The organism is Pseudomonas lijiangensis (genome assembly GCF_018968705.1).
Classification (GTDB): Bacteria; Pseudomonadota; Gammaproteobacteria; order Pseudomonadales; family Pseudomonadaceae; genus Aquipseudomonas; species Aquipseudomonas lijiangensis.
Genome location: NZ_CP076668.1, coordinates 4,586,513 through 5,047,885 on the forward strand (window position 1 = coordinate 4,586,513; position 461,373 = coordinate 5,047,885).

Sequence of the window (461,373 nt, forward strand, 5' to 3'; positions counted from 1 at the left end):
TGCAAGCCCTCAAGACCGACCCAAGCAAAGTGGTGATCGGCTCCGGTGGCACCGTCGGCAGCCAGGACTGGATGCAGACCGCCCTGATCGCCAAAGCAGCAGGCATCAATCCTCGCGCCCTGCGCTATGTGGCACTGGAAGGCGGCGGTGAAATCGCGACAGCCCTGCTCGGCGGCCACATTCAGGTGGGCAGTACCGACATCTCCGACTCCATGCCCCACATCCTGAGCGGTGATATGCGACTGCTGGCGGTCTTCGCCGACAAACGCATCGACGAGCCGGAAATGAAAGACATTCCGACCGCCAAGGAACAAGGCTACGACATCGTCTGGCCTGTGGTTCGTGGTTTCTATGTCGGCCCCAAAGTCAGCGACGAAGCCTATGAATGGTGGAAAACCTCGTTCGACAAAATGCTGGCTTCCCCGGAGTTCGCCAAGCTGCGCGACCAGCGCGAGCTGTTCCCCTTCGCCATGACCGGTCCGGAACTGGACGCCTACGTCAAGAAACAGGTTGCGGACTACAAGATGCTGGCCAAGGAATTCGGCCTGATTCAGTGATTGTTGAACTCAATTGACTGACGACCCGTTGCGCCTGCCCGGCAGGCGCAAAACAGGAGCTTCCCATGGTCTTGCAACGCATTTTCGCTGCTGCACTGTTACTGGTATGCGCAGGCCTGACGCTGATGGCCTGGCCGTATCAGGCCCCGTTTTCCTATGAACCTGTAGGCCCTCGCGCCTTTCCGCTGTTGATGCTCGGGCTGATGGGCCTGGCTTTGCTGTACCTGCTGTTTCGCCCGACGCCCATCGTGCACTCCGAAGACGAACCGCCTCTGGATCGCGAAACCCTGATCAAGATCGGCACCTGCATCGCACTGCTACTGGTGTTCGCCGGTCTGTTCGAACCTCTGGGTTTCATCCTCAGCAGCATCCTGATCGGCATTCCCATGGCACGCCTGTATGGCGGTCGCTGGGTGCCAGGCAGCATCGTCGTGACCTTGATGAGCATCGGTCTTTATCTGCTGTTCGATAAAGCCATGGACGTCCCCTTGCCCCTGGGCCTGCTCAGCGTTCTGGAGAATTGATATGGATACTTTCAGCTATCTGGGCCAGGGATTCGGTGTCGCCCTCACGCCTTACAACCTGGTCACGGCATTGTCCGGCACCTTGATCGGCACCGTCGTCGGCCTGCTGCCGGGCCTTGGCCCGATCAACGGCGTCGCGCTGCTGATTCCCATCGCTTTCGCTCTGGGCCTGCCGCCTGAATCGGCGCTGATTCTTCTGGCTGCGGTTTATCTGGGTTGTGAATACGGCGGCCGCATCAGCTCGATCCTGCTGAACATCCCCGGCGAAGCCTCTACCGTGATGACCACGCTGGACGGTTATCCCATGGCCCGTAAAGGGCTGGCGGGTGTCGCGCTGTCGCTGTCGGCCTGGAGTTCCTTCATCGGGGCATTCATCGCCACCTGCGGCATGGTGCTGTTTGCGCCGTTACTGGCCAAGTGGGCGATAGCCTTCGGACCGGCAGAGTATTTCGTGCTGATGGTCTTTGCGATTGTCTGCCTGGGCGGTATGGCGGGTGATCGGCCACTCAAGACCTTTATCGCCGCACTGATCGGCCTGTTCCTTTCGGCAGTCGGTATCGATGCCAACAGCGGCGTGTACCGCTTTACCGGTGACAACATTCATCTGACTGACGGCATTCAGTTCGTGGTGCTGGTGCTGGGCCTGTTTTCCATCAGCGAGATTCTGTTGCTGCTGGAAAAAACCCATCATGGCCAGGAAGCCGTGAAAGCCACCGGGCGCATGATGTTCAACCTCAAGGAAGCTTCGGCGGTGTTCATCGTGAACATTCGTTGCGGCCTGCTCGGTTTCGGCCTGGGCGTACTGCCGGGCGCCGGTGCAACACTGGCCAGCGCCGTGGCCTACATGACCGAAAAACGCATTGCCGGCCCGAGCGGCAAGTTCGGCCAGGGCGACATGCGCGGCCTCGCAGCACCGGAAACCGCCATCGGCGCAACCGCCTGCGGCGCGCTGGTGCCGATGCTGACCCTGGGTGTTCCGGGTTCCGGCACCACGGCGGTGATGATCGGCGCCCTGTCGCTGTACAACATCACACCCGGCCCGATGCTGTTCCAGCAGCAACCGGACATTGTCTGGGGCCTGATCGCCTCGTTGTTCATCGCCAACATCATGCTGGTGATCCTCAACATCCCGATGATCCGCATCTTCACCCGCATCCTTGCCGTGCCGAACTGGGCGCTGGTGCCGGTGATCGCGATCATTACCGCGATTGGCGTCTATGCCGTGCATGCCACGACCTTCGACCTGTTCCTGATGGTGGGTATCGGTATCTTCGGCTACATCCTGCGCAAGCTGGATTTCCCGCTGTCGCCGATCCTGCTGGGCTTCATTCTGGGTGGTTTGATGGAGCAGAACCTGCGCCGTGCGCTGTCAATCTCCAATGGCGCGCTGGAAATCCTGTGGGCCAGCCCGATCAGCATCGGTGTCTGGATCCTGACGATTTTCATGCTGCTGTTCCCGCTGTACCGGATCTGGCGCAAGCGTTCCAAACAGTCTCGCGCACTGGCCGATGTCTGACCGGTCCTTTCGTAGCTGGTGGGGTACCCCGCTGGTCGGCCTGCTTGGCGGATACCTCGCCAGCCAGGTCGGCTGGCCTTTGCCATGGATGGTCGGCTCGTTGCTGGCGATCATCCTGGTTCGCTGCCTGACACCTTGGCAACTGACGCAAATCCCTGGCGGTCGCAAATTCGGGCAACTGATCATCGGCATCGGGATCGGTCTGCACTTCACCCCTGTGGTCATCGAACAAGTACTGGAACACTTCGGCCTGATTGTCGTGGGCGCGCTGGTCACCAGCCTTTCCAGCGTGGTCGGCGTGTGGCTGATGCTACGCACCGGAGAAGACCGCCCTACGGCGTTTTTCTCCAGCATGCCGGGTGGTTCGGGGGAGATGGTCAACCTCGGCGCACGCAATGGCGCGACCCTGAGCAGCGTGGCTGCGGCTCAAAGTCTGCGGGTACTGGCTGTGGTGCTGTGTGTACCGGCGATCTTCAAATACCTGCTGGGCGACGGCGCTCCGGCGCTGCACTCCACAACCGTAGACTGGCGGTGGCTGCTGTTTCTGCTGCCCGCTGGCGCTTTACTGGCTTTGCTCTGGCAACGCCTCAAACAACCCAACCCCTGGCTATTCGGCCCCTTGCTGCTCAGCTCGGTGGTCAGTGTCGCCTGGGACTTGAAAATCGGACTGCCCCACGGCGCCAGCCAGCTCGGTCAACTGCTGATCGGCAGTGGCCTGGGCTGTCATTTCAATCGTGAGTTCTTCAGGCGGGCACCGTCCTTTCTCGCACGAACGCTGGTGGGCACGGCGCTGACCATGGTGATAGCCACCCTCGCCGCCCTCGGCCTGAGCACCCTCACCCATCTGGACCTGCGCTCCCTGACCCTGGGCATGATGCCCGGCGGCATCGCCGAAATGAGCCTGACGGCGGAAGTGCTTCAGCTATCAGTGCCACTGGTGACGGCGATGCAGGTCATGCGCTTGCTGTTCGTGCTGTTTCTGGCAGAGCCGTTGTTTAGGCGATGGGATAGGAGATAGGAGCTGCAAGCTGCAAGCTGCAAGCTTTTGACTTAAAGCTTAAAGCTTAAAGCTTGAGGCTTGAGGCTTGCAGCTTTGGACTCCCCTACAGCCGCCAATCAATCGGCTCCAACCCATTCTGCTCCAGATACTTGTTGGTACGCCCGAAATGGCCGTTGCCCAGGAAGCCTTTATAGGCCGACAACGGTGACGGGTGGACGGAGGTCAGTACCAGATGCTTGGTGGCGTCCACCAGTTTCTGCTTGCTCTGCGCATGGGAGCCCCACAGCAGGAAGACCAGATGCGGCTGATGGGCGCTGACGACTTCGATGACTTTGTCGGTGAAATGCTGCCAGCCTTTGCCAGCATGCGACGCCGCGTTGGCCCGCTGCACGGTCAGGGTGGTGTTGAGCATCAGCACGCCCTGATCGGCCCAGGATTGCAGGCAGCCGTGGTTGGGGATGTCGATGTTCAGGTCGCGCTTCAATTCCTTGAAGATGTTCACCAGCGAAGGTGGCGCAGGCACGCCGGGCTGTACCGAAAAGCACAGGCCATGCGCCTGACCGGGGCCGTGATACGGGTCCTGGCCAAGAATCACCACTTTCACCTTGTCCAGCGGCGTCGAGTTGAGCGCATTGAAGATCAGCGGCCCCGGCGGATAGATTTCCTTGCCTTCGGCATGCTCCTGGCGCAGGAACTCACGCAGTTGCGACATGTAAGGTTTTTCGAACTCATCGCGCAGCGCCTGCTTCCAGCTGGGCTCAAGTTTGATGCGGTCATCGCTTGTCATGGTCATACCCGGTAAAAACACTGCGCGACACTAGGAAAGCTGGCTGCCAATGTCAAATGCGCAGCAGTAAACCAGCAGTTTCCTACACTGGATGGCAGAACGTCGTTTGTAACTGCCAATGAGAGGGTCATGATGAATCTGCAATTCGAAGAGCTTCACGGGCAAGATGGCGCCCGCATCGGCATCGCCAGCCTGGATGCCGAAAAATCGCTCAATGCCCTGTCGTTGCCGATGATTCTAGCCCTTCAGGACAAGCTCGCTGCCTGGGCTGACGACCCGCAGATCGTTTGCGTTCTATTGCGCGGCAACGGACCGAAAGCCTTTTGTGCCGGCGGTGAGGTCCGTTCGCTTGCCGAAGCCTGTCGCGAGGCTCCGGGCACCGTGCCACCTCTGGCGGCCAGCTTCTTTGCGGCGGAATATCGACTGGACTACAGCCTGCACACCTACCCCAAACCCTTGATTTGCTGGGGCCACGGCTATGTGCTGGGCGGAGGCATGGGGTTGCTGCAAGGCGCCAGCATTCGCATCGTCACCCCGAGCAGCCGTCTGGCGATGCCCGAAATCAGCATCGGCCTGTATCCGGATGTGGGCGCAAGCTGGTTTCTGTCTCGCCTGCCCGGGAAACTGGGCCTGTTTCTGGGGCTGACCGGTGCTCACATCAATGGCCGTGACGCACTGGATCTGGACCTGGCCGACCGCTTCCTGCTCGACGAACAGCAAGACGTGCTGATCGAAAGCCTGCTGCAACTGAACTGGCAGGAACAGACCGACGTACAGCTCAACAGCCTGCTCAAGGCTTTGCAACAGGAAGCCCTCCCCCGCTTGCCAGCCGCCCAGTGGCTGCCGCGCAGGGAACAGATCGATGAACTGCTGGATGTCGGGAATCTGCCCGGTGCCTGGAATGCCATCGAACATCTGCAGCATCGGGACGACGCGCTGCTGGCTCGTTGTGCGAAGAATCTGCTGGAGGGCTGCCCATTGACCGCTCATCTGGTCTGGGAACAGATCATCCGGGCGCGGCATCTTTCACTGGCCCAGGTATTCCAGATGGAATACGCCATGAGCCTCAACTGCTGCAGTCATCCGGAATTCAACGAAGGTGTACGGGCGCGACTGATCGACAAGGATCACACGCCACATTGGCACTGGCAGGATGTGGCCAGGATACCGAGAGCGGTGATCGAGGCTCACTTTGCCAAGGCCTGGGAAGGAAGGCATCCGCTGGCGGATCTGTCGTAACAACAAAGCTATCGATCAATTAATGCACAAACGACACGTGTGGGAGGCAGCTTGCTGGCGAAAAAGGCGTGAAACTGGCAGATATTCTGCGTCGTACGCTGAAGTCGCCAGCAAGCTGCCTCCCACAAAGTGAATTGTTGACTTAACTGATCGCAGCATTACTAGGTAGCGAATTCATTCGCGAATCCTTAGCGGATAAATCTCACCAAGCTGGTCAGTTATCAGTAACGGCCATCACCCCGGCCGCGATCCCATGACCCGCCGCCTCCGCGGTAGTCATTGCGATAGTCGTTACGGTAGTTGTTCCGGTAACCGTCGTTGCCACGGAACCGGTTGTCACGCCATCCGTGGCCCGGTGGCCGACCGGGGTTGTAATAGCGCGGTTGCGGTGGAGGACCGTAGTAGCGCGGCTGCGGCGGTGGCGCGTAATAACGCGGTGGCTGGCTGTAGTAATAGCGTGGTTGAGGCGCTACATAAATGCGCCGCTCTTGATAATAGGAAGAGCGGTAACCGTTGTCATAAGCATACCCTCCAGCGACGACAGTCGTCGGTTGTGTGTACACCTCGGATTCGTAGTAACCAGGACCTGCATAGCAGCCTGTCATGAACAGGGCCAGAAAAGCGATGAGCAAGGGTCTTCGATACATGGCGGCCTCCTTGGACCGCGATTGGGCACAACCAGCGACGCTGGTCGGCGTCTGCACATTGGGTCAGCAGACGATTAATCAGACAGCAAAAAGGCCATCTAGTGCGGGTTTCCCCTATCCATCCGTCCCATCAGATAGTGGCAAACTGACTCGCAAGCCCTTGATAAACAAGGCCACGCGGGCCTGACACCCTTCAGTACAAAGATGCTACAAAACATTTCAACCCCGGACGCCTCATCACGGTGCACCCCCGCACCAGCACAAGGCAATCCTGGGCAGGAAAAACCTGTCCTTTTTCCGACACCCACGGAGAAACAAGGCGTGTAGCAAGTTGGCACAACTCTCGCTTAACGATTGATGTGCAGGAGTCAACACAGCTTCGCGGCACCACAATTTGCAATAGCCGACTAGGGTTCCGGCTTGCCGACAGGCAAGTGGCTGGTCCGAGAGTCGGCGACCTCCAGTAGAGGTTACACGGCGGGATAAAAGCCCGGGAGACAGGACACCAGTGGTGTCGAGTGACTCCTGGCCGCCCCTTTCACTACTGGAGGTTTATTCAGCATGCACAAGCCAAAGTCTCGCCTGTCCGGTCTGCTCGCAGCAGGCCTCATCGCTGCATTGAGCCTCTCGGCACAAGCCGCCCCCAAAGATCACTTCAACGTCTGCTGGACGATCTACGCAGGCTGGATGCCGTGGGAATACGCTGGCACCCAAGGCATCGTCGACAAATGGGCGAAGAAGTACGGCATCAAGATCGATGTCACCCAGCTCAACGACTACGTCGAATCGATCAATCAATACACCGCAGGCCAGTTCGACGGCTGCACCATGACCAACATGGATGCCCTGACCATTCCGGCTGCCGGAGGCGTTGAAAGCACAGCGCTGATCGTCAGCGACTTTTCCAATGGCAACGACGGCATCGTCATCAAGGGCGAAGGCAAGAAAGTCGCAGACCTCAAGGGCATGGACGTCAACCTGGTAGAGCTGTCGGTTTCCCACTACCTGCTAGCCCGTGCGCTGGACAGCGCAAACCTCACCGAAAAAGACCTCAAGGTGGTGAATACCTCGGACGCCGATATCTCGGCGGCCTTCAACACCAGTGCAGTGAAAGCGGTCACCACCTGGAACCCGATGCTCTCGGATATCAAAGCCAAACCCGGCGTCACCCAGGTTTTCGACTCGAGCAAGATCCCTGGCGAAATCATGGACATGATGGTGGTCAACACCCAGACCCTGAAAGACAACCCGGCCCTGGGCAAAGCCCTGACCGGCGCATGGTTTGAAGTGGTTGCCCTGATGAACGCCAAGTCGGCAGCCAGCAAGGCGGCACTGGAGCACATGGCCAAGGCGTCGGGCACCGATCTGGCGGGCTTCCAGTCGCAGCTCGACACCACCCGGCTGTTTGCCACACCACAGGAAGCCCTGGCGTTCGCCACCAGCGCACAACTGCCGGACACCATGCGCAAGGTCGCCAGCTTCTCCTTCGATCATGGCCTGTTGGGCGAAGGCGCCCGAGATGCAGGCGCCGTGGGCATGTCGTTCGCCAATGGCGTGACTGAAGGCGACAAGGCCAACCTCAAGCTGCACTTCGACCCCAGCTACGTGCAGATGGCCGTCGACAACAAGCTGTAAAACGCACCCAGTCCAAAGGTCATTGCCATGCGCTTGATAAATAGACACCCGGATCGGGCCGGTCGCCTGATTCTGGTGATCCTGCCATTCGCCCTGTTGCTGTTCGCCTACTTCACAGGCTCGGCAACACGGCTGATGGAAAACCCCAACGACAAACTGCTGCCCAGCGCGGTGCAGATGGCCGATGCGGTCAGTCGCATGGCATTCACCGAGGACACACGCACGGGCAGCTATCTGCTGTGGCAGGACACCGGCTCCAGCCTGCAACGACTGGCGATCGGACTGGGGATCAGCGCCTTGCTGGGCCTGTGCCTGGGCATTGCGTCAGGCATTCTGCCAATGTTCGGGGCTCCGCTTTCACCGCTGCTGACGGTGCTGTCGATGGTCCCGCCACTGGCGATCCTGCCGATTCTGTTCATCGTGTTCGGGCTGGGCGAGTTGTCGAAAGTGATGCTGATCGTTATCGGTATCACGCCGATTCTGGCCCGGGATCTGGAACAGCGCGCACGGGAAATCCCCGTGGAATTGCTGATCAAGGCGCAAACCCTCGGCGCCTCGACCTGGACGCTGATCCTGCGGGTGATCCTGCCGCAACTGCTGCCACGCCTGCTGATCGCCTTGCGGCTGGTACTGGGTTCGGCGTGGCTGTTCCTGATCGCGGCCGAAGCCATCGCCTCCACGGACGGGCTGGGCTACCGGATTTTCCTGGTACGCCGCTATCTGGCCATGGACGTGATCCTGCCTTACGTGATCTGGATCACCCTGCTCGCCTGGCTGATGGACTGGGGCCTCAAGGCCCTGACCCGTCGTGCATTCCCCTGGTATGAAGGAGCACGAGGATGAGCTTTATCAGTGTGCGTAATGTCTGGCAGCAGTACGACGACCAAGTGGTGCTCGAAGGCTTGAACCTGGAAGTGGCCGAGGGTGAATTCTGTACCCTGGTCGGCGCATCGGGTTGCGGCAAATCCACCTTTCTGCGCCTGCTGCTGGGCCAGGAAATCCCCAGTCGTGGCGTTATCACCCTGGACGGAAAGGCTCTGGCCAGCGAGCCGGACCCAAGCCGTGGCGTGGTCTTCCAGCGCTATTCGGTGTTCCCGCACCTGAGTGTGCTGGATAACGTGGCGCTGGGTCTGGAATTGCCGAATGCTCGCTGGATTGGCCGCTTGTTCGGTCAGGCCAAGCGCGATGCCCGGGAACAGGCGGCCGTGCTGCTGCATAAAGTCGGGCTGGGCCATGCGCTGGACAAGTATCCCACTCAACTGTCCGGTGGCATGCAGCAACGGCTGGCCATCGCTCAGGCCCTCATCATGAAGCCTCGTGTCCTGCTGCTGGACGAGCCGTTCGGCGCGCTGGACCCCGGCATTCGCAAGGACATGCACAACCTGCTGCTGGAGCTGTGGCAGGAAACGAAGCTGACCGTGTTCATGGTCACCCACGACCTGTCCGAAGGCTTCAACCTCGGTACGCGCCTGATGGTATTCGACAAGGTGCGCCACGACCCGCACGCCCCCGGCGCCTATGGCGCACGCATCACTTACGACATCCCCTTGAACAGCGACCGCCGTGCAGCTCGCGCGGCTCTCGACTCGCTGCTACCGGCTTGAAAGGAGACCGACTCATGACTGACTCAACCACCCTGTTTCCCGTGTTCGCCGAAGAACTGCTGCCCGGCGGCGCCCACCGTTCATTCGTGCTCAAGCGCGGCGAACTGCTGCGCCTGACCGATCTGAACGGCAACGCCAATGTCAGCCTGACGCTGCTCAATGCCCATGAAAAGACCGAGCGCCTGAATCTGCCCGACAGCCTCAAGTGCCAACACACCGCCAAACTCACCAGCGGTCACTGCCTGTACTCGGACATGGGTCGTGTGCTGGCGGCGATCACTGCTGACACCTGCGGCTGGAGCGACAGCCTCGGCGGCGTACTCAACGCAGCGGAAGTCGAAGAGAAATACGGCCAGGGTCGCTATCAGGAACTGCGCAATGGCTTCTTCCGCAACGGCGTCGACAACCTGCTGGTGGAACTGGGCAAATGGGGCCTGGGCCTTTCTGACCTGCTGATGACCCTGAACCTGTTCAGCCGGGTCAATGTGGACGAAACCGGTGCCCTGCATTTCGTGCCGGACAACTCAAAGGCCGGTGACTACATCGAGCTGTATGCGCCGATGGACACCCTGGTGGTCCTCACCGCCCTGCAACACCCGATGGACCCCAACCCGCAATACGCCCCGCAACCCCTGAAGCTGAGCTGGATGAAAGCCGATGCCAGTGTGGCCGAGCACTGCCGTACCTCACGCCCGGAAAACGAGCGTGGCTTCATCAATACCGACCGCCTGTTTGCCTGAGGAGCCCTTGCCATGCATTCGACTCAACATTGCTGCGACGCCACCATCCCCGCTGGCGAACCCTTCCTGGCCGAGGTCAAGGCCGGGCAAACCGTCCGCATTCTCGACCTGGAAGGCAACCAGGCCGTCGATACTCTGTTCTACAGCCTGGCCAACCCACGCGAGCGTTATGACGTGCAACGCACCCTGCGCCGCCAGAACAATGTCTACCTGACCACTGGCAGCGTGCTGTATTCCAACCTCGGCAAGCCGATGCTGACCATAGTCGACGACACCTGCGGACGTCACGACACCGTCGGCGGAGCCTGCGCCCAGGAAAGCAACACCGTGCGCTATGCCCTGGAAAAACTCCACATGCACAGCTGCCGTGACAACTACCTGCGCGCCTGTGTTCATGACGGCCGTCTGGGCAAGGGCGACATCGGCCCGAACATCAATTTTTTCATGAACGTCCCGGTAACGGCCGAAGGCGGCCTGACGTTCGAGGACGGCATTTCCGCGCCCGGCAAATACGTCGAATTGCGCGCCGAAATGGATGTGATCGTGCTGATCTCCAATTGCCCGCAATTGAACAACCCCTGCAACGGTTACAACCCGACTCCGGCCCGACTGCTGATCCGCGACTGATCCAGAAAAAACGAGCCCTCCACAACGGACGACCGTTGTGCACAACGACCCATAGCGGGACGGCCCGCTTCCCATCACGAAACCGAGCAAATCTGGGTTTCCGGGGTTTATGCCATGTTCGACAAACTGCTGATCGCCAACCGTGGCGCCATTGCCTGCCGCATCCTGCGAACCCTGCGCACCTTGAAGGTCAAGGGTATTGCGGTCTACTCCGAAGCCGATGCCGCCAGCCTGCACCTGATGCAGGCCGACGAAGCCCACAGCCTGGGAGAAGGCGGTGCTTCGGGGACTTATCTGGCGGTCGACAAGATTCTCGCCATTGCCAAAGACAGTGGCGCCAAAGCGATTCATCCCGGCTACGGTTTTCTGTCTGAAAACGCGGCGTTCGCACAGGCCTGCGAAGACGCAGGCATCGCCTTCGTCGGCCCGACGCCCGAGCAACTGCGCGTCTTCGGCCTGAAGCACACCGCTCGCGCACTGGCCAAAGAACATGGCGTGCCCATGCTCGAAGGCACCGAACTGCTCGACAGCCTTGAGTCGGCACTCACGGCGGCACGCGACATCGGTTATCCGGTGATGCTCAAAAGCACCGCTGGCGGCGGTGGCATCGGCATGCGTGTCTGCCGCAGTGCCGAAGAGCTGGCTGAGTCCTTCGAGGCCGTGAAACGCCTTGGGCAGAACAACTTCAGCGACGCAGGCGTCTTTATCGAAAAATACATTCAGCGCGCTCGCCACCTTGAAGTGCAGGTTTTCGGTGACGGCCAGGGCGAAGTGCTGGCGCTGGGTGTACGCGACTGCTCGGTACAGCGTCGCAACCAGAAAGTGCTGGAAGAAACCCCGGCGCCCAACCTGCCGGACGGCATGGCCGAAGAACTCTGCGCGGCGGCCATCAAGCTGGCCAAGGCGGTCAACTATCGCAGCGCGGGCACTGTGGAGTTTGTCTTCGACAGCGAAGATCAGCGCTTCTACTTCCTGGAAGTGAATACCCGCCTGCAGGTCGAACATGGCGTCACCGAGCAGGTATGGGGCGTCGACCTGGTTGGCTGGATGGTGCAACTGGCGGCCGGTGATCTGCCGCCGCTCAGCCAGTTGCAGGCCAACCTGCAACCGACCGGCCATGCCATTCAGGCGCGCCTGTATGCCGAAGATCCGGGACGCGACTTTCAGCCCTGCCCCGGCCTGCTGACCGCCGTCGACTTTCCGACTGCCGATGGTAAAACCCTGCGCATTGATACCTGGGTCGAAGCCGGTTGCGAGATCCCGCCGTTTTTCGATCCGATGATTGCCAAGCTCATCAGTTGGGCGCCGGATCGTCAGCAAGCCAGCGATGGATTGTCCAACGCATTGAACGACACACGCCTGTATGGCGTGGAAACCAACCGTGACTATCTGCGGCAGATCATCGTTGATGCGCCCTTTGCCAGCGGCCAGCCATGGACCCGCTGCCTGGAAGGCCTGATCTACCAGGCCGACACCTTTGAAGTGCTCAGTGGCGGCACCCAGACCACGGTGCAGGACTATCCGGGCCGTCTCGGTTACTGGGCCGTCGGCGTACCGCCTTCAGGGCCGATGGACAGCCGGGCCTTGCGCCTTGGCAACCGCCTGCTGGGCAATGCCGAAGGTTGCGCGGCACTGGAAATCACCATGAGCGGCCCACTGCTGCGCTTCAATACCGATGCGGTGGTGGCGGTGACAGGCGCGCAGATCCCGGTCACTCTGAACGGCGAGGCGCAGCCCATAAATACGGCGCTGCTGGTATCCGCCGGTTCGACTCTGGCGCTGGGCACCATTGCCGGTGCCGGGGCGCGCAGTTACCTGTGCGTACGTGGCGGGCTGGATGTGCCGGATTATCTGGGCAGCAAAAGCACCTTCACCCTCGGCCAGTTCGGCGGGCATGGTGGACGGGCATTGCGCGCGGGTGATGTGCTGCATATCACGGCCCTTGCTGATCGCAGCACCGGGCAGCGTGTGCCGGATGAGCAGATCGAGCCCCTGGCGGATGTGCGTCAGATTCGCGTGATCTACGGGCCTCACGGTGCGCCCGAGTATTTCACCGAGGGTTATATCGACACCTTCTTTGCCACTGACTGGGAAGTGCATTTCAACTCCAGCCGAACCGGCGTGCGCCTGATCGGGCCAAAGCCTGAGTGGGTGCGTGCCGATGGTGGTGAGGCGGGCCTGCATCCGTCCAATATTCATGACAATCCCTACGCCATCGGCGCGGTGGATTTTACCGGCGACATGCCCGTCATCCTCGGCCCCGACGGCCCGAGCCTGGGCGGATTCGTCTGCCCGGTGACCATCATCGAAGCGGACCTGTGGCAACTGGGGCAACTCAAGGCCGGAGATAAAGTTCGCTTCAGCCCGGTAAGCCTGGAAACAGCCCGCCCCCTAATCCGTAGGAGCGACTTCAGTCGCGAAGGCCATGGAACCCATTCGCGGATGAATCCGCTCCCACAGAGCGACGGGCTGGCATCACCTGTTGTGCTGGACATCGGCCAGGACGACAAACGTCTGGTCGCACGACTCTCGGGCGATACCCATGTGCTGCTGGAAATCGGTGCGCCCGAGCTGGACCTGGTGCTGCGCTTCCGGGGACATGCCTTGATGCAGGCGCTGGAAAGCAAGGCACTGCCGGGCGTGATCGATCTGACACCGGGCATTCGCTCCCTGCAAGTGCATTACCAACCCGAACAACTGCCTCTCAAGACACTGCTGGATATCGTCGCCGGTGAATGGGATGCCGTCTGTGCAACCCGGGATCTGCAAGTCCCGTCACGCATCGTGCATCTGCCGTTGTCCTGGGACGATCCGGCCTGCCAACTGGCCATCGAAAAATACATGACCACCGTGCGCAAGGATGCGCCCTGGTGCCCGAGCAACCTGGAGTTCATCCGCCGCATCAACGACCTGCCCAATCTGGACGAAGTGCAACGCACAGTATTCGACGCCAGCTATCTGGTCATGGGCCTGGGCGATGTCTACCTCGGCGCACCGGTGGCCACGCCACTGGACCCGCGCCATCGTCTGGTCACCACCAAATACAACCCGGCACGCACCTGGACTGCCGAAAACTCGGTGGGCATCGGCGGTGCCTACATGTGCGTGTACGGCATGGAAGGCCCCGGCGGCTATCAGTTCGTGGGCCGCACCTTGCAGATGTGGAACCGCTATCGCGAAGTCGCCGCCTTTGACGGCAAACCCTGGCTGCTGCGCTTCTTCGACCAGATCCGTTTTTATCCGGTGAGTGCCGACGAGTTGCTGCGTATCCGCCGGGACTTCCCGCTGGGTCGCTACCAGTTGGAGATCGAACACAGCACCCTGAACCTCGCCGACTATCAATCGTTTCTGGCCAAGGAAGCCGAGGGCATCGCCGCCTTCCGCGGCCAGCAGCAAGCCGCGTTCCAGGCCGAGCGCGAGCGCTGGATCGCCAGCGGGCAAGCCAATTTCGAGAGCGAGGAAAGTGCTGCGCCGCTCACTGACGAGCCCGCGCTCGAAACAGGCCAGCAAGGGGTCGATAGCCATATCGCCGGCAACCTCTGGCAAGTGCAGGTCCAGCCGGGTGAACGGGTTACGGCGGGCGATGTGCTGGTGATTCTGGAGTCCATGAAAATGGAAATCCCGCTGCTGGCTCCCGTAGACGGCATCGTTCGCGATGTACGGGTACAGCCCGGCTCGGCGGTGCGCGCCGGTCAGCGTGTGGTCGTTCTGGAAACGGACTGAAAACGTATGCCTTCAACTCTTTCGACGGAATTCGCCATGAACCACAACGTACTCCCAAGCGACCTGCAACTGGATACCGTGCGTGCCGCTTACCAGTCCGGCAGCCTGACGCCACGGCACCTGATCCTGGCCCTGCATGAAAAGGCCGCCGCGCTGAATCCTGATTTTCACCTGTTCATTCATCTGCTCAGCCCGGCCGAACTGGAGCCTTACCTCGCCGCGCTGGAAAAAAGCGAGATCAAAGACCTGCCGCTGTACGGCATACCGTTTTCGATCAAGGACAATATCGACCTTGCAGGCATTCCTACCACCGCAGCCTGCCCGGCTTACGCCTATGTACCGCAACGCTCGGCGACCATTGTCGAGCAACTGATCGCCCTGGGCGCGGTGCCCATGGGCAAGACCAACCTCGATCAGTTCGCCACCGGCCTGAACGGCAGTCGCTCGCCTTATGGCGCGTGCCCCAACAGCGTGCTCAAGGAGTATCCGTCCGGCGGTTCAAGCTCCGGCTCGTCGCTGGCCGTGGCACTGGGTGTCAGCAGCTTCTCGCTGGGCACCGATACCGCAGGCTCGGGTCGGGTACCCGCTGCGCTGAACAATCTGGTCGGCATGAAAGCCAGCAAGGGGCTGATTTCAACGGCAGGCGTGGTGCCGGCCTGTCGAACGCTGGATTGCGTCACCACCTTCACCGCCACAGCGCGGGAAGCCAGCCAGTTGCTGGGGCTTGTGGCCAGACCGGACCCGCGGGATGAATACAGCCGCAGCAATCCGCTATGGAACGACGCCTCGGCGTTCGGAGCCCCCCGCGCTTTCCGTTTCGGCGTCCCACGAGCTGAAGACCTGGAGTTCTTCGGTTGCACCGAAGGCCCGCAACTGTTTGAAGCAGCGCTCGTTCATCTCACGGCAATGGGCGGCGAAGCCGTGACACTGGATCTGTCGCCGTTCCTTGAGGCGGCGCGACTGTTGTATGAAGGCCCTTGGGTTGCCGAACGCTACAGCGTGGCCGGGCAACTGATGCAGGAAAATCCCGAAGCCGTTCTACCGGTTATCCGTGCCGTACTGGCCAAGGCACCAGCAGTGACCGGGGTCGATACGTTCAGGGCTCAATACCGTCTACAGGTACTCAAGGCGATTTGCGACAAGGCACTCGAAGGGCTGGATTTCGTGGTCACGCCCAGCATCGGGCGTCCGGTCACCTCGGCAGAACTCGAAGCCGAGCCGGTGTTGCGCAACTCGGAGCTGGGTTACTACACCAACTTCGTCAATCTGCTGGATTACGCAGCCGTTGCAGTGCCCAGTGCCGTCATGAACAACAGCCTGCCCTGGGGCGTGACGCTTTTTGGTCGGGCCTTTACCGATCAGTACCTGCTGAGCATGGCCGATGCCCTGCAACGCCAGACCGCACTGCCGCTGATTGGTGGTCGCATGCCCGACCTGCCTCAACCCAAGTCTGCCGCCCGCAATGACATGAGTCGTCTGGTGGTCTGTGGCGCCCATCTGGATGGACTGGCCCTGAACTGGCAGCTCAAGCAGCGCGGCGCACGTCTTCTGGAGGTGACGCACAGCTCGCCCGATTATCAGTTGTACGCACTGGCAGGCGGCCCGCCGTTTCGTCCGGGCATGCTGCGTGTCGCCGAACATGGCGTTGCGATAGAAGTGGAAGTCTGGGAACTGCCGAGCCATGAACTGGGCTCGTTCCTGACCGGCATTCCTGCGCCGCTGGGCCTGGGCAAGGTGCAACTGGCCGATGGCCGCTGGGAAAGCGGTTTCATCTGCGAGCCTTACGGCCTTGAAGGAGCGACCGATATCAGCCATCTGGGCGGCTGGCGTGCGTACCTGCAACAGCGATGAATACATAAATAGATAGGCAACTGCGCAGCATCGACAGTGACATAGTGAGCGACCACTCATTTCGCCAACTATGTCACTGTCATGGATGATCTCTGGAAATCCCTCTCTATTGCGTCCGATCTGGAGCTCCCCGACTTCAACCTGCTGCCGGGACCTGATTCGGAACGAAAAGACAGCCTCAACGGCTCGGGAGCGTTTTCCCTTGCCCCGCAGCAGTACTCGACCGACGAAAAACCACTGCCGGCCCCCATCGATCCAGCATCATCCTCGACCGAGCCGGACAAGCAAGACCTGCAACGACTGAAAAGACTCAGGAAAAGTCCGGGGTTCAAGCTGATCAGCGACTCCGTTCTGCTGTTGAAAACTCTGCAGCTGGACATGGACTGCCCGTCTCCACAACGGGTGTACATCCACCAACAGCTTGAAAAGCTGCTGCTGCAAAAGACCGGCAAGAAACTGGCCCCCGACAAACTGCACATCACCTTCACGACCGAAAGCCAGCCCTCGGTCGATGAGCGTGGGCGCGAGCGTTACAGCGCCCGATTGTCACTGATCGAACTGTCTCTGATCTGTGGCGATGTACAACGTCTGGCAGACCTGTTGAGCTGCACGATAACCGATGAACCGGTGGATCCGGATACCCCCTCTCTGGGCTCAAAGGCATTATTTGGCTTGATCATCGAGGCCCCGTGGATCAATGACTATGCCAGCAAGGTCAACAGCTTCTGGAGCAAGCATGAGGCGACTTACCGAAGCCTGGCGCGACTGTCCTTTCTCGATGGTCTCGCACAAAAACTCGCCAGGAAAAAAATCAGCCGCAACGGTTATTACCTGACGCTGGACGCACTGGGGTTCAAAGACTTTCCCGCCGACAGCCAGTCACTGGAGCAGCCCACTCGTGGAGACAGCTCGCAGGTTCACATGCTGTCCATCAACGGCCAACTGGTGCCCGGCATCTTTCAGGTCAGGTCGTTGAATACCTCGCATTGCTTCATTCATCTGCTGGGTCATGGAGCGGCCACCAGCGAATACATCAGCGACGATCCACGTCAGATGACCCAGAAGCTGCTCGATACCCTCAATGCTTCGGCGCAGCACCGACTCTGGCTGAACCAGTACATCCCCGCCGAGAGCACCGCGCTCGTGATCGAGCCGGTAGTGATTCAGGAGGATGTGTTCAGCCGCCTGACCGTCGCGCAGAAAACACTCGCACTCGATCTGCTGGAAAACGTGGAGGAGGCTCACGGTATCGATCTGCTCAAACCCATTGCCCGCGGGCTGACCCTAGCAGGGGCGGTAGACCTGTGGCAGACCCAGGCACCGATCCTCGGGCAAATCCCCGCACCGCTGAAAACCTCGGCACAGCTCATGGGTGAAGTCATCCGCAACCTGCATGGCGTGGCGTTGAACCCGGATCATGTATTCATTGCCTACCGCCACGGGCACTCGACAACACCGCTGGGCAGTTTCATGCGCCCCATGGTGCATGTGAACGTGCCCGATGAAAAACCTGTCAGCCTCAGTGAAGCCCTGATAAGCAATTATCGGGTGCAATACCCTGCCGGCTATATCGACCATGGCGGACGTACGGTGGTTTATCTGGACCCGACCGGCAAAGGTGACTGGTCAGCCGACAAGGAGCTTGCGATCAGCGCGCTGGCCATCGAAGAAAAGATCAAGTCCATCGACTTTCTGTTCCTGATGTCACGACGCCTCGATGAGTTCTGGGAGCAACAGGCAGACCAGATCGAGCAGACGTTTCAGGCCATGTTCATCAGTCAGGCAATCATCTGCCTCAAACAAGGCAACTTGCTGCGCAGCGGCTTCGACAGCATTGTGAGGTCATTGACGGACCCCGCCCTGCAATGGCTCACCCTGGGTTTTGAGGTACAGAGTTCCTTCGTGGAAGGTATCGAACACCAGTATTGCGCTGGCCTGCTGGTACTTGAGGAGCCCCATAAACCGCAAAAGGTGCTTTATCAGGCAGGACTGACCAAGGCGTTCATGGAGTTCAGGAACGATGAGGCCCTTCAGGAATACCTCCAGCAAGCCACCCGGGACGAGAAATGGCGTATGGCCGTGCTGAGTTACGTACCGGGACGCAATCAGGGGCGCCTGGACTATCTGTTCAGGTTATGGGGCGGCGTCCAGGCGCAAGACCCGCCCGTCTCGATACTGCGCCCCTGGACAGACGTGATCTACAACCCCGATGTGCGCAAGGCGCTGAATCACTCGCTGCATCGATACCTGCTGCCAGGCTCGCCGTTTGCCTTCATGCGCCAGACGTTGAAACAGAACACGCTGGAAGAGGCCCGGCAGCAGATCGTGACCTCGACCCAGATTTCGCTGCGCTACTGGACTCAGCGTCTGAGTCACCTGCAATGGGTACTGGCACCCATGTCTTTTCTGCTGACACCCGCCTTCATTGCCGTACTGGCCCTCGATATCGGCATTACGTCACTCAATGCCATAGCAGCCAGTCAGCCTGGCAGTGGTCGTGAGGAGAAGAAACAGGCCATCCTGTCAGCCCTGTCATTGGGATTGTTCACTCTGGCCCCTTATACACCCGGGCTGCTGGGGGCTCTCAAGAAGGTCGTCAGCCCTGCAAAAAGCATCGTCCGCGCACAGCGTGCCGCCGCATCGCGACCTTTCAATCTGGCCTCCCTCTTCGGCCGCTCGATGCAGCCGCGGCAGACGCGCCTGGAAAAATTCTTTCACACCGAAAGCAGGCTCAAGGTCTGGACCGTGCCAGGCCATCCCGTCTACGGCAACCTGCCCATTCATGCCTGGAAACTGGGGCGCAAGTTTCTGCTCTGGACGTCCAGCAAAGGACAGGCCCGTACGCTGGTGGTCAGCACCCACGGCCATCATCTGCCCTGGAGTTCAACAGTCAAAATCCCCAACGGCACCGAAATACACACCTATGCCCCCCACGGTTATCTGCTTGCCGACCCGAAACTGCACCGCGTCGTCAGCAAAAAAGTCAGCCCGTTTGCCATATCCAATACACAGGGCAATACCCTGGCGATACCACCGTCCTCATTACCCTCTCTGGTCGTGACCGACAAACTGATGGCAGGCACCTCGATTCGCGGCAGATTGAAAAACTACACATTATCCAAGTTCCAGACTGCAACCGATGAAAGCTATCAGGACATTGCCAATATTGTGCGCAATTCAAATGTCTCGCCATTCAAAGGCCAACTCCCTTCCACCCCCATGGATATATTGACGGTGCGTAACCGTTTTGCAATGTCTTCCCCCACACTGGATGATCTGTTCACGGCATTATCGACACAGGGCATTCATTACGACCGGATTCTTTTGGTGCACTGCCGATGTTCCGCGATTGAAGCCACTCTGCGCAGAAGCCCGGCCTACCTGGCCCCGTCACTTATAAACAACCCATGACTGAAAGTGGCCAGAGACTTGCTTTATATATCCTGTTATTAATGAATCCCTGATTCATCTAATATGCAAATTCTCAAGGATATTCAAGAAAGCGGATTTTTCATGCCCCATCAGTCTGCAATTACCTCTCACCGTTCATTATTGATGACCTTGGTTTTTTTGCTGGGAAGCGGTTTTCTGGCAACCACACTGTTGAGTTATTACGTATCACGAGAATCCATTCGCGACGGCATTATCAACACTGAGTTGCCATTGACGTCGGATACGGTCTATTCAGAAATCCAGAAAGATCTGATACGGCCCGTTCTCATCTCTTCGATGATGTCGCGCGACACCTTCATGCGCGACTGGGTGGTCGAAGGCGAACGCAATCCCGCGCAGATGACCCGCTATCTCAAGGAGGTCATGGATCATTACGGTGCGTACACGTCCTTCTTCATATCCGATGCCACTCATACCTATTACCAGGCCAAAGGCATCCTGAAAAAAGTCAGTGCCCTCGAGCCACGCGATGCCTGGTATTTCCGGGTGCGGGATATGAACGTGCCTTACGAAATCAGCTTTGACCCCGACATGGCCAACAAAGACAACCTGACCTTCTTCATCAATTACAAAGTCTTCGATTACAACAACCGGTTCATCGGGGTAGCCGGGGTTGGTCTTACGGTTGATGCCGTCACCCGGCTCATCGACCGTTATCGACAGCGCTATGAGCGCAACATCTACTTTGTCGACACGTTCGGGCGCATCGTGCTGACCGGAGCCGGGGGCGGACCGCAAGGCGCAACCATCGGGCAACGACTGCAAGAACTGCCCAGCATGAAGGACCTGCAGGACAAACTCCCCAAACCTCACAGTGGAACCTTTGAATACAACAACCATGGCGAAGAGCACTTTCTCAATGTGCGCTTCATTCCTGAACTCGAGTGGTACCTGATCGTCGACAAACAGGAAGACACCGCCCTGAGCGATGTCCGCCATTCGCTGTACCTGAACCTGTTCATCTGCCTGATCGTAACGCTGGTGATTGTGCTGCTCCTGCATCGAATCATCATCAGCTACCAGCGCAAGCTTGAAGCCCAGGCCACCCTCGACAGCCTGACCGGCCTGCCCACGCGCCGGGGCTTCAACCTGCTGGCCGTCAATACCCTCAAGGATACCCAGCGCGAAGCCATCCCCTTGACCGCATTGCTGCTGGACCTGGATCGCTTCAAGCGACTCAATGACACGCACGGTCATCTGGCGGGCGATGAAGTGCTGGCCGGTTTTGCCAATGACCTGAAAAGCTGCCTGCGCCAGTCAGACATCATTTGCCGCTGGGGCGGCGAAGAGTTCATCATTCTGCTCAAGGGCAGCGACACCCAGGGTGCCCAACGCATTGCCGAGAAAATCCGCGAACTGGCCGAGCAGCATGTGTATGTCTTTTCCGGCATGCCGTTGCAGATTACAGTCAGTGTCGGGCTGGCCGAACTGCAAAGCGATGATAACCTGCAAAGCCTGATCGCCCGTGCCGACCTGGCGCTCTATCGCGCCAAGCTCAACGGCCGCAATCAAGTCTGTATCGAGAAGCCGGTCCCAGCATGAACACAACAGCGACAAAACCAGACTCCAGCCTGTGCCCGGTATGCGGCCTGGGCAACACCTGCACACTGGCCGACCCGCGCACGGTCGATCAGGCATGCTGGTGCTTTTCCCAAAGCATCGACCCGGCCGTGCTCGAAGCCCTGCCCGTCGAACTGCGCAATCAGGCCTGCCTGTGCCCGAACTGCGCAGGCGTTGCAGACAGCCTGCAGGCCAAACCGCTGCGATAGGCGTACCATGCGCGCTCCTTGCCCATCGCACTTTCCTCGTCATGCGTCTTGATCGCTTCCTCAGCAACCTGCCCCGCTTCAATCGCCAGCACGTACGCCTGGCGCTGGCCAGCGGGCGAGTCAAAGTCGACGGCCAGGTGACTGGCGACCCGCATCATGAAGTGCGGGAGTTCAGCCGTGTGGAGTTCGACAACGAGTTATTGCAGGTCGGCAAGGCAGCGCGTTATTTCATGCTGCACAAGCCGCGTGGTTATGTGAGTGCAACCGTCGATGCACAACATCCCACCGTGCTCGACTTGCTGGATGAGCCTGACAAACATGAACTGCATATCGCCGGTCGACTGGATTTCAATACCACCGGCCTGATGCTCATTACCAATGATGGGCAATGGTCACGCCGACTGACACAGCCGCAAACCAAAGTACCCAAGGTGTATTACGTCGAAACAGAACAGCTGATCGACGAACGGTACATAGCAAAATTCGCCGAGGGTTTTTACTTTGCCTACGAGAACATCACCACCCAACCTGCCACGCTGACGCTACTCGGACCTCGCTGTGCGAGGCTCAGTATCGTGGAAGGCCGTTACCATCAGGTAAAACGGATGTTCGGTCATTTCGACAATAAAGTATTGATTCTGCATCGAGAAAGCATGGGGCCTCTGGCCCTGTCCCCCGAGCTAGAGCCCGGCAGCTATCAGGCCCTGAGCCACGAACAAATTCAGTCGATCTGAAAAAGTCACGACCATTCGGCGGAACGATCACATCAATTACGAACGGCACTTGCGGGTTCCCGGATCGCCTGCTTGAATCCAATCGTCAGTCCACATGTGACTGCCAAGTCAGCAACGCATTCTAAGAAACCTTTTGCCGTACCGAGCCCCCGGGCTCACGACAAATAGCCCGCCAATAACAATACCTGTCGAACAGATCGTTAGGATCGACATGGGCCTTCAAGGCTAATGCCTACCTGTCAAAAAACGTGCATTTTTTAATTTGCGCTAGCGCATACGCATATCTGTAAGTCAGGAGACATACATATGAGGCCAGAAATCGCCGTGCTTGATATACAAGGACAGTTTCGGGTTTACACGGAGTTCTACCGCGCCGATGCCGCGGAAAAAACCATCGTCATGGTGAACGGCTCACTGGCCACCACTGCTTCATTTGCCCAGACAGTTCGCAACCTTTATCCACAATTCAACGTGGTGCTTTACGATCAACCCTATGCCGGGAAATCCAAGCCACACAACCGGCATGACAAGCCTCTGACCCGGGAAATGGAAGGTCATATCCTGCTGGAGCTGATCGACCACTTCAACGCCGAACACGTCATGTCGTTTTCATGGGGCGGAGCCGCTGCCATGGTTGCCTTGTCGCACCGGCCAAAACGCATCGAGAGCGCCGTCATCAGTTCGTTCTCGCCGATCCTCAACGAACACATGCGCGACTACCTGAACCGCGGCGTGAAACACCTGGGCGACCACAACCGTTATGAAGTGGGCCACCTGATCAACAACACCATCGGCAAACATTTGCCATCGCTGTTCAAACGCTTCAACTACCGGCATGTCAGCAGTCTGGACCTGCACGAATACGACCAGATGCACTATCACATCAGCCAGGTGCTGGAGATTGATCCGAGCAACTACCTGACTGCTGCGAAAAACATCAACGTACCCGTGCTGTTCATGAACGGAGCCTGGGACGAATACACCGCAGCGGATGACGCGGTGCTCTTCGCCAAGTATGTGCAGAACTGCAGCTTCAGCACCATCGAAGCCGCCGGGCACTTCCTGGACATGGAACACAAAGCCGCTTGCCGCGACTCCAAAAAGGCACTGACGAGTTTCCTGCAACCCGCCGTAGAACCCGCTCGCCACGCCTACAGCCAGACTCAGCATCATGCCTTCGCCTTCTGAGGCCGGCGCTCGACAGAGCCGGGGAACCATTCGTCAATGCAGGGAAAGCAGCAAATGGCGAATGGTAATCCTGGAAGAAGTACAGCCACAAAGCGCGGCTGGATGAAATTAGCGCTTTAACTCGCACCGGGCATCTGGTACAAAGTCAGCCGCTCAGAGCGGGTATAGTTTAGTGGCAAAACGAAAGCTTCCCAAGCTTTAGTTGAGGGTTCGATTCCCTCTACCCGCTCCAGTTTTCTTCAGTGTTTCCGGGCTTTTTCGCCTACTTTCCCTTCCTGACTTCGCGTTTTTGCCTTTAGGGCATCATCATTCGTGCATCTCGTACTTTTCCGGTAGACACACATTCCTCGCCTCTTATTCGTCGTGCTCGAAGAAGACTCCGCAGAACGCCTGATTTCATTTTCCTCATAAATTGAAATCCTCAAAACCGGCGGGTATGCTCATTTCAAATCCAAGGAATTTTGAAATCATGATCAAGCTCCCGCCAAAGGTGAACCTCGATCCTTTCAAAGAGATCATCGAGCACCATCAGCAGCATCTGGCGGCCTATATCGAGATGAATCAGGCTTTGGACGCCAAAGGGCGTTACCTTCACTACGACAAATTACGCTTCAGGATTCCTGCCGGGCTTGACCATGGGCTGGCCTGGTCGGTTGTGAAACTGGCGAGAAGCAGGCAACTGACTCCGTTACTGAAACTCGGCGAGCCTGCGCACGTATGTAACTGCCTCTATACACCTGCGATGCACCTCGCTGTGTCGGCGTGCGACCAGCACACGACGACGGCTGCGCTTGAGTGGATGTGCTCAAAAATCGGGGAAAGCAAACACCTGCAATATTTGCTTAAAGACCTGATTGAAGACGAAGCGATCAGTAGCAGCCAGCTGGAAGGTGCGGCGACGACCACCAAGGCCGCAAAAGAGTTGCTCAAGCGCAAACGCGCGCCCAGAACACCCGATGAGAAGATGATCATCGGTAATTTCAGGATGATGAATCATGCCTGGGAATATAGAGACAAAGCGCTCTCGTTAGACCTGATCACGGGTCTGCATCAAGTGGGCGTCGAAGGAATAGACGATGACCGGTATCACCCGGGAGAATTTCGCCACGATAACGACGTTGTTGTTGAAGACGGAAATGGCGATGTCGTCCACCAACCGCCTCCCGCAGAAACGCTTGAGAAACGTTTGAATCTGGTTATCGACTGGGTCAACACGAATCACACAGACATCAATAGCAAAAACTATATTCACCCTTTGATCAAAGCCATCGTCATTCACTTCATCGTAGGCTTTGAACACCCCTTCCATGATGGCAATGGCAGGGTCGCGAGATCACTCTTCTACTGGTACTTGTTCAAAAGCGGCTTTGGCGGATTTCGCTATATCGCGATAAGCACGCTTCTGAAGGCGGCGCCTATCCAGTACGGGCAAAGCTACCTGTACACAGAAACCGACCACATGGATTTAACTTATTTCATTGACTATCAATGCCGGGTTATTGCGCGAGCCATCAGCGAATTCAAAAGCTCGTACGACTCGACGGTGGAGTCCATTAACCAATTCAATACATTCCTCTACGAGTCGGGCCTGTACGGCAAGCTTTCAGACAAGCAAAGAGTTGTATTCAACGTTGCTAAATCAGGCAGCAACCAGGAGTTCACCGTGACAAACGTCAAAGAAAACCTGGGATGCGCCTACAACACCGCCGCCACGGTTCTGAATGGGCTGGTAGAACTCAAGCTCTTCACAAAGCGCAAACAAGGTAACGAGTGGACATACGCCATGAACGACGCCAGGAAAATATTGAAAAGCTGGAAGGCTTAGGCGCGTGGCTACGTGGTAATGCCGACCAGTTAGGGCATACCTGTCACTTGTGGGAGGGGCCTTGGCCGCGACGACCAGCTTGAAGGCAACACATTTTTCAGCGCACTTCACACCGGCTGTCGCGGCCAAGGCCCCTCTCATCAAACAAGATGGAACATGCGGCATTGAGCGCGCTTGCCCTGGGCGGCACTCCGACGACCGGCTGCGTAGCAGTCGTAGATTTTGCGAGCGCTTCGCACTCGGTCGCGGGCAAGCGCGCTCCTACACCTGTTTGCTGCGCGACAGCGCGGCGCCGGGGCAGCGGGCGAACTCCCACGGATTGTGACCAAGAAGCCACCTGCTTTTTGAAATCAGCCTCTTAACTGATCGGCATTATTCCTGCGTGACGTCCTGTTTGATGAGGGTCACGTTTCAGGATTGGAGTCATGCCCGGCTTCAGCACTCCCACCGAATAACCGGTCAGCTATCTGCCGGCCTCGCTCCAGACCTTCCTCCGTCAACCAGATCGATTTATTCCTGTTCACCGGATCACTGATGAAACCGTGCTCATGCAATCGATTCATGACCTCGAAATCGAACCCTTTCCAGGCATTACCTCGGTCAAAACTGAACGTTGCCAAGAGGGCAAGCACGGCGTCTTCAATCAGTTTGTCGTCGTATTTCATGATCGTTGCTCCGCTCGTATTCGATAGTAACGTCGAGTTTGTGGTGGCACACAACCCTGCCGATTAGTATCTGAATAGAGTGCCAGGCACAAGGCACAAACGAACCGTTACAGGCCCCGGAGCCTGTCAAACGTTGCTTGATTCAGGATTACTTTTTCCGGACGCCACGCATATCACTGACGAACTTGTCGAGCTCTGGTGTGAAATTCACATTTATTGCACGCCACTCCTTCTTGCCGTTGTACATTTGGACTTTCATCCCCACGGGCTTTTGGGCGTAGTTCAGTAGATAGTCATGCTGCGCTTTCACACGGGTCTACGTAAGCCAATTCATTCGCGATCTGCACACATTCGCCACGAATAGAGGCCGACCACCCACCGGACACGCTTGAGGGCAACCTCCAACGACTTCATGTCGGCCGATCCAAGTGCCAGCCGAATCGCATGCGGGACATGGGCCGACGTGGAAAACGGTTCAGCCGTAGAAACGGATATCTGCTCTTGCATCAGCGCCATGGTGATCTGGTCGGCGCGAGCGTCTTCGGTCAGTGGCAACCACAGGAAATAAGAGGACGGGTGGCTTACGTAGCGAACGCCTTCGAGCACCGCTGCCGCGAGCGCTTGTCTCGACTGGGCATCCTGGCGTTTTTCCACTTCCAGCCTGGCAACGGTACCGTCATCCAGCCACGCCGTAACGATGGCAGTCAGAACACCTGGGGTGTTCCAGGTGGTGGCGCGAATTGTCCGCTCCAGGTTTGGAATCAGCTGCGGCGGCGCTGCTACGAAACCGACACGCAGCCCCGTCGCTACGCTTTTTGAAAACCCCGAGACATACACCGTTCGCTCAGGAGCCAGCATTGCCAACGGGGGTGGCGCGGCCTCAACCAGATAGGCATAGGCCGCATCCTCAATAATTGTCAGGTCATGCTTTCTGGCAATGGCAGCAAGGCGCTCCCGCTCGCTCAACGGCATGACCCATCCAAGGGGGTTATGCAGCGTCGGCATGGTGTAAATCGCACGAACAGGTCGACGTTTGCACAGACGCTCCAGGGCGCTGAGGTCGAGGCCGTTTTCTGATGAAGGAACAGCCACAATCTCCAGGTGCAAGGCCTCGGCAAGAACCTTGAATCCCGGATAGGTCAATGCATCGGCAGCAATGACATCGCCTGGCCGTAGTAACGCCATCAACGTCACTGCCAGACCATGCTGAGCACCATTCACCAACAGGACTTGAGGCGGCTCAACAACAAGGCCTCGCTCCAGAAGGTGGCGTGCCACGCTGGCGCGCTCGTGAAGCCTGCCCCCGTGAGGTTGATAACGCAGGAGAGACTCGAGGTCTCCAGAGAGAGCCAGTTGCCTCAGCGCGGTACGCAACAACTCGGCCTGCTCCGGTAGCGAGGGATAATTGAAATTCAGATCAATCATCCCTGCGGCGACATTCTGTTGATCGATGCCATGACTCAGCGGCAGGGATGTCTCGCGCACAAAGGTACCGCGCCCGACTTCACCACTCACGAGCCCCATTTGCTCAAGCTCAGCGTAGATCCTGCTGGCCGTCACCAACGCAACGCTCTCTCTCTTTGAAAGCTCGCGATGAGTCGGTAGACGGGTGCCAGGGGAGAGTTTTCCGGCACGGATGTCAGTAGCCAGGGCATCAACGACTGCTTTATAGCGAGAGCGAGGCATGGCGAATGTATCCATTACAATTTTTTGATTGTATTGCCAAACAGATCGTACGCTTTTCTCATTCGCACAGCGAGGTACGGGCCGTGAGCCACACACCTGATCTATCCGGTCAACTCAGCGACAAAAGCACCCGTGGATGGATCAATGGGCTCATTGGGGTGTTGATCTTCAGTGGCTCGCTGCCAGCCACCCGAGTCGCGGTCATGGAGTTCGATCCGGTGTTCCTCACTGTTGCCCGCGCGACCATCGCCGGTCTGCTGGGGTTGGCGCTCCTCCTGCTGTTCAAGGAGAAGCGTCCTTCACGTAGCCAGATTATTCCGTTGGCCGTGGTAGCGCTGGGCGTTGTTGTGGGCTTTCCGCTGCTGACGGCGATGGCCTTGCAGTACGTAACGTCAGCCCACTCGATTGTGTTCCTTGGGCTGTTGCCACTCGCCACAGCGGCCTTTGGCGTTTTGCGTGGTGGTGAGCACCCCCGCCTGGCCTTTTGGGTCTTCTCAACCTTGGGCAGTTTGTTTGTCGTCGGGTTTGCACTCTCTCAGGGCCTGACAGCCTCGCCTGAAGGAGACATTCTGATGCTACTGTCGATCGTGGCGTGCGGGCTCGGTTATGCAGAAGGAGCCAAACTGTCGAAAGTTCTTGGCGGCTGGCAGGTGATTTCCTGGGCTCTGGTTTTATCTCTTCCCGTAATGGCAGCATTGACGCTGTACAAGATGCCAGCAAGCTTCAAAGACATCTCGGCACCGGCATGGATCAGCCTCGCTTACGTCTCTCTGTTCAGCATGCTGATCGGCTTCGTTTTCTGGTATCGCGGCCTGGCTCAGGGTGGCATTGCAGCCGTTGGGCAACTGCAACTGCTCCAGCCCTTTTTCGGCCTCGCGTTAGCTGCGACGCTACTGCACGAAAGCGTGAGCCCTGGAATGCTTGGCGTGACTGTCGCCGTGATTCTGTGTGTGGCGGGAGCGAAGAAGTTCTCCAGGTAACTCTTTAAGTAAGAATGCTTTGATACCGATAACAGGTAAGGGGCCGACGAACACACCTTCAAAATCCCTCAGCGCGAAGAGCCAAGACCGATCTGTTCGCACCACTCAGCGACGCTGCTACCGCTGCTCATACCTGGCATCACCAATCCGTCCACCATGAAAGTCGGCGATACGTGGATGCCGTTCTGCCTGGAATACTTGGCCTGCCATTTTATGTCGTGCTCAAGCTCGGGCTGGGCGAAGGCTTCAGCCAACTCCAGGCCGCTGTAACCTTCAATCCTTCGAATGATGTCATTCGGCGTCGAATCAAGGTTGGGGCCGCCCGCATGATTCTCGAACTCGAACTCTTCACGGTGCTCACCGACGCAACGCATGACCGCCTTGGCATTCTCCTTTCCTCCGGGCAGCCTTGCAGCAGCCAGGATGCACCGCACGATGACTGCCGAGAACATGTGCCACGTCTGCGAATGCAGCCGGATGATGACTGTGAGTTTATCCTCCCCGGCCATGTTCAAGAGGTGATCGAGCTTCTGAAAGGCTTTGACCGAGAACGGGCAAGTAGGCTCAAGGAAAACTTCAATAATGCGGGGGCCATGCCCCCAGGAGAGTAAATTTGGCTGCATTGTTAACTCCGAATGTTGAGTTTCAGAACTGGACACCTGCGGTCAGACCACCGTCCACCAGAAGTGTCGTGCCCGTGATGAAGCTCGCGGCGGGACTTGCTAGAAACACGACTGCCGCAGCAACTTCTTCCGGGGTGGCCATTCGACCCAATGGGATTAGCCGCTAAAGCTTCGGCGAAACCCTGGGGATCATGGCGCTCAATATCCCCCAGACACACCCACTCAGCATGCCCCAGGCGGAATGCCGTCTTTGTTGAAGTCCTTCAGCCGCTCCCTTTCCTTCTCGGTCGAATGCGCGGGCGTGTCGTTCTCGGGTTTTTCCTGTTGTTTCTGCTTATCGTCACTCATGGTCTGACCTCCTTCGGCCATCAGTCCAGACAGGTTTTACGCTGGTTATTCAAAAGAGCACGGCAAGTGGCTGACAGTTCCTTCCGATTGACCCATTGCAGAGAAACCGCCGAGGTATCGGCTTTGAACTTTTCCGGAACGATGGGTTTCAGACACCTGAATTCCTGGAGAGAATCTTATGACCCAGACAGCATTGGTCGTCGGTGCCAGCGGCATCGTCGGTAGCGAAACCACTCGACTCCTGATTGAAAACGGCTGGCAGGTTGCGGCGCTTTCGCGCAATCCATCACCTGCGAAAGGCGTGATCCCGATCGCCGCTGACCTTCAGGACCCCGCATCGCTGCGCTCGGCGCTGGCAGACCTGAAACCTACTCATGTATTCATCACGACCTGGTCACGGCAAGCGACCGAAGCCGAGAACATTCGGGTCAATGCCGCCATGGTCCGCAATGTGCTGGATGCCGTTCGCCCGGCCGCAAGCGTGAAACACGTGGCGCTGGTCACGGGTTTGAAGCATTACCTCGGCCCTTTCGAGGCCTATGGCAAAGGCAGCCTTCCGCAGACGCCGTTCCGTGAGGATCAGGGTCGTCTGGACGTAGAGAATTTCTACTACGCGCAGGAGGATGAAGTGTTCGCTGCCGCCGAAAAGGACGGTTTCACCTGGAGCGTGCATCGGCCGCACACGGTCACAGGCGTCGCCGTAGGCAACGCCATGAACATGGCGACGACCCTCGCCGTCTACGCCACCATCAGCAAACATACGGGACGCCCGTTCGTGTTCCCCGGCTCACGGGTGCAGTGGGACAGTCTCACTGACATGACCGACGCCCGGCAACTTGCCCGGCAGCAGCTCTGGGCCGCCACGACACCGGCGGCTGCCAATCAGGCGTTCAATATCACCAACGGCGATGTCTTTCGCTGGAAATGGATGTGGGGCCAGATCGCCAACTACTTCGGTCTGCAGCCGGCCGACTTTCCATCAGCGCCCTCTCCACTCGAAACGCAGATGGCCAACGACCAGAGCGCCTGGAGTCAGATCGTTGCAGAACATGGTCTGCGCGAAGCCGACATCAGCCGCCTGATATCCCCATGGCACACCGATGCAGACCTCGGACGTCCCATTGAAGTGGTCACCGACATGTCGAAAAGCCGGACATTGGGGTTCAGCGCCTACAAGGCCAGTGACCAGGCTTTTTTCGATGTCTTCGACAAGTTGCGCGCTGAGCGCTTGATACCCTGACTGATCAGTTAAGGCGTACATATCACTAAGTGGGAGGGGCCTTGGCCGCGACTTTCATGCTGTCGCGGCCAAGGCCCTTCCCACTAAGGTGTAACTGCCATCCCTGCCTACATCAACTCTCAACCACCGGAAAACTCAAAACGGTCGTAACCCCGGTCGGCTCCCCCGCGCTCACAGCAAGCTCGCCACCCAACTGCGCAGCCAAAGCCTTGGTGAGTTTGCGACCCAACCCTTTGCGTTGCAGAGTGCAGTCATTGGTTTCGTCAGGCAGGCCGATGCCGTTATCCGAAACCGTCAGCACAAACTGTTGGTCGGTGCGGCAAAAGTCCACGGTGATCTTGCCTGCGCGCTCATCGGGAAATGCATGCTTCAAGGCATTGGTAATGAGTTCATTGGTGATGAGCCCGACAGACCCGGCACGGTCCAGAGGCAGTCTGAGGGGCTGCGCCTCAACGGACATTTCAATGGGCCGGGTTTCGGCCATGCTGTAATTCAACCCGGCGACCAGATCCTGGAGGTATTCATTCATGTCTACGGACATTTCACCATCGTGGTGAGCCAGGCGATCATGCATGGAAGCGACGACGTTTATCTGACCGGCCGCCTGCCTGAGGGCCGAGGCGACGTCGGGGGCCGAGTGGACGGCTTGCAGATGCAGAGTGGCGATGGTGCGCTGCATATCGTTTTTGACCCGATGCCCGAACTCGACGAGCAGCAATTGCCGTTCCCGCTCGCCTTTCTCGGCCAGGGCACGCGCCCTCTCTGCATCTTCGTGGGCGATGGCCGTCTGGCGTTGTAATTGCTCACTCTTGAGGTAGGCATTGCGCAATGCCGATCCCATTACCGTAATGACCACGCTGGTCACGATGAATAGCGTGAGGCTGAATGCGGCATTGGGTGCCGCAATACCCGGATTGCCAATCGGAGGCAGGAAGAAACAAGCAGCGATAGCTGAACTCAGGGCTGTGGCAAACAGACCGAAACGCCGTCCGAAAAACATCGCCGAGAACAGGATAGCCGGCAAGAAAAACAATATGGGCAAGGGTGGAACAGCGGTGAATACTTTGGCTCTCAATAAATACGCGCCCCATACAATCAGCAGCGTCACGGCCCATTTAAGGGGCTGGGGCAAATCCAGACGAATCAATGCGTGTACATCAAACCGGGTAACAGACATTACGTGTTCCTGAATAACCTACTGACAAAACTCCCTTTCGTGACCGCTCAAAAACAAAGACTGAGCACCGCGCCATGAAGCAAGGATCACCCTGTTTCAACCCGATTACGTCCCTGACTCTTCGCCCGATATAACAAGCGGTCCGCCTCGCTCAGACTTGCAGCATAGCTTTCACCCTCGGCCAACCGTGCAGCAACCACGCCAGCGCTGATGCTGACAGCATTCAAAGGGCTGGCCGAATGTTGAATGCCCTCGGCAAATATGGCTGATCGTATGTTTTCGGCCACATTCAATGCACCCGCCAAGTCTGTATCCGGCAGCAGGACAATAAACTCCTCACCGCCATAACGTGCGAGAAGATCGGCAGGACGACGTATGTTGGCTTGTATAAGGCGCGCAACCTGTTTCAGGCATTGGTCGCCTGCGACATGACCGTAGGTGTCGTTGTATTGCTTGAACCAGTCGATATCGAGAAGGATCAGCCCGATACTTTGTCCGCTGCGCCGGGCCTGGGCTTCTTCTTTCTGCAACGCTGCATCAAAACATCGTCTGTTGGCCACATTGGTGAGACTGTCTGTCTGTGCCAACACTTCAAGCTCGCTGCGGGCGATAGTGAGTTGTTTTTCAGCGGCCAGCAGTTTCCGAACCTGGCTGTAAAGTACAAGCCCCATCAGGGTCAGCGCTGAAATGATAAGACCGACAATCGCGAACGAGCGATAGGCATATATCCACCAGTTGGCGAATACATAATCGTATGAGAAACCGGCAGCCGCCACCATGGGCAGACCTTGCAGGCGGCGATAGGCATATATCCGCTCTATGTTATCCACCACGGAAGTCATGATGGCGGTACCGTTGTTGCTGGTGCTCAAGTATTTACTGAAGATTTCATCCTTGGAAATATTGGTCACCGTCAGGGTGCCAACTGCCGGACGACGAGCCAGCAGATCACCATTTTCAAGGGCGAGAAAAATGACGCCTGTATCGTCAACCTCCATACGCTCGAAAAAACGCTGGAAATAAGCGGCTGAAATCATGGCCACTGCAATGCCGGCAAAACGACCATCCGGGTACTCGATGCGGCGACTGACCGGAATCACCATTTCTCCGGTGGTGCGGCTTGTGATGATCGAACCGATATGAACCGAGTCGTCGCTGTGTTCACGGTGATAAATGAAATAGTCGCGATCGCTGTGATTTTTCTTGATGACGCTTGGCGAGAAGGAGTTGGCAACCCAGTTCCCCTCTTCGTCGTAGATGAAGAACCCCTGGATGCTCTTCATGACAGCTGTATCTTCGGCCATGAGCTTGTGCAGGCGCAGTTGCTGAGCCCGGTTCATGCCCTCGCTTTCTACCCTTTCAACGATATCGCGCAGCTTGTAGTCAGCCTGACGCAGGGTGTCCTGAGCCTGTTGCTCGGCCGCACTGACGATATTGGAAACCCCCATTTCGGCAGTGGCCAGGCGTTCATCGGCCGATTGCTTCATTTGCCATGCAGTGGCCAGTATCAGGGAAGTGCAGACCAAAACGATGAAACCTATGAGTGCTGCCGACAGGCCTCCAGGTGTAAGTCGTGCCGATACGAAAGGTATGGGCTTCATGGTTTCTCGTCATGTTTTTGGCACATCCGTGCTTTCTTGCACATTTCGTACCTAAGGTGATGACGAAAATCGTAGGACACGACCCTGTCGCTGGCAAGCCGCCGACCTCAGCCACTACACCTTTACCCAGCGCTCTACTTTGATTTCCGGTAAATCCTGACGGCGCATGTAAACCCGCAGCGGCTCGGTGATGTTCAGGCGGCTGTCGATGTTCTGGTCGAGGAGCAATTGCAGGCGTTCGCGGCTCAGGCTCATCCGGGCGCCGGTGTCTGCGTTCCAGACGAATTCGCTGGCAGGCGTGATGCTGTCTTCAGCGACATCCATGCCGAAAGAATCTTCGCTGAAGCGCACGATGAAATGCCGGTTTTTGTGGTGATAGCCCACAAAGCCTTCAAGTTGCTCGGCGGCGGCGCAGATGTCGCTGGAGGTGGTGCTCATGGAAATGTCCTCAAAATGCCTGACGGAAGATGCCTTCAATCTGTTCCTGAGTGGCCGGGCGCGGGTTGGTCAGGCCGCAGGCGTCTTTCAGGGCATTGGCGGCGAGCGTCGGGATGTCCTCCTCTTTCACGCCCAGAGTCAGGAGGCCTGAAGGGATTTCAACCGAAGTGGACAGCTTGCGGATCGCCGCAACTGCCGCACGCGCGCCATCCTGTGGGGACAAACCGCGAATGTCGGCGCCCATGGCGTGGGCCACGTCAGTCAGGCGAGGGGCGCTGACCGTTGCGTTGAAGCTTTGTACATGGGGCAGCAATACTGCGTTGCAGACACCATGGGGCAAATCATAGAAACCGCCCAACTGGTGCGCCATCGCATGCACGTAACCCAGCGAAGCGTTGTTGAACGCCATGCCTGCCAGGAACTGCGCATAAGCCATGTTTTCCCGGGCGACGATATCCGTACCGTCAACGACCGCCTGGTACAGATTGCCCGCGATCAGGTTCATGGCCCTGATGGCGCAGGCGTCGGTGATCGGGTTTGCAGCGGTGGAAACGTAGGCTTCGATGGCGTGGGTCAGTGCGTCCATGCCCGTGGCGGCGGTCAGTGACTTGGGCATGCCGACCATCATTTTCGGGTCGTTCACCGACAGGATCGGCGTAACGTTGCGGTCGATGATCGCCATTTTCACGTGGCGCACTTCATCGGTAATGATGCAGAAACGAGTCATCTCGCTGGCGGTACCGGCAGTGGTGTTGATCGCAATCAGCGGCAGTTGCGGCTTTTGCGAACGATCCACGCCCTCATAGTCGCTGATATGCCCGCCATTGCTGGCGCACAGGGCAATGCCCTTTGCGCAGTCATGGGGCGAGCCGCCGCCCAGAGAGATCACGAAATCGCATTGACGCTCCTGCAACAGCGCCAGGCCTTTTTCGACGTTGCCGATGGTCGGGTTGGGCTTTGCGCCGTCGTACACCACAGCATCGATGCCCTGCTCCACCAGCAAACCCGCAACCTGAGCCGCGACACCGGCCTTTGCCAGCCCGGCGTCAGTGACGATCAGGGCCTTGAGGAATCCGTATTTGCGGATGGCTTGCATGGCTTCCTCAATACAACCGGAGCCAATGATGTTCACGGCGGGAATGAAAAAGGTGCTGCTCATGGCTGATCCTCGTCTCTGGCTGGCTCAGGTGACAGGGTCCTGAGCCTTGGGTTTGCCAGTAGCTTCGGCCTTCCGGCAGACGGCAGCGTTGATCCAGCTCAATGAAGCGTAACTGCTGGTTACCGGTGGTCGCAACTGTACGGTTGAATCAGTGCATAGCTGTAGACGTACGATCAGTCCGACATGTGGCTAGATGCCCATTCTGTATACAAAAAACATCAGAAATGGATTGGGATCATGTCTTCTCGTGAAAACACCGGTATGGCTCTGGGCCTGCTGGGCGTCATCATTTTCAGCCTGACGCTGCCGATGACCCGCATCGTGGTGCAGGAACTTCACCCACTGCTCAATGGCATCGGCCGTGCGCTGCTGGCGGCGATTCCGGCGGCGGCCCTGTTGTACTGGCGTCGTGAAAAATGGCCGACCCGCCAGCAGCTCAAAGGCCTGGCCCTGGTCATCCTGGGCGTCATCATCGGTTTCCCGGTGCTGTCGGCCTGGGCCATGCAGACCTTGCCGGCCTCCCACGGCGCGCTGGTCAACGGTATACAACCGCTGTTTGTCGCGATCTATGCGGCCTGGCTTTCCCATGAGCGTCCATCCAAGGCGTTCTGGGGCTGCGCGGCATTGGGCAGCGCCCTGGTGCTCGCTTATTCCCTGATAAGTGGCGCGGGAGGTATTCAGGCAGGTGATCTGTGGATGCTGGCGGCCATCGCCGTGGGCGGGCTGGGTTATGCCGAAGGTGGCCGACTGGCCAGGGAAATGGGCGGCTGGCAGGTGATCTGCTGGGCGCTGGTGCTGTCGAGCCCCTTACTGATCGGCCCCTTTATCTATTTCGCTGCGCAACATCAGGGGCCGGTGTCCAGCGGGACCTTGTGGGCCTTTGCCTATGTGGCGTTTTTCTCGCAGTTTCTGGGCTTCTTCGCCTGGTATTCGGGGCTGGCGATGGGCGGGATTTCGCGGGTCAGTCAGGTTCAACTGCTGCAGATTTTCTTCACCATCGCCTTGTCGGCGATGTTCTTTGGCGAGCATGTCGAACCCATTACCTGGGTCTTCGCCGCTGCCGTCATTGCCACGGTGATGCTGGGGCGCAAGACCTCGGTCATTGCGCCACCGAAACCGGCCACCTCACTCAGCTGAGAAAGCCGTCTGCCTGGAGCAAGGTTTCCAGGCAGTGCTCGGTAATGCCGTAGAACGTCTTGAGTTCCTGGATGCGCGCCAGCAACTGCGCCGGGTCAACCGGCTCGGCGCGCTTGACCGCCAGGATCATCTTGTTCTTGTTGGTGTGTTCCAGCGAGATGAACTCGAACACCTTGGTTTCGTAACCACAGGCTTCAAGCAACAATGCCCGCAAGCTGTCGGTGACCATTTCGGCCTGCTGGCCCATGTGCAGACCATATTGCAGCATCGGGCGCAGCAAGGTCGGGCTCTGGATCTGCAGGCGGATCTGTTTGTGACAGCACGGCGAACACATGATGATCGACGCGCCGGAGCGAATGCCCATATGGATGGCGTAGTCGGTAGCGATATCGCAGGCGTGCAAGGCAATCATCACATCCAGGGCGCTGGGCGCCACGCTGCGAACGTCACCATGCTTGAACACCAGGCCTGAATGCTCAAGGCGCTCGGCGGCGGCATTGCACAGGTTGACCATGTCTTCGCGCAGTTCAACGCCGGTTACCTGTCCTTCGGCCTGCAAGGTGTTGCACAGGTAGTCGTGTATCGCGAACGTCAGGTAACCCTTGCCGGAACCGAAGTCCGCCACCTTGACCGGCTGATCGAGCTTGAGCGGCGATGAGGTCAAGGCATGGGAAAACACTTCGATGAACTTGTTGATCTGCTTCCACTTGCGCGACATGGACGGGATCAGCTCATGCTGCTTGTTGGTCACGCCAAGATCGGTGAGAAAAGGCCGGGTCAGCTCAAGGTAGCGTTTCTTTTCCCGGTCATGACCGGCTGATGGGGCTTCACGCTCCTGCTGGGCCTTGCTCTTGAACAGCGTGCTCTTGCCCTTCTTGCCGAACTCCAGCTGTACCTCATCGGTCAGCGACAGCAAATGGGCATTCTTGAACGACTCGGGCAGCAGGCCGGCAATGACGTCCACGGCCTCGCGCAACGGGAAGTTCTTGGTGATGTCGCGGGTTTTATAGCGATACACGAACGACAGGCAAGGCTGATCCTTGACCGTCAGCGGTTTGATGATGACTCGCTGCAACTCGGCTTCGGAGCCCACGTATCTGGCCAGAACCAGCTTGATGAGGGAGTTCTGGGAAAGGCTGGTATCCAGCAAACCCAGAAACTGCGCGCGATGATCCGGCGCGGGTTTGGAGGAAGTGACAGTGGCTGACATCGAAAACGCCTCGGGCGGCTGGAGCTGAACAGGAAGCGGGCTATTTTAGGCGGGTTGAGCGTTCAGGGCTAAGAAATATGTATGACTCATGCCGATCAACACTTGTGGGAGGCAGCTTGCTGGCGAAAAGGCCTGAAAACCGACAGAGATTCTGGGCCTATACGCTGAAGTCGCCAGCAAGCTGTCTCCCACACATGGATTTATCCGAGGACCACCAGCCGGTTGGTCAGCTCGCTGCGTTCACGGGTCACCGGTACATGATCGGCCAGCAATTCGCCGCAGGCATGAATACAGCCCAGAAAGCCCTGCAATGCCTGCCCGTCCCTGATCTGCTGGGTAAAGACATCGACCATCGCTTTCCAGGTGTCGCTGTGCAGGCGAGTGGCAATGCCGTGATCCACCAGAATTTCAACGTAGCGCTCGGCCTCGCAGACGAACACCAGAATCCCGGTGCCTCCCGTCGTCTTGTGCAGGTTCTGCTCGAGAAACAGCCGACGTGCCAGATTCCCCGCCCGCCAGCGCCGGACCGAAGTGGGAACCAGATGGCTGGTCACCGCCGGAATGCGGCACAGCAGGGCCACGAGAATGAAAGTGCTCATCTGCGCCAGCAACAGTTCGTTGGCACTCAGCATGTCGGTGAAGAAATTGATGATGCCCGGCAGCAGCAAACCGATCAGCCCGGCCCATACCAGCGGCATGTAGGCGTAGTCGTCGGCCCTGGCCGCCAGGACCGTGACCAGCTCGGCATCGGTGCGCAGTTCAAGGCGGTCGATCGCTTCTGCAACCTGCTGTTGTTCGTCTGTATTGAGTAAAGCCATTTCCAGAGTCCTGTTACCAGTTGCCCGAGGCGCCGCCGCCAAATCTGCGATTGCCGTTTGCCGAACCTTCACGCGAGCTTGCGCAGACAAGCACGGCCCGTCTCAGGCAGGCAAACACGATGAGCAACACCACAACGATCAATCCACCGGCAATCTGCCAGGCCACATCGTTGCCGGTCTGCACATCATAGGCACTGAACTCGGTGGATGGCTCGGGCTCTTCGGGAACATGCCCGCCCAGCGCCATGACCATGGCCCGGGCGCCGCGTTCGATGCCCGTGGCAAAACGGCTGCGGTTGAACTCCGGCGTGATCAGCATGTTGATGATGAGCGAAGCCTGGGCATCGGTAAGACGATCATCCAGAGCAGAACCCGCCTCGATCAGGACGCTGCGCTTGTCGCGCACGACGATCAGCAGGGCGCTGTCGTCCCGGCCATTGCTGCCCAAGCCCCAGGCGCTGCCCAGTCGTGAACCGTAATCCTCCAGGGTCGTGCCTTGCAGGTCGACCACGGTCACCAGCACGACCCGCTCCCCGGTCGCCTGCTCATGGGCCTGGAGCATTTTCGCCAGACGCACCGTGGCCTGACTGTCGAGCATCTGCGCCGAATCAACCACATTGCCGGTCATGGGCGGGAACACAAGAGCGACCTGCTCCGCCTGGGCCTTTAATACGACTCCCCATAACACCACTGCATAAAACACATGCTGTAACACAAACTTCAACACCTGACCTCCGGTGATTTTTGTTCTATTGGATGGCCACTCCTTAGCCAAAATAGAAGTTCCCCGGCATAATCCTTCGCCAACGCCCAGGCAAGTCGAATCTCACAAGATTCGATATGCTGCTGGCCACGAAACGAACAGCGTCTACCTGCGTCTATCTTTCGCGCTGTTCGCACAATAAATGCCAAAGGTCTAAAACCCAAAATATGGCTACCCGGTATTAAACGCGAGTTACTGGCAAAAGCCTTGAGAAATCATTCATGAATAAGCTGTGTTTATTAGGTCTGCTGGTCGGTCTGGCCAGTCAATCGGTAATGGCCGACACCACTTCCACTGCCGCTCCCTCCGCCCAAGCCACACTGCAAGCCAAGAATGCCTTCATCTCCAAGCTGATGAAACAGATGACCCTCGATGAGAAGATAGGTCAGCTACGTCTTATCAGCATCAGCAGCGAGATGCCTCAGCCAAAGATTCTCAAGGAAATTGCCGCTGGAAGAATCGGTGGAACGTTCAACTCCATTACACGCGCAGAAAACCGCCCATTGCAAGAGGCGGCTGTAGGTCAGAGCCGTCTGAAAATTCCGATGTTCTTCGCCTATGACGTGATTCATGGCCATCGCACGATTTTCCCGATCAGCCTGGGCATGGCGGCCAGCTGGGACATGGACGCCATCGCACTGACCGGCCGGATTTCCGCGAAGGAAGCCAGCGCCGACGGCCTGGACATGACCTTTGCACCGATGGTCGATATCTCCCGTGACCCACGCTGGGGTCGCAGTTCAGAAGGTTTTGGCGAAGATACCTATCTGGTGTCACGCATCTCCGAAGTGATGGTCAAGTCCTTCCAGGGCAAGAACGTCGCTGCCAATGACAGCATCATGGCCGCCGTCAAACACTTCGCCCTGTATGGCGCGGTCGAAGGCGGACGTGACTACAACACCGTGGACATGAGCATGACGCGCATGTACCAGGATTACCTGCCGCCTTACCGCGCAGCCACCGATGCCGGTGCCGGTGGCGTCATGGTCGCCCTCAACTCGATCAACGGAGTTCCCTCCACCTCCAACATGTGGCTGATGCAAGACCTGCTGCGCAAGGACTGGGGCTTCAAGGGCGTGACCATCAGCGACCACGGCGCCATCAAGGAATTGATCGAACACGGCGTGGCCAAGGACTATCGCGAAGCGGCCAAGCTGGCGATCAAGGCAGGCGTCGACCTGAGCATGAACGACGTTGCCTACGGCGAGCAGTTGCCGGGTCTGGTGAAGGATGGCGAGGTTTCCATGAAGGAAATCGACAACGCCGTACGCGAAGTGCTGGGCGCCAAGTACGACATGGGTCTGTTCGCCAAACCTTACGGTCGTATAGGCGTTGCTGCCGATGATCCGGCCGACACCTATTCCGATGATCGTCTGCACCGAGCAGAAGCCCGTGATGTGGCTCGCAAGACCCTGGTCCTGCTGAAAAACCAGAACGAAACCCTGCCGCTGAAGAAGCAAGGGACCATCGCCGTGATTGGCGGTCTCGCGAAAAGTCAGCTCGACATGCTGGGCAGCTGGTCCGCAGCCGGCCGGCCGAACCAGTCGGTCACCGTCTACGACGGTCTGGCCAATGCCGTCGGCGACAAGGCCAAGCTGGTTTATGCCCGTGGCGCGAACGTCAGCGACAACGAGCACATCCTCAGCTACCTGAACTTCATCGAACACGAAGTGGAAGTCGATCCGCGTCCTGCCCAGGAAATGATCGACGAGGCCGTGAAAGTGGCCGAGCAGTCCGACGTGATCGTAGCCGTTGTGGGTGAATCCCGTGGCATGTCCCACGAATCCGCAAGCCGCAGCAGCCTGAACATTCCGGGTAAGCAACGCGATCTGATCAAGGCCCTGAAAGCCACCGGCAAGCCTCTGGTGCTGGTATTGATGAATGGCCGTCCGCTGGTACTGGTCGACGAACTGGAACAGGCCGATGCCATGCTCGAAACCTGGTTCCCGGGCACCGAAGGCGGTAACGCCGTGGCTGACGTGCTGTTTGGCGACTACAACCCGTCGGGCAAACTGGCCATGTCCTTCCCGCGCTCGATTGGCCAGTTGCCGGTCTACTACGCGCACCTGAACACCGGTCGCCCCTACACGCCGGGCAAGCCGGGCAACTACACCTCGCACTATTTCGAGGAGCCAAACGGCCCGCTGTTCCCGTTCGGTTATGGCCTGAGCTACACAAGCTTCGACGTGTCCGACGTCAAGCTGTCGGACAACAAAATGGCCCGCAAAGGCAAGCTGACCGCCAGTGTCACCGTGAAGAACACCGGCAAGGTCGCTGGCACCACCATCGTGCAGTTGTACTTGCGTGATGTCGCGGCGTCGATCAGCCGTCCGGTGAAAGAGCTGAAAAACTTCGAAAAGGTCACGCTTGAGCCAGGCGAGGAAAAAGTCGTTAACTTTACCCTCAGCGAGGACGACCTGAAGTTCTACGACTCGAAGCTGAAATACGCTGCCGAGCCGGGTGAATTCAACGTCATGATCGGCCTCGACTCCGAGGCAGTGAAACAGGCGAGCTTCAACCTGCTGTAAATGCCGATAACGGCGTATTCGCGAGTGCAAGCGCTTGCGAATACGCTGGTTTTGAACCCCCAGGCAGCCCACGCGATATGATTTTCAAACATCGCAACTTGCGTATTTCCCTGTATACCCTCCTGATTCTGGCTGGCGCCGCCTTGTCTGCCGGCGTGGCCATGCTACACGCTCAGCGACATGCCCTGTCACAGGAAGCCATCCGTGCCAGCGGGCAAATGGTGCTGTACGCCAACACCCTGCATACCCTGATCGAACGCTATCGTGCCTTGCCCTCGGTGCTGGCGCTCGATGCTGAAATTCGCGCAGCCGTGAGCGGCCCGCTCACCGAAGGCGCCCGGCTTTCGCTCAACCTCAAGCTGGAAAAAATCAACGAGGCCGCCCACTCCTCCTCTCTGGAACTGCTTGATCGAAACGGGCTGGCCGTGGGTGCCAGTAACTGGCGACAACCCAACAGCTATGTCGGCCACAACTACGGGTTTCGTCCCTACTTCCAACAGGCGAAGACCCTGGGCATCGGACGTTTCTATGCCGTCGGTGTCACCACCGGTATTCCGGGCTATTTCCTGTCCAATGCCGTACGCGATAACGAAGGTAATTTCGGTGGCGCCATGGTGGTGAAGCTGGAGTTTCCCGACATTGAGCAAGAGTGGAGCCAGGGCGACGATCTGCTGCTGGTCAGCGACAACAAAGGCATTGTGTTTATCGCCAGCCGCAGCGAATGGCGCTATCGCGAGCTGGAACCCATTTCTCTCGAAAACCGTGCAGAGCTGCTGCGCACCCGGCAGTACGACAAGAAACCACTGTCACCGCTGCGCAGTCGCCTTCTCGATCAGGTCGGGCCGCAAAGCCATTTGAGCCGGGTCGACGGACCTGATGGCACGACTGATTACCTCTGGCAGTCCATGCCGCTTCCCGACGAAAACTGGACATTGCACCTGTTGCGCAAACCACAACTGGTCAATGACGACATCCGCAATGCCGCACTGGCGGGCGCCGGTATCTGGCTGACGCTGGTATTTCTGGGGCTGTTCCTCTATCAGCGCTGGCGCTTGTCGAAGCTGCGCGAACGCAGTCGCGACGAACTGGAACGTCAGGTTCAGGAACGCACCCGTGACTTGCGCACCGCCCAGGAAGGTCTGGTGCAATCAACCAAACTGGCGGCGCTGGGACAAATGTCTGCGGCACTGGCCCACGAGATCAACCAGCCACTGACGGCCCAGCGCATGCAACTGGCAACCTTGCGCCTGCTGCTCGATCAGGGCCGCATCGAGGATGCCTGCAAGTCTCTGGATCCGCTGGATCAGCAACTGACCCGCATGAGCGCACTCACGGGCCATCTGAAAACCTTCGCCCGCAAGAGCCCAAGCGGCCTGCGTGAGCGACTGGATCTGGCGACCGTGGTCGATCAGGCCTTGCTGTTGCTGGACCCTCGCATTCGCGAAGAGCGGGTCAGTTGTGTGTTGCACCTGTCCCGTCCGGCCTGGGTACGTGGTGACTCCATTCGCCTGGAACAGGTGCTGATCAACCTGCTGCGCAACGCCCTGGACGCCATGCGCGACAAACCTCTCAAGCGTCTGGAAGTACGCATCGATGCCCAGGCGCAGCACTGGCAACTGAGTGTCATCGACAGTGGCGGCGGTATTGCGCAGGAGCATCTGGGCAATATCTTCGATCCGTTCTTCACCACCAAACCGGTGGGCGATGGGCTTGGTCTCGGGCTGGCGGTGTCTTATGCGATCATTCACGAACTCGAGGGTCGCCTGACAGCAGAAAACCGGGATAACGGTGCGGTGTTCTGGTTCAGCCTGCCCAATGACCTCCTGGAGACTCAAACCCCATGCTGAACTCGGTCATCGTTGTCGACGACGAAGCGCCCATCCGACAGGCCATCGAACCCTGGCTGACGCTGTCGGGCTTTCAGGTGCAGGTCTACAGTCGCGCCGAAGAATGCCTGGAGCACTTGCCCGAACACTTTCCCGGCGTGATCCTCACCGACGTGCGCATGCCGGGCATGGGCGGCCTAGAGTTGCTGGCCCGCCTGCAAGCGCTGGACAAGGACCTGCCGGTGATCCTGCTCACCGGCCACGGCGACGTGCCCATGGCGGTCGAGGCCATGCGTGAAGGCGCTTACGACTTTCTGGAAAAACCCTTCAGCCCGCAGACCCTGCTCACCAACCTGAGCCGGGCCATGGAAAAACGCCAGTTGATCCTGGAAAACCGCCGCCTGACCGAACAGGCCGACGCCCGCACCCAACTGGATGCCACGCTGCTGGGTGTATCGCCCAGCCTTCAGGTCTTGCGACGCAATGTGCTGGAGCTGTCGCAACTGCCGGTCAACGTGATCATTCGTGGCGAAACCGGCAGCGGCAAAGAACTGGTCGCCCGCTGCCTGCATGATTTCGGGCCGCGAGCCAGCAAGCCCTTTGTTGCTCTCAACTGCGCCGCCATTCCCGAGCACTTGTTTGAAGCCGAACTGTTCGGCCACGAAAGCGGAGCCTTTACCGGCGCTCAGGGCAAGCGCATCGGCAGGCTGGAATACGCCGACGGCGGCACGCTGTTTCTCGACGAAATCGAAAGCATGCCCATGGCCCAGCAGGTCAAACTGCTGCGGGTGTTGCAGGACAAACGCCTGGAACGGCTGGGCTCGAACCGCAGCATCGAGGTGGACCTGCGGATCGTTGCAGCAACCAAACCGGACTTGCTGGAAGAGGCCCGCGCCGGACGCTTTCGCGAAGACCTGGCCTATCGCCTGAATGTCGCGCAACTGCATCTGCCGCCACTGCGTGAACGGCGCGAAGATATCGTGCAGCTCTTCAATCACTTTGCCCGCACGGCTGCGGCCCGCATGGGTCGCGAAGCGCCTGCCCTCAGCGCCTTGCAACTGGGGCAGTTGCTCAGCCATGACTGGCCGGGCAATGTTCGCGAACTGGCCAACGCTGCCGAGCGCCAGGCACTGGGGCTGGATATCGCCGAAGCGCCACAGCAGGGGCAATCCCTGGCGGCGCAACAGGAGGCGTTCGAGGCGCAATGCCTGCGCGCTTCCCTGACCCGTCACAAAGGCGATATCAAATCCGTGCTCAATGAGCTGCAACTGCCGCGTCGCACCTTCAACGAAAAAATGCAGCGTCACGGGCTGGTGCGAGAAATGTTTCTGGGGTGAAACTATTGGCCGGCGCATTGCAGGTCATGATGTGGGAGGCAGCTTGCTGGCGACAGCGCCGTTGAAGCCGATAAATATTCTTTGACCTCACTGACCCTGTCGCCAGCAAGCTGCCTCCCACAAAGAAAGTGAAACTCTTCATTGAATCGACCGATCAACCTTATCCCCCTTTAGAATCCGGACAGTGAATACGCAAGGAGAAAGCATCACATGATCGTCGGTATAGATTTGGGCACGACCAACAGTCTGGTCGCCGTCTGGCGCGATGGTAAAACCCGACTGGTTGCCAACGCACTGGGCGAAATGCTGACGCCCAGCGTGGTAGGGCTGGACGACGATGATCAGATCCTGGTGGGGAAAGCCGCACGCGAGCGCCTGCAGACTCATCCCTCCAGAACCGCGGCACTGTTCAAGCGCCATATGGGCAGCGCGCAAAAGGTCAGCCTGGGAACAAACGCTTACCGGCCCGAAGAGCTGTCGGCACTGGTCCTCAAGAGCCTCAAGGCCGATGTGGAGCGGGAGTTCGGTGAAACCGTAACCGAGGCCGTGATCAGCGTGCCCGCCTACTTCAGCGATGCCCAACGCAAGGCCACTCGGGTAGCAGGCGAACTGGCAGGCCTGAAAGTCGACAAGCTGATTAACGAACCCACCGCAGCAGCGCTCGCATACGGCTTGCATCAGAAAGAAGGCGAAACCTCGTTCCTGGTGTTCGACCTGGGTGGCGGCACTTTCGATATCTCGATTCTTGAACTGTTCGACGGCGTGATGGAAGTACGCGCCAGCGCCGGTGACAACTTTCTGGGAGGCGAAGACTTCGACCTTTCGCTGGTCGATCACTTCATTGACCTGCATCGCAACGAAACCGACTTCCCGCCCAAGGCCAGCATCGCCCCGTCTTTGCGCCGCGAAGCAGAGCGCGTACGCAAGGCGCTGGGGCAGGACAGCAGTGCCGAATTCGTGCTGCGCCATGCCGACCGTGAATGGCGCAAGACCATCACTCAGGAGCAACTGAGCGAGTTGTACGCGCCGCTGCTCTCCCGCTTGCGCGCCCCCATCGAGCGAGCCCTGCGGGACGCGAAAATCCGGGTGGCCGACCTCGACGAAATTCTGCTGGTGGGCGGCACCACGCGCATGCCCCTGATCCGCAAACTCGCGGCCGGGTTGTTCGGGCGCTTTCCGTCCATCACCCTCAACCCCGATGAAGTGGTCGCCCAAGGCGCTGCCATCCAGGCGGCGCTCAAGCAAAGGGACGCGGCGCTGGAAGAGATTGTCCTGACCGACGTGTGCCCTTACACCCTGGGCATCGAAACCTCCAATCGCTTTGGCAACTCCATCGAAGGCGGTCATTACCTGCCGATCATCGAGCGCAACAGCGTGGTCCCGGTAAGTCGCGTCAAAACCGTACAGACCCTGAGCGACAACCAGAAGCATGTGCTGGTGAAGATCTATCAGGGCGAAAGCCGTCTGGTGAAAGACAACATTGCACTGGGTGAACTGGATATTCCGATCCCGCCTGCCAAGGCCGGTGAAGTCGAACTGAATGTGCGCTTCACCTACGACAACAATGGTCTGCTGGAGGCCGATGTACAGATCCCGATGACCGGCCAGAGTCACAAGCTGGTGATCGAGAACAACCCCGGCGTGATGACCCCGGAGGAAATCCAGGAACGCCTCCAGGTGTTGGCAGCGCTCAAGGTTCATCCACGCGAGCAGCAGGTCAATACGCACCTCAGCGCCCGTCTGGAACGGCTGTATCAGGAATACCTGGGCGAAGCCCGGGAAATGATCGGCTATTGGGCCAGCCAGTTTCAGCGTGTGCTGGAAACCCAGGATGATCGCCAGATCAGCGAAATGCGCAAAAGCCTCGAAAAAGAGATCGATCGTTTCGAGCGGGGCGAGAGGTAACAGGGATGAATTGCTGGAGCGTCCTTGAACTGGACAGAAATGCCGACGAGCGCAGTATCAAGCGTCAGTACGCCAAGCTGTTGAAAGTGAACCGCCCCGATGAGGACCCGGACGCCTTTCAACGATTGCGGGACGCTTACGAGCAGGCGCTGGATCAGGCTCGCAATCGCTATGAAGCGGATGAAGACGAAGACGCGTATCAGGAAATCGATACAGGCCATGAGCCGTTCGTGCCCCTGCAACTCGTCGAGGTGGCCCCGGTTTTCGAGCCGACGGTCGTCAGCCCTCCTTCGCCTGTGGAGCAGAGCTGGTACGACGTTGCCCAGAAAACCACAGCCCAAGACCTGCACACGCAACACCAGTTGGCCAGGGATCTGGGGGCGGATGCGCAGTTTCAACAGCATCTGGTGCAGCGTTGCCTGATCGACACCGACGACAACCTGCAACTGCTCAAGGCGGCTGTAGCCCGGTTGCAATGGCTGACGCCCTGGCAAAAGGTGACGCTCAGTGCCCATCAGGAGAAACGCCTGACCCAGGCGCTGCTCGATGAAACCCTGCCCCGCCTGCAAGCCCTGCTGGAAAGCCAGCAGGAGCGCCAATTCCTGGACGAGCTCAAAGCCCTTGAACAACAGCCCTGGCTGGAAAAGCTGGAACACCGTGAGCACCTGCAACGCTGGACCATGACCCTGCTGATCAATACACGGGACTGGACACCGGCCTTGTTCGAGCGGATCTGCCAGCTCTTCGACTGGGATCAGAAGCATTACAGCCCGACCGACCCTCCGTCGCTCTGGCAGCGGCTTGTCGAACGTTGTGAGCGATACGGGTATGCCAAACGCCTGGAAGAGTTGCTGACCGAGAACAGCCATCACGGCGATGCGGCGAAGCTGCTGCTCGAACCGCCGCCACTGGACACGCAACTGCGCATGGCCAGAAACAGCGACCCGGCGGTCTGGGAAGGTTGCGAGCAACTGTCCGAAGACCTGACCTATCGCTACCCCGAAGCCCTGGAGCAGTACCCGGACGCCGATCTCACGAGCTGGCGAAAGCTTTATGATCAGGTCCACTTCAACGCTTACCTGAGAGCTTATCTGTTCGGGTTCGTATTCATCCTGATAGCCGGCATCGTTCCTACGTCCCGGGCCGGGAAATTCGACCTGTTCTATACGATTTTCACTGCACTCAGCTTGCCGGTGGTGATTCTTCTGGTGTTCTACGTGTTCATGTCGTTCTGGAAGCCGGTGTCCGGCTCCTTTGCGTCTGTGGATGAGTACCTGAGTGAACGGCTGCTGCCTCGCTGGTTGAGCTGGCCGGGGCATCAGGCATTGCTGCTGCGTCATGGCATCCCGACCGTTGTAGTCGGCATCGCCTTTGCCAATAGCGGGCCGGTTGCAGTGGTCTCCTACCTCATCCTGCTGGTGGCCTGGATAGCGCTTTCTCCTTACCAGGTTTCCAGGTTTCAAAGCCATTGCGCTGAAAAGACCGGGGGATGGCAACACGTGAAGCGCTACTGCTCGGAGAACATCGGCAAGGGTGTGATGATCATCCTCGGCCTGATGTTCGCCTTTGTGCTCGCCGTGCTGATTTTCGGGCCCGGCCACCCTCGATAAACCGGCGTTTCGCTGATATCGGCAATTTTCCGCTTATCCAGAAATGCTGGATAGGCGGATTTCCGCTCATTTCATTCCCTCCTCCCCTCTGGAACGGGCCTCTCGGGCCTGGCACAACTCCTGCTATAGCTCAGGTCAGGCTGCGTGCAGCTGCCTTCTAAAAATAATGACTTAAGGAACACCATGGATAACTCCAACACTCTCTCGAAAGAGTCGGCTGGCGCACCCGCCGCTGAAAAATCCACCTCCAGCCGTCTCAAGTCGATCTTCAGCGGCTCGGTCGGCAACATGGTCGAGTGGTATGACTGGTACGTCTATGCCGCCTTCTCGTTGTACTTCGCCAAAGTCTTCTTCCCCAAGGGCGACAGCACTGCCCAACTGCTCAACACCGCCGCGATCTTTGCCGTAGGCTTTCTGATGCGTCCGATCGGTGGCTGGCTGATGGGTCTGTACGCCGACTACAAGGGGCGCAAGGCCGCCTTGATGGCTTCGGTACTGCTGATGTGCTTCGGCTCGCTGATCATTGCCCTGACACCGGGTTATGAAACCATCGGCGTCGGCGCTCCGATCCTGCTGGTCTTTGCCCGTCTGCTGCAGGGCCTGTCGGTGGGTGGCGAATACGGCACCTCGGCAACCTATCTCAGTGAAATGGCCACCAAGGAACGTCGCGGCTTCTTCTCCAGCTTCCAGTACGTCACCCTGATTTCCGGCCAGCTAATCGCCCTGGCAGTACTGATCGTGCTGCAACAGGTACTGACCACCGAAGAGCTGCACAGCTGGGGCTGGCGTATTCCGTTCGCCATCGGCGCACTGTGTGCCGTCGTTGCGCTGTTCCTGCGTCGCGGCATGGAAGAAACCGAGTCTTTTACCCGCAAACAGAAAGACGACAAGCCCAAAGAAAGCCTGATGCGCACCCTGATGCGTCATCCCAAGGAACTGATGACCGTGGTCGGCCTGACCATGGGCGGCACCCTGGCCTTCTACACCTACACCACTTACATGCAGAAGTATCTGGTGAACACGGTAGGCATGAGCATCAGCGACTCGACCACCATTTCGGCCGCGACGCTGTTCCTGTTCATGCTGCTGCAACCGGTCGTTGGCGGGCTGTCCGACAAGATCGGTCGTCGTCCGATCCTGATCGCCTTCGGCGTTCTGGGAACCCTGTGCACTGTGCCGATCCTGACCACCCTGCACACCATCCAGACCTGGTGGGGCGCGTTCTTCCTGATCATGGCCGCACTGATCATCGTCAGCGGCTATACCTCGATCAACGCCGTGGTCAAAGCCGAACTGTTCCCGACCGAAATCCGCGCCCTGGGTGTAGGCCTGCCTTACGCACTGACCGTATCGATCTTCGGCGGCACGGCTGAATACATCGCCCTGTGGTTCAAGAGCATCGGCATGGAAACCGGCTACTACTGGTATGTCACGGCCTGTATCGCATGCTCGCTGCTGGTGTATGTGTTCATGAAAGACACCCGCAAGCATTCGCGTATCGAAACCGACTGATCTCGTGTTTCATTGATGATCAAGGGCAGCCAGCGTCATGGGCTGCCCTTTTTCATGGGCAAGCGAACATGACAAGTTGTTTCAGGCTGGTGCGTTTTTCAGCCTGATTTTGTATGCAAGCCCTTAAATCTATTTATGTTTTAATTTGTCAAGAGCCTTTATTACAAAGTTTTTCAGGAAACGCACCAAAAACACCCATTTACCGCTGAAAGGCCCGAAAACCGGGCGATGCGACTTACTATCATTTTCAGCGATGGTGGGTAGCAATCCGATTAACTTCTTAATAATCACCAGCTCCGTAACATTGCCTCCATACCGGGATGACAACTCACCCGACCCAAACTGGAGACACATCATGAAAACCACCAAACTGATTTTCGGCCTCGCTTTCTCTGTTCTGGCTTCGTCTGCTTTCGCACTGCCAGCCATCAATGCCAACGATTCGCTGAACGCCCCTGTCATTGCTGAAGGTGGTTCGAACAACACCAATATCGGCCCTAATCGTCAGACTTCCGATGGTGCCGATCGCGTTGGTGCAAATCGTCTGGCCGCTGATGGTGCTGACCGCGTCGGTGCAAATCGTCTGGCTGCTGATGGTGCTGACCGCGTCGGTGCAAACCGCCTGACTTCCGATGGTGCCGACCGCGTTGGTGCAAATCGTCTGGCCGCTGATGGTGCTGACCGTGTCGGTGCAAACCGTCGGGTGTGATAGCCCCCTGTAACACCCAAGCCCGGCCAGTGCCGGGCTTTGTTGTTTTTGGGCTCGGGTCTACTATGAGCGACTCCCCCGAAATCGTGGTTATCAGGAATCAAGCCATGTCAGACGATATTCACTCCTACGAGCCAGCCAAAGGCCATGGTCTGCCGCACGATCCGTTCAACGCTATCGTAGGTCCGCGCCCGATTGGCTGGATCTCCTCTCAGGACAGCGAGGGCAGGCTGAATCTCGCGCCATACAGCTTCTTCAACGCCTTCAACTACATTCCACCGATCATTGGTTTTTGCAGTGTCGGGCGCAAAGACAGCCTCAACAATATCGAGCAGACCGGCGAGTTCGTCTGGAACCTGTCCACACGCGCCCTGGCCGAAGCCATGAACCAGAGCTGCGCGGCCGTGCCACCGGATGTGAATGAATTCGAACTGGCCGGCCTGACGCCACTGGCCTCGAAGATCGTCGCCGTGCCTCGCGTGCTGGAGACGCCGGTATCGTTTGAATGCAAGGTCACCCAGATCGTGCAACTGCAGCGTGCCGACAAGGAGCTGGTGCCCAGCTGGCTGATCCTGGGCGAAGTGGTGGCGGTGCATATCGCCAAGTGGCTGCTCAAGGATGGCGTCTACGACACCGCAGCCGCCGAACCCATCCTGCGCGGTGGCGGCCCGGCGGACTACTTCCAGCTGGGGCCGGAAGCGCTCTTCAAGATGCACCGCCCGAAGGTCTGATCAAGCACCCGCCCATACCAGCTCACCTTCGCTATCCACGTCGGTCAGCCGCTCCAGTTCCTCAGTAGCGGCCAGATCGGCGTCATGGGCGGTCTTGAATTTCTCTCCCGGCAAGACCGGATGAAAACGGGGCGCACCGCCCGCCTCCAGAGCCTTTACCGCAATCGCCGCGCTGTAACCGCCCTCACCCGGAATCACGGCGGAAACCGCCTCATATGCATTGAATGCCTTGCGTGCCATGGATAGCTGACCTGTCTGATGGATAAATCGAAGGGGCGTATTCTAATGCCGCGGTACGTTGGAACGAATTCATTCAAATCGGGTTCGCGAATAAATTCGCTCCTACGACTTCTTGTCCTACAATTTCCTCATGCCCTTTCTGTAGTGGGAATGAGGAATGCACCATGAACGTAAAAATAAAAAAATGCATGGCTGTATTGGGTGTACTCGCAGTGGTCGGTATGTACGCGGTGGGTGCTTATCGTATTGAGATGGCTCGCCAGACGCCCAAGGTTGCGGCCTGCAGCTTTGGTCATTGTGTGCCGACCTCTGCGACGCTCAGCGCGTTGCGATGACAGCCGCGCTTAAACAAAGTCAGCTATCGATTAGCAGGCTATCGGACTAGACTGGTCAAATTTCCCTCCCGGCTTTCAGGTTTACCTTGACCAGTCTTGCGCACACTACTGTAAAGATCCGCAGCATCTTATCCGCACTGATGATGGCCGTATTTCTCAGTGCTCTGGATCAGACGATCGTGGCCGTCTCGATGCCGGCGATCTCCGCTCAATTCAAGGATATCGGCCTGCTGGCCTGGGTGATCGCTGCCTATATGGTGGCGCTGACCGTTGCCGTGCCCATCTACGGCAAGCTGGGGGACTTGTATGGACGCCGCAGGCTGATGCTGTTCGGTCTTGGGCTGTTTACCCTGGCATCGCTGTTTTGCGGGTTCGCCCAAAGCATGGAACAACTGGTGCTGGCACGGGTGCTTCAAGGGATAGGCGCTGGCGGCATGGTATCGGTCAGCCAGGCCATTGTCGCCGACATCGTCCCGCCTCGCGAACGGGGACGTTATCAGGGTTATTTCAGCAGCATGTATGCCGTGGCCAGCGTGGCCGGGCCGGTATTGGGCGGGCTGATGACCGAATACCTGTCCTGGCGGTGGGTATTTCTGATCAACCTTCCTCTGGGCCTGCTGGCACTGGTCGTGGCTTATCGCTCCCTGAATGGCCTGCCCGTGCCGCAACGCAAACCGGTCATCGATTACCTGGGGACAGTGCTGATGATCATCGGCCTGACCAGCCTGTTGCTGGGCATCACCGAAATCGGTCAGGGCCACGGCCTGGGCAATCCCCGGATTCTGATCATGCTGGGTATCGCCCTGTTCACGCTGTCACTGTTTGCCTGGTACGAACGCAAGGTGCAGGAACCGCTGCTGCCCATGCACCTGTTTGCCAATCGCAGCGCCGTGTTGTGCTGGAGCGCCGTGTTCTTTACCAGCTTCCAGGCCATCTCGCTGATCGTGCTGATGCCGATGCGTTACCAGACCGTGACCGGCGGCGGTGCCGACAGTGCAGCCCTGCACCTGCTGCCATTGGCGATGGGGATTCCCATCGGCGCCTATTGCGCAGGTCGAAGGACCGCCGTGACCGGCCAGTACAAGCCCCTGATCCTGGCCGGCGCAGTACTCATGCCCATCGCCATTCTGGGAATGGCGTTCACTCCCGCGCACTCGATCCTGCTCACCAGTCTGTTCATGGTCCTGACCGGCATTGCCAGTGGCATGCAGTTCCCCACTTCGCTGGTGGGTAGCCAAAGCGCAGTGGCAATCAAGGATATTGGCGTGGCGACCAGCACTTCCAATCTGTTCCGCTCACTGGGCGGCGCAGTGGGTGTCGCGATGATGTCGGCACTGCTGCTGGCCATGCTGCAAGACACGGGGATCGGCCAGCTCGAACCCGGTTCGCTGGGTGGCGAAGGCGGTACTGGCAATGCCTTGATCGACAGCCTCAATACCACCAGCGGCCCGGCCCTCGAAGCCTTGCGTGCAGAACTGGCGGTGACTTTCCGTCACTTGCTGATGATCAGCGCGGCGGTTTCGCTGCTGGGTCTGGTGACAGCACTGATCATGCCCAACCAGATGCTGCGCGGCGCAGAACGGAAATAAGGCTCAGTCGTCCTGCTGCGCCCAGAACCACTGGGTTCGGCTGGCCTTGATATGGGCAAATGCAGGCATGATTTCACCCTGAGTGAAAAAGCGTCGGGAACGCACCTTGGCATTGCTGAACCAGTAGCCGGATCTGGGGCAGGCATCGCCTGCATTGACCGGCGGAACAGGCTTCTCGTCGAAGCGGGCGTACCACTGCGCAGTGGTTTCCTTGGTAAACCCCACGCCCGGAACCAGATAAGGGTGAAGACAGCCGGTGTCCTGCAGGCGGATCGGCTTGATGACCTTGTTGACCTCCTTGTACACATCGGGAGCCACTCCCCGGCTGCCCAATTGCGGCACAGCGCCTGCACGAATCATCAAGCCGTTGCTGTAGGTATGGAAAACGATATCGCTGCAGCCACTCAACCTGCCACGCACTGTATCGCTACCGCCCAGCCGCTTGACGAATGACTCGCCCAATACGGTGTACCAGCCGACGCCCTTGATGTGTTCGAGCAGACGCAGGCTTTCTATATGCGGGCCAGGATCGACCATCAATCCGGGGTACTCCTGGGCAAACTGATACTCCAGCGGCAGGTAATGATGGCCGTCCCCTGGCAGCACACAGGCCAGACTGCCAAACCCGTGCTCGGCCTGGACCTCACTGCACAGGTACCTGATCCAGTCCTCATAACGCTTCAAGCCATCAGGCTCGGCCAGGTATGACCAGGGCAAAACCATTTTCAGACAGGAACGATCATTGTCGGCCTGCCCTTGGGAGGTATTCATCACAAACAGGCTGTAGGTGGCGACTTCGGCCTGGGTAGCGCTGGCGATGGACCACACGAACTGCACATCCGGCGAGCTTTGCAGAACCTGACGTCTGCAAGAAGCAAACCCCGAGGCGGTAAGACGCCGCATCCGGTTGTAGAGCTGCCATTTGAGCATCGGTTTGAAGGCGTTGTAGAAGCGCGAGAAACAGGCCTCGACGCGACGCTTGGCTTCCTGGGTATGACCCTGTTTGAAATACAGCGTAGTGACCAGACCAAGACGGACAACCGGAACGCCTTCGGAACAATCCACCGCCAGATGTTCAGATTGGGCACCAAGCCGGGCCAATAACCTCACAGGGTCAGATACGGTTTCTGACATGACCGGTCCTCCCGATGATCCTTCGGATCAGGGTGGCGTCCATGCCGTACATGCAAGGCTCTGCCGTGACCCGAGCGGCTGCTCTCCTGCCACAGCCAGAACGGGCTATTTCGATAGTGGTGAAGTTGCTGTCGACTTCAGAGCATATGGGCGCAAGATTCAATAAAAACATGCAACCTCCCTCCCGTTTGTTTGTTAAGGGACGAAGATTGAAGGGAGTTTGAGAGCGGAGCAATACACGGAAATCAGTTTGGGAAATCAGCTACATTCTTCAAGAAATGTCCTACTCGGCTCCTACAAGGCGATTGTCATCCCGAAGCATCTATATAGCGCTGGCAAGGCTTTGCCGATACCGCAAAGGTAAACGATAGGTAAACACCCTATCCAAAGCGTGAAGGATTGGCGTTAGATACTGGCCTGTACGTGCAGGTCAGGACTATATTGACCTGCCGCTTGGCCAGGCTCGCACTCAGGCCCGCAAGGCAGGGCTGTACTGCAACATATCCATGCAACTGTCGACGAGTTGCTCGGCACTCCCGGACAGCGAAAAGCTTTCGGGCACCAGCAGCCATTGATACATGACGCCATTGATATAGGAAAACAGGCTGACCGCAGCGCGTGTAACGTCCAGTGACGCAGGCAATTGCCCACGGCGAACGGCATTACTCAACGCGATGCGGATACGTTCATGACACAGAATGGTGTTGGCTTGACGCTGACGCCGAAAATCACACATTTCATCCGTGAACTCGCACTTATGAAAAAGGATTTCGTTGATGCGCCGGGTTTTCGGATCGACTGCAATGTCATGAAACAAACGAATCAGCAGTTTTCTCATACAGCCCAGAGGATCCACTTCGTTCTCATCCTCGCTGGCCTGGGCCATGTCCTCGAGCGGTTCTTTCAGGCTGTCGAGCATCGCCTGCACCAGTTCAGCCTTGTTGGTGAAGTGCCAATAGATAGCTCCGCGCGTCACGCCAGCAAGCGTCGCGATATCGGCGAGCGTCGTGCGGGCAACGCCCCGCTCGTAGAAGGCTTGTTCGGCAGCCTGCAGAATCTGGCTGCGAGTAACCTGGGCTTCCTCTTTGGTGCGGCGGACCATGGCAATAAACCTCAAAAAATTCTTCAGGGTCGTTTATCAAGACCTGAAAACGGGCCCGGGCGGCATTTGTCTGGCCTTGTCCCGAGCTTGCAATCACCGGCATCTGAGCAGGTAAGAAGATGTTTACAAACAACCGTGAATGTAAGTATATTCCTTAGCATGCTACTTATCTAGCCGAAATATTTTTTTACATTTCCAACTCCCTTGCGTAAACAGGCTCCTGCCCCGAGGATCTTCATGCAATTCAAGCCAGCTGTTACCGTTCTGGTCACTGCCGTCGCCCTGGCAACACTGCTCAGTGGCTGTAGTAAGAAGGAAGAGGCGGCACCGCCGGCTCAGATCCCTCAGGTCGGTGTCGTAACCCTCAAAGCCCAGCCTTATGCACTGACCACAGAGCTTCCTGGCCGGACCACCGCCTTCCGTGTGGCCGAAGTACGCCCACAGGTCAACGGCATCATTCTCAAGCGCCTGTTCACTGAAGGTGGCGATGTAAAAGCCGGCCAACAGCTGTACCAGATCGACCCGTCACTCTATGAAGCAACCGCCACCAGCGCCCATGCCACTTTGCAGTCGGCCAGATCCCTGGCGGATCGCTACAAGCAACTGGTGAACGAGCAAGCGGTGAGCCGTCAGGAATACGACACGGCCGTGGCCTCCAGCCAGGAAGCCCAGGCTGCTCTGCAGACCGCCCAGATCAACCTGCGCTACACCAAGGTGCTGGCGCCGATCTCCGGTCGCATCGGTCGCTCCGCAGTGACCGAAGGCGCGCTGGTCAGCAGTGCCCAGACAGAAGCCATGGCTACCATCCAGCAACTCGACCCGATCTACGTCGACGTGGTGCAGTCCTCGGCCAACATGCTCAAGCTGCGCTCCGACCTCGAAAGCGGCAAATTGCAGAAGGCAGGCGACAACGCCGCCAAGGTCAAGCTGACTCTGGAAGACTCCAGTGTCTATCCGCTGGAAGGGAAACTGGAATTCTCTGAAGTCTCGGTTGATCAGGGCACAGGTTCCGTAACCCTGCGCGCTGTCTTCCCGAACCCGGAGCATCGTCTGCTGCCAGGCATGTTCGTTCACGCCCAGTTGCAGGCCGGTGTCAGCGCCCAGGCCATTCTCGCGCCGCAACAAGGTGTGACCCGCGACCAGAAAGGCACGCCAACGGCCCTGATCGTCAACAAGGACAACAAGGTTGAACTGCGTACCCTGGTTGCCAAACGTACCGTGGGCAGCGAATGGCTGATCGAAGAAGGCCTGAACGCCGGCGACCGTGTCATCACCGAAGGCCTGCAGTACGTCAAGCCGGGCGCTGAAGTGAAAGTTGCAGAAGCGACCAACGTCAAAGGAGCAAACCCGGCGCCTGCCCCGGCCACTGAAAAAGCCGCAGGCAGCAAAGGGGAGTAACCCATGTCGAAATTCTTTATCGATCGCCCGATTTTCGCCTGGGTAATCGCTCTGGTGATCATGCTGATCGGCACCCTGTCGATCCTCAGCCTGCCGATCAACCAGTACCCAAGCATCGCGCCGCCAGCCATCGCGATCCAGGTAACCTACCCGGGTGCCTCTGCACAGACCGTGCAGGACACTGTGGTGCAGGTCATCGAGCAACAGCTCAACGGTATCGACAACCTGCGTTATGTCAGCTCGGAAAGTAACTCCGACGGCAGCATGACCATCACTGCGACGTTCAACCAGGGTACCAACCCGGATACAGCGCAGGTCCAGGTCCAGAACAAACTGAACCTGGCCACACCGCTGTTACCTCAGGAAGTGCAGCAGCAGGGTATTCGTGTCACCAAGGCAGTGAAAAACTTCCTGATGGTGATCGGTCTGGTGTCCGAAGATGGCAGCATGGGCAAGGAAGACCTGGCCAACTACATCGTGTCGAACATGCAGGACCCGATCTCCCGGACCTCCGGTGTGGGTGACTTCCAAGTGTTCGGTGCCCAGTACGCCATGCGTATCTGGCTCGATCCGGCCAAACTGAACAACTTCCAGCTCACGCCGGTTGATGTCAGCAACGCAATCACCGCCCAGAACGTTCAGGTGTCTTCCGGTCAACTGGGCGGCCTGCCCGCCATTGGCGGCCAGCAACTGAACGCCACCATCATCGGCAAGACCCGCCTGCAGACCGCCGAGCAGTTCGGCAATATTCTGCTGAAGGTCAACAGCGACGGTTCCCAGGTACGGGTCAAGGATGTCGGCACCGTAGGTCTGGGCGCGGAGAACTACAGCGTCGACTCCCAGTACAACGGCAAACCGGCTTCCGGTCTGGCGATCAAACTGGCTCCAGGTGCCAACGCCCTGGATACTGCCAAGGCAATCCGCTCGACGATTTCCTCGCTTGAGCCGTTCTTCCCGCCAGGCATGAAAGTCGTTTACCCGTATGACACCACTCCAGTGGTCAGCGAGTCGATTTCCGGGGTTGTTCACACTCTGGGCGAAGCGATTGTCCTGGTGTTCCTGGTGATGTACCTGTTCCTGCAGAACTTCCGCGCCACGGTCATCACCACACTGACCGTCCCGGTGGTATTGCTGGGTACTTTCGGCATCCTGGCGGCCTTCGGCTTCACCATCAACACCCTGACCATGTTCGGCATGATCCTGGCCATCGGCCTGTTGGTGGACGACGCCATTGTCGTGGTGGAAAACGTCGAACGGGTCATGGCAGAAGAAAAACTGTCGCCAAGGCAAGCCACCATCAAGTCCATGGAGCAGATCCAGGGCGCATTGGTGGGTATTGCACTGGTTCTGTCGGCGGTTCTGCTGCCAATGGCGTTCTTCGGTGGCTCCACCGGGGTGATCTACAAACAGTTCTCGATCACCATCGTTTCGGCGATGGCGCTCTCGGTGGTGGTAGCCCTGATCTTCACCCCTGCCCTTTGCGCCACGATGCTCAAGCCTATCGACCACGAGAAGCATGGCCAACCCAAGCGTGGCTTCTTCGGCTGGTTCAACCGCAACTTCGACCGCAGCGTCGTGAGCTACGAGCGCGGTGTGGGCAATATGCTCAAGCATAAAGCCCCCGCCTACCTGGGCTATATCCTGATCTGCGCAGGCATGATCTGGATGTTCACCCGCATTCCGGCCGCGTTCCTGCCTGAAGAAGACCAGGGCGTCATCTTCGCCCAGATCCAGACGCCTGCCGGTTCGTCGTCGGAGCGTACGCAGCAAGTCATCGACAAGATGCGCGACTACCTGCTGACCAAGGAAAGCGGGGCCGTCAGGTCGGTGTTCTCGGTCAACGGTTTCAACTTCGCCGGTCGCGGCCAGAGCTCGGCCATCGCCTTCGTGATGCTCAAGCCATGGGATGAGCGTTCGGCTGAAAACAGCGTCTTCGAACTGGCCAAGCGTGCCCAGGCACACTTCTTCAGCTTCCGCGATGCGATGGTGTTCGCCGTAGTACCTCCGTCGGTTCTGGAGCTGGGTAACGCCACCGGTTTCGACGTTTACCTGCAGGATCAGGGTGGCGTAGGCCATGAAAAACTCATGGAAGCCCGCAACCAGTTCCTGGGCATGGCGTCCCAGAGCAAGGTGCTCGCAGGCGTACGCCCCAACGGCCTGAACGATGAACCGCAATACCAGTTGCTGATCGACGACGAACGCGCCAGTGCCCTCGGCATTACGCTGTCGGACATCAACAACACCCTGTCCATCGCTCTGGGTGGTCGCTACGTCAACGACTTCATCGACCGTGGTCGTGTGAAGAAGGTGTACCTGCAAGGCGACTCGGGCGCCCGCATGACACCGGAAGACCTGAACAAATGGTATGTGCGCAACAGCGCTGGCGAGATGGTGCCGTTCTCGGCATTCGCCAGCGGCAAGTGGGTCTACGGTTCGCCTAAATTGTCGCGCTACAACGGCGTGGCGGCAGAGGAAGTCCTCGGTACACCGGCTCCGGGCTACAGTACCGGCGAGGCCATGGCCGAAGTAGAAGCACTGGCGAAGAAACTGCCACCAGGCATCGGCATCTCCTGGACAGGTCTGTCCTACGAGGAACGTCTGTCCGGGTCGCAGGCACCTGCGCTGTATGCTCTTTCCCTGCTGGTGGTCTTCCTCTGTCTGGCAGCCCTGTATGAAAGCTGGTCGATCCCGATCGCGGTCATGCTAGTGGTTCCACTGGGCGTCATCGGTGCGTTGATCGCAACCAGCATGCGCGGCCTGTCGAACGACGTGTTCTTCCAGGTAGGTTTGCTGGTGACCGTCGGTCTGGCGGCGAAAAACGCCATCCTCATCGTGGAGTTCGCCAAGGAACTCCACGAGCAGGGGAAAACCCTGACTGACGCTGCAATTGAGGCTTGCCGGATGCGCCTGCGTCCGATCATCATGACCTCCATGGCCTTCATCCTGGGTGTTGTCCCACTGACAATCTCCACGGGCGCAGGCTCGGGCAGCCAACACTCGATTGGTACAGGCGTCATTGGCGGTATGATCACCGCTGTCGTCCTGGCCATCTTCTGGGTGCCACTGTTTTTCGTATCGATATCGGCGCTCTTCAAGAGCAAGCAGAAACCTATCTCTCACGATGAGGCTGGCCAATGAGCAAGTCCCTGATTTCTCTGGCAGTTACCGCATTCATTCTCAGCGGCTGCTCCCTGATTCCCGAGTACAAGCAGCCGGAATCACCGGTTGCAGCGCAGTACCCGCAAGGTCCTGCCTACCTGCCGGCCGAAAACGCCGAAAGAGCTGCCGCCGAGCAGGGCTGGCGTCAGTTCTTCCGTGACCCGGCACTGCAACAGCTGATCCAGACGGCACTGGTCAACAACCGTGACCTGCGGGTCGCGGCACTGAACATCGACGCTTACCGTGCGCAATACCGCATCCAGCGCTCCGACCTGTTCCCGGCCGTATCGGCCAATGCCACGGGCTCACGCCAGCGTGTGCCAGCCGACATGTCCACCAGTGGTCAGGCCGGCATCACCAGCTCCTACTCGGCCAACCTGGGTATCAGCTCCTATGAGCTGGACCTGTTCGGTCGTGTGCGCAGCCTCAGCGATCAGGCCTTGCAGACTTACTTCGCCAGTGAAGAAGCGCGCCGCAGCACCCAGATCAGCCTGGTGGCCAACGTCGCCAACGCTTACCTGACCTGGCAGGCCGACAAGGAACTGCTCAAGCTGACGCAGGAAACCCTCAAGACCTACGAGGAAAGCTATCGCCTGACTTCGCGCAGCAATGAAGTGGGTGTCGCTTCGGCACTGGACCTGAGCCAGTCGCGTACCTCGGTTGAAAGTGCCAAGGCCAGACTGGCCCAGTACCAACGACTGGTTGCACAGGATCAGAACAACCTGACCCTGCTGTTGGGCTCTGCCCTGCCTGACAACCTTCCAGAAGCGCAGCCACTGTCTGCCGACCTGCTGACCGAAATGCCGGTTGGTCTGCCGTCCGACCTGCTGCAACGCCGCCCGGATATCCTGCAGGCCGAACATAACCTGATGGCAGCCAATGCCAACATCGGAGCAGCACGCGCCGCGTTCTTCCCGAGCATCACACTGACGGCCAATGCCGGTACGGCCAGCCCTGACCTGTCGGGTCTGTTCAAGGGCGGTTCGGGGACCTGGCTGTTCCAGCCAAGCATCAACCTGCCGATCTTCAACGCCGGTAACCTGCGTGCCAGCCTGGATTACTCCAAGATCCAGAAGGAAATCAACGTCGCCAACTACGAGAAGGCGATTCAGACCGCGTTCCAGGAAGTCTCCGACGGCCTGGCCTCGCGCAAGACCTATAACGAGCAGCTCCAGGCCCAGCGTGATTTCGTCACGGCCAACCAGGACTACTACCGTCTTGCCGAGCGTCGCTATCGCATCGGGATCGACAGCAACCTGACGTTCCTCGACGCACAGCGCTCGCTGTTCAGCGCGCAACAGACGCTGATCACTGATCGCCTGTCCCAGCTCACCAGCGAGGTCAACCTGTACAAGGCCCTCGGTGGCGGCTGGTACGAGCAGACCAGCAGTGCGCAACCGATTGCCAAAGAGAAACCGTCAGTCCAGTTGTTCTGATCGGCCTTCACAAAAAAACCACCGTAACAGGTGGTTTTTTTGTGCCCGAAAAACGCGATCAGTGATCGTGATGCAGATACGCAGGCTGCTTCGGCAAGCGCAGGCTGAACAGGAAAGCCACGACCATCATGGCCGTCACGTACCAATAGAAGGTGTTTTCCATGCCGTTGCTCTTCAAGCTCAGGGCAACGTATTCAGCCGAACCGCCAAACACCGCGTTGGCGACCGCATAAGCCAGACCGACACCCAGCGCCCGCACCTGTGGCGGGAACATCTCGGCTTTTACCAGACCACTGATGGAGGTGTAGAAACTGACAATCGCCAGCGCCAGGGTAATCAGCACAAAGGCAAAGAACGGGCTGGTGTTGCTCTTGAGGGTCATCAGGATCGGCACGGTACACAAGGCGCCCAGCGCGCCGAACCACAGCATCGAGTTACGCCGCCCGATCCTGTCCGCCAGCATGCCGAAGAACGGCTGCATACACATGTACAGAAACAGCGCACCGGTCATGATGTAACTGGCGGTCTTGGGCTCCATGCCGCCCGTGTTGACCAGGTACTTCTGCATGTAAGTGGTGAAGGTGTAGAAAATCAGCGAACCACCGGCGGTGTATCCCAGCACTGTAATGAAGGCCGCCTTGTGATGCTTGAACAGCGCCGCAATGCTGCCGGCGTCCTTGTCCTGGCGACTTTCGGCCGTGGTGGTTTCATCGAGGGTGCGGCGCAGCAGCAAGGCAATCACTGCGGCACAGGCACCGATCACGAACGGGATACGCCAGCCGTAATCGCGCAACTCTTCAGTGGTGAGAAATTGCTGCAGGATCACCACCGTCAGCACCGCCAGCAACTGCCCGCCAATCAGGGTCACGTATTGGAAGGATGCATAGAAACCACGCTTGCCGCGCAAGGCGACTTCGCTCATGTAAGTGGCCGTGGTGCCGTACTCACCGCCCACCGACAACCCTTGCAGCAGACGCGCCATCAGCAACAGCGCCGGAGCCCAGGCGCCAATCGACGCATAGGTCGGCAGGCAGGCAATGATCAGCGAGCCGGCGCACATCATGGTGACCGAAATCAGCATGGAGTTCTTGCGGCCATGCTTGTCGGCCACACGTCCGAACAGCCAACCGCCAATCGGGCGCATCAAGAACCCGGCCGCGAACACCCCGGCGGTATTGAGCAACTGGACTGTCGGATCATCGGAAGGAAAAAACGCCGGAGCGAAGTAAATGGCGCAGAAGGCGTAGATATAGAAGTCGAACCACTCGACAAGATTGCCGGAAGAGGCGCCCACGATGGCGAAGATACGCTTGCTGCGCTCTTCGCCGGTGTAAGGGGTGTGAGTTGTATTTGTCGTTGTCATTGTTCCCATCCTGATCAGGCGACTTAGAAACAATCTGTAACACTCAACCTCAGCAAGTACAACCACCTTGAAACACCCAGTGGGAGCGAATTCATTCGCGAAAGGGGCTGTTCGCGAATGAATTCGCTCCCACACAGCCTGCACAAAAGAGAGTGGCTACACCTCGATTGCCAATGCCAACCCCTGCCCCACTCCCACGCACATGGTCGCCAGGCCTTTGCGGCCACCGGTCTTTTCCAGGTGGTGCAAGGCCGTCAACACCAGCCTTGCGCCGCTCATGCCAAGCGGGTGGCCCAAGGCAATCGCGCCACCGTTGGGGTTGACCTGAGGCGCATCGTCGGCGAGCCCCAGCTCACGCAATACCGCAAGCCCCTGGCTGGCGAAGGCTTCGTTGAGCTCGATGACATCGAAGTCGGAAACCGCCAACCCCAGCCGCTCGACCAGTTTGCGCACCGCCGGGACCGGACCAATGCCCATCACTCGTGGTGCAACACCGGCGCTGGCCATCCCCAGAATCCGTGCCCGAGGGGTCAGGCCATGTTTCTTGACCGCTTCAGCCGAAGCCAGGATCAAGGCTGCCGCGCCGTCATTGACCCCCGATGCATTGCCAGCGGTAACGGTTTTTTCAGGGCCATTGACCGGCTTGAGCCTGCCCAGGGTTTCCAGGCTGGTATCGGCACGAGGGTGCTCATCCTTGTCGACAACGGTTTCACCCTTCTTGTGAGCGACCCGCACCGGCACGATCTCTTCCTCGAAAAAGCCCGCAGCCTGGGCAGCGGCAGTGCGCTGCTGGCTGCGCAGGGCGAAAGCGTCCTGATCGGCTCGAGAAATCTTGAAGTCATCCGCCACGTTGTCGGCGGTTTCAGGCATGGAGTCGACGCCGTACGCCGCCTTCATGGCCGGGTTGACGAAGCGCCAGCCGATGGTGGTGTCTTCCAGCTTCATGTTGCGCGAGAAAGCGGCATCGGCCTTGCCCATGACAAACGGCGCGCGGGACATCGACTCGACCCCACCGGCAATTGCCAGCTCCATTTCGCCCGCAGCAATGGCCCGGAAGGCGGTGCCAATGGCGTCCATGCCCGAAGCGCACAGGCGATTGAGGGTCACGCCGGGAATGCTCGGCGGCAGGCCGGCCAGCAGAGCGGCCATGCGCGCAACGTTGCGGTTGTCCTCCCCGGCCTGGTTGGCGCAGCCGAGGAATACTTCGTCCACTTCGTCCCAGCTCACTGACGGATTGCGCTCCATCAAGGCCTTGATCGGCACCGCCGCCAGGTCGTCGGCGCGTACCGAAGACAAGCCGCCGCCAAAACGCCCGATGGGGGTACGGATTGCATCGCAGATAAAGACGTCACGCATCATGCTTCTCCTGCAACCTGACCATGAGCCGCCGCAGTCCGTGCTTCCAGCTCACGCAGGGCGTTGAGTTCCACATCAGTGGGCTCTTCGGAGTAAACGACCTGCTCGGCAAAGCGGATTTCCCAGCCGGTGGCCGCGATGACCTGCTCACGGGTCACGCCCGGATGCAGAGCGGTCACGACAAACTCGTTGGTCCCGGCTTCCGGCTCCATGATGCACAGGTCCGTGATGATCCCCACCGGCCCGGCACCCGGCAGGCCGAGACGCTTGCGCGAGTCGCCGCCTTCGCCATGTCCGACCGAAGTCACGAAGTCGAGTTTGTTGACGAACGAACGGGCCGACTGCTTGAGGATGATCAGCACCGACTTGGCAGAACCGGCAATTTCCGGCGCACCACCGGCACCCGGCAAACGGACTTTCGGGTTGTGGTAATCGCCCACCACCGTGGTGTTGATATTGCCGAAACGGTCGACCTGAGCCGCGCCCAGAAAGCCCACATCCACACGCCCGCCTTGCAGCCAGTAGCGGAAGATTTCACTGGTCGCGACCACGGTGTCGGCGGTTTCAGCCAGCTCACCGTCGCCAATGGACAGCGGCAGTACCGTGGGTTTGGCACCAATCGGACCCGATTCGTAGATCAGAACCACATCCGGCGAAGAGGTCAGGCGCGCCAGATTCGCCGCCTTGGATGGCAGGCCGATGCCGACGAAGCAGACCGCTCCATTGCGCAAGCGACGAGCGGCGGCGATGGTCATCATTTCACTGGTGGTGTAAGTCATTATTTTGCCTCCGCAGCACTGGCCAACTTGCTCTGGAACTCACTGAAATCCGCTGTGCCATGAATGTATTCGGCAATCCACGCGCTGAAGGTTTCGCGATCCCGGGCAATCGGGTCCCAGGCCTGATAGAAAGGGTTGTCACGTTCGTAGTAGCCATGGGCGTAGGACGGATGCGCGCCGCCGGGCACCAGGCAGACCGCGCTCAAGGCCCAGGTCGGCAAGACGCAGGAGTTCATCGGCGCCTTGAGGTCGTCGACGATTTCCTCGACCGTCACGATGCAGCGCTTGGCAGCCAATGCCGCCTCTTTTTGTGCGCCGAGAATCCCCCACAGCAGCACGTTGCCCTTGCGGTCGGCTTTCTGGGCATGAATCACCGTGACATCCGGGCGCACCGAAGGCACGGCAGCCAGCACTTCACCGGTAAACGGGCAGGTCACGGTCTTGATCAGCGGGTTGACCTTGGGCAGGTCCGAGCCGGCATAGGCGCGCAGCACCGCGAACGGCAAACCCGAGGCACCGGCTACATAAGCGTTGGCCAGGTCGGCATGGCTGTGCTCTTCGATCTCAATGGAATGGGGCCACTGTTTTTCGACGGCGTCCCGCAAGCGATGCAGAGAGCCCACACCCGGATTGCCGCCCCACGAAAAAATCAGCCGTTTCGCACAACCGGCACCAATCAATTGGTCGTAGATCAGATCCGGCGTCATGCGCACCAGCGTCAGGTCTTTTTTGCCCTGACGAATGATTTCATGGCCTGCCGCCGTGGGGATCAGATGCGTGAAGCCTTCAAGTGCGACCGTATCGCCATCGTTGACCAGTTGCTTCACTGCATCGCGTAGAGAAAGAATTTCAGCCATGAGGTGCTCCCGAACCCAACATCACATTCAATGACCGGCGCGAAGAGCGCCGCAATGAAAATGAGGTTATGCCTGAGCACGAGCGCAAACAATCCGATAATCGACTAATCGTTCGATAATCGAACGCATTAAAAAGAGGCTGTTCCGCCCGTCAGGTAAACAGCTGTGTGCTCAGATCCCGACTCGCATCGAGCATGATCGGCAGGAATCGCTGCTCCAGTTCGCTGCGGGCCACGCGCCCGGCGCTGGTACTGACATTCAGCGCGGCCAGGACCTGACCCGATGCGTCATAGACAGGCACGGCAATCGAGCGCAGCCCCTGCTCCAGTTCCTGGTCAACGATGCACCAGCCTTGCTGACGAACCAGTTGCAGACACTCCAGCAACGCTTCGGTGGTGCGAATGGTGCGGCTGGTCTTGGGCTGCAAATCCACATGATCCAGATATTCACGCAGCGACACATCGTCCAGTGCCGCCAGCAGGATGCGCCCCATGGATGTGCAATAGGCCGGCAGCCGACCACCGACCGAAAGGTCGACGGAGATAAGCCGCTGAGTGGTCGCCGAGCGGGCAATATAAAGAATGTCGTCGCCTTCGAGGGTCGCCATGTTGCAGGCCTCGTGCAACATATCGCTCATACGGTCCAGATAAGGCTGGGAAGAAACCGCCAGCGGCGTCGAAGACAGATAGGCGTGCCCCAAGGTAAGAACCTTGGGTAATAAGGAATAGGTTCGACCGTCCGTCGTCGCATAACCGAGTTTGATCAGGGTGTGCAGGCAACGACGAACCGCCGCCCGGGGAATTTCAGTGCGGTGGCTGATCTGGGCAATGGTCAGATGTCGCTTGCGCTCCTGAAAGGCATGAATCACGGCCAGGCCACGTGCCAGCGAGGTCATGAAATCGGGGTCGCCTGTCAGCGCCTGGATACGCTTTGCAGGCGAAGCCACGATGGGCGGTGCCAGTGATGCAAAAGAATTACGCAGTTCATCATTCATTGCCAACACCTCTGTAACAGCTCTCAGGCCTTGTAAACCGCTGGCTTCAGCCCTTTTTAAGGATGCTTCGAGAAACCCGGCTTGTGCGATTATCGAACCAATGGCCGATAATCGCAATTGACCCATCGCAAATATACTTATACCTTTACGTCTGCCATGAAGTGACTTCTTGGAAAATCCTGGTCAGGTACCCACTAAGAAGTCCATGGCAGCGGCCTTGCCCACGAAGCAAGGCCGTTTTCATTAGGGCAATCAAAACTGCGACATTCTGACGCACCCTCCGATGATTGCCGATTAATCGCCCTGCCGAATTTCATTTGAATTTTGTCGTCAGTATTCTGTCTGTAGATGCCGGACTTTGGATGATGAAAGTTCTGTCATATTCATTACCCACCAAAACTTCGGAAGAGTCTCACAAAAAAAACATTATTCATGAAATCTCCCGGCAGCCGGACAACGCCTATAGTTGACGAGGCTGTACTTCTTGGAGATAGTATTGATCACTTGATTGGCGATACCTTGCCCTCCTGCGCAACATGCAGTTAGTTTTTCGGCGCAAGGACCAGTCAATGTCAGCCCTAGTGCTTAACCCAAAAAACGAATGTCGCTACGACAGCTGTTTTTTCTGGTGCCCGTAGCCGCGAGCAGCAACGTGTCAAAGGCCTTGTGAAAAAGCCGGAAGCCCTGCGTGGCCAGACAGCCACGAATGTATTTCGCCGGTCAGCTCACACGAGCGAACACTTTTGCGTGCTCAGCGTTATCACCAGACTCAATTGACTTAGATCAGGTAACTCAGTGACTAAAGATGAACTGCGCGCGGAACTTGAGCGCCAGGAACAACGTTACAAGGATGTCTACGGCGGGGAAGTCACCACCTACGCCGCGCAGCCCGAACCCGAACGCAAGCCCTGGCGTAAAAGAGCCAGCCTGCTGGATCAGGCTTTCAAAGAAGAGCTGCAGAAAATGGAAAAAGGCCTGAAAGAAGAAACATGACAAACTCCAGGGTCTGAACGGCCTCAACCGTTCGCACAGGCCTTGAGAATGCTGGCAGCAAAGGCGTCACCGTCCCATTTGAGCGATCAACCGGGCACCCCCGTCATGCCTTTTTTTTGACTTTAAGCGATACCAATCAGCGGCTGGCAAGTCGATCCGTATTTTTTCTGTCATAATCGCGCCCCCTTCAGACCGGGTCAGAAAACCTACATGATCGATTTATTCAGCGGGCTAGATGCTTGGGTGTTAGTGAGCCTGTTGCTCGCCCTGGCATTCGTCCTAACGTTCGAGTTCATCAACGGCTTTCATGACACCGCCAACGCGGTGGCGACAGTCATTTACACCAAGGCAATGCCGCCTCATCTGGCCGTGTTCTTCTCGGGTGTCTTCAACTTCCTAGGCGTCCTGCTGGGCGGTGTCGGCGTGGCCTATGCCATCGTCCACCTGCTTCCGGTGGAAATGCTGATCAACGTCAATACCGGACACGGGCTGGCGATGGTGTTCTCGCTGCTGGCCGCGGCGATCGCCTGGAACCTGGGTACGTGGTACTTCGGGATTCCGGCATCGAGCTCCCATACGCTGATCGGCTCGATCCTGGGTGTGGGCCTGGCCAACGCCCTGATCAACGACATCCCGTTGAGCGATGGCGTCAACTGGCAGAAAGCAATGGATATCGGCGCCTCGCTGGTGTTCTCGCCACTGGCCGGTTTCCTGATCGCAGGCCTGGTGCTCGTCGCTCTCAAATGGTGGCGCCCACTGTCCAAGATGCACAAGACGCCTGAGCAGCGCCGCAAGATCGACGACAAGAAGCACCCGCCGTTCTGGAACCGTCTGGTGCTGGTCATCTCGGCCATGGCCGTGAGCTTTGTACACGGCTCCAACGATGGCCAGAAAGGCATCGGCCTGATCATGCTGGTATTGATCGGTATCGTGCCAAGCCAGTTCGTTCTGGACCTCAACAGCACGACCTACCAGATCGAACGTACACGGGATGCAACCCTGCACCTGAGCCAGTTCTATCAGCGCAACAGCAGCACGCTGGGCGAATACCTGGCCATGGGCAAATCCCTCAAGGGTGACCTGCCGTCCAGCTCCGCCTGTAATCCGGAGCAGACCGAGCCGACCATCGACGCACTGCTCGACACCCTGAAGGGCGTTGCCGATTACCACTCGCTGTCTGCGGAACAACGCATCGAAGTGCGCCGTTACCTGCTGTGCCTGGATGACACTGCACGCAAGGTCGGCAAGCTGCCGCACCTGGGCGCTCGTGAAAAATCCGACCTGGAAAAACTGCGCAAGGACCTGACCGGTACGACCGAATACGCACCGTTCTGGGTAATCCTGGCCGTGGCACTGGCGCTGGGTATCGGCACCATGGTTGGCTGGAAGCGCGTGGTACTGACCATTGGCGAGAAGATCGGCAAGCAGGGCATGACTTACGCCCAAGGCATGTCGGCCCAGATCACCACAGCCTGCGCCATCGGTATGGCCAACATCTTCAGCCTGCCTGTTTCGACCACCCACATTCTGTCGTCGGGTGTTGCCGGAACCATGGTTGCCAACCGCAGCGGCCTGCAAGGCGGCACTGTGCGTACGATTCTGCTGGCCTGGGTTCTGACCCTGCCCGCCACTGTCGCACTGTCGGCCTGCCTGTTCTGGCTTGCGTCCAAGGCGCTGGCCTGATCCACCTGACAAAGGCGGTGCGCCCGCACCGCCTTTGACGCCGCCTTACCTGCGCTTCTTGCCCCCCAACAACGACCCCATAAAACCCCGCACCAGCTCACGCCCCAACTGAGTCGCCGCCTGACGCATGGCATTTTTCACGGCCTGCCCTGCAACGCTGCCCAGGAACTCAGTGGCCTTGTCACCAAAACTCTCCGACTCCTGCGCAGGCACATCGGCCTGACTCGCCTCGCTTGCCTTGCGGGTCACGAGTATTTCGTAGGCAGACTCCCGGTCGACAGGCTTGTCATAGCGCCCCGCAAGCGGTGACTGGTTGATCAGGCCTGCGCGCTCGGCATCGCTCAGCGGCCCGATACGTGACTGAGGAGGCGCAATCAGCACCCGCTGGACCATGGCTGGCGTACCCTTGTCTTCCAGGGTACCCACCAGCGCTTCGCCGATCCCCAGTTCAGTCAGCACACTCAACGCATCGAACTCGGGATTGGGCCTGAAACCATCGGCCACCGCCCGCAGCGACTTCTGCTCCTTGGCGGTGAACGCTCGCAGCCCGTGCTGAATACGCAGCCCCAACTGCGCCAGAATGTCGTCCGGCAAATCTCCGGGCGATTGAGTGACGAAATACACACCGACACCCTTGGAGCGAATCAGGCGCACAACCTGCTCGAGCCGCTCCTGCAAAGCCTTGGGCGTATCGGCAAACAACAGATGCGCTTCATCGAAGAACAGCGCCAGCAGCGGCTTGTCCGCATCCCCGCGCTCGGGCAATTGCTCGAAGAGTTCTGCCAGCAACCACAGCAGGAACGTGGCGTAGACCTTGGGCGCTTCGTGCACCAGACGGCTGGCATCCAGCAGATGAATGCGCCCTCGCCCGTCACTGGCGGGCCGCAGAATATCCTCCAGTTGCAAGGCCGGTTCGCCAAACAAGGCTTCTGCACCCTGCTGCTCCAGGACAGCGAGGCGCCGCTGCAGGGCCTGGCTGGAACCGGAGGTCATCAACGCGCCATCTTCACCCAGCAATTGCGGGTTATCGCGCAAATGGTTGAGCAGCGCCTTGAGGTCTTTGATATCCAGCAGCAGAAGCCCCTCGCGGTCAGCCACCTTGAAGGCTGCATACAGTGCCGATTGCTGGCTGTCGCTCAGCTCAAGCAGATTACCCAGCAGCAACGGCCCCATTTCACTCAAGGTCGTGCGCAAGGGATGGCCAGACTTGCCGTCGATATCCCATAAGGTGACCGGATAAGCCTGGGGACGATGATTGAGCCAGGGCATGCCGGCAATCCGTTCGGCAATTTTGCCCTGAGGATTTCCCGCAGCGCCGAGGCCACAGAGATCGCCTTTGATGTCGGCAGCGAAGACCGCAACGCCTGCATCGCTGAAGGCCTCAGCCAGACGCTGCAGCGTGACGGTCTTGCCGGTCCCGGTTGCACCGGCCACCAGACCATGGCGATTGGTCAGGCGTAAGGCCTGAAAGACAGGTTGGCCAGCAAGGTCGGCCCCCAATGCAATTTCCTGAGAATCGGACATTTCATCACCTGCTCAATACGTCATGCACGGCTGTGAGAAGCCGCTGACCGGCAGCCAGCAGCTCTTGTGGAATGCTTATTATTGATCAGATTCCGCAGGATGGCTGAATGCTCAGGCTTCGCTGTCGGGCTCGGGCGATTGTTCCTGCAACTGGCGCCACAATCTGGCAGCGTCGCGGAAGTCGGCTCCGTTTTCGGGGGTCAGTTCATCGGGGTCGTAACGGCTCAGGCAGCCTTCGCCCAGAGTGGGCGGTGCGGTGGAGGTAGCCTTGTCGAGGGGATCTGTCATGGGGAATCGCTCCTGCGCAGCTTTTGCAAACGGTGCAGGAGCGAATCTATTCGCGAATGGCTCGAATGATCAATCAAAAACCACGGTCTTGTTGTCGTGCACCAGCACCCGGTCTTCCAGGTGAGCGCGCAGACCACGGGCCAGGACCATTTTTTCCACGTCACGACCGAAACGCACCATGTTTTCGATGCTGTCGCGATGACTGACGCGCACCACGTCCTGCTCGATGATAGGACCGGCGTCCAGCTCTTCGGTGACATAATGACAGGTGGCACCAATCAACTTCACACCACGCAGCGAAGCCTGATGGTAAGGCTTGGCACCGACGAACGATGGCAGGAAGCTGTGGTGAATGTTGATCACCTGGTGGGCGTATTCGCTGCACAGTTGCGGCGGCAGGATCTGCATGTAGCGCGCCAGCACAACGACGTCAGCCTTGTGATGCCCTACCAGACGCGAGACTTCGGCAAATGCCGGCTCCTTGTCTTTAGGGTCCACAGGCACGTGGTAATAAGGGATGTCGTGCCACTCGACCATGCTGCGCAGGTCCTGGTGATTGGAGATCACGCAGGCGATGTCGCAGTCGAGTTCATCGCTGTGCCAGCGGTGCAGCAGGTCGGCCAGGCAATGGGATTCGCGGCTGGCCATCAGCACCACGCGCTTTTTCTGCGCGGAGTCGGTGATGCGCCAGTCCATCGAGAACTCTTCGGCGATAGGCGTAAACGCCTCGCGGAAACCATCGAGGTCAAAAGGCAATGTATCGGCACGGATCTCGTGGCGCATGAAGAACCAGCCACTGAGATTGTCCGAATGGTGGCTCGCTTCGGTAATCCAGCCATTATGGGATGCCAAAAAGTTACTGACTTTGGCAACGATGCCAACACGGTCCGGGCAAGCAATCACCAGACGAAAAGTGCGCATTTAGGGAAACTCCAGAACTTCGCAAAGGCGCTATTCTAGCGACTGTGCGGCAAAACTGCAGTATTCCCTTTGCCCTTGGCCAGAAGAAAACCGGTGTCCCGGGATTGCACCCTGCCATCATCCCGTTTTCAGCGTTCAAGCCTCAAACAAGCCCTCTATTTAGAGGGGGTTTAATAGGGACATCTTTGGTGATCACTGACCTCATCGCTAGTTCCATGAATCTCTAGAAGGGGTGCTATATTCTCAATAATTCAATAAAACTTTTATTTAATGTTTACTTGCTCAATTCCTCTGACTATTATTGCGTGACTGTCTCCCTGAAACCCATCACAACATAAGGTCCCCCTCATGTCCCTGATCAACGAATACCGCGCCACAGAAGAAGCGATCAAAGAACTGCAAGCCCGTTTGAAAAATCTGTCGCAAGACGACAAACTGCAAACCGAGCTGGAATTCGAAGGTAAACTGCGCACGCTGATGGGCGAATACCAGAAATCGCTGCGTGACATCATTGCACTTCTGGATCCAGAATCGAAAGTTAAAGCGCCTCGTGGCGGCGCAGTGAAAACTACCGGCACCAAGCGTGCTCGTAAAGTCAAGCAGTACAAAAACCCGCACAACGGCGAAGTCATCGAAACCAAAGGTGGCAACCATAAAACTCTGAAAGAGTGGAAAGCCAAGTGGGGCGGTGACGAGGTTGAAAGCTGGGCCACTCTGCTGGGCTAAGCTTCATGGGGCTGCACAACTGCACCCGTTAAAAACGCCAGCTTGCTGGCGTTTTTTATTAGTCCGATTTCCTTCAGCCTTATCCCTGTACACCCAATCGCTCACTTAAATGCTGTACATAATCCTGCCATTGACTCAACACCTCTAGCTGCTCTGCGGTGGCATTAAGGGACAACTCTAGCAACGCCTTTGTAAAACCTTGTAATGTGTTGGGAGCCCCTGCTTCAGGGCTGCGCAGCCTTGTCTGACAAAAACTGCGCCAGCGATGTTGCTCTTCGCTGTTCAAGGTTTCCGGAAAGTTGCGGGCACGATAACGAAACAGCAACTCGGGCAGACGCCCATCGTCAAAAGGCCAGGCATCATGGGCCAGTTGTTCTGGCTCGGCACAGCGTACTTGCTCACAAAGACGACGGTCACGATCACCAATAAAGCCATCATACAATTGCTGCTCGGGATCTTCAGAGGCCGTGAAATCATCCTTGCCATACAAGGCCGTCAATTTGTCCTGCCAAAGTTCACGGCTCTCGTTCAGCTGTGCCACTCGTGCCTGATAGCCCGCCATATCCAGCTGCAAGCGCTGTTGATCTTCACTGCGCAAGACAGACAGCGGCGCAATCACCGGACAGCGGTTTATATGCAGCAACTTGAGCGGCACCGGCAATTCACCGTCCGCCAGCTCCTCACGACGTGTATATAAACGCCGTTTCAAAACTTCGGCATCTTGATCCAGCAATGGTGAATGATCCAGATGCAGGTCGCACACAATCAGTGCATTGCGATTATGAGGATGCCAGGCCAGGGGTAATATGACGCCCAGATAATTACGAGCCGCCGAGAAACGTCCCGAGATATGTACCAGCGGTTGCATCAGACGAATCTGTTCCTGAACCTTCTGTTTACTGCGCAGCGCGAAGAGATAATCATAAAGCCGTGGTTGTTTATCACGCACAAGGCGCGCCAGGGCAATCGTTGCCCTTACATCCGACAATGCATCATGGGCATGACCGTGATCGATACCGTTGGCCGCCGTCAGACGCTCCAGCTTGAGCGTCACCCTTCCCTCTTCCTGTGGCCAGACAATCCCGTCGGGACGCAGCGCATAGGCCGCCCGCACCACATCGATCAGGTCCCAGCGGCTGTTACCGCCCTGCCATTCCCGGGCATAAGGGTCGAAAAAGTTGCGATACAGGCTGTAACGGGTCATTTCGTCATCGAAGCGCAACGTGTTATAGCCAGAACCGCAGGTCCCGGGCGCTGACAACTCAGCGTGTACCCGCGTCATGAAGTCTGCTTCGCAGAGCCCTTTCTCAGCCAGGCGTCCGGGCGTGATCCCGGTAATCATGCACGCGGCAGGGTGTGGCAGGATGTCGTCGGCGGGCTGGCAGTACAGGTTTACCGGCGCGGCGATTTCATTGAGGTCGAAGTCGGTACGAATGCCGGCCATCTGCAATGGGCGATCATTGCGTGGATTGATACCGGTGGTTTCATAGTCGTACCAGAAAATGCTGGAAGTCACGGGCTGATCCTGAACAAAAGACCAATAAAGTGTAGGTCTTCAGGCATGCCTGTGGCGAATGCCTTGTTGCGCACCACTGCCGTGCTCGATAGCATCACAAATCGCTTTCAGGTGCCCTGCCCCCGACAATGTCCTCGCCTCCAGCCTCGCCAAGGAATGCAGCGCCGCCCGCGCCCCTGGATACCCGCATCGGGATCGAGACCCCGGAAGGCATCGATCTGGTCATTCGTCCGGCCGGCCTCATGCCCCGCGCATTGGCCTTCGGAATCGACCTGAGCATCCGCGTGCTGGTTATCGGCGCACTCCTCCTGTTTTTTCAGCTGTTCGACAAGCTCGGTACAGGCCTGAGCTCCATCGCCATCTTTCTGGTGACCTGGTGGTACATGGTGCTGTTCGAAGTCCTGAACCAGGGCTGCACGCCGGGCAAGCGCATCATGGGGTTGCGGGTGGTTCATGACGACGGCACGCCCATCGGCTGGGGATCGTCGCTGATCCGCAACCTGCTGCGCGTGGTCGATATGCTGCCCTTTGGCTACAGCGTCGGGGCCATCAGTTGCCTGAGTCATCCCCAGTTCAAGCGCCTGGGCGATCTGGCAGCGGGAACCTGCGTGATCTATCGCGACGTACCGGTCCAGCGCCCGGTCCTGCCGCAGGCGGATCCGGTCATCGCGCCCTTTACCCTGACACTGGACGAACAGCGTGCCGTGCTGGATCTGGCAGAACGCCAGGGCGAACTCTCCGCCGCCCGCACTGCCGAACTGGCCAACATTCTCGCCGAGCCCTTGCACATCGCTCCCGACCAGGCGGTTAAACACATCAATGGCCTGGCCCGCGGCCTGCTGGGGCCGACATGAAACAGAGCCAGTTTGAAGCACGACACCAGCCACACTGGCAGCTCTTCGGCGAGCGACTGGATGCACTTGAGCGTGGCAAGCACGATCCCGAAACCGGCGAAACCTTTGCCAGCGATTACCGGCGAATCTGTCATCAGTTGGCACTGGCCAGAGAGCGTGGCTACAGCAGCCACCTGATCGACCCGTTGCAACAATTGGCAATGCGCGGCCATCAACAACTCTATCGCCATCGCAGCAACCTCGCCGCGCAGTTCCTGAGTTTCATCCTCGCCGGGTTCCCGCGTCTGGTGCGCGAGCAATGGCACTTCGTGCTGGTCGCCAGCCTGCTGTTCTTCGGCAGTCTGATAGCCATGGGCGTGCTGGTGTATTTCTTTCCGGACCTGATCTACAGCATCGTCAGCCCGGCGCAGGTCAACGACATGGAAAGCATGTACGACCCCGCCGCCCGGCGCATCGGGCAGGCACTGGAGCGAGAGTCCAGCTCGGACTGGATGATGTTCGGCTACTACATCATGAACAACATCGGCATCGCGTTTCAGACCTATGCCAGCGGGTTGCTGTTCGGCCTTGGCAGCCTGTTCTTCCTCCTGTTCAACGGCCTGATGATCGGTGCAGTTGCCGGGCACCTGACACAGATCGGCTTTGGCCAGACATTCTGGTCATTCGTGATCGGTCACGGAGCCTTTGAACTGACGGCGATTGCCCTGGCGGGTGCGGCGGGGCTGAAACTGGGTTGGGCCTTGCTGGCGCCGGGTCGCCTGACGCGCGCCGAAGCCTTGCGTCAGGCCGCACGAGTCAGTGTGCAACTGATCGGCGGTGTCATTCTGTTCCTGTTGATTGCGGCCTTTATAGAAGCCTACTGGTCATCCATGACCTGGCCCACGCCGCTGATCAAATACCTGGTGGGCGCTGCGCTCTGGGCCATGGTGATTGCCTATCTGACTCTGGCAGGACGGACAGCCCATGCGCCTGACTGACGCCAGCGTCACCATACGCCCGCGCAATCCCTGGGAAGCCATGGACCTGGGCGTGTTGCTGGCTCGCGAGCACCGGGGCCTGCTGATGAGCAGTTGGGCCATCGTCACCCTGCCGTTCTTCGCGCTGCTGACCCTGTTGCTGTGGGATTACCCTTCGCTGGTGTTCTTTGTGTTCTGGTGGCTCAAACCGGTTTATGAACGCCTGCCGCTGCTGATTCTTTCAAAGGCATTGTTCGGCCCGGCGCCCACACTCAAGCAGGCGCTCCAGGGCTGGCCTGCGACCCTCAGGAACGAGTTGCTCCCCAGCCTGGTTTCGCGGCGCCTGAGCCCGAGCCGCAGTTTCCTGCTGCCGGTGCAACAACTGGAAAACCTGTCAGGTATCGAACGAAGCCAGCGCATCGCCCTGCTCAGCCAGAAAGACATGCGCGCCGCCCGCTGCCTGACCATCCTCGGCAGCCACCTGGAATTTGCGCTATGGTTCGGCCTGATCCTGCTGTTCTATGCCTTCATTCCCCAGCAGATCGAACTCGACTGGCGCTGGTACAGCATGCTCAATGCCAACGGCAGCTGGAACTGGCTGGAACACCTGAGCAATGCGCTGTATGCCTTGATGCTGGTGTTCTGGGGGCCGATCTATGTGTCCTGCGGATTCACCCTGTACCTCAATCGCCGCACCACGCTGGAGGCCTGGGATATCGAGCTGGTTTTCAGACGCCTGCGCCAACGCCTGACCGGCAGCGCCTATGTGGTGCTGATCGCTGCCGGTCTGGCCCTGTCTGCCTTGCCCACGCCGAGCTGGGCCGACGAACCCCAGAGCTACAGTTGCCCGCTGCCGGAGCTGGAACAAGACAGCAACGCCCAACCCTCCGCCGCCCCCGATACGCCACGCCTGACGCTTCAGGCCCTGACCAGCGAAGAAGCCAGAAAAGACATCCGGGCCCTGCTGCAACAGCCGCCGTTCAAGAATCCCAGGACCGTCACCGGCTGGCGCTTCCCGGAGCACAAGGATCCGGTTTCCCAGGCAAAGGCTGGCAACGAGACCACCCTGCTCAAATGGCTGAACGGCTTGCTGAGATCGGCCGGCGTCATCGCCAACGTACTGGAAACGCTGCTCTGGGCCAGCGCCATCGCCCTGACCGGCTGGCTGATCTGGCGTTATCGCCTGTGGTTCAAGACCTTCGTCAGCCGCGGCAGCAGCAAACGCAAAACCCTGCGCGACAAACCCGAACAACTGTTCGGCCTGTCCGTCACGGCCCAGAGCCTGCCTGACGACATCGCCGCCCACGCGCAGCGACTCTGGGCCAGCCAGCCACGAGAAGCCTTAAGCCTGCTGTATCGCGGCCTGCTCAACCGCTTGCTGAGCGACTATCACCTGCCCCTCAAGAATGCCGACACCGAAGGCCAGGTGCTGGAACAGGTCGCAACACTCAACCAGCCACTGTTGAGCGAGTTCAGCCGCAGCCTGACCACCCATTGGCAAAACCTCGCTTACGGCCATCGTCTGCCGCCCGCTCATCTGCAACAGGAACTCTGCGACGGCTGGCGTAGACTGTTCGATGCCGGGGCAAAACGATGAGCCGGCGCAAGCAGATACTGATCGGCCTGCTAGTGCTCGTGGCGCTGGTGCTGGGCGGTGTTTATTCCTTTAAGCATCTTGAGCCCTATGAGGAAGTCATCGATCAGGGGCCTTCGCCGGAAGTCGCGGCCAATCCGTATCTGGCGGCCGAACACTTCCTGCGCCAGCGCGCCCCCGGGGTCAACACCACCCGCAACCTGATTGAGCTACCCGATGTCAGCCAGCAGTCACAAACGCTCTTGCTGCTCGACAGTCGCGAAAACATGACGCCTGCCCAGGTCGAACGGCTGCTGGACTGGGCCAGATCCGGCGGTCACCTGTTGTTCGTCGCCGAGCAGATATGGGATGAGAAAAAGAACCGCAGCGGCGACCTGCTGCTGGACCGGATCGAGATCCGCCAATACTTCACCCGGGACATCAAGCTGCAGGATCGCGAAGAGGAACGACTGGAAAGCGATGCGCTCCCCAAACCGCCGATTCCACTGATCGCCCCCCGAACCACCAAACCGACCATGCGCTGGCCGGAACTGACGCGCCTGTATCTGGAAAACGAAAAAGAACCGGCCTACATGAGCTTCAACCCGGCCTTCCACCTGGAAGACCCGCAGGATCATGCCCAGTCATGGGCCAACAGCGCCGACGCCACGCACATGATGCAAATGGTCTACGGCAAGGGGTTGATCACCGTGGTCACGGATTCCGACCTGTGGAAAAACCGCGCCATCACCCGCTACGACAACGCCTGGCTGCTTTGGTACCTCACTCAGGACAGCGCGGTGACCATGGTCCTGGAAACCGGCCATGACAATCTGGCGAGCCTGTTGCTGCGCAACTTCCCGCTGGCGCTGGTGACACTTGCGCTGCTGCTCGGCCTGACGCTCTGGCATGCAGGCCTGCGCGAAGGCCCGTTGCAAGCACCCGCTGCACGAGGTCGGCGTCAACTGGCCGAACACCTGCGCGCCAGTGCCGATTTTGTACGCCGACGCAGCGGCCATCAGGCCCTGATCAAAAGCCTGCAAACAGACATCCTGCGCCGCGCCCGCCAACGTCATCCCGGCTTCGAAAGACTGGGCGTGACCGACCAATGGCAAGTCCTGGCGCGCCTGACCCGCCAACCCACCAGCGCCATCAGCGACGCCCTGCGACCAAGGCCCAGCCAACGGATGTCCAGTGCCGAATTCACACGGCAGGTTGCTCATCTGCAGAGTCTCAGGAATGCCTTGTGAGCGAACGAGTCAAATTGACCTCACACACCCAAAAAGAGTCATTATGACCAAGTCATAAAGACTCCACCCCCGCCTTTCGAGCCAGTTTTACACGGTTTTTCTGCTGGCATAGCTGTTGCTATGTCAGTCACACCAACCGAATGACTGGAGTCCACATGCTCACCCCATCGCAGCGCGACATTATCAAGGCGACCGTTCCTCTCCTGGAAACGGGTGGCGAAGCACTGACCACACACTTCTACACCATCATGCTGGCCGGGCACCCGGAAGTTCGCCCTCTGTTCAATCAAGCCCATCAGGCAAACGGAACGCAGCCCAGGGCGCTGGCGAACGGCGTGCTGATGTATGCCAAAAATATTGATCGTCTGGAGAACCTGGGGCCGCTTGCTGGCCAGATCGTGAACAAACACGTGGCTCTGCAGATCCTTCCTGAACACTACCCGATCGTCGGTGCCTGTCTGTTACGCGCTATCCGGGAAGTGCTGGGTGAAGAAATCGCCACGGATGAGGTGATTGCGGCATGGGCGGCGGCCTATCAGCAACTGGCCGATATCCTGATCGATGCCGAAGAGGGAATGTACGAAAGCATCGCTTCGGCTCCTGGCGGCTGGCGAGGGGGCCGACCGTTCAAGGTGTCCGCAAAGATTCCTGAAAGCAGCGAGATCACGTCGTTCTACCTTGAACCGGTCGACGGCAAGCCTGTTGTGGCGCACAAGGCAGGCCAATACATCGGGGTTCGCCTGAACGTGGACGGCACGGAGGTTCGCAGGAACTACTCGCTCTCGGCACCTGCCAGCGGCTCAGGTCTGCGTATCAGCGTCAAACGCGAACCCGGCGGCGTTGCGTCCAACTATCTACATGATCAGGTGATTGCCGGAGCGGTACTGGAGCTGTTTCCGCCTGCGGGTAATTTCACCCTGACTGAAGGCACCAAACCCCTGGTACTGATCAGCGGCGGCGTCGGGATCACTCCGACCCTCGCCATGGCTGAAACGGCGCTGAACGCCGGTAACCGGCAGGTCGTGTTTATCCACTACGCGCGCAATGCCAAAGCACAGGCGTTCCAGAAGGTGCTGGAGGACTGGCAGGAACGCTTCCCGCTTTTCAAGGCCAATGTGGTCCACAGCGAACTGGACCCCGGAGTGGAAAAACGCCCGAGCGCCGTGGGCATGCCTTCGATCGAACACTTGCAGAAGTGGCTGCCCGCCGACAGGGACCTGGATGTGTATTTCCTGGGGCCAAAACCTTTCATGGCCTTCATGAAACGGTCCCTTCAGGAGCTGGGAGTACCACAAGACCAGATGCACTACGAATTCTTCGGCCCTGCTGAAGCCTTGGTCTAGAGCCCCCCGCAAGACGGCACATTGACCGAAAGCCAACACAACGCAGACAGGTAGGTGAAACGTGCAAAAAACAGCATTTTCGTCTCTGCTCGGTATTGAGCACCCCATTATCCAGGCACCGATGGTGGGGGTTTCCACCCCTGCATTAGCTGCCGCCGTGTCCAATGCTGGCGCATTAGGCTCCATCGGTTTGGGGGCCAGTAATGTCGATCAGGGGCGGGATCTGATCAGGCAGACAAGATCGCTGACCGACAAGCCCTTTAACGTCAATATGTTTTGCCATCGCCCGGCAACATTCGATCAGGCGAGAAACGATACCTGGCTGGCACATATAGCGACCACGTTTGCAGAGTTTGAAGCTGTGGCGCCTCAAACGCTGCGGGAGATATACAAGAGCTTCGTTGATGATCGGGCGATGCTGGAAATGCTTCTGGAGGAGCGGCCAGCCGTCGTCAGCTTTCATTTCGGCGTGCCTTCACACACATGGATCACCGAGCTCAAGGCAGCGGGAATCTTCACCATGGGATGCTCGACAACCCTGGCTGAAGCCAGAGAGCTTGAAAACGCAGGTGTTCAGGCGATTGTCGCCCAAGGCCACGAAGCGGGAGGCCATCGAGGTGTTTTTGATGATGCTCCGGGCCAGGACCATCAGATGGGGCTCTTCGCTCTCTTGCGTATCATCACTTCAGCGGTGGACCTGCCTGTGATTGCCGCTGGAGGCATCATGGACGGCGCAGGAATCAACGCAGCCATGACCCTCGGCGCTCACGCCTGCCAGCTGGGTACGGCTTTTATCCTGTGCCCCGAGTCTTCTGCGACTCAGGAACACCGAAAAATACTCAAGACAGCCAAAGCCCACGAGACACGTATTACCAGCTATATCTCGGGACGACCTGCCCGTGGCATTTCCAACCGTTTGTACCTTGAGTCTCAGGTTGAAAAAGTCCCGTTACCGGCTGAATACCCTCTCGCCTATGACGTTGCAAAGGCTTTGCACGCGGCGGCCAGCGCTAAAGGCTGCCACGAGTTTGCAGCTCAATGGGCAGGTCAAGGCGCTCCGCTGGCCAGAGAGTTACCCGCAGCGGCCCTGATACAAACACTCGTCGCAGAGATGCGTCAGGTATCACCTCTTACTGCGCAAATCTGCTGTGCCCCGTTAACCGAAACTCAACAAAACCTCTGACGAACACTCGACATCGAGAGCTATGATGGGATTGCCGTTGCGAAGGTCAGTCGTCACTTACCCTCTCCAACTCTGGAAAACTGAAAGGTCAGATAAGGTAAGCAGCTGATTTATGGACGATAAAACACATGTAACAGTCAGTAAGACAGCGGAACCCATGAGCGATCAACCGACCGAACAGCCCCACAACCTCGACAGCCTCCCGCCCACCGAAGCCTCGGTCAGCGCCGAACCTGCGCCCAGCAATCAGGCGCAGCAACGCCAGCGTGCCAGCCATCTGGCGCAGGCGCTGCGCAACGAGCTGCAAAAGGCCGTGATCGGCCAGAATGCGGTGATCGACGATGTGTTGACCGCGTTGATCGGTGGCGGGCATGTGTTGCTTGAAGGTGTTCCGGGGCTGGGCAAGACCTTGCTGGTCCGCGCTCTGGCCCGTTGCTTCGGTGGCGAGTTCGCGCGTATTCAGTTCACCCCCGACCTGATGCCCAGCGATGTCACCGGCCATGCGGTGTATGACATGCAGACCGAGCAGTTCAAGCTGCGCAAGGGGCCGCTGTTCACCAACCTGCTGCTGGCCGACGAGATCAACCGCGCTCCGGCCAAGACGCAGGCCGCGCTGCTTGAAGCCATGCAGGAACGGCAAGTCACCCTTGAAGGCCGTGCGCTGCCGATTGCCCAGCCGTTCATGGTGCTGGCCACGCAAAACCCCATCGAGCAGGAAGGCACTTATCCTCTGCCGGAAGCCGAACTGGATCGCTTCATGCTCAAGCTGCGTATGGATTATCCGGACACGCAGGAAGAACTGGCCATGGTGCGGCAAGTGACGCGCTCGCCTCGGGCCGACATCCTCGAAGTGCAACCGCTGCGGGTCATCCTGCAGGCTCGTGAAGTTCAGGCGCTGCAACGTATCGCCAGCGAGTTGCCCATGGACGAACAGGTGCTGGATTACGCCGTGCGTCTGGCGCGCAGCACCCGGACCTGGCCAGGCCTGAGCCTCGGTGCCGGGCCACGCGCCTCCATTGCCCTGGTCCGTGGTGGCCGGGCTCGTGCGCTGTTGCGCGGTGGCGAATTCGTCATACCGGACGATATCAAAGGCTGCGCACTGGCGGTGTTGCGCCATCGGGTAAGGCTTTCGGCCGAGCTGGACATCGAAGGCCTTTCGGTGGATCAGGTGCTCAAACAATTGCTCGATCAGGTTCCGGCACCGCGCCTATGAAACAGGCATTCAGGCCATCGATACGGTTGCTGTACTGGTTCGGCGGGCTCGCGGGGGTTGCCTTGTTGCATGGCAGCCTCAAGGCGCTGGGTGTCGATCTGCCTCAACAGATCACCACCCTCTTCCGGGCCGCATTACTGGGCCTGATCGGCACGAGCCTGTTCGACCTCGTTCGCCTTGCGCGTCTGCCCTCACCCAGCGTGCAGCGCCAGTTGCCGGGCAGCCTGGCACTGGGGCGCTGGAGCGAAGTGCGGCTGGATATCGAGCATTCATCTGCGAATCCTCTAGCCTTGCAGGTGTTCGATCACATACCCGACGGCCTGGAATTTGAAAACATGCCGCTGTCGGTCACCCTGGCCAGCGGCGAAAAAGTCCAGGCGGGTTATCGCCTTCGTCCTGTGAAGCGTGGGCAATTCGTCTTCGAGCACTGCGAAGTCAACCTGCCCAGCCGATTGGGCCTGTGGTCGGCACGCCGCTACCTGCCAGTGTCTGGCAGTACCCGCGTCTACCCGGATTTCGCCAGGCTGTATGGCGGGCAGTTGCTGGCTGTGGATAACTGGCTCAGCCAGATCGGCGTGCATCAACGTCAGCGTCGTGGACTGGGGCTGGAATTCAATCAATTGCGTGAATTTCGCGAAGGCGACAGCCTGCGGCAGATCGACTGGAAAGCCACTGCCCGGCAACGCACGCCCATTGCCCGTGAATATCAGGACGAGCGCGACCAGCAGATCATCCTCATGCTCGACTGCGGCCGACGCATGCGCAGCCAGGATGGCGACCTCTCGCATTTCGATCACAGCCTCAACGCCTGCCTGTTACTCAGCTACGTCGCCTTGCGCCAGGGTGACGCCGTGGGGCTGACGACCTTTGCCGGCGATCAGCAACGCTATCTGGCCCCCGTCAAAGGGCAGAGCCATTTGAATCTGCTGCTCAACACGGTTTATGACCTGCAAAGCACTCAGCATGCAGCCGACTACAGCGCGGCGGTGCGTCAGGTGCTGGCACGGCAGAAACGCCGGGCTCTGGTGATTCTGGTGACCAATCTGCGCGATGAAGACGATGAGGAATTACCGGCAGCCGTGAAGCAGCTCAGCCGTCATCATCGGGTATTGGTGGCCAGTCTGCGGGAGGAGGTACTGGATAGCCTGCGTCAATCGTCGGTACAGACCTACGATCAGGCACTGGCTTATTGCGGGACAATCGACTTCGGCAATGCAAGGGCCGGTCTCCATGAACGCCTGGCAGCCCAGGGCATACCGGTCATGGATGTGCGCCCAGCAGAACTGGGCGCACAACTGGTCACTCGCTACTTGAGCTGGAAGAAAGCCGGAACACTGTAAATTGCCTGCGTCAGGCTGAAGCTTCTACGAGGTAGAAGCAGAAATATTGGCGCAGTGCATCGGCAAGGTCACGATAGCCCTCAGGCACCGTATTCAATGTAAAACCCGAATTGTAATTTCCAGGTGTTTCATCTTCGTTACACCACAGACAAGTGGCTTTTACGTCGACTACTTTTTGCCCTTCTGCGTTAACGGGCATCTTCATGCGCAAATCGAATATGGCGCCGACCAGCAGGGGTAGATCACTGATGAGCATCAATCCCTCTTCGGATACATTGCCCAGCCAACCCATTGATCTGCCCGTGTGTCGATTCGATACTTGAAGATAATCCTGCAGTTGGTGACGTTCAATCCTTCGATTCCTTAGCATCTCAGCCGCCTTCTGAACCATTGGGCGTGATCCTGCACGCAAACAATTCAAATTCCATGGGGCTACGACCCACTCATGCCACATGGAAAGCCCTTGAAACAGGTTTAGCTCTGTACATTTCATTCCCTTGACACAGAGCCTAGCTGAGAATTTCTTCACATCCACCCGAAAAAGTGATTTTTCCCCCAATCGGGTGTAATCATTTTGAAGCAGGAAAAGGCTTGGCAGGCTGTCCGGCGAGGTTGTGACCCAGCTGGGCCAAGGTATCGAGACGTGCGCGTGCGCGGTAGGCATATTCACTTGATGGATATTTGGCAATCAGGAACTGATAGGTCTGCACCGCATCGACATACAGCTTCTGGCGCTCCAGACATTGCCCGCGCAACATCGACACCTCAGGCCACACATAAGAGCGCTCGCGGCTCTGACGCTCGACCTTGGACAAAGACAGCATCACACTGTCGCAATCGCCGCGTTCATAAGCGTGATAAGCCTCGTTGAGGTTGGCGTTCATCGCCCAACGGGTACAGCCGCTGACAGCAACCAGTAATACAAGAATCGTTAGAATGCGCATGAGAGTCTCCTGTTCTGTGCCTTGATATCGGCCTGCAGCCCCTTTTCTTCAGGGCAGATTCAATACCGATCATCAGCCGGTTGCCCTGTCGATTCCTCAAGAGGTAGTGCAAAGGAACAATGACTAAAGCCCCGGACAGGAGTAGCCTCTCGCTGCGCTTCAATTAAGGAGTTTGTGCATGACCGTTCGCCGCACCAAAATCGTTGCCACACTTGGCCCTGCCAGTAATTCGCCAGAAGTCATCGAACAACTCATTCTCTCGGGACTGGACGTTGCTCGCCTGAACTTCTCCCACGGCACCCCGGATGAGCACAAGGCACGCGCCAGGCTGATCCGCGACATCGCCGCCAGACACGGGCGCTTCGTTGCCCTGCTGGGTGACCTGCAAGGTCCGAAAATCCGCATTGCCAAGTTCGCCAACAAACGAATAGAGCTCAAGGTCGGTGACAAGTTCACCTTCTCCACCGCTCATCCACTGACCGACGGCAATCAGGAAATCGTGGGCATCGATTATCCCGATCTGGTCAAGGACTGCGGCGTGGGCGACGAGCTGCTGCTCGACGACGGTCGCGTGGTCATGCGCGTGGATACACAAACCGCGACCGAACTGCATTGCACCGTCACCATCGGTGGCCCGCTCTCGGACCACAAAGGCATCAACCGTCGCGGTGGTGGCCTGACAGCACCGGCGCTGACCGAAAAAGACAAACAGGACATCAAGCTGGCTGCAGAAATGGAGCTGGACTACCTGGCCGTTTCCTTCCCGCGCGATGCTGCGGATATGGAATACGCTCGCCAGCTGCGTGACGAAGCCGGCGGTACTGCCTGGCTGGTCGCCAAGATCGAGCGCGCCGAAGCCGTTGCCAACGATGAAGTGCTCGACGAACTGATTCGCGCCAGCGATGCCGTGATGGTTGCCCGTGGCGACCTGGGCGTTGAAATCGGTGACGCAGAGCTGGTTGCCGTGCAGAAGCGCATCATCCTGCACGCCCGTCGCCACAACAAGGCGGTGATCGTTGCCACGCAGATGATGGAGTCGATGATCTCCAGCCCGATGCCAACCCGTGCCGAAGTGTCCGACGTGGCCAACGCCGTGCTCGACTACACCGACGCCGTGATGCTCTCGGCCGAAAGTGCTGCCGGTTCCTACCCGATCGAAGCCGTACAGGCCATGGCCCGTATCTGCCTGGGCGCTGAAAAGCACCCGACAGGCAAGACCTCCAGCCACCGTATCGGTCACTCGTTCACTCGCTGTGACGAAAGCATCGCACTGGCGGCCATGTACACTGCCAACCACTTCCCGGGCGTCAAGGCGATCATCGCCCTGACCGAAAGTGGCTACACCCCGTTGATCATGTCGCGTATCCGTTCTTCGGTGCCGATCTATGCGTTCTCCCCGCACCGCGAAACCCAGGCACGCGCCGCCATGTTCCGTGGCGTCTACACCGTGCCGTTCGACCCGGCAGCCCTGCCGCCAGGTCAAGTCAGCCAGTCCGCTGTGGATGAACTGCTCAAGCGCGGCCTGATCGAACAAGGCGACTGGGTCATCCTCACCAAGGGCGACAGCTACCACACCATCGGTGGCACCAACGGCATGAAAATCCTGCACGTTGGCGACCCTCTGGTTTAAGACTGCCCTGCAAGACCAAAAGCCCCGGCTCGAAAGAGTCGGGGCTTTTTTATGGGCGCGCAACAAGGGTATCCACTGTCATTTCTATCAGTAGACAAGCCCTTTGAGGTTCGATTAATTGCACCTTGCAAATCGCAGTGCCAGGAAGGCTGGCGATCACACCATGCAAGCGTTTTTATGCCCCTCAAGGAGGAAACCATGAATACAAACACTCAACAACCCGCACTGGCACCAGGTGACCTGGACCCGGACTTTGGTGAAAACGGCGTCATATTCACAAGCTTCGGTCCTGAAACCATCAATGCCACAGCGCTGGGAGTCAACATTGCTCCCGATGGAAAATTATTGATATCCGGGTATCGCGGCCAAAATGACTATGCACTGGCCCGCCTGAACCCCGACGGCACACCAGACCAGAGCTTTGGCAATGGAGGTTTCATCGTCGGCCAATTCAAACCGGGACTCGAGTCGGCCATCGCTGCAACCTTTGTCACCTCAGACCAGAAACTGGTACTGGTCGGGAAGGTTTACATCACTGACGCTGGAGACACTGATTACCGGGCGCTGACTCGCCTCAATCGCGATGGCAGCCTTGATACCAGCTTCGGCGACCAAGGCTCTGTCATCCTGGACCTGCCACTCGGTAAAGCCGCATCTGTATCCAACCGTTTTGCTCGTGATCCCGAAACCCTTCTGGACTCTTCCAGCCAGGTCAACGCCATACTTCAGGCGGACGGCAAGATTGTCGTCAACGACACTTTCAGGGATATAGCCGTAACTTTTCGACTGACCCCGGATGGTGCTCTGGACACCTCTTTCAATGGCACAGGTTATGTAACCCAGAGCTTTCCAGACGCACGGACCTGGCTGGGTCCCCTCTATGTGGAGAACGATAAAATCATCACAGCCGGTACTTATGTTAGCCAAGCGACTGGCAATCGCCCTCTTGTGATTCGCTATAACGCAGATGGCTCGCTGGACAGCAGTTTTGGAGAAAACGGCATCTTCATCGCCCCGCCAGAAAGTACAGACTCCCATTCAAGCCAGCTTCTGGATGCATTCAGAGAGACCAACGGCAATATTCTGGGTATTGGCAGCACTAGCGTCTATCCCCTTAAAGCATTGATCATGAGTTTTGACAAAGACGGATCAATAGATCCAGCGTTCAACGGAGGCAAAGCGCTGTTGAGCGAAATCAGCCCTCAAGGCTGTCAATGGAACAATGGCATTCTGGACAACAGTTCCGGCCTGAATGTCGTATGTGGCAACACGCTGGGGAGTGAGTTGGAAGTCATCGTCGGACGCATTGATAATCAGGGCGTATGGGACACTGACTTCGGTGGCTCCCAAGGCTGGGTCAAAGTCGTACCCGGAGTTGGATATACACTTAACTATGATGTAACCGTGCAGAACGACAGCAACATCCTGGTAGTCGGCTCTTTTTTCCAGGACACGGGTTTCCTGAAAGGCTTTATCTTGCGGATATTGGGCTAAGGTTTTATGCCTGTGCCATCACGGGCTGCAAAGGCATCAGCCAATAACCGATTATGCGGCACGCCAGCCATGCAGAGCCGCTTGGCAAAAGCTTCGACAATAATCATCGCAGGAACCAGCGGCATGAAAATCCTGCACGTTGGCGATCCATGGGTTTAAGACTGCCCTGCAAGACCAAAGCCCCGACTCGAAAGAGCCGGGGCTTTTTTATGGCGTGCAACAAGGGATATCCACTGTCATTTCTATCAGTAGACAAACCCTTCGCGGTTCGATTAATTGCCTTGTAAATCGCAGTGCCAGGAAGGCTGGCGATCACACCATGCAAGCGTTTTGTACCCCCTCAAGGAGGAAACAATGAATACGAAGAATCCTCAACCCGCACTGGCACCAGGCGAACTGGACCCTGATTTCGGTGACGCAGGGATTGTGAGGCTAACATTCTCGAACGGTGTAGGGATGAGTGCAGCGGGCCTGACACTCACCACCGACGAAAAAATATATGTCGCCGGCCCCGCCTCGGGAAAACAGTACGGTCTTGCCAGGCTGAATCAGGACGGTAGCCCGGACGAAACATTCGGAACATCAGGCATCGTAACCGGAAAATTCGATACCTATGATTCCTGGGCTCTCGCGGTGCAGATACTTCCCGACACCAGACTCGTCCTGCGCGGCATGGTCGATATCAATAATGTGGACTATCCCGCATTCGCCTGTTTCAGCGCTGACGGTGTTCTGGACACCAGCTTTGGCACCAATGGCTGGGTCATCCTGATACCTCCATTTGCCACGGTAAACTGGACAGGGTCTGAACATAAAACACCGCTCCCGTCTGCAATAAGGCCAGATAGCACCTCCACCGCGGAGGCGTTCCAGATTAGCCCCAGCGGAAAAATCCTGGTCAGCGCACGAATTGACTCACGGACCGCCATTGTCAGCCTGAGCAACGATGGCTCCCTTGATACGAGTTTCGGTGGTACCGGGTATGTCATCGTGGAGCCAAGCAAGCATTACATATGGCTGGGTGCGATATATGACCTGTCCAGCAAACTGCTGGCAGCCGGATCGATAACCACAGATGATGGAGGGGTAGCCCACCCATTTCTGGTGCGCTATAACGAAAACGGAAGTATCGACAAGAATTTCGGCACCAACGGAACAGTGACGATTGACACTGAATCCGGACAGTTCACCGAACTGGCATTGACCGATCCGGGTGCGATGGTTTGCATCGGTTACACATTGGGATCCTTGAATGACAAAGCGATGCTGATGGGCAGAAATCAAGATGGCAGCCCGAATTCTGCGTTCAATAAGGGTGATCCGGTCTTCACCGTCTTGGGCGATAACGGTTGTGCATGGATCAGTGGCGCCCTTGTTCAAGGGACGCAAAAGCTTGCCGTGACCGGCATGACTTTTGGCGAGCACTCACTGGCCATCATCGGTCGCTTTGAAGAGGACGGAAGTGCGGATCTATCGTTTGGAGACTCCGGGCTGATCACTCTGGATCTAGGTGTCCACACACTGTCAGGAGCACTCGTCGTACAAAGTGACCGGAAGATCATTATTGGCGGACAAGTCCTGACAACGACATCGTCATTCGGATATGTCGCTCGCTATCTGGGCTGAAGCCGTACCCAAGGAATCGATCTGGAAACCAGTATGGTTGGCCAAAGGCCCCCGGCATGCAAAAGAAACGCTTCGCTTGCCGGGGCCTTTGACACAGATGAAACGATTACTGCGGTGATGAAACTTCTCAAGCGCGAGTGACGAACACATCTGCCAACAACTGATTACGCGGTAACCCCGACAGATATAAACGCTTGGCGAAGGTTTCAACACTCGCGGGGCTACCGCACACCAACGCCATGGCCCTGCGCGAAAGGAGCCTCAGTTCGTCCAGGGCAGTCGGCAATTGGTCAGGAGTGACGAGCCGCACCTGCAATCCGGGATGCTCGGCGGCCAGTGCTTGCAGCTCGCCAGCCAGATAGTGTTCGGCAACATCCCGAGCCAGATGCAAAAAATGAATCGGGCCTTGATGGTCCTGCCGTAATGCTTCACGCAGCACTCCCCAAAGCGGCCCCAATCCGGTGCCGGCCGCCAGCAGCAACAGCGGTCGTTCCTGCCAGTCAGGGTCGTATTGCAAGGCACCGCCACGCAGCTCGCCCAGCCTGATGGCATCCCCCGTTTGCAACTGCCGGGCAACATCGCAGAACGCTCCGGGCAGGCGGCAATCGAGATGAAACTCCAGAAAGGCGTCTTCGCCGGGCAGACTCGCCAACGAATAAGGCCGGGCAATGCCACTGCTCGTCCACAGCACCTGATGCTGTCCGGCGCGATAACGTTGCGGGCGCTCAGGCTCAAGACGCAGGCGCAGTACCGTCGGGCTCAGCCAGTCGCAACCCGACACTTTGGCAGGCAAACCGTCGCGCACGGGGTCGAACACTTCCACGCTCAGGTCTTCGACTACCCGGCACTGGCACGCCAGACGCCAGCCCTGCTGACGCTTGTCCGCAGCCAGCGCATCGGGTTTATCATCCGCTGGTTCGCCTTGCACGCAGCGCACCAGACACGCATGGCAACTGCCCGCCCGGCAACTGTAGGGCACGGCAACGCCCGCCTGATTCAGGGCATCGAGCAGATTGCTGGCCTCAGCCACCGGCCAGTGCCGGTTGCCGACATGTATCTCAGGCATCGAAAAGTTCCAGGCCCAGCGCAGAAAATATGCGCGATTGTACAGGTTGACCGACTGGGCGGGTTATACTGCCGCGCCTTTTTGCGCCCGCTACGGCTAACCTGACAACTCTGGCTCCTGCCGCTGCGCCAGATGTCCGCCGATAGCGTAATTGAATGTTCCCGTCCCAACAGAGGAGCGCGCCGCATGACCGTGATCAAGCAAGACGACCTGATTCAGAGCGTTGCAGACGCACTGCAATTCATTTCCTATTACCACCCCGTTGATTTCATCCAGGCCATGCATGAGGCCTATCTGCGTGAAGAGTCCCCTGCTGCCCGCGACTCCATCGCCCAGATCCTGATCAACTCGCGCATGTGTGCAACCGGTCATCGCCCGATCTGCCAGGACACCGGTATCGTCACCGTGTTCGTGCGTGTCGGCATGGACGTACGCTGGGATGGCGCCACCATGGGCCTGGACGACATGATCAACGAGGGCGTGCGTCGCGCCTACAACCTGCCTGAAAACGTCCTGCGCGCTTCGATCCTGGCCGACCCGGCCGGTGCTCGCAAAAACACCAAGGACAACACCCCGGCGGTCATCCACTACTCCATCGTGCCGGGTAACACCGTGGAAGTGGACGTCGCGGCCAAAGGCGGCGGCTCGGAAAACAAATCGAAGATGGCGATGCTCAACCCGTCCGACTCCATCGTCGACTGGGTACTGAAAACCGTTCCGACCATGGGCGCTGGCTGGTGCCCGCCGGGCATGCTAGGCATCGGCATCGGCGGCACCGCCGAGAAAGCTGCGGTCATGGCCAAGGAAGTGTTGATGGAGTCCATCGACATTCACGAGCTAAAGGCCCGTGGCCCGCAAAACCGTATCGAAGAAATGCGTCTTGAACTGTTCGAGAAGGTCAACCAGCTGGGCATCGGTGCTCAGGGCCTGGGCGGTCTGACCACCGTGCTCGACGTCAAGATCATGGACTACCCGACCCACGCCGCTTCGTTGCCGGTGTGCATGATCCCCAACTGCGCCGCGACCCGCCACGCGCACTTCGTTCTGGATGGTTCCGGCCCGGCTTCCCTGGAAGCGCCGCTGCTGGACGCCTACCCGGAAATCGTCTGGGAAGCAGGCCCGTCGGCCCGCCGCGTCAACCTCGACACCCTGACGCCGGAAGAAGTGCAAAGCTGGCAGCCGGGCGAAACCGTCCTGCTCAACGGCAAGATGCTCACCGGTCGCGACGCTGCGCACAAGCGCATGGTCGAGATGCTGAACAAGGGCGAAACCCTGCCGGTTGACCTTAAAGGCCGCTTCATCTACTACGTTGGCCCGGTTGATCCGGTACGCGAAGAAGTGGTTGGCCCGGCAGGCCCGACCACCGCAACGCGCATGGACAAGTTCACCCGCCAGATCCTCGAACAAACCGGCCTGCTGGGCATGATCGGAAAATCCGAGCGCGGCCCGACCGCTATCGACGCGATCAAGGACAACAAGGCCGTGTACCTGATGGCCGTCGGTGGCGCTGCCTACCTCGTGGCTCAGGCGATCAAGAAATCCCAGGTCCTGGCATTTGCCGAACTGGGGATGGAAGCGATCTACGAGTTCGAGGTCAAGGACATGCCGGTCACGGTCGCCGTCGACAGCAAAGGCGAATCCGTCCACATCACCGGCCCGCAGATCTGGCAGAAAAAGATCAGCGACAGCCTGGCGGTGGAAGTGCAGTAAGTCTGGTTGACGTACTGAAGAAACCCGGCGCAATGCCGGGTTTTCTTTTTGTGCTTTGGCTCTCTCGCGAATGAATTTGCTACACACCGTAGGAGCGAATTCATTCGCGAAGAGGCAAACGCTATCTACAGACAGGCGATCGAACGATCCACCATGGCCTTGGCCATTTCCGCCAGATGCAACACCGAGAAGGCCAGATCACGGCCTCGGCCCTGAGCGCTATCGCCGGACTCATATGCAGTGGTGATGATGCAGCGCAGCAGATCGGAAGCGTAATTGAGCGCGTCTTCCTGCTTCACGGCTTCGTTGACGATAAACAGTGTGGTGGGTGGGTCGGGGATGACTTTATCGAGCATTCTTGCAACTCCAGGCTTGTTAAAGGAGCCGCCCCTTATCGCTACCAACAATCAGGGTGGCGGCCGTACGCAAGTTGGTAGACCGGCAGCCTGGCGAACCGGTGCGTCCGAGGACGCCGAGCGCACGGCCACCATAAACACAGGCCGTAAAAACGCGCCCCGTAGAAGGTGGCGCATTGCGCCGGGCTAGCTCAGGTCTACCAAACCTGATCGCTGATTTTGCAGCGACCGGGGCAGCCTAGAGTCCTGAATGACAAGGCGCAAGAGGTTGGGATTTTCTCGGAAATGTCCTTCAAGGGAAAGAGAGGCATCCTGCCATTTAGGGCAAAAACCTGAATAACCGATGTATCAGTAAAAGCACATCTCCATAAAAGATCGGACTCTTATCGCTAATCAGGATATGCCTCTTAAAAAACGTAACCCTATGTTTTTAATTATAAAAATCAAAAACATATGGCCCACTGTCATTTCTGTCAGATGACAAAAACCTGATCCTGAAAAAAGCTGTCAGTTATCCAGCAGGGAGCACTGACATGACCGACCAACCCTTTTCTCTATTACGAAACCTCGCCAAGGCCGAAGCATCCACCACAGAACGCACCGATGGCAAAGTGGCTTTTGTCAGTGCCTTGCAAGAGATGGGGATTACCTCGGTATTCGATATCGTGCGCCGCTCCAAACCGGCCTTCGTGCGTGAACTGGCCAGGTTGAGCGATGCCAACGGTGAACTGGCGTATGAAAACGCCCGTTGCTACGCCACACAGATCGTGCGGCTGTACCGCAACCAACTGGTTTCGTCCGGGCGTACACAGACCATCACCAGCCGCACCGGTGTTCGCTCGCTGGTGGATATCGGCCCCAGCTTTCCCAACCTGTTCAAGGAGAACTGGGACCTGTTTTGCAAGGTAGGTGCGATTGAGGCCAAGGACTCACCGGCGGCGTATCTCACATCCCTGTACAGATTTGCCCTGGAAGAGCTGGAGAACAGCACTCCGGAAACGAACCGTATCAAACTTGATGACCGCCGCCCTGACCTGAAAGACCTGTTGATCGACCACCAAAACACCTTCACACCGGTGCCTACGCTACAGATCGTCAATCAGGTGCTGACCAAAGCCATCGATGCCTATGTCGACACCGTCGAGGGAGACAAGGACAAGACCATTTATCAATTGGTGGCGGAAAAGAAACACCCCTTTCTGTTCCCGTACAACTTTCACCATCAACAGATCACCCTGGGCCTTGGGGGTAAGAAGCCGAGGCTGGGCGAGCTGAGTTACCGTGTCAGCCTTGAGGTCCCTGCCACTACAGCAGGGACCAGCGCCTATGGAGCACTGCAACACAACAGCGCCATTGCCCAGGTGATGATGAGCGGGTTCAGCCCCGAGCAACAGGCAATTGTGCTGGCCCCTGCCCTGCCACTGGAACCGCCGCCAGCCAACACCGCAGACGACGTGCAGGATGATCAGGAAGACCTGCTGACCATCACCCGTTTTTTCAAAACCCATTACGGTGTCAGTTATATCCAGGGGGCGGCCAACGCTCTGGATTCGCTCAAGGTGTTCATCGAGAAAACCGGCCTGAACAGTGATGAGGTCGAAGCCGTATTGGCTGTGCACAACCATGCCCCCTATGGATCACCCAATGTCCTGTCGGCAGGGCACAACGCCATCGAGCCTCAGGCAAGCGCTGTCAAATACGGTGCCTGTTATGTCAATGGTCCGTCTGATCAGCAACCGCTGGGTTTGAGCAGAGACGACAAGGGCAATACACGACTGATCAACACCAGCGTGGACCGCTTCGACCGCCTGCAACGCATGATCCGCCTGCAACGCTGGATGGACATTCCCTTTGCAGAACTGGATACGCTGATCATGGCGGTGATTCGGTCGGAGGGAGCCGAAAATACTGCTGCCGTATTGACGCAAAACGTCTTGCGGACCCTTGGTACCTATCGTTACCTGCGCAGCCGCTACACCCTCGAGCCAGAAGAGTTTGCCGCGTTCCTCCATGGACTGAGCGCTTATGCCAATGACGGACATTTGCCGATGTTCGACAAGGTCTTCAATAACCCGTCGTTGTTCGACACGCCCCTGGTGCTCAATGGCTCAAGGTTTTATCTCAACAGTACAGATAGCAATAACAACAGAACGCTTGCCCAGATATGCGCTGGTCTGCAATTACCCCTGACTCAGGATGATCTGTGGCCAATAGCGATGGATACTCGCGATCTTATCGGTGCTGCTCCGCAAGATCTTATACGCAATTCCAGCATGATCTCTTCAATGTACCGCCAGACCCGCATCGCCTCGATGTTCGGGCTGGCAGCCAAGGACAGTCGAGCGCTGGTTGACCTGCTGGGCGGTGAGTCGTACCGGAAAAAAGTCGTGACCGGCAAGCTACGCGCAGCGGCTGACGATACAAACGTGGAACCTGACATTCTCGATATTCTGATGCAACTGGACTGGGCCGTGACCTGGCTCAAGGACACCGGGCGCGATGTAGCGACCCTGCGCCGTCAACTGGGCATCGACAGTACGCAAGCGGCCATACCGCAGAGCCTGATCGATCAACTCAACCAGTTGGCTACAGAAACCCGTGATGCCGCATTGACTGCTGCAAAGCTTGATCTGCTGAACCTGCCTGCCAAGGACAATGCCGGCACGGCCATTGATTGGTCAGGCAACGTACTGAAAACATTGATTGACGCAAGCGGACTGGTCATGGCCCAGGCATTGAGTCTGCTTGACGACCAGACGTTGGTCATTGCCGCTGCGCTGGAAGCGAAACTAAAGCCCATCAACCTGGAAGAGTCAGAAAAAGCCGAGGTGACCACGCGGTTGCTTGAGTTCATTCTCAAGGGCTATTTCGTCCAGCACCGCCTGATGGAAGGCTTGCTGCAAACCAACGCTGGCCTGCCGCTGGACCGCAGCGAAACCGTCATGCGCTGGGCAGGCAGCAGCGCCGACACGTTTCTGGGTCAGTTGTTGAGCGCCACCGCTGACGCGCCATTGAGCCTGCCATTGAGTGCGCCCGGCCTGGCGGTGATCGACGCCCTCATGACCCTGGTGCGCTACGCAGAGGCCAATCAACAACTGGGGCTAAGCGCTCAGGCGTTGCGTACTTTTCTGGTTTATCCCCAATGGCTGCACGCCACTCTCAAGACACCACTGGAGCTGTCGCCCACAAGCTTCTATCTGCTGGATCGCTATCGTGACTGGCGCGATAGCGGTGGACACCCTGAAACAGCGCTGCTCGGTTATTTAAGTCGAGCCAATGGTCTGGAAACAGCCAGGGCGAGCGAGCTGGCGCAACTGTGCGCCAACCTCCTGGCTGCGCTCTCTGGCTGGAGCGCTTCCGAGGTTCTGACTGCCAGTGCGTTCCTGACCGCTCATGGAGGTATTGCCATCTCCATGCACGAAGTGGACTGGATCAACCGGATGCACAGCACCAATGCGCTGACCGGGCTGGCAGCCAACCAGATTCTCAACGCCACGGACCTCACCTCTGATAGCGAACCTGAACTCTGGAAAAACGTCGGCATAGCCGTCATGGCGGCCAACCGCTGAACACTGAACGAATGGATTTCTATTAATTGCCAGGGAAGCTGCACATTATGTCTCGCTCCATTGAAAGCCAGCTCAACGAATCCTTTCGGGATGCACTGGTGACTTATTACCTCGGCGAAGTGGTCCCCAACTCCCCTTTATTGAGGAGCCTTGGCCTGGATCAACGCCTGAAAAACGCCAACGATTTGTATGAGTTCTTCCTGATCGACAATCAGGTGATCAACGAAGTCGAAACCAGTTACGTCGCCTCGGCCATCGGCAGTGTTCAGCAGTTCATCAACGGTGCGCTGATGGGCATGGAGCCGGGCTACAACCTGCTGCGGCCCACCGAAGCAAACTTCGTCGAATGGCGCGAGCGCAGCAGCCAGTACCCGATCTGGGCCGCCAACATGCAGTTGGCGCTCTACCCGGAAACCTTCATTTCCCCGGCACTGCGGATGAAGAAATCCGGTTACTTTGAAAATCTGGAAAACGATATCAACCAGAACAAGATCAGTATCGACACCACCCAAGAGGCCGTGAAGTCCTACCTGGCCAGTTTCGAGGAAGTGGCGAACCTGACCGTTATCAATGGCTATATCGACACGGAGCGTTTTGCTGAGGGCAAGTATTACTTTATTGGCAAGTCTCGCGCCGAGAATATCTATTACTGGCGCATGGTCGATATGAACGAGCGCGCTTATAAGGAAGGTACCGAGGGACCGAAATACGATAATCCTACACCCGGTGCCTGGTCGGACTGGAAGCGTGCAGAAATCGGGGTCAACGCCAATACGATTGAGCGCACGCTGCGGCCGGTGTTTTTCAACAACCGGCTGTTCGTGACCTGGGTGGATATGATCCCTGTCTCCGAAGAGATTGAAGTTTCTCTGCCCACAGGCAGTATCAAGCCCAACCCCGATGGCAGCATCCCCATTACCCCGGCCCCGCCACCGACCACCACGCCCAAGGTGCGTCTGCTCTTCAATATCTCGTACAAGAAATATGACGACTCCTGGAGCGCACCGCTGATTTACATGGATGTCACGTCACTCAAGACTTTTACCCGGGCAGGCAAGACGGTCAACCTTGAAAACGACCTGAACAGCATCGCCGTGTTTGACGTTTCGGCTTCCCCGGAATCACTGTTTATCGCCCTCTATGCAGGGGAAAAGCTGGTCAGTGGCGATACGGACGGGTCTACTTCGGATTATGCCCTGCTGCACACCGCGTTTATTGACAAGAACTTCAATAAGGAAAGGTCGTTCCCCCAAAAGGGTTATGTAGAAGAAAATTACAATGGAGCAGATGCCGAGCCTAATGAAAGTCGTATTCGTAAAACCTGCTGGGCGCTGGCACTCAAAAACAAAGGAAACTTTCAGTTCACCTGGAGTGTTCACATTGGCTTAAAGCCCATTATTACCAAACCCGCACTTCCCGGGTCTGCCGACTGGGACTACAACGGTTGGCAGTCCAGGATACGGGCGATGGAAGATCCGGCTATCCAACAGCCGACTCTTGACCACGCCAGCTCTACGATACGCTTAACATCCGATATCAATGCCGACATCATCCCGGAAAGCGGTGATAGTGATCCTGAACCGATGACCATTGATATAACTTTTTCCGACAGAGAGGGCCCCTTCATTCACTTACACCTGTTAGTAGGCCCAAAAGAAGGCGTTTACAACAAACTATTGCAAGGCTCACTCATTACCTTTCTGCCACCAGACATCGAACCTACAGTATTAGCTTTCCAATTCTCTGCTTATAAAAGCCATGATATCCGACTGCCTATAGAATTAATCGATTTCATAAGAAACAAAAATCACCTACCTTACGTATTCGGTCAGGAATCAAAAACGATCGATGCTACAGACGGCTATATAAATCATTACCTTACCCGTTTAGTCAGGGGTGAGACAATTTATGACATAAATGATATCAAGGCAGGGATTATTACGATGGAACTCCTAATCCCCCTCCCACTCAACGTAACCATTGAAGCATCTAATACAAACCCTGAAATTACGCTCCACCAGTACATGAGCCACCCTCAAAACATGGCCCTGCCTTATGGCCCTCAAAGAAACATCACTAAAACGCAAGACCAAGAAAGTTTGTTCACACCCACTCCCCAATCCATAGTCATCCCCTTTAATAAAGCAACCCTACTGCCAACATTACCCGCCACTTTTATGGAGGGTTCAAAAAAGTTCTACATTACCCACGGCGTCGGGATTAAAACTAAAAAAGACCAGGAATGGATTGGCTCCGCCATCAAATCCACCGAAATAGAACTCACCTGGGAATCCGAAGGCGGCGTCGACCCCATCGCCCCCAAAATCAACAAACGCACCGACCCACTGCTGGGCATTGCCGAATACATCGACTTCGCCGACTCAAGCATCAAATTCAGCGACGGCTCGACTGACGACAAGCGCGACCCGATCCGCATGAACACCCTGTTTGCCCGCGAACTGATCAACAAGGCCAATATCGCCCTGGAAGCGCTGTTGTCCTGGGGAACACAACAGCTACCGGAACCGGCGATTGGCGAAGAAACCGAACCCAGCAAGATGGACTTCAAAGGGGCCAACGGCCTGTACTTCTGGGAGTTGTTCCTGCATCTGCCGTTCATGATTTCCTACCGCCTGAATCTGGAGCAGCGCTTCAACGAAGCCGAATTCTGGCTGGGGTTCATCTTCGATCCGGGGCGCAAGGAAAACGCCAACACTGGCGCCCCCGATTACTGGAACGTAAGACCGTTGACCGAGCTGCCGGACCCCGACTATTTCATGCGCGCCCCCATCGACCCCGACGGCATCGCCGCCAGCGACCCGGTCCGTTATCAGAAGGCCGTGTATTTCCACTACATCAAGAACCTCGTCGACCGTGGCGACATGGCCTATCGGCAAGTGACACCCGACAGCCTCGGCGAAGCCAAGCTGTGGTACGTGCGCATCCTCGATCTGCTCGGCCCGCGCCCCGATGCCGTGATCACCAGCCAGTGGACACCGATCAAACTGGCGGATCTGGCCGGAGCCAGTAACCCTGGCCTGCGCGCGTTCGAGACGCAACTGATCCAACAGGAGCAGCAGGTACGCGCCAGCGCGGTGGCCAATGAAGGCAAGGCAGTGATCCGTTTCACTCAGCCGTCGTTGCGCCTGAGTACCTTCGGCAGCGACCCGACACTGGTCGAGGAAGACAACGGCCACTTTATCGTGCCCATGAATGCCGAGCTGACCAAATACTGGGACATGGTCGAATCACGCCTCTACAACCTGCGCCATAACCTGAGCCTGGATGGCAAGCCCTTGTCGCTGCCGCTGTTCGCCGCGCCACTGGACCCACGCGCTCTGCTCGCCGCCTACGCCAATGGGGCGACCGAAGGCGGCGCGGGCAGCCTGCTGGCCCAGGAAACACCGCACTACCGCTATGCGGTGATGTTCAACCGGGCGAGTGCCGCAGTGGATAACCTGATCCAGTTCGGCAATACCCTGCTATCGATCATCGAGCGCAAGGAACAGGGGCAACTGATGGAGTTGCAACAGCAGCAGGTGTGGGAATACGCGCAGTTCGCCATCGATTTGCAACTGGAAGCTCAAAAAGTCGAAATCGAAGCGCGCAAGGCGCTTGAAGCCAGCAAAGCGATAGCCGATGCCCGGGCCAGTTTCTACAGCAGGCTGGCGGAGGAGAATGTCACAGGGACAGAGATCACTGCAGCTGCAGCCCATATGAGTGCCAAGGTGTTCACCGGTGTGGCGGCCATCTCGTCATCGGCCGCCGCAGCGATGAAAGTAACTCCCAACCACGCTGGCGCTCATGCAGGCGTGATTGGCGGGATGGCGGTCGGAGCAGCCGCAGGCGCCGCTGCAGGGGGGTTTGAAATTGAGGGTATCCCCGAGATGGTCGCCATCGGCGCGCAAGCTATCGCCACACTCGAAGAGAGTGTCGGCGATGCTCTGGAAAAGGTGGAAATGTTACGCCGCCGCCAGCAGGAGTGGATCAATGCGTACGAACAGGCCCAGCTGGAATCCGAACAGATCGTGGCGCAACTGGCCGTGCATGACGCCCAGACTCGCGTCACCGCCTTGCAACTGCGTCAGGCTCAGGAAGCCAGGCAACAGGCCGAGGTCGTTTATGCATTTCTCAACAAACGCTTTACCAACAGCCAGCTTTACCAATGGCTCAACGGCCAGTTCTCGACGTTCTACTATCAGGCCTACGATGCGACGTTCTCCCTATGCCTCGCCGCACAAGCCTGCTGGCAATACGAAATTGCCGATTATTCAGCGAGTTTCATTCAGCCCGCCGCCTGGAAAGACACCTGGCGAGGCCTGACAGCCGGCGAATCGCTGAAGCTGGACCTGCTACGCATGGATGCGGCTTATCTGGCGCGCAACGATCGCAAGCTGGAGATCGTCAAGACGGTATCGGTGAGGCAATTGCCCATCTCCACAGAAGAAGATCCCAGCATCAACAGGGGCTGGGATGCTGTGGTCGCTCGCCTGGCCGATGAGAGCATCGCCGAATTTGAAATCACCCAGGCGATGCTCGATGCCGACTACCCGGGCCACTACTTGCGCCGTATCAAGCGCGTGAGTGTGTCGCTGCCGGTGACGGTCGGCCCGTATCAGGACATCCGTGCCACCCTGACGCAAACCTATAACGCGGTGCAGATGAACGGTCCGCAAGGCGCACCGAAAGAAAACATGCGCGCCAGCCAGCAGATCACCGTGTCGACCAGCGTCGACGACGACGGCCTGTTCGTTTTCAACTTCGATGACGAGCGCTACCTGCCCTTTGAAGGTACGGGGGCGATTTCCCGTTGGGCCTTGAAGTTCAGTGCCAGCCAGGAGGACATGATCGCCTCGATCACCGACATCATCGTTCACCTGCGCTATACCGCGAAAAGTGGCTGACAGGGCGTCATGGGGATCAGCCGCTGAACACTGAACGAATGGATTTCTATTAATTGCCAGGGAAGCTGCACATTATGTCTCGCTCCATTGAAAGCCAGCTCAACGAATCCTTTCGGGATGCACTGGTGACTTATTACCTCGGCGAAGTGGTCCCCAACTCTCCTTTACTGAGGAGTCTTGGCCTGGACCAACGCCTGAAAAACGCCAACGACTTGTATGAGTTCTTCCTGATCGACAATCAGGTGATCAACGAAGTCGAAACCAGTTACGTCGCCTCGGCCATCGGCAGTGTTCAGCAGTTCATCAACGGCGCATTGATGGGTATGGAGCCCGGTTATGACCTGCTGCAGCCCACCGAAGCAAATTTCGTCGAATGGCGCGAGCGCAGCAGCCAGTACCCGATCTGGGCCGCCAACATGCAGTTGGCGCTCTACCCGGAAACCTTCATTTCCCCGGCCCTGCGGATGAAGAAATCCGGTTACTTTGAAAATCTGGAAAACGATATCAACCAGAACAAGATCAGTATCGACACCACCCAGGAGGCCGTGAAGTCCTACCTGGCCAGTTTCGAGGAAGTGGCGAACCTGACCGTTATCAACGGCTATATCGACACGGAGCGTTTTGCTGAGGGCAAGTATTACTTTATTGGCAAGTCTCGCGCCGAGAATATCTATTACTGGCGCACCGTCGATATGAACGAGCGGGCCTACAAGGAAGGCACTGAAGGCCCCAAGCACGACTACCCGACGCCGGGTGCCTGGTCGGACTGGAAGCGGGCAGAAATCGGGGTCAACGCCAATACGATTGAGCGCACGCTGCGGCCGGTGTTTTTCAATAACCGGCTGTTCGTGACCTGGGTGGATATGATCCCTGTCGTCGAAGAGATTGACGTCTCTCTGCCCACAGGCAGTATCAAACCCGACCCCGATGGCAGCATCCCCATTACCCCGGCCCCGCCACCGACCGCCACGCCCAAGGTGCGTCTGCTCTTCAATGTCTCGTACAAGAAATATGACGACTCCTGGAGCGCACCGCTGATTTACATGGATGTCACATCGCTCAAAACGTTCACCTTTGCAGACAAGCCGGTAAACCTTGAAAACGACCTGAACAGCATCGCCGTGTTTGACGTTTCAGCTTCACCGGAATCACTGTTTATCGCCCTCTATGCAGGGGAAAAACTGGTCAGTGGCGATACGGACGGCTCTACTTCGGATTATGCCCTGCTGCACACCGCGCTCATTGACAAAAACTTCAATAAGGAAAGGTCGTTTCCCAAAGACGGTTTTGTATGGGACAACTATGACCCTGCAAAAGCCGAGCCTAATGAAGGCCGCATTCGTAAAACCTGCTGGGCACTGGCTTTAAAAAACAAAGGAAATTTTCAGTTCACGTGGAGTGTCTACATCGGGATTAAAAGTATAAAAACCACAGCCCCCAACAGCGATACTGACATTTGGAACATCGAAGGCTGGCAGCCAAAGATATCCGACCTGATCGCCGACAGGGCAACCATAAACCATGAAAAATCAGAGCTTACCTTAACAACAACTATAACCTCGGAAATCAATGGTGCGGGAGAAGGCCAGATACTCATAAGCATAGCCTTAGTTCCTGCACTTTGGGTCATAAGGCTCAACTACACATCTGGACCAGAAAACTATTACAGCCTGGCGAAAGATTCTCTCTTCAGTGGATATACCATACTTCCACGAAAAGGAAATCTAACCTTCAGCCTAGCAGAAGGCCGTACAGATTCACTCAGACCAGGACTTACGGATTTTCTATTAAAATCAGACCACACCCACTACTATATAGAATTTCCCGGGCTCGACAGTAACGTAGAGCTTGATCTAACCGGTGGCATTGTAAAGAAAGAGCTTATAGACACAATCGTATCAGACCCCAGCAAGCTAACCTGGGCACTGGCAGGCTTTACGCCTCCCGACCAACCTGTTATTTTTTCCCCCACTACAACATGGTTAAACCCTAACGGCCGCCCAGCCGTTATCATGAATCAATATTTTAGCCACCCGGTAAATATGAACTCGCCCTATGGCGTGCAAAGTGATATAAGCCAAACCTCACACAAAGATAAACTGACTCCTCCTAGTCATTACCAAACAACCATCCCCCTGAACAAATCAACATTATTGCCTTTGCTGCCTGCCACCTATATTGACGGGTCGAAAAAATTCTTTATAACCCATGGCGTTGGCGTTAACAGACACACGACCCATGAATGGATTGGCTCCGCCATCAAATCCACCGAAATAGAACTCACCTGGGAGTCCGAAGGCGGCGTCGACCCCATCGCCCCCAAAATCAACAAACGCACCGACCCACTGCTGGGCATTGCCGAATACATCGACTTCTCCGACTCAAGCATCAAATTCAGCGACGGCTCGACTGACGACAAACGCGACCCGATCCGCATGAACACCCTGTTCGCCCGCGAACTGATCAACAAGGCCAATATCGCCCTGGAAGCGCTGTTGTCCTGGGGAACACAACAGCTACCGGAACCGGCGATTGGCGAAGAAACCGAACCCAGCAAGATGGACTTCAAAGGGGCCAACGGCCTGTACTTCTGGGAGTTGTTCCTGCATCTGCCATTCATGATTTCCTACCGCCTGAACCTGGAGCAGCGCTTCAACGAAGCCGAATTCTGGCTGGGGTTCATCTTCGAGCCGGGGCGCAAGGAAAACTCCAGCACTGGCGCGCCCGATTACTGGAACGTAAGACCGTTGACCGAGTTGCCGGACCCCGACTATTTCATGCGCGCCCCCATCGACCCGGACGGCATCGCCGCCAGCGACCCGGTCCGTTATCAGAAGGCCGTGTATTTCCACTACATCAAGAACCTCGTCGACCGTGGCGACATGGCCTATCGGCAAGTAACCCCCGACAGCCTCGGCGAAGCCAAGCTGTGGTACGTGCGCATCCTCGATCTGCTCGGCCCGCGCCCCGATGCCGTGATCACCAGCCAGTGGACACCGATCAAACTGGCGGATCTGGCCGGAGCCAGTAACCCTGGCCTGCGCGCGTTCGAGACGCAACTGATCCAACAGGAACAGCAGGTCCGCGACAGCGCGGCGGCCAATGATGGCAAGGCAGTGATCAGTTTCACTCAGCCGTCGCTACGCCTGAGCACTTCCGGGTACGACCCGACGCTGGTCGAGGAAGATAACGGGCACTTTATCGTGCCCATGAATACCGAGCTGACCAAATACTGGGACATGGTCGAATCACGCCTCTACAACCTGCGCCATAACCTGAGCCTGGATGGCAAACCCTTGTCGCTGCCGCTGTTCGCCGCGCCACTGGACCCTCGCGCCCTGCTCGCCGCCTACGCCAATGGTGCCACCGAAGGCGGCGCGGGCAGTCTGCTGGCCCAGGAAACACCGCATTACCGTTATGCGGTGATGTTCAACCGGGCGAGTGCCGCAGTGGATAACCTGATCCAGTTCGGCAATACCCTGCTGTCGATCATCGAGCGCAAGGAACAAGGGCAACTGATGGAGTTGCAACAACAACTGGCGTGGAAGTTCGCCCAGTACGCCATCGATTTGCAACTGGAGGCTCAAAAAGTCGAAATCGAAGCGCGCAAGGCGCTGGAAGCCAGCAAAGCGATAGCCGATGCGCGGGCCAGCTTTTACGGCAAGCTGGCGGACGAAAATGTCACTCGCGTGGAGAGCGATGCGCTCGCTGCTCATATGGTAGCCAGAGTGGCAAGCGGTGGTGCATCGGTTTCAAAAGCTGTTGCCTCCGGGCTTAAACCCGTCCCAAACCATTTAGGCATTCATTCAAGCGCAACCGTAGGATATGCGAGCGGGGTAGCAACGGGTGGCGCAGGGGGAGGATTCCAGCTTGAAGGTATTCCTGAAATGGTCGCCATTGGCGCAGAGGCCATCGCCGCACTCGAAGACAGTATCGGCATCGCTCTGGAACGTACGGAAATTTTCCGCCGCCGTCTACAGGAATGGGAAAACGCTCGCGATCAGGCCCAGCTGGAATCTGAACACCTCACCGCACAACTGGCCGTCCATGATGCGCAGACCCGTATCACCGCCTTGCAACTTCGCCAGTCTCAGGAAGCCAAGAAGCAGGCTGAAGTCGTGTATGCCTTCCTCAACAAACGCTTCACCAACAGCCAGCTTTACCAGTGGCTCAACAGCCAGTTCTCGACCTTTTACTATCAGGCCTACGACGCCACCTTTTCTCTGTGCCTGGCTGCCCAGGCCTGCTGGCAATACGAAATTGCCGACTACGCAACTACCTTCATCAAGCCCGCCGCATGGAAAGACGCCTGGCGTGGCCTGACAGCCGGCGAATCGCTGAAGCTCAACCTGCTGCGCATGGATGCGGCCTACCTGGCACGCAACGACCGCAAGCAGGAGATCGTCAAGACGGTGTCGGTGAAACAATTCCCCGTATCGAACGAAGAAGATCCCAGCATCAATCTGGGCTGGGACGCCGTGCTCGCCCGCCTGGCCGATGAAAACATCGCCGAATTTGAAATCACCCAGGCCATGCTCGATGCCGATTACCCGGGCCACTACCTGCGCCGCATCAAGCGCGTGAGTGTATCGCTGCCAGTGACCCTCGGCCCGTATCAGGACATTCGCGCCACCCTGACGCAAACCTACAACGCGGTGCAGATAAACGGCCCGCAAGGCGCGCCGAAAGAAAACATGCGCGCCAGCCAGCAGATCGCCGTTTCAACCGGCGTCGACGACGACGGCCTGTTCGTTTTCAACTTCGATGATGAGCGCTACCTGCCCTTTGAAGGCACCGGGGCGATTTCCCGCTGGGCCTTGCAGTTCAGTGCAGGGCAAGAGGACATGATCGCCTCGATCACCGACATCATCCTTCACCTGCGTTACACCGCGAAAAGCAGCTGACGAGGGAGAGCCAGAACCATGGACGCTCAAGCACAATCGCAACAAGCATCGCAGCCAGCCGTCGCGACGCCTTCACTGCCCAAGGGCGGCGGGGCCATTCAAAGTATCGGCAAGGGCTGGGGTGCCGTTGGCAGCACGGGTGCGGCGTCACTGGTAATCCCCCTGCCCGTCAGCCCCGGTCGGGGTTATGACCCTGCGCTGTCGCTCAATTACCAGAGCACCATCGGCAATGGCCTGTTCGGTATTGGCTGGAACCTGAACATCGGTTGCGTGGCCCGGCGTGCCAGCAAAGGCGTGCCCTTCTACAACGACGATGATCTGATCCTCGGCCCCAATGGCGAGGCCTGGCTGCCGGAGCGCGACGCCAATGGGGCCATCCAGTTCACCAGCGCCAGCAGCTACAACGGCCATGATCTGGGCGCGACTTATCAGGTGGTTCGCTATTTCGCCAGGATCGAAGGCGCGTTCGAACGAATCGAACACTGGCGTATCGACCCGGTCGATCCGGGTTTCTGGCTGATTCACGGCGCGGACGGCAGCTTGCACTTCTACGGCAAGAAGGCTGGCTCACGCAGTACCGACCCGGCCGACTCGAACCGGGTCGCAGAGTGGCTGCTGGAAGAAAGCATGAACGCCACTGGCGAACATATCCTCTACGAGTACAAGGCCGAGGACGAAGTCGGCCTGCCTGATGATTATCCTCGTGACTTCATCGCCCAGTGTTATCTGTGGCGAGTGCGTTATGGCAACGCCCAGGCGCATCCGGTGTTGTACCTGTGGGACGAAGACTCGCTGGAAAACCTGGAATGGCACTTCGACCTGTTGTTCGACTATGGCGAACGCAGCACCGACCCGAAGGCAAAACCGACTTATGCAGAGCAGACTGAATGGCCTGTGCGTAGCGACCCGCATTCCAGCTTTGCCTATGGTTTCGAACTGGGCAATCTGCGGTTGTGCCAGCAAGTTCTGATGTTTCATCACTTCCCGGACGAACTCACAGAGTCGCCGTTGCTGGCCCAGCGCTTGCTGCTGGAGTACAAGCAGACGGGACTCAAATACAACATGCTCGCCGCTACGCATTCACAAGCCTGGGACGGGACAACCGCGCAGCAGCTCCAGCAGCAGCCTGCCCTGCAATTTACCTACAGCGAGTTCGATAGCAAAAACGACATTTACAAACCAATGGAATCCATGCCGGGGCTCAATGACGGTCAGCGCTACCAGATGGTCGACTTGTACGGCGATGGCTTGCCCGGCGTGCTTTATACAGAGGACAAGAGCTGGCGCTACAGGGAACCGGTACGCGCCGACTCAGGCGGTGCTGATGCGGTAGCGTACGGTCCGTGGCAGGAACTGCCTGCCATTCCGACTGCCGACTCAAGCGCAGCAGTGCGTCAGGCACTCACCGACATGACCGGCGACGGGCGTCTGGACTGGATCGTGGCCCAGCCAGGCATGTCAGGTTTTTTCACCCTCAACCCGGATCGTAGCTGGTCAAGCTTTGCCACCTTTGCAGCCTTCCCGCCCGAGTTCTTTCATCCTCAAGGGCAGATGGCCGATCTGATTGGCAACGGGCTTTCGGACCTCGCCTTGATCGGACCGCGCAGCGTTCGTCTTTATGCCAATCGCCGGGCTGCGGGTTTCGAGGCACCGACGGAGATAGTCCACGACGATGACCGTTTGCCACTGCTCAGCGACAGTCCGAACGAACTGGTGGCATTTGCCGACCTGCTGGGCACCGGGCAGCAACATCTGATCCGCATTCGCCACAATGAAGTCCGCTTCTGGCCAAACCTGGGACGTGGGCGTTTTGGTAAAGGCCAGTTGTTCGCCAGCTTGCCGTTCAGCTATGAAGAGTTCGATTCGAGCCGGATTCTACTGGCCGACATGGATGGCTCTGGAGCCACCGACCTGCTGTACCTTGGGTCGGACAACATTCAGGTGTTCATGAACGAAGGCGGCAATGCGTTCGCCGCGCCGTTCGAACAAGTCTGGCCCGACGGAATGCGCTATGACCGTTTCTGCCAGGTCAGTAGTGCCGACCTGCAAGGGCTGGGTTTTTCGAGCCTGATCATCACAGCACCGCATATGCAGCCCCGCCACTGGACGTTGCACTATGCCGCCAACGCCCTCGGCCTGTTGCATAAGCCCTATCTGCTCAAGACCACGGACAATCATATGGGTATGACAGGCGAAGTGACTTATCGCAGCTCGGCCCAGGAATGGCTGGATGAGAAAAAGGACTTGCTTGCATCAGGCAAGAGCGCGGTATCACATCTGCCATTTCCGGTTCATGTGGTGGTCAAGCAAACCCAGAAAGACACCGTGACCGGTAACACCCTGAGCCAGCTCTTCCGGTATCGACAAGGCTTTTACGACCCACGCGAGCGGGAGTTCCGCGGCTTCGGGCTGGTCATGCAAACCGACACCGAAACACCACCTCAGCAGCAAGAGGGCTTTACCGCGCCGGTGCTGAGCAAAACCTGGTTTCATACCGGGCGCGCCCCGCAGCAGCTTCACGACGACTACGACGCCAGCGACCCTCAAGCTGTGCCGCTGGGTGAGCATCTGTTGTCCAGCTACGACCCTGCCACCCAGACAGAGCAACTGATCAGTGAGCCTGACGAGGCTACTCGGCGGGAAATGGCCCGCGCACTCAGCGGTTCGCCATTGCGCACGGAAGTCTCAAGCACGGACGGAGTGCTGTATTCCGTCCAAGCGCAACGCTATCTGGTGCGCCAGCTTCAGCCACTCTCCCCACATCAGCCTTACGCCTTGATGATGCCGCTGACGCTGGAGTCCATCACGTATCAATACGAGGCCGAGCAGCATGATGACCCGATGTGCCAGCACCAGTTGAACCTGGCCTGGGACCATTACGGTGCCCAGACCCACGCCGTAACGGTGAGTTATGCGCGGCGCAAGAAACCGCAGGATACTCCACCGTTCGAGGATCCCTGGCAGCAACAATGGTGGCAGGCATCCCATGACGAAGCGCAGCAGAGTTTCTACCTGAACGAAGTACGCAGCGAAAGCATTCACCTGGACAGTCCGCAAAGCTGGCGTTTGGGCTTGCCCTACAGAACCCGGGGCAACGCCATGGTCGTTCCGGCAAATGCACTGGCCCCCTCACAGATCAGTTACGAGCACTTCATCGACCCACAAGGCGCATTCGCCACCCTGCCTCGCACACTCATCGGCCTTTCGGTGCAACGTTACATCGGGTGCGGCGATGGAGAAGCGACTTTCGAGGCGCTGGCCGACGCTGTCGAAAACGCAGAGCTGGACGATCACGCACTCAGCGCCTACGAGCGGGTCATGGATGCCGATCAACTGGCGATCCGGCTGGCAGAGGTGGGCTATCAACAGATGCCCTCTTTCCTGCCGGATGACGGTTTGAATCTCTGGTCGGTCAAGCAGGGGTTCTTCACCTACGCAGGGCCTGAAGACTTCTATCGCATCACCACTTTCAGGCCGACACGCAGCCATGGCTGGACCAGCGTCGAATACGACCCCTACGGTTTGTTCGTGACCAAAGTCACTGACCCGGTGGGCTGCGTCACCACAGCGACGTACAACTATCGCGTGCTGCAAGTGTTCCGGATTGTCGACCCCAACCACAACACTCAGGAGGCGGACTACGATGCATTCGGCCGGTTATGGTCGAGCAGCTTCTATGGCACAGAACTGGGTCAGGAGGTCGGCTTTGATCCGCTTGACCCCACTGTACGCATATGGGGTGGTAGCAATCAGGCAATCCTTAAGCCTGCAACCGCGCTAAAGAACTCGGCCAACGTTTATTACTACGACGGCAATGTCGCATTTGATACGGGCACTGTCCCCTTTACCAGCGCCGCCCTTCAGGCAGACCGCTATCCGGGCGATCCAGACAAACAGATCCGCATCAGCCTGGTGTCGGTGGACGGCTTCGGACGTACCTTGCAGACCCGCCAACTGGTCGAGGACGGCGATGCCTATGCGGTCGATGAATACGGCAAGCTGATTCTGGAAGGCGGCAAACCGAAAATCGTCCACGCCTCCCCGCGCTGGAGGGTCAGCGAGCGGGTGGAATACAACAACAAAGGGTTGGCAGTGCGGGTCTATCGCCCTTACTTCGCCAACAGTCACTTGTATGTGAAAGACGAATCGTTGCGTGAGCACGGTCATTTCGACCGCCAGTTCTACGACCCGCTGGGGCGCCCGACCATCACCCTCACCGCCAAGGGCTGGATGCGACGTCAGACATACCGGACCTGGTACAGCATCAGCGAGGACGAGAACGATACGGCTGAAGAAATGCTGGCATTGAAGGTGTCAGGAGAGCAGTGATGAGCAATGCACTACACGCCCGCACTCCGATTGTGACTGCTATTGACGGGCGAGGCCTGACGGTACGCGCCACCGAGTATCGCAAGCTTCAGGATCAGGACGAACCGCTCGCCCTGACATCGCGCATGGCCTATGACGTTGCCGGTCGTCTCACTGCACTCTGGGACCCGCGTCTTTGGGCACTCGCGCAGAAGGATGCGGCATCACCCGCCAATCGAACTTACCGTTACAACCTTGCTGGCGTTCCGCTACAGAGCGAGAGCGTAGACGCCGGTTGGGAGCTGATCTTGTCGGCAGAGGCCAGCAATATCGTTGAAAGCTGGGATACACGAGGCAGCACACAACAGATCAAATACGACCCCTACCTCAGACCCGTGGCGACCGTGGAGATCGACGCACAACAAAATGCCCGCACGATCATCCGCTCGGTCTATGCCGACAGCAGCGAAGAGTCGGCCGAACACAATCGGTGCGGTCAACTGGCTCGTCTGGATGACACCGCAGGCTCGCTGCACTTTCCGGATTATGGGGTTCTGGGCCAGCTTCTCAGCCAGCCCAGGCAATTCCTGAAAGCCCCGGAACTGCCTGACTGGACAGACGCAACGGACTATCTCGACCTGGTGGAAGCCGAAGCCTTTACCACGCACTGGCAGTACAACGCTGTCGCAGAGCAGACACTGCAAACCGACGCCAGAGGCAATGCCCAGCGTACGACCTACTCGGTTGCAGGCAACCTGAGCGGCGTTTATCTACAACTGAATTCACAGGACGAAACCACGCTTGTGGATGGCATGATTTACAACGCCTTCGGCCAGGTAGAAGAACAGACCGCGGGAAACGGCGTGGTCAGCCAGGCCGTTTATGAAGCATCCACCGGCCTGCTGCAAAGCCTGAGCGCAGGCCGCGCCGGCAATGAAGCCCTGCAATCGCTGCATTACGATTACGACCCGGTCGGCAACATCCTGCAGATCGAAGACAATGCCCAACCGATCCGCTTTTTCGCCAACCAGCGTATCGAGCCGATCAGCCGCTACCGTTACGACACGCTCTATCACTTGATCGAAGCCACAGGTCGTGAAGTCAAGACCGGTGCCAGCCATGGCCCCGCCTTGCCCGTCCTGCAAAACCTGCCGCCCGATCCGAATCAGGTCAGCAACTACACCCAGAGTTACGACTACGACAGCGCCGGTAATCTGTTGCAGATGCGCCATGTCGGCGCACAAACTTTTACCCGCACCATGCGCGTGGCACCGGACAGCAACCGCAGTTTGCCGGAAGGTGAAGTCGAGGTGGATTTGGCCAACGGCTTCGATGCCAATGGCAACTTACTGCAACTGGTACGCGGCCAGACGCTGGAGTGGGACTTACGCAATCAACTCCAACAAATCACCACAGTTACCCGCGCCACCGCTGCAAACGATAACGAGCAGTACGTCTACGAAGGTCAGGGTCAGCGCTGTCGCAAGATCAACAGCACTCAAACCTCCAGCCGCACGTTGAACAGTGAAGTGCGCTACCTGCCAGGACTGGAAATCCGCACCACGGCCGATGGTGAAATCCTGCATGTCATCACTCTCCAGGCAGGTCGCAGTAACGTGCGGGTTTTGCACTGGCAGGCAGGCCAGCCGAGCGGCATTGCCAACGATCAAGTGCGTTACAGCCTGGACGATCATCTGGGGTCGAGCACGCTGGAACTGGACCAGCAAGGCGGCCTGATCAGCCAGGAAGGTTACTACCCGTTTGGCGGCACGGCCTGGTGGGCGGCGCGCAGTGCTGTGGAAGCGAAGTACAAGACGGTGCGTTACTCGGGCAAGGAGCTCGATGCCAGCGGGCTGTATTACTACGGTTTTCGCTATTACGCGCCGTGGTTGCAGCGCTGGATCAATCCGGACCCGGCAGGTGATATCGACGGTTTGAATCTATATCAAATGCTGGGTAACAACCCCGTCAGCCGATTCGACCTGGATGGAAGAATGGACTCATCCGGGGCACCGGATCGAACAGAAGCCAAAAGAAAACTTATCCACAATACGGTTGTTCATCTCTCAGCGCTGAAACTTGTTAAAGAACGAGTCCGGGCAGTCAGGCAGCAGATAGAAAACTATCTGGACCATGAAGAGCGTGGTATCTCGGCTGTCAGACGCAGCGCATCCCTGATGGGCCAGACCACCGCAAAAGTGGCCGGCTCTACAGGCGGTGGCACTGCAGCGGGAGTCTTGGTTGGGGCAATCGCATGCGCAGCATGCGGCCCCGTCGGATGGGTGGCGGGCGGAGCTGCACTTGTCGGCGGGTTCGCAGCCGGGAAGCTATCAGGGTTCATAGCGGAAAAAGCCACCGACATGCTGGATTTGAACACTGCCATCAATTTGAAAATCAGCGTTCTGGACTCTGAGAAGCTATTTGAGGAAGCTGAAAAAACAGCCCATTCACTGCTTGGGACGGTGATGCATATAGTACGTGGATATACCGATATAAGGGATAAAAAAGCACGTCAGAACGTGTTGAAGTTAGCGGCTGGAACAGTATTGGAGCAAACTCCGGTTGTCGGCACTGCCATAAAACACGCTCCGGAATTCGTGGAGCTGACCTACGAAATACAGCACAGCGAAAACCAGATAGAACCTGAGAAATGGGAGTATCTGGACACCCATCTGGATGCACTGGAAACGGCTTTGCTAGAAAGGATGAACGCTCTCAAAGAGGAATTTGAAAGAACCGGCATAGAATCGGTAAAGGTCAGTGTAATACCGTTGAAATCGAGAGCATCGTTTGAATCCTTGAACAAAATGACGACAAAGGTAATCGGTATTATTAAAGAAACCCGAGATTTATCCATTGAAGCCAGGAAACCGGGTCGACAAAACTCACAGTTCAAGATGACTAGATTGTAAAAACGATAGGTGACGTGAATTCGCGAATACCTGCTGATGCTGTAAATACTGCTCGCGGCCAAGGCCCCTTCCATATTGCCTCGTGGGAGGAGCCTTGGCCGCGACAGGGTTCGATGTCAGGTGTGATATGACATACGGCCAAGTCGGCCCATGTCACTGAACTAAACTCATCTCAGACCGCAGACAGGGACGCTTGCGAATGAACATGGCGCTGCATACTCATACACCTACGCTGATCGCTATTGACCCGCGAGGTTTGGCGATGCGCAGCGTTGCGTTTTGCCGTAGCGAGCAGGATCAACCTGCCGATGAGCGGGTGAACTCTCAGACTTTTGATCTGGCAGGACGTCTGGTCAGTCAACGTGATCCACGCCTTGCACTTCCCAATCTCAACACGACTTACAGCCTCAGCAATCAGGCGCTGCTGACCGAAAGCGTCGACGCCGGCTGGCGGCTCGGGTTATTGAACGAAGCAGGCTTGCCGGTTGAAGGTTGGGACAGTCGCGGTAGCCGACGCCAGGTTGAATACGATGCTGTGCTGCGCCCTTTGGCAATCATCGAAGACGGACTGGTAAGCGAGCGGCTTGGTTACGGCGGGCCGGATGGTTTCGAGCACAATCAGTGCAATCAGCTCATTCGTCATGACGATACGGCGGGGACTCGTCATCTGCCGGATTACGGTTTGCTCGGGGCTGCACTGATCGAAGTCCGGCATTTTCTGCACTCCTTGGAAACATCGGACTGGCCGCTGGCCGAAGCCGAACGCGATGCCCTGCTGGAAAGCGACAGCCTGGAAACACAGTGGGCGTTCAATGCTCTGGGCGAACAGATTCGGCAGACCGATGTCATGGGTAATACGCAGTCCTTCAAACAGACCGTGGCCGGGCAATTGAAAGCCGTCGATCTGAAGTTATCGAACGCCACACAGACGCTGGTCAGCGATACCCATTACAACGCTTTCAATCAGGTCGAGCAGGAAACGGCGGGCAATGGTGTGATCCGACGCTCGCTCTACGATCCGCAAGATGGTCGCTTGATGGAAATTCGGGCGGGTAGCCCAGCGTTGCAGCATCTTATCTACGCTTACGATCCGGCTGGCAATATCCTGCAGATCGAAGACACTGCCCAACCGATTCGTTTCTTTGCCAACCAGCGGGTCGAGCCAATCAGCCGCTACCGCTACGACACCCTTTACCAGTTGATCGAAGCCACGGGCCGCGAGGTCAATACCGCTGCCAGTCACGGCCCTGCCCTGCCCGGCTTGCAGCCGCTGCCGCCTGATCCGAACCAGATCAGCAATTACACCCAAAACTACGATTACGACAGCGCTGGCAATTTGTTGCAGATGCGTCATGTCGGCGCTCAGTCGTTCACACGCACCATGCGTGTGGCGCAGAACAGCAATCGCAGCCTATCTGAAAGCGAGGTAGATGCAGACTTCAACGAAGCCTTCGATGCCAACGGCAACCTGCTGCAACTCATACGTGGCCAGACACTGGACTGGGACGTTCGCAACCAACTCCAGCAAATCACCACAGTCAGCCGCGCCACCGAAGCCAGCGATTACGAGCGCTATATCTACGACGGCCAAGGGCAAAGATGCCGCAAAATCAACAGCACACAAACCTCCAGCCGCTCCCTGAACAACGAGGTTCGTTACCTGCCGGGGCTGGAAATCCGCACCACGGCAGATGGTGAAATCCTGCACGTCATCACGGCTCAAAACAGTCGGGTACTGCACTGGCAGGCAGGCCAACCGAGCGGCATCGCCAACGATCAAATCCGCTACAGCCTGAGTGATCACTTGGGCTCAAGCACGCTGGAGCTGGACCATGAAGGCAAACTGATCAGCCAGGAAAGTTATTACCCGTTCGGCGGCACCTCATGGTGGGCTGCACGCAGTGCCGTGGAGGCCAAATACAAGACGGTGCGTTACTCAGGCAAGGAGCGCGATGCCAGCGGGCTGTATTACTACGGATTCAGGTATTACGCGCCGTGGTTGCAGCGGTGGATAAATCCGGACCCGGCAGGTGATGTGAACGGACTTAATCTTTTTTGTTTCGTGGGCAATAACCCCGTTCTCACCAATGATCTGGATGGCAGAATCTATATAGGTAAACAAGATGAACATGAAAAAGCCGTTTGGGAAGAATTACACATCATTTATTATCGCGGGCTAGATGAGTTTCCTACTGAGCTGAGAGAAAAATTAAAAAGCGAACTGATCACAGCGCATGCAATTTTTCAAGACGCACTGTACATGATTAAAACTCACCCTGAAGAAAGCCATGAAATCATGAAAGATTTTTTTGGCTTTTTCTATAACGATGCAAAAGACCAGATCATAGAAAATTGGGAGCAGAGCTTCTTACTAGCCGCCCTATATAGGGGCGATCTTGGAAAAGACAAAATTGTGGGCATCAAAAGGCCTCAATACTCAAAGATGCAAGGTTTTGTTAGAAGCAACGATCCTGAAGGTCGAATATGGTTGAATATCGATAATATTAACACCCCTGAACTCGCCACTCTTCTAGGCCACGAAATCACTCATGTGGGTGAGGTCAGCGGAAGCCCTGTAAAAGGAGCAAAATCACGCGATTACTATTACCTTAATGATATAAACAACGTGTTCTCCGACCTAAGCAAACCCTTGATACGCAAATACACTTCTTCAGTTATTACTGGAGGGAGCATAGTTAAGGAACATATAAAAAACAGCATAGCCTTTATAGAAAAAATCAAGCTTCTTCATCCCTATCCAGACATGGTGAAAACTCTGGACGACGCAGTCAAAGCGTTCAATGATTCCCCCCCCATGCGCCCTCATATTGCTGCTGAGAATGCAGACTCGTTGATCCACGCAGCGTATCACCTGCACACACTTTTCAAGAGGGATATCTTGCCAAACTTACAACGTCAACAAGCGAGGCATTCGCACGCACAAGCAAACCCATAGGCGACTTTTTATGTCCCACTCGATGTCAGATGAACCTGCCTGAGTCCCCGAACTCAGCTCAGGTCGCAAGCAGAGAACATTACGATGAATATGGCGCTGCATACTCACACACCTACGCTGATCGTTATCGATCCGCGAGGTTTGGCGATGCGCAGCGTTGCGTTTTGCCGTAGCGAGCAGGATCAATCTGCCGATGAGCGGGTGAACTCTCAGACTTATGATCTGGCAGGACGGCTGGTCAGTCAGCGTGATCCACGCCTTGCGCTTCCCAATCTCAACACGACTTACAGCCTCAGCAATCAGGCGTTGCTGACCGAAAGCGTCGACGCCGGCTGGCGGCTCGGGTTATTGAACGAAGCAGGCTTGCCGGTTGAAGGTTGGGACAGTCGCGGTAGCCAACGCCAGGTTCAATACGATTCGATGCTGCGCCCTTTAGCAATCACTGAAGACGGGCTGGTAACCGAGCGGCTTGGTTATGGCGAGGCGGATGGTTTTGAGCATAACCAGTGCAACCAGTTGATTCGCCATGACGATACGGCGGGGACTCGCCATCTGCCGGATTACGGTGTGCTCGGGGCTGCACTGATCGAAGCCCGGCATTTTTTGCTTGATCCAGTAACATCGGACTGGCCATTTGACGAGGTAGAGCGCGATGCCCTGCTGGAAAGCAATCGCCTGGAAACGCATTGGGCCTTTAATGCCTTGGGTGAGCCTCTTCTGCAAACCGATGCCATGGGTAATGCACAGTCCTTCAAACAGACCGTGGCCGGGCAATTGAAAGCCGTCGATCTGAAGTTATCGAACGCCACACAGACGCTGGTCAGCGATATCCAGTACAACGCTTTCAATCAGGTTGAGCAGGAAACGGCAGGCAATGGTGTGATCCGCCGCTCGCTCTACGATCCGCAAGATGGTCGTTTGATGGAAATCAGCGCGGGCAGCCCAGCGTTGCAGCATCTTATCTACGCTTACGATCCGGTCGGCAATATCCAGCAGATCGAAGATGCTGCCCAACCGATTCGTTTCTTTGCCAACCAGCGGGTCGAGCCAATCAGCCGCTACCGCTACGACACCCTTTACCAGTTGATCGAAGCCACTGGCCGCGAGGTCAATACCGCTGCCAGTCACGGTCCTGCCCTGCCCGGCTTGCAGCCGCTGCCGCCTGATCCGAACCAGATCAGCAATTACACCCAAAACTACGATTACGACAGCGCTGGCAATTTGTTGCAGATGCGCCACGTCGGCGCGCAAAACTTTACCCGCACCATGCACGTTGCAGAGGACAGCAATCGCAGCCTGCCCGAAGATGAAACTGACGCGGACTTTGATACCGGCTTCGACCCCAATGGCAACCAGCTGCAACTGATACGCGGCCAGACTCTGGCTTGGGATGTACGCAACCAGTTACAGCAAATCACCACCGTCACCCGCGCCACCGAAGCCAACGATTACGAACGCTATATCTACGACGGCCAAGGCCAACGCTGTCGCAAGATCAACAGCACCCAAACCTCCAGTCGCACGCTGAACAACGAGGTTCGTTACCTGCCGGGGCTGGAAATCCGCACCACGGCAGGCGGTGAAATCCTGCACGTCATCACGGCCCAAAACAGTCGGGTACTGCATTGGCAGGCAGGCCCACCGAGCGGCATCGCCAACGATCAAATCCGCTACAGCCTGAGTGATCACTTGGGCTCCAACACTCTGGAACTGGACCATCAAGGCAAACTGATCAGCCAGGAAAGTTACTATCCGTTTGGCGGCACGGCCTGGTGGGCTGCGCGCAGTGCCGTGGAGGCGAAGTACAAAACGGTGAGGTATTCAGGCAAGGAGCGCGATGCCAGCGGACTGTATTACTACGGTTTCAGGTATTACGCGCCGTGGTTGCAGCGGTGGATCAATCCGGACCCGGCGGGCAATGTGGACGGCCTGAATCTTTTCTGTTTTGTCGGGAACAATCCGATCGCGTCGTTCGACAGCAATGGCTCCATCACCGTATTCACCAATAATGATCAAAAATACTTTATCGATGAAGAACTTCAGGACCGGCTAAAAAACGCCCAAAAACAATCGCAGGTACAGTACGACTTCCTGAAGAACAGCTACTACCATGAATTTGAAGACACCTACACGATATCCTCAAAACTTTCCCACAAAGATTACAAATTTGAAGACTATTTTGAAAATAAATTTCTACCCCATAAATGGACATTCAAACAACTTTTCAAACACGTGCGAGCAGAGCCAGTCGTCCATGCGGACCAAGTCATTGTCGAGCAATTCATGCGAGTATCAAGTGCCGAAGGTTTCCCGAACGCGCTGCCCTCGGTGATAAAACACAGTCTGGTTATCAATCAGGGAGTCATTGAAGTGGCCCGCAAATATGCTAGCGGCTCCCCAGAGCTTCTGAACGCTTTTCTGAACGATACCCAGAATGGAAAAAGCACCCAGCGAATATTGAATACGTTAAAGATGGTAGCAACCCGCGTTGAAACCGGGCTTTCAGGCTCTTCCGATTGGGATATCTACATCCATGTCGAGCCTCAAGAACTGGCGGCAATCAAAACGGAAGAAACCGCCGTCAAGAAACTATCCAGATTCACTATCACTGCCGTCGAGCAGACTGCCAAAACCTCAAGGTTTACGGTCATTCCCGCGCAACCCGCCATTGAGGTTCGACGCAACTCAAGAACACGGAAGAGGAGCGCATGAACATGGCGCTGCACACCCTCACACCTACGCTGATCGTTATCGACCCGCGAGGTTTGGCGATACGCAACGTTGCGTTTTATCGCAGCGAGCCTGATGAGCCTGTCGATGAGCGTGTGAACTCTCAGACCTGTGATGCGGCAGGTCGACTGGTCAGCCAGCGTGATCCGCGCCTCTCTATTGAAAACCTCCGCACCACCTACAGCCTCAGCAATCAGGCGCTACTGACCGAAAGCGTCGATGCCGGCTGGCGGCTAGGGTTATTGAACGAAGCAGGCTTGCCGGTTGAAGGTTGGGACAGTCGCGGTAGCCGACGCCAGGTTGAATACGATGCTGTGTTGCGCCCTTTGGCAATCATCGAAGACGGGCTGGTAACCGAACGGCTTGGCTACGGCGGCACAGATGGTTTTGAGCATAACCAGTGCAACCAGTTGATTCGCCATGACGATACGGCGGGGACCCTGCTTTGGTCCGATTACAGCGTGATCGGCTCGGCAATAACCGAAACCCGAGACTTTCTAAAAGCGCTGGAAACGCCGGACTGGCCGCTCACTGAAACCGATCGCGATGCGCTGCTGGAAAATGACCCACTGCAAACCCGGCACACCTTCAATGCGCTGGGCGAAGCCATTGAGCAAACCGATGCCATGGGTAATATGCAGCGCTTCAGGCAGACCGTTGCCGGGCAACTGAAAAGCGTCGCACTGATTCTGGCTGGAACCACGCAAGCGCAGACGCTGGTCGGTGACATTCGCTACAACGCTTTCGATCAGGTCGAGCAGGAAACAGCAGGGAATGGCGTCGTCAGCCTGGCTGTTTATGAGGCGTCCAATGGCCTGCTACAAAGTCTGTCGGCAAGTCGTACGGGTAATGAAACGCTGCAATCGTTGCACTACTCATACGACCCGGTTGGCAATATTCTGCAAATCGAAGATACCGTACAGCCCGTACGTTTCTTCGCCAACCAGCGCATCGAGCCGGTCAGTCGTTACACCTACGACACGCTCTATCAACTGATCGAAGCCACAGGCCGCGAGGTCAATAGTGGGGCCAGTCATGGGCCTGCTCTACCGGGGCTACAACCGCTGCCGCCCGATCCGAATCAGGTCAGCAATTACACCCAGAGTTACGACTACGACCCGGCAGGCAACCTGCTACAGATGCGCCATGTCGGCGCGCAGTCTTTTACCCGCACCATGCGTGTGGCGCCGGACAGTAATCGCAGCCTGCCCGAAGGTGAGGTAGATGCAGACTTCAACGAAGCCTTCGATGCCAATGGCAACATGCAACAACTGATACGTGGCCAGACGCTGGGCTGGGACTTGCGCAATCAATTGCAGGAAATCACTACTGTCACCCGAACGACCAAAGCCAGCGATCATGAGCGCTACATCTACGACGGCCAGGGCCAGCGCTGTCGCAAGATCAACAGCGCCCAAACCTCCAGTCGCACCCTGAACAACGAGGTTCGCTACCTGCCGGGGCTGGAAATCCGCACCACTGCCGATGGCGAAATCCTGCATGTCATCACCGCCCAGAACGCTCGGGTATTACACTGGCAGGCAGGCCTGCCAAGCGGCATCGAGAACGATCAGATCCGCTACAGCCTGAGCGATCATCTGGGCTCAAGTGTTCTGGAACTGGACCAGCAAGGAAACCTGATCAGCCAGGAAAGTTATTACCCGTTCGGCGGCACATCCTGGTGGGCGGCGCGCAGTGCTGTGGATGCGAAGTACAAGACGATCAGGTATTCAGGCAAGGAGCGCGATGCCAGCGGGTTGTATTACTACGGTTTCAGGTATTACGCGCCGTGGTTGCAGCGCTGGATCAATCCGGATCCGGCGGGGGATGTGGATGGGTTGAATACCTTTGAAGCACTGCACAACAACCCCCTGAACAGCATTGATCCACAGGGCAATAAACCCGTCCCCACAAAAGCACATTACTTCTGGGAAGGCAGTGATATTGCCGAGCTGTCTCTGCAAAACATTCTGATGTTCCAGGAGGTCAATCCCGAGTATGAAATCAACCTGTGGACGTCCAGGCCTGCTCAAATACTGAACACCCTGACAGCCCTGAAAGAAAGTGCCGACCCGTCCAAGCGGGTAATCGCTAACCTGCATGGAGAATCGTTGAACCTGCGTGATCCGCATGAGTTATTCAAAGAACTTGCGCAGTTCTACCCGCAAGCCGAAAAGCTGGAATCAATATTTGCGCGGGAAAATACAGGCCCCTTCAAGAACTTGGCGGCAGGCAGCGACATCCTTGAACTGGCAGCTGTGTATACCGAAGGAGGCTTGTATATGGATGTCGACGTTGCCATAGGCGGCTCTATTGGAACACTGACGGCCGAACATGGTTTTCTCATATACATCGAAGATGATTTTGTTTCCAATGCGGTGATTGCCGCCACACCCCAGTCGGACTTCGTCAAACGACTGATGGACGAGATGGTCGACCGCTATACGGCAAACCCGGCGATGATGTTCGATAACGAGAATGCAGGCTGGAGCAAGAAGAGAAGCACAGAAGGCTCCGGGCTCATAAGTCGACTGAAACTGACGATGCATATGACCGGCCCGTCAATGATCAACAAATTTCTTCCCGCCTATCCACAGAGTGTAGAAAGCTATGCGCTGCCTCACGGTGCTTTCCACCACCGCACAGAAAGCGATGCGGCATTTTCACGGGACACCCCGCGCACCCTTCTCCACATTTTCACCCAGGGCTATACCCGAGGGCTGAATGGAGAAGGCGGCTGGGATAGGGTAAGGCCAGGAAGAAGGGCATCGCTGGCCTGAATGATGGTCAGAGATAACATCAACGTCATGACCGACTCGATGCAATGGCAATCAACCCCGCCGATCCAGCAGATTGACCACCAACCGGTCAATCCACCCCCAAAGCCTCTGCTTGACCCTGCGCCACAAAGGCCGGGCCTTCCAGTCGGCCAGGGTGATGTTGGCGCTCAAGGCAAAGTCCTTTTCAAAGCTGGCTACCACATCACGAGTCAAGGACGGGTCGATGGCTTCAAGGTTGGCCTCAAGGTTGAAGCGCAGGTTCCAGTGATCGAAATTGCAGGAGCCAATGCTGACCCAGTCATCGATCAGCACCATTTTCAGGTGCAGGAAGCGCGGTCGGTACTCGAAGATTTTCACTCCGGCCCTGAGCAGACGCGGATAGTAGCGATGCCCGGCGTAACGCACCGAAGGGTGATCGGTGCGCGGGCCGGTGAGAAGCAGGCGCACATCGACGCCCCGCAAAGCCGCCTTGCGCAGTGAGCGACGGACTTTCCAGGTGGGCAGGAAATACGGCGTCGCCAGCCAGATACGCTTCTGCCCGCTATTCAGGGCACGCACCAGAGACTGCACGATATCGCGATGCTGACGCGCATCGGCGTAGGCAACACGACCAAAACCCTGCCCGGAATCAGGGACTCTTGGCAGGTGCCTGAGGCCGAAATCTTCAATGGGACGCCAGGCCGTGCGATGGGTGTTGGCGTGGAACTGACGGTCGAACAGTGCCTGCCAGTCGATCACCAGTGGGCCGGTGATTTCCACCATCACTTCATGCCACTGGCTGGCGGTCTGTTCCGGCTCCCAGAACTCATCCGTGACGCCCGTACCGCCTACCACCGCCAACGCTTTATCCACCACCAGCACCTTGCGATGGTCACGATAGAAGTTGCGGATCCCCCGCCGCCAATGGATGGGGTTGTAGAAGCGCAGGATCACACCGGCATCGATCAGTTGCCTGCGCAAACCGGCGTCGAAAGCCTTGGAACCGAAGTCGTCAAACAGGCAGCGCACGATCACACCGCGCCGTGCGGCATTGGCCAGGGCTTGAACGATGGCATCGGCGCAGGCTCCCGCTTCCACCAGATACAACTCCAGATCGACCTGCTGCTCGGCACGGTCGATGGCGGCGATCATGCGCGGGAAGAACGTCGGGCCATCAATCAGCAGTTGAAAGTGATTGTCCGGGCGCCATGGAAAGATCGCTCCCGCCACGTCAGCGTGCCTGGAAGATCAAGACAGCGGTAGCGGGAGTGGCGCGGGCCAGCAGCTTGGGCATGAAAACTCCGAATGCTCATTCGAGGACAACCTTATCCGCCTGTCAGACCGCTGGCAAACCACTCGGTTCGTCTGTCAGGGTTCCTCAGGCAGCAAACGGCATCCTTGGCGCGAGCCCTGCCATGCTGCAACGCTGCTGCGCCCCAGGCCGCTGGCACTGACCGACCTGGCGACAGGGTCGTCCGTCAGGATGGCGGGAATGTATTGCTTCACGTAACTGCGGCAGTACTCGGCAGGGTTGTTCATCACATAACGGCACGAACAATACTCCTTGGCCGTGTAGGCACTGATGATGGTGGGGAACGCCTGCAAGGCGACACGGTACTGCCAGGCCAGCACGGCGACCACGACGAGGACCAGCAAGAGCAGGCTGGAAAAAGGACGACGCAGGATAAACATTCGGCGTGCGCTCATTGCCCGCTCTCCTTGCCGAAGGCTGCTCGCAGCAGTTTGAGCATCCGGTTGTGGTCATAGCTGCCGTCGCGGTCATCGGCGTAGCGCACGATCACCAGCCCTTCACTAGGAATCACGTACAGCGCCTGTCCCCAATGACCGAGGGCCGCGAAGGTATCCGGCGGTGCATCGGGCCACGGGCCTGCGCCGCCGTCATGGGTGCGATTGAGCCACCAATGCCCGCCTGGCACTTCAGCACTGGCCAGCACGTTTTCACCCTTGAAGGGCTTCAAGACGAAATCCACCCATGCCGAGGGCAATAACTGTTTCTGTTGCCAGCGCCCGCCACGCTGCATCAACAGGCCGATACGCGCCAGATCACGTGCAGTCATGTAGGTGTAGGAAGACCCGACGAAGGTGCCGCTGCCATCGGTTTCCCATACGGCACTGCCAATGCCCAGCGGATCGAACAGCGCGGTCCATGGGTAATCCTTGTAAGCCTGTTCGCCCACCATGCCTTTGAGTGCAGCCGACAGAACATTGCTGTCGCCGCTGGAATACCGGTAAGACGTGCCCGCCACGCTGGCAACGCCATGGCTGGCGGTGAAGTGAGCCATGTCATCACGACCGCGGGTATAGAGCATGGCTACGACCGACGAGTTGAGCGGCGCGTATTCATAGTCTTCCTGCCAGTCGAGGCCCGAGGCCCAATGCAGGAGATCCTCGAGGGTGATGTCCGGATGCGCCTTGAACGGGCTGTAGAACTTCGCGACAGGATCATTCAATTGAAAACGCCCTTCGCCGAATGCCACACCCAGCACCGTGGCCAACACGCTCTTGCTGATCGACCAGGTCAGGTGCGGTGTCTGGGCCGTGGTGACTCCGGCATAGCGTTCATAAACGACGCGACCGTCGCGAATCACCAGCAAGGCATCACTGCGAATGCCTGCGCGGGTCGTATCGTCGCGAGGCGGAAAAGCGTAGCCCTCAAGCGCCTTGAGAGCGGTTGTCGGCCTGGCAGGCTCAACGCTCCATTGCTCATTCGGCCAGTCTTCGGCAAGGGCCGGGAAGACATTCAGGCTCAGCAAACACAACAGGCACAAGCGAACAAAACGACGGGCCATGGCCAGAGTCTCTGGAGGATAACCGGGCAACATTAGCAGGGATTCATGACAGAACCGGGAAGCCCATCAGGGGTAATGCCGATTAATCAAGGTCAATAAATCACTTTGTGGGAGGCAGCTTGCTGGCGACTGACTTCACATACAGCCACAGAATATCTGTCGGCTTTCAGGCCTTTTCGCCAGCAAGCTGCCTCCTACAGGTTTTTTTGCACCTTGCCTGAACATCATCCAGCGCCCCGTCACACAACCATCACCAAAGCTTCATGCCCATGACACGACCGGTCCCTAGCCTGCACGTACAGCAAAGCGCTTGGACAATTCAGTCAACCGGCCGCACTTGCATGGCTGGCTCATGGAGACTTGGTATGACCCAGATAGCCCGCATCCGTGACAACACTTCTGACCGTCGTCTTCAGGCCGAGCGCCTGATCGGAGCACACGCCCTGCAGGAAGCTCAGGCGTTGCGTTTCAGCGTGTTCAGCGAAGAGTTCAACGCCCGCCTAAAAGGCGCTGAACAAGGACTGGATATCGATGACTACGATGTTCACTGCTCGCATATCGGTGTTCGCGATCTCAATACCGGTCGCCTGGTGGCAACCACCCGTTTGCTCGATCACAAGGCCGCCAGTTCTTTGGGCCGTTTCTACAGCGAAGAAGAATTCAGCCTGCACGGCCTGCTTCATCTGCAAGGCCCGATTCTGGAGCTGGGCCGTACCTGCGTTGACCCGGCCTATCGCAACGGCGGCACCATCGCCGTGTTGTGGAGCGAACTGGCGGAAGTCCTCAACGAAGGCGGTTACAGCTACCTGATGGGCTGCGCCAGTATTCCGATGCAGGACGGCGGCATTCAGGCTCACGCGATCATGCAGCGTTTGCGCGAACGTTATCTGTGCACCGAAAACCTGCGGGCCGAACCCAAGAACCCGCTGCCGACACTCGACATTCCGAACAACGTGATCTGCGAGATGCCTCCCCTGCTCAAGGCCTACATGCGCCTGGGTGCGAAGATCTGTGGCGAGCCTTGCTGGGATGAGGACTTCCAGGTCGCCGATGTATTCATCCTGCTCAAGCGCGACGAGCTGTGCCCGCGCTATGCCCGTCACTTCAAGGCAGCCGTGTGATGAGCCGCATGCGCAGTCATGCGCGTGTTGCCAGGGTGTTGCTGGTGATTGCTGCCGGCCTGGTGATTGCCGCAGCCTTTGCCGTGCTGGAGCGTCTGAAAGTCGGCCGTTCCATGGAGCGCCGACAACGCTGGACCCGTTGGTTCATGGCTCGCCTGACCAACGCCCTGCCCTTTCGTGTCACTGTCAGCGGCAAGCTGCCGACTCAGCCGATGCTGTGGGTCAGCAACCATGTGTCCTGGACGGATATTCCTCTGTTGGGCATGCTCGCTCCGCTGTCGTTTCTGTCCAAGGCCGAAGTACGGACCTGGCCGGTGGCGGGCTGGCTGGCGCTCAAAGCTGGCACCCTGTTCATTCGTCGCGGCTCGGGCGACAGCCGCCTGATCCAGCGGCAGATGGGCAGCCATCTGCAACACGGCACGCCATTGGTGATTTTCCCGGAAGGCACCACCACCGATGGCCGCGCCCTGCGCACCTTCCACGGTCGCCTGCTGTCCAGCGCCATCGAAACAGGTGTGGCCCTGCAGCCGGTGGCGATTGCCTACACACGTGACGGCAAGCCGGACCCGATTGCGCCTTTCATCGGCGATGACGATCTGCTTTCACACCTGCGCCGCCTGTTCGCCAACGATCAGGGCGATGTACATATTCATCTGCTGGAGCCGATCCCCACTGCCGGCCAGGAACGTGCTGCTCTCGCGTTTCGAGCGCAGCAGGCTGTTCAGGTGGCGCTGTTTGGTGAAGTCGATCAGCCGAGCGAAGCGGTGTCGCGTCCTGCCAGGGCCGCTTGAGCGAAATCCTGCAGCAGCGGATAGAACTCGTCGAAATCCGCACTCAAGGGTTGGTACAGCGCCTGCAATTCCTGCATGGCGCCGACCAATCCTTCAGGCCGTGACAGACGCCTGGAAATCCCGAGCAGCACTTGCTCCAGCACCTCGAATTCCCGATACGAACCCAGCCAGTCCTGAGCAGCCATGCGTGGCGCGATCAGGGCCAGCCGCTCGGGCAACTGGCGCTCGGCGGCCAATGCGCTGTAGACCTTGCGGGTAAAGGTTTCCAGCGGGATATCGGCATAGCGATGCCAGTCCCGGGCCAGGCAATGATCGAAAAAGACATCCAGCATGATCCCCGCATAACGCCGCCGCTGCGCCGGAAAGCGCGCTATCGCATCCTTGATCAGTGGATGGTTGTCGGTGAAAGAATCGATGCTGCGATGCAGGCGGATCGAAGCTTCAAGCTCCGCAGGAAAACGCCCCGGCAAAGGCCCTTTGACGAAATCGCCATACAGGCTGCCGAGCAATTGGGCAGGCCGCTGGCCGCCAAGATGAAGGTGTGCGAGGTAATTCATGGAGCAAAGCCTACGCCGCTTTTGGGGTGTCGGTCCACATATCGTTATAACCCGATATACCAATTCATCCTGTGCTTAGTGCAATTTCATATTTGTATATCGCGAAATACGGATATAAGGTTCGTTCCATCGCGATATACCGTTAATTGAGAACGACATGACCATCGACCTCGACGAAATAATAAAAGCCCTGGCGCACCCCTTGCGCCGCGAGATCCTGACCTGGCTCAAGGATCCACGCGCCTGCTTTCCGAATCAGGAACACTCCATCGAGCACGGCGTATGCGCCGGTCAGATCGATCAACGTGCGGGCCTGTCGCAATCCACGGTTTCAGCCCACCTTGCCACCCTGCAACGCGCAGGCCTGATCAGCAGCAAAAAGGTCGGGCAATGGCATTTCTTCAGACGCAATGAAGAAGTCATCGAAGCCTTCGTTAAAGCCCTGGTGCAAGAACTGAACAACCAGCCTTGACGCCCCATTCCCAGAGGAGACGCCGCGTGCCCTTTCCCTTACTTATTCTGGCCCTGAGCGCCTTTGCCATCGGCACCACCGAATTCGTCATCATGGGCCTGCTGCCCAATGTCGCCGCCGATCTGGGTGTTTCGATCCCCGGTGCCGGCTGGCTGGTGACCGGTTATGCCCTCGGGGTCGCCATCGGTGCTCCCTTCATGGCTCTGGCCACTGCCAAATTGCCGCGCAAGGCCGCACTGGTCACGCTGATGGGGATTTTCATCATCGGTAACCTGCTCTGTGCCCTGGCCAGCGACTACAACGTGCTGATGTTCGCTCGTGTGGTCACTGCACTGTGCCATGGCGCATTCTTCGGGATTGGTTCAGTGGTTGCTGCGGGACTGGTTCCGGCCAACCGCCGCGCTTCTGCAGTGGCCCTGATGTTTACCGGCCTGACCCTGGCCAACGTGCTGGGCGTGCCACTGGGTACTGCGCTGGGTCAGTACGCCGGCTGGCGTTCGACCTTCTGGGCGGTGACCGTGATCGGCATCATTGCCTTCATCGGCCTGGTGCGCTTCCTGCCGGGTAACCGCGAGGAAGAAAAACTCGATATGCGTGCCGAACTGGCCGCACTCAAGGGCGCCGGTATCTGGCTGTCGTTGAGCATGACCGCGATGTTCTCCGCGTCGGTATTCACACTATTCACTTACGTCGCGCCGTTGCTGGGCGAGGTTACTGGCGTGTCGCCAAACGGCGTGACCTGGACCTTGCTGTTGATCGGCCTGGGCCTGACAGCGGGCAACGTCCTGGGCGGCAAGATGGCTGACCGCAGCATCCCGACCACGCTGATTGGCGTGTTCATCGCCATGGCTGTGATTTCCACCATCCTGAGCTGGAGCAGCGCGGTGCTGATCCCGGCTGAAATCACCCTCTTCCTCTGGGCGGTAGCTGCCTTTGCCGCAGTGCCTGCCTTGCAGATCAATGTCGTGACCTTCGGCAAGGCCGCACCGAATCTGGTGTCGACCCTGAATATCGGCGCCTTCAACGTCGGCAATGCGCTGGGCGCGTGGGTCGGCGGCAGTGTCATCGCTCATGGCCTTGGCCTGACCAGCGTGCCACTGGCCGCAGCCGCGCTGGCCGTGATTGCACTGCTGGTCACCCTGATTACTTTCCGCCAGACCGCCAATCCCGATCTGGCTCCTGCTACCAACTGATCATTTAAGAGGGTTCGACGCATGACAACTATCTTTGACCCGATCACCGTGGGCGATCTGCAACTGCCTAACCGCATCATCATGGCGCCACTGACGCGCTGCCGCGCCGACGAAGGCCGTGTACCGAATGCGATGATGGCCGAGTACTACGTACAGCGCGCCTCGGCAGGCCTGATCATCAGCGAAGCCACTTCGGTCACGCCGATGGGCGTTGGCTACCCGGATACACCGGGTATCTGGTCCAACGATCAGGTTCGCGGCTGGAGCAATATCACCAAGGCGGTACATGGCGCCGGTGGCCGCATTGTCATGCAACTGTGGCACGTAGGGCGTATTTCCCACCCTTCGTACCTGAACGACGAAACACCTGTAGCACCGAGCGCAATCAAGCCAGCCGGCCATGTGAGCCTGCTGCGTCCAAAGTCCGACTTCGTGACACCCCGCGCGCTGGAGCTGGCGGAAATCGGTGATGTGATCGAGGCCTATCGGACCGGCGCAGAAAACGCCAAGGCAGCCGGTTTCGATGGCGTGGAGCTGCATGCTGCCAACGGTTACCTGATCGATCAGTTCCTGCAGACCAGCACCAACCAGCGCAACGACCAATACGGCGGCACTCTGGAAAACCGTGCCCGTCTGTTGCTGGAAGTCACCGACGCAATCATCGAAATCTGGGGCCCGGGCCGTGTCGGTGTGCACCTGGCACCACGCGCCGACCTGCATGACATGGGCGACGACAACCTGGCCGAAACCTTTGGCTATGTAGCGACTGAACTGGGCAAGCGCGGCATCGCATTCCTGTGCTCCCGGGAGAAAGACGCGGACGACAGCCTCGGGCCGCAACTGAAGAAAGCCTTTGGCGGCGTTTACATCGCCAACGAGAGATTCACCAAGGCCAGCGGCAATGCTTGGCTTGCAGCGGGCAAGGCCGATGCCATCGCTTTCGGCGTGCCTTATATCGCCAACCCGGATCTGGTGGAACGCCTGGAAAAGGATGCACCGCTGAACCCGGCCAATCCTGAAACCTTCTACAGCAAGAGCCCGGTCGGTTATATCGACTATCCGCGTCTTTAACAGCAACAAGCGCCATAACCCCTGACCCGAAAGTGTCAGGGGTTATGCATTAATGCAGATTAATCACTTACCAACTTCAGCGGTACCCTGCACATTCCCCTCTGCATCAGTGATCGTGCCATCGGCCAACATCCATCGACCATCCGGGTACTTCACCGAACCATCCTTTAACAACCACGTACCATCTGCATATAGATAACTGCCATCCGGATATTGGATAGTTCCATCGGCATGCACGATAGTACCGTCCACCTTGTGCACGGTGCCGTCAGGCTGAGTGACGGTCTGCTCCTGCTCATTGGCAATATCACCATTGGGATAAGTAACGGTCCCGTTGGAATTGAATACGCTATTGAGCGGATGAACCAGTTGCAGAACCCCTGTTGCCGTATTGGTGACGCTCAATACTGTTTCCAGACGCGATGGCCGTGAAGGCGCTGGAGGCAGGGCTGGAACACCCATGGTCGGTGCCGAGCCACTCGCCACAGGTTTGGGCGGTACGGGAGGACCTGCAGGCCTTTCAGGTTTCGGTTTGACAGGCAGCACAGGCTTGACCGGTGGCTTCGGTGGTTGCACCGGTTTGACCGGAGGTTTGGGTGGCTGCACCGGCTTGACGGGTGGCTTGGCCGGAGGTTGTTGCGCCTTTGACGGAAACTTGGGAGGCTTGGCAGGCGGTTTGACACTTTTGGGTTGCTTTACTCCAACCGAAGATTTTAGCTCCAGACTTGCCAGTCTGGCAGGATTCGTCTTTACATCAAGAACTTCACTGTAACTTTCGGCACTGTCCTCGACAGCAGGAACGGCTTCATCTTCTACGTTTTTCATACTTTATGATTCCTTTCATGATTGAAAATCCTTTTAAAACCACACCTCCACAGTAATAGTTGTAAACAGATATTTGCTATATTTATTTATTGCGTTAGATATTTTTTCACTTGAATTCAGCACATTAAAAAACGTGCACAGCACGATGCCATTCGCCTGTTCAAGCGAATGTCTCTGTATCAAGGTAACGGAGTTGACCAGACCCGCGACGAAGTTGTCGCGGGCCTGTGGATGTTATCGGCTGGCGTTGATCTGCTGCGACAGCGTCTGGATCTGGCTGGTCAGCGTGTTGATATTGCGGGTCACCTGAGCACGAAAGGCATCGAACTCGGCGGTGTTGCCGCTGGCAGAAGGTGCCGGGCGGTTTTCCTGTTCGCTCTTGAGCACAACAAGGTCCTGTTCAAGACGCTCGATGGCCGCAGAAGGGTTGCCCTGTTTTTTCAGGGTCGCCACATCGGCACTCAGGCTCTTGAGCTGAGCATCCAGCCTGGCCTGATCGCTCTGGGCGGCTTTCAGGTCCGGCAATGCAGTCTTGATGGCAGTCAGTTCAATGGCAACGTTCTTGAGCTGTTCCTGCAACTGCGCATTGTCATGCTGTTGCTGCGCAGCCTGTGTGGATATCTGCTCCAGACGCTTGTCCAGGCTGGTTTGCTGCCCTTCGACACCTGCGCGTTGCTTGTCCTGATCTTCCAGTTGCGCCTCAAGAAGCTTGATGCGCTGCTTGAGGGCTTCGCCATCGCTGCTCAGGGATTCGGTCGCGACCACCTTGCCGGAAATATCCTGCAGGCGACCAGCTGCTTCCTCGCTGATGCGGGCAAAGCTTTCCTGGGTGGCGACCAGTTGCTGTTCCATCAGGGAAACCTGCTGGAAGCTCCACCAGCCCAGACCACAGAACGCAATGAACAAGGCGCCCACCAAAGCCCAGAGCGGACCGGTGCTCGGCCCTTTGACCTTGACCACCGGCGTGGTGCGCGAGTGCACGGTCGTGCGTTCACGAGCGCCCTTGGTCGGGACGAAATCATCGTCATCGTCGTCCTTGGCGCTGAGGTTCGGAACGTCATCGACGTCGTCGTATGGATCGTTACGCATGGGTAACCCTTTAAAAGAAACGGTTGAAACCAAAGTTGCGCAGTATAACCGGGCTCTGTTGCCGTTTCAGCGCGAACCACCCTGCTGGGCCGACCACCAGCCACAGAACTCATCCAGAGCAGTCCAGAGGCTGACTCTGGGCTGGTAGTCCAGATAATGCCTGGCCCGGCTGATATCAAGCGTGAAATCCTTGTTCATGACCTGCATGCCCAACCTCGACAGCGTGGGTTCAGGTCGACCCGGCCACAACAGGCATGCAGCTTCGTTGATGGCCGCGGCGGTATACGCCAACCGGTATGAGCGATAGCGCGTGACCTGCGGCAACTGCATCTGACGCATCACATAGTTGATGGCATCCCACAGCGGGACCGGCGCACCATTGCTGATGTTGTAAGCCTTGCCCAATGCTGCACCGCTCGCCAACAGACTGCTCAGCATTGCCTCGTTGAGGTTCTGCATGCTGGTGAAGTCCACCACGTTCAACCCGTTGCCCACGATTGCCAGACGCTTCTTGCGCTGCATGTGCAGCAGGCGCGGGAAAATGCTGGTGTCGCCCGCACCCGTGACAAAACGGGGCCGCAAGGCGATGACTTCAAGCCCGAACTCTTCGGCGCCAAATACCTTTTGCTCGGCCAGGTACTTGGTGCTGGCGTAGTGATTGTGCAAGCGCCGGGGCACTTGCTCTTCCTTGATGTCGCGGTGCGAACGTCCGTCGAAATAGATCGACGGCGACGAAAGATGGACAAGCCTTCGCACTCTTTGTTTCAGGCAGGCCTCGACAATGTTTTCGGTGAGCTGCACGTTGCCCTGGACGAAATCCTGGCGAGTGCCCCACAAACCGACCGCACCGGCGCAATGCACAACGGCCTCCACGTCATGACACAAGGCCTTGACCAGCTCCGGGTCCGACAGATCACCCTGGATGAACTCGGCCCCGCGCCGTACCAGATGCTCGACACCTGTGGCCCGACGGCCATTGATACGCACGCTCATGCCCTGCTCAAGAGCAAAACGCGCAAAGCGTCCGCCGATGAAGCCGCTTGCGCCGGTGACCAGAATCTTCATTTACCGCTCCCACATTTCATATGTCTGCACTGACGCTCACTTGTCGTTCAGGGGCACCAGCCACTTGCTCGCCTGCCGCACCAGATTCTCAGTGAGGCGGGTCAACAATTGACCGCCATTGCGCCAGTGGTGCCAATACAAGGGCACATCGATGTAGCGTTCAGGCACGAGTTCGCGCAGCGAGCCTTGCTGCAATTGCGTCTGCACCTGCAACTCGGGCACCAGCCCCCAGCCGACGCCAGCCTCTATCATCCGCACAAACCCTTCGGACGAAGGGCACAGATGATGCTCGAAACCGCCCTCGCACCCAAGCAGGGCAAGGTAGCGATGCTGTAGAAAGTCATCGGGGCCAAACACCAGGGCCGCTGAACGCATCAGCTTTTCAGGGCTGACGCCTTCGGCGAAATACCGTTCGATGAACGCCGGGCTGGCCAGCGCACGATAGCGCATGGCACCCAGCAACTGGCTACGGGCGCCGGCTACCGGTCGCTCGCTGCCACACAGGCAGGCGGCCACTTCACCGGCACGCATGCGCTTGAGACCCACGTCCTGATCCTCGACCACCAGATCCAGCAACAGCCGCTGCTCGGCACAGAAGGCCCCTACCGTCGGCGCCCACCAGGTTGCCAGGCTGTCGGCATTGATCGCGATGCGCAGCCGTTCAGGCAGGCCATTTTCGTCCAGCGCAGGCACCAGGCCTTGCAGGTCACGCTCCAGCAGACGCACCTGTTGAACGTGGTTGAGCAGGCGCCTGCCGATATCGGTAGGCGTGGGTGGCGTGGCCCGCACCAGCACCGGCTGGCCAATGCGCGCTTCAAGCAACTTGATGCGTTGCGAGACGGCCGACTGGGACAACCCCAATACCTGAGCGGCACGCTCAAAACCGGCCTGTTCAATGACAGCCGCCAGGGCTGACAGTAACTTGTAATCGAACATCAGTTTTCCTAATGAGGAATCAGGAATATTGGTTTTTCTTATACACCCCAAGGCCAGACAATCGCTACCTCTTCTCGGCATTGCGGAATTCATTTCATGTGGCAAAGTTATTTCAACGGCCTGTTGGTCGCGGGCGGCCTGATCATGGCCATCGGTGCACAGAATGCTTTTGTCCTGGCACAAGGGCTGAGACGCGAACACCACGTGCCGGTGGCGATGCTGTGTATTCTCTGCGATGCGATTCTCGTCGCTGTAGGGGTTTTCGGCCTGGCCAATGTCCTGGTGCAGAACCCGACCCTGCTGGCAGTCGCACGCTGGGGCGGCGTGATCTTCCTGACCTGGTACGGCATACAGGCACTGCGTCGCGCCTGCTCGCGCCAAAGCCTTGAGCAAGACGCAACCGCTGGCCAGAGGTCACGCCGCGCGGTATTGCTCAGTGCTCTGGCTGTCACGCTGCTCAATCCCCATGTCTATCTCGACACGGTGCTGCTGATCGGCTCGCTGGGCGCGCAGCAAAGCGCACCGGGCGCCTATGTCGCCGGTGCCGCCAGCGCTTCGTTTCTGTGGTTCTCGACCCTTGCAATCGGCGCGGCCTGGCTCGCCCCATGGCTGGCACGCCCGGCTACGTGGCGAATGCTCGACCTGATGGTGGCCGTGATGATGTTCAGTGTGGCGGCACAATTGCTCAGGGCTGACTGAAAGGCTTTTGCTTTTACGTGATAAATGGACGCAACGGCTCTGGAACCTTTATCCCACACACTTGTTGCGTGGTTATGCCGAAAGGCCGGTGCTATGATCCGGGGTCTGCGCCGCAAAAGAGTAAAAACTCCCGGTGCATGCTGTATACGGCCGCCCGTGATCGGCCTTGCGATTCCCGCAATCGACTTGATAAGGAGATGAACCATGGCTTTTGAATTGCCACCTCTGCCCTATGCAAAAGACGCTCTGGTGCCACACCTTACTGCTGAGACACTGGAATACCACCACGACAAGCACCACAACACCTATGTCGTGAACCTGAACAACCTGGTGCCAGGCACCGAGTTCGAAGGCAAGACTCTGGAAGAAATCATCAAGACTTCTTCGGGCGGTATCTTCAACAACGCCGCTCAGGTCTGGAACCACACTTTCTACTGGGAATGCCTGTCGCCAAACGGCGGCGGCGAACCAACCGGCGCTCTGGCCGATGCCATCACCGCTGCATTCGGTTCCTTCGAGAAATTCAAGGAAGAGTTCAGCAAAACCGCCATCGGCACTTTCGGTTCCGGCTGGGGCTGGCTGGTGAAGAAAGCTGACGGCTCCCTGGCTCTGGCCAGCACCATCGGTGCAGGCAACCCGCTGACCAGCGGCGACACCCCGCTGCTGACCTGCGACGTCTGGGAACACGCTTACTACATCGACTACCGCAACCTGCGTCCGAAGTACGTCGAAGCGTTCTGGAACCTGGTGAACTGGGACTTCGTGGCCAAGCAATACGCTGCCTGATTCCTGCTGTTTACAAAAAAACCCGGCCATGCCGGGTTTTTTATTGTGTGCCATTCAGTCCTTTGATTTAAAAAGAAATCCTGCGCTCTCCAGCGCCGACCCTGTCCGCCCTCCCGAATCCCGCCGGTAAATATCCTTCGCTTGCTATCGTTTCCATCAACGAAGACCCCGTCACTCAAGGCATGCGCACCACTAATACGCCATTACGAGTGCAGACGTTCGCAACCAACAAGGGACTTACTCCATGTCATCGGTCAGCCGTCGTTCTTTCGTTACCCTCTCTGCCCTGGCCTGCACAAGCCTGGCGCTCCCGCGAATCAGTTCAGCCGCTCCCGCAACCAAGCATCCTGCCGGCAATGACAGGATTCATCTCGACTTCAATGAAAGCCATTTAGGCCCTTCTCCCCTTGCACTTGAAAAGATGCAGGCTGGTGCAGCCTCGACAGGACGCTATCACTACGGCGCGCAATTGAAACTGATCGAGCTGTTTGCCAGGCAGAATCAGATACCCAGTGATTACGTGCATGCCTACAGCGGCTCGCGTGAACCCTTGCAGTACGCCATTGCGGCCTTTACCGATGAGCACCGCAGCCTGGCTCTCGCGACACCTTCCTATGATGCGCCCATCGAAGCGGCTAACAGTCAGCAGGTCGCCTTTCATGAAGTACCCCTGCTACCTGACGGGGCACATGATCTTGAGGCCATGCTGAAAGCCGACAAGACACCCGGCCTGATTTACATCTGCAACCCCAACAACCCCACCGGGACCGTGACACCACACCAGCAGATAGAAAAAGCCATACTCGCCAAACCCGAAGGTTCGGTGGTGCTGATCGATGAGGCGTACATTCACTTCTCGGATGCCGCCAGCCTTGTTCCGCTGGCAGCCAGGCGCAAGGATGTTCTGGTCCTGCGCACCTTCTCCAAGCTCTATGGCATGGCAGGAGCCAGGCTGGGTCTGGCGGTAGGCCATCCCGAACTGCTGGAGAAAATAGAAGTTTGGGGCGGCAACAATTTCGTCCCGCTGCCTGCCGCAATGGGCGGTATGGCCAGTCTTGAAGACCCTGACCTGGTAAGACAGCGCAAGCAACTCAATACCCGTGTACGCGAAGAAACCCGTGCCTTTCTCGCAAGTCATGGATTCACCTGCACGCCTTCCCAGGCCAATTGCTTCATGATCGATACCGGCCATGAGGCTGAGAAAGTCATTGAGGGATTGGCCAAACGCAATATTCTGATTGGCAGGAAATGGGACGTCTGGCCGACTTGGGTGCGAGTCAGCATCGGGACTGAAGCCGAAATGCAGGCATTCCGCCAGGCCTTCCTCGAAGTCGTACAACAATTGACCTGAGTTTCTGGATAGGCGCTCTGGATCGGCTTTCTTCCCCCGCTTCGTGCCAGCGGGGGCATCCAACTGCCAACCTGATACTGCCGGTTTACATGTTGCCAGAAGGCAATAGCATACTAATATTACTTCTTGTATTTACAGAGTCATACTCAAGTTCCATGCATACTTGCCCGACATAGTAGAGTTGCCTGGATCCAACGCTACGCACAGGCAGGACAAAGGAAGCAGAAATCAGCCTGATGAGCGCACACTCGTCACAGGGCTGACATAGCTGGTTTTTCGATGGGTGCAGGGTTGCACGCTCCCGGCACGAATTAAGGAATGACCATTTGAAGCTGGAACTCAAACACAGCTTGTCGGTTAAGTTGTTGCGCGTAGTACTGCTTTCAGCGCTGCTCGTGGGCGTTGTCTTGAGTTGCGCACAAATTGTCTACGATGCCTACAAGACCCACCAGAACGTGGCCAGTGATGCAGGACGTATCCTGGACATGTTCCGTGACCCGTCGACTCAGGCGGTGTACAGCCTGGACCGGGAAATGGGCATGCAGGTCATCGAAGGTCTGTTCCAGGATGACTCCGTGCGCATGGCGTCCATCGGCCATCCGAACGAAACGCTGCTCGCGGAAAAAGAGCGTCCCCTGAAATCCACGCCTACCCGCTGGCTGACAGACATCGTTCTCGGCCAGGAACGCAGTTTCACGACCCAACTGGTCGGTCGTAGCCCCTACAGCGAATACTACGGCGACCTGCGCATCACGCTGGATACCGCCAACTATGGCGAGAGCTTCATCATCAATGCGGTGATCATTTTCGTTTCCGGGGTATTGCGTGCCCTGGCCATGGGTCTGGTGTTGTATCTGGTCTATCACTGGCTGCTGACCAAGCCGCTGTCCAGAATCATCGAGCACCTGACCAGCATCAACCCGGACCGCCCAAGCGAGCACCTGCTGCCGCTGCTCAAGGGTCATGAAAAGAACGAGCTGGGTATCTGGGTCAACACCGCCAACCAGTTGCTGGCCTCCATCGAGCGCAATACCCACCTGCGCCACGAGGCGGAAAACAGCCTGCAGCGCATGGCCCAGTACGACTTCCTGACCGGTCTGCCCAATCGCCTGCAATTACAGACGCAACTGGACAAGATTCTGGTAGATGCCGGACGCCTGCAACGTCGTGTCGCGGTGCTGTGTGTCGGCCTTGATGATTTCAAAGGCATCAACGAGCAGTTCAGTTATCAGACCGGCGACCAGTTGCTTCTGGCCCTGGCAGACCGGCTGCGTGCTCATAGCGGGCGACTGGGTGCTCTGGCGCGCCTGGGTGGCGACCAGTTCGCTCTGGTTCAGGCCGATATCGAACAGCCTTATGAAGCCGCGGAACTGGCGCAGAATGTTCTGGATGACCTTGAGGCACCGTTCGCCCTGGATCTTCACGAAATCCGCCTGCGCGCAACCATCGGCATCACCCTGTTCCCTGAAGACGGCGACAGCACCGAGAAGCTGCTGCAAAAAGCCGAACAGACCATGACCCTGGCCAAGACACGTTCGCGCAACCGCTATCAGTTCTATATCGCCAGTGTCGACAGCGAAATGCGCCGTCGTCGCGAACTGGAAAAAGACCTGCGCGAAGCCCTGCCCAGGGGCCAGCTGTATCTGGTCTATCAGCCACAGATCAGCTATCGCGACCATCGGGTGATGGGCGTCGAGGCGTTGATCCGCTGGCAGCATCCCGAGCACGGTCTGGTGCCGCCCGATGTCTTCATTCCGCTGGCCGAGCAGAACGGCACCATCATCGCCATCGGTGAATGGGTGCTCGATCAGGCCTGTCGCCAGTTGCGGGAATGGCACGACCAGGGGTTCACCGAACTGCGCATGGCGGTCAACCTGTCCACCGTGCAACTTCACCACTCGGAACTGCCCCGTGTGGTCAACAACCTGTTGCAGATCTACCGCCTGCCGCCTCGCAGCCTGGAGCTGGAAGTCACCGAAACCGGCCTGATGGAAGACATCGACACCGCCGCCCAGCACTTGCTCAGCCTGCGCCGCTCAGGCGCGCTGATCGCCATCGATGACTTCGGCACCGGCTATTCGTCCCTGAGTTATCTCAAGAGCCTGCCGCTGGACAAGATCAAGATCGACAAGAGCTTCGTGCAGGACCTGCTCGACGACGATGACGACGCGACCATTGTGCGCGCCATTATCCAGTTGGGTAAAAGCCTCGGCATGCAGGTCATTGCCGAAGGTGTGGAGACCAGCGAACAGGAGGCCTACATCATTTCCGAAGGCTGTCATGAAGGTCAGGGCTACCTGTACAGCAAACCCCTGCCCGGTCGTGACATCCTGCCTTACCTGAAACAGGCGCAGCGTAGCCAGGCTGAAGTGTTGTAAAAATTGCGCCGTGCGTATTTCGCGACTAAGCGGAGCGCCGCGGGGTTCGTTCCCATTACACAAAACGTGGCGTTGACCTGAGTGGGAGCGAATTTATTCGCGAGAGGCCCGTACATCCGAAGAATACGTATCGCCTTCAATGACGTCTCGCGAATGAATTCGCTCCTACGGGTTCTTGGGGGCCCCATCAGGTGTCTTGAAACCGACAGTTACATGTCGTCGAATGCTCGTTCACGACTTTAAGGGCGTTATGCCTTTACACCGAATGCAAATCTTTCGCATTATGTCGCAGTTTTTCTGGGCGCCCGGCGCCATAAATCCCCTAGACGCAGGAATTCGTCATGATTCGTATGCCTCTGGCAACAGCTAGTCTGCTGGCCATAGCTATTTCCCTCGCCGGTTGTGGCGAAGGCAAGGACAAGGCAGCAGCCCCCGCTCCTGCTGCGGCTCCTGTGACTCCGGCAGCAGCGCCTGCCGCACCTGCTTCAGCAGCTGCAACCCAGACCGATGACGCCGCCGCCAAGGCCGTGGTCGCCAATTACACCAACATTGTCTTCGCCGTGTTCAGTGATGCCGAAAACGGCGCCAAGAAGCTGCAGACCGCTGTCGATGCTTTCCTTGCCGCACCGAACGACCAGACCCTCAAGGCTGCTCGTGATGCCTGGGTTGCCGCCCGCGTGCCTTACATGCAGAGCGAAGTCTTCCGCTTCGGCAACACCATCATCGACGACTGGGAAGGTCAGGTTAACGCCTGGCCCCTGGACGAAGGCCTGATCGACTACGTGGCCAAGGATTACCAGCACGCGCTGGGCAACCCGGGCGCGACCGCCAACATCATCGCCAACACTGAAATCCAGGTCGGCGAAGACAAGGTCGACGTCAAGGACATCACCCCCGAGAAACTCGCCAGCCTCAATGAGCTGGGCGGTTCCGAGGCCAACGTCGCCACCGGCTACCACGCCATCGAATTCCTGCTGTGGGGCCAGGACCTGAACGGCACCGGCCCAGGCGCCGGCGCACGTCCTGCCAGCGACTACCTGGAAGGTGCCGGTGCAACCGGCGGCCACAACGACCGTCGCCGCGCCTACCTCAAGGCCGTGACCGAACTGCTGGTCACCGACCTGGAAGAAATGTCGGCCAACTGGAAACCCGGTGTAGCCGACAACTATCGCGCTTCCCTGGAAGCAGAAACCGGCGAAAGCGGCCTGCGCAAAATGCTGTTCGGCATGGGCAGCCTGTCTTTGGGCGAACTGGCCGGCGAGCGCATGAAAGTGGCACTGGAAGCCAACTCCAGCGAAGACGAGCACGACTGCTTCAGCGACAACACGCACAACTCGCACTTCTACAACGGCAAAGGCATCCGCAACGTCTACCTGGGTGAATACACCCGTACCGACGGCAGCAAGATCAGCGGTCCAAGCATCTCGTCCCTGGTCGCCAAGGTTGACCCGGCCACCGACGCCACCCTGCGCGCCGACCTGGACGACACCCAGGCCAAGCTGCAAGTGATCGTCGACCACGCCAACAAGGGCGAGCACTTCGACCAGTTGATCGCAGCGGGCAACACCGCCGGCAATCAAGTGGTGCGTGACGCCATTGGAGCACTGGTCAAACAGACCGGCGCCATCGAGCAGGCCGCTGGCAAACTGGGCATCACCGACCTGAACCCGGACAACGCCGATCACGAGTTCTGATCAGCGATGTAACCGAGGCTCCAGGCCTGCACTACCGAATGCCAGTCAGGTTTTCTGACTGGCATTTTTCTGTGCACACCAAAGACATCCTCGCAGAACCGCACAACCCGTAAATTAGTAACAACACGTTGCCTCAGCCCGAGTAAACGGTAACTTTTCCTATTCCAGACCCATGAGGCTGATAAGCTTGCTCGCCCTGCTTTTCAGCTCGTTACAGAATTCGTTATGAGTATGCCGCTGCGCCTGTCCCTCGTTTTTTTATCGACTCTGGTCCTGACCGCGTGCGATGACGCGCCGCGCTTCACTCAGGCAGAACCGGGGGAGGCTCTTTCCGGTGGATCGGCCACGGTCAGGAAAAGCGACCAGAATGCCTTTTCCATGCCATCGGCCAACCTCTCGCCAGTGCGCAGGCTGGACTTCAGTGTCGGCAACAGTTTCTTCCGCAACCCGTGGGTCATTGCCCCGTCGACCACCACCGCCCGTGACGGGCTGGGCCCGCTGTTCAATACCAATGCCTGCCAGAGCTGCCATATCAAGGACGGTCGCGGTCATCCGCCCGAGCCCGGTGACAGCAACGCCGTGTCGATGCTGGTAAGGCTCTCGATTCCGGACAGCGCGGCGTACGCCGAGGTCATCAAGCGCAACGGCGTGGTGCCCGAACCGACGTATGGCGGGCAGCTTCAGGACATGTCGATCCCCGGTGTTGCACCGGAAGGCAAGGTACGGGTCGAGTACGATCCGCTGACCATACGCTTTCGTGACGGCACCACTGTCGAGTTGCGCCAGCCGACCTTGCGCATCACCCAACTGGGTTACGGCCCCATGCACCCTTACACCCATGCGTCGGCGCGTATCGCACCGCCCATGATCGGCCTCGGGCTGCTTGAGGCGATTCCCGAGGCGGCGATCCTGGCCAATGCCGATCCCGACGACAAGAATGGCAGTGGCGTTTCCGGACGCCCCAACTGGGTCTGGGACGATGCGCAGCAAAAGGTCGTCATGGGACGCTTCGGCTGGAAAGCCGGGCAACCCACGCTCAACCAACAGAATGCCCATGCGTTTTCGGGCGATATGGGCCTGACCACCCGCCTTAAACCCGTTGATGACTGCACCCAGGCGCAAACGGATTGCCGCGATGCACCGAACGGCAACGGCCCCGACGGCGAACCCGAGGTCAGCGACAACATTTTGCGGCTGGTTGAATTCTATACCCGCAATCTGGCTGTCCCGGCCCGTCGCAACGTGGATGATCCGCAAGTGCTGGCGGGCAAGAACCTGTTCTTCAAGGCCGGTTGCCAGCAATGCCATACTCCGCAATTCACCACTCGCGCCGATGCCGCAGAACCCGAACTGGCCAATCAGGTGATTCGCCCCTACAGCGACCTGTTGCTGCACGATATGGGCGAAGGCCTGGCCGACAACAGGACCGAGTTCCAGGCCAGTGGCCGCGAGTGGCGGACACCGCCACTCTGGGGTCTGGGCCTGACAGAGACAGTCAACGGCCACACACAATTTCTACATGATGGTCGCGCTCGCAACGTGATGGAGGCGATACTGTGGCACGGTGGCGAAGCCCAGGCCGCACAGCGACAGGTCCTGGCCTTTGATGCCGACCAGCGTGCGGCGCTGTTGGCGTTCCTGAATTCGTTATAAGCATTCCCTTTTCAAGAAGGAGCCGGACAGATGTTCCGACCCAAGTTGTTGTTCACCAGCCTCGCGGCCCTGGCTCTGGGCGCCTGCGCGCCATCGGATCCTCAAGCCGTGACGTCTGCCGCCATTGCCAAACAGGTGATCCTGCCGACCTACAGCCGCTGGGTCGAAGCCGATCGCCAACTGGCCAGCAGCGCAGTTGCCTTCTGCCAGGGCAAGACCGATCTGGAAAGCGCACGCGCCGACTTCCTCAAAGCCCAGAAAACCTGGGCCGAGTTGCAGCCTTTGCTGATCGGGCCACTGGCTGAGGGCAATCGCGCCTGGCAGGTACAGTTCTGGCCGGACAAGAAGAATCTGGTCGGACGTCAGGTCGAGCAACTGGTTAGCGCTCAGCCGCAGATCACTGCCGAAGAACTGTCCAAGGCCAGCGTCGTGGTTCAGGGGCTGTCGGCCTATGAATACATCCTGTTCGATGCCGAGATCGACATGGCCAACGCCGAACAGAAAGCCCGTTACTGCCCGTTGCTGATGGCAATCGGTGAGCGCCAGAAGATCCTGGCCGAAGAAATCCTCAGCCGCTGGAACAGCAACGACGGCATGCTCGCGCAACTGAGCAAGTTCCCCAACACCCGTTACGCCGACTCCCACGAAGCCATTGCCGAAGTGCTGCGCGTACAGGTCACGGCTCTGGACAGCCTGAAGAAAAAACTGGGCACGCCACTGGGTCGCCAGACCAAGGGCCAGCCGCAACCCTTCCAGGCAGACTCCTGGCGCAGCAAGTCCTCGCTGAGCAGCCTTGAAGCCAGCCTGATCAGCGCGCAAACCGTCTGGGCCGGTGTGGATAACAAAGGCCTGCGCAGTTTGTTGCCCGCCGAGCAGAAACCGCTGGCCGACAAGATCGACGCAGCCTACGCTGCCAGCCGCAAACTGCTGTCGGAACTCAAGCCGCCACTGGCCGACCTGCTGGCCAGCGACGCAGGCCGTCAGCAGCTCAACGGTTTTTACGACAGCCTGAACGTGGTTCACCGCCTGCATGAAGGCGAACTGGCCAAGGCTCTGGGTATTCAGTTGGGCTTCAACGCCAACGACGGCGATTGATCGAGAGGTTGTAGATGATGTTGCGACGCCAGGCCCTGGCCCTTGGCAGCCTGTTGCTCAGCGCTTGTACGCTGGGCGGCTGGACGCTGTTTCGGCAAAAAGGCACAAGCCCCCTGCTGCTTTCCGCTCGCGACGACAGCGACGCAAGGCACTACGCCGTGGGTTACCGGCTCGACGGCACGCAGGTGTTCGCGACCCGGGTTGCGCAGCGCTGCCATGACATCATCAATCACCCGTCCTTACCGCTGGCGGTATTCATCGCCCGCAGGCCTGGCACCGAAAGCTACCTGATCGACCTGCGCGACGGTCGCCTGCTGCAAACCATCACCTCGCAACCGAACCGGCACTTCTACGGCCATGCCGTGATTCATGCCGATGGCGAATGGCTGTACGCCACGGAAAACGACACCACCGATCCGGGACGTGGCCTGCTGGGTGTTTATCGCTTTGTCGATGAGCGGCTGGTGCATTCGGCGGAAATCCCCACTCACGGCATCGGCCCGCATCAGGTGTCCTGGATGCCGGACGGCGAAACCCTGGCAGTCGCCAATGGCGGCATTCGCACCGAGGCCGAAAGCCGGGTCGAGATGAACCTGCATGCCATGGAGCCCAGTCTGGTGCTGATGCGGCGCGACGGTACACTGCTGAGCAAGGAAACCCTTTCCCAGCAGATGAACAGCGTGCGCCACATGGGCATTGCCAGCGACGGCACCATCGTCGCCGGGCAGCAATTCATGGGGGATGCCCATGAGTCTGCCGAGCTATTGGCAATCAAGCGTCCAGGCCAGCCCTTCCAGGCCTTTCCGGTGGCGGAAGAACAACTGCGGGCGATGGGTCACTACACCGCCAGCGTCGCGGTGCACAGCGACCTGCGACTGGTTGCCCTGACCGCCCCGCGTGGCAACCGGTTCTTTATCTGGGATCTGGACAGCGGTGCCTTGAAACTCGACGCACCACTGCCTGACTGCGCAGGTGTAGGTGCGGTTGCCGATGGCTTTGTGGTGACCTCGGGTCAGGGCCGCTGCCGCCTCTACGATTGCCGCAAGCCCGAACTGGTGGCCAAGCCTCTGGATCTTCCGGCCGGACTCTGGGATAACCATTTGCATCTGGTGTAACTGCTTTCCGCGATAAATAGAGAAATGTCCTACACGCTGCCGGTTTGCAATATCCAGCACTGGAGCTAGCCTGCTTCTCAGGTTAAATATCTCCAAAGGAAGTGCAGTATGGTGCGTCGGCGCATGCTGATCATGCTGGGCTTTGTTTTGCTTGTAGTGCTTTTGCTCGCGGGCTACAAAGCATTTTCAATCTATCAACAGATTCAGCAATTCAGCGCCCCCAAACCACCGGTCAGCGTGGCCGTGGCCACTGCCAGCGAACAACCGTGGCAAAACCTTCTTCCCGCCATTGGCACCCTCAAGGCCCTGCAGGGCGTCGACCTGAGTCTGGAAATCGCCGGCACGGTGAAGGCCGTGCAGTTCGAGTCAGGGCAAAAGGTGCGCCTAGGTCAGCCCTTGCTGCAACTGGACAGCGATGTCGAAAAAGGCCTGCTGGGCACCGCCGAGGCGGATCTGGGGCTGGCTCAGGTGGAATACGGTCGTGGCAGCAGGCTGGTGGGTGATCAGGCCATCTCCCGAGGGGATTTCGACAGGCTCGCCGCACAACAGAAAAAAGCCGCTGCCTCCGTTGCCCAACTCAAAGCGTCACTGGCCAAGAAACAGATCCTCGCACCGTTCAGCGGCACCATCGGCATTCGTCAGGTGGATGTGGGCGACTATCTGGCCAGCGGAACAGTGATCGCAACCCTGCAGGATCTGAGCAGCCTCTATGTGGACTTCTACGTCCCGGAGCAGGCCGTGCCGAAGATCGCCATCGACCAGACGGTCCGGCTCAGTGTCGCGGCCTACCCGGATCAGCAATTCGAAGCCAGGGTCAGCGCCATCAACCCCAGGGTCGATGACACCACCCGCAACGTGCTGATTCGCGCCACCCTGCCCAACCCGGAGGGCCGGCTGCTGCCGGGGATGTTCGCCAATCTGCAGGTCGTGCTGCCGAGTGCTCCAAACCAGATCGTGGTGCCGGAAAGTGCGATCACCTACACCCTTTATGGCAATTCGGTATTTGTCGTGGTGCCCAAGAAAAACGAAAAGGGCGAACCGGAACCCGACGCGGCTGGCCAGCCACAACTGGCCGTCGAACGGCGCTTTGTCGTAACCGGCGAGCACCGCGCGGGGATGGTGGTCATTGCCAAAGGGCTCAAGGCTGGCGATCAGGTTGTCAGTGGCGGTCAACTCAAGCTCGACAACGGAACCCATGTGGCCATCAGCGCCGACAAGACCTTGTCCGCCGATCCGAACAGCCAGCCCCAGGCTGACTGATCAAGGAATTACTCATGGCATTTACCGATCCGTTCATTCGCCGCCCGGTACTGGCGACCGTGGTCAGCCTGCTGATCGTGCTGCTGGGCTTCCAGGCGTTCAGCAAACTGACCATCCGCCAGTATCCGCAGATGGAAAACGCCATGATCACCGTGACCACGGCGTATCCCGGCGCCAATGCCGAAACCATTCAGGGCTATATCACCCAGCCACTGCAACAGAGTCTGGCCAGTGCCGAAGGCATCGATTACATGACCTCGGTCAGCCGCCAGAACTTCTCGGTGATCACGATCTATGCCCGTATCGGCGCCGACAGCGATCGCCTGTTCACCGAGCTGCTGGCCAAGGCCAACGAGGTCAAGAACAAGCTGCCCCAGGATGCCGAAGACCCGGTATTGAGCAAGGAAGCCGCCAACGCTTCGGCGCTGATGTACATCAGCTTCTACAGCTCGGAACTGAGCAATCCGCAGATCACCGACTACCTGTCACGGGTCATCCAGCCCAAGCTGGCCACCTTGCCCGGCATGGCCGAAGCGGAAATCCTCGGCAATCAGGTCTTCGCCATGCGCCTGTGGCTGGACCCGGTAAAACTGGCCGGTTTCGGCCTGACCGCAGCCGATGTCACCGATGCAGTGCGCCGCTATAACTTCCTGTCGGCAGCCGGTGAGGTCAAGGGCGAATACGTGGTCACCAGTATCAACGCCACCACCGATCTCAAGTCCGCCGAAGCCTTTGCCGCGATCCCGCTCAAGACCGATGGCGACAGTCGGGTGCTGCTGAGAGATGTGGCGCGGGTGGAGATGGGCGCAGAGAGCTACAACGCCGTCAGTTCGTTCGATGGCATACCTTCGGTCTATATCGGCATCAAAGGCACACCCAGCTCCAACCCGCTGGATGTAATCAAGGAAGTGCGGCGCATCATGCCGGAGCTGGAAAGCCAGTTGCCGCCCAGCCTGAAGGTGTCCATTGCCTATGACGCGACGCTGTTCATTCAGGCTTCGATTCACGAAGTCGTGAAAACCCTGATCGAAGCGGTCCTGATAGTCGTGGTGATCGTGTTCCTGTTCCTCGGTGCCTTGCGTTCGGTACTGATTCCGGTCATCACCATTCCGCTGTCGATGATCGGCGTGCTGTTCTTCATGCAACTGATGGGCTACTCGATCAACCTGCTGACCTTGCTGGCAATGGTGCTGGCCATCGGGCTGGTGGTGGATGATGCGATTGTGGTGGTGGAGAACATTCATCGGCATATCGAAGAAGGCAAGACGCCGTTCGACGCAGCCATCGAAGGCGCCCGGGAAATTGCCATGCCGGTGGTGTCGATGACCATCACTCTGGCGGCGGTGTATGCGCCTATCGGCTTTCTGGAAGGGCTGACCGGTGCGCTGTTCAAGGAGTTTGCCCTGACCCTGGCTGGCGCGGTCGTGATTTCGGGCATTGTGGCCCTGACCCTGTCGCCCATGATGTGCGCCTTGCTGCTGCGCCACGATGAAAATGCCAGCGGTCTGGCCCACAGGCTCGACCAGCTTTTCGAGCGTCTGAAAGTGCGCTACCGGCGTCTGTTGCACGGCACCCTCGACACTCGCCCGGTGGTGCTGGTATTCGCCTTGCTTGTGCTGTGCCTGATTCCGATGCTGCTCAAGTTCACCCAGTCGAATCTGGCACCGGACGAAGATCAGGGCATCATTTTCATGATGGCGACCTCGCCTCAGCCCACCAACCTGGATTACATCAACGCCTACACCGATGAGTTCGTGGAGATATTCCGGGAGTTTCCCGAGTATTACTCGTCGTTCCAGATCAACGGTTTCAATGGTGTGCAGACTGGCGTGGGTGGTTTCCTGCTCAAGCCATGGGACGAACGCAGCCGTACCCAGATGGAAATCCTGCCGGAAGTACAGGCCCGGCTGGCGCAGATTCCCGGCCTGCAGATTTTCGGGTTCAATCTTCCCTCGTTACCCGGCACCGGTGAAGGCCTGCCGTTCCAGTTCGTCATCAATACGCCAAACGATTATGCCGCCCTGCTGGAAGTCGCCGAGCGGGTGAAGAAACGCGCCGTGGAATCCGGAAAGTTCGCGTTCATGGATATCGATCTGGCGTTCGACAAGCCTGAGGTTGTCGTCGATATCGACCGGGCCAAGGCTGCCCAGATGGGCGTGTCCATGCAGGATCTGGGCGGCACGCTGGCGACCCTGCTGGCGGAGGCGGAAATCAACCGTTTCACGATCGAAGGCCGCAGTTACAAGGTCATTGCCCAGGTCGAGCGGGCTTATCGGGATAATCCGGGCTGGCTGAACAACTATTACGTGAAGAACAGCGAAGGCAAGCTGCTGGCGCTCTCCACGCTGATCACGGTCAGCGACAGGGCAAGACCTCGTCAGCTCAACCAGTTCCAGCAACTCAACTCGGCAATCATCCAGGGCTTTCCCATTGTCAGCATGGGCGAGGCCATCGAGACGGTTCGCCAGATCGCCAGCGAAGAAGCACCGGCAGGCTTCGCGTATGACTATGCGGGCGCTTCACGCCAGTACGTCCAGGAAGGCAGCGCCCTGTGGGTAACCTTTGCCCTGGCGCTGGCGATCATCTTCCTGGTGCTGGCAGCCCAGTTCGAGAGCTTTCGAGACCCGCTGGTGATTCTGGTCACGGTGCCGCTGTCGATCTGCGGGGCGCTGATCCCGCTGTTTCTCGGGCTGTCGAGCATGAATATCTACACTCAGGTCGGGCTGGTGACGCTGATCGGCCTGATCAGCAAGCACGGCATCCTGATCGTCGAATTCGCCAATCAGCTACGCCACGATAAAGGACTGTCGGCACGGGAAGCGGTGGAGGAAGCGGCAGCGATTCGTCTGCGCCCGGTGCTGATGACCACGGCAGCCATGGTATTCGGCATGGTGCCCTTGATTCTCGCGACAGGCGCAGGAGCGGTAAGCCGCTTCGATATAGGAATCGTGATTGCCACAGGCATGTCGGTGGGAACCCTGTTTACCCTGTTCGTGCTGCCCTGCGTGTATACGGTGCTGGCTGCCAAGGACAAACCGGTTGGTGCTGCGCGCTCAGTGCCTGCAAATTAAAGGCTGAAAAGCGGAAAGCCCCTTAAAGGGGCTCTGGGGAGTTGAAGTCTATTTCAACCTTTTGGACCGGCCCCCTGGGCCAGGCTGTACATCAATAGCAATAAATCATGATCCGGCTTTACGGCTGCCACGCTTTTCAATGCACGCGGCAACGGGCAGTGCCCTTCACCGTTCTGAACACTGAGAATCTTGGTCGATGGCTGCTCCCAGGCTGCCACGGCAACAGTTGCCGTTGCCAGCGCACCTACGACAAACAAACCTCTAGCCATTTCAAGTTTCATCACTCCAGACCCTTGATAGTGCTGCCAAACACCGAATGGTAAAAATAGACGAGCTTTTGCCAGTCTGCTGTCTCGAATGACGAATGGCGTCGAAACTGTTTCATATCATGCTGGGCAGCACCCTGGGCGGTGAAGCGACGGCGGGCCTTTTCCAGGTCCAGCAGCGCAACTTCCACTTCGGCCTGCGGGCCCTCGCCGCTCACGCGCACGAATACATGCTTGCTGTAGAGGCAACTGTGTTGCCAGCGCGCCCTGTGCATCCGCGCCAGGGTCGTGCCTATTTCCTTGAGCAGTCGCTCATGCAGCAACTCGCCGCAACGCTCGCGACCACCATTGGCATACCACTGGTCGAGGTCCTCGAAACCGTCCAGCGCAGCCGTGACCAGCAAGGCACGCCACTCGTTGTTCTGATCACGCTCGGCGCCGCAGAACACTATTTCAGGGACGCCAACGTTGACCTGCCGCAGGCCTTCGATTGCATCACGCTCACGCAGGACTGTCGGACGACCCAACGGATACATCAAACTGCGATAGGTATGGCCTGTCTGGCGTTTGCTGTAAAGCATCGGGCCTTCGCCGCCATAAATCCGCTGAACACCGCTTTCACCACCACGACGAACATTGGGTTCTTCCACCCATTCACCGCGCATGTTCCAGAAGTGGCCGAAGCGGCTCTCTTTTTTGGAGACTCGCATCGTTTTCCCTAAAGTCTGAACATTCATCCCGTACTACCTTTTACGCAGTAAATAGACTCGCCACATGGCGTAAAACGGTAAGAAATCCAGGCGTTCCTGAATCCGGAAACCCGCCGTCTCGAATTCGGCTTCGACAGTTTCAACCGGTAACACAAAACGATTCTGGTAACTTTCAGCCCCACTTTTGCGCTGTCGATGCAGCTCAAGGCGCTTGCGTTTCCAGGCTTTGAAATTGCCATCAACCCACAAGGAAACAATCACACTGTCACGAGTGACACGCTGAAACTCCCGCAATAGAGACATTCTATGCTCGGCCTGCCCAACATGGTGCAGCAGCCGCATGCAGAAGATGCTGTCCACGGCGTTTTCGGGCAGATCGATTGCAAAGGCAGATGTCTGCAAAGGTTGTACCCTTTTCACGACATGCCCAGGCTGAGACTCCAGAGCGGTGTTGAGCATGTCGGCAGAATTGTCGGCCCCGATGATCGAGCGGTTGGTCTTTTCGGCCAGCAAAGGCCAGAAACGACCAGCGCCACAAGGCAGATCAAGTACAAGCCCGGGGTCTCCCGCCAGATGCAGGGCCTTTCTGGCCAGTTGCTCATCCCGATAGTGAGACAGCCTGCGTGACAGTCCGTGCTGATGTTTTTCCAGATACTCCCGTGCATGATCCTTGTTGTACTTGCGCGAGAACTTGAGCTCGATGCGCTTGTTCATGGGGAGGCATCTCATGATTCTTGTCGAGGCCAGCCTAATGGGTAGCCTGTCATCATCAAGTCATGCAGATGTGAAAAAAATGTTCTCTGGGAGCAGAGAACATTTCAAGATATTACAACCAGCATTTATCCATCAGGACTTGGTCACCAGGCTCACCTTGAACCGGCAGCCATGGGGCTCCATGGGCGTAAGCCCCACACTCCAGCCCTGATTCGCACAGATCCGCTGCACCAGAGACAGCCCCAGTCCAAGACCTTCGCCGCGCTGTTCATTGCCTCGCACAAAAGGCTCGAACATGGCTTCGCGTTTTTCTTCGGGAATACCGACACCACTGTCTTCCACGATGAAACCGTCTTCCAGCAAGGTCAGGGCGATAAAGCCATGGTCGGTGTAATGCAGCGCATTGCGCAGCAGGTTACCCATCACCGCATGCAGAAAGGTGGCGTTGTAACGCACTTCGGTGGTCTGGTCGGTTTCTGGCGGGTTGTAGATCAGTTGCAGGCCTTTGCCTTCGATCGGTCCACGCCACAAGGCGACCAGTTGCTCGGCAACGGCACCAAGAGTGGCGCGTGGCGTCATGGCCGGGTCCTCGCGCTGGGTGCGAGCCAGCATCAGGAAGGTCTGCACCAAGTCGCGCATTTCTTCACAGGCCCTGGCAATACGCTCCACCTGTCTTCTGGCCCGCTGGTCGAGGGCCGGGTTTTCCAGCAGCAATTCACAGGAGCTGGCGAGCACCATCAAAGGCGTGCGCAGTTCATGGCTCACATCGCTGGTAAACATCCGCTCCCGTATCAGCGCCTGCCTGAGGCGGCCGAGGGTGGCATCGAAAGCCACGGCCAGCTCACCGACTTCGTCGGCGGCATAGTCGGGAGCCAGTGGCGGGGCCAGTCCCAATAGCTGGTCACGATGGCGAACCTGACGGGCCAGACGCACCACAGGGGCCATGACGCGACGGGCCAGCACCCAGCCCAGAAATACGGCCAGCGCCAGCGCCAGGACGAACCCCACCAGCACGACAGCAAACAGGATACGCTCGCGCTCTTCGAAATCGCTCTGGTCCTGCAGCAAGGCGTAATGCCTGCCGTCTACCACCTCGATCATGGCGTGGTAGGACAAGGGACCACGAAACACCTCATGAAAACCCGGCTCCAGATGGCGCAGGTCCTTGGGCAGGTCGAAATCCCCGGGACCGTTGCTGAAGTAGAACAGTTGGTCCGGCTTGGGGCGATGGCTCCAGTCGCTGACGCTGTCCATCAGCATCAGGCGATTGAGATCCCCTCCAAGCCCCGCGGAAATCAGTTTTTCCTCAACCAGGTGAACCGTGGAAATGATCCCCACGGCGAAGGATCCGGCGACCAGCGCACTCATCAGGGCAAATGCGATGATGATCCGCTGGGCAAGGCTCTGTTTAAACTCCATCCTTGCCCTCGGCCAGACGATAGCCGACACCATGTACGGTTTGCAGCAGCGGTTTGGGGAAAGGTTTGTCGATCACCTGGCGCAACTGATGCACATGGCTGCGCAAGCTGTCGCTGTCCGGGCAGTCGTCGCCCCACAGGGCTTCTTCAAGTACCTCGCGACGCAGCACATGAGGACTCTTCTGCATCAGGACCGCCAGAAGCTTCAGGCCTACCGGGTTGAGCTTGAGCATGCGGCCATCACGTGTGACTTCCAGCGTATCGAGGTCATAGACCAGATCCGCGACCTGCAAAGTGCGCCGCCCTCCTCCCTGGGCACGACGCAGCACCGCCTCGATACGCGCCGCCAGCTCGGAAAGCGCGAAAGGTTTGAGCAGGTAGTCGTCGGCACCGGAGCGGAAGCCCTGCAAGCGGTCATCCAGTTGATCCCGCGCAGTGAGCATGATCACAGGGGTGTCACGCCGCGCATCTTCGCGCAGGCGTTTGCACAAGGTATAGCCATCGATGCCGGGCAGCATGATGTCGAGCACGATCAGGTCATAGTGTTCGGTCGCGGCCAGATGCAATCCAGAGAGGCCATCCTGCGCGCAGTCGACGGTATAGCCTTTCATACCCAGATAATCGGCAAGGTTCGCCAGGATGTCGCGGTTATCTTCGACCAGAAGAATTCGCATGGTAGGCACTCTCATATGCAATTTGGGCTGGCGCAGCTTAAGGCGAAGTCAGTCTCAGGGCCAGTACCACATGGCTTTACGTTTTTTTCACTTTATGTGGCAGAAACTGCCGCGTCCCCCGTTACAGCCGTCGGGGCCTTTGCAATTGAACTGGATTCGCCATGTCGACACCCGCAACCCTGCCACACTCTCGCCCGCTCAATCTCTGGATCTATCTGGGTATTCCCTTTGCAACTGCCCTGATTCTCATGCTGCTGGAACTGACCTCCCTGGACATGAGCCTCGCTCGTCTGGTTTATGACCCGCAGGCGGGCGACTTCATCGGCAGGCACAGCTATTTTCTCGAAGACATTCTGCACGACCGCGCCAAGCAGGTCGTCATTGGCCTGGCGGTCGCCTCGATGCTTCTTTTCGCGGCCTCGTTCAAGGTCGGACGCTTGATGCCATGGCGCCGCGAGCTGGGTTGTCTGGTGCTTTCCATGGCGCTTTCGACCGGCTTCGTGACACCGGTAAAAGTCATCACTTCAGTGCAATGCCCCTGGAGCCTCACTGAATTTGGCGGCAAGGAAACCTACAGCGAACTGCTTGCTTCACGCCCTGAAACGGACAAGCCAGGCCGCTGCTGGCCGGGCGGTCATGCCGCTACCGGATTCACCCTGTTCGCGCTGTTTTTCATGTTTCGTGATCGCAAGCCTCGCATGGCGAAAGCCGGACTGGTCCTGGCTTTGAGCCTGGGATCGATCTTTTCCATCGGCCGCATGCTGCAAGGCGCGCACTTCTTCTCCCACAACGTCTGGACGGCGGTGTTCTGCTGGCTGATCTGCCTGGGCGCGTATTACTTCATTCTGTACAGACCGGATAAAAGCACCCAGGCAGAACAAAGCCTGCTCGCGAAGCCTTAAGCCATGTACTGGTTGTAGTAATCCAGCGTGGCCACATTCTTGTGCTTGGACTCGAACATGACGTCGAAGCGGTCAAGAAAAAGGGTCACGTATTCGTTGGTCCAGCGGTTCCACATCATGCCGCTGTGGCCATAGAGGTCACGTTTGGAGAGGACTTGCATCAGCGAGTCCATTTCCAGTTTCTGCTCGGCGCTGAATCCCAGCTCCTGCAGACGCTCCTGAGGTTGAGAGTAATGCATGGTCGGGCGCACGCCACGCCAGCTTTCGATGATGCGCTCGACGCGAGGCGACTGGGCAGATATGTAGTCATCCTCATGGATCCAGCAGTGATGCACATCCAGAACCACGGGCGCCAGATCGGCTAACCCGATGCAGTCGTCCACGCCGTAAGTCTTTTCGTCGTTCTCGAACGTGATGCAGTTCTGCGCTTCTTTCGACAGGCGCGACCAGATCGAGCGAATCCCCTCGGCACCCAGTCGACCGGCAATGTGGATGTTGCATTTGAAATCCTGGAACTGCCGCCCGTAACCCATCATGCGGATCATGTCGGCGTGATACTCGAATTCGGCCAGGCTGTTCTCGACCACCTCAGGCTTGTCGGACCCCAGCACACAATATTGGCCCGGGTGCATGGACAAGCGGATTCCGGCAGCACGCGCCGCAGCGCCAATGGCAGCAAAGCCTTTGATGAGAGTCGACTGAATGTCCGGCTGGCGGTAGAACGCGCAGACTTTCGGGTGACTGTAGAACGGCAACAGGTCACTGCTCAGGCGCAACATTTTCAGGGCGTCAGGCAAGGTCGCCACATAAGCCAGCAAGCGCAACTGGGCTTCGAGGTTGTGGTCGATGATTTCTATCAGCTTGGCGTGAGCCACTTCGGTGGAAACGCTCTCCATCCAGCGCAACGTGGTCGTGCGCGGGTTCAAGGCCGATTCAATGGTTTTCAGCTCACCAGCCGACAGGTTGCGTTGAGGGTGGCGATACTGGCATGCAAAACCGATCCGAGCAGTGGACATGGCAATCCTGAAATCCGAATGAATGGTGCTCAGACTATCAGGCAGGTAAAAGCGTTCGCTATCCATGCTGGCTTTTTAGCGGTATCGAGTCGCATGACAGAAACCCGAAAACAAAGAACCCTGCACAAGGCAGGGTTCTTCGTGGTGTCGCTCAGGGTAAGGCTGGCTTACATCATGCCGCCCATGCCACCCATACCGCCCATGTCTGGCATGCCGCCGCCAGCCGATGGCTTGTCTTCAGGCACGTCAGCGATCATCGCTTCGGTGGTGATCATCAAGCTGGCGATGGAGGATGCTGCCTGCAGAGCAGAACGAGTCACTTTGGCCGGGTCCAGGATACCCAGGTCGATCATGTCGCCGTATTCGCCGGTAGCAGCGTTGTAACCGAAGTTACCCGAACCCTGCTTGACCTTGTCGACAACAACGCTTGGCTCGTCACCGGAGTTGGCAACGATCTGACGCAGTGGAGCTTCTACAGCGCGACGCAGCAGAGCGATACCGACGTTCTGATCGGCGTTGTCGCCTTTCAGCTCGGAGATGGCCTGCAGGGAGCGAACCAGAGCAACGCCACCGCCAGGTACCACGCCTTCTTCAACGGCTGCACGGGTAGCGTGCAGGGCGTCTTCAACGCGGGCTTTCTTCTCTTTCATTTCGACTTCGGAACCGGCGCCGACCTTGATCACTGCAACGCCGCCAGACAGCTTGGCCAGACGCTCTTGCAGTTTTTCCTTGTCGTAGTCGGAGCTGGTGTCACCGATCTGCTGGCGAATCTGAGCGATGCGCGAGTCGATTTCGGTCTTGACGCCGGAGCCGTCGATGATGGTGGTGTTTTCTTTGTTCAGCACAACGCGCTTGGCATTACCCAGGTGCTCCAGGGTAGTGCTTTCCAGGCTCAGGCCGATCTCTTCGGAGATAACGGTACCGCCGGTCAGGACAGCGATGTCCTGCAGCATTGCCTTGCGACGGTCACCGAAACCTGGAGCCTTGACGGCTGCAACTTTCACGATACCGCGCATGTTGTTCACAACCAGAGTCGCCAGGGCTTCGCCTTCAACGTCTTCGGCAACGATCAGCAGAGGACGGCCAGCTTTTGCGACTGCTTCCAGAACCGGCAGCATTTCGCGAATGTTGGAGATCTTCTTGTCGACCAGCAGGATCAGCGGGCTGTCCAGCTCGGCAACCATGGTGTCCGGCTTGTTGATGAAGTACGGGGACAGGTAACCACGGTCGAATTGCATGCCTTCTACGACAGACAGTTCGTTTTCCAGACCCGAACCTTCTTCAACGGTGATAACGCCGTCTTTGGTCACTTTTTCCATGGCTTCGGCAATGATGTCGCCGATGGAGTTATCGGAGTTGGCGGAGATGGTACCCACCTGAGCGATAGCCTTGGTGTCGGTGCAAGGCTTGGACAGCTTCTTCAGCTCGGCAACGATGGCGATGGTCGCCTTGTCGATACCGCGCTTGAGGTCCATCGGATTCATGCCGGCAGCGACGGCTTTCAGGCCTTCGTTGACGATAGCCTGAGCCAGAACGGTAGCGGTGGTAGTACCGTCACCAGCGTCGTCGTTGGCACGGGAAGCAACGTCTTTGACGAGTTGCGCGCCCATGTTCTCGAAACGGTCCTTGAGTTCGATTTCCTTGGCAACCGAAACACCGTCTTTGGTGATCAGAGGAGCACCGAAGCTCTTCTCGATGATGACGTTACGGCCTTTTGGACCCAGGGTCGCTTTTACTGCATCAGCCAGGACGTTCACACCAGCGAGCATTTTTTTGCGACCGGCGTCGCCGAATTTAACTTCTTTAGCAGCCATGATCTTTATTCCTTCAATACTTTGTCGTGACGGAAATCAGCGGGGTTCTCAGCCTTCGATGACAGCGAGGATTTCGTTCTCGCTCATCACCAGCAGGTCTTCGCCGTCTACTTTCACAGTGTTGCTACCGGAGTAAGGGCCAAAAACTACTTTGTCACCCACTTTCACGGCCAGCGCACGTACTTCACCGTTGTCCAGCACGCGGCCGGTACCTACAGCGACGATCTCGCCACGGTTAGGCTTTTCAGCAGCCGAACCTGGCAGCACGATACCGCCGGCAGTTTTCGTTTCTTCTTCGCTGCGACGGATTACGACGCGGTCATGCAGAGGACGAAGCTTCATTGTCGATCTCCTGATTATGGTTTTAGAGCGCTCGGTGAACACACCGGCGTGGTTTAAAAAATCCGGTCTTGCCGGTCACGGTTCGACGAGCGAACCGCAGAATACGGTCTGGCAAAGGCCAGAAACCTTGCGGTGACCCATACATAAGGGCGAGCAAGGTGATTACAAGTCTCGCCCAGGATTTTTTTTCGTATAACAGACACTTGAAAACGAACACGGCACCCGAAGGTGCCGTGCAGACAGCTTGCGACGGTTACTTGTCGCGATGCTCGAATTCGCCTTCGATGATATCGGGCTCACGAGCCGTCTGATGAATCGCGCCGGGACGGCTGTTTGCCGGACCCTGGCTGGCCTGATGCATGTCCTCGGCGAATGCTCGCTGACGCATGGCCTGATTCTCGGCACGCTGGCGCAATTTGTCGGCCAGCATGCGGCGAGTGAACGGCAACAGGCAGATCACACCCAGAATGTCACTGATGAAGCCTGGCAGCAGAAGCAGACCGCCACCTACGGCGATCATCAGGCCTTCAAGCATCTGCTGGGCAGGAAGCTCGCCACGGGCCAGGCTTTCACGGGCACGCAACGCTGTGGCAAACCCTGCCACGCGCATCACGAACAACCCGAGCACCGAAGTACCGAGCACCAGCAGGAAGGTCCACAGGAAGCCGATGGACATGCCGACCCGCACCAGAATAAACAGCTCCAGCACCGGGAAAAGCAGAAAGAGCAGCAAAAAAACACGCATCAAATCAGTTCCTCTAAGGAAGAAGGCCTTCCAAGTAGACCGTATGTGATGTCAGAAGATCGTTAATTCAAGCGTTTTGCTCTTCAGACGACGGCCATTTCTGCACGCGAGCCAAATGAACCAAGGCTTCGCGCACTTGTGTCGGCGTATTGCAAGGCTCTGGGAATGCCAGCCAGTGGATGCCGTGACCGATGCGCAGGTGCATGCCTTCGGCATCGAGACCGACCATGTGTGCAGGCTCATTCTGCGGCAGACCGGACAATGTCACGTAATGGGCAATGGCATTGGCGTGGTCGTCATTCATGTGCTCGATCATGCGGGCTTCAACGTCCCCGAAGAACGGATTGGCCAAAGCCACGTGATCGAACCAGTAGGCGGCAGCAAAGCCGCCGATGTAGCGATAGCGCACCGGAGCCAGCACCCAGAAATCGAAATCATGGGCGGTGTGATAACTCTGCGACTTGGGGAAATAGCGGTAATAACGACGGGCAGCCGCTTCGATGGCCTGGGGGTCGGTCAGCTTGCGTGCCTCGGCCAGCAGCGTTAGACGCCCCGCCGCCTGCGCATAATCGGCTTCGCGCTCGCTCACCAGCAGGGAACACTTCGGGTCCTGGATCAGGTTTTGGGTGTGCTGAGAAATGCGGCTGATCAAGATCAGCGGCCAGCCCTGCTCGTCCAGACAGTAAGTCACTGTCGAACCGAACGGAAAGCCAGGCATGGAGCTGGAATGAGTGGACAACACAGAGCGGTACTCGTTGAGCAGCAACTCCCGGGCATTTTTAGAGGCTTTCGCGCTCATCCTGTGACTCCTTATAACGTTTTCGTCAGAATAAAGACGAACGCTCTGAAACAGCTTATAAAGTGTTGTGAATGGCATCCATGATGATTGATGCCACGGCATTGGCTTAGAGATTGGGCACGCACATGGAATTGAAAAACAAGTTAATTATTATTACGGGTGGCGGTCAGGGGCTGGGCCGTGCAATGGCCGAGTATCTGGCAGTCAAGGGCGTCAATCTGGCGCTGGTGGACCTGAACCAGGAAAAGCTCGACCAGACCGTCGCAGCCTGCAAGGCTCTGGGGGTGGAAGCTCGCGCCTATCTGGCCAACGTCGCCAATGAAGAACAGGTGACGGATACGGTTGCCAGGATAGCCGAAGACTTCAGCCCGATTCATGGCCTGATCAATAATGCCGGAATCCTGCGCGACGGCTTGTTGCTCAAGGTCAAGGACGGTGAAATTACCAAGCTGAGCCTGGCGCAATGGCAAGCCGTCATTGACGTCAACCTAACCGGCGTCTTCCTCTGCACTCGGGAAGTGGCGGCAAAAATGGTCGAGCAGAAGAGCCAGGGCGCGATCATCAATATTTCTTCGATCTCCCGCGCCGGCAACATCGGCCAGACCAACTATTCGGCCGCCAAGGCCGGGGTGGCTGCGGCAACCGTGACCTGGGCCAAGGAACTGGCACGCTATGGAATCCGGGTCGCAGGCATTGCACCGGGCTTCATCGAAACCGAAATGACCGGCAGCATGAAACCCGAAGCACTGGAAAAAATGACGTCGGCCATCCCGCTCAAGCGCATGGGCACGCCAGCCGAAATCGCGCATTCGGCGGCTTATATTCTGGAGAACGATTACTACAGCGGCAGGATTCTGGAGCTTGATGGGGCAATGAGGATATAGGCTGAGCCCCCCCACGGCATCGAGCTGCCGTGGGGGGAACGCGCCGGTTTTTACCAGCTCACACCGAAGCCAGCGGTGTAGCGAGTCTTGTCGACGTCGCCATTATCCGAACCGCTGATGATGTTTCTCTCGGCCTTGAGGTTGAGGGATGCCCAGTCGGTGACCTTGTAACGCAGCCCCGCTTCGACATCCATCGAGTAGTCGGCCACGCCACTGAGAGGCTTGCCCACTTCGCCGTTGGTGAAGAACTCGAACTTCTTGCCCACCAGATAACGGTTGTAATCCCAGGTACCGGCGACCGCATAGAAGTTCTCCTTGTCACCGTTGGAGAACTCGAAGTCGGTGCGGTTAAGCAGCGCTCCCACCTTGAATGCACCCAGTTCGTCATCCCAGAACTGATAACCGGGACCGGTACCGACGGTACGCTGACGGGTGAGGTCTTCGATCTTGTCACGCTTGTAAGTGATACGCGCATCCCAGAACAGCTTCTCGGTCAGGAAGCGGTCCAGGGAGTATTCGGCGCTCCAGTTGTTGGTGCTGACCGCCTCGTCAGTCGTCTCGCGGTTGTAGTCGCCCTTGGCGTTATGCCGCCACTGACCATGGCGTGCCGAGGTCTTGAAGGCCACGTTGTAGTCGTTGGTATCGTTCTCGGCTCGCTGGAAATCCAGGGCGGCATCGACATTACCCTTCCAGACCAGGTCGGTGATGACCGGCTTGGGCTTGATGATTTGCTGGATACTGGCCAGCTCCACGGTTTTCGGCGCTTCACCGTTGACCAGTACGACCTTGCCGTCATCGCCAGCTTTCAGCGACTTGGCGACTTCGCCTGTGTACTGATCCTGCTTGATCAGCAAGGGCTGATCGCTTTCGAGGGTCTTGACCTGTTTCCAGTCCAGAGGCACGGAACCGCCATAAGGCGTTTCGATGAGCAGCTTGCCGCCATCGAAAACTTTGATCGTACCGCTCAACCGGTCACCGTTCTTCAACCAGACAGTATCGGCAAGCAGTGGAGTGGAAATCGAGGTTATTGCGAGGCACAACAGGGTTCTGGACAACATAAGCGACTACTAGGCTCTGTTAAGCGGAGAATCGGGCATTATCCTGCAGGCCAGCAGGACGACGTCAGGTATCAATGACAGTAAGATATTTCCGTAGTTCCCGTACCCAAGCTTTTAAACAGGAATAAAAACGTGATCCCTGCCGCGCCAGAACATGAAGATCCTGCCGGGCTTTCTCCCGCAGAGGCCCGCCGTACAGCGCTCTACCTCACACTTGAGCAGGTACCGGAAGGCAAGGTCGTCAGTTATGGGCAATTGGCCGAACTGGCCGGACTGGGAAAAGCGGCACGTTGGGTCGGGCGCACGTTGAGCCAGCTTCCACAAGGCACTTCACTGCCCTGGCATCGGGTATTAGGGGCTGGCGGCAGGCTCAGCCTGCCACTGGGCAGCGTCTCAGGTGACGAACAGCGTGCCCGCTTGCGTGCAGAAGGCCTTACCATCCGTAACAATCGGGTCGATATGCAGCGCCATGGCTGGCGTCCCACGTAGCACAGCGGTTAGAGTGCGCCCTTTGTTTTCGCAACCTGAGGCAGTTTCCAGCCCATGCCCCGTAAAACCTGGCGCGCCGCGCTCGCCGCCTATGCCAGCCCCTCGACATTAGTATTGCTGTTGCTTGGTTTCGCAGCGGGCATGCCGTACATGCTGGTCTTCTCAACGCTGTCGGTCTGGTTGCGCGAAGCCGGTGTCGCCCGCGAAACCATCGGTTATGCCAGCCTCATCGGTCTGGCCTACGCCTTCAAATGGGTCTGGTCGCCATTACTCGACCAATGGCGCCTGCCCTTGCTCGGGAAACTGGGCCGCAGACGTTCCTGGCTGGTCCTTTCACAGGCGCTGGTGATGCTGGGCCTGATCGGCATGGGCTTTTGCGATCCGCAGCAGCATCTTTCCTGGTTGATCGCCATTGCCGTGGTCGTGGCCTTTGCTTCTGCGACCCAGGATATCGCCATCGATGCCTATCGCCTGGAAATCGCTCAGGACACCCAGCAGGCAGCCCTGGCCGCCAGCTACATGTCCGGTTACCGGGTCGCGGCGCTGCTCTCCACTGCCGGCGCACTGTATTTCGCAGAAGGTTTCGGCTCGACAGGGTTCTCTTACAAGCACTCGGCCTGGACCGGGACCTACGTGCTGTTCGGCCTGCTGATGCTGCCCGCTCTGGTGACCACCTTCATCATGCGTGAACCGCCCGTGCCGCTGCGCACCCAGTTGTCGGCAGCGCGCTACGGTTTTGTGCATCAACTGGCATCGGTATTCGTGCTGATCGTGCTGCTGGTTTCCGTGCCGGCCATGTTCACCCAGCTCTACAACACCGACTTCGCCAGCGTATTGTTCGAGGGCAGCAGCTGGATGGACCTGCTGATGGAAGACCGGGCCTTCCTGCGTTCCATCCTGTATATCCTGCTCACCATCGCCTGCCTGTCCTCCATGGGACGACGCGGCCTAGCGCCCGTGCTGACCCCCGTCAACGACTTCATCATGCGCTATCGCTGGCAAGCCTTTATCCTGCTGGGCCTGATCGCGACCTATCGCATGTCCGACACGGTAATGGGCGTCATGGCCAACGTGTTCTACATCGATCAGGGCTTCACCAAAGACCAGATTGCCAGCGTCAGCAAGATCTTCGGCCTGATCATGACCCTGCTGGGCGCGGGCGTGGGCGGTCTGTTGATCGTGCGCTTCGGCATCATGCCGATCCTGTTCATCGGGGGCCTGAGCTCGGCGGCGACCAATATCCTGTTCCTGCTCCTGGCCGACATGGGGCCGAACCTGAAAATGCTGGTGCTGACCATTTCCCTGGACAACCTGAGTTCCGGGCTGGCCACCTCCGCCTTCGTGGCTTACCTGTCGAGCCTGACCAACCTCAAGTTCTCCGCCACTCAATACGCCCTGCTCAGCTCGATCATGCTGCTGCTGCCACGCTTGATCGGTGGTTACTCAGGGGTCATGGTAGAGAAATTCGGCTACCACAACTTCTTCCTCATTACCGCCCTGCTGGGCGTGCCGACCTTGCTGATGATCATCCTGCAGTGGAGCAAGGAAATTCGTACAGCAGCCCGGCAGGACGAGCCTGAAAAGGCCGTGGCTGACCAACCGCAATGATCCAAAGCCCGGTGCATCAGACACCGGGCTTTTTTTTACCACTCCCAGTCTTTCTCCATGTACTCGGCCGTGGGAGGAAGGACGGAATGCAGGAATTGCAGGTACTGCTCGAATAACTCTTTATTGGGGAAACGCGCTTCAAATCCCAGCGTGATGTCCGTGCGATGGGTGATGATCATGGAGCGTTTCCGATCCACCGTGACAAAGTTGTACTCGTTCCAGGGCAGGCTTTCCTCGTTGTGAATCGGGTTCTGCCAATTCAGCAAAGTACGCGCTGCCCCGATTGACATGGCGGCAGGTCCGATCAGGAAGAGCAGCGAGCCGGTGACGAGCGCGACGCCGAGAAAGAGCAGGATGGTGAAAATGGCGATGCCTTTGAAGAGCGGGCCAGCGAAGTCCGGGTAGTGAAGGAAGTATTCGACAGAGCCTGACTGGCTTTTAATGTGGTAGTTAAATACCGTTTTCTGTCTGACTGCAAACACAATCAAATAAGTTGCGAATAGTGCGCACGCACAGCCTGCACCAATAAGCAGGCTCAGAGCCTCAGGCAGACTATCCCACATTAGCCACAGACAATAAAGAAAAGGAAGAAGGCCTGATACGACTACTGCAATATGAGCTTTTATAAACTCCTTTGGGGGGCAAGCGATTGTTTTGGCGCTCCACACCATGACAGATGTATCGGTGCAAGATGATGCGCTCTGCTCTGCGCTGCAAGCGACCATATGATTCATGGCGTTTATCACTCCAAAAAAGAACAGACACGGTTTGATTCTTCGCTGACAAAAACAAGAATGTTATTTTCTTGCAATACTGTTTCTTAAGCAGCTCGCATTTCACCACTCCCAATCTTTCTCCATATACTCGGCCGTTGGCGGCAGGACGGAATGCAGGAATTGCAGGTACTGCTCGAACAGCTCCTTGTTGGGGAAACGCGCTTCAAATCCCAGCGTGATATCCGTGCGATGGGTGATGATCATGGAGCGTTTCCGATCCACCGTGACAAAGTTGTACTCGTTCCAGGGCAGGCTTTCCTCGTTGTAAATCTTGTTTTCCCAGGTCAATAGAGTTCGTGCAGCACCGAGTGAAATGGCGGCTGGGCCGACCAGGAAGAGCAGCGAACCGGTGACAAGCGCGACGCCGAGAAAGAACAGGATGGTGAAAATGGCGATGCCTTTGAAGAGCGGGCCTGCGAAGTCCGGGTAGTGAAGGTAGTGTTCGACAGAGCCTGACTGGGTTTTTATGTGGTAGTTGAAGATGGTCTTTTGCCTTATTACAAGCATGATCATGTAGGTTAAAGATGTAACGGATACGCAAACGAAGCTTATAAAATATCCTGCACTTTCATTTATTGCATCCCACATTAACCATGCAAAATAAGCAAGAAGCGCAAGAGCCCCAATTATATAAGAGACTTGGAATCTCATGAATTCCTTTGGCGGGCAGTTGATTGTTTTGATGCTCCACATCATGACAGATGTATCGGTGCAGGAAGTTGGGTTCTGCTCTGTGCGGCAGGTTGTCATATGAGTCATACGATTTCTTATTCCGGAAGCGCAAGGGTCAGCGCGTGGGCACGGCTGTATTTATTGACTTCAAGTTGCGTGAGGGTTGAGCCATCGACCACGATGCTGCCCTCCTGGCTTAGCTCTATCTGGTAAAGATAGCTTTGAGCCTTTTCACCCGAAACACCGACGGCCTTCGGGTACCAGATTTGCAGCTCGATATAGGAGGCCTCTTCCGCGAGCGGCACCCAGGTTTGCCAGACAACATCCTCGCCCGCAGGAAAACTCGGAAAATACAGATCCGAAGGTTTATAGGGCTTTTGCTCATTGCCGATCCTGCCGAACGCCTTGAGCGGGGTAAACCTGCCAAGCTCTTCAAATTTATCGGCAATGGGCCTATTGCTTTGCACCGTGGGCAGTAAACCGAAAGGTCGAGTACTGCTGATCACGTTAAGCTGAACCCATTGCCCGCGTAAGGCCTCAGGAAGTCGTATTTGTATCCAGGCCCCGTTTTGTACAGGGACATCTACATACCCGAATTCGACTATATATTTCTGCCGGTACTCAACCGTGCTTTTAACCAAAACTTGCGGGCTCAACTGGATTTCCAGTAAAGCGCGTTTTTCTTCAGCTTCTCCTTCTTGAGTTTCCGCATGGCGATGTTCCGACGAGTGTGACCAGCAGCACTTTCGCAACCACCAGCCGACACTGTCTTGCTTGAAGTAGTTCAAGGCAAGGCTGGCAATTAAATAAAGTGCCCCGATGACTAAAAGAGCTACCGCGAACCACGAACTCATTACAATAGCAACGAGCGTCTTGGATAAACCTAACCCGGCAATCAATTGAAAAGAACCGCCAACTCCCATCAAAACGACAGCAAACCCTTTTACAGATAGCGCGATTTTTTCCTCTGACGTCTTGGCACTCTTGTGATCATCCCAGATGTCCCAAAGCTCCAACACCGCCGCCACCACCGCAAACGCGCCCATCGCCACCACCGTGACCCTGAACCCGCGAATCGCATCCCCCCAGACCTTATTCCCCTGGGCTTTCCAATAGGCAGAAGAACGATCCAGTATCCCTACGCTCTTACCGTCGATAAGCACCGGCTTCGCCTCCCGAATCACCGCCCAAGGCGCTTCAACAAACACCGCCATCAACAGGTTGAAGCTGTAACCCAGGCTGTAACCGACCTTGGCGATGTCCTTGGCGCTGAAGTCGCCATCGCGGGTCAGGTCCTGGTAGAGCACGGCGGTGTTGATGAAGTTGATGAGGATGACGCCCCAGGTGATCGCGGCACCCAAGCCTCCCAGGCGTTCGCTCCAGGCCTTGGCGCGGGTGTGCCAGTCCTTGGCGACGTCCAGGCCGGATTTTAAGAAGGCGCGGATTTCCTCTTGCAGCAACTGGGCGTACTGGTTGTTCTGGAAGTCCAGCAGCACCGGGATGTTCAGTTCATGCCGGCGCAGGGCGTCCAGCTGTGATTGCAGCTGGCGCGCCAGGTGTCGGCGCTCCCGGGGATCGAGGGGATAGAGCCAGTTGTGGCGGGTGTCGTCGATCTGTTTGACCAGAAGACGCTGCTCGCGCTTCCACTGTTTGAGCCGGGAGGCGATCTGGTCGTCGAGGCGGATCCGCTCCGGCGCATTGATCAGTATCTGGCCGATCATGAAGTTACGGATCAAGGCTCCGAGATTCTGACCCTTGCCCAGGGCCAGACGGCTGTCCACCGGCACCCAGGCCAGCAGCATGTTTTCGGCAATCGTCTTGCCTGCTCCGCCCGCCAGTTCGCGCAGGGCCTTGAAGGTGTCCTGTACCGGTTGCTTGAGCTTTTTCATCCAGGGCGCGTCGGCGAAACCCTGATGATTGAGCACGGCATTGAGTTCACCGGCGCGGGTGGCCAGGTTGGTGAGGTCGCCAAGGCCGTTGAGCAGCGCGTTGGCTTCCTGGTGCAGGGCTTCCTTGAGGGCAGGAGAAAATCCGTAGCGCATCGTCCCGAACAGGCTGCTGCCGCTGGCTTCCTGCTCGGCCAGCCAGGCACTGGCCTGCTGATCCTGTGCGTACACGACCAGCAGGTGGGTCATGACGGTTTGCAGGTACAGCAGGGTATTGGGGTTGGTGGTATCGATAAACAGCCGGCGCGGGTCATTGCCCAGATGTTCGGCCCAGGCCTGAAAGTCGGACTGTGTATCGCGCACCTGTTGCAGCAGGGTTTCGCTGAGAGGCAGGTGTTCTTGCAGATAGGCGCGTGCGCCTTCGAGGTCGACTTCGCGACGCCACTTTTCACGATCCTTCCAGGCCTGACGATCTTCCTGGGACGGGTAGCGGCCATAGCGGGCACGCAACGTATTGCGCATGTCCACACTCTTGAACATGTCGCCGGTGCCCAAATAGCCACCCAGCGAGTTGCCATGCAGGGTCTGCATGTCCTCCAGGTCCATCTGATCGAAACAGGTTTCCAGCTCGCTCAGGTACTGCTGCGTCTTGAGGCGGTCATCGCGCACCGATTCGGGTAAGTGTTGCGGGTCACTATTGGCACCGCAGAGCAGCGTCACGGTCTGGGCCATCTGCAGTTTGTGCTCGTGCTCCTGTTGCCAGGTCTGAAAAGCCGCCTGATCCCCCGCCAGTTGCAGGCCCAGGTCGTTGAGCACGCCCAGCGGGTCGTCCAGGGCGATCAGCAGCGAGCTGTATTTGTCCGGAACGCTGCCCAGCCAGTACACGTCAGCCCCGGGCGGGGTCACGATCGATTTTGCGACTGGGTCCTGAGGTTCAGGCGCAGCGGTGGGGATGGACGAATCGGCAAAACGGTTGTCTTCGACCACGTATTCCTTGTCGATATCGGCCACGGCGGCGGCCAGATCCAGCAGGGGCAAAGCGCCGGGTTCGTTCAGGGTGGTGCAGAAACGCGCCAGGTCCACCGGCTTCATCCACAAGGCACGGCTGTCGGCATGGGAGCGCATGTGCTCGCAGAGGCGCCAGGTCCATTGCACCGGGGAAAAAGCCAGGTGCAGGCGGTGTTTGCGGGGATACAGCAGATAGGGTTTGCCGTCGCCCTCCCCGTGGCGAACATCCTGCCCTTGATGGGCTGGAGTCCAGACGATACGCGTCAGGCAGGCATCGACGCCCGAGAATATGTACTCATGAAAGGTGCCAGCCGTTTCGTCGAACACATAGACATAGCCCTCATAGAGCTGGCGCAAGGTGTAATTGCGGGTCTTGAGCCTGGGCAAGGCGTTCCAACGGCCCTGCGCAGGCAAGGGCTTGAGCTGTTCGGGGGCGACATCGTAACGGGAGCGATCCAGGGCGTAGCGCACCGGAACAATCGCCACGTCCGGCCCCTTGAAGGGGCACAGGCTGGTGGCGGTGGAAAGGGTCTTTTCGAAGCGGGTTGCACGCCGTTGTTGAAGGGTGCCGTATTTTTCAGTCATCTGCCGCGCCCGTGGTGGTGACGAGCAACATCGCTCGTGCCTGGGTGCGGCTTGCATCAAGAGTCATGCCTTCTTTAATTTAAATATATAAATCAATAAGTTAAGAATTTACCTATTTAAAAGTGGTTATTTTTTGTACAAGAACCATGAAAAAAGTGCGCAGGCCTCTGCGCACCTGCGCAAAAATTTGCGCAGACGGCGGAAGCGCCTGGCTCATAAGGCCTGGCAGAGGTTTTGACGGGGATGTGTCAAAGAGGGGTGCGCAAGCATTTGCGCATCAAGGCTTGATGCCAGCATCCATCAGAAAGCCCGCTGCCGGGAGCAGCGGGCTTTCTGATCGAGCGGTCTCTTACTCCTGAACCACACGCACCATGCGTTGTGGCGAAGGGATATCGATACCCGCAGCTTTCAGGCGATCACGTGCCTCGATATTGAAGAGCGAACTCACATCGCCCATATCGCCGGTCTTGGTCCATACCCGCAACGACAGGGTAATGGCGTTTTCGCCCAGCGCCGCAACCACAGCCTGGGGCGCCGGATCAGCCAGGACACGCGGGTCCTTGGCCATTTCCAGCAGAACCTCAAGGGCTTTACGCAGGTCGGCATCGGGACTCACACCGATATCGAACACGATCTTGCGGGTCGGCTGACGGTTGGTGTTGGTGATGATGCCGTTGGACAGATTGCCGTTGGGCATGATCACCGTGCGGTTATCGCCAGTGCGCAGCACGGTATGGAAAATCTGGATACTGTCGACAGTACCCGCCACACCCTGAGCCTCGATCCAGTCACCGATACGGAACGGGCGGAACAGCAGAATCAGCACGCCACCCGCGAAATTCGCCAGACTGCCCTGCAAGGCCAGACCAATGGCCAGACCCGCAGCACCAATGGCTGCGACGAACGATGTGGTTTCCACACCTATCATCGACGCAACGCTCACCACCAGCAGAATCTTGAGGATGATGTTCGCCAGGCTGCTGACAAAACCCTGCAATGCCAGGTCGGCATTACGCAGTGCCAGCAATGCACCCAGCTTGCCGGTCAATCGGTTGATCAACCACCAGCCAATACACAGTGTTACCAGCGCAAGCAGCACACGGCTGCCGTATTGCATGATCATCGGAATCCAGCTTTGTGAAACCTTCCACAGCTGATCGACTTCTGCGCTCAAATCCATCTTGTTTCTCCTGCCTGTCACTCACCAATCTTGAAAGGACTGCCGGAAACAATCATTTCAGCGTCTACTACAGGGGTGTTCGGACCTGCCCGGGAATCAAGGGTTCCCGGGCGCACGAAACACTAGTCACGGAAGTTGTTGAATTGCAGCGGCATCCCCGAGTCGTATGTACGCAGTAAAGCAATGGCTTCTTGCAGGTCATCGCGCTTTTTACCCGTGACGCGCACTTGTTCACCCTGAATGGCGGCCTGCACTTTCAGTTTAGCGTCCTTGATATGGGCGACAATTTTCTTGGCCAGCTCCTTGTCGATACCTTCCCTGAGTACCGCTTCCTGCTTCATCACCTTGCCCGAAGCATAAGCTTCCTTGACCTCAAGGCATTTCACGTCGATCTTGCGCTTGACCAGGGCAAGCTTGAGGATTTCGATCATCGCTTCAAGCTGGAACTCTGCCTCGGCGGTGAGCGTGACGGTCAGCTCCTTGAACTCGAAAGTGCCTTTGCCTTTGAGGTCATAGCGACGGTCCAGCTCTTTGATGGCGTTATCGACGGCATTAGTGACTTCGTGTTTATCCAATTCGGACACTACGTCGAACGATGGCATGTAATTTCTCCAGATAAACGGCGCGCCCGATCAAAGCGGACACGCGTGACTTGACGGTATGAAAGAACGCTCATTATAACGAGACTTTCCAGGCGTTCACTGCGAGCCTTTCATGCCGACTTTCGATTTCATCGCTGCAAGGTCGTTCAACCTTGCGGACATGCACCTCTGATGGCCGCCCTCTGGCACATACTCGGCGCAGGCAGCCTGGGCAGTCTGTGGGCCGCACGGCTGGCCCGTGCGGGCGTGCCGGTGCGTCTGGTCCTGCGCAATAAAGCGCGGCTGGAAGCCTATCAGGCCAATGGCGGCTGTCTGACGCTGGTGGAAAACGGCGTTGCCCAGCCGGTCTTCATTCAGGCCCAGACCCTCGACAGCAACGAGCCCATCGAACGTCTGCTGGTAGCCTGCAAGGCTTATGATGCCGAACAGGCCGTGGCCCAGGTGGCTGCGCGCCTGCATCCAGACGCAGACGTCATCCTGTTGCAGAACGGCCTGGGCAGCCAGGATGCGGTGGCGGCACGCATTCCACATACCCGCTGCATGTTTGCATCGAGCACCGAAGGCGCCTTTCGCGAATCGGACTGGCGCGTGGTATTCGCGGGCCACGGCTACACATGGCTGGGCGATGCCCGTGAACCAACGCCGCCTGCCCTTCTGCAAGACTTGCATGACAGCGGCATTGCCCACGAATGGACACCCGATATCCTGACGCGCCTGTGGCGCAAGCTGGCCTTGAATTGCGCCATCAACCCCCTGACTGTTCTGCATGATTGCCGCAACGGCGGCCTGCTGGAGCATCACTGCGAAGTGGCGACGCTGTGCGTCGAACTCACGGACCTGCTGGAGCGTTGCGGCCAGCCTGCTGCGGCACGGGACCTGCACACTGAAGTGCAGCGGGTGATCCAGGCCACAGCGGCCAATTACTCGTCGATGTATCAGGACGTGGCCAATGGCCGACGCACGGAAATCAGCTACCTGCTCGGTTACGCCTGCGCAGCAGCCATTCGTCATCAATGTGCCGTGCCTCACTTGCAGCAGTTGCAGGTGCGCCTGACCGGCCATCTCGCAAGCAAGGGTTTGCGTACCGACTAGCTCACGCTACCCTGCTGCTTCATCCTTCGCGTGTGATCCGCCCCATGCCATTGCGCCAGCGCCTAGAAAACCTGCCCGTGGGCCAGAAACTGCTGGCAGCCCTGCTGGTCCTGCTGACCACAGTGCTGCTGGTCGCCAACCTGACCTTTATCAGCGCCGCTTACTACATCTCTCAGGAAGCCATGGCCCCGCAGGCCCTGCAGACCATCGGACGCCTGATCAGCAGCCCCAATCTCAACGAACAGGCATTGAACTCGCCGCTCAATGCCAACGCCTTGCTCAAGGAACTCAAGAGCTACGGGCCGTTGCGTGCCGCAGCGCTCTACGACAACGACGGCAATCGTCTGGCGCAGATGCAACAGGGCGAAGGGCTTCACCTTCCCGCCCATTACGGCGATATCGAAGGCTGGCGTCTGACCGAGTTTCGCAACACACAAATCATTACCGTGCCCAAGGGCGATCAGGCTCCGGGGCATTTGTTGCTGGTTGCCAGCAGCGAACTGCCGACGGCGTTCTACACCGGCACGCTGACCGCAAGCCTGGGCATTCTGGTGTTCAGTGTGCTGCTGTGGCTGGTCGTGGCCAGACAGATCCGGCGTCTGATTACCGAACCCATCTATCAGCTCGAAGAACTGTCGCGCCAGGTCACCCGCGAAGAAAACTATGCCCTGCGCGCAGGCCCCGGCAACGAAGACGAAATCGGCAAACTGGCCGAAGCCTTCAACACCATGTTGTCGCGCATCGAAGCCCGCGAGCAACAACTCAAGCGCGCCCGCGACGACTCGCAGGAAGCCTACGCCCAGGCTCAGGGCATGGCCGAGGAAACCCGCCACACCAATCGCAAGCTTGAGCTGGAGGTCAAGGTTCGCAGCAAGATCGAGAAAAAACTCACCGGCTTTCAGAATTACCTCAACAGCATCATCGACTCCATGCCCTCGGCGATGATTGCCTTGGATGAACAGCTATATGTCACCCAGTGGAATCAGGAGGCCACCGCCCTGTCCGGCACGACCCTGGACGAAGCCCTCAACCAGCCGATCTTCATTGCCTTCGAGCCAATGAGAGCCTTCCTGCCCCAGATCAAGCAGACCGTCGAGCAGCACAGCGTCACCAAGATCGAGCGCGTGACCTGGATCAAGGGCGACGAGGCGCGCAGCTATGCCCTGACCTTCTACCCGCTGACAGGCGATGCGGGCCGTGGCGTGGTGATCCGGATTGATGACATCACCCAGCGCATTTCTCTGGAAGAAATGATGGTGCAGTCGGAAAAGATGCTCTCCGTTGGCGGGCTGGCAGCCGGTATGGCTCACGAAATCAATAACCCGCTGGGCGCGATCCTGCATAACGTGCAGAACATTCGCCGCCGTCTCTCGCCGGAGTTGCCCAAGAACATCGAGCAGGCAGAGTCGGACGGCATCGATCTGAATACCGTCAATCATTACCTGACTGGCCGCGGCGTTCCGCAACTGCTGGACGGCATTCAACAGGCCGGCGCGCGGGCCGCAAAGATCGTCAGCCATATGCTCAATTTCAGCCGTTTGAGCAACCGACAGCTGACCCCTTGCGACCTCCCCGCCCTGATTGATCAGGCGCTGGAAATCGCTGGCAACGACTTTGACCTGGCAATCGGTTTCGACTTCAAGGGCCAGCACATCATCCGCCAGTTCGACCCGGAACTGGGACCTGTGCCTTGTATCCCCAACGAGCTGGAACAGGTGCTGCTCAACCTGCTGAAGAACGCCGCCCAGGCCATTCACCAGCGTTCGGAAAGCGAAGCCGAGCCGGGACGCATCACCTTGCGCACCCGTCTCAACCCGCCATGGGCCGAAATTCAGGTCGAAGACAACGGTATCGGTATGGCCGAGAACGTGCGCAAGCGTACTTTCGAGCCTTTTTTCACCACCAAGGAAATCGGCCAGGGCACTGGACTCGGGCTGTCGGTGTCGTACTTCATCATCACCAACAACCACAAAGGTCAGATGGAAGTGCAATCGGCCATCGGCATGGGAACCTGCTTCACCCTGCGCCTGCCTCTGGTGGGCAATCAGGCGAATGTGCAGCAACAGGTCATTTCAAAGTTGTAACCAGGAGCCATACAGATGGGCTTTCGTTTGTCGAAGATTTACACACGCACCGGCGATGCCGGGGAAACCGGGCTGGGCGACGGTCGTCGAGTGTCCAAGGATCATCCGCGTGTCGAGGCCATCGGTGAAGTCGATACCCTCAACAGTCAGCTGGGGTTGCTGCTGGCCGGGCTGAACGAGCAAGTGCAACGCACTCCTGCACTCAGTGAAGTGATCGAGGTCCTGAGCCCTTGCCAGCATCGTCTGTTCGATCTGGGCGGTGAACTGGCCATGCCGGCCTATCAGGCACTGAACGCTGCTGAAGTCGAGCGTCTGGAAGCCGCAATCGATGTGTGGAACGACGAAGTCGGCCCCCTGGAAAACTTCATCCTGCCAGGGGGCTCGATGCTGATCGCCCAGGCCCACGTCTGCCGCAGCCTGGCTCGCAGTGCAGAACGGCGCTGTCAGCACCTCAATGCTCAGGAACCCTTGGCGGGTGTCGGGCTGGCGTATATCAATCGGCTGTCGGACTTGCTGTTCGTTGCCGCCCGGATAATCGCCCGACGCCAAGGCATCGCGGAAATCCTCTGGCAACCCGCCCCCAAGCCAGAAAAACCCTGACCCGCTCACTTGTGGGAGGGGCCTTGGCCGCGACGACCAGCTGAAGGGCAACAGATTTTTAGTGCCTTCACTTCAACAAGCTGTCGCGGCCAAGGCCCCTCCCACAGATTGTGACCACCCCAAATTTGTCGGGGAGTCGGTCAGGCGCCAGGCCAGAAGGCGCGGATTCCGGCAACACCTTGTGCGCCGCTTTCCCAGGCGCGCTGACGGTCATCCGGGCCGACACCGCCCAGCAGGAATACCGGCTTCGTGAAGCCAGCGATCAGGCGGGAAGCTTCTTCCCAGCCCAGTGGCTGCGCGTCTGGATGCGTCTGGGTCGGCTGGACCGGTGACAGGGTGACGAAGTCCACGCCCATCTGCTCGGCCAGTGCCAGCTCTTCAGCGTTATGGCAGGAAGCTGCCAGCCAGCGGTCTTCGGGGAATGGGCGGCCACGGCTGGCGTACTTGCGCAGTTGTTCCGCCGTCAGGTGCCATCCGGCGGACGGGAAATCACCCAGCCATTCCAGAGGTCCCTTGAGCATCAGTTGCGCCTTGCCTGCGCACAAGCCCACCGCATCCACGGCCAGATCCCGATATTGCGGATCATAACCACCCGGTGCCCGTAGCTGGACCAGCTTGATGCCGCCTGCGATGGCTTTCTGCATGCCGCGCAGCAGCTCGGAGGTTTCGAGACCATCAGGCGTAATCAGGTACTCGCCGGGCAAACGTGCCGCCGCAACAATCGGTTTGTTGGCTGCCGGGAATTCGTAACCGGCCAGTTCGCGCTGACTGGCCCAGACCAATGGCTGCCCTTCGGCACCATGGGGCTCGCCGGTAAAGGCCGAAACTTCCCAGACGTCGAGCAAGACCTGTTTGTCCGGGTAATCGTGCTGGATCTTGATCAGCGGACGCGCCGCGGTGACGCCAATCCCCAGTTCTTCCTGCAGTTCACGGCTCAATGCGGCCTGGACAGCCTCCCCGGCTTCAACCTTGCCGCCGGGAAACTCCCACAAACCGCCCTGATGCTGGTTATCTGCACGCTTGGCGATAAGAATCCTGCCGTCAGCGCCACGAATGACAGCGGCGGCCACATGAACACGTTTCACTCATCGGTCTCCTGCAAGGCAGCCTGTTGCCAGCTCTGGAAAGCAGGCCACTGGTAAAGGGTTTCAATATAGGCCAGCGCTTCGGCAGGCAAGGCTACGCGGTAGCCGCGCAGACGAATGGCCACCGGCGCAAAGAAGGCATCGGCAATGCTCGGCTGACCGAACAGGAACGGGCCGCTCTCGGCCGACGCTGCACGGCACTCGCTCCACAGGGCAACGATTCGATCGATGTCCTGTTGCGTATCGACCGGAATGACTTCCAGTGCCTGATCGCGCTGCAGGTCCATGGGCATGTTGGAGCGCAGGCTCATGAAGGCACTGTGCATTTGTGCGCAGGCCGAACGGGCCTGGGCACGGGCGGCGGTATCACGTGGCCAGAGGTTGGCTTCGGGGAAACGCTCGTGCAGGTATTCGCAGATGGCCAGGGAATCGATGATGGTCCCGTGCTCGCATTGCAACGCAGGAACCTTACCGGTCGGCGAGTACTTGAGAATCTGTTCGCGGGTGTCCGGCTTGTTCAGGCGAATCACCTGATCGGTGTAAGGCGCGCCAGTCATTGCCAGCACCAGCCAAGGGCGCAGCGACCAGGAGGAATAGCGTTTGTCGCCGATGATGAGGTGCAGAGACATGTCCTTGGCTCCAGAGTCAGACAATGTAATGCCGATCAGTTAAGGCACAAACAAAACGTGTGGGAGGCAGCTTGCTGGCGAAAAGGCCTGAAAACCGGCAGATATTCTGCGGCTGTACGCGACAGTCGCCAGCAAGCTGCCTCCCACAACGTGATTGATGACCTGAACTGATGGGGGATCAGGTGCGGTATTCGGCGTTGATCTTCACGTACTCGTGGGACAGGTCGGTGGTCCAGATCGTTTCGCTGCAATCACCACGGCCCAGCTCGATACGGATGGTGATTTCTTCCTGAGCCATGACTGCCGAACCCTGTTCCTCAGTGTAGGTCGTGGCGCGGCAGCCTTTGCTGGCGATGCACACGTTGCCCAGGAATACGTCGATCTTGCTCACGTCCAGATCCGGTACGCCTGCACGGCCCACGGCCGCCAGGATACGACCCCAGTTAGGGTCGGAAGCGAACAGCGCGGTCTTGATCAGGGGCGAGTGAGCCACGGCATAACCGACATCCAGGCATTCCTGGTGGTTACCGCCGCCATTGACTTCAACGGTCACGAACTTGGTCGCGCCTTCGCCGTCACGCACGATGGCCTGGGCCACTTCCATGCAGACGTCAAAAACCGCCTTCTTCAAGGCTTCGAACAGCGGGCCCTTGGCTTCGGTCACGGCAGGTACATCGGCCTGACCGGTGGCGATCAGCATGCAGCAGTCGTTGGTCGAGGTGTCGCCATCGATGGTGATGCGGTTGAACGACTTGTTCGCGCCGTCGCGGATCAGGTCCTGCAATACGCTCTGGGAAACCTTGGCGTCGGTCGCGATGTAGCCGAGCATGGTCGCCATGTTCGGACGGATCATGCCCGCGCCCTTGCTGATGCCGGTCACGGTGACGGTAACGCCCTCGTACTGGAACTGACGGCTCGCGCCTTTTGGCAAGGTGTCGGTGGTCATGATGCCGGTCGCGGCAGCAGCCCAGTTATCCACAGACAGATCATCAAGAGCGGCCTGCAAGGCGCCTTCGATCTTTTCCACAGGCAACGGCTCACCGATGACGCCGGTGGAATAAGGCAGCACAGCGCTGGCATCGACGCCTGCCAATTCTGCAAGACGGGCGCAGGTGCGGGTCGCAGCCGCCAGGCCTGGTTCACCGGTACCGGCGTTGGCGTTGCCGGTGTTGGTCAGCAGGTAACGCACCGGGCCTTGTACGCGCTGTTTGGCCAGGATGACCGGCGCTGCGCAGAACGCGTTCAGGGTGAACACGCCGGCAACACTGGAACCTTCGGCACATCGCATGACTACAACGTCCTTGCGACCCGGGCGTTTGATGCCGGCAGAAGCAATACCCAGTTCAAAACCGGGAACCGGGTGCAATGTAGGCAAAGGACCAAGACCAACAGCCATGAGTGCGCTCCTTGAGCAGTATCTGCGCCGTCCGCATCGGTACGGCAATCTAATGAAAAAACGCCGCGACGGGTAAGCCGGTCGCGGCGCGGGTATTACAGTGTCAGAGCCTTAACCGATCTGGCCGTGACAGTGCTTGAACTTCTTGCCTGAACCACACCAGCACAGCTCGTTGCGGCCCAGTTTCATGTCGTTGCGAACCGGCGCGGGAGCAGCGGCAACAGCTACGTCACCACCCTCTTCAACCAGTGCTGGCTGATCGAGGCCTGGCGCTTCGGCATGTTCGAACTGCATGCGCTTGGCGAGCTCTTCGGATTCGCGACGCAGACGCGCCTCTTCTTCCTCCGGGTCTTCGCGACGGACCTGAACATGGGACAGCACGCGAATGGTGTCGCGCTTGATGGAATCCAGCAGCTCCTGGAACAGGGTGAAGGACTCGCGCTTGTATTCCTGTTTCGGGTTCTTCTGTGCGTAACCGCGCAGGTGAATACCGTGACGCAGGTGGTCCATGGTCGACAGGTGGTCTTTCCACAGGTCGTCCAGCACGCGCAGCAGAATCTGTTTCTCGAAAGTGCGCAGGGCTTCGGCGCTGGCCTGATCTTCTTTCTCGGTGTAGGCCACCATCAGCTCTGCCAGAATCTTCTCGCGCAGGGTTTCTTCGTGCAGGTTATCGTCTTCGTCGAGCCACTGCTGGATCGGCAGTTTCACGGCGAAATCGCTGTTGAGCGACGCTTCCAGACCGGCCACATCCCACTGCTCTGGCAGCGATTGTGGCGGAATGTGCTGGCTGATCAGACCACTGAGCACTTCTTCACGGAAGTCGCTGATGGTGTCACCGATGTTGGTGGCCGCCAGCAGGCTGTTACGCATGTGGTAGATCACTTTACGCTGCTCGTTGGCAACGTCGTCGAACTCGAGCAATTGCTTGCGGATATCGAAGTTGCGACCTTCAACCTTGCGCTGGGCCTTTTCGATAGCGTTGGTCACCATGCGGTGCTCGATCGCTTCGCCGGACTGCATGCCCAGGGCTTTCATGAAGTTCTTCACCCGGTCAGAGGCAAAGATGCGCATCAGGCTGTCTTCAAGCGACAGATAGAAACGGCTGGAACCGGTATCGCCCTGACGACCGGCGCGACCGCGCAGCTGATTGTCGATACGACGCGATTCATGGCGCTCGGAAGCGATGACGTGCAAGCCACCCGCCTCGATCACCTGCTGATGGCGTTTCTGCCAGTCGGCCTTGATCTGGGCGATCTGCTCGGGAGTCGGGTTTTCGAGGTTGGCAACTTCGACTTCCCAGTTGCCGCCCAGCAGGATGTCGGTACCACGACCGGCCATGTTGGTGGCGATGGTCAGCGCACCCGGACGACCGGCCTGGGCGATGATTTCCGCTTCCTTCTCGTGGAACTTGGCGTTCAGGACCTTGTGATCGATACCTTCCTTCTTGAGCAGGTTGGACATGTGCTCGGAGGTTTCGATGGTCGCCGTACCCACCAGTACCGGACGGTTCTCTGCCAGACAGGCCTTGATATCGGCGACGATGGCCGCGTACTTCTCTTCCGCCGTCAGGTAGACGAGGTCGTTGAAGTCCTTGCGCGCCAGCGGTTTGTTCGGCGGAATCACCATGACCGACAGGTTGTAGATCTGGTGGAACTCGAACGCTTCGGTGTCCGCAGTACCGGTCATGCCGGACAGCTTGCTGTACAGACGGAAGTAGTTCTGGAACGTGGTCGAAGCCAGGGTCTGGCTTTCGGCCTGAATGTTCAGGTTTTCCTTGGCTTCGATGGCCTGGTGCAGGCCTTCGGAGAGGCGACGACCCGGCATGGTACGACCGGTGTGTTCGTCGACCAGCAGGATCTGACCGTCCTGGACGATGTATTCGACGTTGCGGTTGAACAGCGTGTGAGCGCGCAGACCGGCATAAACGTGGGTCAGCAGGCCCAGGTTGTGTGCCGAGTACAGGCTCTCGCCTTCAGCCAGCAGACCGACTTCGGTGAGCAGTTCTTCGATGAACTGGTGACCGGCTTCGTTCAGCTCGACCTGACGGCTCTTCTCGTCGATGGTGTAGTGACCGGCCTTGGTGACCTGACCTTCCACTTCTTCGATATGGCGCTCAAGACGCGGAATCAGACGGTTGATTTCGGTGTACAGACGGGAGCTGTCTTCGGCCTGACCGGAAATGATCAGCGGCGTACGGGCTTCGTCGATGAGAATCGAGTCGACTTCGTCGATCACACAGAAGTTGAGTTCGCGCTGGAACTTGTCTTCCATGCTGAACGCCATGTTGTCGCGCAGGTAGTCGAAACCGAATTCGTTGTTGGTACCGTAAGTGATGTCGGCAGCGTAGGCGGCGCGCTTCTCTTCCGGTGGCTGGAACGGCGTGACGATCCCTACGGTCAGGCCGAGGAATTCGTACAGCGGACGCATCCAGTTGGCGTCACGACGAGCCAGATAGTCGTTCACGGTAACCACGTGAACGCCCTTGCCGGACAATGCGTTCAGGTAAACCGCGAGCGTACCTACCAGGGTTTTACCTTCACCGGTACGCATTTCAGCGATCTGACCTTCGTGCAGGGTCATGCCACCGATCAACTGGACGTCGAAGTGGCGCATACCCATGACACGCTTGCCCGCTTCACGCGCAACCGCGAAAGCTTCTGGAAGGAGCTTATCGAGGGTCTCGCCTTTGGCTATGCGGGCCTTGAACTCTTCGGTCTTGGCACGCAGTTGCTCGTCCGAAAGGGCCACCATTTGCTCTTCGAAGGCATTGACGATCTGTACCGTCTTGAGCATGCGTTTGACTTCACGCTCGTTCTTGCTTCCAAAAAGTTTTTTTAACAAAGGCGCAAACATATCGACAGGATCTTCCACACATAGGAATGGAGGGCGGCCCCGTGAGTCGCCCGTGCAGCCTTATGGCCGCATGCGAACGAGCATTCTACCCGGAAACGGTGGTGAGGAAAGTGGCGTTATTCCACGATGCTGGCACAGCGCTGTTACGGGGCAGTCTTACAATGGGGCCATTATTCAGCACTTCAACCCTTGAAGGGCCGAAGTTACTCGTTGATTTGTATATAAAAGCACGGAAAGCCCGCCGAACGAAGCTGCAAGAGCGCTTTCTGTTAACATGAAGACTTTGTCATCCCCCGGCAACGCACCCATGGCCTTTCGTCCCCTCACTGCCAGAGCCCCCGCCGTACTGCTGCGCGACGCCAAGCCGCTCAAGGCCATTTTTCGCCATGCCGAGCGCTTGAGCCACCTTCAGCGCCTGCTCGAAAGCCAGTTGCAGCCCGCCGCCCGGGAACACTGCCATGTGGCTTCGTGGCGCGAAGGCACCCTGCTGCTGATCGTGACTGACGGTCACTGGGCGACGCGCCTGCGCTATCAGCAGAAGCGTCTGCAGCGGCAATTGGTCGCTTTCGACGAGTTCGCCAGCCTGATGAGGATTGTCTTCAAGGTACAGCCTCCCACCGTGGCCAGGGGTGCCGTCGGTCACACCATCGACCTGTCGCCTGCCGCGGCCGAAAGTATCCAGGCCACTGCAGAAGGCATCAGCGACCCGAAACTGCGCGCCGCGCTGGAGCGTCTGGCCAGCCACGCCAAGGACAAGAAGTAAGTATCAGCGCCTGCCCAAAACCGTTTCAAATTGCGACGAGCCCGCCTTGAGCACCCCGCTCTGAACCAGCAGCGGTGCCACCATTGCCGTCGGTTCGACCTGACCGCTCACTTTCATCCGACGGGTGACAGGCTCCAGGCCGATCTCGAAACGATGCTCACCCTCGCGCCGGACCTCGGCCAACAGTTTCAATCCATCGAGGCACTCAAGCCTGAGATGAGCGTTGCCCAGTATCACCATCCACGGCGACAGCACGGCCAGGTCATTGCCCTGAAGACTCCCTTCACCAGACGTACATTTCGCGCCACGGCCCTGCATCAGCAAACGTCCTTGCCAGCGACCATCCACGACGTAGGCCGTGGCCGGGGTAACAAGAGTGCCCGCGGGCGCAAGCTCGGCAGTCCACGCCCAAGGCCAGCCTTGCAGTTTGAGTTCCCAGACTTGCTGCTGAAACCCGGCGCTCACCAAGCCTTGCCCTATCCAGGGCCGAAGGCTCCAGCTCACAGGCCCGATGCTCCCCAGTCGCTCGGCTCGTCCGTGCCACAGGGTCCCGGCAACGCCCTGCGGCTGCCAGCCAGACGTCCAGGGGACGAAGCGAGCCAGAAAGGCGGCGGGCATATTCAGCAAAAGCGTCAGGACAAACACCAGCGCGCCGAGCATCCATAGCTTGCGGCTCATGGAAGCCTCCCCGCACGCCCGACATCCAGGCTGAACACCAGACTCTGATGACCTTGTTCGAGGCTCCAGCGCAGCGGTCGTCCGCCTTGTTCCTGGATGCTGCGCATGAGTTGCGCCAGAGGTTCAGCGCGGCTCAACTCACCTTGCAACTGCCAGATATCGCCTCGCTGCTCGACCCGCGTCAGTACCAGCCCTCGGGCACCGGCCAGCGCCTGCCAGTAGTCGGCGGTAAACGCCGGGCCGGGGCTCAGCGCCTGGGCCTGCTGCGCCAGAAGCGGCCACTGACGCAGGTCCTTGCCCCAGGCCAGCAAGGGACGACCGATCAGCACCAGCAATAACGTCAGCACAACGACCCAACCCGCCAACAGCGCATAACGCCGGGCAGGCGGCAAGGCGGCGAAAGCGTTTGAAGCCCGCAGAATCAATGCATTCATGGCTGCCCATCCAGATTGAAATTGAGGGTTAGCAGGGAGGTCTTTTCATTCGTTTCAACGCTGACCTTCGCCCCCGCCGCCTTGGCCATGACCTGCCAATGAGTCGTGTCGGGAGGTGAAGCATTGCCACTCAACACCAGTCGCAGGGTTCGCCCATCGAAATAAGTCCCGGACACGCCCCAGTCTTTCTGGCTGTCGAGCCACAGCGTCATGGCCTGTTCCAGCTCGACAACCTGCTGCTGACGGCTTCGCCAGTCAGTCTGTTCGGACTGCAGACGAGACAACACTCGCGCTGCCTGCCGGGCATTGTCGACCGGACCGGTCAAGGCTTCGACCTGAGCTTTCCATACAGGCACCTGCTGCCAGAATTGCCCCAGCATCAGCGCGCCCCAACAGAGCGCCAGCACACCACAGACACCCGCCAGACGAGACAGACTTTTGCCAAATGGCGATGCCCGACGCCGAGTTTTTGGACGACGAGCACCTGAGCGTACCAACAGATTGGGCAAACGACTCAACGTAGCCCAACGGGAAGGCCATGGCCCGGTCATTTCCTCGCTCGGCTGTCGCCAGTTCTCGGGCGGCTCACCCAGCACATCCGGCCACACCAGCCAGTGCTGCAAATCGTTGTCAGCGCCGCGGATCAGGCAACGGCCTTCAGGACGCGACCAGCTCAGTGCCTGACCAGCGGCCTGCGTCGGCAGCAATTGCAACTCGGCCCACAGATAATCGGGGGATACGCCCAGCTCTTCGCACTCGCTCAACCAGCGCTGAACCTGTGCGCGCTCGACTACCAGCAATTCCAGATGCCCGGCGAGCCGCGACAGGCAACTGACCTGCACCGCTTCGGCAGGCTGTTGCAGCAGGTCCTCCAGCAACATCGGCCATTCATGAGGCTTGAGCCCCGGTGGCGCGGGCACCTGAAAATGGCTGCACTGCGCGGCGGGCATGATCAGTGCGACGGTGTCCTGCAGACAGTGCGCAGGCGGCGGCCAGTCGCCCTGCTCGTCTCCCGGCAGGCGGCGCCATTGCCATGCACCCGTGGCGGCAGGACGCAGCAGCAACCAATGACGCTGCACACGGCGTTTGAGACTCCAGCGTTCAACGATCATGGGCGGCTATCGGGCAAGCTGAAGGTACAGACATAAGGCGCTCCATGACGCTCGAATTCGAGTCGCACGCCCCGGTCGGGCTGAAGTGCGACGTTGGAAGGGAACGCCAGCCAGCGGGTCCCCTGATAAAAACTGAAACCGACCTTGTCGACCTCATCCAGCTGTTCGCGACGCTCCCAGCGAGGTGCGCCGACGGCATACAGGTCAGGCGAAGTCCACAGGCTCAAACGCCGTTCCCGTGGATTGAATTCCAGCCGCTGCCGCTGTGTTCTCGACTGACCTTCGACCTCGGGCCAGGCGGTCAGGGCGACCCAGCCCAACTGATTCGCGGCCGGGTCCCAGTCGAGCCAGTTCATCGACAACGGCAGACGTTGTTCATACAAACGCCGCAACACCAACCCATCGAAACGCCGCTCCAGGGCCAGACAGAACTCCAGCACCAGCGGCTCGTTACCCGGTTCAGCCAAACGCTCGCGAACCTTGATCCAGCCATTCACCAGAGCGGCCAGCACCACACCGACGACAGCCGTCAGCGCCATGGCCACCAGCAACTCGATGAGGGTCAGCCCACGCTGGTTAACGCTCACGGGCGCACCAGAAAAACGGTGTAGTTTCCCAGTGGCTCGCGCTCGTCGCGGGCGGCGAACAGCGCCAACTCACCCCGGCGCAGGTTCTGAACACCGGTCATGCCCAAGTCCATCCGCCAGTAGCAAACCCTGTCGCCCTGCTGCAATTCGCCGCTGACCTTGCTGATCTGCGGCCAGTAGCGCTCGACGCCGAAACGCGCCTCCAGCTCACGGGCACACAGGGCGCCCAGTCGATGCTGCTGAACGGCCTGATGCACGGTAATGCGCTGGCGCAGCATCTGGCTGACCATCATGGTCATGACCGCCGCGATACCCAGCGCCACCATGACTTCCAGCAGCGTGAAACCGCACTGGCGCTTCATGGCAGCCTGACCTGCGTCAGGCTGTTATCCGTGCGCCACTCCCAGCGCTGTCGCCCCTCTGGCCATTGCCAGTTCAGGTTCACTGCGGCGGCCACACCCAATGGTGTGAACACAACACGAGGCTCGTCAGACACCGGCCAGTCCACCAGTAACCCTTGGGGCCAGGGCTTCAGGCGCCTTGAATCGACGACCCAGCGGGTCTGACCCTGGTTGCGCTCCAGACGGACAAACTCCGGCTGCCGGCCATTCCAGCGCATTCCCGATACCTGCCCGCTGTGCCGGGCCTGGGCCGCTTGAGTACGGGCTTCGGCAGCCAGTTTTTCCAGAGCCTGCTGCATCGGTGCATGACCTGAATCCAGCCAGGCCACGCTCAGGGCACTGAACAGCCCGATGATCAGCAACACCACCAGAATTTCCAGCAGTGAAAAGCCCCGTGAAACCTTCACGTCTAGAGGTTCCAGTTCCCGATATCGCCATCGGTGCCTTCCCCGCCCTGGGCTCCATCAGCCCCCAGCGAGTAGATATCGATGCGTCCATGCTCGCCCGGCGCACGGTAGTGATACGGGTTGCCCCACGGGTCCGCCGGCAGGCGACGGATGTAGCCGTCGGCCCGCCATGAGCGAGCCAGTGGCTCCACCGAGGGCGCGCTGGTCAGGGCCGCAAGACCTTGCTCGGTGCTGGGGTAGCGCAGGTTGTCGAGGCGATACATGTCCAGCGCCTGCTCAAGGGTGGACAGGTCGGCCAGGACTTTCTGGCGCATGGCCTTGTCCTGGTTACCCAGAACGCTGGGGGCAACCACGGCGATCAACAGGCCGATGATGAAAATCACCACCATGATTTCCATCAGCGTGAAGCCACGCTGGCGACGTGAGGCAGGCTTGGACATACGACGGTTCTCCATGAGTCAGAAAGTGAGTCCTTGGTTGAGCTGCATGATCGGCAACAGCACGGCCAGGACGATGAACAGCACCACGGCGCCCATCACCAGAATCATCAGGGGCTCGAACAAGGCCATGAGCATGTCCACATGACGGGTGAAACTGCGTTCCTGGTTGTCAGCCACCCGTTCGAGCATGTCCGGCAAGGTCCCGCTGGCCTCGCCGCTGGCGACCATGTTGAGCAGCAGCGGCGGAAAATGACCGGCAGCGTTGAGGGCACGATGCAGGCTGACGCCGCCCTCGACCTGTTCACGAACGGTTTCCAGCGCCCGATGCACTTCACGGTTGCTCACGGTGGCAGTCGCCACGTGCAGGGCTTCGAGCAACGGCACGCCGCTGCCCACCAGAATCGCCAGACTGCGGGCCAGCCGGGCGCTTTCCAGCACGGTCAGCAACGGACCGACCTTGGGCAGGCGCAGCAGGCTGCGGTCCAGGCGCAATCGCCAATGGGCCTTGCGCAGCAGGAAACCCGCACCAACGGAGGCCAACAGCCCCAGTGCCAGCAACCACGGGCCGACATGCACCAGCCCTTCGCTGATGCCGATCAGCAATTGGGTAATCAGCGGCAGGCTCTGCCCGGTATGGCTGAATTGCTCGGTGAGTTTGGGGACCACGAAAGTCATCAGGCCAATGACCACGGCCAGAGAAACCAGCATCAGCACCGCCGGATAGATCATCGCGGTACGGGCCTTGTGTCGCTGGCGCTGGACTTGTTCAAGGTGCTCGGCCAGACGCTCCAGCACCGGCGCCAGCTTGCCGGAACGCTCGCCCGCCTCTACCAGTGCGCAATACAGCCCATTGAACAGACCGCCCTGGCGTCGCAGGCTCTGGGCCAGACTGTGCCCTTCCCCGAGCGCGCCGCGCACGGCCACCAACAGGTTGCGAATCGCAGGTTCGGCCAGTTGTCGTTCGAGTGTCGCCAGGGCATCCACCAGCGCAATCCCGGCACTGAGCAGCGTCGCCAACTGGCGCGTCAGTTCGCACAACTGGGTGTGATTGAGGCGCTGGCCCCGTGGACTGCGAGAGGTCGGGTCCTGAATCTGCAAGTCCCGGGCGAACAGGCCTTGCTCACGCAAGAGCTGTCGGGCGTGCCGCTCGCTTTCTGCCTGAAGGCTGGCTTTGCGCGTGCGACCTGCCGGGTCGAGCGCCTGATAGCGATAAGTCGGCATCGGTCAGCCCCGCACCGCGCGCAGTACCTGCGCCAGGCTGGTTTCGCCGCGTCGCAGGCATTCGGTGGCCATGGCCGCCAGACTTTGTCGCTTGTCAGCCAGGTAGTCCTGCATCGCGACCTCGCTGGCGCCGTCGTACAGCAAGGCAATCAGGCCAGCATCCAGTTCGATGAATTCGTACAACCCCATGCGGCCGTCATAGCCACTGCCCTGGCAGGAGTCGCAGCCTTGAGGGTGAAAGCTTTCGGTGAGCCCGGCCAGTTCCGGCCACAGCATCCGCTCGGCGTCTTGCAAGGGTTGCGCAACGGCGCAATGACACAAGCGGCGCACCAGTCGCTGGGCCAGCACGCCCTTGAGGGTCGAGGCGATGAGGAAGGGTTCGATGCCCATGTCCCGCAAGCGAGTCACCGCGCCCACCGCGCTGTTGGTGTGCAGGGTGGAAAGCACCAGATGCCCGGTAAGGCTGGCCTGCACGGCGATCTGGGCTGTCTCGCGGTCACGGATTTCACCCAGCATGATCACGTCCGGGTCCTGACGCAGAATGGCCCGCAGACCATTGGCAAACGTCATTCCGGCCTTGGGGTTGATCGCGGTCTGACCGATACCGGTAATCGCGTACTCGACCGGGTCTTCCACCGTAAGAATGTTACAGGAGCCATCGTTGAGGCTGTTCAGGCTGGCGTAGAGCGTGGTGGTCTTGCCCGAGCCGGTCGGGCCGGTGCTGAGCACGATGCCGTTGGGACGTTGCAGACAGGCTCGCAGCCCCTGCTCCACTTCAAACGGCATGCCGAGGTTGCCCAGATCCAGCAGGCTCGCCTGTTTATCCAGCACCCGCATCACCACGCGCTCGCCATGAATGCCCGGCAAGGTCGAGACGCGAATGTCCACTTCACGCCCGGCAGAGCGCAGGGTAATCCGGCCATCCTGAGGCTGACGCTTTTCGGCGATATCCAGCCGGGCCATGACCTTGATCCGCGACACCAGCATCGTCGACAACGCACGAGGCGGACGCAGCACTTCACGCATGTGCCCATCGATGCGCAGACGAATCACCAGACTCGCCTCGAAGGTTTCCACATGAATGTCCGAAGCCCGCAAACGCAACGCTTCGCCGAACAGGCCGTTGATCAGACGAATGACCGGCGCGTCGTTATCGTTCTCCAGCAGGTCTTCGATCTTCGGCAGTTCGCTCATCAGGCTGTCGAGGTCGACCTGCTCGCCAATCCCGTCGATCAGCGCAGCGGTGGCCGACTCGCCGGCCTGATACAGCTCCCCGAGCCGGGTTTCATAATCCTGGGTCGAAAGGTGTTCCACTGTGCGCGGCGCACCATGCACCCGCATCACTTCCTGCAAGGTGTCGGTGTCGCTTCCGGCCCTCAGCCATAGCTGCCAGCCCGCATCACCCGGCACCCTGGCGACGCCGGTCTGGCGTGCCACGCGATACGGCAGCAGTGCGCTTACCATGCGCCCTGATCCAGACGTTCGCGACTGGCCGGAAACAATTGCAGCAGCGGGTCACCCTCGGTTGCACCCGGCAGTGCCAACGAGGTGCTGGCCTTGAGGTTGCGGTATTTCTCGCTGCTGAGCTGAGCCAGCGTCTCGCCGTCGCGCACGATGCGCGGGCGGATGAAGACCATCAGGTTCTGTTTGACCCTTTGGGTCGAGTCGGAGCGAAACAGTCGCCCCAGCACCGGAATATCACCCAGCAATGGCACACGCTGATCGCTGGTGGTGGACTCATCACCGATCAGCCCGCCCAGCACCACCAGACCGTTATCTTCGACCATGACCTTGGTCTTGATCTCGCGCTTGTTGGTGATGACATCGCTGGCCGTGGTGCTGTCGGCAATCGAGGAAACCTCTTGCACGATGTCCAGGCGCACGGTGTTGTCGATGTTGATCTGCGGCTTGATGCGCAGCTTCACACCCACTTCCTTGCGTTCGATGGTCTGGTAGGGATTGGTGTTGTCCTGGGTCACCGAGCCGGTCACGAAGGGCACTTCCTGCCCCACCAGAATCGACGCTTCGGCGTTATCCAGCGTGAGCAAGGTCGGCGTCGACAAAAGGTTGAAACCGCTCTGGCTTTTCAGGGCATTGAGCAAGGCCAGAAAATTCAGCCCGCCACCGCTCAGGTTGCCGACCCCGGCGGTCACACCCTGAACCCCGGCCAGCAATTGCCCCAGGCCTGCCGTGTCCCCGGCCTGTGCCAGCGCGCCAACGCTGGTGACGCTCGGCGCATTATTGCCGCTGAAATTGATCGCGCCGCCACCGAAATTGTTGCCCTGAAACAGCCATTGCACGCCCAGCTCCTGAGCGCGGGTGTCCGACACTTCGGCAATGATGGCTTCGACCACCACCTGGGCACGACGGATATCCAGTTGCTCGACAATGCTGCGATAGGCCGTCAATTCGCTGTCCGGCCCGACCATCACCACGGCATTGGTGCCTTCCTCGTATTCCATGCGAATGCCCGACGTGCTGACCGGCACGGACTTCTCGCTGCCCTGAGCGGAGGATGTCGGCGCAGCGATGTCCTGACTGAGGCCGCGCAGGACCTTGACCACTTCGGCCGCATTGGCATGGCGCAGGTAGATCACCACGGTGTTGGAGTTGTGCTGCGGGTCGTAAGGCTTATCCAGTTGCTTGAGCAAGGCCCGCACACGGGCACGGCTGTCGGTGCTGCCGCGCACCAGCAAGGCATTGCTGCGCGGATCGGCCACCACTTGCGCACTGTCGGCGCCCTGCTCGCGAGCCAGCAGGCGCGTGACCAGTTGCGCGGTGTCGTTGGCGTTGGCATTTTTCAGGGGCAGCACTTCCAGGGGTTCCTGACTGACCTGATCGAGCTGAACCAGAAGGCTGTCGATACGATCCAGGTTGCTGCGCCAGTCGGTAATCACCAAGAGGTTGGCCGAAGGGTACGGCGTGATCACCCCCACTCGCGGGTCGATCAGCGGCTTGAGGATATTGAGCATCTGTTCGCTGGCAGCGTTGCGCACGTTGAACACGCGGGTCGCCATGCCATCGTTGGCCTGCGACGCATTGCGGCCCGCCTCCACCGGCACGGGCTCAAGGCGAGCGGCCTGATCCGGGACAATCTTCACGCTGCCGTTTGGCAGGTCCACCGCCGCGAAACCCTGGGCGCGCAGTTGAGCCAGGAAAATATCGTAGATCTCTTCACTGCCCAGCATCTCGCTGCTGCGCACCGTGACCTTGCCTTTGACTCGCGGGTCGATGATGAACGTGGTGTGGGTGATGCGCGAGACGCTGTCGATGAACTCGCTGAGTTCGGTATCGACAAAGTTGACCTCATACAGCGGCTCTTCTTCGGCACTCACACCGGTCAGGGTCAGAGCACACAGCAGAAGGGCAAGACGCAGCGGTTGCTTGAGACGAATGAAGGTCATTGCTTATCCCTGTTGCTTGAAGCCGAAGAAGGGCCGTTGCGCAGGCCATGGCAAACGTTCGAGCTTGCCGTTGTTGTCGAACACCATGCCCAGCTCATCGATGTCATGCAGAGAAACGCCGGGGGCCAGTTTCTGGCCGCGAGCCAGAGTGCGTTGGCGCTGCTCGAAACGCAGCACCACCACCGTGGCGCTCAGGGGAATGGCCTTGAGGCTACCCAGGTATTCGATACCCAGCGTGGTCAGGGGCAATTCATTGCTGAGGACGGGACCGGCCCGCCAGTGGCTGCTCAACAGACCGGCCACTGGCGCCGGGGCCGCGCTACCGGTGACGGGTCGCGCCAGCCCATGCCAGGCCTGCAACACACACTGCGCCGCCAGCCAGCCGATCAGTATCACCAGCAGCACATGGCTCGCCCAGGCAAGACGGATCATGCAGCCGACTCTCGTGGATGCCAGCCGGGATGACCTTGTACGTAACGCATTCCGGGCAATTGCAAAGGTGCGATGCGCCAGTCGGCAGGACGCTCGCGCAGCCAGGCTTCAAGGTGCTGCCAGAGCGGCTGACCGGCCTGAGCATCGAAACCCAGGCCAAAGGTGCGACACTGCCCGGCGGGTTCACCCACGCCATTGATCCGCTTGCCACCCGCGCTGTAAGTGACCTCCCATGACTGGCCCATCCAGCGCGGCAAGTCCTGGCTGTTGTCCAGCAGCAACATATCGCCAAACATTTGCTCGGCGACGTTTTCCAGCACTCTGGGGACCTGCTTCGCGGGCACATTCACCACCGGAGCCGGATAGCTGCCGGTCAGACTGATAAGGTGTTCGCGGGTAATCATCTGCCCTTGCGCCAGCGGACTGTCGTAACGCAGGCCCGGCAGCAGCACGGAACTGTCGGGACGCTCGGCCAATGCCTCATGCAGCAACCGGTCCCAACTGCCGCCGCGCACATCCCGACGCCAGAGGTTTTCCGGCGCACGGGCCAGCGGCTCGTCCAGCCAGCCTGCATGGGCGGCGCGCTGCTGTTGGGTGAGCTGCCGAATGCGCTGGGCCTGGACCTGATCAGCCGCCGTCAGGGTGCTTTCCAGCGCCGGGTGAAAGCGCGCCGTGAACTGCCACTGCCCCTCGACCTGCTGGCAACGAATACGAAAGGCTCCGCTGGCACGGGTCCCGCCCAATATCACAGGCACACGCTTGCCAGAGGCCTGCATGATTTCCACGGGCTGCGGCCAGAGATCCTGCCCACGGGCGCACAGCACCATGTCGATCTGCGGCAGACGTTCGGCCAGCCAGATCCCGGGACCGGTGCCGACATCGGCCAGGGCAATGACCAGATCGGCATCGGCCCGGGCACGCTCAAGTGCCGGTTGCAGGCTGTCGTGCCATTGTTTGAGTGACAGTTTCTGATCCCGGGCGTAGGGGTCGGTAATGCCGACGACCGCCATGCGAATTCCGCCGCGACGAAAGAACGTCACGGCTTCAGTGCCCAGGCGCTGGCTGGCATCCGCTGCCAGGTCTGCGCCCAGAACCGGATGCCCGAACTGACGATACAGACCGGCACAGTGTTGCGGCCAGAGCAGACGCTCATCGCTGCTGACCCGCACTTCAGTGCCCAGCAATGCACTGCCTTGAACACCGGACTTGCCCTGAGTCAGATAAGCCAGGCCACTGCCATTCCAGCATTGGCCGTTCTCCAGCGTGAGGCTGTTGCCCTCACCCGCTTCACTGCGAAAACGCTGTAGCAACGCGCCCAGCACCGGATAACCACCGGTTTCGACATGCTGACTCAGGCTGGCGTCGAGCAGGCTGTTGAGTGAGGTTTGATCGGGTGCGTGAACGCGGGCATTGCTCCCCGTGATCCAGGGTGCCTGGCCGATACGGGTCGCCGGCCCCAGGTGCGTGGCGGGAACCACCGGCTTGCCAGGCTGGCGAGCATCCAGGGTGTCGGCCACATACAGCAGATCGACATAGCTGCCGCTGGCCACAGAACCTCTGTACTGAAGGCTTGAGCAGGCCGATAGCAACGGCGCCATGGCACCTGCCGTCATCCATCCCAACACATCGCGCCGCGCCATTGAAGCCATCGTTCTTGTGTCCTGAGGCGAATCCTTCACAGGGGCGGCATATTGGCGATGGAAAATGACAGTTTGATGGCAGATTTTTAACCTGGACCTTCACGACCCTCTCTGTAACAAAATGAAATAACTACGACGATTTTCAGACACTTTCTTAATAAAACTGCCAATGAATCATCACACTCGGCTTCTACAGTCCCGGTTCCTTTTCCAAACCTATTTCATAAAAAGGACCTGATGAATGAGTCGTAATACCGGCGATAACCAGAACCGCAACCTGAGTACCAACGAACCGCTGTCATCCGTGCTGGACACTTATCTGAGCCGTCGCAGCGTGGTACGTGGCGGGCTGGGTGCTGCCATTGCCATGATTGCGGGCGTCGGGCTTACCGGCTGCTTCGACAGTGGCAGCGATTCGAATGACGACCCGGCACCGACACCCGATACGCCAGCGAGCCTGAAACTGGGCTTCACCTCGATCCCTGGCTCGCGCACCGACGCCGTTACCGTGGCCGCCGGTTATACCGCTCATGTTCTCGCCCCATGGGGCACGCCGCTCAGCAATCTGGCCAACCCCTGGAAAAGCGACGGCAGCAACACCTCTACCGATCAGGCCAACTCCATGGGCATGCACCATGACGGCATGCACTATTTCCCCATCAACGGCAGTTCCACTGATGGTCTGCTGGCGATCAACTTTGAATACATCGACCAGACCGCCCTTCACCCGTCAGGTCCGACCCTGGTTGGCGGCGTTCGCCCGGTCGAAGAAGTGCGCAAGGAAATCAACGCCCATGGCGCTGGCGTCGTGCGTATCAGCAAGGTCGGCAACCGCTGGCAGGTGGTGGAAAACGATCCACTGAACCGCCGCTTCACCACGGCCTCGGTCATGAACCTGTCCGGCCCGCTCAAAGGCACTGATCACGTCAAGACCGTGTTCTCTACCGACGGCAGCCAGACTCGCGGCACCAACAACAACTGCGGCAACGGTTACACGCCATGGGGCACTTACCTGACCTGTGAAGAGAACTGGCCGGGGATTTTCGTCAACAAAGGCACTCGTCCTGCAGACCAAGTGCGTATCGGCATCGCCACCTCGAACGGCAACTATCGTTGGGAAACCGCTGCGGGCGATGCTTCCGAGGTCAACGGCGAGTTCACCCGTTTCAACATCACCCCGTCAGGCGCCACCGCCACGGACGACTACCGCAACGAAGCCAGCACTTATGGCTATATCGTTGAAATCGACCCGTACAACGCCAGCACCCTGCCGGTAAAACGCACCGCCCTTGGCCGCTTCCGTCACGAAGGCTGCTGGCCGGGCCTGACCACTCCCGGCAAACCGGTGGTGTTCTACATGGGCGACGACTCGCAGAATGAATACCTCTACAAGTTCGTCTCCACCGCCCTGTGGGATGCAGCCGACGCCAACCCGAGCGATCGCCTGGCCACCGGCGCCAAGTACATGGACAGCGGCAAACTCTATGTCGCCCGCTTCAACGCCGACGGCAGCGGCAACTGGCTGTTGCTCGACGTGGCCACAGCGACAACCGACAGCAGCACCCTGGGTGCCAAGTTCACCGACCTGCCAGGCATCATCCTCAACACCCGCGGTGCTGCGGATGCGGTCGGCGCAACGCCGATGGACCGCCCGGAATGGACAGCCGTCAACCCGCTCAATGGCGACGTCTATCTGACCCTGACCAACAACACCAGCCGCACCACGGCGAACGCCGCCAACCCGCGGGTCAACAACAAGCACGGGCACATCATCCGCTGGCATGATGCCGACGATCTGGTGTCGTTCACCTGGGACATCTTCGTCTTTGGCGCCAACGCTTCCGGCACGGCAGACATCAACCGCTCCGGCCTGACCGAACTGAACCAGTTCGCCAGCCCGGACGGCATGAGCTTCGATAGCCGTGGCGTGCTGTGGGTCCAGACCGACAACGGCGAATCCACCATCACCAGCTACACCAACGACCAGATGCTGGCGGTCATTCCGACCAACATGGTCGATGCGCAAGGCAAACAGATTCCGGTCAATGCCCAGAACCAGGGCGACCTGCGTCGTTTCTTCGTCGGCCCCAATGGCAGCGAAGTCACCGGCCTGGCCTTTACGCCGGACAACAAGACCATGTTCGTCAACATCCAGCACCCCGATAACTGGCCATCGACCGATGTGGCGACCGACGTGACCGTCGGAACCGTAAGGCCACGCGCGTCAACCGTGGTCATCCAGCGTGCTGATGGAGGTGATCTGGCGGTGTAGTTGGGGGCGCTAGCTGCAAGCGGCAAGTTGGAAGCTGCAAGTGAGCGTGATGGCTTGCGGCTTTTAGCTTGCCGCTTAACGCTTGCAGCTTGCAGCTTGCAGCTCACATCTGCCCCACCTTGCGCTCCCTTACCACCATCTCCTGCGCCGGTACCCGGCTGTGCCATTTCACGATGCCCAGGGCTTCGGCGCGGTATTGGCTGTGGAATGTCTGGCCATCCAGCTCCACTTCGATCTGCAACAGGAAGTGATCACCATTGAGCTGCAAGCCCTCGCTCAGTCGGGCGAAGGCTTCATCGTCCATGGCGCCCATGGCCTGACGCAAGGCGCTGGCATCCAGATAACCTCCAGCCGGTCTGCCGCTGATCAGGCGGGTCAGTTGCGAGCGCTCCACTTTCCCCTCGTACAAAGCTTCCAGCAAAGGCAATTCACTGAGGTTGAGGGCATTGGCATTCAGCCGCCAACCGGTGGTTTCCGGCAAGGCGCACAGCTGTGGATAACGTTGCTCGCGCTGGCTGTCGGCGGGTAGCAGCAGGTTCAATTCGCTGATATCGACCATCGACTGATTGGCCGCCAGACGCGGTGGTGAAGCACGCAGGTATTCGTTGTTCTCGGCACCTTGCAGACTGCTCTGGTGATCGGAGTCGACCCAGTCGGTCAGGCTCTGAGCCAGACGCTCAGCCTGCATGTCCGCACCCAACAGGTAAACCAGCTGCTTTTGCGCACGCTCGGCTTCATCTCCGATCAGGCTGTTGACGTTGAAGCAACGGTGCAAATCGACAATCCGGATACTCGCCTTGCCACCCTTGAAGTCATAGCTCAAAGGCTGCCCGCGCAAGGCCTGCCAGAACAGCGGGCTGGCGCGCCACACCGGGTCCTTGAGCGCCTGTCCGGTAAAGGCCAGGGCCGCCTTTTCAATGGACCGCGCCTGCACACGCTGCTGAAGCAGCCGCACACTGTCCACCTCCTGCCGTCCCTGCTCGACCATCCAGGCCAGCCCTGCGGCCAACATGGCCAGTGCCACCAGCACCATCAGCAGCGCCGCACCTTGTTGTCGGTTTCTCGTCATCGTCCAGCCTTGGGGTTTCAACGCAAGACGCCAGTCAACACCGAGAATGTTTCAGGCAGGTGGCAGATGACTGAAAAGATCCTGATTGCGGTTTCCTACAAGCGTATGTGAATGCTTACCGAGAGCATGCTGAATTCCCCAATTACTGACCAGCCGAGCAACCGCTAACCTTGCCAGCGTCGTTGCAAATCAACGAACGGGTTTGGCGACCCGATCAAGTAAACACTCCCCATCACGCCGCAGTCGCTTTATTCTGTCTGCCACCGCGTTATGGCGGCTGTGTGCGGGAGGCCTTCGGGTCTGCCGGTTTTCTACTTGCCGGTTCGCCAACCCTCACATAGCTGCCACCCCATTGTTTGGCGACAATCCATGGCGGCTTCAATCCGTGATCAAAGTAGAGTGCCACCCATGCGGAATATCGTCCCAACATCCCCCTGCACAGACCATTTCGAAGCCACCCTTTTCGTACGCCACCACCGTATGCTGCGTGCCATCCATAGCGAAGCCCAGGCATGGTTCTGTCTTGCAGACCTTGCACGCTTGATGGGCCAGACGCTGGGTGAACGCTCAGCACTCAAGCTCGATGCCGATCAAAGACGGGTTGTCTGGTTGCAGGCTAACGGCAAGTGGCAAAAACAATTGATGGTCAGCGAGTCAGGTGCGTTTGCGTTGTTGGTTCATCACTACGTTCCCGAAAACCGGGCACTGCGACAGTGGCTTACCCATGAAGTACTGACGGTACTGCACGCACCGCAAAATATGACACTGGATAACCCGAGGCTCAGCCATTTGCAGTGGCCAGACACGTCATTGAGCGTGATGCAATGGCGCGATGAGTCATGGATTCGCTTGCGGGATATGCCGAATGTAGCGCCGCAGACTACACGACCAGTCGAGCATGGTTTCTGGCGGAGAATGAAAGCACGTATCGACAGCAAACGGCTGGCAGACTAGGTTGCAGCACTGCTGACATGCCACTCATATTGCTCGTTGGGACCAGGATCAAGAATCTTCCTCGATCATGAAGATCAGGGCATGATGCAGAACGTCAACATCAGCATTCCGGATGGCACTGGTGGCAATCTGGGCAGCAGCAGTCATCACTGATCGCTGCTGAAGGAAAAAGCGGCTCACACTGAGCCGCTTTTTTTGCATGCGAAAAGCCATAAAAAAAGGCCGCCCGAAGGCAGCCTTTAAAGAACAAAAGGAAAGAGAGTAAAGCTTGCTTACACGGCCGCGACAGGACGCATGTAAGAAATAGGTGCCGTACTGGCATCCTCGAAGGTCACGACTTCCCAGGCGTCCGGCTGCTCGATCAACGTGCGCAGCAGACGATTGTTCAGTGCATGCCCTGACTTGAAGCCGCGGAACTCACCAATCAGGCTATTGCCCAGCAGGTAGAGGTCGCCGATGGCATCCAGGATTTTATGTTTGACGAATTCGTCCTCGTAACGCAGGCCGTCTTCGTTCAATACGCCTTCCTTGTCGACCACGATGGCGTTTTCCACGCTGCCGCCGAGTGCGAGGTTGTGCTTGCGCAGGTACTCGATGTCACTCATGAACCCGAAGGTCCGTGCACGGCTGACTTCCTTCACGAAGGAAGTACTGGAAAAGTCCACGCTTGCACTCTGGGTGCGGTCACGGAAGACAGGGTGATCGAAATCGATCTCGAAACTGACCTTGAACCCTTCGAAAGGCACGAAAGTAGCGCGTTTACCGCCCTCTTCCACTGTCACCTCACGCAGGATACGGATGAACTGCTTCGGCTCGTCCTGTTCCTCCAGGCCGGCCGATTGAATCAGGAATACGAAAGGGCCTGCGCTGCCGTCCATGATTGGAACTTCGGAGGCAGAGAGCTCGACGTAGGCGTTATCGATGCCAAGGCCAGCCATGGCCGAAAGCAAATGTTCTACCGTGTCGACCTTGACGTCACCGCTGACCAGAGTGGTCGACAGTGTGGTGTCTCCGACATTTTCCGCTCGTGCAGGGATATGCACGACAGGATCCAGGTCGGCTCGGCAAAACACGATGCCGGTATTCACAGGCGCAGGCTTGAGGGTCAGGTAAACCTTTTCCCCGGAATGCAAGCCAACACCTGTGGCACGGATAATATTTTTCAGGGTGCGTTGTTTAATCATGGCATGGCCGCTTCAGCGCAAGTTGCGAACTGGTATCAACAAAGGCTGGCGATGATAGCAGACCATGCCTTTGCTGAACACCAATCACCCTAATACCCCTGATACATTTCATCAATCGGCCTGACGACGCAGGAAAGCCGGGATGTCCAGGTAGTCAAGATCATCGTTAGGGTTCATCTTGGCCGCTGCAGTGGCGCTTGCATGAGCCTGGTTACGCATGACGGTCGGACGGTCCAGATCACGGTAGTTAACCGATGGAGCTTCCTGACGAGCTGCTGCAGGTTGAGCTGCGGCCTGCTGGACAGCTTGCAGGGTGTTGTCGATAACCTTCACAGGCTTCTCGATTTTCGCGCCCAGGCCAGTTGCAACCACGGTCACGTGCAACTCGTCACGCATGTCCGGATCGATAACGGTACCGACCTTGACCATCGCGTGCTCGGAAGCGAACGCTTCAATGATGCTACCCACGTCGGAGTACTCACCCAGGGACAGGTCAGGACCGGCGGTGATGTTGACCAGGATGCCACGTGCGCCCTGCAGGTTGACGTCTTCGAGCAACGGGTTGCGAATGGCCGCTTCGGTCGCTTCACGCGCACGATTCGGACCGCTGGCGCAGCCGGTACCCATCATCGCCATGCCCATTTCGCTCATCACGGTACGGACGTCGGCGAAGTCGACGTTGATCATGCCTGGACGCTTGATGATGTCGGAGATACCGCGAACGGCACCGGCCAGAACATCGTCAGCCTTGGCGAAAGCCGACAGCAGGCTGGCGTCTTTACCCAGGATGGTCAGCAGCTTCTCGTTGGGAATGGTGATCAACGAGTCGACGCTTTCAGACAACATACGGATGCCTTCATCGGCGATCTGCATGCGCTTTCGGCCTTCGAACGGGAACGGACGAGTCACGACCGCAACCGTGAGGATGCCCAGCTCCTTGGCCACTTCGGCAATGATCGGAGCTGCACCGGTACCGGTACCGCCGCCCATGCCCGTGGTGATGAATACCATGTTGGTGCCTTGCAGGACTTCTGCAATGCGCTCACGGTCTTCCAGTGCCGCCTGACGACCGACTTCAGGGTTGGCGCCAGCGCCAAGACCTTTGGTCACGCCAGTACCCAATTGCAGGATGGTGCGTGCGCCAATGTTTTTCAGTGCCTGAGCATCAGTGTTGGCGCAGATGAATTCCACGCCTTCGATGTTGCTCTTGACCATGTGATTGACAGCGTTGCCACCACCACCACCCACACCGATAACCTTGATTACCGGGCTCTGCGGGACGTTGTCTACGAGTTCGAACATTTTCCCTCTCCTTCAGTTCTCTAGTTTTGTTTCTGCCTACTACCTGCCGCTACCACTTTTGAAGCCTTGAAACTCAGAAATTGCCCTGGAACCAGCGCTTGACGCGCTCAAGCACTGGGGCCTTGGGTTCGTCGCCGTAGCTACTGCTGTTGCCCAGACCGGACAGCGAGATGCCGTCCGACTGTTTTTGCAGCCCGTACTGCAACAGGCCTACGCCCGTCGAGTAGATCGGGTTGCGCACGACATCAGCGAGCCCTTTGACGCTATGCGGCACGCCGAGGCGTACCGGCATGTGGAAGATTTCCTCGGCCAGTTCGACCGCACCTTCCATTTTCGACGTACCACCGGTCAGCACGATGCCGGCCGGGATAAGATCTTCGTAACCGCTGCGGCGCAGTTCGGCCTGGATCAGGGTGAACAGCTCGTCGTAACGAGGTTCGACCACTTCGGCCAGGGCCTGACGCGACAGCTCGCGAGGTGGACGGTCGCCCACGCTCGGTACCTTGATGGTTTCACCGGCACCGGCCAGTTTGGCCAGGGCGCAGGCGTAGCGAATCTTGATTTCTTCGGCGTACTGGGTCGGTGTACGCAGCGCCATGGCGATGTCGTTGGTGACCTGATCACCGGCAATCGGGATCACGGCGGTGTGACGAATGGCGCCTTCGGTGAAGATCGCGATATCCGTGGTGCCACCACCGATGTCCACCAGGCACACGCCCAGCTCTTTCTCGTCATCGGTCAGTACCGAATAGGCCGAAGCCAGTTGCTCGAGAATGATGTCGTCGACTTCCAGGCCGCAGCGGCGTACGCACTTCTCGATGTTCTGGGCAGCGTTCACTGCGCAGGTCACCACGTGCACCTTGGCTTCCAGACGCACGCCGGACATGCCCAGCGGCTCGCGCACACCTTCCTGGTTATCGATCACGTAATCCTGAGGCAAGGTGTGCAGGACGCGCTGATCGGCAGGAATGGCAACCGCCTGCGCGGCATCGAGCACACGCTCCAGATCCGCGGAGCTGACTTCGCGATCACGAATCGCCACGATGCCGTGGGAGTTCAGGCTGCGAATATGGTTGCCCGCCACGCCGACGAACGCCGAGTGGATACGGCAGCCCGCCATCAGTTGCGCTTCTTCGACGGCGCGCTGGATCGATTGCACGGTCGATTCGATATTCACCACCACGCCCTTTTTCAGGCCACGGGATGGATGGGTACCGATACCCACGATTTCCAGCGAGCCATCGGCCGCGACTTCGCCTACCAGTGCCACCACCTTGGAGGTACCGATATCCAGCCCGACGATCATTTTGCCGCTTTGCACATTTGCCATGGTCCAGCCTCTTATCAATTCTTCGCGACAGCGGGCTTGTCCGCTGTGGGCGCTACCTGTTCACGCCAACCAACCGCAAGGCCGTTGGAGTAACGCAGGTCGATGCGCGCAATATTCGTGATTTGTTCTTTAAGCGTTTTTTCGTAAATCGCGATGAAGCGGCGCATTTTTTCCACAAGATGATCGCGTCCCAGCAACAACTCGATACCCGGACCGGCATTGCCGGCACCGGTGGTCAGGAACCAACTGCCACGCTCACGTAACTCCAGGCGTGCGATGGAAAACCCCATGGGGCGCAACATCTGACTCAACACCTGGTACTGCTGCATCACCTGTTGTTGAGCCCGCTGTGGGCCGAACAACTGGGGAAGGTGTTCATAGTTGGACAGTTCACGCGGTGTGAAAGCCTGTCCCTGGTTGTTCAACAGCGCTTCGTCTCCCCAGCGGGCAACGGGCAGTTGCTCTTCCAGTCGAACCACGACCTGATCCGGCCATACGCGCCGTACTTCGGCATGGGCGATCCAGGGCATCTGCTCCAGTTCGGTACGCATACCGGCCAGATCGATGGTGAAGAAGCTCGCCGCCACATAAGGCGCGATTCGCTGCTGCACCGCCTGCTGACTGATGTAGCTCAGGTCGCCCTGCACGTTGATGCGGGTGATCGGACGGTCTACATAGGGCAGCAGACGCTGCGCACCTTCGTACGTACCGAAACCCAGCACCACCAGCAGCACCGGCCAGAACAGCCCTTTCAGGAAACCGAATCCCGGCTTGGGCAGTCGCGCCGACAATGGCTCCTTGGCCACCATCCGACTGGCGCCACGCGGCACTGGCTTGCGGCCAGGAGCAGGTGGCTGATGACGTGCCGACGCGCCGTACATGCTTAACCTCTCACCTGAACGCTGTCGGCCAGAATCGCCAACACCAGTTGCTGGAAGTCCAGCCCTGCAGCACGAGCCGCCATGGGGACCAGACTGTGATCGGTCATGCCTGGCACGGTGTTGACTTCCAGCAGCCAGAACTTGCCTTGCTCATCCTGCATGACATCCGTGCGCGCCCAGCCTGCAATGCCGATGGCTTCGCAAGCACGTGCTGTCAGTTGTTTGAGTTCCTGTTCCCTGGCATCACTGAGCCCGCACGGAATCCGGTACTGGGTATCGGAAGCCAGGTACTTGGCGTCGTAATCGTAGAAACTGTGAGGAGTGCCCAGGCCGATGGGCGGCAATATTTCGCCACGCAGGCAGGCGATCGTGAACTCAGGACCCTGAATCCATTGTTCGACCAAAACTTGTGAATCGTAGGTACTGGCGGCTTTCCATGCGGCGATCAATTCGTCGACGCCGGTCACCTTCGCCATACCGATACTTGAACCTTCATGGGCCGGTTTGACGATCAAAGGGAAGCCCAGTTCCGTCGCAGCAGAAATACAGTCGGCCTCACTGCCCAGAACCGCATGCAGCGGAGTCGCCAGCCCGAGACTTTGCCAGACCTGCTTGGTGCGCAACTTGTCCATGGCCAGTGCAGAAGCCAGTACACCGCTGCCGGTGTAAGGGATTTGCAGGCATTCCAGCAGGCCCTGCATCGTGCCGTCTTCGCCGCCACGACCATGCAGGACGATAAAGGCGCGGTCGATCCTTTCGCTGACCAGCCGTTGCAGGAAGTCATCGCCCACATCGATGCCGAACGCATCCACGCCAGCGCTGAGCAAGGCATCCAGCACCGCTCGCCCCGACTTCAACGAAACCTCCCGCTCAGCACTCTTGCCACCGAAGAGCACGGCAACGCGGCCGAAACTTTTCGGTTCAAGGGTCGAGCGCAGGGAAGATTGCGAAGTCACTGTCATTTGAGCTTCCCTTCGGTTGAAGCAATGACGGCACCGGCGAACAACGGGCTCTTGAGCAATTGCGGAGCCAGGCCACCGATATCTCCGGCACCCTGGCACAGCAGGATGTCACCGGCGCGCAGCAGCGGCTTGACCAGCGGCGCCAGCTCGACACCGCGCTCGATGTAGATCGGGTCCAGTTGCCCGCGCTGACGGATGCTGTGGCACAGGTTGCGGCTGTCGGCACCGGGAATCGGCTCTTCGCCTGCCGGGTAGACTTCCATCAGCAACAGCACGTTGGCATCGGCCAGCACCTGCACGAAATCGTCATACAGGTCACGGGTACGACTGAAACGGTGTGGCTGATAGACCATGACCAGACGACGATCCGGCCAGCCGCCACGCACGGCATTGATGACCGCAGCCACTTCACGCGGGTGGTGACCGTAGTCGTCCACCAGCATCACGTTGCCGCCTTCGACGGGCAGTTCGCCATAAACCTGGAAGCGGCGACCAACGCCCTGGAAGCCCGACAGGCCCTGGACGATGGCTTCGTCGCTGACGCCTTCGTCAGTGGCGATGGCGATGGTTGCCAGCGAGTTGAGCACGTTATGGTTGCCCGGCATGTTCACCGACACATCCAGCGGCTCGCGGTCGCGACGCAACACGGTGAAGAACGTCAGCATGCCGTCCTGGCGCACGTTGATCGCACGCACATCGGCGGTTTCGCTGAAGCCGTAGGTCAGGGTCGGACGCTTGACCAGTGGCAGGATTTCACGCACCACCGGATCATCGACGCACATCACCGCCAGACCGTAGAACGGCAGGTTGTGCAGGAACTCGACGAAGGTCTTCTTCAGCTTGTTGAAGTCGCCTTCGTAAGTGGCCATGTGATCGGCGTCGATGTTGGTAACGACTGCGACCAGCGGCTGCAGGTGCAGGAAGCTGGCGTCGCTTTCATCGGCCTCGGCAATCAGGTAACGGCTGGTGCCCAACTGTGCGTTGGTACCGGCAGCGTTGAGACGGCCACCGATCACGAACGTCGGGTCCAGGCCACCGGCCGCAAACACCGAAGCGATCAGGCTGGTAGTCGTGGTCTTGCCGTGGGTACCGGCGACGGCGATGCCATGGCGATAGCGCATCAGTTCGGCCAGCATCTCGGCACGTGGCACCACGGGAATACGACGCTCAAGGGCTGTCGCGACTTCCGGGTTGGAGGTGTTTACGGCGCTGGAAACCACCAGTACGTCGGCACCGACGGCGTTCTCGGCAAGGTGACCGATGAAAATGTGTGCGCCGAAGGATTTCAGACGTTCGGTCACGGCCGAGTTCTTCAGGTCAGAGCCCGAGACTTCATAGCCGAGGTTCAGCAGTACTTCGGCGATACCGCACATACCCACACCGCCGATACCGACGAAGTGGATGCGGCGAATACGGCGCATTTCAGGCTGAGGCATGGCACGTTGACTCTCAACCATTGACCACCTCCACACAGACGTCGACAACGGTGTTGGTTGCGTCTGGCCGGGCCAGCCTGCGGGCGGTACGGGCCATGTTGTTCAATTGTTCGGGTTGCATCAAAACCTCTTTCAGGCGCGCAGCCATCTCGGCGGCGCCAGTTGTCGCTTGCGGCATGACAAAGGCTGCGCCTTCGCGAGCCAGATAGTCAGCGTTACGAGACTGGTGGTCGTCGATCGCGTAAGGCAGCGGTATCAGGAACGAAGGCAAGCCTGCGGCTGCCAGTTCACTGATGGTCAACGCACCTGCGCGACAGACGACCAGATCGGCCCAGGCATAGGCCTGTGCCATGTTCTGGATAAACGGCGCGACCTGCGCCTCGACGCCAGCGCTGCGATAGCGCTCGGCGGTGACTTCATCGTGTTTCTTGCCGGCCTGATGGAAGACCTCGGGCCGTATGTCTTCAGGCACCAGAGCCAGGGCTTCGGGCAGCAACTTGTTCAGGGGCTCCGCGCCCAGGCTGCCGCCCAGGACCAGCAGACGCGCCTTGCGACCGGCCAGTGCCTGACGTGGTGTTTCAAGAAAAAGCTCGACCCGCACCGGGTTGCCGGTGGTACGACGCTTGGCCGTTGCGCTGAAGGTGTCCGGGAACGCCTCGCAGATACGGCTGGCGAAAGACGACAGGCTGCGGTTGGCCGTACCGGCCACGGCGTTCTGCTCATGAATGACCAAGGGCACGCCCGCCAGCTTCGCAGCCAGCCCGCCGGGACCTGTGACATAGCCACCGAAACCCACGACACAGACCGGCTTCAGCTCGCGCACGACCTTGCGGGCCTGACGCAATGCCTTGAGCAGCATGAAAGGCGCCTTGAGCAGCGACAGCTTGCCCTTCCCACGCAAACCGGTGGCATCGATCAGATGCAGGGTCAGCCCGGCCTGTGGAACCAGCTCGTTTTCGATACCACGCGGCGTACCCAGCCAGTGGACCTTGTAGCCACGCGACTGGAATTCGCGGGCACAGGCCAGCGCCGGGAATACATGCCCGCCGGTGCCACCGGCCATGATCAGCACGTTAGCGTCCATGGGGCGGCTCCTCGGCGAAGTCGCTCTCTTTGAATTCGGTTTCTTCGCTGCCCATGTTGTTGCGCGATTCCCACTCGATGCGCAGCAACAGCCCGAGGCTCGCACAGCAGATCACAAGCGAACTGCCGCCGTAGCTGAGGAATGGCAAGGTCAGGCCCTTGGTCGGCAGCAGGCCGACGTTTACCCCGATGTTGATCAGGAACTGGCCGATCCACAGGAAAGAAAGACCATAAGCAACGTAGGCGCCGAAGAACTGTTTGGCCCTTTCTGCCCACATACCTATGTACATGCCACGAATACTGACGAACAGGAACAAGGCGACCGTGAGCAAAGACCCGATGACACCCAGCTCTTCAGCAAGCACCGAGAACACGAAGTCGGTATGAGCTTCCGGCAGATAGAACTGTTTCTGGACACTGTTGCCCAGACCGACGCCGAACCATTCGCCGCGACCGAATGCGATCAGCGCCTGGGTCAACTGATAGCCGGAACCGAACTGGTCCGCCCACGGGTCGGTGAAGTTGGTCAGACGCGCCATCCGGTAAGGCTGTGCCTGAACCAGCACCACCACGGAAACCACTGCCAGCACCACCATCAGGGAGAAACGGAACAGGCCGACGCCGCCGAGGAAGAGCATGGCAGCCGCCGAGCCCATCATCACGACCGTGGCTCCGAAGTCAGGCTCCATCAGCAGCAGGCCCGCCATGGGCAGCAGCACGATGAACGGCTTGAAGAAGCCCATCCAGCTTTCACGGACTTCCTGCTGACGACGAATCAGATAACCCGCCAGGAAGATCACCACAAAGACCTTGGCGATTTCGGAAGGCTGCACGTTGAACGCGCCGAAGCCGATCCAGCGCATCGATCCGTTGACCTCGCGACCGATGCCCGGCACGAGCACCAGCAACAGCAGACCGAAGGCGCCGATCAGCATCAGCCAGCCCATGCGCTGCCAGGTAGCGACCGGCACCATCATGGTCGCGCCGCAGGCGCCCAGGCCGATCAACAGATAGATAAGGTGACGGGTCATCATGTACAGCGTGTTGCCCGACTGCACAGCGGCCACTTCCGACGATGCGGAGGTAATCATCACCAGACCAAGACCCAGCAATGCCAGGCAACCAGCCAGCATCGGGAAATCGAGGTCTATGCCACGGCCGCTGATCAGCGGCGACGGATAAGGCTTGATCACGCCAAAGATCATGACAAGCCCTCCACTGCCTGGGCGAACAGACGTCCGCGCTCTTCGTAATTCTTGAACATGTCGAGACTCGCGCAGGCAGGCGACAGCAATACCGCATCGCCCTCTTGTGCCAGCTCGGCACTGCGCTGCACGGACTCTTCCAGCGTGGAGACACGCACCAGCGGTGCTGCATCGCCCAGAGCCTGAGCAATCAGTTCGGCATCGCGACCCAGCAGGATCACGGCACGGCAATGCGCCGCCACGGCAGCACGCAGGCCACTGAAATCAGCGCCCTTGCCATCGCCACCGGCGATCAGCACCAGCTTGCCAGCGATGTCCGCACCCAGGCCTTCGATGGCCGCCAGTGCGGCGCCCACGTTGGTGGCCTTGGAGTCGTTGTAATAGTGAACACCTGCCAGCTCGCGCACCCACTGGCAGCGATGCTCAAGACCGGTGAAGGCCCGCAGGCTGCTCAGCATGGCGTCGAACGGCAGGCCCACGGCATGCCCCAGTGCCAGCGCGGCCAGGGCATTGGCCTGATTGTGTGCGCCACGGACTTTCAGTTCGCGAACCGGCATCAGGTTGTCGAACTGGAAGGCCAGGTACTTTTCACCGTTCTCTTCACGCAGGCCGAAACCGTTGAAATCCGGCTTGGTCAGGCCGAAGGTCCAGCAAGGCAGACCTTCACCGATCAATGGCCGGGACAGTGCGTCCTGACGATTGACGACCACTTGCCGTGCGCCACGGAAAATCCGGTGCTTGGCCAGGTGATAGGCCGGCAGGCCGCTGTAGCGGTCCATGTGGTCTTCGCTGACGTTCAACACGGTCGCGACTTCGGCGTTGAGTTCGTGGGTGGTTTCGAGCTGAAAGCTGGACAGCTCCATCACGTACAGCTCGACATCGTCACTGAGCAGATCCAGCGCCGGCATGCCGAGGTTGCCGCCGACTGCAACGCGCTTGCCTGCGGCCTGGGCCATCTCGCCCACCAGGGTGGTCACGGTGCTTTTCGCATTGGAGCCGGTGATTGCAATGATCGGCGCCTTCGCGTAACGCGCGAACAGATCAATATCACCGGACATCTTGACGCCACGGGCATGAGCCTCTTGCAAGGCTGGAGTCGCAAGGGCCAGACCGGGGCTGACATACAGCTCGTCGGCACGGCAGAGAAACTCTACGTCCAGCTCGCCACAACGCACTTCCACCTGCGGGTAGTCGCGACGCAAGGTCGCAAGCTCCGGAGGATTCTCCCGAGTATCGGCCACGGCAAAGGCGACGCCCCGGTTCGCCAGGAAGCGAACCAGGGACATGCCACTCTTGCCTAGACCGACAACGATACGGAAGCGGTCGGAAACGATCAAAGACACTCGTTCTACCTCAGTTTCAGCGTTGCAAGGCCAACCAGCACCAGAATCACGGTGATGATCCAGAAACGGACGATCACACGCGGCTCAGGCCAGCCCTTGAGTTCAAAGTGGTGGTGGATGGGCGCCATGCGGAACACGCGGCGACCGGTCAGTTTGAATGACGCAACCTGAATGACCACTGAAAGGGTTTCCATCACGAACACGCCGCCCATGATGAACAGGACGAACTCCTGACGGACGATCACCGCCATGGTGCCCAGTGCGGCGCCCAGCGCCAGCGCACCGACGTCGCCCATGAACACCTGGGCCGGATAAGTGTTGAACCAGAGGAATCCGAGCCCCGCGCCAATCAGCGCGCCGGAGAACACAATCAGCTCACCCGCGCCCGGTACATAGGGAATCAGCAGGTATTCGGCGAACTTCACGTTACCCGACAGGTAGCAGAAAATACCCAGCGCACCACCGACCATCACGGTCGGCATGATTGCCAGACCGTCCAGGCCGTCAGTCAGGTTCACTGCGTTGCTGGAGCCGACGATGACGAAGTAGGTCAATACGATGAAACCGACCATGCCCAACTGGATGCGTACATCCTTGAGCATCGGCACGATCAGGGTTGTCTCGGTTGCCGACGGCGCAGTCGTATAAAGGAAGATCGCAGCGCACAGGCCGAACACCGACTGCCAGAAATACTTCCAGCGGCTTGGCAAGCCGCGGGAGTTCTTCTCGATCACCTTGCGATAGTCATCGACCCAGCCGATGCCACCGAACAGCAGCGTGACGAGCAGGACCACCCACACATAACGGTTGCTCAAGTCAGCCCACAGCAAGGTACTGATAGCGATGGACGACAGGATCAAGGCACCGCCCATGGTCGGGGTGCCGGACTTGGAAAGATGCGATTGCGGGCCGTCGTTACGCACGGCCTGGCCGATCTGGCGCATTTGCAGGGTACGAATCATCCACGGCCCCAGCCAAAGCGAAAGGGTCAAGGCTGTGAGCACGCCGAGAATCCCGCGCAGAGTCAGGTATTGGAAGACCGCAAAGCCTTTATGGAACTGTTGTAAAAACTCGGCCAACAGCAGCAGCATCAATGTTTCTCCAGGCTAGAACCGCATAAGGCAGCCACGATGTTTTCCATCGCGGCACTACGCGAACCCTTGATCAGTAAAGTGGTATTGGGGTCTTGCTCGGCGCCCAGCGCCGCAATCAGGTCGGCCTGACTGGCAAAATGTCGCCCATGCTCGCCAAAGGCGTTCACGGCATGAGCCATCAACGGACCCACGGCATAAAGTGCCGAGACCTTGCCGGCGGCATAGGCCCCCACATCGCGGTGACCTTGCTCTGCCCAATCGCCCAGTTCGCCGATATCGCCCAGTACCAGGACAGTTCGGCCAGGGAAATCGCCCAGCAGGTCGACAGCGGCATTTATGGAAGAAGGATTGGCGTTGTAGGAATCATCGATCACCCGCACGCCATTGCTGGCGATTTGCACAACGGTGCGCCCCTTGACCGGCTGAACGTTGTTCAGGCCAGTGACAATGCCGTCCAGGGTCACGCCCAGCGCAAAGGCGCCAGCCGCTGCCGCCAAGGCATTGGCCACGTTATGTTTGCCCAACAGGTTCAATTGCACCTGCGCAGTCCCGAGCGGGCTGTGCAGCAAAAAGTTCGGGCAGCCACGCGCATCGCGCCCCAGATCGCTGGCGTACAGGTCGGCCTGGCTGTTGCTCAGGGCAAAGCTGACGATCTTTCGTTCGCCGACACGCAAACGCCAGGTAGGGAAAGCCTTGTCATCCAGGTTCAGGACCGCAATGCCGCTGGCATCGAGCCCTTCGAGGATTTCGCCTTTGGCTTCCACGATACGGTCCGGCCCACCGAACTCACCGACATGGGCAGTCCCGGCATTGGTAATCAAAGCGACATGAGGTTTTGTCAGGCTGACGGTGAAGGCAATTTCGCCGACACGCGAGGCACCCAGCTCGATGACTGCCGAAGAGTATTCCGGGGCCAGTTCAAGCAGAGTCAGAGGCACGCCCAGTTCGTTATTCAGGTTGCCACGGGTCGCCAGGACCGGGCCGCGAGTGCGCATGATGCTGGCCAGCATTTCCTTGACCGTGGTCTTGCCACTGGAACCGGTAATGGCAGCAACAGGCCTGTCGACAAAGGCATTGCGATTGATCGCACCCAGTTGCGCCAGTGCCTTGCGGGTATCGAGCACGACCAGTTGCGGCAAGGTCGAGCCTTCCACTTCCCGCTCGACCAGAGCACCTACGGCGCCTTTGGCGGCAACCTGATCCAGATACTCGTGACCATCGAAACGCGGACCGGTCAGAGCCACGAACAACTGGCCCGGCTGAATGGCGCGGCTGTCGGTGCTGACACCGGTAAAACTGCAGTCGCCAACACGACGCGCGTCGAGTGGCGCGACCAGTTCGCTGAAGGTCAATGCTTTAAGCATGCGCAAGCTCCCATGCGGCCAGAGCCTTGGCGGCCTCTTCCAGGTCAGAGAACGCGTGGCGTTGGCCGTCGATTTCCTGATAATCCTCATGGCCCTTGCCGGCCAGAACCACGACATCTGTCGCATCGGCACTGGCAATCAGCTCGGCAATCGCCTGGCCACGGCCTTCAACGAAATGCACCGCAGCGGCGTTCACGAAACCCGGGCGGATATCGTCGAAGATGCGGCCTGGCGCTTCTGTGCGCGGATTGTCATCGGTCACCCAGACGCCATCGGCAAGACGCTCGACCACTTCGGCCATCAGCGGGCGCTTGCCGCTGTCACGATCGCCACCGCAACCGAACAGGCACAACAGACGACCCTTGGCATGCGGACGCAGTGCATTGAGAACCTGCTCAAGCGCATCGGGGGTGTGAGCGTAATCGACCACGACCAAAGGCTTGTCGCCACCGCCAAGACGCTGCATGCGTCCGACCGGGCCTTCGAGCTTTGGCAGGACCTTGAGAATTTCGTCCAGCGCATATTCCAGCCCCAGCAAGGCGCCGATAGCCGCCAGCACATTGCTCAGGTTGAAACGGCCCAGCAGACGGCTGCGCAGAAAGTGTTCGCCGTGCGCAGTGACGAGTGTGGCGCGTACGCCATCGTCATCGAACTTCGCATCGCGGCAATAAAGAGAGGCGCTCTTGTCCTGGAGGCTGTAGGTGATGAGTCGGGACTCATGTTCGACCTCGGCCAGTTCACGACCGAACCCGTCATCCAGATTGATCACCCGGCAACGCAGATCCGGCCATGCAAACAGCTTGGCCTTGGCAGCACCGTAGGCCTCCATCGTGCCGTGATAATCCAGATGATCACGGGACAGATTGGTCAGCACGGCAACGTCGAAATCCAGGGCCGTGGCACGTCCCTGATCGAGGCCGTGGGACGACACTTCCATCGCAACGGCGCGAGCACCGGCCTTTTTCAGATCAGCGATGGTGGCCTGCACGGAAATCGGGTCAGGGGTCGTGTGGCGACCGCTTTGCAGCGCGCCATAGAAGCCGGTCCCCAGCGTGCCAACGATGCCGCAGTGCTGGCCGAGCAGATCAAGGGCCTGGGCAACCAGTTGCGTGACGCTGGTCTTGCCATTGGTGCCAGTCACGCCCACCAGATTCAGTCCGCGGCTCGGCTCGCCATAGAAGCGACCGGCAATGGCCGACAACTGCGCAGCCAGGCCCTTGACCGGAATCAACGGCACATCGGTGATCGGCAATACGGTCGAACCTTCGACCTCATAAGCCACTGCCGCCGCACCGCGCTGCAAGGCATCGGCAATGTGGGCGCGGCCATCGAGCTTGATGCCGGGCACCGCCAGGAACAGATCGCCCGGCCGGACATTACGGCTGTCGAGGGTCAACTCACGAATCAGTGGATCGCGGTCGGTTTGAGCGAAAATCTTGCTCAGATTGAAAGCCATCAGCCACGCCCTCCTTTCACTACAGGGGCAACATTGACCTGCTCTTGGGGTGCGGCGAGGTTGTCGGGGGTCACGTTCATCAGACGCAACGTACCGGACATGACCTTGCTGAATACCGGGGCAGAAACCAGACCACCGAAATAGCCACCCTTGCTCGGTTCATCGATCACAACGACGATCGCGTAGCGTGGGTTGCTCATCGGGCCAAAACCGGCGAACAGGGAACGGTAGGAGTTTTCCGCGTAACCCTTGGTGCCGATGGAAGTCTTGCGCGCCGTACCGCTCTTGCCGCCGACGTGATAGGACGGCACACGGGCGCGATAGACGCCACGCGGGTCTTCGATCACTTGCTGCAACATGCCCTGCAGGGTCTTGGCAGTGTTTTCGGGGATGGCCTGCACGGCCGTCGGCGGCGTATCGCTTTTCAGAATGGTCAGCGGCACGATCCGGCCGTTGTTGGCCAGTGCGCCGTAGGCATGCACCAGTTGCAACGCGGTGACCGACAGACCGTAGCCGTAGGACAGGGTCGCGGTTTCAGCCTTGCGCCACTCGCGGTAGTTCGGCAGGTTGCCAACGCGCTCGCCCGGGAAGCCGAGGCCGGTGTACTGGCCGAAACCGACGCGCTGCATGGTGCGGAAGATGGCTTCACCGCCCACGTCGAAGGCGATCTTGCTCATGCCCACGTTACTGGAGTTGATGAGGATGCCGGTCAGGTCGAGGATCGGGCCTTCGGTCTTGGTCACGTCACGAATGGTGTACTTGCCGATCTGCAAGGTGCCCGGATAAACCTCGACCTTGTCGGTCGGCTTCCAGCGCCCGCTGTCCAGTGCGGTAGTCATGGAAATCGGCTTCATGGTCGAGCCCGGCTCGAACACGTCGATGATTGCCCGGTTGCGCATTGCAGCAGGCACCATGGTGCGGCGGTTGTTCGGGTTGTAGGTCGGCTGGTTGACCATGGCAAGGACTTCGCCGGTCTTGACGTCCATGATTACCAGGCTACCGGCCTTGGCTTCGTTCTCTACTATGGCGTTACGCAGTTCGCGGGTGGCCAGATATTGCAGACGCAGATCAATAGACAAAGCCAAGGTCTTGCCGGCCTTGGCGTTCTTGGTTACCTGGACGTCCTTGATAAGTCGTCCCCTGCGATCCTTGATGACCTGTCGCTTGCCAGGCACCCCGGCGAGCCAGTCGTCATAGGCCAGTTCGACCCCCTCGCGACCATGATCGTCGAGGTCGGTGAAGCCGACCATGTGTGCAGTCACGTCACCGGCCGGGTAGAAACGCCGGAATTCCTCGATGCCATAGACACCGGGAACCTTGAGGTCCAGCACAGACTGCCCTTGCTCAGGCGTCAGGCCGCGAACCAGATAGATGAATTCCTTGGTGGCCTGAGAATCCAGGCGCTCGGTCATGGCCTTGAGGTCCTGACCCAGAGCAGTCGCCAGAACCGGCCACTTGGATTTGTCCTGCTGCATTTCACGCGGGTTGGCCCAGAGCGTGGTCACAGGCGTACTGACAGCCAGAGGCTCGCCGTTACGATCGGTGATCAGACCACGGTGAGCCGGGATTGGAATATGACGGACGCTGCGAGCATCACCCTGTTCCTTGAGGAAGGTGTGATCGATGACCTGCAGATCGACAATGCGCCAGCAGATGGCGAGCACCAGGATGACGAGCAGACCCACCACCACACGGAACCGCCACGGATACAGGGCACCCTCAAGTTTCATCATGGCGCCACCATCCGTACTTCGGCAGCGTTGGGGATGCGCATCTTCAACTGATCGGTGGCCAGGTTCTCGATACGGCTATGGGCCGTCCAGGTGCTCTGTTCGAGAATCAGGCGTCCCCACTCGGCCTGCGCCTTGTCGCGCACGCTCATTTCCGAGTACAGGGAGTTAAGCAACTGCCGGTTCCAGTGGGCGCTGTAGGACACGCCGATTGCCGAAACGAGGACGGCAAGAAACAGCAGCAGCATGATGAAGCTGCCGCCGGGCAATGGCTTGAGGAACAGACGGCTCACCTGAGCTTCTCCGCCACACGCATGACAGCGCTGCGCGAGCGTGGATTGGCTCTGGTTTCTTCGTCCGAAGCGAACTGCGCCTTGCCGATGAGCTTGATCTTCGGCTCGAAGGCCTTGAACTGGATCGGCAGGTTGCGAGGCATGTTGTCAGCTTCGCCCTTGACGAGCTTGCGCATGAACAGCTTGACGATGCGGTCTTCAAGAGAATGGAAGCTGATGACCACCAGACGACCGCCGACTTCAAGGGCGTCCAGCGCCGCTTCAAGACCGGCTTCCAGATCGCCCAGCTCGTTGTTTACGTGAATACGCAGGCCCTGAAAGGCACGCGTGGCCGGATTCTTGCCCTTTTCCCAGGCCGGATTGGCGACCTTGAGGACTTCTGCCAGATCGGCAGTGCGCTCGAAAGGCTGGATTTCGCGACGCTGAACCACGGCATTGGCCATGCGCTTGGCGAAACGCTCTTCACCGTATTCCTTGAAAACCCGGGCGATTTCTTCTGCAGGTGCCGTGGCGATGAACTCGGCAGCACTGACGCCACGAGTCGGGTCCATGCGCATGTCCAGCGGGCCGTCGTTCATGAAACTGAAGCCGCGCTCAGGGTCATCCAGTTGCGGCGAGGAGACGCCAAGGTCCAGCAGAATGCCGCTGACCTTGCCTGCCAACCCGCGTTCCTGAGCCTCGGAGCCCAGTTCGGCAAAGCTTCTCTGCACAATGACAAAGCGGCCGTCTTCGGCCGCCAGCGCTTGCCCTGTGGCAATCGCTTGAGGATCCTTGTCGAACCCCAGCAGACGGCCATCGGGCCCAAGGTGCTGAAGTATCAGGCGACTATGTCCGCCACGACCGAATGTGCCGTCCAGATAGCAGCCATCGGCGCGCACAGCGAGAGCCTCGACGGCTTCTTCGAGCAGTACGGTGATGTGGGTAAAACTGCTGTTCATAGTCACAGGATCAGGTCACGTAATTCATCAGGCATCGCGCCAGGTTTTTGAATGGCTGCCAGGTCTGCATCAGCAAGAGCATTCCAGGCATCCTCGTCCCACAGTTGAAACTTATTAAGCTGTCCAACCAACATCACACGCTTATCCAACTTTGCGTATTCACGAAGACGCGGTGGCACCAGGAAACGCCCACTGCCGTCCAGCTCCAGGTCCACGGCATTACCAATCAAAAGCCTCTGCAACCGGCGGTTTTCTTCGCGAAAGGTAGCCAGCTCACGAAGTTTCGCCTCAATCAGTTCCCACTCGGACAGCGGATAAAGACACAAGCAGGGGTCAACGGCATCAATGGTCACGATAAGTTGCCCGGAGCTACGCGAATCCAACTCGTCACGGTACCGGCTCGGCATGGCGAGACGACCCTTGGCATCGAGATTGATTGCGTTGGCACCACGAAACACAGGCGCACTCTCCGATTTTTAACTTTTCGCGCTAAAAAAACCCACTTCGTGCCACTTTCTGCCACTTGCGCACACTATAGGAATGCGCCCACCACACCGTCAAGGCACGGTCTTAAGGAAACCCCTTACATTTCGGAGATTTAGGAGCGGTATTGGAGGGGGAGAGGTAAATTTTCGCGGGTTTTGACAGGCAAATACGAAGCCGCCCAAATGGTTGCGGCTCAAAGTTAAAGTAATTTATTAAGTGTAAGAATTTTTTGGCATTACGGAGAAGAAAAACCGCTGCTTTAACAGCAGTCGAGAGAAGAAGGTGGAGAGTCGATCTGTAAGCCGGGTTCTGTCGAGGACAGTCATTCCTCTACGACGGCCATCACTGGACGTCTTTAGCAACCTACCCGGTTCCAGCGCGGGCCACGCCTAGGAACCCTATTTGGTCTTGCTCCGAGTGGGGTTTACCTTGCCACGAACTGTTGCCAGTCGTGCGGTGCGCTCTTACCGCACCTTTTCACCCTTACCGGCACCGAAGTGCTTAGGCGGTTATTTTCTGTGGCACTTTCCGTAGGCTCGCGCCTCCCAGGCATTACCTGGCACTCCGCCCTATGGAGCCCGGACTTTCCTCCCCCCCTTGACTGCAAAGCAGCAAGAGGCAGCGACTGTCCAATCGACTCTCCGCCGCCAAGGGTATCGGGACGAGGCGTCAAGAACAAGCATTAAAAGCCGGAATGACGCGCATTTGTCGCACGAGACGGAACTTATTGATCCTTCTGTTTGTCCAGTGCGACCTGGTAAAGCAGATTCTTGCGTACCCCAGTGATTTCCGCTGCCAGTGCGGCGGCGCGCTTGAGCGGCATCTCTTCGAGCAACAGATCCAGAACCCGGCGCGCCTCGGCACCGACCACATCTTCATCCTCCGGCGGCGTCCAGCCCGCTACCAGCACCACGCACTCACCCCGCTGCTGATTGCTGTCACCCTCGACAAAGGCACGCAACTGCGCCAGCGGCAGCCCCTTGAGGGTTTCAAACGTCTTGGTCAGCTCCCGCGCCAGCAATGCTGGACGGTCAGGGCCGAATACCTGCTCCATGTCCTGAAGACATTCGAGAATCCGGTGCGGGGCCTCATAGAAGATCAAGGTGCGAGGCTCTTCGCGAAGCACCTCAAGCCGGCTCTTGCGACCCACGGCCTTGGCTGGCAGAAAACCTTCAAAGATAAAGCGGTCCGAAGGCAGGCCGGCTGCCGACAAGGCCGCAATCAGGGCGCAGGCACCCGGCACCGGAACGACCTGAACACCTGCCGCACGCGCCTGGCGGACAAGGTGATAGCCAGGATCGGAAATCAGCGGCGTCCCCGCATCGGAGATCAGCGCAACATCGTCACCGGCCAGCAGACGGGTGATGAAACGGCTACCCTCGTCACGTTCGTTATGTTCATGGCAGGCAGCCAGAGGCGTGGATATTCCAAAATGCTGCATCAGCCGTGAGGAGTGGCGAGTATCCTCTGCGGCTATCAATGCCACTTCACGCAGCACTTTCAAGGCCCGCACGCTCATGTCGTCCAGATTGCCGATAGGGGTCGCCACTACATAAAGCGAACCCAGGGTGGAATTTGAAACAACCGGAGCAGTCAAAGCGCAGACCTCATTTTTGATGGTTGAAAAAACCGCATTGTACAGGCTACGACCCTGATCCATGGTGCAACACATTCAGGGATGGGCATAAAAAAGGAAGGAAAACCATGATTCTGCCCCGTCGCAAGATGCTGAAACACTCTCGAATCAGGTGTATTGGCCGATAGAGCACTACGACACGACCAATATCACTGCTTTCGACACCTTCGAAGTCGCACCCCGGCCAGTGCTTGGGTACAATTCCCCGCTAACTTGCTTGAGTATCAGGAACACATCAATGATCGCCTGCCTGCGGCTGTTCTCTGCCCTCTGCCTCGCTGCCCTTCTTGCAGCCTGCGCCAGCTCGCCCTCATCCAGTCTTGGTGAGTTGCCTCGCACCCCCGACGCCAGCATCGAGCAATTGCTTGAACAGGCTGCGGCTGCCAAGACGCCGGATCAGGCCGCCCCGTTGCGCCTGAGTGCCGCAGATCTGGCGAATCGCCAGAACAACCCTGGCCGCGCCGCCCAGATTCTGGCCCAGGTCCCTCTGGATCAACTGAAACCCGGCCTGCAGGTATTCGCCAGCACCCTGGCTGCAGAACTGGCCATGGGTCGCAACCAGCCAAAGGCTGCACTGACCGCACTGGAGCACCCGAGCCTGCAACGTCTGGGCGAACTGTCGGTTGAACAGCAAATCCGCACTCACGCCGTCCGGGCCCGCGCACTCGAAGCCGATGGCCAGACCCTGGCCGCCGCTCGCGAGCGTGTGTTTGCAGGCCCGCTGCTGCAAGGCAACGACGCCAGCGCCAACAACGATGCCATCTGGGCACTGGTTGCCTCACTGCCTGCCGATCAGCTGCAAAGCACGAGCAACGACGACATGGGCGGCTGGCTGAGCCTGGCCCGCTCGGTCAAGGGCGCCGGCACGCTTGAGCAGCAACAGGCCGCCATCGACAGCTGGAAAGCACAGAACCCGCAACATCCGGCCGCCCAGAAACTGCCGACCACCCTCGCCCAGCTCCGCGCCCTGACCAGCGAACCGCTGACCAAGATCGCCCTGCTGCTGCCACAGGACGGTCAACTGGCCTCTGTTGCCAAGGCGCTGCGTGAAGGCTTCATGGCTGCGCACTATCAGGCCCAGCAGGCTGGCCAGAACCCACCAGCCATCCAGGTCTTCGACAGCTCGCGCGTCACGTCGATGGATGACTTCTATCGTCAGGCCAAGGCTGCCGGGGCTCAACTGGTAGTCGGTCCGCTGGAAAAGAATCTGGTCAAACAGCTGAACAGCCGCCAGCAACTGCCAATCACTACACTGGCCCTGAACTACAGCGACTCCAATACCGAAGGCCCGGCACAACTGTTCCAGTTCGGCCTTGCCGCCGAAGACGAAGCTCGGGAAGTGGCACGCCGCGCCTGGGCAGACGGCAAACGCAGCGCCGTGGCCATGGTGCCTAAAGGCGAATGGGGTGATCGCGTACTGGATGCCTTCCGCAAAAGCTGGCAAGCCAAGGGCGGCACTCTGATCGCAGCCGAACACGTCGACCAGCCTGTCGCTCTTGCCCAGCAAGTCGCAGACCTGTTCCAGTTGCGCAACAGCGAAGGCCGCGCCCAGCGCCTGCAAAGCACAGTAGGCACTCAGGTTGCCGCCCAGCCTACACGCCGTCAGGACATCGATTTCATGTTCCTGGCTGCAACCCCGCAGCAGGCTCAGCAGATCAAGCCGACCATGGTGTTCCAGTACGCTGGCGACGTTCCGGTCTATGCCACCTCTCACCTGTTCACCAACAGCAACGATCAGGCTCAGTACCTGGACCTGAACGGCGTACGCTTCTGCGAAACCCCATGGCTGCTCAATGCCAACGACCCTCTGCGCCAGCAAGTGACCGCTCAATGGCCACAAGCATCGGGCAGCCTGGGCCGCCTCTACGCCATGGGCATCGACGCCTATCGCCTGGCTCCGCGTCTTGGCCAGCTCAAGACACTGCCTGAAAGCCGCATCGACGGCCTGTCGGGCAGCCTGAGCCTGAGCCCGAGCCGTCGCGTAGAACGTCAACTGCCGTGGGCAGAGTTCGTCGACGGCAAGGTCCAGCGCCTGCCGGACACCGCTCCTTGAGGCCAGGCAACACCCGGCAACAGGCAGGGCGCGAGGCAGAAGCCTGCGCCCTGCTGTATCTACAGCAACAAGGCCTGCGCCCGATTACCCAAAACTGGTCATGCAAACGCGGCGAGCTTGATCTAGTCATGCTCGACGGCGATACAGTAGTATTCGTCGAAGTTCGCTACCGACGCCACTCAGGCTGGGGTGGAGCCATGGAAAGCGTCGATTTTCGCAAACAGGAAAAACTGATTACCGCTGCACAACTGTTCCTGCAACAAGAGTCACAGTGGGCCGATTATCCCTGCCGTTTCGACGTGATCGCTATCGATGGAGAACCAGGCAAGACCGCTCCCCTGACGTGGCTCAAGAGCGCATTCGACAGTTGATGCAGCAAGCGGACAATCGGAAACCTGACGCGCAGCAACACCCTTTACCACCCATTTTGCTATTTGATTTGCGGGCTGCACATTCAGTGTGTGGTGAGCCGCCGGGGATACCCGCAGCGCACCCGACCAGCCGCCGTACGCTCTCATTAAGGTCACATTGATGGACATGCAATCCCGAATTCGCCGGCTGTTCCAGGCCAGCATCGACACCAAGCAACAGGCGATGGACGTCCTTGCACCCTTTATCGAGCAAGCCAGCCAGGTAATGGTCAACGCCCTGCTCAACGAAGGCAAAATGCTTGCCTGCGGTAACGGCGGTTCTGCTGGCGATGCCCAGCACTTTTCCTCCGAACTGCTCAACCGTTTCGAGCGCGAAAGGCCGAGCCTGCCTGCGATAGCGCTGACCACCGACAGCTCGACGATCACCTCGATCGCCAACGATTACAGCTACAACGAAATCTTTTCCAAACAGATTCGCGCCCTGGGTCAACCGGGCGATGTGCTGCTGGCCATTTCCACCAGCGGCAACTCGGCAAACATTATTCAAGCCATCCAGGCCGCACATGATCGCGAAATGATTGTCGTAGCATTGACGGGACGCGACGGTGGCGGCATGGCATCGCTATTATTGCCGGAGGACGTGGAAATCCGCGTCCCCGCCAATGTCACGGCACGCATACAAGAAGTCCATCTGCTGGCGATCCACTGCCTTTGCGATCTGATCGACAGCCAACTGTTCGGGAGTGAAGAATGACCCCTAATCGCCTCAGCCTACTGGTCCTGACCCTGTGCCTCGGCATCAGCGGATGCAGCTCGGTCCTGACAGCAGCACGTGACAAACCGATCGAGGACGACCGGGGAACCAGGACTTTCGGCAGCAAGATCGATGACTCCCTCATCGAAACCAAGGCCGCAGTGAACATCTCCAAGGCCAGCCCTGATCTGGCCGAAGGCTCGCACATTGTCGTCACCAGCTTCAACGGCATTGTCCTGCTGGCTGGCCAGACGCCTCGCGCAGACCTCAAGGCCCTGGCCGAACAGGCTGCCAGCTCCGTACAGCGGGTCAAGAAGGTCAACAACGAACTTCAGGTCATGGAACCCTCCTCCTTGCTGGCACGCAACAACGATGCCTGGCTGACGACCAAGATCAAGACCCAGATGCTGGCAGACAACTCGATCCCCGGCTCGCGCATCAAGGTCGTGACCGAAAACGGGATCGTTTTCATGCTCGGCCTGCTCACTCAGGATGAAGCCAATCGCGCCACCAATCTGGTGCAGGGCGTATCCGGCGTGCAGAAGATCGTCAGGCTGTTCGAGTACATCGACTGATAACCTGGCGGCATTAAAAAAGGCGATCCGGATGGATCGCCTTTTTTTATTTCACAACTTTCAGACTCGGCCTGCCGCTAGGACGCGGAGGCTCGCTGTCCGGTGGTGGTGGCGCATCATCTTCCAGCTCGATCTCGTCTTCTTCCTCCATCGGAGGCTCCAGATCGAAGACCATGCCCTGGCCGTTTTCCCGGGCATAAATACCCAGAATGGCGCCAATGGGAACATACAAGGTATGCGGCACACCGCCGAAGCGGCCTTCAAAACTGACTGCTTCGTTGTCCATGTGCAAATGACGCACAGCACTGGGTGAAACGTTCAGGACAATCTGTCCATCATTGGCAAAACCCTGAGGGATCTGCACCGACGGGTACTCCGCATTGACCAGGATATGCGGTGTGCAATCGTTATCGACGATCCACTCATAGAGAGCACGAATCAGATAAGGGCGACTGGAGTTCATCAACGGCTCCTTAAGCCTTAGCGCATCTCACGTTCGGCTACAGACAGGCTCGCCTGAAATGCCTCGCGCGCAAATTGGCGCTCCATGTAATCAAGCAACGGCTTGGCAGGCCGTGGCAATTCGATACCCAAGACTGGCAAACGCCAGAGTATGGGCAGTAGACAGCAATCGACAAGGCTTTGCTCGTCACTGAGGAAAAAAGGTTTTTCCGCAAACAACGGCGAAACACCGGTCAGACTTTCGCGCAATTCCTTGCGCGCTTGTACGCGGGCAGACTCTTTGCTGCGTGAATCCAGAATAAGATCCACCAGTCCACACCAGTCGCGCTGAATCCGATGAATCAGCAGGCGACTATTTGCACGCGCCACAGGGTAAACCGGCAGCAAGGGCGGGTGCGGGTAACGCTCATCAAGATATTCCATCACCACCGTAGACTCGTACAACGCCAGGTCACGATCAACCAGGGTTGGCACGCTGCCATACGGATTCACTTCGATGAGCTGGGGCGGATGACGACCCGCAACCACATCGATGATCTCGGCGCTGACACCCTTCTCAGCGAGCACGATACGCACGCGATGGGAATAGTGGTCGGCGGGGTCGGAGTAACAGGCCAACCGATTGGTCACGCCCATGGCGATCCTCCTCGCTTGTTAAATTTATAAGGCAGACAAACGAACGCGCCCCAGTGGGGCTCCCCGATTATGACCGCGCAAAGACAGGTCGTCGTCGCGGGCGACAAGATAGCTCATTTACGCGAAGTAAATTCTGCAATCTTGCGCCGCTACTATACCCGCCTCGCAATCACTATCCGAATGGAGACTCCACTGGAGCGCTTGTGTCAGTGCGAAGCTACAACTGCTCGATCAATGAACATCTTTCCAGTATTCGCGCTTGAGCAGATACGCGAAGACAAAGAAGAAGGCCAGATAAAGCAGCACATAAGTGCCTATACGCTGATGCTGCAGTTTAACCGGATTGGCTGAATAGGCCAGAAAGGTCACCAGATTCTTGATCTTCTCATCGAACTGCTCTGCCGTCAGGCTGCCGGTTTTCGGCACGATGGTCAGCTGATCGCAAGCCTCGTGAGTCAGCGGCGCACCGGTAAGGGGGTCATATTGCTTCTTGCCCTCTTCGACCACCTGGATCTGCTTGCAACCCACCACCTGCCGCCCCTGAAGGCTGGCCAGCACGTTAGGCATGCCGACGTTGGGGAACACTCGGTTATTCACACCCAATGGTCGAGCCGGGTCCTCGTAGAACGAGCGCAGATAGCCATAAAGCCAGTCCGTGCCACGCACACGCGCCACCAGCGTCAGGTCAGGCGGCGCAGCGCCGAACCAGGTCTTGGCATCGTTCGACTGCATGCCGGTGTTCATGTGGTCGCCGATCTTGGCGCCAGTGAACACCAGCTTTTCCAGCATCAGCTCATGGGGAATCCCCAGGTCATCGGCGACACGCTCGTAGCGCTGGTATTTGGCGCTGTGACAGCCCATGCAGTAGTTGACGAACGTCCGTGCGCCGTCCTGCATCGCCGCCTTGTCGGAGACATCGATATCGACCTTTTCCAGTTCCGGACCGCCATGTTCAGCGGCGAATGAAAAGACAGGCAGAATCGCGAGAATCAATACAGCCAATAGCTTTTTCATCAGCCAGTCACCCTTTCTGGAACCGGTTTGGTCTTCTCTAGCCGGGTATAGAACGGCATCAGAATGAAGTAGGCGAAGTAAAGAAAGGTGCAGATCTGCGAAATCAACGTGCGCTCGGGGGTCGGCGCCAGAACGCCCAGCACGCCGAGGATCACGAAAGAGACACAGAACAACAGCAGCCAGATCTTGCTCATCCACCCCTTGTATCGCATCGACTTGACCGGACTGCGATCCAGCCACGGCAGCACGAACAGCACCGCAATGGCCGCCCCCATGGCGATAACCCCCATGAGCTTGTCCGGAATCGCCCGCAAGATCGCGTAGAACGGCGTGAAGTACCAGACAGGCGCGATGTGCTCCGGCGTCTTGAAAGCATTGGCCGCTTCGAAGTTGGGCTTTTCGAGGAAGTAGCCGCCCATTTCAGGGAAGAAGAACACGATGGAGCAAAAGACGAAGAGGAAGACCACTACGCCGACAATGTCTTTCACGGTGTAATAAGGATGGAAAGGAATACCATCCAGAGGGTTGCCGTTCTCATCCTTGAGCTTTTTGATGTCCACGCCATCGGGGTTGTTGGAACCGACTTCATGCAGCGCCAGAATGTGTAACACCACGAGGCCCAACACCACGATCGGCAGAGCGACCACGTGTAAAGCAAAGAAACGGTTCAGGGTGATGCCGGAAATCAGGTAATCGCCCCGAATCCATTGGGTCAGGTCGTCACCGATGACCGGAATGGCGCCGAACAGCGAAATGATCACCTGGGCACCCCAGTACGACATTTGCCCCCAGGGCAGCAGGTAGCCCATGAAAGCTTCGGCCATCAGTGCCAGGTAAATCAGCATGCCGAACACCCAGACCAGTTCACGGGGCTTTTGATACGAGCCGTAGAGCAAGCCACGGAACATATGCAGGTAGACCACAATGAAGAAGGCGGAGGCGCCCGTGGAGTGCAGCAGACGCAGAATCGCGCCGTACTCGACGTCACGCATGATGTATTCGACGGAAGCGAACGCCTCTTCAGCCGAAGGCGTATAGCTCATGGTCAGCCAGACTCCCGTGAGGATCTGATTGACCAGAACCAGCAGCGCCAGGGAGCCGAAGAAGTAGAAGAAGTTGAAATTCTTTGGAGCGTAATACTTGCTGAGATGGTCTTCCCACATCTTTGTCGCCGGGAAGCGAGCATCGACCCAATCCATGAACTTGCTCATCACGCACCCTCCTTATCGACGCCAATGACAATGACACTGTCCGACTCATAGGAATGCGGAGGCACTGGCAGATTCAGTGGCGCGGGTTGAGACTTGTAGACCCGACCGGCCAGGTCGTAATGAGAGCCGTGACAAGGACAGAAATAGCCTCCCACCCAGTCCTTGCCAAGATCGACAGGCGCAACTTCAGGACGGAAGGTCGGCGAACACCCCAGGTGCGTACAAAGGCCGACCAGAAGCAGGATTTCCGGCTTGATGGAACGAACCACAGGGTCAACATACGACGGCTGAACAGAAGCCTTGGACTCGGGATCGGATAACTGGCCGGTGATCTTGCCGAGGTTATCCAGAATCTCTTTGGTGCGACGAACAATGAATACCGGTTGACCGCGCCACTCAGCAATCATCTGCTGCCCTGCTTCAATCTTGCTGATATTCACCTTGACCGGTGCCCCTGCGGCTTTCGCCTTGGCACTGGGGAACCATGACCCCACGAACGGGACCGCAGCCCCCACCGCTCCTGCTGCACCAACCACGGATGTGGCTGCCACGAGGAAGCGACGCCGGCCTGCATTCACGCCGTCATTGCTCATTCCGTCCTCTCCCATCAGCTATGTGGCCTGTTTGATCAGGCGTCTACTTAAACTCAATCTAGCTGCTTATAGATTTGGCCGGATGGTAAATAAAAACCCTTCATTTAACAAGGTAATAAGACCGTACAAAAAGTAGGAAAGCTTGTAAATCAAGGCTTACAGCCATGTGGCACGTTGTCACACATATTTGACAGGCATAAAAAAACGCCCAGCTCCGAAGAGGCTGGGCGTTCTTTTTGAACGAAGTGCGAATTAACGCTTCGAGTACTGCGGACGCTTACGCGCTTTACGCAGACCGACTTTCTTACGTTCAACTTCACGAGCGTCACGAGTAACGTAACCGGCTTTACGCAGGGCGCTACGCAGAGTTTCGTCGTATTGCATCAGAGCGCGAGTGATACCGTGGCGGATTGCGCCAGCTTGACCACTTACACCGCCACCGATAACGGTGACGTAGATGTCGAACTTCTCAACAGTTTCGGTCAGTTCCAGTGGCTGACGAACTACCATGCGGGCAGTTTCGCGGCCGAAGAACACGTCCAGAGAACGGTTGTTGATCGAGATGTTACCAGTGCCCGGACGCAGGAAAACGCGTGCGGTTGCGGTCTTGCGACGGCCAGTGCCGTAATTTTGAGTCGCCGACATAATGAACTATTCCGTTAAAACTTCAGTTCTTGGGGCTGCTGAGCAGTATGAGGGTGTACAGCGCCCGCATAGACTTTCAGCTTACGATACATGTCGCGACCCAGCGGGTTCTTAGGCAGCATGCCTTTGACCGCGGTCTCGATCACGCGCTCAGGAGCTTTATCGATCAGCTTTTCGAAGTTGATCGATTTGATCCCGCCCGGAAAACCGGAGTGAGAGTAGTAAATCTTGTCGGAAGCTTTAGCACCGGTAACGCGGATTTGCTCAGCGTTGATAACGACGATGTAATCACCGGTATCGACGTGCGGAGTGTATTCCGGTTTGTGCTTGCCACGCAGACGGCTCGCGATTTCGGTGGCCAGACGACCCAGGGTCTGACCAGCAGCGTCGACGACGAACCAGTCGCGCTTAACTGTTTCCGGTTTAGCAGTAAAAGTTTTCATTCTTTATAGCCTCAGGGGCCGCCTGAAAATGAGACGGCGGATCTTACTGAATAGTGCGTACTTTGACAAGTCAAAGGCAGCCGGAAACAGACGCTATCGGGGGCTCGGGTCAGCGCGTCCGTTATACGGCAAGATTCTTCGGCAGACGGCGCATCACTTCCACTGCAAAGAGCTGGCGGATTATACAGGCTGAAAAAATAACCTCAACCTGATTTTCAACTCACGACCTGATTATTGCTCTGACAGGCAGGCCATGAGGCTGGCGGGCCTGGAAGTCACGGTTATGGAGGCTAGACACACCCGCGAAAAAATAAGACGATTCAGCCGTTGTTTGACCACTATTCCATATAAGAACAAAAGATCATGCCGATTCAACACACCGCCCCGCTGCGGCGCGTAAGCATTCTTGCCACTGACAAAGTGTTCGCTTCCACCCTGATGCAGGCCAAGGACTTCTTCCATCTGGCCAGCCTGCGGTACAGCAAGCAACTGGGACACGGCCTCAAGCCCGCCTTTGAAATTCGCCTGGTGAGCCCGGACGGCATGCCCGTCGGCAGCTTCAGCGACGTCACCCTGCCTGTAGACGGCCCGCTGTGCGAAAGCGACATCATCGTCATCCCGGCATTCTGGGACGATTTCGACAGCCAGTTGCAGCAATACCCACAGATTCTGCCCTGGCTGCGCGAACAGCACGCCAGCGGCGCCGTGCTGTGCGGCGAGGCCACCGGGGTTTTCTGGCTGGCCGAAGCCGGCCTGCTGGACGGCAAGGAAGCCACGACCTACTGGCGCTTCTTCAATACGTTCAGTGAGAGATTTCCCAAGGTCCTGCTCAATCAGGAAAAGCACCTGACAGACGCCGACAACCTGTATTGCGCAGGCGGCACCACCTCGGCGTGCGATCTCTACATTTACCTGATCGAACGCTTCTGCGGCTCCAACGTCGCCCAGGCAGTAGCCCGCGACATCCTCTATGAGGTGCGGCGCAGTTATTCACCGGGAAGGATAGGTTTTGGCGGCCAGAAGCTGCATCAGGACGTGATCATCCTGCAGATCCAGCACTGGCTTGAAGAGCACTTTGCGGACAAATTCCGCTTCGAAGACGTCGCCCGCAACCACGGCATGAGCATCCGCAACTTCATGCGCCGCTTCCAGGCCGCTACCGGCGACAAGCCGCTGCATTATCTGCAACGCCTGCGCATCGAGACAGCCAAAGGCCTGCTCTCGGGCACCCGCAAGAGCATCAAGACCATCAGCTACGAAATTGGCTACGACGATGCGAGCTTCTTCGCCCGCCTGTTCCGCCAACACACCGAACTGTCGCCGAATCAGTATAGGCAGCAGTTTCAGCAGGCGGCGTAGCGCCTGAAGCTACAAGCGGCAAGCTTTAAGCGGCAAGTAAAAGCAGAACGCAATCCGCCTTTACTTGCAGCTTACCGCTTGAAGCTTGCAGCTCTCCCCTAAGGCTTATGCGCCCGAGCCAGAAACTCGTGGGATTGCATTTCCAGCAAGCGGCTCAGGGTACGTGCGAATTCGAACGTCAGACGACCACCTGTGTACAGGTCCTTCAACTCAACCTCGGCCGAGATGATCAGCTTGACGTTGCGGTCGTAGAATTCGTCGACCATGTTGATGAAACGACGGGCGATGTCGTCGGTGGTGACGCTCATCTGCTCGACACCGCTCAGCAGAACGGCGTGGAAGATCTTGCCCAGTTCGATGTAGTCGTTCTGGCTGCGAGGCCCGTCGCACAGTTCGCGGAAGTCGAACCACGCTACGTCATCACAGGTGCGCAAGGCGCGAATCTCGCGATTCTCGATGATCAGCACATCGTTTTCGATGGTCTGCGCGCAGTCGGGCGTCAGCGCCTTGAAGCTTTTGCGCAGGCTTTCCTCGGCAACGTCATTGAGCGGGAAGTGGAACAGTTCGGCCTGCTCCAGATGGCGCAGGCGATAATCGACGCCGCTGTCGACGTTGACGATGTCGGTGTTCTGCTTGATCAGGGCAATGGCTGGCAGGAAGCGGGCGCGCTGCAGGCCGTCCTTGTACAGGCCATCAGGCACGATGTTGGACGTCGCGACCAGGGTCACGCCATTCTTGAACAGCTCTTCCATCAAGGTGCCAAGGATCATGGCATCGGTAATGTCGGAGACGAAGAATTCGTCGAAGCAAATCACCCGCGCCTCGTCGGAAAAACGCTTGGCTATAAGAGTAAGCGGGTTTTTCTCGCCCTTGAGGGTTCTCATCTCTTCGTGCACGCGCTTCATGAAGCGGTGGAAGTGAGTCCGCACCTTCTGCTCGAACGGCAGAGCGTCGAAGAACGTATCGACCAGATAGGTCTTGCCCCGGCCCACGCCGCCCCAGAAGTACAAACCCTTGACCAGGGTCGGCTCTTTCTTGCCGAACAGCTTGCCGAACATGCCCGGCTTGCTGTTGTTAGCAGAAACCAGATCCTCGTACAGACGCTGCAAGTGACGCACAGCGTTTTCCTGCGCGGCATCGTGGAAGAAGTCAGGGCGTTTCAGATCTGCTTGATATCGTTCTAGAGGCGTCATATTCGCTAACAAGGCAACAAAAAAGCGGGCCGACACTGTAGCGACGGCCCGGGGGAATGGCAATCAATCCTGCAAGGCTTTGAGTTCAGCCAGCAAGCGCTCTATACCGGCCTGTACCGCTTCGGCACTTTCAAACTGCGGGCTTTCAGCCTTGGCATTGCCAAAAGCCACCTCAAAGTGAAGATCACCGGCAATGATGATTGGCTCGGCTGGCCCAAGCAGACTTTTACTGGCAGCGCCTGCCGTCTTGCCATCAGCGAACTTGTCCGACAGCAGCAACTGCTCGCCATCAGCCGCCAGCAGGCGGAAACGGAAGCTGCCGTCGTCCTCACGGAAACTCACAACCCGTGCGCCCTTGGCGGCTTTTTTCTTGCCGGTTTCGACATTCTGCGCAACCGTGCGGAAAGAGCGCAGGCCCACCGCTTCACGCAGCTCTTCGAGGAACGGCGTCGCGGCACGACGGGCCTTCTGGGCACCGGCGAGCAGGATGTCTTCCAGGTCGGCAGGCCGCTCGATCAGGCTCAGGTACTTCTCGCGGGCTTCGCTCAGCTCGCCATCCAGCAGCTTGAACAGACGATTCTTGGCCTCTCCCCAACCCAGGCCCTGCAGCAGCTCGGCACGGAACTCGGCCGACTGCTCGGCAGTGGAGAATGCCTGATAGAGCGTGAACAGGTGAGAGTTGTCCGGATCCTTCGCTTCGCCCGGGGCACGGGAGTCGGTGACGATGCGGGAAATGGCGTCCTTCATGTCCTTGGCGCTGCTGAACAACGGAATGGTGTTGTCGTAGCTCTTCGACATCTTGCGCCCATCCAGCCCCGGCAGCGTCGCAACGCTTTCCTCGATCAGGGCCTCAGGCATGACGAAGAATTCCTTGCCCTTGCCAAACAGGTGGTTGAAGCGCTGGCCGATATCACGGGCCATTTCGACGTGCTGAATCTGGTCACGACCGACCGGCACTTTATGGGCGTTGAACATCAGAATGTCGGCAGCCATCAGCACCGGATAGCTGAACAGGCCCATGGAGATGCCGGCATCCGGGTCTTCACCGGCCTCGACGTTCTTGTCCACGGAAGCCTTGTAGGCATGAGCACGGTTGAGCAGGCCCTTGCCAGCCACACAGGTCAGCAACCAGGTCAGTTCCGGGATCTCGGGGATATCGGACTGGCGGTAGAAGGTCACACGATCGACATCCAGACCGGCAGCCAGCCAGGTCGCTGCGATTTCCAGACGCGAGCGCTGAATGCGCTGCGGGTCGTCGCACTTGATCAAGGCGTGGTAATCCGCCAGGAAGTAGAAAGAATCGGCATCCTTCTGGCGACTGGCGACGATGGCCGGGCGAATCGCGCCCGCATAATTGCCCAGATGGGGAGTGCCGGTGGTGGTGATACCGGTCAGGATACGAGTAGTCATGGCAGGTCGCTTATTCTATGGCTGCAATCAATTCGAGAGACGCGGCAGGACCAGATCTTTCAGGTCGGTCAGCTTGCCGTGAAAAAAGTGTCCGCATTCTGCCACTTTCAGCAGCTCATGGGGGCGTTGCAGAAGCGCAGACCATGCATAGACCATTTCAGGATCAACGACTTCGTCGGTTTCCGGCTGAATGACCGTCAGCGGGCAGTTCTGCGGCAGCACGCTCTGATCTTTCAGACGCGATGCGGCAGCAGCCACCAGAAACAGATGCTTCAGTTGCTCTCCCTGGGCTTCAAGACGCCCGCCGAGTGTCGCCGCCACGTAACCGCCAAAGGAAAACCCCAGCAGCGTGATGGGCAGATCCGGCTGCTGTTCGCGCAGCCACTGCGCGACGGCAACCGCATCTTCCACCTCTTCCGGCCCGGCAACCGAGGTGCCAGCACTGGCACCGACGCCACGATAATTGAAACGTAACGTAACCAGACCGGCATCGCGTGCAGTACGCTGCAGCGTCGAAACCACTTTATTGAGCATCGTCCCGCCCTGGATCGGGTTAGGATGACAAATCAGCGCCAGGCCCACGGCACCGGGCAGATCCTGATAAAGCGCCTCAAGCTGACCTTCGGGGCCATCAATGAATACGGGGGTTTCACGCATGGACAAAATAAACTCCGTGACCTCGAAATGGATCGACTCGTCTAGCTGATTGTCTGTGGCTGACATATAAGCGACGCGTCGCGGGTATACAGCGCAGGTTAGAGCCGTTAACGTAAAGCAAAGCCGTTTATAGAGGAAGGACTCGTGGAACACTCGCTCTTAGTTTGGTTGTTGCCGACTCTTGCCCTGGTTGCCGGTGTCGTCATTGGTTTCCTGGTCGCACGTCTGCTGCCCAATACCGTTCCGAATAACACCCAGCGCCAGCTGGACAGCATTCAGGAGCGCTTCGATACCTATCAGAACGAGGTGGTCACTCACTTCAACAGCACGGCTACCCTGGTACAGAAACTTTCGCAAAGCTATCAGGAAGTCCAGGAGCATCTCGCCGAGGGCGCCAACCGTCTGGCCCTTGACGAACTGACCCGCCAACGCCTGCTGGCGGCCTTGCACCCCGAGGCCAATCAAGCGCCTCGCGACCGCCTTACACCGCCACGTGACAGCGAAGCCCCAAAGGACTACGCGCCCAAGGCACCCAACACGCCGGGCATGCTGGATGAGCATTACGGTCTGAAAAAGCCGTAAGCGACCGAAAAACAAAAAGCCCGCCATTCAGATCGAATGGCGGGCTTTTTTGTTGGGGCTCCTTTTCGCGAATGAATTCGCTCCTACAGAGTGGGAGCGAATTCATTCGCGAAGAACTCAGATCGCGCCGCGGGTGCGCAACAAGTCCAGTACCCGCTTGACGCCCTCTTCCACGCTCAACGACTGGGTATCGATCACCAGATCGGCATCCAGCGGTACGTCGTACGGGAAGGACTCACCTGGAATGTTGTCGCCTTCGGCGGCATACAGGCCTTGCGGATCACGTTCACGGCAGATGGTTGGCGAAGCCTGGACATAAACAGTCAGCAGACGCTCCTTGCCCACCAGCGCCTTGGCGCGCTCGCGGCCTTCGGCATCCGGCGCAACGAAGGCTGCCAGGGTCAGCAGGCCGGCTTCGTTGAACTGACGGGCGACGTGAGCAGCACGGCTCCAGTTCTCGGTACGACCGGCACGGTCCTGTGGCAGGCCTTTGTTCAGGTCGTGACGCAGGTTCTGGCCATCGAGGACATAGACCGCACGCCCCATGTCGAACAGCTTGCGCTCGACCGCGTAAGCCAGCGTGCTTTTGCCTGCGCCCGACAGACCGCTGAACAGCACGGTAGCCGGTTGCTGGCCGAAACGCTGAGCACGCTCCTGAGTCGATACGTGAGCCAGTTCGCCATGATGATTCGCGCCACCAGCACTGACCGGCTTGGCGATGATCATGCCCGCCGCAACAGTGCCGTTGGTCAGGCGATCAATAACGATGAATGCACCGGTGGTGCGGTTGCTTTCGTAACCGTCCAGCGCGATAGGCGCATCAAGGCTGATCTTGACCCGACCAATCTCGTTCAACTGCAAGGAACTGGCAGGATCTTCGACCAGCGTGTTCACATCGACGCGGTGCGTGATGCTGGCAATCGAGCCCGGCACATAGCTGGTAGCGCGCTTGATGTCGTATTTCTTGCCCGGCAGCATCGGCTCTTCAGCCATCCACACCAGCATGGCATCGAACGCATCGCTGACTTGCGGGACGTTGTCGGCATGCACCAGCAGGTCGCCACGGGAGATATCGATCTCGTCTTCCATGGTCAGGGTGATAGCCTGGCCCGGACCGGCCTGTTCCAGCTCACCTTCGAAGGTGACGATGGATTTGACGCGGCTGCTCTTGCCCGAAGGCAACACGACGATCTCGTCGCCCTTGTGCACGATGCCACTGGCCAGGGTACCGGCGAAACCACGGAAGTTCAGGTTCGGGCGGTTGACGTACTGCACCGGGAAACGCAGGTCCGAGTAATTGCGGTCGTTGGAAATCTCTACGGTTTCGAGAATTTCCATCAGCGACTGGCCGGTGTACCAGGGCGAACGCTCGCTCTTGTTCACCACGTTATCGCCCTTGAGCGCCGACATCGGCACGAACGCCATGGTGGTCGGCTTGAAGGCCAGACCTTCGGCGAACTTCAGGTAATCGGCCTTGATCGACTCGAAGACGCTCTCATCGAAGCCCTTGAGGTCCATCTTGTTGATGGCCACGACAATGTGCTTGATGCCCAGCAGCGAGGCGATGTAGCTGTGACGACGGGTCTGGGTCTGCACGCCATAACGGGCGTCGACCAGAATGATCGCCAGATCGCAGGTCGATGCACCGGTCGCCATGTTGCGGGTGTACTGCTCGTGGCCCGGCGTATCGGCAATGATGAACTTGCGCTTGGCGGTCGAGAAATAGCGATAAGCGACATCGATAGTGATGCCCTGCTCCCGCTCGGCCTGCAGGCCATCCACCAGCAGCGCCAGATCCACGTCATCGCCGGTTGTGCCGGACTTCTTGGAGTCACGGGTAATGGCTTCCAGGTGATCCTCATAGATCATCTTGGAGTCATGCAGCAGACGCCCGATCAGCGTGCTCTTGCCGTCATCGACGTTGCCACAGGTAAGAAAGCGCAGCATTTCCTTGCGTTCGTGCTGGCCCAGATAGGCGAGGATGTCCTCGCTGATCAATTCGGATTGATGGCTCATAGGGTTTAAGCTCCAAGTTGTAAGCTTCAAGCGGCAAGCTTGTCGGCGTACAACTAGTCAGAAATTTTGTTGATCAACCCGCTCAGCATTCTTGAAAGCTCACGAGTCTCAGTAATCCAGTCACTCGACAAAGAACTGGGCAAGTACCCTATCTCTTCCCCAATGATGATTTGCGTACGCAACTCACCACAGGAGGCTTTGGCAATCCATAGAAACCGCGCCTTTTCCTTGGCAGTTCCACGTTCCATGCCTTCAGCGATATTCGACGGTACAGAGAGCGCCGAACGTGTGATCTGGTCCTTGAAACCAAAATCCCTGCACGTATGAAACCCTCTGTACACCGCAACTGCCAGATCCTTGCTTCTTTGCCAAACAACCAGCTTCTCAAAATCCATTGGGAGCGCTCACATACGCCCACAAAGGGCGGCAACCTGCAAAACCCTGAAGCTACGCAATGTGCTTCCAACTTGCAGCTTGCCGCTTGTAACTTGAAGCTTAGAAATACCCCTGACGTTTCTTTTCTTCCATCGAGCCTGCGCCGTCGTGGTCGATGACCCGGCCCTGGCGTTCGGAAGTTCGTGTCAGGAGCATTTCCTGGATGATGTCGGTCAGGCTCGTGGCTTCGGATTCGACGGCACCGGTCAGCGGGTAGCAGCCAAGGGTACGGAAGCGCACTTTCTTTTTGACGATGCGGGCTTTTTCCTCGTCGGTAAGGTGCTCGAGGATGCGATCGTCGTCGATCATGATCAGGGTGCCGTTCTTCTCGATGACGTCGCGTTCGGCGGCGAAATACAGCGGCACGATCGGGATGCCTTCGAGGTAGATGTACTGCCAGATGTCCAGCTCGGTCCAGTTCGACAGCGGGAACACACGGATCGACTCGCCTTTGTTGACGTTGCCGTTATAGACGTTCCACAGCTCGGGACGCTGGTTCTTCGGGTCCCAGCGGTGCTTGCTGTCGCGAAACGAGTAGACACGTTCCTTGGCACGGGATTTTTCCTCGTCGCGCCGCGCGCCGCCGAAAGCTGCGTCGAAACCATGCTTGTCCAGTGCCTGCTTCAGGCCCTCGGTCTTCATGATATCGGTGTGCTTGGCGCTGCCGTGGGTGAACGGGTTGATGCCCTGCGCAACGCCATCCGGGTTGACGTGGGTGATCAGGTCCAGGCCCATTTCCTCGACCATCTTGTCGCGGAAGCGATACATTTCCTGGAATTTCCAGCGGGTATCGACGTGCATGACCGGGAACGGCAGCTTGCCTGGGAAGAAGGCCTTGCGCGCCAGATGCAGCATCACGGCAGAGTCCTTGCCGATCGAGTACAACATGACCGGGTTGTCGAACTCGGCGGCGACCTCGCGGATGATGTGGATGCTTTCCGCCTCCAGCTGTTTCAGATGCGTCAGTTTGTCAACCATGGTTACTCACGGAGTGCAATCGTTGTGGGCCGGGAAAAATCCCCCCGGGCGGCCAGCGGGCCGTATTCGAGCCGCGCACTTTATCATGAGGCATACCGCATAATCAGCGCGCCGGATAGATCGAAACGATCTATCCATATAGCTCGGCGTTTGGACCTTTCAGATCGGATTCGGGCAATCGATGAAAATATGCTCCAGGGCAAAACGTCTCGCCAGATAGTCACCCAGCGCCTGAACGCCGTAGCGCTCGGTCGCATGGTGCCCGGCTGCGATAAAGCTGATGTCGTTCTCGCGGGCACTGTGAAAGGTCTGCTCCGAGGCTTCGCCACTGAGAAACAGATCCACGCCTTCAAGCACGGCCTGATCGATGTAACCCTGGCCACCACCGCTGCACCAGCCGACACGCCGGATCATCTGGCTGCCTTCGATCAACAGGGGTTCACGCCCCAGAGCGTCCTGCACGCGACGGGCAAAATCACGAGGCGTCATCGGCTCGGAAAGAGAACCCACCAGACCGACCACCTTGGGATTCTCGGGGTCCAGCGGCCCTTCGACCGTAATATCCAGCTGACGAGCCAGTTGCACGTTATTGCCCACATCCGGGTGCACATCCAGAGGCAAGTGATAGGCCAACAGGCTGATGTCGTGCTTGAGCAATGTCTTCAGGCGACGCTGCTTCATCCCGACGACACAAGGATTCTCGCCCTTCCAGAAATAGCCATGATGAACCAGGATCAGGTCGGCCTGGGCTTCGACAGCGGCGTCCAGCAAAGCCTGGCTGGCCGTCACGCCACTGACGATGCGCATGATCTGCGGCCGGCCTTCGACCTGCAAACCATTGGGGCAGTAATCCTGAATGCGGGCACTGTTGAGATAGCGGTCGGCCTCTTCGACCAGGGTACTGAGGGCAACGGCCATAAAAGACTCCTAAATATGCAGTTCAGAGCTGCCTTGTGCTCGTATAATGCCCGCCATTATGGCGCACTCGTGGAAAATTCTTTGCGCCTGTCACTATCAGGACTTGCTCAATGTTAAAGGCACTGCGCTTTTTCGGCTGGCCATTGCTGGCTGGCGTGCTCATCGCCATGCTGATTATCCAGCGTTACCCGGAATGGGTCGGGCTGCCCAGCCGTGATGTAAACCTGCAACAGGCTCCCAAGACCACCGTGGTGATGCAGGGGCCGTCGTCGTATGCCGATGCAGTGAGTGCCGCTGCGCCAGCAGTGGTCAATCTCTACACCACCAAGATGGTGAACAAGGGCAACAACCCCACCATGTTCGAGGATCCTCAGTTCAGAAGGTTCTTCGGCGATAACGCTCCCAAGCAGAAACGCATGGAATCGAGCCTCGGTTCCGGCGTGATCATGAGCCCCGAAGGCTACCTGCTGACCAACAACCACGTCACCACCGGTGCCGACCAGATCGTGGTCGCCCTCAAGGACGGCCGCGAAACCATCGCACGGGTGATCGGCAACGATCCTGAAACCGATCTGGCGGTACTGAAGATCGACCTGAAAAACCTGCCATCGATCACCATTGCACGCTCCGACGGTATCCGTATCGGCGATGTGGCGCTGGCCATCGGCAACCCGTTCGGTGTCGGCCAGACCGTCACCATGGGCATCATCAGTGCGACCGGCCGCAACCAGTTGGGCCTCAACACCTACGAAGACTTCATCCAGACCGACGCTGCCATCAACCCCGGCAACTCGGGCGGCGCGCTGGTGGATGCTTCCGGCAACCTGACCGGCATCAATACCGCGATCTTCTCCAAGTCGGGCGGTTCCCAGGGCATCGGCTTTGCGATCCCGACCAAACTGGCGATGGATGTGATGAAGTCGATCATCGAACACGGCCAGGTCATTCGTGGCTGGCTGGGTATCGAAGTTCAACCCCTGACCCAGGAACTGGCGGATTCGTTCGGCCTGAAGGATCGTCCGGGAATTGTGGTTGCCGGAATCTTCCGCGATGGCCCGGCACAGAAAGCCGGCCTGCAACTGGGGGATGTGATCCTGAGCATCAATGGCGAACCGGCAGGTGATGGCCGACGTTCAATGAATCAGGTGGCGCGCACCAAGCCCAAGGACAAGGTTGCGATTGATGTCATGCGCAATGGCAAGGAGTTGCGCCTGAGCGCCGAGGTCGGCCTGCGACCGCCACCGGCCCCTGCGCCGGCGGTGAAAGAACAGTAAGACGTTCTTCGCGAATGAATTCGCCCGTGGGAGCGAATTCATTCGCGAAAGGATCAGATCCCGCTCAACCCATCCAGCAACGCATGATTCTGCTCAGCCGTACCGATGCTGATCCGCAGGAACTGGGCAATCCGCTCCTGCTTGAAGTGACGCACGATAACGCCCTGCTCGCGCAGCTTCGCCGCCAGACCTGCAGCATCATGTTTCGGGTGACGGGCAAAGATGAAGTTGGCCGCCGAAGGCAACACTTCAAAGCCAAGCCCTTCCAGCTTCTCGACCAATGCCTCGCGGCTGGCGATTACCGCATTACGAGTGGTATCGAAGTACTCACGGTCTTCAAAGGCAGCAGTCGCACCGACAATCGCCAGACGATCCAGCGGGTAAGAGTTGAAGCTGTTCTTGACCCGCTCCAGCGCCTCGATCAGATCCGGATGCCCTACCGCAAACCCGACCCGCAATCCGGCCAGAGAACGGGATTTGGAGAGAGTCTGGGTCACCAGCAGGTTCGGATAACGATCCACCAGGGCTATCGCCGTCTCGCCGCCGAAGTCGACATACGCCTCATCGACCACCACGACCGAATCCGGACTGGCCTTGACGATCTGCTCTACCGCTTCCAGCGGCAGCAGACAGCCGGTGGGTGCGTTCGGGTTCGGGAAGATGATCCCCGCATTCGGCTTGGCATAATCAGCTACGCGAATCTGGAACTGCTCGTCCAGTGCGACAGCTTCATAGTCAATGCCGTACAGGCCGCAGTACACCGGATAGAAGCTGTAGCTGATATCCGGGAACAGCAGTGGCTTGTCGTGCTGGAACAGCGCATGAAAGATGTGCGCCAGCACTTCGTCGGAGCCATTGCCCAGGAACACCTGACTGGCCTGCACACCGTAATACCCGGCCACGGCCTGCTTGAGCAGGTCGCTGTTGGGGTCCGGATACAGACGCAGATCATCGGTCAATGCCGCACGCATTGCCTCAAGCGCCTTGGGCGAAGGCCCGTAAGGGTTTTCGTTGGTGTTGAGCTTGACCAGTTTGGTCAGCTTCGGCTGCTCACCCGGTACATAAGGCACCAGACTGCTGACGAAAGGACTCCAGAATTTACTCATTGCTTGCCTTCCTCTGTGCTGCCCGCACTCCAGTTGGTATCCGTGATCCGGTACTCGGCACTGCGAGCATGGCCGGTCAACGATTCGCCACGAGCCAGGACCGAAGCGGTCTTGCCCAGTTCGGAGGCACCTTGCGGCGAGCAGTAGATGATCGATGAGCGCTTCTGGAAGTCATAGACGCCCAGCGGCGAAGAAAAACGCGCAGTGCCGGAAGTCGGCAATACATGGTTCGGACCGGCACAGTAATCGCCCAGCGCCTCGGAGGTGTGACGCCCCATGAAAATCGCACCGGCGTGGCGAATCTGCGGCAACCAGGCTTCAGGATCGGCGACCGACAGCTCAAGGTGCTCCGGCGCGATGCGGTTGGCGACATCGATGGCCTGCTGCATATCAGCCACCTTGATCAGGGCGCCACGGCCATTGATCGAGGTTTCGACGATGGCAGCACGCTCCATGGTCGGCAGCAATCGGGTGATGCTGGCAGCCACCTTGTCGAGGAACTCGGCATCGGGGCTGACCAGAATCGCCTGGGCATCTTCGTCGTGCTCGGCCTGGGAGAACAGGTCCATGGCAATCCAGTCCGGATCGGTCTGGCCGTCGCACACTACAAGGATTTCCGAGGGGCCGGCAATCATGTCGATCCCGACCTGACCGAATACATGGCGCTTGGCAGTGGCGACATAAATGTTGCCAGGGCCAACCACTTTATCGACCTGTGGCACGCTTTCAGTGCCATATGCCAGCGCGGCTACGGCCTGTGCGCCACCAATGGTGAAGACGCGATCGACACCCGCGATGCAGGCAGCAGCCAGCACCAGTTCGTTGATCTCGCCACGCGGCGTCGGCACGACCATGACCACTTCAGTCACGCCGGCCACTTTCGCCGGAATGGCATTCATCAGGACCGACGAAGGATAAGAAGCCTTGCCACCCGGAACGTACAGACCTGCACGGTCCAGCGGCGTGACTTTCTGGCCAAGCACCGTGCCGTCGGCTTCGGTGTAGCTCCAGGAGTCCTGCTTCTGTTTTTCGTGGTAGCTGCGCACGCGAGCGGCAGCCGTTTCCAGCGCCTGACGCTGGGCAGGTGAAATGCGTGTCAGCGCCAGCTCCAGGCGCTCGCGAGGCAGGATCAGGTCAGCCATCGACGCCACTTGCAGGCCATCGAAACGCTGGGTGAACTCGACCAGGGCCGCGTCACCACGCTCACGCACCGCCTTGATGATGTCGAGCACACGCTGGTTGACCGAATCGTCAGACACACTTTCCCAGCTCAGCAGATGATCCAGATGTCGTGCGAAATCCGGATCAGCAGCATCGAGTCGGCGTATTGCAGTGGGAGTGGTCATAGCGATATCTCAATAAGTGGCGGATGCTCAGGTGCCATAAGCTACCAAGCTATCCGCGCAGGCACCTGAGAAATTTGGCTATGACACGGATAGCTGGACGCGACTCGAAGGCCGCGTAATCGATCAGCCGCGGTGTCGCGACTCTACTGCCTTGCGCAGAGTGTCGATGAGCGCCTGGATGCGCGCATGCTGCATTTTCATGGAAGCCTTGTTCACCACCAGACGCGAACTGATGGTAGCGATCAGTTCCTGAGGCTCGAGACCGTTGGCACGCAATGTATTGCCGGTGTCGACCACGTCGATGATCTTGTCGGCCAGACCGATCAGCGGTGCCAGCTCCATCGAGCCATACAGCTTGATGATATCGACCTGACGGCCCTGCTCGGCGTAATAGCGCTTGGCAACATTCACGAACTTGGTCGCCACACGCAGACGGCCTTTGGGCTCGGCAGCACCAATGGCTCCAGCGGTCATGAGCTTGCACTGGGCAATCTGCAGATCCAGCGGCTCATAAAGCCCCTGGCCGCTGTACTCCATCAACACATCCTTGCCCGCGACACCCAGATCGGCAGCGCCATGCTCGACATAGGTCGGCACATCGGTAGCGCGCACGATCAGCAGACGCACGTCGTCCTGAGTCGTGGGGATGATCAGCTTGCGGCTCTTGTCCGGATTCTCGGTTGGCACAATGCCCGCTTCGGCAAGAAGCGGCAGTGTATCGTCGAGGATACGGCCCTTGGACAGTGCGATGGTCAACATGGAAAACGTAAGTCCTTATCAGGAAACTTTTGCTCCGGGCAGACGGCCCGAAACAACACTTGAGCCCGACATGACGGGCTCAAGGTGAAACGAATCAGAAAATCACACTGCGGGCTCCACTGCCCGGAAGGCAGTGGAGCCCCATGCTGCTAGCCCGGAACGCGACGGATCTTGGCACCCAGCATTTGCAGTTTCTCTTCGATGCACTCGTAGCCACGGTCGATGTGGTAGATGCGATCGATCAGGGTATCGCCCTGGGCAACCAGCGCCGAGATCACCAGACTGGCCGATGCACGCAGGTCGGTCGCCATCACAGGCGCGCCCTTGAGCACTTCGGTACCGGTCACGATTGCCGTATTACCTTCCACCTGGATTTGTGCGCCCATGCGATGCATTTCATAGACATGCATGAAGCGGTTTTCAAAGATGGTTTCGATCACTGCGCCAGTGCCTTCCGCGATTGCGTTGAGCGAGATGAACTGCGCCTGCATGTCGGTCGGGAACGCCGGGTAAGGCGCGGTACGCACGTTGACCGCCTTGGGGCGCTTGCCGTGCATGTCCAGCTCGATCCAGTCTTCGCCGCTGGTGATTTCTGCACCGGCTTCCTGGAGCTTGAGCAATACCGCTTCGAGGATGGTCGGATCGGTGTCCTTGACCTTGACGCGGCCACCGGTGGCAGCAGCGGCAACCAGGTAGGTGCCGGTCTCGATGCGGTCAGGCATGACCTTGTAGGTCGCAGGACCCAGACGCTTCACACCGTCGATGGTGATGGTGTCGGTACCGGCGCCCTGGATTTTCGCACCCATGGCGATCAGGAAGTTCGCCAGATCGACGACTTCAGGCTCGCGGGCGGCATTCTGCAGAACGCTGCGACCGTTTGCCAGGCTGGCAGCCATCATGATGTTCTCGGTACCGGTCACGCTCACGGTATCGAAGAAGAAGTTGGCACCACGCAGGCCGCCTTCAGGGGCCTTGGCCTTGATGTAGCCACCTTCGACATCGATGATCGCGCCCATGGCTTCAAGGCCACGGATGTGCAGGTCGACCGGACGCGAACCGATGGCGCAACCGCCAGGCAGTGCGACTTCGGCCTCACCGAAACGGGCAACCATCGGGCCCAGAACCAGAATCGACGCACGCATGGTTTTAACCAGTTCGTACGGCGCGACCAGGGTCTTGATGGTGCGCGGGTCGATTTCGACGCTGAGTTTCTCGTCGATCACAGGCTCGATGCCCATACGACCGAACAGCTCGATCATGGTGGTGATGTCGTGCAGGTGCGGCAGGTTCTGAACGACTACCGGGCCATCGGCCAGCAGCGTAGCCGAGAGAATCGGCAGGGCAGAGTTCTTTGCCCCGGAAATGCGGATTTCGCCATCAAGACGAACACCACCGGTAATAATCAATTTATCCATTAGAATCTCGACACCAATTGGCTCAGGTGCGCTCGGCCCAGGCAGCGCGGCTGAAAAATTTCATAGTGACCGCGTGGATGCTGCCATCGGCAATCCAAGGGTTCAAATGGGCATAGATGTTTTGCTGACGCTTGACGGGGCTCAGGCTGGCCATCTCGTCACTGATGATGTTCAGCTGGAAATTGCAGCCTTGGCCTTCAACTTCCACCTGGATTTCGGGCAGCTTTCCTTCAAGGAAGGTCTTAACTTCTACAGCCTGCATGCTTAACCTCGATCGGCGCCCTACGCGCGCGGGTCGGCCATCATACAAAAAAGCCCATGCTATGCGAACCCCAACGAAGGGGTGCCAGACAAAGGGCTTTCCCGATAACCGCTATTAATGACTATCCAAAAGCTCGCTCAAGCCGGATACACGGGCAATTTCCCGCATGTCCTCGGGCAATGACTGCACGCTGACCGACTTGCCCGCATCACTGGCATCACGCATGAACGCCAGCAGCAGGGCCAGCCCGACGCTGCTGGACTTCACCACACCGGAGCAGTCCAGAATCAGGCTCGGTGCATCGCTGGACTTGATGAGGGCCGCGCCCTGCTTGCGCAGTTGCGGCCCGCTACGGTAATCCAGCACGCCCGTCAGCTGCAATTGCCCGGGCGAGCCAAAGCGTACGGCAGACTCACTCATTGCGCAGACTTCTGCGCAGCTTCGGTCGTCACTTCCTTGGCCTTGGCGACTTCACCCGCCCAGCCATCGATGGTCTTGTCCAGGTCGTTGCCATTACGCTGCATGGCATCGGCGAACTGGTCACGGAACAGCTTGCCGATGTTGATGCCATTGATGATCACGTTACGCACTTTCCACTCGCCGTTGATTTTCTCAAGGGTGTAGGAAACCGGATAAACCGCGCCGTTGTTGCCTTTTACCTGCATATCGACGCTGGTGCGATCAGCACCCTCATCCTTGGCAGGAGAAACGATGATGCCCTGGTTGTTGTACTCCAGCAGCGCATTGCCATAGAACTGCATCAGGCTGCGCTTGAAGTTTTCCTGGAAACGCTGCATCTGCTCAGGCGTGGCCTTGCGCGAGTACTTGACGGTCATGATGCTTCTGGAAATGCCGTCAGCATCCACTACCGGGCCAACGATACGGTTCAAGGCATCGTAGAACGCGCTCGGATTGGATTTGTACTGCTCTTTGTTGCTGGCCAGATCGCTCAGCAACTCCTTGGTGGTGCGATCTACCAGGTCATGAGCGGACGGAGTTGCCGCCGCATTTGCCATCATCGGCAGCACGGCCAGCAACACCAGCAGACCACGGCGCAGGATAGAGATCATTTAAAGCTCCTCATTTGGCTTCTTTACTCACGGTATTGAGCAGGAATTTCCCGATCAGGTCTTCCAGCACAAGCGATGACTGCGTGTCATGGATCGTGCTGCCGTCCTTGAGCAGGGACTGGTCACCGCCCACGCTGATACCAATGTATTTTTCACCGAGCAGACCGGAGGTCAGGATCGAAGCGGTGGAGTCAGAAGGCAGGTTATCCACCTTTTTCTGGATCTCCAGCGTCACACGACCGGTAAAGGTGTCACGATCCAGATCGATTGCCGTTACCCGGCCGATCGGCACACCCGCCATGCTCACCTTGGCTCTGACAGTCAAACCGGCGATATTGTCGAAGTATGCGTAAAGTTTATAGCTGTCATTGGTCGCACTGGCGCTCAAGCCGCTGACACGCAGGGCGAGCAATAGCAAAGCCAGTATCCCGGCCAGCAGGAACAGGCCGACTCCGGTTTCGATTGCACGGTTTTGCATCAGAAATCTCCAAACATCAAGGCGGTCAGAATAAAGTCGAGGCCCAGCACTGCCAGTGAGGCATATACAACGGTTTTGGTCGTGGCACGGCTGATCCCCTCGGAAGTGGGCTCACAGTCATAACCCTGGAAAACGGCGATCCAGGTCACCACGAAGGCAAAGACGACACTTTTGATAACACCATTGAGCACATCACTGGTGAAGGAAACGCTGCTCTGCATGTTCGACCAGAAGGAGCCTTCATAGACACCCAGCCAGTCGATTGCGACCCACGAGCCACCCCAGATTCCGACCACACTGAAAATGATCGCCAGCAGCGGCAGGGAAATGAACCCGGCCCACAGGCGTGGTGCAATGATGTACTTGAGAGGGTCGACACCGATCATTTCAAGGCTGGACAACTGCTCGGTGGACTTCATGTTGCCGATTTCCGCCGTCAGTGCGGAACCGGCACGCCCGGCAAACAGCAGCGCTGTCACCACAGGCCCCAGCTCACGCAGCAGGGTCAATGCGACCATCTGGCCCACGGCCTGCTCCGAACCGTATCTGGCCAGGATGCTGAAGCCCTGAAGAGCCAGCACCATGCCGATGAAAATGCCCGACACGACGATGATGACCAGAGACATCACGCCCACCGAGTACAACTGTTTGATCAGCAGCGAAAAACCGCCGCCGATCCCGCCGCGCCCCAGCAAGGCATGGCCCAGAAAGATGCCGGATCGCCCCAGCACTGCAACGGTATCAATGGCCGAACGCCCGAACAGGCGAATACGGTCCAGCAATGACTTATTGCGCATCAGCGCTTCCCCAAAAGATCTTCACGAAAATCCGGTGCCGGATAGTGAAATGGAACGGGGCCGTCCGGCTCGCCGGTCATGAACTGACGAATGCGCGGATTATCCGAGGACATCAGTTCCTGCGGCGTACCCTGCCCCAACACCTGTCCGTCTCCGACGACGTAAAGGTAGTCCGCGATACTTGCTGTCTCGGAAAGATCATGAGACACCACGATACTGGTGATCCCCAGCGCATCGTTGAGCAAGCGGATCAGACGCACCAGAACCCCCATGGCTATCGGGTCCTGCCCGACAAAGGGTTCGTCGTACATGAGAATCTGCGGATCGAGGGCGATCGCACGGGCAAGCGCCACGCGACGCTTCATGCCACCGGACAACTCGTCGGGCATCAGCTCGAGCGCGCCGCGCAAGCCCACTGCCTGCAATTTGAGCAGGACGATGTCGCGGATCATCTCTTCCGGTAACTGGGTGTGAACGCGCAAGGGAAAGGCGACGTTCTCGAAAACATCGAGATCGGTGAACAAGGCGCCGCTCTGGAACAGGACACCCATGTTCTTGCGCGCATCGAACAGGTCGCTGCGTGACAGCTCGGGCAGGTTCTGGCCATTGACCCAGACCTCGCCCGAACTTGGCCGCAATTGCGCTCCCATGAGCCGAAGCAAGGTCGTCTTGCCACAGCCGGACGGCCCCATGATCCCGGTGACCTTCCCCTTGGGAATACGAATATCGACATCAGTGAATATGCTGCGCGTGCCGCGTTTGAAGGACACTCCTTTCAAATCGACCGCGTAGGCGTCATCGGCGCTCATCTAAACTCCTTGCGATACAGCTTCTCCCTTCTCCTGCCTGCTCTCGCGAGACACAGACAGCACGGGCCAGCCGAACAAGCCGCGCACTATATCACCGCAGCAGCACGCCACCCAAGAAGAGAACCTGTTTGTTAGATACCCCACAGCACCTTGCAGACACCCTGTGCAGGCTGAAATAAACCTGAGAAAAGCCCTTGCAATAACCCCGAAAGGCTGAACAAGCCACCCCAGATACAACTCCATGACGATCAGACGTGAGGGAATCGTACATTACCGCTATAATCGCCGCCTTTCAGCAAGCCGACTAATTCAAGATATGACCCGATCCAGCGACCTGACTCAATCCGCGCAACGAACCATCCGCCTCGAAATGGAAGCCATACAAGGCTTGCTCGGCCATCTCGATGGCGATTTCGTGCGCGCGTGCGAAATGATTCTGGCCAGCAAGGGACGCGTCGTAGTGGTCGGCATGGGCAAGTCCGGCCACATCGGCAGAAAGATCGCCGCAACCCTGGCCAGCACCGGCACGACCTCTTATTTCGTGCATCCCGCCGAAGCCAGCCATGGCGACATGGGCATGATTACCCGTGACGACATCATTCTGGCCCTGTCCAACTCCGGCACGACCAATGAAATCGTTACCCTGCTGCCCCTCATCAAGCGCCTGGGTATCAAGATGATCAGCCTGACGGGCAACCCGACGTCGGTCATGGCCAAGGCGGCCGACGTCAACCTCAACGTCCAGGTGGAACACGAAGCCTGCCCGCTGAACCTGGCGCCCACGTCCTCGACTACCGCAGCCCTGGTCATGGGTGACGCCCTGGCCGTTGCATTGCTCGAAGCTCGCGGCTTCACCGCAGAAGATTTCGCGTTCTCGCACCCCGGCGGCGCACTGGGCCGACGCCTGCTGCTCAAAGTCGAGAACGTCATGCACACTGGCAACGCCCTGCCCAAGGTTCAGCGCGGCACCCCGCTACGCGATGCGCTGCTGGAAATGACCCGCAAGGGCCTGGGCATGACCGCAATCGTCGACGCCGACGGCAAGCTGGCCGGGATCTTCACCGACGGCGACCTGCGCCGCACCCTGGATCGCCCGATCGACATTCGCGAAACCACCATAGATGAAGTCATGACCCTTCATGGCAAGACGGCCCGCGCAGACATGCTCGCCGCCGAAGCCCTGAAAATCATGGAAGATCACAAGATCGGCGCGCTGATCGTCGTCGACGCCGATGACCGCCCGACCGGCGCCTTCAACCTGCAGGACCTGCTGCGAGCGGGTGTCATGTAATGGCTACTCTTCTGCTCTTTATGAATCAGGAACAAATCACCTGCCAGGGCAACGATCTGCCAGACTTGTCGCCTGCGCGCCGGGTAACATTGAAGCAGCCCGCCATGCGCCCTTATGGAAGCCTTTTCTATGTTCAGTAAGAAAATACGCACGATCCTGACCTTCGGGGTGCTGGCACTGCTGCTTGCCGCAGTCGGCTACTGGAACATCAGCCCGGAAAGCTTCATGGATCAGCCTGTCGCCGCCACCGACGACACCGCCATCGACTATTACGCCATCAATGCCCATAGCGTGCAGTACCTGCCCGACGGCAAGATGCAATACGACATGACTGCCGACAAGGTCGAACACGTCAAGGCAACGGATATCACCCTGCTGACCAAACCCGACCTGCACATGTACCGCGGCACCCTGTTCCCGTGGCACGTACAGAGCGAACGCGGCGAAGTTTCGCCGGGCGGCACCGAAGTTGAACTGATCGACTCCGTACGTGTTGCACGTACCGATGAAAAGCAGCGTACGACTATCATTACCAGCAGTCGTATGACCGTATTCCCACAGAAGCAATATGCGCAGACCGAGCAAGTGGTTAGAATCGACGCCGCTGGCGGTGTAACGACAGCCAAGGGAATGAAAGCGTATTTGAACGACGGCAGGATGGACCTGCTGTCCAACGTAAGAGGACAGTATGAGTCTCGTTAAAACTCTTCCTTTTTTGCTCGGCCTGGGCGCAGCACTGGGAAGCGCGAGCGCCTGGTCCCTGCCAACCGATCGCGATCAGCCGATCCACATCCAGTCTGACGATGCGCAGCTCGATGACAAGAAAGGCGTTGCCACCTACAAGGGCAACGTGATCATCACTCAGGGTTCGATGAAGATCACCGGTAATACCGTGACCATCACTCGTAACGCACAGGGCGAAGTCGACGTATTCACCTCCGTCGGCAACCTGGCCTATTACGAGCAGAAACCCTCGGTAGACAAGCCGATCGTGCAGGCCTATGGCGTCACCATCCAGTATTACGCGGCACAGGACCGCATCGTACTGATCGACAAGGCCAAGGTCATCAACGACGGCAACACCTCCGAAGGCGAGAAGATCGTCTATGACACTGTGAAGCAGGTCGTCACCGCAGGTCGCGCCAATGGCGGCGCTAAAGTGACTGCACCGCGCCCACGGATCGACATGGTCATCCAGCCTAAAAAGAAAACCGAACAGCAGAAGGCCCAGTAAATGGCGACGCTTAAAGCCCAGCATCTGGCTAAAAGCTACAAGAGTCGTCAGGTCGTACGCGACGTAAGCCTGTCCATCGACAGCGGTCAGATCGTAGGCTTGCTCGGCCCCAACGGCGCCGGCAAGACGACCTGCTTCTACATGATCGTCGGTCTGGTACAGGCCGATCAGGGCCGCGTCCTGATCGATGACCTCGATGTCAGCCACCAGCCGATGCACGGCCGCGCCCGCGCAGGCATTGGCTATCTGCCTCAGGAAGCCTCGATCTTCCGCAAGCTGTCCGTGTCCGACAACATCATGGCCATCCTCGAGACCCGCAAGGAACTCGACTCAGCCGCACGTCGCAAGGAGCTGGAAAGCCTGCTTCAGGAATTCCACATCACCCACATCCGCGACAACCTGGGCATGAGCCTTTCGGGTGGTGAGCGCCGCCGCGTGGAAATTGCCCGGGCACTGGCCACCGCACCCAAGTTCATCCTGCTCGACGAACCTTTCGCAGGTGTAGACCCCATCTCGGTGGGCGATATCAAACAGATCATTCATCACCTCAAAGCCAAGGGCATCGGCGTGCTGATCACCGATCACAACGTGCGCGAAACCCTGGATATCTGCGAAACCGCCTACATCGTGAACGACGGGCAATTGATTGCCGAAGGCGACTCGGAAACCATTCTGGCCAACCAGCTGGTGAAAGAGGTCTACCTCGGCCACGAGTTCCGCCTGTAGTCGATCCTGTGTGAGCTCTCTTGATGCGAGCTTTGCCTAAGCATCCTGTTGACAATGCATTTTTTGTCATGATGCTCTAGGCAAACACTTCAGATTCAGGCATATAACTTGCTTAAGTTGGCGCTTCGGCGCCCTGTAGTGGATGGCGCATGTGCGCCGGCGAATAAGGTGTTTAGCCCCTGCCATGAAACCATCGCTAGTCTTGAGAATGGGCCAGCAGCTGACGATGACACCGCAGCTGCAACAGGCTATCCGCTTGCTCCAGTTATCGACCCTGGACCTCCAGCAAGAGATTCAGGAAGCACTGGAATCCAACCCTATGCTGGAACGCCAGGAGGAAGGCGAAGACTTCGACAACTCCGACCCTCTGGCCGACAACATCGAGCAAAAGCCCAATACCGAGATCCAGGAACCCAGCTATCAGGAATCCGCACCCACTGTGGACAACCTGGAAGAGGGCGAATGGAACGAGCGCATTCCAAACGAATTGCCCGTCGATACCGCCTGGGAAGATGTCTACCAGACCAGCGCCAGCAGCCTGCCCAGCAACGATGACGACGAATGGGACTTCACCACCCGCACGTCCGCTGGCGAAAGCCTGCAGAGCCATCTGCTGTGGCAATTGAACGTGGCGCCGATGTCCGACAAGGACCGGCTGATTGCCGTCACCCTGATCGACTGCATCAATAACCAGGGCTATCTCGACGAAACCCTCGAAGAAATCGTCGAAGCCTTCGATCCCGAACTGGATATCGAACTCGACGAGATCGAAGCCGTTCTGCACCGTATCCAGCAATTCGAACCTGCCGGTATCGGCGCCCGCAACCTGAGCGAATGCCTGCTGCTGCAATTGCGCCAGCTACCGGCCAAGACCCGCTGGCTGAGCGAAGCCCAGCGCCTGGTCACCGACTACATCGACCTGCTGGGCAGTCGCGACTACACCCAGCTCATGCGTCGCATGAAGCTCAAGGAAGACGAACTGCGCCAGGTCATCGAACTGGTCCAGAGCCTCAACCCGCGCCCCGGCTCGCAGATCGAATCCACCGAAGCCGAATATGTCGTGCCCGATGTGATCGTGCGCAAGGACAACGAGCGCTGGCTGGTGGAGCTGAATCAGGAATCCGTGCCGCGCCTGCGGGTCAACCCGCAATATGCCGGTTTTGTGCGCCGGGCCGACACCAGCGCCGACAACACCTTCATGCGCAATCAGTTGCAGGAAGCCCGCTGGTTCATCAAGAGCCTGCAGAGCCGCAACGAAACCCTGATGAAGGTTGCCACCCAGATCGTCGAACATCAGCGCGGTTTTCTCGAGTATGGCGACGAAGCCATGAAGCCGCTCGTCCTGCATGACATCGCCGAAGCCGTAGGCATGCACGAGTCGACAATTTCCCGCGTGACCACCCAGAAGTTCATGCATACCCCAAGGGGTATTTACGAGCTGAAATACTTCTTTTCCAGCCACGTCAGCACCTCCGAAGGCGGGGAATGCTCTTCGACGGCAATTCGCGCAATCATCAAGAAACTGGTTGCAGCGGAAAATCAGAAAAAGCCGTTGAGTGATAGCAAGATCGCTGGTTTACTGGAGGCACAAGGCATTCAAGTAGCCCGTCGCACAGTTGCCAAGTACCGCGAGTCGCTCGGAATCGCACCTTCGAGTGAACGCAAGCGACTGATGTGATGCAGGCAGAGCCACAGCGTTCCAGCGGCAGGAATGAACTCCTGCTTCTATATGCACTGGCAAAGGAGAAAGCTGTATGCAAGTCAATATCAGTGGACACCAACTGGAAGTGACCAAGCCCCTTCGCGAATACGTTGAGCTCAAGCTCAAGAAGCTCGAAGGGCATTTTGACAAGATTACTAACGTGCAGGTCACCCTGGCGGTCGAGAAGCTCAAACAGAAGATCGAAGCCACACTGCACATCCATGGTGGAGAGGTCGTAGCCAACGCCGAACATGACGACATGTACGCGGCCATCGACCTTCTCACTGATAAGCTCGACAGACAATTGCTCAAGCATAAGGAGAAGCAGCAGAACATCCTTAAAGGTGCGACAGCTCGCTGACACTCATTCCAATGATCCGACTTGAAAACATCCTGACCCCCGGCCGTTCATGCGTGAACGTGTCGGGCGGCAGTAAAAAACGCGTACTCGAACAAATTGCCAACCTGATCGGTCGAGAAGTACCGAGCATGGACCAGCAAAGTGTGTTTGAAAGCCTTGTTGCCCGCGAAAAACTGGGATCTACCGGTTTTGGCAACGGCATTGCCATCCCCCATTGCCGCCTTGCAGGGTGTGAAACACCTGTGAGCGCAGTCATGCGCCTGGAATCGCCTATCGATTTCGACGCCATCGATGGTGCCCCGGTCGACCTGCTGTTTGTCCTGCTCGTCCCGGAAGCGGCCACCGATGAACACCTGGAGCTGCTGCGCCAGATAGCCAGCATGCTTGACCGCACTGAAGTGCGTGACCGCCTACGCAGTGCCGAAAGCGGTGAAACGCTTTATCAAGTGGTACTGGACGTACAGAACGGACATTGAACATGCGCCTGATCGTCGTGAGTGGTCGTTCGGGTTCTGGCAAGAGCACAGCTCTGAATGTGCTGGAAGACAACGGTTTCTATTGCGTGGACAACGTTCCTGCCGGCCTCCTTCCGGAACTGGCAGAGCGTGCGCTGATGAACAGCGAGCTGGCAGAACCTCTGCTGGCGGTGTCCATCGATGCACGTAACCTCCCGAGCCACCTGACGCGCTTCCCGCAGATCCTCGCCGAACTTCGTGCACTGAATATCCAGTGCGACGTGCTCTATCTGGATGCCGACGAAGCGACGCTGCTCAAACGCTTCTCCGAAACTCGCCGTCGTCACCCGCTCAGCACGGCGAATCGTTCATTGGCAGAAGCCATACACGACGAAACGACTCTGCTGGGGCCAATCATCGATCTGGCCGATCTCAAGATCAACACCACGCACCTGAACCTCTATCAGCTACGCGACACCCTCAAGCTTCGCCTGCTGAACAGGCCTGAAGCCGGTACCGCCTTCCTGATCGAGTCGTTCGGTTTCAAGCGTGGCATGCCTGTGGACGCCGACGTCGTATTCGATGTGCGCTGCCTGCCCAATCCGTACTGGAAGCCTGAACTGCGCGACCATTCGGGCCTCGATGCCCCCGTTATCGAATACCTGGCAGCCCAGCCTGATGTCGAAGAGATGTTCCAGGACATTTTCTCCTACCTCAACAAATGGCTGCCTCGCTTTGCTGCCAGCAACCGCTCGTACGTCACCATCGCCATTGGCTGCACAGGCGGGCATCATCGCTCCGTCTACCTGACAGAACGTCTGGGTCAGGTCCTGCAACAATCACTCAAGAACGTTCAGGTCCGCCACCGCGACCTCAGCTGAAGGATTTTCACTGCGATGCCCGCTCGTCAAATCACCATCATCAACAAACTGGGCCTGCATGCCCGCGCAGCCGCCAAGTTCGTTGGCGTCGCAGGCAAGTTTCCTTGCCAGATCAGGGTTGGCCGCTCACCGGAAAGCATGGTCGACGGCAAAAGTATCATGGCCGTGATGATGCTGGCTGCCGGCAAAGGCACGGACATTCACCTGCTGACCGAAGGCGAAGGCGAGCAGGATGCCCTGGACGGGCTGGTCGAACTGATCAACAACAAGTTCGATGAAGGCGAGTAAGGATTTGAAAAGAAAGGGCGCCGATGGCGCCCTGCTCAATCAGGCACACAACTCTCTCAACGCCGCAGTTGCCAAAAAGCCTGATCGCGAAGCGTAGCGGTGATCCTTCTGAACTCGTTCATCGATCCTGTTCAGAAGATGTTCCGGCAGAGAGGCGTTAAACCTCACCGACTTCCCCAGATAAGGGGTCAAGTCGAAGTCGACCAAAGCCCATATGCCATCTGCGTAGTCCGGATTACCGAGGTGCGCGTCTACTTCCTGCGCCTGAGGTAAAACCTCATCATCAGCTACGAGCCCCTCCAGATGCAGCGCCAGTGCTTCGTGTACATTTTCAAGCGCTTGCGAGAAAGTGGCACCGGCCGAGAAGCATCCAGGCACATCGGGGACAGTCACACTAAAATCAGAGTCGGCGTCTTTATGTATTACGACTGGAAATTTCATTAACGTAATTCTCCCTTGAGAATTAAAGCGCTCGCTACACAGAGCCCTTGAGAGCAGTAACTGTAGGTTTGAGAGGCCCTTGAGGCCGCTCAGTCGCCCAGTACCACTTTACCGACACCCTGACGGGCATTCGGTGGTCACTCCGAACTCATTTGAGGCCGGCGCTTTTCAATATGTTATGTAGCGTTCCTTTAGCTATTTCAGACTTGGGGTGTGGAACAGTCACCCGCCCTTTTTTGGTTGGATGTTTGAACTGATGATGGCTTCCTTTCACCGCCACTTCAAACCATCCATCCGCCTCAATCATTTCAATCAAATCACGACTTCGCATCTGCTCCCTCACCATGCCTTATGTTGTGTACGATACACACGCATAGCGACTCCGTCAAAGCCGAATACACACGATACACAATAATTTTACGAGAGCCCTCAAACCAACGCCGTATCCATCACCATCATCAGACAAAACCCGGCAACCAGCCCCAGGCTGGCAACTTTGTTGTGCCCGTTCAGGCGCGATTCCGGGATGATCTCGTGGGTCACGACCAGCAGCATCGCACCTGCTGCCAAAGCCAGGCCGAATGGCAGCAGTTGTTCGGCAATACCTACCAGCCAGGCGCCGAGCAAGGCAAAAAGCGGTTCGACAAGGCCGGAAGCCGCGCCAATCAGAAACGCCTTGCCCCGAGACATTCCAGCACCGGCCAGCACCATGGCGATCACCAGCCCTTCAGGCACGTCCTGCAAGGCAATGCCGATGGCCAGGCTATCGGCCTCCGACAGGCCACCACCGGCCGAAACACCAATCGCCATGCCTTCCGGGATGTTGTGAGCCACGATGGCAATCACGAACAGCCAGATTCGCGGGGCAATCGCCGGATGTCCGGGCGTGCCACCCAGCGGCGAACCTCTGGAGACACTGTAATCCACCATGAACAGGCACAAGGCACCCAGCACGATGCCTGCGCTGATCAGGCCACCCGCGCCCCAGGCAGAAAAACCAAGACCTTCGGCAGCTTCAAGCCCCGGCACAATCAGGGAAAACGCCGTCGCTGCCAGCATGACACCAGCACCGAAGCCGAGCAGTCCATCAGACACCATGATCGGCATGTTGCGGATCACCAGTACCGGAACCGCCCCCAATGCCGTGCCCAGAGCACAGATCGCGCCGCCTTCCAGCGCCCGCATCAGGCGTGGCTCAAGATTGAGCCAAGCCAGCCCTTGTGCGCCCAGCAATGCCATGCCGGCCAACAGCAGAACTGTCCCGATCGCCAGACGAAACAACCGCACGCTGCTGACTGTAAGTATTTCCGAACGCATAAACTGCCTTAGGTCTTTATTGGAGAATCAGGCCACAGCGGCCTGGTAGCGCCGGGATACCTCATCCCAGTTGACCACGTTGTAGAACGCGTTGATGTATTCGGGACGACGGTTCTGGTAAAGCAGGTAGTAAGCGTGTTCCCAGACGTCCAGACCGAGGATCGGCGTGTTGCCGCTCATCAACGGGCTGTCCTGGTTACCGCTGCTTTCCACCACGAGTTTTTTCTCGGGCGTCACGCTCAGCCAGGCCCAGCCGCTGCCGAAACGGGTCAGGGCAGCCTTGGTGAAAGCCTCCTTGAAGCTGTCGAAACCACCCAGTTGCTCGTCGATGGCCTTGGCAACCTCACCTTCAGGCAGACCACCGCCGCCAGGAACCATGACGGTCCAGAACAGGGAGTGGTTGGCATGGCCGCCACCTTGATTGATCACCGCCGGGCGCAGTTTTTCAGGCAATTGCTGGACGCTGGCCACCAGTTTCTCGATGGGCCACTCAGCGAACTCGGTGCCCTCGACAGCGGCGTTGAGGTTGTTGATGTAGGTCTGATGGTGTTTGGTGTAGTGGATTTCCATGGTCTGCGCATCGATGTGCGGTTCCAGGGCATCGTAGGCGTAAGGCAGTGCAGGCAAGGTATAAGGCATTTCAATGTGCTCCGTAGAAAAGGCCAGGAGTGGCGGCGGAATCTCGCTGCAACGATGAGCGCGTATGCTCGTTGTTGCTGTTCAGCAACCGATGCGTTCTTGGGTATTCGCCGTGCTCGCCGATGAAGCCCAACAGTTCGGCATAGGTCTTGTTGCTGTGGCGCAACGCGGCTTCGCGCAGGGCCTTGGGCAGACGCGGATCCTGCATGGTCTGCAACAGGTGCTGATGGATCGCACACAGGTACTCGGCGCTCTCCTCCGGCTGCCCCAGGCTCAGGTGAAGATCAGCCAGGTTGTGGTGGGAAATGACGCAGGCCGCCACCGCTTCATCGGCATCCGGCCAGCGCTCAAACAGCACTTGAGCCAGAGCCAGCGCCTGAAGGTAGAGTTCGCGGGCCTCGACCCACTCCCCCTGATTGAAACAGCGATTGGCCAGTTCGATGGTGCGTTTCCAATGCTGCATGACATACCTCCAGGCGGGCTTGAATCAGATGCCGCCAGCAGTGAGTTTTTCGGGATTGAGCAGCACTTCCAGCTGACTGCGCTGCAAATCGGTGTGTTCAAGGGCGACATCGATGATCGGACGTCCTTGCTGGTAAGCCTTCTTGGCGATTTCGGCAGCCTTCTGGTAGCCGATGATCGGATTGAGCGCCGTCACCAGGATCGGATTACGCGACAGCGCTTCCTTGAGCTTGGCTTCGTTGACCTTGAAGCTGGCTATCGCCTTGTCCGCCAGCAGACGACTGGAGTTGGCCAGTAATTCGATACTACTGAGCAGATTCTGGGCGATGATCGGCAGCATCACGTTCAGCTCGAAGTTGCCGGACTGCCCTGCCACGGTAATCGCCGCATCGTTGCCGATGACCTGCGCAGCAACCATGGCCGTCGCCTCGGGAATCACAGGGTTGACCTTGCCCGGCATGATCGAGGAGCCCGGCTGCAAGGCTTGCAGCTCGATCTCGCCCAACCCGGCCAGCGGGCCGGAGTTCATCCAGCGCAGGTCATTGGCGATTTTCATCAGGGAAACGGCTGTTGCCTTGAGCTGCCCGGAAACCGCCACGGCGGTGTCCTGGGAACCGATCAGGGCGAAAAGATCCTTTCCGGGCTCGAACTGCACGCCACTCAACGCGCTCAGGTGCGTGCTGAAACGCTTTGCGAATTCAGGATGCGCGTTGATGCCGGTGCCCACGGCAGTACCGCCTTGAGCGAGGGCCTGCAGGCTTGGCTGCAGACCTTGCAGGTGCTCGATGTTGGCGCGAATCTGCTGCGCCCAGCCATTGAGGACCTGGCTCAGACGAACCGGCATGGCATCCATCAAGTGGGTCCGGCCGGTCTTGACGAAGGCGTGAACCTGCACGGCCTTGTGCTCGGTGACCTGAACCAGATGATTCAGGGCCGGCAGCAGTTGCTCATGCAAGGCCAGAGCAGCACTGACGTGGATAGTGGTCGGAATGATGTCGTTGCTGCTCTGACCACAGTTGACATGATCGTTCGCGTTAACCGTTTCGCCCAGCACGCGGGTCGCCAGAGTGGCAATCACCTCGTTGGCGTTCATGTTGGTGCTGGTGCCGGACCCCGTCTGGTAGATATCCACCGGGAAGTGAGTCATGAAATCACCGGCCAGCAGCTCTTTCACGGCGCTGACGATGGCTTTGCTCTGCCCTTCGCTGATCTGCTCCAGCTCAAGGTTCGCCTGGGCTGCGGCCGCCTTGGCCAGTAACAGGGCACGAATGAACTGCCTCGGCATGCGCTGCTGGCTGATCGGGAAGTTATCCACCGCACGCTGAGTCTGTGCGCCATACAAGGCCTCGGCCGGGACTTGCAGTTCACCCATGCTGTCGCGTTCGATACGGGTATTACTCATCGGAATGTCCTTGCACCAGTTCAGTGAGAGAAATCGAAGGCTGCAAAACGCAGGACGCCAGTTGATGCGCGCAGGCTGCCCAGCGTTGCTGTCGTGCGGGTGTGGAAGCCAGCGCCTTGACGTCGCGCAACGGCCGCCAGGCCTGATCCAGACACAGGCAGCGCCAGTGCCACGGCAAGACCGTGTCGCGTGCGGTGTCCATCAGCAGGCGGAAAGTGGTTTCGGCGATAAGCATCTGTGGCGTAGCCGTGAAACGCGCCAGATAGCGCCCTTCGGCCAGGTAATGATCGATGAGGCGCGGTTCATCAGGCTCAAGGGCACAGCGAATCCGCAGACTCAGACCGCGCCAGTTTTCCAGGTAAGGCAGCTCGTGTAACACAGACCCCATGACCGCATCTCATTTCGGAAATGATATTCATTATTGAATGAGATTAAGAATCAAAACAAGTCTGGAGTTGGCGTGAGCTTAAAGAGGGGGACGGAAGGAAGTGTTTGGGAGAGGATTTTCGCGAATGAATTCGCTCCTACGGATGTGGGAGCGAATTCATTCGCGAAGAGGGGTTTAGCTACCCGCGACAGTCATGCGCTCGATCAGCACCGAGCCTGTGCGAATGTTGCTGCGCAGTTCAAGATCGCTGCCAATCGCGACAATCTGCTTGAACATTTCACGCATATTGCCGGCAATGGTCACTTCCTGAACCGGGAACTGGATCTCGCCATTCTCGACCCAGAAACCCGCCGCGCCACGGGAATAATCACCGGTCACGATGTTCAGGCCACTGCCCATCAATTCGGTGACCAACAGGCCGCGCCCCATGCGACGGATCAGTGCAGCCTGATCTTCGCTTCCATGAGTGACGAACAGGTTGTGCACGCCACCGGCGTTCGCCGTGCTGGGCAGACCCAGTTTGCGGCCTGAATAGGTGCTCAGGATGTAGGAGACCAGCGTGCCGTTTTCCACGAATGGCTTGGCGTAAGTCGCCAGGCCATCGCCATCGAAAGCGGAACTACCCATGGCGCGCATCAGGTGCGGACGCTCATCGATGGTCAGCCACTCGGGGAACAGCCGCTCACCCAGAGTGCCTTCCAGGAAGGAAGACTTGCGGTACAGGTTGCCGCCGGCAATGGCCGACAACAGGCTGCCGAACAGTCCGCCCGCCATCTCGGCCGAGAACAGCACCGGAACCTCGCAGGTCGGAACCGGACGCGCGCCCAGACGACTGGCGGCACGTTGCGCGGCCTTGCGACCAATGCTCTGGGGATCTGCCAGCAGAGTGCCGATACGGTTGACGTCGTACCAGTAATCACGCTGCATCTGGCCTTCACCTTCGGCGATCATCACGCAACTGAGGCTGTGACGTGTCGAAGCGTAACCACCGACGAAACCATTGCTGTTGCCATAGACCCGGCAACCCTGATGGGTATTGAGCGTGGTGCCATCGGCATTCTTGATACGGCTGTCGGCGTCGAACGCGGCGGCTTCGCAGATCAGGGCCTGTTCAATAGCCTGCTCGGGAGTGATGTCCCAGGCATGGAACAGATCGAAATCCTTGTTCTCCCTGGCCATCAGCGCGGCATCAGCCAGACCGGAGCTTTCGTCCTCGGAGGTATGTTTGGCGATGGCCAATGCCGCAGCAACGGTTTCGCGAATCGCGTCTGCGCCACTGGCCGAGGTGCTGGCCGAGCCTTTGCGCTGTCCCAGGTACAAGGTGATACCAAACCCCTGGTCGCGGTTGAACTCTACGGTTTCCACTTCGCGCTGACGAACGGATGTCGACAGCCCCTGCTCCAGCGACACGGCAACTTCACAGGCACTGGCGCCCTGGCGCCGGGCTTCGGCAATGATCTGCTCGACCTGTTCCTGCAGTTCGGGCAAGGCCTGAGGGCCGACGCTTTGGGTTGCACTCATGATTTTCTCCATCAAATTCTGCTTTCGGCACACGCCGAATACCGACCGGACCGGACAAGCGGCCCTCGACTGGTTATCATGGCGGCGTTTATTTGCGGACGGCCCCCATGGTTGATTCTTACGACGACTCCCTCGACGGGGAGAAAAGCAAAAGCCAAGTAAAACGCGAGCTGCATGCTCTGGTTGATCTTGGCGAGCGACTGACGACATTCAAACCCGATGTACTGGCCAAGCTGCCTCTGACCGACGCCTTGCGCAAGGCTCTGGCGGATGCGCCAAAGCACACCGCGCACATTGCCCGCAAGCGCCACATCCAGTTCATCGGCAAGCTGATGCGCGATCAGGACCAGGAAGCCATTCTGGAATTGCTGGACCAACTCGATGCCTCCACTCGCCAGTACAACGAACGCTTCCACGCTCTGGAGCGCTGGCGTGATCGCTTGATCTCGGGCAACGACGACGACCTGGAAAAGTTCGTCATCGACTACCCGGATGCTGACCGCCAGCAACTGCGCTCATTGATCCGTCAGGCTCAACACGAAGTTGCACGCAACAAACCGCCGGCCACCAGCCGCAAAATCTTCAAATACATCCGTGATCTGGACGAGATTCAACGCGGTCTGCGTTGATCAAGACCCTGGGGCTGATCGCAAGCGGTCAGCCCCGTCACACCCTCACCCGCCAGTGCCACCGACCGTGATTGCATCGATCTTCAGAGTCGGCTGACCAACACCCACCGGTACTGACTGGCCATCCTTGCCACACACGCCCACACCGCTGTCGAGGGACATGTCGTTGCCGACCATCGACACTCGGCTCATGGCTTCCGGCCCGTTGCCGATCAGGGTCGCGCCCTTGACCGGAGCGGTGATCTTGCCGTCCTCGATCAGGTAGGCTTCGCTGGTGGAAAACACGAACTTGCCGCTGGTGATGTCGACCTGACCACCGCCCAGGTTGGCGCAATAAATACCTTTCTTCACCGAAGCGATGATTTCCTGTGGATCACTCTCGCCGCCCAGCATGTAGGTGTTGGTCATGCGCGGCATCGGCAGGTGGGCATAGGATTCGCGACGACCGTTGCCCGTGCGGGCGACGCCCATCAGACGAGCATTGAGCTTGTCCTGCATGTAGCCCTTGAGAATGCCGTTCTCGATCAGGGTCGTGCATTCGGTCGGCGTGCCTTCGTCGTCCACGCTCAGCGAACCGCGGCGCTCGGCCAGGGTTCCATCATCGACGATGGTGCAAAGGCTGGAGGCGACCTTTTCGCCAATCCGTCCGCTGTAGGCTGAACTGCCCTTGCGGTTGAAGTCGCCTTCCAGGCCATGCCCGACCGCCTCGTGCAGCAGTACGCCGGACCAACCGGAACCCAGCACTACAGGCAAGGTGCCCGCCGGAGCCGGAATCGCTTCAAGGTTGACCAGTGCCTGACGCAGCGCCTCGCGGGCATAGCCCATGGCGCGGTCTTCAGCGAGGAAATAACGGTAGTCGGTGCGTCCGCCGCCGCCATGACCGCCGCGCTCGCGACGACCGTTCTGCTCGACAATGACGCTGACATTGAAACGCACCAGCGGCCGCACATCGGAGGCGAGCGTGCCATCGGCGGCAGCCACCAGAACCTGCTCCCAGACGCCGGACATGCTCACCGACACCTTCTGGATACGCGGATCCAGAGCGCGGGTGGCAACATCGACTCTCTTGAGCAGTTCGACCTTTTCGGCACGGGTCAGCACTTCCAGCGGGTTATCCGGCGCATACAACCGGGCCACATCCTGAGAAGTGAATGCCTGGACCCGGCCATTCTGGCCTGCACGGGAAATCGAGCGAGCGGCGCGGGCCGCCGTGTTCAAGGCCTCCAGAGTGATCGCGTTGCTGTAGGCGAAACCGGTTTTCTCACCCGACTGCGCACGCACGCCGACACCCTGGTCAAGGTTGAAACTGCCTTCCTTGACGATGCCGTCCTCAAGAGACCAGGACTCAGAAATCATCCCCTGAAAGTAGAGGTCAGCCGCATCGATTCCCGGGCCGGCCAGCTCGCCCAGAACCGATTGCAGGCTGTCCAGAGTCAAGCCACCGGGCGCCAGAAGATGTTCGCTGACAGAGGACAAGCCACTCATATTCACTCCGAAGCAGGCCGCACGGCGTCCTGCGAAAAAAAGCGCCGGTGACTGGACACCGGCATCCGCGCCCGTATGGACGCCTGTTCTTCATTGTCCCGTTCAGCCAGCAGCACGGCTTCACCCTGTTCCTGCAGACTCAGCACACGACCCCATGGATCGACAATTGCCGCGTGCCCGTAAGTTTCCCGAGGCCCCGGATGAGTCCCACCCTGGGCGGCCGCCAGCAGATAACACTGGGTTTCGATGGCACGCGCCCTGATCAGGACGTCCCAATGCGCCGCGCCGGTCACTGCCGTGAAGGCCGACGGCGCGGTAATCAATTCAGCCCCGGCTTCGCGCAGGGCGGTGTAAAGCTCCGGGAAGCGCAGGTCGTAACAGACACTCAGGCCCAAACGGCCCACAGGGGTGTCGGCAACCACCACGTTATTCCCATGAGCATAGTCATCGGACTCACGATAGCGACCGCGATTGTCCGCGACGTCGACATCGAACAAGTGCAGCTTGTCATAGCGGGCCACCTGCTCGCCCTGCTCGTCCACCAGCAACGAACAGGCCGTGACCTTGCCCTCGGGCTGGTCATCGGGCGGCAGTGGCAATGTACCAGCGACAATCCATAACTTGAGGTCACGGGCAGCCAGTTTCAACCATGGCAGGATCGGGCCTTGTCCACGGGCCTCGGCGCGGCCGATATCGGCAACGTCACGACGCCCCATGGCGGCAAAGTTCTCGGGCAACACCGCAAGGCGCGCCCCGTTTTCGGCAGCTTGCTCCAACAGCCTGCGGGCCTGGGCAAGATTGCCCTGCACGTCGCTCTGGCTGACCATCTGAATCACGGCAAAAGACATGACACTTCCCTTAAATGGCCTGCCGCCACTGTACTCCATGACGCGCTATTGAGGTTTTTCAAAAGGCTTGTCGAACGTGATCTTCGGTTCTTTCCATGGCCCTTCGACCTTGTACTGCACGCTGGCAAAACGCGCAACGCGATCGCCCAGCAACTTGTCCACCAGAAACAGCGCACCACCAATGGCCGGAGCACCGACAATCAGCGCGGCAATCGGCAGGTTGTTGGTCACCGGCAAGGTCACCAGCAGCTTGGCATCGACCCGGTCACGCACCATGTCCAGCGTGCCGTTGAGTTCAAGGTTGCTCGACGGCCCCGTCAGGGTAATGGGCTTGCGCGTGACGTACACACCGTCACTGGCCACCAGCAAGCCTTTGACCCGATCGTAACTCAGGCCCTTGCCCAGCAGGTCGGAGAAGTCCAGGCGCAGACGACGGCCAATGGAGTTGAAGTTCAGCAAACCGAAGACGCGCAAGGCCTGAGCGCCGCCTTCCACTTCAACGAACTGGCCCTGACGCAATGTGGCGTCCAGGCTACCGGAGAAACGCTTGAGCCCGACCCAGGCAGGCGAGCCCGGCCAGCGGCCATCGGCGTCCATCTCGAAACTTTCGCTGGTGACCGTGGGCGCAAAACCCCAGGCCTTGAGGACGTCAGCCAGATTGTTGCCGCTGATCTGACCCTTGAACCAACTGCTGCTCGTGCCGGGCGCGCCTTCCCAACTGCCTTCGCCCTTGAGCAGCATGCCCTTGAGCTCAAGGTTCATGTCGGACAGGCGAATGCCAGTCGCCGAAGGCCTGATCTTCAAGGCCCAGCTCCCCAGCAATTGATCACCCTGGAACAACTGGGCAACCCTGATATCCGTCGCGGGAATCTTGCTTGGATCAACATCGGCCAGTGGATCAGGCGGATTTTCGACCACGGCGGCGTTTGGATCAGGAGCCGGCAGGCGCACATAAAGCAGATCGATGCCAATGGGCACGGATTTGCTGTCGGGCAACGTGGCCGAGCCCTTGACCAGAGCGCTGTCCAGAGAAAGCGCCCAGGCAGCGGGATTACGCTGCAACTGTACACGGGCCTGATCCAGAGTCGTGCCCATTGCCGTCAGCTTGCCGACCTGCAGGTCCACGCCACTGAGCAACTGTTTGGCGCTGCCGCCAGGATCGTTACCCGAATAGCGCTGTGCAATGGCTTGCCAGGGCGCCACATCCAGTTCCGACAGGTTGCCGCGTATGCGCAAGCCCTTGGCATCGGGAATCACAGCCTTACCCTGCCCCAGAAACAGCTCACCACGCCCTTCGGCAAGCTTGCCAGCCGGGGTGGCAAAAGCCAGATTCGCCAACCCGCCATAAGCTGCATCGAAGCGCCGCTCGGCTCCCTGCAGCGTCATGTGAAACTCACTGTCACGCTCTTCTTCGGCGGCCTTGCCGAACGGTGCCGGCAGATCGACCGTCACGCCCTTGAGCCCGGAATTGATGAGCAACGAGCTGTCGCCCTCGTTGAGGGTCAGTTGCAGTTGATAAGGCAAGTCGCCCGAGACCGGCAACGGCTGGGTGATGCCCAGCCATTCGGTGAGTTTTTTCAGTGCCACCTGCCCGCTGCCAGCGACACGCGTCACGTTGGCGCCAGGTTTGCCTTCGGCAAAGACTTCGGCCGTCACCGGGCGATCAAACACCTGGGCACGAATCCCCTTGCCGCTTACACCCTTGGCACTGTCGAAGCGGAAATCGCCTTTGAGCTGGGTAAGCTCCAGCACCGGATCGGCAATCTTCAGGCGTGCGCCTTCAGTACTGAAATCCACCGCGACCTTGGGCTCAACTCCCTTGGCCAGCGGGATATCCAGCTTCAGCTTGCCCTTGAGCGGCCCTTCGCCCTGCCAGCCCGCAAAGGTCTTGCCGGTGCCGATGGGCGCTTCCTGGAGAATCTTCATACCGTCGGCCACAGTGCCGGCAAACTCGCCATCCACCAGCAGATGACTCGGCTGCCCGGCCGGGACATGGGGAATGTTCACCATGACTTTGCTGACCTGGGTATTGAGCAATTGCCCTTTACTGGCCTTGACCCTCACGCCGCTGTTTTCCACATAGACCTGACCATCGACGCCCTTGAGCGATGGCCAGCCCGGCTGGAAGTCCAGAGTGGCGTCATGCACATCGAAAAACAGGCTGATGACCCGGGCCGTATCCGGCGAGCCATGGTTCAGCGAACCCTGATACTGGAAATAACCCTGATTGACCGCACCGCCCACTACCGCCGTGCGCAACCACTTGTCCAGCTCCGGGCTCAGCACGGCGGGCAGGTACTTGCCGGTATAGCGGCCGTCGCCATCGACCATGCCGACCCGCAGGTCCATGTAGTCTTCCTGATCGTGGTTGAAATGCAGACGGATCAGGAAGTCGGCTGCAATCTTGCCCTCTTGCCCCAACACCTTGATATACGGTGCGATGAGGGTGAAACCCTGATCGTCCAGCTTCCAGGTCAGGCGTGCGTTGGCTTTCAGGTAATGCCAGGGGTTCTTGAAGATCGGGTCCAGGTGCAGCATGAAGTCATCGGTGGCCAGACGCAGTTCGCCCTGCCCCAGATCACCGCTGATGGCGCCACTGACGTTTCCGGCTGCCGGAGCGCCGTGATAGGCATTGAAACCCACCTTGTCCAGATTGGCAGCAAAGCTCAGACGCTTGTCGCCCACCGCCTGAGGCCGGTAATCGAGCAGCACATTGCGCAAGCCACCGGTGGCCTTGAGATTGTTGAGCGCCGTGCGAAAACCTTCCGGCAACGGCGCGACGGAATCGAGCAGCGGCGTGACCGGTGTCAGGTCCAGCCTGTCGGCCTGCACATGCCAGAGTTCTTCCTGACCATCGGTGGCAGCTGTCTGGGTCAGCTTCAAACGGCTTTCCCAGCGATCCTTGCCCAGACTCATGGCCAGAGAATCCAGCGTCAGGTCAAAACCTGTATCGCTGCGCTGAAACCAGGCATTGAGGGCCAGATTGTCGATGACGGCGGGCTTGCGCTCGGCATAGCCTGTCTTGATCTGGGGTGCATTGAGGCGTGCGACACCGCTTTGAACAGTCCCCTTGCCCCAGCTCAGCCAGAACTCGCCACCGGTCTTGAGGGTGGAAACCTTCCATTCACGGGTGAGAGCCTTCGGCAGCCACTTGGCCCAGTCGCTCTGGGGCAGGCTCAGGTACAGATCGGCTTCGCCGTCCTTCCACTGGCTGGCCTGGATTCGCGAGCGCAGGTTCAGGCTCAGCGGCTGGCCGTCAGGAAGGGTCATGCGCGCATCGAGGCGCTGATGATAGCTGCCGGTGAGCAGAGTGAAGTTGACATAGGTAAGGGTCAGCGGCGATTCGTCGAAAGGCTGCAACGTCACCTGGCTGTCGAGCAGCGACAGGCGCGACACGATCTGCATCTGGTTGAGCAGCTTCTCGGGATCGAGAGGGGCGTCGTCCTGTACGGGCAGGCCCTGGACTGCCCAGGCTCCGTCCTTGTCCTGCTTGAGAATGACCTGCAGACCGCCGACCTCAAGATGGGCAATACGCACGTCACGGGCTTTCAGGCTGCCCGGGATATCGGGCAACACCGTGACCTGATCGAGACGCAAGGCACTGGAGCCCTCGCCCACCATCACATCATGGGCAACCAGCACCGGAGAAAAACCGCTCCAGCTTCCTTCCAGACTGCCGATGCTCAACGGCATGCCAAGGGCTGCACTGGCACGAGTCTCCACATCGACCCGGTACTCGGCGACCATGGGCATCAACTGACGCCCGAGACTTACATACAAGGCAGCCAGAATCAGCGCCAGCGCGCAAAGACCCAGCCCCCAGCGAGTCAGGGCGGAAAAGAAACGGGACAGACGCTCCATTCAGAGAGCCCTCCGCAATAAAGCCCGGCATTCAGCGTTGCTGAAGTGAACCTGGCTCAATACTGCAGGTGCGGCCCGGTACAGGTTTTGCTCATTTACCACGCATCATTCTCGTTATAAGGGCATACGGCTCGTCGTCGTGGGCATCAGGCTTTCACGACACGAGCAACTTCAGAGCAGCACCACGTCATATTGTTCCTGTGAATACATGGTTTCTACCTGAAAACGAATGGTGCGTCCGATAAAGCTCTCCAGTTCCGCCACATTGCCCGACTCTTCATCGAGCAGTCGGTCCACCACGCGCTGGTTGGCCAGTACCCGATAGCCCACCGCCTGATAGGCCCGGGCCTCGCGCAGGATCTCGCGGAAAATCTCGTAACAGATGGTTTCCGGGGTCTTGAGCTTGCCGCGCCCCTGACAGCAGTGGCAGGGCTCGCACAGCACTTGCTCCAGACTTTCACGGGTGCGCTTGCGGGTCATCTGCACCAGACCAAGCTCGGTGATACCGATGATGTTGGTCTTGGCGTGATCGCGCTCCAGCTGTTTCTCCAGGGTGCGCAGGACCTGACGCTGGTGTTCGCCATCCTCCATATCGATGAAGTCGATGATGATGATGCCGCCCAGATTGCGCAGACGCAGTTGCCGCGCAATGGCCGTCGCGGCCTCCAGGTTGGTCTTGAAGATGGTTTCTTCCAGATTGCGATGGCCGACGAACGCGCCGGTGTTGACGTCGATGGTGCTCATGGCCTCGGCAGGGTCGACCACCAGATAGCCACCCGACTTGAGCGGCACCTTGCGCTCCAGCGCCTTCTGGATTTCGTCTTCCACGCCGTACAGATCAAAGATCGGACGCTCACCGGGATAATGTTCCAGACGGTCGGCGATTTCCGGCATCAGCTCGGCCACGAACTGCGTGGTTTTCTGGAAGGTTTCCCGGGAGTCGATACGGATCTTCTCGATACGCGGGCTGACCAGATCGCGCAGTGTGCGCAGCGCCAGGCCAAGATCCTCGTAGATCACGTTGGGCGGGCTGATGGTCTTGATCTGCTCGCCGATCTGGTCCCACAGCCTGCGCAAATAGCGGATGTCCATGAGGATTTCGTCGGCGCCCGCACCTTCGGCGGCGGTACGCAGGATAAAACCGCCTGCTTCCTTGATACCTTCCAGTGCCACGCAATCGCTGACGACCTTCTTGAGTCGCTCGCGCTCGCCTTCGTCCTCGATCTTCAGGGAAATGCCCACGTGAGCCGTGCGCGGCATGTACACCAGATAGCGCGACGGAATCGACAGTTGCGTGGTCAGGCGTGCGCCCTTGCTGCCAATCGGGTCCTTGGTGACCTGCACGACCAGGCTCTGGCCTTCATGGACCAGAGAGCTGATGGTTTCCACTGCCGGCCCTTCACGCATGGAGATTTCCGACGCATGAATGAAGGCTGCGCGATCCAGACCGATATCGATGAATGCGGCCTGCATGCCGGGCAGCACACGCACCACCTTGCCTTTGTAGATATTGCCGACGATGCCGCGACGCTGGGTCCGCTCGACATGGACCTCCTGCAGGACACCGTTTTCCACCACTGCCACCCGCGACTCCATCGGGGTGATATTGATCAGAATCTCTTCACTCATGGCTTCTCACCTTCCAGGCATTGCCAACAGGGTATGCCGAAACTGCCCAGCAGTTCTGCGGTTTCGCACAGAGGTAGCCCAACGACTCCAGAATAGCTGCCATGCAGCTCTTCGACGAAAATCGCTGCAAGGCCTTGAACAGCATAACTGCCCGCCTTGTCCTGCGGCTCGCCGCTGGCCCAGTAGGTACGGGCTTCATGGGGTTCGATAGAGCGAAAGCGCACGCGGCTGGTCACGATGCGAGCCTCGCTGCGCTGGCGATCGACCAGCGCAATGGCAGTCAGCACCTGATGTTCACGCCCGGACAGCGCAGCCAGCATTGCCAGTGCATCGGCCTGATCCACCGGCTTGCCCAGAATGCGACCGTCAAGCACCACAGCGGTATCGGCACCCAGCACGCAAGCGTCTTCATCGCCCAGCAAGGCCAGACCGGCCGCGGCCTTGCCACGCGCCAGACGCTCGACATAGGCGGTTGGTGCTTCATCATTCAGAGGGGTTTCGTCGATTTGCGCACTCAGCGCAGTGAAAGGCACACCGATCTGAGTGAGCAGTTCACGCCGGCGCGGTGAGCCAGAGGCCAGATAGAGCAAGGGCATAAGGACATCTCCGTGTCTGTGACGATAAGCGCAGCACGACGCAGTCCTGCGCTCACGCTGCGCTTAGTTGATTTTCAAACGCTTGCTCAACCCACGCAGACCATAACTCACCCATGGCCACAACAAGGCGCTGACCAGTGCGGGCAGCACGAGCGCCAGCGTTGGCTGTCGATTGCCGTTCAAGGCGCTGATCCACAGCTGCACGAGCTGCGCCAGACCAAAGACCACCAGCAGCACCAGACATTGCTGCCACATGGGGAACATGCGCAGACGCTGCTGCAAGGACATGACCAGGAAGGCGATCAACGTCAGGATCAGCGCGTTCTGGCCCAGATAGTTGCCGTATAGCACGTCTTCCATCAAGCCCAGCAGCCAGGCCGTGGTCATGCCGACTTTATGCGGCAGGGCCAGCACCCAGAAACTCAGAAGCAACGCCAGCCACAGCGGACGAAAGATTTCCATGAACTGCGGCAGTGGCGAAATGCTCAGCAACAGGCCGATGGCGAAGGTGAGCCAGACAACCCAGCCATTGCGCCCGGAAACATGACTAACCATCGATTCGCTCCCGAGAGTTGGAAGGTACAGACGCCGGAGGCTGTGACATGGCAGGTCTTGCAGCAGGCCGCGCCGGGGCTTGCTGGGTTGCCGGAGCCGGGGTTGCAGCCGGAGCCGAAGTACCCTGGGCAGCCGGTCTGGCGTGAGTGGTGCTGGTCGGGAACGATGGAACCGTTGGCATCGGCACCATCGGGAAAGCCGGTGACAGCGGTGGAATCGTTGGCGCGACAGTCGGCTCAAGGCCTTTATCGATGGACTCCTGAGCCTGGGCCGCATCGGCAGCGCGCTCTTCCGGCGAACGGCCATCGGAGAACACCAGCAGCAGATAGCGGCTGCGGTTCAAGGCAGCAGTGGGAACGGCGCGCACAATGGCAAACGGCTGCCCGGAGTCATGAATGACTTCCTTGACGGTTGCTACCGGATAACCCGCCGGGAAGCGCTGACCAAGACCGGAACTGACCAGCAGATCGCCTTCCTTGATGTCAGCGGTATCCGCCACATGCCGCAATTCCAGACGCTCCGGGTTGCCGGTGCCGCTGGCAATGGCGCGCAGGCCATTGCGGTTGACCTGTACGGGAATGCTGTGAGTGGTGTCCGTCAGCAACAGGACACGCGAGGTGTAGGGCATCAGTTCGACCACCTGCCCCATCAGGCCACGGGCATCGAGCACCGGCTGGCCCAGGACAACGCCATCGCGCTCGCCCTTGTTGATGATGATGCGATGGGTGAAGGGGTTCGGGTCCATGCCGATCAGCTCGGCGACTTCGACCTTCTCGTTGACCAGTGCCGAGGAGTTGAGCAACTCGCGCAGGCGAACGTTCTGCTCGGTCAGTGCCGCCAGCTTTTGCAGGCGACCTTGCAGGAGCAGGGTTTCGGTCTTGAGTTTCTCATTTTCGGCGATCAGCTCGGTACGACTGCCGAACTGGCTGGCAACGCCCTGAAACATGCGCTGCGGCAGATCGACGATCCAGTAGGTCTGCATCAATACCAGCGACATCTGGCTGCGCACGGGCTTGAGGATCGTGAAGCGTGCGTCCACCACCATCAACGCGACCGACAGCACGACCAGTACCAGAAGACGTACGCCCAGCGATGGGCCTTTTGCGAAAAGCGGTTTAATAGGCCGCTCCTCCCGGGCATGCGATCAAAGGATCAAGCTTCAATTGGCTGTTATTCATGGGGTATGAACCGGCCTGGACAGATGGAAGAAATAGGCACCTTGTTTCGGCGTCAGCCTAACGCATACAGGTAGCACAAGCGCTACCTGCATACAAAAGACCCTATGAACAGCGCCCCGGCGAATTACTCGCTGGAGAGCAGATCCATGGTGTGCTTATCCATCATTTCCAGCGCACGGCCACCACCACGCGCCACACAGGTCAGCGGGTCTTCGGCGACGATGACCGGCAGACCGGTTTCCTGGGCCAGCAGCTTGTCCAGGTCACGCAGCAATGCGCCACCACCGGTCAGCACCAGACCGCGCTCGGCGATATCGGAAGCCAGCTCCGGCGGAGATTGCTCCAGAGCACTCTTGACGGCCTGAACGATAGTCGCCAGAGACTCCTGAAGGGCTTCGAGCACTTCATTGGAGTTGAGGGTGAAGGCACGTGGAACGCCTTCGGCCAGGTTACGGCCGCGCACGTCGACTTCACGAACTTCGCCGCCCGGATAGGCTGTGCCGATTTCCTGCTTGATGCGCTCTGCGGTGGATTCACCGATCAGGCTGCCGTAGTTGCGACGCACATAAGTGATGATCGCTTCGTCGAAGCGGTCGCCGCCGACACGTACGGATTCGGCATAGACCACGCCGTTGAGCGAGATCAGAGCGATTTCAGTGGTACCACCACCGATATCGACGACCATCGAACCACGGGCTTCTTCGACCGGCAGACCGGCACCGATGGCAGCGGCCATTGGCTCTTCGATCAGGAATACTTCACGGGCACCGGCGCCCAGAGCCGATTCGCGAATGGCGCGACGCTCGACCTGAGTGGATTTGCACGGCACGCAGATCAGCACACGAGGGCTGGGCTGCAGAAAGCTGTTTTCGTGAACCTTGTTGATGAAATACTGCAGCATCTTTTCGCACACGCTGAAATCGGCGATGACGCCGTCTTTCATTGGACGAATGGCTGCGATGTTGCCTGGAGTACGGCCCAGCATACGTTTGGCTTCTGTACCGACAGCCACGACACTCTTCTGGTTGCCATGAGTACGAATTGCAACTACAGAAGGTTCATTCAGAACGATACCGCGCTCACGCACGTAAATAAGGGTGTTGGCAGTGCCCAGGTCGATGGAAAGATCACTGGAAAACATGCCACGCAGTTTCTTGAACATGGGATATGGGACCCTAGGGAACGCGTGGGTAAAAAAGTGCGGCAAACTCTAACAACGACAGGGATTTTGGGCAAGGAGCCAATATGTTAAATTGGCGGTTTTCTGAACACACCCCGCGACATTAGCGGCTTTAAGACCGCATAAATGCGGTGGTGTTCCGCAATTTGCTGGCAGACCGATTCGCCGGCATTCCACTGGAGATACCCCATGGCGCTTGAACGCTCCGACGTGGAAAAGATCGCCCATCTGGCCCGACTGGGCCTGGATGACGCCGATATCCCGCGTACTACCGAAGCACTTAACAGCATTCTTGGGCTGGTCGATCAGATGCAAGCGGTCGATACCACAGGCATCGAACCTCTGGCTCACCCGCTGGAAGCTTCCCAGCGCCTGCGCGAAGACGCCGTTACAGAGCACAATCGTCGCGACACTTACCAAGCCATCGCACCAGCGGTCCAGGACGGGCTTTATCTGGTTCCGAAAGTCATCGAGTAAGGGAAAGAGCCTGCATGCATCAAATGACTCTGGCCGAGATCGCCCGCGGACTCGCCGATAAAAAGTTTTCTTCCGAAGAACTGACCCGTGTCCTGCTGGCGCGCATCGCGCAGCTCGACCCTCAGCTCAACAGCTTCATTACCCTCACCGAAGACCTGGCGATCACTCAGGCCCAGGCTGCCGACGCACGTCGCGCTGCCGGTGAGAACGGCGCGCTGCTGGGCGCACCTCTGGCGCACAAGGACCTGTTCTGCACCCAGGGCATCCGCACCAGTTGCGCCTCGCGCATGCTCGACAACTTCAAGGCTCCGTATGACGCAACAGTGGTTGCCCGACTGGCGGCCGCGGGCACCGTGACCCTTGGCAAGACCAACATGGACGAATTCGCCATGGGTTCGGCCAACGAGTCCAGCTACTACGGCGCAGTGAAAAACCCCTGGGCTCTGGAGCACGTTCCCGGTGGTTCGTCCGGCGGTTCAGCGGCTGCCGTTGCAGCACGCCTGCTGCCTGCGGCCACCGGCACCGACACCGGTGGCTCGATTCGCCAACCGGCCGCACTGACCAACCTGACCGGCCTGAAACCGACTTACGGTCGCGTTTCCCGCTGGGGCATGATCGCCTACGCGTCCAGCCTCGATCAGGCAGGCCCGATGGCCCGCACCGCCGAAGACTGCGCCCTGCTGCTGCAAGGCATGGCCGGTTTCGATCCACAGGACTCCACCAGCATCGATGAGCCTGTGCCGGATTACGCCGCCAGCCTCAACACCTCGATCAAGGGCCTGCGCATCGGTCTGCCGAAGGAATACTTCAGCGCCGGTCTCGACCCGCGCATCGCACAACTGGTGCACGAAAGCGTCAAGGAGCTGGAAAAGCTCGGCGCAATCGTCAAGGAAATCAGCCTGCCGAACAACCAGCACGCGATTCCTGCGTACTACGTCATCGCGCCAGCTGAAGCCTCGTCCAACCTGTCGCGCTTCGACGGCGTACGCTTCGGCTATCGCTGCGAAGAGCCAAAAGACCTGACCGACCTGTACAAGCGCTCCCGCGCAGAAGGCTTCGGCCCTGAAGTACAGCGCCGCATCATGGTCGGTGCCTACGCCCTGTCGGCTGGCTACTACGACGCCTATTACCTGCAAGCGCAGAAGATTCGTCGCCTGATCAAGAACGACTTCATGAACGCCTTCGCCGAAGTCGACGTGATTCTCGGCCCGACCACGCCAAACCCGGCCTGGAAAATCGGCGCCAAGAACAACGATCCGGTGTCTGCGTATCTGGAAGACTTCTACACCATCACCGCCAACCTCGCGGGTCTGCCAGGCCTGTCCATGCCTGCCGGCTTCGTCGACGGCCTGCCGGTGGGTGTTCAATTGCTTGCACCGTATTTCCAGGAAGGCCGTCTGTTGAATGTGGCCCATCAGTATCAGCAAGTCACTGACTGGCACACACGCACACCTGAAGGCTTCTGAGGAGCAACTTACTATGCAATGGGAAGTCGTCATCGGGCTGGAGATTCACACCCAGCTTTCGACCCAATCGAAGATTTTCTCCGGTAGCGCCACCACGTTCGGCTCCGAGCCCAACACTCAGGCCAGCCTTGTGGATCTGGGCATGCCGGGCGTGTTGCCGGTGCTCAACAAGGAAGCGGTACGCATGGCCGTCAAGTTCGGCCTGGCGGTCAACGCCGAAATCGGTCAGCACAACGTGTTCGCCCGCAAGAATTACTTCTACCCGGACCTGCCCAAGGGCTACCAGATCAGCCAGATGGAATTGCCGATCGTCGGCAAGGGCCACATGGACATCACCCTTGAAGACGGCACGGTCAAGCGCATCGGTATTACCCGCGCCCACCTGGAAGAAGATGCGGGCAAGAGCCTGCACGAAGACTACAGCGGCATGACCGGCATCGACCTGAACCGCGCCGGTACGCCGCTGCTGGAAATCGTTTCGGAACCGGACATGCGCAGCGCCAAGGAAGCCGTGGCTTACGTCAAGGCCATCCACGCGCTGGTTCGTTACCTGGGCATCTGCGACGGCAACATGGCCGAAGGCTCGCTGCGCTGCGACTGCAACGTGTCGATTCGTCCCAAGGGCCAGGCCGAGTTCGGTACCCGCTGCGAGATCAAGAACGTCAACTCGTTCCGCTTCATCGAGAAGGCGATCAACAGCGAGATCCAGCGCCAGATCGACCTGATCGAAGACGGTGGCAAGGTCATCCAGCAGACTCGCCTGTACGACCCGAACACCAACGAAACCCGCGCCATGCGCAGCAAGGAAGAAGCCAACGACTACCGTTACTTCCCCGACCCGGATCTGTTGCCGGTCGTCATCGAAGACTCGTTCCTCGACGAAACCCGCGCCACCCTGCCGGAATTGCCGCCACAGAAACGCGAGCGCTTCCAGAGCCAGTTCGGTCTGTCGGCCTACGATGCAAGCGTGCTGGCTTCCAGCCGCGAGCAGGCCGATTACTTCGAGCAGGTCGTGAGCATCGGCGGCGACGCCAAACTGGCGGCCAACTGGGTCATGGTCGAGCTGGGCAGCCTGCTGAACAAGCAAGGCCTGGAAATCGAAGAATCGCCAGTCAGCGCCGAGCAACTGGGCGGCATGCTCAAGCGCATCCTGGACAACACCATTTCCGGCAAGATCGCCAAGATGGTGTTCGAAGCCATGGCCAATGGTGAAGGCAGCGCCGACGAAGTCATCGAGAAACGTGGCCTGAAACAGGTTACTGACAGCGGTGCCATCGAATCGATGCTCGACGAAATGCTCGCCGCCAATGCCGAACAGGTCGAACAGTACCGCGCCGCAGACGAAGCCAAGCGCGGCAAGATGTTCGGTTTCTTCGTCGGACAGGCAATGAAAGCCTCCAAAGGCAAGGCCAACCCGCAGCAAGTGAACGAACTGCTGAAGGCCAAGCTCGAAGGCTGACCCAAGCCGTAGGGGTAATGCTGATCAGTTAAGGTCAATAAATAACTTTGTGGGAGGCAGCTTGCTGGCGACTTTGGCGTACGACGCAGAATATCTGCCAGTTTCAGGCCTTTTTCGCCAGCAAGCTGCCTCCCACACGTGTTGTTTTTGCCTTAACTGATAGGCATTAATTCACTCCCACATGGTTAAACAGGCATCACAGGATTAGACCCATGCGCCGACTTGCCACTGCCTGTTCCCTGTTCACTCTTCTGGCCGGTTGCGCCAGTCATGACATCGATCCCCACGGCTACGACGAAACCGGTCGCGCTTCGTATTACGGTGCCCGACATCACGGCAAGCGTACCGCCAGTGGCGAACCCTTCAATCAGAATGCCTTGACCGCTGCTCATCGCGAGCTGCCTTTCGGCACGCGGGTCAAAGTCACCAACCTCGACAACGACAAGACCGTCGTCGTGCGCATCAACGATCGCGGCCCTCATGTACGAGGCAGGCTGATCGACGTCTCCCGTGAAGCCGCCGAACAACTGGGCATGCTGCGCAGCGGAACCGCGCCAGTGCGCGTCCAGAGCCTCGACTGAGGACAGCCCGAATTATCCAGCTATCGACCCTTCCCGCCCCCGCGCTCATCCAGTTGGTGAGCGGTCTTCTGCTGTTGCTGATCGGCGCAGAATTATCGGTTCGCGCCGCCGTGCGCCTGGCCTCGATCCTCAGGATTCGACCACTGATCATCGGCCTGACGGTCGTCGCCCTGGGCAGCAGTGCGCCGCAGATGGCCGTCAGCCTGCAAGCCGCGTTTTCCGACAGCACGGACATTGCCGTGGGCAGCGTCATCGGCAGCAATATCTTCAATGTGCTGGTGATTCTGGGCCTGTGCGCCCTGATCATTCCGCTACGGGTCGCCCGTCAGGTGCTGCGCATCGACATTCCGCTGATGATCGGGGCCAGCCTGCTGGTCATTGGGCTGTCCTGGGATGGTGAGTTCAGCAAGCTCGACGGGGTATTGCTGCTGGGCACGATGCTGGGCTGCCTGTTTATCGTCCTGCGCCAGGCCGGTCATGGCGCACGTCACGGGCACACCCACAGCACTGAAAAACCGCGCTCACTGACCTGCATCGCCCTGCTGACCAGCGGCCTGCTGTTGCTGGCGTTCGGCGGTCATCTGCTGGTGGATGCTGCGGTGGTGGTCGCGATGAATCTGGGGCTTTCAGAGCGGATCATCGGCCTGACGCTGATGGCCATCGTCACGTCCCTGCCCGCTCTGATGACATCCCTGATCGCAGCCCTGCGCGGCGAGCGGGATATCGCGGTGGGCAACGTGATCGGCAGCAACCTGTTCAATCTGCTGGGCGTGCTGGGCGCGACCGCGCTGATCTCGCCCGTGCCGTTGTCGATATCCCCCAACGCCCTGGTGTTCGACCTGCCGATCATGCTCGGCGTCGCAGTGCTCTGCCTGCCGCTGTTTTACGCCGGTTATCGCATCACCCGCTTCGAAGGGCTGCTGCTGTTGGCGTTGTACCTGACTTACGGGCTGCATATCGTGTCGTTCAGTACTGGCATGCTACTGGCCGAAAGGCTTGAGCACTTGATGCTCCAGTTCGTCCTGCCGCTGCTGGGTATTGCAGTAGCCTTTGGCATCGTAAAGGCCTGGCGGCGTCAACACTGACGACCGACTAGATCCAGCCGCCCCACTGCAACAGGAAGATCCCGATATTGGTTGTCACGGCCGCCGCCAGCGTGGTGATGACGATGATCGCAGCCGCCAGCTCGTAATTGCCGTTGGCCGTGCGGGCCATGATGTAACTGGCCGCCGCCGTCGGGCTGCCGAAATACAGGAACAGAATCCCAAGCTCCGCACCGCGAAAGCCCACCAGCCACGCTGCAAAGGTGCAGATCAGTGGCAGCCAGACCATTTTCACCATGCTGGCACTGATCGCCAACGCGCCGCTTTTGCGCAAGGACGCCAGCGACAGCGTGCCGCCGATACAGATCAGCGCCAGCGGCAGGGTCATCTGCGCCAGATAGCTGCCGGAGGTTTCCAGCCATTTGGGCAGGCCGATGCCGAAATAGGCGAAAGGCGAAGCGACGATGACACTGATGATCAGCGGATTGGCCAGCACACTCTTGAAGATGCTCCACGGATCGGACTTGATCACCGGGCTGTAAACCGCCAGCACAATGGTCGAAAGCGCGTTGTAGAACACAATCACCAGCGCCGCGAGAATCGCCCCAAGCGAAATACCGTACGCGCCATACATACTGGCAGCCAGCGCCAGGCCCACCACGCCATTGTTGCCACGAAACGCGCCCTGAACGTACACACCCCGATCTTCAGCGGGGCAACGCCAGATCGCCCAGCCCCAGGTGGCCGCGAAACTCAACAACGTCGCAACACTGAAGAAAATCAGCAGCTTGGGTTGCAACGCTTCATTCAGGTTGGCGTGAATGATCCCCAGAAACAGCAGAGCCGGCATGGTGACGTTGAACACCAGCCCCGAAGCCACGACGATAAAGCCATCGTTAATCGCATGGATGCGCTTTAGGATCACACCCAGGAACAGCATGGCAAATACAGGCGCGGTGATGTTCAGGGTTTCAAGAAAAATAGCCAGCATGCCGCAGACCTGATCCTGTCGTTAGGTCCCTCATCATAAGCCAGCAGGGAGTGGAGGTGTTGCAAGGAATTTCAGTTCACACCGCTGTCGCCAGCAAGCTGCCTCCCACAGGGGTACTTCAGTGGCCACAAGAAGCTGGGCACCCATCAAATCCTGTGGGAGGCAGCTTGCTGGCGACGACTGAGGCTCAGGCAACACTAAATCCATGCAGCATCCCAGAGCGAATATTCCCGGATGTTGTTGACCAAGCCTGCGCGTTCAGGATTTGCAACGATGTAGCGCGCAACGGCAAGGATATCTTGCTCTCGTCGTATGGCTCTATCGTGATATCCATCTTGCCAAAGCCGACCTATGCGCTTGCTGGCTTTGTTCAAAGTTATTGTGCTTCTGGATTTAACCCTCTGCATGACTCGCGGCAGTGAGTCTGTGCGCAACTCAAATAGCCAATGCAGGTGATCAGGCATCACAACCCAGGCCAGTGAGTTAACAAGCTCCATTTCATGAGCATGTCTCAATTCATTCACGAGCAGGCGACCGAGAAGCCAATCCGTAAATACCGGCTCCCGACCGAGCGTGGTTGCCGTCACCAGATAGAGTTGCCCTCTTCCGGAGAAGCGGCCTTTGCGCAAATTTCGTGAGTGTGATTTTTCAGGCATTCCTTTGCCCTTTTCTTAACGAGTAGATTCCGAATCTACTACCCAGAGATCTTTTTCAGGGGACTTATGGTTTTACTGTGTGTGTCGAAGTGCTGTCGCCAGCAAGCTGCCTCCCACAGGATTTGATGAGTACCCAGCTTTTTTGGACACCACATACCACTGTGGGAGGCAGCTTGCTGGCGACGGGCAGTACGCTAAGTCACTGGCTGCAACTTACGCTCAAACACCGACACTCCATCCAGATCCCGCAGGGTTACGGTCATTTCTGCAGTCTGGCCATCGATGTTCACTTCCCCGAAGAACTGGAACCCTGCAAAGGGTGAGGTGTTTTGGGCGGGTGGGGCTTTCTGGAAGACCAGTTCCGGGCCAAAGGTCTTGTCCAGTGCGTTGGGGCCGAAGCTGCCAGCGTTGAGCGGCCCCGCCACGAACTCCCAGAACGGGTCGAAATCCTGGAACACCGCAAGGTCCGGTTGATAGTGATGGGCAGCGCAATAGTGCACATCGGCCGTCAGCCAGACGCAATCGCGGATCTTTTGTGCCCGCATGAACGCCAGCAGTTCGGCGACTTCCAGTTCGCGCCCCAGGGCCGGGCCATCATTGCCGTTGGCGATGGCTTCCCAGCGCGCCACACCGGGACTGACTTCGCCGTCCGGGACACCAAGACCAATGGGCATGTCTGCCGCGATGACTTTCCATTGTGCCTTGGAGGCCTTGAGTTCGCCCTTGAGCCAGTCCAGTTGCTCACGGCCCAGAAAGGCCGTGGTCGGCCCCGGCTTGTCCGCCAGGTTGGCGTCATTGCCATCGCGATAGCTGCGCATGTCCAGCACGAACACATCCAGCATCGGGCCATAAGGAATTTTGCGGTAGATGCGCCCGCCGTTATCGGCCTGCTGCAAACGCATGGGGGCGTATTCCAGAAAGGCCTGTCGCCCACGAGCCGACAGCAACTGGATGTCCTTGACCTTGTAGCGATCATCCAGCTGTTTGCTGGGCGACCAGTTGTTGGTGACCTCGTGGTCGTCCCACTGCCAGATCTGCGGCACCTCGGCATTGAAGCGGCGCAAGTTGTCGTCCATCAGGTTGTAGCGGTAGTTGCCGCGATATTCGTCCAGCGTCTCGGCAACCTTGCTCTTAGCTTCGCTGGTGATGTTGCGCCAGATACGCCCGCCTTCGACGGTGATCTGCGCCGGGACCGGGCCGTCGGCGTAAATGGTGTCGCCGCTGTGGATAAAGAAGTCCGGCAAACGCAGACGCATGGCTTCGTAGATGCGCATGCCGCCAATGTCGGGGTTGATGCCGAAGCCCTGGCCGACGGTGTCGCCACTCCACACGAAACGGATGTCGCGACGCTGTTGCGGCATGCTGCGCAGATGGCCGAACCAGGGCTCGCTGGCAACACCCGACTGGGCATCCTCGAAATGAACACGGTAAAAGATCGCCTGATCCACAGGCAGGCCGCTCAGTTCGACACGGGCCGTGAAGTCGGTGCGCTGATCGGCCAGCGCCGACACCAGCCGACGCGGGTTGGGAAACATGCTGCGGGTGTCCCATTCGACCACCATGCGCGATGGCCGGTCGCTGCGGCTCCAGACCATCGCCCGATCACCCAGCAGATCACCGGACTGCACACCGTCGGTCATCTTCGGACGATCCTGCACCGAAGCAATGACTGCCGGTGCCAGACCCGGCAGCAGAAAACCGGCTCCGACAGCCTGAATCACACGACGACGCTTGAGATCGAACTGGCTCATGGTTAACCCCTTTCAAGATGCGAAAGGGGAAACCTAGCAGGCCAATGTTGGAGGGATATGACAGCCAGCGCCCACGTATCAGGCGGTGGCTTTGGCCAGTTCCATCTCTACCGCTTCAGGCCGTTTGAGCACTGCGTAGATTACGCCGGTCGCCACGCTGCCCACGACAATGGCCAGCAGATACAGCAACGCATGGTTGATGGCGTTGGGTATCAACATCACGAACAGGCCGCCATGGGGCGCCATCAGTTTGCAGCCGAAGTACATCGACAGCGCGCCGGTCAGCGCACCGCCGATCACGCTGGCAGGAATCACCCGCAGCGGGTCCTTGGCGGCAAAAGGAATCGCGCCTTCGGAAATGAAACACAGGCCCAGCACGAACGCAGCCTTGCCAGCCTCACGCTCGCTCTGCGCGAACTTGCGGCGTGCCAGGATCGTGGCGATGCCCATGCCGATCGGCGGCACCATACCGGCAGCCATCGCAGCCGCCATGGGCGCATAACTCTGGGACGCCAGCAGACCGACGGAAAACGCATAGGAAGCCTTGTTGATCGGCCCGCCCAGGTCCACGCACATCATCGCGCCCAGCAGCACACCCAGCAGAATCGCGTTGGTGGTGCCCATGCTGTCCAGGAAGGTGGTCAGGCTGGCGAGCATGCCCGCAACAGGCTGGCCCACCACATAGATCATGATCAGGCCGGTGAACAGGCTCGACAGCAACGGAATGATGAGAATCGGCTTGAGTGCTTCGACACTGGCTGGCAGGCGTGCGTAGCGGTTGATCAACCACGCGCTATAGCCCGCCAGGAAACCGGCCACGATACCGCCGATGAAACCCGCGCCCAGCGTACTGGCCAGCAAGCCGCCGATCATGCCCGGCGCCAGGCCTGGACGGTCGGCGATGGAGTATGCGATGTAACCTGCGAGCAGCGGCACCATCAGTTTGAATGCCGACTCACCGCCGATCTTCATCAAGGCCGCTGCCAGAGTTCCCTCTTGCTCATAAGCCTTGATGCCGAACACGAACGACAGCGCAATCAGCAGACCGCCCGCCACCACCATCGGCAGCATGAACGACACGCCGGTCAGCAAGTGCTTGTAGACGCCGGTCCCTTCTTTTCTGGAAGGCGTCTTGGCCACTTCGTCCGCCGACTCCACCTGTCCCTCGGCCAAGGCTTTTTTCAGGATTGCGTCGGATTGCTTGAGGGCAATGCCGGTGCCGCAGCGGTAGATTTTCTTGCCTGCAAAACGATCGGTATTGACCTCGATGTCCGTTGCCAGCAGCACCACGTCCGCATCGGCAATGGCTTGCGGGCTGAGCGGGTTTCGCGCCCCGACCGAACCCTGGGTTTCCACGTGCAGGTCGTAGTTCAGACGCTTGGCAGCCTGCTGAATCGCCTCGGCGGCCATGAAGGTGTGCGCAACGCCGGTCGGGCAAGCAGTAATCGCGACAATGCGCGGCTGGCTGCCGGAGCTGCCGACGGCGACAGCCTCATCGGCCGCAGGCGCAGCATAGACTTGCGCCTCATCGGCGGCGCGTTTCAGGAAACCGTCCACATCCTGCAAGGCATGGGCGGGCGTGTCCTGAAACAGGCGCTTGCCGACAAAACGGCTCAGGTCCAGCGGGCCGGTGTTGACCACCAGCACCAGATCGGCCGCTTCGATATCCAGCGCCGAAAGGTGCTGTTCGGGCTTGTTCGGGTCCACGACTTCGACGCTGGTTTCCCAGCCCTGACGCTGAGCTGCCGCATCGAGCAAGCGGGCGCTGAGGACGCTGCTGACCTTGCCGTTCGGGCAGGCCGTTACAATGGCTAACTTCATCACGATCCTCTCTTATTGTTCTGTCAGGCTGCGTACAGTGACGCCGCTTTCAAGTCGTTTGAGTTGGGCGGCATCGGTAATGCCGAAACCGATCTGGGTCACTGCCATCGCGGCAATCGCGGTCGCCGTGCGCAAGGTTTTCTGTGGTTCATGACCACCGAGCAAGCCGTGAACCATGCCTGCCAACAGAGAATCCCCGGCGCCTACGGTGCTGGCGACGGTGACTTTAGGGGGCTGCGAATGCAGCGCGGTGCCGGAACTGAACCAGTGAACGCCCTCGGAACCCTGGGAAATCACCACATGCTCGATGCCCTGGGCGCGCAGGCGAGTCGCCGCTTCGGCCTGGGCAGCAATGGAGATGATCGGTGCATCGAGGGCATCGGCCAGTTCTTCGGTGTTGGGCTTGATCAGCCAGGGACCTGCCGCAAGACCGGCACGCAAGGCCAGGCCGCTGCTGTCCAGCGCCACCTTGAGGCCGAGGTTCTTCAGCATGAGCAAGAGCTTTTGCAGCCACTCGGGCGTTACGCCACGCGGCAGGCTACCGGCGACCACCACGGCATCGAAACCGGGGGCAATCTGCTCGACCCTGGCGAACAGGGCTTGCTGGGCCGCTTCGCTGACCTGCGGGCCAGGGCCGTTCAAATCCGTGATGCGACCACTGCCTTCGGCCAGTTTGATATTGCTGCGGGTTTCGCCCGGCACGCGCACGAACTCGTCGACAAAACCACGCCGGGTGAACAGGGACTCGAACGGCTGCTGATTGTCGATGCCGAGAAACCCGGCCACGGTCAGCTCATGCCCCAGATCGGCCAGCACTTGAGCCACGTTCAGGCCCTTGCCGGCCGCATGGCTGAGCATGGCATCACTGCGATTGACCTGCCCGAGTTCCAACTGGCCCAACTGTACAGTCAGGTCCAGCGCCGGGTTCATGGTCAGGGTAAGAATCTTCGCCATTACAAAGCCTCCACCAGCGCACGCACTTCGGCTGCGCTGCCTGCGGTCAGCGCCTGTTGCGCCAGTTTTTGAGCGGTGCTCAGTTCCAGTTCACGTACGCAGGCCTTGACCTCGCCAATGCTGCGCGCCGAAACGCTCAACTCATCCACACCCAGCCCGACCAGTACCGGCACCGCCAGCGGGTCCGCCGCCAGCTCGCCGCAGACACCTACCCATTTGCCATTGGCATGGGCGGCACGCACGGTCATGTCGATCAGTTGCAGCACGCTCGGGTGCAAGCCGTCTGCCTGAGCGGAAAGGGTTGGATGACCACGATCGATGGCCATGGTGTATTGGGTCAGGTCGTTGGTGCCGACGCTGAAGAAGTCCACTTCCCTGGCCAGTACCGGTGCCAGCAACGCCGCTGACGGAACCTCGATCATGATCCCCAGTTGCAGATCGCTGACCGGAATTTCTTCACGCAGGCGCTGGGTCATGTCCCGGGCCTGACGCCACTCTTCAACGGTGCCGACCATGGGGAACATGATGCGCAGCGGGCCGCTGTCGGCTGAGCGCAACAAGGCGCGCAACTGGCTTTCCATCACGTCCGGGCGTTGCAGGGTCAGGCGGATGCCGCGCACACCGAGGAACGGGTTTTCTTCCTTGTCGATGGGCCAGTACGGCAACGGTTTGTCACCGCCGACGTCAAGGGTACGAACCACCAGAGGTCTACCGCCCAGATCGGTGAGCACGCGCCGGTATTCGGCTTCCTGAGTCGCCTCGTCCGGTGCCTGGGAATGAGCCATGAACAACAACTCGGTGCGCAGCAGGCCGATGCCTTCGGCGCCCTGCTCCACCGCTGCCGGAGTGCCGGTACTGTCGCCGATGTTGGCGAAGACTTCGACGGCATGGCCATCGCGAGTCACCGCAGGCTCCATGCGCGAGGCGGCTGCAGCCTTGAGACGCTGTTCACGGGCATCGCGGTCCTGTACGGCACGCTGCAGGACCGACTCATCCGGCGCGACAGTCAGACGACCCCGCTGGCAGTCCAGCAGCAGAACGGTGCCTGGCTTGAGTTGCAATACTTCATCACCGGCACCCACCAGCGCCGGAATACCCAGAGCACGGGCCACGATAGCGCTGTGCGCCGTTGCGCCACCCCGAGCGGTGAGGATGCCCGCGACATGCGCCGGATCCAGTCGCGCCACGTCGGACGGGCCGACTTCATCCATCACCAGAATGTAAGGCTCGTCGGGAGCGGCAACGGTTTCGACGCCACAGATTTGCGCCAGCACACGACGCCCGACATCCCGCAGATCCGCAGCACGCTCGGCCAGCAGCACGTCATTCAACTGCTCTTGCTGGGAAGCAGCAGCATCGATCACGCCAGCCCAGGCGGCAGCGGCGCTTTCGCCCTTGTTCAGGCGCAGTTCGGTCTCGCTGCCCAGCTCCGGGTCATCGAGCATTTCTTGGTGAGTGATGAAAATTTCGCGAATGGCCTTGGCCTTGCTGCGCTGGATCAGGTTTTCGATATCCCGACGCACTTCGGCAAGGGCCTGTTGCAGGCGCTCACGCTCGGCAGCCACCGACTCGCCCTGCTCTGGATAATCGAAGGCTTGCAGCACTTGAACATGAGCAGGCCCGATGGCAATGCCTGGCGAGGCCGAGACGGCTTGCAGCACGGCACCCTCGATGGGCGCAGCAGCCTTGGCCACGGCAGCTTTTTGGGGAGCAGGTTGCGGCTCGGTCGCGACCGGCAATGGTTCTACTTCCTCACCAAGACCTTGCTCAACAGCCGCCAGCAAGGCAGGCAAAGCGTCTTGCGCAATACTCGGCTCGGCAATGAATTCCAGCGTCTGCCCGCGGCGGGCGCCGAGGCTGAGCAGCTTGCTCAGGCTCTTGGCCGACACTGCGGTTTCGCCGGTTTCCACCACGCGCACACGAATCTCGCCTTCAAACTCCTTGGCCAATTGCGCCAGCACCTTGGCTGGACGGGCATGCAGGCCGTGGGCGTTGGCCAGGCCAATCTGCCGGGTCGGCCACTCGGCGGGCAATTCACCGCCCAGGGCTTGCAGGATGACGCGACTGCTGGTGGCATGGCCCAGTTCGTGACCACGCCCTTCGATCAACAGCGAGCACAGGCGCTCAAGCAGGGTCTGGTGAGCTTCCCCGAGGCTGGCCAGGCAGAACAGCCCTGTCAGGGGTTGGCCCAGATAGCGCAGGGGTTTGTCCGGTGTCACGAAGGCCAGACCAGGACGCTTGACCGTCTGCTCGCTGTGAAGCCACCACAGGCCATCACCCAGCGGCAGGGCTTCGACCTGCTGGAGAATCGCGGCAAATCCGTTATTGACGCAATCGGCCCGGCGCAACAGACGCGCACCGCGCCAGACCAGTTCTTCAAAATCGTCGGCCGATACGCCGAGGCTGATCATCTGTGCGTCGAGGGCCAGTTCCTGAGGTGCGCCCTGCAAGAGCCGCAGCAGGTCTTCCGGAGTTTTCGCCTCGCGCAGGGCCTGGCCCAGATCCGCTTCGCCCAATGCACGGGTCAGCAGTTGCAGCAGCCGCAAGTGCTCGTCCGACTTGGCAGCGATACCGATGGCCAGGTAAACGATTTGCCCGTCGCCCCAATCCACGCCTTCAGGGAATTGCATCAGACGCACGCCGGTGCTGAACACCAGATCGCGGGTTTCAGGGGTGCCATGGGGGATTGCGATGCCTTGGCCAAGAAAGGTAGAGCCTTGCTGCTCGCGATTCATCAGCCCGTTGAGGTAACCCTCGGCAACCAGACCGTCAGCGACCAGATGGTCGGCGATCAGTTGCAACGCGCCCGGCTTATCCACAGCCGTGCGGCCCATGGATATTTGCTCCAGAGAAAGTTCGAGCATGTCCTGACTCCTGTGCAGCGCCAGAGCGCTACCTGATTCTTGTTTTAATGACGACCATTGAGTGATCGACAGCTTGGGAGATGAAAGTGCTGCCTGTCGGATTGCACTTTCATCCTGATTTGCAGCAAATATCAGCTTGCTGAATCGTTTAATCTACAATTGCACGGCACGTTACTCGATTATGGCCTCTCGTTGAAGCCCAGTCGGTCCGATAGCTGTAGGAGACGTCTCAAAATACACCGAGCACTTGGGCATCCCCTATGGTCTGGTGTAAAGATGCTCCGCGATCAGCGAAACTCCTCGTTGATACGAGACAACCACGAAAAGGAACTTTTCGCGTGAAACTCAGCGATATTGCGCGTCTGGCAGGTGTTTCCGTCACCACAGCCAGTTACGTAATCAATGGCAAGGCCGAACAGCAACGCATCAGCCCCGCGACCGTCGAGCGTGTGAAGGCGGTAGTCGAACAACATGACTTCCGCCCCAACCCTCAAGCCGCGGGCTTGCGTACCCGTCACAGCCGTACCCTGGGCTTCATCCTGCCGGACCTGGAAAACCCCAGTTACGCCCGTATCGCCAAGCTGCTGGAGCAAGGCGCCCGCGCCCGCGGCTATCAGTTGCTGATCGCAAGCTCCGACGACGATCCCGCCAGCGAACTGCAACTGCTGCAGGTCTTTCGTGCCCGACGCTGCGATGCGTTGCTGGTCGCCAGTTGCCTGCCTTCCAGCAACGACAGTTACCGCGAACTGCAGAACAAAGGCCTGCCGATCATCGCCATTGACCGGGAAATGAACGCCGAGTTCTTTTGCTCGGTGGTCAGCGACGACCACGACGCCAGCCTGCAACTGACCCGCAGCCTGTTGCAGACGAATCCCGAACACATCGCCTTGCTGGGCGCCCGACCTGAACTGAGCGTCAGCCAGTCGCGTGCAGAAGGTTTCCGGCACGCGCTCGGTGGTTTCACCGGCACGACCACGATCGAACATGGCGAAGCGTTCAGCCGTGAGTGCGGCCAGCGTCTGATGAGTGACATGCTGCAACGCCTGGGGCATTTGCCCGATGCGCTGATCACAACGTCCTACGTGTTGCTGCAAGGTGTTTTCGATGTGCTGCAAAGCCAGGAACTCAATCCCGCGCAATTACACCTGGGCACTTTCGGTGACACCCAGTTGCTGGACTTCCTGCCGCTGCCGGTCAATGCCATGGCCCAGCAACATCAGCTGATTGCCGAAAAGGCTCTGCAACTGGCACTGGCCGCCATCGAAAACGATCAGTACGAACCCGGCGTACATGCCATCGTGCGGACCTTCAAGCAGCGGATTCACGAGGGCTGACTGGCAATGCTGATTGACACCCACACTCACCTGGACTTCCCGGATTTCGACGACGATCGTCAACAGGTGCTCGACAAGTGCCGCACCCTGGGCGTGGAGCGCATGGTGGTGCTGGGGGTTTATCAGCGTAACTGGCAGCGGCTATGGGACCTGACACTGGAGCATCCGGCGCTGTATGCGGCGTTCGGCCTGCATCCGGTCTACATCGACGAGCATCGCCCCGAGCATCTGAGTGAACTGGGCGACTGGCTGAACCGCCTCAAAGGCCACCCTCAACTCTGTGCCGTGGGCGAGATCGGGTTGGATTACTACGTCGAAAACCCGGACCGCCCGAACCAGCAGCGGGTCTTCGAAGCGCAACTGCAACTGGCGGCTGACTTCGATCTGCCGGCGCTGCTGCATGTACGGCGCAGCCACGCGGATGTGATCGCGACGCTCAAGCGCCACAGGCTCAGGCGCAGCGGGATCATTCATGCGTTTGCCGGCAGTCGGGAGGAAGCTCGGGAATATATAAGGCTGGGGTTCAAACTCGGCCTTGGCGGTGCCGCGACCTGGCCGCAGGCGCTACGCATGCACCGGATCATCGCCGAGCTGCCACTGGAAAGCATTGTGCTGGAAACCGACTCGCCGGACATGGCTCCGGCGATGTACCCCAACCAGCGCAACAGCCCGCAGCATTTGCCGGACATATCCAGGGCGCTGGCCGGGCTGTTGAAAGTCAGCCCAGAGGATTTGGCGCAGGTGAGTACGCGCAATGCCTGTGAGCTGTTCGGGTGGCCTGTTCGCGAATGAATTCACACTAATACAGATCAGCTCACAACTTGTAGGAGGCAGCTTGCTGGCGAAAAAGGCCTGAAAGCCGACAGACATTCTGCGCCTGTACGTGAAGTCGCCAGCAAGCTGCCTCCCACAAAGTGCTGCATGTGGCCCCTGCTTACAAATCAGATCAATAGTGTCCACAGCGCAAACCCCGCATACCAGACGATGGCGGCGCGTATCAGCAATTCCCAGAGCATATCGAGGCTGGTCACACCATCGGCGCCCATGACAGGTGCAGGGACTTCGCTGGCGACACGGCCGATGCGCGTAATCAGTTGCGCGGCGCTGATGTTCCAGTTGAGCAGCTCATGGAGCATCACCCGGCTGACCGCCACGAAGTTGCCCACCAGCGCGAAGCTGGCCGCCAGCAGCCTGACCGGCACCCAGTCGAAGGCATGGCGCAATTGCGTCGCCCGCTCCACCAGCGCCGGCGTCTTGCCGCTTTCGGCCGCCAGGGCCAGCAAGCGATAAGCCAGCGCGGCAACAGGGCCCAGCAGGAAGTACCAGAAGATCACCACGAAGAAGCTCTGATAAGCCTGCCAGAGCATGTAGCCCTGAACGCCTTCCAGCAGTTGCTCGCCGTTGTCGGCCTGCACGCCCATGTCTCTTTCGGCTACATGCACGGCGGCCTGTTCATCGCCACGTCGGCAGGCATCGCGAAACGGACCGAGCGCGGCCAGCAGATCACCACGGCCAAGGCTGTAGATCAGCACCAGAAGATGAACAGGCAAAGCCAGCCAGCCGTAAGCCACCGAACCGACGATGGTCAGTGCCAGGTGCAGTATCAGAAGCGGCAGCAGAACCAACAGAGCCAAAATGACCCAGGGGCGAGAAGCGGTTCGCGGACTTGACTCGAGCCTGGCCAGTTCCTTCAGCCATGGCCCGTCACGCTGTACACGCTGGCGCAGTGCCGAAAATTTTTCGACCCACACTGCCAGCAGCAACACCAGAAAACTCATCGCTTGATCCTCACTTCAGTCCTGCAAGGCGGCTTGAAAACGAGCCCAGTCGAAACATGGCCCCGGATCGGTCTTGCGTCCGGGTGCGATATCGCTGTGCCCACAAATGCGCTCGGGCGTGATCGCCACAAATGCCTGACGCAACTGGCACGTCAGAGCGATCAAGGCGGCATATTGCGCATCGGTAAAGGGCTGGTCATCCGTGCCCTCCAGCTCGATACCGATGGAAAAGTCATTACAGGCTTCGCGCTCCTGGAAACAGGAAACGCCAGCATGCCAGGCCCGGTCAAGACATGAGACGAATTGAGTCACCTCGCCATCACGTTCGATCAGAAAATGCGCCGAAACACGCAGATCGGCAATACCCTCGAAATAGGGATGCTCGGTGATATCCAGCCGGTTCTGGAAAAACTCCTGGACCTTGCCTGTCTTGAACTGAGCAGGCGGCAGGCTGATGTTGTGGATCACCAGCAGCGAGATTTCACCTTCCGGTCGCGCATTGAAATTGGGTGACGGGCAATGCTGTACGCCGTCACACCAACCGCTTGCGGGGTCCAACTGCATGAAAGCTCCTTGAAGACGGGTTTCGATAGGCGCAAGTATGCCCAAAGAGAAGGTAGGAGCGAATTCATTCGCGAAGACATTTTTTCAGGCACTACATCCAGGCAAGAGGGGCGCCAGACAGGCATCCCCTCCTCCACCGGGCTTTATGCGCCCTTGAGCTTTCGCAGGCTGCTGATCACCGACTCCAGCGCACGGTCGAACAACAAGGCGTCGTCGAGGATGCGGATGGTGCCGCGACGCAATTCGATGGCCAGCCCCATGCGGGACTTCTCCAGAACCTTCATGCCGGTACGATTGACGAACACGTAACGCCCGGAAGGCTCGACGATAGCCGTGAGCTTGCAGCGCAGCTTGTTCTCCTCGTCTTCCTGGATCTCGACCCAATTGCCAACGCGCAGCTTGTCGACCATCTGCAGGCCGGCATCGTCGTTGGGCAATTGCAGGACACTTTCATTGCTCAAGGGCTCGTCCGGCGCAGTCAGGACGATCTCCTCCATCACGACCATCATGGCCGGGCCTTCAGCAGGCTCAGCTTCAGTCAATGCAGCTGCATGCTGAAGCTCATCGCCTTGCGCATCCTGCAGCCGGGAGAAGTGCTGGAAAGCCTGAACATGGAGCACTTCAAGCTGACTGAAGAATTCACTGGTGGCGAACGGATCAAAAGCAGCGCTGGCCAGACCCTCACGCAGTGACTTGAGCAGCCCCGGCACCAGTTCGAGCAGCTTCTGCCGTGATTCCGGATCTTCGTGCAGTTCGACACTCCAGACCAGATCGTCCATGGCTTGCAGACCGGCCAGCCACTCGCTCGAACCTTCGCCATGCTTGAGGCAGGTCAGCAGCAGGACTTTGCTCCAGGCCTGTTCCAGCAGACGCACAACCGCTTCGGGCAGGGTTTTGCCCAGCAAGCGCTGGTTCAGTTCATGCTGAACCAACTGACGCGCCAGCTCTGCACGGGTACGACCTTCTTCGGCATCCCGAGTGCGCTGTTCAAGCAGTTCGCTGCGACGACGCTCGTCGCTGGTGAAGGCCAGGAAGTCAGCCAGCAGTTCGGAGAAAATCGCCGGGTCATCGACAAAATCGTTGAGCAGGCGCTGCACGATCTGGTCGACACGCATGTACAGCGAGTCGCGCTGATAATCGTCGCGCCCGCCCCAGCCCAGTGCAGCGGTGGCAATTTCGTTGAGCAGACGACGGGCCGGATGGCTGCCACGGCTGAAGAAACTCTTGTCGATCACGGCAACCTTGAGCATCGGGATCTGCAAGCGCCCGATCAATGCACGCAGCGAGTGCGGCAGGTTGCGGTCATCGAGGATGAACTCGAACAGCATGGCGATCAGGTTGATGACGTCCTCATCACCTGCGCCGACGCCGCGAGACTTGCCGCTCTTGACGCTGACCCGGGTCAGCAGTTGCTCAAGCTGGTTGCGCAGGTCGAAGTCTTCAGGAGCATCCGAGGTCGGCACGTATTGCTGCAAGTGCGACAGCAGGCGCAGCAGGTCCTTGCTGGAGATGGGGCGCACCTCAGAGCTCGGGCCATGACGCGGCGTCAGGTTGCCGCGCACTTGCAGCAAGAGTTCCTGCAACGCCGAAAACACTTCGAGCACGCCCTTGTCGAGCTTGTCCGCCGCCTGCGCCAGTGCCGGGTCGGACAGTTCGCTGGGGCGCGTCCGGGGAGCAGGCCGGTCGGAGGAGCGACGGGCAGGCAAGGCTTTCATTTCAGGCAGGATGCCGGTAGCGATCAACAACTGGTTGGCCTCGCCATACAGGTGATCGATGTTGGTCAGGATGTATTTCTCGAACAGCTTGAGAACGATCAGCTTGACCTTGATCTCTACCCCCAGACTGCGCTTGGCCTGGAGGAAGAAGTTGCACAACATTGCCGGCCCCATGGGGTTGGTGTCGACAGTGATGGGCTGAGGAATCAATTCGTTCAGGCGCGCCGTCAGCTGACTCAGGGCAACGCCGTCGCGGCTCATGACCTTGGCGACCATCGAATCGACGGCCACGGTTTTTTCCAGCTCGTCGTTGGGCACCAGTGACAGCTTGTCGAAAGCGACCGCTGCAGGCAGCACAGGCTCGGTGATCTGGTATTGGCCCAGCGCCAGGAAAGACTCGTAGAACTTGTCGAGAAACGCCCGCTCGATGCTTTTGCGCTTGAGGCGCAAATCGCGCATGGCCTCGAAAAACAGGTTCTGCTCAGTGTTGCTGACAGCGCGGTCGGCCATCTCGAAGAGGGTGTCGTCAGCGTTGTCGAACAACGCCTGCAAAGCATCCTTGAGCTGCTGTGCGGCTTTATCACGCACCTGCAACAACACGACGGGCAGCCGGGCCAGAGGCGTACTTGTACCCTGGGCAGGAATTCCCTTGCTCAACGGCACAACGTTTTCGTCGTTTTGCATCAAACCCCCTGACAGGAAACGGCTTTAATCCCATCACAAACGCGGTTTGCAACCTTCGCCTGTGAAGCGATCCCCTTGGTCTTTGCGCTACGTCAAAGCTATGACGTCAAATACAAGTCGGATTATCTTTCAAAACTTGTATCGAACGCCAGCGAAGTATTGCGCCTTGTAACAAGCGCATTACAGATCAGGGGATGTGCAGCGATAGACAACGCTAATCGACATATATCGCAAAGGAATTTACAAAACCGACCAACAGCACGCTTTGCGAGCGTGAGCAGCCGTACAGGTGGGTTACAAAGGTGCCGTGCCTTATACTCCTGCGACTTTGTTAGTGGAGCCCGATATGCCGAATTTACGACTCGCCGACCTGACAGCCGAAATAGAAGCCAATGTGCGGCGCGCATTGCTCGAAGACGTCGGCAGTGGCGACATCACCGCTCAACTGATCCCCGAAGAGCGGCTGGCCAAGGCCACCATCATTTCTCGCGACGAAGCTGTGATAGCCGGTGTGGCATGGGTCGACACGGTTTTTCGTCAGCTCGACCCTCGGGTTGCCGTGCACTGGCAAGTGGCCGATGGCGACCGGGTCAGCCCCAATCAGGCGCTGTTCCATCTGGAAGGTCCGGCACGCTCGCTGCTGACCGGCGAGCGCAGTGCGCTCAACTTTCTGCAACTGCTGTCTGGCGTTGCCACTCGTGCGCAGCACTATGCCGACATGGTGAGCGACACTCAGGTCAAGCTGCTCGATACCCGCAAGACCCTGCCCGGCCTGCGTCTGGCACAGAAATATGCCGTGACCTGTGGCGGTTGCCACAACCACCGCATCGGTCTTTACGATGCCTTCCTGATCAAGGAAAACCATATTGCTGCCTGTGGCGGCATTGCCCAGGCCGTTGCCGCCGCGCACAAGATCGCCCCCGGCAAGCCGGTGGAAGTCGAAGTGGAAAGCCTGAGCGAACTCAAGCAGGCGCTCGAAGCCGGTGCCGACATCATCATGCTCGACGAATTGAGCCTGGATGACATGCGTGAGGCCGTGCGCCTGACCGCTGGACGCGCCAAACTCGAAGCCAGCGGCGGCATCAATGACGACACCTTGCGGGTGATTGCCGAAACCGGCGTGGACTATATCTCCATTGGCGCGATGACCAAGGATGTGAAAGCGGTGGACCTGTCCATGCGCTTGAGCCTCTGACCTGTCCACAACTCGAAAGAGAGGAGTCGTCATCTTGGAACAATGGTTTGTAGTGAATGCGGGCAAACAGCTCGGCCCCATGGACGCAGCAGCGGCACGGCTCATCGCTCGCGAAGCGCCGGGCGCATGGTGCTGGAAAGAAGGCATGCCGGACTGGCAGCCGATCTATCAGGTGCAGGAAGTGCGGGCCATGAAGAAGGATGGCGTGACGCCCTTTCCGGATCCATCACCCGATATGATCCAGCCCCGGCCATCGGCCCTTCCCGCCCATGCGGCTCCGGCTCCAATACCTGCACCTGCCAGCAGACGGCCTTCGTTCACTCCCGATCCAAACACCTCAAGCGGTTTTGGCTCCGGGCAAGCCACCGATGGCGTGGACTTCAAGCTCTACGGCACCGAAACACAATTTGTCGAGCTTGAACTGGACCGTGGCGAAAGCGCCGTGGCCGAAGCCGGTTCGATGATGTACAAGACCTGCGACATGCAGATGGAAACCATCTTTGGCGACGGCAGCAGCCAGTCTTCAGGATTGCTGGGTTCGCTCCTGGGTGCAGGCAAACGCATGCTCACCGGTGAAAGTCTGTTCACCACCGTGTTCTCGCAACAAGGCTCCGGCAAGGGGCGCGTTGCATTCGCCGCGCCCTACCCCGGCACCATCCTGCCGCTGCACCTGCGCGACTTCAGCGGCAAGCTGATCTGTCAGAAGGACAGCTTTCTGGCGGGCGCAAAGGGCGTGTCCATCGGCATTCAGTTCCAGAAGAAAATTCTCACCGGCCTGTTTGGCGGCGAAGGCTTTGTCCTGCAAAAACTCGAAGGCGACGGCTGGGTGTTCATTCATATGGGCGGTACCGTGCGCCGGATTGAACTGTCGGCGGGCGAATCCCTGGACGTGGATACCGGCTGCCTCGCGGCCATGACCCAGAGCGTCGATTACGACATCCGCATGGTGGGCGGCATCAAGTCCATGCTGTTCGGCGGCGAAGGCGTGTTCTTCGCCAGACTGACAGGTCCCGGCACGGTATGGCTGCAAAGCCTGCCCTTCTCGCGCCTGGCCGGACGCATGCTGGCGGCCAGCCCGGCCGGAGTGGCACGAAGCGAGCGCTGAACAATCCCGGGGCCGGCACAGGCCCCGAATGCACAAGGAAGAGACATGCTAATCACTCAAGGCCAGCGAATCCCGCTTTCCAGCCTGATTCAAGGCTCGGACCTCACCCTGTCCATCGACATCAAGTCCGCCCATGTGATCGATTACGTCTGCTTCGGCGTTGACGCCCAAGGCAAGCTGTCGGATGACCGCTACATGATTTTCTTCAACCAGCCCGCCAGCCCTTGCAACAGCGTCAGGCAAGTCAACGGCGGCGACTTTCAGATTGCCCTTGCCGGGCTGCCCACTTCCATAGACCGGCTGGTGTTCACCGCTTCCATCGATGGCGCCGGAGCCATGAGCGACATCCAGGCCAGCCATTTCAGCATCAAGGATGCCGGTCGCGAAGTCGCTCGCGGCGAGTTCTCTGGCGCAACCTTCGCTGCCGAAAAAGCCATCATGGTCGCCGACCTCTATCGCAAGAATGGTGAGTGGCGCATTGCATCGAACCTGCAGGGTTACAACGCCGGCCTGGATGCTCTGGTGGTGCACTTCGGTGGCGAAGTCGCCGAAGCTCCCGCACCAGCGCCAGCCAGAGTGTCGCTGGAGAAGAAAATCGCCGAAGCAGCCCCTCAACTGGTCAGTCTGGCGAAAAAGGCTCAGGTCAGCCTGGAAAAGGCCAAGCTGACCGACACCAAGGCTCGTGTCGGCCTGGTCCTGGATGCTTCCGGCTCCATGAACGCGCAATACAGCCGCGGCCATGTGCAGGAAGTGGTCAACCGCCTGATTCCGCTGGCGGTGCATTTCGATGATGACGGCGCACTGGACTGCTGGGCGTTCGGTGCCCGGCCTTGCCAGTTGTCATCGGTGTCGCTGAGCAACTTCAAGGACTTCATCCAGACCGACAATGGCGGCTGGAAGAACTGGGAGCTGGGCGCCAGGGTCAATGACGAGCCCAAGGCCATGCGCATGGTCATTGATTACTACAAGCAATCAGGCGACCGGACACCGATCTACATCCTGTTCATCAGCGATGGCGGTGTTCATCAGGACAGGGAAATCACCCGGCTGATGACCGAAGCGGCGAAACTGCCGATCTTCTGGCAATTCGTCGGCTTGGGCGGACGCGGCTATGGAATCCTGGAAAAGCTCGACGACATGACCGGACGGGTTGTGGATAACTGCAATTTCTTTGCTCTGGACCGACTGGACGAGGTCCCGGAAGAGAAGCTGTATGACTTGCTGATGGAAGAGTTTCCGGACTGGCTCAAGGCAGCCAAGGGTGCGGGGATTCTGTAGTTTTTGAGGCATGTCACATAAATTTGTGAGAGGCAGCTTTATGGCGACTTCACAACTGAGTGGGAGCGAATTCATTCGCGAGAGGTCAGTACATCCGAAGAGGATGTATCGCCTTCAATGCCTTTTCGCGAATGAGCGGAGCGCCGCCCGATTCGTTCCCACAGCCCCCTTCCACAAATAAAAAACCCCGCCATCGCTGGCGGGGTTTTCATGACGCTGACCGGGTTTAGCCAATCGATACGCCGTGTGCTTCTGCCAGTGGCTTCAGGCCGCCTGCGAAGCCTTGGCCGATGGCCTTGAACTTGAACTCGTCGCCATGGCGATACAGCTCGCCGAAGATCATCGCGGTTTCGGTCGATGCGTCTTCCGACAGGTCGTAACGAGCGATTTCCTTGCCATCCGCCTTGTTCAGAACGCGGATGTAGGCGTTGGCCACTTGACCGAAGCTTTGCTTGCGCTCGTCAGCGGAGTGGATGGTGACACCGAAAACCAGCTTCTTCACAGCAGCGTTGAGGGTTGGCAGCTTGACCAGAACAGACTCGTCGTCGCCGTCGCCAGCGCCGGAGCGGTTGTCGCCCAGGTGCTCGACCGAACCGTCAGCCGACTTCTTGTTGTTGTAGAAAATGAAGCCGCTGTCGTCCAGCACCTTGCCGTTCTCGCCCACGATGAATACGGAAGCGTCCAGATCGAATTCGGTGCCGTCGGTCACACGTGGGTCCCAGCCCAGGCCTACGGTGATTTCGGTCAGGCCAGGAGCCTCTTTGGACAGGGAAACGTTACCGCCTTTACTCAGACTTACAGCCATTTGCGTAATCCTTTTCTGAAGAAGTAGTAAGGGTATGAATCAGAAATTCATACCGTGAGCGTTGGCTACAGCCTTCAGGCCACCGGCATAACCCTGGCCTACGGCGCGGAATTTCCACTCACCGTTATTGCGATACAGCTCGGCGAAGATCATTGCGGTTTCGGTCGAAGCGTCTTCGGCCAGATCGTAGCGAACGACTTCAGCGCCAGACTTCTCGTTCAGTACGCGGATGAAAGAACCGCCCACCTGACCGAAGTTCTGCTTGCGGCTGTCAGCGTCGTGAATGGTCACGACGAATACGATTTTATCGACATCGGCAGGCACGCGAGTCAGGTCGACCTTCACGACTTCATCATCACCATCGCCAGCGCCGGTACGGTTGTCACCGGCATGCTCCACGGAGCCATCGGCGCTCTTGAGCTGGTTGTAGAAAATGAAGTCGGCTTCGCTGCGGACTTTACCGTTGGCACCGAGCAGGAATGCGCTGGCGTCCAGGTCAAATTCCTGGCCGTCAGTGGCGCGCGGGTCCCAGCCCAGGCCGATCAATACATTGGTCAAGGTCGGGTCGGTTTTGGACAGCGAAAGGTTGCCACCTTTTTGCAGAGTCAAAGCCATGATTCGTTTATCTCCTTTTTCCAGTGTTTACGCTTTTTCTTCAGCCGACTCGTCTTTTCCCGGGAAGAGCAGGCTAGCGACAATACCGATTACCAGCACCACCATCACAACCATGAGGCTGGTGTTGGCGCTGATGCTGTATCCATGATGGAACAAGTGGTCAGTTGCGTTCAGGCCCAGCTTGATTGCGATGAAGAACAGCAGTGCGATAACCGCTTTCTCCAGGTGAACCAGGTAGCGCTTCAGGGCTTCGAGTACGAAGTACAGGGTACGCAGGCCCAGGATCGCGAACAGCATGGCCGAGAATACGATCAGCGGCTCACGGCTCACGGCGATGATGGCCGGCACGGAGTCGAAGGCGAACAGTACGTCGGAGATTTCAGCCACGACCAGACACAGGAACAGTGGGGTCGCAAAGATCGCGCCTTTGGCAGCCAGGGTGATGCCGCTGTTCTCAGGCTTCTTGATTTCTTCTTCCAGGACAGCGCGGCGTACGAAGAAGTTGTTGCCGTGCAGTTTTGGCCACACCGGGAACAGTTTCTTGGCGAAGCGATAGGCCATGTGCTGGGAGTAGTCGATTTCTTCGTCGTCGTCATCGCCAGCCCTGAGCATCATGATGGCAGTCCAGGCAACGATTACCGCGAACACCACTTCGACCCACGGGCCCAGAGCCAGAAGGCCTGTACCGATGGCAACGAAAATGCCGCGGAACACGATTGCGCCGATGATGCCCCAGTACAGAACGCGATGGCGCAGGCCATCAGGGATCTTGAACCAGGCGAACAAGGCCATGAACACGAAGAGGTTATCGACGCTCAGGACTTTTTCCAGTGCATAACCGGTCACGAACAGCGTTGCGACTTCAGAGCCGTGCTGAACATACAGAAAGCCGGCAAATGCCAGAGAGATTGCCACCCAGAAGATCGACCAGGCCGATGCCTGGGTCAATGTGATCGGCTTGTTTCCCCGGTGGGAAAACATGTCGACGGCCAGGGCCGAGATGGCCAGGCCAACGAAAACGGCCATGGTGAGTGGAGGGAAGCCAAGAGCGGTGCTTTCCATTTAACTGCGTTCCTCAAAAGGGTCAAAAATTACAGGTCAAAGTCGGAAGGATTCAGGCCGAGCTCATTACAGATGGAGCGGCAGACAGCACGTTCCTTCTCGTCGAAGCTGCCATCTGCGCCACCGATGGCACAGCAGACGCGCACCAGAAGGCGGGCAGCATCTTCTTTTTTCTTGATCTTGCCGATGGTTTTCAGCGCTTCGGCACGACCGATTTCGACATCGAAGTCGAATTTGGCGCATGCATCCTGAAAAGCCTGGATGACGTCTTTCATGTCAAAAACTTTCAGTTCCTGAGAGTTCTGAATGAAGCCGGCCATTTTCTGTTTTTCACTGGAGCTGATTTCGCCATCGGCTGCAGATACCAGGGCACAACCTGAAACCACTGCATCCATGAACTCACGGTTCTTGAACTTCGAGACTTCGGAAGCAAGCTTGTCGCGAGCTGCTGTTGCGTTTGTTTTCAACCAGTCCAGCATTTCAATCCCCTACGAGGCAGCCAGGCCACCTCAGAAAAATCAATCGTGTTGTTTACTTGGAACCTGCGGCCCAGCGCATGCCCCAGCCATAGGCCTTGTCCATGTTGCTATGACCGTTGTGGAAATCCACACGACGGGTCACCTTGACGGCCCCGTTGTCGTTTTCCAGCAGTGCGATCGCACACATGCCCTGACGACCGCCTTCCTCGTTGAGGCGAACCTCGATAGGTGGCTGGCCCGGGGCGTGGATGGTGACAACACCGTCGGTTTCTTTCCAGTTCGGTGCGCCTTCATAGATGAATGCGTAAACCAGAATGCGACGGATCTTGCTCCAGTGCGCGCCGTTGATATGCAACCACTCGCCGTCGCTGATGGAGCCGGTACGGTCATCGCCCATCAATTTGATGAAAGGCTCGGTGTTGAGCGATCCAAACGAATTGCCCAATGCCTGGACCGCACCTTTGTAACCGTCCTGTAACTCGAACAGGCAGCCTACATCAAGGTCGATCGCATTGCTCTTCTTCATCGAGAAGAAGCCGCTGCTTTTGCTCTCGCTGCGTCGATTCCAGTTCAGGTTGACCCTGATTTCACCGAAACCGGCACTGGTTTTCTCCAGGCTGACGGAAGCACGTGTCTTGTCCAGCGTGATCTTGCTGAGACTGACGGTGGGCTTGGGCGCGGCGACTGGTGCAGGTGCAGGTGCAGGTGCAGGTGCAGGTGCAGGTGCAGGAGGCTGGGCCTCTGGCGCTGCGACTTCAACACCGAAGTTCTTGGCCAGAGGCTCAAGACCACCGGCAAAGCCCTGGGCGACGCAACGGAATTTCCAGGCGCCCTGACGCAGGTAGAACTCGCCCAGAATCAGCGCGGTTTCCTTCATGCCACTGGTAGGAATGGCCGCTTCGATTCCGCCGGTGACGGTCAGGGCAAGGTGCGACACGCTGTCGAAGCTGGCCTTGTTCTCATAGATGGTTGCCGTGAGCGCAACCTTCTCGATGGCGGCATCCAGGCGACCCGGATCAAGACTGAAAACAGCCCGGCCCGTTGACGCTTCCGTCAACTGGACCGCACCGCCACTCACGCTCTTCTGACCGAAGAAGCACATGTCGTGATCGCCACGGACCTTGCCTGCACTGGTCAGCAGGAACGCGGAGACATCGATGTCCGCGCCCGCTAGAGGGGAATAGCTGACGTCGACCGTCAATGGGCCAGCAGCTACTGGCGCATTGGCGCCTGGGACAAGTTGAGTCATGCGCGTACCGCTCCAACGGCCAGGTCGACCAGATCGTCAGCAGTGCGGCCATTGGTGGCCTGACCTACAGCGGTGAAATCCCAGCCGCTGGAAGTGCGCGACAGATAGGACATGACCACGCCTGTGTGCTGACCTTTTTCGGACAGATCGAAGCGGCCCAGTTCGTTACGGGTGCCCAGATCGACGATACGGCAGTAGGCGTTGGCGACTTTTTCGAAGTTCTGGCCGGTGAACGAGTTGACGGTGAACACCAGATATTTCACGGCTGCCGGCAGCTTTTCCAGATCGACGCTGATGGTTTCGTCATCGCCTGCGCCTTCACCGGTACGGTTGTCGCCGGAGTGATGAATGGCACCGTCACGCGATTGCAGCTGGCGGAACCAGACCAGGTCGAGAGGCTTCTTGTCGGCATCGAGCATGATGCAGGAGGCGTCCAGGTCGATATCTCCGCCACCGCCGCCCAGCAGCTTGCCGAAGAAACCGCTCGGCTTTTCAGGGTCCCATCCCAGCCCCATGCTGACTTTCTTAAGGCCTGTACCAGCTGTTTTCTCAAGCGAGATCGTCTGGTTTTTTGCCAAAGTGAGTGCCATTTTTCGCTCCATGTGAACTACGGAATTCGGATAAAAGTGTTACAGCCTTACCGCGATGAGCCATCATTGCCATCCCGATTATGTAACTTGGCGTTAACGGGACCTTTATAACGGCCCCGACGCCACGCCGGATGGAACAGACGCCAGTGCGCATCCTGTGCTGCCGCGAGCAGTTCGTGGTCACCCCGCGTGTCGCCCCAGGCCCGTACGCGAAATTGTGAAAGCGGCCCGTAAACCCCTTCCAGGCGCATCACCTTGGAGTCGCAGCGACAGTTGCTGCCTTCGATAAGACCGGTAAGTTTGCCGTCGATCACTTCAAGATTGGTGCCGATAAGCTCGACTTTCAGGCGATCTGCGAAAGGTTGCAGGACCATAGCAGGCGATGCTGAACATAGCGTGACAATGGCACCCTTTTCGATTTCAGCCGCCACGGACTCCAGCGCCGCCGGACGCATCAGGCGCGCCCAGTACAGCTGGCAGAAGGCTTCGGCCTTCTGTTGCAGCCAGTCCACCTCAACGCCGGTCAGAAAGGCCTTGATCAGACGGCCCTTGAGCTCATCGCGGGTCACGCGCTTGGCAAGGTAACCGAGGCTCGGCAGCACCAGCCGGGCCATACGAACGGAAAAAGCACGCTGCCCAAAAGCGAATTTGAGAAATGGGACAAAGCTGTCATGGCGGGTCAATGTCCCGTCAAAATCGAACACCGCCAGCAGGCGCTGCTCCACTTCCACTTCAAGATCAGGCTCTATCATTTAACTAACTGCCTCAGCGAGTCGAATGCTGGCATCCACGATCGAAGCAGGGGTCGGCAGGACTCCGTGCCATTTGGCGCGCTCCATGATGTGGGTTGCCCATTTGTAATGAGTGGCCGGTTCACACATCGCATCGTTGTACTTGAACACCGCCGGAGCGACAGAGTTCAAAATCATCCGGGCGCAATTCAGGTCTTCCAGGCTCACACGAAACGCATTCTGAATGATATTGACCTGCGAGGGGTGGATTGCTGTCTTGCCCACCATACCGTTGGAGATATCCAACGCCAGTTCCTGCTCCATGATGTCGGGAGTCGCCAGTTGCTCGAAGACCGGCGCGGTCAGGGCAAAACCCTGGGAGCCCATCACACCGGACAGCATCGGAATCACATAGCCCATGGGCGTGCCATACAGCGTCATGGCCGGATTGCGGCGCAGCCCCAGACAGCCCATCAGATCGTTACCACCAATGCGCAAGGCAATGATCCGCTCGCCCAGATTCACCTTGAGTGCCTGCCCCAGTTCGACCATGGCCGTCGGGTTGAACACCTCGGGCGTCTCCAGTGTAGGCATCAGGGCCAGCTCTGGATTGGTAACAGCATCCTCCCAGCTTGCAAGGCTTTGCAGCGAAAGCTTGGGGACAACGAACCCGTCGACGTGGGCCATCAGCGGCCAGTCATTGAGAATTTTCGCCATTGCGGCATCGCGAGGTCGAACAAACAGCAGCGGGCCATTGGCTGGCCGTCCGCCACGGTCCTGGATACGTGTCAGCACATTGCGCAGGTTGACCAGCGCCGTCTCGACATCGATCAGCGCCACGGCGTCTTCCAGGCACACGACCAGCGAACGCAGTTCGGGAATCTTTTCTCCGAATACCACATCGAGAATGTCGTCGCGGGTGGCAGGCATATACAGCGTTGCCCCCAAAGCATAAGGCGAAGGTATGGCCATTAGCTGAGACTCCGAATAATGGTTACCGCCCGATAGGGCCCCAAGGCATTTGCGGCTTCCTCGACAGGAATGCCCGCTTTTTCGGTCAGGTGCATGAGCAATTGCACATCGCTGTCAGAGGTATTACGCACCAGCACATGATCAGGCACCCGGCGCATGACGGCGCGGGTCGCTTCGGCAATCCCCGGCTTCACCCGGTTGAGATTGTTGATCCCGAACCGCTCGGCCAGAGTGTCGATCACTTGCCGGGCTGTACGTTTGAGCTCGATGCGCTGCTGTGGCGTCCAGGGCTGGGCCGCAACAACGCCCTGCAGATTGCGGCGCTGACTTTCGATTCGCTCGATGAACGAGCGAGTCACGTCGTGCTCTTGCAGGTGATCGTAAACGACACACCCGTGCAGCCCGCCATCAGCAGGCCATATGGAGCGCGACACCAGGCCTGACACTGTGGCCCCCAGAATGCCGGACGGGATGACCCAATCCTCGGGGGACGCCGCCAGCCACGCACTGCCGCACGGGTCGGCCAGTACCACCAGCCGAGGCTCTTCAGGGAACCGCGCATCACCCGCCAGACTGCGCTTGATCTCCCCGGAAATCGCGCCCTTGCCGGTCCATCCATCCACAAAAACAATGTTCTGCGCGCCATGGGCCCGAATGATGGCCTCAAGCGCTACCGAGTCGATGCCACGGTCACGAATGATGCTAATGCCATAGTGATGCGTTTCGCGGCCCAGCTCGATCAGAGCCCGACGCAGCAGGACGCCCAACGGCAACCCGGCCCGCACGAACGACACCAGAACGATCTCGCGCCCCTGGCACGCCTGATCGAGGGCCAGCGCCAACGCCTGCACGTCGGTCGCCATACGCAGACCGTTCTGCACCAGCGCACGCTCGAACAACGCGCCATGAGCCTCGCCCGGAGCTGACTCCAGGCTGATCATTTCCGAATAATGCTTTTGTTTCGTCTGGATCAGCCGCTCTTTTTCCTCGACATCGGTGGTGTCCATCTCGACGCCGCGCAGCAGAAAATGCACGTCATCCGCGAGATAGCTACCGCTGCCCACCGTGTCGAGCCCGTGAACGGGATTACTCATGCGCTGCACCGGCAAACACCTTGGCCAACTGACTGCGCGCAGGCGTTGCCCACCAGTGGCACTCGTCCATGAAACCCAGGTCGGTGATGCTGTCACCAAAGCCCAGCACCGGGCGCTCGCCATTGACGGCCCGGTCACGACGCAGCCACTCCTGCACGGCATAGCGCTTGGCCAGACCGTTGGGCAGGAACGCCAGGTTATTACCGTTGCCATGCACATGCATGTCGTCGAGCAGGCCACGTGCCTGCACTTCGGCCAGCACGCGAGTCAGGATGCTGTCATCGCTTTCGTTGTGCTTGGTGACCACATAATGGAAAAGTTTCGCCTCCTCCACTACCCAGCCCCGCAACGAAACGCCCATTTCCTGACCAATGGCCAGGGTGGCAGCGCTCAGTTCATGCAGACGCCCCTGATAAGTGGCCAGGGTCTGTTTCATCTGCGCATTCCAGTCGCTGTCCAGGCGACCGGCAGCATCGAGCATCACGCCACCATGGGAGCAGATTGCGCCCGAGCTGAACGGCAACTTCACCCGGCTGTAAGCCTCGACGCTACGCGCCGTGACCGGCACCACATCGGAATTGGCCAGCAGCCAGTTCACGAAGGATTTCTGCACGTTGGTCATGTAGCCATTGGCATTGCCGGTGAGGTCAACGGTGGCCACGTGCTTCTCGATGCCGGGAGCGGTCTTGCGAGCGGTCTGGAACAGGGTGTCGTCCAGATCCACGAATATCAGCGGGCGTTCGTTACTCATCGCAGATGACCTCGGCATTCAGCGCTTCGACCAGCTCGGCGGGCACGGCCTGCTGAGGGGTTTCGGTGCAGATCAGTACGCGATCGAACTGACCGGGCCGTACGTTGTAAAGAAAATTGGGAATCCCCAGGCCGTAGTTGTCGGAGAACGACAAGGCATGATCGATGGCATGCCCCAGGGCAATCGGGGAACGGCTGGTGGAGCTGAAATGCACGTCGGCACCGGCCTTTTCCAGACGCTCGGCCAGCAGGAACGGGCGCCAGACGAATTCGCTGGTGCCCACCACCAGGACACGCTCGCCCTTGGCGACCTGAATGTCGGGTGCCAGTGTGTCGAGTACCGAGCGAACACCGAGACGTCCCCAGTCATTGGCGGTGACCAAAGGCCAGTCGCCCATGGCCACGGTGCCGACTTCCGGCATGTCCGGCAGCGGCGCAGCCAGATCCTCGGCAAAGGAATAGGAACCCTGCAGCAAGGAAACCTGCTCGGCCACATCGCCCATGGTGGTGCTGACCGCGCCGGCCGACCAGTCGGTCAGGACACAGGTCACGACACGCTCGACCTTGCTCAGCCCGGCCTCGACCAGCGCCCGATAGAGGTTGATGAATGTCTTGCCGGTGGAGGCTTCGTCGTCCACCAGCACCAGCGAACGGGCGCCCAGCATCATCTCGCGCAGCGCAGGATCGGTCGGCAAGTGAATCAGGTGGGCACTGGCGTGGCTGTGTTCTTCCTCGAAACGGGCAAACAGCTCGGTGCCGGTCGGGTGACGGGTGCTGACCAGATACAGCGAATCCGGTCGCGACTCGCTGTAGGCCCGGTGTACACCAGCACCCAGCCCCACTGCCGTCTCGGCCATGCCGATGACCAGCACCGGGCCTGGCAGATCGGCCGGAATCTTGTGGGCAAGGTCCTGGAAACTCTTGAGCATGACACCGGGACGCACCGGGATATGTCGCCCGAGCACGCGGGAAACGAAGAGAAACGCCCGCTTGGGATTGCGTCGCTCGGCAAAGCCGAACAGGGAGTCCGGCGCGATGGTGGACGAGTCGACCATCACGTCGAGACGACCACGGAGCAGATCAGCGCGAAGCCTTGTAGGGGTTGAAAGAGCTGAACTGCTGTCCATCGATAGATTCCTGGTTAACGGGGTCAATGCCCCTTGCGCCTGCCCGTTTCCCGAAGGAAAACAGGGGTCATGTACGCGAGGCCTCGACAAGCCAGAGCGCCGACTGGGCAGAGCGTGTAATTTCGGTCGTGGTGTACGTTCTTTCCGGACGGGCATGGGAGGCCGTCACGCGGCAGGCTTCCAGAAAAGACAGAAGCAATGCCGACTTCACCGCGAAATTCATGTTCTGTGCATCCGGCACACTTGAGGTCACCATCCCGATAACCGCGCCACCGTTGTCGAACAGTGGACTGCCACTGGAGCCCGGCTGAATGGGCGCCGTGAACTGAAACAGGCTGGCATCGCTGTGCAAGCCGAACAGGCCGCCCTGGGTCACTTGCAGGCTGCCACCGGAAATAGACGCCAGTGGATAACCCAGCGCCACCACCGTATCGCCAGGCTCCGCGCCCGTGCCTTCACGGAACGTGACCGGCTTGAGCGGCGAAGCGCCTTGTACCCGCAACAAGGCGATGTCGTTGCGTCGGTCGATCACCACCGGCTCGACCTTGAAGCGCCCTTCCAGGGAGCTGATATACAGCACGCTCATGTCTTCGATGACATGGGCACAGGTCATCACGTGGGAAGGCCCGACCACAAACGCGGTACCGGTAGCCGACTGGTGCTGGTGACCGCCCGGAGAGTTGATGGAACTGCGCCGAGGATGATGATCATCGACGTCCAGCCCGATCTTGCGCCCAAACGCTGCCAGCCCGTAGGCAGAGCCTTCATGCAGCGCCCGAAACTTCCATTGATCGTTGCGCTGGTAAAACTCGCCGATGATGATCGACGCCTCACCGTTGTCCCGCAGATCCGCCTGGACTTCGATTTCCTTGTCGATCACCAGCCGCAGACTGGAAATCTCGCGGATCGGGCCAGTGGCGGCATAGACGTAAGCCATCACCAGCACACGATCACTGCCAGCGGGCAGTCGATCCAGCCTGAGGGAACAACCGACCCGTTCCGGCCCGTCGCTCCACTCCATCCATTCCTGCTCACGATGCAGCAAGGCAGGATTGCCTTTGGGCTGACGTTTTTCGTCAACCGGCAACAACGCTACCGCCACATATTCACCGAATACCGAGGCCTTGCCGCTTTCCAGCAGCCATGTGCAATGTGCATTCGCAATAGCTGTATTGGCGCCCGGTGCCAGCACTTTCATGCCCAATCCTCCCTGATAAGAGCAAGGCAATAGCAAAAAACTATTATCCCGATCAAACCGTAGCCAGTACAGCCACGGTAATGGCCTTGACCCGGATATTATCCAGCCAATGTGTTTCCGGTTCTTTCAGCCCAAGCCGCCGGGTCGCGAAAATACCTGGCAGGTTGATGCCCGCTTCCCGTGTGTAACCGATACCACCCGAATAGCGCGGGTTGATTTCCAGCAGGTGTGGCTTGCCGTCAGCATCGTCACGGGTCTGCACGTTGATCAGGCCGTCACAGCCAAAATGCTCGGCGGCCTGCACGGCCAACTGGACAGCTTCGCTGTCACGCTCGAACGTCTGATTCATCCCCTGCTTGCGCCGACCGACGAAGGCCACCGCCTTACCGTGCTCACACACCATGTCTACTGAACATTCGCTGCCCGGCATATACGGCATGAGCAACATGGGCGGCCTGTCATCCGACTGGCGATAAGCATTCAGGTAAGCCTCGAAGCTTGTTTCCCGGGCGTCAGGGTTGGCGAAGCAGCGGAAGTCATCGACGCCTGCCTTGAAGCGCCAGAATCCATGCCCGAAGATTCCCACCGTCGGCTTGATGCAGACCTCCCCCGTGCGGGACAGGGTTTCGTAGGCGGCCTGCAACTCTTCGGTATTGCTTGCGCTGATCCCCGGTATGCACGCCAGACCCGCCTGTTCGGCAGCGGCAGTGAAAAGGCTTTTGTCGTCTACATTGATAAAAGTCTGCATGCTGGTGCCGCCGGTGACCAGGTCAAAACCCTCTGCCACGAAACGCTCACGATGCGCCTCATAAAAACTGCCGACACGCCCGGCGATAATGACTTTGACACCCAGCTCCCGGGCCGTCTCGAGGACCCAGTCAATGCGCTCTGCATTGTTGCGCGGCTCCTGCAAGGCAACGTCGGCCTGACCGGTGATTTCCGAGCGATCCTGACGATGGGACGCGATAATCCGCACCGACGCCGGCAACGCCTCACGCGCGCCCATGATGACTTCGCGCTGGCTGGACTGGCCTTCAAGGAACCAAATCATGTGACTCTCCAGAAAACAAAGCAGCGTTCTAAGCAGCTTTGACGAATTTTGTAATAACTGTTTTGCTTCAAAATGTTCGGATTAAGGCAAAGTCACGCCATTTTTCACTAGGGGACAATGACATGAAGTGGCTCAAGCGGTCGGTTTGGCTTTTGGTTTTCGTTGCATTCGGGCTCGGCGCACTGAGCCTTTACTATGTCTTGCCGCGCCATGATGTCGTGATGGTCACGGGCGTGGAAGTAAAAAGAATGGACGCAGACGGCGTGATCAACGCCGACAACGTGGCCGACGGCCCGACCCGCGATGTCTACTTCATCAACACCGAAGACCCGGACACCAAGAAAGTCGTGGTCTACCGCAACGAAGACACCGGCTGGAGCTTCCCGTGGTACTTCAAGTTCGACTCGGCAGACATCCAGGCCAAGGCCCAGGGCTACTCACGTGACTCGCAACAACTGGCACTGATCCGCTACTACGGCTGGCGCATCCAGATCCTGTCGATGTTCCCCAACATCACCCAGGTCGAACTCACCAACAGCCGCGAGCAACCCTTCCCGATCTTCAACGCCATCTTCTTCGGCGTGCTGATTCTGCTGGTGCTGGTCGTGGTGATTGCGGTCAAGCGCCGGTTTCGCAAGCAGCCGCGGGTGGATGGGGTTGTTAGGGGGTAGGATTAATGCCGATCAGTTAAAGCACAAACAAAACTTGTGGGAGGCAGCTTGCTGGCGAAAAGGCCTTGAAGTGCGCGGCCAAGGCCACTCCCACAAGTGACAGGTATGCATTAATTGATTGGCATTAGGGGGTAGCGATGGTGCCCTGCAGCCAGAAACGCGGCAGAGAAGGCCCTCCAAAACTCTGCCCGGGATGCTGAAGATTCTCCAGGTCGGGAAAGTCGCGAATGATCGTATAGAAAATCAGGCCCGCCGCCAGAACAAGACAAGCTATCCATAAGCGATCAAGAATCAGGCTGCTCGAAACAGGTGTGGTCCGCCATTCATGCAGGGCCAATAACCAGCCAACAATGATTGCCAACCATAACTGCGAATACGGCATGACAATGACGCCATCGACCATGGACTGTGTCAGCGCGCCAACCAGACTTGCGGACAGGCAAAGACGCAGCAAATCGACAGGCTCCCGAGAGTGGGCCCGCTTGATTGACAAGAGCCCTGTCGCCACAAGCCCATACAGCGCCAGTCCGGCCACGCACAATGTGGAAGGTATTCCCCACTCGCTTGCCCACTGCAGAATCGCCTGATGAGGATGCGCGCCATACGGGTTCCAGATATCGGCAAAATGCATCGGCCCAAACCCCAGCAGCGGACGCTCCTTGATCATGGCCCATGCCTGCTGCCACAACAGTTCGCGGGCAGACAGCGAAGTATTCAGCCGCTCACCGGCAAAGTTGACGACGTCAATGCCCATCCAGGCCGGTAAAAGACTGAAAAGAAGAAGAAACAGCAATACGCCCACTGAGGCGGCTGCCAGTTGCCAGCCCGCCCAGTAGCGTCCGGCGCGTCCGAGACAGGAAGCAAAGACCACAGCAATGCCCATCCCCAGCCATGTTCCTCGCGTCCCACCGGTCACAGCGATCATCCACCAGAGACTCAGCAGGATAAAGATCGAAACCTTGATAGAACGCCGCGCCGAAGCCAGCAGCAGTGGCAAGGCGAGTAACGGCAACGTAAACGTCTGAAACTGGCCATAGAAACGCTTGTTGGAAAAACCTTCCAGCAACAGATCGGTATCCAGGGCAGGAGGAAAACTCAGGTAGGCTGCGGCAGTTGCAGAGAGAAACTGAAGTATTTTGACAGCGCAGATGAAGACAACAAAGCCAATGAAGAACCGGTCAAGCTGAGCGCCGTGAATTTGTCGCTGTTGGGCAAATGCGCTGGCGATGGCACAACACAGCAACAAGACCGATAACTCGATCAATGCCCAAAGAGGCTGATGGGCTGTCAGGCTGGAAATGATTCCGCCCAGCAATACACATGAAAAAACAGCTTTGATGCCCGGTTGAAACACACTGACATTCAGGCCCTTGATCGAATATAGACAGAGGGTCAATACGGATAAGGTGCCAATAACAAACTGTGCCAGTCTCTGGAAGTTGTGGCCGGAAAACTCAAAGGTGCCAGCGCAGATAAAAAGCGTGATGCAACAGAAGAAGAAAAAAATATGGTTTTTTGCTGTAGATAACACTTGGAGACTCCAGACCTCCGACATCAAAAAAGGCGCCGAAGCGCCTTTCTTTCAAGCTATTACGAGCCGGTGCACCCGCTAGGAGCGGCGTTTGCTGGTGTGACAGTACATGTCCAAGAAACAACGCCACCTACAGTTGTAGTTGACGGAAATCCTGCTTGAAGGCGAACTGTAACCGTAGGGTTTGAGCGAGTAGCCGTCAACAAACCTCCGGCGCTACATCCGCTAATCGCACTTGCACCAGTACCGCAAACATCAGCAGCTGCAATTCCATTAGACCAGTTCTCCGCAACCGCCAATTTAGCGGAGTCAAGGCTTGCGAGCGCAGCGGAGGCCTGCGCTCGCAAGGTATAATTTTGATAAGACGGAATGGCTACAGCAGCCAGAATACCGATGATCGCAACCACGATCATCAGCTCGATCAACGTAAAACCTTTTTGTGTTTGCATGGATACATCTCCAAGGCGTCAATGAGGTGGTGCCTTGCAGGAATAAAAGCACAGGCCATGCCAAATCCAGATACCGCGCAATTGATTGATCAAAATCAACCATAAGCGCTCTTCGTGCCCACCGAAATCATCAGAAACTGACAATTTTCGTCACATCCCATACTGCCATTTGGCAGCAAAGCCCGACTGCGCTATAAACCTCACACTGTCTGTGTCTGGTGGTTTTATGTCTGATGTCGTCCTCACCGGTCTGGCCAAGCAATTGGTCGAAGCCGAGCTTCTTACTGAAAAAACTGCGCAGCAGGCTTACCAACAGGCACGGCGCGACAAGATTTCGCTGGTCAGCTATCTGGTACAGAACAAACTGGTCAAAAGTCTGGTGCTGGCAGAGCTGGCATCCGATCAGTTCGGGGTGCCCTTTCTCGACCTCAACTGCTTGGACAAGGAAAGCCAGCCCAAGGGACTGGTCAGTGAAAAGCTCGTACGCCAGCATCACGCCCTGCCTTTATGGCGTCGCGGCAACAAGCTGTTCGTGGGTGTATCGGACCCCACCAACCATCAGGCCGTCACCGATATCCAGTTCAGCACCGGCCTCAATACCGAAGCGATTCTAGTTGAGGACGACAAACTCACCGATGCCATCGAAAAACTGTTCGACACAGGCATGGGCCTGGGAGAAATGGCCGATGTCGATCTGGGTCTGGATATCGAACAGGCGGATAACGCCAAAGAAACCTCGATTTCCGGACAAGACGATGCCGACGATGCGCCCGTAGTACGCTTCGTCAACAAGATGCTGATGGATGCCATTCGTATGGGCTCCTCGGACTTGCACTTCGAACCTTATGAAAAGGTCTTTCGCGTGCGCTTTCGTACCGATGGCATCTTGCATGAAGCCGCCAAACCTCCTATCCATCTCGCAAGCCGGATTGCCGCACGCCTGAAAGTCATGGCCAGCCTGGATATCTCGGAGCGGCGCAAACCTCAGGATGGCCGGGTCAAGCTGCGGGTATCCAAAAGCAAAGCCATCGATTTTCGTATGAACACCCTGCCAACGCTATGGGGTGAAAAGATCGTGATGCGGATTCTGGACCCCACCAGCGCCCAGATGGGTATTGATGCGCTGGGGTATGAGCCGGATCAGAAAGCACTTTATCTGGAAGCACTCAAACAGCCACAAGGCATGATTCTGGTCACCGGCCCCACGGGCTCGGGTAAAACCGTTTCGCTCTACACCGGCCTGAATATTCTCAACACTGTGGATATCAATATTTCTACCGCCGAAGACCCGGTGGAAATCAACCTGGAAGGTATCAACCAGGTCAACGTCAACCCACGTCAGGGCATGGACTTCTCCCAGGCACTGCGGGCCTTTCTGCGCCAGGACCCGGATGTAATCATGGTGGGTGAGATCCGCGACCTGGAAACTGCCGAAATCGCGATCAAGGCCTCCCAGACCGGACATATGGTGCTTTCCACCCTGCACACCAATAGCGCGGCAGAAACCCTGACACGCTTGCATCATATGGGTGTCGCAGCCTTTAACATTGCCACGGCCATCAACCTGATCATTGCCCAGCGTCTGGCTCGCAAACTCTGCCCTCACTGCAAAAAAGAAATCGAGGTGCCGCGGGAGACCCTGCTCAAGGAGGGTTTCCCGGAATCGGAAATTGGCAAGTTCAAGATCTATGGCCCTGTCGGTTGCGACCACTGTAATGGCGGCTACAGAGGTCGGGTCGGTATTTACGAAGTGGTCAAGAAAACCCCGGAGCTGGAACGCATCATCATGGAAGAAGGCAACGCATTGGATATTTCAAAACAGATGCGCAAGGACGGCTTCAATGACTTGCGCACCTCGGGCTTGCATAAAGCCATGCAGGGCATCACCAGCCTTGAAGAAGTCAACCGGGTGACCAAGGATTAAACATGGCTAGCAAAGCAGTCAAAGTCACTGTTTACACGTGGGAAGGCCTGGACAAGAAAGGCTCGAAGATGACGGGCGAGCTAAGCGGCCATAACCCGGCCCTCATCAAGGCACAGTTGCGCAAGCAAGGCATCAACCCAACCAAAGTGCGTAAAAAGTCCGTCTCCCTATTCGGCAACGGCAAGAAGATCAAGCCGCTGGATATCGCCTTTTTCTCAAGACAAATGGCAACGATGATGAAAGCGGGGGTTCCGCTGCTGCAGGCGTTCGACATCATCAGCGAAGGCGCTGAAAACCCGAATATGCGGACGCTGGTGGACTTCCTGAAGCAGGAAGTATCGGCGGGTAACAGCCTGGCAACGGCCTTGCGGCAAAAACCCGAATACTTCGATGACCTGTACTGCAATCTGGTGGATGCCGGCGAGCAGGCGGGTGCGCTTGAGAGTCTGCTGGATCGGGTTGCCACTTATAAGGAGAAGACCGAGGCACTCAAGTCCAAGATCAAGAAGGCCATGACCTATCCCATTGCTGTCATGGTTGTAGCGGTGATTGTTTCGGGTATTTTGCTGATCAAGGTCGTGCCGCAATTTCAGACGGTATTTGCAAGCTTCGGAGCAGACCTTCCAGCCTTTACCTTGATGGTCATCGGGCTATCAGAGATTGTGCAGAATTGGTGGCTGGCCATCGTCGGTCTTTTTATTGTCGGCTTTTTCATGTTCAAAAGAGCCTACAAGCAATCTCAGAACTTTCGTGACCGTATCGACCGACTCCTGTTGAAAGCCCCACTCATTGGGCCGTTGATTTTCAAATCGTCGGTGGCCCGCTACTCTCGAACCCTTGCAACAACCTTTGCAGCAGGCGTTCCGCTGGTGGAAGCACTCGACTCGGTAGCCGGCGCAACCGGGAATGTGGTGTTCAAAAATGCGGTCAACAAGATCAAGCAAGACGTTTCAACCGGCATGCAACTGAACTTCTCCATGCGTTCAGTAAATGTATTCCCGAGCCTGGCCATTCAAATGACAGCGATCGGTGAGGAGTCCGGTGCTCTGGATTCCATGCTTGACAAGGTTGCGACTTACTACGAAGACGAAGTCGACAATATGGTCGATAGCCTGACCAGCCTGATGGAGCCGATGATCATGGCGGTACTCGGCGTTATCGTGGGAGGCCTAGTGCTGGCCATGTACTTGCCCATCTTCAAACTCGGAAACGTCGTCTGATATGCCCCTTCTCGATTTCCTGGCCAGCTCCACGCTGGCCTTCGTCATTTTCACCTCTGTTCTAGGCCTGTTGGTTGGAAGCTTCCTCAACGTGGTGGTTTATCGCCTGCCCAAAATGATGGATCGCGACTGGAAGATTCAGGCTCGGGAAATACTGGGACTGCCCGCCGAGCCCAAGCCGGATACTTTCAACCTGATCCTTCCGCATTCCAGTTGCCCGCAATGCAACCACCGGATTCGCGCCTGGGAAAACATTCCAGTCATCAGTTATCTGGCCCTCGGCGGTAAATGCTCGAACTGCAAGACCGCGATCAGCAAACGCTACCCGCTGGTCGAACTGACCTGCGGGATAGTGTCAGGCTACATTGCCTGGCATTTCGGTTTTGGCTGGCAGGCTGCGGCGATGCTGGTGCTGAGCTGGGGCTTGTTGGCCATGAGCCTGATCGATGCCGATCACCAGCTACTGCCGGACTCCCTGGTCCTTCCCCTGTTATGGCTGGGGCTTATCGTCAATGCCTTTGGCCTGTTCACATCCCTCAACGATGCCATCTGGGGAGCCGTGGCCGGCTATCTGGCGTTATGGTCGCTGTTCTGGCTGTTCAAGTTGCTGACCGGCAAGGAAGGCATGGGTTACGGTGACTTCAAGCTGCTCGGCATGCTCGGTGCCTGGGGTGGCTGGCAGATCCTGCCGTTGACGATCCTTTTATCGTCGCTGGTGGGCGCTGTGCTGGGCGTGATCCTGATGCGCATTCGCCAGGTCGAGGCGGGAACGCCGATTCCCTTCGGTCCTTATCTGGCCATCGCGGGGTGGATCGCTTTGCTCTGGGGTGGTCAAATAACCGACTCCTATTTGCAGTTTGCCGGTTTCAAATGACCAACCCTGCTTTCAAACCCTGGACTCTTGGCCTGACCGGCGGCATCGGTAGCGGTAAAAGTGCGGCAGCACAGTGCTTTATCGACCTGGGCATCCATACCGTGGACGCCGACCATGTCGCCCGCTGGGTGGTCGAGCCCGGGCGCCCGGCACTGGCGCAGATTGCCGAACACTTCGGCAGCGATGTGCTTCAAGCCAGCGGCGAACTGGATCGTGGCGCTCTGCGCGCACGGATTTTCCAGCACCCTGAAGAACGACGCTGGCTGGAAGCCCTGCTGCACCCGCTGATCAATCAGGAAATCGTCAGCTATCTGGCCCAGGCGCAATCGCCTTACGCGATTCTGGTTTCGCCGCTGCTGATCGAGTCCGGGCAATACAAGATGGTGCAGCGGGTTCTGGTGATCGATGCTCCCGAAAACCTGCAAATAGAACGCACCATGCAGCGCGACGGCTCCAGCCAGGAGCAGGTCCAGGCCATTCTCAAGGCTCAGGCACAACGTGAAGAGCGACTGCGTCACGCCGACAATGTGCTGACCAACGATCGCGACCCGGCGTGGCTGAAAAGCGAAGTCGAGCGCCTGCATCACTTTTTTCTTACTTTGCGTGGAGGCCAATCGTGAGCCAACCAACAATCGTCCAATGCCCGACCTGTGGCGCCCCGGTGGAGTGGAGCGCCGCCAGCCCTGCCCGGCCGTTCTGCTCCGACCGCTGCAAGCTGATCGACCTGGGCGCCTGGGCGTCCGAAGAACATGCGATTCCGGTCAGCCCGGATGCCGAGGACGAACTGTTCTCCGGTGATCTTGAGCGTCCGCTACGCGATCACTGACCCTGCCGTTCAAGCGCGGCCAGTAACTGCTCGGCACTGCTGAACTGTTGCTGGCTCACCAGTTGCCCGTCGCGCAACTGCAACCACAGCACCTTGTCTTCATCCCCCGCATACTGCGGCACGATGCGCGCATCCCGGTCGAGGATCACGCGATAGGAGTAATCGCGCATCTTGGGGATCGCGAACAGACTGGCAATCACGCTGGGCATCTTCTGGATATCGGCCACAAACACCGTTTGCCGCGACTCCAGAAAACCCTTGGGCTTGTCCTTGAGCGCGACATTGACCAGCTTGGCCGCGTCCATGCTGCGAGCGACCAGAAGCGTCTGAGTCTGGTTGTTCAGGGTGTAGGGCTGATCGTACTGGTCCAGCAGTGTCCAGGGGGTGAGTCGATCACCGACCTGCAAAGCCTGGGCGGTCAGCGGCAGTAAAGCCAGAAGCAGAATGGGCAAGAGTTTCAATATGTGAGTCCTTGAACATGAATGACAGTGGGCATGAATGCTTTCACAGACATGCCCACCCAAGTCAACCATCAAGCGTTTTGTGGGAGGGGCCTTGGCCGCGACGACCTGCTGAAAGCAACTCATTTTCGGCGCCTTCAACTTGCTGTCGCGGCCAAGGCCCCTCCCACGGATCCCGGCTTAAAACTCAGACATTGAAGCGTCTCAGCAAACGATCCTGCTGATCCACCTGCTCCACCATCAAAGCACACTGACGCACCTGAACTTCGGCACTGGCCGCAACTTCATGACTGATATCGCGGATATTGGTGGTGTTGAGGTTGATCTCTTCAGTGGTCGCGCTCTGCTGTTCAGCCGCCGTCGCAATCTGCATGTTCATGTCATTGATACGGATGATTGCCCGACGGATATCCGTCAGCATCTCATTGGCCGCACCCGCCTCTTCAGCCGTCTTGCTGGCACTGTCGCGGTTCAGTTGCATACGCGACTCGGCTTGCTTAACGCCGGTCTGCAACTGATCGATCATCTGACGAATTTCCTGAGTCGATTTCTGGGTACGCGAGGCCAGGGAACGAACCTCATCAGCCACCACCGCAAAACCACGCCCGGACTCACCCGCCCGCGCCGCTTCGATGGCAGCGTTCAAGGCCAACAGGTTGGTCTGCTCGGCAATGCTGTTGATCACCGACAGAATCGATTCGATATTCTGGCTGAGCCTGGCCAGCTCGGTAATCGCCTGACTGGCTTCATCCATCTCCACGGCCAGCGTCTTGATCGCCTCGGTCGAACGCGACACCACACGCACACCGCTGTCGACCTCTTCATTGGCCGAGAGCGCCGCCTGAGCTGCAGCCTGGGCGTTGCGCGCCACCTCTTCGGCCGTGGAAGCCATCTCCTGCATAGCCGTGGCCAGTTGATCAAGCTCCTGCAATTGTCGCTGCAGACGGCCATCGGCCTGATTGGCTTCGCCGGAAGTGCGGTTGGTGCTTTCATGAACCTGCTTCGAGCTGCCCATGACCTGAACGATCAGGGTCTGCAGGCTTTCCATGAAGCGATTGAACTCACGGGACAACAGGGCAATTTCATCGGTGCCGGAATCGGGCAAACGTCGGGTCAGATCGCCTTCACCGCTGTTGATTTCCCGCAAGGAGGTATGGAGCAGATCAAGGGGTTTGAGCAGCCGCTTCATCAGCGCACCCAGCACCAGCAAGCTGATAAGCACACCCAGCAGCGTGGCAATAGCCGCTCGCCAGCTCAGGCTATTGGCCTCAGCCATGACGATGCTGTTGTCCAGTACGACGCCGATGTACCAGTTCATGCCCTTGAGGTTGGACAACGGAGTAAAAGACACCAGCAGGTCCTTGCCAGAGGCACTGACCGGCTGCAGCTTGTTCTCCAGGGCCGGGTTCTTGCCCTCGAACAGCTCGCTGTAGTTCTTGCCGTTCAAAGCACTGTTCGGGTGAGAAATGATGTTGCCGCTGCTGCTCATCAGAAAAGCGTAACCAGCACCGTTGAAGTCCATGGTGTTGATCGTATCGGAAACGCTTTTCAAACGGACATCACCGCCGATCACACCGAGAAACGCGCCGGCACCTCGCAAGGGTGTAACGGCAGAAATCAGCGTTTCTCCGGTTGTGGAGTCGACATAGGGTTCGGTGAGCACAGCCTGGCTGGCTGCCTTGCCAACTGCATACCAAGGGCGTGTACGCCCATCCCAGTCAGGTTTCGGCTTCCAGGACTCCAGGTTCTTGATGGGCTTGCCATCGCTCTGCAAGGCGCCAAAAACCAGAATGAATTCATCCTTGAGCAGAGGGCTGCCAATCAGGTGCTGAAGGTTCTGGGTGCTGTAGTTGCTGTCGATATTCTGGCTCAACAGATCCATGAGCTTGAGCTTGGAGTTCAGCCAGTTCTCGATCTGTCTGGCGAGTGTATTGCTCGACTCGGCAATGCTTGCCGATACCTGACTGTGAAGAGTGTCACGAACCTTTGCGACCTGCGTCACCGACAACAAACTGGTGGTACAGAACAGTACGAAAGCTGCAGCAAGGCCAGCCTTATGGACAATCTTCATCAAGTCGCTCCATGCGTTTAGAAAGAAGATTCATCGTAAACAGGATGGTAGCCATATGCAATCAAGCGTTTGATTGATATAGAGCTTTTGTACTATGTCTGTTTTGAATATGAGTTTTCGTGAATACCGAAAAGCATGCTTGTAAACGACAAAGAATGCCAAACCACGACAGAATTCAACGATTGGAAGAGATTTCCAGAGTAATAATCTCTTTTGTAACCACCCGGAAATGTCCCGGAATTCCCCCTCCTACAAAGGAGAAATAGTACCCAGCAGACCAATGCCGATGGTGAGGATCAAAAAACCAATCAGGAAGAATGCAAGCTTAGCCATCTCAGGCCTCCTACAGGAACAGATGTGCGATACAGAACGTGGCAGACGCCTCGGGGAGTGCTGCGGTGTGGAGATTGTGAGGTGGGGATGGGTTGCGGTACAGATTCAGGTGGCGGAGAAAAATGCGGATCAGATGGAGGAGGCATGACTAATGCCCAATGATAATACCAACAGTACTTTCAAGCTTTGCGAGCTAGCTAACTAATAATTAAAAATTAGAAAAAACAGCATCAACCAAAACAGAGTACGTTGCCAAATCAGACATTTTCACAGCCTTCCTCTTTAATACAATCAATTACGAGGAGGTATTACTTGCAGAATATAGTCTGAACTCCCCCCTTCAAAATCACAGTACCCAAGAGGGGAAGGATCACGACTATCTTTGGTTAGATAACGATATAAAAAGCCACCACGCAGATAATAAACCCTATAAGTACCGACCACCTCATCATCAGAGCTTCTAAAAATCTTATATTCAGCCCCATCGACTTGTGAGTCACGAAACTCGTTGTACTCGACCACATATTCACTTTTCATCTCACTACTATATGTATGCCTCAGCTCCCCCCCTACAAGCTCATAGCGCTTATATCTACCCTCAACAAGGTCAGATGAATCGACCTCTACAAATTTATACCCTGCTTTCAGATATTCGTGAGCGGTACGCTCTGGCATGATATTTCGACGATCATAGAACCCATCAACTTGATTTCTTTGATAAACAATAAGACCTGAAAGCCTGCATAATTTTTGCCACTCATTGTCTGCATACCATTCAGGCAAAATAATAATCGCGGTGACAGCGACAAAAAAGCATATCGAAAATGCACGCCAAGGCCTGCACCTGTACAAAAAAGCACAAAAAACAAAAGAAAAAACAAGTATTAAAAAAGCCAGAATAACAAAAAAAAACCTAATCAAAATTCATTCCCCTATTTCACTGAGCTTACATTTTCCCTTTGGCGTCTCATTGGCACCAAAGCCATAAGCCATCCAAGACAGGGAAAATAAATTCCATGCATTTAGCCACACCTTCAGCAGAGTAAACGTATGGTGTATTACGAATTTCTTTTCTCAGCATAAGAATCAGCAGGATAAGAAAAAAACCCTAGGATAGAAGGAGTAATAGCACACCATTGACCGCCCGATTAACCACAAGAAAAGCTGTTGACACTACTTAGACCAATGCAAAAAAATTAAACATACCCAAGGTCTCCAAAAACAGTAAACCTTGCCTGACCTACTCCATTTACAACAGCAAGCCCCAGCCTTTCCTGAGTGCGGTTCAACGCCATGACAATTTCCTCACAAGTAAACAACAAGAATCAAAGGAACGAATAACAACACCGTACCCACCCCAGCAACGAGATAGACAAACCAACCGCCATCCCCTTTATACCGCCCGCCAGTCACTACATAAAGAATTGCAAATCCAATTTTACAAAGGATTTTATGCACTAAAATCTCTAACAAAAAATCCAACACACGCTCACCTCATTCAAAACCAGCAAAACAACAAGCCCCAAAACAAGGTCGCAAACTCAAAAAACCTTACTCCATTACACAGCCACATAAACTCTAGGCAAAAAAGAGGTGCACCACTCCCGGCACACCTCTTCCTCAGACTTACTGCCAGTTAGCAGCCAGCACTGCCTCCAGTTGCGTTTGTTGTGCAGCTGTCAGGTTTCTCTCTGCTCCTGCATCGACTCCGAATGACGCCATGCTGTCGACCAGATTTTGTACCTGGCTGTCGAGCAAGGTTTTGCCATCGGCTGTCTTGAACTGATCCACCTGGTAGTCGTTGGCTGCATACCAATTGCTTACCAACACCTTGTCGCTGGTGTCGATGATGCTGACTTCCAGATCGTTGCCACTTCGACGGAACCACAGGTCTTCCAGGCTGACATCGGCACCGAACTGCACTACATCCGTGCTGCTGCCGGTGTCGTAGTTGCTGATGGTGTCTCTGCCCGAACCTATGCCGAACTCGTAGGTATCACTGCCATCGCCACCGCTGAGGTAGTCATTGCCAGCGCCGCCATTGAGTACATCATTGCCTGTTCCGCCGTAGAGCGTGTCGTTGCCGGCATCACCGAAGAGGTTATCGTTGCCTGCGTCGCCATACAGCGTATCGGCCCCCGTGCCACCGGACAGGTTGTCATTCCCCGCATCACCAAAGACGCTGTCATCGCCGTCGCCAGCGCTGATGACATCGTCACTGGTGTAGCCACGCAGGGTCTGATCGGATGCACTGCCGAGCAATACGTGCGACTTGATGAGCGACTGATTCCAGGTCGTGCCATCGGCAAATTGCAGTTGGTCGATCTGATAGCCGCCTGTTGCGTCCTCGGAGAAGTGACTCATCACTCGCAGGCTGTCGGTCGTACCATTCACGCGAATGATCAGATCATTGCTCTCACGAACGATGCTGACATCGCTCGCATTGAGATCAGCAAGCTTCACTGTATCGAGTTTGCCGGTACGGCTTTCATGGGCGTAGTAGAGGGTGTCCTGGCCTGCGCCTTTACCGAACAGGTAAGTATCGTCGCCGTTACCGCCGTTCAGTTGGTCGTTGCCTGCACCGCCGTCCAGGACGTCGTTGCCGTCTCCGCCATAGAGCGTGTCATTGCCGACACCACCTTGCAGCCAGTCGTCGCCCGCCTCGCCATTGAGCGTGTCAGCGCCAGCACTGCCGGACAGGGTGTCATTGCCACTGCCACCATTGACCGTGTCGTCGCCAGCACCCGCGTCGATCACGTCATTGCTGGACGTCCCCGACAGCGTTTCATCAATGTCCGAGCCTTGCATCACCTGGAACTTGATCTGGTTCTGATCCCAGAAGCTGCCATCGGCAAACTGGATACGGTCGATTTGATAACCGCCAGCGGCGTCACTCTGGAAGTGGTAAACCACTCTCAGGCTGTCGGTGCTGCCCAACACCCGGATGAGCAGGTCATTACCGTCACGGCGTACGCTGACATCAGAGGCATTGAGGTCAGTGAGCTTGATGGTATCGAGCTTGCCCTCACGGTTTTCATAGGCGTAGTAAATGGTGTCCTGACCCGCACCCTTGCCGAACAGATACGTATCGTTGCCATCGCCACCGTCGAGCTGGTCGTTGCCCAGGCCGCCATCAAGGATGTCATCGCCGGTACCGCCATTGAGCGTGTCGTTGCCCGAACCGCCCTGCAGCAGATCATTCCCCGCACCGCCGTTCAGCGTATCGGCCCCGGCATTGCCCATCAGTGTGTCGTTGCCAGCAGCACCATTGATGACATCGTCACCCGCTCCGGCATCGATGACATCGTCACCGTCGGTCCCTGTCAGGGTTTCCTCGGCTTCGCTGCCCTGCAGTACCTGATTCCTGATGGCTGCCTGATCCCAGAAGCTGCCATCGGCGAACTGGATGCGATCAATCTGGTAGCCATAGGTCGCATCACTCATGAAGTGATAAACAACGCGCAGGCTATCAGTGCTGCCCAGCACACGAATGAGCAGGTCGTTACCATCACGACGCACGCTGACATCCGCAGCGTTCAGGTCAACCAGTTTGACGGTATCCAGCTTGCCCGCACGATTTTCATAGGCGTAATAGATGGTGTCCTGACCGGCCCCCTTGGCAAAGAGATAAGTATCGTCGCCATCTCCGCCATCAAGACGATCATTACCCGCACCGCCATCAAGCACATCGTTGCCAGCACCGCCGTTAAGGATGTCGTTGCCCAGACCGCCCAGCAACACATCATCTCCGGCATCGCCATTGAGCGTGTCTGAGCCCTTGCTGCCTGACAGCGTATCGTTGCCGTTGCCACCGTTAACGGTGTCGTCCCCGGCGCCCGCATCGATGCTGTCGTCACCGGCAGTACCTGCCAGCGTCTCATCGGCATCAGTGCCTTGCAGAACGGCGGACTTGATCGCGGCCTGATTCCAGATGCTGCCATCAGCAAACCGGATCTGGTCAATCTGGTAGCCATACGTTGCGTCGTTGGTGAAGTGGCTTACCACACGCAGGCTATCAGTGGTCCCCAGCACGCGAATGAGCAAGTCGTTACCTTCACGACGCACACTCACATCCACCGCATTCAAGTCGGTCAGTTTCACGGTATCGAGCTTGTCGGCGCGACTTTCATAGGCGTAGTAGATGCTGTCCTGACCCGAGCCTTTGCCGAACAGGTAAGTGTCGTCACCATTTCCGCCGTCCAGCATGTCGTTGCCGGCACCGCCATCCAGTTGATCGCTACCGTTGCCGCCGTAGAGAGTGTCCTTACCGTCGCCTCCATTCAGCACGTCATTGCCATCGTCGCCATTCAAGGTGTCGGCACCGCTACCACCTGAAAGGGTATCGTTGCCGCTGCCGCCGTTGACGACATCATCACCCGCCGAGGCATTGATGATGTCATCACTGCTCGTGCCAGCCAGCGTTTCATCCGCCTCAGTGCCTTGCAGCACTTGCGCCTTGATCGCGGTTTGATCCCAGAAACTGCCATCAGCGAACGCAATCCGATCAATCTGATAACCGGCTGTGGCATCGCTCATGAAGTGATAAACGACACGCAGGGTATCGGTCGTGCCGTTGATGCGAATCACCAGGTCATAACCGTCACGCGCTACGCTGACATCGGCCGCATTGAGATCAACCAGCTTGACCTGATCGACCTTGTCTGCGCGGCTTTCATTGGCGTAGTAGATGGTGTCCTGGCCCGAGCCTTTACCGAACAGATAGGTATCGTCACCGGCACCGCCATCCAGACGGTCATTGCCAGCACCGCCATCGAGAATGTCATTGCCGCTGCCGCCGTAGAGGATGTCGTTACCCGATCCGCCTTGCAGCAGATCGTTACCCTCGTCGCCGTTCAGGGTATCGGCACCATCACCACCCGCGAGGTTGTCGTTGCCTGCCGCGCCACTGAGTGTGTCGTCGCCTGCACCGCCATCGATCAGGTCATCGCTGGCAAAGCCGGTGAGGGTCTGATCGGCTGGAGTGCTGGTCAGCACTTGAGCCTTGATTGCGCTCTGATCCCAGAAGCTGCCGTCGGCAAATTCGATGCGATCGATCTGATAACCCGCCGTGGCATCGCTCATGAAGTGATAGACAACACGCAAGCTGTCGGTCGTGTTGTTGATACGAACAACCAGGTCATAGCCATCGCGTGCAACGCTGACATCGGCTGCATTCAGGTCAACCAGTTTGATGGTATCGACCTTGCCTGCACGACTTTCATTGGCGTAGTAAATGGTGTCCTGACCCGAGCCTTTGCCAAACAGGTAAGTGTCGTCACCGGCACCACCGTCAAGACGATCATTGCCAGCGCCGCCATCCAGGACATCATTGCCGCTGCCACCGTAGAGGATGTCGTTGCCCGCCCCGCCTTGCAGCAGATCGTTACCTTCATCGCCGTTCAGGGTGTCGGCACCTGAGCCACCGGACAGGCTGTCGTTGCCTGCACCGCCACTAAGGGTGTCGTCACCGGCACCAGCCTCGATCAGGTCATCGGTGGCGTAACCCGTCAGAGACTGATCAGCCTCGTTGCCTTGCAATACCTGGGTCTTGATCGCGTCCTGATCCCAGGCGCTGCCATCGGCAAACTGGATGCGGTCGATCTGATAACCGGAGGTCGCATCACCCATGAAGTGATAAACCACGCGCAAGGTATCGGTCGTGCCGTTGATACGAATCACCAGGTCATAACCATCACGCGACACGCTGACATCGGCGGCATTGAGATCAACCAGTTTGACCTGATCGAGCTTGCCTGCACGGCTTTCATTGGCGTAGTAGATCGTGTCCTGACCCGAGCCCTTGCCGAACAAGTAGGTATCGTCACCGGCACCGCCATCCAGACGGTCATTGCCTGCACCGCCATCGAGGATGTCATTACCTGATCCGCCATTAAGGACATCATTGCCCGCCCCGCCCTGCAACAGGTCGTTGCCCTCATCGCCGTTCAGGGTATCGGCACCGGAGCCACCGGACAGGCTGTCGTTGCCGGCGCCGCCATTGAGGCTGTCATCACCGGCACCGCCCTCGATCAGATCATCGGTGGCGTAGCCCCACAGAGACTGGTCGGCGTCACGCCCTTCCAGCACCTGGGTCTTGATGGCCTGCTGATCCCAGATGCTGCCATCGGCAAACTGGATCTGGTTGATCTGATAGCCATAGGTCGCATCGTTGATGAAGTGGTTGCTGACCCGGATGCTGTCCGTGGTACCGATCACCCTGATCACAAGGTCACTGCTTTCACGGGAGACGGTCACATCGCTGCTGTTCAGCCCGACCAGTTGGACGGTATCGACCTTGTTCTGCGCTGAATCATAAGCCGAGACAATATCCTGGCCCGAGCCCTTGCCGAACAGGTAGGTATCGTCACCCGCACCACCATCCAGACGATCATTGCCTGAACCGCCATCGAGCACATCGTTGCCAGCACCACCGTTGAGGGTGTCATTGCCAGCCCCGCCTTGCAGCAGATCGTTACCCTCTTCGCCGTTCAGGGTATCAGCCCCCGAGCCACCCGACAGAGTGTCGTTGCCAGCAGCACCGCTGAGGGTATCGTCACCGGCACCGCCGTCGATCAGGTCATCGGTGGCGTAGCCCCACAGAGACTGATCGGCATCGCTGCCCTGCTGCACCTGAGCCTTGATGGCCTGCTGATCCCAGATGCTGCCATCGGCAAACTGGATCTGATTGATCTGATAGCCGTAGGTCGCATCGCTCACGAAGTGACTACTGACTCGAAGGCTGTCCAAGGTACCGATGACCTTGATCACCAGATCACTGCTTTCCCGAGTCACAGTGACATCGCTGCTGTTCAGACCGACCAGTTTGACGGTATCGACCTTGTTCTGCGCTGGATCATAGGCCGAAACAGTATCCTGGCCCGAACCCGCGCCAAACAGGTAGGTGTCATTGCCAGAACCACCGTCCAACACATCGTCGCCACCATAACCGTAGAGCGTATCGTTACCGGCACCACCGGTAAGGGTTTCGCCTCCTTCCGTACCGGAGACAGTCAACGCACTGACCGCTACAGGTGTGAACAGATTGGTGTTGATATCCTCCTTGCTCCAGATCACCCCGTCGGCAAACTGCACCTGATCAATGCCATAGCCATAGATCGCACTGCTGTAGAAGTGCGAGCTGACACGCAAGGTTTCGCCGCTGTCCTTGATCTGGATGATCAGGTCATCGGACTCACGGCGCATCACCACATCGGCAGCATTCAGGCCTTCCAGACGGATCACGTCCTGCTTGTTGGCCGTGGTGTCGTTGTAGGAATAGTTGCTGATGGTGTCCTGGCCCGCACCCTTGCGGAATACGTAGGTATCGGAGCCATAGCCGCCATCCAGCGAGTCGTTACCACTGCCGCCGTCCAGGGTGTCATTGCCATAGCCACCGGTGAGAGTGTCATTGCCTGCACCACCCAGCAGCGTGTCGTTGCCTTCTTCACCATTGAGGGTGTCACGGCCATCGCCACCGTCGAGGATGTCATCACCGGCACGGCCATTCAGCGTGTCGTTGCCCGACAGGCCGAACAGATTGTCGGCAGACTCGTAACCTGTAACGGTTTCATCGCCGTCAGTGCCGGTCAGCAAGGCAGCACGGATCTGTTCATTGGTGAGTACCGAGCCATCGGCAAACTGCACCTGATCAATGCCATAGCCGTAGATCGCGCTGCTGTAGAAGTGCGAGCTGACCCGCAGGGTTTCGCCACTCTCTTTGATCTGGATGATCAGGTCATCGGACTCACGGCGCATCACCACATCAGCCGCATTCAGACCTTCCAGCCGGATCACGTCCTGCTTGTTGGCCGTGGTGTCGTTATAGGAGTAGTTGTTGATGGTGTCCTGACCGGAACCTTTGCGGAACACATAGGTGTCCGAACCGTAGCCGCCATCCAGCGAGTCGTTACCACTGCCGCCGTCCAGGGTGTCGTTGCCATAGCCACCGTTCAGCGTGTCATTGCCTGCACCACCCAGCAGCGTGTCGTTGCCCTCTTCACCATTGAGAGTGTCGCGGCCATCACCACCGTCGAGGATATCGTCGCCGGTACGGCCATTCAGAATGTCGTTGCCCGACAGGCCGAACAGATTGTCGGCAGACTCGTAACCTGTAACGGTTTCATCGCCGTCAGTGCCGGTCAGCAAGGCAGCACGGATCTGCTCATTGGTGAGTACCGAGCCATCGGCAAATTGCACCTGATCGATGCCATAGCCGTAGATAGCACTGCTGTAGAAGTGAGAGCTGACCCGCAAGGTCTCACCGCTGTCCTTGATCTGAATGACCAGATCATCAGACTCACGACGCATCACCACATCGGCAGCATTCAGGCCTTCCAGACGGATCACGTCCTGCTTGTTGGCCGTGGTGTCGTTATAGGAGTAGTTGCTGATCGTGTCCTGGCCTGAGCCCTTGCGGAATACGTAGGTGTCGGAGCCGTAGCCGCCATCCAGCGAGTCATTTCCGCTGCCGCCGTCCAGAGTGTCGTTGCCATAACCACCGTTCAGCGTGTCATTGCCTGCGCCACCCAGCAGCGTGTCGTTGCCCTCTTCACCATTGAGGGTGTCACGGCCATCGCCACCGTCGAGGGTATCGTCACCGGCACGACCATTCAGCGTATCGTTGCCCGACAGGCCAAACAGGCTGTCTGCCGACTCATAACCTGTAACGGTCTCATCGACTTCGGTACCGGTCAGCAGAGCCGTACGAATCTGTTCGTTGCTCAGCGTCGTGCCATCGGCAAACTGAATCTGGTCAATGTTATAGCCGTAGAGAACGCTGGTGCTGAAGTGCGAGCTGATACGCAAGGTCTCACCGCTGTCCTTGATCTGGATGATCAGGTCATCGGACTCACGACGCATCACCACATCGGCAGCATTCAGACCTTCCAGACGAATCACGTCCAGCTTGTTGGCCGTGGTGTCGTTGTAGGCGTAGTTGCTGATGGTGTCCTGGCCCGAGCCCTTGCGGAACACATAGGTGTCCGAACCGTAACCGCCATCCAGCGAGTCGTTACCAGCGCCGCCGTCCAGGGTGTCATTGCCATAGCCACCGGTGAGGGTGTCATTGCCTGCCTCGCCCAGCAGCGTATCGTTGCCATCTTCACCGTAGAGCGTGTCCTTGCCGTCACCACCTTCCAGGGTGTCATTACCGGCACGGCCATAGAGAATGTCGTTGCCTTGGGCACCGGACAAACGATCATCACTCGCGTAACCGGTAATGCTGTCGTCGCCCTCTGTACCAATCAGCAAGGCTGCGGTGATCTGTGCCTGATCCCAGACGACACCGTCAGCGAACTGCAACTGGTTGATTGCATAACCGTAGCTTTGATCGCTGTAGAAATGCGAGCTGACCCGCAGGGTTTCGCCAGTCTGACGAATCTGGATCACGAGGTCGTCGGATTCGCGACGGATGCTGACATCTTCCGTGGTCAGCCCATCCAGACGCACGACATCCAGCTTGTCCGGCGTAGTGTCGTTGTAGACATAGTTGTTGATCGTGTCGCGACCATAGCCCTTGCCGAAGACATAAGTGTCAGAGCCTTTGCCGCCGTCCAGGGTGTCGTTACCGGCACCACCGTCAAGCAGGTCGTTACCCGTTCCACCGCTCAGCGCATCGTTACCTGCGCCACCCAGCAACGTATCGTTACCGTCCTCGCCGTAGAGCGTGTCCTTACCGTCGCCACCATCGAGCAGGTCATCGCCAGCACGGCCGCTCAGGGTGTCATTGCCCGAGAGCCCGATGAGTTCATCGTCGCTGGCATAGCCAGTCACGCTGTCATCGCCCTCGGTTCCAATCAGCAAGGCTGCCGTGATCTTTGCCTCATCCCAGACCGTGCCATCGGCAAACTGCAACTGGTTGATCGCATAGCCATAGCTTTGATCGGTGTTGAAGTGATAGTTGACCCGCAGGGTTTCGCCGGTCTGGCGAATCTGGATCAGCAGATCGTCGGACTCACGGCGGATACTGACATCACCGGTATTCAAGCCTTCCAGACGAACGACATCCAGCTTGTTGGCCGTGGTGTCGTTGTAGGCATAGTTGTTGATGGTGTCCTGCCCGGAGCCCTTGCGGAAGATATAAATATCCGAGCCCTTGCCACCCTCCAGGGAATCATTGCCGGCACCGCCATCGAGCGTATCGTTGCCAGCGCCGCCGGACAGGGTGTCGTTGCCAAGCCCTCCGAGCAGCGTGTCATTGCCCTCTTCGCCGTTCAGGGTATCGCGCCCCTCACCACCGCTGAGCAAGTCGTCGCCACCACGACCACTCAATACGTCGTCACCTTCCAGCCCCGTCAGCTCATCAGCTGTCGCATAGCCAGTAATGGTGTCGTTGCCATCCGTGCCAATCAAAAGCGCCGACGTGATTTTGGCCTGATCCCATACCGTGCCATCAGCAAACTGCAACTGATCGACCGCATAGCCATAGCTTTGATCGCTGTAGAAATGCGAACTGACCCGCAGAGTTTCGCCCGTTTGACGAATCTGAATAATCAGATCGTCGGACTCGCGGCGGATACTGACGTCATCGGCATTCAAGCCTTCCAGACGAACGACATCCAGCTTGTTGGCCGTGGTGTCGTTGTAGGCATAGTTGCTGATGGTGTCCTGGCCCGAGCCTTTGCGGAACACGTAGGTATCGGAGCCAAAGCCACCGTCCAGCGAGTCATTGCCGCTGCCGCCGTCCAGAATATCGTTGCCAGAGCCGCCGTAGAGGGTATCACTGCCTGCGCCCCCCAGAAGGGTGTCATCACCCGCCTCGCCGTTAAGGGTATCTCTCCCCTCACCGCCATCGAGTACGTCATTGCCATTACGGCCATAGAGGGTGTCATTGCCAGCCAGCCCGGACAGCGTATCGGCAGTGTCATACCCCGTGATGGTGTCGTTGCCTTCAGTACCATTGAGAAGGCTGGCGGTAATTTGCGTCCGATCCCAGACGGTACCGTCGGCAAATTGCAGTTGGTCGATGGCGTAACTCCAGTTGCTGGATTCAGCACTGAAGTGCGAACGGATACGCAGGGTTTCGCCGGTCTCATGAATCTGCACAATCAGATCATCGGACTCGCGACGCAGACTGACATCCTCGCCATTCAAGCCATCGAGACGCACGACATCGAGTTTGTTGACAGTCGTATCGTTGTAAGCCGAGTTATCGATTGCATCGGAGCCAGACCCTTTGGCGAAGATATAGGTGTCCGATCCCTTGCCGCCTTCCAGCGTGTCATTACCCGCGCCGCCATCCAGTACATCGTTGCCGTTGCCGCCCACCAGGCTGTCGTTGTCGGCACCGCCTGACAGCGTGTCGTCACCGTCTTCGCCATATAACGTATCGCGCCCGGCACCTCCCAGCAGAGTGTCGTTGCCAAGGGCACCATACAGCGTGTCATTACCTGCCAGACCTTGAAGGGTATCGTCTGTTTCGTAACCGGTAAGCGTGTCGTTGAACTCGCCCCCCGTCAGCAGCGACGCCTTGATTTGCTCCACGCCCCAGACCGTACCGTCAGCGAACTGCAGTTGATCGATGGCGTAGTTGTAGTAAGTGCTGGCAGGAGAGAAGTGCGAGGAAACGCGCAGGGTATCGCCGGTTTCCTTGATCTGGATAACAAGATCACTGGACTCACGACGCAGGCTGATGTCACTCAGGTTGAGCCCTTCCAGACGGATCACATCCTGCTTGCCCACCACAGTTTCGTTGTAGACACCGTTGGAAATGCTGTCTTGGCCAGAGCCCTTGCGGAAGACATAGGTATCGGAGCCATAGCCGCCATCCAGCGAGTCGTTACCGCTGCCGCCATCAAGTACGTCATTGCCATAGCCGCCACTGAGCGAGTCATTACCTGCACCACCCAGCAAGGTGTCGTTACCTTCGTCACCATTCAAGGTGTCCGCACCGTTGCCGCCATCGAGCACGTCATCGCCTGCACGGCCACTGAGCGTGTCATTTCCGTCCAGCCCGGAAAGGTTGTCGGCTGTGGCATAACCTGTAAGGGTGTCAGCAACCTCCGAAGCCTGGATAACGGCAGACTTGATCTGCGCACCATCCCACACGGAACCATCGGCAAACTTCAGTTGATCGATGGCATAGGTCGAGGTGCCTTCCTGGCTGAAATGCGAGCGTACGGTCAGGGTATCGCCTGTCGCCTTGATCTGAATGACAAGGTCGTCACTCGAACGTGAGAACCGCAGATCGGCTGGATTGAGGCCGTCGAGCTGGATGGCATCGATCTTGTCTGCCGCTGTTTCGCCGTAGGTGACATTATTGATAACGTCCTGGCCATAGCCCTTGGCAAACCGGTAAATGTCGGAGCCACGACCACCCTCAAGGGTATCGTTGCCGGTGCCGCCATCAAGGATGTCGTTACCGTCTTCGCCATACAGGTAATCCGAGCCGGCACCACCGTTCAAGGTGTCCTGACCGATGCCACCGTACAGGGTGTCGTTACCGCCATCGCCATTCAGAACATCGTCACCGGCAAGGCCGTTGAGGGTGTCGCCTCCCAGACCACCACTGACACGGTCATCAGATGCGTAGCCCGTAAGAACATCACTGCCGTCGGTACTGGTAAAAGCAGCCATGATCTTGACTTGCTCGACGTTCCACTGCGTACCGTCAGCGAAGCGGATCTGCTCTATAGCGTATGGAGTATCGCCGTCATTCTGGAAGTAGCTGGAAACAGTAACTTTGTCAGTGGCATTTTTCAGTGAAAGAACCAGATCATTGCCTGACCGGGTGATGATGATATCGCCAGGAAGGATATCGGCTGCGAACTCGATAGCGTCAGTCTTACCCGCACTTGAGTCGTAGTTGTTGATCGAGTCCTGACCCCAGCCACGGCTGAAGCGGTAGGTATCGGAGCCATCCCCCCCTGTCAGATAATCGTTGCCGATACCGCCATCCAGTTGATCGTTGCCCGAGTCGCCATAAAGGTTGTCGTTGCCTGCATCGCCTGCCAAGGTGTCATTGCCATCGCCACCCGCCAGGTAATCAGCACCCTCGCCACCAGACAACTGATCGGTACCAGTGCCACCGTACAGATAGTCATTTCCAGCTTCGCCGAGCAGAGTATCGTCACCTGTTTCGCCCGAGAGACTGTCGTTACCGGCACCCCCTTGAAGGGTGTCATTGCCCGCCTGACCATACAGGCTGTCATCACCCAGGCCACCGCTCAGCGTGTCATCGGTCGCGTAACCCCAGACATTGTCATTGCCGTCAGTAGTGACAATGGCAAAGGCTTTGATCTGATCGAGACTCCAAGTGGTGCCGTCAGCGAAGCGGACCTGCTCCAGGACATAGGGGGTAACGCCATCATTCTGGAAATAGCTGGAAACCGTGATCCTGTCAGTGGCGTTTTTCAGTGACAGCACCAGATCATTGCCTGACCGGGTGACAACGATATCTGTCGGGAGAATATCTGCTGCAAACTCGATAGCATCGATCTTGCCAGTGCTTGAATCGTAGTTGTTGATCGAGTCCTGGCCCCAGCCTCGGCTGAAAAGGTAAGTATCGGAGCCTTCTCCGCCAGACAGGTAATCGTTGCCCAGGCCACCATCCAGTTGATCGTTGCCCGAGTCACCATACAAGGTATCGGTGCCTGCATCGCCTGCCAGGGTGTCAGTGCCATCGCCGCCCGTCAGGTAGTCCGAGCCCTCGCCACCGGACAACTGGTCGGTACCAGTACCACCATACAGATAGTCATTTCCGGCTTCTCCGAGCAGAGTATCGTCGCCTGCTTCACCCGAGAGGCTGTCGGTACCAGCTCCGCCCTGAAGGGTGTCGTTACCTGCCTGACCATACAAGCTGTCATCACCCAGACCGCCGCTCAGGGTGTCATCGGTCGCGTAGCCCCAGAGATTGTCATTGCCGTCAGTAGTGACGATGGTAAGGGCTTTGATCTGATCGAGGCCCCAGGTGGTGCCGTCAGCGAAGCGGACCTGCTCCAGGGCATAGGGGGTAACGCCATCATTCTGGAAATAGCTGGAAACCGTAATCCTGTCCGTAGAGTTTTTCAGCGACAGCACCAGCTCATTGCCTGAGCGGGTGACAACGATATCTGTCGGGAGAATATCTGCCACAAACTCGATAGCATCGATCTTGCCAGTGCTTGAATCGTAGTTGTTGATCGAGTCCTGGCCCCAGCCACGGCTGAAGCGGTAAGTGTCGGAGCCTTCTCCACCAGTGAGGTAATCGTTACCCAGACCACCATCCAGTTGGTCATTGCTCAGGTCGCCATAGAGGTAGTCAGACCCCTCACCACCAGATAACTGGTCGTTACCAGTGCCTCCGTACAGATAGTCATTGCCGGCTTCACCGAGCAAGGTGTCGTCACCCGCTTCACCCGAAAGGCTGTCAGCACCGGCACCACCTTGAAGCGCGTCGTTGCCTGACTGGCCATACAGGTTGTCATCACCCAGACCGCCGCTCAGGGTGTCATCAGTGGCGTAACCCCAGAGATTGTCATTGCCGTCAGTAGTGACGATGGCAAAGGCTTTGATCTGATCGAGGCCCCAGGTGGTGCCGTCAGCAAAACGGATCTGCTCCAGGACGTAGGGGGTAACACCATCATTCTGGAAGTAGCTGGAAACCGTGATCCTGTCCGTAGAGTTTTTCAGCGACAGCACCAGATCATTGCCTGAACGGGTGATGATGATATCTGTCGGGAGAATATCTGCTGCAAACTCGATAGCATCGACCTTGCCGGTGCTTGAGTCGTGGTTGTTGATCGAGTCCTGGCCCCAGCCACGGCTGAAGCGGTAAGTGTCGGAGCCTTCTCCACCATAGAGGTAATCGTTACCCAGACCACCATCCAGTTGGTCATTGCCTAGGTCACCATAGAGGTAGTCAGAACCCTCACCACCAGATAACTGGTCGTTACCAGTGCCTCCGTACAGATAGTCATTGCCGGTTTCACCGAGCAGGGTATCGTCACCTGCCTCGCCCGATAGACTGTCCGTACCGACACCACCTTGAAGGGTGTCGTTGCCTGACTGGCCATACAGGTTGTCATCACCCAGACCGCCGCTCAGGGTGTCATCAGTGGCGTAACCCCAGAGATTGTCATTGCCGTCAGTAGTGACGATGGCAAAGGCTTTGATCTGGTCGAGGCCCCAGGTGGTACCGTCAGCAAAACGGATCTGCTCCAGGACGTAGGGGGTAACACCATCATTCTGGAAGTAGCTGGAAATCGTGATCCTGTCCGTAGAGTTTTTCAGCGACAGGAGCAGATCATTGCCTGAGCGGGTGACAACGATATCTGTCGGGAGAATATCTGCTGCAAACTCGATAGCATCGACCTTGCCGGTGCTTGAGTCGTGGTTATTGATCGAGTCCTGGCCCCAGCCACGGCTGAAGCGGTAAGTGTCGGAGCCTTCTCCACCATAGAGGTAATCGTTACCCAGGCCACCATCCAGTTGGTCATTGCCCAGGTCGCCATAAAGGTAGTCAGAACCCTCACCACCAGATAACTGGTCGTTACCACTACCTCCGTACAGATAGTCATTTCCGGTTTCACCAAGCAGGGTATCGTCACCGGCGTCGCCCGAGAGGCTGTCAGTACCGGCACCACCTTGAAGGGTGTCGTTACCTGACTGACCATACAGGTTGTCATCACCCAGACCGCCACTTAAAACGTCGTTCGAGGAATAACCCCATATCACGTCATTTCCAGACGTAGGTACCGAAACGAAAGCTTTTATTTGCTCCAATTCCCACATGACACCATTGGCGAACTGAATGGCTTCAAGCTGATAACTGCTAACCGCATCATTTGAAAAATAGCCATAAACCGTAATCTTGTCGGCACTCCCCCTAAGCGAGAGAACCAGATCTAATTGGCTACGTGAAACCTCAATATCGGCAGGCGAAATATCAGCAGAAAATTCGATTACGTCACGTTTTCCAGTACTGAGATCATAATTCCTGATGGTATCTTGACCCCACCCACGGCTAAAATAATACTTATCTGAACCCGCACCACCGGACAGATCATCATTACCTGCCCCACCATTTAGCAGGTCATTGCCTTCATCACCCGAAAGTGTATCGGCACCCGCACCGCCAACAAGAATGTCGTCTCCTACACCACCGTAAATTGCGTCATTACCTTCACCCCCCATCAGAGCATCATTGCCCTCATTACCGATAAGATTGTCTCCCCCCGCTCCACCGTGAAGATAATCCGCGACCACAGACCCTATTTGTGAGTCATGGTTTGAATCCCCTATGAAAACTTTATTTGCCCCTGAATATACTTCACTCAGTTGCAACTTCTGGGCATCTGTCAATTCAGCCACCCAGATACTCAGTTGCTCACTCCACTCTCCATTCTCCATACCAATAGAAAGCTCTGACGCATCCACAATGCCCTGAATGGGGTCAGCGGCATGAGTCTCAATGAGTTTCTGAGTTATGCGAGATGTATCAACGCCTACTCCCTCGGCGCTGAGAGTAAAGCGCAACTGCGACACATAATCACTTAACCGTGTCTGAAGCACCAGACTTGAATAAACCGAAGACGTCAGAGTCTCATAAGCCTTATTGATCTGAACGATCTGCTGTGCCTGAAATGAAAACATCTCCTCCGTGACATAGACAATTCCAATTGGATAAGAAACAGAGCGAACCACGCCCGTTTTACGATCACCTGTGGAAGATGAAACCAATACCTGTTTCTTTTCCTCTTCACCTGACTCCTCTTTGGCGAACCTGAAATACTCAATACCAGTAAAGGCCTCAAGAATCTTGATCTTTTCGATCAGAGCCTTAGTTTCTAGCTGGCTGGCAGTCGGTTCACGAGACTGGATGGGCTGACCACCTGCACCGCCATTGTCACTGGCGATATATTCATTAGTGGGCTTTTCCCAAGAATAGGAGAAGCGAACCTGATAACCCATGGTAGAGAGGTCTTCTACCCGATCGTCAAAACTCTTAATCGTACTGGTGTCGGCCCAGGCAGCCACCAGGTCATCTATCAATGCAATCTGTCCCTGACGGCTGGTCGTCGATTTGTAAACGGCCAGCACATCCTGAAGATCGCTATTAATCATCGCTGCCTGCCGCAGATCGCGCACAGCACCGGAGCCAGTCATTTCCGGCAAAGCTGCTACTTCAGAGCTGATCTCAATCTCGTCAGCAAACTCTCGATAAAAGGTATTCTTTACAAAGTTAATGCTACCTACCGCGCTATTCACAGACTCCCCGCTCTGAACGTCGGTATGTGTGTAGGAGCCTGTCGCGGTAATGATATTACCGTTATTTCCATAGCCGCTTTCGACACTCTGTAACCCGATACCGGTAATTCCCAGCTCGTCTAGAGTCTTGAGCTCTGACGTCTGAGAAATACCGTCTTGGTTAGCATCACGCCAAACCTTGACCAAGTTAAAGTTCTCATCCGCTACGTCAAACATGCCGTCGGCGTTACTGTCCAGATCAGCCAGAGCTTCAAAGCCGTTAGTGGCCTTGACACCATTGGACATCACCCGGTCCACACCAAACAACTCAGTACCATTATTGATAATGTTGTCGCCATTGAGGTCCATGACCAGCAAGCCGTCATCGGAGCCTACCCACCCTGTACCGGTCTTATGACCGTCGCCATCATGATCGAAAACAATTCCGACATTGCTGGATACCGTTTCGATTCCGTCACCGTCAAGATCAAGAATCAAAGGGTCGACAAACTGAAGCGCAGCACTTAACTGGGAATAAGTACCAAAACCGACTCCTGGATGTCCAAGTTTCTGTTTTAGCCACTCAGCGTGAGACAATTCTGACTGCGAATCAATCCATTCGCCACGCGTTTTCATGAGTTGACCGGTCCACGACCCTTCTACCAAGTTATAGAAAGACTCCGCAATATCAGTGAGACTCTGACCTGCAATTTTTGCCCCTTGTTCAGTTTCCAGGGTCCAACCGCCCTCAGGGGTATAGGTCGCTTTCGGTTGCCCTGTCAGTTCTATCGCACCATAGGGACTTTTTATGCCGATTTCGGGTCCGGATATTTCTGCCTTGGTCAGAGTGGCACCACTACCGTTCACCTGCCCAGACAGCTCTACCGAAGCGCCGCCAGGCAGGCCAACAGAGATACCAACCTCCCCGTTTCCATTACCTTTTACCGTTGTATTACCTGCTCCCCAAGTATAGGAAATATCTCCACCAGAATATCCGATCTCATTACCATTTTTATCTGAAATCTTGATATCTCCGCCGGTACCAATATTCAGAGTATTTCCTGCCGAATCTTTGACCGTAATACCGTCAGTCCCAATCGACACGCCCATAACCAAACTCCTTTTTAAGATAGAGATTAAACCTGTTAACCAGCACTGGCATCACGATCCCAAGATCGCAGAAGCACACCAAACACAACTAAACGCTCAGTAAAAAACAGCCACTAGAAGCGAAACATTAAACTAACGCTCCCTCAAACTTTCCTGTGCATGCTGCTGCAACGGACTCAAGAAATACTCAATCACCCGCCGCTTATTCGTCTTCACTTCCGCCGTCACCGCCATACCCGGCGACAACTTGATGTCCGTGCCATTGATATTCAGCGTGTCGCTGTTGAGGCGGATCTTGCTGCTGTAGATCAAGCCGCGTTTTTCGTCTTCGATGGCGTCGTTGGAGACGCTGATGACTTCGCCTTCGATGGTGCCGTATTTGGTGAAGGTGAAGGTTTCGACTTTGACGGTGACGGGCTGGCCGGCGCGGACGAAGCCGACGTCCTTGTTTTCCAGCATGGCTTCCACTTCCACCGGCTGGCCATCGGGGACGAGGACCATCAGGGGTTGTGCGGGGGTGACGACGCCGCCGACGGTGTGGACGTTCAGTTGCTGAACGGTGCCGTCCACCGGGGCTTCGAGGGTGGTGAGGTCTTCCTGGTAGCGGGCTTTGGTCAGGTCCTGGCTGAAGGCCGCGATTTTCTGGTCGGCCTGTTGCAGCAGGTCGAGCATGGCGCGGCGGGTTTGGGCTACCACGCCTTCGCGGCGGCGTTCGGCTTCCTGGCGGGCGGCGGTGGATTGCAGCACGCTGGCTTGCTGGACGCTGAGCTGGCGTTCGAGGTCGAGGCGGGCTTGTTCCTTTTCCAGGTAGGCGTGGCGGGCGATGTATTGTTTTTGCAGGAGGCTTTCGTAGTCGTTGGCCAGTTTGGTGGCGATGGGCAGGGTTTTCTGCAGGCTCGCGACCTGGATGCGGGCGGCCTGGATATCGGCCTGGCGTTGCTGGATTTCGGCTTCGACCAGGTCAAGGCTGCTGCGGTATTCCTGATATTGGCCTTGCAGCCAGCGCTCGGCGGCCAGCACGTGTTCGGGGTCGGCTTCGGGGATGGTGCCCGTCAGGTCCCGAGGCGGTTTGCGCTGGTTGATGGCGTCGAGCATGGCAGCAGCGCGGGCGCTGTCGATGCGGGCTGCCAGCAAGTCGCTGCGTACGCGGCCCACATCGGCATCGGCTGCGGTGGAATCCAGCTCCAATAGCAACTGACCAGCCTTGACCGACTGCCCGTCACGCACATGAATCGCCTTGACCACCGCCGTCTCGCTGGACTGGATGGTTTTGGTCTTGCCACTGGGGATGATCTTGCCACTGGCCGTGGCCACCACATCGATCCGGCCCAGGCAGGCCCAGAGCAAGGCCAGGGTGGCAAACCCCATGATTCCCCACATGAAGATCCGCGGCGCGGGGTGGCTGGGTTTGTCCTGCAACTCAAGAGCGGCGGGCAAAAACTGCACTTCATGGGCCAGACGCCTGGGAGCATCCATCTCATGGCGACGACGCCAGGACTGGCGCCATACCCGACGATAACGTTGCAGCAATCCGTTGGATTCGGCGTTAGACATGACCACCTCCTTGCTGCAGACGATGCAGACGTGAGTAATGGCCGGCCTGATGCGTCAGCAGTTCGGCGTGGGTGCCTTGCTCGACGATCTGTCCGCGATCGACGACCACGATACGATTGGCTTCGCGCACCGCCGACAGACGGTGGGCGATGATGATGACGGTGCGGCCTTTGCAGATGGCCTGCATGTTCTGCTGGACGATGCGCTCGGACTCATAATCCAGGGCGCTGGTGGCTTCGTCGAAAATCAGGATGCGCGGGTTGCCCATCAAGGCCCGGGCGATGGCGATACGTTGGCGTTGGCCACCCGAAAGCGAGGCACCGTGCTCGCCGACCATGGTGTCGTAGCCTTCCGGCAGTTCCAGAATGAAGTCATGGGCACCGGCCAGTCTGGCCATTTGCATGACGGTTTCCAGCGGCGCACCGGCATCGCTCAGGGCGATGTTTTCGCGAATGCTGCGGTTGAACAGCATGTTGTCTTGCAGCACCACACCGATCTGGCGACGAAGCGAGGAAACGTCAGCCAGAGCGAGGTCCATGCCATCCACCAGCACGCGGCCCCGCTCCGGTACGTAAAGCCGCTGCAACAGGCGCGTCAGGGTGCTTTTGCCGGAACCGGAGCGCCCGACGACGCCAATCACCTGACCCGGCATGATGGTGAGATTGATGCCGCGCAGGATCTCCGAACCGTCCGGGCGATAGCGGAAGTGGACCTGATCGAACTCGATGCGGCCCTTGATGGGTGGCAAGGCGCTGCGGGTGGCCTGGGAGAGTTCGTTACGGGTATTGAGGATGTCGCCCAGACGCTGGACGGAAACACCGGTCTGCTGGAAGTTGGTCCACAGTTGCGCCAGACGCATGATCGGCTGGGCCACACGCCCGGCCAGCATATTGAATGCAATCAGTTGACCCACCGAAAGCTGGCCATCGATCACCAGACGTGCACCGAACCAAAGGGTCGCGACAGTGACCAGCTTGCCGATCAGGGAGACGCTTTCGTTGGCGATGGTCGACAGGTTCTGGGTCTTGAAACCGGCAGAGACATAGCCCGCGAGCTGGTTATCCCATTTGCGGATAGCCTGGGGCTCGACAGCCATGGACTTGAGGGTATCAATGCCGTTGACGGTTTCCACCAGGAAGGCCTGGTTCTCGGCACCACGGGCAAAGCTGTCATTGAGGCGCTTGCGCAGCACCGGGGTAATCAGCACCGACACCAGCACGTAAAGCGGCAACGACAGCAAGACGATCAGGGTCAGCCAGCCGCTGTAGTAGAACATCACGCCGATGAACACCACCGAGAACAGCACATCCAGCAGCAGGGTGATGGCATTGCCTGTCAGGAAGTTGCGGATGTTTTCCAGCTCACGCACCCGCGCCACGGAATCGCCGACACGGCGCGCCTGAAAGTACGACAGCGGCAAGGTAATCAGATGACGGAACAGTTTCGAGCCCAGTTCCACGTCAATGCGGCTGGCCGTGTGGGCAAACACATAGGTGCGCAAACCCGACAGCGCTGACTCGAACAGCATGACGCCTGCCAGACCGATGGCAATAACGTCCAGCGTCGTCAGGCCGTGGTGCACCAGCACCTTGTCCATGACCACCTGAAAGAACAGCGGCGTGATCAGGGAGAATATCTGCAAAACGAAGGACACCAGCATCACTTCGCCCAGCAGCTTGCGGTATTTGACGATGGCCGGGATGAACCAGGTGAAGTCGAAGCGTGAAGACTCCCCCGGCGTGCCGGCTTCCGAACGGATCAGCACCAACTGACCGGTCCAGCGCTCCTGCAAGGCCTCGAAGGTAATGACTTCGGGGCGCTGGGCAAGCGGATCGTGAATCAGCGCCTTGCCTTGATCCAGACGCGCAATGATAAAGAAGCCGCCATTGTTATCCGCCGCAATGGCAGGCAGTGGCGTGCGATCCAGACGTTCTGTGGTGGTTTTGGCGGCCTTGGCTTTAAGACCGAGCTTGCGGGCGGCCAGCAGCAGGCTGTCCAGGGACAGGTTCTGGTCAGGACTGCCAAATTCATGGGCAAGTTGATCGGATGAAGCGGCTACCTGATGGAAGCGCGCCAGCATGACCAGCGAGGCCAGGCCAGTGTCGAGGCGCGGGGCGCTTTCAGGCACCGCAGTGCCCATTTCTGAATCGTTCATAGCGCTTCCCTGCTGATATGCCAGCTTGGCTGGGCAAATCTGATCAACTTGTTGAACAATGGCAATACGCCACTGTGATGGATATCACATTTTGAAAAACTAATGTATCGGCATCGATACTTTTGAACTACACGCCGTCGAAAAACCCGCTCAAAGCCCGGGCGGCAGGAAATCCCGGGCCGGGTTGTAGTCCTGTTTCAGGTAGAGGGCGAGCGTCTTGAGGTCATCAGGGCTAAGGGTGCCGGCAGCCTGTTTGAGCTTGAGATTGTCGAGAATGTAGTCATAGCGGGCATCGTTGTAGTCGCGGACTGCCGCGTACAACTGACGCTGGGCATTGAGCACATCGGCAATATTGCGCGAGCCGACATCCACACCGACCTGGTTGGCTTCCACGGACTTCTGGCCGGACACGATGCTTTGCCGACGGGCCGTGATTTGCTCTATCCCGGCGTTGATCCCGCGAAAGGCATTGCGCGTGTTCAACACCACTTCCCGACGACGGTCTTCCTGTTCGTCCTGGCTCTGATAAAGACGCTCGGTGGACTCCTTGATCTGGGAGTTGGTCATCCCGCCCGAATAAAGAGGAATGGTGAGTTCGATACCGATGCTGCTTTGCGCAACCTTTTCGCGATAGCCGTTACTGCCGAAGTCGGTAGGGTTGCTGTAGCCAAAACTGTCGTTGTCGCCCTTGCGGTAGGAGGCTACGGCGTCGATGGTCGGCGCATGCCCGGCCTTGCGCTGGTTGAGCGTCTGTTCGGCGGCACTGACCGCATGCTCGCTGGCCTGCAGCTCCAGGTTCTGCCGCACGGCGGTATCCACCCAGGCGCGAGCATCATTGGGGACCGGCGCCTCGACCGGGAGTTGATGGCCCATGCCGGCAATCGAGGTGTAGGTGTGTTTGGTCAGGCGCTCCAGTGCCTCGTAGGCATCGTCCACCCTTCGCTGTACCTGCTGACGGTTGGCGCGGGCATTGTCATAGGCAGCCTGGGCGTCATACACGTCGGTGATACTCGAAGCGCCATCTTCCAGACGCCCCTGGGCCTGGTCACGCTGGCGCAGCAGTGCGGTTTCTTCAGCCTGGGCAGCGGCAAAGCCGTCCAGTTGGCGCAGGGTTTCAAAGTAGGCCTGGGCGGCCGTCAGCACCAGGGTCTGCTCCTTGGCGGAAAGCTCCAGCTCGGCCTGGCTCACGCTGGATTGGGCAGCCTTCAATTGAAACCAGCGATCGATACGGAACAATGGCTGGTTGAGGTTGGCACGAAAGGTTGTGCCGCTACGCTCGCGGCTCAACGCAGGTTCGTCACGCTCAAGACGAGTCACTTCGGAAGTCGCCCCGGCAGTCAGGTTCGGCAGCAGACCGGCCCGCGCCTGCGGCACCGCTTCGCGCTGGGCCTGGTAGGCGTGACGGGCAGCCGACAATTGCGCATCGTTGAGTGCAGCGGACTGATAAACGCCTAACAGATCGGCATGTTGCCCAGGCAAGTCACGGGACAAAGCAGACCCGCTGTAGGCGCTGGCGCAACACAGGATGACCAGGCCAAGGGAGAAATAGGGATTCATCTACGTTCCATGCGAGAAAGGAATTCCTGAGCGTCATTTAATTGGCTCGCCATGGGTTCGGCGCAAAGAACAAAAGCTTTAGGCAACAAAACCGGTATTTTTTGCAACAGGCCTGCGCCGCGTGAAATCGGTACAAAAAACTCTCGAAACAGCCAAGTCTTTGTTTTTCACGTTCACATTTGGACGCTAAGCTTGGGCCATGGATGACTCAGACTATTTACGCCTGCTCACGAGCCAGGCCGAACAAGCCAACGCCTTCCTTTCCAATGCGCGAAAGTGGGAGCGCGAGCGCTGGGTTTGTGAACGCCTGCTGCAAGGCTTGAACATCCCTCATCGCCACGAAGACTTTCTGCCTGCGGGTCAGGAGCCTCCCGACGTGCTGTTTCGCGACGCCTGTTTCGAGGTGTTCTTTGTGCTGGATGAAGGCCGGCGCCTCAATGATGAGTGGCGCGAGGAACTGGAACGACGACGTAGCGCGTTCTCGCTGAGCCAGTTGGTGCGACGGGAGGCCAAGCCCAAACGCATCCCGGCGTCCGAGCTGCTGCGCAGGCTGGCTCCCACGCTAAGCAAGAAGGCCAGCAATTACCGTGAGCGCGGCCTGAACCTGGGCGAGCTGGATATCATTGCGTTTGCCAGCCTCAAGCGTGAAGTGCTGGATCTCAACAGTCACTTTCCACCACCGACTGAATACCTGCGCCAGGGCTGGCGCTCGTTGTCGCTGGTCGGCCCGACCTTTGCGCGGGTATTGTTTGCCCATCCGGACGCTCCGGATTTTCTGCGGACCAACCTGGGACGCAGTGTCGTCTTCGATGTTGGAATCAGTTTATGAGCCCCCTGCAAGAACTGCTGGCCGATGTACCTCAACAAGGCCGGGTACGCTGGATCGGCGTGCGCCCGCAATCACGCCTCGACATGATCGAACTGGAGGCCGTGGAGGCGCGCCGCGAAGCGGGCCTGACCGGCGACCACTCGCGCCCAGGCCCGCGCAATGCCCGGCAGGTGACGCTGATTCAGTGGGAGCATCTGGCGGTAGTCAGTTCGATATTGGGCAGGCCTGTGGATAACCCCATCGTGCCCCAGGACCTGCGCCGCAATCTGGTCATCAGCGGCATCAACCTGTTCAGCCTCAAAGGCCGGCGATTCAAGGTCGGTCAGGCAATCCTGGAAACCACCGGCTGGTGCCAGCCCTGCGCACGGCTCGAACAACGTCTGGGCCACGGGACTTTCCAGGCCGTACGCGGCCATGGCGGAATCACCGCCCGAGTGATACAAAGTGGAATCATTCGACTGGATGACATGCTGCGAGTCGAACCATTGGAGCCACAAGCGATATAACGCACTGACAGCAGGCAACGTCTGCAAGAGGCAAAAATGAGCAGCCGTCTGAACCCGGACGACCAAAGACGTGTCCAACACTACCTCAACGCCCCCCAGCATCAGGTTGAGCGCAGGCCTTTTCGGCCATGGCTGCTCCTTGTTCTGGTGATTGCCGTGGTCATCGGCCTGGGCTTGCTGAGCCGTTTACTGAGCTATCTGACGCTATGAGCTGCCTTGCGCTCGCGAAGATCGAGCTCCTGCCCCCGAATTCCTTAAACCTTCCGAGTAATCCTTATGACTCATCGTATTGTTATCGTTGGCGGAGGCGCTGGCGGTCTGGAGCTGGCAACCCGTCTGGGTAAAACCCTGGGCAAGAAAGGCACCGCCAGCGTGACGCTGGTGGACGCCAATCTGACGCACATCTGGAAACCCCTGCTGCATGAAGTGGCCGCCGGTTCGCTCAACTCCTATGAAGACGAACTGAACTACGTGGCCCAGGCCAAGTGGAACAACTTCCAGTTCCAGCTCGGGCGCATGACCGGTCTGGATCGTGAAAATCGCCAGATTCATCTGGCTGCCACCCAGGACGAAAACGGCGCAGAACTGGTGCCGGCCCGCAGCCTGGGTTACGACTCGCTGGTACTGGCAGTTGGCAGCACCACCAACGACTTCGGCACCCAGGGTGCGGCCGAACACTGTCTGTTTCTGGACAGCCGCAAGCAGGCCGAACGCTTCCACCAGCAGTTGCTCAATCATTACCTGCGCGCCCACGCCGGCCAGGCCGACAGCACTCAGGAAATCACCGTGGCCATCGTCGGCGCAGGCGCAACCGGTGTGGAACTGGCCGCCGAGCTGCACAACGCCGCCCATGAGCTGGCATCTTATGGATTGGGCCAGATCAAACCGGAAAACCTGCGCATCACCGTGATCGAAGCCGGGCCACGGGTTCTGCCTGCCTTGCCTGAGCGCATTGGCGCGCCGGTGCATAAAACCCTGGAGAAACTGGGCGTGACAGTGCTGACCAACTCGGCGGTCAGCGAAGTGACGGCAGAAGGCCTGGTCACGGCCAGCGGCCAGGTCATTCCGGCAGTCCTGAAAGTCTGGGCGGCAGGCATTCGGGCTCCGGCCTTCCTGCATGAACTCGACGGGCTGGAAAGCAACCGCATCAACCAGCTGCAAGTGCTGCCGACTCTGCAGACCACCCGGGATGAAAACATCTTCGCCTTTGGCGACTGCGCCGCCTGCCCACAGAAAGGCACCGACCGCAACGTCCCGCCCCGCGCCCAGGCCGCTCACCAGCAGGCCTCGTTGCTGGTCAAGTCCCTGCGCCTGCGGATCGAAGGCAAGGCACTGCCGGAGTACACCTACAAGGATTACGGCTCACTGATTTCCCTGTCGAGCTTCTCGGCGGTGGGTAACCTGATGGGGAATCTGATGGGCAGCGTAATGCTGGAAGGCTGGCTGGCGCGCATGTTCTACATCTCGCTGTACCGCATGCACCAGATGGCGCTGTATGGCGCCTTCCGCACCTTGATGCTGATGCTGGGCAGCAAGATCGGCAAGGGAACCGAGCCGCGGATGAAGTTGCACTAAGAAGCGTTGCTCAAGAATGAATTCGCCCTGCACACCGTAGGAGCGAATTCATTCGCGAAGCATCATTAAGGACGATACATCTTCTTCGGATGTACCGGCCTCTCGCGAATAAATTCGCTCCCACAGAACCTGGTGCGAAAAAATTATTACTTTGCGGCCACAAGTGCAGGCGGGTCATTCTTTTTCAGCGCAAAGAGCAGACCGGCCATGATGCACAGCGCTCCAATGGTGCCAACAACCCCCAGTGACTCACCAAACAGGACAAATGCAAAGAGTGTGGCGAAAAGCGGGTCGCTGGTTTCAATGATCTGCACTTTGCTCGCCTCCCCTTCATCCACGGCCTTGGTCGTGCAATAGAAGCCGCCAATAGTGGGTAGTAATATCAAGGCTGCGATAGCCAGAAGAGCCATACCACCAGGAATGGCAAAACCCTCTTTCAGTAAAGGCACCAGCAGATACAGGCTGCCAAAACCAAAAAGCCAGGCCAGTTGCGGCAATCCACTGCCAATGTTCATCAGCTTGGAACTGAATATGAACAAGGCATACCCCAGCCCGCCCAGCAAGGCCAAGGTGATGCCGAGGTAGCTACCGCTGATATCGCCTTCATAGCTCAAAATCAGGTAGACACCCGCCAGGATGGTTCCAAAAGCGACGATCTTGTTCAGACCGATTCGCTCACCCAGGAACAGCGCAGACAGGATGATGGTCATACCGCCCGCGGCATAAAGCAGAAAAGCCACCAGCGGTATGGAAGCCTCTTCAAAAGCCCAGGTTTCAAAAAAGTAGAGGCAGAATATTCCCAGAAAGGCGAGCAAGGCGAATTGCGGCCACTTGCTGGCCAGCGCCAGAGTTTCACGCCTGCGCTTCTGATTGACGACACAGTAGAGGGCAATGACGAGGAAAGCACCGAAGCACTTCCAGAATGCGATCTGATTGGAGGTCGCCCCGTGTGCGAAGCCCATCCGGGTGAACACACCGATAGTGCCATTCAGAATCGCGGCAATCAGTGCAAAAAATTCGGGACGTTTGAGTAAGCTGGTGCTCATGAATATTCCTTACCTGGAAATGGAGTAGCCGCGTATTCAGTGAGAACGACGGCAATGCTTCCTTGCTTCATGCGATGACTTTTATCACGCGCAAAAGAAAAATGCCCGGTCTTAGCGTTCAAGCTAAAGCCAGGCATCTTTCAGTTAGCATCAGGAGCATGATTGAAACCTGCTTCTGCGCTGAATATGGTCGGGGTAAGGGGATTCGAACTCCTGACATCCTGCTCCCAAAGCAGGCGCGCTACCGGACTGCGCTATACCCCGTTGAAATCAAGACACCTCAACAAGCTGCCTTCGATCTGATACAACTGGCATCAGATCTGTAAGATTCGGCTTCAAAGATACTTTGGAGCCAAAAATGGTGGGTCGTGTAGGATTCGAACCTACGACCAATTGGTTAAAAGCCAACTGCTCTACCAACTGAGCTAACGACCCAAATATGGTCGGGGTAAGGGGATTCGAACTCCTGACATCCTGCTCCCAAAGCAGGCGCGCTACCGGACTGCGCTATACCCCGACTGAAACTGCATTGAACCTTGTGAAATCTGGCTCCACGACCTGGACTCGAACCAGGGACCCAGTGATTAACAGTCACTTGCTCTACCAACTGAGCTATCGCGGAACTTTGGATTTCAGATTCAACTTACTGCATTGAATCAACTCGCTGTTAACTCGTTAATTCAACCTCTTTGACCTTGATCGCCTCGTTTGCAACGTTGCGTTCACGTCTCTGAGGCGCGCTATTCTACATTTTCAAAAACACCTGTCAACCCTCTAAATTGCTTTTAAGACAATGATTTGCGATTTTTTTTCAGATCCCCTGCACACCACCCGCAAACCCGATTTTCTGCCCCGCCAGCCAGCACGATAAAAAAGGGCCCTCACCTGGAGAGCCCTTGCGTTCAGCTATATATAGAAGCGATCAGCCAAACACGATCTCGCCATCCACCACCTTGCCGGTGATGCTGGAGCCAGGCACAAAGCTGCCCGACAGGATCAGTTGGGCCAGCGGGTTTTCGATCCAGCGCTGAATCGCACGCTTGAGAGGCCGTGCGCCATACACAGGGTCGTAGCCAATGGCGATCAGCTTGTCGAGAGCTTCCGGACTCAGGGTCAGGGAAAGCTCGCGCTCGGCAAGACGGCTGCGCAGACGTCCCAGCTGGATTTCCGTGATACCTGCGATCTGATCCCGGGCCAGCGGCTCGAAAATCACCACTTCATCGATCCGGTTGATGAACTCCGGACGGAAATGCGTGCTGACCGCATCCATCACCGCAGCGCGCTGGGCTTCACGATCACCCACCAGTTCCTGGATCTGCGCCGAGCCCAGGTTGGAGGTCATGACGATCACGGTATTACGGAAATCCACCGTACGGCCATGGCTGTCTGTCAGGCGTCCATCCTCCAGCACTTGCAGCAGGATGTTGAAGACATCGGTGTGGGCCTTTTCGACCTCATCGAGCAGGATCACCGAATACGGCTTGCGACGCACCGCCTCGGTCAGATAACCGCCCTCTTCATAGCCGACATAACCCGGTGGCGCACCGATCAGGCGAGCGACGGAGTGTTTCTCCATGAACTCGGACATATCGATCCGCACCATGGCCTCTTCGGTATCGAACAGGAATTCCGCCAGCGCCTTGCACAGCTCGGTCTTGCCGACACCGGTCGGGCCCAGGAACATGAACGAACCGCTCGGACGATTGGGATCGGACAGCCCGGCACGAGAACGACGCACGGCACTGGCCACCGCCACAACGGCTTCGCTCTGGCCGATGACGCGCTTGTGCAGCAGGCTTTCCATCTTAAGCAGCTTTTCACGCTCGCCTTCGAGCATTTTCGAGACAGGAATGCCGGTCCACTTGGAAACGACTTCGGCAATTTCCTCCTCGGTCACGCGGCTGCGCAGCAACTGGTTTTCCGGCTTGCCGTGCTGATCGACCATTTGCAGGCTGCGTTCCAGATCCGGAATGATGCCGTACTGCAATTCAGCCATGCGATTCAGGTCACCGCGACGGCGTGCCGCCTCCAGCTCCTGGCGCGACTGCTCGATTTTCTGCTGGATCTGAGCCGAGCCCGTCACTTCAGCCTTCTCCGAAGCCCAGACTTCTTCGAGATCGGCGTATTCACGTTCCAAACGCTCGATATCGAGTTGCAGCTTCTCCAGACGCTTGATCGCGGCTTCGTCCTTTTCCTTCTTGAGGGCCTGGGATTCGACCTTCAACTGGATCAGGCGACGCTCAAGACGATCCAGCACCTCAGGCTTGGAGTCGATTTCCATGCGAATACGGCTGGCGGCTTCGTCGATCAGGTCGATGGCCTTGTCCGGCAACTGGCGGTCGGTGATATACCGATGGCTCAGCTTGGCAGCAGCGATGATCGCACCGTCGGTAATCCCGACTTTATGGTGAACCTCATAACGCTCTTTCAAGCCACGCAGAATGGCGATGGTGTCTTCTTCGCTGGGCTCTTCCACCAGCACTTTCTGGAAGCGACGCTCAAGGGCAGCGTCCTTCTCTATATATTGGCGATACTCGTTGAGCGTGGTCGCACCGACGCAATGCAGCTCGCCACGGGCCAGAGCGGGCTTGAGCATATTGCCCGCATCCATCGAACCCTCGCCTTTACCGGCGCCGACCATGGTGTGCAGTTCGTCGATGAACAGGATGATCTGGCCTTCCTGTTTGCTCAGTTCATTAAGCAGCGACTTCAGGCGCTCCTCGAACTCGCCACGGTATTTGGCACCGGCAATCAATGCGCCCATATCCAGGGACAGCAGACGCTTGCCTTTGAGGCCGTCCGGCACTTCGCCGTTGATGATGCGCTGCGCCAGACCTTCGGCAATGGCGGTCTTGCCCACGCCAGGCTCGCCGATCAGCACCGGGTTGTTCTTGGTACGCCGTTGCAGGACCTGAATGGTCCGGCGAATCTCGTCGTCTCGCCCGATCACCGGGTCAAGCTTGCCTTCTTCGGCGCGCTTGGTCAGGTCAACGGTGTACTTGTCCAGAGCCTGACGCGACTCCTCGACGTTGGGGTCATTGATCGCGCCGTCACCGCGCAGGTTATTGATGGCGTTCTCGAGAGCCTTCTTGCTCACGCCCTGACCGAGCAACAACTTGCCCAGCTTGCTGTTCTCGTCCATGGCTGCGAGCAGCACCAGCTCACTGGAAATGAACTGGTCGCCCTTCTGTTGCGCCAGACGATCAGCCTGATTGAGCAGGCGCGCCAGGTCCTGGGACATGTTAACGTCGCCGGTAGGGTTCTGGATCTTCGGCAGATGGTCGAGCTCTTTACTCAACTCCTTGCGCAGGCTGTTGATGTCAAAACCTACCTGCAGCAATAGAGGCTTGATGGAGCCGCCTTGCTGTTCGAGCAGGGCATGCATCAAGTGCGCGGGCTCAATGGCTGGATGATCCATGCCAACGGCCAGCGATTGGGAATCTGATAAGGCCAGTTGCAATTTGCTGGTCAATCTATCGATACGCATTAGTCACCTTCCTTCAGAGCAGGCCGGAGCAATGAACACACCTATAACGAAAACCTGCTGGATAGTCAGTTAGATGCGGACGATTCTGCGGGTTTCAAGTTTGACTTGATTGATGCATGTCAGCCTGACGCTCAAGCGGACTGCAATCAGGCTTGATCGATCCAGATCAGCGAGGCGAAACGGCCAGTGATGGCGCTGCGGCGGTAGGAAAAGAAACGCGCGTCAGTGAAGGTATCCAGCCCGCCACCATGGACTGATAAAACACCATAGGCGGCAAGGCGCAAACGCGCAAGGGCGTAGATATCGGCCATGAAACGCCCGGCGTTGACGCTTGGGATAAAGGCATCGGCCGTTTGCGGATGGGTCGCCATGAAGGTTTCACGGACTTCCGGGCCGACCTCGAAAGAAGGCTGCCCGATGGCCGGGCCGAGCCAGACCATGATGTCGTCGGGGGCAACACGCAAACTGTCGGCCGTTGCCTCGAGTACACCTGCCGCAAGCCCCCGCCAGCCGGCATGAGCCGCGGCGACACGAGTTCCCTCGCGATTGCAGAACAACGCAGGAAGGCAATCGGCGGTCATGATGGTGCAGGCAATGCCCGGCGTGTCGGTCCAGCTTGCGTCGGCTTCGGCCACCGAAGCAGGATCGGCATGCGCCACAGCGACGCCGTGCACCTGACGCAACCAGGCAGGCTGCACCTTCAGTTGCGACGACAGGTATTGGCGGTTGCTGACGACCGCTTGCGGGTTGTCACCCACGTGATCGCCCAGGTTGAAGCTGTCGAACGGCGCCTGGCTGGCCCCGCCCGAGCGGGTGGTGATGCAGGATCTGACGTGCGCAGGCGCAGGCCAGTCTGGAATCAGCCAGTCACTCACCCGACAAACGCCTCACGGTCCTGCTTGAGCAGCGACAGCAGCCAGACGAAATCGTCAGGCAGCGGCGACTCCCAGCTCATGCGCTGACCTGTTACCGGGTGATCCAGCTCGAGGAAACGGGCATGCAGTGCCTGGCGCGGGAACGTCTTCAGCGACTCGACCATGGTCTGGCTGGCCGCTGGCGGGATACGGAAGCGACCGCCATAGGCAGGATCGCCCACCAACGGGTAGTTGATGTGCGCCATGTGTACGCGGATCTGGTGAGTACGACCGGTTTCCAGCTTGACCCGCACATGAGTGTGGGAGCGGAAGCGCTCAAGTACACGGTAATGGCTCACCGCCTGCTTGCCGCCTTCCATCACTGCCATGCGCTGACGCTGCTGGCCGTGACGCCCGATCGGCGCATCGATCTTGCCGCCAGCGGTGACGACACCGATGACAATGCATTCATAGATGCGGCTGACACTGCGGCTTTGCAGCTGCGTCACCAGTTGGGTCTGGGCCTGGAGCGTCTTGGCGACCACCATCAGGCCTGTGGTGTCCTTGTCCAGACGATGCACGATGCCAGCACGCGGCACGTTGATGATGTCGGGAACATGATGCAGCAAGGCATTGAGCAAGGTGCCGTCGGCATGACCCGCGGCAGGATGCACCACGAGGCCGGCAGGTTTGTTGATCACCAGGATCTGGTCGTCTTCGTAGACGATATCCAGCTCGATATCCTGGGCAACCCACTCGCCCTGAGCTTCCTGCTCGGCGATCAGTTGCAGGACAGAGCCACCGTGAACGATGTCACGCGGGCGCAGGACAGCGCCGTCCACAGTCAGACGGCCGTCCTTGATCCAGGCGGAAAGGCGCGAGCGCGAGTGCTCTGCGAATAATTGTGCGGCGACTTGATCGAGGCGTTGACCGCCCAATTCGGACGGCACCTCTGCGCGAAGTTCTATATTTTCGGACATGGCCAGACTAGAAGGCGGCTAGCCTTTGGTTTCGGCAGCGCGCTTGTGGTTAAATACGGCGTCTTTTGCCCCGCGGGTCTTGCGGGGCGCTCATCATAACAGGACGGCCCCGCCCAAGACAGCAGGCCGTTATAGGGACGCAAGCCGCCATGCAAGTGAAACACCTGCTGCTGATCGCCATCCTCGCACTGACTGCGGCCTGTTCGTCGAAGGAAGTCATCGACGAGAACCTCAGTGAAGTGGAGCTGTACCAGCAGGCGCAGGCCGACCTGGACAACAACAGCTACAACAGCGCCACCGAAAAACTCAAGGCGCTGGAGTCACGCTATCCGTTCGGTCGCTATGCCGATCAGGCACAACTCGAACTGATCTACTCGAACTACAAGAACAGTGAGCCCGAAGCAGCCAAATCCGCTGCCGAGCGCTTCATTCGCCTGCACCCGCAGCACCCCAACGTCGATTACGCGTACTACATGAAGGGCCTGACCTCCTTCGACCAGGACGTCGGCCTGCTGGCGCGCTTCCTGCCGCTGGACCAGACCAAGCGTGACCCGGGCGCTGCACGCGACTCGTTCAACGAGTTCGCCCAACTGACCAGCCGCTACCCGAACAGCCGCTATTCGCCTGACGCCAAGCAGCGCATGATCTACCTGCGCAACCTGCTGGCGGCCTACGAAATTCACGTAGCCGACTACTACCTGACCCGTCAGGCTTATGTCGCCGCCGCCAACCGTGGCCGTTACGTGGTGGAAAACTTCCAGGAGACGCCTTCGGTCGGCGACGGTCTGGCAGTGATGGTCGAGTCCTATCAGCGCCTGCACCTCGACGAGCTGGCAGCCACCAGCCTCGAAGTCCTGAAGACCAACTACCCGAACCACCCGCAACTGGCTGACGGCCAGTTCACGCCTCGTCAGGCCGAAGCCGACAACCGTTCGTGGCTGTCGAAAGCGACGCTGGGCCTGATCAACGGCAGCGCCCCGCTGCCACCGGGCGAAACCCGCGCCAACCAGGACATCCAGAAGCAGTATCAGGATGCCAAGGACGCCATCCCGAAAGAACTGCTGCCGGAAAACCAGGCAGAGCTGGATGAGCAGGCCAGGGAAGCAGAAGAAGCGAAAGGCACCAAAAGCCGCTCCTGGTTCAGCTACATGACATTCGGCATGTTCGACTGAAACCGGTGATGACAACGAAGAGGCCTGCGGGCCTCTTTTTTGTGGGGATCACACTTGTGGGAGCGGATCGGGCGGCGCTCCGCTTATCCGCGATGACATCATTGAAGGCGATGGATTTTCTTTGGATGTACCGGAGTCTTCGCGAATAAATTCGCTCCCACTTCGCGCCTGTACCCTGTCCGCCCGCCTGCTCCTTGGCTACACTGCGAACTCTTCAATCATTAAGCTTGGTAGTCATGATTCGCATAATTATGTGGGTCGCGTTGATCGCGGCAGCGGTGTGGTTCGTCAAGCGCCTGCTCAACCCACCTGATCCGAAAAAACGTGCAGAGCCGCCAGAAGCGGTGGCGTCGCCCATGGTGCGTTGCGCCCATTGTGGCGTTCATCTTCCTCGTGATCGTGCATTGAGCCTGGAACAACAATGGTATTGCAGCGAAGCGCACAGGCTAGAAGGCCCCGCGACTCGTGACCGCTGAGACGCTTTCACTCGGCAGCCCACAAGCGCAACGGATCCTGCGGCTGTATCACCTGTATCGACTGACCATCGGCATTGTGCTGGTGCTGTTGATCTCCAGCGACCTGGACACCGAACTGCTGCAACTGGCCAACCTGAACCTGTTTCGGGCTGGCTGCTGGCTGTATCTGGTGTTCAACATTCTGGTTGTGGTGCTGCTTGAGCGTCCCCGCCATAAAGTCCAACTCTTCAGCCTGGCAGTGACCGATGCGGTGATGCTGTCAGGACTGTTCTATGCAGCGGGCGGCACCTCAAGTGGCATCGGTAACCTGCTGATTGCCTCGGTCGCCATCAGCAATGTTCTGCTGCGAGGCCGCCTCGGGCTGTTGATTGCCGCTGTCTCTGCCATCGGCATCATTTACCTGACGTTCTACATCAGCTTCATCAGCCCGGTTGCCTCCAATGACTATGTGCAGGCCAGCACGCTGGGGGCTCTGTGCTTTGCCGCTGCCCTGCTGGTACAGGCACTGACCGCCCGCATGCAAGTGAGCGAAGTGCTGGCCGAACAGCGTGCCGCCGATGTCGACCAGCTCGAAGAGCTCAATGGCCTGATCCTGCAACGCATGCGCACCGGCATTCTGGTGCTCGACTCGCGCCGTCAGGTGCTGCTGGCCAATCAGGGCGCCTTGAGCCTGCTGGGCCATGAGCAACTGGTCGGTCAGGTCATCGATCAATACTCGCCACAACTGGTGGATCGCCTGCGGCAATGGCTGATCAACCCCATCATGGCACCGCGCAGCATATCGACCTCAGCCATCGGCCCGATCCTGCAACCGAGCTTTGCCGCACTCAACCGCGGCGACCAGCGCCAGACGCTGATCTTTCTGGAAGACCTCTCGCAGGTTGCCCATCAGGCCCAGCAACTGAAGCTTGCAGCACTGGGTCGCCTGACAGCCGGAATCGCCCATGAGATCCGCAACCCGCTGGGCGCTGTCAGCCATGCGGCGCAACTGCTCAATGAATCGGAAGAGCTGTCAGCACCGGACCGGCGACTCGGGCAGATCATTCATGATCAGTCGCGACGCATCAATGTGGTGATCGAGAACGTCCTGCAATTGTCGAGGCGCCGCGAAACCGAGCCCGAACTGCTGGACCTGAAAACCTGGCTGGAGAACTTCGTTGCAGGCTTTCGCAGCTCGGCACCAGCCAACCAGAATGTGCATACCGAGATCGGCCAGGGCATGCTCACCACGCGCATGGACCCGGAGCAATTGAACCAAGTGCTGAGCAACCTGCTGCAGAACGGGCTACGGTACAGCGGTAAACACCATGAAATGGCGCAGGTCTGGCTGAGGCTGTTCCACAACCAGGAAAACGACCTGCCCACCCTGGAAGTGCTCGATAACGGGCCAGGCGTATCCGAACAGCATCTGGCCAAACTCTTCGAGCCGTTTTTCACCACAGAAAGCAAAGGTACCGGCCTTGGCCTCTACCTTTCCCGGGAACTGTGCGAAAGCAACCAGGCGCATCTGGATTACACCCTTCGCCCCGAAGGCGGTAGCTGCATGCGCATCACTTTCGCTCACCCGTTCAAGTTGAGCTGAGCATGACCCAACGGCAAAAGATCCTGATAGTCGATGATGAGCCGGACATTCGTGAACTCCTGGAGATCACCCTCGGCCGCATGAAACTCGACACCCGCAGCGCCCGCAATGTGACCGAGGCCCGCGAGTGGCTGGCTCGCGAGCCATTCGACATGTGCCTGACCGACATGCGCCTGCCTGACGGTAATGGCCTGGAGCTGGTGCAGCATATTCAGCAGGCTTACCCACAGACGCCCGTGGCGATGATCACCGCCCATGGCAGCCTGGATATGGCCATTCATGCACTCAAGGCCGGTGCCTTCGACTTCCTGACCAAGCCGGTGGACCTGAGCAGGCTGCGTGAACTGGTCAGCAGCGCCCTGCGCCTGCAACCCGGCGCCCCGGCAGAACGCAGCATCGACAGTCGTCTGCTGGGTAACTCCCCACCGATGCGTGCCCTGCGCAAGCAAATCGACAAACTGGCGCGCAGCCAGGCGCCGATCTATATCAGTGGCGAATCGGGTAGCGGCAAGGAACTGGTCGCCCGGCTGATTCATGAACAAGGACCGCGTAACGACAAACCTTTCGTGCCGGTCAACTGCGGGGCGATTCCTTCGGAATTGATGGAAAGCGAATTCTTCGGCCATCGCAAAGGCAGCTTTACCGGCGCCCATGAAGACAAGCCAGGCCTGTTTCAGGCCGCCAATAACGGCACGCTGTTTCTGGATGAAGTCGCTGACTTGCCGCTGGCCATGCAGGTAAAACTGCTGCGGGCCATCCAGGAGAAATCCATACGCAGCGTCGGCGGTCAGCAGGAGCAGGTCGTGGATGTGCGAATTCTATGTGCCACCCACAAGGATCTGAACGCCGAAGTCGCTGCCGGCCGCTTCCGGCAGGATTTGTATTACCGCCTGAACGTTATCGAGCTGCGGGTACCGCCGCTGCGTGAGCGGCGCGAAGATATCGATCAACTGGTAAGCAGTGTCCTGCAACGTCTGGCCGCCAACTGCGGCCAGGCCTCGGCACGCCTGCACCCTCAGGCGCTGGAAACCCTGAAAAGCTACCGCTTCCCCGGCAACGTTCGCGAACTGGAAAACATGCTGGAGCGTGCTTACACCCTTTGCGAAAACGATGAAATCCACGCCTCGGACCTTCGCCTTGCCGAGTCCGGCACCCCCCAGGAACACGACGGCCACAATCTGGCCGATATCGATAATCTGGAGGATTACCTGGAAAGCATCGAGCGCAAACTGATCCTGCAAGCTCTGGAGGAAACCCGCTGGAACCGGACCGCAGCAGCGCAACGCCTGAGCCTGTCATTCAGATCGATGCGTTACCGGTTGAAGAAGCTGGGGTTGGATTAGGGCTTTGCAGGAGCGAATCGGGCGGCGCTCCGCTTATTCGCGAAACGCCCCGCCGGTGCATAAGGAGCCGGATCAATAATCGGCTCACGCTCCAGCAACAGATCCGTCAGCAACTGGCAGGACGCAGGTGCCAGCACCAGACCGTTGCGGTAGTGGCCACAGTTCAGCCACACCCCCTCGAAGCCCTCCAGCGGGCCGATAAAGGGAATGCCTTCGGGCGAACCTGGGCGCAACCCCGCCCACTGAGCGACAGGCTCGGCATTGGCCAGCTCGGGAATCAATTCGATGGCCGAGGCCTTGAGGCTTTCCAGCGCTGCCGTGGTCGGCGTCTTGTCGAAACCTTCATGCTCCAGCGTACTACCGATCAAGATATGACCATCACGACGCGGAATCGCATAACGCCCCTTGGCCAGCACCATGCTCGACAGGAAATCGGACTCGCACTTGTAGAGAATCATCTGGCCCTTGACCGGTTCGACGGGTAATTCCAGACCCAGGGTCTTGAGCAACTCGCCACTCCAGGCGCCCGCCGCCAGCACGACACGGTCGCCCAGGATATCGCCCGCTTGCGTGCTGACACCACGAACCATATTGCCCTCGCGCACAAACCCGCTGACTTCGCACTGCTCGCGAATCTCGACATTGGGCAACGCCAGCAGCGCAGCCTTGAGGGATTTCACCAGACGCGGGTTACGGACATTGGCCACATCGGCCATGTAAATGGCCCTTGAATAACCCTGCCCCAATGCTGGCACCGCATCATGAACAGCCGACACGTCGACACTGCTCAGCGGCCGTTGCTCCCGGGCAGCCCAGTCCAGGGCTTGCTGCTCATCGTCCAGATCCAGCCAGTACAAACCGGTCTTGTGAACTTCAGGATCAACGCCTGTCCGGGCAAACAGGCGTTCGGCCAGATGCGGGTAGAAGTCCTGTGACCAGTGCGCGAGGGCGGTGACTGCCGGGCTGTAGCGCCATGGATAGAGTGGCGACACGATCCCGCCACCCGCCCATGAAGACTCCTGACCGACGCTGGAGCGATCAACCAACACGACACTGGCCACTTCGGCGGCAAGGTTGAAAGCAGTCAACAACCCGATAACACCACCACCGACGATCACTACATGTTGCTTGTGCATTTTGGTCTCTAGGCAAAGGAAAAGGAGTTAACGTCCCCAGCAGTCTTTGGTTGTCACGCCGCTGGTGGCGTTTGGATTGGTGCGCGTGCCGGTATTGGTGATGGCAAAACTGCCGCATTTATCGCCGGTCATGAGCGAGCCGGTAGGGTTAGCGGTCAAGGTAAAACCTGTGGCTGTGAGGACCGGCGCGATGTTGTAATAACTATTGCCGCCACTCAAACCTGTCGCGCCGACGTAGGTGCCATTTCTTGAAAAGAAACGCTCAAGCGCCTGGGTCTGCTCCGAAAGCAGGCTGGCAATGGCCGAACGCTGAGTACGCTTCGTGTATTCAACATAACTGGGGTAAGCAACGGCCGCCAGAATACCGATAATCGCCACGACGATCATGAGTTCGATCAAGGTAAAGCCTCTGGATACTGCTCGCATGAATCACCTTCCCTACTGGATTTGTCGCCACATGATGCGCTGGAAGACGTTGGCACTACCGCCCTTCTCCAGCAGCTTGACCGGTGTTCCGCCACTGGAGTCGATCAGGTATTTGTTATCGTTGGCGCCGTTGGTGCCTGCCACGATGGATGCAACCACCGGAATCCCCGTACCGATCCCAAGGCCTGCAACGAGGGTATCGGAAGCGGTAATGTCGTTGTCGCCATTGGTATCGAGCACCTGATAATTGAGCATGCTGCCGGTGGCGGCATCCAGCTCGAAAAGACGCCCGGTACCGGTACTTTCACAAGGATCAGTGGAGTTCACAGATGCAGTGGTGAAAATGATACGGCCACGAGACGTCTGTGCAGGATAGATGATCCGCTCACCCAGATAAGGCGCAGCGGTTGCCAGTGGCATGTACCAGCCTTTCTTGGTGGCCCAGTCCACATCGTTGGAGGTTGAGGTGAAGTAAGTATTGCCATTACCGGTCACCGAACCATTGACCGCCTGGGCCTGCAGGTTGGCTTCAACGATATTCCCCGAGCCCGCATCGCCATCCCAGATTGCGTAGAAGTCCTGCAAGGCACTGGTCTGCTTGTCGGTAGCCTCACTGAATTTGCCGGTACCGAAATACACCAGCTTGCCGTTGAGCGGGTGATCGATCAGCAGAGGCTGAACCGTAATCGGCTGGTTGGCACCTCTTGGCGCAGTGAACAACGGCGAACCATTGAAAGCGACCCTCCAGCTGGAAGCCGCCGCACCACTCATGTCGAACTTCCACATGCGTCCCTTGAGGTCACCGGCATAAGCGGCCTGAACGACGTTCTGCGAGTTGACACGCAGCTTGACCGAGGAGAGGCCGTTGTCTGTCTCACCACTGACGACAATCGGTGTCTGGATTTCCGCAATGAATGCGCCGGTATTGGCATTCAATACATACAGCGACGCCCGACCTGTAAAACTGCCATAGCCATTACCCACCACCATGATCCCGGTCCCGTCAGCCATACGCGCTACATCAGGCTTGGAGTAGCTATAACCCAGGTTATTGAACCTGTTAGTGGTGTCAGAGGTGTCCGGTGCCTTGACCTCCCACATGACCTCAGGGGTATTGCTGCTACCTTCGAACAATTTGATTGCGAAGAATGCCTTGCCGCCAGCCCCAAGTCCTGAGAAAGCGACTGTACGCCATGCCGAGCCAGCGGATAATTGAGTATCGAAAACCGCAATCTGCCCATCAACCGTGAACTTGTGCACCCCGGAACCGTAGTTGGTTGAAGAAATGGTTGCCAGAGAAGCCAGCGACGTGGAAGGCATATAAGCGTATCGACGCACCCCGTTACTGGCATTGATGACATTGAAGAAGCCATCGTTGGCATTGGCAAGAAGGCTATAGGTCATATTGCTGGCCTTGTTGGCCAGGTAGGTGGTGTAACTGGTATCTCCAACCAGATCGGCAGCTGTCTTTTCCGTAGGTAACCCCGCGCCCAGCGTAGAATTGATGATATCGCCGAGCAGCCTGGTGCGCGTGCGCAACTTGGCGTTCGCAGTGCCCTTGGCCCAGGCAATCACCTCAGGCCCCGTTACGCCTGTAGGCAATGTGGTGGTGAATGCAAGCTGCTGTGCCGGACTGAAACTGAGGAAGTCCAGTGCAATTCTCGCGGGTGAAGTCCCTGCGGTCCCCGTGCTCCATGACTCGAAGACAGGTGCAGTAGAACCACTGACAATCGTGCTGTCCGTCGTCCAGACAGGAGTACTCAAGGCTCCGGTCGTGGCATCGAGGTTGTAGGCCCTGACAGTACCGTGCCAGTCGGTCGGGTCATAGAGTGTCTGGTAGAACTGCGTGCCAGCCTGAAGGGTGGATGAACTTGATACGCCACCACCGCCGGAGCCGGCCTTGGCGTAGATGTCGGTAAGAGCAAGGTTCAATGCGGTATTCAACCCTGCACTGTCATTGGCCTGAAAGTATTTGGCATGGCCATGATTGTCGTCAGCGGCATCGATAAGCATCTGGTTACCGAGCGTGAAACCGATCGCGTAGGTGCTCAGGTTCTGTCTGGGGAATCCGGCATTGTCCCAGCTTCGCCCCGTCAGATCGCCGCCCGGTGAAGTGGAGTCCTTGCGCATGTCAATGTCATAGGCGAACTTGGCGATATCATCCAGATATAGCGTATCCCCTTCATTTTCCGGATCGACATTCGGCCCGTCATTATTGATACGATCCCAGTTAGGTAACCACGCCGGGTCGAAATCATCGACGTCATTTGTGGGGAACGTTTTGTCGTGAGTAGGCAAACCGTCAGTCAACACAACACCATAGTTTTTCTGACAACGATATTGAATGGGGCTTGTAAACGTTCTCGGTGAGCCGGTGTATGACGGAAAAGGAGTAAGCCCGCGAAAATAGCGAGTCACCTGATAATAGGTTTCAGCAAGAGGCGTGTTGGCTTCTGCAGTCAACGCCGAAATCGCGGCGCGCAGATTTCTGTAGTTTGTATCAGCCGTCGCCTGCGTCACACCCGCCTGATAAGTCGTGGCCGGAACAGGCGACAAGTCGCTCACAGCCTGCTTGATATTCCCACCCGGTCCTCTGTCGTTACTGTTGGGTGGATTGTAAGTCGCCAAACCGATACGCAACGACCGGTTGGCATCGACCAGTCCCAATGCAACGGAAATGGCAGAGGTCAAACGGCTTTCAGTCGGTATATTCGCCACACTTTTGTTGGAGCTTACCTGTGAAACCAGATAAGACAGATAAGCACCGGGATAACGTGTATTGCCGGACCTCGCCGGATCAGGCAAGGATATGCAATAAACTGTGTTGTCATTGGACTTGGCAAAACTATAGCCACTGAAGCAGCGATCCCTGCTCAAAGCGCTCAAAAATACATATTGCCCATCACCTGTTGGAATTGTGTTCCTCACACAAAACCCTAAAAAACCGCAATCGAAATTATCAATAGTCGGCCAGGAAGCAGACGCATTGAAACCCGAATCAAAAATAATCGTATCCATACTGCCGGAGTTATCCACCTGCAACATGACATTGGGCGTAACGGCAGAAGCACTCAGCAACGGTACTTGTGAAGGTGTGAACGCATAAACAGGCGCAGACAGATAAAGCGCAGCCAGGGCACCATACGCATACTTCAATCCGTGACGAAACGCCTTAGCAATTGGCATAAATACTCTCCAGCACCGTTCTCGATGTGCCTTGGGTGGCAACGGCTGTAACACGATAAACCGTCACGCTACTCCTCAAATCACAGGTTGGCGGGCGTTTTATGGGGTTTGCCGTGGTGCCAAGATTCTGGATGCCATAAAAACCACCTCCCTGTGCTGCAACCCAGCTCACCCCGGATGTGCCATTTGTACCTGCCGCCGTCAGCGTGGTGGATTCGGCAGGCGGGGCGCAGGTTGTGTTATTGGTGCATTTGGCCATGGTAAAACCCACCAACCGGATGGACGACTCGCCCAGTCGCAATGCCGCTTCGGCCCTCTGGAAAGACTGATTGCGCAAAGCCACACTGCCCGCCATCTTTTCCTGCAAGGTGGCATTCTGCATGGAGGAAATCCCCAGCAATGTCAGCAGCAACAGGAATACCAGGCTAACCAGCAATACCATTCCGGATTGTCGGGCCGGGAATGTCGGCATGACGCAAAACCGCTTTGTATTCATTGCATACGGCCCTTTCAAAAGCGATTACGCAGGTAGGCAACCACATTGTATTGCTGAGGCCTGACGCGATTATCCGGATCCTGCAGGGTCAGGCTGATGCGAACGCTGCGTATATCGGCCGCCGCGGCAGTCGAGACTGTCGTGACATAGGTCATTGGACTGCCCGCCATCCCAAAGGAAACGTCGAAGGCACTGACGTTTTGCAGCAACGGTTGCGCAGTCCCGCCTGTGCCGTATTTGATGGTCAGGTTCTGCCCGGTAAGGGTGTAGACAAACTGACGCATCGGGAACGCGGTTTCCCCCGCTGCCGGCAATTTTGGCCCGGCATAAAGCTGGGTGGAGGTCTGACAGTTGGAAATGATCGTCCAGGTCGGTGAAGTGCCGGTGGTGCCAATGTCAGAGGTCACCAGAGTCAGGGTTTTATTGGCGTTATCCCACAGGATGGGGTTATCGAGCGCGGCAGGCCATGCAATGGCCGGAGGGACTGGCACATAGTTGTTGAATCCCAGGCAGCCATACATCCCGGTCATGCGGATTTCCTGCATCAGTTTGCTCAGCACGAAACGCGCATCTTCCTGCATGCGGGCCGAGGCATTCTGGGTCAGGAACGTGCCTCGGGAGGCGCTGAATATCTGGATGATGCCCATGCTGACCACCAGCCCCAGCACCAGCGCCACCATGATCTCGATCAGGCCAAAGCCTCTGGATGACTTCTTCATGGGTTCACCCCGATACGCGAGGTCAGGGTAAAGGTCTGCAGGGTGTTACCGGCCGCCGTACCGCCGGTTGCAACGGTGCTGGAGCCCGCCGCCCGCGTATCGTCCCAGGTGATGGTGATGGTGACGGCCGGAGCGTCGCTGACATCGATACTGGCTGTGGCCGTGGAGCCTGCAAAAGTGGCGATGTTGGTCTTGAAATCGTAAAGGTCCTGATCCCGAGCCCTGTTCAGATTCCCTGCCGACGGAGCCGAGGTCAGATTGGCCAAGGCATAAGTCGCCAGTACGTTGGTGGTGCCGTTGGCGACCGCATTGCCATCCACATTCGCCCGGATACGATCCATCATGTCGTAGGCAATGAAGCTAGCCTGACTGCTCATGGTAGAGCTGTCGGTGTACTTGAGAGCATTGAGCTGAATCGCGGCGGCGCCCAGCAGGCCGATGGCAAGTATCAGGACCGAAACCAGCACTTCGATCAGCGTCATGCCCGTCTGGCGACGTCGCACTTCATTTAGCATCAGCAATTTCCACCCAGAATGATCCGACCCGTCAGACAAATGTTCATGGTCCTGGCAATCGAACCTCGCGTGTAATTCATCACCACCGCGGTGGCGGGCGTAGACAAGGCACCCAGGTTATTGAATTCGATCCCGGTAACGTTGGTCGCCGTCAGGGTTGCTCCACTGCTCATCGCCGCGACCTTGCGCAACGCAGTCGGGGTACCCGATGTCTCGGAAGCCAGAAAGACCTGTAGCTCCGTACTCCAGTCCGCCCCGCTGGTGGGTGCAATACGTACCGTCACTCCCCGGTTTATCGCCTCAAGACGTGCATAGTTGAGCGCCCGCTGCAAATCATTGAGCTCGGTATCCGCCTTGTTGTTCTGGATCGTGCTGGTAAAGCTCGGAACGGCAATGGCAGCCACGATCGCCACCACAGACACAGTGACTAACAATTCAATGAGGCTGAAGCCCTTGGACATATAACGCATTGGGTGTCTCCTAGACGTTACGACTATAAGGCAGCAGCGATGCCTGAAAATCTCTAGCAGGATATACGGTTGTTTTGCGATGACGAATGCCCGGATGGCGTTTGGAACAAGGTTTTCCAGGGAGGAAAAAACGATGAAGCATGCAGGATTCACGTTAATCGAGCTACTGATCGTGGTTGCCATTGTGGCCATTCTTGCCAATGTTGCCAGTCCGCCGTTTACAGACCTGATCGATGCCAATCGAAGGCACGTAGCCGCCCAGGAACTGGCCAGCGGCATACGCTCGGCACGGGTTGCAGCCATTACCCGCAATCAGGTCGTGACCCTGTATGCCATTGACGGAGACTGGAGTAACGGCTGGCGAATCATCACCGACACCACAGGCAACGGACCGGACGATGACGATACCTTGCTTGTCGAGCGGGCCATCAATGGAAAAACGCGCATTGTCGGCAACAGCAAGATTGCGGAGTACATCAGCTTCAACGGCCTGGGAGGCCTCAGGAAGGCTGCCAACGGTACCTTTCACGTCTGCGTCCGTGATGAGCCCGTGAGCCACTATCGCGTGATAGTGGCCATTACCGGCAGAGTCAGAGTCGAGAACGACAAGATACCGACAGATCTTTGTGCCTGACTTTATGGCAGAGACTTGACCCGCAGTTCCTTGGGAACGGAGAACGTGATGTTCTCTTCGCGGCCGGACAGTTCATCGGCACCGGTCGCGCCCCAGGCCTGCAATTGCTGAATCACGCCGCGTACCAGAACTTCCGGCGCGGACGCACCTGCGGTAATACCGATACGCTCGATACCGTCGAACCAGCTGCGCTGCATGTCTTCGGCACCGTCGATCAGATAGGCCGGTGTCGACATGCGCTCGGCCAGCTCGCGCAGACGATTGGAGTTGGAGCTGTTGGGGCTGCCCACCACCAGAACCACATCGCACTCATCAGCCAGTTGCTTGACCGCATCCTGACGGTTTTGCGTGGCATAGCAGATATCGTCCTTGCGCGGCCCGCCAATGGCAGGGAAGCGCGAACGCAATGCATCGATGACACGACTGGTATCGTCCATGGACAAGGTTGTCTGGGTCACGAAAGCCAGGGCATCGGGGTTGCGCACCTGGAGGTTGGCGACGTCTTCTTCGTCTTCCACCAAGTAAATCGCACCGCCATTGCTGGCGTCGTACTGGCCCATGGTGCCTTCGACTTCCGGATGGCCTTCATGGCCGATCAGGATGCACTCACGGCCATCACGACTATAACGGGCCACTTCGATATGCACCTTGGTCACCAGCGGACAGGTCGCATCGAAGACTTTCAGGCCACGGCCTGCTGCCTCGGCGCGTACCGCCTGGGAAACACCGTGGGCGCTGAAGATGACGATCACATCGTCCGGCACCTGTTCCAGCTCTTCAACGAAGATCGCGCCACGAGCGCGCAGGTCTTCGACGACGAATTTGTTGTGAACGACTTCATGACGCACATAAATCGGCGGGCCAAACACTTCCAGGGCGCGATTGACGATTTCGATCGCACGGTCCACACCAGCGCAGAAGCCACGTGGGTTGGCGAGTTTGATTTGCATGCTGTGCCTCGTATTTACGTGCGGAGCTGCCCGGCCGAAGCCGGGCTTGATATCCGGCTCAGGAAGCCAGAATCGGCTTGACCTCGAAGATTTGCACTTCAAAGTTTAGTGTCTTGCCAGCCAGAGGATGGTTGAAATCGACGGTAACCAGCTCATCGTCGAATTTCTTCACCACACCCGGCAGCTCAGTATTGGCCGCATCGTTGAAGATCACCAGCAATCCTTCGGACAGCTCCATGTCCTGGAACTGCGAACGCGGGATGATCTGCACGTTTTGCGGGTTGGGCTGGCCAAAGGCATTCTCAGGCAACACCTGGACGGTTTTTCTATCGCCCGCCTTGAAGCCGAAAATGGCGGCTTCAAAACCGGGCAACAGATTGCCATCACCCACTTTGAACGTGGCCGGAGCCTTGTCGAAAGTGCTGTCTACCGTATCGCCGTTTTCAAGATGCAGGGCGAAGTGCAAGGTGACTTGCGTGTTCTGGCCGATGCGCAGCTCGCCTTGAGTCGATGACTGTTCAGCCATGAGCAGGCTCCTCTTCTTTCTTGCTCTTGAACATATCCACAGCCAGCATGACGGCGCCGACGCTGATTGCGCTGTCGGCTACGTTGAAGGCCGGGAAGTACCAACGGTTTTGCCAGTGCACCAGAATGAAGTCGATGACATGGCCAAGCACGACACGGTCATAGAGATTGCCGATAGCGCCCCCCAGCACCAATGCCAGGGCAATTGCCAGCCAGGTGTCATCACGGCCAAGACGCTTGAGCCACACGACCAGCACGGCACTGACGACAATCGCAATCAGGGCAAACAACCAGCGCTGCCAACCGGCGCCATCAGCCAGAAAACTGAAGGCAGCCCCGGTGTTATAGGCCAGGGTCCAACTGAAGTAATCGGGGATGATAACGATCTGGTCGTACATCTCCAGCCGATTCTCGAAGTAATACTTGCTGGCCTGATCGACGATCAGGACCAGCAGGCTCAACCATAACCAGCTCAAACGGCCAAAACGGCCTGCAGCGCCTGGATTAGGCATAGTGACGCACCTCGCCAGCGCCGCTGATGTTATCCACACAGCGACCGCAGATTTCAGGATGCTCAGGGTTCACGCCCACGTCTTCACGGTGATGCCAGCAACGGGCGCACTTCGCGTGACCGGACTTGACCACTTTCAGCTTCAGACCTGCAACCTCGGTCACCACCGCATCGGCCGGAGCCGACAGCAGAGGCGCGACAGTCGCGGTGGAGGTGATCAGTACGAAACGCAGTTCATTGCTGAGCTTCGACAGGTCGGCAACCAGCGAATCTTCAGCGTACAGGGTCACTTCAGCCTGCAGGTTGCCGCCAATGGCCTTGGCAGCGCGCAGGTTTTCCATTTCCTTATTGACTGAAGCCTTCACCGCCATGATCCGCTCCCAGTAGGCACGGTCCAGCTCGAAACCTTCAGGCATTTCGCTCAGGCCTTCGTACCAGGTGTTGAGCATCACGGATTCATTACGCTCGCCCGGCAGGAACTGCCAAAGCTCGTCGGCGGTGAACGCCAGGATCGGTGCGATCCAGCGTACCAGCGCTTCGGAGATGTGGAACAGCGCAGTCTGGCAGGAGCGACGCGCCTTGCTGTCAGGGGCCGTGGTGTACTGACGGTCCTTGATGATGTCCAGATAGAAGCCACCCAGCTCCTGCACGCAGAAGTTGTGGATCTTCGAGTAGACGTTCCAGAAGCGGTATTCGCCGTAGTTCTCTTGCAACTCGCGTTGCAGCAGCAGCGTGCGATCAACGGCCCAGCGGTCCAGCGCCAGCATTTCTTCGGCTGGCAGCAGGTCGGTGGCCGGATTGAAACCGGACAGGTTCGAGAGCAGGAAGCGTGCAGTGTTGCGGATCCGCCGGTAGGCATCTGCGCTGCGCTGCAGGATCTGATCGGAAACCGCCATTTCACCCGAATAGTCAGTGGCCGAAACCCACAGACGCATGATGTCGGCGCCCAGGGTGTCATTGACTTTCTGCGGCGCGATGACGTTACCCAGCGACTTGGACATCTTGCGGCCGTTTTCGTCGACGGTGAAACCGTGGGTCAACAGCTCGCGGTACGGTGCGTGGTCGTCGATGGCGCAGCCGGTCAGCAGCGAGGAATGGAACCAGCCGCGGTGCTGGTCGGAACCTTCCAGGTACAGGTCGGCACGCGGGCCGGTTTCGTGGCCCATAGAGTGCGAACCGCGCAGGACGTGCCAGTGAGTCGTGCCGGAGTCGAACCAGACATCCAGGGTGTCGGAGATCTTGTCGTATTTCGACGCTTCATCGCCCAGCAACTCGGCAGCGTCCAGCTTGAACCAGGCTTCGATGCCCTCTTTCTCGACGCGCTGAGCGACTTCTTCCATCAGCTCGACCGTGCGTGGATGCAGATCACCGCTTTCCTTGTGCAGGAAGAACGGAATCGGCACGCCCCAGTTGCGCTGACGGGAGATGCACCAGTCAGGACGGTTGGCGATCATGGAGTGCAGACGCGCCTGCCCCCAGGCCGGGACGAACTTGGTGTCTTCGATGGCCTTGACGGCGCGCTCACGCAAGGTGCCGCCAGCGACAGGCTGCTTGTCCATGCCGACGAACCACTGCGCAGTGGCGCGGTAGACCAGCGGCGACTTGTGGCGCCAGCAGTGCATGTAGCTGTGGGTGATGGTTTCGGTGTGCAGCAGGCTGCCGACCTCGGCCAGCTTGTCGATGATGTTCTGGTTGGCCTTGAAGATGAACTGGCCGCCGAAGAACTCCAGGGACTCGACATACACGCCGTTGCTCTGCACCGGGCTCAGGATGTCATCGTTGCTCATCCCGTACTGCTTGCAGATATTGAAGTCGTCCAGGCCGTAGGCAGGCGCACTGTGAACCACGCCGGTACCCGCGCTCAGCTCGACGTAGTCGGCGACATAAAGTGGCGACAGACGGTCATAGAACGGGTGACGGAAGTTGATCAGTTCGAGCTGCTGACCGACCGTGGTCGCGATGACCGAGCCTTCCAGCTTGTAACGTGCCAGGCAGGACTCGACCAGCTCTTCAGCCAGAACCAGCAGCCTGTCACCCACATCGACCAGCGCGTAGGTGAACTCGGGATGGACGTTCAGCGCCTGGTTGGCCGGAATGGTCCACGGCGTGGTGGTCCAGATCACGATGGCAGCAGGCTTGGGCAGAGAAGCCAGGCCAAAGGCTTCGGCCAGCTTCGCTTCATCGGCAATCGGGAATGCGACGTCGATGGTCGAGGACTTCTTGTCCTGATATTCGACTTCCGCTTCCGCCAGGGCCGAACCGCAATCGAAGCACCAGTTCACGGGCTTGAGGCCCTTGAACACGAAACCGCCCTTGACCATTTCGGCCAGCGCACGGATTTCACCGGCTTCGTTGGCGAAGTTCATGGTGAGGTACGGATTATCCCAGTCGCCCAGCACGCCCAGGCGAATGAATTCGGCCTTCTGACCTTCGACCTGCTCGGCAGCATAGGCACGGCACAGCTCACGGGTCTTGTCGGCGGACAGGTTCTTGCCGTGGGTGACTTCGACTTTATGCTCGATCGGCAAGCCATGGCAGTCCCAGCCCGGAACATAAGGCGCATCGAAGCCCGACAGGGTCTTGGAGCGCACGATCATGTCCTTGAGGATCTTGTTGACGGCGTGACCGATGTGAATATTGCCGTTGGCGTAGGGAGGACCGTCGTGCAGGACGAACTTTGGACGATCCTTGCCAATCTCGCGCAGCTTCTGGTACAGGCCAATGCTGTCCCAGCGCTGCAGAGTTTGCGGCTCGCGCTGGGGCAGGCCGGCCTTCATCGGGAAGGCGGTGTCCGGAAGGTTTAGCGTGGCTTTATAATCAGTCATTTCAGGCTCTTGATTAGCGGTGAACCATGCCAATGGGCACGGGCGGCGGCGACGTCCGCATTGATCGCCGTCTTGAGCGCCTCCAGTGAGGCGAAACGCTGCTCATCGCGCAGCTTGTGGTGGAAAGCCACCGTCAAACGCCGGCCATAGATATCACCGGCAAAATCCAGAAGATGAACCTCAAGGTGGGCACTGCCATCACCTGCCACGGTCGGGCGCACGCCGATATTGGCGACTCCCGGCCAGGCCTTGCCATCGATGTTCGTGCTGACCAGGTAAACCCCGCTCAACGGCACACGACGACGCTTGAGTTGCACATTGGCCGTGGGCGTACCCAACTGGCGTGCCAGCTTCTGGCCATGCAGAACCCGTCCGGTAATCTGGAACGGGCGACCGAGCAAATGCTCGGCCAGGGCAAAATCCGCGACAGCCAGGGCATTACGCACCTTGGTACTGCTGACCCGGACACCATCGATCTCAACGGTCTGCGCCGCCTCTACGGTAAAACCATGGGTATTACCGGCTTGTTGCAGGAAGTCGAAGTCGCCGATACGGTCGCAACCGAACCGGAAATCGTCGCCCACCTCAAGATGCTGCACGCCCAGCCCGTCGACCAGAATGGTCTCGACGAAGCTGGCGGCACTCAGTTTGCTCAGACGCTGGTTGAAAGACAGGCACAAGACCCGGTCAACACCCTCGGCGCTCAGCAGTTCAAGCTTGTCACGCAGCCGGGCCAGACGTGCTGGCGCGGTTTCAGGAGCGAAGAATTCCCGTGGCTGCGGCTCGAAAATGACCACGCAAGTGGGCACGCCCAACTCGACAGCGCGCTCGCGCAGACGCATCAGGATAGCCTGATGACCGCGGTGGACACCGTCAAAGTTGCCAATCGTGGCGACGCAGCCCCGATGCGAGGGGTGCAGGTTGTGGAGGCCTCTAACCAGCTGCATAACGCACTTCTTGCTCATAAAGTGGCCGATTATAACCACACACGGCCCCGGGCGACAGGCAACACACCCAGACCAGACAACAGCTATCGGACCGCAACGCGAAAATCCGACAGCCACCCCGTCAAACAACGTTTACATGATTGCCTTGCGAGCAAAATGCCGCAGGCGAAAGCCCAACAGCAGCAGCATACCGAAATAAACCAACACACCCGCCGCGACCAGCGCCCCCAGGCGCACGAACCGCTCAAGCATCTGCCCTTCGCTCCAGGCCGGCATCACATGCATCAGCCACAGCAACACCGCCGACATGGCCGCAACGGCCAGAATCAGCTTGAACAGAAACTTCGCCCAGCCAGGCTGCGGCTGAAACAGGTCCTGCTTGCGCAACTGCCAGAACAGCAGACCGGCATTGATACACGCCCCCACACTGATGGCCAGGGCCAGACCCGCATGCTGCAACGGCACGATAAACGCCAGATTGAGCAACTGGGTAACGACAAGGGTAAAGATCGCGATTTTAACCGGCGTACGGATATTCTGCTGGGCATAAAAGCCGGGAGCCAGCACCTTGATCAGGATGATTCCCAGCAACCCCACCGAATAAGCTATCAGCGCACGCTGGGTCATGACCGCATCCACCGCATCGAACTTGCCGTACTGGAACAGAGAGACCGTCAGCGGTTCAGCCAGCAGGCCCAGCGCCAGCGTGCAAGGCAGAACCAGCAAAAAGCAAAGGCGCAAGCCCCAGTCGAGAATCCGCGAATACTCCTGACGATCCTTGTTGGCATAGGTCTTGGACAGAATCGGCAACAGAATCGTCCCCAACGCCACGCCCAGCACCCCGGAAGGCAGCTCCATCAGGCGGTCGGCATAGTACATCCACGAGACGGAACCTGCGACGAGGAACGAGGCAAATATCGTGTTGATAATCAGAGATATCTGACTGACGGAAACGCCAAGGATGGCAGGCAGCATCTGCTTCATCACACGCCATACACCCGTGTCCCGCAGATTCAGACGCGGCAGGACCAGCATGCCGATTTTTTTCAGGTGCGGCAGTTGATAGAGCAACTGCAGCAAACCACCCGCCAGCACCGCCCACCCGAGCGCCATGACCGGCGGATCGAAATAAGGCGTCAGGAACAGGGCGAAGAAAATCATGCTGACGTTGAGCAGCGTCGGCACGAAGGCCGGCACGGAAAAACGGTTCCAGGTATTGAGGATCGCACCGGCCATGGATGACAGGGAAATCAGCAATATATAAGGAAAGGTCACCCGCAGCAGGTCCGCGGTCAGGGCGAACTTTTCAGGCGAGTCGACAAAACCCGGCGCCGTGGCCCAGATCACCCAGGGCGCGAAGATGACGCCCAGCAAGGTGACCAGCGCCAGCGCCAGCGTGAGCAGCCCCGTGACATACGCCACGAAGGTGCGGGTCGCCTCCTCGCCCTGCTGGCTTTTATATTCGGCAAGGATCGGCACGAAGGCCTGGGAAAAGGCCCCTTCGGCAAAGATCCTGCGCAGCAGGTTCGGCAGCTTGAAGGCAATGAAGAAGGCATCCGTCGCCATCCCGGCCCCGAACGTACGGGCAATGATGGTATCGCGAATGAAGCCCAGCACCCGGGAAAGCATGGTGATAGAGCTGACGGCAGCTAATGACTTGAGTAGATTCATTGAAAGAGTGTTATGCCCTGGCTAAAGGATAGGCGCTCAGGCCTTCATTTATGCGATACTTCGCGCCGCAAAAAGCCCGGAGCGAAAGTCCGCGAGTTTACAGGTCGTACGCCGGAAATAAATATCCGGGTTCAGATAGCGACCACTCAGCGGAACACCTCAACTGCCCTTGACAAGTGACAAACTCATCGGCATGATTCGCGGCCTATTTTGTTAGCTATTTCATAAAAGTCTTTCGAGGAGCTCGACGGTGGCCAACACACCTTCCGCCAAAAAACGTGCAAAACAGGCTGAGAAGCGTCGCAGCCACAACGCCAGCCTGCGTTCCATGGTTCGTACCTACATCAAGAATGTGGTCAAAGCCATCGACGCAAAAGACGCAGAAAAAGCGCAAGCCGCTTACGTTCTGGCTGTTCCTGTTATCGACCGCATGGCCGATAAAGGCATCATCCACAAGAACAAAGCTGCTCGCCATAAAGGCCGCCTGAACGGTCACATCAAGGCTCTGAACCTTGCTGCTGCCGCCTAAGCGATCTGCTTGTTGAAAAACCGACCCAAGGGTCGGTTTTTTATTGCCTGCAATATCATGCGAGCTGTGGAGGCGAACAAAGCGGAACCCCGCTCATTCACCCCACGCCCACCTTAAATCACGGCGTAGCCGCATGCGGCCACGGCAGAATCGGAATCGCAGTCACCGCATTCTGCGGGCTACCCTCGATAATCCGGTCGCTGTAGACCAGATAAACCAGGGTATTACGCTTCTCATCCAGGAAGCGCACCACCTGCATGGTCTTGAAGACCAGCGAAGTACGCTCCTTGAATACTTCCTCACCATCCTTGAGCGGCGGCTGGAAACGAATCGGCCCGACCTGGCGACAGGCAATCGAGGCCTCGGCACGATCCTCGGCCAGACCAAGACCACCCTTCACCCCGCCCGTCTTGGCACGGGACAGATAGCAGGTCACACCTTCGACCTTGGGATCATCAAAAGCCTCGACCACGATCCGGTCATTGGGGCCGACAAACTTGAAGACCGTCGACACCTGACCAATCTCTTCAGCCGCCGCCAAGGCAGGCACGACCAGCAATGCCGCAAAAAACGCTTTCATGACTCGCATCAAACCTTCCTTTGAGATGACCCGCATCAAACGAGAATCAGGTTATCCCGATGAATCAGCTCGGGCTCGGCCATGTAACCCAGCTCTCGCACGATGGCATCGGATGACTGACCGATAATCTTCTGCGCTTCAACAGCACTGTAGTTACTCAGGCCGCGAGCGATTTCCCGACCATCAGGCGCCACACACACAACCATTTCGCCACGACGGAAACTGCCCTGCACCCCTTTCACGCCCACAGGCAACAGACTCTTGTGATCCTTGACCAGAGCAGCCACCGCACCACCATCCAGCACCAGCGTGCCACGAGTCTGCAGATGACCGGCGAGCCACTGCTTGCGAGCCGCCAGCATTCCACGCTCGGGCGACAACAAGGTACCCAATTGCTCACCCGCCTTGAGGCGCGCCAGTACGCGATCGATACGACCACCCACAATCACCGTATGCGCGCCGGAACGAGCCGCCAGACGCGCCGCACGCAGCTTGGTCTGCATGCCGCCACGCCCCAGGGCGCCACCCGTGCCGCCAGCCACCGCATCCAGCGCAGGATCATCGGCACGCGCCTCATAAATGAGCTGAGCTTCAGGATTGTTGCGCGGATCGGCATCGAACATGCCATCGCGATCCGTCAGGATCACCAGCAGATCAGCCTCGACCAGGTTGGCCACCAGAGCGGCCAGCGTGTCGTTGTCACCAAAACGGATTTCGTCGGTCACGACCGTGTCGTTTTCGTTGATGACCGGCACAACACCCAGCTCGACCAGCGTGCGCAGGGTGCTGCGAGCGTTCAGATAGCGCTTGCGATCGGACAGGTCATCATGGGTCAGGAGAATCTGCGCGGTATGCCGGTCATGCTCGGCAAAGCTCGACTCCCAGGCCTGCACCAACCCCATCTGACCGATAGCAGCAGCCGCCTGGAGTTCATGCATGGCACTGGGTCGCACAGACCAGCCCAGGCGACTCATACCGGCAGCAACAGCCCCGGAAGAAACCAGCACCAGCTCGACGCCCGCCTCATGCAGCGCCACCATCTGCTCAACCCACACACCCATGGCCGAACGATCCAGGCCTTTGCCATCCGCCGTCAGCAGGGCACTGCCGATCTTCACGACCCAGCGCTGGGCACCCGTCACTTTGCTGCGCATCATCTTCCAACCTTAGCCAGAGAATTTTCTTAATACGGATTCGAGATACAAAAACGCCGCTATCAGTCAGTAGCGGCGTTCAAGTTTACTGCAAGCGATCAGTCTCGGACGTAAATGATTTCCGGACCGTCCTCATCGTCCACATCTTCTTCATCCCAGTCATCTTCGCCAATGTCATGCACGCTCTTCACGCCGCTACGACGCAGGGCACGCTGATCATCCAGCGCCTGCAACTGAGCACGCGCCTCGTCTTCGATACGCTGATCCAGCTCGGCCAGCTCTTCAGCATAACCAGGCTCCTCGACCAGACGCAGGCTACGCTCTTCAAGATAGCGCATGATGTCGCGAGACAACTGCTCGGTGCCTTCCTTCGCAATCGCGGAGATCACGTAGACCGGACCGGTCCACTCCAGACGCTCGACGATTTCCTGCTTGCGAGCCTCTTGCTCCTCCTCAAGCAGTTGATCGCACTTGTTCAGCACCAGCCAGCGATCACGCTCAGCCAGGGACGGGCTGAACTTGACCAGCTCATTGACGATGACCTCGGCAGCATCGGCAGCACTGGTTTCATCCAGCGGCGCCATATCGACGAGATGCAGCAGCAGACGCGTACGCGCCAGGTGCTTGAGGAAGCGAATCCCCAGGCCTGCGCCATCGGAAGCACCTTCGATCAAGCCAGGAATATCGGCAATGACGAAGCTCTTCCAGCGGTCGACACTGACCACACCCAGGTTTGGCACCAGCGTCGTGAACGGGTAATCCGCGACTTTTGGCTTGGCGGCAGACACCGAGCGAATGAAGGTACTTTTGCCCGCATTCGGCAAACCCAGCAGACCGACGTCAGCCAGCACTTTCAATTCCAGCTTGAGATCACGCTGATCGCCCGGCTTGCCCGGCGTCGTCTGACGCGGAGCGCGGTTGGTGCTGGATTTGAAACGGGTGTTACCCAGACCGTGCCAGCCGCCCTGAGCAACGAGCAGGCGCTGGCCGTCCTTGGTCAGGTCGCCGATGATTTCCTGGGTTGTCGCATCGATCACGGTCGTGCCGACCGGCACGCGCAACACCAGCTCTTCACCCTTGCGACCCGTGCAGTCGGCGCTGCCGCCATTCGAACCGCGCTCGGCGTCGAAATGACGGGTATAGCGGTAGTCGACCAGCGTGTTGAGGTTGACGTCGGCGATCATATAGACCGAACCGCCATCACCACCGTCACCACCGTTGGGACCACCGTTTTCGATAAACTTTTCGCGACGGAAGCTCATGCAACCGTTGCCGCCGTCACCGGCTTTTACTCGAATTGAAACTTCATCTACAAACTTCATAACGCACGCCTCCCGCCACAGGGACGAGCAGAACCACATAAATACATAAGACTCTTGCAAAAATGAGCGTTGCGATACCGATCAGAAACCAGCGACCCGTAAGGTCCACATCACAACAGCCCGCACAAACAGCTTTGCAAGAGACTCACCAACCTCAACTACAAACAAAAAAGCCCCGTCGCGAGACAGGGCTTTTCAAGCTACTGCGCAATTACGCTGCGGAGACTTCAGTCTTCGGAACGATGCTCACGTAGCGACGACCGAAGGCGCCCTTGACTTGAAACTTGATCACGCCTTCCACTTTCGCGAACAGGGTGTGATCTTTACCCATACCAACGCCATAGCCAGCGTGGAATTGGGTGCCGCGCTGACGCACGATGATGTTGCCTGGAACGATAGCCTGGCCGCCATACATCTTCACGCCAAGGCGTTTGGCTTCTGAGTCGCGACCGTTACGGGTACTACCACCAGCTTTTTTGTGTGCCATGAGTCAATTCTCCAAATGAGGATTAGGCTGAATTAAGCCTGAATACCTGTGATTTTGATCTCGGTGTACCACTGGCGGTGGCCCATACGCTTCATGTGGTGCTTACGACGACGGAACTTGATGATGCGAACCTTGTCGTGACGACCTTGCGAAACCACTTCAGCCACGACGGTAGCGCCAGCAACAACCGGAGCACCGATATTGACGTCGTCGCCATTGCCAACCAGCAGGACGCGGTCAAAAGTGACGGATTCGCCAGTAGCGATTTCCAGTTTTTCAATTTTCAGGTATTCACCTGGGGCGACTTTGTACTGCTTGCCACCGGTAACAATTACTGCGTACATGGTATTTCTCCGAAAATCCTGCTCACCCAGCTCTTTATAAGAAGAGTATCGGCTGGCATGGCTGCATCAGGCTGGAACGGCCTGGTTGCAATTGCGTAAGGCAGGTGCTGCCCAGGAAAGTTAGGGTGCGCGATTGTACGCAAGGCAAGGATGGGTTGCAAGGCCCCGGACGGCATACCTTGACATGCCCTACCCTGCAACCTAGCATGCGGCGCAACCTATCTGGAGCACTTGTCGCAGATGCAACCCCAAGCCTTCTATCGCGCGGTGGCGGACGACTTTAGTGCCGTTGACCTTATCATCAAGAAGCAACTGACGTCTCGTGTGCCGCTGGTCTCGAAAATCGGCGATTACATCACGTCAGCCGGCGGAAAGCGCCTGCGCCCGCTGCTGGTGCTTCTGTGTGGCAAAGCCCTGGGACGCGAAGGCGACGACCTGCGCCTGCTGGCTGCCACCATCGAATTCCTGCACACCGCCACCCTGCTGCATGACGACGTCGTCGACATGTCCGGCATGCGTCGCGGCCGGTCCACGGCCAACGCACTCTGGGGCAACGCGCCCAGCGTCCTGGTCGGTGACTTCCTTTATTCCCGCTCGTTCGAAATGATGGTCGAACTGGGCTCGATGCCGGTCATGCAGATCCTGTCCAAGGCCACGCGGATCATCGCCGAAGGCGAAGTCCTGCAGTTGTCCAAGATTCGCGATGCCAGCACCACCGAAGAAACCTACATGGAAGTGATTCGCGGCAAGACAGCCATGCTGTTCGAAGCCTCGACCCACAGCGCCGCTGCCCTGTGCAACGCCAGCACCGAACAGAGCGAAGCCCTGCGTACGTTCGGCGACCATCTGGGCGTGGCATTCCAACTGGTCGACGATCTGCTGGACTACCGTGGCGATGCAGAGACACTGGGCAAGAACGTCGGTGACGATCTGGCCGAAGGCAAGCCTACCCTGCCGCTGATCTACACCATGCGCGAAGGTTCGCCGGAACAGGCTGCCCTGGTCCGCAAGGCCATTCAGAAAGGCGGCCTGGAAGATCTGGAAAGCATCCGTGACGCCGTTGAAAAGGCCGGCGCCCTGGATTACACCGCACAACTGGCCCGCGATTACGCTGCCCGCGCCATTGCCTGTCTGGACGCCCTGCCGCCAAGCGAATACCGCGACGCACTGGTAGAGCTGAGTGAATTCGCGGTAGCCCGCACTCACTGACAGTCATCGGCTGCACAAAAGCCCGTCCTCAGTGACGGGCTTTTTCATGGACGCAGATCAACCATCCGACAGAAAATGCGAATTAATCTCAAATAGAAGCTTGCTATTATCGTAATAGGAATTATTCTCATCAAATCGAAAGCAGGAGATGGAATATGACTTATTTGATCGATGCATGGCTGGACCGGCCACAGCCCTACCTGAGAATCCTTCACCGCGAGACAGGCGAAGTCTGTGCCGTGCTTGAAGAGGAAGCGCTGGAAGAGTTACGCGATCAGGGCGATCTGGATGTCCACAGCCTCAGCTCCAGCGAGCCCGTAGTGCTGAAAGAACTGGTGCGCAATCTGTTTCTGTTCTGTTACGCCCGAGCCTTGCGCCCGGCAGGAGAGCTGCACTGAACAGGGTTCATTCACGTACTGCTGCTGAACGAATCAACGCGATTCGTTCAGCAGCCATCTGCATCAGCCAGTAACCGATTACAGAACGGCCAGCAGCTCTACGTCGAATACCAGAACGCTGTGCGGCGCGATGCTGCCAACGCCTTGAGCGCCGTAAGCCAGCTCGCTCGGCACGTACAGACGCCATTTGCTGCCGGTGTTCATCAGTTGCAGAGCTTCGGTCCAGCCAGCGATAACGCCGCTGACCGGGAATTCTGCTGGCTCGCCACGATCGTAGGAGCTGTCGAAGACAGTGCCGTCGATCAGGGTGCCGTGGTAGTGAGTGCGAACCTGATCTTCACGGGTAGGCTTTGGGCCATCGCCAGTGGTCAGCACTTCGAATTGCAGACCCGAAGCCAGAGTGGTCACGCCTTCGCGCTTGCCGTTTTCAGCCAGGTAAGCCAGACCAGCGCCAGCAGCCTTTTCAGCCTTGGCAGCCGCTTCGGCCTGCATGATTTCACGGATGACCTTGAAGCTGGCGGACATTTCTTCCTGACCAACACGGCTTGGCTGACCGGCGAATGCATCGCTCAGACCGGCCAGGATGGCTTCCAGGTTGACGCCCGGTGGCGGGTTGTCACGCAGTTGGTCGCCCAGCTGACGGCCAATGCCGTAGCTGACGCGGGTTTCGTCGGTGGACAGATTGACTTCGGACATGACGCTGCTCCGTTGAGGGACACCCAGACAGCAAGCGGCGAGAAAGTCGCCCTTTACCCTGATGTGCCCCGAACCAAAAGGGCAGGCAGCCTAGCACAATTGGCTGTGGTGCCCTATCGCAGTCAGGACCAGGATGAATGAAAGGAGATCGGCAGGCGCATCACCGACCGGTCATTGACCGGCATGCCGCACAGTTCGTCATGAACCACTGAATGGACCAGATAGAACGGCACCACCGGCAAGGTCTTGAGCAAGTCCCGTGCATGCTCGAGCGAGCGCAGATGCAGGGTCTTGCCTTCGGCGCTCTTCAACATGCGCGAGCCACCTTCCATGCACACCTCAAGCAGGTAGATACCGCCTTCGATGGAAATCAGATTCAGCTCATCGACCTTTCCGGCCTGGGCATGATCGGTAAATTCCTGAACATTCATGATCGAACCTCGCAGTGGATTAGAGGAATCAGAACAGGTTTTCTACCTTATCTCGCCACAACACGCCAGAAACGAAACCGCCCGCCCCTTTGTTCATCGCTGAACACAGAAGGCGGGCGGCAAGAGATGCAGGCCAATCAGTAGTTTTTCTTGGTCACCTTGTCCAGGTACCCCATCGCAAACGCCGAAACGACAAACGTCATGTGGATGATCACGTACCACATCAGATATTGCGTCTCGATGTTCTTGGCATCCATGAAAACGCGCAGCAGGTGGATGGACGAAATCGCCACGATGGAGGCCGCGACCTTCATTTTCAGGGACGAGGAGTCCATGGTGCCCAGCCAGTTGAGCTTTTCCTTGTCCTCATCGATATCCAGTTGCGAGACGAAGTTCTCGTAACCGGAAATCATCACCATGACCAGCAGGCCGCCTACCAGCGCCATGTCGATCAGCGACAGCAGGACCAGAATCAGGTCGGATTCGGCCAGGGAAAAAATGTTGGGGAGCACATGAAAGATTTCCTGAAAAAACTTCAGGCCAAGCGCCAGCAGCCCGAGGGACAACCCGAAATAGATGGGGGCCAGCAGCCAACGCGATGCGTACATCGCATTCTCGAAAAAACGTTCCATTGAGACTCGCCAGTGATTTGGAATGACGGGCGAGTATATTCAGCACAAGCCATCAGCTCTAGAGGCGTGACAAAATGACACAGAAAAAGCTTCGCCATCCGTCCCATTCAATCTCTAGAAGGGGAACGAGCGCTGACAGTGGGCAATGTCACTGTCGATGCGGCGCAGTTCGCTCTGCATGTGCAGCCTCCAGATCGGCACATCTGCCACCGTTTCATAACCATGCAGAAGAAGGCTTTCAGTGATGGCGAGCAACACCGACTCAGCAGCCATCAAACCGTTGAATGGCCCTTGAGACTTGATGGCTGAAGGCTGTTCGCCGGACATCCCGGCGGCGAAAAGCAACATCCACATGGCCCCATCACCTGGAAGAGGCCGGATGACACATTCAATGCGGGTCATCAGCCCCAGGCATTGACGGGTAAGACAGAGGCTACGCGACATGGCGAGTTCCTCGTGAGCGACAGTATTCGCCTCTCCCGTTCAAGAGAGTGACGCGCCAGTCCATTTGGCCACTGTGGTAATCACACAGGATAGAAGAAAAGCCGCAGAACAAAAAAAGGCCGGATGAACGGGCATCCGGCCTGCTAGGGGTAATGCTGAGCAGTTATGGTATACCTGCCACTTGTGGGAGGGGCCTTGGCCGCGACGACCCAACTCACAGCCAACACATTTTCAGCGCCTGAACTGCTGTCGCGGCCAAGGCCCCTCCCACTGATGTGATCCAGCCACCAGCCTCAGGCTTTCAGCTCGGGCTCCTTCTCCAGTTCTTCCTTGAGCTCTTCATCGCTGAGCATTTCTGCGATATCGCGCAGGCGCTCCACCACTCGGGCGTTGACGCTGCCTTCGGGGAATTCGCCATTCTCGTCAGGCGTACCGGCAGGCTCGCCCACCAGCAGGCTCAAGGCCTCATCCGCCTGACGCACCGCATACACATGGAACTGCCCGGCGCGTACGGCTTGCAGCACACGCTCATCGAGCATCAGGGTTGCGACGTTGGCCTGCGGGATGATCGCGCCCTGCTCGCCCGTCAGGCCACGGGCCTCACAGAGACGGAAGAAACCTTCGATCTTTTCGTTGACCCCGCCCACTGCCTGCACTTCACCAAACTGGTTGATGGAGCCGGTAATCGCGAAGCATTGCTTGAGCGGCGTGCGGGAAAGCGCCGAAATCAGCGTGCAGGCCTCACCCAGCGAAGCGCTGTCGCCATCCACATAACCGTAGGATTGTTCCAGAGCGATACTGGCCGAAATCGCCAGAGGGAATTCCTGGGCATAACGGCTGCCCAGATACCCGGTGAGAATCATCACGCCCTTGGAGTGGATCGGCTGGCCAAGGTTGACCTCACGCTCGATGTCGACAATGCCGCTGCCGCCGGGATAGACCGTTGCCGAGATGCGCGCCGGCACACCAAACGCCGAATCACCGACCTCCAGCACCGTCAGCCCGTTGCACTTGCCGACCGCAGCGCCATCGGTGTCGATCAGGATGATGCCGGCCAGCATATCGTCGAGAATCCGGGCCGAAACGCGCCCGGTGCGGGTGGCCTTGGCCTTGAGCGCTCGCTCGATGTGCCCGGCGTCGGTCTGTTCTTCGTTGGCCAGTTGGCGAATGAAATCCGCCTCGCTGACCAACTGGAACAGATCACCGATCCGCGCCGACAAACGCCCCTGATGCTCGGCCAGGCGCGCGCTGTAGGTCGCCAGACGCGCCACGGCATCGGCGGTCAGAGGCGCCATGCCTTCTTCCGAAGTACGGGTTTTCAGCAGTTGGGCGAACTGTTCCAGGGTTTCGTCGACCAGCGGGATTTCCTCGTCGAAATCCACCAGCACCCGGAACATCTCCTGGAAGTCAGGATCGAGGTCCTGCAGGGTGTAATACAGCGAACGCGCACCAATGATGATGATCTTGACGTTCCACGGGATCACTTGCGGCGTCAGAGTGACGGTCGCCAGACGCCCCATTTCCCCCAGCGGCGACTCCATTTTCAGCTTGCGCGATTGCAGGGTGCGCTTGAGTGCATCCCAGACATACGGCTCGCTGAGCATCTTTTCCGCTTCAAGGATCAGGAAGCCGCCATTGGCGCGATGCAGCGCACCGGGCCGCAACTGGCGATACGTGGTGTACAGCGCGCCCTGGTCGGTGCTGTATTCGATACGACCGAACAGGTTGTCATAGGTCGGATGCGGCTCGAAGACCACCGGCGCACCGCCGCTGTGGGTGTGGCCGACAACCAGGCTCGGGCAGTATTGCTCTTCCAGCAGCTTGCGCGCCTGGGCGTCGGTCTTGCTGTCATCCACCAGTTGCTCGACAACGGTCTTGAGCAGATAGACCTGCATCGCCTGCAGGTAAGCGCAGACAGCTGCATTCTCGGCATACTTTTCCGACAGCGGAGCCAGCAGCGGTTGCAAGGTCAGGGTGATGGTTTCTTCGTTCAACTGGCGCAGTTGATTACTGGATTCGCGCTTCCATTGCGGCAGGCTGGCCAGTTCTTCGTTCAGGCGCTCTTCGAGACCGGAAATATCTTCATGGAAGCGCTCCCGCTCGGCTTCCGGCAACTGGGAGAACTCGGCCTCGTCCAGTGCCTTGCCGTCGGCCATGGGCGTAAAGGCGATATTGGTGCTGTCGCGGTACAGCGCAATGTCCTTCTCCAGCGCCAGACGCTCGATCACGTCCAGGGCGCGGTCATAACGCTGGTTGAAGGCGCGGTCGATGGCGCTCTTCTTCTGCTGATACGACGGATGCTCGAAGACTGCCGGAAAGGTTGCCAGCAGGTTATCGATCAAGACACCGATATCGGCCATGAACGCCTGGGCACTGCCTGGCGCCAACTCCAGGGCCTTGGGTTCGCGGGGCTCATCGAAATTGTTGACGTAGACCCAGTCCGATGGCGTCTGCATGCGCTTGCCCTCGGCCTTGAGGTAGCGCTTTACAAACGAAAACCGACCTGTGCCGGGCTCACCCATGACAAACACGTTGTAACCGGGACGCGGCATCGCGACCCCGAACTGCAAGGCTTCTACGGCTCGCTCCTGGCCGAGTACTCCCCGAAAGGGCTCCAGATCATTGGTCGTCGAAAAGCTGAACTGTTCAGCGGAAAACGGGCGTGTCAGCGCTTGTGGCGCTAGACGAAGGCTGGCTGCGACAGAATCGGGCATCAGTGTTCCTTACATCAGGCGGGGCAGATGTCGGCATTCTGGCGCTCGCCGGACAAGACTTGCAAGACGGGAAAGCCCGGAATGTCCATTCCCCCAACGAACAGGGCTGCGCAAGCACACAATTAACCCTGTAACGTGAATAAATCTGCAATCGGCCACGGAACCCTTGGAACCGACCTAAACTCCAAATTGCGCATGTGGTTACAAATAGCCATTTGCCTTGATGTATCGGTGGGTGCGAAAAGCCAGCGAACGCAGGATTTGTCGCGCCGAACCGGTTCAAGAACCCCGACACTGGTTGAACATAAAGAGAAAAAAGCTATGAAACGGATTCTTCTTGGAACGCTCTTCACCGCAGTCTCTATCAATGCAATGGCACAAGCTCCGGGCGGCCCTGATTGTGGCTGGGGCAACATGTTGTTCGAAGGCCAGCGTGGCACTCCTGCGCACTTCCTGGCATCAACCACTAACGGCACTTCCGGTAACGCCACCTTCGGCATGACTTCCGGCACCAACGGCTGCTCCACCAGTGGCGCACTGACCTACGGCGGCAAATCCTGGCTGGCCATGAACGGCATGATGGATGAGCTCTCCAAGGACATGGCCATGGGCCAAGGTGAAGCACTGACAACCTACGCGGTCGTCCTGGGCGTTGCACCAGAAGATCGTGCGCATTTCGCCGCAGTCACCCATGAGCACTTCTCGCAGATCTTCAGCAAGGCCGACACCACCGCTGAAGACGTTCACAGCAACACAATCAATGTCCTGAAAAACGATCCGACCCTGGCCAAATACGCCACCCAGGCCTAAAGTCGTTTGCCCGCCCCTCGGTTCCGGAGGGCGGGTCCCCATCTCCTGACAAGTTGCTTTCTATGCTCAAACGTCTTGCGTATCTGGCGCTGTTTGTCTGTGCCCCGTTATCTGCCGCCCCACATCCGAGCGCAGACCGTTTGCAGCAACTGGCCAATGAGCCCTTCTGGCTTTCTCTGGGCCACTACGAAGCTGGCAAGCTGGGCGGCTGGCGCAGTTACGTCGACGACCCGAAATTCTTTCTCGCTGCCGACGGTGCCCATGACCCGAAGGCAGAGCTGAGCGCAACACTTGCGGCCCTTTACGCACCTGTCGGCAACGAACAGGCACATGCCCAGTGCGTCTATCCGTCCCGCACCCGCTGGCTGCGCGACCAATTGCAACTCACCGATCTGCCTGCCGTGGACTGCAAGGATTTCAAGGCGTGGTTCAAGGATGTGGCACCGGACAGCACAGTGCTGATTTTCCCGGCGGCCTATCTCAACAGCCCGTCCTCGATGTTCGGCCACACATTGCTGCGCATCGACCCGGCCAGCGCCAAGACCAGCGGCACAACGCTGCTCAGCTACGCCATCAACTTCGGTGCCTATATCGAAGGCATGGACAACAGCATTCTCTACGCCTGGAAAGGCCTGATGGGAGGTTATCCCGGCCTGTTTGCGCTGGTGCCCTATCAGGAAAAACTCTCGGAATACCGCAGCCTGGAAAACCGCGACCTGTGGGAATACCGGCTGAACCTGACCAGCGAAGAAACGCAGCGCATGGTCGAGCATGTCTGGGAACTGAAGCAGATCCGTTTCAGCTACTTCTTCTTCGATGAAAACTGCTCTTACCGCCTGCTGGAACTGCTGGAGGTGGCCCGGCCAGGCCTGAAACTGACCAACCAATTCGAGCTTACGGCCATCCCCACCGATACCGTGAAGGCGATAAAGGCCGCCGGGCTGGTGGAGAAAATCGACTACCGCCCTTCGCGCGAACGTGAACTGCTGAGCCGTGCAGAACCGCTGAGCCAGGACGAACAGGAATGGGTGCTGAAAGTCAGTGCCGACCAGACACAACTCAAGGACAGCCAATACCAGGCGCTACCCAAGGAGCGTCGCGCCCTGATTCAGGATGCGGCCTATCGCCTCGAACGCTACCGCGCCAACGGCCTGGAGCGCGATTCCGCCCGTTCGCAGCGCAGCTTTGAGCTCCTGCAAGCCATCAACCAGAACCCGCCTGCACAACTGGACATCCAGCGCCCCGGCCTGCCGGAAGAAGGACACGAGTCACGGACCTGGCAACTGGGCGTGGGCAGCCGCAACGACCGGGCTTTCGCCGAATACGGTCTGCGCATGGCCTATCACGACCTGAACGACAACGCCTACGGCTTCCCGCTGGGCGCACAGATCGAGATTCTTCAGCTCAAATTGCGTCAGTACGAAGGCAATGACTGGCAGGTGCAACAACTGGATCTGGCGACTATTCGCTCCCTGACACCCCGCAATACCCTGCTCAAGCCATGGTCATGGCAAGTAACAGGCGGACTGGAGCGCGTGCCGGGCAAACATGGCGATGAAAACCTCGTCAGCCATGTGAATGGCGGTGCCGGCGGTACCTGGAAACTGGGCGAAGAAGTGCTGGGCTTTGCCCTGGGCACCGTGCGGGTCGAGCACAACAATGACTTCTCGGAGTTCATCTCGCCAGCAGCCGGCTTCAATACCGGCCTGCTCTGGCGCAACCCGCTGGGTAACCTGAGCCTGGAGGCCAAGGGCGATTACTTCACCAATGGCGAAGTACGGCGCAGCATCAGCCTCAACCAGCAATGGGAGCTGTCCCGCAACCTGGGCCTGCGCCTGAGCGCCCAGCGCGAGTTCAGCCAGTTGGCCACGCCACAGAATGAAGTGATGCTTGAGGTGAAGTGGTATCACTATTGAGCCTGAATTCGCCCCATCAAACGAGACACAAACAAAACCTGTGGGAGGCAGCTTGCTGGCGAAAAGGCCTTGAAAACGGCAGATATTCTGAGGCTGTGCGCTGAAGTCGCCAGCAAGCTGCCTCCCACAAAGTATTCATGATGCGCCACTTTCTGGCTTCCACAGAATTATCACGTCACTACAAATCCGACACATCTTTGACAAATAACTCACAAGCGGACAACTACACTGAAGTCACTTGTAGAGGAAAACAGAAATGAACCTGCGCTGGGTGCTGTTGTGGCTGGTTGTCGTGCTGACAGGCTGTCAGTCCGCCCACGAGTATATGCTGGCCGAAGGTTATCCACCGGCATTCGCCGATGGCTTCCAGGATGGCTGCGGCAGCGGCAAGGAAGCGGCCGGGGCATTTACCGGGCAGTTCAAGAAGAACGTCCCCCGCTATCTCAAAGATCCACTCTATGCCGAGGGCTGGACCGACGGGTTCCGTCAATGCCAGGCCATGGCAGACCGACGGGACCGGCTAGACCCCGGACAAGTCTGGAATGACCGCGACCGTGACTGGGAGCGGGAGAAAACCAGAAGCGCCGCCAAGGCCTATCGTCCAAATTAAAGACACTTCAGGAAATCAGACGAAACCAATCCGATGCGACCATGGACCAACTCTCAAAGAGGAGGACAAACCATGAGTCGCGCTTTCGTCAATGAAGACAACGCCGCCGCAGAGGCCAGTCAACCGGTCGAGCGTCTGATCAGCGAACACCCCAATTACGTCACTGCCCACGGACTCCTGCTGCTGCAACAGCAAGTCAATGAATTGCAGGCACAGCACAGCGCCCAGACGGCTTTGGGGGACAGCGCCGACAAACAGCGTCTGGCCGACCTTGAGCGGGATCTTCGCTATTTCACCCAGCGTCTGCAGAGTGCGCAGGTGGTTACGCCGGCCATCTCGACCGATCAGGTGCAGATCGGTAGTTGGGTGACGTTCGCGGATGAAAGGGACAACCGTCAGCGGGTGCAACTGGTCGGTGAGGATCAGGCCGATGCCGCCAAGGGATTGATCAACTGGAGTTCGCCACTGGGGCGTGCATTGCTGGGGACGCAACTGGGAGACGAGGTGCTATGGAAGCGCCCGGCCGGGGATCAGATCATCGAGATCGTATTGATCGAACCCGATGATGGAGCGGCCGGGGCTTAGTCTTCACGGGCAAGCGCCACTCCCGGAGATGGGAGCGGGCTTGCTCGCGAAGGGGTCAATCAAGCCAGCTTCTTGTGGCGCACTCGGTGCGGCTGCGCTGCGGCATCGCCCAGACGTTTCTTGCGATCGGCTTCGTATTCGGTGTAGTTGCCTTCAAAGAAGACCGCTTGCGAATCGTCTTCGTACGCCAGGATGTGGGTGGCCACACGGTCCAGGAACCACCGATCGTGAGAGATCACAATGGCGGCGCCCGGGAAGTCCAGCAGGGCTTCTTCCAGAGAACGCAGGGTTTCAACGTCCAGGTCGTTGGACGGTTCGTCGAGCAGCAACACGTTGCCGCCTTCTTTCAAGGTCAGTGCCAGGTGCAAGCGACCGCGCTCACCACCGGAAAGGTCCTTGACGAACTTCTGCTGGTCGCCGCCCTTGAAGTTGAAGCGCCCCACGTAGGTACGCGACGGGATTTCGTAGTTGCCGATGCGGATCTGGTCCGAACCGTCGGAAATCTGCTGGAACACGGTCTTGCTGCCGTCCAGATCGTCACGGCTCTGATCGACACAGGCCAGTTGCACGGTTTCACCGATTTCGATGCTGCCCGAGTCCGGTGCTTCCTTGCCCATCAGCATGCGGAACAGAGTCGACTTACCGGCACCGTTACCACCGATCACGCCGACAATGGCGCCTTTAGGCATGGCAAACGACAGGTTGTCGATCAGCACGCGGTCTCCATAGCCTTTGGAGACGTTCTTGAACTCGATAACCTTGTCACCCAGACGCGGACCGGCCGGAATGTAGATCTCGTTGGTTTCGCTGCGCTTCTGGAATTCCTGAGATTGCATTTCTTCGAAGCGTTGCAGACGGGCCTTGGATTTGGACTGACGCGCCTTGGCACCTTTGCGAACCCACTCCAGCTCGTCTTTCATGGCTTTTTCATGGGCCGACTGCTGCTTGGATTCCTGGGCCAGACGATCGGACTTGGCTTCCAGCCAGCCCGAATAGTTGCCTTCGTATGGAATGCCCGCACCGCGGTCGAGTTCCAGAATCCAGCCAGCGACGTTATCCAGGAAGTAACGGTCGTGCGTGATCGCGACCACAGTGCCCGGGAAGTCGTGCAGGAAGTGCTCAAGCCAGGCGACGGAATCGGCATCCAGGTGGTTGGTCGGTTCGTCGAGCAACAGCATGTCCGGTGCGGACAGCAGCAGGCGGCACAAGGCAACGCGACGTTTTTCACCACCGGACAACACCGACACCTTGGCATCCCAGGCTGGCAGACGCAGCGCATCGGCGGCGACTTCCAGTTGGCGCTCCAGGTTATGGCCATCGCCAGCCTGCAGGATCGCTTCCAGCTTGGCCTGTTCGGCTGCCAGTTTGTCGAAGTCGGCATCCGGCTCGGCGTATTCGGCGTAGACCTGATCCAGGCGGGCCTGAGCGTCCTTGATGACGCTGACCGCTTCCTCGACCACTTCACGGACGGTCTTGTTCGGGTCAAGTTGTGGCTCTTGCGGCAGATAACCCACATTCAGCTCGGGCATCGGACGTGCTTCGCCGTCGAACTCGGTATCGACGCCGGCCATGATTTTCAACAGCGTGGATTTACCCGAACCGTTGAGACCCAGCACGCCGATCTTGGCGCCCGGGAAGAAGGAAAGGGAGATGTTCTTCAGGATTTCCCGCTTCGGCGGCACAACTTTGCTCAGCCGATGCATGGTAAAGACGTATTGAGCCATGGAATGAAAACCTAGCGTCTGTGAGGGTGACTGATTAAAGCGCGAGCTTTTATTTGTCTCTGCTACTTGCCGCAGTGCCATTCAAAGCCTTGAATGAAACAGACAGAGAACGGACTTCTGCATCCGGGCAAATATAAAGCTGGATCGATGTTTGCAGGCAGTGGATTCACTCTTGCAGGAGTCGGGTTACAACGCGCATCGGGCAAAGCTACCCGAATGCGGCCTGTAGGGCAAACGATCCGGCCCCACAGGGCTGGCACTTCGCTACAACTCAGGGCATGCTAGCCGCCCTTTGGGCGTCGGGCTTTAATTGCATAACGCACTCGCTGCTTCAGTCCAGTAGTCAGGAACAACGATTTGCCTACACCAACGCCCTCCACGCCATCAGAAACAGCCAAAAGCACAACCGTTGTGCCTTTGCGTAGTTCCTTGAAAGGGCTACTGGCAGCGCTGGTTCTACTGATGCTTGCACTGCTGTTGTGGCAACTGCTCGAGCAGTTTCACCAGACACAGGAGCGCCAGCGTCAGCGCAGTCTCGACTACAGTACGCAACTCGCAGACCGCCTGAGCCTCAACATGGCCCTGAGCGCGCAGATCACCATGAACCTGCTGGATGAGGGAACGCCATCCAGAAACGAGATCGCGCCTCAGAAACATACCCTGCAAAGGCTGCGAGAAACCGTACCGTCCTTGCGCAGCGTGGCATGGCTCAGTCCTCAGGGCGATGTGATCCGCGACAGCGCCGAAACCACACTGGACGGTGCATTTCTCAAGAGCGCGCTCCAGCAGGCAGTGGGTCGGCCTTATTACTACACCAGTTCCGAAGATGGTCTGCAGATCTACATGTTCGTGCATCAGGCCGACGGCCTCGGCGGCGCCTACTGGGCCGTACGCATGGCGCCGGATGCTCTCAAGGCACTGATACAGCAACCCAGCCAGGACTTTCAGCATCTGTGGCGGCTCGAAAACCGCCTGACCCAGCGAGTCATCCTGCGCGACGCATCGATGCAGACCGATTCAGGGCAGGCCGAAAGCGTATTGCTGCAACCCTTGAGCAACAGCGACTGGCAACTGCACGGCCTGTTCGATGCACACAAGGCACGTCAGGAGCTGATTGCGCCCCTGATCGTGAAATGCGTGGTCGGCCTGCTGTTTTCACTCCTGCCCCTGGCCGCCATTCTCAGCATGCGCCGCCGCCAGCGCCAACTGCTGAAAAGTCGCCGCCGTTATCAGGATATTTTCGAAGGCGCAGGCGTTGCCATCTGCGTACTGGACATGTCCAACCTGCCTGAGCAGCTCGAAACCTTCCAGATCCGTACCACAGAAGACTTCGATCACTTTATCGAGACACAACCGGTGCTGCTGAAGCGACTGCTGCAGCAGATACGCATCACAGAGGTCAATCAGGTTGCCCTGAGCCTGTTGAATATCAAATGTGGCGATGAAGCCTGGCAGCAACTGATAGAAGGCGAGTCGCGCAAGCGGCCCGGCATCGGCACCCAGGTGATTCAGGCGGTCCTGAACCGGCAGCAACGACTCGAACTGGAAATCCGCCTCACCCGTGAGTCCGGCCAGGACCAGCATCTATGGCTGGTATTGCGCTTGCCTGAAACCCGCTCCGACCATGACGCCGTCATCCTGAGCATCGGCGACATCACCAGCCGCAAGCAGATCGAACTGTCATTGCAGGAGCGCGAGCGATTCTGGTCGGATGTGGTCCGCACCGTGCCCGATCATCTGTATGTCCAGGACGTGCTCAGCCAGCGCATGATCTACAGCAACCACCATCTGGGGCAGACGCTGGGCTACAGCAAGAGCGAACTGCACGCCATGGGCGAGTTTTTCTGGGAAATCCTGCTGCACCCCGAGGATGCCCAAAGCTATCAGGACATGCGCCTGCGTCAACGCCATCACGGTCACAACGAACTGCTGCAATGTGCCCTGCGCTTTCGCCACAAGGACACTACCTGGCGTTGCTTCGATATCCGCGAACAAGCCCTGACACGGGACAAGGAAGATCTGGTCACCCGCATCATCGGCGTCGCCAAGGACATCACACGCCAGGTCGAGGCCAGTCAGTCCTTGCGCGACAGCGAGCAGCGCTACCGGATGCTCGCCGAAAGCATCAGTGATGTGATCTTCTCCACCGACAGGCTGCTGGAAGTCAACTATGTCAGCCCATCGGTGCAAAGCGTTCTGGGCTACGAAGCCGACTGGGTTATCCAGAATGGCTGGGGCTCAACCGTTGCCAACCCGCAGCAACTCTCGGGCTTCTACAACCTGATAGCGCGCATCAAGCGAGTACTCGACAACCCTCCCGAACTGGCGAAGCTGCGCAGTGCCGTTCCCACCCAGTTGTACCTGTTCGATTGCCTGCGCGCCGACGGCCGCAAGATTCCGGTAGAACTGCGACTGGTTCTGGTCTGGGATGAGCACGGGACATTTGAAGGCATATTGGGCGTAGGCCGCGATATCAGCACCCAGCGCCGAGCCGAAAAAGACCTGCGCATGGCCGCAACGGTGTTCGAGCACTCGACCTCTGCCATCCTGATTACCGACCCCGCGGGCTACATCGTCCAGGCCAACGACGCCTTCACGCGGGTCAGCGGCTATGACGTATCGGAAGTGCTCGATCAATTGCCGAACATGCTCACCGTTGACCGGGAGCAGGAAGCCCATCTGCGCTACATCCTCAAGCAGTTGAACCAGCGCGGAACCTGGGAAGGCGAAGTCTGGCTCAAGCGCCGCAATGGCGAGCATTACCCGGCATGGGTCGGCATCACCGCCGTGGTCGATGATGAAGGCGATCTGGCCAGCTATGTGTGCTTCTTCAGCGATATCAGCGAGCGCAAGGCCAGTGAGCAACGCATTCACCGCCTGGCCTATTACGACGCCCTGACCCACCTGCCCAACCGCACACTGTTCCAGGACCGCCTGTATTCGGCCCTGCAACATGCAGAAAGACAGCAGGCCTGGGTCGTCCTGATGTTCCTGGACCTGGATCGCTTCAAGCCGATCAACGACTCCCTGGGCCACGCCGCCGGCGACCGCATGCTCAAGGAAATGGCCACCCGGCTGCTGGCCTGTGTCGCCGACGATGACACGGTCGCACGCATGGGCGGCGATGAGTTCACCCTGCTGCTGCAACCGGGAGCCACACGCGAGATCGCGCTCAATCGTGCGATCCACGTGGCCGAACAGATCCTCAACAGCCTGATCACGCCTTTCGTGCTGGAAGGCCGTGAGTTCTTCGTGACCGCCAGTATCGGCATCGCCCTCAGCCCGCAGGACGGCAACGAACTGAGCCAGTTGATGAAGAACGCCGACACCGCGATGTATCACGCCAAGGAGCGCGGCAAGAACAACTTCCAGTTCTACCAGACCGACATGAACGCCACGGCACTGGAACGCCTGGAACTGGAAAGCGACCTGCGCCATGCCCTGGAACAGCAAGAGTTCACGATCTACTACCAGCCTCAGTTCAGCGGCGACGGCAAACGCCTGACCGGCGCCGAAGCCCTGTTGCGCTGGCGGCACCCACGCCGCGGCCTGGTGCCGCCCAGCGAATTCATTCCGGTTCTAGAAGAACTCGGCCTGGTGGTGGAAGTCGGGGACTGGGTACTGGCCGAAGCCTGTCGTCAGCTCAAGAGCTGGCATCAGGCAAAAGTGCGGGTTCCCAAAGTGTCGGTGAACATTTCCGCCAGACAGTTCTCGGACGGCCAGCTCGGCAAGCGCATCGCCCGGATGCTGGGCGAAACCGGCCTGCCACCGGCGTGCCTGGAGCTGGAACTGACAGAAAGTATCCTGATGCGCGAAGTCAACGAAGCCATGCAGATGCTCGACGGCCTGAAGAATCTTGGCCTGAGCATCGCGGTCGATGACTTCGGCACCGGCTATTCATCGCTGAACTACCTCAAGCAGTTCCCGATCGACGTACTGAAAATCGACCGCACCTTCGTCGATGGCCTGCCATCGGGCGAACAGGACGCACAGATCGCCCGCGCCATCATCGCCATGGCCCACAGCCTGAACCTGGCGGTCATCGCCGAAGGCGTCGAAACCCACGAACAGCTGGAGTTCCTTCGCGAACACGGCTGCGACGAAGTCCAGGGCTACCTCTTCGGCCGCCCGATGCCGGCTTCGCAGTTCGAGGCGCAGTTCAGCAATGATGCGTTGTTCATGTTCGACTGAGTCGAACAGGAACAGAGCGGCAAGCTGCAAGTTGGGAGCTTCAAGTAAAAGCAAAAGCGGATCGCTGAGCACTCTTGCTTGTAGCTTATAGCTTGCCGCTTGTAGCTCTCCCCTACTTGCCTTCCGCTCATCCACCAAATGAACCCCTTTCATATGCCAGATAAAACGCGATGGGGTAGAATGCTCCCCTTTTCCGCTCCAACCCCTCGAGGACTGCCATGTTCAGCCGTGATTTGACTCTCGCGAAGTACGACTCCGATCTTTTTGCCGCAATGGAACAGGAAGCCCTGCGCCAGGAAGAGCACATCGAACTGATTGCCTCGGAAAACTACACCAGCCCGGCTGTCATGGAGGCTCAGGGCTCGGTCCTGACCAACAAGTACGCTGAAGGCTATCCGGGCAAGCGCTACTACGGTGGCTGCGAGTACGTCGACGTCGTTGAGCAACTGGCAATCGACCGCGCCAAAGAGCTGTTCGGCGCTGATTACGCCAACGTCCAGCCACACGCTGGCTCCCAGGCGAACTCCGCTGTTTACCTGGCTCTGCTGCAAGGCGGCGACACCATCCTGGGCATGAGCCTGGCTCACGGCGGTCACCTGACCCACGGCGCCAGCGTCAGCTCCTCGGGCAAGCTGTACAACGCCGTTCAGTACGGTATCGATGCCAATGGCATGATCGACTACGACGAAGTCGAGCGTCTGGCTGTCGAGCACAAGCCAAAAATGATCGTGGCCGGTTTCTCTGCCTACTCCCAGGTTCTGGACTTCGCCCGTTTCCGCGAAATCGCTGACAAGGTCGGTGCCTACCTGTTCGTCGACATGGCCCACGTAGCCGGTCTGGTTGCCGCTGGTGTCTACCCGAACCCGGTTCCATTCGCCGACGTGGTCACCACCACGACCCACAAAACCCTGCGCGGCCCACGCGGCGGCCTGATCCTGGCTCGTGCCAATGCCGACATCGAGAAGAAGCTGAACTCGGCAGTATTCCCTGGCGCACAGGGCGGCCCACTGGAGCACGTCATCGCGGCCAAGGCTGTCTGCTTCAAGGAAGCACTGCAACCTGAGTTCAAGGCCTACCAGCAACAAGTGGTCAAGAACGCCAAGGCCATGGCTGGCGTGTTCATCGAGCGCGGTTTCGACGTGGTTTCCGGCGGTACTGAAAACCACCTGTTCCTGCTGTCGCTGATCAAACAGGACATCTCCGGTAAAGACGCAGACGCCGCCCTGGGCCGCGCCTTCATCACCGTGAACAAGAACTCCGTCCCGAACGACCCACGCTCCCCGTTCGTCACCTCCGGCCTGCGCTTCGGCACCCCGGCAGTGACCACTCGCGGCTTCAAGGAAGCAGAGTGCAAGGAACTGGCAGGCTGGATCTGCGACATCCTGGCTGACCTGAACAACGAAGCGGTAATCGACGCCGTTCGTGAGAAAGTGAAAGCCATCTGCGCAAAACTGCCGGTTTACGGCGCTTGATAGCGTAGTTACTGGTTGAATGAAAAAGCCCGGGCTCTTGAGTCCGGGCTTTTTCATTTATGGGTGGTTTCCACACGACCTGACGGTTTAATGGGGGCAGTACGCTAGCCAAAAATGAAGCCTCCTCTTCGCCAAGGCGGCTCAATCCTCGGCAATAGCCTCGCGCACGAAGTCTTCGTAGGTGCGCAGCGGGCGCCCAATGATGGCCTGAAGCTTTTCTACCGTGCCTTGAGTGGACTGCATCCCGAAAGTCTGGATACCCGCCATCATGAGCCGCATGTCATAAGCCAGCCAAGTGGGACCATACGAAGCCAGTTGCCCTTCAAAAGCGGCTACGTCATCACCCCCGTACGTGATCTCGCGGCCCAGAGCAGCGCTCCAGATATTCGCCACGGACGCACCGGTAAGCGCTTGCGGCCCAACCAGTTCCAGCGTTATACGTTCCAGCGCAGCGGGTGCTTTGTCGCGTCGCAGCAACTCGGCAACCGCGACATCAGCGATATCGCGTGCATCAATCATCGACACACCCGCTGCGCCGATCGGCATTGGATATACCGAGTAATTCTGAATAGTCTGTTGGACCATGCGGTCGTTTTGCATGAAGTACGCTGGCCGCAGGACAGTGGCAGGCATGTCGAGGCTTTCGATCATGCGCTCAACCGTATGCTTGCCGGTGAAGTGCGGGACATTGGTGAACCTGTCGGCATGAATCACCGACAGATAAACAATGCGCTCAATTCCCGCCTCGCGAGCAAGGTTCAGCGTGATAAGCGCTTGGGTGACCTCATCAGGCGTCACTGCATTGAGCAGGAACAGCGTGCGTACCGACGAGAGCGCAACGCGCATCGACGCTACGTCAGTGAGGTCTGCGACAACTTCAGTGACGCCAACCGGGAATTCCCGCTTACCCGCTTGACGCACAAGGGCTTTCACCTCGGTGCCTGCACCAGCAAGGCCTTGAGTGATCAGTGAACCAATGGTGCCCGTGGCACCAATAACCAGAATGCTCATTTTTGAAACTCCTGCGAGGGATTTGAAGTGGATCAGTAAGTGAAATCCGCAACGACCTTGCCCGTCCGTGAAACGGTGCGATTGCGTTCGATTGCCTTGGGGATATCAGAAAAGCCAACTACGTCACCGATCCTCGACTGAAGCGTGCCGCTGGCTACTTCCCTGGCCAGTGTCTCCAGCAATTGAGGATCCGGTTTATTCATGAACCAAAGGCTTCGGCGATTCGCGGGCGTTCGGGCGAGGATGTCGGGCGATGACGTGCCGACAACCACGCCGTTCTGCGCCAACACCTGCCACGAACGGTCCAGTACCTCGCCCCCGACGTAGTCGAGCACCAGGTCAATATTCCGGACGAGGTTTTCGAAGCGTTGAGACTGGTAGTCAATGACCTCGTCGGCGCCAAGGCTACGCACGTAATTCAGGTCGGCAGTACCCGCCGTGGCGATGACCTCGGCGCCCGCACGCTTGGCGTACTGCACGGCATAAGCGCCTAACCCACCTGCTGCGCCATGAATCAGGACTCGCTGACCTGCAAAGATCGGCCCTGCGTGATGAAGACTGTTCCAGGCTGCAACGGCAGCTACAGGCATGGCAGCCGCCTGTACGTCGTCCAGTGCCTCAGGAGTAGGAGAAAGGCTCGCTTCGCTGACGGCCACGAATTCAGCGTACGCGCCCAGTCCGCCCATGGCTCCCATGACACGGTCTCCCACACTGAAACGAGATGCACCAGGCCCCACCGCATCGATCACCCCGGCCATCTCGGCGCCCAGCACGATAGGCAATGAAAGCGGGAAGGCATTGCGCACATGACCTTCGCGAACTTTCCAGTCAATACCGTTCACGCCAGCGGCTCGGACCCGAACCAGAACCTGGCCTTGCCCTGGTGTCGGCTTCTCGATCTCGGCAACTTGTGCGGCGTCAGCGCCGCCGTAGGCCCGGATAACTACAGCGCGTTGGATGGTGTTCATTGGAATTCCTCATGTCATGTCCCCATGACGTGAAAGTATTCCGTTGCACTTATAAAACGAAGACCACAAAATCCAGACACCTCGATTCAAATATGGAACACCATGAACCTCAACGCGCTCATCGATTTCATTCTCGTCGCTAACAATGCGGGGTTGGGAAAGGCAAGCCGCGCGAGCGGTATTTCCAAAGCTACCTTGTCGCGTCGAATCTACGACCTTGAAGAGCAACTGGGCGTAAGGCTGATTGAGCGCAGCGCGCGTGGCTTGAAGCTCACCGAGGCAGGTGAGCTGCTTATGTCCCGAACGGAAGGGCCGCTGAGCGAAGTGACCGAAGCCATGACTGCGGCACGTGAAGGCGTTTCAACGCCTCGCGGACGTTTGCGGGTGGCGGCACCGATCCTGTTCTCGCAGCTCGCGATGGGCCGTATTGGTGCCGAGTTCTGTGCGGCCTACCCGGAAGTATTTATTGAGGTAATGGCGGAAGATCGCATGGTGGATCTGGTGGAGGAGCAATTTGACGTCGCTATCCGCATCAACCCAAGCCCGGACAGCAGTCTGGTCGGACGGTGTTTCGCCAAGGACCGGTTGATCGTTGTAGCGGCGCCTGAAATTCCCAGGCCTATGCCCGGCGCAATCAGACCAGTACCCGGCATCGTGACATCGACTTTCCAGCCAACGCACTGGAGTCTGGATGGCGGTCAGTTGGTCTTGGAGCCGATCCCGAAAATGCGGTTTTCTTCGTTACTGATGGTCCGCGATGCAGCTATCGCCGGTGGCGGTGCAGCCCTGATTCCACAGTCCATAGCCTGGAACCAGCTTGCCAGCGGTGAGTTGGTTCAGTGGGGAACAGTATCAGGTGTGGAGCCAGCGCTTTGGGTCTTGCACACATCCAGGCGGCTTGCAGCTCCAAAGGTTCGCGCATTCGTCGACTTCATGTGTGATCAATATTCAGACATGTCTCTTGTTCTGAGGGGATAGAAGCTATTAAACCTGAACGGGGAATGGCTATTGGCTAATGCTGATCAGTGAAGGCGATAAATCAATTTGTGGGAGGCAGCTTGCTGGCGACTTCAGCGTACAAGCACAGAATATCTGCCGGTTTACGGAGCTTTATAGCGCACCACTGGTTGAATGAAAAAGCCCGGGCTTTTTCATTTATGGGTATGGGCGGTTTTCACATGACCTGACGAGTAGATGCCCAAGGCCAGAGTGGCAAGGACGATACAGACAAGCGTAAATGGCCCAGGCTGATCCGATGGTAAAGCACTGGCTATCAACCCACAGCAGGCAGCCATCGCCTGATGTATGAATCCGGTCAATGCCATGGCGTAGGGACCGCTGACGGGCGCACTTTGATTAGCAAGGGATTGGCAAAGTGGATAAACGATGCCCTGACCGAACAGCAACAAACAGTAAGGCAGCCACAAGGCAGAGGCTGTTGCCGGAAACAGAAAGTACCCTGCCCCCATGAGCAAGGCACCCAACGCCAGAAGCTTCAATCCAAGTATCAGACTCTGATACTGACTGCGCGTTGAAAGCAGCCAACCGACCGACAAGGCGCCAAGCATATAAGCACCGCTGATTGGCCAGCCTATCCAGCCATACTCCACGGCAGTCCAGTTGAAGCGCAGTTGAAAGAGCACTGGAGCAACAGCGGCGAAAAGAATAATTACGCCATAACCCAGGCCGCCCGCCAATACCGGGCGCATGAAGTGAACGTCTCGAATGAGGGCACCGTATATTTTTCGACCTGATCTCGAGGACTGGCGATCCGTCGTTATATACGGAATGTAGCGCGCAACAGGAAAGATCAATGCAGAGCTCAAGGCAGCACTTGTGAAAAAAACCGACTCCCATCCCCAGACGGCCTGTATCAACGCCCCTACAAACTGCGCCAGCCCCAGAGATATCACAAAACAGATCGACAGCCAGCTCAGGGCTTGTGCCAACTGCCGAGCGCTGAAGTTATCGCGTAACAGCACGCGGGCCATGACTGAAATGCCTCCAGCAGCAGTCCCTTGAGCAGTACGGCAAACGATGAACATGGAGGTGTCGGTTGATAACCCGGCGCCCAGACTGCTAACAGAAAACAGCAAAAGCGCCCAGATCATTGTTGCCCTGCTGCCCAGTAAAGCCGCAGCCTTGCCCCACAACAACATCGGCAGCCCCATCCCCGCCAGAAATACCGAAAGTGTCAGCGCCGAAAAGCTGTTGCTGGCCTGAAAAGCTTCGGCAATTGAGGGCAAGGACGGAAGGTAGAGCGTTATACCTGACTGCGCCGTCAGTACGGCCAGACATGAGATAACGATATGACTGTCGATTTTCATGGTTAAGGCCGCCAGATCGTTGTGGGTTTATGTATGGGTTATTCGTTCATCTAAATGAAAACGAGAACCTCAAAACAAGACTTCCGAAACTGAACGGCTATTTTGGCAACGCTGCTTATTAATGTATGTAGGAGGCTTCTGAGCAGAAGCCGTGTCGCAGTTTTTTCTATAAGAAAGCTTTTACTGCATTCGCAGGAGATCTGCTACGCATCAAAACGAATGGCCGCTATGACCTGGATTTTCAGGGCGACCTAACTCTCAGCAATTTCTTACAATCCTCACAAAAAGCCCTAAATGTATCGCCTTCAATAATGTCTCGCAGATAAATCCGCTCCTACGAAATCAGATGGCTGGGCCACAATCCGTGGGAGGGGCCTTGGCCGTGACAGCCTGTTTGAAGGCGCTGAAAATGTATTGCCCTCGAGCAGGTCGTCGCGGCCAAGGCCCCTCCAACAAGTGTTACACGCCCACCATCTCCGCAAACGCCGCCCGAATCTTCTCCTCCGGCAACTCATCGGCAATGAACACGATCACGCTTTCGCGCTTTTCGTCTTCTGCCCATTCGGTGTCCCAGTCGAAGCCATAGAGTTTCAGCACGCCCTGAAACACCATCCGCCGGGGTTCGCCTGCGATATTGAGTACGCCTTTGTAGCGCAGCAGTTGTTTGCCGTGGTCTTCGAGCAGTTCGTTCATGAACCCGCTGAGTTTGTCGATATCCAGCGGTTTGTCGCTGCGCAGCACCAGGCTTGAGATGCGGTCGGCGGATTTGCCTGCCGGGGCAAGCGGGCGCAGGGTCACTCCGCCGCCGAGGTCGGCGTTGAGGTTGAAGCCTCTGACGTCCAGCAATTCGGACAGGTCGATCTTGCCGTGCTCGACGATGCGAATCGGTGCGCGGCGGTTGATGCGGGTCAGGCGGGTCGACAGTGTCTGGAATGCCTGGTCGTCCACCAGGTCGCGCTTGCTCACCAGCAGACGGTCGGCAAAGCCTATTTGCGCCTGGGCGATGGTCTGGGCCAGGTGGGTGTCGGCATGGGCGGCATCCACCAGGGTGATGATGCCGTCGAGGATGTAGCGCTCGCGCAGTTCTTCGTCGATGAAGAAGGTTTGCGCAACGGGAGCCGGATCGGCAAGGCCGGTGCATTCGATGACAAGACGGTCAAAGGCAATCTCACCGCTGTCCAGGCGCTCCAGCAGCAGATAAAGGGCTTTGGTCAGGTCGGTATGGATGGTGCAGCAGACGCAGCCATTGGAAAGCGTCATGACCTGCACAGGGTCTGTGCCGAGCAACTGGCTGTCGATGCCAGCCTCACTGAATTCGTTTTCGATGACCGCGATTTTCAGGCCATGTTCGGCCTTGAGCAAATGACGCAGCAGCGTGGTCTTGCCGGCTCCCAGAAAGCCGGTCAAGACGGTGACGGGGATGGGTTGCGCAACAGTCATGTGTACTCCAGCAATTCAATATGTCCGGTACATCGCCTTCCCGGATGAATCCGGTCCTGCAGAGTAATACCGATCAGTCCTGCAGAGACCTGTAAAAACGACAACGCCACAGGTGTTGGCCTGTGGCGCGTCGATTCAAACGATAACGCAGATCAGAGGATCAGCAACACTTGGGACCACCCTTGCCGCCGTAACGAGCTTCCTGGCGTTCGCGAAAGAACTCCTCGTAGCTCATCAACGGCTTGTCCGGGTGCTTGGTCTGCATGTGCTCGACATAAGTGTCGTAGTCCGGCATGCCCACCATCAGGCGCGCGGCCTGACCGAGGTATTTCCCAAGGCGACTCAGGTCATTGAACATGGGCAGCTCCTCTTTTCATGAACGTCATCACACCTGCGACCCAGGAGGCATGGCCTGATAGGGCATTTCCTTGTCGCTGCGCTCTTTCTTGATCCACGCCGCACGACCGACTTTCAGCGCGTAGAACAGGATGCTGGACACGACGAACAGGAACAGGATGGTCAGACCGGCGTTGGTGTAAGCGTTGAAGATCACGTGCTGCATCTGATCCATGTTCTTGGCCGGAGCCAGGATCTGACCGGCATCCGCTGCAGTGCTGTACTTCTTGGCCAGGGCCAGGAAGCCAACGGCAGGGTTGGAGTCGAACAGCTTGATCAGGCTCGCGGTCACGGTGCAGATCAGCAGCCAGGACGCAGGCAGCAAGGTCACCCAGACGTAGCGCTGACGCTTCATCTTGATCAGGACCACACTGGCAAGCATCAGGGCGATACCGGCAAGCATCTGGTTGGAGATACCGAACAGCGGCCACAAGGTATTGATGCCACCCAGCGGGTCGATCACGCCTTGATAAAGCAGGTAACCCCAGAGTGCGACGCAACCACCGGTACCGATGGCGTTGGCTACCCAGGACTCGGTGCGCTTGAGAGCAGGTACGAAGCTGCCCAGCAGGTCTTGAAGCATGAAGCGACCGGCACGGGTACCGGCGTCGACAGCGGTCAGGATGAACAGGGCTTCAAACAGAATCGCGAAGTGGTACCAGAACGCCATGGTGTTTTCACCCGGCAGGACCTGGTGCAGGATCTGCGCGATACCCACTGCCAGAGTCGGAGCACCACCGGCACGGGCCAGGATGGTGTGCTCGCCGATGTCATTGGCCACGGCGGTCAGTTGCTCCGGGGTAATTGTAAAGCCCCAGTTGCTGACGGTTTGCGCCACAGTCACCACATCAGTGCCCACAATTGCAGGCGGGCTGTTCATGGCGAAGTACACACCCGGCTCGATCACCGAGGCGGCAACCATGGCCATGATGGCGACGAAGGACTCCATCAGCATGCCGCCGTAACCGATGTAGCGGGCGTTCTTTTCGTTATCCAGCAGCTTGGGCGTGGTACCGGAGGAAATCAGGGCGTGGAAGCCCGACACCGCACCACACGCAATGGTGATGAACAGGAACGGGAACAGCGCGCCTTTCCAGACCGGGCCAGTACCGTCGGTGAACTGGGTCAGGGCCGGCATTTTCAGCTCGGGAGCCAGAATCAGAATGCCGATGGCCAGCGCGACGATGGTGCCGATTTTCAGGAAAGTGGAGAGATAGTCACGCGGTGCGAGCAGCAGCCATACCGGCAGCATTGCTGCAACGAAGCCGTAGCCCACCAGCATCCAGGTGATCTGTACACCGGTGAAGGTAAACATCGGGCCCCAGACCGGGTCCGCAGCCACCGAGCCGCCTACCCAGATGGAAAGCAGCAGCAGGACCACGCCGATGATGGAGATTTCACCGATGCGGCCCGGACGGATGTAGCGCATGTAAACGCCCATGAACATCGCGATCGGGATCGTCGCCATGACCGTGAACATGCCCCACGGGCTTTCAGCCAGGGCCTTGACCACGATCAGCGCCAGCACCGCGAGGATGATGATCATGATCAGGAAGCAGCCGAACAGGGCAATGGTGCCTGGGATACGGCCCATTTCCTCGCGGACGATATCGCCCAGGGAACGACCGTTACGGCGCGTGGAGAGGAACAGGATCATGAAATCCTGTACCGCACCTGCCAGCACCACACCGGCGATCAGCCAGAGCGTACCGGGCAGATACCCCATCTGCGCGGCCAGTACCGGGCCAACCAGTGGGCCTGCACCGGCGATTGCTGCGAAGTGGTGACCGAACAGGATGTGCTTGTTGGTCGGCACATAGTCCAGACCATCGTTGTTGACCACCGCCGGGGTTGCCCGCAGCGGGTCGAGCTGCATGACATGGTTGGCGATGAAAAGACTGTAGTAACGATAAGCGACCAGATAAATAGCTACAGCAGCGACCACGATCCACAAGGCATTGATTGCCTCGCCACGACGCAGTGCCACCACCCCCAGGGCACAAGCCCCAATAATTGCGAGAAGCACCCACGGCACATGGCGCATTAGGCTATTGTTATTTTTCATTTTCTTATTCCAGCAGAGTTGACTAGAAGGCAAGCATCCCGAGTTTAGCCCTGTCGGAGCGAAAGACCACCCCCAACCATGGTCTAGAGCGCTTTAATAGCCTGTCAAAACGTAAATAACGCCTCCCCTTCCTGCAAACGAATCGACAGAAGCAATAAAAGTTATCCACAGAACTGTTCGGCAACTCCGTTCAGGTCTATCGTGCCTAAACAAGGGTGCCATTATCCATGGCATGTCCGCTGACCCAGCGTCAGTCGATACCACGAGAGTTCACCTGATGACCGACTCCCCCTCAGATCGCCGTCGTTTCAAGCGCATCGCTTTCGATGCCAAGACCGACCTCAACCAGGGCAACCACAACTGGAAAGTGCAGTTGCTCGATCTCTCTCTGAAAGGACTGCTCATCGAACGGCCGGAACCCTGGACAGGTGATCCGGATGAGCACTTTCTGGTGGACATTCACCTCAGCGACGATGCCTACGTGCAGATGGATGTGAAGCTGACCCATGACGACAACCAGCATCTCGGGTTTGTCTGCCTGCACATCGGACTGGAATCGATCAGCCATCTGAAGCGGCTGGTAGAGCTCAACCTGGGAGATCCGGCTGAGCTGGACCGGGAACTGGCGGCATTGATCGAGATTTGAGTTCGCGACTGAAGTCGCTCCCACAGGAGTCACAATCTGGGTGTGGGAGCGAATTCATTCGCGAAGGAACAAATAACTCACCTACTCGAACAACGCATCCAGCGCCTGTTCCAGACGGGTCACCGCAATGATCTGCAAACCGGGCGGCGCTTCCTTGGGGGCATTGCCCTTGGGCACGATGGCTCGCTTGAAGCCATGCTTGGCAGCCTCTTTCAAGCGTTCCTGACCGCTGGGCACCGGCCTGACCTCGCCGGAAAGCCCCACTTCCCCGAACACCAGCAGATCATGAGGCAATGGCCGGTTGCGCAGGCTCGACATGACCGCTGCCATCAATGCCAGGTCAGACGCGGTTTCCAGCACTTTCACACCGCCCACCACATTGAGGAACACGTCCTGATCGTGGGTCGGTATGCCGCCATGACGATGCAGCACCGCCAGCAGCATGGCCAGACGGTTCTGATCGAGCCCCAGCGTCACCCGCCGCGGGTTGGACATGTGGCTGTCATCCACCAGCGCCTGAACTTCCACCAGCATGGGCCGCGTCCCTTCCCAGGTCGCCATGACCACGCTGCCGGGCACTTCTTCCTGAGCACGGGTCAGGAAAATCGCTGACGGGTTGGAGACTTCCTTGAGCCCCTTGTCCGTCATGCCGAACACGCCCAGCTCGTTCACGGCCCCGAAACGGTTTTTCACAGCCCGGAGCAGCCGCAGGCGTCCATCCGACTCGCCCTCGAAATAGAGAACGGTATCCACCATATGCTCCAGAACCCGAGGCCCGGCCAGCGCGCCTTCCTTGGTGACATGGCCGACCAGGAAAATCGCCGTGCCGCTCTGCTTGGCGTAACGCACCAGCAAGGCGGCACTTTCCCGCACTTGTGCCACGCCGCCGGGAGCGGATTGCAGTTGTTCGGTGAAGATCGTCTGGATGGAGTCGATCACCATGACCTTGGGATGCTCGACACGGGCAGTCGCGATGATGGATTCGATGCAGGTTTCGGTCATCACCCGCAGTTTGTCTTGTGGCAAGCCAAGGCGCCGGGCGCGCATGGCCACCTGTTGCTGGGACTCTTCCCCCGTCACATACAGCGCCGGCATGCGCTCGGCGATATTGCACAGGGTTTGCAGCAGGATAGTGGACTTCCCGATCCCCGGATCGCCACCGATCAATACGACCGAGCCATCCACAAGACCGCCACCCAGAACACGATCCAGTTCGTTGGACTTGGTAGAGAAGCGTGGAATTTCTTCGACGCTGACCTCGGCCAGGGTCTTGATCTGGGCCTGCGAGCCCGTCCAGCCGGTGCGTCCGCTGGGAGGGGCGGCGGCTCCGCTTTCCAGCATGGTTTCAACCAGCGTGTTCCAGGCGCCGCAGTCACTGCACTGGCCCGCCCATTTGGGAAAAGTCGCGCCGCACTCCGTGCAGCCGTACAAGCGTTTGGCCTTGGCCATGACAACCCCAATCGTAAAAAGCAGCATGATAACGCAGCGAATGCCGCGCCGTCGGAACCCGTTTTTTACTGAAAAAGATAAAACTTACCGCGCCAGCCCCGGTCGATTGAACCTGTACACGGCAGGATACAGATTGCTCCGTTACACTGATTCCGATCACATCCATCTGCAACAAGGAATGACCCATGAGCGTATTAAGCGAATTCAAGGCCTTCGCCGTCAAAGGTAACGTGGTCGACATGGCCGTGGGTATCATCATTGGTGCGGCATTCGGCAAGATTGTTTCGTCATTCGTCGGCGACGTGATCATGCCCCCGCTGGGCCTGTTGATCGGCGGCGTGGACTTCAGTGACCTTGCCATTACCCTGCGAGCGGCCGAAGGCACAACGCCTGCCGTGCTGCTGGCCTACGGCAAGTTCATCCAGACCGTGCTCGACTTCGTCATCGTCGCGTTCGCCATCTTCATGGGCGTCAAGGCCATCAACCGCCTCAAGCGCGAAGAAGCCAAGGCCCCGACACTGCCACCGACACCTTCCAAGGAAGAAGTCCTGCTGGGCGAGATTCGAGATTTGCTCAAAGAGCAGAACAAGCCGGCGGCACCGATTACCGTGGACCCAAGTCGTCCGGTTTGAAGTACAAGACTGTGGGAGGCAGCTTGCTGGCGACTTTGAAGCTGTCGCCAGCAAGCTGCCTCCCACAGACGCGCGAAAACGCTACCAGTAATTCTCCACAACAACCTGCCCCGGCCGACGGGTCAGGTTGAGTTGCATGTTGCGCTGTTTGAGCACGGCCCGGGTGTCGTCGATCATCTGCGGGTTGCCGCAAATCATCACTCGCGAATGCTCGGGCGTCAGCTCGACACCGGCGGCACGCTCCAGCTCGCCATTTTCGATCAGGTGCGTGATCCGGCCATGCAAGGCGCCAGAATGATGCTCACGGGTCACGGTGGGCAGAAACAGGAACTTGTCGGCGTACTCGACCAGATAATCGCGCTGCATCAACTCGCCAATCAACTGTTGATAAGCCAGCTCCCTGGACTCCCGGGCGCTGTAAACCAGAATGATGCGCTCGAATTTTTCCCAGATCTCGAAGTCTTGAAGGATCGAGAGAAAAGGCGCGACGCCCGTGCCTGTGGATAACAGCCACAAGTCTCGCCCGTCGACAAAACGGTCCGGCGTCAGATAACCGGTCGCCAGTTTCTCCACCAGCAAGGTGTCGCCTTCGCGCAGACGGCTCAGCTCACTGGTGAACTCCCCGCCCGGAACCACGATGGAAAAGAACTCCAGAAACTCGTCATGGGGTGCAGAAACCATCGAGTAGGGGCGCCATACCGTGCTGCCATCGGCTTTGGTCACGCCAAGACGAGCGAACTGCCCGGCACGAAAACGGAACCCGGGATCGCGAGTGGTGCGCAGAGTAAACAGATTGTCGGTCAACGGCGTCACACGCTGAAGTGTCTGCCGGGTGAACTTGTCTTCGCTGGCGGTCATGGGAGGCTTCTGGCTCCAGAGCTGGAAAAGGTTTCCAGTGTCCTCCAAAGCGCGCTCGATAAACACCGGCTGTTTGTAGTGATTTGAGCGACATTGCACACCGGCAATTTAGAGTATTTGGTTCTTGGGGCCGTATTTCGTTGGTTGTAAGCCTGTACGCCCTGTAAAGCCGCAACCCAGCTCCCACCAGTGTTACAGCCCTTTAGACACTCTTTTGAATACGCAAAGGCCATTACACCACTCGTCTAGATAGCTTCACTCGCAATCTGGACACGATGGTTTTTTTCTAGACTGCTTAGACAATACAGAAACAACTCGCCATCAAAGGCATGGAGGCGATCATGGGATCCATGGAGTTCAACTCACCATCCCCATTTCCGGCAAAAAACCTGACACAACGAGAAATCGAGATCCTCAAATGGTCCGCGGAAGGCAAGACAGCGGGCGACATCGCAATCATCCTGAGCCTGAAAGAGCGCACCATTCATTTTCATATCGCCAGTGCGATACAGAAAATGGGGGTTTGCAACAAGACAGCTGCCGCCGTCCAGGCAGCCTTGAGAGGGATGTTCTGAAGAGGTCGGCAATCGACCCGCAACATGGAGGGTGCCAAACAGCAAAAAGCACGTAAACTTGCCGATCTCAGCGAGCCCATCAGATGCCGGGCTCGCATGACATACGTCGATTCCCAGAGTTTTCCTGCCCATGCCCGTGCTGACCAGTCCTTTCGCTCAACTTGATCTCATTCGCCAACCCGAACAACAAGATGAGCCGTTGCAGGCATTTGATGCGGCGGATGAATACCTGCTGAACCATGTGGCAGAAACCGGCCTGACCCTGCAGAGCAAGGTACTGGTACTCAACGACAGCTTTGGTGCATTGGCCGCAAGCCTCGCGCAGCATGCAACGGTGGTCAGCAGCACCGATTCGTATCTGGCAGCACAAGGTCTGGAAAAGAACCTGACCCGCAATGGCATGGCCTATGACGCCGTACCTGTGATCCCGGCCAGCGAGCCATTGAACGGCCCTTTCGACTGGGTACTGATCCGGGTTCCCAAGACCCTGGCATTGCTGGAAGAACAGCTCATTCGCCTGCAAGGCCAGTTGGCACCGGGTGCCCGGGTGATCGCAGCGGCGATGGTCAAGCACCTGCCACGCTCGGCCGGTGAACTGCTGGAAGAATATGTAGGCCCGGTCCAGGCATCACTGGCCGTAAAAAAGGCACGTCTGTTGTTCTGCACTCCAGAAGAATCCAGGCCCGTCCTGGCTTCGCCCTACCCGACCCGTTACACGCTCGATCAACCCGCCATCGAACTGGTCAACCACGCCAACGTATTCTGTCGCGACGGCCTGGATATCGGCACCCGTGCCTTCCTGCCTTACCTACCCAAAAACCTCGGCTCGGCCAGAGTTGCCGATCTGGGCTGCGGCAATGGCGTGCTTGCCATCGCAAGCGCCCTGGATAACCCGCAGGCTCATTACACGCTGGTGGATGAGTCCTTCATGGCCGTACAGTCGGCCGCCGAGAACTGGCAGGCAACGCTGGGAGCCCGCGAGGTGGTGATTCGTGCCGGTGATGGCCTGGCCAGCCAGGAACCGGATTCTCTGGATGTGGTGCTCTGCAACCCGCCCTTCCACCAGCAGCAGGTGGTCGGTGATTTCCTGGCCTGGCGCATGTTCCTTCAGGCGCGGGCTTCACTGGTGGTCGGTGGCGCGCTGTATATCGTCGGCAATCGCCATCTGGGCTATCACAGCAAACTGGCACGGCTGTTTCGCGGCGTGGAACAGGTCGCCGCAACGCCCAAGTTCGTGATTCTTAAAGCCCGTAAATAAACCTCAAAAAAAACCCTCCGCAAGGAGGGTCATGAAACCGTGTCCACAAAACACGGGATGGGAATTCAGTGCAGGGTGATCAGTGGGTGGTCAATCCTGCTGCATTCATGAACATGCGCATCAGACTGGCCACGATGAACAGCGCAAAGACACTGCCTGCCCAGATACCGACCAGCCAGGCCAGCCGCTGCCAGAGCGGCTTGCTCAGCGCCGGATCCTTGTCGTGCATGGAGTTCTTGCCAGACATCGCCAATCTCCTCTAGTGGTAACCGTCTTCGGCAGTCACCTTCCCGCGGAACACGTAATAGCTCCAGAAGGTGTACCCCAGAATGAACGGGATGATGAACAGCGTGCCCACCAGCATGAAACCCTGACTCTGAGGCGGAGCCGCAGCCGCCCAGATGGAGACCGACGGCGGAATGATATTGGGCCACAGACTGATTCCCAGGCCGCTGTAGCCCAGAAAGATCAGCAGCAGCGTCAGCAGGAACGGCGTGTAATGGGCATTGCGGGCTACTGCCTTGAACAGGCCGTACAGGGTGACCAGCACCAGAATCGGCACGGGCATGAACCAGAACAGGTTGGGCAGGCTGAACCAGCGCTGCGCGATGTCCGGGTGAGCCAGTGGCGTCCAGAGGCTGACAATACCGATGACCGCCAAAGTCGCCAGCGCCAGGGGACGTGCCAGATCGTGCATCGCCTTCTGCAACGGGCCTTCGGTCTTCATGATCAGCCAGGTGCAGCCCAGCAACGCATAAGCGACGATCAGGGCCAGGCCACAGAACATCGGGAACGGCGCCAGCCAGTCCAGCGAACCACCGGCGAACTCGCGATTGACCACCGGGATGCCTTCGATGAAAGCCCCCAGCGCCACGCCCTGGAAGAAGGTCGCAACCAGTGAGCCGCCAATGAACGCCTTGTCCCACAGGTGACGCTTCTCTTCAGTGGCCTTGAAGCGGAACTCGAAAGCCACTCCACGAAAGATCAGCCCCATCAGCATGAAGATCAGCGGCAGATAGAGTGCCGACAGCACCACCGCATAGGCCATGGGAAAAGCCCCGAACAATGCCGCACCACCCAGTACCAGCCAGGTTTCATTACCGTCCCAGACCGGAGCGACGGTGTTCATCATCACGTCGCGGTCGGAGCTGTCTTTCATGAACGGGAAGAGAATCCCGATGCCCAGGTCAAAGCCATCCATCACCACGTACATCATGATGCCGAAGATGATGATGACCGCCCAGATCAGTGGAAGATCGATGCCCATGACTCAGTTCCCCTTGCTCAGGCTGTCGAGGTTGTCGCCGTCTTCGGTGCCTTCTACGGCAGCGGAGAGCGGACGGGCTGGCGTACGTTTCTGGCCGGGACCGCCGGTCGGTGTATGCTCGACGTGTTTCTTCGGTCCTTTGCGCACCAGACGCATCATGTAACTGAGGCCGGCGCCAAACAGCAGGAAGTAGACGACCACGAACAGCACCAGGGTAATGCTCATTTGCGTGACGCTGTGGCCGGACGAAGCATCCGCCGTGCGCATCAGGCCGTAGACGACCCAGGGCTGACGACCGATTTCCGTGGTGAACCAGCCCGCCAGGATCGCGATCAGTCCCGAGGGGCCCATCCACAAGGCCAGATAGAGGAAAGCACGGTTGCTATAAAGCGCATCACGCTTGCGCAGCCAGAGGCTCCACAACCCGGTAAAGATCATCAGGAAACCCAGGCCGACCATGATCCGGAACGACCAGAACACGACGGTCGAATTCGGCCGGTCTTCAGGCTTGAACTCCTTGAGCGCCGGAACTTGCTTGTCCAGGCTGTGAGTCAGGATCAGGCTGCCCAGATAAGGAATTTCCACGGCGTATTTAGTCCGCTCTTCCTTCATGTCGGGCCAGCCGAACAGGATCAGAGGCGTCGGCTCGTCACCGACGTTTTCCCAGTGGCCTTCGATGGCGGCGATTTTTGCCGGCTGGTGCTTGAGCGTGTTCAAGCCGTGGAAGTCACCAACGACGGCCTGCAACGGCGCGACCAGCAACGCCATCCACATGGCCATCGACAGCATCGTGCGTATCGCTGGCGTGTCGCGGCCACGCAACAGATGCCAGGCCGCCGAAGAACCGACAAAGAAAGCGGTCGCCACAAAGGCGGCAATCGACATGTGCGCCAGGCGATACGGGAAGGACGGGTTGAAGACCACTGCGAACCAGTCGGTGGGGATCACACGACCGTCGATGATTTCAAAACCTTGCGGCGTCTGCATCCAGCTGTTGGACGACAGAATCCAGAAGGTGGAGATCAGGGTGCCGATGGCGACCATGACCGTCGAGAAGAAGTGCAGCTTGCGGCCGACCCGGTTCCAGCCGAACAGCATCACACCGAGGAAGCCCGCCTCCAGGAAGAACGCCGTCAGCACCTCATAGGTCAGCAACGGCCCGGTAACCGCACCGGCAAAGTCGGAAAAGCGGCTCCAGTTGGTGCCGAACTGATAGGCCATGACCAGCCCGGAAACCACGCCCATGCCGAAGTTGACGGCAAATATCTTCGACCAGAAATGGTAAAGATCGCGGTAGACGTCGTTGTTGGTTTTCAGCCACAAGCCTTCGAGCACAGCCAGGTAACTCGCCAGACCGATGGTGATGGCAGGAAACAGGATGTGGAACGAAATCGTGAATGCGAACTGGATTCGGGCAAGATCGAGTGCCTCCAAACCGAACATGATTCTTCCTCTCTTCAGGTGATACCAGCCTTTGGCGGAAAGCCATCAGCGATTGCCCCACGGTCAGGGAGTCGGTGCATCGGAAGTCTTCTGATGAGTATCTCGATGCTGGTTTCATGCTTTCGGTTCACACTGAATGCGTGAACGCAATGATGCAGATCAACCGACCATGAAAGAGTAGTCCCATTCGGGCCTTGAAGCCGTGTGGTCTATTGACGCGTGGCGAGTTGTCTCATGCTGCAGGACGCTCTTTGTGCCGAGCCGATAAGGAGCACTTCACAGAGCAGCCACAGCCTCAACCTGCTGGTATGATGCGCGGCTTTTTCCGACTCGCAGAAACGGCGGGCTGCTGCGTCAGCCTGTGCTTTGCTTCTGGAGTCAAACATTCACGACGCAGGCCGCGTTACGGAGAGCCAGACATGCTGGAAAGGCTGTTTCAACTCAAGGCACACAACACCAACGTGAGGACCGAGATACTGGCGGGCGTCACGACCTTCCTGGCCATGGCATACATCCTGTTCGTCAACCCGAGCATCCTGGGCGAAACCGGCATGGACAAGGGCGCGCTGTTCGTCGCCACCTGTCTGGCCGCCGCCATTGGCTCGGCCGTGATGGGCCTGATCGCCAACTACCCGATTGCCCTGGCACCGGGCATGGGCCTCAATGCCTTCTTTACCTACACCGTGGTCCTGCACATGGGCCATACCTGGCAGGTGGCGCTGGGTGCGGTCTTCATTTCGGCGGTGATGTTCTTCCTGCTGTCGCTGTTCAAGATCCGCGAGTGGATCATCAACAGCATTCCCCTGCCCCTGCGCTCGGCCATTGCAGCGGGCATCGGCCTGTTCCTGGCACTGATCGCCCTGCATAACGCCGGCATCGTGGTCAGTAACCCGGCCACCATGATTGGCATGGGCGACCTGAAACAACCGGCGCCGATACTGGCGACCCTGGGCTTCTTCCTGATCGTGGCGCTGGACCAGCTCAAGGTCCGCGGTGCAGTACTGATCGGCATTCTGGTCACCACCCTCGCCTCCATCCTGCTGGGCTTCACGCCGTTCGGCGGCGTGGTGTCGATGCCGCCTTCCCTGGCTCCGACCTTCCTGCAACTGGACATCATGGGTGCGCTGGACGTTGGACTGGTCAGCATCATCTTCGCCTTCCTGTTCGTGGATATCTTCGATAACTCCGGCACCCTCATCGGCGTCGCCAAGCGTGCGGGCCTGATGGGCAAGGACGGGCACATGCCGAAAATGGGCCGTGCGCTGATCGCCGACAGTACCGCCGCCATGGCCGGCTCGCTGTTGGGTACCTCGACCACCACCAGCTACATCGAATCCGCAGCCGGCGTCAGTGCCGGTGGCCGCACCGGCCTGACTGCCATCGTGGTCAGCGTGCTGTTCCTGCTGGCGCTGTTCTTCGCACCACTGGCCAGTAGCGTACCTGCTTTCGCCACGGCACCGGCGTTGCTGTTCGTTGCCGTGCTGATGGCTTCCGGCATGGCCGAAATCGACTGGGAAGACCTCACCGTCGCGGCCCCGGTGGTGATTACCGCCCTGGCCATGCCTTTCACTTACTCCATCGCCAACGGCATCGCCTTTGGCTTCATTTCCTGGACAGCAATCAAGCTGCTTTCGGGACGCGGGCGCGAGCTGAATTCGGCGCTGGTGATCCTGTCGATTCTGTTCGTGATCAAGCTGGGCTGGTTCAACGCATGAGTGTTCCTTTCGATCCCGCGAGCTACGATCGTCAGCTCGAAGAAAAAGCCGTCCGGTTGCGTGAGCTGCTGGCCCCTTTCGACGCACCCGAGCCGCAGATATTCGACTCGCCACGCGAGCATTACCGCCTGCGTGCGGAGTTTCGCCTGTGGCGCGAAGACCAGAAGCGTTACTACGCCATGTTCGCGCCGGGCGACAACAAGACGCCGATCCTGCTCGAAGGCCTGCCGATTGCCAGCGAACGTATCAATGCGTTGATGCCTGTGCTGCGCGAACGCTGGGAAGCCAGCCCGACGCTGAATCACAAGCTGTTCCAGGTGGACTTCCTGACCACCCTCGCGGGCGATGCCATGATTACCATGTGCTATCACCGCCCGCTGGACGAGGAATGGCAGGCCGAAGCTCAGGCATTGGCGAGCGAGCTGAATGTCAGCCTGATCGGCCGTTCCAAAGGCCAGCGCCTGGTGATCGGCCTGGATTACGTGACCGAAAAGCTGGAAGTCGCCGGTCGCACGTTCAGCTATCGCCAGCCTGAAGGCGCGTTCACCCAGCCAAACGGCAGCGTGAACCAGAAAATGCTCAACTGGGCCTATGACGCGCTGGGCGAGCGTAGCGACGATTTGCTGGAGCTGTATTGCGGCAACGGCAACTTCACCCTGCCGCTGGCCACCCGCGTGCGCAAAGTGCTGGCGACCGAAATCAGCAAGACGTCGGTGAATGCTGCGCTGAGCAACCTGGATGACAACGCGGTGGATAACGTCACGCTGGTGCGTCTGTCTGCAGAAGAGCTGACCCAGGCGCTGAACGATGTACGTCCTTTCCGCCGCCTGCAAGGCGTGGACTTGAAGAGCTATGAGTTCGCCAGCGTGTTCGTCGACCCGCCACGGGCCGGCATGGACCCGGACACCTGCGAGCTGACCCGCCGCTTCGATCGCATCCTGTACATCTCCTGCAACCCGGAAACCCTGGCCGCCAACATCGCCCAACTGCACGATACCCACCGGATCGAGCGCTGTGCACTATTTGACCAGTTCCCCTATACGCATCACATGGAATCTGGGGTTCTGCTGGTCAGGCGTTGATCGCCTTTCGCGAATGAATTCGCTCCTACGGATCAGGAGGAGGAATTCATTTGCGAACGGTTGCAGGGTCTGCGTAGGAGCGAATTCATTCGCGAACAACACCACAAAACAATTTAGTTACTTCATGTGTAGCGTTCCATGGGCTAAGGTATAACCGCACCCGCGTACCCGCCGCTTCGATGGATAACTGTCTTGAGTTCTGAATCCCCCGCCGCCTCAGTCAAACTCTCCCGCGCACCTGGTTTCATCAATTTCATCCTTGCACGACTGCTGGCGGTCTTCGCCATGCAGATCCAGGCCATTGTCGTGGCCTGGCAGGTGTATGACATGACCCGCGAGCCGATGGCACTGGCCTATGTGGGCCTTGCCCAGTTCATCCCCATGTTGCTGCTGCTCATGCCCGCCGGGGATCTGATCGATCGCTACAACCGCAAGCTGATCCTGAGCATCAGTTGGGCAGTGCAAGCACTGTGCGGGCTGATCCTGTTGCTGTTTTCGGCGCTCAAGCTGCAAGACCTGCGCCTGATCTACGGGGCTCTCGTGCTCTATGGCTGCGCCCGCGCATTCACAGGGCCTGCGCTGCAAAGCCTGCTGCCGCAGATTGTGCCCCGGGAACAACTCGCCTCGGCCATCGCCACCAACAGCGTCATCATGCGCTGCTCCACCGTGGCCGGGCCGCTGATCGGGGGCGGCCTGTATGCGCTGGGCGGCGCAGAGCTGACGTATTCGACCTGCGTGCTTTCATTCCTGGTGGGCATTCTGTGCCTGAGCCGGGTCGCAACGCCTTTTGCAGGCAAGCCTGTAGACCTGGGTGACGGGGCCTGGCAGCGCTTTACCGCGGGCATCGCCTTCATTCGCTCCCGGCCCATCATTCTGGGCACCATTTCTCTGGACCTGTTCGCCGTATTGCTCGGCGGCGTGGTGGCCCTGTTGCCGATCTACGCCCATGAAGTCCTGCATCTCGGGCCACAAGGGCTGGGAGCATTGCGCGCCGCCATGAGCCTGGGCGAACTGGCGACCGGGGTTTACCTGAGCATGCGGCCTCTGGATCGCAATGTCGGCATGACCATGTTTCTGGCAGTCGGTGTGTTCGGCGTGGCGAACCTGGTGTTTGCCCTGTCCACCCTCTTCTGGCTGTCCTGCCTTGCCCTGTTGATCGCAGGCGCAGCGGACATGGTCAGCGTCTATATTCGCTCGGCCCTGGTGCAGTTCTCGACACCGGATGCCATGCGTGGCCGGGTCAATGCGGTCAACATGCTGTTTATCGGTTCATCCAACGAACTGGGCGAGTTCCGTGCCGGCACCAGCGCATCCCTGATCGGTCCGGTTCCTGCGGCGATCATGGGCGGTCTGTGCACCCTGGGCGTCGTGGGCGCCTGGATGGTCGGGTTCAAGAGCCTGCGCCGGGTCAATCACTTTGCCGATGCGGCACCACCTTTAGAGAACGAGCACCGCGCAAAAACGGTCTGATGCTGGCCAGACAGACCGCCGGACTGGCGCAATGACGTATCACCGGCAACACTCCCTAGAGTTCAGCGGAGGACTTTCAGAATGCTGTGGAAAAAAGGCCGACGCAGCGACAACGTAGTCGATGCTCGAGATGGCAGCAGCGGCGGTGGCGGCATGCGCATCGGTGGCAAGGGACTGAGCCTGGGCGGCATCGTGATTATCGTCGCCTTCGGCCTGCTGACCGGCCAGGATCCGATGCAGATTCTCGGGCAGCTCACCGGTGAAATGACCCGGCAAACCTCTCAAGTCAGCCCCCAGACACGCCAGGCTCCGCCCGCCAACGATCAGCAGGCCGAGTTCGTGCGCAGCGTGCTGGGCGATACCGAAGACACCTGGCGGGCCGTGTTTGCCCAGAGTGGCCGACAGTACAAGGACCCGGTTCTGGTGCTGTTTCGCGGTCAGGTGAACTCCGCGTGCGGTTTCGCGACTTCGGCCACAGGCCCCTTCTATTGCCCGGCCGACCAGCAGATTTATCTGGATCTGGATTTCTTCCGGGAAATGTCCCAACGCTTTTCGGCTGCCGGGGATTTCGCCCAGGCTTACGTCATCGCCCATGAAGTGGGCCATCACGTGCAGACCCTGCTGGGCATTTCAGCCAAGGTCCAGACGGCTCGCCAGCAAGGCCAGCGCATGGAAGGCAATAACGGTCTGCTGGTCCGCCAGGAGTTGCAGGCCGACTGTCTTGCGGGTGTTTGGGCCTACAACGCACAAAAGCGTTTGAACTGGCTTGAGCCGGGTGATATTGAAGAGGCACTGAATGCGGCAAACGCCATTGGCGATGATCGCTTGCAGCAGCAAGGCCGTGGCCGGGTCGTACCGGACTCCTTCACCCATGGAACGTCAGCCCAGCGCGTGCGCTGGTTCAAGACCGGCTTTGCACAAGGTCAAATCAACCAATGCGATACGTTCGCCGCCAAGAGTCTCTGAGCACATGATTAAACCGCTTATGGTCCTGTTGTTAAGCACTGCCTTCGCGAGCCTCGGCGCTCATGCCGAGGATCAAGCGGTAAAATCGATCAGCCCGGATCGCCTGACCATCAATGGCAGCCAGGCCACGCTGGGCCTGAGCCAGGAATGGGTTCATCCCAAACCACGGATCGAGCGCGTCGTGATCGTGCTGCATGGTCGCCTGCGCAATGCGCAAACCTACCTGCGCAGTATCGAGCGAGCGGCCAACCAGTCCAAGGAGCGCAGCAAGACCCTGCTGATTGCTCCGCAGTTTCTGGACGAAAAAGATATCGTTGCCCACCACTTGTCCGACTCGATCCTGCGCTGGCGCCAGAACAGCTGGATGGAAGGCGCCACGGCTGTGGACCCCAAGCCGATCAGCTCGTTTATCGTCATTGACCATATCCTCAAGCGCCTGAGCGACAGCAAGCTGTTCCCCAACCTCAAGGAAATTGTCATCGCGGGCCATTCCGGCGGTGCCCAGGTAGTGCAGCGTTACGCGATGATTGGAGGCAAGGAAGATGCGTTGCTCAACCGTGAAGGCGTGAAACTGCGCTACGTGATCGCCAACCCGTCGTCCTACGCCTACTTCGACGCCGAGCGCCCTGAAACCGTATCGGCGCAAAGCTGCCCCAACTTCGACGACTGGAAGTACGGCCTGAAGAAAATGCCGTTCTACTCCGGCAAGGAAAAGCCTGCGGATATCGAAAAGGCTTATGTGAAGCGCGATATCACCTATCTGCTGGGCGAACTGGACACCGATCTCAATCACCCGGCGCTGGACAAGACCTGCGCCGCCGAGGCACAGGGCCCGAACAGGCGGACTCGCGGGGAGAACTACTTCAAGTACCTGCAGAAACGTCACCCGGAAGGGCTGAACCAGCATCTGATCATCGTGCCGAAAGTCGGGCACAGCGGTGACGGGATCTTCACTTCGCCTGAAGGGCAGGCGGTTTTGTTCAAGCCGTTTTGATTCGCCATTCGCGAATGAATTCGCTCCCACAAGCGAATTCATTCGCGAAAATCACTGATCCAGCATCCCCCGCAAAGCCACACAATCGGCGACATGCCAGTCGGCCAGCTCTGGCCAGGGATTTTCAGGCAGGTTGACCAGCACGGTCTTTGCCCCCGCTGCACGGCCACAATCCAGATCATGGCGGTAGTCACCAATCATGACCATCTGCCCGGGCGATACATCCCACGCACCCGCCAGCTTCAGCAGGCCAGCCGGATCCGGCTTGGGTGTCGCCTCGTCACGACCCAGCACATCCTCGGCCGCAAAACAGTCCGCAATCCCAATCGCCTCAAGGGTGATGTGAGCCAGCTCGCGGGCATTGCGGGTCAGGATACCGAGGCGATAGCCACGCCCGGCCAGCTCCCGCACCAGTTCGACAGCACCTTCGGCCGGTCGGGACGCCAGCGCCAGTTCGCGCTCGTGCTCCAGCAGCCAGGCATGCTTGGCCGCAGAGACATCCGCAGGCAAGGCCGCCAGGTGTCCGAGAATGTCGTCCTCCAGCGGAATACCCAGTGCCCGCTTGATGGCCGGGAAATCATGCACGGCGATGGTCAGGGTGCCGTCCATGTCGAATACCCAGTTCGGAATATCCCTGAGGCTCATGACCAGTCCTTGCGATGGCGGATCAGACCTTCCTGGCTGACCGAGGCAACCAGTTGCCCGGCGCGGTTGAAAATGCTGCCGCGAGAGAAACCGCGAGAGTTGCCGGCCCATGGGCTGTCCATGGCGTACAAAAGCCAGTCATCGGCGCGCAGATCGCTGTGAAACCATAGCGAATGGTCAAGGCTGGCAACCTGCATGTCGCGTTGCCAGACCGTCTTGCCATGGGGCAGCAAAGACGTGGTCAGCAGATTGAAGTCCGAGGCGTAGGCCAGCAAGTATTTATGCAGCGCCGGAACGTCTTTCAAGGTGCCATCGGCACGGAACCAGACGTACTTCACCGGTTCACCCGGCTTCGGGTTGTACGGGTCTTCAGCGGTTACCGGGCGAAACTGAATGGGCTTGGGGCACAGAAACTTGTCGCGCATGGCTTCGGGAATCAGATGCGCCCGCTGGGTCAGCAGTTCCAGCTCCGAAGGCAGGTTTTCCGGGCCTGCGATCTGCGGCATGGTGGTCTGATGCTCGAAACCTTCTTCGTCATACTGGAACGATGCGCTGCAGGTGAAGATCGGCTTGCCCTTCTGGATCGCCGTCACCCGGCGCGTACTGAAGCTACCGCCATCACGCACACGGTCGACCTGATAGACCACAGGCAAGGCGGCATCGCCAGGGCGCAGAAAGTAGCCGTGCAGGGAATGAACATGGCGATCTTCTTCTACGGTCTGGCTGGCGGCCGACAGCGACTGCCCCAATACCTGTCCGCCAAACAGCTGGCGAAAGCCGAGGTCCTGGCTGCGACCGCGAAAAAGATTTTCCTCGATCGGTTCCAGCGTCAGCAGCTCGACCAGATCATCCAACACTTGGCTCATTCATCACTCCTCGCACAAAACATACCCACGCGCGCAAGGCCTGCGCGGCAGGGTTGAAATGATACAGAATTTAATGCGGCTGGCTGAATCAGGGTTTGAGCGTGTTGAGCCACTGTTCACGGTTTATTCGATACAGGACATGAGGCTTGAGCGGATGCCCATCCTCGATGCCGGGATGATCGAAGTCATCGGCCACATCGTGCTGCATGCCAATGGCCTGCATCACTTTCTGCGATGGCTCGTTGCTGACCGCCGTGAACGACACGATTTCTTCCAGCCCCAGACGCTCGAAGCCACAGCCCAGAACGGTCCAGGCCGCCTCGCTGGCAAAGCCAAGCCCCCAGTGCTCACGCGCCAACCGCCAGCCGATTTCCACCGCTGGCGTGAAATGCGCATCGAATCCCACGACGCCAAGACCGGTAAAGCCGATGAAAGCTCCATTGTCCTTGCGCTCAAGTGCCCACAAGCCAAAGCCCAGCTCAGCGAAATGCCCCCGTACACGCCCGATCATGGCGGCACTTTCCAGGCGACTCATGGGTTCGGGGAAGTAGCGCATGACCTGAGGATCCGCACACATGGCGGCAAACGTGGGCAGGTCATCGTCCCGCCATTGCCGCATCAGCAGCCGCGCGCTGTCGAGTTTGAGTATCGGCTCCATCGATTCCTCCCGGGTACCACGCAAATGATTGCGCCAGTGTAGCCTGTCAACGCCCAAGGTTGCTGTGCGACGGCCTGCATTACTGGCACTATCCGGCTTCGACCCCAGACCGGACGAAAAATGTCCCTGCCGCTTATCTATCATGATGACTACAGCCCGCACTTCCCGGCTGACCATCGTTTCCCCATGGACAAGTTCCGCCTGCTGCGCGATCACCTGGTCGACAGCGGCCTGGTCCTGGACACCCAGCTTCTGCGCCCGGAACTGTGCCCGGCCGATATTCTGGCACTGGCCCATGACCCTTCTTATATTCAGCGCTACCTGAGCGGCGACCTGTCACGCGAGGACCAGCGCCGACTGGGCCTGCCCTGGAGCGAAGACCTGGCGCGACGCACCATTCGAGCAGTAGGCGGCTCCTTGCTGACGGCCGAGCAGGCGCTCAAGCACGGCCTGGCCTGCCATCTGGCAGGCGGCACCCATCACGCGCATTACGATTACCCCGCCGGATTCTGCATCTTCAACGACCTGGCGATCATCAGCCATTACCTGCTGGCCAGCGGACGCGTGGGCAAGGTGCTGATCTTCGACTGCGACGTGCATCAGGGCGACGGCACGGCACGCATTCTCGCCGACACCGAAGACGCCATTACCGTGTCGCTGCACTGCGAAAAGAACTTCCCGGCCCGCAAGGCCCGGAGCGACTGGGACATCCCTCTGCCCATGGGCATGGGCGATGCGGACTACCTGAAAGTCGTCGACGACCTGCTCAACTACCTGCTGCCGATCTACCAGCCGGATCTGGTGCTTTATGATGCAGGCGTGGATGTCCACAAGGACGATGCCCTGGGCTACCTGCAATTGACCGACCAAGGCCTGGCCGCAAGGGACGAAACCGTCATGCGCCACTGCCTGGGCCGTGACATTCCAGTCATGGGCGTTATCGGCGGCGGCTACAGCAAAGACCGCGAAGCCCTGGCCAGACGACACGGCATCCTGCATCACAGCGCGCAGCGGGTCTGGGTGGAGATGGGGTTGGGTTTACCAGCTTGATGGCGGTAAACGGCGGGTGTGGAAAATGCGCAATATCTGCAAACATCCGCCGCGAACACGATAAGGAATGATGTACGGCCGATCAGGCAACACCCATTCACGAGTACCACTGAGTCGCCCTTCTCGCCCCATCGCAGGAAAAAGAGCCAGTTGTTCTACGCCAGCCCTTATGGCGAGCACGAACTCAACGGCAGACTGCGGATTATCCACGGCGATGTAAGCGGCTTCGTCATCGAGATTCTTCAGCGCTGTCCTCAGCCACTCAACGCGCATTGCCTGTCCACTTGTCCATCACGGCGCCGACCTCTTCATCGCTGGCAAAATCCCCGGCATCCGCCTCCTGGATCGAGCGCTGAATCTCGGCAATCTGCCAGGCCTCACGATCGAGGTATTCACGCAAGGCATCAATGGCCAGGAACGACTTGGTGCGCCCGGTAGCTTTTGCAAGGCTGGCAAGGGTGGCCGCCATTTCATCAGGTATACGTATAGACATAGTGGACATGATGACCTCCAGAAAGAACATGCAGTACATAACCATACATTGTCATACAACGTACTACATCCATCACCCATCGCGAAATCAAGTCAGTATTTGAATCTCGGGTAGAATGCCCAGCCTCTTATCACTGACATCACGCTCGCCATGACCGACTCTCACTCCCCGAAGCCCCCATCCGTCGCCATCATCGGAGGCGGGCCTGCGGGGTTGATGGCGGCTGAGGTGTTGAGCCAGGCCGGGATCAAGGTCGATCTGTATGACGCCATGCCCTCGGTGGGACGCAAGTTTCTGCTGGCGGGCGTGGGCGGGATGAATATCACGCACTCGGAGCCTTACCCGGCGTTTCTGTCGCGCTATGCCGAACGAGCGCCGATGATCGCGCCCTTGCTGCGCGGCTTCGATGCCGATGCGCTGTGCACATGGATTCATGAGTTGGGCATTCAGACTTTCGTGGGCAGTTCGGGTCGTGTGTTCCCCACCGACATGAAAGCCGCCCCGCTGCTGCGGGCCTGGCTCAAGCGCCTGCGCGAAGCCGGTGTGGCGATTCATAACCGCCATCGCTGGCTGGGCTGGAATGCCGACGGCAGCCTGCGTATTGTCTCTGCGGACGGCGAACTGGCCATCAAGCCCGATGCCACATTGCTCGCCCTGGGCGGCGCCAGTTGGGCTCGCCTGGGTTCCGATGGCGCCTGGTTGCCGTGGCTGCAAGAGCGCGGTATTGAAGTTGCGCCGCTGCAGGCCGCCAACTGCGGTTTTGAGGTTGCAGCCTGGAGCGAGTTGCTGCGCAGCAAGTTCGCGGGCGCGCCGCTGAAGAATATCGCCATGGGTCTGCCAGACGACACGCCTCGGCTTGGCGAATGCGTGCTGACCGAAACCGGAGTGGAAGGCAGTCTGGTTTATGCACTTTCGGCAAGAATTCGCGAGCAGATCAACCTTGCAGGCTCGGCGACGGTGCACATCGATCTGTTGCCCGGCAAGACGTTCGGCGATGTACAAAAAGCCCTGAGCAAACCTCGCGGCTCGCGCTCGATGTCCAAACACCTGCAAAGCCAGTTGGGTCTGGAGGGTGTCAAGGCCGCGCTTTTACGAGAGCTGGCGACCAAGGAAGCCTTTGCCGATCCCGTCTTGCTGAGCCAGGCCATCAAGACACTGCCTCTGACCCTGATCAAACCGCGTCCGCTCGATGAGGCGATCAGCACCGCTGGCGGTGTGACCTTCGAGGGGCTGGACGAGGGCTTGATGCTCAAGCAACTGCCGGGCGTGTTCTGCGCCGGCGAGATGCTTGACTGGGAAGCGCCGACTGGCGGCTACCTGCTGACTGCCTGCTTTGCCAGCGGTCGGGCTGCGGGGCTTGGGATCATTGAGTGGTGCCGCAGCTCCCACAACCTTGGTGGGAGGGAGCTTGCTCGCGACGAGGCCAGTGAAGGCTGAAGAAGTGCACTGCCTTCACTGCCGCCTTCGCGACTGAAGTCGCTCCTACAATCTTTATGATGGATCAAGATTGGATCAGGGCTTTTTCTTGCGAGGTCCGGTGTTGAACACTGGCACCTTGCGCACGGCCTTTACCACTGGCGCTGGCTCGCTATCGCCACTGTCGACCCATTTGCCCAGATTGCGCTTGCTGCCTGAAACCTTGGGCTTTTTCGGCTTCTTGGGTTTCTTGAGGATCTGCCCTCTGGCATCGGTGGTCGGCACACGGTGTTCAGGCTCGAAATCCTGCTCTTCCTTGCGCACCAGCGTCTGGCGGGTCAGCACTTCAATCGCCGACAGCAACTCGACTTCATCGGCGCAGACCAGCGAGATCGCTTCACCGGTCAGGCCTGCACGCCCGGTACGCCCGATGCGGTGGATGTAATCCTCGGCCACGATAGGCAAATCCAGGTTGACCACGGTCGGGAGATCATCGATATCCAGGCCACGGGCCGCCACATCGGTCGCCACCAGGATCTGCACTTCGCTGGCCTTGAAACGATCCAGCGCACGCTGGCGGGTCGCCTGTGGCTTGTCGCCGTGAATGCCATCGGCGTTGATACCCAGCCCTTGCAGACGCTCGACCAGTTGGTCGACGCCGACGCGGGTCTTGGCGAAGACCAGCACCTGGCCCCAGCGCTGCTTTTTCAGCAGATGGATGAACAGCTCGCTCTTGCGCTTCTTGTCTACCGGCACCACCCACTGCTTGACCGAAGACGCCGCCACGTTGCGCGGGCTGACTTCAATGCTCAGAGGGTCATCGAGCATCTGCGAGGCCAGCAGGCGGATTTCGTCCGAGAAGGTCGCGGAGAACAGCAAGGTCTGGCGACGCTTGGGCAGTGCGGCATAAATCCCGCGCAGTTCTTCGGCAAAGCCCAGGTCCAGCATGCGATCGGCTTCATCGAGGATCAGGGTTTGCAGTTGCGAGAACTTGACCGCGTTCTGACGGTGCAGGTCCAGCAAACGGCCTGGCGTGGCGACCAGAACATCCACGCCCTTGCGCAGCTTCATCATTTGCGGGTTGATGCTGACGCCGCCATACACCGCGTAAGTGCTCAATGGCAGGTGTTCAGCGTACTGGCGAATGCTTTCATGCACCTGCTCGGCCAACTCGCGGGTCGGCGCCAGTACCAGGGCACGCACCGAGTTGGGAGCGACTTTCGGGCCTTCCATGGTCAGGCGCTGCAACAGCGGCAGGGCAAAACCGGCAGTCTTGCCAGTGCCGGTCTGGGCGGCGGCCATCAGGTCACGGCCAGCCAGCACCGGAGGAATCGCCTGTGCCTGAACAGGCGTCGGGGTCTGGTAGCCAAGTGCATCGAGGGCACGCAGCAAGGGTTCGATCAGGCCGAGAGAGGCGAATGTCATGGAGATACCGTAGGGAAATTCACTGCAAGGCGCGCAGTTTACCCTGTCCGGCACCTTGCTGCTTCGGCTTGCACCGTTGGATAAGGCTAAAAACCACGCTGACGCTTGAGCGCCTCGCTGATTTTTGCCGCAGGGACTTTCTGCAGAGAACACAACAACTGATGGGAAACCCCGGCAATCCCGTGGGTCTGGCGCAGTTCGTTGGTCAGGTAAGCCGTCAGGTTGGCGGCCATTTCGGCATCGGCCATGGCCCGGTGAGCCTTGCCGGTGTTGGGCAGGCGGGCATAACTGGTGAGGGTGCCGAGCTTGTGGTTGGGTGCGCCCGGCATCAGGCGGCGCGCCAGCAGCATCGAACAGGCGAAACTCTGCTCGCGGGCACGCTGGATGCGCGAGAGTTCGTAGTCCCAGAACTTCTGGTCGAATGAAGCGTTGTGCGCCACCAGCGGCGTTGCACCGACAAAATCACAGACATCATTCATCACCCGCTCGGCCGACGGCGCGGTGCGGATCATGTTGTTGCTGATTCCGGTGAGGCCTTCGATAAAGGCTGGAATACGCACCCCGGCGTTCATCAGGCTCTGATAGCGATCGACGATACGCCCCTGCTCCATGATCACCACGGCAATCTCGGTAGCCCGGCAGTTATGGCCGGGGGAGATACCGGTGGTTTCAAAGTCAATGACAGCGATACGTTCCAACACGGGGTGCAATCCTTAAAAAATGGCCATCATTTGAGCAACAACGCGCCTTCGATGGGAATGTAGCGGCTGGCGGCACGAATCAGCGAGTTGGCCGTCAACCCAGGAACCCCGTAGGCCACAGCCTCGACGCCGTGCTTGGCGATGATGCGTTCGAGCAGCAGATCGAAATCGCCATCACCGGACGCCAGCACCACCTCATCCACCTGCGGCGCGACGTCCATGATATCGATGGTGATCCCCACATCCCAGTCGCCTTTGGCCGAACCATCACTGCGCTGGATGTACGGTTTGAGTTTGACGGTGAATCCCAGGTTGCGAAGGATCTGCTGGAATTGCTGCTGCTTGCTGTCACCACGATCGATGGCATAGGCAAACGCCTCGACTATCTGCCCGCGCGAGCTGATGTCCGCCCACAACGCGGCGTAATTGAAGTGACAACCATGCGCCTGGCGCACGGTGTAATAGAGGTTCTGTACATCAGCAAACACCGCGATCTTCTTCACCGCAATTCCTCATGACGCGGACAAAATTCGTCAGCCGGTGCAGCAGTATGCCATGAGATGAAAAAGACCGCGGCTCAAGCAGCGACGGGCAAACCACCTCCAAGCGCCATGGAAGCAGGTTGCCCGCGACACCATTGCGACTCAGACGAAGGAGTCATCGTCCGAAAACATGCCTCCGCCATCGTCATAGTTGTCATCGGCCATGTATTGCTGATCCTGCTGCCCCCAATTGCCCGAATCATTGCTTTGCATGGGCTGGTCGTGAATGACTTCGACAATTTCCTCAGGCTGGCTGTGGTGCCCAAACAGGCTGCTGATACCTTGCGCCAGCATCACACCGCCCGCCACACCGGCTGCGGTCTGCAGGGCACCGCCGAGAAAACCTGTTCCTCTTGGCGCTACTGGGGGTGGTACATAGCCACTTTGCTGCGCAGGTGGCGGGTTGAAACCGGCACCATCACGCCAGCCACCGCCACTGGAGGTCGGGGCAGGCTGAGACTGCGGAGCACGTGAGGTGCTGCCGCCAAAGATGCTCGACAGAAAACCACCACTGGCCGGGGCAGACGAAGCCTGGCCTCTGGCCTGCTGGAGTTCGGCCTGAAGCTGCTGAATCTGCTCGTCACGCTGCCTGAGCTGCTGATTCAACTGGTTGACTGCCGCTTCCTGAACCAGAATCGCCTGCGCCATGTAATAAGGAGCGCCGGGCTGGCGGGCAAGATGCTCCTTGATCCGCGCTTCGGCCCCGGCGTCACGGGGAGCCGAGGCTGTTTCGGCACTTTTCAGTTTGGAGAAAAGTTCGTCGATCAGGGTTTGCTCTTCGCTGTTCATGGCGACCTCGCTGGATTGCCGTTGGAAATCTTCGTCCAGTCGAATGAGTGGACTTAACTCAAGTAATGGGGCTGGACAAGCGCGCTTCAACCGGATGAACAAAAAGTTAAGAAAGCCCCCGCGCCAATGCCGATCAGTTAAGAGGCTGAGTTCAAAAAACAGGTGGCAGAGTCACAATCCGTGGGAGGGGCCTTGGCCGCGACAGCCAGCAGTCAGGCGCTGAAAATGTGTTGGCTTCAGCGGGTCGTCGCGGCCAAGGCCCCTCCCACAAGTGATAGATATGTCTTAACTGATCGACATTAGCCCCGTCCCTGTCATTGCCACTCTTGGTTCGACAAAAGGCATGGGCTACAGTGTCGCCTGCTTTTTTGCCTGCGACTTATCCACATGAACCCGCTGAACGTTATCCAGGACTCGCTGTACTTCTTCCGGCGAAACCTGGGAAGCATCCTGATGCTGTGCCTGCCGCTGGTGGTGCTTGAAGCCCTGGCCAAACAGGCCCTGGGCACTGAAGCCCCCTTCGCTTATGAGCTGTTGATCGGCCTGCTGTTCTATCCGCTCTATACAGGCGCCCTGATTCTGTTTCTCGATGCCCGCACGCGAGGCGAGGCTCCTGCGACCAGAGACCTGCTGGCCATGACCCTGCGCCTGTGGCCGACCTTCGCCGTGCTGTCGGCCATCAGCACACTGCTGATTCTGTTCGGGCTGTCGCTGTTCGTCATTCCCGGCCTGTGGGTGATGGTCAAGCTGGCTTTCAGCGAGTACCTGCTGGTGATGCGCAAATTGACGCCTTTCATGGCGATGCGCGAAAGCATGCTGATGACCACCGGCCATTTCATGCGCATTCTGGCCTGTGTGCTGGGTGTCTACATTCCCCTGTCATTGCTCGAAGGCCTGGGGCTTTACCTGTTCCCGGAGCCCCAGAGCCCTGCGGTATCCCTGATACTCGACAGCATCGGCAGCTTCCTGCAACTGTTCATTACCGTCGTGATATTCCGCCTGTTCATGCTGATCAGCGAACCTGCGAACAAGGCTTGAGCCACGAAACGGCTGCCAGATACTGGCAGCTCGGCTATCCTCGTTCGCGAACCCGAGACCGAGCGCCATGCGCTCCAAGCCGAGCCGATGCCCCGTTTACTCTTGCGCCTGACACTCATTGCCCTGACCCTGACCGGCCTTGTGCTGGCAATGATCCATAGCCTGACCTGGCGTCCCGAAGACCGGGAGCCGGTCACGGCCATCTGCACCTCACAGGCACCACCGCTGGTGCCGGGCCAGGCGCTGAAAGTCATGACCTGGAACATCCAGTATCTGGCGGGCAAGCGTTACGTCTTCTGGTACGACATGGCCGATGGCAGCGGCGAAGACGAGCGCCCGACCCACGAAGATATTGCCTACGACCTCGATGAAGTGGCACGCGTCATTCGGGACGAACAGCCGGATGTCGTGTTGCTGCAGGAAGTCAGCGACGGCGCCAAAAATGCCGACTATCAGAACCAGCTGGCCCTGCTTCAGGAGCGAGTCACGGACCTGTATCCCTGCAGCACCGAGGCGTTCTACTGGAAAGCCGACTTCATCCCGGACCTGCACATCCGCGGCAGCGTCGGCATGAAACTGGCGACCCTGAGCCGCTATCGCATCGATCACGCCGAACGGCTGCAACTGCCGCTGCCTGACACCAACATCATCAGCCGTCAGTTCAAGCCGCGACCCGCCTTGCTGGTGAGCTACCTGCCCTTGCGCGATGGCGAACAGCTTGCCGTCATCAACACCCACCTGAGCAAGTCAGCCCGTGGCGACGACACGCTGCAGCGCCAGATACAGGTCACCGGCAAATTGCTCGACACCCTTGAAAGCAGCGGCACGCCCTGGCTGATCGGCGGTGATTTCAACCTGCTGCCGCTGGGCCAGTACCAGCGCCTGCCCGCCGAACAACAGGCACCCTACAACCCCGACAGCGAACTGCATGCTCTGTGGGACAAATACCCGATGATCCCCAGCAACAGCGAAGCCAGCGGTATCGACCGCAACCAGTGGCTGACCTTCTTCCCCAACGACAAGCGAGTCAGCGGGCCTGACAGAACCGTCGACTACCTGTTCCACAGCCCGAAACTGAAGCGCATCGGGGCCAGGGTTCGCCGTGACGACACGCTGCTGATTTCGGATCACCTGCCGGTGATCGGGCGGTTTCTGTTGCCCGTACTGGAAGAGAAGCCCAACGCTTCCGAGCTGTTGCCCGAGCGCTAGCCTCAGTAATCAAAGGTCGGGATCAGAACTCCGTTACAACGGTGACACCTGCCGTCTCGAACCGATCCATGTTCACCAGAGCGTCGATGGACTGCTCCAGGCTGATGGTCTTGCCGACAAGTTTCTCCGGGGACAGTTTGCCGGAGCTGATCATGTCCATCATCGCGTCATAACGATGGGCCTGCATGCCGTGGCTGCCGCAGATCTCCAGTTCATACGCGATGACCTTGCTCATGGGAATGGCCGGCCTGGCGTGATCCGCGAGCATCAGCCCGACCTGAACGTGCCTGCCGCGACGACGCAGGTTATTGATGGAGTTGAAGCAGGTGGTCGGATGGCCCAGAGCATCCAGCGAAACATGAGCACCGCCCCTGGTGATTTCCAGAACGGCCTCGGTGACGTCTGCAACACGGCTGGCATTCACCGTCGCCACAGCGCCGAGGGAGCGGGCCAGCTCAAGTTTTTCATCCGAAATATCGATGGCAATGACATTGGCACCGACGGCTTGAGCAATCATGACGGCCGACAGCCCTACACCTCCACAGCCATGAATAGCGACCCACTGACCCGCCGTAACCCTGCCCTGATCCACCACCGCCCGAAACGAAGTCACGAAGCGGCAACCCAGGCTGGCCGCCGTCGCGAAATCCATGCGCTCGGGAAGCGCGACCAGATTCAGGTCAGCCTTGTGGATACCGACGTATTCGGCAAATGAACCCCAGTGAGTGAAACCCGGCTGAAACTGAGTGTGGCAGACCTGCTGGTTACCACTGCTGCACTCCGGACAAGCCCCGCAGCCACCCACGAACGGCACGGTCACCCGATCACCGATCTTCCATTTCGTGACGTCTTTACCCACCTCAGCCACGATACCGGCCAGCTCATGCCCAGGGACATGCGGCAACTGAATGTCCGGGTCATGCCCCTTCCAGCCATGCCAGTCGCTACGGCACACGCCTGTGCCCCGCACCTGAATGACCACGCCATGAGGCTCTGGAGTCGGGTCTTCGACAGTCATGAGACGCGGCGGCCTGGAGAAGGCTTCGTAGACAACAGCTTTCATGAAAAACACCTCTGCTGGGACAGACACGACAACGAAAGTTAGGGCATTAATTATGAATGAACACCCTGAAATTACCTTTCAGGTTGCAATTGACCGGGCGCGAGTTATGAAATTAACCTTCATTAAAAACATATAAATGAAGGATTCCCTCATGATCGAGGCAATGGACAAGGTAGATATTGCAATCTCTGATCGATTGCAGCGAGACGGGAGACTCTCGAACGTTAAACTCGCAGAGCAGCTTTCACTCAGCGAAGCCTCCTGCTGGCGAAAGCAGAAACGCCTTGAAGAATGCGGCGTGATCGAAGGCTATCAAGCCATCCTGAACCGCAAGAAACTGGGGCTCGGCGTCATGGCTTTCGTGCAGATTTCCTGCACCGACCACAGCGAAGAAGCCACCGCCCGATTCGAGAAGATCATCGAATCGGCACCTCAGGTACTCAGCTGCCACAACACCACTGGCGAGGCGGACTTTCTGCTTCAGGTCGTCGCCAAAGACCTGGACAGCTACAGCCGGTTCGTTGAAAAAGTCCTGAGGAAACTGCCGGGCGTGTCGAGCATTCGCTCGAATCTTTCATTGCGGGAATTGAAGACGACCAATCGGTTGCCGGTGACGGAGTTGTTGAGTCTCTAGAGGCTAATCGCCAACTGAAGTGGGAGGCGGCTTGCCGCCTCCCCTGACGCTTCAGACCTTTTCGATCCAGCCCGCAGGCGCTTCGATATCGCCGTTCTGAATCCCCGTCAGTTCGTTGAACAGACGTTGGGTAATCGGTCCGGCTTCATGCTCACTGTGGAAGACATGCAGCCGATCCTGGTAGTGGATGCCGCCAATCGGTGTGATGACCGCCGCCGTTCCACAAGCGCCCGCTTCCTTGTACTGGTCCAGTTTGTCGATGTGAACATCTTCTTCCACGGCCTTGAGCCCCAGGCGACTCTGGGCCAGCTCGATCAACGAAGCGCGGGTGATACCCGGCAGCACCGAAGGTGAACGAGGCGTGACAAAGGTATTGTCATGGGTGATGGCAAAAAAGTTGGCCGAGCCCACTTCTTCGATCTTGGTATGGGTCAGCGGGTCAAGATAGATACAGTCGGCAAAACTGGCTTCCCGCGCCTCGGTGCCGGGCAGCAGGCTGGCGGCATAGTTGCCCCCGACCTTGGCTGCGCCGGTGCCATTGGGAGCGGCTCGGTCATAGCCCGAAATGACAAAATTGCTGGGCTGCAACACGCCTTTGAACAACGCGCCGACCGGGATGCAGAACACGCTGAAAATGAACTCCGGCGCGCTGCGCACACCGATGTTGTTGCCGACACCAATCACGTAAGGCCGCAGATACAGGGAGCTGCCAGTCCCGTAGGGTGGCAGGAATCTTTCGTTGGCCTTGATCACCTGCTTGCAGGCATCGATGAATTGCTCGGTGGATACCGTCGGCATCAACAACCGCGAGCAGCTGCGCTGCATGCGCGCAGCATTCTGATCGGGTCGAAACAGGTTGATGGAGCCGTCCTTGCAACGGTATGCCTTCATCCCCTCGAAACACTGCTGGCCGTAATGCAGCGCCGTAGAACCTTCACTGATATGCAGGAGGTTGTCTTCGGTCAGATAGCCTTCCTGCCACTCGCCATCACGCCAGTGCGAAATGTAGCGAAAGTCGGTTTTCCTGTAGCTGAAACCCAGGTTATTCCAATCCAGTTGCGGATGTTCCATGTCTCAATTCCTGATGAGGGTGACGCTCGGTGATCATTGGTTCCAGATGATGCTCAACGTCTCATCGAGCCATTGGTGATAGGCATGAGCAGCTTCATCCGAGGCATGAACCGAGAAAATGAAGCCCGGATAACCACCAAAGGCAGGAGGAGGCGGTGAAACGTGTCCGGCCTCGAAAAAGGTCACGACCCGTGCGGTTTCCGGGTGCTGCTCGACTTTGTCCAGCCCCGAGAACCCGCTGAAACGGCCATCACCGCGCAAAGGAATGATGTAGTTCGCAGCCACCTTGCTTGTCGGCAGCACATCGGGCAGTGCCGGGGTCGGCAAGCCCAGGGCGGCATGCATGCACAGTTTGGCGAACGAGACGCCGGTACTCTGCTCCACCACAAAATGGGAAACGCCGGAGCCGCCGATGCGGGCACCGATCTCGATGACATAAGGCTGATCACCAGCATCCAGACGCAGCTCCACATGTGCGGCCCCCATGGTGATGCCCAGGGCTTTCACCCCTTCACGTGCGGCGTCGCACAAGGCCACGATCAGTGGATTATCGATATCCCGGCGCTGGCGATAGATCGTTTCCTCGAACCACGGCCCTTCAGGCTGGCCCTTGTCGCCGACCGCCAGCACATGCACGCCTTCGATATCGACAAAGCACTCCACCACGAACTCTTTGCCGGGCAGATATTGCTCGACCACCAGCCCGACGGCCTTGTCCTTGTCGTAGAAACGCGCCAGATCCTTGCTCTGCACATCCCATACGGCCTCGATCAGACCCGGCAGTTCTTCGGCGGAACGGGCCAGCATCACACCGGTACTCGACCAGCCGGAAAGCGGCTTGATCACCAGAGGCAGGCCCAGGGCATGAACTTGCGAAAGATCCTGAGGGTTGTCGATGTAGCGAAAGCCCGGCGACCTCAAGCCTGCCTCGGCAAACGCCTGGCGCATCAGGTACTTGTTGCGGGCCAGTGCTGCCACTTCGGGCTCAATGCCGGGCGTACCGATTCTTTTCGCTGCCTGGGAAGTCCAGATGATCGCCTCTTCGCGAACCGTCATGACACCGCCGATGCCACGCTCTTCCACGCCTGCAGCGAAGGCTTCCAGAGCCGCTTCCGGCTCGTCGAAAACAGGCAACTGCCATGTCGAGCTGACCGCGGGCAACTGGGCCGGCGCATGCTCGGTCTTGTCGTAAATCAGTACCAGCTCGATACCGGCCGCTTGTGCCGCTTCAAAGACGAACGACAGCTTGGCACTGCGATGGCAAACCAACGCCAGCTTTTTCATTTTATTTCCTCACTAACCGGGAATCGGGGGAGCGTCGTTTCAAATGCCATCCGGTGCTACCCGATGCATCGACAAATAACAGAGTGATACCGATCACGGCCGCCACCATCGCAATGACTTTCACGCCACTCAACATCGCCCCGGCACCAATCAGCCATTCACCGGCGACCACTGCAAAAGGTGCGAGCAAGCCAATGGCGTTGGCATACAGCACGCCACCTTCAGCCAGAACTTTCTGATACAGCACGTAAACCGGAGCCGAGCAGGCGGCTCCCAGAACAATTACCTTGAGGGCATCGCTGAGGTTCAGCGCAAACAGCGGGGCAGGATCGAGGACAAACAGCGGCAGGAAGGTGACGGCAGAAATCAACGTCACCCAGGCCAGCGACGTGAGCAACGGCAGGTCCTTGAAATAACGCTTGGATAACAGGCCATAGACGGCATAGGAAAACGCCGCCACCAACGCCAGTACGATACCGGCCGGACTGATTGCCCCGCCTTCGTTACCGCTCGCATTGAAGGCCAATGCCGCTGCACTGACGATCAGCACGCCACTGAGCTTCAACCAGGAAAACCCCAGGCTGCGGGACAGAAAACCCAGCAGGTAGGTGATGCCCGGGATCATCGCCAGAACCATGGTCAGGTCACTGGCTTTCAATGTTTTCAGCGCTGCAAAGCTGCTGGCGAAATACAGGGAGAAACCCAGTATCGACAGGATGAAAAAGCCCGGCAATCTTGAGCGCAATGGCACGGAGGCGCAGTCCTTCGGCTCACGAACAGCCACAATCAGCCATAGCGCCACCGTTGTTGCCCACAACCGAAGCCCGACGGCATGCATCACCGGGATGCTGCCGATCAGGTTCTTGGACAACAGCCAACTGACCGAAAACAGCGCCAGAATGGCAACGGTGAACAACAGCAACCGCCCTTTCAAGGCGTTCAACGAGACGATTCCTCGAGCACCCTTCGCGCATACTGCGAGGCCGGAAAGTTGAATCGAGCCTGCGGCGTTTCCGGCATGCCCAGATGCTTGTGAACATACTCCCTGGCACCGGCCAGATAAGCCTCGTCATCCAGTGATTCCAATGCTTCGATATCGGAAATCACTGCCGAAATCTGCTCGCCGAGACGCACGCTGTCGAACTTGAGACGACCCTGTTCATCCTCGATCAAGGCCTTGGCATTGACCAGAATCTCGAACAGCAGAATGCCCGTCCCGGCATCGAACGTCATGTGCCGCTCCGAGCCCTTGGGATAGCGGAACATACGCTCAAGCAGAATGAACTCGACAACCTCATGCCAGAAGTCGGGGCGATGCTTTTGCAACAGGCGCACCGTGATCAGGTCGCACTTGGTTTCTTCTAGAAGACCGGTAAACCAGTTCAGCTTGATATAAAGGTTCTTGTCCAGAGGACGGGGGCCAGTATGGTGCGCATAATCGTGGTAATAACCCCACAGGCAACGAGCATCATATATATCCGCCTCGGACATCTTGCGACTGCTTAATTGGCCGAACAGAAACTCGCTATCAGCCCCAAACAGCCGATCCGCTTCCAGTAATGTCTGGCCGTTATAAATATGAAAAAACTTGCTGAAGAAAAACAGGGCAAAGGCCTGTTTATCCACTTTATTTTCAGCCGCCACCGACTCGGGAAACAGAACGATACAGTTGCCCTCTGAAAAACCTCTCGATGCAGCGCCTAACTTAATGCATTGAAAAGGTGCAACATAGTGTTCCGTATACTGCCCGGCATCGGCCAGATAAGGCGTTTCACTGCGATAGCCGGTCACAAGTTCAAGCCGGAATCCTTCAGGATCAGGCCCGTTGGTGGCGCGCATGGGAGCCATGAAGAAAAATGCTTCACCGGGCAATGGCGTCTTGAAATGCGCCAGCGTCTTGTCGAACAACGGGCGCTGATGTAGTCCGTCCTGAACCCAACGCCCCAGATCCCCCAGCGTCGCCGCCAGCAAGTCGGTAGAGAGCCCGTCGATCTGTCCTGCCTGGCGATCCAGCTCTGCGATCAGCCCATTGACCTTCGCATAATCCGCAGCCCCAGGCTCCTGGATGCTCCCGTCCAGTTCCTGCCGGGCCCGTATTTCATTGACGAGTGAGACGATGACGCCTGCCGGATCAACCTTGTGCATGGTCGGCTCGCTTCAGCGAGTGGAGCAGAAATGCCATCGGCACCTGACCGAAGTCCTCGACGACATTCAACTCATGCCGATCAGCGGCCACTACCGTGGTGACACAGGCATCGGCCTTGCCTGCGCTGCAAAGCACGGCGGCATCGGCATTGCTATTGGCAAAAATCTTGTCGTACTGGCTGGCCACCAGAGATTGAGGTGCCGGATGAGTGGCCACGCTCTTGATCTGCTCAAGCGGAGCACGGCTGGCCAGAACCATGGAATGAGTCGGCATGATGAAACTGTCACACAATTCCATGTCGCCCAGACGGGTAAAGATAAGAGTGTGCAAGTCCGGGTAGGCGGCACAACTCAATAGATAGCCGTCCTGCTTTTCTGCCAGTTCATCAAAGGCTTGTTCGAGGGTTTCATGAAGAACAATGCGCGGCGCAGTAGCTCCTGGATGCTTTTTATTGCCCTGAGAATCGAACCACCATTGAGCAGCAGTTGCGCAATTAGTGCCTTCAGGGCCAAGCGTATAAATAGTCGGACTACTGGCAGTCGGCATGCGATGACTTCCTTGTGAGTGCCACCTTGTGGCGAGCTAATCCATTAATGCAATCCATTCAAGACTGCTGTGCGGCGTGCAAATTACTGTAGGAATTTTCTCGGCGCAACAAAAGCAAAAAAACAAAGTCCCCTAAAACCCTGACAAAACGCCAACCTTTGTCGTTTATTTTCGGGGCTTCACCCGTGCAGTCGGCTCTGCGATCAGTGGGTCATCCGGCCACCTCAAGGAGCCGTGATCTTCTGGATGGAGTTATCGCTGCACAGCGATGCATTTGATCTCCACGAGGAGCCCCGGTCGAGCCAGTTCAGCGACACCTATGCATGTCCATGCACAAGTGCTCCTGGGAAAGACTTGATCCTTCACTCGTGACACCGCACCGTCCAATCGGGTCAGTAGCGAGGATTCAAGTCAACTGCTCAAGTTGGGCGCGGAAACTACCGCACGCGCCAATGAGTTGTTCTGATTTATTTTGCAAAGCTGCTAACGCAACAAGCCATCTATAGTTTCGATATGAGATGCCAACTTTCTTACTAGCTTCTCCCGCTGCCCCTCATTCAAACTGCTGCTTAACTCTGAAAGCAGTTGCGCGTACCTGGCTTCATTCCGCTTTCTAGTATTTACGAGCTCGGGCGGCTTAAGCCTGTCCGGGTCATTTACCAATGAAGCGAGTCTGACTCGAAATTCTGCACCCTGCCTATCTGAAAAAATGGTTTTTAACGACTGTCTAAGCCTGGCGTTGTAGGCCATATCCTGAAGAAACTCCGACTCTGCTTGAACTGCGTAATTTCTCACCAAGTCTGACTGGCCAAGTGAGAGACTTCCAACATACCCTTCAAAGAACTCACGCGTCTTGCTTTGCCGAGCTTTAAGTTCCTCGTCTGCCTCCCGCTCGTTGAAAACCTTGATCTCATCCCGATCATTTTTCTCCCACAGCGCCAATAGCTCCGCTACCTGATCATCCGTAAGCTGCTGAACCACCTCAATGGCTTCAGGGCTGATCTCGTCCCGTAGACGGAACAGGTGTTGTTTGGCTTTCGCTATTTCAGCCAGCCACTCGTCCTTGTCCATTGAGCCTTTTCGCAACTGCTCCCTCAGGGCAATCAGGTCGACCTTGTATTTTTCGAGTTCAGAAGAGCGATGCCATGTATGCCATTTTGTGATTCGCTTATCTAAAAAAGCTTTTTGGCTGCTATTCAGGTCAACGTAATCATCGAGATACACATAGACAATCCAGTCCAAGTTATTGTAGATGGTCGGAGCAACAGAGCATGAGCTGATAAGGAAAGAAGCAAGCAGTAACAGGTAAACTCGTAAGTTTTTCATTTCAGCATCTCGATACTTTTATCGAAGGAGCGTCATACGATCCACGTCTATGCGGAATCAATGAACCATCCCACGGCTCGTGCTCGCCTCAGGAGCCAGCAGCCCGCCGAAGTGTGATGCGTGTCAGTTCCGAGGGCCGACCCAGGCGAAGGGCAAACCCAGGCCAAAGTGCGGTGCCATTGTTGACATACAGTTGCATGCTTCCAACGGTGTAGAGCCCTGAAACGAACCCGCCGTTAGCTAGCGCTACAAGTCGGTCTAGACCCAGGATCATTCCGCCGTGGGTGTGACCCGAAAGTTGCAGTGCTACTCCCTGACTCGCGGCGTCACGCGCATTCCTGGGTTGATGATCAAGCAGAATGACTGGCGCGTCTTTTGGCGCACCTGCAAGAGCGTGCGGTAGATCGGGCGGCGGAAAGCCTGTCTCGGGTGCCGTAACATCTGTAACACCCGCCAACACAACCTGGGCACCCTGACGTTCGATCACGGTGTGACTATTGGCCAGAGGGATCATCCCCATAGAGACAAAATGCTGTATCCATGCCTCGTTATCAAAAAAGTATTCGTGATTCCCGGGGATGACATAAACGCCGTCGGGTGCTCGCAGATCACGCAATGCATCGATATCCCGCGCTCTGTCGCCAATTGATCCATCAATGAGATCACCCGTCACCACAACCAGGTCAACACCAAGAGCGTTCGAAGCCTTCACGACCGCCTGCGTCCAGGGCTCGTCATATAGGCGACTAATATGCAGGTCGGTCAGTTGCAATACTTTGTACCCTTCAAACTGAGGGGGCAGACCTTCGATTGCAATGGAGATGTCTTTAACCGGCGGTACGCGCACGGCCTGTTGAACGCCGATGGCTGCCAATACCATTGCAACCGTGCCTATGCCATATCGCAGCCCCGCCGGTACGGTAAACCATTGCTGTCGAATCAACGCCATCAGCAAGGTGCTCAGGTCTACGACAATCTGGAGTACGGCGACCAACAGAACCGCACCGAATGCCCAGTTGAAAAGCATCACCAGGTAACGTGGAAACTCCGGAGAAAAGACGCTCCCCGATGAAATCCGCGAGAACAAATGGTATTGCGAGGCAAGCAGCATCAGTAGCGCCACCGCAATTTTGGCTGATAGCGCCCACGGCATTGGCCAGACAAACCGCGTGATGACATACAGGCAAGGCATGCTGAACATGACATGAAACATGGACTATTTCCCGCCGGACATAAGGTTTGGCGTTGCGGGCTCGTTAAAGCGCGGCACCCGTGCGTGTTCCGGGATTCCGGTTTCCAAGAGTCGCTGACGAGCAGCGCTATCGTTAGCGATCATCCAGCCTGGATACTCGAATGCCAGCGAGCTCGTCGCTTCAAGGGCATTGATCTCTTCGTCTGAAAGACTGAGGTCGATGGCCTGAAGATTACGTTCAAGCTGATCCACGCTCTTCACGCCCAGGATCGTGCTGGTGACACTTCGCTTGTGACGCATCCAGGCCAGGGCAACAGACTCCAACGACACATCGCGAGCGGAGGCGACTGCATCCATTGCCGACAACAGAGACTGACCTCGCACTTCATCTACCGGTGGAAACTGGATAGATGCGCGTCGTCCTGTCTTTGCGTCGACGCGATACTTGCCGGTGAGATAGCCGCCAGCCAACGGGCTGAAAGCAATCAGTCCAAGGCCTTCCGATTCAAGCATCGGTACGACCTCGCGCTCTACGTCACGTCCAATCAATGAGTAATAACCCTGATATGACTGAAAGCGTGCGAGATTCAATTTATCCGAGATGCCCAGCGCTTTGCTGACCTGCCAGGCCGCCCAGTTTGAAACGCCAACGTACCGGACATGTCCTTGTCGTACGAGATCATCAAGCGCCCGTAGCGTCTCTTCGACAGGGGTTACAGGATCCCAGCCGTGCAGTTGGTAAAGGTCGATGTAATCAGTACCCAGCCTTTTCAGACTTTCCTTGGCCTGCTGGATCAGATGACGATGCGATGAGCCGCCATCATTAGGGCCGCTACCGGTGGCATGCCCTGCTTTGGTCGCAATCACTACATCGTGGCGGGCGACTCCATGCTTCTTGAGCGTCTGTCCAACCATCGTCTCGGCCTGACCGCCCGAGTAGACGTTGGCGGTGTCGATGAAATTGATTCCTGCATCAAAGGCGCGAGCAGAAATCTGATCCATTGTTTCCTGTTGAACACCGCCAGCTGCCGCGTATTGCGGTGCGGGTGTACCAAAGGTCATTGTCCCGAGGCAGAATTCGGAAACGAATAAGCCTGTGGTGCCGAGTCTGTTATAGCGCATATGGCGTGCCTTTCGTGATGAGCGGTTACAATCATCAGGCCACAGATATACGAGACTGACAAGTTCCGAATTGTTTCGGTACAGTAAACCCTCGCGCAAAGGGATGGACAGGTTGACTAGCAAAGATCAAAAAGCCGCTCAAAGGAGCGACGAAACAGCAGCATCCTTGCCTGTGCGTGGGCGCAAGCGCGATCCTGGTCGTGATGCAGCCATTCTCGACGCCGCAATCGAGGTACTGGCTGAATCCGGTTATGACGGCATGACCATGGATATGGTCGCGATGCGAGCACGAGCGGGAAAAGCCACTGTTTATCGACGCTGGAGTTCGAAGGCGGAGCTGATTCTTGATGCCGTGGCCCACCTCAAGCGCGGTCAGGTCGATATTGAAAGCCTGCCTGATACCGGCACACTGAGAGGCGATCTGCTGGCTCTATTCAAGCCGCAGTCGGCTGAAGAAGGTGAGCGGAAAATGCGCGTGATGGCTGGACTGGCCTCAGTGTTACTGCAGCATCCGCAATTGGCTGAAGCGGGAGATGCCGCGATTGTCGAACCTTGGGCTGCCGTAAATCGAGTGTTGATGCGACGGGCGTTGGAGCGGGGAGAAATCTCGGCAAACGCCAATATCGACGCCGCGTCCCAGGTACTTCCGTCAATGGCAGCCTATCGAGCGTTGATTCAGCGCAAGCCATTCGATTTGCAGTTTTTGACCACGATGATTGATGGAGTGCTGTTACCGGCGCTCAGCAAATCAGGCTCGGCGTGAGATCAGGCAAGATGACGTCCAGAATGCCCGCTGCCAGTTGGTGCTTCTCCAGCAGATGCCGGAAATTCATGATCGTGGTGTCTTCGGGAATCGCAGCGCTGAGCGTCAGCCGTGCGAACTGGCGCATTGAGGTGATTTCGTACAGCGCTTCTTCCATGGCGGGATCGCTGAGGGAAAACCAGTTCGGCAGCAGATGAATGCACAGCATGGTTTCCAGCGGGTAAAGCTTGCGGCCACCGTCTGCCTTTGGGTAATGAGGCTCGATCTCGGCCAAGAAAGCGCTCGCGACGGGTCTGCTTGCGTTTGCCGGCGTACTCGAAATCGGAAAAGCTCATCTGACTCATGGGACTGGCTGCTACTCGTGATCGGAGAGGTAGGCTATTTCAGCACAGCGGGCGGGGCTGCGCTGAACTTGATCGGAGAATCCCTAAAAATCTTCAACAAGTTTTATTATAGTGCAGGGCGCTACAAGTTTTTCGCAGGTCATAGCGCTTTTTCCACGTAAATCAACCAATCCGCACTATAAAGCCAAAAGCTGATCTGCAAATCTTTCCGTTTGAGGTCGATCTCCGCTTAACCCAATAATAATGGTTTCTATGGACCACAAGTATTCTATAAGCATTTCTCTGCCAGCCTTACTCTCAATAAGCTTACATAAACCAGGAATATACGCATCATACTCACCCATCTCATCCGAATAAGCTGCAATACCGATAGGATCCCATTGTTTATGAACGGCGTTCCGCACATGATCATAAAGTGCGGACTGCATGCTAGCACTCATCTTACCTACCTCCAAGCGTTATGGTAATTACGGTTTCACTTTTAAAGTCAACCACCAAATTAACTTTGCTAGCGCTAGCATCACAAACAGTACATTTAGTTTATCTCTTGGCATACTAGTACCATCTTTATACGTCCTTCAACTACCGACGGAGTACAGCCACGCTCCCGCACTCTATAAATTGCGTGACCACTGTAATTTTTTCCTCAATAATACTTGGCGAATTTCGCGAACCAGAAACGCTCAAAAACTCAAAAGAATATTAATTTTAAGTATACCCCCCTTGAAACCATATACTCACGTTCCAACGTAAGCGATCCACCATCCACACATTCTAACCATGAATCTAAGGCGTTATGCTGGGCTCCCGAATAACTTCTGGAGCCTTTGCCATGATGCGCCCTCCATTCTGAATATCTAGGAGTTCAACTGGCTGCTCAAAGCTTCAAAAATAACTAAAAGACACCGTTGACTGTAGGTAAAAAACATCTGAAATCGTCTCTTTTGACAGATAACCATCCTGAATATCATCCGACAACATGACCGGCAAATCTAAATTAAATTCCGTAAACTCAGGCTTAACCTCACCCTGAACCTTTAGAACATGATCTAGACCACCAATATGTGAAATGAACTCTGGAATCATTTCGCACATATCAAAACCCTCCGAAAACTCCAGAGAGAAAACCACATAAGAACGTGCTAATAACGCCCTTACACCAGGCTTCACATGCTCGCCCTTGTTACCAAACCGAGATGATTTTAGGCCCACCAGCTCAATGACCTGAACGGCGGGCATATCAAAACCACGAAAAGTCAAAGACACCATTTTTTTTCTTTTAGTCAACGAATTCATAAAACCTCCTTCCCCGACCCTCTCCTTCCGTCCCAAATCCACTTTCGGCCTGTGGTCTTATCATTATAAATATTAACTTTTGAATCACCTCGACCTTTCTTTGCATCATGAGCATCATCATAGCCAGCCTCTTGAGCCACATCATTAGCTTCTTTATTTCCTTTGATCTTATCTAGATTATTTTCATCTGGCTGATCCTCATAGGAATTATTAAACATTTTCTCAAGAGCAAAAACACCTAGTCCGGCCCCTATCGCACCACCTAAAACTCCGCCAACGATAGTGCCAGGACCTGGGCATACTAAAGTACCCCATGTTGCTCCAATTTCAGCACCTGGAATAGCAAAGGCTACAGTCCCTTTAGGATCAATATACCTAAGAGGATTGCCAAGAGCATAACTGTAAGTATTGAGACCTCCATCAAGACCAATGGGGTCACTCTGGGTATAACGCCCAGTCTCCGGATTGTAATCACGATAGTAGTTGTAATTCAGCTGCGTCTGCGCATCATAAATCTGCCCTGGAAACCGGAGCGCTACAGTCGTCGACTTGCCATCACCGTCCACATCCTCTTCAGGCGCTCCTACGCCATATGCATCGCTATTCCAGCGCCACAGCAAGGTCTGCGTACTATCAGTGGCCAGCCGTGGTGTATTCAGATGATCAGTGTGCAGATAGATTAGCTTGCTGCTGCTCACCTCTCCCAGCGTCGAGAAATTGGCCGTCAACTGGGCAAGAGGCATGTCATCCAGCCAGAACCAGTATTGGCCGCTGGTTTTCTGGCCGTTAGCATCGAAAAACGTCTGGCCAATAAGTTTGCCGCTCAGGTCGTACAAATAGGCTGTCGTGCCTATGAGCACTTGGCTCCCCATCTCATAAGTACGCTTGGTGATGCGCTGACCCAGAGTGTTGTATTTGTACTCCGCGACTTGATAAATGCTGGCTTGATGAACCTGGCTCAGACGCCCTTGGGCATCATAGCTATAGCGTCGACCATTGAATTGAGTGTGATTGCCGATCAGGTCGGTTGCCAGTGTTGAACCATTGATGCTGACTAATCGATTGCTGTCATTGGCATACGTCAGGGATTGGGTTTCGCTGGCCTCGCCGTTGCTCAGGTTGCTGGTCGTACGCTGAGTTCGGTTGCCGGTGGCGTCGAAGCCGTAGCTTTTCCTGATGCTATTGGTCTGCTCCTGGGTCAAACGCCCCAAAGCATCGTATTCGTACTGCACCGCCCCCCAAAGGCTATGGGTGGTTTCGGTAATATTACTGTCCGCATCGTATCGATAGCGTGTTTGCCAATTCCCGACTTGCTGTTGTGTCAGTTGATAGTCTTGATCATAAGACCTCGACAGAACGATACCATTACCCCAAGTCAGCGACTTAACCGGACCAAAAGGCTGATAGGTAATATTTTTGGCCAGAGTGACTGTTCTACTTCCGAGCGTCAGTTTGATACCTGTGACTTGAGCTGCGCTATTACGGGCATAAGTTAAAGCAATATTTGATGGATAACCGATCTGAATCAGATGACTGGCTGCATCATAACCATAACTTAAATTCTCGTAATAATCCCCAGCATTGACACCTACCGAACGGTGTTGGTTGGTCAGATTGCCTTTGGCATCATAGGTGTACGTCAATACGCCTGCACTGTCTTGAATACCGGTACGGCGGCCGATACCGTAATTACCATTCGCCGTCTGATCGTAGAGAAACTTGATATTAAGTGCAGGAGTAGCGGGATAGTTTTTGCTGATCAGGCGATTCAGCGCGTCATACCCGTAATCGGTTACAACACCACGAGCATCGGTGCTGCGAATCAGGTTGTTGGCTTCATCATAAGCGAAAGTACTGGTACCGGAGTCTGCACTTACGCTGCTGATCTGATTGCCTTGGCTATCATAAGTATATCGTGTCGTTACGCCACGCGGATCGACAACCTGTGTGACCTTATCATCAGGGTTGTAACTAAAGGCAGTAACGCCCTGCAGGGGATCAACAATCTTGCTTATACGATTCAGGGCATCGAACGCTTGCTGCGTTTTGTGATCACGTGCAGTGGTAGAGCCTGCCTGATTGTCATTCAGGTCATAATCATAACGCCGGGTCTGGTTATCAGCACCCACCGCCTTGATCAAGCGTCCCAACTCGTCGAAGACTCGTTGCTGAAGGTGGACAATAGCACCACTATTATCAGCTATAGTTTCCGAAGTATGGTTTCCCATCGGATCAAGCGTATAGCTAATACTTTCACCGAGCTGATTCTTCACCCCAACAAGACGTCGCGCGTCGTCATAGGTGTACTTGATCCAATTGCCATCGGGCATGGTGATTTTCAGAATATCGCCGACTTCGTTATAGGCATACTGCGTGGTCGCTGAGTCAATCGTTCGGCTGGCAAGCCATCCTTGCGGGGTATAGGCGAGTGTTGTTGCCACTCCATTAGGGTCGGTTACAACCTGCGGATTGCCATAACTGTCGAAATTACCAAGGGTATAAACATGGCCAAGCGCATTGGTAACAGTAGTAAGGTTACCTTGAGCATTATATCCATACGAAGTAATGTCACTGACATCAGTGCGGGCACCATCAACACTGGCGATCTGCCCAGAAGTTGTATAAGTATGGCTGATAGTGCTTGCATTTGCATGACATGCAAGCCATGTGCAGATAAGGCCTGTCATAAGTTGACGTGACGATAAAGTAAACATCTTTCGGTCCTTCAGATAGAATGCACTCATTGAGTTGTAACCTGCCGAGAGAGCTCTCGCCCTTGATCGTCATAGCGGTAAACCGTGACACGAGTTGGCTCAACAATTCTAGTCGGCAAGAACTGTTCAGAATCCCACTCGGTCGTAATAGTGCGAGCGACAGCAGTTCCACTTGCTTCGGTACGACTCGTTTCCAAACCTCTGGAATTGTAGGTATACGTTGTAAGAGAACCTTTAGCATCGGTTTTGCTCAATACTAGTCCACGCTCGTTGTAGGTATAACTGGAATTACTGGCTGGACAATTGGGAGAAGGCTCGCCTTCGATAGAAATGACTCGCTTAATGCCTCCGATCTGCTGATAACGATAAGTTGTTGTTTTACCAAGCTCATTGGTCACCGTACGAGAATCATCCGTGTTGTACACCACCTGAGTCAAACCTGCTCCACCGCTGTGCTGACTGCTAACTGCTCGACCTTGATCATCATAGGACCAGGTAGCAAAACGAACGCCACGCTCATCTGTAATACCTGTTAACAGGCCTGTATTGCGCGAATCCTCATAGTGAAACTGTCTCTGCTCTGTCTGAGAACCGCGCGTACGGTTCAGTTGAACAAGGTGCTTGTTACTGTCATAGCTGTAACTGATCTGTAAACCGGGAGCCACAAGACTCAAGGGTTGATGTTGCGTATCCTCGGTGAATATTAGTGACTGCCCGCTATCGCTGGTCACCGTCACCTGATCATTAGCATAAGTCAGTTGCAGCCTGAGTCCGGCTGCATCAATCCACTCTATCAAACGCCCACGTGCATCAAAGGTGAAGCGTTCATTATTGTCTGCGGTATAGAGCCAATTATCTCCCGTCTTGACCAGCAAACCGGTTTCCGTCGGGTATGCAGTGGCAATGTCGCCTTCAACACTAAAGAACGACTCGCGACCATCAGCATGAACCAGAGATAACTTGCCAATGGCAAAGCGGATAAATGCGGAATAGTTATGCCGCCAAAGTCCATCGAGGCTATTGTAGGCACGAGTGAATACAGGCGCGACACCTTGCGCCTTATAATCTACTTCCAACTGAAACTTATTACCAACAGCTAAACTAATAGGATTACCGACACAGCTTTCGGGTAAGGGAGCACCTTTTTGCTCATCATTCCCACACTTTGCCGTAGAGACATTGTACATCGCCCCCCCACCGCATTGACGCACATAAAATTCAATGAAATGAAAGTCATGCCCAACATAAAGATAACCAGCATACCAGTTATAAGGAGGAGCCCACACAGAGCGAGAGCAACGATCATACCCAGGATTAATATACCCAAGCCTAGAAATCACAGCATTGCACGCTTTCTCAGCATCTGCATCATTATCGAAATTATCATAATGATGAATCCAACGCCAAGGCCCCATTTCTGAAATAATTTCTTGAACCTCTGCTATAGAACAACTACTAAAAAAACAACAAAGACAAACAAAAAAACGTCGCCCCCACAACATACCACACCTCCAAGCAAACATATCAAATAATGGCTGGAAGAATCAGTTTCTACCAACCCGCCGACTGAGTTCACGCCCAACAACACCTAAACCCAGAGCCACAGCTGACGCGAAGAAAAAGCAAACATGTTCAAATCCTTCAGATAATTATTACTCATCGTGAAGTGACCTGCCGAGTGAGTTCCCGTCCTTGACTGTCGTAGCTATATGCAGTGATACGATTTGGCTCAATAACTTTAATCGGTAATGATCGATCAGGGTCCCACTCTGTTGACGTGGTTCGAGCCACAGCAGTTCCTGCTGCTTCAGTACGGCTGACCTCAAGGCCACGAGCATTATAGGAATAGTTTGTGATCTGCCCCTTGGCGTCAGTTTTGGTCAGTATCTGGCCTTGGGAGTTATAGGTGTAGGTCGAGTTACTAGCTGGGCAGTTTGGAGTTGGTTCACCTTCGATTGCAATGATTCTCTTAACACCATCAATCTGCTTATAACGATACACCGTAGTTTTGCCTAACTCATTGGTTACCGAGCTGGAACCATCTGCATTATAAACAATCTGGGTCAGCCCTGCGCCACCACTGTGCTGACTACTAATGGCTCTGCCTCTATCATCATAAGACCATGTAGCAAAGCGAACACCACGCTCATCAGTTATCCCCGTCAGTAACCCGGCGTTGCGAGTATCCTCATAGTGATAGCTTCGAGTTGAAGTGATTCCATTTACATTTTTTGAAAGACCGGTCAAGCGCTGAGCCTGATATGCGTACTGTATTTTAGTAACGCCGGACTCAAGCGCTTTTAGCTGGCCGAGAATATCGTCAGCAAACTTTACTGATTGGCCAAACTCATTGGTAACGGTGACATTGTATTTATCACGCGAAACGTTGTGCACTAAACCTTGTGGGCTGACGACCTTGGCCAACTGTCCACTTTCGGAAAAACCCATGACCGAGCCATCCAAAGATTTGAAAGTCCATCCTGAATCAGTAGCAATCAGTGATCCCAGATCAGTAGCAGAGGAATACTTACCATCAGCCAATTTAAACAGAGACTCCCGGCCATCCGAACGCACTAAAACCACAAAATCCGCGCCAACATTCAGAGCACTTGAATAGCTATGCCTCCAGAGCCCATCCATACTGTTATAGTAACGCCCAACAACTATAGGACTAATAACCCCAACCCTAAAGTCTTCCTCATATTGAAATTTATTACCGGTCGCGGCATTAATTGGGTTACCGACTTGCATAGAAGGGCTTTTACACGACAGCTCATCATCCTCTGCGCCTTTTTGCCCATTAAAACTGCACTGCGCGGTCGCATAATTTAAAGTAGCACCGTCCTCACAAGAAACAGTTCTTTTAACAATCGTTCCGATATGATGCCCCCACCCACCAACAACCAATATATAACACTCATACCCCCACGGAGTATCCCTATTTAAATGCGGAGCATATGACTGCCCCCACCAAGGCGCATACTCATAAACAAGATACTCACACCCCTGCCACGGTTTTGAAAAGACAGAAACACTTCCATTCGGCCCCGAATCCCAATAAGTAAACTCTTCCGCACTCAAGCCTGAGCAGCCAATAGCCAAAAACAAAAACAACGCCATCCCAAAACGCTTCATACATTCGATCCATCCAGTGAATACACTATAAACCCCTCCCCCCTTCAAACTCACATAGTTCACCTCCGAGCTGATAAAAATATTTAGCAACACACTAAGCAAGAACATATTTCAACCAATCAAATAAAGCACTACAGAGCAACCCTACCGACTTTCGCGAAACAGTATTTACGAGCGGTGCAAGGTGGTCAAGCACTTCAGAGACAATACTAAATTTAAGTTTAAAATCTTTTTCCTTGCACAATAAATCCACTCTCTACATGCAACAACACGTCAGACATTAAGAGCCAGAGCAATCCATAATTGCAGCGTTGATACACAGCCATCTGATCACACATCGGCGTGCATATCCCCCACAATATGTAAGCGATATATCACTTACAGCCCCTTTTAGCCCTTCCTCGGCTTAACCCGCGCAGTCGGTTCAGCAATCAGTGGATCATCCGGCCAATAATGCTTCGGATACCTTCCCTTCAAATCCTTCTTGACCTCGGCATAAGTACTGCGCCAAAAGTTAGCCAGGTCTTGCGTCACTTGCACCGGACGGCGGGCGGGGGACAGGAGGTGCAGTTTGACGATTTGGCGGCCATTGGCGATGCGCGGGGTGTCCGACAGACCGAAGAGTTCTTGCAGGCGAACAGCGAGGATCGGGGGAGATTCGCTGTAATCCAGGCGTATCGACGAGCCGGACGGTACGCTCAAGTGATGAGGTGCCTGTTCGTCCAGACGCTGCGGCAGTGGCCAGGGCAAAAGGTTATGCAGGATCGACGAGAGATCCAGATTGCCGAAATGGCTGAGCCGGGTGACTTTGCCCAGGTACGGCAGCAGCCAGGACTCCAGGCTGTCGAGCAAGGCGGCATCGCGGACGTCCGGCCATTCGCTGGTGTCCTGTTTCTCAAGGTCCAGTTGGCGCAGCAGGGTGACGCGGGCTTGCCACTGGCGAAGTTCGGGGGTCCATGGCAGCAGTTCCAGCCCTTTGCGCCGGACCAGCCCCAGCAAAGCCTGGCCTCGGGCTGACTCATCAAGACCGGTCAGCGGTTCTCGACTGAGGATCAGTTCACCGACCTTGCGCTGACGCTCGGCACGCAACACGCCTTCGCGTTCATCCCAATCCAGTTGGTCGAACTCGATGACCTGTTCGGAGAGAACCGAGTCGAACAGTGCCGGATCGAACTCGGCTGCCAGATAGATTCGCTCTTCCCGCTGGCCCTGACGACTGCCCAGGTCGGCAATCACCAGCCAGGGTTGTTTCATCAAAGCATCGACTTCAGCGAACAGGGCCGCACGCCCGTTGGCCAGCCTGTATTCGGCACCGCCTGCCCGGCGTTGTTGCGCGACACGATCCGGGTAAGCCAGCGCCAGCAGGCAACCCAGCCAGCGCGGATGGTAGGGATCGCTGACCGGTGTTGTGGGCGCGCCCTTCAAGTAACCGCGATATTGACGTGCCAGTTGTCTGGCTCGCTGCACACCGCCTTGAGCACCACGGGCAGCGCGCTCGCTTCCGGCCAGCAAAGTCAGGCGGCTGTGCAAGTCGGCTCCCCCGCCGCGCTGAATATCCCGCTCACCCAGCAAGGCCGCCACATCGCAGGCCAGATTCCCAAGCCCCAGTTCATGACCGCGCAATAACAGGTGAGCGATTCGAGGATGCGCAGGGACTTGTGCCATCGCCTGACCATGAGTGGTCAATTTGCGCTCCTGGCCCTGCGGGTTGCTCAAGGCACCCAGCCGCACCAGCAGGTCCTGCGCCTGTGCATAAGCCGCCGCTGGAGGGTTATCGAGCCACACCAGTTGAGCCGGCATCACGCCCCAGCGCGCCAGTTGCAGCGCCAGCCCGGCCAGATCCGCCTGGAGGATTTCCGCCGAGCCATAGGCTGCAAGCTGGTCATGCTGAGCTTCGGACCAGAGTCGATAACAGACGCCAGGCTCCAGACGCCCTGCCCGTCCGGCACGCTGGGTCGCGCTGGCGCGAGAGATGCGCTGGGTATCCAGGCGTGTCATGCCACTGCCCGGATCGAAACGCGGCACACGTGCCAGACCGGCATCGATCACGACGCGCACGCCATCGATGGTCAGGCTGGTTTCCGCGATATTGGTCGCCAATACGACCTTGCGCGAGCCTTTGGGCGCGGGCTCGATAGCCGCACGCTGGGCCGCAAGGTCCAGTTCCCCGTGCAACGGGCAAAGCAGGATATCGGCCCGTTCGCCCAGGGCTTCGGCCAGCTGCTGATTGACGCGCCGGATCTCGGCATGCCCCGGCAGAAACACCAGCAGGCTGCCGGATTCATTACCCAGTGCATCGAGAACGGTCTGCACCACTCGCGGCTCGATGAACTCGCCGGGCTGAAAGGGTCGCCCCCACTGCAGGCTCACCGGAAACATGCGTCCTTCGCTGCGCACGACAGGCGCGTCATCCAGCAGCGCGGACAGGCGTTCGCCTTCCAGAGTGGCCGACATCAGGAGGATTTTCAGCGGCTGCTCGTCACGAAACAGGTCGCGACCGTTGAGGCTCAGGGCAAGCGCCAGATCGGCGTCCAGACTGCGCTCGTGAAACTCATCGAAAATAAGCAGCCCAACGCCTTCCAGCGCAGGATCATCCTGCAGACGCCGAGTCAGAATCCCTTCGGTGACCACCTCGATGCGGGTATTGGGACCGACTTTGCTGTCCAGCCGAATGCGATAGCCAACCGTTTCCCCGACCTTTTCCCCCAACTCACTGGCCAACCGCTCGGCTGCGGCCCTGGCGGCCAGGCGGCGGGGTTCGAGCATGAGGATGGTTTGCCCGGCCAGCCACGGTTCATCAAGCATTGCCAATGGCACGCGCGTCGTCTTGCCCGCGCCAGGCGGGGCTTCGAGGATGGCTTCGTGGCGGGAGGTCAGTGCCTGGCGCAGGGCCGGCAGGACAGCATCGATGGGCAAGGAAATCATGGCGGCTCCAGAACAGGCGGCCGATTATAAGCGGCACAGGCGTTTGCAAAAGGTCTGCGGGGGTGGATTTATCCGGAGAAGCGCTATTTCTGGATACTGCAGATTTTTCGCGGATGAATCCGCTCCCACTGGATGCGATGTGGGAGCGAATTTATTCGCGAATTTCATGAGCTACCGTGATGAATATATGTTTACCCGAAGAACCACCAGAACACGCAATAGTCTTAGCGACGTAGCCTTTGCCTTGTATAGTTGCCACATCACTTCAGGAGTTTTCCATGCGCATTCCATCCCGTTTTATCGGCGGCGTCCTGGTCGCCACGCTTTTGACCCAGATTTCTGCGTGCGGCAGCATTTTCTATCCTGATCGTCGCGGGCAGATCGAAGGCAAGATTGACCCGGCGATCCTCGCTCTGGATGCCGTCGGCCTGCTGTTCTATGTGATTCCGGGCGTGATTGCCCTGGCGGTGGACTTCACCACTGGCGCGATCTACTACACGCCGACCGGCCATGCGCAGGTCGATCCGCAGAAGCTGCAACCGGCGATCAATGCTGACGGCAGTGTCGACAACAGCAAACTGCAAGCCATTCTGGAAACCGAGCTGGGCCACTCCCTGCCACTCAACGACCCTCGTCTGATCCAGTACAAGGGCAGTGTCGAGCAACTGGCAACACTGGGTCTGAAACCCGCGGCTTGAACCCCTCCGACAAGGACGCGTCATGAACACCAGCACCGAACACGCCCGCCTGCTGCGTCTTGCAACGCGGGCATCGCTGCTGGTGGCCAGCACGCTCATCATCGCCAAGGGCGTGGCCTGGTGGTTCAGCGGTTCGGTGAGTCTGTTGGCCGGGCTGACCGACTCGCTGCTCGATGGCGCGGCCTCTTTCCTCAATCTTCTGGCGGTGCATTACGCGCTGCGCCCGGCAGACGAAGACCATCGGTATGGTCACGGCAAGGCCGAGGCCCTGTCAGGCATGGCTCAGGCACTGTTCATTGCCGTCAGTGCCGGGCTGATTGCCTTTCAGGCCATACAGCGCATCCAGCATCCCGAACCGCTGGGGGCGGCCGGTCTTGGCATTGCGGTGATGGTGTTGTCGCTGGTCCTGACCCTGGCGCTGCTCTGGCTGCAGCACAAGGTCATCAAGGAAACCGGATCGGCGGCCATTCGTGCCGACTCGCTGCACTATCGCTCCGACCTGCTGCTCAATTTCAGCATTCTGCTGGCGCTGACGCTCACCCTGTTCGGCTGGCAACAACTGGATGCGTACTTCGGTCTGGGAATTGCCGTCTACATTCTGTGGAGCGCGTTTCAAATTGCCCGCGAGACGGTGTCAGTGCTGATGGATGAGGAACTGCCGACCGATGTCAGTCAGCACATGCTGGAACTGGCGTGCGGTGTACCAGGTGTACTGGGCGCGCATGACCTGCGTACGCGGATCTCCGGCAATCGCTGGTTCGTGCAGTTGCATCTGGAATTGCCGGGCAGCCTGACGCTTAGCGTCGCTCATGCATTGTGCGATCAGGTTGAAAACGCCATACACCAGCAGTATCCGAAAGCGGAAGTGCTGGTGCATGCCGATCCACAGGAAGTGGTGAAACAGGCTTCGGCCCGCTCAACCCCTAGTTGACGCTGTAGCCTCGCCCCGCAAGGCAGGCGCCCATCGAGCGACGGTAAAGGTCCACCACCTCGGCCTGAGGCTGGGAAGTGATGTTTGCCGGATCGAAGCCGCTTTGTTCGACGGCCCAGCGGTAGCATTGGTAACGATCCAGCTCGACCTGCTCAGGGCTTTGGCCATTGAGCGGGTAGGAAACCGGGTCATAGCCATTCTGTGCAGGTGCCTGGCTGTAGGTCGGCTGATTCTGCGGCGGGTTGACCACCACATAATCCTGACTGTCGGACTGATAGGCGTAGTAAGTGCCAGCAGCCAGGAACAGCAGTGAACTGCCAATCCAGATTTCCTGCGAGTAGGACGGCAGGCTGCGCACGCGCAGGCCATAAGGCGGCGTCACCACCACATAGCGCGGGCCTTGCGGGCGATACCAGTAGCCTTGTGAATAGAAATAATCCTGCCCGCGATACGGGACGCGCGCGTAACCGCCGGGAACCCGGTCTATCGTATAACCGGGTCGATACTGCGGGCCTGGGCCCCAGCCATTGCCGCGACCGTCGGGCCGACCTTCCCAGTGATCATTGGGACGGCCATTACCGGCCGACCAGTTGCGATTGCCACGCGGGTTGTCCTGGTAATAACCCTGACGAGGTTGCTGGGTTTGCCAGGATTCCCGAGGTGCGGTCTGGATCGGCAGATTGTTCTGGTGCTGCTGAAACTGCTGACGCTCGATCTGCCGCTGCTGGTTTTGCTGCTCCTGGATCTGGCGCTGCTGATTCTGCTGTTGCTGGTTGATCTGTTGTTGCTGCTGGCGCTCGACGTTGCGCTGCTGTTGCATCTGATCCTGGATCTGGCGTTGCTGATTCTGTTGCTGCTGGTAGATCTGCTGTTGCTGCTGGCGCTCGACCTGACGCTGCTGATTCTGTTGTTGCTGAATCTGCTGCTGTTGCTGGCGCTCGACCTGAAACTGCTGGTTCTGCTGCTGTTGCTGGATTCTGCGCTGCTGCCCATTGTCGCCGGAACTGCCGCGATACTGGTCCTTGAAGGAGTCATCGTCGGCCACAGCATGGGCACTGATGCTCAGACACAGCAGACTTAACCCCGTCAGCTTCCAGATGCCAGATTTCATGCTTTCCTCACTAGGACGCGGGTAGACGTAAATAAGACTGTAATAGGGGCGCGCCGTTCTGCGTACTTTATCAGGACGCAAAGAAAAGGGGGCCTGATTGGCCCCCTTGAGATACTTCGTCCTGGCGCGACGCTTTTGACGTCGGCTCACCTCATACGTCTTCTGGACTGTATGTAGCCCGGGGGCCTGGCCGACCCTGTCGGGTGGGAGGCCGCGATCGCCTGATTGGGCGAGTCGCGCTGGACGCTGTGTCCGGGCAGTGATTCTGTTGAAAAGAATAGGCCTGCCGGACCAACAAAAGATTGCGAAGATTGCTCACAAAAACATTACTTGCGCAATTTTTAACTTCATACCAATAATTCAGCGCAATCCAACTCACAAAGGGGAACATCGTGAGCAAGCTCGATAGATATGACCTGAGCATTTTGGCTGAACTGCAGCGCGACGCACGCATTTCCAACCAGGAACTGGCAGAGCGCATCGGGCTGTCGCCATCGCCCTGCTCGCGCCGCGTCAAACAACTCGAAGATGACGGCTATATCGTGCGACAGGTTGCCTTGCTGGATCGCAAGAAGCTCAGCCTGAACCTGACGGCCTATGTGCTGATCGGCATGGATCGCCACACGCCGGAGCGATTCGAGCATTTCGAGCAACAGATCCGCAACCTGCCTCAGGTACAGGAATGCAGCCTGGTGACCGGAATGGACGCCGATTATCAATTGAAAGTGGTGGTTCCTGACATGGATCACTACCAGAAACTGCTGCTGGGCCATCTTACCCGCATCGAAGGCGTCACCAGCGTCAAGTCGAGCTTTGTGCTCAATCAGGTGCTGGCCAGCACTGAATTACCCCTGACTCACCTGCGCAGCTAAGCGGCACCCGGACTGGAGCAAACGATGGATCCCGTGCTTTTTGAAGAGTGGATGATGACTATTCTGGTCACCCTCCTGATCGGTTTCATGGGCTTTATCGTCTGGGATCTGGCCAAGAAATCCAGAGCGGGCAAATTTGGCACCTTCATCCTGTTCTTCGTGCTGGGCCTGGGCATCATGGCATTCGTGATCAAAAGTCTGGTGATTGCCTATATCGAGAATGGCTCATGAGAACCCCATCAATCAAGGCACACACAAACTTGTAGGAGCGCGCTTGCCCGCGACCGAGTGCGAAGCGCTCGCAAAATTTACGACTGCTACGCAGCCGGTCGCGGGCAAGCGCGCTCCTTGTATGGCAACTATCGACATTTCTGGTGTCGATAGTTCTCGACTGATCATCGAGGGAGGGCCAAGAAGCTGTCGCGCTCCTAAGGCCCAGAGCCTGCAATACGTAGATTGAGCTCTGGCCCTCCACCCTCACTCAGCAAGTCCGAACGGTATCTGGTGCCCGTCAGTGACGTGAGCACGTATTGAATTGCAAGGCTGGACAGAGTGCAGCTCGATCATCACCCAACTGATCAAGGAGCCCATATGCCTGTAGCTGTCGGCGTCGATTGCGCTAAGAAAACCTTTGATATCGCTCTGCTCCAGGGCAACCAAAAATTTCGTACCAAAGCCAAGCTGGCCAATACGGAGGCTGGTTTCAATCAGTTCGAGCAGTGGCTGGAAACGCATGCAGAGAAAGCCTGCTGGGTCGTCATGGAAGCAACGGGCATCTACTACGAAGCCTTGGCTGAATTTCTCTACGCCAGAGGATTCAAGGTCGCAGTGCTCAATCCAGCCATCATTCATGCCTATGGCAAAGAGGATCTGCGGCGAGTCAAGACGGACAAGGCAGACGCCAAGCTCATTGCCCGGTACGGTTCTGAGCGAACTCACAAACTGCGAGAGTGGACACCGGAACCTCCGTCACAGCGGCGTTTACGGGCGCTGGTACGCCGACTGGAGGACTTGCAGGAAATGCGGCAGATGGAAGCCAATCGCCTGGAAGTTTGCGACGTCAGCGTTCAGCACTCCATACGGTCGCTCATCGACTCCCTTGACGAGCAGATCGAACACACCAGAAAAAAGATTCGTCAGCACATTGATGACGATCCCGATCTGCGCGGCAAGCGTGATTTGATCGTATCAATCGACGGTCTGGGTGACACAAGTGCGGCCTCTCTGCTGGCAGAGCTTGGGGATCCACTTAAGTACAAAGGGGCTCGTGCCATTGTGGCATTTGCCGGCCTTAACCCGGTACCTGACCAATCAGGTGAATACACAGGGCCGACGCCCATCTCCAAAACCGGGTCCGCCAGACTGCGTAAAAGCCTGTATATGCCCGGCATTGTGGCCTCCCGCCATAACGCCGTGATTAAGGCTCAAAGCGATAGGCTCAAGGCGCGAGGCAAAGCGCCCCAACAGATCATCTGCGCAGCCATGCGTAAGCTCTTGCACCTGGTGTATGGCGTGATCAAGTCAGGCAAGCCATACGATCCTAAATATGCGATGGCTGTGTAAAAGACGCCCCTTACATCCGGTATTGCAAGGGGCTGATCAAGACGGTATCTACACCTGTTTGCTGCGCGACAGCGCGGCGCCAAGGCGGCGGGTGATCTCCCACAAAGTGATCTATGACCTTCTCCGTCAGGGCTTTATTTCCCGATACTGCCCCTGATCCAGCCCCTCCAGGGTCCAGTCGCCAATCCTGACGCGCACCAGCCGCAGGGTTGGTAAACCCACCGCAGCAGTCATGCGGCGTACCTGACGGTTACGACCTTCCTTGATGATCAGCTCCAGCCAACTGGTCGGCACGCTCTTGCGAAAGCGCACCGGCGGGTTGCGTGGCCAGAGTTGCGGTTCGTCCAGTTGACGCGCCTCGGCGGGTAAGGTCGGGCCATCGTTGAGTTCGACGCCATTGCGCAGTTGTTGCAGTTGTTCCTCGGTCGGCTCGCCTTCAACCTGCACCCAATACGTCTTGGGCAGTTTGTGTTTGGGGTCGGCAATCCGCGCCTGTAGCTGGCCGTCGTTGGTCAGCAGCAATAACCCTTCACTGTCGCGGTCCAGACGCCCGGCCGGGTAAACGCCGGGGATGTCGATAAAGTCCTTGAGCGTGGCGCGGCCCTCGCCATCGCTGAATTGCGTCAGCACATCGAAAGGCTTGTTGAACAGGATGAGCTTGGGTTCGGCTGGCGGCGCCTTGGCGACACGACGGGCAGCGCCCGGACTCTTGGAATCTGGACGACGAGAAACGGGACGTTGGGTGCGGGACATGGGAGCTTCAGTGGCTGGAAAACACAAAGGGCCACTTTAAGTGGCCCTTTGCATAAATACCAACACTTAACGGAACGGTGGCTCGTCGAAGCTGCGCAGTTTGCGTGAGTGCAACGAGTGCAGTTCGGTGCGCAGCAGATCCAGAGCCGCGATGCCGATCTTCAAGTGCTGGCTGACAGCACGCTCGTAGAAAGCGTTGGCCGAACCCGGCAATTTGATTTCACTGTGCAAAGGCTTGTCCGACACGCAGAGCAATGTGCCGTAAGGCACACGCAAACGATAGCCTTGAGCTGCAATGGTGCCGCTTTCCATATCAACGGCCACAGCACGGGACAGGTTGATGAGCGGACGCTCCTGGGCCCAGCGCAGTTCCCAGTTACGGTCGTCATAGGTCAGCACGGTGCCTGTGCGCAGACGCTTCTTGAGATCATCGCCACGTTCGCCGGTGATCTGCGCCGCCGATTCCTGCAACGCCAGTTGCACTTCGGCCAGGGCCGGGATCGGAATGTGCGGCGGCAGTACGCGATCCAGAATGCCATCGCGGCGCATGTAGGCGTGGGCCAGCACATAGTCACCGATGGTCTGGGACTGACGCAGGCCGCCGCAGTGGCCGATCATCAGCCAGCAATGCGGACGCAGCACCGCCAGGTGATCGGTGATGTTCTTGGCATTGGACGGGCCGACGCCGATATTGACCAGCGTGACGCCATGACCATCTTCCGCGATCAGGTGATAGGCCGGCATCTGGTAACGGTGCCAGACCACACTGGCAACAATGGCCTGAGCCTCTTCGACACCCATGCTCTTGTCGACCACCACATTGCCGGGCAACACCATACGCACGAAACGCGGGTCTTCGCGCAGTTTTTCCAGGCCATGCAGGATGAACTGGTCAACGTAGCGGTGGTAGTTGGTCAGCAGAATCCAGGGCTGCACATGACGCCAGTCACTGCCGGTGTAATGCACCAGACGGCGCAGCGAGAAGTCCACACGTGCCGCGTCGAACAGTGCCAGCGGCAGCGGGTCGGTATTGGCCCAGTCGTACAGACCATCAGCGATGCCGTCGGTGGCGGCGGACAGGTCGGTGCTGGGGAAAACACGGGCCAGCGCAGCGGCGGTCACGCCGGAGCCTGCCAGCTCATCGCCCTGCTCGACCACGTACGGATAAGGAATGTTCTGCTCGCTCACGCCCACTTCGATGGTGACCGTGAAATCGCTCATCAGCGGCCGCAGTTGCTCAAGCAGGTATTTACGGAATGCCTTGGGGTGAGTCACGGTGACACTGTAGGTGCCGGGCAACTGCACCTTGGCGTAGGCGCGAGTCGTCAGCGGCACATCGCCCTGATAGGCGTAAGTCAGGCGCAATTCCGGGTAGCGGAACAGCGCTCGCTGTTCGGCGTCGGGTTCGACGCGGTCTTTCAGGTAGCGCTTGAGCGCCTGACTCAAGGCGCTGGTTGCACGTTCATGCAGTTCTGCGAGCCGCTCCACAGCTTGCTCGGCGGTGTCTACAACAACAAAGGCTTGCGTCACGGTTTAGGTCCTGTCTGATCTTGCAGGCCCTCATCCTAACGGGTTCGCGTGCTTATGCCACCTGCGGCGAAGCACGGGCCAGTAAAGTTTCTGCATCGACACCTGTCGGCAAAGCGCCATAAACCCGCCCGGACGACAGCAATCGACCGGCAATGAACGCATCGCTGACGGCAGCGTTGCCCGCTTCGAGCAGCAGTCTGGCCTGCAAGCCCACGGCAATATCTTCGGTCAGTTGCCGGGCGCGGTACTGGATATCGCGGGTGTCCGTGAATGCGGCTTTCAGTTTGTCGATATGCGCCTTCAGATGCCGGTCGCCATGCCCGTCGCCCAACTCAGCGAACAGCGCATCCAGCACGCCTGGTTCCTTGGACAGCGCCCGCAACACGTCCAGGCACTGCACATTGCCGGAGCCTTCCCAGGTCGAGTTGACCGGCGCTTCGCGATACAGGCGCGGCAGAATACTGTCTTCCACATAACCGGCACCGCCCATGCATTCGGCGGCCTCGTTGATCATGGCCGGCGCACGCTTGCAGATCCAGTACTTGCCCACCGCCGTGACCAGCCGCACAAAGCGCGCCTCATGATCGTCATCCAGATGGTCCAGCGCACGCCCCATGCGCAGGGTCAGGGCCAGCGCGGCCTCGCTTTCCAGTGAGAGGTCGGCCAGCACGTTCTGCATCAAGGGCTGTTCGCTGAGCAGGCGCCCGCTGACTTTACGATGGGCACAGTGATGAGTGGCCTGGGTCAGGGCCTGACGCATCAGGGCGCTGGAACCGATCATGCAGTCGAAACGGGTCATGGCGACCATTTCAATGATGGTCGGAACACCCCGGCCCTCTTCACCAACCATCCAGGCCAGTGCGCCGCGCAGCTCGATCTCGCTGGAGGCGTTGGACCAGTTGCCCAGTTTGTCTTTCAGACGCTGGATATAGAACTCGTTGCGGGTGTCATCCGGTCGATGGCGCGGCAGCAGGAAACAGCTCAGGCCCTTGTCGGTCTGCGCCAGGGTCAGGAACGCATCGCACATGGGTGCGGAGCAGAACCATTTGTGGCCCACCAGTTCATACGCCTGTCCCGGCCCGCCTGCCCCGACCGGATAAGCCCGCGTGGTGTTGGCGCGCACATCGGTGCCGCCCTGTTTCTCGGTCATGGCCATGCCGATGGTTGCACCGGTTTTATGGGCGATGCCGACATTGCGCGGGTCGTATCGGGTGGACAGGATTTTCGGCAACCATATCTGCGCCAGCTCGGGCTGCAGCCTGAGGGCCGGAACGCTGGCAAAGGTCATGGTCAACGGGCAACCGCTGCCGGGGTCGGCCTGGGTGTGCAGATAACTCATCGCAGCACGCGCTACATGGGCACCGGGTTGCGGATCGGTCCATGGCAAGGAAGGAATTCCATGCTCGATGGCGGTGCTCATCAACTGGTGATAAGCCGGGTGAAACTCGACCAGATCGATGCGATGGCCATATCGGTCATGACTGGCAAAGGTCGGTTTGTTCTGATTGGCGAGGAAACCGGCCTCCATGAGAGGTCCGCCTGCCAGGGCACCATAAGCATCGATGCGGGGCTCGGCCCAAGCCGCGCCAAAACGTTTTACCCAGGTTTGCAGTGGCAGGTCGATGCGGTAGAGGTTGACGCCATCCAGTGACGGCGGCTGGTTGGTCACCTGATGGGTTTCGGCGAACTGATGCAGGTTCATGAGTGGCCTCCTGTCTGCGCTTGCAGCAGTGAACCACGCAACAAGAGCTTTAAACAGTGCCATTCATGACCAATGATCGGGGCTTTTTTCCACCCCTCAGATGCCCCACTGAGCCTTGGCAGCCGGAGCCCGGCGCACGGCGCCCGGTATGGCCATCAGCAAAGGCAGGCTCAGGGTGAAGCAACTGCCCTTGCCCGGCTCGGAGCGATGGCTGAGGCTTCCGCCCTGCAATTCGACCAGTTGCCGACAGATCGCCAGGCCGATTCCCAACCCGCCATACTCGCGGGTCATGGAGCCATCGACCTGGAAGAAGCGCTGATACAACGTCGCTTCATCCAGTTGGCTGAAACCTATACCGGTGTCCATCACCTCGACCCGCAGCAGCAGGACATCGTTGTCATGCTGCTGAGACATGGCTCGTACCTTGACCGCGCCTTGCTTGGTGAACTTGATCGCATTGTCCAGCAGGCATTCAAGGCACTGGTAAAGCTTGTGAACATCGCCGCGCACGCTTTCCGGCATCTGCTCGTCCAGCTCGAACCTCAACTCCAGCCCCTTGGCCTGGGCGGCACCGCGGAAACGGTCGCGCAACTGTTCGAACAGGCTGCACGTATCGAAGGCATCGCTTTCGGCATACAGCACACCGGCCTGAAGCTCGGTCAGGGTCAGGATGCCATTGATCATGCTCATCATGTCCTGAGCGGAGGCAGCGGCCGTTTGCTGATACATCTCCAGCTCGCCGTCCATCGGCACGGTCTGCATCAGTTCCAGTGAGCCGATAACCCCATTCATCGGGGTTCGCAATTCGTGGGTCAACGTGGCCAGAAACTCGTCCTTGAGCCGGTTACTGGTAGCCAGTTGGCGGTTCAGGCGCTCCATGTCCTTGCCGGCTTCCACCAGGGTCTGGGCCTGTTGCTCGCGTATGTGGTTGACCCGATCAGCCAGCGCCAGAGACAGCAGCGCCATTTCAAGCACTGAACTGATCTGGCTGGCGTACAGGCTAAGAAAGGTATTGGGGATATAACCGAACAGCATCACGGCGTTGACCAGACCGCCCATCAGGAACACAAGCCAGGCAACCAGGAAGTAGCGAGCGATTCGGACGCCCTTGAGCACCGCCGTGATCCCGGTTGTCAGCATTGCCAGGAAACACGCCAGCACCAGCATCGTCACGCTGCGCAATGCCAGGCCGTAATCGGCAAACAGGGCCAGCAGAGCTGCCACCACGGCACCGCCCATCACTGCGATCAACAGAAAATCCAGCCAGCGCGCAATGGCTCTGGTCTGCAGAAAGCTGCGTGAAAACTGGCTGACGAAAAACACCGAGATTGCCATCAGCAAGGGCGTAGCGGTGTTGGCCCACACCGGGCTGTCCGGCCAGAGGTATTCGATGGCGACGCCATTGATCGAGAGCTGATAAAGGCCGAACGAGGCGATATAGAGGATGTAATACAGATAACTCGGGTCGCGCACGCTGATATAGATGAACAGGTTGTAGACCAGCATGCCCGTCAACACACCATAGATCAGCCCCAGGATATAGACCTTGGCGGGCTGCTCTTCCATGTAGGCGTGGCTGGCCCACAGATTGAGCGGTGCCTGGATCGGCCCCTTGCTGGCGATGCGCATATAAACCGTAGTCTGCTTGCCCGGCTGCAGGTCCACCCCGAACACGAAATTGCCCTGCTTCACGTCACGGCTTGAAAACGGCAGCATGTCGCCGGTTTTCCAGGCCAGTTGATAGCGCCCGTTGCCGTCCGGCAGATAGACATCCACATGGTCCATCGGTGGATAGGCCAGCTCCAGTAGCCAGTCGGAATGCGGTGCTCGGGGATTGGGCTTGTAGAACAGATCGACTTTCAGCCAGAACGCAGAGCGCGAATAACCCGCGTTGAGTGTTTCACTGTCGAGCGCACGAAAGGCTGCCGTTTCAGAGACGACCCTGTCGATACTCGCCTTGCCACCCACGTCTTCAAAAACCTGAATCTCGCGCCCCAACGGCAAGCTGCGAATGTTTTCATCAAACTCGACGGCATGAGCCAGCAAGGGAAACCAGGCAACCAGCATGATCAGCAAATAGCGCATAAAGCCCCAAGGTAGAACGTCGCTGTCATTTCATCCGTTGATGACGACGCCCCGCAAATTTCTTTCCTTGAAACAGGCAATAGTTCAAAACAGACACGTCAGTGTGTGGACCTTGCTTACGCTGATCACCCGACTCTGGCGATAGAAATCACCAGAGACAAAAAGGTTTCAGGAATAACCAAGCATAGCGGTTAATGGCCTATAGTCACTATCGCTTTAAAATAAAAGCAACGGCTCTATCTCGGCACTTGCAGAGCAAACTCAAATATTTCTGCCTTGAAGACGTCCTCGGGTTTTCACCTTTGCCCAGAAAAAACCGGAACGACCGACAGCCCGGGAAAGGTTTAGTGATAAGCTCGCGCACCATGAATATCTATAGCTCCCGTCCCGTAGTCCTCTGCCTCAGCGGCCACGATCCCAGCGGTGGTGCTGGCTTGCAGGCCGATATCGAAGCCCTGCTCGCCCAAGGCTGCCATGCTGCTGCGGCCGTGACTGCCCTGACTGTTCAGGACACCGTCAATGTCAGCGACTTTCGCGTTCTCGACCGCGAATGGGTCCTGGCCCAGGCCAATGCAGTCTTCAATGATTCGAGCGTAGCAGCAGTCAAGCTGGGTATGCTGGGTTCACTGGAAATGGTCGACACCGTTGCTCAATTGCTGATCGAGCATCCCGACTTGCCGGTGGTCTGTGACCCGGTTCTGCGCGCGGGTGGCGGTGGCCAGCTGGGCAAGGATGAGGTCGGCTACGCAATGCGTGAGCGCCTGCTTCCACTGTCGACGATTGCCACTCCCAACCTGCCTGAAGCCCGCATTCTGGCCGAACTGCCTGACGGCACAGCCGACGAATGCGCACAAAAACTGCTGCCATTCTGTGAGAACCTGCTGATCACCGGCGGGCATGGCGATGAGCAGGAAGTACACAATCGACTGTACACCCGCGATGGTCAGACCCACACCTTTATCTGCCAGCGCCTGCCCGGCAGCTATCACGGTTCGGGCTGCACACTGGCCAGCGCCCTGGCTGGACGACTGGCTCAGGGAGAAGGCCTGATCAGCGCGGTGCAAACAGCACTGGATTACACCTGGCGAACGTTGCGCGATGCTGAGCAGTTGGGCAAAGGGCAATTCGTGCCTCGCCGCCTGCCGCTGGATTTTGGTTCGTAACGCCCTGCCATGAGGCTCATTCGATGAAACTACGTGGCTTGTATGCCATTACCGACAGCACATTGCTGGCCGGTAAATTCCTGACCTACGTCCAGGCTGCCCTCGACGGCGGCGTGACCCTGCTGCAATACCGGGACAAGACCAGCGACGAATCCCGTCGCCTGCGCGAAGCCAGCGAACTGCTCAAGCTGTGCGAGCAGTACAAGACCCGATTGATCATCAACGACGACGCCGAACTGGCAGCCCGTCTGGGCGTGGGTGTTCACCTGGGGCAAACCGATGGCTCGCTCCCGGATGCCAGGGCACTGCTGGGCCATAAAGCGATTGTCGGGGCCACTTGCCACGGCAAACTTGAACTGGCTGAAAAGGCCAAGGCAGACGGTGCTACTTATGTGGCATTCGGGCGGTTCTTCAACTCACAGACCAAACCCGATGCGCCTGCCGTGCCGTTTGATCTGCTGGATCAGGTACGCGCCAAAGTGCATCTGCCGATTGCCGTGATTGGCGGCATTACCCAGGAAAACGCACCGCAACTGGTGGCCCACGGGGCTGATCTGCTGGCAGTGGTGAACGGGCTGTTCGGTGCAGAGAATCCGCAGGAAGTGACGCGGCGGGCGAAGGCGTTCAATAGTCTTTTTCGCGAATGAAGTGGCTCTGAAGTGGGAGGCAACTTGCTTGCCCTGTCGCGAGCAAGCTCCCTCCCACAAAGAGCACATCCACTTCAGATCCGTTTTCTACACGACTCCGATAACCTTGAGTTCAAAATCAGGCATGCCATTGGCGTTCTCCAGCGCCAGTAACGCCCGTTTGCGATCAACGCCACCGGCGTAACCCGTCAGATCCCCGCCCGCACCAATGACCCGATGGCAAGGCACAATGATCGAAATCGGGTTCTTGCCATTGGCTGTACCCACCGCACGGGAATGCCCGGGGCTCAGGCCCATTTTTCGGGCCATGGCGCCGTAGGACAGCACTTCGCCATAGGGAATCCGCGCCAGTTCGCGCCAGACCTGCTCCTGAAAGGAAGTCCCGCGAAAACGCAGCGGCACTTCGAAAACTCGTCGCTGACCACTGAAGAACTCGGTCAGTTGCTCCTGGGCCTGGCGAATCACTCTTGGGACGGCATGATCGTTGGGCAGCATGACCAATTGCGGAAAGTATTTCTGACCGACGAAGTACACGCCGGTCAGCGCATCATCCTCGGCTCGCAAGGCAACATCGCCCAGCGGGCTAGAAAGCAGATAGCCATGAATCATTTTTTGGCCTCCTCACGTTGACGCCAGACATGCACCGTAGCGTAAGCACGCCAGGGTGCCCACTGGCTGGCGTATTCATTGAGCTGGGCGACCGTTGCACAGCCTAGATGTTTCTTGAGTACCGCATCGCCTTCGGGAAAGGCGTTGGGCCAGCCCAGGGCACGCATGGCGATATATTGCACGGTCCACTCACCGATGCCGCGAATATGCCGCAAGGCCGACAGGGTTTCATCCAGAGGCACCAGCGGTTCGAGAATGATGCGCCCTGCCGCCACTTCCTGCGCCACGGCAATAATCGCCTCGGCACGAATCCGGATGATACCCGTGGCAATCAGGTCTTCCGGAGCCAGGCAGGCAATCGCTTCGGCCGTCGGGAACGCATGCTGCAACCCGAAAGGTGCCTCATCCACCGCCGTACCGAAACGCTCGGCGATACGCCCCAGAATCAACCGGGCCTGTGTCACCGATATCTGCTGGCCAACCACCGCCCGAACCGCGATCTCGAAGCCCTCGAACGCTCCCGGGACACGCATGCCCGGTAATCCGGCAACCAGCGGGCCTAGATGGGCATCCACCAGATCAGGCCGACAGCCCGTATCGAACACCCGCCGCACGCGCCCCAATACCTGAGCGATCCCCGACTGAAGAGAGGCCGACACCGTCACCACCAGAGCATGGCGCAACGGCGCATGGCTCACTGTCAGCCAGCCGGCCAGACGGCGACCCGCCTGTTCGACCGTGAGCACCCGGGTATAGGACTCGTCATCCACATGCTCGACCCCGGCAATACAACGATGCGCCAGAAACTCCAGTACGCCGCCCCATGAAAAAGGCGGCCGGTACGACAACTCGAAACGCATGCTGGCCTCACCGCTGCGATTCGTCGTCTTCCTCAAGCGCAACGGGTTGAGGCCATAACGCGCCTGAAACACATCATTGAAGCGTCTGACGCTGCCAAACCCGGAAGCCAGCGCCACTTCAGCCATGGACATGCCTGTATCGGTCAGCAGACGCTTGGCGATCAGCAGCCGCTGGGTCTGGGAATAATCGATCATCGACACACCAAACTCGGCCTCGAAGATCCGCCGCAGATGCCGCGAGGTCACGCCAACCCGATCAGCCAGGGCATCGAGGCTTCTGCCGCTTAAAAAGCCTTCATCTATCAAGCGGGCGGCAGCCTGGGCCAAACGGCTGGAGACATCCAGCAAGCCATGGCCGGGTGCCAGTTCCGGGCGGCAGCGCAGGCACGGACGAAAGCCCGCCTGCTCGGCAGCCGCTGCCGTTGCATAGAAACTGCAATTGCGGGGCAGTGGCTTACGCACCGGACACATGGGCCGACAGTAAATTCCGGTCGTCGATACGCCCATGAAAAACCAGCCGTCAAAACGGCGGTCCCGGGCGATAAAGGCCGCATAGCACACATCTGGATCAAGAGTTTTCATGAGGCTGACCCTACTCCTGCGCCGGGAAAAAGTCTGGCTGAATTCGGACATGTGCATCCGGCAGCCATGTGGCATTTGCTATAGTGCGGCTCCCTACGCCTTCTGGCCTCGTGACGTCACCGAAGCAGCCATGCACAGAGCTGCGCACTCAGCGTAGAAACGACTTCCCGGTTCAAAAGCAGAGACCCGATCATGTCCCGTTCCGAAACACTCTTCGCCAACGCCCAGAAACACATCCCAGGCGGTGTCAACTCGCCGGTCCGCGCATTCAAGAGCGTTGGCGGCACGCCCCTGTTCTTCAAACATGCTGCCGGCGCCTACGTGACTGACGAAGACGACAAGCGTTATGTCGATTACGTCGGCTCCTGGGGCCCGATGATTCTGGGCCACAGCCACCCGCAAGTACTCGACGCCGTGCGCAGCCAGCTGGAGCACGGTCTGTCCTATGGCGCACCGACCGCCATGGAAACCGAGATGGCCGATCTGGTCTGCTCGCTGGTGCCCTCCATGGAAATGGTGCGCATGGTCAGCTCCGGCACCGAAGCGACCATGAGCGCGATTCGCCTGGCTCGTGGCTACACCGGCCGCGACAGCATCATCAAGTTCGAAGGCTGCTACCACGGTCACTCCGACAGCCTGCTGGTCAAGGCCGGTTCCGGCGCACTGACCCTGGGCGTGCCCAGCTCGCCCGGCGTTCCGGCAGCGTTCGCCAAACACACCCTGACCGTACCGTTCAACGACCTGGAGGCCGTGCGCCAGTTGCTGGCCGATGTCGGTCAGGAAGTGGCGTGCATCATCGTCGAGCCGGTCGCGGGCAACATGAACTGCGTTCCGCCTGCACCGGGCTACCTGCAAGGCCTGCGCGCCCTGTGCGACGAACATGGCGTGGTGCTGATCTTCGACGAAGTGATGACCGGTTTTCGCGTGGCACTCGGCGGCGCCCAGGCTTACTACGGCGTGACACCGGACCTGAGCACCTTCGGCAAGATCATTGGCGGCGGCATGCCGGTGGGCTGCTTTGGCGGCAAACGCGAAATCATGTCGCATATCGCACCGCTGGGGCCGGTCTATCAGGCCGGTACGCTGTCGGGCAACCCGCTGGCCATGGCCGCCGGCCTCACCACCCTGCGCCTGATCAGCCGCGAAGGCTTCCACGATGAGCTGAGCGACTACACTCGCCGCCTGCTCGAAGGCCTGCAACAGCGTGCTGACGCTGCGGGTATCCCGTTCGTGACCACTCAGGCGGGTGGCATGTTTGGCCTGTATTTCAGTGATGCCAAGGAAATCGTGACCTTCCAGGACGTCATGACCAGCGATGCAGACCGCTTCAAACGTTTCTTCCACCTGATGCTCGAAGGCGGCGTGTACCTGGCGCCAAGCGCATTCGAGGCTGGCTTCACCTCCATCGCCCATGGCGAAACCGAGTTGAAACTGACTCTCGATGCTGCCGAAAAAGCGTTCGCTGCGCTGAAATAAGCTAATGTAGGAGCGAATTCATTCGTTAATGAATTCGCTTCCACGGGTTTGAACCATAAAAACGGGGCCCGTGCAGCAGAAAAACCGTAAAGACTTTGTAAGGTTGGCCCTGCTTATTTCATAATGGCCAGCCAGCACGTTTCGCTGGACGGGCAAGCCCGCACCTTTTTCAGAGGTAAGTCGACTCCCATGAACCGCACCGGCCGCACCCTTGCATTGGGCTGCCTGTTGCTTGTCTATCCCCTGCTGACCAATGCAGGGAGCAACTCGTTGTTAATCCCAGCGGTGGGTCGTTGCACCCTCAATACTCAGCCCGAGAATCTTCCGGCTGCGCTTTCGGCATGCCAGCAAGCTGCACAATCGGGGGATGCACAAGCGCAATACGAGCTGGGCGAGTTCTATTACGAAGGCCAGAACACCCCTCGCGACCTGCCACAGGCGCTGAATTATTTCGAGCAAGCGTCATTGCTGGGCCATGCGCAGGCGCAGTATCAGCTGGGCTTGATGTTCGCCCGCGGCGAAGGCGTGCAGGCCAATAACATTCAGGCGTATATCGTGCTGAAGATGGCGGCGGTCAATGGCTCGGAAGAAGCGCTGGATGCGGCGGACGAAGTGTCGGCCAAGATGAAACGCGACGAGCTGGAAGTCGCGACCCAGGTGCTGGGCCAGATCTTCCGCAAATACCTGATGGAACTGCAAACCGCCGAAGGGCGCAGCCCGTTCTCGCCACTGCCCTGATCGAATCGCGTCAGGGCAGGCTTTCCTTGTTTTCTACTTCTCGGGCATCGGCATAGGAAACGGCATCACATTGCCACCTCCACGCGCCTCGCTGATCTTTGGCGTGCCCATGCGCTCGACCTCGTCGATGCGCACAATCGAATGCATCGGCACGAAACTGCGCACCACGCCCTCGAACTGTGCCTTGAGCTTTTCTTCGCTGGGATCAACCACGACAGTCGTACGCTCGCCGAAGACGAACTCTTCCACTTCCAGAAAACCCCACAGATCGCTCTGATAGATCTGCTTGGCGTACATCTCGAACACCTGGCCCTGGTTGAGGAAAATAACCTTGTAGATTGGAGCTTCGCGTTTGGTCATAAAAGCCGGATAACGATGGGAGATAAAAAAAGGGCACGAACTATAGCATGTCCTCCAGACAGGCAACGCTAGGAACCCGTGAGCATCGTCCCTATAATGCGCGGTTCTTTGAATCTGCTGATGATCACGCATGGCCAAGAAGCTTTATATCGAAACCCACGGTTGCCAGATGAACGAGTACGACAGCTCGCGCATGGTCGATCTGCTGGGCGAACATCAGGCCCTGGAAGTCACCGCTCGTGCGGAAGACGCCGACGTGATCCTGCTCAATACCTGCTCGATTCGCGAGCGCGCCCAGGATCGGGTCTATTCCCAACTGGGTCGCTGGCGTGAACTGAAACTGGCCAACCCCGAGATGGTCATCGCTGTCGGCGGCTGCGTCGCCAGTCAGGAAGGCGCTGCGATTCGTGATCGCGCCCCTTACGTGGACGTGGTCTTCGGCCCGCAGACCCTGCACCGTCTGCCGGAAATGATCGACACCGCCCGTATTACCCGCCTGCCCCAGGTGGACGTGTCGTTCCCGGAAATCGAGAAATTCGACCACCTGCCCGAGCCGTGCATCGATGGCCCGAGCGCGTACGTGTCGGTGATGGAAGGCTGCAGCAAGTACTGCACGTTCTGCGTCGTGCCTTATACCCGTGGCGAAGAAGTCAGCCGTCCGTTCGATGACGTCCTGGCGGAAGTCATTCACCTGGCCGAAAACGGCGTGCGTGAAATCACGCTGCTGGGCCAGAACGTCAACGGCTATCG

392 protein-coding genes, 5 tRNA genes, 1 other RNA gene, 4 pseudogenes and 1 riboswitch (2 of these 403 only partly in view) are annotated in these 461,373 nt (G+C 58.1%); of the genes and pseudogenes, 161 read left to right on the forward strand and 241 right to left on the reverse strand.

Features of this window, described 5'->3' with window-relative positions:
- From KQP88_RS19195 to KQP88_RS19210, 4 genes are all read left to right on the forward strand, one after another.
- Window positions 1-557, forward strand: the 3' portion of a protein-coding gene (locus KQP88_RS19195) for a Bug family tripartite tricarboxylate transporter substrate binding protein (protein ID WP_200992907.1). Its footprint begins 430 nt before the window's first position; 557 of the gene's 987 nt are visible here — the last part of the coding sequence; the start codon falls outside the window, past its left edge; its stop codon occupies window positions 555-557.
- Window positions 558-622: 65 nt separating this feature from the next.
- Window positions 623-1,081 carry a tripartite tricarboxylate transporter TctB family protein gene (locus KQP88_RS19200; RefSeq protein WP_198726142.1) on the forward strand — a complete coding sequence of 153 codons (459 nt, stop codon included), beginning with the start codon at window positions 623-625 and terminating at the stop codon, window positions 1,079-1,081.
- Between the two features lies 1 nt (window position 1,082).
- Entirely contained in the window at window positions 1,083-2,597 is a 1,515-nt protein-coding gene (locus tag KQP88_RS19205; protein ID WP_200992817.1) for a tripartite tricarboxylate transporter permease, read from the forward strand.
- The gene (locus KQP88_RS19210; RefSeq protein WP_216703914.1) at window positions 2,590-3,615 is read left to right on the forward strand and encodes an AbrB family transcriptional regulator; all 1,026 of its coding nucleotides are present in this window, start codon (window positions 2,590-2,592) and stop codon (window positions 3,613-3,615) included. Before KQP88_RS19205 ends, KQP88_RS19210 begins: the two co-directional genes overlap by 8 nt.
- An 85-nt stretch (window positions 3,616-3,700) precedes the next feature.
- Here KQP88_RS19210 and ung read toward each other — a convergent pair whose 3' ends face one another.
- On the reverse strand, window positions 3,701-4,384 hold the full coding sequence (gene ung / locus KQP88_RS19215; protein ID WP_216703915.1) for a uracil-DNA glycosylase: 684 nt from the start codon (window positions 4,382-4,384) through the stop codon (window positions 3,701-3,703).
- 132 nt (window positions 4,385-4,516) lie between these two features.
- Here ung and KQP88_RS19220 point away from each other — a divergent pair, with 132 nt between their 5' ends.
- Window positions 4,517-5,623 (forward strand): enoyl-CoA hydratase/isomerase family protein, encoded by a 1,107-nt coding sequence (locus KQP88_RS19220; RefSeq protein ID WP_216705999.1) that lies wholly within the window; start codon window positions 4,517-4,519, stop codon window positions 5,621-5,623.
- 221 nt (window positions 5,624-5,844) lie between these two features.
- Here the strand turns inward: KQP88_RS19220 and KQP88_RS19225 are convergent, their stop codons facing one another.
- Complete coding sequence (locus tag KQP88_RS19225; RefSeq protein WP_216706000.1) at window positions 5,845-6,186, reverse strand: hypothetical protein; 342 nt, start codon at window positions 6,184-6,186, stop codon at window positions 5,845-5,847.
- Window positions 6,187-6,666: 480 nt separating this feature from the next.
- A riboswitch (guanidine-I (ykkC/yxkD leader) is annotated at window positions 6,667-6,769 on the forward strand.
- A gap of 62 nt (window positions 6,770-6,831) precedes the next feature.
- Here KQP88_RS19225 and KQP88_RS19230 point away from each other — a divergent pair.
- The 14 genes from KQP88_RS19230 (at window position 6,832) to KQP88_RS19295 (ending at window position 25,419) form a co-directional block, all read left to right on the forward strand.
- On the forward strand, window positions 6,832-7,905 hold the full coding sequence (locus KQP88_RS19230) for a putative urea ABC transporter substrate-binding protein (protein ID WP_216703916.1): 1,074 nt from the start codon (window positions 6,832-6,834) through the stop codon (window positions 7,903-7,905).
- A 27-nt stretch (window positions 7,906-7,932) separates the two neighbouring features.
- Complete coding sequence (locus tag KQP88_RS19235) at window positions 7,933-8,748, forward strand: ABC transporter permease (RefSeq protein ID WP_198726137.1); 816 nt, start codon at window positions 7,933-7,935, stop codon at window positions 8,746-8,748.
- On the forward strand, window positions 8,745-9,509 hold the full coding sequence (locus KQP88_RS19240) for an ABC transporter ATP-binding protein (RefSeq protein WP_198726136.1): 765 nt from the start codon (window positions 8,745-8,747) through the stop codon (window positions 9,507-9,509). The genes KQP88_RS19235 and KQP88_RS19240 overlap by 4 nt, the downstream gene beginning before the upstream one ends.
- 14 nt (window positions 9,510-9,523) lie before the next feature.
- Window positions 9,524-10,249: an urea amidolyase associated protein UAAP1 gene (locus KQP88_RS19245; protein WP_200992821.1), complete on the forward strand. Its 726-nt coding sequence runs from the start codon at window positions 9,524-9,526 to the stop codon at window positions 10,247-10,249.
- Window positions 10,250-10,261: 12 nt separating this feature from the next.
- The gene (locus tag KQP88_RS19250) at window positions 10,262-10,876 is read left to right on the forward strand and encodes an urea amidolyase associated protein UAAP2 (protein ID WP_200992822.1); all 615 of its coding nucleotides are present in this window, start codon (window positions 10,262-10,264) and stop codon (window positions 10,874-10,876) included.
- A gap of 114 nt (window positions 10,877-10,990) precedes the next feature.
- A complete protein-coding gene (uca, locus tag KQP88_RS19255; protein ID WP_216703917.1) occupies window positions 10,991-14,599 on the forward strand; it encodes an urea carboxylase in 3,609 nt (1,202 codons plus the stop codon).
- 36 nt (window positions 14,600-14,635) lie between these two features.
- Window positions 14,636-16,450: an allophanate hydrolase gene (gene atzF, locus KQP88_RS19260; RefSeq protein ID WP_216703918.1), complete on the forward strand. Its 1,815-nt coding sequence runs from the start codon at window positions 14,636-14,638 to the stop codon at window positions 16,448-16,450.
- Between the two features lie 81 nt (window positions 16,451-16,531).
- Window positions 16,532-19,861: a dermonecrotic toxin domain-containing protein gene (locus KQP88_RS19265; protein WP_253950504.1), complete on the forward strand. Its 3,330-nt coding sequence runs from the start codon at window positions 16,532-16,534 to the stop codon at window positions 19,859-19,861.
- Between the two features lie 102 nt (window positions 19,862-19,963).
- On the forward strand, window positions 19,964-21,445 hold the full coding sequence (locus KQP88_RS19270) for a sensor domain-containing diguanylate cyclase (RefSeq protein ID WP_200992825.1): 1,482 nt from the start codon (window positions 19,964-19,966) through the stop codon (window positions 21,443-21,445).
- Window positions 21,442-21,672 carry a cysteine-rich CWC family protein gene (locus KQP88_RS19275; RefSeq protein WP_216703919.1) on the forward strand — a complete coding sequence of 77 codons (231 nt, stop codon included), beginning with the start codon at window positions 21,442-21,444 and terminating at the stop codon, window positions 21,670-21,672. The genes KQP88_RS19270 and KQP88_RS19275 overlap by 4 nt, the downstream gene beginning before the upstream one ends.
- 41 nt (window positions 21,673-21,713) lie before the next feature.
- Window positions 21,714-22,406, forward strand: a complete 693-nt coding sequence (locus KQP88_RS19280; protein WP_216703920.1) for a pseudouridine synthase — start codon at window positions 21,714-21,716, stop codon at window positions 22,404-22,406.
- A 306-nt stretch (window positions 22,407-22,712) separates the two neighbouring features.
- Window positions 22,713-23,594, forward strand: a complete 882-nt coding sequence (locus KQP88_RS19285; protein WP_200992828.1) for an alpha/beta fold hydrolase — start codon at window positions 22,713-22,715, stop codon at window positions 23,592-23,594.
- Window positions 23,595-23,752: 158 nt separating this feature from the next.
- Window positions 23,753-23,826, forward strand: a tRNA-Gly gene (locus KQP88_RS19290).
- A gap of 237 nt (window positions 23,827-24,063) precedes the next feature.
- Window positions 24,064-25,419, forward strand: coding sequence for a Fic family protein (locus KQP88_RS19295; RefSeq protein WP_216703921.1), 1,356 nt, complete (start codon window positions 24,064-24,066; stop codon window positions 25,417-25,419).
- A gap of 404 nt (window positions 25,420-25,823) precedes the next feature.
- On the opposite strand, the gene KQP88_RS19300 is transcribed toward KQP88_RS19295, so the two are convergent.
- Window positions 25,824-26,084, reverse strand: coding sequence for a DUF6429 family protein (locus tag KQP88_RS19300; RefSeq protein ID WP_200992830.1), 261 nt, complete (start codon window positions 26,082-26,084; stop codon window positions 25,824-25,826).
- Between the two features lie 330 nt (window positions 26,085-26,414).
- On the reverse strand, window positions 26,415-27,770 hold the full coding sequence (locus tag KQP88_RS19305; protein ID WP_216703922.1) for an aminotransferase-like domain-containing protein: 1,356 nt from the start codon (window positions 27,768-27,770) through the stop codon (window positions 26,415-26,417).
- A 5-nt stretch (window positions 27,771-27,775) separates the two neighbouring features.
- On the opposite strand from KQP88_RS19305, the gene KQP88_RS19310 reads away from it, so the two are divergent.
- Window positions 27,776-28,750, forward strand: coding sequence for a DMT family transporter (locus KQP88_RS19310; protein ID WP_216703923.1), 975 nt, complete (start codon window positions 27,776-27,778; stop codon window positions 28,748-28,750).
- Between the two features lie 68 nt (window positions 28,751-28,818).
- On the opposite strand, the gene KQP88_RS19315 is transcribed toward KQP88_RS19310, so the two are convergent.
- From KQP88_RS19315 to KQP88_RS25400, 3 genes and pseudogenes are all read right to left on the reverse strand, one after another.
- Window positions 28,819-29,373, reverse strand: coding sequence for a DsbA family protein (locus KQP88_RS19315; protein WP_200992832.1), 555 nt, complete (start codon window positions 29,371-29,373; stop codon window positions 28,819-28,821).
- Between the two features lie 22 nt (window positions 29,374-29,395).
- Window positions 29,396-29,530, reverse strand: a pseudogene (locus KQP88_RS19320) (SDR family oxidoreductase); the annotation flags it as partial.
- 65 nt (window positions 29,531-29,595) lie between these two features.
- Window positions 29,596-29,721, reverse strand: coding sequence for a hypothetical protein (locus tag KQP88_RS25400; protein WP_260406056.1), 126 nt, complete (start codon window positions 29,719-29,721; stop codon window positions 29,596-29,598).
- 178 nt (window positions 29,722-29,899) lie between these two features.
- On the opposite strand from KQP88_RS25400, the gene KQP88_RS19325 reads away from it, so the two are divergent.
- Window positions 29,900-30,961 (forward strand): SDR family oxidoreductase, encoded by a 1,062-nt coding sequence (locus KQP88_RS19325; protein WP_216703924.1) that lies wholly within the window; start codon window positions 29,900-29,902, stop codon window positions 30,959-30,961.
- Between the two features lie 112 nt (window positions 30,962-31,073).
- Here the strand turns inward: KQP88_RS19325 and KQP88_RS19330 are convergent, their stop codons facing one another.
- The 4 genes from KQP88_RS19330 to yiaY all read right to left on the reverse strand — a co-directional run bounded on the left by KQP88_RS19330 (window position 31,074) and on the right by yiaY (window position 35,336).
- Entirely contained in the window at window positions 31,074-32,138 is a 1,065-nt protein-coding gene (locus KQP88_RS19330) for a sensor histidine kinase (RefSeq protein ID WP_216703925.1), read from the reverse strand.
- Window positions 32,139-32,224: 86 nt separating this feature from the next.
- Window positions 32,225-33,739 (reverse strand): sensor domain-containing diguanylate cyclase, encoded by a 1,515-nt coding sequence (locus tag KQP88_RS19335; protein ID WP_216703926.1) that lies wholly within the window; start codon window positions 33,737-33,739, stop codon window positions 32,225-32,227.
- A gap of 114 nt (window positions 33,740-33,853) precedes the next feature.
- Window positions 33,854-34,177, reverse strand: a complete 324-nt coding sequence (locus KQP88_RS19340; protein ID WP_216703927.1) for a DUF2025 family protein — start codon at window positions 34,175-34,177, stop codon at window positions 33,854-33,856.
- 10 nt (window positions 34,178-34,187) lie between these two features.
- Window positions 34,188-35,336: an L-threonine dehydrogenase gene (yiaY, locus tag KQP88_RS19345; RefSeq protein ID WP_216703928.1), complete on the reverse strand. Its 1,149-nt coding sequence runs from the start codon at window positions 35,334-35,336 to the stop codon at window positions 34,188-34,190.
- Between the two features lie 237 nt (window positions 35,337-35,573).
- Here yiaY and KQP88_RS19350 point away from each other — a divergent pair, with 237 nt between their 5' ends.
- Window positions 35,574-36,473, forward strand: a complete 900-nt coding sequence (locus KQP88_RS19350) for a DMT family transporter (protein WP_216703929.1) — start codon at window positions 35,574-35,576, stop codon at window positions 36,471-36,473.
- Here the strand turns inward: KQP88_RS19350 and KQP88_RS19355 are convergent.
- The 3 genes from KQP88_RS19355 to KQP88_RS19365 all read right to left on the reverse strand — a co-directional run bounded on the left by KQP88_RS19355 (window position 36,466) and on the right by KQP88_RS19365 (window position 39,225).
- The gene (locus tag KQP88_RS19355) at window positions 36,466-37,683 is read right to left on the reverse strand and encodes a class I SAM-dependent methyltransferase (protein WP_216703930.1); all 1,218 of its coding nucleotides are present in this window, start codon (window positions 37,681-37,683) and stop codon (window positions 36,466-36,468) included. The genes KQP88_RS19350 and KQP88_RS19355 overlap by 8 nt on opposite strands.
- Before the next feature lie 200 nt (window positions 37,684-37,883).
- Window positions 37,884-38,501, reverse strand: a complete 618-nt coding sequence (locus tag KQP88_RS19360; RefSeq protein WP_025261610.1) for a TPM domain-containing protein — start codon at window positions 38,499-38,501, stop codon at window positions 37,884-37,886.
- Between the two features lie 13 nt (window positions 38,502-38,514).
- On the reverse strand, window positions 38,515-39,225 hold the full coding sequence (locus KQP88_RS19365; RefSeq protein WP_200992841.1) for a TPM domain-containing protein: 711 nt from the start codon (window positions 39,223-39,225) through the stop codon (window positions 38,515-38,517).
- Between the two features lie 260 nt (window positions 39,226-39,485).
- Here KQP88_RS19365 and bglX point away from each other — a divergent pair, with 260 nt between their 5' ends.
- The 8 genes from bglX (at window position 39,486) to KQP88_RS19405 (ending at window position 51,422) form a co-directional block, all read left to right on the forward strand.
- A complete protein-coding gene (gene bglX, locus KQP88_RS19370; protein ID WP_216703931.1) occupies window positions 39,486-41,792 on the forward strand; it encodes a beta-glucosidase BglX in 2,307 nt (768 codons plus the stop codon).
- A gap of 77 nt (window positions 41,793-41,869) precedes the next feature.
- Entirely contained in the window at window positions 41,870-43,639 is a 1,770-nt protein-coding gene (locus KQP88_RS19375; protein ID WP_216703932.1) for an ATP-binding protein, read from the forward strand.
- Window positions 43,633-44,955, forward strand: a complete 1,323-nt coding sequence (locus tag KQP88_RS19380) for a sigma-54-dependent transcriptional regulator (RefSeq protein ID WP_200992844.1) — start codon at window positions 43,633-43,635, stop codon at window positions 44,953-44,955. Before KQP88_RS19375 ends, KQP88_RS19380 begins: the two co-directional genes overlap by 7 nt.
- 210 nt (window positions 44,956-45,165) lie before the next feature.
- Complete coding sequence (locus KQP88_RS19385) at window positions 45,166-46,860, forward strand: molecular chaperone HscC (RefSeq protein ID WP_216703933.1); 1,695 nt, start codon at window positions 45,166-45,168, stop codon at window positions 46,858-46,860.
- A 5-nt stretch (window positions 46,861-46,865) separates the two neighbouring features.
- Window positions 46,866-48,470 carry a J domain-containing protein gene (locus KQP88_RS19390; RefSeq protein WP_216703934.1) on the forward strand — a complete coding sequence of 535 codons (1,605 nt, stop codon included), beginning with the start codon at window positions 46,866-46,868 and terminating at the stop codon, window positions 48,468-48,470.
- A gap of 183 nt (window positions 48,471-48,653) precedes the next feature.
- Window positions 48,654-49,982: an MFS transporter gene (locus KQP88_RS19395; RefSeq protein ID WP_200992847.1), complete on the forward strand. Its 1,329-nt coding sequence runs from the start codon at window positions 48,654-48,656 to the stop codon at window positions 49,980-49,982.
- A 355-nt stretch (window positions 49,983-50,337) separates the two neighbouring features.
- The gene (locus tag KQP88_RS19400) at window positions 50,338-50,691 is read left to right on the forward strand and encodes a hypothetical protein (protein WP_216703935.1); all 354 of its coding nucleotides are present in this window, start codon (window positions 50,338-50,340) and stop codon (window positions 50,689-50,691) included.
- A 107-nt stretch (window positions 50,692-50,798) separates the two neighbouring features.
- Window positions 50,799-51,422, forward strand: coding sequence for a flavin reductase family protein (locus KQP88_RS19405; protein WP_025261620.1), 624 nt, complete (start codon window positions 50,799-50,801; stop codon window positions 51,420-51,422).
- Here the strand turns inward: KQP88_RS19405 and KQP88_RS19410 are convergent, their stop codons facing one another.
- Window positions 51,423-51,662, reverse strand: a complete 240-nt coding sequence (locus KQP88_RS19410; protein WP_200992850.1) for a hypothetical protein — start codon at window positions 51,660-51,662, stop codon at window positions 51,423-51,425.
- A 164-nt stretch (window positions 51,663-51,826) separates the two neighbouring features.
- Here KQP88_RS19410 and KQP88_RS19415 point away from each other — a divergent pair, with 164 nt between their 5' ends.
- Together KQP88_RS19415 and KQP88_RS19420 are read left to right on the forward strand one after the other, a co-directional pair.
- Window positions 51,827-51,997 (forward strand): hypothetical protein, encoded by a 171-nt coding sequence (locus KQP88_RS19415; protein WP_198726088.1) that lies wholly within the window; start codon window positions 51,827-51,829, stop codon window positions 51,995-51,997.
- 140 nt (window positions 51,998-52,137) lie between these two features.
- Entirely contained in the window at window positions 52,138-53,586 is a 1,449-nt protein-coding gene (locus KQP88_RS19420) for an MDR family MFS transporter (RefSeq protein WP_253950619.1), read from the forward strand.
- 3 nt (window positions 53,587-53,589) lie between these two features.
- Here the strand turns inward: KQP88_RS19420 and KQP88_RS19425 are convergent, their stop codons facing one another.
- Both KQP88_RS19425 and KQP88_RS19430 read right to left on the reverse strand, forming a co-directional pair.
- Window positions 53,590-54,720 carry a DUF3396 domain-containing protein gene (locus tag KQP88_RS19425; protein WP_200992852.1) on the reverse strand — a complete coding sequence of 377 codons (1,131 nt, stop codon included), beginning with the start codon at window positions 54,718-54,720 and terminating at the stop codon, window positions 53,590-53,592.
- A gap of 469 nt (window positions 54,721-55,189) precedes the next feature.
- Window positions 55,190-55,822: a TetR family transcriptional regulator gene (locus KQP88_RS19430; protein WP_200992853.1), complete on the reverse strand. Its 633-nt coding sequence runs from the start codon at window positions 55,820-55,822 to the stop codon at window positions 55,190-55,192.
- 237 nt (window positions 55,823-56,059) lie between these two features.
- Here KQP88_RS19430 and KQP88_RS19435 point away from each other — a divergent pair, with 237 nt between their 5' ends.
- From KQP88_RS19435 to KQP88_RS19445, 3 genes are read left to right on the forward strand one after another with little or no spacing between them, the layout of a single operon-like run.
- On the forward strand, window positions 56,060-57,220 hold the full coding sequence (locus KQP88_RS19435; protein ID WP_216703937.1) for an efflux RND transporter periplasmic adaptor subunit: 1,161 nt from the start codon (window positions 56,060-56,062) through the stop codon (window positions 57,218-57,220).
- A 3-nt stretch (window positions 57,221-57,223) separates the two neighbouring features.
- Window positions 57,224-60,358 carry an efflux RND transporter permease subunit gene (locus KQP88_RS19440; protein WP_200992855.1) on the forward strand — a complete coding sequence of 1,045 codons (3,135 nt, stop codon included), beginning with the start codon at window positions 57,224-57,226 and terminating at the stop codon, window positions 60,356-60,358.
- Window positions 60,355-61,815 carry an AdeC/AdeK/OprM family multidrug efflux complex outer membrane factor gene (locus KQP88_RS19445; RefSeq protein ID WP_200992856.1) on the forward strand — a complete coding sequence of 487 codons (1,461 nt, stop codon included), beginning with the start codon at window positions 60,355-60,357 and terminating at the stop codon, window positions 61,813-61,815. The genes KQP88_RS19440 and KQP88_RS19445 overlap by 4 nt, the downstream gene beginning before the upstream one ends.
- A 58-nt stretch (window positions 61,816-61,873) precedes the next feature.
- Here KQP88_RS19445 and KQP88_RS19450 read toward each other — a convergent pair whose 3' ends face one another.
- The 5 genes from KQP88_RS19450 to pcaR form a co-directional block, all read right to left on the reverse strand.
- On the reverse strand, window positions 61,874-63,178 hold the full coding sequence (locus KQP88_RS19450; protein WP_216703938.1) for an MFS family transporter: 1,305 nt from the start codon (window positions 63,176-63,178) through the stop codon (window positions 61,874-61,876).
- Window positions 63,179-63,334: 156 nt separating this feature from the next.
- On the reverse strand, window positions 63,335-64,537 hold the full coding sequence (pcaF, locus tag KQP88_RS19455; protein WP_216703939.1) for a 3-oxoadipyl-CoA thiolase: 1,203 nt from the start codon (window positions 64,535-64,537) through the stop codon (window positions 63,335-63,337).
- Complete coding sequence (locus KQP88_RS19460; protein ID WP_232924482.1) at window positions 64,534-65,313, reverse strand: CoA-transferase subunit beta; 780 nt, start codon at window positions 65,311-65,313, stop codon at window positions 64,534-64,536. Before KQP88_RS19460 ends, pcaF begins: the two co-directional genes overlap by 4 nt.
- Window positions 65,313-66,170 carry a CoA transferase subunit A gene (locus KQP88_RS19465; RefSeq protein WP_200992859.1) on the reverse strand — a complete coding sequence of 286 codons (858 nt, stop codon included), beginning with the start codon at window positions 66,168-66,170 and terminating at the stop codon, window positions 65,313-65,315. The genes KQP88_RS19460 and KQP88_RS19465 overlap by 1 nt, the downstream gene beginning before the upstream one ends.
- Before the next feature lie 151 nt (window positions 66,171-66,321).
- The gene (pcaR, locus tag KQP88_RS19470) at window positions 66,322-67,164 is read right to left on the reverse strand and encodes a pca regulon transcriptional regulator PcaR (protein WP_025261632.1); all 843 of its coding nucleotides are present in this window, start codon (window positions 67,162-67,164) and stop codon (window positions 66,322-66,324) included.
- Window positions 67,165-67,959: 795 nt separating this feature from the next.
- Between pcaR and KQP88_RS19475 the strand changes: the two genes are divergently transcribed.
- Both KQP88_RS19475 and KQP88_RS19480 read left to right on the forward strand, forming a co-directional pair.
- Window positions 67,960-68,157 carry a hypothetical protein gene (locus KQP88_RS19475; protein WP_025261633.1) on the forward strand — a complete coding sequence of 66 codons (198 nt, stop codon included), beginning with the start codon at window positions 67,960-67,962 and terminating at the stop codon, window positions 68,155-68,157.
- 210 nt (window positions 68,158-68,367) lie between these two features.
- Window positions 68,368-69,840 (forward strand): inorganic phosphate transporter, encoded by a 1,473-nt coding sequence (locus tag KQP88_RS19480; protein WP_216703940.1) that lies wholly within the window; start codon window positions 68,368-68,370, stop codon window positions 69,838-69,840.
- Window positions 69,841-69,885: 45 nt separating this feature from the next.
- On the opposite strand, the gene KQP88_RS19485 is transcribed toward KQP88_RS19480, so the two are convergent.
- The 3 genes from KQP88_RS19485 to purU form a co-directional block, all read right to left on the reverse strand.
- The gene (locus KQP88_RS19485) at window positions 69,886-71,364 is read right to left on the reverse strand and encodes a helicase HerA-like domain-containing protein (RefSeq protein ID WP_216703941.1); all 1,479 of its coding nucleotides are present in this window, start codon (window positions 71,362-71,364) and stop codon (window positions 69,886-69,888) included.
- A gap of 111 nt (window positions 71,365-71,475) precedes the next feature.
- On the reverse strand, window positions 71,476-71,652 hold the full coding sequence (locus KQP88_RS19490; RefSeq protein WP_200992862.1) for a hypothetical protein: 177 nt from the start codon (window positions 71,650-71,652) through the stop codon (window positions 71,476-71,478).
- 69 nt (window positions 71,653-71,721) lie between these two features.
- Entirely contained in the window at window positions 71,722-72,573 is an 852-nt protein-coding gene (gene purU, locus KQP88_RS19495) for a formyltetrahydrofolate deformylase (protein ID WP_025261636.1), read from the reverse strand.
- A gap of 348 nt (window positions 72,574-72,921) precedes the next feature.
- On the opposite strand from purU, the gene mvaT reads away from it, so the two are divergent.
- Complete coding sequence (gene mvaT / locus KQP88_RS19500) at window positions 72,922-73,299, forward strand: histone-like nucleoid-structuring protein MvaT (protein ID WP_025261637.1); 378 nt, start codon at window positions 72,922-72,924, stop codon at window positions 73,297-73,299.
- Window positions 73,300-73,378: 79 nt separating this feature from the next.
- Here the strand turns inward: mvaT and sbcB are convergent, their stop codons facing one another.
- Window positions 73,379-74,815, reverse strand: a complete 1,437-nt coding sequence (sbcB, locus tag KQP88_RS19505) for an exodeoxyribonuclease I (protein ID WP_200992864.1) — start codon at window positions 74,813-74,815, stop codon at window positions 73,379-73,381.
- Between the two features lie 128 nt (window positions 74,816-74,943).
- Here sbcB and KQP88_RS19510 point away from each other — a divergent pair, with 128 nt between their 5' ends.
- From KQP88_RS19510 to KQP88_RS19545, 8 genes are all read left to right on the forward strand, one after another.
- A complete protein-coding gene (locus tag KQP88_RS19510) occupies window positions 74,944-75,669 on the forward strand; it encodes an RDD family protein (protein WP_216703942.1) in 726 nt (241 codons plus the stop codon).
- Entirely contained in the window at window positions 75,666-76,646 is a 981-nt protein-coding gene (locus KQP88_RS19515) for a stage II sporulation protein M (RefSeq protein ID WP_216703943.1), read from the forward strand. Before KQP88_RS19510 ends, KQP88_RS19515 begins: the two co-directional genes overlap by 4 nt.
- Window positions 76,633-78,222 (forward strand): DUF4129 domain-containing protein, encoded by a 1,590-nt coding sequence (locus KQP88_RS19520; protein WP_216703944.1) that lies wholly within the window; start codon window positions 76,633-76,635, stop codon window positions 78,220-78,222. The genes KQP88_RS19515 and KQP88_RS19520 overlap by 14 nt, the downstream gene beginning before the upstream one ends.
- Window positions 78,219-79,448, forward strand: a complete 1,230-nt coding sequence (locus tag KQP88_RS19525) for a DUF4350 domain-containing protein (RefSeq protein WP_216703945.1) — start codon at window positions 78,219-78,221, stop codon at window positions 79,446-79,448. Before KQP88_RS19520 ends, KQP88_RS19525 begins: the two co-directional genes overlap by 4 nt.
- A gap of 155 nt (window positions 79,449-79,603) precedes the next feature.
- Window positions 79,604-80,791 (forward strand): NO-inducible flavohemoprotein, encoded by a 1,188-nt coding sequence (hmpA, locus tag KQP88_RS19530; protein ID WP_216703946.1) that lies wholly within the window; start codon window positions 79,604-79,606, stop codon window positions 80,789-80,791.
- A 61-nt stretch (window positions 80,792-80,852) separates the two neighbouring features.
- Window positions 80,853-81,974 carry an NAD(P)H-dependent flavin oxidoreductase gene (locus KQP88_RS19535; RefSeq protein WP_216703947.1) on the forward strand — a complete coding sequence of 374 codons (1,122 nt, stop codon included), beginning with the start codon at window positions 80,853-80,855 and terminating at the stop codon, window positions 81,972-81,974.
- Window positions 81,975-82,131: 157 nt separating this feature from the next.
- Window positions 82,132-83,187 carry an AAA family ATPase gene (locus KQP88_RS19540; protein ID WP_236249860.1) on the forward strand — a complete coding sequence of 352 codons (1,056 nt, stop codon included), beginning with the start codon at window positions 82,132-82,134 and terminating at the stop codon, window positions 83,185-83,187.
- Complete coding sequence (locus KQP88_RS19545; protein ID WP_216703948.1) at window positions 83,184-84,527, forward strand: DUF58 domain-containing protein; 1,344 nt, start codon at window positions 83,184-83,186, stop codon at window positions 84,525-84,527. Before KQP88_RS19540 ends, KQP88_RS19545 begins: the two co-directional genes overlap by 4 nt.
- A gap of 10 nt (window positions 84,528-84,537) precedes the next feature.
- Here the strand turns inward: KQP88_RS19545 and KQP88_RS19550 are convergent, their stop codons facing one another.
- Both KQP88_RS19550 and KQP88_RS19555 read right to left on the reverse strand, forming a co-directional pair.
- The gene (locus tag KQP88_RS19550; protein ID WP_025261645.1) at window positions 84,538-84,897 is read right to left on the reverse strand and encodes a PilZ domain-containing protein; all 360 of its coding nucleotides are present in this window, start codon (window positions 84,895-84,897) and stop codon (window positions 84,538-84,540) included.
- A gap of 199 nt (window positions 84,898-85,096) precedes the next feature.
- Window positions 85,097-85,471: a tetratricopeptide repeat protein gene (locus tag KQP88_RS19555; protein ID WP_025261646.1), complete on the reverse strand. Its 375-nt coding sequence runs from the start codon at window positions 85,469-85,471 to the stop codon at window positions 85,097-85,099.
- Window positions 85,472-85,649: 178 nt separating this feature from the next.
- On the opposite strand from KQP88_RS19555, the gene pyk reads away from it, so the two are divergent.
- Together pyk and KQP88_RS19565 are read left to right on the forward strand one after the other, a co-directional pair.
- A complete protein-coding gene (pyk, locus tag KQP88_RS19560; RefSeq protein ID WP_216703949.1) occupies window positions 85,650-87,101 on the forward strand; it encodes a pyruvate kinase in 1,452 nt (483 codons plus the stop codon).
- A gap of 198 nt (window positions 87,102-87,299) precedes the next feature.
- A complete protein-coding gene (locus KQP88_RS19565) occupies window positions 87,300-88,595 on the forward strand; it encodes a delta-60 repeat domain-containing protein (RefSeq protein WP_216703950.1) in 1,296 nt (431 codons plus the stop codon).
- Here the strand turns inward: KQP88_RS19565 and KQP88_RS25405 are convergent.
- The gene (locus KQP88_RS25405) at window positions 88,592-88,720 is read right to left on the reverse strand and encodes a hypothetical protein (protein WP_260406059.1); all 129 of its coding nucleotides are present in this window, start codon (window positions 88,718-88,720) and stop codon (window positions 88,592-88,594) included. The two genes, KQP88_RS19565 and KQP88_RS25405, sit on opposite strands and share 4 nt — an antisense overlap.
- A gap of 229 nt (window positions 88,721-88,949) precedes the next feature.
- Between KQP88_RS25405 and KQP88_RS19570 the strand changes: the two genes are divergently transcribed.
- Window positions 88,950-90,221 carry a delta-60 repeat domain-containing protein gene (locus KQP88_RS19570; RefSeq protein ID WP_216703951.1) on the forward strand — a complete coding sequence of 424 codons (1,272 nt, stop codon included), beginning with the start codon at window positions 88,950-88,952 and terminating at the stop codon, window positions 90,219-90,221.
- 127 nt (window positions 90,222-90,348) lie between these two features.
- Here the strand turns inward: KQP88_RS19570 and KQP88_RS19575 are convergent, their stop codons facing one another.
- Entirely contained in the window at window positions 90,349-91,287 is a 939-nt protein-coding gene (locus KQP88_RS19575) for an iron-sulfur-binding ferredoxin reductase (RefSeq protein WP_216703952.1), read from the reverse strand.
- 186 nt (window positions 91,288-91,473) lie between these two features.
- Between KQP88_RS19575 and KQP88_RS19580 the strand changes: the two genes are divergently transcribed.
- On the forward strand, window positions 91,474-92,997 hold the full coding sequence (locus tag KQP88_RS19580; protein WP_216703953.1) for a fumarate hydratase: 1,524 nt from the start codon (window positions 91,474-91,476) through the stop codon (window positions 92,995-92,997).
- A gap of 125 nt (window positions 92,998-93,122) precedes the next feature.
- Here KQP88_RS19580 and KQP88_RS19585 read toward each other — a convergent pair whose 3' ends face one another.
- On the reverse strand, window positions 93,123-93,353 hold the full coding sequence (locus KQP88_RS19585) for a DUF6124 family protein (protein ID WP_216703954.1): 231 nt from the start codon (window positions 93,351-93,353) through the stop codon (window positions 93,123-93,125).
- Window positions 93,354-93,886: 533 nt separating this feature from the next.
- Between KQP88_RS19585 and KQP88_RS19590 the strand changes: the two genes are divergently transcribed.
- The 8 genes from KQP88_RS19590 (at window position 93,887) to KQP88_RS19625 (ending at window position 122,416) form a co-directional block, all read left to right on the forward strand.
- Window positions 93,887-96,922 (forward strand): Tc toxin subunit A, encoded by a 3,036-nt coding sequence (locus KQP88_RS19590; protein ID WP_216703955.1) that lies wholly within the window; start codon window positions 93,887-93,889, stop codon window positions 96,920-96,922.
- 47 nt (window positions 96,923-96,969) lie between these two features.
- Window positions 96,970-101,826, forward strand: a complete 4,857-nt coding sequence (locus tag KQP88_RS19595; RefSeq protein WP_216706003.1) for a Tc toxin subunit A-related protein — start codon at window positions 96,970-96,972, stop codon at window positions 101,824-101,826.
- Window positions 101,827-101,900: 74 nt separating this feature from the next.
- Complete coding sequence (locus tag KQP88_RS19600; RefSeq protein ID WP_216703956.1) at window positions 101,901-106,730, forward strand: Tc toxin subunit A-related protein; 4,830 nt, start codon at window positions 101,901-101,903, stop codon at window positions 106,728-106,730.
- Between the two features lie 18 nt (window positions 106,731-106,748).
- The gene (locus KQP88_RS19605; protein ID WP_216703957.1) at window positions 106,749-111,059 is read left to right on the forward strand and encodes a SpvB/TcaC N-terminal domain-containing protein; all 4,311 of its coding nucleotides are present in this window, start codon (window positions 106,749-106,751) and stop codon (window positions 111,057-111,059) included.
- Window positions 111,059-113,950: an RHS repeat domain-containing protein gene (locus KQP88_RS19610; RefSeq protein WP_216703958.1), complete on the forward strand. Its 2,892-nt coding sequence runs from the start codon at window positions 111,059-111,061 to the stop codon at window positions 113,948-113,950. The genes KQP88_RS19605 and KQP88_RS19610 overlap by 1 nt, the downstream gene beginning before the upstream one ends.
- 199 nt (window positions 113,951-114,149) lie before the next feature.
- Complete coding sequence (locus KQP88_RS19615) at window positions 114,150-116,906, forward strand: RHS repeat domain-containing protein (protein ID WP_216703959.1); 2,757 nt, start codon at window positions 114,150-114,152, stop codon at window positions 116,904-116,906.
- 84 nt (window positions 116,907-116,990) lie between these two features.
- A complete protein-coding gene (locus KQP88_RS19620) occupies window positions 116,991-119,618 on the forward strand; it encodes an RHS repeat-associated core domain-containing protein (protein ID WP_216703960.1) in 2,628 nt (875 codons plus the stop codon).
- A complete protein-coding gene (locus KQP88_RS19625) occupies window positions 119,615-122,416 on the forward strand; it encodes an RHS repeat-associated core domain-containing protein (RefSeq protein WP_216703961.1) in 2,802 nt (933 codons plus the stop codon). Before KQP88_RS19620 ends, KQP88_RS19625 begins: the two co-directional genes overlap by 4 nt.
- 51 nt (window positions 122,417-122,467) lie before the next feature.
- On the opposite strand, the gene KQP88_RS19630 is transcribed toward KQP88_RS19625, so the two are convergent.
- From KQP88_RS19630 to KQP88_RS19640, 3 genes are all read right to left on the reverse strand, one after another.
- Window positions 122,468-123,625 (reverse strand): phospholipase D-like domain-containing protein, encoded by a 1,158-nt coding sequence (locus KQP88_RS19630; protein ID WP_216703962.1) that lies wholly within the window; start codon window positions 123,623-123,625, stop codon window positions 122,468-122,470.
- A gap of 138 nt (window positions 123,626-123,763) precedes the next feature.
- Window positions 123,764-124,102 carry an amidase gene (locus KQP88_RS19635; RefSeq protein WP_216703963.1) on the reverse strand — a complete coding sequence of 113 codons (339 nt, stop codon included), beginning with the start codon at window positions 124,100-124,102 and terminating at the stop codon, window positions 123,764-123,766.
- Window positions 124,099-125,205, reverse strand: a complete 1,107-nt coding sequence (locus KQP88_RS19640) for a serine hydrolase domain-containing protein (RefSeq protein WP_216703964.1) — start codon at window positions 125,203-125,205, stop codon at window positions 124,099-124,101. Before KQP88_RS19640 ends, KQP88_RS19635 begins: the two co-directional genes overlap by 4 nt.
- Before the next feature lie 365 nt (window positions 125,206-125,570).
- Between KQP88_RS19640 and olsB the strand changes: the two genes are divergently transcribed.
- Together olsB and KQP88_RS19650 are read left to right on the forward strand one after the other, a co-directional pair.
- Window positions 125,571-126,326, forward strand: a complete 756-nt coding sequence (olsB, locus tag KQP88_RS19645) for an L-ornithine N(alpha)-acyltransferase (RefSeq protein ID WP_216703965.1) — start codon at window positions 125,571-125,573, stop codon at window positions 126,324-126,326.
- Window positions 126,326-127,117: a lysophospholipid acyltransferase family protein gene (locus KQP88_RS19650; protein ID WP_216703966.1), complete on the forward strand. Its 792-nt coding sequence runs from the start codon at window positions 126,326-126,328 to the stop codon at window positions 127,115-127,117. Before olsB ends, KQP88_RS19650 begins: the two co-directional genes overlap by 1 nt.
- On the opposite strand, the gene KQP88_RS19655 is transcribed toward KQP88_RS19650, so the two are convergent.
- On the reverse strand, window positions 127,075-127,674 hold the full coding sequence (locus KQP88_RS19655) for an acyl carrier protein phosphodiesterase (RefSeq protein WP_216703967.1): 600 nt from the start codon (window positions 127,672-127,674) through the stop codon (window positions 127,075-127,077). The two genes, KQP88_RS19650 and KQP88_RS19655, sit on opposite strands and share 43 nt — an antisense overlap.
- Before the next feature lie 157 nt (window positions 127,675-127,831).
- Between KQP88_RS19655 and KQP88_RS19660 the strand changes: the two genes are divergently transcribed.
- From KQP88_RS19660 to KQP88_RS19670, 3 genes are read left to right on the forward strand one after another with little or no spacing between them, the layout of a single operon-like run.
- Entirely contained in the window at window positions 127,832-128,146 is a 315-nt protein-coding gene (locus KQP88_RS19660) for an ArsR/SmtB family transcription factor (protein ID WP_200995609.1), read from the forward strand.
- Window positions 128,147-128,172: 26 nt separating this feature from the next.
- Window positions 128,173-129,339, forward strand: coding sequence for an MFS transporter (locus tag KQP88_RS19665; protein ID WP_216703968.1), 1,167 nt, complete (start codon window positions 128,173-128,175; stop codon window positions 129,337-129,339).
- A 21-nt stretch (window positions 129,340-129,360) separates the two neighbouring features.
- Complete coding sequence (locus KQP88_RS19670) at window positions 129,361-130,410, forward strand: alkene reductase (protein WP_216703969.1); 1,050 nt, start codon at window positions 129,361-129,363, stop codon at window positions 130,408-130,410.
- Between the two features lie 63 nt (window positions 130,411-130,473).
- Here KQP88_RS19670 and KQP88_RS19675 read toward each other — a convergent pair whose 3' ends face one another.
- The 4 genes from KQP88_RS19675 to KQP88_RS19690 form a co-directional block, all read right to left on the reverse strand.
- Window positions 130,474-131,235, reverse strand: a complete 762-nt coding sequence (locus tag KQP88_RS19675) for a hypothetical protein (RefSeq protein WP_216703970.1) — start codon at window positions 131,233-131,235, stop codon at window positions 130,474-130,476.
- 234 nt (window positions 131,236-131,469) lie between these two features.
- Window positions 131,470-132,324 (reverse strand): ATPase, encoded by an 855-nt coding sequence (locus KQP88_RS19680; RefSeq protein WP_216703971.1) that lies wholly within the window; start codon window positions 132,322-132,324, stop codon window positions 131,470-131,472.
- Window positions 132,325-132,390: 66 nt separating this feature from the next.
- Entirely contained in the window at window positions 132,391-133,389 is a 999-nt protein-coding gene (locus tag KQP88_RS19685; protein WP_216703972.1) for an NAD-dependent epimerase/dehydratase family protein, read from the reverse strand.
- A 36-nt stretch (window positions 133,390-133,425) separates the two neighbouring features.
- On the reverse strand, window positions 133,426-134,325 hold the full coding sequence (locus tag KQP88_RS19690) for a LysR family transcriptional regulator ArgP (protein ID WP_216703973.1): 900 nt from the start codon (window positions 134,323-134,325) through the stop codon (window positions 133,426-133,428).
- A gap of 96 nt (window positions 134,326-134,421) precedes the next feature.
- Between KQP88_RS19690 and KQP88_RS19695 the strand changes: the two genes are divergently transcribed.
- The 10 genes from KQP88_RS19695 to KQP88_RS19740 all read left to right on the forward strand — a co-directional run bounded on the left by KQP88_RS19695 (window position 134,422) and on the right by KQP88_RS19740 (window position 149,427).
- On the forward strand, window positions 134,422-135,024 hold the full coding sequence (locus KQP88_RS19695) for a LysE/ArgO family amino acid transporter (protein WP_216703974.1): 603 nt from the start codon (window positions 134,422-134,424) through the stop codon (window positions 135,022-135,024).
- A gap of 204 nt (window positions 135,025-135,228) precedes the next feature.
- Window positions 135,229-135,810 (forward strand): superoxide dismutase, encoded by a 582-nt coding sequence (locus KQP88_RS19700; protein ID WP_025261672.1) that lies wholly within the window; start codon window positions 135,229-135,231, stop codon window positions 135,808-135,810.
- Window positions 135,811-136,054: 244 nt separating this feature from the next.
- Window positions 136,055-137,161, forward strand: coding sequence for a pyoverdine biosynthesis transaminase PtaA (ptaA, locus tag KQP88_RS19705; protein ID WP_216703975.1), 1,107 nt, complete (start codon window positions 136,055-136,057; stop codon window positions 137,159-137,161).
- A 326-nt stretch (window positions 137,162-137,487) separates the two neighbouring features.
- Window positions 137,488-139,539, forward strand: a complete 2,052-nt coding sequence (locus KQP88_RS19710) for a putative bifunctional diguanylate cyclase/phosphodiesterase (RefSeq protein ID WP_216703976.1) — start codon at window positions 137,488-137,490, stop codon at window positions 139,537-139,539.
- A gap of 341 nt (window positions 139,540-139,880) precedes the next feature.
- A complete protein-coding gene (locus KQP88_RS19715; protein WP_200995591.1) occupies window positions 139,881-141,233 on the forward strand; it encodes an imelysin family protein in 1,353 nt (450 codons plus the stop codon).
- 225 nt (window positions 141,234-141,458) lie between these two features.
- Window positions 141,459-142,886 (forward strand): di-heme oxidoreductase family protein, encoded by a 1,428-nt coding sequence (locus tag KQP88_RS19720; RefSeq protein ID WP_216703977.1) that lies wholly within the window; start codon window positions 141,459-141,461, stop codon window positions 142,884-142,886.
- A gap of 30 nt (window positions 142,887-142,916) precedes the next feature.
- On the forward strand, window positions 142,917-143,981 hold the full coding sequence (locus KQP88_RS19725; RefSeq protein WP_200995588.1) for an imelysin family protein: 1,065 nt from the start codon (window positions 142,917-142,919) through the stop codon (window positions 143,979-143,981).
- 17 nt (window positions 143,982-143,998) lie between these two features.
- Complete coding sequence (locus KQP88_RS19730) at window positions 143,999-145,096, forward strand: DUF1513 domain-containing protein (protein WP_216706004.1); 1,098 nt, start codon at window positions 143,999-144,001, stop codon at window positions 145,094-145,096.
- A gap of 108 nt (window positions 145,097-145,204) precedes the next feature.
- Window positions 145,205-146,356 (forward strand): efflux RND transporter periplasmic adaptor subunit, encoded by a 1,152-nt coding sequence (locus tag KQP88_RS19735; protein ID WP_216703978.1) that lies wholly within the window; start codon window positions 145,205-145,207, stop codon window positions 146,354-146,356.
- 14 nt (window positions 146,357-146,370) lie between these two features.
- Window positions 146,371-149,427, forward strand: coding sequence for a multidrug efflux RND transporter permease subunit (locus KQP88_RS19740; protein WP_216703979.1), 3,057 nt, complete (start codon window positions 146,371-146,373; stop codon window positions 149,425-149,427).
- 53 nt (window positions 149,428-149,480) lie between these two features.
- Here the strand turns inward: KQP88_RS19740 and KQP88_RS19745 are convergent, their stop codons facing one another.
- From KQP88_RS19745 to colR, 5 genes are all read right to left on the reverse strand, one after another.
- Window positions 149,481-149,708, reverse strand: a complete 228-nt coding sequence (locus tag KQP88_RS19745; protein ID WP_200986486.1) for a hypothetical protein — start codon at window positions 149,706-149,708, stop codon at window positions 149,481-149,483.
- Window positions 149,708-150,430, reverse strand: coding sequence for a lipopolysaccharide kinase InaA family protein (locus KQP88_RS19750; protein WP_216703980.1), 723 nt, complete (start codon window positions 150,428-150,430; stop codon window positions 149,708-149,710). Before KQP88_RS19750 ends, KQP88_RS19745 begins: the two co-directional genes overlap by 1 nt.
- Window positions 150,431-150,436: 6 nt before the next feature.
- The gene (locus KQP88_RS19755; protein WP_216703981.1) at window positions 150,437-151,117 is read right to left on the reverse strand and encodes a class I SAM-dependent methyltransferase; all 681 of its coding nucleotides are present in this window, start codon (window positions 151,115-151,117) and stop codon (window positions 150,437-150,439) included.
- 132 nt (window positions 151,118-151,249) lie between these two features.
- Window positions 151,250-152,536 (reverse strand): sensor histidine kinase, encoded by a 1,287-nt coding sequence (locus KQP88_RS19760; protein ID WP_117183994.1) that lies wholly within the window; start codon window positions 152,534-152,536, stop codon window positions 151,250-151,252.
- Window positions 152,526-153,209 (reverse strand): two-component system response regulator ColR, encoded by a 684-nt coding sequence (colR, locus tag KQP88_RS19765; protein WP_025261685.1) that lies wholly within the window; start codon window positions 153,207-153,209, stop codon window positions 152,526-152,528. Before colR ends, KQP88_RS19760 begins: the two co-directional genes overlap by 11 nt.
- A 161-nt stretch (window positions 153,210-153,370) precedes the next feature.
- Between colR and KQP88_RS19770 the strand changes: the two genes are divergently transcribed.
- Complete coding sequence (locus KQP88_RS19770) at window positions 153,371-154,111, forward strand: phosphatase PAP2 family protein (RefSeq protein ID WP_216703982.1); 741 nt, start codon at window positions 153,371-153,373, stop codon at window positions 154,109-154,111.
- Here KQP88_RS19770 and uvsE read toward each other — a convergent pair.
- The 5 genes from uvsE to KQP88_RS19795 all read right to left on the reverse strand — a co-directional run bounded on the left by uvsE (window position 154,108) and on the right by KQP88_RS19795 (window position 158,827).
- Entirely contained in the window at window positions 154,108-155,127 is a 1,020-nt protein-coding gene (gene uvsE / locus KQP88_RS19775; protein ID WP_216703983.1) for a UV DNA damage repair endonuclease UvsE, read from the reverse strand. The genes KQP88_RS19770 and uvsE overlap by 4 nt on opposite strands.
- Before the next feature lie 167 nt (window positions 155,128-155,294).
- Window positions 155,295-156,941 carry a chaperonin GroEL gene (gene groL / locus KQP88_RS19780; protein ID WP_200995570.1) on the reverse strand — a complete coding sequence of 549 codons (1,647 nt, stop codon included), beginning with the start codon at window positions 156,939-156,941 and terminating at the stop codon, window positions 155,295-155,297.
- A gap of 48 nt (window positions 156,942-156,989) precedes the next feature.
- Complete coding sequence (locus KQP88_RS19785; protein WP_004881479.1) at window positions 156,990-157,283, reverse strand: co-chaperone GroES; 294 nt, start codon at window positions 157,281-157,283, stop codon at window positions 156,990-156,992.
- A 253-nt stretch (window positions 157,284-157,536) separates the two neighbouring features.
- Window positions 157,537-158,028: an FxsA family protein gene (locus tag KQP88_RS19790; RefSeq protein ID WP_200995568.1), complete on the reverse strand. Its 492-nt coding sequence runs from the start codon at window positions 158,026-158,028 to the stop codon at window positions 157,537-157,539.
- 67 nt (window positions 158,029-158,095) lie between these two features.
- Window positions 158,096-158,827 (reverse strand): HugZ family pyridoxamine 5'-phosphate oxidase, encoded by a 732-nt coding sequence (locus KQP88_RS19795; RefSeq protein WP_200995566.1) that lies wholly within the window; start codon window positions 158,825-158,827, stop codon window positions 158,096-158,098.
- A 125-nt stretch (window positions 158,828-158,952) separates the two neighbouring features.
- On the opposite strand from KQP88_RS19795, the gene KQP88_RS19800 reads away from it, so the two are divergent.
- Window positions 158,953-159,711, forward strand: a complete 759-nt coding sequence (locus KQP88_RS19800; protein ID WP_216703984.1) for an SDR family oxidoreductase — start codon at window positions 158,953-158,955, stop codon at window positions 159,709-159,711.
- Between the two features lie 50 nt (window positions 159,712-159,761).
- On the opposite strand, the gene KQP88_RS19805 is transcribed toward KQP88_RS19800, so the two are convergent.
- Complete coding sequence (locus KQP88_RS19805; RefSeq protein ID WP_200995562.1) at window positions 159,762-160,769, reverse strand: DUF481 domain-containing protein; 1,008 nt, start codon at window positions 160,767-160,769, stop codon at window positions 159,762-159,764.
- 132 nt (window positions 160,770-160,901) lie between these two features.
- Between KQP88_RS19805 and KQP88_RS19810 the strand changes: the two genes are divergently transcribed.
- Window positions 160,902-161,258 carry an MGMT family protein gene (locus tag KQP88_RS19810; protein WP_198728954.1) on the forward strand — a complete coding sequence of 119 codons (357 nt, stop codon included), beginning with the start codon at window positions 160,902-160,904 and terminating at the stop codon, window positions 161,256-161,258.
- A 54-nt stretch (window positions 161,259-161,312) separates the two neighbouring features.
- Window positions 161,313-162,866, forward strand: coding sequence for an AmpG family muropeptide MFS transporter (locus KQP88_RS19815; protein ID WP_198728955.1), 1,554 nt, complete (start codon window positions 161,313-161,315; stop codon window positions 162,864-162,866).
- A gap of 35 nt (window positions 162,867-162,901) precedes the next feature.
- Here KQP88_RS19815 and KQP88_RS19820 read toward each other — a convergent pair whose 3' ends face one another.
- The 5 genes from KQP88_RS19820 to KQP88_RS19840 form a co-directional block, all read right to left on the reverse strand.
- The gene (locus tag KQP88_RS19820; protein ID WP_253950506.1) at window positions 162,902-163,600 is read right to left on the reverse strand and encodes a permease; all 699 of its coding nucleotides are present in this window, start codon (window positions 163,598-163,600) and stop codon (window positions 162,902-162,904) included.
- Between the two features lie 102 nt (window positions 163,601-163,702).
- On the reverse strand, window positions 163,703-164,401 hold the full coding sequence (locus tag KQP88_RS19825; RefSeq protein ID WP_253950507.1) for a permease: 699 nt from the start codon (window positions 164,399-164,401) through the stop codon (window positions 163,703-163,705).
- An 8-nt stretch (window positions 164,402-164,409) separates the two neighbouring features.
- Window positions 164,410-167,793, reverse strand: a complete 3,384-nt coding sequence (locus KQP88_RS19830; RefSeq protein ID WP_216703985.1) for a T6SS effector BTH_I2691 family protein — start codon at window positions 167,791-167,793, stop codon at window positions 164,410-164,412.
- A 349-nt stretch (window positions 167,794-168,142) separates the two neighbouring features.
- Window positions 168,143-168,973 carry a mechanosensitive ion channel family protein gene (locus tag KQP88_RS19835; RefSeq protein ID WP_200995396.1) on the reverse strand — a complete coding sequence of 277 codons (831 nt, stop codon included), beginning with the start codon at window positions 168,971-168,973 and terminating at the stop codon, window positions 168,143-168,145.
- 122 nt (window positions 168,974-169,095) lie between these two features.
- Window positions 169,096-169,575: a YajQ family cyclic di-GMP-binding protein gene (locus tag KQP88_RS19840; protein WP_025261700.1), complete on the reverse strand. Its 480-nt coding sequence runs from the start codon at window positions 169,573-169,575 to the stop codon at window positions 169,096-169,098.
- 171 nt (window positions 169,576-169,746) lie between these two features.
- On the opposite strand from KQP88_RS19840, the gene KQP88_RS19845 reads away from it, so the two are divergent.
- From KQP88_RS19845 to KQP88_RS19855, 3 genes are read left to right on the forward strand one after another with little or no spacing between them, the layout of a single operon-like run.
- Window positions 169,747-170,667, forward strand: coding sequence for a putative 2-dehydropantoate 2-reductase (locus KQP88_RS19845; RefSeq protein WP_216703986.1), 921 nt, complete (start codon window positions 169,747-169,749; stop codon window positions 170,665-170,667).
- Between the two features lie 44 nt (window positions 170,668-170,711).
- Window positions 170,712-172,751, forward strand: a complete 2,040-nt coding sequence (locus tag KQP88_RS19850) for a sensor histidine kinase (protein WP_216703987.1) — start codon at window positions 170,712-170,714, stop codon at window positions 172,749-172,751.
- Between the two features lie 15 nt (window positions 172,752-172,766).
- A complete protein-coding gene (locus KQP88_RS19855) occupies window positions 172,767-173,351 on the forward strand; it encodes a cob(I)yrinic acid a,c-diamide adenosyltransferase (protein WP_216703988.1) in 585 nt (194 codons plus the stop codon).
- Window positions 173,352-173,491: 140 nt separating this feature from the next.
- Here KQP88_RS19855 and KQP88_RS19860 read toward each other — a convergent pair whose 3' ends face one another.
- From KQP88_RS19860 to secA, 4 genes are all read right to left on the reverse strand, one after another.
- The gene (locus tag KQP88_RS19860) at window positions 173,492-174,436 is read right to left on the reverse strand and encodes a Nudix family hydrolase (RefSeq protein WP_216703989.1); all 945 of its coding nucleotides are present in this window, start codon (window positions 174,434-174,436) and stop codon (window positions 173,492-173,494) included.
- A complete protein-coding gene (locus KQP88_RS19865; protein WP_198724606.1) occupies window positions 174,433-175,065 on the reverse strand; it encodes a glutathione S-transferase family protein in 633 nt (210 codons plus the stop codon). Before KQP88_RS19865 ends, KQP88_RS19860 begins: the two co-directional genes overlap by 4 nt.
- 178 nt (window positions 175,066-175,243) lie before the next feature.
- Window positions 175,244-176,461, reverse strand: a complete 1,218-nt coding sequence (gene argJ, locus KQP88_RS19870; protein WP_200995399.1) for a bifunctional glutamate N-acetyltransferase/amino-acid acetyltransferase ArgJ — start codon at window positions 176,459-176,461, stop codon at window positions 175,244-175,246.
- Between the two features lie 111 nt (window positions 176,462-176,572).
- Window positions 176,573-179,314, reverse strand: coding sequence for a preprotein translocase subunit SecA (gene secA, locus KQP88_RS19875; protein WP_216703990.1), 2,742 nt, complete (start codon window positions 179,312-179,314; stop codon window positions 176,573-176,575).
- Between the two features lie 307 nt (window positions 179,315-179,621).
- Here secA and KQP88_RS19880 point away from each other — a divergent pair, with 307 nt between their 5' ends.
- Entirely contained in the window at window positions 179,622-180,077 is a 456-nt protein-coding gene (locus KQP88_RS19880) for a DUF721 domain-containing protein (RefSeq protein ID WP_122321681.1), read from the forward strand.
- A gap of 3 nt (window positions 180,078-180,080) precedes the next feature.
- Here the strand turns inward: KQP88_RS19880 and KQP88_RS19885 are convergent, their stop codons facing one another.
- From KQP88_RS19885 to KQP88_RS19940, 12 genes are read right to left on the reverse strand one after another with little or no spacing between them, the layout of a single operon-like run.
- Window positions 180,081-180,755 (reverse strand): type II secretion system protein N, encoded by a 675-nt coding sequence (locus KQP88_RS19885; protein WP_216703991.1) that lies wholly within the window; start codon window positions 180,753-180,755, stop codon window positions 180,081-180,083.
- Window positions 180,752-181,189, reverse strand: coding sequence for a type II secretion system protein GspM (gene gspM / locus KQP88_RS19890; RefSeq protein WP_216703992.1), 438 nt, complete (start codon window positions 181,187-181,189; stop codon window positions 180,752-180,754). The genes KQP88_RS19885 and gspM overlap by 4 nt, the downstream gene beginning before the upstream one ends.
- On the reverse strand, window positions 181,186-182,301 hold the full coding sequence (locus KQP88_RS19895) for a type II secretion system protein GspL (RefSeq protein ID WP_216703993.1): 1,116 nt from the start codon (window positions 182,299-182,301) through the stop codon (window positions 181,186-181,188). The genes gspM and KQP88_RS19895 overlap by 4 nt, the downstream gene beginning before the upstream one ends.
- The gene (locus KQP88_RS19900) at window positions 182,298-182,888 is read right to left on the reverse strand and encodes a prepilin-type N-terminal cleavage/methylation domain-containing protein (protein WP_216703994.1); all 591 of its coding nucleotides are present in this window, start codon (window positions 182,886-182,888) and stop codon (window positions 182,298-182,300) included. The genes KQP88_RS19895 and KQP88_RS19900 overlap by 4 nt, the downstream gene beginning before the upstream one ends.
- Window positions 182,885-183,250 (reverse strand): type II secretion system protein, encoded by a 366-nt coding sequence (locus KQP88_RS19905; protein ID WP_216703995.1) that lies wholly within the window; start codon window positions 183,248-183,250, stop codon window positions 182,885-182,887. Before KQP88_RS19905 ends, KQP88_RS19900 begins: the two co-directional genes overlap by 4 nt.
- Window positions 183,247-183,696: a prepilin-type N-terminal cleavage/methylation domain-containing protein gene (locus KQP88_RS19910; protein ID WP_216703996.1), complete on the reverse strand. Its 450-nt coding sequence runs from the start codon at window positions 183,694-183,696 to the stop codon at window positions 183,247-183,249. Before KQP88_RS19910 ends, KQP88_RS19905 begins: the two co-directional genes overlap by 4 nt.
- Before the next feature lie 2 nt (window positions 183,697-183,698).
- Complete coding sequence (gene gspG / locus KQP88_RS19915; protein ID WP_198724623.1) at window positions 183,699-184,136, reverse strand: type II secretion system major pseudopilin GspG; 438 nt, start codon at window positions 184,134-184,136, stop codon at window positions 183,699-183,701.
- Between the two features lie 18 nt (window positions 184,137-184,154).
- Window positions 184,155-185,357: a type II secretion system inner membrane protein GspF gene (gene gspF, locus KQP88_RS19920; protein WP_216703997.1), complete on the reverse strand. Its 1,203-nt coding sequence runs from the start codon at window positions 185,355-185,357 to the stop codon at window positions 184,155-184,157.
- 3 nt (window positions 185,358-185,360) lie between these two features.
- A complete protein-coding gene (locus tag KQP88_RS19925; RefSeq protein ID WP_318294942.1) occupies window positions 185,361-186,809 on the reverse strand; it encodes a GspE/PulE family protein in 1,449 nt (482 codons plus the stop codon).
- 5 nt (window positions 186,810-186,814) lie between these two features.
- A complete protein-coding gene (gspD, locus tag KQP88_RS19930) occupies window positions 186,815-188,761 on the reverse strand; it encodes a type II secretion system secretin GspD (protein ID WP_200995408.1) in 1,947 nt (648 codons plus the stop codon).
- 3 nt (window positions 188,762-188,764) lie between these two features.
- A complete protein-coding gene (locus KQP88_RS19935; RefSeq protein WP_216703999.1) occupies window positions 188,765-189,193 on the reverse strand; it encodes a pilus assembly protein PilZ in 429 nt (142 codons plus the stop codon).
- Entirely contained in the window at window positions 189,190-190,842 is a 1,653-nt protein-coding gene (locus tag KQP88_RS19940) for a bifunctional UDP-sugar hydrolase/5'-nucleotidase (protein WP_216704000.1), read from the reverse strand. Before KQP88_RS19940 ends, KQP88_RS19935 begins: the two co-directional genes overlap by 4 nt.
- A 232-nt stretch (window positions 190,843-191,074) precedes the next feature.
- Between KQP88_RS19940 and KQP88_RS19945 the strand changes: the two genes are divergently transcribed.
- Window positions 191,075-193,105 (forward strand): PhoX family protein, encoded by a 2,031-nt coding sequence (locus KQP88_RS19945; protein WP_216704001.1) that lies wholly within the window; start codon window positions 191,075-191,077, stop codon window positions 193,103-193,105.
- A 103-nt stretch (window positions 193,106-193,208) separates the two neighbouring features.
- Here the strand turns inward: KQP88_RS19945 and gspK are convergent, their stop codons facing one another.
- Complete coding sequence (gspK, locus tag KQP88_RS19950; protein WP_216704002.1) at window positions 193,209-194,174, reverse strand: type II secretion system minor pseudopilin GspK; 966 nt, start codon at window positions 194,172-194,174, stop codon at window positions 193,209-193,211.
- Window positions 194,175-194,582: 408 nt separating this feature from the next.
- On the opposite strand from gspK, the gene KQP88_RS19955 reads away from it, so the two are divergent.
- The gene (locus KQP88_RS19955; protein ID WP_198724635.1) at window positions 194,583-195,128 is read left to right on the forward strand and encodes a BRO-N domain-containing protein; all 546 of its coding nucleotides are present in this window, start codon (window positions 194,583-194,585) and stop codon (window positions 195,126-195,128) included.
- Window positions 195,129-195,176: 48 nt separating this feature from the next.
- Here KQP88_RS19955 and KQP88_RS19960 read toward each other — a convergent pair whose 3' ends face one another.
- The 19 genes from KQP88_RS19960 to rsmI form a co-directional block, all read right to left on the reverse strand.
- Window positions 195,177-195,341, reverse strand: coding sequence for a hypothetical protein (locus KQP88_RS19960; protein WP_216704003.1), 165 nt, complete (start codon window positions 195,339-195,341; stop codon window positions 195,177-195,179).
- A gap of 59 nt (window positions 195,342-195,400) precedes the next feature.
- Window positions 195,401-196,312, reverse strand: a complete 912-nt coding sequence (gene lpxC / locus KQP88_RS19965) for a UDP-3-O-acyl-N-acetylglucosamine deacetylase (RefSeq protein ID WP_025261727.1) — start codon at window positions 196,310-196,312, stop codon at window positions 195,401-195,403.
- Between the two features lie 111 nt (window positions 196,313-196,423).
- On the reverse strand, window positions 196,424-197,614 hold the full coding sequence (gene ftsZ / locus KQP88_RS19970; protein ID WP_200995424.1) for a cell division protein FtsZ: 1,191 nt from the start codon (window positions 197,612-197,614) through the stop codon (window positions 196,424-196,426).
- 73 nt (window positions 197,615-197,687) lie between these two features.
- Entirely contained in the window at window positions 197,688-198,944 is a 1,257-nt protein-coding gene (gene ftsA, locus KQP88_RS19975) for a cell division protein FtsA (protein ID WP_117165832.1), read from the reverse strand.
- A gap of 14 nt (window positions 198,945-198,958) precedes the next feature.
- Window positions 198,959-199,825: a cell division protein FtsQ/DivIB gene (locus tag KQP88_RS19980; RefSeq protein WP_025261730.1), complete on the reverse strand. Its 867-nt coding sequence runs from the start codon at window positions 199,823-199,825 to the stop codon at window positions 198,959-198,961.
- A gap of 2 nt (window positions 199,826-199,827) precedes the next feature.
- Window positions 199,828-200,787, reverse strand: a complete 960-nt coding sequence (locus tag KQP88_RS19985) for a D-alanine--D-alanine ligase (RefSeq protein WP_216704004.1) — start codon at window positions 200,785-200,787, stop codon at window positions 199,828-199,830.
- Entirely contained in the window at window positions 200,784-202,244 is a 1,461-nt protein-coding gene (murC, locus tag KQP88_RS19990; RefSeq protein WP_200995427.1) for a UDP-N-acetylmuramate--L-alanine ligase, read from the reverse strand. Before murC ends, KQP88_RS19985 begins: the two co-directional genes overlap by 4 nt.
- Window positions 202,237-203,307, reverse strand: coding sequence for an undecaprenyldiphospho-muramoylpentapeptide beta-N-acetylglucosaminyltransferase (murG, locus tag KQP88_RS19995; protein WP_200995429.1), 1,071 nt, complete (start codon window positions 203,305-203,307; stop codon window positions 202,237-202,239). The genes murC and murG overlap by 8 nt, the downstream gene beginning before the upstream one ends.
- The gene (ftsW, locus tag KQP88_RS20000; protein ID WP_232924396.1) at window positions 203,297-204,511 is read right to left on the reverse strand and encodes a putative lipid II flippase FtsW; all 1,215 of its coding nucleotides are present in this window, start codon (window positions 204,509-204,511) and stop codon (window positions 203,297-203,299) included. Before ftsW ends, murG begins: the two co-directional genes overlap by 11 nt.
- Window positions 204,508-205,854 (reverse strand): UDP-N-acetylmuramoyl-L-alanine--D-glutamate ligase, encoded by a 1,347-nt coding sequence (murD, locus tag KQP88_RS20005; RefSeq protein ID WP_216704005.1) that lies wholly within the window; start codon window positions 205,852-205,854, stop codon window positions 204,508-204,510. Before murD ends, ftsW begins: the two co-directional genes overlap by 4 nt.
- Window positions 205,855-205,859: 5 nt before the next feature.
- Window positions 205,860-206,945, reverse strand: a complete 1,086-nt coding sequence (gene mraY / locus KQP88_RS20010) for a phospho-N-acetylmuramoyl-pentapeptide-transferase (RefSeq protein WP_025261736.1) — start codon at window positions 206,943-206,945, stop codon at window positions 205,860-205,862.
- Entirely contained in the window at window positions 206,945-208,312 is a 1,368-nt protein-coding gene (locus tag KQP88_RS20015) for a UDP-N-acetylmuramoyl-tripeptide--D-alanyl-D-alanine ligase (protein ID WP_200995433.1), read from the reverse strand. Before KQP88_RS20015 ends, mraY begins: the two co-directional genes overlap by 1 nt.
- Window positions 208,305-209,768 (reverse strand): UDP-N-acetylmuramoyl-L-alanyl-D-glutamate--2,6-diaminopimelate ligase, encoded by a 1,464-nt coding sequence (locus KQP88_RS20020; protein ID WP_095067723.1) that lies wholly within the window; start codon window positions 209,766-209,768, stop codon window positions 208,305-208,307. The genes KQP88_RS20015 and KQP88_RS20020 overlap by 8 nt, the downstream gene beginning before the upstream one ends.
- A complete protein-coding gene (locus tag KQP88_RS20025; protein ID WP_177434645.1) occupies window positions 209,768-211,498 on the reverse strand; it encodes a peptidoglycan D,D-transpeptidase FtsI family protein in 1,731 nt (576 codons plus the stop codon). Before KQP88_RS20025 ends, KQP88_RS20020 begins: the two co-directional genes overlap by 1 nt.
- Window positions 211,498-211,791: a cell division protein FtsL gene (ftsL, locus tag KQP88_RS20030; RefSeq protein WP_025261740.1), complete on the reverse strand. Its 294-nt coding sequence runs from the start codon at window positions 211,789-211,791 to the stop codon at window positions 211,498-211,500. The genes KQP88_RS20025 and ftsL overlap by 1 nt, the downstream gene beginning before the upstream one ends.
- A complete protein-coding gene (gene rsmH, locus KQP88_RS20035; RefSeq protein WP_216704006.1) occupies window positions 211,788-212,729 on the reverse strand; it encodes a 16S rRNA (cytosine(1402)-N(4))-methyltransferase RsmH in 942 nt (313 codons plus the stop codon). The genes ftsL and rsmH overlap by 4 nt, the downstream gene beginning before the upstream one ends.
- A gap of 2 nt (window positions 212,730-212,731) precedes the next feature.
- Window positions 212,732-213,187, reverse strand: a complete 456-nt coding sequence (mraZ, locus tag KQP88_RS20040; RefSeq protein ID WP_200995439.1) for a division/cell wall cluster transcriptional repressor MraZ — start codon at window positions 213,185-213,187, stop codon at window positions 212,732-212,734.
- A 310-nt stretch (window positions 213,188-213,497) separates the two neighbouring features.
- Window positions 213,498-213,856, reverse strand: an RNA gene (rnpB, locus tag KQP88_RS20045) — RNase P RNA component class A.
- Between the two features lie 83 nt (window positions 213,857-213,939).
- A complete protein-coding gene (rsmI, locus tag KQP88_RS20050) occupies window positions 213,940-214,812 on the reverse strand; it encodes a 16S rRNA (cytidine(1402)-2'-O)-methyltransferase (protein WP_025261743.1) in 873 nt (290 codons plus the stop codon).
- Window positions 214,813-215,089: 277 nt separating this feature from the next.
- On the opposite strand from rsmI, the gene KQP88_RS20055 reads away from it, so the two are divergent.
- From KQP88_RS20055 to KQP88_RS20070, 4 genes are all read left to right on the forward strand, one after another.
- Window positions 215,090-216,904: a penicillin-binding protein activator gene (locus KQP88_RS20055; RefSeq protein ID WP_198724660.1), complete on the forward strand. Its 1,815-nt coding sequence runs from the start codon at window positions 215,090-215,092 to the stop codon at window positions 216,902-216,904.
- The gene (locus KQP88_RS20060; RefSeq protein WP_216704007.1) at window positions 216,901-217,275 is read left to right on the forward strand and encodes a YraN family protein; all 375 of its coding nucleotides are present in this window, start codon (window positions 216,901-216,903) and stop codon (window positions 217,273-217,275) included. The genes KQP88_RS20055 and KQP88_RS20060 overlap by 4 nt, the downstream gene beginning before the upstream one ends.
- Before the next feature lie 160 nt (window positions 217,276-217,435).
- A complete protein-coding gene (locus KQP88_RS20065; RefSeq protein WP_025261746.1) occupies window positions 217,436-218,029 on the forward strand; it encodes a phosphoheptose isomerase in 594 nt (197 codons plus the stop codon).
- On the forward strand, window positions 218,026-218,604 hold the full coding sequence (locus tag KQP88_RS20070; protein WP_198724664.1) for a BON domain-containing protein: 579 nt from the start codon (window positions 218,026-218,028) through the stop codon (window positions 218,602-218,604). Before KQP88_RS20065 ends, KQP88_RS20070 begins: the two co-directional genes overlap by 4 nt.
- 46 nt (window positions 218,605-218,650) lie before the next feature.
- Here KQP88_RS20070 and KQP88_RS20075 read toward each other — a convergent pair whose 3' ends face one another.
- From KQP88_RS20075 to rplM, 7 genes are all read right to left on the reverse strand, one after another.
- Window positions 218,651-219,067 (reverse strand): ClpXP protease specificity-enhancing factor, encoded by a 417-nt coding sequence (locus KQP88_RS20075; protein WP_198724665.1) that lies wholly within the window; start codon window positions 219,065-219,067, stop codon window positions 218,651-218,653.
- A 17-nt stretch (window positions 219,068-219,084) separates the two neighbouring features.
- Window positions 219,085-219,702: a glutathione S-transferase N-terminal domain-containing protein gene (locus KQP88_RS20080; protein WP_025261749.1), complete on the reverse strand. Its 618-nt coding sequence runs from the start codon at window positions 219,700-219,702 to the stop codon at window positions 219,085-219,087.
- A gap of 231 nt (window positions 219,703-219,933) precedes the next feature.
- The gene (locus KQP88_RS20085; RefSeq protein WP_198724668.1) at window positions 219,934-220,716 is read right to left on the reverse strand and encodes a cytochrome c1; all 783 of its coding nucleotides are present in this window, start codon (window positions 220,714-220,716) and stop codon (window positions 219,934-219,936) included.
- Window positions 220,716-221,927 (reverse strand): cytochrome b, encoded by a 1,212-nt coding sequence (locus KQP88_RS20090; RefSeq protein ID WP_200995441.1) that lies wholly within the window; start codon window positions 221,925-221,927, stop codon window positions 220,716-220,718. Before KQP88_RS20090 ends, KQP88_RS20085 begins: the two co-directional genes overlap by 1 nt.
- Entirely contained in the window at window positions 221,927-222,520 is a 594-nt protein-coding gene (petA, locus tag KQP88_RS20095) for a ubiquinol-cytochrome c reductase iron-sulfur subunit (RefSeq protein WP_025261752.1), read from the reverse strand. Before petA ends, KQP88_RS20090 begins: the two co-directional genes overlap by 1 nt.
- A 252-nt stretch (window positions 222,521-222,772) precedes the next feature.
- Entirely contained in the window at window positions 222,773-223,165 is a 393-nt protein-coding gene (rpsI, locus tag KQP88_RS20100) for a 30S ribosomal protein S9 (RefSeq protein WP_025261753.1), read from the reverse strand.
- A gap of 14 nt (window positions 223,166-223,179) precedes the next feature.
- Entirely contained in the window at window positions 223,180-223,608 is a 429-nt protein-coding gene (rplM, locus tag KQP88_RS20105; RefSeq protein WP_025261754.1) for a 50S ribosomal protein L13, read from the reverse strand.
- A 462-nt stretch (window positions 223,609-224,070) separates the two neighbouring features.
- Between rplM and KQP88_RS20110 the strand changes: the two genes are divergently transcribed.
- Window positions 224,071-224,967 (forward strand): GlxA family transcriptional regulator, encoded by an 897-nt coding sequence (locus tag KQP88_RS20110; RefSeq protein WP_162883735.1) that lies wholly within the window; start codon window positions 224,071-224,073, stop codon window positions 224,965-224,967.
- Window positions 224,968-225,065: 98 nt separating this feature from the next.
- On the opposite strand, the gene zapE is transcribed toward KQP88_RS20110, so the two are convergent.
- The 3 genes from zapE to KQP88_RS20125 form a co-directional block, all read right to left on the reverse strand.
- Window positions 225,066-226,160: a cell division protein ZapE gene (zapE, locus tag KQP88_RS20115; RefSeq protein ID WP_216704008.1), complete on the reverse strand. Its 1,095-nt coding sequence runs from the start codon at window positions 226,158-226,160 to the stop codon at window positions 225,066-225,068.
- Window positions 226,161-226,223: 63 nt separating this feature from the next.
- Window positions 226,224-227,570: a tryptophan--tRNA ligase gene (locus tag KQP88_RS20120; RefSeq protein ID WP_216704009.1), complete on the reverse strand. Its 1,347-nt coding sequence runs from the start codon at window positions 227,568-227,570 to the stop codon at window positions 226,224-226,226.
- 27 nt (window positions 227,571-227,597) lie between these two features.
- Window positions 227,598-228,227 (reverse strand): alpha/beta hydrolase, encoded by a 630-nt coding sequence (locus KQP88_RS20125; protein WP_200995447.1) that lies wholly within the window; start codon window positions 228,225-228,227, stop codon window positions 227,598-227,600.
- Window positions 228,228-228,371: 144 nt separating this feature from the next.
- Here KQP88_RS20125 and KQP88_RS20130 point away from each other — a divergent pair, with 144 nt between their 5' ends.
- Window positions 228,372-228,809 carry a YhcB family protein gene (locus KQP88_RS20130; protein ID WP_117165805.1) on the forward strand — a complete coding sequence of 146 codons (438 nt, stop codon included), beginning with the start codon at window positions 228,372-228,374 and terminating at the stop codon, window positions 228,807-228,809.
- A gap of 117 nt (window positions 228,810-228,926) precedes the next feature.
- On the opposite strand, the gene cysN is transcribed toward KQP88_RS20130, so the two are convergent.
- The 4 genes from cysN to KQP88_RS20150 form a co-directional block, all read right to left on the reverse strand.
- Window positions 228,927-230,825, reverse strand: a complete 1,899-nt coding sequence (gene cysN / locus KQP88_RS20135; protein ID WP_200995451.1) for a sulfate adenylyltransferase subunit CysN — start codon at window positions 230,823-230,825, stop codon at window positions 228,927-228,929.
- Between the two features lie 53 nt (window positions 230,826-230,878).
- On the reverse strand, window positions 230,879-231,220 hold the full coding sequence (locus KQP88_RS20140; RefSeq protein ID WP_216704010.1) for a four helix bundle protein: 342 nt from the start codon (window positions 231,218-231,220) through the stop codon (window positions 230,879-230,881).
- Between the two features lie 100 nt (window positions 231,221-231,320).
- Window positions 231,321-232,238 (reverse strand): sulfate adenylyltransferase subunit CysD, encoded by a 918-nt coding sequence (cysD, locus tag KQP88_RS20145; protein ID WP_025261761.1) that lies wholly within the window; start codon window positions 232,236-232,238, stop codon window positions 231,321-231,323.
- 159 nt (window positions 232,239-232,397) lie between these two features.
- Window positions 232,398-233,156, reverse strand: coding sequence for a Nif3-like dinuclear metal center hexameric protein (locus tag KQP88_RS20150; RefSeq protein WP_025261762.1), 759 nt, complete (start codon window positions 233,154-233,156; stop codon window positions 232,398-232,400).
- Window positions 233,157-233,266: 110 nt separating this feature from the next.
- Here KQP88_RS20150 and algW point away from each other — a divergent pair, with 110 nt between their 5' ends.
- A complete protein-coding gene (gene algW, locus KQP88_RS20155) occupies window positions 233,267-234,430 on the forward strand; it encodes a Do family serine endopeptidase AlgW (RefSeq protein WP_198723701.1) in 1,164 nt (387 codons plus the stop codon).
- A 53-nt stretch (window positions 234,431-234,483) separates the two neighbouring features.
- Here algW and hisC read toward each other — a convergent pair whose 3' ends face one another.
- The 10 genes from hisC to KQP88_RS20205 all read right to left on the reverse strand — a co-directional run bounded on the left by hisC (window position 234,484) and on the right by KQP88_RS20205 (window position 242,472).
- Complete coding sequence (hisC, locus tag KQP88_RS20160; RefSeq protein ID WP_216704011.1) at window positions 234,484-235,536, reverse strand: histidinol-phosphate transaminase; 1,053 nt, start codon at window positions 235,534-235,536, stop codon at window positions 234,484-234,486.
- Window positions 235,533-236,882 (reverse strand): histidinol dehydrogenase, encoded by a 1,350-nt coding sequence (hisD, locus tag KQP88_RS20165; RefSeq protein WP_216704012.1) that lies wholly within the window; start codon window positions 236,880-236,882, stop codon window positions 235,533-235,535. The genes hisC and hisD overlap by 4 nt, the downstream gene beginning before the upstream one ends.
- A gap of 123 nt (window positions 236,883-237,005) precedes the next feature.
- Window positions 237,006-237,641: an ATP phosphoribosyltransferase gene (hisG, locus tag KQP88_RS20170; protein WP_025261766.1), complete on the reverse strand. Its 636-nt coding sequence runs from the start codon at window positions 237,639-237,641 to the stop codon at window positions 237,006-237,008.
- A 149-nt stretch (window positions 237,642-237,790) separates the two neighbouring features.
- The gene (murA, locus tag KQP88_RS20175; protein WP_200994617.1) at window positions 237,791-239,056 is read right to left on the reverse strand and encodes a UDP-N-acetylglucosamine 1-carboxyvinyltransferase; all 1,266 of its coding nucleotides are present in this window, start codon (window positions 239,054-239,056) and stop codon (window positions 237,791-237,793) included.
- A 22-nt stretch (window positions 239,057-239,078) separates the two neighbouring features.
- Window positions 239,079-239,318 (reverse strand): BolA family protein, encoded by a 240-nt coding sequence (locus tag KQP88_RS20180; protein WP_200994618.1) that lies wholly within the window; start codon window positions 239,316-239,318, stop codon window positions 239,079-239,081.
- Window positions 239,319-239,432: 114 nt separating this feature from the next.
- The gene (locus KQP88_RS20185; RefSeq protein WP_200994619.1) at window positions 239,433-239,738 is read right to left on the reverse strand and encodes an STAS domain-containing protein; all 306 of its coding nucleotides are present in this window, start codon (window positions 239,736-239,738) and stop codon (window positions 239,433-239,435) included.
- Window positions 239,735-240,388: an MlaC/ttg2D family ABC transporter substrate-binding protein gene (locus tag KQP88_RS20190; RefSeq protein ID WP_025261770.1), complete on the reverse strand. Its 654-nt coding sequence runs from the start codon at window positions 240,386-240,388 to the stop codon at window positions 239,735-239,737. The genes KQP88_RS20185 and KQP88_RS20190 overlap by 4 nt, the downstream gene beginning before the upstream one ends.
- Before the next feature lie 10 nt (window positions 240,389-240,398).
- Complete coding sequence (gene mlaD, locus KQP88_RS20195; protein ID WP_025261771.1) at window positions 240,399-240,866, reverse strand: outer membrane lipid asymmetry maintenance protein MlaD; 468 nt, start codon at window positions 240,864-240,866, stop codon at window positions 240,399-240,401.
- Window positions 240,866-241,663, reverse strand: a complete 798-nt coding sequence (mlaE, locus tag KQP88_RS20200; RefSeq protein WP_025261772.1) for a lipid asymmetry maintenance ABC transporter permease subunit MlaE — start codon at window positions 241,661-241,663, stop codon at window positions 240,866-240,868. Before mlaE ends, mlaD begins: the two co-directional genes overlap by 1 nt.
- Window positions 241,663-242,472 (reverse strand): ATP-binding cassette domain-containing protein, encoded by an 810-nt coding sequence (locus KQP88_RS20205; protein ID WP_025261773.1) that lies wholly within the window; start codon window positions 242,470-242,472, stop codon window positions 241,663-241,665. Before KQP88_RS20205 ends, mlaE begins: the two co-directional genes overlap by 1 nt.
- A 316-nt stretch (window positions 242,473-242,788) precedes the next feature.
- On the opposite strand from KQP88_RS20205, the gene KQP88_RS20210 reads away from it, so the two are divergent.
- From KQP88_RS20210 to KQP88_RS20250, 9 genes are all read left to right on the forward strand, one after another.
- A complete protein-coding gene (locus tag KQP88_RS20210; RefSeq protein WP_216704013.1) occupies window positions 242,789-243,763 on the forward strand; it encodes a KpsF/GutQ family sugar-phosphate isomerase in 975 nt (324 codons plus the stop codon).
- 129 nt (window positions 243,764-243,892) lie between these two features.
- The gene (gene lptC, locus KQP88_RS20215; RefSeq protein ID WP_025261775.1) at window positions 243,893-244,465 is read left to right on the forward strand and encodes an LPS export ABC transporter periplasmic protein LptC; all 573 of its coding nucleotides are present in this window, start codon (window positions 243,893-243,895) and stop codon (window positions 244,463-244,465) included.
- A complete protein-coding gene (gene lptA / locus KQP88_RS20220; RefSeq protein ID WP_025261776.1) occupies window positions 244,452-244,997 on the forward strand; it encodes a lipopolysaccharide transport periplasmic protein LptA in 546 nt (181 codons plus the stop codon). Before lptC ends, lptA begins: the two co-directional genes overlap by 14 nt.
- A complete protein-coding gene (gene lptB / locus KQP88_RS20225; protein ID WP_200994622.1) occupies window positions 244,998-245,723 on the forward strand; it encodes an LPS export ABC transporter ATP-binding protein in 726 nt (241 codons plus the stop codon).
- 184 nt (window positions 245,724-245,907) lie between these two features.
- Window positions 245,908-247,401, forward strand: coding sequence for an RNA polymerase factor sigma-54 (locus KQP88_RS20230; RefSeq protein ID WP_025261778.1), 1,494 nt, complete (start codon window positions 245,908-245,910; stop codon window positions 247,399-247,401).
- A 76-nt stretch (window positions 247,402-247,477) separates the two neighbouring features.
- Window positions 247,478-247,786 carry a ribosome hibernation-promoting factor, HPF/YfiA family gene (gene hpf / locus KQP88_RS20235; protein WP_025261779.1) on the forward strand — a complete coding sequence of 103 codons (309 nt, stop codon included), beginning with the start codon at window positions 247,478-247,480 and terminating at the stop codon, window positions 247,784-247,786.
- Between the two features lie 11 nt (window positions 247,787-247,797).
- Entirely contained in the window at window positions 247,798-248,262 is a 465-nt protein-coding gene (gene ptsN / locus KQP88_RS20240; protein ID WP_025261780.1) for a PTS IIA-like nitrogen regulatory protein PtsN, read from the forward strand.
- A 2-nt stretch (window positions 248,263-248,264) separates the two neighbouring features.
- The gene (rapZ, locus tag KQP88_RS20245) at window positions 248,265-249,122 is read left to right on the forward strand and encodes an RNase adapter RapZ (RefSeq protein ID WP_200994624.1); all 858 of its coding nucleotides are present in this window, start codon (window positions 248,265-248,267) and stop codon (window positions 249,120-249,122) included.
- 15 nt (window positions 249,123-249,137) lie between these two features.
- Entirely contained in the window at window positions 249,138-249,410 is a 273-nt protein-coding gene (locus tag KQP88_RS20250) for an HPr family phosphocarrier protein (RefSeq protein WP_025261782.1), read from the forward strand.
- 39 nt (window positions 249,411-249,449) lie between these two features.
- Here the strand turns inward: KQP88_RS20250 and KQP88_RS20255 are convergent, their stop codons facing one another.
- The 8 genes from KQP88_RS20255 to pmbA form a co-directional block, all read right to left on the reverse strand.
- Window positions 249,450-249,851 carry a type II toxin-antitoxin system HicB family antitoxin gene (locus KQP88_RS20255; protein WP_200994625.1) on the reverse strand — a complete coding sequence of 134 codons (402 nt, stop codon included), beginning with the start codon at window positions 249,849-249,851 and terminating at the stop codon, window positions 249,450-249,452.
- A 148-nt stretch (window positions 249,852-249,999) separates the two neighbouring features.
- The gene (locus tag KQP88_RS20260) at window positions 250,000-250,182 is read right to left on the reverse strand and encodes a type II toxin-antitoxin system HicA family toxin (RefSeq protein WP_200994626.1); all 183 of its coding nucleotides are present in this window, start codon (window positions 250,180-250,182) and stop codon (window positions 250,000-250,002) included.
- A 98-nt stretch (window positions 250,183-250,280) separates the two neighbouring features.
- Complete coding sequence (locus tag KQP88_RS20265) at window positions 250,281-251,168, reverse strand: ZIP family metal transporter (RefSeq protein WP_216704014.1); 888 nt, start codon at window positions 251,166-251,168, stop codon at window positions 250,281-250,283.
- A 27-nt stretch (window positions 251,169-251,195) separates the two neighbouring features.
- Window positions 251,196-251,807, reverse strand: a complete 612-nt coding sequence (locus KQP88_RS20270) for a superoxide dismutase (protein WP_216704015.1) — start codon at window positions 251,805-251,807, stop codon at window positions 251,196-251,198.
- Window position 251,808: 1 nt separating this feature from the next.
- The gene (locus KQP88_RS20275) at window positions 251,809-252,270 is read right to left on the reverse strand and encodes a tetratricopeptide repeat protein (protein ID WP_198723671.1); all 462 of its coding nucleotides are present in this window, start codon (window positions 252,268-252,270) and stop codon (window positions 251,809-251,811) included.
- Between the two features lie 24 nt (window positions 252,271-252,294).
- Window positions 252,295-253,671 carry a class II fumarate hydratase gene (locus KQP88_RS20280; RefSeq protein WP_216704016.1) on the reverse strand — a complete coding sequence of 459 codons (1,377 nt, stop codon included), beginning with the start codon at window positions 253,669-253,671 and terminating at the stop codon, window positions 252,295-252,297.
- Window positions 253,664-254,059: a FagA protein gene (locus tag KQP88_RS20285; protein WP_200994630.1), complete on the reverse strand. Its 396-nt coding sequence runs from the start codon at window positions 254,057-254,059 to the stop codon at window positions 253,664-253,666. The genes KQP88_RS20280 and KQP88_RS20285 overlap by 8 nt, the downstream gene beginning before the upstream one ends.
- Window positions 254,060-254,233: 174 nt before the next feature.
- Window positions 254,234-255,580 (reverse strand): metalloprotease PmbA, encoded by a 1,347-nt coding sequence (gene pmbA / locus KQP88_RS20290; protein WP_200994631.1) that lies wholly within the window; start codon window positions 255,578-255,580, stop codon window positions 254,234-254,236.
- Between the two features lie 107 nt (window positions 255,581-255,687).
- Here pmbA and yjgA point away from each other — a divergent pair, with 107 nt between their 5' ends.
- On the forward strand, window positions 255,688-256,209 hold the full coding sequence (yjgA, locus tag KQP88_RS20295; RefSeq protein WP_025261789.1) for a ribosome biogenesis factor YjgA: 522 nt from the start codon (window positions 255,688-255,690) through the stop codon (window positions 256,207-256,209).
- 45 nt (window positions 256,210-256,254) lie between these two features.
- On the opposite strand, the gene tldD is transcribed toward yjgA, so the two are convergent.
- The 8 genes from tldD to mreB form a co-directional block, all read right to left on the reverse strand.
- On the reverse strand, window positions 256,255-257,694 hold the full coding sequence (gene tldD / locus KQP88_RS20300; RefSeq protein WP_200994632.1) for a metalloprotease TldD: 1,440 nt from the start codon (window positions 257,692-257,694) through the stop codon (window positions 256,255-256,257).
- Window positions 257,695-257,696: 2 nt separating this feature from the next.
- A complete protein-coding gene (locus KQP88_RS20305; protein WP_216704017.1) occupies window positions 257,697-258,542 on the reverse strand; it encodes a carbon-nitrogen hydrolase family protein in 846 nt (281 codons plus the stop codon).
- Between the two features lie 45 nt (window positions 258,543-258,587).
- Entirely contained in the window at window positions 258,588-262,403 is a 3,816-nt protein-coding gene (locus KQP88_RS20310; protein WP_216704018.1) for a YhdP family protein, read from the reverse strand.
- A gap of 171 nt (window positions 262,404-262,574) precedes the next feature.
- Complete coding sequence (gene rng, locus KQP88_RS20315) at window positions 262,575-264,032, reverse strand: ribonuclease G (RefSeq protein WP_025261793.1); 1,458 nt, start codon at window positions 264,030-264,032, stop codon at window positions 262,575-262,577.
- A complete protein-coding gene (locus KQP88_RS20320) occupies window positions 264,029-264,628 on the reverse strand; it encodes a Maf family protein (protein WP_198723661.1) in 600 nt (199 codons plus the stop codon). The genes rng and KQP88_RS20320 overlap by 4 nt, the downstream gene beginning before the upstream one ends.
- 63 nt (window positions 264,629-264,691) lie before the next feature.
- Entirely contained in the window at window positions 264,692-265,183 is a 492-nt protein-coding gene (gene mreD / locus KQP88_RS20325) for a rod shape-determining protein MreD (RefSeq protein ID WP_198723660.1), read from the reverse strand.
- Window positions 265,176-266,258 carry a rod shape-determining protein MreC gene (gene mreC / locus KQP88_RS20330; protein ID WP_407681842.1) on the reverse strand — a complete coding sequence of 361 codons (1,083 nt, stop codon included), beginning with the start codon at window positions 266,256-266,258 and terminating at the stop codon, window positions 265,176-265,178. The genes mreD and mreC overlap by 8 nt, the downstream gene beginning before the upstream one ends.
- Before the next feature lie 227 nt (window positions 266,259-266,485).
- On the reverse strand, window positions 266,486-267,523 hold the full coding sequence (mreB, locus tag KQP88_RS20335) for a rod shape-determining protein MreB (protein WP_002555108.1): 1,038 nt from the start codon (window positions 267,521-267,523) through the stop codon (window positions 266,486-266,488).
- A gap of 207 nt (window positions 267,524-267,730) precedes the next feature.
- Here mreB and gatC point away from each other — a divergent pair, with 207 nt between their 5' ends.
- The 5 genes from gatC (at window position 267,731) to KQP88_RS20360 (ending at window position 272,609) form a co-directional block, all read left to right on the forward strand.
- Window positions 267,731-268,018, forward strand: a complete 288-nt coding sequence (gene gatC, locus KQP88_RS20340) for an Asp-tRNA(Asn)/Glu-tRNA(Gln) amidotransferase subunit GatC (protein WP_025261797.1) — start codon at window positions 267,731-267,733, stop codon at window positions 268,016-268,018.
- 14 nt (window positions 268,019-268,032) lie between these two features.
- Window positions 268,033-269,484, forward strand: coding sequence for an Asp-tRNA(Asn)/Glu-tRNA(Gln) amidotransferase subunit GatA (gene gatA / locus KQP88_RS20345; protein WP_216704019.1), 1,452 nt, complete (start codon window positions 268,033-268,035; stop codon window positions 269,482-269,484).
- A 13-nt stretch (window positions 269,485-269,497) separates the two neighbouring features.
- Complete coding sequence (gatB, locus tag KQP88_RS20350) at window positions 269,498-270,943, forward strand: Asp-tRNA(Asn)/Glu-tRNA(Gln) amidotransferase subunit GatB (RefSeq protein ID WP_216704020.1); 1,446 nt, start codon at window positions 269,498-269,500, stop codon at window positions 270,941-270,943.
- 212 nt (window positions 270,944-271,155) lie between these two features.
- The gene (locus tag KQP88_RS20355) at window positions 271,156-271,524 is read left to right on the forward strand and encodes a septal ring lytic transglycosylase RlpA family protein (RefSeq protein ID WP_025261800.1); all 369 of its coding nucleotides are present in this window, start codon (window positions 271,156-271,158) and stop codon (window positions 271,522-271,524) included.
- A gap of 53 nt (window positions 271,525-271,577) precedes the next feature.
- On the forward strand, window positions 271,578-272,609 hold the full coding sequence (locus KQP88_RS20360; RefSeq protein WP_216704021.1) for a calcium/sodium antiporter: 1,032 nt from the start codon (window positions 271,578-271,580) through the stop codon (window positions 272,607-272,609).
- 7 nt (window positions 272,610-272,616) lie between these two features.
- Here KQP88_RS20360 and KQP88_RS20365 read toward each other — a convergent pair whose 3' ends face one another.
- From KQP88_RS20365 to ptsP, 6 genes are all read right to left on the reverse strand, one after another.
- Window positions 272,617-273,558: an AEC family transporter gene (locus KQP88_RS20365; protein ID WP_200994639.1), complete on the reverse strand. Its 942-nt coding sequence runs from the start codon at window positions 273,556-273,558 to the stop codon at window positions 272,617-272,619.
- Window positions 273,559-273,755: 197 nt separating this feature from the next.
- On the reverse strand, window positions 273,756-274,214 hold the full coding sequence (locus KQP88_RS20370; protein ID WP_200994640.1) for an REP-associated tyrosine transposase: 459 nt from the start codon (window positions 274,212-274,214) through the stop codon (window positions 273,756-273,758).
- 194 nt (window positions 274,215-274,408) lie between these two features.
- Entirely contained in the window at window positions 274,409-275,965 is a 1,557-nt protein-coding gene (locus tag KQP88_RS20375; RefSeq protein ID WP_216704022.1) for an alkaline phosphatase D family protein, read from the reverse strand.
- Between the two features lie 78 nt (window positions 275,966-276,043).
- Window positions 276,044-277,786, reverse strand: coding sequence for a PTS fructose-like transporter subunit IIB (locus tag KQP88_RS20380; RefSeq protein WP_216704023.1), 1,743 nt, complete (start codon window positions 277,784-277,786; stop codon window positions 276,044-276,046).
- 12 nt (window positions 277,787-277,798) lie between these two features.
- The gene (pfkB, locus tag KQP88_RS20385; protein WP_216704024.1) at window positions 277,799-278,740 is read right to left on the reverse strand and encodes a 1-phosphofructokinase; all 942 of its coding nucleotides are present in this window, start codon (window positions 278,738-278,740) and stop codon (window positions 277,799-277,801) included.
- Window positions 278,740-281,604 (reverse strand): phosphoenolpyruvate--protein phosphotransferase, encoded by a 2,865-nt coding sequence (gene ptsP, locus KQP88_RS20390; protein WP_216704025.1) that lies wholly within the window; start codon window positions 281,602-281,604, stop codon window positions 278,740-278,742. The genes pfkB and ptsP overlap by 1 nt, the downstream gene beginning before the upstream one ends.
- 338 nt (window positions 281,605-281,942) lie before the next feature.
- Here ptsP and cra point away from each other — a divergent pair, with 338 nt between their 5' ends.
- Window positions 281,943-282,938, forward strand: a complete 996-nt coding sequence (gene cra / locus KQP88_RS20395; protein ID WP_216704026.1) for a catabolite repressor/activator — start codon at window positions 281,943-281,945, stop codon at window positions 282,936-282,938.
- A gap of 6 nt (window positions 282,939-282,944) precedes the next feature.
- Window positions 282,945-283,730 carry a TatD family hydrolase gene (locus KQP88_RS20400; protein ID WP_216704027.1) on the forward strand — a complete coding sequence of 262 codons (786 nt, stop codon included), beginning with the start codon at window positions 282,945-282,947 and terminating at the stop codon, window positions 283,728-283,730.
- 149 nt (window positions 283,731-283,879) lie between these two features.
- On the opposite strand, the gene ampE is transcribed toward KQP88_RS20400, so the two are convergent.
- From ampE to KQP88_RS20415, 3 genes are all read right to left on the reverse strand, one after another.
- Complete coding sequence (ampE, locus tag KQP88_RS20405) at window positions 283,880-284,716, reverse strand: regulatory signaling modulator protein AmpE (RefSeq protein WP_216704028.1); 837 nt, start codon at window positions 284,714-284,716, stop codon at window positions 283,880-283,882.
- A 15-nt stretch (window positions 284,717-284,731) separates the two neighbouring features.
- The gene (gene ampD, locus KQP88_RS20410) at window positions 284,732-285,280 is read right to left on the reverse strand and encodes a 1,6-anhydro-N-acetylmuramyl-L-alanine amidase AmpD (RefSeq protein WP_216704029.1); all 549 of its coding nucleotides are present in this window, start codon (window positions 285,278-285,280) and stop codon (window positions 284,732-284,734) included.
- Between the two features lie 143 nt (window positions 285,281-285,423).
- The gene (locus tag KQP88_RS20415; RefSeq protein ID WP_216704030.1) at window positions 285,424-287,679 is read right to left on the reverse strand and encodes a DUF1631 domain-containing protein; all 2,256 of its coding nucleotides are present in this window, start codon (window positions 287,677-287,679) and stop codon (window positions 285,424-285,426) included.
- A 346-nt stretch (window positions 287,680-288,025) separates the two neighbouring features.
- Here KQP88_RS20415 and nadC point away from each other — a divergent pair, with 346 nt between their 5' ends.
- Genes nadC through KQP88_RS20430 form a run of 3 tightly spaced genes read left to right on the forward strand, consistent with a single transcriptional unit; the run spans window position 288,026 to window position 291,257 of the window.
- Entirely contained in the window at window positions 288,026-288,874 is an 849-nt protein-coding gene (gene nadC, locus KQP88_RS20420) for a carboxylating nicotinate-nucleotide diphosphorylase (RefSeq protein WP_216704031.1), read from the forward strand.
- 34 nt (window positions 288,875-288,908) lie between these two features.
- Window positions 288,909-289,979 carry a TIGR00266 family protein gene (locus KQP88_RS20425; RefSeq protein WP_216704032.1) on the forward strand — a complete coding sequence of 357 codons (1,071 nt, stop codon included), beginning with the start codon at window positions 288,909-288,911 and terminating at the stop codon, window positions 289,977-289,979.
- Window positions 289,980-290,024: 45 nt separating this feature from the next.
- On the forward strand, window positions 290,025-291,257 hold the full coding sequence (locus KQP88_RS20430) for a VWA domain-containing protein (protein ID WP_216704033.1): 1,233 nt from the start codon (window positions 290,025-290,027) through the stop codon (window positions 291,255-291,257).
- 226 nt (window positions 291,258-291,483) lie between these two features.
- Here the strand turns inward: KQP88_RS20430 and KQP88_RS20435 are convergent, their stop codons facing one another.
- The 13 genes from KQP88_RS20435 to KQP88_RS20495 form a co-directional block, all read right to left on the reverse strand.
- Window positions 291,484-292,062 (reverse strand): TerD family protein, encoded by a 579-nt coding sequence (locus KQP88_RS20435; RefSeq protein WP_201005832.1) that lies wholly within the window; start codon window positions 292,060-292,062, stop codon window positions 291,484-291,486.
- A gap of 39 nt (window positions 292,063-292,101) precedes the next feature.
- On the reverse strand, window positions 292,102-292,677 hold the full coding sequence (locus tag KQP88_RS20440) for a TerD family protein (protein ID WP_025261816.1): 576 nt from the start codon (window positions 292,675-292,677) through the stop codon (window positions 292,102-292,104).
- A gap of 27 nt (window positions 292,678-292,704) precedes the next feature.
- Complete coding sequence (locus tag KQP88_RS20445) at window positions 292,705-293,739, reverse strand: TerC/Alx family metal homeostasis membrane protein (RefSeq protein WP_216704034.1); 1,035 nt, start codon at window positions 293,737-293,739, stop codon at window positions 292,705-292,707.
- A gap of 29 nt (window positions 293,740-293,768) precedes the next feature.
- Entirely contained in the window at window positions 293,769-294,218 is a 450-nt protein-coding gene (locus KQP88_RS20450; protein WP_025261818.1) for a tellurite resistance TerB family protein, read from the reverse strand.
- 52 nt (window positions 294,219-294,270) lie between these two features.
- Window positions 294,271-295,467 (reverse strand): TerD family protein, encoded by a 1,197-nt coding sequence (locus KQP88_RS20455; RefSeq protein WP_216704035.1) that lies wholly within the window; start codon window positions 295,465-295,467, stop codon window positions 294,271-294,273.
- Complete coding sequence (locus KQP88_RS20460; protein WP_198723626.1) at window positions 295,464-296,057, reverse strand: TerD family protein; 594 nt, start codon at window positions 296,055-296,057, stop codon at window positions 295,464-295,466. The genes KQP88_RS20455 and KQP88_RS20460 overlap by 4 nt, the downstream gene beginning before the upstream one ends.
- A 47-nt stretch (window positions 296,058-296,104) precedes the next feature.
- Window positions 296,105-296,809 (reverse strand): HAD-IB family hydrolase, encoded by a 705-nt coding sequence (locus KQP88_RS20465; RefSeq protein ID WP_095067733.1) that lies wholly within the window; start codon window positions 296,807-296,809, stop codon window positions 296,105-296,107.
- The gene (locus KQP88_RS20470; protein WP_198723625.1) at window positions 296,810-297,760 is read right to left on the reverse strand and encodes an HpcH/HpaI aldolase/citrate lyase family protein; all 951 of its coding nucleotides are present in this window, start codon (window positions 297,758-297,760) and stop codon (window positions 296,810-296,812) included.
- The gene (locus KQP88_RS20475; RefSeq protein ID WP_216704036.1) at window positions 297,760-298,854 is read right to left on the reverse strand and encodes a cysteine protease StiP family protein; all 1,095 of its coding nucleotides are present in this window, start codon (window positions 298,852-298,854) and stop codon (window positions 297,760-297,762) included. The genes KQP88_RS20470 and KQP88_RS20475 overlap by 1 nt, the downstream gene beginning before the upstream one ends.
- Complete coding sequence (locus KQP88_RS20480; RefSeq protein WP_200994655.1) at window positions 298,847-299,605, reverse strand: HAD family hydrolase; 759 nt, start codon at window positions 299,603-299,605, stop codon at window positions 298,847-298,849. The genes KQP88_RS20475 and KQP88_RS20480 overlap by 8 nt, the downstream gene beginning before the upstream one ends.
- Window positions 299,598-300,731: a phosphoribosyltransferase domain-containing protein gene (locus KQP88_RS20485; RefSeq protein ID WP_198723622.1), complete on the reverse strand. Its 1,134-nt coding sequence runs from the start codon at window positions 300,729-300,731 to the stop codon at window positions 299,598-299,600. Before KQP88_RS20485 ends, KQP88_RS20480 begins: the two co-directional genes overlap by 8 nt.
- 67 nt (window positions 300,732-300,798) lie before the next feature.
- On the reverse strand, window positions 300,799-301,929 hold the full coding sequence (locus tag KQP88_RS20490; RefSeq protein ID WP_216704037.1) for a trypsin-like peptidase domain-containing protein: 1,131 nt from the start codon (window positions 301,927-301,929) through the stop codon (window positions 300,799-300,801).
- Between the two features lie 52 nt (window positions 301,930-301,981).
- A complete protein-coding gene (locus KQP88_RS20495; RefSeq protein ID WP_216704038.1) occupies window positions 301,982-302,980 on the reverse strand; it encodes an ATP-grasp domain-containing protein in 999 nt (332 codons plus the stop codon).
- Window positions 302,981-303,102: 122 nt separating this feature from the next.
- Between KQP88_RS20495 and KQP88_RS20500 the strand changes: the two genes are divergently transcribed.
- On the forward strand, window positions 303,103-303,651 hold the full coding sequence (locus tag KQP88_RS20500; protein ID WP_216704039.1) for a DUF1523 family protein: 549 nt from the start codon (window positions 303,103-303,105) through the stop codon (window positions 303,649-303,651).
- 124 nt (window positions 303,652-303,775) lie between these two features.
- On the opposite strand, the gene KQP88_RS20505 is transcribed toward KQP88_RS20500, so the two are convergent.
- Both KQP88_RS20505 and KQP88_RS20510 read right to left on the reverse strand, forming a co-directional pair.
- Window positions 303,776-305,182, reverse strand: coding sequence for an O-antigen ligase family protein (locus tag KQP88_RS20505; protein ID WP_407681843.1), 1,407 nt, complete (start codon window positions 305,180-305,182; stop codon window positions 303,776-303,778).
- A 59-nt stretch (window positions 305,183-305,241) separates the two neighbouring features.
- The gene (locus KQP88_RS20510; protein ID WP_216704041.1) at window positions 305,242-305,631 is read right to left on the reverse strand and encodes a pilin; all 390 of its coding nucleotides are present in this window, start codon (window positions 305,629-305,631) and stop codon (window positions 305,242-305,244) included.
- Between the two features lie 226 nt (window positions 305,632-305,857).
- On the opposite strand from KQP88_RS20510, the gene pilB reads away from it, so the two are divergent.
- Genes pilB through yacG form a run of 5 tightly spaced genes read left to right on the forward strand, consistent with a single transcriptional unit; the run spans window position 305,858 to window position 310,475 of the window.
- Window positions 305,858-307,555: a type IV-A pilus assembly ATPase PilB gene (gene pilB / locus KQP88_RS20515; protein ID WP_216704042.1), complete on the forward strand. Its 1,698-nt coding sequence runs from the start codon at window positions 305,858-305,860 to the stop codon at window positions 307,553-307,555.
- Between the two features lie 2 nt (window positions 307,556-307,557).
- Window positions 307,558-308,775: a type II secretion system F family protein gene (locus tag KQP88_RS20520; protein WP_216704043.1), complete on the forward strand. Its 1,218-nt coding sequence runs from the start codon at window positions 307,558-307,560 to the stop codon at window positions 308,773-308,775.
- 1 nt (window position 308,776) lies between these two features.
- On the forward strand, window positions 308,777-309,649 hold the full coding sequence (locus KQP88_RS20525; RefSeq protein ID WP_216704044.1) for a prepilin peptidase: 873 nt from the start codon (window positions 308,777-308,779) through the stop codon (window positions 309,647-309,649).
- Complete coding sequence (gene coaE, locus KQP88_RS20530; protein WP_216704045.1) at window positions 309,646-310,269, forward strand: dephospho-CoA kinase; 624 nt, start codon at window positions 309,646-309,648, stop codon at window positions 310,267-310,269. The genes KQP88_RS20525 and coaE overlap by 4 nt, the downstream gene beginning before the upstream one ends.
- A complete protein-coding gene (yacG, locus tag KQP88_RS20535; RefSeq protein ID WP_025261834.1) occupies window positions 310,266-310,475 on the forward strand; it encodes a DNA gyrase inhibitor YacG in 210 nt (69 codons plus the stop codon). The genes coaE and yacG overlap by 4 nt, the downstream gene beginning before the upstream one ends.
- Here yacG and KQP88_RS20540 read toward each other — a convergent pair.
- The 6 genes and pseudogenes from KQP88_RS20540 to KQP88_RS25465 form a co-directional block, all read right to left on the reverse strand.
- Entirely contained in the window at window positions 310,469-310,936 is a 468-nt protein-coding gene (locus tag KQP88_RS20540) for a hypothetical protein (RefSeq protein WP_216704046.1), read from the reverse strand. The two genes, yacG and KQP88_RS20540, sit on opposite strands and share 7 nt — an antisense overlap.
- Window positions 310,937-311,123: 187 nt before the next feature.
- A complete protein-coding gene (locus KQP88_RS25650; RefSeq protein WP_407681844.1) occupies window positions 311,124-311,984 on the reverse strand; it encodes a methyl-accepting chemotaxis protein in 861 nt (286 codons plus the stop codon).
- Window positions 311,982-313,007: pseudogene (locus tag KQP88_RS25655) on the reverse strand (cache domain-containing protein); the annotation flags it as partial. The pseudogene KQP88_RS25655 and the gene KQP88_RS25650, both read right to left, overlap by 3 nt.
- A gap of 624 nt (window positions 313,008-313,631) precedes the next feature.
- Window positions 313,632-314,261, reverse strand: a complete 630-nt coding sequence (locus tag KQP88_RS20550) for a hypothetical protein (RefSeq protein ID WP_216704048.1) — start codon at window positions 314,259-314,261, stop codon at window positions 313,632-313,634.
- 384 nt (window positions 314,262-314,645) lie between these two features.
- Window positions 314,646-314,825, reverse strand: a complete 180-nt coding sequence (locus tag KQP88_RS20555; protein WP_200994665.1) for a hypothetical protein — start codon at window positions 314,823-314,825, stop codon at window positions 314,646-314,648.
- A 141-nt stretch (window positions 314,826-314,966) separates the two neighbouring features.
- On the reverse strand, window positions 314,967-329,801 hold the full coding sequence (locus KQP88_RS25465; RefSeq protein ID WP_456107241.1) for a calcium-binding protein: 14,835 nt from the start codon (window positions 329,799-329,801) through the stop codon (window positions 314,967-314,969).
- Between the two features lie 879 nt (window positions 329,802-330,680).
- On the opposite strand from KQP88_RS25465, the gene KQP88_RS20565 reads away from it, so the two are divergent.
- Window positions 330,681-331,031, forward strand: coding sequence for a hypothetical protein (locus KQP88_RS20565; protein WP_216704050.1), 351 nt, complete (start codon window positions 330,681-330,683; stop codon window positions 331,029-331,031).
- 714 nt (window positions 331,032-331,745) lie between these two features.
- Here KQP88_RS20565 and KQP88_RS20570 read toward each other — a convergent pair.
- The 3 genes from KQP88_RS20570 to KQP88_RS20580 form a co-directional block, all read right to left on the reverse strand.
- Window positions 331,746-333,167, reverse strand: coding sequence for an HlyD family type I secretion periplasmic adaptor subunit (locus KQP88_RS20570; protein WP_216704051.1), 1,422 nt, complete (start codon window positions 333,165-333,167; stop codon window positions 331,746-331,748).
- Entirely contained in the window at window positions 333,160-335,322 is a 2,163-nt protein-coding gene (locus tag KQP88_RS20575; RefSeq protein ID WP_322973009.1) for a type I secretion system permease/ATPase, read from the reverse strand. The genes KQP88_RS20570 and KQP88_RS20575 overlap by 8 nt, the downstream gene beginning before the upstream one ends.
- A 150-nt stretch (window positions 335,323-335,472) precedes the next feature.
- A complete protein-coding gene (locus KQP88_RS20580) occupies window positions 335,473-336,879 on the reverse strand; it encodes a TolC family outer membrane protein (protein ID WP_198727939.1) in 1,407 nt (468 codons plus the stop codon).
- A 199-nt stretch (window positions 336,880-337,078) separates the two neighbouring features.
- On the opposite strand from KQP88_RS20580, the gene KQP88_RS20585 reads away from it, so the two are divergent.
- The 4 genes from KQP88_RS20585 (at window position 337,079) to KQP88_RS20600 (ending at window position 339,789) form a co-directional block, all read left to right on the forward strand.
- Window positions 337,079-337,708, forward strand: a complete 630-nt coding sequence (locus KQP88_RS20585) for a DUF1780 domain-containing protein (protein ID WP_025261843.1) — start codon at window positions 337,079-337,081, stop codon at window positions 337,706-337,708.
- A complete protein-coding gene (locus KQP88_RS20590; RefSeq protein WP_216704052.1) occupies window positions 337,705-338,214 on the forward strand; it encodes an MOSC domain-containing protein in 510 nt (169 codons plus the stop codon). The genes KQP88_RS20585 and KQP88_RS20590 overlap by 4 nt, the downstream gene beginning before the upstream one ends.
- Before the next feature lie 36 nt (window positions 338,215-338,250).
- Window positions 338,251-338,424 (forward strand): DUF3094 family protein, encoded by a 174-nt coding sequence (locus KQP88_RS20595; protein ID WP_216704053.1) that lies wholly within the window; start codon window positions 338,251-338,253, stop codon window positions 338,422-338,424.
- A gap of 66 nt (window positions 338,425-338,490) precedes the next feature.
- Window positions 338,491-339,789, forward strand: coding sequence for an NAD(P)/FAD-dependent oxidoreductase (locus tag KQP88_RS20600; RefSeq protein ID WP_216704054.1), 1,299 nt, complete (start codon window positions 338,491-338,493; stop codon window positions 339,787-339,789).
- Window positions 339,790-339,935: 146 nt separating this feature from the next.
- Here the strand turns inward: KQP88_RS20600 and KQP88_RS20605 are convergent, their stop codons facing one another.
- The 8 genes from KQP88_RS20605 to rluD form a co-directional block, all read right to left on the reverse strand.
- A complete protein-coding gene (locus KQP88_RS20605; protein WP_200994672.1) occupies window positions 339,936-340,835 on the reverse strand; it encodes a DMT family transporter in 900 nt (299 codons plus the stop codon).
- A 187-nt stretch (window positions 340,836-341,022) separates the two neighbouring features.
- Window positions 341,023-341,099 (reverse strand) — tRNA-Pro (locus tag KQP88_RS20610).
- Window positions 341,100-341,194: 95 nt separating this feature from the next.
- Window positions 341,195-341,270, reverse strand: a tRNA-Lys gene (locus KQP88_RS20615).
- Between the two features lie 5 nt (window positions 341,271-341,275).
- Window positions 341,276-341,352, reverse strand: a tRNA-Pro gene (locus KQP88_RS20620).
- Between the two features lie 29 nt (window positions 341,353-341,381).
- Window positions 341,382-341,457: transfer RNA gene (locus tag KQP88_RS20625), tRNA-Asn, on the reverse strand.
- A gap of 300 nt (window positions 341,458-341,757) precedes the next feature.
- Window positions 341,758-344,322: an ATP-dependent chaperone ClpB gene (gene clpB / locus KQP88_RS20630; protein WP_216704055.1), complete on the reverse strand. Its 2,565-nt coding sequence runs from the start codon at window positions 344,320-344,322 to the stop codon at window positions 341,758-341,760.
- 146 nt (window positions 344,323-344,468) lie between these two features.
- Entirely contained in the window at window positions 344,469-345,197 is a 729-nt protein-coding gene (gene pgeF / locus KQP88_RS20635) for a peptidoglycan editing factor PgeF (RefSeq protein WP_216704056.1), read from the reverse strand.
- Entirely contained in the window at window positions 345,194-346,156 is a 963-nt protein-coding gene (rluD, locus tag KQP88_RS20640) for a 23S rRNA pseudouridine(1911/1915/1917) synthase RluD (RefSeq protein ID WP_025261857.1), read from the reverse strand. The genes pgeF and rluD overlap by 4 nt, the downstream gene beginning before the upstream one ends.
- A gap of 149 nt (window positions 346,157-346,305) precedes the next feature.
- Here rluD and KQP88_RS20645 point away from each other — a divergent pair, with 149 nt between their 5' ends.
- From KQP88_RS20645 to KQP88_RS20660, 4 genes are all read left to right on the forward strand, one after another.
- A complete protein-coding gene (locus KQP88_RS20645; protein ID WP_025261858.1) occupies window positions 346,306-347,328 on the forward strand; it encodes an outer membrane protein assembly factor BamD in 1,023 nt (340 codons plus the stop codon).
- Between the two features lie 236 nt (window positions 347,329-347,564).
- Window positions 347,565-347,804: a PP0621 family protein gene (locus tag KQP88_RS20650; RefSeq protein WP_260406260.1), complete on the forward strand. Its 240-nt coding sequence runs from the start codon at window positions 347,565-347,567 to the stop codon at window positions 347,802-347,804.
- The gene (locus KQP88_RS20655; protein ID WP_200994675.1) at window positions 347,794-349,386 is read left to right on the forward strand and encodes a sensor histidine kinase; all 1,593 of its coding nucleotides are present in this window, start codon (window positions 347,794-347,796) and stop codon (window positions 349,384-349,386) included. Before KQP88_RS20650 ends, KQP88_RS20655 begins: the two co-directional genes overlap by 11 nt.
- 2 nt (window positions 349,387-349,388) lie before the next feature.
- Window positions 349,389-350,729 (forward strand): sigma-54-dependent transcriptional regulator, encoded by a 1,341-nt coding sequence (locus tag KQP88_RS20660; protein WP_216704057.1) that lies wholly within the window; start codon window positions 349,389-349,391, stop codon window positions 350,727-350,729.
- Here the strand turns inward: KQP88_RS20660 and thiO are convergent.
- The 7 genes from thiO to KQP88_RS20695 are packed head-to-tail and all read right to left on the reverse strand — an operon-like array spanning window position 350,726 to window position 357,677.
- Window positions 350,726-351,865: a glycine oxidase ThiO gene (gene thiO, locus KQP88_RS20665; protein WP_216704058.1), complete on the reverse strand. Its 1,140-nt coding sequence runs from the start codon at window positions 351,863-351,865 to the stop codon at window positions 350,726-350,728. The genes KQP88_RS20660 and thiO overlap by 4 nt on opposite strands.
- A 27-nt stretch (window positions 351,866-351,892) precedes the next feature.
- Entirely contained in the window at window positions 351,893-352,291 is a 399-nt protein-coding gene (locus KQP88_RS20670) for a type IV pilin protein (RefSeq protein WP_200994678.1), read from the reverse strand.
- 12 nt (window positions 352,292-352,303) lie between these two features.
- Window positions 352,304-355,477: a pilus assembly protein gene (locus KQP88_RS20675; RefSeq protein WP_216706010.1), complete on the reverse strand. Its 3,174-nt coding sequence runs from the start codon at window positions 355,475-355,477 to the stop codon at window positions 352,304-352,306.
- Entirely contained in the window at window positions 355,464-355,973 is a 510-nt protein-coding gene (locus tag KQP88_RS20680) for a pilus assembly PilX family protein (RefSeq protein WP_216704059.1), read from the reverse strand. The genes KQP88_RS20675 and KQP88_RS20680 overlap by 14 nt, the downstream gene beginning before the upstream one ends.
- Window positions 355,974-355,987: 14 nt before the next feature.
- Window positions 355,988-356,692 (reverse strand): PilW family protein, encoded by a 705-nt coding sequence (locus KQP88_RS20685; RefSeq protein WP_216704060.1) that lies wholly within the window; start codon window positions 356,690-356,692, stop codon window positions 355,988-355,990.
- Window positions 356,689-357,207 carry a type IV pilus modification protein PilV gene (pilV, locus tag KQP88_RS20690; RefSeq protein WP_200994680.1) on the reverse strand — a complete coding sequence of 173 codons (519 nt, stop codon included), beginning with the start codon at window positions 357,205-357,207 and terminating at the stop codon, window positions 356,689-356,691. The genes KQP88_RS20685 and pilV overlap by 4 nt, the downstream gene beginning before the upstream one ends.
- Complete coding sequence (locus KQP88_RS20695; protein ID WP_200994681.1) at window positions 357,207-357,677, reverse strand: GspH/FimT family pseudopilin; 471 nt, start codon at window positions 357,675-357,677, stop codon at window positions 357,207-357,209. The genes pilV and KQP88_RS20695 overlap by 1 nt, the downstream gene beginning before the upstream one ends.
- 133 nt (window positions 357,678-357,810) lie before the next feature.
- Between KQP88_RS20695 and KQP88_RS20700 the strand changes: the two genes are divergently transcribed.
- Window positions 357,811-358,311 carry a GspH/FimT family pseudopilin gene (locus KQP88_RS20700; protein WP_200994682.1) on the forward strand — a complete coding sequence of 167 codons (501 nt, stop codon included), beginning with the start codon at window positions 357,811-357,813 and terminating at the stop codon, window positions 358,309-358,311.
- 2 nt (window positions 358,312-358,313) lie between these two features.
- On the opposite strand, the gene ispH is transcribed toward KQP88_RS20700, so the two are convergent.
- From ispH to murJ, 6 genes are all read right to left on the reverse strand, one after another.
- Window positions 358,314-359,261: a 4-hydroxy-3-methylbut-2-enyl diphosphate reductase gene (ispH, locus tag KQP88_RS20705; RefSeq protein WP_025261870.1), complete on the reverse strand. Its 948-nt coding sequence runs from the start codon at window positions 359,259-359,261 to the stop codon at window positions 358,314-358,316.
- A gap of 58 nt (window positions 359,262-359,319) precedes the next feature.
- Window positions 359,320-359,787, reverse strand: coding sequence for an FKBP-type peptidyl-prolyl cis-trans isomerase (locus KQP88_RS20710; protein ID WP_117163419.1), 468 nt, complete (start codon window positions 359,785-359,787; stop codon window positions 359,320-359,322).
- On the reverse strand, window positions 359,780-360,298 hold the full coding sequence (gene lspA, locus KQP88_RS20715) for a signal peptidase II (protein WP_025261872.1): 519 nt from the start codon (window positions 360,296-360,298) through the stop codon (window positions 359,780-359,782). The genes KQP88_RS20710 and lspA overlap by 8 nt, the downstream gene beginning before the upstream one ends.
- Window positions 360,291-363,122 carry an isoleucine--tRNA ligase gene (ileS, locus tag KQP88_RS20720; protein WP_216704061.1) on the reverse strand — a complete coding sequence of 944 codons (2,832 nt, stop codon included), beginning with the start codon at window positions 363,120-363,122 and terminating at the stop codon, window positions 360,291-360,293. The genes lspA and ileS overlap by 8 nt, the downstream gene beginning before the upstream one ends.
- Window positions 363,119-364,069, reverse strand: a complete 951-nt coding sequence (ribF, locus tag KQP88_RS20725) for a bifunctional riboflavin kinase/FAD synthetase (RefSeq protein WP_216704062.1) — start codon at window positions 364,067-364,069, stop codon at window positions 363,119-363,121. The genes ileS and ribF overlap by 4 nt, the downstream gene beginning before the upstream one ends.
- A 132-nt stretch (window positions 364,070-364,201) precedes the next feature.
- A complete protein-coding gene (gene murJ, locus KQP88_RS20730) occupies window positions 364,202-365,740 on the reverse strand; it encodes a murein biosynthesis integral membrane protein MurJ (protein ID WP_216704063.1) in 1,539 nt (512 codons plus the stop codon).
- A 250-nt stretch (window positions 365,741-365,990) separates the two neighbouring features.
- On the opposite strand from murJ, the gene rpsT reads away from it, so the two are divergent.
- Window positions 365,991-366,269 carry a 30S ribosomal protein S20 gene (gene rpsT, locus KQP88_RS20735; RefSeq protein WP_003215870.1) on the forward strand — a complete coding sequence of 93 codons (279 nt, stop codon included), beginning with the start codon at window positions 365,991-365,993 and terminating at the stop codon, window positions 366,267-366,269.
- Window positions 366,270-366,387: 118 nt separating this feature from the next.
- Here the strand turns inward: rpsT and KQP88_RS20740 are convergent, their stop codons facing one another.
- From KQP88_RS20740 to rplU, 5 genes are all read right to left on the reverse strand, one after another.
- Window positions 366,388-366,858 carry a CreA family protein gene (locus KQP88_RS20740; RefSeq protein ID WP_216704064.1) on the reverse strand — a complete coding sequence of 157 codons (471 nt, stop codon included), beginning with the start codon at window positions 366,856-366,858 and terminating at the stop codon, window positions 366,388-366,390.
- A gap of 26 nt (window positions 366,859-366,884) precedes the next feature.
- Entirely contained in the window at window positions 366,885-368,003 is a 1,119-nt protein-coding gene (gene proB, locus KQP88_RS20745; protein ID WP_200994727.1) for a glutamate 5-kinase, read from the reverse strand.
- A 98-nt stretch (window positions 368,004-368,101) separates the two neighbouring features.
- Window positions 368,102-369,325 (reverse strand): Obg family GTPase CgtA, encoded by a 1,224-nt coding sequence (cgtA, locus tag KQP88_RS20750; protein WP_025261878.1) that lies wholly within the window; start codon window positions 369,323-369,325, stop codon window positions 368,102-368,104.
- Window positions 369,326-369,536: 211 nt separating this feature from the next.
- Window positions 369,537-369,812, reverse strand: a complete 276-nt coding sequence (rpmA, locus tag KQP88_RS20755; RefSeq protein ID WP_025261879.1) for a 50S ribosomal protein L27 — start codon at window positions 369,810-369,812, stop codon at window positions 369,537-369,539.
- A gap of 32 nt (window positions 369,813-369,844) precedes the next feature.
- A complete protein-coding gene (rplU, locus tag KQP88_RS20760) occupies window positions 369,845-370,156 on the reverse strand; it encodes a 50S ribosomal protein L21 (RefSeq protein WP_002551971.1) in 312 nt (103 codons plus the stop codon).
- Between the two features lie 240 nt (window positions 370,157-370,396).
- Between rplU and KQP88_RS20765 the strand changes: the two genes are divergently transcribed.
- Together KQP88_RS20765 and KQP88_RS20770 are read left to right on the forward strand one after the other, a co-directional pair.
- Window positions 370,397-371,365, forward strand: coding sequence for a polyprenyl synthetase family protein (locus KQP88_RS20765; RefSeq protein WP_198727959.1), 969 nt, complete (start codon window positions 370,397-370,399; stop codon window positions 371,363-371,365).
- A gap of 155 nt (window positions 371,366-371,520) precedes the next feature.
- Window positions 371,521-371,763, forward strand: coding sequence for a PA4570 family protein (locus tag KQP88_RS20770; RefSeq protein ID WP_025261881.1), 243 nt, complete (start codon window positions 371,521-371,523; stop codon window positions 371,761-371,763).
- 78 nt (window positions 371,764-371,841) lie between these two features.
- Here KQP88_RS20770 and KQP88_RS20775 read toward each other — a convergent pair whose 3' ends face one another.
- The 5 genes from KQP88_RS20775 to KQP88_RS20795 form a co-directional block, all read right to left on the reverse strand.
- Window positions 371,842-372,459: an FKBP-type peptidyl-prolyl cis-trans isomerase gene (locus tag KQP88_RS20775; protein ID WP_216704065.1), complete on the reverse strand. Its 618-nt coding sequence runs from the start codon at window positions 372,457-372,459 to the stop codon at window positions 371,842-371,844.
- 122 nt (window positions 372,460-372,581) lie between these two features.
- Window positions 372,582-372,890 (reverse strand): DUF6482 family protein, encoded by a 309-nt coding sequence (locus KQP88_RS20780; RefSeq protein WP_216704066.1) that lies wholly within the window; start codon window positions 372,888-372,890, stop codon window positions 372,582-372,584.
- Between the two features lie 137 nt (window positions 372,891-373,027).
- Window positions 373,028-373,522 (reverse strand): TIGR00645 family protein, encoded by a 495-nt coding sequence (locus tag KQP88_RS20785; RefSeq protein ID WP_200994689.1) that lies wholly within the window; start codon window positions 373,520-373,522, stop codon window positions 373,028-373,030.
- 114 nt (window positions 373,523-373,636) lie between these two features.
- A complete protein-coding gene (locus KQP88_RS20790; protein WP_200994690.1) occupies window positions 373,637-373,966 on the reverse strand; it encodes a PA4575 family protein in 330 nt (109 codons plus the stop codon).
- A gap of 293 nt (window positions 373,967-374,259) precedes the next feature.
- Window positions 374,260-376,680 carry a Lon protease family protein gene (locus KQP88_RS20795; RefSeq protein ID WP_025261886.1) on the reverse strand — a complete coding sequence of 807 codons (2,421 nt, stop codon included), beginning with the start codon at window positions 376,678-376,680 and terminating at the stop codon, window positions 374,260-374,262.
- 321 nt (window positions 376,681-377,001) lie between these two features.
- Between KQP88_RS20795 and KQP88_RS20800 the strand changes: the two genes are divergently transcribed.
- The 4 genes from KQP88_RS20800 (at window position 377,002) to KQP88_RS20815 (ending at window position 380,601) form a co-directional block, all read left to right on the forward strand.
- A complete protein-coding gene (locus KQP88_RS20800; protein ID WP_117163433.1) occupies window positions 377,002-377,490 on the forward strand; it encodes a DUF3015 domain-containing protein in 489 nt (162 codons plus the stop codon).
- A 62-nt stretch (window positions 377,491-377,552) separates the two neighbouring features.
- Window positions 377,553-379,406 (forward strand): Lnb N-terminal periplasmic domain-containing protein, encoded by a 1,854-nt coding sequence (locus KQP88_RS20805; RefSeq protein WP_216704067.1) that lies wholly within the window; start codon window positions 377,553-377,555, stop codon window positions 379,404-379,406.
- 256 nt (window positions 379,407-379,662) lie between these two features.
- Window positions 379,663-380,016: a hypothetical protein gene (locus tag KQP88_RS20810; RefSeq protein WP_198727964.1), complete on the forward strand. Its 354-nt coding sequence runs from the start codon at window positions 379,663-379,665 to the stop codon at window positions 380,014-380,016.
- 72 nt (window positions 380,017-380,088) lie between these two features.
- Window positions 380,089-380,601 carry a GreA/GreB family elongation factor gene (locus tag KQP88_RS20815; RefSeq protein WP_216704068.1) on the forward strand — a complete coding sequence of 171 codons (513 nt, stop codon included), beginning with the start codon at window positions 380,089-380,091 and terminating at the stop codon, window positions 380,599-380,601.
- A 59-nt stretch (window positions 380,602-380,660) separates the two neighbouring features.
- Here KQP88_RS20815 and ettA read toward each other — a convergent pair whose 3' ends face one another.
- Window positions 380,661-382,325, reverse strand: coding sequence for an energy-dependent translational throttle protein EttA (gene ettA / locus KQP88_RS20820; protein ID WP_122318102.1), 1,665 nt, complete (start codon window positions 382,323-382,325; stop codon window positions 380,661-380,663).
- 462 nt (window positions 382,326-382,787) lie between these two features.
- Between ettA and KQP88_RS20825 the strand changes: the two genes are divergently transcribed.
- Both KQP88_RS20825 and glyA read left to right on the forward strand, forming a co-directional pair.
- Entirely contained in the window at window positions 382,788-386,516 is a 3,729-nt protein-coding gene (locus tag KQP88_RS20825) for a sensor domain-containing protein (protein WP_216704069.1), read from the forward strand.
- A gap of 218 nt (window positions 386,517-386,734) precedes the next feature.
- The gene (gene glyA, locus KQP88_RS20830; RefSeq protein ID WP_095067767.1) at window positions 386,735-387,988 is read left to right on the forward strand and encodes a serine hydroxymethyltransferase; all 1,254 of its coding nucleotides are present in this window, start codon (window positions 386,735-386,737) and stop codon (window positions 387,986-387,988) included.
- 141 nt (window positions 387,989-388,129) lie between these two features.
- Here the strand turns inward: glyA and KQP88_RS20835 are convergent, their stop codons facing one another.
- Together KQP88_RS20835 and KQP88_RS20840 are read right to left on the reverse strand one after the other, a co-directional pair.
- On the reverse strand, window positions 388,130-388,999 hold the full coding sequence (locus tag KQP88_RS20835) for an NmrA family NAD(P)-binding protein (RefSeq protein ID WP_216704070.1): 870 nt from the start codon (window positions 388,997-388,999) through the stop codon (window positions 388,130-388,132).
- A 32-nt stretch (window positions 389,000-389,031) separates the two neighbouring features.
- Window positions 389,032-389,967: an NADP-dependent oxidoreductase gene (locus KQP88_RS20840; RefSeq protein WP_216704071.1), complete on the reverse strand. Its 936-nt coding sequence runs from the start codon at window positions 389,965-389,967 to the stop codon at window positions 389,032-389,034.
- Window positions 389,968-390,069: 102 nt separating this feature from the next.
- On the opposite strand from KQP88_RS20840, the gene KQP88_RS20845 reads away from it, so the two are divergent.
- Window positions 390,070-390,945 (forward strand): LysR substrate-binding domain-containing protein, encoded by an 876-nt coding sequence (locus KQP88_RS20845; RefSeq protein WP_216704072.1) that lies wholly within the window; start codon window positions 390,070-390,072, stop codon window positions 390,943-390,945.
- Between the two features lie 173 nt (window positions 390,946-391,118).
- On the opposite strand, the gene KQP88_RS20850 is transcribed toward KQP88_RS20845, so the two are convergent.
- From KQP88_RS20850 to KQP88_RS20865, 4 genes are all read right to left on the reverse strand, one after another.
- Complete coding sequence (locus KQP88_RS20850; RefSeq protein WP_216704073.1) at window positions 391,119-392,294, reverse strand: MFS transporter; 1,176 nt, start codon at window positions 392,292-392,294, stop codon at window positions 391,119-391,121.
- A 459-nt stretch (window positions 392,295-392,753) separates the two neighbouring features.
- The gene (yjiA, locus tag KQP88_RS20855) at window positions 392,754-393,734 is read right to left on the reverse strand and encodes a GTPase (RefSeq protein ID WP_216704074.1); all 981 of its coding nucleotides are present in this window, start codon (window positions 393,732-393,734) and stop codon (window positions 392,754-392,756) included.
- Between the two features lie 160 nt (window positions 393,735-393,894).
- Entirely contained in the window at window positions 393,895-394,092 is a 198-nt protein-coding gene (locus tag KQP88_RS20860) for a YbdD/YjiX family protein (protein ID WP_025261897.1), read from the reverse strand.
- 27 nt (window positions 394,093-394,119) lie between these two features.
- On the reverse strand, window positions 394,120-396,195 hold the full coding sequence (locus tag KQP88_RS20865) for a carbon starvation CstA family protein (RefSeq protein WP_200994700.1): 2,076 nt from the start codon (window positions 396,193-396,195) through the stop codon (window positions 394,120-394,122).
- Window positions 396,196-396,472: 277 nt separating this feature from the next.
- Here KQP88_RS20865 and KQP88_RS20870 point away from each other — a divergent pair, with 277 nt between their 5' ends.
- The gene (locus KQP88_RS20870; protein WP_200994701.1) at window positions 396,473-396,841 is read left to right on the forward strand and encodes a PilZ domain-containing protein; all 369 of its coding nucleotides are present in this window, start codon (window positions 396,473-396,475) and stop codon (window positions 396,839-396,841) included.
- An 81-nt stretch (window positions 396,842-396,922) separates the two neighbouring features.
- On the opposite strand, the gene radA is transcribed toward KQP88_RS20870, so the two are convergent.
- Window positions 396,923-398,290 carry a DNA repair protein RadA gene (gene radA / locus KQP88_RS20875; protein ID WP_200994702.1) on the reverse strand — a complete coding sequence of 456 codons (1,368 nt, stop codon included), beginning with the start codon at window positions 398,288-398,290 and terminating at the stop codon, window positions 396,923-396,925.
- Window positions 398,291-398,475: 185 nt separating this feature from the next.
- Here radA and mscL point away from each other — a divergent pair, with 185 nt between their 5' ends.
- Window positions 398,476-398,922 carry a large-conductance mechanosensitive channel protein MscL gene (gene mscL / locus KQP88_RS20880; RefSeq protein ID WP_200994703.1) on the forward strand — a complete coding sequence of 149 codons (447 nt, stop codon included), beginning with the start codon at window positions 398,476-398,478 and terminating at the stop codon, window positions 398,920-398,922.
- 81 nt (window positions 398,923-399,003) lie between these two features.
- Here the strand turns inward: mscL and KQP88_RS20885 are convergent, their stop codons facing one another.
- Window positions 399,004-399,780 (reverse strand): ferredoxin--NADP reductase, encoded by a 777-nt coding sequence (locus KQP88_RS20885; protein WP_200994704.1) that lies wholly within the window; start codon window positions 399,778-399,780, stop codon window positions 399,004-399,006.
- Window positions 399,781-400,121: 341 nt separating this feature from the next.
- On the opposite strand from KQP88_RS20885, the gene KQP88_RS20890 reads away from it, so the two are divergent.
- Together KQP88_RS20890 and KQP88_RS20895 are read left to right on the forward strand one after the other, a co-directional pair.
- Window positions 400,122-400,355 carry a helix-turn-helix domain-containing protein gene (locus KQP88_RS20890; RefSeq protein WP_117163446.1) on the forward strand — a complete coding sequence of 78 codons (234 nt, stop codon included), beginning with the start codon at window positions 400,122-400,124 and terminating at the stop codon, window positions 400,353-400,355.
- Window positions 400,356-400,485: 130 nt separating this feature from the next.
- The gene (locus KQP88_RS20895) at window positions 400,486-401,613 is read left to right on the forward strand and encodes a methyltransferase (protein WP_200994705.1); all 1,128 of its coding nucleotides are present in this window, start codon (window positions 400,486-400,488) and stop codon (window positions 401,611-401,613) included.
- A gap of 79 nt (window positions 401,614-401,692) precedes the next feature.
- Here KQP88_RS20895 and KQP88_RS20900 read toward each other — a convergent pair whose 3' ends face one another.
- Genes KQP88_RS20900 through KQP88_RS20910 form a run of 3 tightly spaced genes read right to left on the reverse strand, consistent with a single transcriptional unit; the run spans window position 401,693 to window position 404,323 of the window.
- Entirely contained in the window at window positions 401,693-401,860 is a 168-nt protein-coding gene (locus tag KQP88_RS20900) for a DUF2474 domain-containing protein (protein WP_038400044.1), read from the reverse strand.
- A gap of 12 nt (window positions 401,861-401,872) precedes the next feature.
- Window positions 401,873-402,880: a cytochrome d ubiquinol oxidase subunit II gene (cydB, locus tag KQP88_RS20905; RefSeq protein WP_200994706.1), complete on the reverse strand. Its 1,008-nt coding sequence runs from the start codon at window positions 402,878-402,880 to the stop codon at window positions 401,873-401,875.
- A 3-nt stretch (window positions 402,881-402,883) separates the two neighbouring features.
- Window positions 402,884-404,323 (reverse strand): cytochrome ubiquinol oxidase subunit I, encoded by a 1,440-nt coding sequence (locus tag KQP88_RS20910; protein ID WP_216704075.1) that lies wholly within the window; start codon window positions 404,321-404,323, stop codon window positions 402,884-402,886.
- A gap of 419 nt (window positions 404,324-404,742) precedes the next feature.
- Between KQP88_RS20910 and KQP88_RS20915 the strand changes: the two genes are divergently transcribed.
- The 5 genes from KQP88_RS20915 to KQP88_RS20935 all read left to right on the forward strand — a co-directional run bounded on the left by KQP88_RS20915 (window position 404,743) and on the right by KQP88_RS20935 (window position 410,550).
- Window positions 404,743-406,038, forward strand: a complete 1,296-nt coding sequence (locus KQP88_RS20915) for an NCS2 family permease (protein WP_117182052.1) — start codon at window positions 404,743-404,745, stop codon at window positions 406,036-406,038.
- Window positions 406,035-407,120 (forward strand): tRNA (uridine(54)-C5)-methyltransferase TrmA, encoded by a 1,086-nt coding sequence (trmA, locus tag KQP88_RS20920; protein ID WP_216704076.1) that lies wholly within the window; start codon window positions 406,035-406,037, stop codon window positions 407,118-407,120. Before KQP88_RS20915 ends, trmA begins: the two co-directional genes overlap by 4 nt.
- 192 nt (window positions 407,121-407,312) lie before the next feature.
- The gene (locus KQP88_RS20925; protein ID WP_216704077.1) at window positions 407,313-408,590 is read left to right on the forward strand and encodes an MFS transporter; all 1,278 of its coding nucleotides are present in this window, start codon (window positions 407,313-407,315) and stop codon (window positions 408,588-408,590) included.
- Between the two features lie 81 nt (window positions 408,591-408,671).
- A complete protein-coding gene (gene ypfJ / locus KQP88_RS20930) occupies window positions 408,672-409,556 on the forward strand; it encodes a KPN_02809 family neutral zinc metallopeptidase (RefSeq protein ID WP_200994709.1) in 885 nt (294 codons plus the stop codon).
- A gap of 4 nt (window positions 409,557-409,560) precedes the next feature.
- Window positions 409,561-410,550 (forward strand): alpha/beta hydrolase, encoded by a 990-nt coding sequence (locus tag KQP88_RS20935; protein ID WP_216704078.1) that lies wholly within the window; start codon window positions 409,561-409,563, stop codon window positions 410,548-410,550.
- A gap of 51 nt (window positions 410,551-410,601) precedes the next feature.
- Here the strand turns inward: KQP88_RS20935 and KQP88_RS20940 are convergent, their stop codons facing one another.
- The 3 genes from KQP88_RS20940 to KQP88_RS20950 all read right to left on the reverse strand — a co-directional run bounded on the left by KQP88_RS20940 (window position 410,602) and on the right by KQP88_RS20950 (window position 412,719).
- The gene (locus KQP88_RS20940) at window positions 410,602-411,195 is read right to left on the reverse strand and encodes an HAD family hydrolase (protein ID WP_216704079.1); all 594 of its coding nucleotides are present in this window, start codon (window positions 411,193-411,195) and stop codon (window positions 410,602-410,604) included.
- Window positions 411,192-412,061 carry an acyl-CoA thioesterase II gene (gene tesB, locus KQP88_RS20945; RefSeq protein ID WP_025261913.1) on the reverse strand — a complete coding sequence of 290 codons (870 nt, stop codon included), beginning with the start codon at window positions 412,059-412,061 and terminating at the stop codon, window positions 411,192-411,194. Before tesB ends, KQP88_RS20940 begins: the two co-directional genes overlap by 4 nt.
- An 88-nt stretch (window positions 412,062-412,149) precedes the next feature.
- Entirely contained in the window at window positions 412,150-412,719 is a 570-nt protein-coding gene (locus tag KQP88_RS20950; RefSeq protein WP_200994712.1) for a GNAT family N-acetyltransferase, read from the reverse strand.
- A gap of 120 nt (window positions 412,720-412,839) precedes the next feature.
- Here KQP88_RS20950 and KQP88_RS20955 point away from each other — a divergent pair, with 120 nt between their 5' ends.
- A complete protein-coding gene (locus KQP88_RS20955; protein ID WP_216704080.1) occupies window positions 412,840-413,769 on the forward strand; it encodes a histone deacetylase family protein in 930 nt (309 codons plus the stop codon).
- On the opposite strand, the gene KQP88_RS20960 is transcribed toward KQP88_RS20955, so the two are convergent.
- Together KQP88_RS20960 and KQP88_RS20965 are read right to left on the reverse strand one after the other, a co-directional pair.
- Window positions 413,758-414,042: a type II toxin-antitoxin system RelE/ParE family toxin gene (locus KQP88_RS20960; protein WP_200994714.1), complete on the reverse strand. Its 285-nt coding sequence runs from the start codon at window positions 414,040-414,042 to the stop codon at window positions 413,758-413,760. The genes KQP88_RS20955 and KQP88_RS20960 overlap by 12 nt on opposite strands.
- Complete coding sequence (locus KQP88_RS20965; protein ID WP_117182192.1) at window positions 414,032-414,271, reverse strand: CopG family ribbon-helix-helix protein; 240 nt, start codon at window positions 414,269-414,271, stop codon at window positions 414,032-414,034. The genes KQP88_RS20960 and KQP88_RS20965 overlap by 11 nt, the downstream gene beginning before the upstream one ends.
- A gap of 141 nt (window positions 414,272-414,412) precedes the next feature.
- On the opposite strand from KQP88_RS20965, the gene KQP88_RS20970 reads away from it, so the two are divergent.
- The gene (locus KQP88_RS20970) at window positions 414,413-415,699 is read left to right on the forward strand and encodes a TIGR03862 family flavoprotein (protein ID WP_216704081.1); all 1,287 of its coding nucleotides are present in this window, start codon (window positions 414,413-414,415) and stop codon (window positions 415,697-415,699) included.
- Window positions 415,700-415,774: 75 nt separating this feature from the next.
- Here the strand turns inward: KQP88_RS20970 and KQP88_RS20975 are convergent, their stop codons facing one another.
- The 4 genes from KQP88_RS20975 to KQP88_RS20990 all read right to left on the reverse strand — a co-directional run bounded on the left by KQP88_RS20975 (window position 415,775) and on the right by KQP88_RS20990 (window position 419,135).
- Entirely contained in the window at window positions 415,775-417,103 is a 1,329-nt protein-coding gene (locus tag KQP88_RS20975; protein ID WP_216704082.1) for a DEAD/DEAH box helicase, read from the reverse strand.
- An 86-nt stretch (window positions 417,104-417,189) separates the two neighbouring features.
- Window positions 417,190-417,801, reverse strand: coding sequence for a 3'-5' exonuclease (locus KQP88_RS20980; protein WP_200994728.1), 612 nt, complete (start codon window positions 417,799-417,801; stop codon window positions 417,190-417,192).
- Window positions 417,802-417,830: 29 nt separating this feature from the next.
- Entirely contained in the window at window positions 417,831-418,307 is a 477-nt protein-coding gene (locus KQP88_RS20985) for an NYN domain-containing protein (RefSeq protein WP_025261919.1), read from the reverse strand.
- Between the two features lie 141 nt (window positions 418,308-418,448).
- Entirely contained in the window at window positions 418,449-419,135 is a 687-nt protein-coding gene (locus KQP88_RS20990; RefSeq protein WP_216704083.1) for a DUF2076 domain-containing protein, read from the reverse strand.
- Window positions 419,136-419,522: 387 nt separating this feature from the next.
- On the opposite strand from KQP88_RS20990, the gene KQP88_RS20995 reads away from it, so the two are divergent.
- Together KQP88_RS20995 and KQP88_RS21000 are read left to right on the forward strand one after the other, a co-directional pair.
- Window positions 419,523-420,173 (forward strand): YciC family protein, encoded by a 651-nt coding sequence (locus KQP88_RS20995; protein ID WP_216704084.1) that lies wholly within the window; start codon window positions 419,523-419,525, stop codon window positions 420,171-420,173.
- Between the two features lie 36 nt (window positions 420,174-420,209).
- Window positions 420,210-421,382, forward strand: a complete 1,173-nt coding sequence (locus KQP88_RS21000) for an endonuclease/exonuclease/phosphatase family protein (protein WP_407681846.1) — start codon at window positions 420,210-420,212, stop codon at window positions 421,380-421,382.
- A 22-nt stretch (window positions 421,383-421,404) separates the two neighbouring features.
- On the opposite strand, the gene KQP88_RS21005 is transcribed toward KQP88_RS21000, so the two are convergent.
- A complete protein-coding gene (locus KQP88_RS21005; RefSeq protein WP_216704086.1) occupies window positions 421,405-422,445 on the reverse strand; it encodes a zinc-dependent alcohol dehydrogenase family protein in 1,041 nt (346 codons plus the stop codon).
- A gap of 151 nt (window positions 422,446-422,596) precedes the next feature.
- Between KQP88_RS21005 and KQP88_RS21010 the strand changes: the two genes are divergently transcribed.
- Window positions 422,597-423,079: an Lrp/AsnC family transcriptional regulator gene (locus KQP88_RS21010; protein WP_216704087.1), complete on the forward strand. Its 483-nt coding sequence runs from the start codon at window positions 422,597-422,599 to the stop codon at window positions 423,077-423,079.
- Between the two features lie 51 nt (window positions 423,080-423,130).
- Here the strand turns inward: KQP88_RS21010 and KQP88_RS21015 are convergent, their stop codons facing one another.
- From KQP88_RS21015 to KQP88_RS21055, 9 genes and pseudogenes are all read right to left on the reverse strand, one after another.
- Window positions 423,131-424,150, reverse strand: a complete 1,020-nt coding sequence (locus KQP88_RS21015; RefSeq protein ID WP_216704088.1) for a branched-chain amino acid aminotransferase — start codon at window positions 424,148-424,150, stop codon at window positions 423,131-423,133.
- 33 nt (window positions 424,151-424,183) lie between these two features.
- The gene (locus KQP88_RS21020; RefSeq protein ID WP_216704089.1) at window positions 424,184-425,434 is read right to left on the reverse strand and encodes an ATP-grasp domain-containing protein; all 1,251 of its coding nucleotides are present in this window, start codon (window positions 425,432-425,434) and stop codon (window positions 424,184-424,186) included.
- A 1-nt stretch (window position 425,435) separates the two neighbouring features.
- Window positions 425,436-426,377: a DMT family transporter gene (locus tag KQP88_RS21025; protein ID WP_253950508.1), complete on the reverse strand. Its 942-nt coding sequence runs from the start codon at window positions 426,375-426,377 to the stop codon at window positions 425,436-425,438.
- Window positions 426,374-427,579 carry a DUF6421 family protein gene (locus KQP88_RS21030; RefSeq protein WP_216704090.1) on the reverse strand — a complete coding sequence of 402 codons (1,206 nt, stop codon included), beginning with the start codon at window positions 427,577-427,579 and terminating at the stop codon, window positions 426,374-426,376. The genes KQP88_RS21025 and KQP88_RS21030 overlap by 4 nt, the downstream gene beginning before the upstream one ends.
- Window positions 427,566-428,126 carry a type 2 periplasmic-binding domain-containing protein gene (locus tag KQP88_RS21035; RefSeq protein WP_216704091.1) on the reverse strand — a complete coding sequence of 187 codons (561 nt, stop codon included), beginning with the start codon at window positions 428,124-428,126 and terminating at the stop codon, window positions 427,566-427,568. Before KQP88_RS21035 ends, KQP88_RS21030 begins: the two co-directional genes overlap by 14 nt.
- Before the next feature lie 252 nt (window positions 428,127-428,378).
- Window positions 428,379-428,492: pseudogene (locus tag KQP88_RS21040) on the reverse strand (RidA family protein); the annotation flags it as partial.
- Window positions 428,493-428,609: 117 nt separating this feature from the next.
- Window positions 428,610-429,452, reverse strand: coding sequence for a DUF6279 family lipoprotein (locus tag KQP88_RS21045; RefSeq protein WP_216704092.1), 843 nt, complete (start codon window positions 429,450-429,452; stop codon window positions 428,610-428,612).
- A gap of 88 nt (window positions 429,453-429,540) precedes the next feature.
- Entirely contained in the window at window positions 429,541-430,665 is a 1,125-nt protein-coding gene (locus KQP88_RS21050) for a metallophosphoesterase (protein WP_216704093.1), read from the reverse strand.
- Window positions 430,666-430,668: 3 nt separating this feature from the next.
- Window positions 430,669-431,766, reverse strand: a complete 1,098-nt coding sequence (locus KQP88_RS21055; protein ID WP_216704094.1) for an aldo/keto reductase — start codon at window positions 431,764-431,766, stop codon at window positions 430,669-430,671.
- A gap of 112 nt (window positions 431,767-431,878) precedes the next feature.
- Between KQP88_RS21055 and KQP88_RS21060 the strand changes: the two genes are divergently transcribed.
- Complete coding sequence (locus tag KQP88_RS21060; protein WP_216704095.1) at window positions 431,879-432,529, forward strand: TetR/AcrR family transcriptional regulator; 651 nt, start codon at window positions 431,879-431,881, stop codon at window positions 432,527-432,529.
- A gap of 10 nt (window positions 432,530-432,539) precedes the next feature.
- On the opposite strand, the pseudogene KQP88_RS21065 reads toward KQP88_RS21060, so the two are convergent.
- The 7 genes and pseudogenes from KQP88_RS21065 to hrpB all read right to left on the reverse strand — a co-directional run.
- Window positions 432,540-432,873 (reverse strand): annotated as a pseudogene (locus KQP88_RS21065) (transposase); the annotation flags it as partial.
- Between the two features lie 176 nt (window positions 432,874-433,049).
- Window positions 433,050-433,301, reverse strand: a complete 252-nt coding sequence (locus KQP88_RS21070; RefSeq protein ID WP_216704096.1) for a hypothetical protein — start codon at window positions 433,299-433,301, stop codon at window positions 433,050-433,052.
- A gap of 457 nt (window positions 433,302-433,758) precedes the next feature.
- A complete protein-coding gene (locus KQP88_RS21075) occupies window positions 433,759-434,169 on the reverse strand; it encodes a hypothetical protein (protein WP_216704097.1) in 411 nt (136 codons plus the stop codon).
- Window positions 434,166-436,913: an RHS repeat domain-containing protein gene (locus tag KQP88_RS21080; protein ID WP_216704098.1), complete on the reverse strand. Its 2,748-nt coding sequence runs from the start codon at window positions 436,911-436,913 to the stop codon at window positions 434,166-434,168. Before KQP88_RS21080 ends, KQP88_RS21075 begins: the two co-directional genes overlap by 4 nt.
- Window positions 436,910-438,385, reverse strand: a complete 1,476-nt coding sequence (locus tag KQP88_RS21085; RefSeq protein ID WP_253950509.1) for a DUF6531 domain-containing protein — start codon at window positions 438,383-438,385, stop codon at window positions 436,910-436,912. Before KQP88_RS21085 ends, KQP88_RS21080 begins: the two co-directional genes overlap by 4 nt.
- A 154-nt stretch (window positions 438,386-438,539) precedes the next feature.
- Entirely contained in the window at window positions 438,540-440,018 is a 1,479-nt protein-coding gene (locus KQP88_RS21090) for a DUF6531 domain-containing protein (RefSeq protein ID WP_253950510.1), read from the reverse strand.
- Window positions 440,019-440,408: 390 nt separating this feature from the next.
- Window positions 440,409-442,943, reverse strand: a complete 2,535-nt coding sequence (gene hrpB, locus KQP88_RS21095) for an ATP-dependent helicase HrpB (protein WP_216704099.1) — start codon at window positions 442,941-442,943, stop codon at window positions 440,409-440,411.
- A gap of 278 nt (window positions 442,944-443,221) precedes the next feature.
- Between hrpB and KQP88_RS21100 the strand changes: the two genes are divergently transcribed.
- Together KQP88_RS21100 and KQP88_RS21105 are read left to right on the forward strand one after the other, a co-directional pair.
- The gene (locus tag KQP88_RS21100) at window positions 443,222-443,641 is read left to right on the forward strand and encodes a polyribonucleotide nucleotidyltransferase (RefSeq protein WP_200994513.1); all 420 of its coding nucleotides are present in this window, start codon (window positions 443,222-443,224) and stop codon (window positions 443,639-443,641) included.
- Window positions 443,642-443,663: 22 nt separating this feature from the next.
- Window positions 443,664-444,572, forward strand: coding sequence for a cation diffusion facilitator family transporter (locus KQP88_RS21105; RefSeq protein ID WP_216704100.1), 909 nt, complete (start codon window positions 443,664-443,666; stop codon window positions 444,570-444,572).
- Here KQP88_RS21105 and KQP88_RS25330 read toward each other — a convergent pair.
- Window positions 444,565-445,392, reverse strand: a complete 828-nt coding sequence (locus KQP88_RS25330) for a DUF6515 family protein (RefSeq protein ID WP_318287284.1) — start codon at window positions 445,390-445,392, stop codon at window positions 444,565-444,567. The two genes, KQP88_RS21105 and KQP88_RS25330, sit on opposite strands and share 8 nt — an antisense overlap.
- Before the next feature lie 683 nt (window positions 445,393-446,075).
- Between KQP88_RS25330 and KQP88_RS21115 the strand changes: the two genes are divergently transcribed.
- The 3 genes from KQP88_RS21115 (at window position 446,076) to KQP88_RS21125 (ending at window position 448,118) form a co-directional block, all read left to right on the forward strand.
- The gene (locus tag KQP88_RS21115) at window positions 446,076-446,555 is read left to right on the forward strand and encodes an Lrp/AsnC family transcriptional regulator (RefSeq protein WP_025261939.1); all 480 of its coding nucleotides are present in this window, start codon (window positions 446,076-446,078) and stop codon (window positions 446,553-446,555) included.
- 24 nt (window positions 446,556-446,579) lie between these two features.
- On the forward strand, window positions 446,580-446,786 hold the full coding sequence (locus KQP88_RS21120) for a DUF2788 domain-containing protein (protein WP_200994511.1): 207 nt from the start codon (window positions 446,580-446,582) through the stop codon (window positions 446,784-446,786).
- Window positions 446,787-447,146: 360 nt separating this feature from the next.
- A complete protein-coding gene (locus KQP88_RS21125; protein ID WP_216704101.1) occupies window positions 447,147-448,118 on the forward strand; it encodes an IS110 family RNA-guided transposase in 972 nt (323 codons plus the stop codon).
- Window positions 448,119-448,244: 126 nt separating this feature from the next.
- Here the strand turns inward: KQP88_RS21125 and KQP88_RS21130 are convergent, their stop codons facing one another.
- From KQP88_RS21130 to KQP88_RS21145, 4 genes are all read right to left on the reverse strand, one after another.
- Window positions 448,245-448,871, reverse strand: a complete 627-nt coding sequence (locus KQP88_RS21130) for an rRNA large subunit pseudouridine synthase E (RefSeq protein ID WP_232924620.1) — start codon at window positions 448,869-448,871, stop codon at window positions 448,245-448,247.
- Between the two features lie 66 nt (window positions 448,872-448,937).
- Window positions 448,938-450,401: an AMP nucleosidase gene (gene amn, locus KQP88_RS21135; RefSeq protein ID WP_200994510.1), complete on the reverse strand. Its 1,464-nt coding sequence runs from the start codon at window positions 450,399-450,401 to the stop codon at window positions 448,938-448,940.
- 52 nt (window positions 450,402-450,453) lie between these two features.
- Window positions 450,454-452,103, reverse strand: coding sequence for an acyl-CoA dehydrogenase family protein (locus KQP88_RS21140; protein ID WP_216704102.1), 1,650 nt, complete (start codon window positions 452,101-452,103; stop codon window positions 450,454-450,456).
- Window positions 452,104-452,199: 96 nt separating this feature from the next.
- Entirely contained in the window at window positions 452,200-454,188 is a 1,989-nt protein-coding gene (locus tag KQP88_RS21145; RefSeq protein ID WP_216704103.1) for a 7TMR-DISM family protein, read from the reverse strand.
- 365 nt (window positions 454,189-454,553) lie between these two features.
- Between KQP88_RS21145 and KQP88_RS21150 the strand changes: the two genes are divergently transcribed.
- Together KQP88_RS21150 and thiE are read left to right on the forward strand one after the other, a co-directional pair.
- A complete protein-coding gene (locus KQP88_RS21150; RefSeq protein WP_200994507.1) occupies window positions 454,554-455,351 on the forward strand; it encodes a hydroxymethylpyrimidine/phosphomethylpyrimidine kinase in 798 nt (265 codons plus the stop codon).
- 23 nt (window positions 455,352-455,374) lie between these two features.
- The gene (gene thiE, locus KQP88_RS21155) at window positions 455,375-455,998 is read left to right on the forward strand and encodes a thiamine phosphate synthase (RefSeq protein ID WP_216704104.1); all 624 of its coding nucleotides are present in this window, start codon (window positions 455,375-455,377) and stop codon (window positions 455,996-455,998) included.
- Window positions 455,999-456,085: 87 nt separating this feature from the next.
- On the opposite strand, the gene KQP88_RS21160 is transcribed toward thiE, so the two are convergent.
- Both KQP88_RS21160 and KQP88_RS21165 read right to left on the reverse strand, forming a co-directional pair.
- The gene (locus KQP88_RS21160) at window positions 456,086-456,607 is read right to left on the reverse strand and encodes a methylated-DNA--[protein]-cysteine S-methyltransferase (RefSeq protein WP_122320802.1); all 522 of its coding nucleotides are present in this window, start codon (window positions 456,605-456,607) and stop codon (window positions 456,086-456,088) included.
- The gene (locus tag KQP88_RS21165) at window positions 456,604-458,049 is read right to left on the reverse strand and encodes a DNA-3-methyladenine glycosylase 2 family protein (protein ID WP_216704105.1); all 1,446 of its coding nucleotides are present in this window, start codon (window positions 458,047-458,049) and stop codon (window positions 456,604-456,606) included. Before KQP88_RS21165 ends, KQP88_RS21160 begins: the two co-directional genes overlap by 4 nt.
- A 192-nt stretch (window positions 458,050-458,241) precedes the next feature.
- Here KQP88_RS21165 and hemL point away from each other — a divergent pair, with 192 nt between their 5' ends.
- Window positions 458,242-459,525, forward strand: coding sequence for a glutamate-1-semialdehyde 2,1-aminomutase (gene hemL / locus KQP88_RS21170; RefSeq protein ID WP_200994504.1), 1,284 nt, complete (start codon window positions 458,242-458,244; stop codon window positions 459,523-459,525).
- A gap of 189 nt (window positions 459,526-459,714) precedes the next feature.
- On the forward strand, window positions 459,715-460,263 hold the full coding sequence (locus KQP88_RS21175; protein WP_025261950.1) for a tetratricopeptide repeat protein: 549 nt from the start codon (window positions 459,715-459,717) through the stop codon (window positions 460,261-460,263).
- A gap of 33 nt (window positions 460,264-460,296) precedes the next feature.
- Here KQP88_RS21175 and KQP88_RS21180 read toward each other — a convergent pair whose 3' ends face one another.
- A complete protein-coding gene (locus tag KQP88_RS21180; protein ID WP_025261951.1) occupies window positions 460,297-460,623 on the reverse strand; it encodes a DUF1820 family protein in 327 nt (108 codons plus the stop codon).
- 130 nt (window positions 460,624-460,753) lie between these two features.
- On the opposite strand from KQP88_RS21180, the gene miaB reads away from it, so the two are divergent.
- Window positions 460,754-461,373, forward strand: the 5' end (the start) of a protein-coding gene (gene miaB / locus KQP88_RS21185; protein WP_216704106.1) for a tRNA (N6-isopentenyl adenosine(37)-C2)-methylthiotransferase MiaB. Its footprint extends 709 nt past the window's final position; 620 of the gene's 1,329 nt are visible here — the first part of the coding sequence; its start codon is at window positions 460,754-460,756; its stop codon lies off the right edge, out of view.

Excerpts from the sequence above, each read along its gene's own strand:
- hisC (WP_216704011.1), bottom strand. The coding sequence starts at position 235,536 with ATGAGTAAATTCTGGAGTCCTTTCGTCAGCAGTCTGGTGCCTTATGTA.
- KQP88_RS20895 (WP_200994705.1), top strand. The coding sequence starts at position 400,486 with ATGCCCGTGCTGACCAGTCCTTTCGCTCAACTTGATCTCATTCGCCAA.
- KQP88_RS19625 (WP_216703961.1), top strand. The coding sequence starts at position 119,615 with ATGAACATGGCGCTGCACACCCTCACACCTACGCTGATCGTTATCGAC.
- KQP88_RS20965 (WP_117182192.1), bottom strand. The coding sequence starts at position 414,271 with ATGTCCACTATGTCTATACGTATACCTGATGAAATGGCGGCCACCCTT.
- KQP88_RS20500 (WP_216704039.1), top strand. The coding sequence starts at position 303,103 with ATGAAGTGGCTCAAGCGGTCGGTTTGGCTTTTGGTTTTCGTTGCATTC.
- KQP88_RS20475 (WP_216704036.1), bottom strand. The coding sequence starts at position 298,854 with ATGAGTAATCCCGTTCACGGGCTCGACACGGTGGGCAGCGGTAGCTAT.
- KQP88_RS19795 (WP_200995566.1), bottom strand. The coding sequence starts at position 158,827 with ATGAGCGCGAAAGCCTCTAAAAATGCCCGGGAGTTGCTGCTCAACGAG.
- purU (WP_025261636.1), bottom strand. The coding sequence starts at position 72,573 with ATGCGCACTTTTCGTCTGGTGATTGCTTGCCCGGACCGTGTTGGCATC.
- KQP88_RS20845 (WP_216704072.1), top strand. The coding sequence starts at position 390,070 with ATGAACCTCAACGCGCTCATCGATTTCATTCTCGTCGCTAACAATGCG.
- KQP88_RS20265 (WP_216704014.1), bottom strand. The coding sequence starts at position 251,168 with ATGCGTTCGGAAATACTTACAGTCAGCAGCGTGCGGTTGTTTCGTCTG.
- KQP88_RS21010 (WP_216704087.1), top strand. The coding sequence starts at position 422,597 with ATGATCGAGGCAATGGACAAGGTAGATATTGCAATCTCTGATCGATTG.
- rplM (WP_025261754.1), bottom strand. The coding sequence starts at position 223,608 with ATGAAAACTTTTACTGCTAAACCGGAAACAGTTAAGCGCGACTGGTTC.
- KQP88_RS21175 (WP_025261950.1), top strand. The coding sequence starts at position 459,715 with ATGAACCGCACCGGCCGCACCCTTGCATTGGGCTGCCTGTTGCTTGTC.
- pilB (WP_216704042.1), top strand. The coding sequence starts at position 305,858 with ATGTCTGATGTCGTCCTCACCGGTCTGGCCAAGCAATTGGTCGAAGCC.
- KQP88_RS20260 (WP_200994626.1), bottom strand. The coding sequence starts at position 250,182 with ATGCGAAGTCGTGATTTGATTGAAATGATTGAGGCGGATGGATGGTTT.
- KQP88_RS19465 (WP_200992859.1), bottom strand. The coding sequence starts at position 66,170 with ATGGCTGAAATTCTTTCTCTACGCGATGCAGTGAAGCAACTGGTCAAC.
- ribF (WP_216704062.1), bottom strand. The coding sequence starts at position 364,069 with ATGCAGCTGGTTAGAGGCCTCCACAACCTGCACCCCTCGCATCGGGGC.
- KQP88_RS19265 (WP_253950504.1), top strand. The coding sequence starts at position 16,532 with ATGGATGATCTCTGGAAATCCCTCTCTATTGCGTCCGATCTGGAGCTC.
- hpf (WP_025261779.1), top strand. The coding sequence starts at position 247,478 with ATGCAAGTCAATATCAGTGGACACCAACTGGAAGTGACCAAGCCCCTT.
- KQP88_RS20955 (WP_216704080.1), top strand. The coding sequence starts at position 412,840 with ATGTCCCTGCCGCTTATCTATCATGATGACTACAGCCCGCACTTCCCG.
- gspD (WP_200995408.1), bottom strand. The coding sequence starts at position 188,761 with ATGACCTTCATTCGTCTCAAGCAACCGCTGCGTCTTGCCCTTCTGCTG.
- KQP88_RS21080 (WP_216704098.1), bottom strand. The coding sequence starts at position 436,913 with ATGAGTGCATTCTATCTGAAGGACCGAAAGATGTTTACTTTATCGTCA.
- KQP88_RS19785 (WP_004881479.1), bottom strand. The coding sequence starts at position 157,283 with ATGAAGCTTCGTCCTCTGCATGACCGCGTCGTAATCCGTCGCAGCGAA.
- KQP88_RS19230 (WP_216703916.1), top strand. The coding sequence starts at position 6,832 with ATGCACAAGCCAAAGTCTCGCCTGTCCGGTCTGCTCGCAGCAGGCCTC.
- nadC (WP_216704031.1), top strand. The coding sequence starts at position 288,026 with ATGCCGAATTTACGACTCGCCGACCTGACAGCCGAAATAGAAGCCAAT.
- KQP88_RS20375 (WP_216704022.1), bottom strand. The coding sequence starts at position 275,965 with ATGAGCCAGTTCGATCTCAAGCGTCGTCGTGTGATTCAGGCTGTCGGA.
- KQP88_RS19210 (WP_216703914.1), top strand. The coding sequence starts at position 2,590 with ATGTCTGACCGGTCCTTTCGTAGCTGGTGGGGTACCCCGCTGGTCGGC.
- KQP88_RS20740 (WP_216704064.1), bottom strand. The coding sequence starts at position 366,858 with ATGCGAGTCATGAAAGCGTTTTTTGCGGCATTGCTGGTCGTGCCTGCC.
- KQP88_RS19855 (WP_216703988.1), top strand. The coding sequence starts at position 172,767 with ATGGGCTTTCGTTTGTCGAAGATTTACACACGCACCGGCGATGCCGGG.
- KQP88_RS20190 (WP_025261770.1), bottom strand. The coding sequence starts at position 240,388 with ATGATCTCTATCCTGCGCCGTGGTCTGCTGGTGTTGCTGGCCGTGCTG.
- lpxC (WP_025261727.1), bottom strand. The coding sequence starts at position 196,312 with ATGATTAAACAACGCACCCTGAAAAATATTATCCGTGCCACAGGTGTT.
- KQP88_RS20840 (WP_216704071.1), bottom strand. The coding sequence starts at position 389,967 with ATGAACACCATCCAACGCGCTGTAGTTATCCGGGCCTACGGCGGCGCT.
- KQP88_RS19700 (WP_025261672.1), top strand. The coding sequence starts at position 135,229 with ATGGCTTTTGAATTGCCACCTCTGCCCTATGCAAAAGACGCTCTGGTG.
- murC (WP_200995427.1), bottom strand. The coding sequence starts at position 202,244 with ATGGTTGAGAGTCAACGTGCCATGCCTCAGCCTGAAATGCGCCGTATT.
- KQP88_RS20180 (WP_200994618.1), bottom strand. The coding sequence starts at position 239,318 with ATGCAGGCTGTAGAAGTTAAGACCTTCCTTGAAGGAAAGCTGCCCGAA.
- KQP88_RS20590 (WP_216704052.1), top strand. The coding sequence starts at position 337,705 with ATGAGCCCCCTGCAAGAACTGCTGGCCGATGTACCTCAACAAGGCCGG.
- tesB (WP_025261913.1), bottom strand. The coding sequence starts at position 412,061 with ATGAGCCAAGTGTTGGATGATCTGGTCGAGCTGCTGACGCTGGAACCG.
- KQP88_RS19880 (WP_122321681.1), top strand. The coding sequence starts at position 179,622 with ATGGCCTTTCGTCCCCTCACTGCCAGAGCCCCCGCCGTACTGCTGCGC.
- thiO (WP_216704058.1), bottom strand. The coding sequence starts at position 351,865 with ATGCACAAGCAACATGTAGTGATCGTCGGTGGTGGTGTTATCGGGTTG.
- KQP88_RS19270 (WP_200992825.1), top strand. The coding sequence starts at position 19,964 with ATGCCCCATCAGTCTGCAATTACCTCTCACCGTTCATTATTGATGACC.
- KQP88_RS19640 (WP_216703964.1), bottom strand. The coding sequence starts at position 125,205 with ATGGCCCGTCGTTTTGTTCGCTTGTGCCTGTTGTGTTTGCTGAGCCTG.
- KQP88_RS19315 (WP_200992832.1), bottom strand. The coding sequence starts at position 29,373 with ATGCAGCCAAATTTACTCTCCTGGGGGCATGGCCCCCGCATTATTGAA.
- ypfJ (WP_200994709.1), top strand. The coding sequence starts at position 408,672 with ATGCTGTGGAAAAAAGGCCGACGCAGCGACAACGTAGTCGATGCTCGA.
- radA (WP_200994702.1), bottom strand. The coding sequence starts at position 398,290 with ATGGCCAAGGCCAAACGCTTGTACGGCTGCACGGAGTGCGGCGCGACT.
- yjgA (WP_025261789.1), top strand. The coding sequence starts at position 255,688 with ATGGTTGATTCTTACGACGACTCCCTCGACGGGGAGAAAAGCAAAAGC.
- KQP88_RS20575 (WP_322973009.1), bottom strand. The coding sequence starts at position 335,322 with ATGAACGATTCAGAAATGGGCACTGCGGTGCCTGAAAGCGCCCCGCGC.
- KQP88_RS19525 (WP_216703945.1), top strand. The coding sequence starts at position 78,219 with ATGAGCCGGCGCAAGCAGATACTGATCGGCCTGCTAGTGCTCGTGGCG.
- mvaT (WP_025261637.1), top strand. The coding sequence starts at position 72,922 with ATGTCCCTGATCAACGAATACCGCGCCACAGAAGAAGCGATCAAAGAA.
- KQP88_RS19310 (WP_216703923.1), top strand. The coding sequence starts at position 27,776 with ATGTATCCATTACAATTTTTTGATTGTATTGCCAAACAGATCGTACGC.
- KQP88_RS19510 (WP_216703942.1), top strand. The coding sequence starts at position 74,944 with ATGTCCTCGCCTCCAGCCTCGCCAAGGAATGCAGCGCCGCCCGCGCCC.
- rng (WP_025261793.1), bottom strand. The coding sequence starts at position 264,032 with ATGAGTGAAGAGATTCTGATCAATATCACCCCGATGGAGTCGCGGGTG.
- KQP88_RS20900 (WP_038400044.1), bottom strand. The coding sequence starts at position 401,860 with ATGTCTGGCAAGAACTCCATGCACGACAAGGATCCGGCGCTGAGCAAG.
- KQP88_RS19695 (WP_216703974.1), top strand. The coding sequence starts at position 134,422 with ATGTGGCAAAGTTATTTCAACGGCCTGTTGGTCGCGGGCGGCCTGATC.
- KQP88_RS19380 (WP_200992844.1), top strand. The coding sequence starts at position 43,633 with ATGCTGAACTCGGTCATCGTTGTCGACGACGAAGCGCCCATCCGACAG.
- KQP88_RS20455 (WP_216704035.1), bottom strand. The coding sequence starts at position 295,467 with ATGACTCAACTTGTCCCAGGCGCCAATGCGCCAGTAGCTGCTGGCCCA.
- KQP88_RS20510 (WP_216704041.1), bottom strand. The coding sequence starts at position 305,631 with ATGCAAACACAAAAAGGTTTTACGTTGATCGAGCTGATGATCGTGGTT.
- KQP88_RS20860 (WP_025261897.1), bottom strand. The coding sequence starts at position 394,092 with ATGTTCAATGACCTGAGTCGCCTTGGGAAATACCTCGGTCAGGCCGCG.
- mscL (WP_200994703.1), top strand. The coding sequence starts at position 398,476 with ATGAGCGTATTAAGCGAATTCAAGGCCTTCGCCGTCAAAGGTAACGTG.
- gatB (WP_216704020.1), top strand. The coding sequence starts at position 269,498 with ATGCAATGGGAAGTCGTCATCGGGCTGGAGATTCACACCCAGCTTTCG.
- KQP88_RS20570 (WP_216704051.1), bottom strand. The coding sequence starts at position 333,167 with ATGTCTAACGCCGAATCCAACGGATTGCTGCAACGTTATCGTCGGGTA.
- KQP88_RS19395 (WP_200992847.1), top strand. The coding sequence starts at position 48,654 with ATGGATAACTCCAACACTCTCTCGAAAGAGTCGGCTGGCGCACCCGCC.
- mreD (WP_198723660.1), bottom strand. The coding sequence starts at position 265,183 with ATGGTTAGTCATGTTTCCGGGCGCAATGGCTGGGTTGTCTGGCTCACC.
- KQP88_RS20645 (WP_025261858.1), top strand. The coding sequence starts at position 346,306 with ATGCAAGTGAAACACCTGCTGCTGATCGCCATCCTCGCACTGACTGCG.
- KQP88_RS19955 (WP_198724635.1), top strand. The coding sequence starts at position 194,583 with ATGCGGAATATCGTCCCAACATCCCCCTGCACAGACCATTTCGAAGCC.
- KQP88_RS19350 (WP_216703929.1), top strand. The coding sequence starts at position 35,574 with ATGTCTTCTCGTGAAAACACCGGTATGGCTCTGGGCCTGCTGGGCGTC.
- ileS (WP_216704061.1), bottom strand. The coding sequence starts at position 363,122 with ATGACTGATTATAAAGCCACGCTAAACCTTCCGGACACCGCCTTCCCG.
- KQP88_RS19540 (WP_236249860.1), top strand. The coding sequence starts at position 82,132 with ATGAGCGATCAACCGACCGAACAGCCCCACAACCTCGACAGCCTCCCG.
- KQP88_RS19485 (WP_216703941.1), bottom strand. The coding sequence starts at position 71,364 with ATGTCCGATTCTCAGGAAATTGCATTGGGGGCCGACCTTGCTGGCCAA.
- glyA (WP_095067767.1), top strand. The coding sequence starts at position 386,735 with ATGTTCAGCCGTGATTTGACTCTCGCGAAGTACGACTCCGATCTTTTT.
- KQP88_RS20305 (WP_216704017.1), bottom strand. The coding sequence starts at position 258,542 with ATGTCTTTTGCCGTGATTCAGATGGTCAGCCAGAGCGACGTGCAGGGC.
- tldD (WP_200994632.1), bottom strand. The coding sequence starts at position 257,694 with ATGAGTGGCTTGTCCTCTGTCAGCGAACATCTTCTGGCGCCCGGTGGC.
- KQP88_RS19660 (WP_200995609.1), top strand. The coding sequence starts at position 127,832 with ATGACCATCGACCTCGACGAAATAATAAAAGCCCTGGCGCACCCCTTG.
- KQP88_RS19445 (WP_200992856.1), top strand. The coding sequence starts at position 60,355 with ATGAGCAAGTCCCTGATTTCTCTGGCAGTTACCGCATTCATTCTCAGC.
- KQP88_RS20675 (WP_216706010.1), bottom strand. The coding sequence starts at position 355,477 with ATGCCAATTGCTAAGGCGTTTCGTCACGGATTGAAGTATGCGTATGGT.
- proB (WP_200994727.1), bottom strand. The coding sequence starts at position 368,003 with ATGCGCAGCAAAGTGACGGGTGCCCAGCGCTGGGTCGTGAAGATCGGC.
- pmbA (WP_200994631.1), bottom strand. The coding sequence starts at position 255,580 with ATGAGTGCAACCCAAAGCGTCGGCCCTCAGGCCTTGCCCGAACTGCAG.
- KQP88_RS19650 (WP_216703966.1), top strand. The coding sequence starts at position 126,326 with ATGAGCCGCATGCGCAGTCATGCGCGTGTTGCCAGGGTGTTGCTGGTG.
- KQP88_RS19655 (WP_216703967.1), bottom strand. The coding sequence starts at position 127,674 with ATGAATTACCTCGCACACCTTCATCTTGGCGGCCAGCGGCCTGCCCAA.
- ftsZ (WP_200995424.1), bottom strand. The coding sequence starts at position 197,614 with ATGTTCGAACTCGTAGACAACGTCCCGCAGAGCCCGGTAATCAAGGTT.
- KQP88_RS19675 (WP_216703970.1), bottom strand. The coding sequence starts at position 131,235 with ATGAAAAACGTAGAAGATGAAGCCGTTCCTGCTGTCGAGGACAGTGCC.
- trmA (WP_216704076.1), top strand. The coding sequence starts at position 406,035 with ATGAGTGTTCCTTTCGATCCCGCGAGCTACGATCGTCAGCTCGAAGAA.
- KQP88_RS19635 (WP_216703963.1), bottom strand. The coding sequence starts at position 124,102 with ATGAGCGCACGCCGAATGTTTATCCTGCGTCGTCCTTTTTCCAGCCTG.
- KQP88_RS21055 (WP_216704094.1), bottom strand. The coding sequence starts at position 431,766 with ATGCGCTATAACAGACTCGGCACCACAGGCTTATTCGTTTCCGAATTC.
- KQP88_RS20275 (WP_198723671.1), bottom strand. The coding sequence starts at position 252,270 with ATGCAGCATTGGAAACGCACCATCGAACTGGCCAATCGCTGTTTCAAT.
- KQP88_RS19460 (WP_232924482.1), bottom strand. The coding sequence starts at position 65,313 with ATGACTTACACCACCAGTGAAATGATGACCATCGCCGCCGCTCGTCGC.
- KQP88_RS21085 (WP_253950509.1), bottom strand. The coding sequence starts at position 438,385 with ATGTTGTGGGGGCGACGTTTTTTTGTTTGTCTTTGTTGTTTTTTTAGT.
- KQP88_RS20365 (WP_200994639.1), bottom strand. The coding sequence starts at position 273,558 with ATGCTGGCTATTTTTCTTGAAACCCTGAACATCACCGCGCCTGTATTT.
- KQP88_RS20435 (WP_201005832.1), bottom strand. The coding sequence starts at position 292,062 with ATGGCTGTAAGTCTGAGTAAAGGCGGTAACGTTTCCCTGTCCAAAGAG.
- KQP88_RS20090 (WP_200995441.1), bottom strand. The coding sequence starts at position 221,927 with ATGAGCAAGTTCATGGATTGGGTCGATGCTCGCTTCCCGGCGACAAAG.
- mlaE (WP_025261772.1), bottom strand. The coding sequence starts at position 241,663 with ATGCGCAATAAGTCATTGCTGGACCGTATTCGCCTGTTCGGGCGTTCG.
- KQP88_RS19355 (WP_216703930.1), bottom strand. The coding sequence starts at position 37,683 with ATGTCAGCCACTGTCACTTCCTCCAAACCCGCGCCGGATCATCGCGCG.
- ispH (WP_025261870.1), bottom strand. The coding sequence starts at position 359,261 with ATGCAAATCAAACTCGCCAACCCACGTGGCTTCTGCGCTGGTGTGGAC.
- gspM (WP_216703992.1), bottom strand. The coding sequence starts at position 181,189 with ATGAATGCATTGATTCTGCGGGCTTCAAACGCTTTCGCCGCCTTGCCG.
- KQP88_RS20280 (WP_216704016.1), bottom strand. The coding sequence starts at position 253,671 with ATGAGTAATACCCGTATCGAACGCGACAGCATGGGTGAACTGCAAGTC.
- KQP88_RS19430 (WP_200992853.1), bottom strand. The coding sequence starts at position 55,822 with ATGGTCCGCCGCACCAAAGAGGAAGCCCAGGTTACTCGCAGCCAGATT.
- KQP88_RS20445 (WP_216704034.1), bottom strand. The coding sequence starts at position 293,739 with ATGGAAAGCACCGCTCTTGGCTTCCCTCCACTCACCATGGCCGTTTTC.
- hmpA (WP_216703946.1), top strand. The coding sequence starts at position 79,604 with ATGCTCACCCCATCGCAGCGCGACATTATCAAGGCGACCGTTCCTCTC.
- KQP88_RS20870 (WP_200994701.1), top strand. The coding sequence starts at position 396,473 with ATGACCGACTCCCCCTCAGATCGCCGTCGTTTCAAGCGCATCGCTTTC.
- KQP88_RS20270 (WP_216704015.1), bottom strand. The coding sequence starts at position 251,807 with ATGCCTTATACCTTGCCTGCACTGCCTTACGCCTACGATGCCCTGGAA.
- KQP88_RS19375 (WP_216703932.1), top strand. The coding sequence starts at position 41,870 with ATGATTTTCAAACATCGCAACTTGCGTATTTCCCTGTATACCCTCCTG.
- KQP88_RS19590 (WP_216703955.1), top strand. The coding sequence starts at position 93,887 with ATGACCGACCAACCCTTTTCTCTATTACGAAACCTCGCCAAGGCCGAA.
- rpsI (WP_025261753.1), bottom strand. The coding sequence starts at position 223,165 with ATGTCGGCGACTCAAAATTACGGCACTGGCCGTCGCAAGACCGCAACC.
- KQP88_RS20465 (WP_095067733.1), bottom strand. The coding sequence starts at position 296,809 with ATGATAGAGCCTGATCTTGAAGTGGAAGTGGAGCAGCGCCTGCTGGCG.
- KQP88_RS19340 (WP_216703927.1), bottom strand. The coding sequence starts at position 34,177 with ATGAGCACCACCTCCAGCGACATCTGCGCCGCCGCCGAGCAACTTGAA.
- rluD (WP_025261857.1), bottom strand. The coding sequence starts at position 346,156 with ATGTCCGAAAATATAGAACTTCGCGCAGAGGTGCCGTCCGAATTGGGC.
- KQP88_RS19400 (WP_216703935.1), top strand. The coding sequence starts at position 50,338 with ATGAAAACCACCAAACTGATTTTCGGCCTCGCTTTCTCTGTTCTGGCT.
- KQP88_RS20120 (WP_216704009.1), bottom strand. The coding sequence starts at position 227,570 with ATGACTACTCGTATCCTGACCGGTATCACCACCACCGGCACTCCCCAT.
- KQP88_RS20470 (WP_198723625.1), bottom strand. The coding sequence starts at position 297,760 with ATGGCCATACCTTCGCCTTATGCTTTGGGGGCAACGCTGTATATGCCT.
- KQP88_RS19840 (WP_025261700.1), bottom strand. The coding sequence starts at position 169,575 with ATGCCATCGTTCGACGTAGTGTCCGAATTGGATAAACACGAAGTCACT.
- rapZ (WP_200994624.1), top strand. The coding sequence starts at position 248,265 with ATGCGCCTGATCGTCGTGAGTGGTCGTTCGGGTTCTGGCAAGAGCACA.
- KQP88_RS19825 (WP_253950507.1), bottom strand. The coding sequence starts at position 164,401 with ATGACTCATATGACAACCTGCCGCACAGAGCAGAACCCAACTTCCTGC.
- KQP88_RS19435 (WP_216703937.1), top strand. The coding sequence starts at position 56,060 with ATGCAATTCAAGCCAGCTGTTACCGTTCTGGTCACTGCCGTCGCCCTG.
- KQP88_RS19565 (WP_216703950.1), top strand. The coding sequence starts at position 87,300 with ATGAATACAAACACTCAACAACCCGCACTGGCACCAGGTGACCTGGAC.
- uca (WP_216703917.1), top strand. The coding sequence starts at position 10,991 with ATGTTCGACAAACTGCTGATCGCCAACCGTGGCGCCATTGCCTGCCGC.
- hisD (WP_216704012.1), bottom strand. The coding sequence starts at position 236,882 with ATGACCACTCCCACTGCAATACGCCGACTCGATGCTGCTGATCCGGAT.
- KQP88_RS20885 (WP_200994704.1), bottom strand. The coding sequence starts at position 399,780 with ATGACCGCCAGCGAAGACAAGTTCACCCGGCAGACACTTCAGCGTGTG.
- atzF (WP_216703918.1), top strand. The coding sequence starts at position 14,636 with ATGAACCACAACGTACTCCCAAGCGACCTGCAACTGGATACCGTGCGT.
- zapE (WP_216704008.1), bottom strand. The coding sequence starts at position 226,160 with ATGACGCCTCTAGAACGATATCAAGCAGATCTGAAACGCCCTGACTTC.
- KQP88_RS19940 (WP_216704000.1), bottom strand. The coding sequence starts at position 190,842 with ATGGCTTCAATGGCGCGGCGCGATGTGTTGGGATGGATGACGGCAGGT.
- gspF (WP_216703997.1), bottom strand. The coding sequence starts at position 185,357 with ATGCCGACTTATCGCTATCAGGCGCTCGACCCGGCAGGTCGCACGCGC.
- KQP88_RS20670 (WP_200994678.1), bottom strand. The coding sequence starts at position 352,291 with ATGCGAGCAGTATCCAGAGGCTTTACCTTGATCGAACTCATGATCGTC.
- KQP88_RS20140 (WP_216704010.1), bottom strand. The coding sequence starts at position 231,220 with ATGGATTTTGAGAAGCTGGTTGTTTGGCAAAGAAGCAAGGATCTGGCA.
- yjiA (WP_216704074.1), bottom strand. The coding sequence starts at position 393,734 with ATGACTGTTGCGCAACCCATCCCCGTCACCGTCTTGACCGGCTTTCTG.
- KQP88_RS20520 (WP_216704043.1), top strand. The coding sequence starts at position 307,558 with ATGGCTAGCAAAGCAGTCAAAGTCACTGTTTACACGTGGGAAGGCCTG.
- pyk (WP_216703949.1), top strand. The coding sequence starts at position 85,650 with ATGACCGTTCGCCGCACCAAAATCGTTGCCACACTTGGCCCTGCCAGT.
- KQP88_RS20775 (WP_216704065.1), bottom strand. The coding sequence starts at position 372,459 with ATGTCCGAAGTCAATCTGTCCACCGACGAAACCCGCGTCAGCTACGGC.
- KQP88_RS25330 (WP_318287284.1), bottom strand. The coding sequence starts at position 445,392 with ATGCAACAGCAGCGCAACGTCGAGCGCCAGCAGCAACAACAGATCAAC.
- KQP88_RS20835 (WP_216704070.1), bottom strand. The coding sequence starts at position 388,999 with ATGAGCATTCTGGTTATTGGTGCCACGGGCACCATTGGTTCACTGATC.
- KQP88_RS19440 (WP_200992855.1), top strand. The coding sequence starts at position 57,224 with ATGTCGAAATTCTTTATCGATCGCCCGATTTTCGCCTGGGTAATCGCT.
- KQP88_RS19820 (WP_253950506.1), bottom strand. The coding sequence starts at position 163,600 with ATGAATCATATGGTCGCTTGCAGCGCAGAGCAGAGCGCATCATCTTGC.
- KQP88_RS19730 (WP_216706004.1), top strand. The coding sequence starts at position 143,999 with ATGTTGCGACGCCAGGCCCTGGCCCTTGGCAGCCTGTTGCTCAGCGCT.
- KQP88_RS20085 (WP_198724668.1), bottom strand. The coding sequence starts at position 220,716 with ATGAAAAAGCTATTGGCTGTATTGATTCTCGCGATTCTGCCTGTCTTT.
- KQP88_RS19550 (WP_025261645.1), bottom strand. The coding sequence starts at position 84,897 with ATGCTAAGGAATCGAAGGATTGAACGTCACCAACTGCAGGATTATCTT.
- KQP88_RS19745 (WP_200986486.1), bottom strand. The coding sequence starts at position 149,708 with ATGAAACTTGAAATGGCTAGAGGTTTGTTTGTCGTAGGTGCGCTGGCA.
- cysD (WP_025261761.1), bottom strand. The coding sequence starts at position 232,238 with ATGGTTGACAAACTGACGCATCTGAAACAGCTGGAGGCGGAAAGCATC.
- KQP88_RS20210 (WP_216704013.1), top strand. The coding sequence starts at position 242,789 with ATGACCCGATCCAGCGACCTGACTCAATCCGCGCAACGAACCATCCGC.
- KQP88_RS19450 (WP_216703938.1), bottom strand. The coding sequence starts at position 63,178 with ATGACAACGACAAATACAACTCACACCCCTTACACCGGCGAAGAGCGC.
- KQP88_RS19850 (WP_216703987.1), top strand. The coding sequence starts at position 170,712 with ATGCCATTGCGCCAGCGCCTAGAAAACCTGCCCGTGGGCCAGAAACTG.
- KQP88_RS19335 (WP_216703926.1), bottom strand. The coding sequence starts at position 33,739 with ATGAAGCCCATACCTTTCGTATCGGCACGACTTACACCTGGAGGCCTG.
- KQP88_RS19200 (WP_198726142.1), top strand. The coding sequence starts at position 623 with ATGGTCTTGCAACGCATTTTCGCTGCTGCACTGTTACTGGTATGCGCA.
- KQP88_RS19600 (WP_216703956.1), top strand. The coding sequence starts at position 101,901 with ATGTCTCGCTCCATTGAAAGCCAGCTCAACGAATCCTTTCGGGATGCA.
- KQP88_RS21150 (WP_200994507.1), top strand. The coding sequence starts at position 454,554 with ATGAATATCTATAGCTCCCGTCCCGTAGTCCTCTGCCTCAGCGGCCAC.
- KQP88_RS20285 (WP_200994630.1), bottom strand. The coding sequence starts at position 254,059 with ATGGGGTCTGTGTTACACGAGCTGCCTTACCTGGAAAACTGGCGCGGT.
- KQP88_RS20430 (WP_216704033.1), top strand. The coding sequence starts at position 290,025 with ATGCTAATCACTCAAGGCCAGCGAATCCCGCTTTCCAGCCTGATTCAA.
- KQP88_RS19420 (WP_253950619.1), top strand. The coding sequence starts at position 52,138 with ATGATGGCCGTATTTCTCAGTGCTCTGGATCAGACGATCGTGGCCGTC.
- KQP88_RS20525 (WP_216704044.1), top strand. The coding sequence starts at position 308,777 with ATGCCCCTTCTCGATTTCCTGGCCAGCTCCACGCTGGCCTTCGTCATT.
- KQP88_RS20250 (WP_025261782.1), top strand. The coding sequence starts at position 249,138 with ATGCCCGCTCGTCAAATCACCATCATCAACAAACTGGGCCTGCATGCC.
- KQP88_RS21075 (WP_216704097.1), bottom strand. The coding sequence starts at position 434,169 with ATGAATTCGTTGACTAAAAGAAAAAAAATGGTGTCTTTGACTTTTCGT.
- KQP88_RS20075 (WP_198724665.1), bottom strand. The coding sequence starts at position 219,067 with ATGAACTCCAGTCGCCCTTATCTGATTCGTGCTCTCTATGAGTGGATC.
- KQP88_RS21120 (WP_200994511.1), top strand. The coding sequence starts at position 446,580 with ATGGATCCCGTGCTTTTTGAAGAGTGGATGATGACTATTCTGGTCACC.
- KQP88_RS20960 (WP_200994714.1), bottom strand. The coding sequence starts at position 414,042 with ATGCGCGTTGAGTGGCTGAGGACAGCGCTGAAGAATCTCGATGACGAA.
- KQP88_RS19935 (WP_216703999.1), bottom strand. The coding sequence starts at position 189,193 with ATGATCCGTCTTGCCTGGGCGAGCCATGTGCTGCTGGTGATACTGATC.
- KQP88_RS19585 (WP_216703954.1), bottom strand. The coding sequence starts at position 93,353 with ATGCTCGATAAAGTCATCCCCGACCCACCCACCACACTGTTTATCGTC.
- KQP88_RS19680 (WP_216703971.1), bottom strand. The coding sequence starts at position 132,324 with ATGCGTAACGATCCATACGACGACGTCGATGACGTTCCGAACCTCAGC.
- KQP88_RS20415 (WP_216704030.1), bottom strand. The coding sequence starts at position 287,679 with ATGCAAAACGACGAAAACGTTGTGCCGTTGAGCAAGGGAATTCCTGCC.
- KQP88_RS20605 (WP_200994672.1), bottom strand. The coding sequence starts at position 340,835 with ATGAGCACCAGCTTACTCAAACGTCCCGAATTTTTTGCACTGATTGCC.
- pcaR (WP_025261632.1), bottom strand. The coding sequence starts at position 67,164 with ATGAATGATGAACTGCGTAATTCTTTTGCATCACTGGCACCGCCCATC.
- KQP88_RS19715 (WP_200995591.1), top strand. The coding sequence starts at position 139,881 with ATGATTCGTATGCCTCTGGCAACAGCTAGTCTGCTGGCCATAGCTATT.
- KQP88_RS20440 (WP_025261816.1), bottom strand. The coding sequence starts at position 292,677 with ATGGCTTTGACTCTGCAAAAAGGTGGCAACCTTTCGCTGTCCAAAACC.
- KQP88_RS20970 (WP_216704081.1), top strand. The coding sequence starts at position 414,413 with ATGACCGACTCTCACTCCCCGAAGCCCCCATCCGTCGCCATCATCGGA.
- ettA (WP_122318102.1), bottom strand. The coding sequence starts at position 382,325 with ATGGCTCAATACGTCTTTACCATGCATCGGCTGAGCAAAGTTGTGCCG.
- cydB (WP_200994706.1), bottom strand. The coding sequence starts at position 402,880 with ATGGGCATCGATCTTCCACTGATCTGGGCGGTCATCATCATCTTCGGC.
- KQP88_RS20125 (WP_200995447.1), bottom strand. The coding sequence starts at position 228,227 with ATGCGTGAAACCCCCGTATTCATTGATGGCCCCGAAGGTCAGCTTGAG.
- KQP88_RS19360 (WP_025261610.1), bottom strand. The coding sequence starts at position 38,501 with ATGGCTTTACTCAATACAGACGAACAACAGCAGGTTGCAGAAGCGATC.
- KQP88_RS19620 (WP_216703960.1), top strand. The coding sequence starts at position 116,991 with ATGAATATGGCGCTGCATACTCACACACCTACGCTGATCGTTATCGAT.
- KQP88_RS19250 (WP_200992822.1), top strand. The coding sequence starts at position 10,262 with ATGCATTCGACTCAACATTGCTGCGACGCCACCATCCCCGCTGGCGAA.
- colR (WP_025261685.1), bottom strand. The coding sequence starts at position 153,209 with ATGCGAATTCTTCTGGTCGAAGATAACCGCGACATCCTGGCGAACCTT.
- ptsN (WP_025261780.1), top strand. The coding sequence starts at position 247,798 with ATGATCCGACTTGAAAACATCCTGACCCCCGGCCGTTCATGCGTGAAC.
- KQP88_RS19285 (WP_200992828.1), top strand. The coding sequence starts at position 22,713 with ATGAGGCCAGAAATCGCCGTGCTTGATATACAAGGACAGTTTCGGGTT.
- KQP88_RS20990 (WP_216704083.1), bottom strand. The coding sequence starts at position 419,135 with ATGAACAGCGAAGAGCAAACCCTGATCGACGAACTTTTCTCCAAACTG.
- KQP88_RS19615 (WP_216703959.1), top strand. The coding sequence starts at position 114,150 with ATGAACATGGCGCTGCATACTCATACACCTACGCTGATCGCTATTGAC.
- KQP88_RS19800 (WP_216703984.1), top strand. The coding sequence starts at position 158,953 with ATGGAATTGAAAAACAAGTTAATTATTATTACGGGTGGCGGTCAGGGG.
- murA (WP_200994617.1), bottom strand. The coding sequence starts at position 239,056 with ATGGATAAATTGATTATTACCGGTGGTGTTCGTCTTGATGGCGAAATC.
- KQP88_RS20320 (WP_198723661.1), bottom strand. The coding sequence starts at position 264,628 with ATGCCCTTGCTCTATCTGGCCTCTGGCTCACCGCGCCGGCGTGAACTG.
- KQP88_RS25400 (WP_260406056.1), bottom strand. The coding sequence starts at position 29,721 with ATGAGTGACGATAAGCAGAAACAACAGGAAAAACCCGAGAACGACACG.
- KQP88_RS20935 (WP_216704078.1), top strand. The coding sequence starts at position 409,561 with ATGATTAAACCGCTTATGGTCCTGTTGTTAAGCACTGCCTTCGCGAGC.
- uvsE (WP_216703983.1), bottom strand. The coding sequence starts at position 155,127 with ATGTCCACTGCTCGGATCGGTTTTGCATGCCAGTATCGCCACCCTCAA.
- KQP88_RS19235 (WP_198726137.1), top strand. The coding sequence starts at position 7,933 with ATGCGCTTGATAAATAGACACCCGGATCGGGCCGGTCGCCTGATTCTG.
- KQP88_RS20025 (WP_177434645.1), bottom strand. The coding sequence starts at position 211,498 with ATGAAACTTGAGGGTGCCCTGTATCCGTGGCGGTTCCGTGTGGTGGTG.
- KQP88_RS20910 (WP_216704075.1), bottom strand. The coding sequence starts at position 404,323 with ATGTTCGGTTTGGAGGCACTCGATCTTGCCCGAATCCAGTTCGCATTC.
- cysN (WP_200995451.1), bottom strand. The coding sequence starts at position 230,825 with ATGAGCCATCAATCCGAATTGATCAGCGAGGACATCCTCGCCTATCTG.
- gspK (WP_216704002.1), bottom strand. The coding sequence starts at position 194,174 with ATGACGAGAAACCGACAACAAGGTGCGGCGCTGCTGATGGTGCTGGTG.
- ampD (WP_216704029.1), bottom strand. The coding sequence starts at position 285,280 with ATGCAGTTGGACCCCGCAAGCGGTTGGTGTGACGGCGTACAGCATTGC.
- KQP88_RS20700 (WP_200994682.1), top strand. The coding sequence starts at position 357,811 with ATGAAGCATGCAGGATTCACGTTAATCGAGCTACTGATCGTGGTTGCC.
- murG (WP_200995429.1), bottom strand. The coding sequence starts at position 203,307 with ATGGACGCTAACGTGCTGATCATGGCCGGTGGCACCGGCGGGCATGTA.
- ftsW (WP_232924396.1), bottom strand. The coding sequence starts at position 204,511 with ATGATCTTTGGCGTGATCAAGCCTTATCCGTCGCCGCTGATCAGCGGC.
- KQP88_RS20780 (WP_216704066.1), bottom strand. The coding sequence starts at position 372,890 with ATGAATGTTCAGGAATTTACCGATCATGCCCAGGCCGGAAAGGTCGAT.
- KQP88_RS20795 (WP_025261886.1), bottom strand. The coding sequence starts at position 376,680 with ATGCCCGATTCTGTCGCAGCCAGCCTTCGTCTAGCGCCACAAGCGCTG.
- KQP88_RS20205 (WP_025261773.1), bottom strand. The coding sequence starts at position 242,472 with ATGAGCGCCGATGACGCCTACGCGGTCGATTTGAAAGGAGTGTCCTTC.
- lptC (WP_025261775.1), top strand. The coding sequence starts at position 243,893 with ATGTTCAGTAAGAAAATACGCACGATCCTGACCTTCGGGGTGCTGGCA.
- KQP88_RS20015 (WP_200995433.1), bottom strand. The coding sequence starts at position 208,312 with ATGCTTAAAGCATTGACCTTCAGCGAACTGGTCGCGCCACTCGACGCG.
- KQP88_RS20020 (WP_095067723.1), bottom strand. The coding sequence starts at position 209,768 with ATGGCTTTCAATCTGAGCAAGATTTTCGCTCAAACCGACCGCGATCCA.
- KQP88_RS19790 (WP_200995568.1), bottom strand. The coding sequence starts at position 158,028 with ATGCGTGTTTTTTTGCTGCTCTTTCTGCTTTTCCCGGTGCTGGAGCTG.
- KQP88_RS20460 (WP_198723626.1), bottom strand. The coding sequence starts at position 296,057 with ATGGCACTCACTTTGGCAAAAAACCAGACGATCTCGCTTGAGAAAACA.
- KQP88_RS20695 (WP_200994681.1), bottom strand. The coding sequence starts at position 357,677 with ATGCGTTATATGTCCAAGGGCTTCAGCCTCATTGAATTGTTAGTCACT.
- KQP88_RS20380 (WP_216704023.1), bottom strand. The coding sequence starts at position 277,786 with ATGAAGTTAGCCATTGTAACGGCCTGCCCGAACGGCAAGGTCAGCAGC.
- KQP88_RS19220 (WP_216705999.1), top strand. The coding sequence starts at position 4,517 with ATGAATCTGCAATTCGAAGAGCTTCACGGGCAAGATGGCGCCCGCATC.
- KQP88_RS21140 (WP_216704102.1), bottom strand. The coding sequence starts at position 452,103 with ATGAACCTGCATCAGTTCGCCGAAACCCATCAGGTGACCAACCAGCCG.
- KQP88_RS20355 (WP_025261800.1), top strand. The coding sequence starts at position 271,156 with ATGCGCCGACTTGCCACTGCCTGTTCCCTGTTCACTCTTCTGGCCGGT.
- KQP88_RS19575 (WP_216703952.1), bottom strand. The coding sequence starts at position 91,287 with ATGCCTGAGATACATGTCGGCAACCGGCACTGGCCGGTGGCTGAGGCC.
- hemL (WP_200994504.1), top strand. The coding sequence starts at position 458,242 with ATGTCCCGTTCCGAAACACTCTTCGCCAACGCCCAGAAACACATCCCA.
- KQP88_RS21020 (WP_216704089.1), bottom strand. The coding sequence starts at position 425,434 with ATGAAAAAGCTGGCGTTGGTTTGCCATCGCAGTGCCAAGCTGTCGTTC.
- KQP88_RS21125 (WP_216704101.1), top strand. The coding sequence starts at position 447,147 with ATGCCTGTAGCTGTCGGCGTCGATTGCGCTAAGAAAACCTTTGATATC.
- KQP88_RS21100 (WP_200994513.1), top strand. The coding sequence starts at position 443,222 with ATGCGCATTCCATCCCGTTTTATCGGCGGCGTCCTGGTCGCCACGCTT.
- KQP88_RS19760 (WP_117183994.1), bottom strand. The coding sequence starts at position 152,536 with ATGGAGTTTAAACAGAGCCTTGCCCAGCGGATCATCATCGCATTTGCC.
- KQP88_RS20495 (WP_216704038.1), bottom strand. The coding sequence starts at position 302,980 with ATGATTTGGTTCCTTGAAGGCCAGTCCAGCCAGCGCGAAGTCATCATG.
- KQP88_RS19725 (WP_200995588.1), top strand. The coding sequence starts at position 142,917 with ATGTTCCGACCCAAGTTGTTGTTCACCAGCCTCGCGGCCCTGGCTCTG.
- pilV (WP_200994680.1), bottom strand. The coding sequence starts at position 357,207 with ATGCTAAATGAAGTGCGACGTCGCCAGACGGGCATGACGCTGATCGAA.
- coaE (WP_216704045.1), top strand. The coding sequence starts at position 309,646 with ATGACCAACCCTGCTTTCAAACCCTGGACTCTTGGCCTGACCGGCGGC.
- gatA (WP_216704019.1), top strand. The coding sequence starts at position 268,033 with ATGCATCAAATGACTCTGGCCGAGATCGCCCGCGGACTCGCCGATAAA.
- KQP88_RS21105 (WP_216704100.1), top strand. The coding sequence starts at position 443,664 with ATGAACACCAGCACCGAACACGCCCGCCTGCTGCGTCTTGCAACGCGG.
- ftsA (WP_117165832.1), bottom strand. The coding sequence starts at position 198,944 with ATGGCAAATGTGCAAAGCGGCAAAATGATCGTCGGGCTGGATATCGGT.
- KQP88_RS20055 (WP_198724660.1), top strand. The coding sequence starts at position 215,090 with ATGATCGCCTGCCTGCGGCTGTTCTCTGCCCTCTGCCTCGCTGCCCTT.
- KQP88_RS20070 (WP_198724664.1), top strand. The coding sequence starts at position 218,026 with ATGACCCCTAATCGCCTCAGCCTACTGGTCCTGACCCTGTGCCTCGGC.
- KQP88_RS20595 (WP_216704053.1), top strand. The coding sequence starts at position 338,251 with ATGAGCAGCCGTCTGAACCCGGACGACCAAAGACGTGTCCAACACTAC.
- KQP88_RS19240 (WP_198726136.1), top strand. The coding sequence starts at position 8,745 with ATGAGCTTTATCAGTGTGCGTAATGTCTGGCAGCAGTACGACGACCAA.
- KQP88_RS20975 (WP_216704082.1), bottom strand. The coding sequence starts at position 417,103 with ATGACATTCGCCTCTCTCGGCCTGATCGAACCCTTGCTGCGTGCCCTC.
- hisG (WP_025261766.1), bottom strand. The coding sequence starts at position 237,641 with ATGTTGACCATCGCACTGTCCAAGGGCCGTATCCTCGACGATACACTG.
- KQP88_RS19295 (WP_216703921.1), top strand. The coding sequence starts at position 24,064 with ATGATCAAGCTCCCGCCAAAGGTGAACCTCGATCCTTTCAAAGAGATC.
- KQP88_RS20230 (WP_025261778.1), top strand. The coding sequence starts at position 245,908 with ATGAAACCATCGCTAGTCTTGAGAATGGGCCAGCAGCTGACGATGACA.
- KQP88_RS19980 (WP_025261730.1), bottom strand. The coding sequence starts at position 199,825 with ATGTACGGCGCGTCGGCACGTCATCAGCCACCTGCTCCTGGCCGCAAG.
- KQP88_RS19480 (WP_216703940.1), top strand. The coding sequence starts at position 68,368 with ATGATCGATTTATTCAGCGGGCTAGATGCTTGGGTGTTAGTGAGCCTG.
- mlaD (WP_025261771.1), bottom strand. The coding sequence starts at position 240,866 with ATGCAAAACCGTGCAATCGAAACCGGAGTCGGCCTGTTCCTGCTGGCC.
- KQP88_RS20785 (WP_200994689.1), bottom strand. The coding sequence starts at position 373,522 with ATGGAACGTTTTTTCGAGAATGCGATGTACGCATCGCGTTGGCTGCTG.
- KQP88_RS20890 (WP_117163446.1), top strand. The coding sequence starts at position 400,122 with ATGGGATCCATGGAGTTCAACTCACCATCCCCATTTCCGGCAAAAAAC.
- KQP88_RS20585 (WP_025261843.1), top strand. The coding sequence starts at position 337,079 with ATGGATGACTCAGACTATTTACGCCTGCTCACGAGCCAGGCCGAACAA.
- hrpB (WP_216704099.1), bottom strand. The coding sequence starts at position 442,943 with ATGATTTCCTTGCCCATCGATGCTGTCCTGCCGGCCCTGCGCCAGGCA.
- KQP88_RS20480 (WP_200994655.1), bottom strand. The coding sequence starts at position 299,605 with ATGAGTAACGAACGCCCGCTGATATTCGTGGATCTGGACGACACCCTG.
- KQP88_RS21015 (WP_216704088.1), bottom strand. The coding sequence starts at position 424,150 with ATGGAACATCCGCAACTGGATTGGAATAACCTGGGTTTCAGCTACAGG.
- KQP88_RS19425 (WP_200992852.1), bottom strand. The coding sequence starts at position 54,720 with ATGTCAGAAACCGTATCTGACCCTGTGAGGTTATTGGCCCGGCTTGGT.
- KQP88_RS19610 (WP_216703958.1), top strand. The coding sequence starts at position 111,059 with ATGAGCAATGCACTACACGCCCGCACTCCGATTGTGACTGCTATTGAC.
- secA (WP_216703990.1), bottom strand. The coding sequence starts at position 179,314 with ATGTTTGCGCCTTTGTTAAAAAAACTTTTTGGAAGCAAGAACGAGCGT.
- KQP88_RS20800 (WP_117163433.1), top strand. The coding sequence starts at position 377,002 with ATGAAACGGATTCTTCTTGGAACGCTCTTCACCGCAGTCTCTATCAAT.
- KQP88_RS21130 (WP_232924620.1), bottom strand. The coding sequence starts at position 448,871 with ATGTCCCGCACCCAACGTCCCGTTTCTCGTCGTCCAGATTCCAAGAGT.
- KQP88_RS21030 (WP_216704090.1), bottom strand. The coding sequence starts at position 427,579 with ATGCACAAGGTTGATCCGGCAGGCGTCATCGTCTCACTCGTCAATGAA.
- KQP88_RS21005 (WP_216704086.1), bottom strand. The coding sequence starts at position 422,445 with ATGAAAGCTGTTGTCTACGAAGCCTTCTCCAGGCCGCCGCGTCTCATG.
- KQP88_RS19405 (WP_025261620.1), top strand. The coding sequence starts at position 50,799 with ATGTCAGACGATATTCACTCCTACGAGCCAGCCAAAGGCCATGGTCTG.
- cgtA (WP_025261878.1), bottom strand. The coding sequence starts at position 369,325 with ATGAAGTTTGTAGATGAAGTTTCAATTCGAGTAAAAGCCGGTGACGGC.
- KQP88_RS19770 (WP_216703982.1), top strand. The coding sequence starts at position 153,371 with ATGTCGACACCCGCAACCCTGCCACACTCTCGCCCGCTCAATCTCTGG.
- KQP88_RS20825 (WP_216704069.1), top strand. The coding sequence starts at position 382,788 with ATGCTTGCACTGCTGTTGTGGCAACTGCTCGAGCAGTTTCACCAGACA.
- KQP88_RS19835 (WP_200995396.1), bottom strand. The coding sequence starts at position 168,973 with ATGGATTTGAGCGCAGAAGTCGATCAGCTGTGGAAGGTTTCACAAAGC.
- KQP88_RS21145 (WP_216704103.1), bottom strand. The coding sequence starts at position 454,188 with ATGCGCTATTTGCTGATCATGCTGGTTGCCTGGTTTCCCTTGCTGGCT.
- KQP88_RS20650 (WP_260406260.1), top strand. The coding sequence starts at position 347,565 with ATGATTCGCATAATTATGTGGGTCGCGTTGATCGCGGCAGCGGTGTGG.
- KQP88_RS19330 (WP_216703925.1), bottom strand. The coding sequence starts at position 32,138 with ATGTCTGTTACCCGGTTTGATGTACACGCATTGATTCGTCTGGATTTG.
- KQP88_RS19895 (WP_216703993.1), bottom strand. The coding sequence starts at position 182,301 with ATGATCGTTGAACGCTGGAGTCTCAAACGCCGTGTGCAGCGTCATTGG.
- KQP88_RS19515 (WP_216703943.1), top strand. The coding sequence starts at position 75,666 with ATGAAACAGAGCCAGTTTGAAGCACGACACCAGCCACACTGGCAGCTC.
- KQP88_RS20485 (WP_198723622.1), bottom strand. The coding sequence starts at position 300,731 with ATGGACAGCAGTTCAGCTCTTTCAACCCCTACAAGGCTTCGCGCTGAT.
- KQP88_RS21070 (WP_216704096.1), bottom strand. The coding sequence starts at position 433,301 with ATGCAGTCCGCACTTTATGATCATGTGCGGAACGCCGTTCATAAACAA.
- mraY (WP_025261736.1), bottom strand. The coding sequence starts at position 206,945 with ATGCTGCTGCTGTTGGCCGAGTTTTTACAACAGTTCCATAAAGGCTTT.
- KQP88_RS21090 (WP_253950510.1), bottom strand. The coding sequence starts at position 440,018 with ATGAAGCGTTTTGGGATGGCGTTGTTTTTGTTTTTGGCTATTGGCTGC.
- KQP88_RS19690 (WP_216703973.1), bottom strand. The coding sequence starts at position 134,325 with ATGTTCGATTACAAGTTACTGTCAGCCCTGGCGGCTGTCATTGAACAG.
- KQP88_RS20805 (WP_216704067.1), top strand. The coding sequence starts at position 377,553 with ATGCTCAAACGTCTTGCGTATCTGGCGCTGTTTGTCTGTGCCCCGTTA.
- ptsP (WP_216704025.1), bottom strand. The coding sequence starts at position 281,604 with ATGCTCGAACTTTCTCTGGAGCAAATATCCATGGGCCGCACGGCTGTG.
- KQP88_RS21045 (WP_216704092.1), bottom strand. The coding sequence starts at position 429,452 with ATGAAAAACTTACGAGTTTACCTGTTACTGCTTGCTTCTTTCCTTATC.
- KQP88_RS19985 (WP_216704004.1), bottom strand. The coding sequence starts at position 200,787 with ATGACAGTGACTTCGCAATCTTCCCTGCGCTCGACCCTTGAACCGAAA.
- KQP88_RS20950 (WP_200994712.1), bottom strand. The coding sequence starts at position 412,719 with ATGGAGCCGATACTCAAACTCGACAGCGCGCGGCTGCTGATGCGGCAA.
- rsmH (WP_216704006.1), bottom strand. The coding sequence starts at position 212,729 with ATGAACAGCAGTTTTACCCACATCACCGTACTGCTCGAAGAAGCCGTC.
- KQP88_RS19305 (WP_216703922.1), bottom strand. The coding sequence starts at position 27,770 with ATGCCTCGCTCTCGCTATAAAGCAGTCGTTGATGCCCTGGCTACTGAC.
- KQP88_RS20815 (WP_216704068.1), top strand. The coding sequence starts at position 380,089 with ATGAGTCGCGCTTTCGTCAATGAAGACAACGCCGCCGCAGAGGCCAGT.
- groL (WP_200995570.1), bottom strand. The coding sequence starts at position 156,941 with ATGGCTGCTAAAGAAGTTAAATTCGGCGACGCCGGTCGCAAAAAAATG.
- KQP88_RS19245 (WP_200992821.1), top strand. The coding sequence starts at position 9,524 with ATGACTGACTCAACCACCCTGTTTCCCGTGTTCGCCGAAGAACTGCTG.
- ampE (WP_216704028.1), bottom strand. The coding sequence starts at position 284,716 with ATGAGTTTTCTGGTGTTGCTGCTGGCAGTGTGGGTCGAAAAATTTTCG.
- KQP88_RS20400 (WP_216704027.1), top strand. The coding sequence starts at position 282,945 with ATGCTGATTGACACCCACACTCACCTGGACTTCCCGGATTTCGACGAC.
- pcaF (WP_216703939.1), bottom strand. The coding sequence starts at position 64,537 with ATGATGCGTGACGTCTTTATCTGCGATGCAATCCGTACCCCCATCGGG.
- KQP88_RS19720 (WP_216703977.1), top strand. The coding sequence starts at position 141,459 with ATGAGTATGCCGCTGCGCCTGTCCCTCGTTTTTTTATCGACTCTGGTC.
- KQP88_RS20995 (WP_216704084.1), top strand. The coding sequence starts at position 419,523 with ATGAACCCGCTGAACGTTATCCAGGACTCGCTGTACTTCTTCCGGCGA.
- gatC (WP_025261797.1), top strand. The coding sequence starts at position 267,731 with ATGGCGCTTGAACGCTCCGACGTGGAAAAGATCGCCCATCTGGCCCGA.
- ptaA (WP_216703975.1), top strand. The coding sequence starts at position 136,055 with ATGTCATCGGTCAGCCGTCGTTCTTTCGTTACCCTCTCTGCCCTGGCC.
- algW (WP_198723701.1), top strand. The coding sequence starts at position 233,267 with ATGTTAAAGGCACTGCGCTTTTTCGGCTGGCCATTGCTGGCTGGCGTG.
- KQP88_RS19865 (WP_198724606.1), bottom strand. The coding sequence starts at position 175,065 with ATGTCTCTGCACCTCATCATCGGCGACAAACGCTATTCCTCCTGGTCG.
- KQP88_RS20660 (WP_216704057.1), top strand. The coding sequence starts at position 349,389 with ATGACCCAACGGCAAAAGATCCTGATAGTCGATGATGAGCCGGACATT.
- petA (WP_025261752.1), bottom strand. The coding sequence starts at position 222,520 with ATGAGCAATGACGGCGTGAATGCAGGCCGGCGTCGCTTCCTCGTGGCA.
- KQP88_RS20450 (WP_025261818.1), bottom strand. The coding sequence starts at position 294,218 with ATGCTGGACTGGTTGAAAACAAACGCAACAGCAGCTCGCGACAAGCTT.
- KQP88_RS19580 (WP_216703953.1), top strand. The coding sequence starts at position 91,474 with ATGACCGTGATCAAGCAAGACGACCTGATTCAGAGCGTTGCAGACGCA.
- KQP88_RS25650 (WP_407681844.1), bottom strand. The coding sequence starts at position 311,984 with ATGGAAAGCCTGCAGACCCTGATCGTTCAGGTCATGGGCAGCTCGAAG.
- KQP88_RS19490 (WP_200992862.1), bottom strand. The coding sequence starts at position 71,652 with ATGACAGATCCCCTCGACAAGGCTACCTCCACCGCACCGCCCACTCTG.
- lptA (WP_025261776.1), top strand. The coding sequence starts at position 244,452 with ATGAGTCTCGTTAAAACTCTTCCTTTTTTGCTCGGCCTGGGCGCAGCA.
- yiaY (WP_216703928.1), bottom strand. The coding sequence starts at position 35,336 with ATGAGCAGCACCTTTTTCATTCCCGCCGTGAACATCATTGGCTCCGGT.
- KQP88_RS20370 (WP_200994640.1), bottom strand. The coding sequence starts at position 274,214 with ATGCCTGAAAAATCACACTCACGAAATTTGCGCAAAGGCCGCTTCTCC.
- KQP88_RS19830 (WP_216703985.1), bottom strand. The coding sequence starts at position 167,793 with ATGACTGAAAAATACGGCACCCTTCAACAACGGCGTGCAACCCGCTTC.
- KQP88_RS19205 (WP_200992817.1), top strand. The coding sequence starts at position 1,083 with ATGGATACTTTCAGCTATCTGGGCCAGGGATTCGGTGTCGCCCTCACG.
- KQP88_RS21180 (WP_025261951.1), bottom strand. The coding sequence starts at position 460,623 with ATGACCAAACGCGAAGCTCCAATCTACAAGGTTATTTTCCTCAACCAG.
- KQP88_RS20185 (WP_200994619.1), bottom strand. The coding sequence starts at position 239,738 with ATGAGTGAGTCTGCCGTACGCTTTGGCTCGCCCGGGCAATTGCAGCTG.
- KQP88_RS19805 (WP_200995562.1), bottom strand. The coding sequence starts at position 160,769 with ATGTTGTCCAGAACCCTGTTGTGCCTCGCAATAACCTCGATTTCCACT.
- KQP88_RS19670 (WP_216703969.1), top strand. The coding sequence starts at position 129,361 with ATGACAACTATCTTTGACCCGATCACCGTGGGCGATCTGCAACTGCCT.
- lptB (WP_200994622.1), top strand. The coding sequence starts at position 244,998 with ATGGCGACGCTTAAAGCCCAGCATCTGGCTAAAAGCTACAAGAGTCGT.
- KQP88_RS20680 (WP_216704059.1), bottom strand. The coding sequence starts at position 355,973 with ATGAATACAAAGCGGTTTTGCGTCATGCCGACATTCCCGGCCCGACAA.
- KQP88_RS19750 (WP_216703980.1), bottom strand. The coding sequence starts at position 150,430 with ATGAATGTTCAGACTTTAGGGAAAACGATGCGAGTCTCCAAAAAAGAG.
- murJ (WP_216704063.1), bottom strand. The coding sequence starts at position 365,740 with ATGAATCTACTCAAGTCATTAGCTGCCGTCAGCTCTATCACCATGCTT.
- thiE (WP_216704104.1), top strand. The coding sequence starts at position 455,375 with ATGAAACTACGTGGCTTGTATGCCATTACCGACAGCACATTGCTGGCC.
- KQP88_RS20915 (WP_117182052.1), top strand. The coding sequence starts at position 404,743 with ATGCTGGAAAGGCTGTTTCAACTCAAGGCACACAACACCAACGTGAGG.
- KQP88_RS20770 (WP_025261881.1), top strand. The coding sequence starts at position 371,521 with ATGACTTATTTGATCGATGCATGGCTGGACCGGCCACAGCCCTACCTG.
- KQP88_RS19545 (WP_216703948.1), top strand. The coding sequence starts at position 83,184 with ATGAAACAGGCATTCAGGCCATCGATACGGTTGCTGTACTGGTTCGGC.
- KQP88_RS19735 (WP_216703978.1), top strand. The coding sequence starts at position 145,205 with ATGGTGCGTCGGCGCATGCTGATCATGCTGGGCTTTGTTTTGCTTGTA.
- KQP88_RS21035 (WP_216704091.1), bottom strand. The coding sequence starts at position 428,126 with ATGCCGACTGCCAGTAGTCCGACTATTTATACGCTTGGCCCTGAAGGC.
- KQP88_RS20865 (WP_200994700.1), bottom strand. The coding sequence starts at position 396,195 with ATGAAAAATAACAATAGCCTAATGCGCCATGTGCCGTGGGTGCTTCTC.
- KQP88_RS19280 (WP_216703920.1), top strand. The coding sequence starts at position 21,714 with ATGCGTCTTGATCGCTTCCTCAGCAACCTGCCCCGCTTCAATCGCCAG.
- KQP88_RS19845 (WP_216703986.1), top strand. The coding sequence starts at position 169,747 with ATGGCCGCCCTCTGGCACATACTCGGCGCAGGCAGCCTGGGCAGTCTG.
- KQP88_RS19605 (WP_216703957.1), top strand. The coding sequence starts at position 106,749 with ATGGACGCTCAAGCACAATCGCAACAAGCATCGCAGCCAGCCGTCGCG.
- KQP88_RS20940 (WP_216704079.1), bottom strand. The coding sequence starts at position 411,195 with ATGAGCCTCAGGGATATTCCGAACTGGGTATTCGACATGGACGGCACC.
- KQP88_RS20150 (WP_025261762.1), bottom strand. The coding sequence starts at position 233,156 with ATGGCCGTTGCCCTCAGTACCCTGGTCGAAGAGGCCGACCGCTATCTC.
- KQP88_RS20710 (WP_117163419.1), bottom strand. The coding sequence starts at position 359,787 with ATGGCTGAACAGTCATCGACTCAAGGCGAGCTGCGCATCGGCCAGAAC.
- argJ (WP_200995399.1), bottom strand. The coding sequence starts at position 176,461 with ATGGCTGTTGGTCTTGGTCCTTTGCCTACATTGCACCCGGTTCCCGGT.
- KQP88_RS19945 (WP_216704001.1), top strand. The coding sequence starts at position 191,075 with ATGAGTCGTAATACCGGCGATAACCAGAACCGCAACCTGAGTACCAAC.
- KQP88_RS19740 (WP_216703979.1), top strand. The coding sequence starts at position 146,371 with ATGGCATTTACCGATCCGTTCATTCGCCGCCCGGTACTGGCGACCGTG.
- gspG (WP_198724623.1), bottom strand. The coding sequence starts at position 184,136 with ATGTCCAAGCCTGCCTCACGTCGCCAGCGTGGCTTCACGCTGATGGAA.
- KQP88_RS19300 (WP_200992830.1), bottom strand. The coding sequence starts at position 26,084 with ATGAAATACGACGACAAACTGATTGAAGACGCCGTGCTTGCCCTCTTG.
- KQP88_RS20490 (WP_216704037.1), bottom strand. The coding sequence starts at position 301,929 with ATGAAAGTGCTGGCACCGGGCGCCAATACAGCTATTGCGAATGCACAT.
- rpmA (WP_025261879.1), bottom strand. The coding sequence starts at position 369,812 with ATGGCACACAAAAAAGCTGGTGGTAGTACCCGTAACGGTCGCGACTCA.
- KQP88_RS21050 (WP_216704093.1), bottom strand. The coding sequence starts at position 430,665 with ATGTTTCATGTCATGTTCAGCATGCCTTGCCTGTATGTCATCACGCGG.
- KQP88_RS19885 (WP_216703991.1), bottom strand. The coding sequence starts at position 180,755 with ATGAGCCGCAAGCTATGGATGCTCGGCGCGCTGGTGTTTGTCCTGACG.
- mreB (WP_002555108.1), bottom strand. The coding sequence starts at position 267,523 with ATGTTCAAGAAACTGCGTGGCATGTTTTCCAGTGATCTTTCCATCGAC.
- KQP88_RS21165 (WP_216704105.1), bottom strand. The coding sequence starts at position 458,049 with ATGAAAACTCTTGATCCAGATGTGTGCTATGCGGCCTTTATCGCCCGG.
- lspA (WP_025261872.1), bottom strand. The coding sequence starts at position 360,298 with ATGCCTAATCCAGGCGCTGCAGGCCGTTTTGGCCGTTTGAGCTGGTTA.
- KQP88_RS19755 (WP_216703981.1), bottom strand. The coding sequence starts at position 151,117 with ATGAACAAGCGCATCGAGCTCAAGTTCTCGCGCAAGTACAACAAGGAT.
- ung (WP_216703915.1), bottom strand. The coding sequence starts at position 4,384 with ATGACAAGCGATGACCGCATCAAACTTGAGCCCAGCTGGAAGCAGGCG.
- bglX (WP_216703931.1), top strand. The coding sequence starts at position 39,486 with ATGAATAAGCTGTGTTTATTAGGTCTGCTGGTCGGTCTGGCCAGTCAA.
- KQP88_RS19390 (WP_216703934.1), top strand. The coding sequence starts at position 46,866 with ATGAATTGCTGGAGCGTCCTTGAACTGGACAGAAATGCCGACGAGCGC.
- clpB (WP_216704055.1), bottom strand. The coding sequence starts at position 344,322 with ATGCGTATCGATAGATTGACCAGCAAATTGCAACTGGCCTTATCAGAT.
- KQP88_RS19415 (WP_198726088.1), top strand. The coding sequence starts at position 51,827 with ATGAACGTAAAAATAAAAAAATGCATGGCTGTATTGGGTGTACTCGCA.
- KQP88_RS19815 (WP_198728955.1), top strand. The coding sequence starts at position 161,313 with ATGCCCCGTAAAACCTGGCGCGCCGCGCTCGCCGCCTATGCCAGCCCC.
- KQP88_RS20580 (WP_198727939.1), bottom strand. The coding sequence starts at position 336,879 with ATGAATCCCTATTTCTCCCTTGGCCTGGTCATCCTGTGTTGCGCCAGC.
- KQP88_RS19570 (WP_216703951.1), top strand. The coding sequence starts at position 88,950 with ATGAATACGAAGAATCCTCAACCCGCACTGGCACCAGGCGAACTGGAC.
- KQP88_RS20810 (WP_198727964.1), top strand. The coding sequence starts at position 379,663 with ATGAACCTGCGCTGGGTGCTGTTGTGGCTGGTTGTCGTGCTGACAGGC.
- KQP88_RS19960 (WP_216704003.1), bottom strand. The coding sequence starts at position 195,341 with ATGGCTTTTCGCATGCAAAAAAAGCGGCTCAGTGTGAGCCGCTTTTTC.
- KQP88_RS20685 (WP_216704060.1), bottom strand. The coding sequence starts at position 356,692 with ATGAAGAAGTCATCCAGAGGCTTTGGCCTGATCGAGATCATGGTGGCG.
- KQP88_RS19275 (WP_216703919.1), top strand. The coding sequence starts at position 21,442 with ATGAACACAACAGCGACAAAACCAGACTCCAGCCTGTGCCCGGTATGC.
- KQP88_RS21160 (WP_122320802.1), bottom strand. The coding sequence starts at position 456,607 with ATGATTCATGGCTATCTGCTTTCTAGCCCGCTGGGCGATGTTGCCTTG.
- KQP88_RS19555 (WP_025261646.1), bottom strand. The coding sequence starts at position 85,471 with ATGCGCATTCTAACGATTCTTGTATTACTGGTTGCTGTCAGCGGCTGT.
- KQP88_RS19685 (WP_216703972.1), bottom strand. The coding sequence starts at position 133,389 with ATGAAGATTCTGGTCACCGGCGCAAGCGGCTTCATCGGCGGACGCTTT.
- rplU (WP_002551971.1), bottom strand. The coding sequence starts at position 370,156 with ATGTACGCAGTAATTGTTACCGGTGGCAAGCAGTACAAAGTCGCCCCA.
- KQP88_RS20065 (WP_025261746.1), top strand. The coding sequence starts at position 217,436 with ATGGACATGCAATCCCGAATTCGCCGGCTGTTCCAGGCCAGCATCGAC.
- KQP88_RS19520 (WP_216703944.1), top strand. The coding sequence starts at position 76,633 with ATGCGCCTGACTGACGCCAGCGTCACCATACGCCCGCGCAATCCCTGG.
- KQP88_RS19385 (WP_216703933.1), top strand. The coding sequence starts at position 45,166 with ATGATCGTCGGTATAGATTTGGGCACGACCAACAGTCTGGTCGCCGTC.
- olsB (WP_216703965.1), top strand. The coding sequence starts at position 125,571 with ATGACCCAGATAGCCCGCATCCGTGACAACACTTCTGACCGTCGTCTT.
- KQP88_RS19410 (WP_200992850.1), bottom strand. The coding sequence starts at position 51,662 with ATGGCACGCAAGGCATTCAATGCATATGAGGCGGTTTCCGCCGTGATT.
- KQP88_RS19325 (WP_216703924.1), top strand. The coding sequence starts at position 29,900 with ATGACCCAGACAGCATTGGTCGTCGGTGCCAGCGGCATCGTCGGTAGC.
- KQP88_RS20850 (WP_216704073.1), bottom strand. The coding sequence starts at position 392,294 with ATGAAAATCGACAGTCATATCGTTATCTCATGTCTGGCCGTACTGACG.
- KQP88_RS19905 (WP_216703995.1), bottom strand. The coding sequence starts at position 183,250 with ATGAAGCGCCAGTGCGGTTTCACGCTGCTGGAAGTCATGGTGGCGCTG.
- KQP88_RS25405 (WP_260406059.1), bottom strand. The coding sequence starts at position 88,720 with ATGCCGCTGGTTCCTGCGATGATTATTGTCGAAGCTTTTGCCAAGCGG.
- KQP88_RS19595 (WP_216706003.1), top strand. The coding sequence starts at position 96,970 with ATGTCTCGCTCCATTGAAAGCCAGCTCAACGAATCCTTTCGGGATGCA.
- KQP88_RS20255 (WP_200994625.1), bottom strand. The coding sequence starts at position 249,851 with ATGAAATTTCCAGTCGTAATACATAAAGACGCCGACTCTGATTTTAGT.
- KQP88_RS20765 (WP_198727959.1), top strand. The coding sequence starts at position 370,397 with ATGCAACCCCAAGCCTTCTATCGCGCGGTGGCGGACGACTTTAGTGCC.
- KQP88_RS20600 (WP_216704054.1), top strand. The coding sequence starts at position 338,491 with ATGACTCATCGTATTGTTATCGTTGGCGGAGGCGCTGGCGGTCTGGAG.
- KQP88_RS20080 (WP_025261749.1), bottom strand. The coding sequence starts at position 219,702 with ATGGGCGTGACCAATCGGTTGGCCTGTTACTCCGACCCCGCCGACCAC.
- KQP88_RS20310 (WP_216704018.1), bottom strand. The coding sequence starts at position 262,403 with ATGGAGCGTCTGTCCCGTTTCTTTTCCGCCCTGACTCGCTGGGGGCTG.
- pfkB (WP_216704024.1), bottom strand. The coding sequence starts at position 278,740 with ATGGCGAAGATTCTTACCCTGACCATGAACCCGGCGCTGGACCTGACT.
- KQP88_RS20790 (WP_200994690.1), bottom strand. The coding sequence starts at position 373,966 with ATGTCGCGTAGCCTCTGTCTTACCCGTCAATGCCTGGGGCTGATGACC.